General features: G+C 58.8%; 327 protein-coding genes, 3 tRNA genes, 1 other RNA gene, 7 pseudogenes and 2 riboswitches. Of the genes and pseudogenes, 165 read left to right on the top strand and 173 right to left on the bottom strand.

Going from position 1 to position 340,370, the window contains the following annotated elements; translation table 11 throughout:
* Positions 1–149: 149 nt before the first annotated feature.
* From cobT to pduF, 21 genes are all read right to left on the bottom strand, one after another.
* Positions 150–1,205 carry a nicotinate-nucleotide--dimethylbenzimidazole phosphoribosyltransferase gene (gene cobT, locus ABLV64_RS23055; protein ID WP_049003261.1) on the bottom strand — a complete coding sequence of 352 codons (1,056 nt, stop codon included), beginning with the start codon at positions 1,203–1,205 and terminating at the stop codon, positions 150–152.
* A 43-nt stretch (positions 1,206–1,248) separates the two neighbouring features.
* Positions 1,249–1,794 carry a bifunctional adenosylcobinamide kinase/adenosylcobinamide-phosphate guanylyltransferase gene (gene cobU / locus ABLV64_RS23050; RefSeq protein ID WP_043520796.1) on the bottom strand — a complete coding sequence of 182 codons (546 nt, stop codon included), beginning with the start codon at positions 1,792–1,794 and terminating at the stop codon, positions 1,249–1,251.
* The gene (locus ABLV64_RS23045) at positions 1,788–3,311 is read right to left on the bottom strand and encodes a cobyric acid synthase (RefSeq protein WP_117130347.1); all 1,524 of its coding nucleotides are present in this window, start codon (positions 3,309–3,311) and stop codon (positions 1,788–1,790) included. The genes cobU and ABLV64_RS23045 overlap by 7 nt, the downstream gene beginning before the upstream one ends.
* The gene (locus ABLV64_RS23040) at positions 3,308–4,132 is read right to left on the bottom strand and encodes an energy-coupling factor ABC transporter ATP-binding protein (protein ID WP_032456553.1); all 825 of its coding nucleotides are present in this window, start codon (positions 4,130–4,132) and stop codon (positions 3,308–3,310) included. The genes ABLV64_RS23045 and ABLV64_RS23040 overlap by 4 nt, the downstream gene beginning before the upstream one ends.
* 8 nt (positions 4,133–4,140) lie before the next feature.
* On the bottom strand, positions 4,141–4,818 hold the full coding sequence (locus ABLV64_RS23035; RefSeq protein WP_049092081.1) for an energy-coupling factor ABC transporter transmembrane protein: 678 nt from the start codon (positions 4,816–4,818) through the stop codon (positions 4,141–4,143).
* Positions 4,805–5,086 carry an energy-coupling factor ABC transporter substrate-binding protein gene (locus ABLV64_RS23030; protein ID WP_004205507.1) on the bottom strand — a complete coding sequence of 94 codons (282 nt, stop codon included), beginning with the start codon at positions 5,084–5,086 and terminating at the stop codon, positions 4,805–4,807. Before ABLV64_RS23030 ends, ABLV64_RS23035 begins: the two co-directional genes overlap by 14 nt.
* Before the next feature lies 1 nt (position 5,087).
* Entirely contained in the window at positions 5,088–5,825 is a 738-nt protein-coding gene (cbiM, locus tag ABLV64_RS23025) for a cobalt ECF transporter S component CbiM (protein WP_117263518.1), read from the bottom strand.
* Positions 5,825–6,535: a cobalt-factor II C(20)-methyltransferase gene (locus tag ABLV64_RS23020; protein WP_060656701.1), complete on the bottom strand. Its 711-nt coding sequence runs from the start codon at positions 6,533–6,535 to the stop codon at positions 5,825–5,827. Before ABLV64_RS23020 ends, cbiM begins: the two co-directional genes overlap by 1 nt.
* Positions 6,532–7,326, bottom strand: coding sequence for a sirohydrochlorin cobaltochelatase (locus ABLV64_RS23015; RefSeq protein ID WP_017899205.1), 795 nt, complete (start codon positions 7,324–7,326; stop codon positions 6,532–6,534). Before ABLV64_RS23015 ends, ABLV64_RS23020 begins: the two co-directional genes overlap by 4 nt.
* Positions 7,327–7,336: 10 nt before the next feature.
* Positions 7,337–8,122, bottom strand: coding sequence for a cobalt-precorrin-6A reductase (locus ABLV64_RS23010; protein ID WP_043520806.1), 786 nt, complete (start codon positions 8,120–8,122; stop codon positions 7,337–7,339).
* Positions 8,119–8,844, bottom strand: coding sequence for a precorrin-3B C(17)-methyltransferase (locus ABLV64_RS23005; protein ID WP_049003250.1), 726 nt, complete (start codon positions 8,842–8,844; stop codon positions 8,119–8,121). Before ABLV64_RS23005 ends, ABLV64_RS23010 begins: the two co-directional genes overlap by 4 nt.
* The gene (gene cbiG / locus ABLV64_RS23000) at positions 8,844–9,899 is read right to left on the bottom strand and encodes a cobalt-precorrin 5A hydrolase (protein ID WP_004205497.1); all 1,056 of its coding nucleotides are present in this window, start codon (positions 9,897–9,899) and stop codon (positions 8,844–8,846) included. The genes ABLV64_RS23005 and cbiG overlap by 1 nt, the downstream gene beginning before the upstream one ends.
* Positions 9,880–10,653 carry a cobalt-precorrin-4 methyltransferase gene (locus ABLV64_RS22995; protein WP_004149602.1) on the bottom strand — a complete coding sequence of 258 codons (774 nt, stop codon included), beginning with the start codon at positions 10,651–10,653 and terminating at the stop codon, positions 9,880–9,882. Before ABLV64_RS22995 ends, cbiG begins: the two co-directional genes overlap by 20 nt.
* Entirely contained in the window at positions 10,646–11,215 is a 570-nt protein-coding gene (locus tag ABLV64_RS22990) for a decarboxylating cobalt-precorrin-6B (C(15))-methyltransferase (protein WP_023319048.1), read from the bottom strand. The genes ABLV64_RS22995 and ABLV64_RS22990 overlap by 8 nt, the downstream gene beginning before the upstream one ends.
* Entirely contained in the window at positions 11,205–11,810 is a 606-nt protein-coding gene (locus tag ABLV64_RS22985; protein ID WP_004205493.1) for a cobalt-precorrin-7 (C(5))-methyltransferase, read from the bottom strand. Before ABLV64_RS22985 ends, ABLV64_RS22990 begins: the two co-directional genes overlap by 11 nt.
* Positions 11,804–12,943 carry a cobalt-precorrin-5B (C(1))-methyltransferase CbiD gene (gene cbiD / locus ABLV64_RS22980; RefSeq protein WP_004205492.1) on the bottom strand — a complete coding sequence of 380 codons (1,140 nt, stop codon included), beginning with the start codon at positions 12,941–12,943 and terminating at the stop codon, positions 11,804–11,806. Before cbiD ends, ABLV64_RS22985 begins: the two co-directional genes overlap by 7 nt.
* Positions 12,940–13,575: a cobalt-precorrin-8 methylmutase gene (locus ABLV64_RS22975; RefSeq protein WP_004205491.1), complete on the bottom strand. Its 636-nt coding sequence runs from the start codon at positions 13,573–13,575 to the stop codon at positions 12,940–12,942. Before ABLV64_RS22975 ends, cbiD begins: the two co-directional genes overlap by 4 nt.
* Positions 13,576–13,585: 10 nt before the next feature.
* Positions 13,586–14,545 (bottom strand): adenosylcobinamide-phosphate synthase CbiB, encoded by a 960-nt coding sequence (gene cbiB / locus ABLV64_RS22970; RefSeq protein WP_004205489.1) that lies wholly within the window; start codon positions 14,543–14,545, stop codon positions 13,586–13,588.
* Entirely contained in the window at positions 14,542–15,918 is a 1,377-nt protein-coding gene (locus ABLV64_RS22965; RefSeq protein WP_348843144.1) for a cobyrinate a,c-diamide synthase, read from the bottom strand. The genes cbiB and ABLV64_RS22965 overlap by 4 nt, the downstream gene beginning before the upstream one ends.
* Before the next feature lie 92 nt (positions 15,919–16,010).
* Positions 16,011–16,189: riboswitch (cobalamin riboswitch) on the bottom strand.
* Between the two features lie 280 nt (positions 16,190–16,469).
* Positions 16,470–17,381: a regulatory protein PocR gene (pocR, locus tag ABLV64_RS22960; protein ID WP_004205486.1), complete on the bottom strand. Its 912-nt coding sequence runs from the start codon at positions 17,379–17,381 to the stop codon at positions 16,470–16,472.
* 188 nt (positions 17,382–17,569) lie between these two features.
* Positions 17,570–18,370 carry a propanediol diffusion facilitator PduF gene (gene pduF / locus ABLV64_RS22955; RefSeq protein ID WP_217324709.1) on the bottom strand — a complete coding sequence of 267 codons (801 nt, stop codon included), beginning with the start codon at positions 18,368–18,370 and terminating at the stop codon, positions 17,570–17,572.
* A 525-nt stretch (positions 18,371–18,895) separates the two neighbouring features.
* Between pduF and pduA the strand changes: the two genes are divergently transcribed.
* The 21 genes from pduA (at position 18,896) to ABLV64_RS22850 (ending at position 35,667) form a co-directional block, all read left to right on the top strand.
* Entirely contained in the window at positions 18,896–19,180 is a 285-nt protein-coding gene (gene pduA, locus ABLV64_RS22950; protein WP_001183618.1) for a propanediol utilization microcompartment protein PduA, read from the top strand.
* Positions 19,177–19,989 carry a propanediol utilization microcompartment protein PduB gene (gene pduB, locus ABLV64_RS22945; RefSeq protein ID WP_004205485.1) on the top strand — a complete coding sequence of 271 codons (813 nt, stop codon included), beginning with the start codon at positions 19,177–19,179 and terminating at the stop codon, positions 19,987–19,989. Before pduA ends, pduB begins: the two co-directional genes overlap by 4 nt.
* Before the next feature lie 18 nt (positions 19,990–20,007).
* Positions 20,008–21,672, top strand: a complete 1,665-nt coding sequence (pduC, locus tag ABLV64_RS22940; protein ID WP_124989458.1) for a propanediol dehydratase large subunit PduC — start codon at positions 20,008–20,010, stop codon at positions 21,670–21,672.
* A gap of 10 nt (positions 21,673–21,682) precedes the next feature.
* Positions 21,683–22,357, top strand: a complete 675-nt coding sequence (gene pduD, locus ABLV64_RS22935) for a propanediol dehydratase medium subunit PduD (protein ID WP_348843145.1) — start codon at positions 21,683–21,685, stop codon at positions 22,355–22,357.
* 14 nt (positions 22,358–22,371) lie between these two features.
* Positions 22,372–22,893 carry a propanediol dehydratase small subunit PduE gene (gene pduE, locus ABLV64_RS22930; RefSeq protein ID WP_004205482.1) on the top strand — a complete coding sequence of 174 codons (522 nt, stop codon included), beginning with the start codon at positions 22,372–22,374 and terminating at the stop codon, positions 22,891–22,893.
* Positions 22,894–22,908: 15 nt separating this feature from the next.
* Complete coding sequence (gene pduG / locus ABLV64_RS22925) at positions 22,909–24,741, top strand: propanediol dehydratase reactivase alpha subunit PduG (protein ID WP_217324707.1); 1,833 nt, start codon at positions 22,909–22,911, stop codon at positions 24,739–24,741.
* Positions 24,731–25,081 carry a propanediol dehydratase reactivase beta subunit PduH gene (pduH, locus tag ABLV64_RS22920; RefSeq protein WP_023319057.1) on the top strand — a complete coding sequence of 117 codons (351 nt, stop codon included), beginning with the start codon at positions 24,731–24,733 and terminating at the stop codon, positions 25,079–25,081. Before pduG ends, pduH begins: the two co-directional genes overlap by 11 nt.
* A gap of 19 nt (positions 25,082–25,100) precedes the next feature.
* The gene (gene pduJ / locus ABLV64_RS22915; protein WP_001057755.1) at positions 25,101–25,376 is read left to right on the top strand and encodes a propanediol utilization microcompartment protein PduJ; all 276 of its coding nucleotides are present in this window, start codon (positions 25,101–25,103) and stop codon (positions 25,374–25,376) included.
* Positions 25,377–25,379: 3 nt separating this feature from the next.
* A complete protein-coding gene (locus tag ABLV64_RS22910) occupies positions 25,380–25,862 on the top strand; it encodes a BMC domain-containing protein (protein WP_217324706.1) in 483 nt (160 codons plus the stop codon).
* Entirely contained in the window at positions 25,862–26,494 is a 633-nt protein-coding gene (locus ABLV64_RS22905; protein ID WP_217324705.1) for a phosphate propanoyltransferase, read from the top strand. The genes ABLV64_RS22910 and ABLV64_RS22905 overlap by 1 nt, the downstream gene beginning before the upstream one ends.
* Entirely contained in the window at positions 26,491–26,982 is a 492-nt protein-coding gene (pduM, locus tag ABLV64_RS22900; protein WP_217324704.1) for a microcompartment protein PduM, read from the top strand. Before ABLV64_RS22905 ends, pduM begins: the two co-directional genes overlap by 4 nt.
* 3 nt (positions 26,983–26,985) lie before the next feature.
* On the top strand, positions 26,986–27,261 hold the full coding sequence (gene pduN, locus ABLV64_RS22895) for a propanediol utilization microcompartment protein PduN (protein ID WP_000549823.1): 276 nt from the start codon (positions 26,986–26,988) through the stop codon (positions 27,259–27,261).
* 9 nt (positions 27,262–27,270) lie between these two features.
* A complete protein-coding gene (pduO, locus tag ABLV64_RS22890; protein ID WP_217324703.1) occupies positions 27,271–28,281 on the top strand; it encodes a two-domain cob(I)yrinic acid a,c-diamide adenosyltransferase PduO in 1,011 nt (336 codons plus the stop codon).
* The gene (pduP, locus tag ABLV64_RS22885) at positions 28,278–29,669 is read left to right on the top strand and encodes a CoA-acylating propionaldehyde dehydrogenase PduP (protein ID WP_016809893.1); all 1,392 of its coding nucleotides are present in this window, start codon (positions 28,278–28,280) and stop codon (positions 29,667–29,669) included. Before pduO ends, pduP begins: the two co-directional genes overlap by 4 nt.
* Positions 29,670–29,680: 11 nt before the next feature.
* The gene (pduQ, locus tag ABLV64_RS22880) at positions 29,681–30,793 is read left to right on the top strand and encodes a 1-propanol dehydrogenase PduQ (protein WP_217324702.1); all 1,113 of its coding nucleotides are present in this window, start codon (positions 29,681–29,683) and stop codon (positions 30,791–30,793) included.
* Positions 30,790–32,145, top strand: a complete 1,356-nt coding sequence (gene pduS, locus ABLV64_RS22875) for a cobalamin reductase PduS (RefSeq protein ID WP_348843146.1) — start codon at positions 30,790–30,792, stop codon at positions 32,143–32,145. The genes pduQ and pduS overlap by 4 nt, the downstream gene beginning before the upstream one ends.
* Before the next feature lie 2 nt (positions 32,146–32,147).
* Positions 32,148–32,702 (top strand): propanediol utilization microcompartment protein PduT, encoded by a 555-nt coding sequence (pduT, locus tag ABLV64_RS22870; RefSeq protein WP_049115775.1) that lies wholly within the window; start codon positions 32,148–32,150, stop codon positions 32,700–32,702.
* The gene (gene pduU / locus ABLV64_RS22865; RefSeq protein WP_004205469.1) at positions 32,702–33,052 is read left to right on the top strand and encodes a propanediol utilization microcompartment protein PduU; all 351 of its coding nucleotides are present in this window, start codon (positions 32,702–32,704) and stop codon (positions 33,050–33,052) included. Before pduT ends, pduU begins: the two co-directional genes overlap by 1 nt.
* 4 nt (positions 33,053–33,056) lie before the next feature.
* Positions 33,057–33,539, top strand: coding sequence for a propanediol utilization protein PduV (pduV, locus tag ABLV64_RS22860; RefSeq protein ID WP_200927791.1), 483 nt, complete (start codon positions 33,057–33,059; stop codon positions 33,537–33,539).
* Positions 33,494–34,708, top strand: coding sequence for an acetate/propionate family kinase (locus tag ABLV64_RS22855; RefSeq protein WP_048326454.1), 1,215 nt, complete (start codon positions 33,494–33,496; stop codon positions 34,706–34,708). The genes pduV and ABLV64_RS22855 overlap by 46 nt, the downstream gene beginning before the upstream one ends.
* A 92-nt stretch (positions 34,709–34,800) precedes the next feature.
* Complete coding sequence (locus tag ABLV64_RS22850; protein WP_135730586.1) at positions 34,801–35,667, top strand: L-threonine kinase; 867 nt, start codon at positions 34,801–34,803, stop codon at positions 35,665–35,667.
* A gap of 3 nt (positions 35,668–35,670) precedes the next feature.
* Here ABLV64_RS22850 and cobD read toward each other — a convergent pair whose 3' ends face one another.
* Together cobD and amiC are read right to left on the bottom strand one after the other, a co-directional pair.
* Positions 35,671–36,747, bottom strand: a complete 1,077-nt coding sequence (gene cobD / locus ABLV64_RS22845) for a threonine-phosphate decarboxylase CobD (RefSeq protein WP_348843147.1) — start codon at positions 36,745–36,747, stop codon at positions 35,671–35,673.
* A gap of 17 nt (positions 36,748–36,764) precedes the next feature.
* Positions 36,765–38,018 carry an N-acetylmuramoyl-L-alanine amidase AmiC gene (gene amiC / locus ABLV64_RS22840; RefSeq protein WP_017899228.1) on the bottom strand — a complete coding sequence of 418 codons (1,254 nt, stop codon included), beginning with the start codon at positions 38,016–38,018 and terminating at the stop codon, positions 36,765–36,767.
* Positions 38,019–38,245: 227 nt separating this feature from the next.
* Here amiC and argA point away from each other — a divergent pair, with 227 nt between their 5' ends.
* Positions 38,246–39,577: an amino-acid N-acetyltransferase gene (gene argA / locus ABLV64_RS22835; protein WP_004149616.1), complete on the top strand. Its 1,332-nt coding sequence runs from the start codon at positions 38,246–38,248 to the stop codon at positions 39,575–39,577.
* A gap of 229 nt (positions 39,578–39,806) precedes the next feature.
* On the top strand, positions 39,807–40,127 hold the full coding sequence (locus ABLV64_RS22830; RefSeq protein WP_217324699.1) for a hypothetical protein: 321 nt from the start codon (positions 39,807–39,809) through the stop codon (positions 40,125–40,127).
* A 57-nt stretch (positions 40,128–40,184) separates the two neighbouring features.
* Here the strand turns inward: ABLV64_RS22830 and recD are convergent, their stop codons facing one another.
* From recD to rppH, 12 genes are all read right to left on the bottom strand, one after another.
* Positions 40,185–42,029: an exodeoxyribonuclease V subunit alpha gene (recD, locus tag ABLV64_RS22825; RefSeq protein WP_217324698.1), complete on the bottom strand. Its 1,845-nt coding sequence runs from the start codon at positions 42,027–42,029 to the stop codon at positions 40,185–40,187.
* Complete coding sequence (recB, locus tag ABLV64_RS22820) at positions 42,026–45,562, bottom strand: exodeoxyribonuclease V subunit beta (protein WP_348843148.1); 3,537 nt, start codon at positions 45,560–45,562, stop codon at positions 42,026–42,028. Before recB ends, recD begins: the two co-directional genes overlap by 4 nt.
* Positions 45,559–48,444, bottom strand: a complete 2,886-nt coding sequence (gene ptrA, locus ABLV64_RS22815; RefSeq protein ID WP_017899232.1) for a pitrilysin — start codon at positions 48,442–48,444, stop codon at positions 45,559–45,561. The genes recB and ptrA overlap by 4 nt, the downstream gene beginning before the upstream one ends.
* A gap of 120 nt (positions 48,445–48,564) precedes the next feature.
* Positions 48,565–51,942, bottom strand: coding sequence for an exodeoxyribonuclease V subunit gamma (recC, locus tag ABLV64_RS22810; RefSeq protein WP_316938414.1), 3,378 nt, complete (start codon positions 51,940–51,942; stop codon positions 48,565–48,567).
* Between the two features lie 12 nt (positions 51,943–51,954).
* Complete coding sequence (locus tag ABLV64_RS22805) at positions 51,955–52,278, bottom strand: prepilin-type N-terminal cleavage/methylation domain-containing protein (protein ID WP_004205450.1); 324 nt, start codon at positions 52,276–52,278, stop codon at positions 51,955–51,957.
* On the bottom strand, positions 52,263–52,670 hold the full coding sequence (locus tag ABLV64_RS22800; protein WP_017899234.1) for a DUF2509 family protein: 408 nt from the start codon (positions 52,668–52,670) through the stop codon (positions 52,263–52,265). The genes ABLV64_RS22805 and ABLV64_RS22800 overlap by 16 nt, the downstream gene beginning before the upstream one ends.
* A complete protein-coding gene (locus ABLV64_RS22795) occupies positions 52,667–53,224 on the bottom strand; it encodes a prepilin peptidase-dependent protein (RefSeq protein ID WP_004205448.1) in 558 nt (185 codons plus the stop codon). The genes ABLV64_RS22800 and ABLV64_RS22795 overlap by 4 nt, the downstream gene beginning before the upstream one ends.
* Positions 53,221–53,772, bottom strand: coding sequence for a prepilin peptidase-dependent protein (locus tag ABLV64_RS22790; protein ID WP_004205447.1), 552 nt, complete (start codon positions 53,770–53,772; stop codon positions 53,221–53,223). Before ABLV64_RS22790 ends, ABLV64_RS22795 begins: the two co-directional genes overlap by 4 nt.
* A gap of 189 nt (positions 53,773–53,961) precedes the next feature.
* Positions 53,962–54,756 (bottom strand): thymidylate synthase, encoded by a 795-nt coding sequence (gene thyA / locus ABLV64_RS22785; protein ID WP_065905364.1) that lies wholly within the window; start codon positions 54,754–54,756, stop codon positions 53,962–53,964.
* Between the two features lie 6 nt (positions 54,757–54,762).
* The gene (gene lgt / locus ABLV64_RS22780) at positions 54,763–55,638 is read right to left on the bottom strand and encodes a prolipoprotein diacylglyceryl transferase (protein ID WP_004205445.1); all 876 of its coding nucleotides are present in this window, start codon (positions 55,636–55,638) and stop codon (positions 54,763–54,765) included.
* Positions 55,639–55,881: 243 nt separating this feature from the next.
* The gene (gene ptsP, locus ABLV64_RS22775; protein ID WP_004205444.1) at positions 55,882–58,128 is read right to left on the bottom strand and encodes a phosphoenolpyruvate--protein phosphotransferase; all 2,247 of its coding nucleotides are present in this window, start codon (positions 58,126–58,128) and stop codon (positions 55,882–55,884) included.
* A gap of 12 nt (positions 58,129–58,140) precedes the next feature.
* Positions 58,141–58,671: an RNA pyrophosphohydrolase gene (gene rppH, locus ABLV64_RS22770; RefSeq protein WP_004205443.1), complete on the bottom strand. Its 531-nt coding sequence runs from the start codon at positions 58,669–58,671 to the stop codon at positions 58,141–58,143.
* Positions 58,672–59,124: 453 nt separating this feature from the next.
* On the opposite strand from rppH, the pseudogene ABLV64_RS22765 reads away from it, so the two are divergent.
* The 5 genes and pseudogenes from ABLV64_RS22765 to ABLV64_RS22745 all read left to right on the top strand — a co-directional run.
* Positions 59,125–59,265: pseudogene (locus tag ABLV64_RS22765) on the top strand (hypothetical protein); the annotation flags it as partial.
* 88 nt (positions 59,266–59,353) lie between these two features.
* The gene (gene mutH / locus ABLV64_RS22760) at positions 59,354–60,049 is read left to right on the top strand and encodes a DNA mismatch repair endonuclease MutH (protein WP_023319078.1); all 696 of its coding nucleotides are present in this window, start codon (positions 59,354–59,356) and stop codon (positions 60,047–60,049) included.
* Positions 60,050–60,112: 63 nt separating this feature from the next.
* On the top strand, positions 60,113–60,826 hold the full coding sequence (locus tag ABLV64_RS22755) for a TerC family protein (protein ID WP_004205441.1): 714 nt from the start codon (positions 60,113–60,115) through the stop codon (positions 60,824–60,826).
* Positions 60,827–60,949: 123 nt separating this feature from the next.
* Complete coding sequence (locus tag ABLV64_RS22750; protein WP_002915974.1) at positions 60,950–61,168, top strand: YgdI/YgdR family lipoprotein; 219 nt, start codon at positions 60,950–60,952, stop codon at positions 61,166–61,168.
* Between the two features lie 221 nt (positions 61,169–61,389).
* Complete coding sequence (locus tag ABLV64_RS22745; protein WP_004205439.1) at positions 61,390–62,430, top strand: NADP(H)-dependent aldo-keto reductase; 1,041 nt, start codon at positions 61,390–61,392, stop codon at positions 62,428–62,430.
* 198 nt (positions 62,431–62,628) lie between these two features.
* Here the strand turns inward: ABLV64_RS22745 and lplT are convergent, their stop codons facing one another.
* The 3 genes and pseudogenes from lplT to ABLV64_RS22730 form a co-directional block, all read right to left on the bottom strand.
* Positions 62,629–63,822, bottom strand: a complete 1,194-nt coding sequence (lplT, locus tag ABLV64_RS22740) for a lysophospholipid transporter LplT (protein WP_023319080.1) — start codon at positions 63,820–63,822, stop codon at positions 62,629–62,631.
* Positions 63,815–65,974: a bifunctional acyl-ACP--phospholipid O-acyltransferase/long-chain-fatty-acid--ACP ligase gene (gene aas, locus ABLV64_RS22735; RefSeq protein WP_004205437.1), complete on the bottom strand. Its 2,160-nt coding sequence runs from the start codon at positions 65,972–65,974 to the stop codon at positions 63,815–63,817. The genes lplT and aas overlap by 8 nt, the downstream gene beginning before the upstream one ends.
* Before the next feature lie 261 nt (positions 65,975–66,235).
* Positions 66,236–66,500 (bottom strand): annotated as a pseudogene (locus ABLV64_RS22730) (hypothetical protein).
* A gap of 93 nt (positions 66,501–66,593) precedes the next feature.
* On the opposite strand from ABLV64_RS22730, the gene galR reads away from it, so the two are divergent.
* Positions 66,594–67,610 carry an HTH-type transcriptional regulator GalR gene (gene galR / locus ABLV64_RS22725; protein ID WP_002915981.1) on the top strand — a complete coding sequence of 339 codons (1,017 nt, stop codon included), beginning with the start codon at positions 66,594–66,596 and terminating at the stop codon, positions 67,608–67,610.
* Here galR and ABLV64_RS22720 read toward each other — a convergent pair.
* The 4 genes from ABLV64_RS22720 to ABLV64_RS22705 form a co-directional block, all read right to left on the bottom strand.
* Positions 67,571–68,050: a GNAT family N-acetyltransferase gene (locus tag ABLV64_RS22720; RefSeq protein WP_032456577.1), complete on the bottom strand. Its 480-nt coding sequence runs from the start codon at positions 68,048–68,050 to the stop codon at positions 67,571–67,573. The genes galR and ABLV64_RS22720 overlap by 40 nt on opposite strands.
* Positions 68,047–68,820 (bottom strand): GntR family transcriptional regulator, encoded by a 774-nt coding sequence (locus tag ABLV64_RS22715; RefSeq protein ID WP_348843149.1) that lies wholly within the window; start codon positions 68,818–68,820, stop codon positions 68,047–68,049. Before ABLV64_RS22715 ends, ABLV64_RS22720 begins: the two co-directional genes overlap by 4 nt.
* Before the next feature lie 67 nt (positions 68,821–68,887).
* Positions 68,888–70,315 carry a glycoside hydrolase family 1 protein gene (locus ABLV64_RS22710; protein ID WP_049004102.1) on the bottom strand — a complete coding sequence of 476 codons (1,428 nt, stop codon included), beginning with the start codon at positions 70,313–70,315 and terminating at the stop codon, positions 68,888–68,890.
* Between the two features lie 7 nt (positions 70,316–70,322).
* The gene (locus ABLV64_RS22705) at positions 70,323–71,660 is read right to left on the bottom strand and encodes a PTS transporter subunit EIIC (protein ID WP_004205429.1); all 1,338 of its coding nucleotides are present in this window, start codon (positions 71,658–71,660) and stop codon (positions 70,323–70,325) included.
* A 299-nt stretch (positions 71,661–71,959) separates the two neighbouring features.
* Here ABLV64_RS22705 and ABLV64_RS22700 point away from each other — a divergent pair, with 299 nt between their 5' ends.
* On the top strand, positions 71,960–72,961 hold the full coding sequence (locus ABLV64_RS22700; RefSeq protein WP_162921982.1) for a LacI family DNA-binding transcriptional regulator: 1,002 nt from the start codon (positions 71,960–71,962) through the stop codon (positions 72,959–72,961).
* Here the strand turns inward: ABLV64_RS22700 and lysA are convergent.
* Complete coding sequence (lysA, locus tag ABLV64_RS22695) at positions 72,954–74,216, bottom strand: diaminopimelate decarboxylase (protein ID WP_004205426.1); 1,263 nt, start codon at positions 74,214–74,216, stop codon at positions 72,954–72,956. The genes ABLV64_RS22700 and lysA overlap by 8 nt on opposite strands.
* 136 nt (positions 74,217–74,352) lie before the next feature.
* On the opposite strand from lysA, the gene ABLV64_RS22690 reads away from it, so the two are divergent.
* Entirely contained in the window at positions 74,353–75,279 is a 927-nt protein-coding gene (locus ABLV64_RS22690) for a LysR family transcriptional regulator (protein ID WP_004205422.1), read from the top strand.
* On the opposite strand, the gene ABLV64_RS22685 is transcribed toward ABLV64_RS22690, so the two are convergent.
* Positions 75,245–75,958, bottom strand: a complete 714-nt coding sequence (locus ABLV64_RS22685; protein WP_004205421.1) for an aspartate/glutamate racemase — start codon at positions 75,956–75,958, stop codon at positions 75,245–75,247. The genes ABLV64_RS22690 and ABLV64_RS22685 overlap by 35 nt on opposite strands.
* A 139-nt stretch (positions 75,959–76,097) precedes the next feature.
* Between ABLV64_RS22685 and ABLV64_RS22680 the strand changes: the two genes are divergently transcribed.
* The 5 genes from ABLV64_RS22680 (at position 76,098) to ABLV64_RS22660 (ending at position 81,106) form a co-directional block, all read left to right on the top strand.
* Positions 76,098–76,424, top strand: a complete 327-nt coding sequence (locus tag ABLV64_RS22680) for a cupin domain-containing protein (RefSeq protein ID WP_057213040.1) — start codon at positions 76,098–76,100, stop codon at positions 76,422–76,424.
* Positions 76,425–76,877: 453 nt separating this feature from the next.
* Positions 76,878–77,768, top strand: coding sequence for a sugar ABC transporter permease (locus ABLV64_RS22675; RefSeq protein WP_002915995.1), 891 nt, complete (start codon positions 76,878–76,880; stop codon positions 77,766–77,768).
* The gene (locus tag ABLV64_RS22670; protein ID WP_004205418.1) at positions 77,761–78,663 is read left to right on the top strand and encodes a carbohydrate ABC transporter permease; all 903 of its coding nucleotides are present in this window, start codon (positions 77,761–77,763) and stop codon (positions 78,661–78,663) included. Before ABLV64_RS22675 ends, ABLV64_RS22670 begins: the two co-directional genes overlap by 8 nt.
* A gap of 12 nt (positions 78,664–78,675) precedes the next feature.
* Entirely contained in the window at positions 78,676–79,803 is a 1,128-nt protein-coding gene (locus tag ABLV64_RS22665; protein ID WP_180242205.1) for an ABC transporter ATP-binding protein, read from the top strand.
* Positions 79,804–79,819: 16 nt separating this feature from the next.
* Entirely contained in the window at positions 79,820–81,106 is a 1,287-nt protein-coding gene (locus tag ABLV64_RS22660) for an ABC transporter substrate-binding protein (RefSeq protein WP_004205415.1), read from the top strand.
* A 71-nt stretch (positions 81,107–81,177) separates the two neighbouring features.
* Here the strand turns inward: ABLV64_RS22660 and ABLV64_RS22655 are convergent, their stop codons facing one another.
* From ABLV64_RS22655 to ABLV64_RS22640, 4 genes are all read right to left on the bottom strand, one after another.
* Positions 81,178–82,521 (bottom strand): carbohydrate porin, encoded by a 1,344-nt coding sequence (locus tag ABLV64_RS22655; RefSeq protein ID WP_200982242.1) that lies wholly within the window; start codon positions 82,519–82,521, stop codon positions 81,178–81,180.
* A 121-nt stretch (positions 82,522–82,642) separates the two neighbouring features.
* Positions 82,643–84,076: a glycoside hydrolase family 32 protein gene (locus ABLV64_RS22650; RefSeq protein ID WP_348843150.1), complete on the bottom strand. Its 1,434-nt coding sequence runs from the start codon at positions 84,074–84,076 to the stop codon at positions 82,643–82,645.
* Positions 84,077–84,095: 19 nt separating this feature from the next.
* Positions 84,096–85,337 carry an MFS transporter gene (locus tag ABLV64_RS22645; protein ID WP_004205406.1) on the bottom strand — a complete coding sequence of 414 codons (1,242 nt, stop codon included), beginning with the start codon at positions 85,335–85,337 and terminating at the stop codon, positions 84,096–84,098.
* 12 nt (positions 85,338–85,349) lie between these two features.
* Positions 85,350–85,484 (bottom strand): hypothetical protein, encoded by a 135-nt coding sequence (locus ABLV64_RS22640; protein WP_049004099.1) that lies wholly within the window; start codon positions 85,482–85,484, stop codon positions 85,350–85,352.
* Between the two features lie 94 nt (positions 85,485–85,578).
* On the opposite strand from ABLV64_RS22640, the gene ABLV64_RS22635 reads away from it, so the two are divergent.
* Positions 85,579–86,574 (top strand): LacI family DNA-binding transcriptional regulator, encoded by a 996-nt coding sequence (locus ABLV64_RS22635; RefSeq protein ID WP_004205404.1) that lies wholly within the window; start codon positions 85,579–85,581, stop codon positions 86,572–86,574.
* On the opposite strand, the gene ABLV64_RS22630 is transcribed toward ABLV64_RS22635, so the two are convergent.
* Both ABLV64_RS22630 and kduD read right to left on the bottom strand, forming a co-directional pair.
* On the bottom strand, positions 86,571–87,992 hold the full coding sequence (locus ABLV64_RS22630) for a sugar porter family MFS transporter (protein ID WP_065878804.1): 1,422 nt from the start codon (positions 87,990–87,992) through the stop codon (positions 86,571–86,573). The two genes, ABLV64_RS22635 and ABLV64_RS22630, sit on opposite strands and share 4 nt — an antisense overlap.
* Before the next feature lie 296 nt (positions 87,993–88,288).
* Positions 88,289–89,050 (bottom strand): 2-dehydro-3-deoxy-D-gluconate 5-dehydrogenase KduD, encoded by a 762-nt coding sequence (gene kduD, locus ABLV64_RS22625; protein WP_004205401.1) that lies wholly within the window; start codon positions 89,048–89,050, stop codon positions 88,289–88,291.
* Between the two features lie 484 nt (positions 89,051–89,534).
* On the opposite strand from kduD, the gene ABLV64_RS22620 reads away from it, so the two are divergent.
* Positions 89,535–90,710, top strand: coding sequence for an oligogalacturonate lyase family protein (locus tag ABLV64_RS22620; protein WP_065905372.1), 1,176 nt, complete (start codon positions 89,535–89,537; stop codon positions 90,708–90,710).
* Positions 90,711–90,844: 134 nt separating this feature from the next.
* On the opposite strand, the gene ompK26 is transcribed toward ABLV64_RS22620, so the two are convergent.
* The 3 genes from ompK26 to ABLV64_RS22605 all read right to left on the bottom strand — a co-directional run bounded on the left by ompK26 (position 90,845) and on the right by ABLV64_RS22605 (position 93,956).
* Positions 90,845–91,540: a KdgM family porin OmpK26 gene (gene ompK26, locus ABLV64_RS22615; RefSeq protein ID WP_004205398.1), complete on the bottom strand. Its 696-nt coding sequence runs from the start codon at positions 91,538–91,540 to the stop codon at positions 90,845–90,847.
* Between the two features lie 249 nt (positions 91,541–91,789).
* Positions 91,790–92,968: an acetyl-CoA C-acetyltransferase gene (locus tag ABLV64_RS22610; RefSeq protein ID WP_117263498.1), complete on the bottom strand. Its 1,179-nt coding sequence runs from the start codon at positions 92,966–92,968 to the stop codon at positions 91,790–91,792.
* A 118-nt stretch (positions 92,969–93,086) separates the two neighbouring features.
* Positions 93,087–93,956 carry a LysR family transcriptional regulator gene (locus ABLV64_RS22605; protein WP_004205395.1) on the bottom strand — a complete coding sequence of 290 codons (870 nt, stop codon included), beginning with the start codon at positions 93,954–93,956 and terminating at the stop codon, positions 93,087–93,089.
* A gap of 102 nt (positions 93,957–94,058) precedes the next feature.
* On the opposite strand from ABLV64_RS22605, the gene ABLV64_RS22600 reads away from it, so the two are divergent.
* The 6 genes from ABLV64_RS22600 to ABLV64_RS22575 all read left to right on the top strand — a co-directional run bounded on the left by ABLV64_RS22600 (position 94,059) and on the right by ABLV64_RS22575 (position 99,410).
* Entirely contained in the window at positions 94,059–94,520 is a 462-nt protein-coding gene (locus tag ABLV64_RS22600; RefSeq protein ID WP_004205393.1) for a multidrug/biocide efflux PACE transporter, read from the top strand.
* Positions 94,521–94,643: 123 nt separating this feature from the next.
* Positions 94,644–95,873, top strand: coding sequence for an amino acid permease (locus ABLV64_RS22595; protein WP_004205392.1), 1,230 nt, complete (start codon positions 94,644–94,646; stop codon positions 95,871–95,873).
* A gap of 120 nt (positions 95,874–95,993) precedes the next feature.
* Complete coding sequence (locus ABLV64_RS22590; protein ID WP_017899257.1) at positions 95,994–96,872, top strand: aldo/keto reductase family oxidoreductase; 879 nt, start codon at positions 95,994–95,996, stop codon at positions 96,870–96,872.
* 383 nt (positions 96,873–97,255) lie between these two features.
* Entirely contained in the window at positions 97,256–97,960 is a 705-nt protein-coding gene (mrkH, locus tag ABLV64_RS22585; protein WP_004205390.1) for a transcriptional activator MrkH, read from the top strand.
* A gap of 17 nt (positions 97,961–97,977) precedes the next feature.
* Positions 97,978–98,550 carry a LuxR C-terminal-related transcriptional regulator gene (locus tag ABLV64_RS22580; RefSeq protein WP_004205389.1) on the top strand — a complete coding sequence of 191 codons (573 nt, stop codon included), beginning with the start codon at positions 97,978–97,980 and terminating at the stop codon, positions 98,548–98,550.
* A 143-nt stretch (positions 98,551–98,693) separates the two neighbouring features.
* Entirely contained in the window at positions 98,694–99,410 is a 717-nt protein-coding gene (locus ABLV64_RS22575; protein ID WP_004205387.1) for an EAL domain-containing protein, read from the top strand.
* A gap of 33 nt (positions 99,411–99,443) precedes the next feature.
* Here the strand turns inward: ABLV64_RS22575 and mrkF are convergent, their stop codons facing one another.
* The 5 genes from mrkF to mrkA all read right to left on the bottom strand — a co-directional run bounded on the left by mrkF (position 99,444) and on the right by mrkA (position 104,982).
* Positions 99,444–100,079 (bottom strand): type 3 fimbria minor subunit MrkF, encoded by a 636-nt coding sequence (gene mrkF, locus ABLV64_RS22570; RefSeq protein ID WP_032456584.1) that lies wholly within the window; start codon positions 100,077–100,079, stop codon positions 99,444–99,446.
* 13 nt (positions 100,080–100,092) lie between these two features.
* Positions 100,093–101,088 carry a type 3 fimbria adhesin subunit MrkD gene (gene mrkD / locus ABLV64_RS22565; RefSeq protein WP_004205385.1) on the bottom strand — a complete coding sequence of 332 codons (996 nt, stop codon included), beginning with the start codon at positions 101,086–101,088 and terminating at the stop codon, positions 100,093–100,095.
* Positions 101,079–103,565, bottom strand: a complete 2,487-nt coding sequence (gene mrkC, locus ABLV64_RS22560; RefSeq protein WP_049004095.1) for a type 3 fimbria usher protein MrkC — start codon at positions 103,563–103,565, stop codon at positions 101,079–101,081. Before mrkC ends, mrkD begins: the two co-directional genes overlap by 10 nt.
* Positions 103,566–103,576: 11 nt before the next feature.
* A complete protein-coding gene (gene mrkB / locus ABLV64_RS22555) occupies positions 103,577–104,278 on the bottom strand; it encodes a type 3 fimbria chaperone MrkB (RefSeq protein ID WP_000820818.1) in 702 nt (233 codons plus the stop codon).
* A 95-nt stretch (positions 104,279–104,373) separates the two neighbouring features.
* Positions 104,374–104,982, bottom strand: a complete 609-nt coding sequence (mrkA, locus tag ABLV64_RS22550; RefSeq protein ID WP_000756959.1) for a type 3 fimbria major subunit MrkA — start codon at positions 104,980–104,982, stop codon at positions 104,374–104,376.
* 705 nt (positions 104,983–105,687) lie between these two features.
* On the opposite strand from mrkA, the gene ABLV64_RS22545 reads away from it, so the two are divergent.
* On the top strand, positions 105,688–105,897 hold the full coding sequence (locus tag ABLV64_RS22545) for a DUF1471 domain-containing protein (protein WP_002916131.1): 210 nt from the start codon (positions 105,688–105,690) through the stop codon (positions 105,895–105,897).
* Between the two features lie 95 nt (positions 105,898–105,992).
* On the opposite strand, the gene ABLV64_RS22540 is transcribed toward ABLV64_RS22545, so the two are convergent.
* A complete protein-coding gene (locus ABLV64_RS22540; protein WP_049004094.1) occupies positions 105,993–106,889 on the bottom strand; it encodes an EamA family transporter in 897 nt (298 codons plus the stop codon).
* An 81-nt stretch (positions 106,890–106,970) separates the two neighbouring features.
* On the opposite strand from ABLV64_RS22540, the gene ABLV64_RS22535 reads away from it, so the two are divergent.
* On the top strand, positions 106,971–107,477 hold the full coding sequence (locus tag ABLV64_RS22535; RefSeq protein WP_004205381.1) for a MarR family transcriptional regulator: 507 nt from the start codon (positions 106,971–106,973) through the stop codon (positions 107,475–107,477).
* Here ABLV64_RS22535 and ABLV64_RS22530 read toward each other — a convergent pair.
* From ABLV64_RS22530 to yehD, 5 genes are all read right to left on the bottom strand, one after another.
* On the bottom strand, positions 107,474–108,430 hold the full coding sequence (locus ABLV64_RS22530) for a nickel/cobalt transporter (RefSeq protein WP_117263497.1): 957 nt from the start codon (positions 108,428–108,430) through the stop codon (positions 107,474–107,476). The genes ABLV64_RS22535 and ABLV64_RS22530 overlap by 4 nt on opposite strands.
* 152 nt (positions 108,431–108,582) lie before the next feature.
* Positions 108,583–109,572 (bottom strand): fimbrial protein, encoded by a 990-nt coding sequence (locus tag ABLV64_RS22525; protein ID WP_348843151.1) that lies wholly within the window; start codon positions 109,570–109,572, stop codon positions 108,583–108,585.
* Positions 109,573–109,584: 12 nt separating this feature from the next.
* The gene (locus tag ABLV64_RS22520) at positions 109,585–112,065 is read right to left on the bottom strand and encodes a fimbrial biogenesis outer membrane usher protein (RefSeq protein ID WP_117263495.1); all 2,481 of its coding nucleotides are present in this window, start codon (positions 112,063–112,065) and stop codon (positions 109,585–109,587) included.
* A 12-nt stretch (positions 112,066–112,077) separates the two neighbouring features.
* Positions 112,078–112,761, bottom strand: coding sequence for a fimbria/pilus periplasmic chaperone (locus tag ABLV64_RS22515; protein ID WP_049004091.1), 684 nt, complete (start codon positions 112,759–112,761; stop codon positions 112,078–112,080).
* 61 nt (positions 112,762–112,822) lie between these two features.
* Positions 112,823–113,365: a fimbrial protein YehD gene (yehD, locus tag ABLV64_RS22510; protein ID WP_004205371.1), complete on the bottom strand. Its 543-nt coding sequence runs from the start codon at positions 113,363–113,365 to the stop codon at positions 112,823–112,825.
* A gap of 347 nt (positions 113,366–113,712) precedes the next feature.
* On the opposite strand from yehD, the gene ABLV64_RS22505 reads away from it, so the two are divergent.
* A complete protein-coding gene (locus ABLV64_RS22505; protein WP_004205369.1) occupies positions 113,713–113,958 on the top strand; it encodes a hypothetical protein in 246 nt (81 codons plus the stop codon).
* A 348-nt stretch (positions 113,959–114,306) separates the two neighbouring features.
* On the opposite strand, the gene ABLV64_RS22500 is transcribed toward ABLV64_RS22505, so the two are convergent.
* Complete coding sequence (locus tag ABLV64_RS22500) at positions 114,307–114,567, bottom strand: hypothetical protein (RefSeq protein WP_004205367.1); 261 nt, start codon at positions 114,565–114,567, stop codon at positions 114,307–114,309.
* A gap of 168 nt (positions 114,568–114,735) precedes the next feature.
* On the opposite strand from ABLV64_RS22500, the gene fimB reads away from it, so the two are divergent.
* From fimB to ABLV64_RS22450, 10 genes and pseudogenes are all read left to right on the top strand, one after another.
* The gene (gene fimB, locus ABLV64_RS22495; protein WP_004205366.1) at positions 114,736–115,341 is read left to right on the top strand and encodes a type 1 fimbria switch DNA invertase FimB; all 606 of its coding nucleotides are present in this window, start codon (positions 114,736–114,738) and stop codon (positions 115,339–115,341) included.
* Between the two features lie 455 nt (positions 115,342–115,796).
* Complete coding sequence (gene fimE, locus ABLV64_RS22490; RefSeq protein ID WP_004205365.1) at positions 115,797–116,405, top strand: type 1 fimbria switch DNA invertase FimE; 609 nt, start codon at positions 115,797–115,799, stop codon at positions 116,403–116,405.
* A 481-nt stretch (positions 116,406–116,886) separates the two neighbouring features.
* The gene (gene fimA / locus ABLV64_RS22485) at positions 116,887–117,435 is read left to right on the top strand and encodes a type 1 fimbrial major subunit FimA (protein ID WP_004205364.1); all 549 of its coding nucleotides are present in this window, start codon (positions 116,887–116,889) and stop codon (positions 117,433–117,435) included.
* Between the two features lie 71 nt (positions 117,436–117,506).
* Positions 117,507–118,043, top strand: a complete 537-nt coding sequence (locus tag ABLV64_RS22480) for a fimbrial protein (RefSeq protein WP_004205362.1) — start codon at positions 117,507–117,509, stop codon at positions 118,041–118,043.
* A 49-nt stretch (positions 118,044–118,092) separates the two neighbouring features.
* The gene (locus ABLV64_RS22475) at positions 118,093–118,797 is read left to right on the top strand and encodes a fimbria/pilus periplasmic chaperone (RefSeq protein ID WP_017899263.1); all 705 of its coding nucleotides are present in this window, start codon (positions 118,093–118,095) and stop codon (positions 118,795–118,797) included.
* A gap of 81 nt (positions 118,798–118,878) precedes the next feature.
* Complete coding sequence (locus ABLV64_RS22470; RefSeq protein ID WP_217324691.1) at positions 118,879–121,491, top strand: fimbrial biogenesis usher protein; 2,613 nt, start codon at positions 118,879–118,881, stop codon at positions 121,489–121,491.
* Positions 121,492–121,501: 10 nt separating this feature from the next.
* On the top strand, positions 121,502–122,029 hold the full coding sequence (locus tag ABLV64_RS22465; protein ID WP_004205358.1) for a fimbrial protein: 528 nt from the start codon (positions 121,502–121,504) through the stop codon (positions 122,027–122,029).
* A gap of 27 nt (positions 122,030–122,056) precedes the next feature.
* Positions 122,057–122,542: a fimbrial protein gene (locus ABLV64_RS22460; RefSeq protein ID WP_072500825.1), complete on the top strand. Its 486-nt coding sequence runs from the start codon at positions 122,057–122,059 to the stop codon at positions 122,540–122,542.
* A gap of 17 nt (positions 122,543–122,559) precedes the next feature.
* Positions 122,560–123,465 carry a fimbrial protein gene (locus ABLV64_RS22455; protein ID WP_217325186.1) on the top strand — a complete coding sequence of 302 codons (906 nt, stop codon included), beginning with the start codon at positions 122,560–122,562 and terminating at the stop codon, positions 123,463–123,465.
* Positions 123,462–124,115, top strand: a pseudogene (locus tag ABLV64_RS22450) (fimbrial protein); the annotation flags it as partial. The gene ABLV64_RS22455 and the pseudogene ABLV64_RS22450, both read left to right, overlap by 4 nt.
* Positions 124,116–124,195: 80 nt before the next feature.
* Here ABLV64_RS22450 and ABLV64_RS22445 read toward each other — a convergent pair.
* On the bottom strand, positions 124,196–124,468 hold the full coding sequence (locus tag ABLV64_RS22445; RefSeq protein WP_002916201.1) for a GNAT family N-acetyltransferase: 273 nt from the start codon (positions 124,466–124,468) through the stop codon (positions 124,196–124,198).
* 11 nt (positions 124,469–124,479) lie between these two features.
* A complete protein-coding gene (yjdI, locus tag ABLV64_RS22440) occupies positions 124,480–124,710 on the bottom strand; it encodes a 4Fe-4S mono-cluster protein YjdI (RefSeq protein ID WP_004205354.1) in 231 nt (76 codons plus the stop codon).
* Positions 124,711–124,934: 224 nt separating this feature from the next.
* On the opposite strand from yjdI, the gene ABLV64_RS22435 reads away from it, so the two are divergent.
* Genes ABLV64_RS22435 through ABLV64_RS22420 form a run of 4 tightly spaced genes read left to right on the top strand, consistent with a single transcriptional unit; the run spans position 124,935 to position 129,634 of the window.
* Entirely contained in the window at positions 124,935–125,207 is a 273-nt protein-coding gene (locus ABLV64_RS22435; RefSeq protein ID WP_004205353.1) for a YtcA family lipoprotein, read from the top strand.
* Positions 125,208–125,213: 6 nt separating this feature from the next.
* The gene (gene mdtN, locus ABLV64_RS22430) at positions 125,214–126,239 is read left to right on the top strand and encodes a multidrug transporter subunit MdtN (protein ID WP_004205352.1); all 1,026 of its coding nucleotides are present in this window, start codon (positions 125,214–125,216) and stop codon (positions 126,237–126,239) included.
* 12 nt (positions 126,240–126,251) lie between these two features.
* A complete protein-coding gene (gene mdtO / locus ABLV64_RS22425; RefSeq protein WP_217324690.1) occupies positions 126,252–128,189 on the top strand; it encodes a multidrug efflux transporter permease subunit MdtO in 1,938 nt (645 codons plus the stop codon).
* Positions 128,186–129,634, top strand: a complete 1,449-nt coding sequence (locus ABLV64_RS22420; protein ID WP_217324689.1) for an MdtP family multidrug efflux transporter outer membrane subunit — start codon at positions 128,186–128,188, stop codon at positions 129,632–129,634. Before mdtO ends, ABLV64_RS22420 begins: the two co-directional genes overlap by 4 nt.
* A gap of 263 nt (positions 129,635–129,897) precedes the next feature.
* Here ABLV64_RS22420 and ABLV64_RS22415 read toward each other — a convergent pair whose 3' ends face one another.
* The 5 genes from ABLV64_RS22415 to ABLV64_RS22395 all read right to left on the bottom strand — a co-directional run bounded on the left by ABLV64_RS22415 (position 129,898) and on the right by ABLV64_RS22395 (position 134,512).
* Positions 129,898–130,197, bottom strand: coding sequence for a DUF1889 family protein (locus ABLV64_RS22415; protein WP_004205347.1), 300 nt, complete (start codon positions 130,195–130,197; stop codon positions 129,898–129,900).
* A gap of 184 nt (positions 130,198–130,381) precedes the next feature.
* Positions 130,382–131,935 (bottom strand): peptide MFS transporter, encoded by a 1,554-nt coding sequence (locus ABLV64_RS22410; protein WP_049003996.1) that lies wholly within the window; start codon positions 131,933–131,935, stop codon positions 130,382–130,384.
* A gap of 471 nt (positions 131,936–132,406) precedes the next feature.
* Positions 132,407–132,829, bottom strand: coding sequence for a glutaredoxin-dependent arsenate reductase (arsC, locus tag ABLV64_RS22405; RefSeq protein WP_017899271.1), 423 nt, complete (start codon positions 132,827–132,829; stop codon positions 132,407–132,409).
* Between the two features lie 9 nt (positions 132,830–132,838).
* The gene (locus ABLV64_RS22400; RefSeq protein WP_048325655.1) at positions 132,839–134,131 is read right to left on the bottom strand and encodes an arsenic transporter; all 1,293 of its coding nucleotides are present in this window, start codon (positions 134,129–134,131) and stop codon (positions 132,839–132,841) included.
* Positions 134,132–134,182: 51 nt separating this feature from the next.
* The gene (locus ABLV64_RS22395; protein WP_004205342.1) at positions 134,183–134,512 is read right to left on the bottom strand and encodes a metalloregulator ArsR/SmtB family transcription factor; all 330 of its coding nucleotides are present in this window, start codon (positions 134,510–134,512) and stop codon (positions 134,183–134,185) included.
* Between the two features lie 219 nt (positions 134,513–134,731).
* Between ABLV64_RS22395 and ABLV64_RS22390 the strand changes: the two genes are divergently transcribed.
* Both ABLV64_RS22390 and ABLV64_RS22385 read left to right on the top strand, forming a co-directional pair.
* Entirely contained in the window at positions 134,732–135,025 is a 294-nt protein-coding gene (locus ABLV64_RS22390) for a YciI family protein (protein WP_004205341.1), read from the top strand.
* An 18-nt stretch (positions 135,026–135,043) separates the two neighbouring features.
* A complete protein-coding gene (locus tag ABLV64_RS22385) occupies positions 135,044–135,616 on the top strand; it encodes a DUF1349 domain-containing protein (RefSeq protein ID WP_004205340.1) in 573 nt (190 codons plus the stop codon).
* A gap of 3 nt (positions 135,617–135,619) precedes the next feature.
* Here ABLV64_RS22385 and ABLV64_RS22380 read toward each other — a convergent pair whose 3' ends face one another.
* Together ABLV64_RS22380 and ABLV64_RS22375 are read right to left on the bottom strand one after the other, a co-directional pair.
* A complete protein-coding gene (locus ABLV64_RS22380; protein WP_017899808.1) occupies positions 135,620–135,883 on the bottom strand; it encodes a hypothetical protein in 264 nt (87 codons plus the stop codon).
* 160 nt (positions 135,884–136,043) lie between these two features.
* Positions 136,044–136,943 (bottom strand): LysR family transcriptional regulator, encoded by a 900-nt coding sequence (locus ABLV64_RS22375; protein ID WP_017899807.1) that lies wholly within the window; start codon positions 136,941–136,943, stop codon positions 136,044–136,046.
* Positions 136,944–137,081: 138 nt separating this feature from the next.
* Here ABLV64_RS22375 and ABLV64_RS22370 point away from each other — a divergent pair, with 138 nt between their 5' ends.
* The 4 genes from ABLV64_RS22370 to ABLV64_RS22355 are packed head-to-tail and all read left to right on the top strand — an operon-like array spanning position 137,082 to position 139,832.
* On the top strand, positions 137,082–137,390 hold the full coding sequence (locus ABLV64_RS22370; RefSeq protein WP_017899806.1) for a hypothetical protein: 309 nt from the start codon (positions 137,082–137,084) through the stop codon (positions 137,388–137,390).
* Between the two features lie 2 nt (positions 137,391–137,392).
* Positions 137,393–137,956: an NAD(P)H-dependent oxidoreductase gene (locus ABLV64_RS22365; RefSeq protein ID WP_048295566.1), complete on the top strand. Its 564-nt coding sequence runs from the start codon at positions 137,393–137,395 to the stop codon at positions 137,954–137,956.
* Positions 137,957–137,976: 20 nt separating this feature from the next.
* The gene (locus ABLV64_RS22360; protein WP_147733529.1) at positions 137,977–138,996 is read left to right on the top strand and encodes an aldo/keto reductase; all 1,020 of its coding nucleotides are present in this window, start codon (positions 137,977–137,979) and stop codon (positions 138,994–138,996) included.
* Between the two features lie 32 nt (positions 138,997–139,028).
* Positions 139,029–139,832: a carboxymuconolactone decarboxylase family protein gene (locus ABLV64_RS22355; RefSeq protein WP_004205332.1), complete on the top strand. Its 804-nt coding sequence runs from the start codon at positions 139,029–139,031 to the stop codon at positions 139,830–139,832.
* 247 nt (positions 139,833–140,079) lie between these two features.
* Here the strand turns inward: ABLV64_RS22355 and ABLV64_RS22350 are convergent, their stop codons facing one another.
* Positions 140,080–140,997, bottom strand: a complete 918-nt coding sequence (locus ABLV64_RS22350) for a LysR family transcriptional regulator (protein ID WP_023319109.1) — start codon at positions 140,995–140,997, stop codon at positions 140,080–140,082.
* A 129-nt stretch (positions 140,998–141,126) separates the two neighbouring features.
* Between ABLV64_RS22350 and ABLV64_RS22345 the strand changes: the two genes are divergently transcribed.
* Entirely contained in the window at positions 141,127–142,515 is a 1,389-nt protein-coding gene (locus tag ABLV64_RS22345; RefSeq protein WP_217325185.1) for an MFS transporter, read from the top strand.
* Between the two features lie 167 nt (positions 142,516–142,682).
* Here ABLV64_RS22345 and ABLV64_RS22340 read toward each other — a convergent pair.
* Positions 142,683–142,756 (bottom strand) — tRNA-Gly (locus ABLV64_RS22340).
* 80 nt (positions 142,757–142,836) lie between these two features.
* A complete protein-coding gene (actS, locus tag ABLV64_RS22335) occupies positions 142,837–143,550 on the bottom strand; it encodes an amidase activator ActS (protein ID WP_017899801.1) in 714 nt (237 codons plus the stop codon).
* 314 nt (positions 143,551–143,864) lie between these two features.
* Between actS and idi the strand changes: the two genes are divergently transcribed.
* The gene (gene idi / locus ABLV64_RS22330; RefSeq protein ID WP_004205328.1) at positions 143,865–144,419 is read left to right on the top strand and encodes an isopentenyl-diphosphate Delta-isomerase; all 555 of its coding nucleotides are present in this window, start codon (positions 143,865–143,867) and stop codon (positions 144,417–144,419) included.
* A 247-nt stretch (positions 144,420–144,666) separates the two neighbouring features.
* Here idi and lysS read toward each other — a convergent pair whose 3' ends face one another.
* The 5 genes from lysS to xerD form a co-directional block, all read right to left on the bottom strand.
* On the bottom strand, positions 144,667–146,184 hold the full coding sequence (gene lysS / locus ABLV64_RS22325; RefSeq protein ID WP_002916299.1) for a lysine--tRNA ligase: 1,518 nt from the start codon (positions 146,182–146,184) through the stop codon (positions 144,667–144,669).
* A 9-nt stretch (positions 146,185–146,193) separates the two neighbouring features.
* A protein-coding gene (gene prfB, locus ABLV64_RS22320) for a peptide chain release factor 2 (RefSeq protein ID WP_095858446.1) occupies positions 146,194–147,292 on the bottom strand; the annotation gives its coding sequence in 2 pieces (ribosomal slippage) (positions 146,194–147,216 and positions 147,218–147,292; 1,098 coding nt in all).
* 85 nt (positions 147,293–147,377) lie between these two features.
* A complete protein-coding gene (gene recJ, locus ABLV64_RS22315; RefSeq protein WP_017899799.1) occupies positions 147,378–149,111 on the bottom strand; it encodes a single-stranded-DNA-specific exonuclease RecJ in 1,734 nt (577 codons plus the stop codon).
* Between the two features lie 5 nt (positions 149,112–149,116).
* Entirely contained in the window at positions 149,117–149,830 is a 714-nt protein-coding gene (dsbC, locus tag ABLV64_RS22310; RefSeq protein ID WP_004205326.1) for a bifunctional protein-disulfide isomerase/oxidoreductase DsbC, read from the bottom strand.
* A 22-nt stretch (positions 149,831–149,852) separates the two neighbouring features.
* Positions 149,853–150,749, bottom strand: coding sequence for a site-specific tyrosine recombinase XerD (gene xerD / locus ABLV64_RS22305; protein ID WP_004144729.1), 897 nt, complete (start codon positions 150,747–150,749; stop codon positions 149,853–149,855).
* Positions 150,750–150,849: 100 nt separating this feature from the next.
* Here xerD and fldB point away from each other — a divergent pair, with 100 nt between their 5' ends.
* Complete coding sequence (gene fldB, locus ABLV64_RS22300) at positions 150,850–151,371, top strand: flavodoxin FldB (RefSeq protein ID WP_004205324.1); 522 nt, start codon at positions 150,850–150,852, stop codon at positions 151,369–151,371.
* Positions 151,372–151,377: 6 nt separating this feature from the next.
* On the opposite strand, the gene ABLV64_RS22295 is transcribed toward fldB, so the two are convergent.
* The gene (locus ABLV64_RS22295) at positions 151,378–151,788 is read right to left on the bottom strand and encodes a protein YgfX (RefSeq protein ID WP_004205323.1); all 411 of its coding nucleotides are present in this window, start codon (positions 151,786–151,788) and stop codon (positions 151,378–151,380) included.
* The gene (gene sdhE / locus ABLV64_RS22290) at positions 151,769–152,035 is read right to left on the bottom strand and encodes an FAD assembly factor SdhE (RefSeq protein WP_002916312.1); all 267 of its coding nucleotides are present in this window, start codon (positions 152,033–152,035) and stop codon (positions 151,769–151,771) included. Before sdhE ends, ABLV64_RS22295 begins: the two co-directional genes overlap by 20 nt.
* A gap of 245 nt (positions 152,036–152,280) precedes the next feature.
* On the opposite strand from sdhE, the gene ygfZ reads away from it, so the two are divergent.
* Positions 152,281–153,264, top strand: coding sequence for a tRNA-modifying protein YgfZ (gene ygfZ / locus ABLV64_RS22285; protein ID WP_155009280.1), 984 nt, complete (start codon positions 152,281–152,283; stop codon positions 153,262–153,264).
* 150 nt (positions 153,265–153,414) lie between these two features.
* Here the strand turns inward: ygfZ and ABLV64_RS22280 are convergent, their stop codons facing one another.
* Together ABLV64_RS22280 and yqfB are read right to left on the bottom strand one after the other, a co-directional pair.
* A complete protein-coding gene (locus tag ABLV64_RS22280) occupies positions 153,415–154,074 on the bottom strand; it encodes a hemolysin III family protein (RefSeq protein ID WP_004205319.1) in 660 nt (219 codons plus the stop codon).
* A gap of 162 nt (positions 154,075–154,236) precedes the next feature.
* Positions 154,237–154,548 carry a N(4)-acetylcytidine aminohydrolase gene (gene yqfB, locus ABLV64_RS22275; RefSeq protein ID WP_004205318.1) on the bottom strand — a complete coding sequence of 104 codons (312 nt, stop codon included), beginning with the start codon at positions 154,546–154,548 and terminating at the stop codon, positions 154,237–154,239.
* A gap of 49 nt (positions 154,549–154,597) precedes the next feature.
* On the opposite strand from yqfB, the gene ABLV64_RS22270 reads away from it, so the two are divergent.
* The 6 genes from ABLV64_RS22270 (at position 154,598) to ABLV64_RS22245 (ending at position 160,527) form a co-directional block, all read left to right on the top strand.
* Entirely contained in the window at positions 154,598–155,326 is a 729-nt protein-coding gene (locus ABLV64_RS22270) for a MurR/RpiR family transcriptional regulator (RefSeq protein WP_004205316.1), read from the top strand.
* 118 nt (positions 155,327–155,444) lie between these two features.
* Complete coding sequence (gene bglA / locus ABLV64_RS22265; protein WP_049004121.1) at positions 155,445–156,878, top strand: 6-phospho-beta-glucosidase BglA; 1,434 nt, start codon at positions 155,445–155,447, stop codon at positions 156,876–156,878.
* Between the two features lie 124 nt (positions 156,879–157,002).
* A complete protein-coding gene (locus ABLV64_RS22260) occupies positions 157,003–157,362 on the top strand; it encodes a hypothetical protein (RefSeq protein ID WP_017899797.1) in 360 nt (119 codons plus the stop codon).
* A gap of 49 nt (positions 157,363–157,411) precedes the next feature.
* A complete protein-coding gene (locus tag ABLV64_RS22255; RefSeq protein ID WP_074384272.1) occupies positions 157,412–159,421 on the top strand; it encodes a protein-disulfide reductase DsbD domain-containing protein in 2,010 nt (669 codons plus the stop codon).
* A gap of 1 nt (position 159,422) precedes the next feature.
* Entirely contained in the window at positions 159,423–160,034 is a 612-nt protein-coding gene (locus tag ABLV64_RS22250; RefSeq protein ID WP_017899795.1) for a DsbA family protein, read from the top strand.
* On the top strand, positions 160,024–160,527 hold the full coding sequence (locus ABLV64_RS22245) for a protein disulfide oxidoreductase (protein WP_004205308.1): 504 nt from the start codon (positions 160,024–160,026) through the stop codon (positions 160,525–160,527). The genes ABLV64_RS22250 and ABLV64_RS22245 overlap by 11 nt, the downstream gene beginning before the upstream one ends.
* A gap of 194 nt (positions 160,528–160,721) precedes the next feature.
* On the opposite strand, the gene ABLV64_RS22240 is transcribed toward ABLV64_RS22245, so the two are convergent.
* The 8 genes from ABLV64_RS22240 to ABLV64_RS22205 all read right to left on the bottom strand — a co-directional run bounded on the left by ABLV64_RS22240 (position 160,722) and on the right by ABLV64_RS22205 (position 170,817).
* Positions 160,722–161,465, bottom strand: a complete 744-nt coding sequence (locus tag ABLV64_RS22240) for an SDR family oxidoreductase (protein WP_004205307.1) — start codon at positions 161,463–161,465, stop codon at positions 160,722–160,724.
* Positions 161,466–161,526: 61 nt separating this feature from the next.
* Positions 161,527–164,400, bottom strand: a complete 2,874-nt coding sequence (gene gcvP / locus ABLV64_RS22235) for an aminomethyl-transferring glycine dehydrogenase (RefSeq protein ID WP_048295577.1) — start codon at positions 164,398–164,400, stop codon at positions 161,527–161,529.
* A gap of 145 nt (positions 164,401–164,545) precedes the next feature.
* Positions 164,546–164,935: a glycine cleavage system protein GcvH gene (gene gcvH, locus ABLV64_RS22230; RefSeq protein ID WP_002916479.1), complete on the bottom strand. Its 390-nt coding sequence runs from the start codon at positions 164,933–164,935 to the stop codon at positions 164,546–164,548.
* A gap of 24 nt (positions 164,936–164,959) precedes the next feature.
* Entirely contained in the window at positions 164,960–166,054 is a 1,095-nt protein-coding gene (gcvT, locus tag ABLV64_RS22225) for a glycine cleavage system aminomethyltransferase GcvT (RefSeq protein ID WP_004205303.1), read from the bottom strand.
* A gap of 423 nt (positions 166,055–166,477) precedes the next feature.
* Positions 166,478–167,680, bottom strand: coding sequence for an FAD-dependent 2-octaprenylphenol hydroxylase (ubiI, locus tag ABLV64_RS22220; protein WP_017899791.1), 1,203 nt, complete (start codon positions 167,678–167,680; stop codon positions 166,478–166,480).
* A gap of 10 nt (positions 167,681–167,690) precedes the next feature.
* A complete protein-coding gene (ubiH, locus tag ABLV64_RS22215) occupies positions 167,691–168,869 on the bottom strand; it encodes a 2-octaprenyl-6-methoxyphenyl hydroxylase (protein WP_004205300.1) in 1,179 nt (392 codons plus the stop codon).
* 29 nt (positions 168,870–168,898) lie between these two features.
* Positions 168,899–170,215, bottom strand: a complete 1,317-nt coding sequence (pepP, locus tag ABLV64_RS22210; RefSeq protein WP_004205299.1) for a Xaa-Pro aminopeptidase — start codon at positions 170,213–170,215, stop codon at positions 168,899–168,901.
* Positions 170,216–170,238: 23 nt separating this feature from the next.
* Positions 170,239–170,817 carry a YecA family protein gene (locus ABLV64_RS22205; RefSeq protein ID WP_002916486.1) on the bottom strand — a complete coding sequence of 193 codons (579 nt, stop codon included), beginning with the start codon at positions 170,815–170,817 and terminating at the stop codon, positions 170,239–170,241.
* Between the two features lie 166 nt (positions 170,818–170,983).
* On the opposite strand from ABLV64_RS22205, the gene zapA reads away from it, so the two are divergent.
* The 3 genes from zapA (at position 170,984) to ABLV64_RS22190 (ending at position 172,234) form a co-directional block, all read left to right on the top strand.
* Positions 170,984–171,313: a cell division protein ZapA gene (gene zapA, locus ABLV64_RS22200; RefSeq protein ID WP_004205298.1), complete on the top strand. Its 330-nt coding sequence runs from the start codon at positions 170,984–170,986 to the stop codon at positions 171,311–171,313.
* 41 nt (positions 171,314–171,354) lie between these two features.
* Positions 171,355–171,538, top strand: a non-coding RNA gene (gene ssrS, locus ABLV64_RS22195) — 6S RNA.
* Between the two features lie 99 nt (positions 171,539–171,637).
* Positions 171,638–172,234: a 5-formyltetrahydrofolate cyclo-ligase gene (locus ABLV64_RS22190; protein WP_004205297.1), complete on the top strand. Its 597-nt coding sequence runs from the start codon at positions 171,638–171,640 to the stop codon at positions 172,232–172,234.
* An 83-nt stretch (positions 172,235–172,317) separates the two neighbouring features.
* On the opposite strand, the gene serA is transcribed toward ABLV64_RS22190, so the two are convergent.
* Complete coding sequence (gene serA / locus ABLV64_RS22185) at positions 172,318–173,550, bottom strand: phosphoglycerate dehydrogenase (protein WP_043520934.1); 1,233 nt, start codon at positions 173,548–173,550, stop codon at positions 172,318–172,320.
* 269 nt (positions 173,551–173,819) lie between these two features.
* The gene (gene rpiA / locus ABLV64_RS22180) at positions 173,820–174,479 is read right to left on the bottom strand and encodes a ribose-5-phosphate isomerase RpiA (protein ID WP_002916495.1); all 660 of its coding nucleotides are present in this window, start codon (positions 174,477–174,479) and stop codon (positions 173,820–173,822) included.
* Between the two features lie 167 nt (positions 174,480–174,646).
* Between rpiA and argP the strand changes: the two genes are divergently transcribed.
* Positions 174,647–175,540, top strand: a complete 894-nt coding sequence (gene argP / locus ABLV64_RS22175) for a DNA-binding transcriptional regulator ArgP (RefSeq protein WP_002916497.1) — start codon at positions 174,647–174,649, stop codon at positions 175,538–175,540.
* Between the two features lie 54 nt (positions 175,541–175,594).
* Here the strand turns inward: argP and ABLV64_RS22170 are convergent, their stop codons facing one another.
* The 7 genes from ABLV64_RS22170 to tkt all read right to left on the bottom strand — a co-directional run bounded on the left by ABLV64_RS22170 (position 175,595) and on the right by tkt (position 184,073).
* A complete protein-coding gene (locus ABLV64_RS22170) occupies positions 175,595–176,362 on the bottom strand; it encodes an oxidative stress defense protein (protein WP_004205295.1) in 768 nt (255 codons plus the stop codon).
* An 89-nt stretch (positions 176,363–176,451) separates the two neighbouring features.
* On the bottom strand, positions 176,452–177,087 hold the full coding sequence (gene argO / locus ABLV64_RS22165) for an arginine exporter ArgO (RefSeq protein ID WP_004205294.1): 636 nt from the start codon (positions 177,085–177,087) through the stop codon (positions 176,452–176,454).
* Positions 177,088–177,238: 151 nt separating this feature from the next.
* Positions 177,239–178,096 (bottom strand): small-conductance mechanosensitive channel MscS, encoded by an 858-nt coding sequence (locus ABLV64_RS22160; RefSeq protein WP_017899785.1) that lies wholly within the window; start codon positions 178,094–178,096, stop codon positions 177,239–177,241.
* A 190-nt stretch (positions 178,097–178,286) separates the two neighbouring features.
* Positions 178,287–179,366 (bottom strand): class II fructose-bisphosphate aldolase, encoded by a 1,080-nt coding sequence (fbaA, locus tag ABLV64_RS22155; RefSeq protein WP_004205292.1) that lies wholly within the window; start codon positions 179,364–179,366, stop codon positions 178,287–178,289.
* A 97-nt stretch (positions 179,367–179,463) separates the two neighbouring features.
* Entirely contained in the window at positions 179,464–180,627 is a 1,164-nt protein-coding gene (gene pgk / locus ABLV64_RS22150) for a phosphoglycerate kinase (protein ID WP_017899784.1), read from the bottom strand.
* A 39-nt stretch (positions 180,628–180,666) separates the two neighbouring features.
* A complete protein-coding gene (gene epd, locus ABLV64_RS22145; protein ID WP_004205289.1) occupies positions 180,667–181,695 on the bottom strand; it encodes an erythrose-4-phosphate dehydrogenase in 1,029 nt (342 codons plus the stop codon).
* A gap of 386 nt (positions 181,696–182,081) precedes the next feature.
* Positions 182,082–184,073: a transketolase gene (tkt, locus tag ABLV64_RS22140; protein WP_017899782.1), complete on the bottom strand. Its 1,992-nt coding sequence runs from the start codon at positions 184,071–184,073 to the stop codon at positions 182,082–182,084.
* Between the two features lie 280 nt (positions 184,074–184,353).
* Between tkt and ABLV64_RS22135 the strand changes: the two genes are divergently transcribed.
* Both ABLV64_RS22135 and ABLV64_RS22130 read left to right on the top strand, forming a co-directional pair.
* Complete coding sequence (locus ABLV64_RS22135) at positions 184,354–185,112, top strand: M48 family metallopeptidase (RefSeq protein ID WP_017899781.1); 759 nt, start codon at positions 184,354–184,356, stop codon at positions 185,110–185,112.
* A 377-nt stretch (positions 185,113–185,489) separates the two neighbouring features.
* Positions 185,490–186,758, top strand: a complete 1,269-nt coding sequence (locus tag ABLV64_RS22130) for an OprD family outer membrane porin (protein WP_004205146.1) — start codon at positions 185,490–185,492, stop codon at positions 186,756–186,758.
* Positions 186,759–186,894: 136 nt separating this feature from the next.
* Here the strand turns inward: ABLV64_RS22130 and ABLV64_RS22125 are convergent, their stop codons facing one another.
* The 14 genes from ABLV64_RS22125 to ABLV64_RS22060 all read right to left on the bottom strand — a co-directional run bounded on the left by ABLV64_RS22125 (position 186,895) and on the right by ABLV64_RS22060 (position 199,610).
* A complete protein-coding gene (locus ABLV64_RS22125; RefSeq protein ID WP_060656467.1) occupies positions 186,895–188,535 on the bottom strand; it encodes a thiamine pyrophosphate-binding protein in 1,641 nt (546 codons plus the stop codon).
* A 13-nt stretch (positions 188,536–188,548) separates the two neighbouring features.
* Positions 188,549–190,018 carry an aldehyde dehydrogenase gene (locus ABLV64_RS22120; protein ID WP_004205148.1) on the bottom strand — a complete coding sequence of 490 codons (1,470 nt, stop codon included), beginning with the start codon at positions 190,016–190,018 and terminating at the stop codon, positions 188,549–188,551.
* A gap of 15 nt (positions 190,019–190,033) precedes the next feature.
* Positions 190,034–190,798 carry an aspartate dehydrogenase gene (locus ABLV64_RS22115; RefSeq protein WP_017899778.1) on the bottom strand — a complete coding sequence of 255 codons (765 nt, stop codon included), beginning with the start codon at positions 190,796–190,798 and terminating at the stop codon, positions 190,034–190,036.
* 9 nt (positions 190,799–190,807) lie between these two features.
* Positions 190,808–191,602, bottom strand: a complete 795-nt coding sequence (locus tag ABLV64_RS22110; protein ID WP_023319124.1) for an SDR family oxidoreductase — start codon at positions 191,600–191,602, stop codon at positions 190,808–190,810.
* On the bottom strand, positions 191,586–192,356 hold the full coding sequence (locus tag ABLV64_RS22105; RefSeq protein WP_064795032.1) for an alpha/beta hydrolase: 771 nt from the start codon (positions 192,354–192,356) through the stop codon (positions 191,586–191,588). Before ABLV64_RS22105 ends, ABLV64_RS22110 begins: the two co-directional genes overlap by 17 nt.
* 9 nt (positions 192,357–192,365) lie before the next feature.
* Positions 192,366–192,896, bottom strand: coding sequence for a cupin domain-containing protein (locus ABLV64_RS22100; RefSeq protein ID WP_025999198.1), 531 nt, complete (start codon positions 192,894–192,896; stop codon positions 192,366–192,368).
* A gap of 10 nt (positions 192,897–192,906) precedes the next feature.
* Complete coding sequence (locus ABLV64_RS22095) at positions 192,907–194,163, bottom strand: MFS transporter (protein WP_106938688.1); 1,257 nt, start codon at positions 194,161–194,163, stop codon at positions 192,907–192,909.
* Positions 194,164–194,189: 26 nt separating this feature from the next.
* Complete coding sequence (locus ABLV64_RS22090; RefSeq protein WP_217324686.1) at positions 194,190–195,386, bottom strand: FAD-dependent oxidoreductase; 1,197 nt, start codon at positions 195,384–195,386, stop codon at positions 194,190–194,192.
* Positions 195,383–196,309: a VOC family protein gene (locus ABLV64_RS22085; RefSeq protein ID WP_109964104.1), complete on the bottom strand. Its 927-nt coding sequence runs from the start codon at positions 196,307–196,309 to the stop codon at positions 195,383–195,385. Before ABLV64_RS22085 ends, ABLV64_RS22090 begins: the two co-directional genes overlap by 4 nt.
* 88 nt (positions 196,310–196,397) lie before the next feature.
* Positions 196,398–197,186, bottom strand: coding sequence for an IclR family transcriptional regulator (locus tag ABLV64_RS22080; protein WP_217324685.1), 789 nt, complete (start codon positions 197,184–197,186; stop codon positions 196,398–196,400).
* Between the two features lie 13 nt (positions 197,187–197,199).
* Positions 197,200–197,949, bottom strand: a complete 750-nt coding sequence (locus ABLV64_RS22075) for an SDR family oxidoreductase (protein WP_004205159.1) — start codon at positions 197,947–197,949, stop codon at positions 197,200–197,202.
* Positions 197,949–198,971 carry an aromatic ring-hydroxylating dioxygenase subunit alpha gene (locus tag ABLV64_RS22070; RefSeq protein ID WP_004205160.1) on the bottom strand — a complete coding sequence of 341 codons (1,023 nt, stop codon included), beginning with the start codon at positions 198,969–198,971 and terminating at the stop codon, positions 197,949–197,951. The genes ABLV64_RS22075 and ABLV64_RS22070 overlap by 1 nt, the downstream gene beginning before the upstream one ends.
* Positions 198,972–198,981: 10 nt before the next feature.
* Entirely contained in the window at positions 198,982–199,290 is a 309-nt protein-coding gene (locus ABLV64_RS22065) for a recombinase-like helix-turn-helix domain-containing protein (protein WP_004144765.1), read from the bottom strand.
* Positions 199,287–199,610 carry a non-heme iron oxygenase ferredoxin subunit gene (locus tag ABLV64_RS22060; RefSeq protein ID WP_004151769.1) on the bottom strand — a complete coding sequence of 108 codons (324 nt, stop codon included), beginning with the start codon at positions 199,608–199,610 and terminating at the stop codon, positions 199,287–199,289. The genes ABLV64_RS22065 and ABLV64_RS22060 overlap by 4 nt, the downstream gene beginning before the upstream one ends.
* Positions 199,611–200,037: 427 nt before the next feature.
* Between ABLV64_RS22060 and ABLV64_RS22055 the strand changes: the two genes are divergently transcribed.
* Positions 200,038–201,258, top strand: coding sequence for an MFS transporter (locus ABLV64_RS22055; RefSeq protein WP_348843152.1), 1,221 nt, complete (start codon positions 200,038–200,040; stop codon positions 201,256–201,258).
* 127 nt (positions 201,259–201,385) lie between these two features.
* On the opposite strand, the gene speB is transcribed toward ABLV64_RS22055, so the two are convergent.
* From speB to yqgB, 3 genes are all read right to left on the bottom strand, one after another.
* A complete protein-coding gene (gene speB / locus ABLV64_RS22050; protein ID WP_004205166.1) occupies positions 201,386–202,306 on the bottom strand; it encodes an agmatinase in 921 nt (306 codons plus the stop codon).
* 233 nt (positions 202,307–202,539) lie between these two features.
* Positions 202,540–204,516: a biosynthetic arginine decarboxylase gene (speA, locus tag ABLV64_RS22045; RefSeq protein ID WP_004205167.1), complete on the bottom strand. Its 1,977-nt coding sequence runs from the start codon at positions 204,514–204,516 to the stop codon at positions 202,540–202,542.
* Between the two features lie 8 nt (positions 204,517–204,524).
* On the bottom strand, positions 204,525–204,656 hold the full coding sequence (gene yqgB / locus ABLV64_RS22040) for an acid stress response protein YqgB (protein WP_002916578.1): 132 nt from the start codon (positions 204,654–204,656) through the stop codon (positions 204,525–204,527).
* A gap of 701 nt (positions 204,657–205,357) precedes the next feature.
* Here yqgB and metK point away from each other — a divergent pair.
* From metK to ruvX, 8 genes are all read left to right on the top strand, one after another.
* The gene (gene metK / locus ABLV64_RS22035) at positions 205,358–206,512 is read left to right on the top strand and encodes a methionine adenosyltransferase (protein WP_004205170.1); all 1,155 of its coding nucleotides are present in this window, start codon (positions 205,358–205,360) and stop codon (positions 206,510–206,512) included.
* Positions 206,513–206,892: 380 nt separating this feature from the next.
* Positions 206,893–208,287, top strand: a complete 1,395-nt coding sequence (locus ABLV64_RS22030; RefSeq protein ID WP_004205171.1) for a sugar porter family MFS transporter — start codon at positions 206,893–206,895, stop codon at positions 208,285–208,287.
* 77 nt (positions 208,288–208,364) lie between these two features.
* A complete protein-coding gene (locus tag ABLV64_RS22025) occupies positions 208,365–208,865 on the top strand; it encodes a SprT family zinc-dependent metalloprotease (RefSeq protein WP_004205173.1) in 501 nt (166 codons plus the stop codon).
* Positions 208,866–208,959: 94 nt separating this feature from the next.
* A complete protein-coding gene (endA, locus tag ABLV64_RS22020; RefSeq protein WP_004205174.1) occupies positions 208,960–209,667 on the top strand; it encodes a deoxyribonuclease I in 708 nt (235 codons plus the stop codon).
* Positions 209,668–209,758: 91 nt separating this feature from the next.
* Complete coding sequence (rsmE, locus tag ABLV64_RS22015; RefSeq protein WP_032456614.1) at positions 209,759–210,490, top strand: 16S rRNA (uracil(1498)-N(3))-methyltransferase; 732 nt, start codon at positions 209,759–209,761, stop codon at positions 210,488–210,490.
* Positions 210,491–210,510: 20 nt separating this feature from the next.
* Positions 210,511–211,461 carry a glutathione synthase gene (gene gshB, locus ABLV64_RS22010; protein ID WP_004205176.1) on the top strand — a complete coding sequence of 317 codons (951 nt, stop codon included), beginning with the start codon at positions 210,511–210,513 and terminating at the stop codon, positions 211,459–211,461.
* Positions 211,462–211,635: 174 nt separating this feature from the next.
* Complete coding sequence (locus ABLV64_RS22005; protein WP_002916603.1) at positions 211,636–212,199, top strand: YqgE/AlgH family protein; 564 nt, start codon at positions 211,636–211,638, stop codon at positions 212,197–212,199.
* Complete coding sequence (gene ruvX / locus ABLV64_RS22000) at positions 212,199–212,615, top strand: Holliday junction resolvase RuvX (RefSeq protein ID WP_004205178.1); 417 nt, start codon at positions 212,199–212,201, stop codon at positions 212,613–212,615. Before ABLV64_RS22005 ends, ruvX begins: the two co-directional genes overlap by 1 nt.
* Positions 212,616–212,666: 51 nt before the next feature.
* On the opposite strand, the gene ABLV64_RS21995 is transcribed toward ruvX, so the two are convergent.
* Together ABLV64_RS21995 and ABLV64_RS21990 are read right to left on the bottom strand one after the other, a co-directional pair.
* Positions 212,667–213,320 carry a LuxR C-terminal-related transcriptional regulator gene (locus ABLV64_RS21995; protein WP_032456615.1) on the bottom strand — a complete coding sequence of 218 codons (654 nt, stop codon included), beginning with the start codon at positions 213,318–213,320 and terminating at the stop codon, positions 212,667–212,669.
* A gap of 348 nt (positions 213,321–213,668) precedes the next feature.
* Positions 213,669–214,649, bottom strand: coding sequence for a type IV pilus twitching motility protein PilT (locus tag ABLV64_RS21990; protein WP_348843153.1), 981 nt, complete (start codon positions 214,647–214,649; stop codon positions 213,669–213,671).
* 16 nt (positions 214,650–214,665) lie between these two features.
* Between ABLV64_RS21990 and ABLV64_RS21985 the strand changes: the two genes are divergently transcribed.
* The 8 genes from ABLV64_RS21985 to ABLV64_RS21950 all read left to right on the top strand — a co-directional run bounded on the left by ABLV64_RS21985 (position 214,666) and on the right by ABLV64_RS21950 (position 221,117).
* Positions 214,666–215,367: a YggS family pyridoxal phosphate-dependent enzyme gene (locus ABLV64_RS21985; protein ID WP_004205181.1), complete on the top strand. Its 702-nt coding sequence runs from the start codon at positions 214,666–214,668 to the stop codon at positions 215,365–215,367.
* Positions 215,368–215,387: 20 nt separating this feature from the next.
* A complete protein-coding gene (locus tag ABLV64_RS21980) occupies positions 215,388–215,954 on the top strand; it encodes a YggT family protein (protein WP_004205182.1) in 567 nt (188 codons plus the stop codon).
* Positions 215,951–216,241 carry a DUF167 family protein YggU gene (gene yggU / locus ABLV64_RS21975; RefSeq protein ID WP_004205183.1) on the top strand — a complete coding sequence of 97 codons (291 nt, stop codon included), beginning with the start codon at positions 215,951–215,953 and terminating at the stop codon, positions 216,239–216,241. The genes ABLV64_RS21980 and yggU overlap by 4 nt, the downstream gene beginning before the upstream one ends.
* Positions 216,242–216,253: 12 nt before the next feature.
* Positions 216,254–216,847 (top strand): XTP/dITP diphosphatase, encoded by a 594-nt coding sequence (locus ABLV64_RS21970; protein WP_004205185.1) that lies wholly within the window; start codon positions 216,254–216,256, stop codon positions 216,845–216,847.
* On the top strand, positions 216,840–217,976 hold the full coding sequence (hemW, locus tag ABLV64_RS21965; RefSeq protein WP_217324682.1) for a radical SAM family heme chaperone HemW: 1,137 nt from the start codon (positions 216,840–216,842) through the stop codon (positions 217,974–217,976). Before ABLV64_RS21970 ends, hemW begins: the two co-directional genes overlap by 8 nt.
* 304 nt (positions 217,977–218,280) lie before the next feature.
* Positions 218,281–219,267 carry a TRAP transporter substrate-binding protein gene (locus ABLV64_RS21960; protein WP_348843154.1) on the top strand — a complete coding sequence of 329 codons (987 nt, stop codon included), beginning with the start codon at positions 218,281–218,283 and terminating at the stop codon, positions 219,265–219,267.
* 46 nt (positions 219,268–219,313) lie between these two features.
* Positions 219,314–219,823, top strand: a complete 510-nt coding sequence (locus ABLV64_RS21955) for a TRAP transporter small permease (protein WP_348843155.1) — start codon at positions 219,314–219,316, stop codon at positions 219,821–219,823.
* Complete coding sequence (locus tag ABLV64_RS21950) at positions 219,816–221,117, top strand: TRAP transporter large permease subunit (protein WP_348843156.1); 1,302 nt, start codon at positions 219,816–219,818, stop codon at positions 221,115–221,117. Before ABLV64_RS21955 ends, ABLV64_RS21950 begins: the two co-directional genes overlap by 8 nt.
* A gap of 47 nt (positions 221,118–221,164) precedes the next feature.
* Here ABLV64_RS21950 and ABLV64_RS21945 read toward each other — a convergent pair whose 3' ends face one another.
* Genes ABLV64_RS21945 through trmB form a run of 3 tightly spaced genes read right to left on the bottom strand, consistent with a single transcriptional unit; the run spans position 221,165 to position 222,980 of the window.
* A complete protein-coding gene (locus ABLV64_RS21945; protein WP_004205190.1) occupies positions 221,165–221,884 on the bottom strand; it encodes a DUF2884 domain-containing protein in 720 nt (239 codons plus the stop codon).
* A 50-nt stretch (positions 221,885–221,934) separates the two neighbouring features.
* Positions 221,935–222,261, bottom strand: coding sequence for a YggL family protein (locus tag ABLV64_RS21940; protein WP_002916620.1), 327 nt, complete (start codon positions 222,259–222,261; stop codon positions 221,935–221,937).
* A complete protein-coding gene (trmB, locus tag ABLV64_RS21935; RefSeq protein WP_004205192.1) occupies positions 222,261–222,980 on the bottom strand; it encodes a tRNA (guanosine(46)-N7)-methyltransferase TrmB in 720 nt (239 codons plus the stop codon). Before trmB ends, ABLV64_RS21940 begins: the two co-directional genes overlap by 1 nt.
* 136 nt (positions 222,981–223,116) lie before the next feature.
* On the opposite strand from trmB, the gene mutY reads away from it, so the two are divergent.
* From mutY to ABLV64_RS21915, 4 genes are all read left to right on the top strand, one after another.
* Positions 223,117–224,175, top strand: a complete 1,059-nt coding sequence (gene mutY, locus ABLV64_RS21930) for an A/G-specific adenine glycosylase (RefSeq protein ID WP_017899765.1) — start codon at positions 223,117–223,119, stop codon at positions 224,173–224,175.
* A 27-nt stretch (positions 224,176–224,202) separates the two neighbouring features.
* Positions 224,203–224,478 carry an oxidative damage protection protein gene (locus tag ABLV64_RS21925; protein ID WP_004105744.1) on the top strand — a complete coding sequence of 92 codons (276 nt, stop codon included), beginning with the start codon at positions 224,203–224,205 and terminating at the stop codon, positions 224,476–224,478.
* A gap of 48 nt (positions 224,479–224,526) precedes the next feature.
* Positions 224,527–225,609 carry a membrane-bound lytic murein transglycosylase MltC gene (gene mltC / locus ABLV64_RS21920; protein ID WP_002916629.1) on the top strand — a complete coding sequence of 361 codons (1,083 nt, stop codon included), beginning with the start codon at positions 224,527–224,529 and terminating at the stop codon, positions 225,607–225,609.
* Between the two features lie 190 nt (positions 225,610–225,799).
* On the top strand, positions 225,800–227,053 hold the full coding sequence (locus ABLV64_RS21915) for a nucleoside permease (protein WP_023319141.1): 1,254 nt from the start codon (positions 225,800–225,802) through the stop codon (positions 227,051–227,053).
* Between the two features lie 42 nt (positions 227,054–227,095).
* Here ABLV64_RS21915 and ABLV64_RS21910 read toward each other — a convergent pair whose 3' ends face one another.
* A complete protein-coding gene (locus tag ABLV64_RS21910; RefSeq protein WP_017899763.1) occupies positions 227,096–229,234 on the bottom strand; it encodes an ornithine decarboxylase in 2,139 nt (712 codons plus the stop codon).
* Between the two features lie 419 nt (positions 229,235–229,653).
* On the opposite strand from ABLV64_RS21910, the gene ABLV64_RS21905 reads away from it, so the two are divergent.
* The 4 genes from ABLV64_RS21905 to ABLV64_RS21890 all read left to right on the top strand — a co-directional run bounded on the left by ABLV64_RS21905 (position 229,654) and on the right by ABLV64_RS21890 (position 233,643).
* Positions 229,654–230,367 (top strand): DUF554 domain-containing protein, encoded by a 714-nt coding sequence (locus tag ABLV64_RS21905; protein WP_348843157.1) that lies wholly within the window; start codon positions 229,654–229,656, stop codon positions 230,365–230,367.
* A gap of 105 nt (positions 230,368–230,472) precedes the next feature.
* Positions 230,473–230,548: transfer RNA gene (locus ABLV64_RS21900), tRNA-Phe, on the top strand.
* 559 nt (positions 230,549–231,107) lie between these two features.
* Entirely contained in the window at positions 231,108–232,484 is a 1,377-nt protein-coding gene (locus tag ABLV64_RS21895) for a cystathionine beta-synthase (RefSeq protein WP_072500772.1), read from the top strand.
* 10 nt (positions 232,485–232,494) lie between these two features.
* The gene (locus tag ABLV64_RS21890; RefSeq protein ID WP_004205199.1) at positions 232,495–233,643 is read left to right on the top strand and encodes a PLP-dependent aspartate aminotransferase family protein; all 1,149 of its coding nucleotides are present in this window, start codon (positions 232,495–232,497) and stop codon (positions 233,641–233,643) included.
* Here the strand turns inward: ABLV64_RS21890 and ABLV64_RS21885 are convergent, their stop codons facing one another.
* The gene (locus ABLV64_RS21885) at positions 233,644–234,555 is read right to left on the bottom strand and encodes a LysR family transcriptional regulator (RefSeq protein ID WP_048295593.1); all 912 of its coding nucleotides are present in this window, start codon (positions 234,553–234,555) and stop codon (positions 233,644–233,646) included.
* A gap of 97 nt (positions 234,556–234,652) precedes the next feature.
* On the opposite strand from ABLV64_RS21885, the gene ABLV64_RS21880 reads away from it, so the two are divergent.
* The 3 genes from ABLV64_RS21880 to ABLV64_RS21870 all read left to right on the top strand — a co-directional run bounded on the left by ABLV64_RS21880 (position 234,653) and on the right by ABLV64_RS21870 (position 236,074).
* Positions 234,653–235,255, top strand: coding sequence for a short chain dehydrogenase (locus tag ABLV64_RS21880; protein WP_202678037.1), 603 nt, complete (start codon positions 234,653–234,655; stop codon positions 235,253–235,255).
* 86 nt (positions 235,256–235,341) lie between these two features.
* Positions 235,342–235,680: a hypothetical protein gene (locus tag ABLV64_RS21875; RefSeq protein ID WP_025999196.1), complete on the top strand. Its 339-nt coding sequence runs from the start codon at positions 235,342–235,344 to the stop codon at positions 235,678–235,680.
* Positions 235,681–235,885: 205 nt separating this feature from the next.
* A complete protein-coding gene (locus tag ABLV64_RS21870) occupies positions 235,886–236,074 on the top strand; it encodes a hypothetical protein (protein WP_004205204.1) in 189 nt (62 codons plus the stop codon).
* Between the two features lie 195 nt (positions 236,075–236,269).
* Here the strand turns inward: ABLV64_RS21870 and ABLV64_RS21865 are convergent, their stop codons facing one another.
* The 3 genes from ABLV64_RS21865 to ABLV64_RS21855 form a co-directional block, all read right to left on the bottom strand.
* Complete coding sequence (locus ABLV64_RS21865; RefSeq protein ID WP_004205205.1) at positions 236,270–237,451, bottom strand: PLP-dependent aminotransferase family protein; 1,182 nt, start codon at positions 237,449–237,451, stop codon at positions 236,270–236,272.
* Between the two features lie 150 nt (positions 237,452–237,601).
* Positions 237,602–239,467 (bottom strand): bifunctional glutathionylspermidine amidase/synthase, encoded by a 1,866-nt coding sequence (gss, locus tag ABLV64_RS21860; protein WP_004205206.1) that lies wholly within the window; start codon positions 239,465–239,467, stop codon positions 237,602–237,604.
* Between the two features lie 76 nt (positions 239,468–239,543).
* Positions 239,544–239,651: a hypothetical protein gene (locus ABLV64_RS21855; RefSeq protein WP_032426103.1), complete on the bottom strand. Its 108-nt coding sequence runs from the start codon at positions 239,649–239,651 to the stop codon at positions 239,544–239,546.
* Between the two features lie 34 nt (positions 239,652–239,685).
* On the opposite strand from ABLV64_RS21855, the gene ABLV64_RS21850 reads away from it, so the two are divergent.
* On the top strand, positions 239,686–240,246 hold the full coding sequence (locus ABLV64_RS21850; protein ID WP_004150918.1) for a thioredoxin domain-containing protein: 561 nt from the start codon (positions 239,686–239,688) through the stop codon (positions 240,244–240,246).
* Between the two features lie 47 nt (positions 240,247–240,293).
* On the top strand, positions 240,294–241,160 hold the full coding sequence (gene yghU, locus ABLV64_RS21845) for a glutathione-dependent disulfide-bond oxidoreductase (protein ID WP_002916742.1): 867 nt from the start codon (positions 240,294–240,296) through the stop codon (positions 241,158–241,160).
* Between the two features lie 35 nt (positions 241,161–241,195).
* On the opposite strand, the gene ABLV64_RS21840 is transcribed toward yghU, so the two are convergent.
* The 7 genes from ABLV64_RS21840 to exbB form a co-directional block, all read right to left on the bottom strand.
* Positions 241,196–241,483, bottom strand: coding sequence for a DUF2623 family protein (locus tag ABLV64_RS21840; protein ID WP_348843158.1), 288 nt, complete (start codon positions 241,481–241,483; stop codon positions 241,196–241,198).
* Between the two features lie 79 nt (positions 241,484–241,562).
* Positions 241,563–242,450 carry a YghX family hydrolase gene (gene yghX / locus ABLV64_RS21835; protein WP_023319154.1) on the bottom strand — a complete coding sequence of 296 codons (888 nt, stop codon included), beginning with the start codon at positions 242,448–242,450 and terminating at the stop codon, positions 241,563–241,565.
* 121 nt (positions 242,451–242,571) lie between these two features.
* The gene (locus ABLV64_RS21830) at positions 242,572–243,066 is read right to left on the bottom strand and encodes a TIGR00645 family protein (RefSeq protein WP_004105804.1); all 495 of its coding nucleotides are present in this window, start codon (positions 243,064–243,066) and stop codon (positions 242,572–242,574) included.
* 106 nt (positions 243,067–243,172) lie between these two features.
* Positions 243,173–244,696 (bottom strand): glycoside hydrolase 43 family protein, encoded by a 1,524-nt coding sequence (locus tag ABLV64_RS21825; RefSeq protein ID WP_217324681.1) that lies wholly within the window; start codon positions 244,694–244,696, stop codon positions 243,173–243,175.
* A gap of 13 nt (positions 244,697–244,709) precedes the next feature.
* On the bottom strand, positions 244,710–246,128 hold the full coding sequence (locus tag ABLV64_RS21820; protein WP_002916782.1) for an MFS transporter: 1,419 nt from the start codon (positions 246,126–246,128) through the stop codon (positions 244,710–244,712).
* Positions 246,129–246,332: 204 nt separating this feature from the next.
* Positions 246,333–246,758 carry a TonB system transport protein ExbD gene (gene exbD, locus ABLV64_RS21815; RefSeq protein ID WP_002916785.1) on the bottom strand — a complete coding sequence of 142 codons (426 nt, stop codon included), beginning with the start codon at positions 246,756–246,758 and terminating at the stop codon, positions 246,333–246,335.
* A gap of 6 nt (positions 246,759–246,764) precedes the next feature.
* Positions 246,765–247,496 carry a tol-pal system-associated acyl-CoA thioesterase gene (gene exbB, locus ABLV64_RS21810; RefSeq protein ID WP_004174395.1) on the bottom strand — a complete coding sequence of 244 codons (732 nt, stop codon included), beginning with the start codon at positions 247,494–247,496 and terminating at the stop codon, positions 246,765–246,767.
* Between the two features lie 250 nt (positions 247,497–247,746).
* Here exbB and metC point away from each other — a divergent pair, with 250 nt between their 5' ends.
* Together metC and yghB are read left to right on the top strand one after the other, a co-directional pair.
* Positions 247,747–248,934, top strand: coding sequence for a cystathionine beta-lyase (gene metC, locus ABLV64_RS21805; protein WP_004205213.1), 1,188 nt, complete (start codon positions 247,747–247,749; stop codon positions 248,932–248,934).
* A 131-nt stretch (positions 248,935–249,065) separates the two neighbouring features.
* A complete protein-coding gene (gene yghB / locus ABLV64_RS21800) occupies positions 249,066–249,725 on the top strand; it encodes a DedA family general envelope maintenance protein YghB (protein ID WP_004205217.1) in 660 nt (219 codons plus the stop codon).
* 50 nt (positions 249,726–249,775) lie between these two features.
* Here the strand turns inward: yghB and ABLV64_RS21795 are convergent, their stop codons facing one another.
* A complete protein-coding gene (locus tag ABLV64_RS21795) occupies positions 249,776–250,675 on the bottom strand; it encodes an AraC family transcriptional regulator (RefSeq protein WP_023319156.1) in 900 nt (299 codons plus the stop codon).
* Positions 250,676–250,871: 196 nt separating this feature from the next.
* Here ABLV64_RS21795 and yqhD point away from each other — a divergent pair, with 196 nt between their 5' ends.
* A complete protein-coding gene (gene yqhD, locus ABLV64_RS21790) occupies positions 250,872–252,035 on the top strand; it encodes an alcohol dehydrogenase (protein WP_085846647.1) in 1,164 nt (387 codons plus the stop codon).
* A gap of 144 nt (positions 252,036–252,179) precedes the next feature.
* The gene (dkgA, locus tag ABLV64_RS21785; RefSeq protein WP_004205220.1) at positions 252,180–253,007 is read left to right on the top strand and encodes a 2,5-didehydrogluconate reductase DkgA; all 828 of its coding nucleotides are present in this window, start codon (positions 252,180–252,182) and stop codon (positions 253,005–253,007) included.
* Between the two features lie 86 nt (positions 253,008–253,093).
* Here the strand turns inward: dkgA and ABLV64_RS21780 are convergent, their stop codons facing one another.
* The 6 genes from ABLV64_RS21780 to ABLV64_RS21755 form a co-directional block, all read right to left on the bottom strand.
* Positions 253,094–255,367, bottom strand: a complete 2,274-nt coding sequence (locus ABLV64_RS21780; RefSeq protein ID WP_072140373.1) for a YgiQ family radical SAM protein — start codon at positions 255,365–255,367, stop codon at positions 253,094–253,096.
* A gap of 33 nt (positions 255,368–255,400) precedes the next feature.
* A complete protein-coding gene (gene ftsP / locus ABLV64_RS21775) occupies positions 255,401–256,813 on the bottom strand; it encodes a cell division protein FtsP (protein ID WP_004205222.1) in 1,413 nt (470 codons plus the stop codon).
* Positions 256,814–256,895: 82 nt separating this feature from the next.
* Entirely contained in the window at positions 256,896–257,633 is a 738-nt protein-coding gene (gene plsC / locus ABLV64_RS21770; protein ID WP_004205223.1) for a 1-acylglycerol-3-phosphate O-acyltransferase, read from the bottom strand.
* A gap of 191 nt (positions 257,634–257,824) precedes the next feature.
* Positions 257,825–260,083, bottom strand: a complete 2,259-nt coding sequence (parC, locus tag ABLV64_RS21765) for a DNA topoisomerase IV subunit A (protein ID WP_004205224.1) — start codon at positions 260,081–260,083, stop codon at positions 257,825–257,827.
* Positions 260,084–260,203: 120 nt separating this feature from the next.
* Positions 260,204–261,073 carry an AraC family transcriptional regulator gene (locus ABLV64_RS21760; RefSeq protein WP_032456625.1) on the bottom strand — a complete coding sequence of 290 codons (870 nt, stop codon included), beginning with the start codon at positions 261,071–261,073 and terminating at the stop codon, positions 260,204–260,206.
* Positions 261,074–261,150: 77 nt separating this feature from the next.
* Positions 261,151–261,558: a YgiW/YdeI family stress tolerance OB fold protein gene (locus ABLV64_RS21755; protein WP_048325749.1), complete on the bottom strand. Its 408-nt coding sequence runs from the start codon at positions 261,556–261,558 to the stop codon at positions 261,151–261,153.
* 149 nt (positions 261,559–261,707) lie between these two features.
* On the opposite strand from ABLV64_RS21755, the gene qseB reads away from it, so the two are divergent.
* From qseB to ABLV64_RS21735, 4 genes are all read left to right on the top strand, one after another.
* Positions 261,708–262,367: a quorum sensing response regulator transcription factor QseB gene (gene qseB / locus ABLV64_RS21750; RefSeq protein WP_004205227.1), complete on the top strand. Its 660-nt coding sequence runs from the start codon at positions 261,708–261,710 to the stop codon at positions 262,365–262,367.
* Entirely contained in the window at positions 262,364–263,713 is a 1,350-nt protein-coding gene (gene qseC, locus ABLV64_RS21745) for a quorum sensing histidine kinase QseC (RefSeq protein WP_049115642.1), read from the top strand. Before qseB ends, qseC begins: the two co-directional genes overlap by 4 nt.
* A gap of 106 nt (positions 263,714–263,819) precedes the next feature.
* On the top strand, positions 263,820–264,401 hold the full coding sequence (locus ABLV64_RS21740; protein ID WP_023319164.1) for an NAD(P)H-dependent oxidoreductase: 582 nt from the start codon (positions 263,820–263,822) through the stop codon (positions 264,399–264,401).
* 81 nt (positions 264,402–264,482) lie between these two features.
* Positions 264,483–264,797 carry a putative quinol monooxygenase gene (locus ABLV64_RS21735; RefSeq protein ID WP_004205233.1) on the top strand — a complete coding sequence of 105 codons (315 nt, stop codon included), beginning with the start codon at positions 264,483–264,485 and terminating at the stop codon, positions 264,795–264,797.
* A gap of 73 nt (positions 264,798–264,870) precedes the next feature.
* On the opposite strand, the gene parE is transcribed toward ABLV64_RS21735, so the two are convergent.
* From parE to nudF, 5 genes are read right to left on the bottom strand one after another with little or no spacing between them, the layout of a single operon-like run.
* Positions 264,871–266,766: a DNA topoisomerase IV subunit B gene (gene parE, locus ABLV64_RS21730; protein WP_004205235.1), complete on the bottom strand. Its 1,896-nt coding sequence runs from the start codon at positions 266,764–266,766 to the stop codon at positions 264,871–264,873.
* A gap of 30 nt (positions 266,767–266,796) precedes the next feature.
* Positions 266,797–267,372 (bottom strand): esterase YqiA, encoded by a 576-nt coding sequence (gene yqiA, locus ABLV64_RS21725; RefSeq protein WP_004205236.1) that lies wholly within the window; start codon positions 267,370–267,372, stop codon positions 266,797–266,799.
* On the bottom strand, positions 267,372–268,199 hold the full coding sequence (gene cpdA, locus ABLV64_RS21720) for a 3',5'-cyclic-AMP phosphodiesterase (RefSeq protein ID WP_004205237.1): 828 nt from the start codon (positions 268,197–268,199) through the stop codon (positions 267,372–267,374). The genes yqiA and cpdA overlap by 1 nt, the downstream gene beginning before the upstream one ends.
* Before the next feature lie 24 nt (positions 268,200–268,223).
* Entirely contained in the window at positions 268,224–268,646 is a 423-nt protein-coding gene (locus tag ABLV64_RS21715) for a DUF1249 family protein (RefSeq protein ID WP_004205239.1), read from the bottom strand.
* A complete protein-coding gene (gene nudF / locus ABLV64_RS21710) occupies positions 268,643–269,275 on the bottom strand; it encodes an ADP-ribose diphosphatase (RefSeq protein WP_004205241.1) in 633 nt (210 codons plus the stop codon). Before nudF ends, ABLV64_RS21715 begins: the two co-directional genes overlap by 4 nt.
* A 196-nt stretch (positions 269,276–269,471) precedes the next feature.
* Here nudF and tolC point away from each other — a divergent pair, with 196 nt between their 5' ends.
* From tolC to ABLV64_RS21695, 3 genes are all read left to right on the top strand, one after another.
* Positions 269,472–270,932, top strand: coding sequence for an outer membrane channel protein TolC (gene tolC / locus ABLV64_RS21705; RefSeq protein WP_017899749.1), 1,461 nt, complete (start codon positions 269,472–269,474; stop codon positions 270,930–270,932).
* Between the two features lie 167 nt (positions 270,933–271,099).
* Positions 271,100–271,771, top strand: a complete 672-nt coding sequence (locus ABLV64_RS21700) for a DUF1190 family protein (protein ID WP_002916849.1) — start codon at positions 271,100–271,102, stop codon at positions 271,769–271,771.
* Between the two features lie 5 nt (positions 271,772–271,776).
* Complete coding sequence (locus ABLV64_RS21695; RefSeq protein ID WP_017899748.1) at positions 271,777–272,937, top strand: glutathionylspermidine synthase family protein; 1,161 nt, start codon at positions 271,777–271,779, stop codon at positions 272,935–272,937.
* Positions 272,938–272,981: 44 nt separating this feature from the next.
* Here ABLV64_RS21695 and ygiD read toward each other — a convergent pair whose 3' ends face one another.
* Entirely contained in the window at positions 272,982–273,773 is a 792-nt protein-coding gene (gene ygiD / locus ABLV64_RS21690; protein WP_004205244.1) for a 4,5-DOPA dioxygenase extradiol, read from the bottom strand.
* A 186-nt stretch (positions 273,774–273,959) separates the two neighbouring features.
* Between ygiD and zupT the strand changes: the two genes are divergently transcribed.
* Entirely contained in the window at positions 273,960–274,730 is a 771-nt protein-coding gene (gene zupT, locus ABLV64_RS21685; RefSeq protein ID WP_017899746.1) for a zinc transporter ZupT, read from the top strand.
* Between the two features lie 63 nt (positions 274,731–274,793).
* Here the strand turns inward: zupT and ribB are convergent, their stop codons facing one another.
* Complete coding sequence (ribB, locus tag ABLV64_RS21680; protein ID WP_004205247.1) at positions 274,794–275,447, bottom strand: 3,4-dihydroxy-2-butanone-4-phosphate synthase; 654 nt, start codon at positions 275,445–275,447, stop codon at positions 274,794–274,796.
* A 105-nt stretch (positions 275,448–275,552) separates the two neighbouring features.
* A riboswitch (FMN riboswitch) is annotated at positions 275,553–275,704 on the bottom strand.
* A gap of 120 nt (positions 275,705–275,824) precedes the next feature.
* Between ribB and ABLV64_RS21675 the strand changes: the two genes are divergently transcribed.
* The gene (locus tag ABLV64_RS21675) at positions 275,825–276,097 is read left to right on the top strand and encodes an accessory factor UbiK family protein (RefSeq protein ID WP_004174355.1); all 273 of its coding nucleotides are present in this window, start codon (positions 275,825–275,827) and stop codon (positions 276,095–276,097) included.
* Between the two features lie 34 nt (positions 276,098–276,131).
* On the opposite strand, the gene glgS is transcribed toward ABLV64_RS21675, so the two are convergent.
* Positions 276,132–276,329 carry a cell surface composition regulator GlgS gene (glgS, locus tag ABLV64_RS21670; RefSeq protein ID WP_004205248.1) on the bottom strand — a complete coding sequence of 66 codons (198 nt, stop codon included), beginning with the start codon at positions 276,327–276,329 and terminating at the stop codon, positions 276,132–276,134.
* Here glgS and ABLV64_RS21665 point away from each other — a divergent pair.
* Positions 276,321–276,467 (top strand): annotated as a pseudogene (locus tag ABLV64_RS21665) (hypothetical protein); the annotation flags it as partial. The gene glgS and the pseudogene ABLV64_RS21665 overlap by 9 nt on opposite strands.
* 80 nt (positions 276,468–276,547) lie before the next feature.
* Here ABLV64_RS21665 and hldE read toward each other — a convergent pair.
* The 3 genes from hldE to ABLV64_RS21650 are packed head-to-tail and all read right to left on the bottom strand — an operon-like array spanning position 276,548 to position 282,196.
* Positions 276,548–277,981, bottom strand: coding sequence for a bifunctional D-glycero-beta-D-manno-heptose-7-phosphate kinase/D-glycero-beta-D-manno-heptose 1-phosphate adenylyltransferase HldE (gene hldE, locus ABLV64_RS21660; protein ID WP_064187774.1), 1,434 nt, complete (start codon positions 277,979–277,981; stop codon positions 276,548–276,550).
* Positions 277,982–278,039: 58 nt separating this feature from the next.
* Positions 278,040–280,877, bottom strand: a complete 2,838-nt coding sequence (gene glnE / locus ABLV64_RS21655) for a bifunctional [glutamate--ammonia ligase]-adenylyl-L-tyrosine phosphorylase/[glutamate--ammonia-ligase] adenylyltransferase (RefSeq protein ID WP_004205250.1) — start codon at positions 280,875–280,877, stop codon at positions 278,040–278,042.
* A 20-nt stretch (positions 280,878–280,897) separates the two neighbouring features.
* A complete protein-coding gene (locus tag ABLV64_RS21650) occupies positions 280,898–282,196 on the bottom strand; it encodes an inorganic triphosphatase (protein ID WP_023319168.1) in 1,299 nt (432 codons plus the stop codon).
* A gap of 214 nt (positions 282,197–282,410) precedes the next feature.
* Here ABLV64_RS21650 and ABLV64_RS21645 point away from each other — a divergent pair, with 214 nt between their 5' ends.
* Complete coding sequence (locus ABLV64_RS21645; protein ID WP_004205252.1) at positions 282,411–283,031, top strand: TIGR04211 family SH3 domain-containing protein; 621 nt, start codon at positions 282,411–282,413, stop codon at positions 283,029–283,031.
* A gap of 61 nt (positions 283,032–283,092) precedes the next feature.
* Entirely contained in the window at positions 283,093–284,334 is a 1,242-nt protein-coding gene (locus tag ABLV64_RS21640) for a multifunctional CCA addition/repair protein (protein WP_017899740.1), read from the top strand.
* An 11-nt stretch (positions 284,335–284,345) separates the two neighbouring features.
* On the opposite strand, the gene bacA is transcribed toward ABLV64_RS21640, so the two are convergent.
* Positions 284,346–285,167 (bottom strand): undecaprenyl-diphosphate phosphatase, encoded by an 822-nt coding sequence (bacA, locus tag ABLV64_RS21635; RefSeq protein WP_004205255.1) that lies wholly within the window; start codon positions 285,165–285,167, stop codon positions 284,346–284,348.
* Between the two features lie 198 nt (positions 285,168–285,365).
* The gene (gene folB / locus ABLV64_RS21630) at positions 285,366–285,749 is read right to left on the bottom strand and encodes a bifunctional dihydroneopterin aldolase/7,8-dihydroneopterin epimerase (protein WP_004150923.1); all 384 of its coding nucleotides are present in this window, start codon (positions 285,747–285,749) and stop codon (positions 285,366–285,368) included.
* A 107-nt stretch (positions 285,750–285,856) separates the two neighbouring features.
* Here folB and plsY point away from each other — a divergent pair, with 107 nt between their 5' ends.
* Together plsY and ABLV64_RS21620 are read left to right on the top strand one after the other, a co-directional pair.
* Positions 285,857–286,474, top strand: a complete 618-nt coding sequence (gene plsY / locus ABLV64_RS21625) for a glycerol-3-phosphate 1-O-acyltransferase PlsY (RefSeq protein WP_004205257.1) — start codon at positions 285,857–285,859, stop codon at positions 286,472–286,474.
* Between the two features lie 149 nt (positions 286,475–286,623).
* Positions 286,624–286,725 (top strand): annotated as a pseudogene (locus ABLV64_RS21620) (hypothetical protein); the annotation flags it as partial.
* A gap of 10 nt (positions 286,726–286,735) precedes the next feature.
* On the opposite strand, the gene ABLV64_RS21615 reads toward ABLV64_RS21620, so the two are convergent.
* Positions 286,736–286,882 carry a hypothetical protein gene (locus tag ABLV64_RS21615; RefSeq protein WP_032426100.1) on the bottom strand — a complete coding sequence of 49 codons (147 nt, stop codon included), beginning with the start codon at positions 286,880–286,882 and terminating at the stop codon, positions 286,736–286,738.
* On the opposite strand from ABLV64_RS21615, the gene ABLV64_RS21610 reads away from it, so the two are divergent.
* The 8 genes from ABLV64_RS21610 to ABLV64_RS21575 all read left to right on the top strand — a co-directional run bounded on the left by ABLV64_RS21610 (position 286,872) and on the right by ABLV64_RS21575 (position 293,582).
* Positions 286,872–287,696 (top strand): urease accessory protein UreD, encoded by an 825-nt coding sequence (locus ABLV64_RS21610; RefSeq protein ID WP_117263801.1) that lies wholly within the window; start codon positions 286,872–286,874, stop codon positions 287,694–287,696. The two genes, ABLV64_RS21615 and ABLV64_RS21610, sit on opposite strands and share 11 nt — an antisense overlap.
* Before the next feature lie 9 nt (positions 287,697–287,705).
* Positions 287,706–288,008: an urease subunit gamma gene (locus ABLV64_RS21605; protein WP_002916871.1), complete on the top strand. Its 303-nt coding sequence runs from the start codon at positions 287,706–287,708 to the stop codon at positions 288,006–288,008.
* Between the two features lie 9 nt (positions 288,009–288,017).
* Positions 288,018–288,338 (top strand): urease subunit beta, encoded by a 321-nt coding sequence (locus tag ABLV64_RS21600; protein ID WP_004205259.1) that lies wholly within the window; start codon positions 288,018–288,020, stop codon positions 288,336–288,338.
* Complete coding sequence (gene ureC, locus ABLV64_RS21595) at positions 288,331–290,034, top strand: urease subunit alpha (protein WP_017899737.1); 1,704 nt, start codon at positions 288,331–288,333, stop codon at positions 290,032–290,034. Before ABLV64_RS21600 ends, ureC begins: the two co-directional genes overlap by 8 nt.
* Positions 290,035–290,043: 9 nt before the next feature.
* Positions 290,044–290,520: an urease accessory protein UreE gene (gene ureE, locus ABLV64_RS21590; protein ID WP_017899736.1), complete on the top strand. Its 477-nt coding sequence runs from the start codon at positions 290,044–290,046 to the stop codon at positions 290,518–290,520.
* 1 nt (position 290,521) lies between these two features.
* Entirely contained in the window at positions 290,522–291,196 is a 675-nt protein-coding gene (locus tag ABLV64_RS21585) for an urease accessory protein UreF (RefSeq protein WP_017899735.1), read from the top strand.
* An 8-nt stretch (positions 291,197–291,204) separates the two neighbouring features.
* Positions 291,205–291,822, top strand: a complete 618-nt coding sequence (gene ureG, locus ABLV64_RS21580) for an urease accessory protein UreG (RefSeq protein ID WP_002916877.1) — start codon at positions 291,205–291,207, stop codon at positions 291,820–291,822.
* Between the two features lie 152 nt (positions 291,823–291,974).
* On the top strand, positions 291,975–293,582 hold the full coding sequence (locus ABLV64_RS21575) for a cytosine permease (RefSeq protein ID WP_049003153.1): 1,608 nt from the start codon (positions 291,975–291,977) through the stop codon (positions 293,580–293,582).
* Between the two features lie 52 nt (positions 293,583–293,634).
* Here ABLV64_RS21575 and tsaD read toward each other — a convergent pair whose 3' ends face one another.
* On the bottom strand, positions 293,635–294,648 hold the full coding sequence (gene tsaD, locus ABLV64_RS21570; protein WP_002916879.1) for a tRNA (adenosine(37)-N6)-threonylcarbamoyltransferase complex transferase subunit TsaD: 1,014 nt from the start codon (positions 294,646–294,648) through the stop codon (positions 293,635–293,637).
* Between the two features lie 237 nt (positions 294,649–294,885).
* On the opposite strand from tsaD, the gene rpsU reads away from it, so the two are divergent.
* The 3 genes from rpsU (at position 294,886) to rpoD (ending at position 299,019) form a co-directional block, all read left to right on the top strand.
* A complete protein-coding gene (gene rpsU / locus ABLV64_RS21565; RefSeq protein ID WP_001144069.1) occupies positions 294,886–295,101 on the top strand; it encodes a 30S ribosomal protein S21 in 216 nt (71 codons plus the stop codon).
* Positions 295,102–295,212: 111 nt separating this feature from the next.
* On the top strand, positions 295,213–296,958 hold the full coding sequence (gene dnaG, locus ABLV64_RS21560) for a DNA primase (protein ID WP_017899733.1): 1,746 nt from the start codon (positions 295,213–295,215) through the stop codon (positions 296,956–296,958).
* Positions 296,959–297,177: 219 nt separating this feature from the next.
* Positions 297,178–299,019 (top strand): RNA polymerase sigma factor RpoD, encoded by a 1,842-nt coding sequence (gene rpoD, locus ABLV64_RS21555; RefSeq protein ID WP_004174339.1) that lies wholly within the window; start codon positions 297,178–297,180, stop codon positions 299,017–299,019.
* Positions 299,020–299,118: 99 nt separating this feature from the next.
* Here rpoD and mug read toward each other — a convergent pair whose 3' ends face one another.
* Positions 299,119–299,625, bottom strand: coding sequence for a G/U mismatch-specific DNA glycosylase (gene mug / locus ABLV64_RS21550; protein ID WP_004205266.1), 507 nt, complete (start codon positions 299,623–299,625; stop codon positions 299,119–299,121).
* Positions 299,626–299,749: 124 nt separating this feature from the next.
* On the opposite strand from mug, the gene ABLV64_RS21545 reads away from it, so the two are divergent.
* Positions 299,750–299,825: transfer RNA gene (locus ABLV64_RS21545), tRNA-Ile, on the top strand.
* A gap of 569 nt (positions 299,826–300,394) precedes the next feature.
* Positions 300,395–300,667 carry a hypothetical protein gene (locus ABLV64_RS21540; RefSeq protein WP_004205279.1) on the top strand — a complete coding sequence of 91 codons (273 nt, stop codon included), beginning with the start codon at positions 300,395–300,397 and terminating at the stop codon, positions 300,665–300,667.
* 68 nt (positions 300,668–300,735) lie between these two features.
* Here the strand turns inward: ABLV64_RS21540 and ABLV64_RS21535 are convergent, their stop codons facing one another.
* Positions 300,736–301,101 (bottom strand): HdeA/HdeB family chaperone, encoded by a 366-nt coding sequence (locus ABLV64_RS21535; RefSeq protein ID WP_075201815.1) that lies wholly within the window; start codon positions 301,099–301,101, stop codon positions 300,736–300,738.
* A 300-nt stretch (positions 301,102–301,401) separates the two neighbouring features.
* Here ABLV64_RS21535 and evgA point away from each other — a divergent pair, with 300 nt between their 5' ends.
* The gene (gene evgA, locus ABLV64_RS21530; RefSeq protein ID WP_004205283.1) at positions 301,402–302,016 is read left to right on the top strand and encodes an acid-sensing system DNA-binding response regulator EvgA; all 615 of its coding nucleotides are present in this window, start codon (positions 301,402–301,404) and stop codon (positions 302,014–302,016) included.
* 4 nt (positions 302,017–302,020) lie between these two features.
* Entirely contained in the window at positions 302,021–305,263 is a 3,243-nt protein-coding gene (locus ABLV64_RS21525) for a transporter substrate-binding domain-containing protein (protein WP_348843159.1), read from the top strand.
* 89 nt (positions 305,264–305,352) lie between these two features.
* On the opposite strand, the gene ABLV64_RS21520 is transcribed toward ABLV64_RS21525, so the two are convergent.
* A complete protein-coding gene (locus ABLV64_RS21520; RefSeq protein WP_072140371.1) occupies positions 305,353–306,015 on the bottom strand; it encodes a YfdX family protein in 663 nt (220 codons plus the stop codon).
* A 239-nt stretch (positions 306,016–306,254) separates the two neighbouring features.
* Here ABLV64_RS21520 and ABLV64_RS21515 point away from each other — a divergent pair, with 239 nt between their 5' ends.
* The 3 genes and pseudogenes from ABLV64_RS21515 to ABLV64_RS21505 all read left to right on the top strand — a co-directional run.
* Complete coding sequence (locus ABLV64_RS21515) at positions 306,255–306,830, top strand: HdeD family acid-resistance protein (protein WP_004206086.1); 576 nt, start codon at positions 306,255–306,257, stop codon at positions 306,828–306,830.
* A gap of 26 nt (positions 306,831–306,856) precedes the next feature.
* Positions 306,857–307,162: an acid-activated periplasmic chaperone HdeB gene (gene hdeB / locus ABLV64_RS21510; RefSeq protein ID WP_004206087.1), complete on the top strand. Its 306-nt coding sequence runs from the start codon at positions 306,857–306,859 to the stop codon at positions 307,160–307,162.
* A 113-nt stretch (positions 307,163–307,275) separates the two neighbouring features.
* Positions 307,276–307,374, top strand: a pseudogene (locus ABLV64_RS21505) (cobalamin adenosyltransferase); the annotation flags it as partial.
* Here ABLV64_RS21505 and dhaR read toward each other — a convergent pair.
* A complete protein-coding gene (gene dhaR, locus ABLV64_RS21500) occupies positions 307,352–309,277 on the bottom strand; it encodes a dihydroxyacetone kinase operon transcriptional regulator DhaR (protein ID WP_348843160.1) in 1,926 nt (641 codons plus the stop codon). The pseudogene ABLV64_RS21505 and the gene dhaR overlap by 23 nt on opposite strands.
* Positions 309,278–309,378: 101 nt before the next feature.
* Positions 309,379–310,476, bottom strand: a complete 1,098-nt coding sequence (locus ABLV64_RS21495; RefSeq protein ID WP_008806556.1) for a glycerol dehydrogenase — start codon at positions 310,474–310,476, stop codon at positions 309,379–309,381.
* A 251-nt stretch (positions 310,477–310,727) separates the two neighbouring features.
* Here ABLV64_RS21495 and ABLV64_RS21490 point away from each other — a divergent pair.
* From ABLV64_RS21490 to ABLV64_RS21470, 5 genes and pseudogenes are all read left to right on the top strand, one after another.
* A pseudogene (locus ABLV64_RS21490) lies at positions 310,728–310,912 on the top strand (hypothetical protein).
* A 173-nt stretch (positions 310,913–311,085) separates the two neighbouring features.
* Positions 311,086–312,156: a dihydroxyacetone kinase subunit DhaK gene (gene dhaK, locus ABLV64_RS21485; RefSeq protein WP_004206091.1), complete on the top strand. Its 1,071-nt coding sequence runs from the start codon at positions 311,086–311,088 to the stop codon at positions 312,154–312,156.
* Positions 312,157–312,166: 10 nt separating this feature from the next.
* Positions 312,167–312,799, top strand: a complete 633-nt coding sequence (dhaL, locus tag ABLV64_RS21480; protein ID WP_004181378.1) for a dihydroxyacetone kinase subunit DhaL — start codon at positions 312,167–312,169, stop codon at positions 312,797–312,799.
* 10 nt (positions 312,800–312,809) lie between these two features.
* On the top strand, positions 312,810–314,231 hold the full coding sequence (gene dhaM / locus ABLV64_RS21475; protein ID WP_186998065.1) for a dihydroxyacetone kinase phosphoryl donor subunit DhaM: 1,422 nt from the start codon (positions 312,810–312,812) through the stop codon (positions 314,229–314,231).
* Positions 314,232–314,305: 74 nt separating this feature from the next.
* Positions 314,306–315,955 (top strand): glycerone kinase, encoded by a 1,650-nt coding sequence (locus ABLV64_RS21470; protein WP_017899724.1) that lies wholly within the window; start codon positions 314,306–314,308, stop codon positions 315,953–315,955.
* Positions 315,956–316,109: 154 nt separating this feature from the next.
* Here ABLV64_RS21470 and ABLV64_RS21465 read toward each other — a convergent pair whose 3' ends face one another.
* Positions 316,110–316,886, bottom strand: coding sequence for a siderophore-interacting protein (locus ABLV64_RS21465; RefSeq protein ID WP_167875967.1), 777 nt, complete (start codon positions 316,884–316,886; stop codon positions 316,110–316,112).
* Positions 316,887–317,123: 237 nt separating this feature from the next.
* Between ABLV64_RS21465 and ABLV64_RS21460 the strand changes: the two genes are divergently transcribed.
* Together ABLV64_RS21460 and ygjG are read left to right on the top strand one after the other, a co-directional pair.
* On the top strand, positions 317,124–317,678 hold the full coding sequence (locus tag ABLV64_RS21460; protein ID WP_064187849.1) for a PadR family transcriptional regulator: 555 nt from the start codon (positions 317,124–317,126) through the stop codon (positions 317,676–317,678).
* Positions 317,679–317,935: 257 nt separating this feature from the next.
* Entirely contained in the window at positions 317,936–319,315 is a 1,380-nt protein-coding gene (ygjG, locus tag ABLV64_RS21455) for a putrescine aminotransferase (RefSeq protein ID WP_032426172.1), read from the top strand.
* Positions 319,316–319,356: 41 nt separating this feature from the next.
* Here ygjG and ABLV64_RS21450 read toward each other — a convergent pair whose 3' ends face one another.
* Positions 319,357–319,689, bottom strand: coding sequence for a tRNA-binding protein (locus ABLV64_RS21450; RefSeq protein WP_048295612.1), 333 nt, complete (start codon positions 319,687–319,689; stop codon positions 319,357–319,359).
* Between the two features lie 207 nt (positions 319,690–319,896).
* Here ABLV64_RS21450 and ebgR point away from each other — a divergent pair, with 207 nt between their 5' ends.
* A complete protein-coding gene (gene ebgR, locus ABLV64_RS21445; RefSeq protein ID WP_009485173.1) occupies positions 319,897–320,880 on the top strand; it encodes a transcriptional regulator EbgR in 984 nt (327 codons plus the stop codon).
* 106 nt (positions 320,881–320,986) lie between these two features.
* Here ebgR and ABLV64_RS21440 read toward each other — a convergent pair whose 3' ends face one another.
* Positions 320,987–321,169, bottom strand: a complete 183-nt coding sequence (locus tag ABLV64_RS21440; protein WP_323109310.1) for a hypothetical protein — start codon at positions 321,167–321,169, stop codon at positions 320,987–320,989.
* Between the two features lie 147 nt (positions 321,170–321,316).
* Between ABLV64_RS21440 and ebgA the strand changes: the two genes are divergently transcribed.
* The 6 genes from ebgA to ygjK all read left to right on the top strand — a co-directional run bounded on the left by ebgA (position 321,317) and on the right by ygjK (position 331,487).
* Positions 321,317–324,409, top strand: a complete 3,093-nt coding sequence (gene ebgA / locus ABLV64_RS21435; protein ID WP_348843161.1) for a beta-galactosidase subunit alpha — start codon at positions 321,317–321,319, stop codon at positions 324,407–324,409.
* Positions 324,406–324,855: a beta-galactosidase subunit beta gene (locus tag ABLV64_RS21430; protein WP_004900777.1), complete on the top strand. Its 450-nt coding sequence runs from the start codon at positions 324,406–324,408 to the stop codon at positions 324,853–324,855. Before ebgA ends, ABLV64_RS21430 begins: the two co-directional genes overlap by 4 nt.
* A gap of 94 nt (positions 324,856–324,949) precedes the next feature.
* Positions 324,950–326,383 carry an amino acid permease gene (locus ABLV64_RS21425; RefSeq protein ID WP_080847449.1) on the top strand — a complete coding sequence of 478 codons (1,434 nt, stop codon included), beginning with the start codon at positions 324,950–324,952 and terminating at the stop codon, positions 326,381–326,383.
* A gap of 229 nt (positions 326,384–326,612) precedes the next feature.
* Entirely contained in the window at positions 326,613–328,046 is a 1,434-nt protein-coding gene (locus ABLV64_RS21420) for an amino acid permease (RefSeq protein ID WP_017899717.1), read from the top strand.
* A 13-nt stretch (positions 328,047–328,059) separates the two neighbouring features.
* Positions 328,060–329,118, top strand: a complete 1,059-nt coding sequence (gene ygjJ / locus ABLV64_RS21415) for a protein YgjJ (protein WP_048295617.1) — start codon at positions 328,060–328,062, stop codon at positions 329,116–329,118.
* Positions 329,119–329,135: 17 nt separating this feature from the next.
* A complete protein-coding gene (ygjK, locus tag ABLV64_RS21410) occupies positions 329,136–331,487 on the top strand; it encodes an alpha-glucosidase (RefSeq protein ID WP_117130284.1) in 2,352 nt (783 codons plus the stop codon).
* Positions 331,488–331,588: 101 nt separating this feature from the next.
* Here the strand turns inward: ygjK and lsrG are convergent, their stop codons facing one another.
* The 6 genes from lsrG to lsrA are packed head-to-tail and all read right to left on the bottom strand — an operon-like array spanning position 331,589 to position 337,314.
* Entirely contained in the window at positions 331,589–331,885 is a 297-nt protein-coding gene (lsrG, locus tag ABLV64_RS21405; RefSeq protein ID WP_004181386.1) for a (4S)-4-hydroxy-5-phosphonooxypentane-2,3-dione isomerase, read from the bottom strand.
* Complete coding sequence (gene lsrF, locus ABLV64_RS21400; RefSeq protein ID WP_004206100.1) at positions 331,882–332,769, bottom strand: 3-hydroxy-5-phosphonooxypentane-2,4-dione thiolase; 888 nt, start codon at positions 332,767–332,769, stop codon at positions 331,882–331,884. The genes lsrG and lsrF overlap by 4 nt, the downstream gene beginning before the upstream one ends.
* Positions 332,770–332,780: 11 nt before the next feature.
* Positions 332,781–333,794 (bottom strand): autoinducer 2 ABC transporter substrate-binding protein LsrB, encoded by a 1,014-nt coding sequence (gene lsrB, locus ABLV64_RS21395; RefSeq protein ID WP_032456641.1) that lies wholly within the window; start codon positions 333,792–333,794, stop codon positions 332,781–332,783.
* Entirely contained in the window at positions 333,791–334,795 is a 1,005-nt protein-coding gene (gene lsrD / locus ABLV64_RS21390; protein ID WP_032456642.1) for an autoinducer 2 ABC transporter permease LsrD, read from the bottom strand. The genes lsrB and lsrD overlap by 4 nt, the downstream gene beginning before the upstream one ends.
* Complete coding sequence (gene lsrC / locus ABLV64_RS21385) at positions 334,796–335,830, bottom strand: autoinducer 2 ABC transporter permease LsrC (protein WP_004206103.1); 1,035 nt, start codon at positions 335,828–335,830, stop codon at positions 334,796–334,798. It lies immediately after the preceding gene.
* A complete protein-coding gene (lsrA, locus tag ABLV64_RS21380) occupies positions 335,827–337,314 on the bottom strand; it encodes an autoinducer 2 ABC transporter ATP-binding protein LsrA (RefSeq protein WP_017900672.1) in 1,488 nt (495 codons plus the stop codon). Before lsrA ends, lsrC begins: the two co-directional genes overlap by 4 nt.
* 218 nt (positions 337,315–337,532) lie before the next feature.
* On the opposite strand from lsrA, the gene lsrR reads away from it, so the two are divergent.
* Both lsrR and lsrK read left to right on the top strand, forming a co-directional pair.
* Positions 337,533–338,504 carry a transcriptional regulator LsrR gene (gene lsrR / locus ABLV64_RS21375; protein ID WP_004206105.1) on the top strand — a complete coding sequence of 324 codons (972 nt, stop codon included), beginning with the start codon at positions 337,533–337,535 and terminating at the stop codon, positions 338,502–338,504.
* Positions 338,505–338,541: 37 nt separating this feature from the next.
* Entirely contained in the window at positions 338,542–340,140 is a 1,599-nt protein-coding gene (lsrK, locus tag ABLV64_RS21370) for an autoinducer-2 kinase (protein WP_017900671.1), read from the top strand.
* Positions 340,141–340,370 lie beyond the last annotated feature (230 nt).

Below are 340,370 nucleotides of genomic sequence, written 5' to 3'. Positions count from 1 at the left end.
CTCGTCGGGCTCATAACCCGAAGGTCGTCGGTTCAAATCCGGCCCCCGCAACCAACATCATAAACACCCTCAAGGGTGTTTTTTTGTTTCTGCCGCCGGCAAAACCTCTGCCGAAAACGGGAACGGCCATTGCCGCCCCCATTTCCTGCTTACCCCTTAGGTAACACAATATTGCTGGCCGCCAGCATGCCCATGCGATGGTACATCGCACAGGCCGCCTCGACGATCGGCATCGCCAGCGCCGCGCCGCTGCCTTCCCCCAGCCGCATACCCATATTGAGATACGGTTCGAGTCCGAGGTGCGCCAGCGCGATACGCGCCCCCTTCTCCGCCGAATAGTGGGACGGGATCAGATACGGTTTTACCGCCGGCGCTATCCGGCACGCCGCCAGCGCCGCCGCGTAAGAGAGAAAGCCATCCAGCACCACCGGCAGCCCGCAGGACGCCGCCCCCAGCATGACGCCGGTCATCCCCAGCAGATCAAATCCACCGACTTTGCTCAGCACGTCGAGGCCATCCTTCGGGTCGGGCTGATTAAGGGCGATAGCCCGCCGCACGACCTCCACCTTGTTGCCAACCTTCGCCAGCGGCAAATTGGCGCCAATCCCAACCACCTCCTGCGCATCGCTGCCGGTCAGGACGCTGACCATCGCCGCCGCCGGCGTGGTATTGGCCATCCCCAGTTCGCCGACGCCAAACAGAGTCACGCCCTCCTGCGCCAGCGCGTGGGTGTAGCGCATCACCTCCAGCAGCAGCTCCTGCCCCTGCTCGCGGCTCATGGCCGGGCCGCGGGCAATATTGCCGCAGCCCCGCGCCACCCGCATATTCACCACGCCGGGCAGCGGTTCGCTATCGATCCCGACATCAATCACGTGCACTTGCGCCCCGGCCTGGGCGGCGAGCACGCAGACGCCGGTGGTGCCGCGGGTCATATTGGCGGCCTGGATGGCCGTGACCGCCTTCGGCGAAATCGCCACCCCTTCGTCCCACACCCCATGGTCGGCGCACATCACCAGCAGGGCCTTTTTCGCCACCTGCGGCTGGCCGCCCAGGCCGGGCATTCCCGCCAGCTGCACCGCCAGCGCCTCCAGACGCCCGAGGCTGCCGGGGGGCTTGAGTAAGCCGTCGATGTGTTGCTGTGCCCGCGCCATGGCGTCGGCGTCCGGCGCGGGGATCGCCCGCAGTACCTCGTTTACGCTTTGCATACAGAATCCCTGCCAGGGCTGGCCCGGTCGGCCAGCGATTGAGTTATTTGATTTTGACGCCGATGCCGGAGACCACCAGCCAGACCGCATCCGCCGCGGCCGCCAGGCGCTGATTGACCCGCCCGGCGATATCACGAAAATGCCGCGCCAGGCGGTTCTCCGGCACAATGCCCATCCCCACCTCGTTGGTCACCAGCACGACGTGCGCCGGGCAGCGCTGACAGGCGGCAATCAGCACGCCAATTTCGTCATCAATAGCCCGCTCCATGGCGGCGTAATCCCAGCCGTCGGGGTCGCTGTCGCCGCCGAGCGCGAACAGCAGGTTGGTGACCATGGTGGTAATGCATTCCAGCAAAATCGCCTCCTCTGGGGCGGTATCCGGGGTGATCAGTTCATCAAGCTGCTGCCAGCGCTCGGCGGTGCGCCAGTGGGCGGGCCTGCCGTCGCGATGATGCTGGATCCTTGCGGCCATCTCGTCGTCAAATATTTGCGAGGTGGCGATATATAAAACCTGCGGCGCATCGGCAATCAGCGCCTCGGCATGGCGGCTTTTGCCGCTGCGCGCGCCGCCGGTAACCAAAGTCAGCATAGGGGCTCCTGATGTTGGCGCATGATGGCGTAAATTTTATCGATGGCGATATGTTCGCGCATGGCATCGGCCAGCAGGTCAAACTGGCGGGTTTTATAGCGGGCATACTCAAGGGCGCTGTCCAGCGGCGCCAGCCCTTTGCGCTGACGCAGGCCGTTGAGCAGCGCCCGGGTAAAGGCATCGTTGTCGAACAGGCCGTGGAGATAGGTGCCGAACGCCAGGCCGTCGTCGCTGACCGCGCCGTCTGCCACTGACTGTCCCGCTTTATGCAGCTGCAGCAGCGGCGCGCAGCCTGCCTCACGGCGCGTCTCGCCCATATGAATTTCGTAGCCACTGACCCGCAGCCCCGCCGCGTCGGCTAACCAATCCGGGAGGTTAGCCTCCAGGGTCGCCTGCACCTGAGTGGTGGTTTTGCGCTGGGCGAAGTGGGTCACGGTCTTCAGCACCCCCAGTCCGGGCTGGGTGCCAAGGCCAGACTCCACCTCATCGATAATGGTATCGCCGAGCATCTGATAGCCGCCGCAGATCCCCAGCAGCGGCACCTTGCGCTGCCGGGCCTGCTCGACCGCGTGCGCCATGCCGCTTTCACGCAGCCAGCACAGATCGCCGAGGGTATTTTTACTGCCCGGGAGAATGACCAGGTCGACGTCGGCCAGCGCCTGCGGGTCGCGGACATAGCGCACCCGGACGTCAGGCTGCGCCGCCAGGGCGTTAAAGTCGGTAAAATTGGCGATATGCGGCAGGTGAACGACGGCGATGTCGATATCGCGCCGGTCGGTGCGGTGGTATTTCCCGGCCTGCAGCGCGACGCCGTCCTCATCCTCAAGGTCAACTTCAAGCCACGGCATAACGCCCAGCACCGGCACGCCGGTCAACGCCTCGATCTGCTCGATCCCCGAGCGCAGGAGCGCCACATCGCCGCGGAATTTATTGATAATCACGCCTTTCACCCGCGCTCGCTCCTCGGGCTGCAGCAGCGCCAGCGTGCCGTAAATCGCGGCAAATACCCCGCCGCGGTCGATGTCGGCCACCAGGATCACCGGGCACTGCGCCATTTCGGCCATGCCCATATTGACGATATCGCGGTCGCGCAGGTTAATTTCCGCCGGGCTGCCGGCCCCTTCCAGCACCAGCGCCTCATACTCCCCGGCCAGGCTCTGGTAGACCGCGAGGATCTGCTCGCGCAGGCGTGGCTTGTACTGGTGATAGCTCACCGCGTCCATGCTGGTCGCCATCTCCCCCATCAGCACCACCTGCGCCTGACGGTCGCTGGTGGGCTTGAGCAAAATCGGATTCATGCGGACATCCGGGGCGATCCCGGCTGCTTCGGCCTGGAAAATCTGCGCCCGGCCCATCTCTTTGCCATCCGGCGTAATGCCGGAGTTCAGCGCCATATTCTGTGATTTAAACGGCGCGGTGCGCAGTCCATCCTGATAAAAAATGCGGCACAGTCCCGCCACCAGCACGCTTTTCCCGACGTCGGAAGCGGTGCCCTGTAACATAATCGCCAGCGTCATGACGCCTCCTTAATCGCGCCTATCGCATCGTTGCGCATCCGCTGAAAAAACTCCGCTTCGGTTTTACACAGCGGCAGCCCCAGTTCGCTATGAAGTTTCACCAGCCACGGCTGGGTCAATCCCGCCCGGGCCATGGTCTCCGCGCAGGCAAACACCTCGCCGGGATCCCCCTCGGCCAGTACTTCGCCGTGCCGCAGAACGTAAACGGCGTCGCTCACCTCATAGATCAGATCGATATCGTGGCTGGAGATCACTACGCGCCGCCCCTGCCCGACAATGCGCCGGATGATGGCGATCATCTGCGCGCGCCCGCGGGGATCGAGGCCCGCGGTGGGCTCGTCAAGCAGCAGGTAGCGCGCCTGCAGCACCAGCGCCCCGGCGATCGCCACCCGTTTTTTCTGCCCATGACTGAGGCACTGGATCGGCTGCTGGCGAAATCCCTGGGCATCGACGAGGGTCAGCGCCTCGTCCACCCGGCGGGCGATCTCCTCTTCCGCCACCCCGAGGTTACGCAGACTAAAAGCGATATCGCTATCGATATCGGTATAGAAGATTTGCTGGTCCGGATCCTGAAACACCGTCGCCACCTGCTGGCGCAGCGCCAGCAGGCCGCGCTTGCTGTAGTCCAGCGGTTTTCCCTGCCATAGCACCGCCCCGCTCTGCGGGCGCAGCAGGCCGCTCAGGTTCATAAACAGCGTCGACTTTCCGCAGCCGTTGGCCCCCACCAGGCCGGTCACCGCATGGCGGGAAAAATCCAGCGTCAGCCCTTTAAGCACCGGCTCATCCTGATAGCGAAACCAGAGATCGGTTGTGGCAAGCATACTTATCCTTAGAGGTGAAAATCACCCTGGTACAATTTGATATCCAGCGCCGTGCTCATCTGTTGATAGCGCAGGAGGACGCGGGTGAACAGCAGTCCCACCAGCATCGCCAGCGAGCGATAGCCCTGCGGCACGCTACCATAGCCAAAACGCAGGGTTTGCGCGCGGTGAATCGCCATCGCCTCGTCCAACAGAATAAAAATGAAGCGCCAGGTCAGCAGGATCTGCTCCGTCAGCAGCCGCGGTACACGACCGCGCTTGAGTAAAATAATCAACTGCGGGAAAGGCAGATTGAGCACCAGCCAGAGCGTCGCCGCCATCGCCGCCAGGCTGCGCCAGAAAGTCTCCCCGGCCACGGCCAGCCCCTGGGCGGAAATCCCTATCGAGAAAGCGCCCAGCCGAAAGCTCGCTAACAGCATCTGCGGGTCGCGGCTGACGCTGAACAGAATGGTCAGCACGCCGACCAGCAAAAAGCCAAAGGGCAGCGCCATCCAGCGGCACCAGCGCTTGAATGAGACCCGTAGCAGCCAGCAGGTCAGCGCGGCGGTTAGCGCCAGCGTCAGCGCCTGGCCCCATGCCGGAAGCGTAAAGGCCAGCGCCATCAGCAGCAGCCAGAGCAGAAACTTCCGCTCTGGCGCCACCTGCAGCCAGCGGCTCTGGTAGCTGAGTCGGTCAAACCCGGTCATCACGGCGCTGTCTGCCCCTCGCATATCCGAGAATGTAAAAAATCACCGCCGCGCCCAGCGAGCCCTGCAGGGTAAACAGCAGGCTCTCAATCTCGCCGCTCGCCGGTTCATATAGCGGCTGGAACCAGGGTTGATAATCCGGCGCCACCGCCTGGATCTGGCTCTCCGCTTCGCCGTCCGAGCCGCCAAACTCGCCGCCGTGGTTAATAAAAAATGGCAGGATCATCAGGGCGACCACCATCGCCAACAGGATCAGGGTCTTTTTCATATTAATGTCCCTCCGCGGCGATCAGTCGCCGTTTGGTTAGCTGATCGTAGATCATCACGGTGAGCAACCCTTCCGCGATGGCGATCGGGATCTGCGTCAGGCAGAAGATGCCCATAAACTTGGCGATCGATCCACCTGCTCCGGTTGCCGGATCGGGAAAGGCCACCCCGAGCTGGACGGAGGTGACAAAGTAGGTCATCAGATCCGCCAGCATGGCGCAGAGAAAGACCCCGACATCGCGACGGATCCCCGCCCGACAGGCCAGCTTCCACGCCAGATAGCCGACCATCGGACCGATCACCGCCATCGACATCCCGTTGGCGCCAAGGGTGGTCAGGCCGCCATGCGCCAGCAGCAGCGCCTGGAACAGCAGAACGATCGCCCCCAGCACCGCCACTACGCCCGGCCCGAAGAGGATCACCGCCAGACCAACGCCGGTGGGATGCGAGCAGCTGCCGGTCACCGACGGGATCTTCAGCGCCGAAAGAACAAAAATAAACGCCCCGCAGAGAGCCAGCAGCACCTTCTGATTGCTCTCTTCCTGGACGATACGCCGCAGGCGCACCAGGCCGTACCACAGGCAGGGTAAAAACAGCAGCCACCACGCCAGCGCCCACATCGGCGGCAAAAAGCCCTCCATGATATGCATGGCGAACGCCTCCTGCGGGACGATGATCAGCAGAACAGCAGCCGCCAGCCCCCCATACGAAAGCTGCTTCAGCGATTGCACCTGATTCATTACGCCTCCTCCCACTGTTTGTTAACCAGGATGGTCGAGAAATAGGGCAGCGGCTGGTCATCGCTGACCTCGCGCAGGCTGCGCCAGCACTGCTCACCCGGCAGGGTGGCCTCTGACATCATCAGCGCCGCATCCAGCAGCCCCGCCTGCGCCAGCAGCGCCTTAATGCGGGCGAAGCGGCCGTAGACTTTCATCAGAACCAAACTGTCATGCTGGCGCAGCGCCGCGGCAATGTCCGCTTCCGGCGCGGTGCAGGAGATCACCGCCAGCGACTGCTGCTCCATGGCCAGCGGGGTTTTCGCCCGCGCAGCAATGGCGGCGAAGGAGGTAACGCCAGGGACAATCTCCAGCCAGTCCGGGCAGCCAATCCGCTGCAGCAGAAAGACCCAGGTGCTGAACAGCATGGCATCGCCGAGGGTGATAAATCCGACCTGCCTGCCCGCCGCCACTTCCTGGGCCAGCGCCGCGGCGACATCGTTCCACACCGCCTCTTTTTCCGCGCTGTCGGCGCTCATCGGAAAATGGCAGCAGCGGACCTCCGTGTGTGCGCCAAGGTACTCGCGCACGATGGAGAGGGCCAGGCTGTCGCCGCCTTTGCGACCGGCTGGCGCATACAGCACATCCAGCTGGCCGAGGATCCGCGCCGCACGCACAGTGATCAGATCGGCCGCCCCCGGCCCGGTGCTCAGGGCGTACAGTTTGCCGCTCATGCTGCTTTCTCCATCGCGTTATTCAGCGCCTGCTGCAGATGGGCGACGAACATCGCCCGCACCGCCGGATTTTCCCCTAACCCGCTCAGCCACGGCGTTGCCGTGATACCGGCGGCATTGAACAGCGTTTTCCAGGAGTCCTCTTCGTCCGAGGCCATATCGTTAATGGCGTGATCGCCGGCCACCAGCATCAGCGGCATCAGGTGCACGCCGGTCACGCCCTGGCGAGCGAGTTCGTTAATCACGATGTCCACTTCGGGATAGCTTTCCACCGCCCCCACCCGCGCCGGAAAACCCTGCACCGCCATCATATGATCCAGACAGGCGTAGGCCGCGAAGGCGTGGTGGCTGGCGCCATGCCCCATAAATACCACTCGTTCCGTCGCCGCCAGCGGCGGCATCTGCTGGCGCAGGGCCTGCATTAGCTGCACGTAATCGCCATGACCGCTCAACAGCGGCGCGCCCAGCGTCAGACGCTGAAAGCGCGGGCGCATGCTCTGCACTTCGCGAACGATCTTCTCGTACTCGTCGCCGTTGATAATGTGCAGGGACTGGATCGCCACATCCTGGTACCCCTGCTCGGCCAGCTTTTGCAGGGCCTGCAGCGGGGTATCGATATGGATGCCGTCGCGCTGCTGCAGTTTGCGAATAATCATCCCCGAGGTGAAGGCGCGAAACAGCGTGCGGTCCGGGCAGCTGGCGGCCAGATCGCGCTCGCAGGCAGCGATGTTCTTCTCGCGGGTGTCGTGATAGCTGGTGCCAAAGCTCACCACCAGAAGTGCTTTTTTCATATCCTGTTCCTCAAGTCGCCGACAGCCAGCGCGTCAGCCGCGCAGCGAAATCGGCCTGGCTTTGCAGTAATTCATCGCCCGTCACCAGCGGCGCCGGACGGGTAATGACGATGCAGGGGATCCCCGCATCGAGACAGGGTTGTACTTTTTCCTGATAGCCCCCTTCCGCCCCAGAGGCTTTCGTCACCACGACGTCGGCCCGGCACTGGCGATAAAAGGCGGCGTTAAATTCAGCGCTGAACGGCCCGCAGAGGGCAAAGATCTCCCCCACGCCAAATCCCAGTTCGCTGCAGTGCTGAACTACCTCCGGCACCGGCAGCACCCGGGCAAGCAGCGTTTTATCCGCCAGCCCCGCCCGCCAGGCCGCCAGATCTTTGCTGCCGGTGGTCAGCAGGATCCGCTCGCCGAGGCGATGGGCTACCGCGCAGGCCTCGTTCAGATCGCCGACGACGTGAAGAAGCGGATGGCGCAGATCGCTCAGCTGCTCCGGCCTTTGATAGCGGCTGAGCAAGACTCCGACGCTGGCGCAGGCGCGTACAATATTCTCGCTGACCACCTCGGCGTAGGGGTGAGAGGCGTCGATTACCCAGCGGGTGCGTTGCGCCTTCAGCCACTCCGCCATCTGCTGCCACTCCATGCGCCCGCAGCGTATCTGGCCACGGATAGCGCCGGCCAGCTGCTCGCCGGTGGAGGTCGCCACCGACAGGGTGTAGCGCACGCCGGCGGCGTCCAGCTGCTGGCAGATCGCCCGCGCATCGCTGGTGCCCCCGATAACCAGCACGTCGCCGTGGTTCACAGCGCGTAGCCTCGCGGGGTAATCATCAGACCGTTATCGATGTATGTCGCTTTGTTGCCGACGATCACCAGGCTGGTCATATCCACCGGGGCGAAATCCATCTCCCCGAGGGTGGTCAGCCATTTCTCCTGCTTTTTACGCCCGGCGGATTTGACCACGCCAACCGGCGTATCCGCGCTTTTGCTGGCCGCCAGCAGCGCAAAGGCGCGCGCCAGATGCCCTTCGCGGCCGCGGCTGCGGGGGTTGTAAAAACAGATAACGAAGTCCGCTTCCCCGGCGGCGACAATGCGTTTTTCAATCACCGACCACGGCGTCAGCAGATCGCTGAGGCTGATATGGCAGAAATCATGCATCAGCGGCGCGCCGAGCAGCGAGGCGGCGGCGATACTGGCCGTCATCCCCGGGATCAGGCGGACCTCAATGTCCAGCTGCTGCTTATTAACCAGCTCCAGCACCAACCCCGCCATGCCGTAGATGCCGGCGTCGCCGCTGCTGATCAGCGCCACGTTGTGCCCGGCCTGCGCCAGCTCGATGGCCGCCTGGCAGCGTTCAATCTCTTTGCACATGCCGGTTTTGATCACCTGCTTGTCACCGGTAAAGGCTTTTACCAGGTGGGTGTAGGTCTTGTAGCCCACCACAATCTCCGCCGCCTGCAGGGCCTCCACGGCTTCCATGGTCATCATCGCCTGCGAGCCAGGGCCAATTCCGATTACGCTTAACATCAGTGTGAAACTCCCAAAGTAATAGTGACGCCCTGCTCGCGCAGGGTTTCGCCGGACAGGTTTCCCTGACTCAGCAGCCAGGCCACCGGGCCGGAGACGCTGCCGACGCCGACCGTCTCCCGGACAAAAGACGAGGCCGGAAAGCGGTGCTCGTGCTCGCGCAGCGCCTCGGCGCTGAAGGTTTCGAACGGCACCCGGCAGCGATGAGCCAGCTGGCGGAGCCCCGGCTCGTTTGCCTTCAGGCTCACGCTGCCGATCGCTTTCAACGCCAGTGGGTCAAGGCGCTGGGCAGCAAGCTGGCGCTCCAGCAGCGTACTGAGCAGCGCGCAGGGGGTGTCGCGCCGGCAGCCGATCCCCGCCACCACCCGCTGGGGCACCAGCTTCCAGTGAGGTATCGGCAGCGGCGGCAGCGACCGGCGCAGGGTGATGCAGATCAGCGCGTCGAGCGACGGCAAGCGCGTAAGGTTCCTCACCGGAATAAAGCCGCGCTGGTCGCAGCGGCTTAGCGCCTCGGTAAATTCAGCGTCGCACCACAGTCCCACCCGCTTACCGCTCACCAGCATCTGATTAACGGTTTTCACCGTCGCGCGAAAATCGGTCATCCGGGCGTTCAGCTCAACAGCGAGTGTGTCGAGGGCGGCCAACTCGTTGACGTCGGTTGCGGTGGTGATCACCGGGTCGGCGCCGAGCATCCCGGCGAGATAGCGGGTCAGGGCATTGGCCCCCCCGGCATGGCCGGAGAGCAGGCTGATGACGTGCCGGGCGCGCTCATCAATCACCACCACCGCCGGGTCGCTGAGCTTGTCATTCACCAGCGGCGCCAGCACCCGCACGGCAATCCCGGTGGCGCCGATAAAAATCAGCGCCGAAAAGCTGCTGAACGCCTCGCGGGCAGCGCTGGCAAAGCCGCCGTTAAAGGGGATAAACCCCTCCTCCTGCAGCGCCTCGCTGGTGTAGCAGGTGAGCGGCAGCATGGCCGCCAGCCTTTTTGCCAGCCGCACGCCGCCGGGCGTCAGGCAAAACAGGGCAATGGATTCAGGCTTTACGGTATTCATGGCTAAAATCCGCTGCGTACAGTTTGGAGTAGTGATACTCATCGCCGAGGAAGGGACCGACGAGGATCAGCGCCGTTTTGCGGATCCCGGCGTCGCGTACCTTATCGCCGATGTCCGCAAGGGTTCCGCGGACGGTCTGGCTTTCCGGCCAGGTGGCCTTATAGATCACCGCGACCGGGGTGGTCGCCGGGTAGCCGCCCTCCACCAGCCGCTCCGCCACCCGGTGAATACGCTGCACCGACAGGTAAATCGCCATCGAGGTCTGGTGGCTGGCAAAGGCCTCCAGCTGTTCGCGCGCAGGAACCGGCGTGCGCCCTTCCAGACGGGTAATAATCAGACTTTGCGATACCTCGGGCACCGTATATTCCACCCCCAGCTCCGCCGCCGCCCCGAGGAAGGCGCTGACGCCCGGCACCACCTGCCAGCGGATCCCGCGGCGGGTCAGCTCTTCGCCCTGCTCGCGCACCGAGCCGTACAGCGAGACGTCCCCCGTCTGCAGGCGCACCACCGTTTTTCCCGCCTTCACGCCCGCTTCCATCAGATCGAGGATCTGCTCCAGATGCAGCGCGGCGCTGTCGTGACACTCCGCCTGTGGCGGACAGTAGGCCAGCAGCTCGGTGTTGATCAGCGACCCGGCGTAGATCACCACCTGCGCCTGCTGCAGCAGACGGTAGCCTTTGAGAGTAATCAGTTCGCGATCGCCAGGACCGGCGCCGACGAACCACACGCAATGGGGATCAAAAGTCTCAGCCATGGTTTCCTTCCTTCTGACAGGCGATGACAAAAACGGGATTATGGGGTTTGAAGTAGTGGCCGCTGCCCAGCGTGGTCAGCGATGAGACGTTCAGCTGCAGGCAATCAATCTGTGTAATCCCCCGCTGCTGCAGATAGTCGAGAGCCGCATTCAGGTTCTCCTGCAGGATAAAAGTCATCACCAGACGGCCACCGGGATAGAGCTGCTGCCACGACCAGTCAATGAGCTCGTCGAGGCGGCCGCCGCTGCCGCCCATAAAAATGGCGTCGGCGCGTTCGGTCATCACCATCGGCGCTTCGCCGGGCAGGATCTCAATATTGCCGCAGGCGAAATGCTGGCGGTTTTCGTCCAGCAGCCGGAGAGCCGCGGGGTTGCGTTCGATGGCGGTTACCTGCAAAGAGGGATACTGCAGCGCCGCCTCAATCGACACGCTGCCGGTACCGGCGCCGATATCAATCAAGTGGCTTGCCCGGTGTAGCTCAAGTTTGGCCAGCGCCAGCGCGCGAACCGCCTCTTTGGTCATCGGCACCTTCTCGCCGCGCAGAAAAAGCTCATCTTTCATCGAGGATCACCACCGCGTTCATCTCATATTCGGCATCGACCTCACTGACCGGTAGCCAGTGGATCCGCTCGTTATCCATCGCCAGATTTTCGCCAATCACCATCCAGCGATACCCTTTACCCCGCGCCGCCAGCTGGGCGGCGATTTCCCGCGGCCCGCAGCGCCCGTCGGTCACCATCGCCACCTTGCGCTGGCGCGCCAGCTCATCAAAACAGACGTCCCGTCCGTGGCTGCTGGTCAGCCAGATATCGTTCATATCGATACCGGCCTTCGCGCAGAGATACTGCACCGCGCTGATGCCGGGGATAATGCGCACGCGCTCGATGCCAAAGTGGGCGATCAGCCGCGTGCCGATGCCGTAAAAGAGCGGGTCGCCTGAGGCCAGCACCACCACTTTCTGCGCTGCGCGTTCGCCGAGCCAGACCAGCAGTTCGGCAATATTGGCGCCCAGCGCAAACCGTTCGCCGCGAAATCCGGGGAACTGATCTAAATGCCGCTTACCGCCTACCAGCGCATCCGCGCTGGCGACCGCATCTTGCGCCGCCGGCGTCATCAAATGCAGGCCTGACGGCCCCATGCCGACCACCGTTAACATGACATCTCCCGCGCAATCTCGGCGATCGGCCGATTGCTGCCGAGAACCTTGTTATCAAAGGAGAACATGATGGCGTCGCAGACGGGCGGCGCTTTGGTAAAGCGCAGCATCTGCATCACCCGCAGACAGATGCGTTCAGCAAGATGGTTATAGATAGGCTGAAAACCGTACGCGTCGATGTGCTCCATCGCCGCTTCGGTGGTATCGCATTCGCTCACCAGCTGCAGCAGCGCCAGCGGTGCCCCCTGCAGCGCCAGATGCGCGACCAGCGTTTCCATGCGCGCATCGGCGATATGGCTGTGGGTATGGAAGATCCCGGCGGCGACTTTAATCAACTTGCCGGGATGGCCAATCAGCACAATCTGACGGAACCCGAGGCGCACGGCCTCTTCAATCATGTAGCCGACGAAGTTGCTCATGGTGACCACCACCTGCGAGTCGATGCCCATCTGCTCACGTACGAAGCGCTCGCCGTGGTTCCCCGGCACCAGCACCACGCGCTCCAGTCCGGCGGCGCGTTTGATCTCCAGCTCGAGGGAGAGCGAGCGCTTCCAGCTCTCTTCCGACATCGGGGTGACGATCCCGGTGGTGCCGATAATTGAAATCCCGCCGAGGATCCCCAGCCGCGCGTTATAGGTTTTTTGCGCCCGCACCTCGCCCTCCGGGGCGAAAATCTCTACCGTCGCCCCGCGCGACGGGCCAATCGCCTCGCGCACCGCCGACTCGATGGTGTGGCGCGGGGTGCGGTTAATCGCCGGGCTGCCGATGGGCAGGCCGATCCCTTTGCGGGTGACTGTGCCGACACCTTCGCCGCCGCGCAGGGTTATCTCGCCGGAGTCGTCGAGCGTCACGCGGGCGAAAATCAGCATCCCGTGGGTGGCGTCAACGTCGTCGCCGCCGTCTTTACGAATCGCGGCGATCGCCTGCTGCCCTTCGACGTGCGGCGACTCGACGTTAAGGCACAGGGTCACGCCGGAAGGGGTGACAATGGAGACCTGATGAATGAGGTGCTGGCGCATCACCATCAGCGCCGCCACCTTTGCCGCCGCCGTGGCGCACGAGCCGGTGGTGTAGCCCTTGCGCAGGGCTTTGCCGTGATGCCACACCGGGTCGTCAAAGGCCTGATCGCTCATTGCGCCTCCCGCAGGTGGTACAGCAGGGCGTTCACAATTGCTGCCGCCACGTTGCTTCCCCCTTTGCGGCCGAGCGCAGCGATAGCCGGCAGGCCGCTCTCGCTGAGCGCCGCTTTCGACTCCGCGGCGCCGACGAACCCGACCGGCACCCCCACCACGCCGCCGATGGCCGTTTCGCGGTGTTCCAGCAGGCGAAACAACGCAGTTGGCGCATTGCCAAAGACAAACACTTTCTCCCCGGGCTCCTGCACCGCAATATCCACCGCCGCCATCGAGCGGGTCATCCCCCGGCTTTGCGCCTCGCGCACCACCCGCGGGTCGCTGATATAGCAGCGGCATTCGCCGCCAAAGCGGGCTAACAGGGTTTTGTTGATCCCGGACAGCGCCATGGTGGTATCGGTATACAGGGTGCAGGGCCGGCTCAGCGCCTCGCTCAGAGCGATCAGGGCATCCGGAGAAAACCACAGAATATCCAGCCACTCGAAGTCAGCGGTGGTGTGGATCACCCGCTTGATAATCGCCTCGTGCAGCGGGCTGGCGAAACGGTAGTCCGGTCGCGTTTCGGCGATAATCTCGCTGATAATGTCGAAGCTTTTCGCCTCAATCGCCTGCGGTTGTTGTATGTACTGCATCAGGTTCTCCTCAGGCCGCGCCGACCAGCCAGTAGCGCAGGCCGATAAACAGCGCCAGCGCCAGGGTTGACGCCACCCACATCAATCGAATGGTTCGGGAAATATCGTCCACCGCAATGTCGCGGACGGCGTCGCCTATCCAGGGTTTTTCAACGCGCTGGCCGAAGTAGTCGTTCGGGCCGCCAAGGCGGATCCCCAGCGCGCCGGCGACGGTCGCTTCCGGCCAGGCGCAGTTAGGACTGCTGTGCTGATAGCGATCGCGCCAGCCCGTCCGCAGCGCCCGGGCGCCATCTTCCCGACATACCACGGCGGCGAGGCTAAGCAGCAGCCAGCTCAGCCGGGCGGGAAGGAAGTTGGCCACATCGTCAAGACGGGCGCTGACCATGCCGATCGCCCGGTATTTTTCGTGCTTATAGCCGACCATGGAATCGAGGGTGTTGACCGCCTTATAGGCCATGGCCAGCGGCGCGCCGCCGAGCAGCAGAAAGAAGAGCGGCGCGATAATGCCGTCGACGGTGTTTTCCGCCACTGTTTCCACCACCGCGCGGTTAATCTGCTGCGGCTGGAGCTGTGTGGTGTCGCGCCCGACAATCCACGACAGCTTGCTACGGCTTTCCGCCAGATCCCCCGCGCGCAGCGGTCGCTCGACGTCCCGCGCCGACTGCGCCAGACAGCGCCCCGCCAGCACGGTGAAGATCATCCATACCTCCACCAGCCATCCCAGCCAGGGGTGGATCCCGCGCGCCAGCGCCAGTACGCCCCAGGCCACAGCCCACGTCAGGCCGGTCACCACCAGCCACATCACTCCGCCGCCGATGCGCAGCGTCCGCTCGCTATGGCAGACGCGCCGCACCACGCGCTGGCTGATGTTGATCAGACGGCCTATCCAGCGCACCGGATGCGGCCAGTGCGGCGGATCGCCAATGACGACATCGAGTATCCAGGCCACACACCAGGCGAGAAGAGTCATAGCGTCCTCCTTGCCGCCTGCAGCCAGTGGTTGAGCATGGTGGGTCGCTGGGCAAAATGGACATGGAGATAGCTGGCAAAGGCGCTGCCGGACTGCCATCCTCCCTGCCACTGCTGAAGCGTCTTGCCATCCCGCTGTTTACGGCAGGCCAGCACGGCGGCGGTGGCGGGAGTAAAATCGGAGTAATGAAATTCATGGCCGCGCAGCCACTCGCCGGGGGCGGCCAGCAGCGTCTGCTGCTGCGCCTGCGCTTCGCAGTAGCCGAACCGGGTCAGACGCGTCCCCATCCGGCTGTAGCCGGGAATGATATCCGCCATCGCATAGCGCTCGCCGCCGGTGACCTCCAGGGCGGAGCCCAGATACATCAGGCCGCCGCACTCGGCGTAGATCGCCACCCCGCGCCGGTGCGCCGCGCGGAGCTGCGCCAGCATCTCCTGGTTGGCTGACAGGCCGGCCGCGTGCAGCTCCGGGTAGCCGCCGCCAAGCCAGATCATCTGGCAGGCCGGCAGCTGGCGATCGCGCAGCGGGCTAAAGCGCACGATCTTCACGCCGCAGCGGACCAGCAGCGCCAGGTTATCGGGATAATAAAAATTGAAGGCCTCGTCGTCGGCGAGGGCCAGCGTCAGCCCTTCGCCGGCGTCGGCGGCAAGCTGCTCCCCCCACTCGCCGGCCGGCAGGTTCGCCAGTTCGCTGAGGGACAGCAGCCGGTCGATGTCGAGGGTGCGCCCCAGCAGGCTGGCAAAATCCCGCCATGCCTGTTGATTAACCACCGACTCGCGGGCGGTCACCAGCCCCAGATGCCGCTCGGGCAGCGCCACGCCTTCCACGCGCGGCACATAACCGAGCACCGGCGCCTGGCAGTAGCGCTCAATGGCGCTTTTCAGCAGCTGGAAGTGAGTGTCGCTGTTGACGCGATTAACGATCACGCCGGCGATATTGAGGGCCGGATCAAAATGTTGAAAGCCCATCACCATGGCGGCGATGGAGGTCGAGACCGCTTTGCCATCCACCAGCAAAATCACCGGGCAGCCAAGCTGTTTGGCCATCGCCGCGCTGCTGCAGTAGTTGGGGTCGGTGCCGTAGCCGTCATAGAGGCCCATCACCCCTTCAATGACTGCGATATCGGCCTGCTGCAGCTGGTCGGTAAACAGCGCGTTGAGTATCGGGGCGGGAAGCATAAAGCTGTCGAGATTGCGGGAGGCGACGCCGCTGATGGCGGTGTGCCAGGCGGTGTCTAAATAGTCTGGCCCCACTTTACAGGGTTGCACCCGCAAACCGCGCTGTTGGAGCAAGCTGAGCAGGCCGAGCGTCACGGTGGTTTTGCCACAACCGCTACCGGTACCCGCAAGAATGAACGCACGCCTGGTTGCCATACCCTGTCCTGTTCAGGTGGTCAGAGTATAGCTGCGCGCATGCCTGGTCCTGCGACCACGCACCGCTAAGCCACCCACTTCCCACCGAAGTTGTTGGTCTGTTACCGGCAGGCAGGTCTTCTGGCTTAGCTTCGTTCTCGCCCGCCCTTCCCAATCTTACGATCAGTGGTTTTTACGGGGTCGTCAGCATCACAGCAGCGGGGGCTGCGGGGGATTGACACCCCCTTCCCTGACACCAAACTGGTGTCGAACCTGTCGGTTTTATTCGCCGATGCGCCCTGCATCGGCGGTTAATGTTTCAAGCTTACTTTTACCGCCTTATCCCCCGCCAGAATGACGCCTGCGGAGTGAAGCGGTTTTGAATAATCATCGGTCTCGTATTAACGGACACTCTATCCCATCACAAAAATAAAAACTGGTGTAGTTTATCCCTCGAATATCATTATTTTGTTGCGCTATGACAATTTATTGCTCTACTGTCGTTTTTTTCATTTTATAATGATGAAGATACTCCGGGATATCAAAAATCGGCAATAGCAAAATATTGTCATTTAAAATGACTCAGTTTGTGATCCGGCATTAATTTGCTGACGAAACGCCTGCGGCGTTACCTGATAGGTCTGGCGAAACACTTTACAAAAATAGCTGGTTTGCGAAAAACCTAAATTCCGCGCAATGCTGGCAATGCTCCAGTCGCTGTGGCAAAGCAGCTCTTTTGCGCTCGCCATCCGCTGCTGATTGACCCAGGCGTTAAAGCCGATCCCCTGATATTTTTTAAACAATTTGCTGAAGTAGTACGGGCTGAGATAGACGTGCGCCGCCACCTCCTCCAGACGCAGTTCATCAGAGAGATGCGCGTCGATATAGCGCAGCGCCTTCTTCATTTTGCCATCGTGCGGCGAGGCCGCCCGGCTGCTCTGCGCCGGGTCGTTCTGCGGCGGGTTATCCTTGATAACCACGAAGTTAAGCTGTTTTTTCAGGCAATTCTCGACGATCAGCTTGAGCAGATCCGCAGAGGCGATAACCCGCGAATAGTCCATCTCAGGCACATCGCGGAACGCCTGAACCAGCGCCGGATCGTCCTGCCAGCGGTCATCCACGTTAAGGATGTCCACCAGTTCGATATCGTTGCTCAGACGAACCTGGCCGCAGAGCACAAAGCCCACAAGGTGCCCGGCGATAACCAGCGGAATGGAAAAATCGGTTAACCCGGCGTGACAGCGGTAGATACAGAGCGCATCGGTTTTCGAGGCCTCGAGGCCGCCGCAGCGGTCGCTCATGCGACAGCGGGAGCTGTGCTGGGGGTGCTGGCGCATCAGCTGGCAGAAAGGGGTGAAGTTAAACAGTTCAGATATTTCATCACCGTGAATATTGACAACCACAACCGCCAGACTGGTGGCCTGCGCAAAATCCTGTGCGATTTTATTAATGAGTTCTGAGTTCAGTGTGCTCGCAGAAATCATGATAAAACCTCTCAGTTAATTTTTTGTTATAAATAAAACATTTCTTTAATATTCACTTCCTTTCATCATCATTTACCGCCAACGATAAAAGAATATTACGATAGCAAAAGTCTCCCATCCGTGGGAGACGTTTTTAGCCAGTTCGTGATACCGGTTCATGAAAATTTTTCGCTATTTCAGCGGATGCATTAATCCTCTAATTTACAGGTATTACACGGTAGATTATTACCAATCAGATAACGATAGATGGCCGCGCCGAGACAGGCGCCGATCAGCGGCGCAATAATCGGCACAATAAAGTACGGTATATCCCTTCCGCCGGTCATCGCGATATCGCCCCAACCCGCCATCCACGTAAACAGCTTCGGCCCAAAATCACGCGCCGGATTCATTGCAAAGCCGGTCAGCGGCCCGGTTGAAGCGCCAATGACCGCCACCAGCAGGCCGATCAGCAGCGGGGCCAGCGGCCCTTTCGGTACGCCGTTGCCGTCGTCGGTCAGCGCCATAATCATCCCCATCAGCATGGAGGTGATCACCACTTCAACCAGCGCCGCATGCCAGATGCTCAGCGATGCCGCCGGGTAGGTGCTGAAAATACTCGCCAGCTTCAGGCTCTCTACGCTGCCCCGCGCGATATGGTGGGCGGATTCAAACTCGGTAAACATCGTGCTGTACAGCACATAGGCCAGCACCGCGCCGCCAAAGGCGCCGGCAACCTGTGAAACGATATAGGGGAAAACTTTTCGTCCGGGAAAGCAGGCAAACAGCCATAACGCGACGGTCACCGCCGGGTTGAGATGGCCGCCGGAGATCCCCGAAGTCAGATACACGGCAAGCGAGATCCCCAGCCCCCAGATAATGCATATCTCCCACAGTCCGAGGCTGGCTCCCGCCACTTTTAACGCGCTCAGGCAGCCGATGCCGAAAAACAAAAATAGCCCGGTGCCCAAAAACTCGGCGGTACATTGCGCTTTTAACGAATCATTCATTATGACACCTTCTTAGCAGAGTTCGTGTCCTGACCAGCCAACATCCTGCTGGCAGTAGAGTACAGCGGGCACCACTATATAAACTCCCGTCCGCAAATTGTTGGCAACCTGCTGACGGCAGCCTCCGGAAAATTCGGGCATCAATAACAAATTATTGTCATTAAATAACGCAGAATTGCATTGCTCACGCGCGGCTTTCGCCATTATGCCACCACCATGGCATGCAAAAATATTGCTAAAACCAGCTCATCGTTTTCCAACAAACATCACAAATCAGTTTCTCGCGCATAGCAGATAAAATTGAAATTGTCATGAACAAATTTGTAAATATGGAATATAAAAAACAAGATAATCACATCAACACAAATAAAAATAACAATTAACATCAAACACTTAAATAAATAAAAGACAATTTTATATTATCCAATACCCACTATTTTTTCACCATCACATTGAAGTCAGCCATTCTTTTTCCTCGCATCTTCTTATAGTCCCCACTATCGGAACACTCCATGCGAGGTCTTTATGCAACAAGAAGCACTAGGAATGGTAGAAACCAAAGGCTTAACCGCAGCCATAGAGGCCGCTGATGCAATGGTTAAGTCAGCCAATGTGATGTTAGTGGGCTATGAAAAGATTGGCTCCGGGCTGGTCACCGTCATCGTGCGCGGCGACGTTGGCGCGGTGAAAGCGGCCACCGATGCCGGTGCCGCCGCCGCACGTAACGTGGGAGAAGTGAAAGCCGTACACGTCATCCCACGCCCTCACACCGATGTAGAAAAAATCTTACCGAAGGGAATTAGCCAATGAGCAGCAATGAGCTGGTTGAACAGATCATGGCTCAGGTGATTGCCCGTGTGGCAACGCCGGAACAGCAGGCCATCCCTACTGAAAACCATCCAATACGAGAGACAGCTATGGCAGAAAAAAGCTGCAGTTTAACGGAATTTGTCGGGACCGCCATTGGCGACACCCTGGGCCTGGTGATCGCCAACGTCGATACCGCCCTGCTGGACGCGATGAAGCTTGAAAAACGCTATCGCTCCATCGGCATTCTCGGCGCCCGCACCGGCGCAGGCCCGCACATTATGGCGGCGGACGAAGCGGTGAAAGCCACCAACACCGAAGTGGTCAGCATTGAGCTTCCACGCGATACCAAAGGCGGCGCGGGCCACGGTTCGCTGATTATTTTAGGCGGCAACGACGTTTCCGATGTTAAGCGCGGTATCGAAGTCGCCCTGAAAGAGCTCGATCGCACCTTTGGCGATGTTTACGGCAATGAAGCCGGACATATCGAGCTGCAGTACACCGCCCGCGCCAGCTACGCCCTGGAAAAAGCCTTCGGCGCGCCGATTGGCCGCGCCTGCGGCATTATCGTCGGCGCACCGGCCTCCGTTGGCGTGCTGATGGCCGATACCGCCCTGAAGTCAGCCAACGTAGAAGTCGTGGCGTATAGCTCTCCGGCGCACGGCACCAGCTTCAGTAACGAAGCCATCCTGGTGATTTCCGGCGACTCCGGCGCGGTCCGCCAGGCAGTCACCTCCGCGCGCGAAATCGGTAAAACCGTCCTTGCGACCCTCGGTGCTGAACCGAAAAACGATCGCCCCTCCTACATCTGATACCCGCGAGGCTGATTCATGAGATCGAAAAGATTTGAAGCACTGGCGAAACGCCCTGTGAATCAGGACGGCTTCGTTAAGGAGTGGATCGAAGAAGGCTTTATCGCGATGGAAAGCCCGAACGATCCGAAACCGTCGATAAAAATCGTTAACGGCGCGGTGACCGAGCTGGACGGGAAACCGGTGAGCGATTTTGACCTGATCGACCACTTTATCGCCCGCTACGGTATCAACCTGAATCGCGCCGAAGAAGTGATGGCGATGGATTCGGTCAAACTGGCCAATATGCTCTGCGATCCGAACGTTAAACGCAGCGACATCGTCCCGCTGACCACCGCGATGACGCCGGCAAAAATTGTCGAAGTGGTTTCGCATATGAACGTCGTTGAGATGATGATGGCGATGCAGAAAATGCGCGCCCGCCGCACCCCGTCCCAGCAGGCGCACGTCACCAACGTCAAAGATAACCCGGTACAGATTGCCGCCGACGCCGCCGAAGGCGCATGGCGCGGATTTGACGAACAGGAAACCACCGTTGCGGTAGCGCGCTATGCGCCATTCAACGCCATCGCCCTGCTGGTCGGTTCTCAGGTAGGCCGCCCGGGCGTACTGACTCAGTGCTCGCTGGAAGAAGCCACCGAGCTCAAGCTCGGCATGCTGGGCCACACCTGCTACGCCGAAACCATCTCCGTCTACGGTACCGAACCGGTCTTTACCGACGGCGACGACACCCCGTGGTCGAAGGGCTTCCTCGCCTCCTCCTACGCCTCTCGCGGCCTGAAAATGCGCTTCACCTCCGGCTCCGGCTCCGAAGTGCAGATGGGCTACGCCGAAGGTAAATCCATGCTTTATCTGGAAGCGCGCTGCATCTACATCACCAAAGCCGCCGGCGTTCAGGGGCTGCAAAACGGCTCGGTAAGCTGCATCGGCGTACCGTCTGCGGTGCCGTCAGGCATTCGCGCTGTGCTGGCGGAAAACCTGATCTGTTCGTCGCTGGATCTGGAGTGCGCCTCCAGTAACGACCAGACCTTCACCCACTCCGATATGCGTCGTACCGCGCGCCTGCTGATGCAGTTTCTGCCGGGGACCGACTTTATCTCCTCCGGTTATTCCGCGGTGCCGAACTACGACAACATGTTCGCCGGTTCCAACGAAGATGCCGAAGACTTTGACGACTACAACGTCATCCAGCGCGACCTGAAGGTGGACGGCGGTCTGCGTCCGGTTCGCGAAGAAGATGTTATCGCCATCCGTAATAAGGCTGCCCGCGCGCTGCAGGCCGTTTTTGCCGGAATGGGGCTGCCGCCGATTACCGATGAAGAAGTGGAAGCCGCGACCTACGCCCACGGTTCGAAAGATATGCCGGAGCGCAACATCGTCGAAGACATCAAGTTCGCCCAGGAAATCATCAATAAAAACCGCAACGGCCTGGAAGTAGTGAAAGCGCTGGCGCAGGGCGGGTTCACCGACGTGGCCCAGGACATGCTCAACATCCAGAAAGCCAAGCTGACCGGAGACTATCTGCATACCTCCGCAATTATCGTCGGCGATGGGCAGGTGCTGTCAGCCGTCAACGACGTTAACGATTATGCCGGTCCGGCAACGGGCTATCGCCTGCAGGGCGAACGCTGGGAAGAGATTAAAAACATCCCTGGCGCTCTTGATCCCAACGAGATTGATTAAGGGGTGAGAAATGGAAATTAATGAAAAATTGCTGCGCCTGATAATTGAAGAAGTGCTTAGCGAAATGAAGGGCAGCGATAAACCGGTCTCGTTTCATGCGCCGGCGGCCTCGACTGCGCCGCAGGCAACCGCGCCTGCTGCCGACGGCTTCCTGACGGAAGTCGGCGAAGCGCGTCAGGGCACGCAGCAGGACGAAGTGATTATCGCCGTCGGCCCGGCTTTCGGCCTGGTGCAGACCGTCAATATCGTCGGCATACCGCATAAGAGCATTTTGCGCGAAGTGATTGCCGGTATTGAAGAAGAAGGCATTAAGGCGCGCGTGATCCGCTGCTTTAAATCCTCGGATGTCGCCTTTGTGGCGGTGGAAGGCAACCGCCTGAGCGGCTCCGGCATCTCTATCGGCATCCAGTCAAAAGGCACCACCGTTATCCACCAGCAGGGCCTGCCGCCGCTCTCTAACCTGGAGCTGTTCCCCCAGGCGCCGCTGCTGACCCTGGAAACCTATCGTCAGATTGGTAAGAACGCCGCCCGCTATGCGAAACGCGAATCGCCGCAGCCGGTCCCGACGCTGAACGACCAGATGGCGCGGCCAAAATACCAGGCGAAATCGGCCATTTTGCACATTAAAGAGACCAAGTACGTGGTGACGGGCAAAAACCCGCAGGAACTGCGCGTGGCGCTTTGATAAAGGATAACTCCATGAATACCGACGCAATTGAATCGATGGTGCGCGACGTATTAAGCCGTATGAACAGCCTGCAGGGCGAGGCGCCAGCGGCGGCTCCGGCGGCTGGCGGCGCGCCCCGTAGCGCAAAGGTCAGCGACTACCCGCTGGCGAATAAGCACCCGGAATGGGTGAAAACCGCCACCAATAAAACGCTGGACGACTTTACGCTGGAAAACGTGCTGAGCAATAAAGTCACCGCTCAGGATATGCGTATTACCCCGGAAACGCTGCGCTTACAGGCTTCTATCGCCAGGGACGCGGGCCGCGACCGGCTGGCGATGAACTTCGAACGCGCCGCCGAACTGACCGCGGTACCGGACGATCGCATTCTTGAAATCTACAACGCCCTCCGCCCCTATCGCTCGACGAAAGAGGAGCTGCTGACGATCGCCGACGATCTCGAAAGCCGCTACCAGGCGAAGATCTGCGCCGCTTTCGTTCGCGAAGCGGCAACGCTGTACGTCGAGCGTAAAAAACTCAAGGGCGACGATTAATTACAGGGGCATGTGATGCGATATATAGCTGGCATTGATATCGGCAACTCATCGACGGAAGTCGCCCTGGCGACCCTGAATGAGGCTGGCGCGCTGACGATTACGCACAGCGCGCTGGCGGAAACCACCGGGATCAAAGGCACGTTGCGTAACGTGTTCGGCATTCAGGAGGCCCTCGCGCTGGTCGCAAAGCGCGCGGGGATCAGTGTCAGCGATATTTCGCTCATCCGCATTAACGAAGCGACGCCGGTGATTGGCGATGTGGCGATGGAAACCATTACCGAAACCATCATCACCGAATCAACCATGATCGGCCATAACCCGAAAACGCCCGGCGGCGCGGGGCTTGGCGTGGGCATCACCATTACGCCGCAGGAGCTGTTAACCCGCCCGGCGGACGCGCCCTATATCCTGGTGGTGTCGTCGGCGTTTGACTTTGCCGATATCGCCAGCGTGATTAACGCTTCCCTGCGCGCCGGATATCAGATTACCGGCGTCATTTTGCAACGTGACGATGGCGTGCTGGTCAGCAACCGGCTGGAAAAACCGCTGCCGATCGTTGACGAAGTGCTGTACATCGACCGCATTCCGCTGGGGATGCTGGCGGCAATTGAGGTCGCCGTCCCGGGGAAGGTCATCGAAACGCTCTCTAACCCCTACGGCATCGCCACCGTATTTAACCTCAACGCCGATGAGACGAAAAACATCGTGCCGATGGCTCGCGCGCTGATTGGCAACCGTTCCGCCGTGGTGGTCAAAACGCCATCCGGCGACGTCAAAGCGCGGGCGATACCCGCCGGTAACCTGGAGCTGCTGGCTCAGGGCCGAACCGTGCGCGTGGATGTCGCCGCCGGCGCCGAAGCCATCATGAAAGCGGTCGACGGCTGTCGCAAACTCGATAACGTCACCGGCGAGTCGGGGACCAATATCGGCGGCATGCTGGAACACGTGCGCCAGACCATGGCCGAGCTGACCAACAAGCCCAGCAGCGAGATTTTCATTCAGGATCTGCTGGCCGTTGACACCTCGGTTCCGGTGAGCGTCACCGGCGGTCTTGCCGGGGAGTTCTCGCTGGAGCAGGCCGTGGGCATCGCCTCCATGGTGAAATCTGACCGTTTGCAGATGGCGATGATTGCCCGCGAGATCGAGCAGAAGCTCAATATCGACGTACAGATCGGCGGCGCAGAGGCCGAAGCCGCCATTCTCGGCGCGCTGACCACCCCCGGCACCACGCGTCCGCTGGCGATCCTCGACCTCGGCGCAGGCTCCACCGATGCCTCCATCATCAACCCCAAAGGCGAAATCATCGCCACTCACCTCGCCGGAGCTGGCGATATGGTGACGATGATCATTGCCCGCGAGCTGGGGCTGGAGGATCGCTATCTGGCGGAAGAGATCAAGAAATACCCGCTGGCGAAGGTGGAAAGTCTGTTTCATTTACGCCACGAGGACGGCAGCGTGCAGTTCTTCTCCACGCCGCTGCCCCCCGCCGTATTCGCCCGCGTCTGCGTGGTGAAACCGGACGAACTGGTGCCGCTACCCGGCGACTTAGCGCTGGAAAAAGTGCGCCCCATTCGCCGCAGCGCCAAAGAGCGCGTCTTTGTCACCAACGCCCTGCGCGCGCTGCGCCAGGTCAGCCCGACCGGCAACATTCGTGATATTCCGTTCGTGGTGCTGGTCGGTGGCTCGTCGCTGGATTTCGAAGTTCCGCAGCTGGTCACCGATGCGCTAGCGCACTACCGGCTGGTGGCCGGGCGAGGAAATATTCGCGGCAGCGAAGGCCCAAGAAACGCGGTGGCCACCGGTCTGATTCTCTCCTGGCATAAGGAGTTTGCGCATGGACAGTAATCACACCGCCCCGGCCATCGTCATTACCGCCATCGACGGCTGCGACGGCTTGTGGCGCGAAGTGCTGCTGGGCATTGAAGAGGAAGGCATTCCTTTCATGCTCCAGCATCACCCGGCCGGGGATGTCGTGGACAGCGCCTGGCAGGCGGCGCGCAGCTCGCCGCTGCTGGTGGGCATCGCCTGCGATCGCCATACGCTGGTCGTGCACTACAAGAATTTACCCGCATCGGCGCCGCTTTTTACGCTGATGCATCATCAGGACAGTCAGGCCCATCGCAATACCGGTAATAACGCGGCACGGCTGGTCAAAGGGATCCCTTTCCGGGATCTGAATAGCTAAGCAACAGGAGAACTGCAGTATGAATAACGCACTGGGACTGGTTGAAACAAAAGGGTTAGTAGGCGCCATTGAAGCTGCCGACGCCATGGTGAAATCGGCCAACGTGCAGCTGGTCGGCTACGAAAAAATTGGCTCGGGTCTGGTGACCGTCATGGTTCGCGGCGATGTCGGCGCGGTCAAAGCGGCGGTGGATGCGGGCAGCGCGGCGGCAAGCGTGGTGGGTGAAGTGAAATCCTGCCACGTGATCCCGCGTCCGCACAGCGACGTTGAGGCCATTTTACCGAAATCAGCCTGATTGATGGCGAATAAGGAGCACCGCGTGAAGCAATCACTGGGATTACTTGAAGTTTGTGGTCTGGCACTGGCTATTAGCTGCGCCGATATCATGGCGAAATCCGCTTCTATCACGCTGGTCGCCCTCGAAAAGACCAATGGTTCAGGCTGGATGGTCATTAAAATTACCGGTGATGTGGCCTCAGTACAGGCGGCTATCACCACCGGTGCACAGTTTGCCGAACAGCGAAACGGTCTGGTGGCTCATAAAGTCATCGCCAGACCCGGAGAAGGGATCCTGCCAGCAGAGACCCCTCCCCCCTCCGTCATAAAATCTGAGCCTGAAGAGTCAGAGACGGCTAATGTCGTTTCTGAAGCGCCAGCAGAAGAGCCCCTCCAGCAACAAGGCGTGGTGAGCTGCAACCTGTGCCTGGATCCAAAATGTCCACGCCAGAAGGGCGAGCCGCGCACCCTTTGCATTCATCCCGGCAAGCGAGGTGAAGCGTAATGGATAAACAGCTTCTCGAATCAACGGTCAGTAAAGTCCTCGACGAGATGCGTCTGCGGCCCATTCCGCTGGGGGTTTCAAATCGTCATATCCACCTGTCGGCGTCGGATTATGAACGCCTGTTTCCCGGTCATCCCATCAGCGAGAAAAAAGCGCTGCTGCAGCCGGGACAGTACGCTGCGGAGCAAACCGTCACCCTGGTAGGGCCGACGGGGCAGCTTAAAAATGTGCGCCTGCTCGGCCCGCTGCGCTCGGTAAGTCAGGTGGAAATCTCGCGTACCGATGCCAGAACCCTGGGGGTGGCGGCGCCGCTGAGAATGTCCGGCGATCTGAAGGGGACGCCGGGCATCCGTCTGGTCAGCCCTTTTGGCGAGCTAGAACTCTCGACAGGGGTTATCGTCGCACAGCGGCATATCCATATGTCGCCGCTCGATGCGCTGATCCTGCGGGTCTCGCACGGCGACAGGGTCTCCGTGGCCATTGAAGGCGACGAGCGCGGGCTGATTTTCGACAACGTGGCGATTCGCGTGTCACCGGACATGCGCCTCGAAATGCACATTGATACCGATGAAGCCAACGCCGCCGGCGCTGATAACCCGCAGGCCTTTGCCCGGCTGGTAGGCCCGCGATGAACGGCGCAGTTTTGCAGCGCATTGTGGAGGAAATCGTCTCCAGGCTGCAGCGTCGCGCCCATAGCACGGCGACGCTGAGCGTTGCGCAGCTCCGTGATGCCGACTGTCCAGCGCTGTTCTGTCAGCACGCCTCGCTGCGCATCCTGCTCGTTGACCTGCCGCTGCTGGCTCAGCTTGCGGAGGCGGAAACCGACGATCCTGCGGCCCGGAAAATTCACGACGCGCTGGCTTTCGGCATCCGCGTGCAGCTCACCCTGCACAGCCAGCTGCTGCCGGTTATCCCGGTCAAAAAACTGGCGCGCCTGCCGACGATCTTCACCGACGAGCGCGGACTGCCGCTGATCCTGCACGCAGGATCGGTGCTGAGCTATCGCGACGTCGCGCAGCTGGGCCAGGGTCGCCTGGTTATCCACCGCAAATGCATCGTGACCGCGCTGGCGCGCGAAGCGGCACAGGCGCGGCATATTCAATTAATTAAGCAGGAGTAAATCATGCATCTGGCACGAGTCACGGGCGCGGTTGTCTCCACGCAAAAATCGCCTTCCCTGATCGGCAAAAAGCTGCTGCTGGTGCGGCGGGTCAGCGCCGATGGCGAGCTTCCCGCCTCGCCGACCTCCGGCGATGAAGTCGCCGTGGATTCCGTCGGCGCGGGGATCGGCGAGCTGGTTCTGCTCAGCGGCGGCTCCAGCGCCAGGCACGTTTTTTCCGGGCCAAACGAGGCCATCGACCTCGCCGTTGTCGGCATTGTCGATACGCTTTCACGTTAAGGAGCGAATATGGCGATTTATACCCGAACGGGCGACGCTGGCACCACCTCACTCTTTACCGGCCAGCGGGTGAGTAAAACCCACCCGCGGGTTGAAGCCTACGGCACGCTGGATGAGCTGAACGCCGCGCTGAGCCTGTGCGCCTGCGCCGCCGCGGATGAAAATCACCGCGCCTTACTTGAGGCCATCCAGCAGCAGCTTTTTTGGTTTAGCGCAGAACTGGCCAGCGACAGCGAACGGCCGTCACCGAAACAGCGCTACATCAGCAGCGAAGAGATTTCCGCTCTGGAAGCCGCCATCGATCGGGCCATGGCCCGCGTCGAACCGCTGCACAGTTTTATTTTACCCGGCCGCTGCGAAGCCGCGAGCCGCCTGCATTTTGCCCGCACGCTGGCCCGCCGGGCCGAACGGCGACTGGTTGAGCTGGCGGCGGAAGTCAACGTGCGCCAGGTGCTGATGCGCTACATCAATCGCTTGTCAGACTGCCTGTACGCCCTGGCGCGCGCGGAAGATAGCGATGCGCACCAGAACAACATCATTCGTGAAGTGAGCCGGCGCTATCTGGCCGCCACTCTACCGAGCCGCAGCAAGGAGAAGACGCCCCTGGACCTTTCATTCCACGATCTGCACCAGCTCACTCGCGCGGCGGTTGAGCGCGCGCAGCTGCTGCAGGTGCCGGTAGTTATCAGCATCGTTGATGCGCACGGTACGGAAACCGTGACCTGGCGGATGCCGGACGCCCTGCTGGTCAGCAGCGAACTGGCGCCGAAAAAGGCCTGGACCGCGGTGGCGATGAAAACGGCGACCCATGAGCTGAGCGATGTCGTTCAGCCGGGCGCGGCGCTTTACGGTCTGGAAAGTCATTTACAGGGAAAAGTGGTTACCTTTGGCGGCGGTTACGCCCTGTGGCGCGACGGCTCATTAATTGGGGGTCTTGGCATCAGCGGCGGCAGCGTTGAACAGGACATGGATATAGCACAGACCGCCATCGCGGCCATTAACGTGGGAACTCATCAATGAATACTTCTGAACTCGAAACGCTTATTCGCACCATTCTTAGCGAACAGTTAACCCCAGCCCAAACGCCAAACCCGGCGCAGGGCAAAGGGATTTTTCAGTCCGTGAGCGAGGCCATTGATGCCGCGCATCAGGCGTTCTTACGTTATCAGCAGTGCCCGCTAAAAACCCGCAGCGCCATCATTAGCGCAATGCGTCAGGAGCTGACGCCGCATCTGGCCGCCCTGGCGGAAGAGAGCGCCAATGAAACGGGGATGGGCAACAAAGAAGATAAATTTTTGAAAAACAAAGCTGCGCTGGACAACACGCCGGGCGTGGAAGATCTCACCACCACGGCACTGACCGGCGACGGCGGCATGGTGCTGTTTGAGTATTCGCCATTTGGCGTTATCGGGTCGGTCGCACCGAGCACCAACCCGACGGAAACCATCATTAATAACAGCATCAGCATGCTGGCGGCGGGCAATAGCGTCTACTTCAGCCCGCATCCGGGAGCAAAAAAGGTCTCACTGAAGCTGATTAGCATGATTGAAGAGATTGTTTTCCGCTGCTGCGGCATCCGCAATCTGGTGGTTACCGTAGCAGAACCCACTTTCGAAGCCACCCAGCAGATGATGGCCCATCCGCGCATTGCGGTTCTGGCCATTACCGGCGGCCCGGGTATTGTGGCGATGGGCATGAAGAGCGGTAAGAAAGTCATTGGCGCTGGCGCGGGTAACCCGCCCTGCATCGTTGATGAAACGGCGGATCTGGTTAAAGCGGCGGAAGATATCATCAACGGCGCCTCGTTCGATTACAACCTGCCCTGCATTGCCGAGAAGAGCCTGATTGTGGTGGAGAGCGTCGCCGAACGTCTGGTGCAGCAAATGCAAACCTTCGGCGCGCTGCTGCTGAGCCCTGCCGACACTGACAAACTCCGGGCCGCCTGCCTGCCTGAAGGCCAGGCGAATAAAAAACTGGTCGGCAAAAGCCCATCAGCCATGCTGGAAGCGGCCGGCATCGCCGTTCCGGCGAAAGCGCCGCGTCTGCTGATAGCGCTGGTTAACGCCGACGATCCGTGGGTCACCAGCGAGCAGCTGATGCCGATGCTGCCGATAGTGAAAGTTAGCGATTTCGATAGCGCGCTGGCCCTGGCGCTGAAGGTTGAAGAGGGACTGCATCATACCGCCATTATGCACTCGCAGAACGTGTCGCGCCTGAACCTCGCGGCCCGCACCCTGCAAACCTCGATATTCGTCAAGAACGGCCCCTCTTATGCCGGGATCGGCGTCGGCGGCGAAGGCTTTACCACCTTTACTATCGCCACGCCGACCGGTGAAGGGACAACCTCGGCGCGCACGTTTGCCCGCTCCCGTCGCTGCGTGCTGACCAACGGCTTTTCCATTCGCTAACCGAGGTCGCGATGAAGACTTTCTCACTACAAACGCGGTTGTACAGCGGTCAGGGCAGTCTGGCGGTGCTCAAGCGCTTTACCAACAAGCACATCTGGATTATCTGCGATGGCTTTCTTGCGCGCTCGCCGCTGCTGGAAACCCTGCGTCAGGCGTTGCCCGCAGATAACCGCATTAGCGTCTTTAGCGAGATAACCCCGGACCCCACTATCCACACCGTGGTGCAGGGGATTGCGCAAATGCAGGCCCTGCGTCCGCAGGTGGTCATCGGCTTCGGCGGCGGTTCGGCAATGGACGCGGCGAAAGCTATCGTCTGGTTCAGCCAGCAGAGCGGCATCAACATCGAAACCTGCGTGGCCATACCAACCACCAGCGGCACCGGCTCGGAAGTGACCAGCGCCTGCGTGATTAGCGACCCGGATAAAGGCATTAAGTACCCGCTGTTCAACAATGCGCTGTATCCGGATATGGCGATCCTGGACCCGGAGCTGGTGGTCAGCGTGCCGCCGCAGATTACGGCCAACACCGGCATGGACGTGCTGACCCACGCGCTGGAGGCGTGGGTCTCTCCGCACGCCAGCGACTTTACCGACGCGCTGGCGGAAAAAGCCGCCAAACTGGTGTTCCAGTATCTGCCCACCGCGGTGGAAAAAGGCGACTGCGTGGCGACGCGCGGGAAAATGCACAATGCCTCAACCCTCGCCGGGATGGCGTTCAGCCAGGCGGGGCTGGGGCTTAACCATGCTATCGCCCACCAGCTTGGCGGGCAGTTTCATCTCCCGCACGGACTGGCCAACGCGCTGCTGTTGACCGCGGTTATCCGCTTTAACGCCGGTCATCCGCGCGCCGGAAAACGCTACGCGCGGCTGGCCAAAGCCTGCGGCTTTTGTCCGGCAGACGCCAGCGATAGTACGGCGATCAATGCGCTGATCCAGCAAATCGAACGGCTCAAGCAGCGCTGTGCGCTGCCGTCACTGGCGGTCGCGCTGAAAGAGGGACGTGCCGAGTACTCAGCGCGCATTCCGGCCATGGTGCAGGCCGCACTGGCTGACGTGACCTTGCGCACGAATCCTCGCCCGGCCAGCGCCGGGGAAATTCAGGAACTGCTGGAGGAACTGCTATGAGTACCGCCGTCAACGCTGTTGAAATGGCCAGAAGCGCCGAGGAGATCCGCGAGCGCGTGCGCGCTGCGGGCGTAGTCGGCGCGGGCGGCGCGGGGTTTCCCGCCCACGTTAAGCTACAGGCGCAGGTGGAGATCTTTCTGGTTAACGCCGCCGAGTGCGAACCGATGCTCAAGGTCGACCAGCAGCTAATGTGGCAGCAGGCTGCACGTCTGGTCCGCGGCGTGCAGTACGCGATGACGGCAACCGGCGCGCGCGAAGGGGTCATTGCCCTGAAAGAAAAATACCGCCGGGCTATCGACGCCCTTACCCCGCTGCTGCCTGCCGGTATCCGCCTGCATATTCTGCCGGATGTCTATCCTGCGGGCGATGAGGTGCTGACCATCTGGATGGCTACCGGTCGCCGGGTCGCGCCCGCCGCGCTGCCTGCCAGCGTCGGCGTGGTGGTCAATAACGTACAAACGGTACTGAATATTGCCCGGGCGGTTGAACAGCAGTTTCCGGTCACTCGCCGTACGCTGACCGTAAACGGCGCGGTCGCGAAGCCACTCACCATCACCGTCCCTATTGGCATGCCGCTGCGCGAAGTACTGGCGCTGGCGGGCGGCGCGACGGTCGACGACCCCGGTTTTATTAACGGTGGCCCGATGATGGGCGGCCTGATGACTGCTCTCGATAGCCCGGTAACCAAAACTACCGGCGGCCTGCTGGTGCTGCCCAAAAGCCATCCGCTTATCCAGCGGAGAATGCAGGACGAACGCACGGTGCTTTCCGTGGCCCGTACCGTCTGCGAACAGTGTCGCCTGTGTACCGATCTCTGCCCACGGCATCTGATCGGCCACGAACTCTCCCCGCACCTGCTGGTGCGGGCGGTGAACTTTCATCAGGCCGCCACGCCCCAGCTGCTGCTGAGCGCGCTCACCTGTTCGGAATGCAACGTCTGCGAAAGCGTGGCCTGTCCGGTGGGGATCTCGCCGATGCGCATCAACCGCATGCTGAAACGCGAGCTGCGCGCGCAAAACCAGCGCTATGAAGGACCGCTCTATCCGGCCGACGAAATGGCGAAATATCGCCTCATGCCGGTGAAGCGACTGATCGCCAAACTGGGGCTGAGCCCCTGGTATCAGGAGGCGCCGCTGGTGGAAGACGAACCGGCAGTAGAATCAGTGACTTTACAGTTGCGCCAGCATATCGGCGCCAGCGCGGTAGCGAACGTTGCAGTGGGAGAACGCGTTACCCGCGGGCAATGCGTTGCCGATATCCCGGCAGGCGCGTTAGGCGCGCCGGTTCACGCCAGCATCGACGGCGTGGTTGCGGCCATCAGCGAACAGGCCATCACGGTGGTAAGAGGTTAACCATGTCTCAGGCTATAGGAATTTTAGAACTCACCAGCATTGCCAAAGGGATGGAACTCGGCGATGCGATGCTGAAAAGCGCCAACGTTAATCTGCTGGTCAGCAAGACCATCTGTCCGGGGAAGTTTTTACTGATGCTTGGCGGCGATATCGGCGCTGTCCAACAGGCCATTGAAACCGGTACGTCGCAGGCCGGTGAGATGCTCGTCGACAGCCTGGTGCTGGCGAATATTCATCCCAGCGTACTTCCGGCCATCAGCGGCCTGAATAACGTCGATAAGCGTCAGGCGATAGGTATCGTCGAAACCTGGAGCGTGGCGGCCTGCATCAGCGCCGCGGACCGGGCGGTGAAAGGCTCCAACGTCACCCTGGTACGGGTGCATATGGCCTTCGGCATCGGCGGTAAATGCTACATGGTGGTGGCGGGCGACGTTTCCGACGTCAACAACGCGGTTACGGTAGCCAGCGAAAGCGCGGGTGAAAAAGGGCTGCTGGTTTACCGCTCGGTGATCCCGCGCCCGCATGAAGCGATGTGGCGACAGATGGTGGAGGGATGATGGAAAGGCAGCCAACAACGGATCGCATGATTCAGGAATATGTTCCCGGAAAACAGGTGACCCTCGCGCACCTGATTGCCAATCCAGGGAAAGATCTCTTTAAGAAGCTGGGCCTGCAGGATGCGGTATCCGCCATTGGCATCCTCACCATTACGCCCAGCGAGGCGTCGATTATCGCCTGCGATATCGCCACCAAATCCGGCGCGGTAGAGATTGGTTTTCTTGACCGCTTTACCGGCGCCGTGGTGCTGACCGGCGACGTTTCCGCCGTCGAGTATGCCCTCAAGCAGGTGACGCGCACGCTGGGTGAAATGATGCAGTTTACAACCTGCACTATCACCCGGACGTAACGCGATGAAACGTCTGATGCTTATCGGTCCCAGCCAGTGCGGGAAAACCTCGCTTACCCAGGGTCTGCGCGGCGAAGCGCTCCATTACAAGAAAACTCAGGCGATTGAATGGTCGCCGATGGCCATCGACACGCCGGGCGAATATCTGGAGAACCGCTGCCTTTATAGCGCCCTGCTGACCAGCGCCTGCGAGGCCGACGTTATCGCGCTGGTGCTGAATGCCGACGCCCAGTGGTCGCCGTTTTCTCCGGGTTTTACCGTCCCGATGAACCGTCCGACGATTGGCCTGGTCACCAAAGCTGACCTCGCCGACCCGCAGCGGATATCGCTGATCGGCGAGTGGCTCAGGCAGGCTGGTGCCCGGCAAATTTTTATCACCAGCGCGCTGAATAACCTGGGTCTTGATGCCGTGCTGAATTTTCTGAATTCGAAGGAACCTTTATGTCTTACAAAATCATGGCCATTAACGCCGGCAGTTCATCGTTAAAATTCCAGCTGCTGGAGATGCCGCAGGGCGACATGCTCTGCCAGGGATTAATCGAACGTATCGGCATGGCAAACGCCCAGGTGACTCTCAAAACGCCGGAGCAGAAATGGCAGGAGACGGCGCCGATCGCCGATCACCGTGAAGCCGTCACCCTGCTGCTTGAAAAGCTCCTCAACCATCGGATTATCCAGAGCTTGCAGGATATCGATGGCGTCGGCCACCGCGTGGCGCACGGCGGGGAGCGCTTTAAGGATTCGACGCCGGTGACCGATGACACCTTAGCGGAAATCGAGCGCCTGGCAGAGCTGGCCCCGCTGCATAACCCGGTAAATGCCTTAGGCATCAAAGTGTTCCGCCAGCTGCTGCCCGACGCGCCGTCGGTGGCGGTGTTTGATACCGCTTTTCACCAGACGCTGGATGAGCGCGCGTTTATCTATCCGCTGCCGTGGCGCTACTACAGCGAGCTGGGCATTCGCCGTTACGGCTTCCACGGCACCAGCCATAAGTACGTCAGCGCGACGCTGGCGGAAAAGCTGGGCGTACCATTGAGCGCTCTGCGCGTAGTGTGCTGCCATCTCGGCAACGGCAGCAGCGTTTGCGCAATCAAAGGCGGGCGTTCGGTTAACACTTCAATGGGCTTTACGCCGCAGTCTGGGGTGATGATGGGCACCCGCAGCGGCGATATCGATCCGTCGATTCTACCGTGGCTGGCGCTGCATGAGGGTAAAACGCCGGAGCAGCTGAATCAGCTGCTGAATAACGAGTCCGGCCTGTTGGGCGTTTCCGGCGTCTCGCACGATTATCGCGATGTCGAGCAGGCGGCGGACAGCGGTAATCGTCAGGCAGCCCTGGCGCTCTCGCTGTTTGCTGAGCGCATTCGCGCCACTATCGGCAGCTATATTATGCAGATGGGCGGCCTCGACGCGCTGATCTTTACCGGCGGCATCGGCGAAAACTCCGCCCGAGCCAGGAGCGCCATCTGCCATAACCTGAATTTCCTCGGGCTCTCGGTCGATGAAGAGAAAAACCAGCACAACGCCACCTTTATTCAGGCCGAAAATGCGATGGTCAAAGTGGCGGTGATCAATACCAATGAAGAGCTGATGATCGCCCGCGATGTGATGCGCCTGGCGCTGCCGCAGGCGCGCGAGCTGGCGGTACCAGCCTAAACGACGCCTCTCCCCTTTGCGGAGAATCATGGTAACCGGCGGGTCGCCGTGCCACTATGCGCCCTGGCGAAGGTAAGCGGAAAGGTGAAAACGTGGCCGTTGCACAATGTCCCGCCTCATGCGGAGAACTTATCCAGGGCTGGATCCTCGGCAGCGAGAAGCTGATCTCCTGCCCGGTGGACTGGTACAGCACCGTCGAGGTCGAGACCGGCAAACCGCGCAACGATGAGCGGCCGCTGTCGCGGGCGATGGTCGACCAACTGCTGGCCCACTGGGGCTACCCGGCGGCGCTGAGTCAGCAGATCCGCATCACCCTGCACTCGACGATCCCGGTAGCCAAAGGGATGGCCAGCAGCACCGCCGATATCGCCGCCACCGCGGTGGCCACCGCCCATCATCTGGGCCACGCGCTGGATGAGCCGACGCTGGCGCGTCTGTGCGTCGCGCTGGAGCCCACCGACAGCACCCTGTTCCACCAACTGACGCTGTTCGATCATAATACCGCCGCTACCCAAATCGCCTGCCCTGCGCCACCGGCGCTCGACCTGTTAGTGCTGGAGAGCCCGCTGACGCTGCGTACCACCGACTACCATCAGCTGCCGCGCGAGGCGGGTCTGCTGGCTAACGCCTCCCGGCTGCAGCTGGCCTGGGAGAAAGTGCAGCAGGCCTGCCAGCATGGCAGCCCGCAGCTGCTGGGCGAAGCGGCCACTATTAGCGCCATCGCCAGCCAGCGGCTGTTGCCCAAGCCGGGGTTTGACGCGCTGCTGGAGCTGGTGGAAAGCGCAGGATTGTATGGCCTCAACGTGGCGCACAGCGGCAGCGTCGTCGGCCTGCTGCTGGACCGCCGTCGTCATGACGTGGATTTTTTGCAATGGCGGCTGGCAGAGCGCGGCATCGCCGCCCACTGGCCGCAACAGCATCTGCTGGCGATGGTGCCGGGGGGCGTCACCCTGCAGTAGGGCTCAGGCCAGCGCCCGGCGCAGCGCCGCCAGCAGCTGGTCGTTTTCGCCGGCGCTGCGGATCGCCACCCGGAAATAGCGGCTATCCAGCCCCGGGTAGTTGGCGCAGCTGCGGATCAGCACGTGCTGGCGCAGCAGGGCGTATTGCAGGTCAAGATCGGGTCTGTCACAGCGCAAGAACAGGTAGTTGGCGCGCCCGGGCCACACGGTCAGCCCGGCCATCTCCTGAAGCTGCGCGTAGAAACGCGCTCCCTCCTCCTGCAGCCACTGCCAGGTGGCCCGCTGATACGCCCGGTCCTGAAGAATGATCTCCCCGGCCAGAGCGGCATAGGCATTGATGGACCATGGCATTTGTCGCTCGCGCAGCCGGGCCACCGCCTGGGCGTCAGCGTTGAGCAGGTAGCCTAGACGCAGCCCCGGAATAGCATAAAATTTGGTCAGCGAGCGCAGAACCCAGACGTGCGGATACTGCGCCAACAGGGGAATAAACCCCGGCTGATCGGGAATAAAGTCGAGGAAGGCTTCATCGAGGATCAGGCTGATATTTAGCGCCCGACAGCGTTGCGCAATGGCTTCCAGCAGGCCACGCTCCGGCAGCAGACCAGTGGGGTTGTTCGGGGTGCAGAGAAACAGGCAGTCCAGCGCCGGCGTGAGAGCATTGAGGATCCCGTCGGTCAGCTGCCAGCCATCGCGCTCCTGCAGGGCATACTCCACCACCTCGCAGTCCACAGTCTGCAGCGCGCGCCGGTACTCTGCGAATCCGGGAATGACGATCATTGCCCGCCGCGGCTTAAGGCCTTGGGCAAGGGTGAAGATCGATTCAGTTTCGCCGTTGCCGGCGAGGATATGCGCCGCCGGCAGCCGATGGTGGGCCGCCAGCGCCTGATGCAGCTGTTGATACTCAACGTCAGGGTAGCGCTCGGCGCAGCCGGGATTGTCGACGATCGCCTGCCTGAGCGAGGCGGGCATTCCCAGCGGATTGATGTTGGCGCTAAAGTCCAGCAGTTCGCCGGGCGCAATGCCCAGCAGGGCGGCGGCCTCGCGGATATTGCCGCCATGGGCGCTTTTCAGTAAGGCCATGTCCCTTTCCTGTGTGGTTATCCGCGGCGGGCCAGCGTCGCGCCGTCGGCGAAGTAGGCTTTAATCCCGGCGAGGATCGACTCGGCTACCTGCTGCTGGAATTTGGCCGTTTTCAGCTTCCGCTCCTCTTCCACGTTACTGATAAACGCCGTCTCCACCAGAATGGAAGGGATATCTGGCGCCTTCAGCACCGCAAAGCCCGCCTGCTCTACCCGGTTCTTGTGCAGGTTATTGATATTGCCCATTTTCTCCAGCACTGCCTTACCAAATTTGAGGCTGTCGGCGATGGTGAGGGACTGCACCATATCGAACATGGTGTGGTCGACATAGCGATCGCCGCTCTTGCTGACCCCACCGATCAGATCCGAGGCGTTCTGCGTCTGGGCGAGATATTTTGCCGCGGTACTGGTGGCCCCCTTGGTGGAGAGCGCAAACACCGAGGAGCCGCTGGGCTGGCGGCTGGTAAAGGCGTCGGCGTGAATCGAAACGAACAGGTCGGCGCGCTGCTTCTGCGCCTTGGCGACACGCACCTTCAACGGGATAAACACGTCTTCGTTGCGGGTCATATAGGCCTTCATATTGCCTTCTTTGTCGATCAGCGCCCGCAGGCGGCGGGCAATTTGCAGCACCACGTCTTTCTCGCGGGTGCGATACTTGCCCACAGCGCCAGAGTCTTCGCCACCGTGGCCGGGATCGAGCATAATGACAATCGGCCGGTCGCGCCCGGCTTTGCCCGGCTGCGGCCCGCTTTGCGCCGGCGGCACCTGTCGCTCCAGATCGCCTTTGTTGTAATCCTCAAGCAGCGCCAGTAGCGGATCCTGAACATCGGTGGCGTTGGCGGGGTAGAGATCCATCACCAGACGCTCTTTAAAGCCAGCTACCGGCGCGAGGGCAAACAGCTGCGGCTTAACGTTCTGCTTGAGCTCGAAGACCATGCGCACGGTTTGCGGATCAAACTGGCCCACGCGGGCGGACTTAATAAAGGGATCGTCATCGCGGATCTGCCCCCCCATGCCTTTCAGCACCGAGTTGAGATTAACCCCTTCCAGATCCACCACCACCCGTTCCGGATTACTGAGGGCAAACTGCCGGTATTTCAGCACATGATTCGATTCCACCGTGACGCGCGTGTAGGTCGATGCTGGCCAGACGCGAACAGCGACCACCCGCGCGGCGGCGGCCAGCCCAACGGGGCTCACGCTCATTAACCACATGGCGCCCGCGCCCTGCAGCAGACGGCGACGGCTTAATCCAGAGTTGTTTCCCGACATGCCACTCCCAAGCAATAAAAACGCATTTATACCCAAAACAAACAGATTGACCAGAAACTTTAACGAAAGGCATATAACCTGTCATCTATAAAAGGGTAAACATTCATTGACACCCTGCGCCGGGTCACATGTTTTTCGTGGCTTAGCCTCAAATTGGGGCTTGCGTTTAACGGCAAAACAGAATAAAAATACAATAATTACGAATAATCATGCATTGAGGGTTTGTCATGGTGAAGGAACGTCGCACTGAACTGGTAGAAGGATTCCGCCATTCTGTTCCCTATATAAATGCCCATCGGGGAAAAACGTTTGTCATCATGCTGGGCGGTGAAGCCATTGAGCATGAAAATTTCTCAAATATTGTCAATGACATAGGACTACTGCATAGCCTGGGCATTCGCCTGGTGGTGGTCTATGGCGCCCGCCCGCAGATTGACGCTAATCTCGCCGAGCACCACCACGAGCCGGTCTATCACAAGCAGACGCGAGTGACTGACGCCAAAACGCTGGAGCTGGTTAAGCAGGCGGCGGGGATGCTGCAGCTGGAGATCACCGCCCGCCTGTCGATGAGCCTCAACAACACCCCGCTGCAGGGGGCCCATATCAATGTCGTCAGCGGCAACTTTATCATCGCCCAGCCGCTGGGCGTCGATGACGGCGTCGATTATTGCCACAGCGGGCGCATTCGCCGTATTGACGAAGAGGCGATTCATCGCCAGCTCGACAGCGGCGCCATAGTCCTGATGGGGCCGGTCGCAGTATCGGTCACCGGCGAGAGCTTTAACCTGACTTCGGAGGAGATCGCCACCCAGCTGGCCATCAAGCTGAAGGCGGAGAAAATGATCGGCTTCTGTTCGTCGCAAGGGGTTTACAACCAGGCCGGGGAAATTGTCTCTGAACTGTTCCCCAATGAAGCGCAGGCCCGCGTCGAAGAGCTGGAAGCGGACGAAGATTATAACTCTGGCACCGTGCGCTTCCTGCGCGGGGCGGTGAAGGCCTGCCGCAGCGGCGTGCGGCGCTGCCACCTGATCAGCTATCAGGAAAATGGCGCGCTGCTGCAGGAGCTGTTCTCACGCGACGGCATCGGCACCCAGATCGTCATGGAGAGCGCGGAGCAGATCCGTCGGGCGACCATCAACGATATCGGCGGTATTCTTGAGCTGATAAGCCCGCTGGAGCAGCAGGGCATCCTGGTGCGCCGCTCCCGCGAACAGCTGGAGATGGAGATCGACAAGTTCACCATTATTCAGCGCGATAACACCACCATCGCCTGCGCCGCCCTCTATCCTTTCCCGGAAGAGAAGATCGGCGAAATGGCCTGCGTGGCGGTGCATCCGGATTACCGGAGCTCGTCGCGGGGAGAGGTGCTGCTGGAGCGTATTGCCGCCCAGGCCAGACAGATGGGCCTGAGCAAGCTGTTCGTGTTAACCACCCGCAGCATCCACTGGTTCCAGGAGCGCGGCTTCACGCCGGTGGATATCGACCTGCTGCCGGAGAGTAAAAAGCAGATGTATAACTATCAGCGCCGGTCGAAGGTGCTGATGGCCGACCTCGCTTAGCTCCTTCTCCCCCCTTTCTAACGGCCCGGGATAGCGCGACGCTCATCGCGTTATCCCCGAGGCCGGTATCCCCCTCTTCGCGCCGATCTGACGTGCGGCACGCGGGCTAAATTCCTGGTTTCCGCGCAGACCATATCTTTCTCGCTGGCTCACCGATATGCTACTGGCTGTCGACAGGATATCGACTGGCGCCACGGCCACCACCCGCCTTGCAAGGATCGCTTAACGAATGGAAACCCAACCGAACTGGCTGGTCAGACATATCAACCTCATTACCGCCGCGGTCGCCCTCTATCCGTGGTTGCTGTTGATTTTGTTGCTCTGGGACAACCAGCGCCATCATCAGAATGGCTATGCCGCGCTTGGCGCCGCCGTGGCGGTATTATTTCTGCTGGCCCTGACGTCCGGCATGAATCTTCTCATCTCCTCGCTGGTGATTTTTTGTGCCCGCTGTTCCACCCCACCGCTGGCCGGCGGCGCAGCAGTCCGCTTTTTCGCCATGAACTCGATCTCGGCGCTCTGGCTTATCCCTCTGTTCTTCAGTTACTGATTTTTCCGCCAGCCCGGGCAACGGCTGCAGCATTTTCCATCGCCCGGACCCGGCGTCTCAGGGGGCTTCACGCCCGGCGAAAATCTCCGCCAGGCCGCTGCGCCGCTCGGTGCGGGTCACAATGGCCTGGGAGAGCACCTGCTCGTCGGCATAGAGCGACAATCGCCGTTTTGCGCGGGTGATCGCGGTATAGACCAGTTCGCGTGTCACCAGAGGAACGCTGCGCGCCGGCAGGATCAGCGCCGCATGGTCGAACTCGGAGCCCTGCGATTTATGCACGGTCATCGCCCAGGCGGTGTCATGCTCCGGCAGGCGGCTCGGCTGCACCGACTTGATGGCGCCGTCGGGCATCAGGAACCATACCCGCAGCTCGCCGTTGCGCTCCAGGGCGATGCCGATATCGCCGTTAAACAGCCCCAGCGCGCTGTCGTTGCGCGCGATCATAATCGGCCGGCCGTCATACCAGCGGGAGTGGCGCGGCAGGGCGATCGCCCGCTGGCGGTTGAGCCGCTGCTCCAGCCGCTCATTGACGCCGCTCACGCCGTACGGCCCTTCCCGCAGCGCGCACAGCAGCTGAAATTCGCTGAAGGCGGCCAGCATGGCCTGCGGTTCCGCCCGCTCGCGGCGCAGCTGCAGGTAGTGCTCATAGCCCTGCTGGGCCGCGCCGAGCATGGCTTCGTACTCTTCGGTCGTACTGAGGGGATGAAGCGCGATATCGTCAAACGGCTGGCGCAGCGTGGCCTTCACCTCCGCGCGCGCGCCAGCGTTCACCGCCCGCGCCAGGCTCCCGATGCCGGAGTGACTGCCGAAGCGATAGCTCTTTTGCAGCAGGCACAAGCTGTCTCTCAGCGCGCCAGCGATAGCCCCCTCGCCCGCTGGTACCGGCGAACCGGTCAGCCGGGTCAGCTCCTGCGCCCGCGCGGCGGTGTAGCCCGAGCTCGCCCAGGCGCAGATATCCCCCAGCACCGCCCCCGCTTCTACCGAGGCCAGCTGGTCACGATCGCCGAGGAAGATCACCCGCCCGTGAGCCGGCAGCGCGTCGATGAGCCGCGACATCATCGGTAGGTCGATCATCGAGGCTTCATCCACCACCAGCACGTCGAGATGCAGCGGGTTGCCGGCGTGATAGCGCATGCGCTGGCTGCCTGGCTGGGCGCCCAGCAGACGATGCAGCGTGCTGGCCTCGGTGGGAATCAACGCTTTCTGCGCGTCGGTCAGCGGCAGTTTTCTCAGCGCCGCGCCCAGCGATTCGGTCAGGCGCGCCGCCGCTTTCCCCGTCGGCGCCGCCAGACGAATACGACAGCGCGGACTATCTTCAATCTGGATCAGCGCCGCCAGAAGTTTGGCCACGGTGGTGGTCTTCCCGGTCCCGGGACCGCCGGAGATCACCGAGATGCGGCGGGTCAGCGCCACCGCCGCGGCAACTTTTTGCCAGTCGGTTTCGCCGGTAGCAGGGAACAGGGCATTGAGGGTTGCCGCCAGCCGGGCCTCATCCATCTCCAGCACCCGGTTGGCTTCGTTGAAGAAGCGGGCGACGGTCAGCTCGTTGCGCCACATCCGGTTCAGATAGAGCCGGTCGCCGCATAAAATCATCGGCGCCGGGGCATCGCCGCAGCTCACCGCCGATGAAGCGAGCAGCAGCGCGGGCCAGTCCTCCGGCGCGCCGGCGTCGGCCAGCAGCCGATCGCGGATCTCCCCCGCTTTCCCGCTTAGCGCCTCGTCGCCGCTCAGCCGCGAGAGCGGCAGGCACACGTGCCCCTCTCCGGCATCACGGCTCAGCAAGGCCGCCGCCAGCTTGACCGCCGGCGGGTCGTTTTGCGCCACCATCAGGGCAAACTGGACGTCCAGCGGCCGCAGCAGACGCTGCTCCACCGCCGCCAGCAGTAGTTGATCAAAAGTCATGAGGCCTCCTCCTGAGTTTCTCCGGCAAAAAGCTGATCCAGACCGTCAATCAGCGGTGGCACCGGCCGGGTAGTGAAGATCCCCTGCCCCCCCTCCTGACCGTCCATGCCGCGCAGGAAGAGATAAATCACGCCGCCGAAGTGGCGGTCATAGTCGTAATCGGCCAGCCGATGGCGCAGATAGCGGTGCAGCGCCAGGCTGTACAGCTGATACTGCAGATCGTAGCGGTGGGCCCGCATCGCCTGCTCCATCGCTGGCCGGGTATAGGCCTCGCGATCTTCCCCCAGCCAGTTGGATTTGTAATCCAGCAGGTAATAGCGGCCTTCGTGGCGGAAGACCAGATCGATAAAACCCTTCAGCATGCCGCGCACCTGGCGGAAATCCAGCGGCGGCGTGTCGGCGGAAAGGGGATCGTACTGGCGGATAAGCGCATCAAGGCGCTCCGCCGTCAGCAGCTGCGCGATGGGCAGGTAAAATGCCATTTCCACCTGTTTATCCCGCGCCGCAAGCTGATTGAGCGCGATATCCGGCCCCGGCAGGCGGGTCTTCAGCACGCCCCCCAGCCAGTCGGTCAGCACCGGCGCCCACTGTGCGTCAAACCCGCTCAGCTGCAGTTTCTCCGCCATCCATCCGTCCGGCACCGGCTGGGTAAAGTCCAGTTCCTCAAACAGACTGTGCAGGAAGGTCCCCGGCGCAGCGCCGCGCGGGAACTGGTGCGGGGTCAGCTGCGGCTCTTCCACCACCTCGCCGACGCCGACGGCATCGATATCCAGACGTGGCAGCAGATCCTGCCCGCTGCTGAAGCCATGCTGCTGCAGACCGGAATAGCTGGTTACCCGCCAGTCATCGGCGATGCGGCGCTGCAGCTCGCGCGCCGACAGCGGGGGGATGCTCGCCGCCGGCGCCTGCCACGGGGTCAGATCCAGCTCGCCCGGCCTCTGCAATGCAATATCGCCATGGCAGAAGTCCGCTAAGCGCGCGGCCAGCCCGGCGGCATCCATGGCTTCGCCCGCCTGCAGCAGCCGCCCCAGGGCGCTCAGATGAAAATCGCTGTTGCCGGACTTTCGGCTGCTGAGGGGCGCTACGCCGAGGCTGCAGTGCCAGACCGCGCGGGTCAAGGCGACGTACAGCAGGCGCAGATCTTCCGCCAGCCGCTCCGCCTCCGCCAGTTCGAGGCTGGCCTCATCCTGGCCCAGATCCAGCACCGCCGCGAACGTCTCGCGATCGTGATAGAACGCCTGGTCCTGTTTGCGAAACCGGGCGATAAACGGCAGCCAGACCAGGGGATATTCCAGCCCTTTTGACTTATGAATAGTGACGATTTGCACCAGGTGCTTATCGCTTTCCAGACGCATCTGCTGGCTGGCGGCGTTGCTGTCCGGCTCGGCGATATGCTGCGTCAGCCAGCGCACCAGGGCGTGCTCGCTTTCCAACTGGCTGGCCGCCTCCTGCAGCAGTTCGCTGATGTGCAATATGTCGGTTAAGCGCCGCTCGCCGCCCCGGGTCGCCAGCAGGTTCTCGGCGATATGCCGGGCCGTCATCAGCGCCCGCAGCATCGGCATCACCCCGCGCTGACGCCAGATCTGACGGTATTCACTGAACTCCTCCACCAGCGCGTCCCACGCCTGCTCATCCTGATTGAGATTTTCAATATCCAGCGCGGTCAGGCCAAACATCGAGGTCGCCAGCGCGCTGCGCAGGGTATTTTCCCGCTCCGGGGACAACACCGCCTGCAGCAGCCAGAGCAGCTCCTGGGCCTCCAGCGTCTCAAAAACGCTGTCGCGGTTGGAGAGGTAGACCGAAGGGATGCCCAGCGTCTGCAGCGCTTCACGCACCTGCGCCGCCTCCAGCCGGTTGCGCACCAGCACGGTAATATCCGAAGCCTGCACCGGGCGCGAGGTTTCCCCACGCCACAGTAGCGCGCGCCCCTGCTGACCGGCGCTCAGCCAGTCGCGGATCTGCGTGGCGCAGAGCTGCGCCATAAACGTCTGATAATCGCCGGCGCCCACGGTGTCGCCGGGCATCAACCAGACGTTCATCGCCGGTACGTCCGCCGCGTCAACGGTAAAGCGCAGCCCCTGGTTCTTCGCCGCCGCCTTCACCGGCAGGAACGGGATCTCGCGAAACATGAAGGGGTTATCGCTGAGGCTGAACAGCCGGTTGACGCTGCCCACCATGCCCGGCGAGGAGCGCCAGTTGGTGTCTAGCGTGTAGTGCGCGGCAACGTCGCCGCGCGCTTTCATATAGGTAAAGATATCGGCGCCGCGAAAGGCGTAGATGGCCTGCTTCGGATCGCCGATCAGCAGCAGCGCCGTCTCCGGCTGCTGGCGCCAGATACGGCGGAAAATCCGGTACTGTTGGGGGTCGGTATCCTGAAATTCGTCGATCATCGCCACCGGAAAACGCTGGCGAATGGCGCTAGCCAGCGCCTCGCCGCTGTCGCCGCGCAGCGCCTCGTCAAGCCGGCTGAGCATATCGTCAAACCCCAGCTCGCCGCGGCGGCGCTTTTCGCGCGCGACCGCATCGCGGATCTCGACCATCGCTCTCGCCAGCACCAGATCGGTGAGCGTCAGCGACGAGGCCAGCAGCGATTCTACGGCGCTAAACAGAGGATGTACGGGCGGTTCGCCACCGGCTTTGGTACGCTCAAGCAGAAACGACTGGGCAAATTTTTCCAGCGCGTCGGGTAACTGATAGCTCAACGTCTCTTCCTGCGCCCAGGCGGTCACTTTCTCAAGCCATTTGCCCTGGTTGCCGCGATTGAACTTCCGCCGGTCAAGACCCGAATCTTCAAGCACGCCTTCGATCTCGCCCACCTGCTCGCGCCACTGCTGCTTGAGCGAGTCAATGCGGTCGATGATTTGCTGATGGCGTTCGGCCAGCGTCTCGTCGGCGGCTGGCGGCGACTTAAGCTGCGGCGCTTCGCCCTGCAGCCAGCGGTCAAGGGACTTCAGCAGATCGCGCGGCCCTTTCCAGACATCGTGGATCACCGCCGCGATATCGCGGGTCAGCGGATAACAGTGACGGCGCCAGAAGTCGGCGCAGGCCTGATAGCGCAGGCGGGATTCATCCTCTATTAGCTGCTGCTCGAACAGCATGCCCGATTCGAAGGCGTTAAGGCTCAGCATCCGCTGGCAAAAACCGTGGATGGTGAACACCGCCGCCTCGTCCATCTGCCGTTCAGCCAGCAGCAATGTCTTTACGGCGTCGTCTTTATCGACGATCTCCGCCAGCAGCGCGCTGTAGAGCGGGTTATCGGATTCACCGCGCATACAGGCGATGCGCAGTTCGTGGATGTTGCTGCGGATACGCCCGCGCAGCTCTTCAGTCGCCGCCTCGGTAAAGGTCACCACCAGCAGTTCTTCAACGCTGATGGCGCGGGGATAGGCGGCCTCGCCGCCCAGCCCCAGCAGCAGCCGCAGATACAGCGCGGCGATGGTAAAGGTTTTTCCGGTGCCCGCAGAGGCTTCTATCAGGCGCTCGCCCCTCAAGGGCAAGCGCAGGGGATCCAAAGACTCAGCGGTGTCGGTCATTCATTCTCTCGCATCAGGGGTAAGGATTGCTGCAATGCGCTGACGTTTTCCCACACTTTGCCGCCTGCCGGCTGGGCATAGTCCGCTTTGCCATTCTGGCTACCGGAAATCTGGGACAATATCGTCATGCCCTGCGGCTCCACCACCGTCTGATGGAAGAAGTCAGCAAGTTTTTGCGGCGTCAGCAGTTTAATCTGAGCCACTACTTTATCACGTGAATCAAAACGCATATTACCGCGATCGAAATCTTTGCTCAGTTTCGATGCCTCTTCGCCCAGCGTCTGCGGCGCCTGCATCATCTGGCTTATCACCGCTTGCTGGAGCTGGGCAAACTCTTCCGGCTTCATCGCCCGCAGCTTCGCCTCCGCGGTGGGGAAGAAGGCCTGGAACCGCTGCCAGAGGAAAGCCGGCTGCTTATCGCTACTTTGCAGCAGGAAGCCCATGCCCCACTGACGTCCCACGTTCATCGGGAAGGCAAAGACCGCGTAGCCGAGCTGCTCTTCGGTACGCAGCTGGTTATAGAACCACGGCTGAATAATCTGTCCCAGCAGGGTGCTGGCGGCGGTGCTGCTGAACTCATCCACGTTGGGCGGTGCGAACACCGCGGCCAGCGCAGAGTCGGTGCTGTTGCCCGTTTTGTTGAAGATCGCCAGCTGCTGCCGGTTCACCACTACATCTTTATTGCGGCACCATTCGTTGCCGTCAGCGCCCAGCTGCTGCTGGATCTGGCGAGCCAGCGTCGTGGCGGCATCGGCGGACATATTGCCGATCACCATCAGTTCAGGGCGTCCCTTGGTTTTCAGGTTGGCGCGGTAGTCGAGCACCTCCTGCAAGGTGATGGAAGGCAGCAACGCCCGGCGTACTTCGCGCTGGAAATACGGAACCTGGGAGACCATCTGGATCGGCATTATCGCCTGATCGTAGGCTTTGCCCTTCTCAGCGGAGTCCATCATTTGCGCATACCACGATTTGGCCTGCTCCAGCTGCTCCTCGGTCGGCGTATAGCTGAAGTACCCCTGCAGCAGGTCGCTGAACAGCGCCGGCAGGTGCTGGGTGTAGCCGTTGGCATTGACCATTAACCCGTTATTGGCGCCGGTGGAGAACGAAATGCCGCCGACCGCCGCCTGGTTACTGAGCTGATCGAGGGCGATGCCGGCGAGATAATCGTTGAGGGCAAACATCACCTGCCGGCGAGCGCTGTCCATCGCCTGGGGATTACGCAGCACCAGGGAGATATCCGCCTTCGGCTCGCTGGCGAAATACTGGCTCGGGGCATAAACCACCCGCAGCGTCGGTTCATCGAGGATCAGCTGCGGGTGCGGCCAGGCTTTATCGCTTTTGATGAGGGTGAAATCATCCGGAATATAGGGGTTGAGCACCGGCAGCTGCAGCTTGATGGCCTGCGCTTTTTGCTGCCAGTCAGCGAAGGTCTGCTCGCTAATCTTATCCACCTGATACGGCGCATCGACAAAATAGGCGGTCTTGTTATGCGGTTCCTGCGGGCTGATATACCAGATGCGCGCGTTCTGCGGGGTCATCATCGCCAGCCGGTCTTTAATCGCCTGCGGGTCGTACCGATCGGCAATGTTGACCACGTCCAGCGCATGCTCGACCGGCACCCGGATCATGGTATCCGCCAGCCATTCCACGTAATCCATATCACGGTTGATCGACGGATAGCGGAAATCCAGCGCCAGCACATGCGCCAGCTCGTCAAAGTAACGTTTGTCGACGCCCTGGGTACGCAGGAGGTCGAGGTAGCTGAATATGGCCGCCGTCACTTCGTCGCGGTGCGCCAGGCCTTTATCGGTGAGGGTGGCAGAGATCGCCAGCACGCCGCTGTTGCCGTTCACCACCGGGTCAGAATCCGCGCGGATGCCTTCCGCCAGTCCCTGCTTTTGCAGCCAGTCGGAGAGCGTCCCCGGGCTGCGGTTGCCGATCAGGTAAGTGACCAGCTCATCGGTTTTGCTGCGGAAGCGATCGCTGTTGTTGTCGATGCGAAACTCGACGCGCAGCACTTTACGCGGCATCGCCGGCACATAGTGAATAATGATGCCTTTTTGCGCATCGGTTACCACCGGCACGCTTATTTCCGGCCTGCTGATTTGACGATTCGGCACGCGGCCAAAGGTGTCAGCGGCCATGCGCGCCAGCTCCGGCAACGGCTTGTTGCTGTAGATCACCGCCTTCATCAGATTGGCGGAGTACCAGCTATCGCGGAAGGTATGCAGCGCATCAAGTACCGGGCTGCCGGGCTTATCGCTGAGCGTCTCGAGGTTGCCGCCAGAAAAGTGGGCCGCCGGGTGAGCCGGGTTAATGGTTTCTGCGCTGACCTGAGCCATGCGCATCCCGTCTCGCGTCCGGGCCATGGTTAGCTCGGCGTTGACCGCGTTACGTTCGCGGTCGGCATATTTTTTATCCAGCAGCGGCGCGGCAATGGCATCCGCCAGGCGGTCTACGGCCCCGTCCAGCGCATTATTCTCCACTTCGAGATAGAACGCGGTGCGGTAGGGCGCGGTGCTGGCGTTATGGCTGCCGCCGTGCAGTTTAAGAAACTCTGCCAGACTGTCAGGCTGGGGATATTTTTGTGACCCCATCAGCGTCATATGTTCCAGAAAATGCGCCAGCCCCTGATGATCGGCCGGATCCTGCAGGGATCCCACCGGCACCACCAGCGCCGACAGCGATTTCACCGCCTGCGGATCGGAAACCAGCAGCACGACCATGTCGTTATCAAGACGGATCGCCTGATACTGACGCGTATCTTTTTCGCTTTTGCGGATCGTCTCCTGAACAGGCTGCCATCCGGTGTCGGCCTGACTAAACGGCGCCCAGAGGGCGGCCAGCACAACAAAAATCTTGAACCATAAACTGCGGGGCATTCACGAACCTCATCATTAACAAACTTGCGCTGCACAGCGTGCAGCCTTTTATGTCCATCAGTCCGTGATACGTTGCGCATAATAAATGAACCGCCATTCACTGCGCAATTTTTATACTATTTAAATTTGTGTGGACTGATGGTAACGATATAGCGGTAACAGATAACGCTGCGTCTGGGCAATGATTTCTTCGTAACGCGCCGGCTCCAGCGAACGCCACAGGCGTTGATACCAGATATCGGCCCCCTCCCCGCTGACCACCATGTTACCTTCGTAGGTCTGCAGGAATTTGCTCCGCGCTTTCTGCTGCGTCTCTTCGTCCATTAAAATGACATCCTTTTCGGCGTCATAACAGGCTTTCAGCCAGGCGCCACCGCTTTCCGGCAGCAGCAGCAGCGGCTGCGACATCCCCAGCAAATAGCCATCCACCAGCTCATTCAGGTACGCCTGCGCCTCGGCGGGCGCCAGCGGCGGAAAACGCCACTCTCCCTCTTTACGCACAAACAGCCGGCTCTCGCCGGTACCGCCGCTGGCACAGTAGACAAGGTGTTCCAGCCAAAGTTGCATCCCCTGGGAGACGCTCAGCAGCGAAGGCCGCCAGCGCAGCAGCCCGTCCGGCTGCACCTGCTGCAGCCAGCCGGTCAGATTTACGCCGCCGCACTGGAGATCGATCTCCATGCTCTGCGCCTGCTGGCGCTCGGCCATCACCCGCTCGGCCAGGGCCTGCATCTCCAGTCGCTGCGTCTCCCACACCAGTTCGCCAAAGGCGCCATACGGCAGCTCGCCGGCGGCGCGGAAGCGGCGGAACATGGCCGAGACGTCCTGCTCCTCGATAAGGGTATTAAGCAATTGCTGGTTCAGTTGATAACGGCTCAGCCCTTCCAGGGTGAAGGGCTCGTCATCGGGAATATCATCCTCTTCCGCACGGAAATTGACCCGCAGACGCTGCTGAAAGAACGCGCGAACCGGGTGCTGCCAGAAGCGCAGGAGCTGCTCGAACGGCAGGCTGTCTATCGGCGGCGGGGTAAGCGGTTGAATGAAGTCGCTATGCGCCTCCCCCTGCTGGCCGGCGGCAGCCAGCCATTCCCGGGCGTAGCTCTTATTCTCGTTATCCTGGAAATTAGCGACGTCGAACGGCATGCGGGTATGCAGATGGGTGATGTGGGCTTTAACCCGCGCCTCGCTGGCGTCGCAATCAAGCTCCTCATCGCCGGCGAGACAGTGGCTCTGGCCGACGTAATCCACCAGCTCCTGCACCAGCACCGAGGGAAAGCGCTCGCTGTTGTCCTGGATAGAACGGCCGATGTAGCTGATATACAGCGTCTGTTCGGCGGACATCAGCGCCTCCAGGAACAGGTAGCGGTCATCATCGCGCCGGCTGCGGTCGCCGCGCTGCGGCTTCTGGCTCATTAAATCAAAACCCAGCGGCGGCAGCGTTCGCGGATAAACCCCATCGTTCATCCCCAGCAGGCAAACCACTTTGAAAGGAATAGAGCGCATCGGCATCAGGGTGCAGATATTGACCGGGCCGGCGAGAAAGCGCTGGCTGATCCGTTGCTGATCGAGGCGCTGGGCCAGCTCATCGCGCAGCAGCGTCAACGGCACCTGGTCGCCATACTGCGCCTCCAGACCGCTATCAATCACCGCCAGCCACTGCTGCTCAATCAGCGCCAGCGCCGCTTCGGTCTCACTGTCCGGCAGGAAAAAGTCATTCAGCAGATCGCGACAGACCGGCAGCCACTCCGCCAGCGGCCGCTGTTGGGCGAGACCGCGTCGCCACAGGTTAAGCTGCATCAGCAGCGATGCGAGGTTACCTACCAGCTCGGCGATCAAACCGCTGGATTCGTCATAGGGCAGCACCGACTGCCATTCGCCCTCCCGGCTGTCCATCGCGTAGCCCAGCAGCATGCGGGTAAGGCCGAACCGCCAGGTGTGCTGGCCGGTCGCCGGCAGGTCCAGCTCACGGACGTTGTCGTCATCCATTCCCCAGCGGACCCCGGACTCGTTGACCCACTGGCGCAGGTAGCGCAGACCCTCTTCATTGATGTTAAAGCGCGCCGCCAGCACCGGCACGTCCAACAGCGCCAGCACATCTTCGCTGGCGAAGCGGCTGTCGGGCAGCGAGAGCAAAGTGATAAACGCCTGCAGCACCGGGTGCGACTCGCGGGCGCGGCGATCGGAGATCGCCCACGGCAGCCAGCGGTCGCCGCTGGCGGCGCCAAACACCGCCTGTATATAGGGGCTGTAGCTGTCGATATCCGCCACCATGACGATGATATCCCGCGGCGTGAGCGTCGGATCCGCCTCCAGCATCGCCAGCAGCCGATCGTGCAGAACCTCCACTTCACGCTGCGGACTGTGGCAGACATGAATGCTCAGGCTGCGGTCATCCTGCGCCAGCGGACGTTTGTCGCGACTGTGGGCGAAAGCCTCCGCGCTCTGCCCGGCCACCGCCGCGTTGCGCAGTTCCAGGATATCCGACTGTAGATTATGCAACAGGTTATCGGGAACGATATCGACAAAGGCGTCCAGCTCCTCATAGCGCTCCAGCCCCGCCAGCAGGTAGATATAATCGCGCCCCAATTTACCCCAGGAGGCGAGCAACGGGTTGCCGACATCCTGCTCCCCGGCGTCATTAAACAACCCCGGCGCCTGCTCGGTGTCGCGAAACAGGGGTAGCGCGCGCGCCTCGCGGTGATGGCGCCGCTGACGCGATAGCAGCTTCGCCAGGAACGCCGGATCTTTAATATCACCCCAGTAATAGCGGCAGGGGTTGGTGAACAGCACATAGACATCGACATGCTTACCCAGCGCCTGCAGCGCCTGAAGATAGACCGGCGGCAGCGCGGAAATTCCACAGATAAAGACGCGCGACGGCAGCCCGGCGGGCGGTTCATCCGCCTTTTCCAGGGCGCTGATAAAGCGCTGATAGAGATTGGCGCGGTGCCACTGCGGCTGCCCCAGCTCGGCGGTATAGCGCACCAGCGCTTTCCACAGCGGCGCCTGCCACTGCTGGGCGTCGCCGAGGCCGTCAACCCGCTGGTCGGCCTCCCAGCGCATCAGCCATTCCGGGCGATAAACCAGATATTGGTCATAGAGGTCCGCTACCCGGGCGGCCAGCTGAAACAGCTTGCGCTTGTCGCCGTCATCGCTCAGATACTGGCGCAGCAGGATAAAATCGTCCTCTTCCAGGTGCTGCGGCAGGAGAGTCATCAGCTTCCAGCTCATGCTCTGCTTGCTGAAGGCGCTTTCGCCAGGGATATCCTTCAGGACGCGCACGAACATATCCCAGATAAAGCTCGCCGGCAGCGGGAACTCGATGTTGGCGGCAATGCCGAAGCGCGAGGCCAGGGTCATCTGCAGCCACTGCGCCATACCGGTACTCTGCACCAGCACCATTTCAGTCTGAAAAGGGTCATCCAGCCGCTGGCGCTCGACGATAAACTCCATCAACGCTTCGAGAACATCCAGCCGGTTTGAGTGGTAAACCCTTAACATAATTGCTCCTGACTACTGGCTGACCGGGCAATGCAGCCGGGTCATCTGCGCCCGCTTTGCAACGGGCATACTGATCGTTACCGTGATGCTGACACATCTTTGCGCCGATGTCTGCATACGGCTTACCTGTCCGCCTGCCGGCGGAGACGGCGCAGAGAGCTGACTATAGCGCCAGGCGTCGCGCCATAGCTGACGCGTCTTGTTCAGCTGGTGGACCCCTTGCGCCATTCCGCGCTGATAGCCGCCCAGCGCGGTGACCGTTAGCACCATCAGCGCCATCGCCAGAACGGTCTCCGGCAGGCTAAAACCCCGCTGGCGCTTCATGGCATTTGACATAGGCTCACCTCCCTGAGCGGGCAAAAATCGCTCCAGCCATGGGCGGAGAAATGCACTTGCCCGCCGCGCACCTCGCCGGACTGCCAGACCTGCACCTCGCCGCTGGCGCTGCTGAGCAGCAGCGAACCGTCGTCGAAGATGCGCAGACAGGCGCGCCAGCCCTGCTGCGCCTGCTCGCGGCAGGCCAGCGGCGCCTGCGCCGACCAGGCCTGCTGTTTTCCCCACTGTAGCGCCGAATGGGCCACCGCCGTATCGCGGATCGCCTGCGTTTCGCTGGTGGTTTGCGCCAGCAGCGCCCGCTGCTGCAGGTTAAGCCCCTCCAGGAGCAGGCTGCCGAGAGTCAGCAACAGGAGCACCATCAACAGCGACGACATTCCACGCTGGCGGATCACAGGTTATACCCCGTCACCCGCTGCTCCACCTCGGCCGCCAGACCCATCTGCCGGGCAGAGCGCGCTGCCAGCGTCACGCTCAGCTCCGGCGCGAAGCCCTCGGTCAGCCGATGCTGCACCGCAAAGCGCGTCACCACGATAGCGGCCGGATTGGTGATTTTCTCCCATCCGCTTCCGCGGCAGTCGCTGGCTCCGCGCAGAGTCTCCAGCGCGCCGTCGCGCAGGCGAAAGCCGGTGCTCTCCGCCGCTGCCGCGGGGGAGGTTTCCCATGTCCCATTGCTGTTCGCGTCCCAGCGCACAATCAGGCACTCGCCGTCGGCGGCGAGCTCCAGCCCGGCTCCGCCGCACACTCCCCGGCAGTATCCGGCGCGCTGCAGATGCTTCCCCACGGCATGCACCCGCTGCCACAATTCGTTCTCCAGGGCCAGCTGTTCGCCCTGACGCAGAATATGGCGCTGCAGAGCGGGTAGAAAGCGGCAGGCGCCGATCAGCAGCAGCGAGCCTATCGCCATGGCAATAAGCGCCTCCGCGAGGGAAAATCCGCGGCGGCTCACTGACATCCTCCTGCGCTGTCACTGCGGCATAAACGAATCCGCCCCCAGTGTGAAATCACAATGCTCCAGCTGCCGGCCTCGCTCTGCAGACGCAGATTCCCCGCCCAGGCGGTGCTGCGCAGGCCATAGAATCCCAGGCCAGGGGTGACGCCTGCCAGCGAGATCCCCGGCCAGCGCGGGCGCAGCGTTAAGGGCGACCCGGAGGCGCACGCCGGCCCCTCCCCCTGGGCACTCAGGCACCATCCCTCTTCATCCTGGCCGACGCGAAGCACGCGGTCCCGGTTGTAGGCGTTGGCGTCATCGCGCAGGAAAACCAGGAAATCCCGCACCTGAACGGCGGTTTGCCACAGTCGTTGCTGCTGCTGCCAGCGCTGCCAGCCGTACAGGCCGCCGACGCTGAGGATCATCATTAACGTCAGCGTCACCAGGGTTTCCATCAGGGTATAACCATGTTCTCTGTTCATGGCGCAGAGTATGCCGCTGCGGTTAGCCCTGGCGCGACGACGGAAAATGGCTTTCCCGGCCAGACACGCAAAAAAGGTTTGCATGACCAACAGCAGAACATTTTTTTGCGAGCCTCTTTCCAGCTTTCCCGCCCACCAACGCCTGCGGCCAGCGGGCGGGATGAAGCGTTCCTATCGTAATGGCAACGAGGGTAGCCCCCCTATTCAGGTGGTGAAAACGGCATAAAAAAACCGGCGCCATCAGACGCCGGTTGGTCATATCTGCAGAGGGGGTTAAATCGCCACCGGCGCTTTGATTCCCGGGTGCGGATCGTAACCTTCAATCTCGAAGTCTTCAAAGCGGTAGTCGAATATCGACTCCGGCTTGCGTTTGATGACCAGCTTCGGCAGCGGACGCGGTTCGCGGCTCAGCTGCAGATTGGTCTGCTCGAGATGGTTGCTGTACAGATGAGTGTCGCCACCGGTCCAGACGAAATCGCCGACCTGCAGATCGCACTGCTGCGCCACCATATGCACCAGCAGCGCGTAGCTGGCGATGTTGAACGGCAGGCCGAGGAATACGTCGCAGGAGCGCTGATACAGCTGGCAGGAGAGCTTGCCGTCAGCGACGTAGAACTGGAAGAAGGCGTGGCACGGCGCCAGGGCCATTTTATCCAGCTCGCCGACGTTCCACGCCGAGACGATGATCCGGCGGGAGTCCGGGTCGTTTTTCAGCTGGTCCATCACTGTGCTGATCTGGTCGATATGACGACCGTCCGGCGCAGGCCAGGAACGCCACTGTTTGCCGTAGACCGGTCCCAGGTCGCCATTTTCATCTGCCCACTCGTCCCAGATGGTGACGTTGTTGTCGTGCAGATAGGCGATGTTGGTGTCGCCCTGCAGGAACCACAGCAGTTCATGGATGATGGAGCGTAAATGACAGCGCTTGGTGGTCACCAGCGGGAAGCCTTCCTGCAGGTTAAAACGCATCTGATGGCCGAAAATAGAGATCGTGCCAGTGCCGGTGCGGTCATTTTTTGGCGTGCCCTCGGCGAGCACTTTCTGCATCAAATCAAGATACTGTTTCATGGTTCCTCAAGAATTCAGTTGCTGCGGACGGTGGCGGTAAGCCCAAACCATCATGATGATACCCGCAAGCACCATCGGGATCGAAAGAATCTGCCCCATGCTGATGTACTGCACCCAGCCGCCGGTGAACTGGGCGTCGGGCTGGCGGAAGAATTCCACGATAATGCGGAACAGGCCGTAGCCAATCAGGAACAGGCCGGAAACGGAACCGGTCGGGCGCGGTTTACGGATAAACAGGTTCAGGATCAGGAACAGCACCACGCCCTCCAGCGCCAGCTCGTACAGCTGCGACGCGTGGCGCGGCAGCGCGCCGTAGGTATCAAACAGCGATTGCCATTCCGGATGGGTCGGCAGCAGCGCCAGGTCTTCGGCACGGGAGCCCGGGAAAATCATCGTGTAGTGGAAGCTCGGGTCCACTCGGCCCCACAGCTCGCCGTTGATAAAGTTGCCCAGACGCCCGGCGCCAAGGCCAAACGGGATCAGCGGCGCGATAAAATCGGAGACCTGGAAGAAGGTGCGTTTGGTGCGTCTGGCGAAGATAATCATCACCAGGATCACGCCGATCAGGCCGCCGTGGAACGACATGCCGCCGTCCCAGACGCGGAACAGATACAACGGATCGGCAAGAAATACCGGCAGGTTGTAGAACAGCACGTAACCGATACGGCCGCCCAGAAAGACGCCGAGGAAGCCCGCGTAAAGCAGGTTTTCCACTTCATTTTTCGTCCAGCCGCTGCCCGGACGATTCGCCCGACGGGTGGCCAGCCACATCGCAAAGACAAAGCCCACCAGGTACATCAAACCGTACCAGTGGAGGGAGACCGGGCCTAGAGAAAAAATGACCGGATCGAACTCCGGAAAATGCAGGTAGCCACTATTCATCTGTCACCATAAAGACTTGTTATTCCGCCGAAAGTGGACAGCGGTGATGATCCATGCCCGATTAAAACGGGCACGCCGAAGGAGGCGAATCATAGCATAAGCCAGGAGTGCGATCCGCGCCGGCGTGTAAAAGATATGTATACGGATGCTAACAGAAGCCGTTTCACCGGCTGTGCTGTATTTTGCCGGATGGTGTGAACAGAGGATTCCCGGGTTACGGCTTACGCCTCACCCGGGCTATCGCTACCGCCCGCCGCGGATCAGGCCGCCGAGACCGCGACGCTCCATAAAGGCCGCCACCTGATGGCGCACCTCGGCGGTCATCTGGGCTTCGAGGCTGCGACGAGACAGCTCCTGCGCCTCTTCGATATCGATGCGGCGCAGCAGATATTTCACCCTCGCCACCGAGCGGCCGTTCATCGACAGGTGGCGATAACCGAGACCGACAAGGATCGTCACGCACATCGGGTCGCCTGCCATCTCGCCGCACAGTCGCAGATCGATGCCAAAGCGCTCCGCGTCATGAGCGATCATCGCCAGCGCCCGCAATACCGCAGGATGCAGGCTGTCATACATGCTGGCGACCCGGGTATTGTTACGGTCGACGGCCAGCAGGTACTGGGTCAGGTCGTTCGTTCCTACCGAGATAAAATCGATCCGGCTGGCCAGCTGCGGCAGCATAAAGACCATCGACGGCACCTCCAGCATCACCCCCAGACGCGGACGCGGGATGGCGTAGCCGATCATCTCTTCAACTTCCCGACTGGCGCGGTCGATCAGCCGGCGGGCCTCATCGACCTCTTCCAGACTGGTCACCATCGGCAGCAAAATGCTGAGGTTGCCGGTGGCGGCGTTGGCGCGCAGCATCGCCCGCACCTGGATCAAAAAGATCTCCGGCTGATCGAGGGTGATGCGGATCCCGCGCCAGCCGAGGCATGGGTTCTCTTCACTGATCGGCATGTACGGCAGCTGTTTATCCGCGCCGATGTCCAGGGTACGCAGGGTCACCGGTTTGCTGTTAAACATCTGCAGCATGCCCTGATACTGAGCGACCTGCTCCTCTTCAGAGGGGAAGCCGCTCTGCAGCATAAAGGGAATTTCGGTACGGTACAGACCAATGCCGTCCACAAAACTGCCGAGCTTCTCTTCGTGCTCCGGGCTTAAGCCGGCGTTGAGCATGACTTTTACCCGCTCGCCGCTTTTCAACTCCGACGCACGCTGGAGATCGTCCTCCGCCAGGCGGCTGAGCTCGTTCTCTTCACTGATAAGGCGCTGATATTCCTGTAACAGAACAGGTTCAGGATCCACCAGCAGCTCACCGCGATAGCCATCGACAATCAGCGTATGGCCATGCAACAGCGAGGGCTGAATATCGGCGCCCATCACCGTTGGGATGCCAAGGGCCCGCACCATAATGGCGGCATGGGAGTTGGCGGCGCCATCACGCACTACCACGCCGGCCAGGCGATCCTGCGGCACTTCCGCGAGGGTGGTGGCCGACAGCTCGTCCGCCACGAGGATAATGCGCGCCGGCCAGGTGTTGGGGCCCTGAATACTGTCGTCGAGATGGAACAGCAGACGCTGACCCAGCGTGCGCAGGTCGCCGGCCCGCTCTTTCAGATAGCCGTCGCTCAGCGCGGCAAACTGTTCGGCGAACTTCTCAATGATCTTTTTGACCGCCCACTCGGCGACGGCGCCTTTGTCGACTTCGGCAAAGAGCTCGCGACGCAGGCGGGCGTCGGAGAGCAGGTGCGAGTAGAGATCGAAGATCGCCGCCGTCTCTTTTTGCGCGCCGGCGGCGTAGCGTTTGCTGTAGCGACGAAACTCGTTGGCCGCTTCTTCCAGCGCGCCGGTCAGGCGTTCACGTTCCGAGGCGGTATCCAGCGTCGAGGCTTCATACACCTGTTCCATCAGCGGCAGGCTGACGTCCATCCAGCCCTCGGCGATCGCAACCCCGGAAGAGGCCGGCAGCGCGCGAATGCGCGTCTGACGATACTGGCCAAACAGGGCGTTCAGCTGGGACTGGGAGAGGATCGCCGCCATCTGGGTGGCGAGGGTGACGAGGAAAGACTCTTCGCTTTCATCAAACTGGCGCAGCTCACGCTGCTGGACCACCAGCACGCCCAACAGCTGGCGGCGCTGGATGATCGGCACGCCAAGGAAGGCGCGGAAGCGGTCCTCTTTGACGGCGGGGATATACTTGAAGCTGGGGTGTTTTTGCGCATCGGCGAGGTTGATGGGCTCCGCCAGGCGGCCAACCAGCCCCACCAGGCCTTCATCGAACGCCAGCGCAACGGTGCGCCCGCGAGGTTTTTTTAACCCGCGGGTGGCCATCAGGTAATAGCAGCGTCGGTCATTGTCAGCCAGGTAAACCGAGCAGACTTCCGTCTCCATCGCCTGGCAGACATCTGTCACCAGAATATCCAGCGCCTCGTTTAAACGCGGCGCACTCGCGACCTTCTCGACTATTTCTCGCAACCGAGTGAGCATAATGTGCGTGGCTTAACCTCTTTTACGTCGATAAGCAGGCGCGCTTTGCGGCTTAGGGGCGCTCTCCGCCAGCGACATGGTTACGCTGGCGAACTCTTTCATCACCCGGCGGTAGACGTCGCGTTTGAACGACACCACCTGACGAACCGGGTACCAGTAACTCACCCAGCGCCAGCCATCAAATTCAGGCGTGCTGCTGGTTTGCATATTGATGTCCGCGTCGTTACCGATCAACTGCAAAAGAAACCACTTTTGTTTCTGGCCGATACAAACCGGCTTTGTGTCCCAACGCACCAAACGTTTAGGCAACTTGTAACGCAGCCAGTTACGGGTTGAGGCCAGGATCCGCACATCTTTACGGCTTAACCCGACCTCTTCAAACAATTCCCGATACATCGCCTGCTCTGCGGATTCTCCTGGATTTATGCCCCCTTGCGGGAACTGCCACGAGTGCTGACCATAGCGTCGGGCCCACATGACCTGGCCCTGACGATTACAGATTACAATACCGACATTTGGGCGGTAGCCATCGTCATCAATCACCGGACTACCTCAAGATAAGCTTCAATGTGAATGATTGTTTCACACTCGTCGGAAACGGTAAACCACTCTGTTCGCACACTGAGAACGGATAACATTTGAATAACTCACAGTAATTGCCAGAGTTATAAACAGCGAAAGCGCCTGACGGCCGATTTTATTCACTTTTTCTGTGGATAGAGTTGTGAAGAAGTACGGAATTAACCCGGGAAAACCCGGAGTAATCTGAACATCGCACCGCTAACACCTTATAATAATGATAGCATATTCATCAAGTTAGAATATATTCCTTTCACTTATTACAGCATAACGTGACGATCATCACACATGCGATCCGCCGACTGATGAAAGATCGAACAATGTCGATTTTATCCACAGATTAAGCGCAGGTCGCGGGCAGATTTTCTCTAAAAATTCGATTTTCGTCGCACGTCAAGGCTGTAAATCGAACCAGTAGTGGGGCTTTTCCCCAGTTATCCCACTTTTCTGTGGATAACATGGTGTAAGATCCTGTTTATTGTCAGTGACCAGTTCTGGAAAACCTGTTTTCATGGTTTTCACCCGCAGCGCAATGACCTTAAAAAGGCATATAAATCATGGGATTGGTATAGTTACTCAGAAAACGGTAAACTCTATCCACAACGCGCAAAATTAGCGCTCATTTTTTAGCCAAAGGTGTCGCCCTATGCCCGCTATCGCTCCTCTCTCCTCTCCGCCGCAAAGTCAGGAACAGCTGTTGGCCCAGGCCCGACAGCTGGCCGGCTATACGCTGGGCGAGCTGGCGGCGCTGGCCGGGATCCCCATTCCCCGCGATCTGAAGCGTGATAAAGGCTGGACGGGCATCCTGCTGGAGCTGTGGCTGGGGGCCAGCGCGGGCAGTAAACCCGAACAGGATTTCGCCGCGCTGGGGGTGGAGCTCAAAACGATCCCTATCGACAGCCGGGGTCGTCCGCTGGAGACCACCTTTGTCTGCGTCGCTCCGTTAACCGGCAATAGCGGCGTCACCTGGGAGAGCAGCCATGTGCGGCATAAGCTGCAGCGCGTCCTGTGGATCCCGGTGGAAGGAGAGCGCACCATTCCTCTGGCGGCGCGGCGCGTCGGCGCACCGCTGCTGTGGAGTCCGAACGAAGAAGAGGAGCGCCAGCTGCGCATGGACTGGGAAGAGCTGATGGATCTTATTGTCCTCGGTGAGGTGGAGCGCATTACCGCCCGCCACGGCGAGGTGCTGCAGTTAAGACCGAAAGCGGCCAACAGCAAGGCGTTGACCGAAGCCATCGGCGCCCGCGGGGAGACGATCCTCACCCTGCCGCGCGGTTTCTACCTGAAAAAGAATTTCACCGCCGCCCTGCTCGCCCGCCATTTCTTGTTACAACACGATTAATTTTTTGTTCTGCGTTGGGGCGTGCATATAATTGCTGCTTTCTATTTTGCAGGACTTTGAACAATGTTATTTGCATGGATAACCGATCCTAACGCCTGGCTGGCGCTGGGCACCTTGACGCTGCTGGAGATCGTGCTCGGGATCGATAATATTATTTTTCTCTCTCTGGTCGTGGCCAAGCTCCCCACCGCCCAGCGCGCTCACGCGCGACGGATCGGTTTAATGGGGGCGATGGTCATGCGCCTGGCGCTGCTGGCCTCTATCGCCTGGGTCGTTAAGCTGACCAACCCGCTCTTCACCGTCCTCGGTCAGGAGATTTCGTTTCGCGATCTGATCTTGCTGTTAGGCGGACTGTTCCTTATCTGGAAAGCCAGTAAAGAGATCCATGAGTCTATCGAAGGTGAAGAGGAGGGGCTGAAAACTAACGTTCACTCCTTCCTCGGCGCCATCGTGCAGATCATGCTGCTGGACATCATCTTTAGCCTCGACTCGGTGATCACCGCCGTCGGTCTGTCGGACCATCTGTTTATTATGATGGCGGCGGTCGTGATTGCGGTGGGGGTAATGATGTTCGCCGCACGACCTATCGGCGATTTCGTTGACCGTCATCCGTCGGTGAAAATGCTGGCGCTGTCGTTCCTGATCCTCGTTGGCTTTACCCTAATGCTGGAAAGTTTCGACGTCCATGTGCCGAAGGGATACATCTACTTCGCCATGTTCTTCTCTATTGCGGTGGAGAGCCTTAACCTGCTGCGCAATAAGAAAAACCCGCTGTAAACCACAAAATTGCAGCCTGGCCACAGGCTGCAACCCTTTTTCAGACTTTACTGCTTTTTATGTCTCACAAATCAGGCTATTAATAGATGGGTATGGGGTGCAGCTACTCAAGAGGTGATGACGATGAAAAAATGGGCAGTATTGATTTCCGCCGTAGGACTGGCGTTCTCGGTTTCCGGTTGCAGCAGCGATTACGTCATGGCGACCAAAGATGGGCGCATGATCCTGACCGACGGTAAACCTACCGTGGATGACGATACCGGTCTTATCAGCTACGAAGATCAGCAGGGTAATAAAATGCAGATCAATCGTGACGACGTTTCACAAATCATTAAGCGTTAATTTTTCCCCGTCGGCCCCAGCCTCTGTTGACGCTGCGCTTACCGACAACCAGTCTTCTGAGAAGAGTCGGGACACACCAGGACACCGCGGGTTTCACCCACCGCTCCTCCTCGTCACCCGGCTTTTTTGATTTTTTTACTTCCTCTTTTTCTCACCCTCTGCCATGTTGATACTCCTTTGTCGGGGAATGCCTGACCTTATAAATAAAAAGGAAGCTGGCTATGCAGTATCACCGTATCCCACACAGTTCACTTGAAATCAGCACCCTCGGGCTGGGAACCATGACCTTTGGCGAGCAGAACAGCGAAGCCGATGCCCATCAGCAGCTCGACTATGCGGTCGCCAACGGCATCAATCTGATCGATGTCGCCGAAATGTACCCTGTCCCGCCGCGCCCGGAGACCCAAGGGCTGACCGAAACCTACGTCGGCAACTGGCTGGCGAAACGCGGCAATCGCGAAAAGCTGGTGCTCGCCTCGAAGGTCAGCGGGCCCGCGCGCAATAACGACAGCAGTATTCGACCAAACCACGTCCTGGACCGGAAAAATATCCGCGAGGCGCTGCACGCCAGCCTGAAGCGTCTGCAGACCGATTATCTCGACCTGTACCAGGTACACTGGCCGCAGCGCCCCACCAACTGCTTTGGCAAACTGGGCTACACCTGGGCCGACGCCGCCCCTGCGGTGACGCTGCTGGATACCCTCGAAGCGCTGACCGAGTTCCAGCGCGCCGGCAAGATCCGCTACATCGGCGTATCGAATGAAACCGCCTTCGGCGTGATGCGTTATCTGCACCTGGCGGATAAGCACGACCTGCCGCGGATCGTGACCATTCAGAACCCCTACAGCCTGCTGAACCGCAGCTTTGAAGTCGGCCTCGCGGAAGTGAGCCAGTTCGAAGGCGTGGAGCTGCTGGCCTACTCCTGCCTGGCTTTCGGCACCCTGACCGGGAAGTACCTCAACGGCGCGAAGCCGGCGGGGGCGCGCAATACGCTGTTCAGCCGCTTTACGCGCTACAGCGGCGAGCAGTCGCAGAAAGCGGTGGCGGCCTATGTGGATATCGCCCGACGTCACGGCCTCGATCCGGCGCAAATGGCGCTGGCCTTTGTGCGTCGGCAGCCGTTTGTCGCCAGCACCCTGCTGGGGGCGACGACCATGGCGCAGCTGCAGGCCAACGTGGAAAGTTTGCAGCTTGAGCTGAGCGAAGAGGTATTAGCGGAGATTGAAGCGGTGCATCAGGTTTATACCTACCCGGCACCGTAGCACGACCTGTCGACGCCAGCTTCTGGCGTCGCGTTGTTGCCCGGTGGCGGCTACGCCTTACCGGGCCTACGCTACCCAGGGCGGGTAGCCGCCTCAGTAGCCGCGGTAGCCCGGATCAGGCGCAAGCCGCAACCCGGGGGCTTCTCTCTGCCGCGCGCCTGGCAGGGGCGACGATTTCAAGTCAACCGCGACGAGAAGTTATTTACGCCGCCCCCAGACCCACAGCGCGGCGATGGCCACAGCAAACACCGCGCCAAAGCCTATTCCCACAGCGACCGGCGGCACGCCCACACTTACCGCCAGAGAATAGAGCCCCAGCATCAGCAGCATCGCCACGTTTTCGCCCAGGTTCTGTACCGCAATGGCGTTACCCGCCCCGACCGAATGTTTCCCGCGCTCCTGCAGCAGCGCGTTCAACGGCACGATAAAGAAGCCGCCGAACACCCCGAGCAGCAGCAACAGACCGAACGCCGGCAGCAGCGACTGCTGCACGGCAAAGGCTATCACCGCGATACCGATCAAAATCCCGGCCGGCATACAGCGCGACACTGTCTCCAGGGTCACCAGCTTCGCCGCCGCCCCGGCTCCCAGTACAATCCCCACCGCCACCATCGCATTAAGATAGGTAGGCATGGCGTTGCTGGTAATGCCCAGCGCCACCGGCACCCAGATCACCAGCAGGAAGCGCAGGGTCACGCCAGCGCCCCAGAACAGGCTGGTGCCCATCAGCGAAAAGCGGGTTTCGCCGTTGCGCCACAGCGTGCGGCAGGCGCTGAAGAAGCTGTGCGTCATCGGCTTGAAACGCCATGACTGCCCCGGACGCGCCGCCGGCAGCCTGGGTATCCACAGGTTAGCCACCACCGCCCCACCGTAGACCAGCGCGCAGACGATCAGCGCCGCCAGCACGTGCCAGTCGGCGAGGATCCCGCCGGCCATGGAGCCCAGCAGGATCGCCGCGATGGTCGAGGACTCCATCAGTCCGTTAGCCTTCACTAACTTATCGCCGGTGGTCAGTTCGCCGAGAATGCCATACTTGGCCGGCGAATAGGCGGCGGCGCCAATCCCCACCAGCGTATAGCCGATAAACGGATTCACGCCGAAGCAGATACAGCCGGCGCCAAGCAGCTTCAGGCCGTTGGCCACCATCATTACCCGGCCTTTGGCAAAGCTGTCGGCGAACTGGCCGACAAAGGGGGCAAAAAGGATGTAAGCGCCCACAAACAACATCTGCAGGACCGGCTGGCTCCACTCCGGATAATAGAGCTGCTTCATCAGCGCCAGGGTGGCGAAGAGAAGCGCATTGTCGCCGAAGGCCGACAGGAACTGGGCGCAGATCACCGCCATCATCCCTTTCGAATACAGCGACGGGTTAGTATGCACTGACTCACTCATGGGTTGTTTCCGCCTCGTCGACCATATTTTTCAGGGTGACATAGTCTGGCTTGCCGCTGCCGAGCACCGGCAGCTGTTTCAGCCAGCGTATATCGCGCGGCACCGCCAGCTCCGGTACGCCGTGCTGGCGAGCGTAGCGCAGCAGGGCTTCGCGAGTCAGTTCATTATCGGTGGTAAACAGCACCAGCGCCTCGCCTTTGCTGGCGTCCTGTTTAATCGCCGTGGCGTGCATTTTGTCCGGCGACGCGCCGAGGGCCACCTGCTCCACCATCTCAAGAGAGATCATTTCGCCAGCGATTTTGGCGAAGCGCTTCGCACGGCCCTGGATGCGGACATAGCCCTGCTCATCGAAAGTCACGATATCGCCGGTGTCATACCAACCCGCTTCCTTTTCACCGTGCTGATTTTCCGCCGTCGGCGCTTCCAGCACCCCGGGATTTTCCACCCGCAGGTAGCCTTTCATAATGTTCGGCCCTTTCAGCTGCAGTCGTCCCCCCTGCTCAATGCCAGGCATCGCCAGCAGGCGGGCGTCCATCCCCGGTAGAATCCGCCCCACGGTGCCGACCTTCGCCGCCATCGGCACGTTGATCGAGACCACCGGGGCGCACTCGGTCACACCGTAGCCTTCGAGAATACGCAGGCCGAATTTATCCTGCCACAGCTGTTTGGTGCTCTCCTGCAGCTTCTCCGCCCCGGCGACCACGTAGCGGAGACGATAGAAATCATAGGGGTTAGCGAAGCGAGCATAGTTGGCGAGGAAGGTTGAGGTGCCGAACAGCACCGTGCAGTTGCGATCGTAGACCAGCTCCGGCACCACGCGATAGTGCAGCGGGCTGGGATAGAGAAACACCTCCGCGCCGGTAAGCAGCGGCGTCAGCAGGCCGACGGTGAGGCCAAAAGAGTGGAACAGCGGCAGCGCCGACATAAAGCGGTCGTTAGCGGTAAAGTCGGCGATGGTTTTGATCTGCTCGACGTTGGCCAGCAGGCTTTTATGGCTGTGCACCACCCCTTTCGGGTTGCCCTCCGAGCCGGAGGTGAAGAGGATCATCGCCGCGTCTTCCGGCTGCTGCTTAACCTGCGCCAGACGCGGCGCCAGCAGATGGCCGAAAATCCACAGTTTGTCTGCGGGGGTGATATCGCCTTTGAGATCTTCCAGGAACACCCAACGCACCTGGGTCAGCTGCTCCGGCAGGTGCCAGAGCTTGCCTTTATCGAGGAAGGTGCGCGAGGTAAAAATGGTCTTGAGTTCCGCGGCGGCGATGGCGCTGCTGAGTCCTTTCACCCCGGCGGTATAGTTCATCATCGCCGGAATGCGCCCGCGGGCGATCGCGCCGAAAATCACCGCCGCGCTGATGCCGGCGTTGGGCAGCATCAGGCCGATCTTCTCGCCCTGCTGGCTATATTTTTCCAAAATGCGGGCGACAAACAGGGTTTTGGTCAGCAGCTTGCGATAGGTATCCGGCTGGAAGTTGATATCCTCCACGCAGGGTTTGCGCGCGCCGAAGCGGTCTTGCGCCGCCAGCAGCGACTCATACAGGGTTTCCCGCGGGCGCACCGCCATCCGGGCCTCCATCATGATCTGATGCAGCATTTCCCCGGCGATTTTGCGCCGGTCGCGGGCGCGCGGCGCCTCGGGCATCGGCAGATGGGTAGGCGGCAGCAGGTGCAGCTGAATCCGCGGGAACAGGCGACGCTTTACCAGCCCCTTCAGCCGGCTGAAGGGCGTCAGTTCAGCGCCTTCAATGCGCAGCGGCACGATGGTCGCCTGCGATTTGGCGGCGACAAAGGCGGCGCCGTCATAAATTTTCATCAGCGAGCCGCTGACCGAGATTCGCCCTTCCGGGAAGATGACCACCGGCCGCCCCTGTTCGATCAGGCGCACCAGATGTTTGATCGACATCGGCTTGGTCGGGTCCAGCGGCACAAAATCGATAATCGGCGTCAGCGCGCGCATAAACCAGCGCTGGCTGATTGAGGTATAGACGGCAAAAACCGGTCGGACCGGCAAAAACAACGCCAGCAGAATGCCGTCGAGGAAAGAGACGTGGTTCGGGGTAATTAAGACTTTTTGCTGGTGCAAAGCCTGCGTGTCGCCGGTCAGTCTGACCCGGTATAACCCCTTGAACAGCAGTCTGAAAAATCCCAATAGCATAACAACTCCATGTGACCGGTAATGAGTCAAAGCAGGTTACACGAGAAGGCGTGGGAAAGCAGTGCGGCGGGGGGATTTTCAGAATAAAAAAACCTGCGCATCCGCGCAGGCTGGTGTAAGACGTCCAGTACGAAGAGCGTACCTGAGAAACTCACCTATCAATACCTCTGGGATCTCGATTGTCGCGTTTTTCGCCCGCTTCGGGCCAGCGGGAAAACGCAAGTGAGTGAGCCTAAGTGCAACCAGTTATTACGATTTTCGCTATCTGTAACAACGCCGGCGACGGGCAAAAAAAAACCTGCGCATCTGCGCAGGCTGGTGTAAGTAAAGTGGTCAACTTGACGTTGACTCCACCTATCAATACCTCTGGGAGAGCCAGAATATCAACCTGCTCGGCGGACAAACCAGCGAACATTCGCAACAGCGCATCGCAAAGTGTAAGCAAAGGTTTGTATTTCCCCGAGCCGGTTTCAATTACTGATAGCGTCAATGTAAACAGGTCACCGATAAGCCCGCTCTGAATCACATTTGCGCCATTCCTTCGCCGCCGCGCCTTGAATCTGCCGCTCTTTCCCGTAACATAGCAGTATGTAAACGCTTACCCTATAAAAGGCATGGTATGGCGACAATTAAGGATGTAGCCCGACTCGCAGGAGTCTCCGTCGCTACCGTCTCCCGCGTCATCAACAACTCTCCCAAAGCCAGCGAAGCCTCGCGTCAGTCCGTGGGCGCGGCGATGGAAACCCTCAACTATCACCCCAACGCGAACGCCCGGGCGCTGGCCCAGCAGTCCACGGAAACCGTCGGCCTGGTGGTGGGCGATGTCTCCGACCCCTTCTTCGGCGCGATGGTCAAAGCCGTCGAACAGGTAGCCTACCGCACCGGCAATTTTTTGCTGATTGGCAATGGCTACCACAACGTGCAAAAGGAGCGCCAGGCGATAGAGCAGCTGATCCGCCACCGCTGCGCGGCGCTGGTGGTGCACGCCAAAATGATCCCCGATGAGGAACTCGCCGGGCTGATGAAACAGATCCCCGGCATGGTGCTGATCAACCGCATCCTGCCCGGATATGAAACCCGCTGCGTGGCGCTGGACGATCGCTACGGCGCCTGGCTGGCGACCCGTCATCTGATCCAGCAGGGGCACACGCGTATCGGCTATCTGTGCTCAAACCACGATATCTCTGATGCGGAAGATCGCCTGCAGGGGTACTACGCGGCGCTGGAGGAGAGCGGCCTGCCGTGCAACGACCGGCTGGTCACGTTTGCCGAGCCGGATGAAAGCGGCGGCGAACAGGCGATGACCGAACTGCTTGGCCGCGGCCGCCACTTTAGCGCCGTCGCCTGCTATAACGACTCGATGGCCGCCGGCGCGATGGGGGTGCTCAACGACAACGGTATCGACGTCCCGCGGGAAATTTCGCTGATCGGCTTCGACGATGTCCTGATTTCGCGCTATGTCCGCCCGCGGCTGACCACTGTCCGTTACCCGATCGTCACAATGGCGACCCAGGCGGCCGAATTGGCCTTAGCCCTGGCGGAGCAGCGCCCGGCGCCGGAGATCACCCACCTGTTCAGCCCGACGCTGGTGCGCCGTCATTCGGTGGTGGCCCCGCAGGAAGGCGATAAGTCGTAGCGATAGAGATGCACGGCGGTGGCCGGGTAATCCAGCCCCTCGCCGATGTAGCGCCAGCCGAAGCGTTCATAAAAATCGCGGCAGGTGGAGTAGAGATAAAGCTCCTGATAGCCCGCGCAGCGGGCATAATCGATCACATGCCGCTGCAGCTGTCCGGCCAGCCCCTGACCGCGAGCGGCGGGCGCGACGTACAGCGCCGCCAGCCAGGGAAACAGATCCTGGCGGCTTATCAAATCGCAGCGCCAGAGGCCAATCGTTCCGAGCAGTTGCTCCCCTTCCACGGCAATAAAGGTCAGCGGTAGCGCCTCCGCCGTCTGGCTATGCTGCACAATGCTGGCGAAAAATTCCCGCGGCAGCGCCTCGCCGCCAAAGGCCTGCCACAGCCAGTCGGTCACCTGCCGGGCGAACTGCGGCGCGGCGTACAGCGGCAGGATCGTCATACCAGCTTCCCCTGAAAAATCGGCACCGAATCGAACAGATAGCCGTCAAAGTCCGGGGCGTCTTCATCGGACAGCTCCAGCAGACTGTTTTTGACGTTTTCCAGATGCTGCCACATCGCCTGCCAGGCGCCCATCACATCGCGACGCCGCAGCGCGGCGAGCAGCGTCTGCCGGTCGCCGAGCCACTTCAGCCGCCAGGCGCGGCTGGCAATATGCACATTGAACTGCTGCCACAGCGGGCTGCTGTCCATCTGCAGCCAGATCCGCTCCACCGTCGCCAACAGCATCTGGTTCTGCGTCGCCCCGGCCAGCACCAGATGGAACAGGCGGGCGTTATCCTGGGCGATGTCGTTGAGGGCGATAGCCCGCTGCTCCTGCTCGATAATCCGCTTCAGATTGTCGATATCGGCGCGGGTGGCCATTTTCGCGGCAAAGGCGGCGATATTGCTCTCCAGCAGCTGGCGCGCCTGGAGAATTTCAAACGGACCGACGTCGCTGCTGAGCAACTGCTCTTCTTCGCTGTCGTTTTCATGCGGGATACGCATGACGTACACCCCGGATCCCTGACGGATATCCACCGTCCCCTGCAGCTCCAGCATCAGCAGCGCTTCGCGCACAATGGTCCGGCTGACGCCATAGGTTTCGGCAATATGGCGTTCCGGCGGCAAACGCGACCCGACCGGGTAGCGCCCGTGCGCAATCTGGGCGCGCAGGTCATCACCAATCTCCTGATAGGGCTTCTTTTCCGGCGGAATTATCGCTTTTTCCACAAAATCACCTGTGCGTTACATGCCTGCGAGTCAAATACGCCGCTATCTTAGCAAAGATTGCTCCCGGCTAGCGGTATTCATCGTCGATATCCAGCACCAGCTCACGCCGTTCGCCGAGCTGACGAAACCAGTGCGCCGAAGCTTTGGGCCGCCGGGCGCGATGGTTTTGCAGATCGATTTCGATTAGCCCGTAGCGGTTTTTAAAGGCGTTCATCGGCGACACGTTGTCGGTAAACGCCCACAGCATATAGCCCTGGCAGTTGGCCCCTGCCTCGCGGGCGCGCAGGGTGTGCCAGAGATGTTCGCTGATAAAACGAATGCGGTAGCTGTCATCGATGACGCCTTCGCGGTTACGGAACTGGCCTTCGTTTTCCACCCCCATCCCGCTCTCGGCCACGAACCACGGGATGTTGCGATAGTCATTTTTGATCCGCATCGCCATATCAAAGATGATTTGCGGGTAGATTTCCCAGCCGCGGGAGGCGTTCATCCGCCGGCCGGGCAGCTCAAACGGCTCATAATACCAGGCTGGATGGAACGGGGTATGCGGATGCCAGGCCCGCGACGGGGCTTTGACCCGGTGCGGATAGTAAAGGTTAATCCCCAGCTCATCGACGGTGTGCTCGCGGATAATCGCCAGCTCCTCCGCGCTGGCCTCCCACGTCACCTGATGCTGCTCAAGCAGCGCGAGAAGCGCCGGCGGCCAGACCCCGTGCACCAGCGGGTCGAGAAACATACGGTTGTAGAACAGATCGTAGATCTCCGCCGCGCGCAGGTCATGCGGGGCGCGGGAGCGTGGGTAGGTCACCTCCGGATTGAGGATGCAGCCAACGGTCCCGGGATAGCCGAGTTCGCGAAATCGCTTCACCACGCAGGCGGTCGCCAGCACCTTATGGTAGTTCCACTGCATCCAGGTGCTGGTGTTCTGCTCATAGGGCCAGCGCAGGGCATCCAGATAGACCCGGGTCTGCACCACGATCGGCTCATTAAAGGTAAACCAGCGGGTTACCTTCAGGTGGTAGCGGGCAAAGACCTGCTCCGCGTAGCGCACAAACAGCTCAACCACTTTTTTCGACCCCCAGCCGCCATACTTTTCCAGCAGATAGCCCGGTAATTCGTAATGCTCAAGGCAGATCATCGGCGTAATGCCGTTGGCCAGTAGCGCATCGAACAGCTGGTCGTAATAGGCCGCATACTCCTCATCCACCGTGACGTTTTCATAGTCGATCAGAAAGCGCGACCAGTTGATCGAGGTGCGGTAGTGGGTCAGCCCGGCCAGCTTCATCAGCTGCACGTCTTCCTGAAAGCGGTTAATAAAATCGGTAGCCACCGCTGGGCCATAGCCGTTATGCCAGACGTGGCGGTCGTTTTTGTACCAGAGATCGGGCCAGGAGTCCTGCCCCGGTTTTTTCCCGCTCCAGCCCTCGGTCTGCCAGGCGGAAGCCGCCGCGCCAAGGATAAAATCATCGGGAATGGTCATCCGTACGGTAGTCATAGGCTCCTCAGACAGGGTTGGCGGTCTGTTGATTGTCGGCCTGACGCTGTGCGGCATCGGCACGGCGGGAGGCAATTTTGACGAAAGGCAGATAGATAAGCACCGCGACGACGATGCAGATAAGCTGGGTCACCACCGCTCCCATCGAGCCGGCGGTGGACAGCCAGGCGTTGATCAGCGGCGGCGTGGTCCAGGGCACCATCACCACCGCCTTGCCGGCGAAGCCGGTCAGGGTGGCGAAATAGCCGATGCTGCCGGTCACCAGCGGGGTGATGATAAACGGGATGGCGAGGATCGGGTTGAGCATGATCGGCATCCCGAAGATCACCGGCTCGTTAATATTGAACAGCCCCGGGCCTATCGACAGCTTGGCGATCTCTTTCATCTCTTTGCGCCTGGTGGCGATCATCACCGCAATCAGCAGGCCGATGGTCAGCCCCGAGCCGCCGATGCTCATGTAAACATCCCAGAAGGGCATCGTGATGATGTTCGGTACCTCTTTCCCCTGCTCAAAGGCGCTCATATTGACGGTGATCGCCCCCAGCAGCAGCGGCTCGCGGATCGGCTTGATCATCTGGTTGCCGTGAATACCGATCACCCAGAACAGCTGGGCGACGAACATCAGCAGTAGGATCCCCGGCAGGCTCTGCACCACCCGCTCCAGCGGCTGCTGCACCACCTGGTAGACCGCATCGTAGAGATACATTCCCGTCAGCTGGTGGAAGAGAAAACCAAAGGTGGCGATCGCGGTGGTGGTGATGATCGCCGGGATCAGCGCGGAAAAAGAGGCAGAAACGTTCGGCGGCACGGTATCCGGCATCTTGATCTTCAGCCCCTTGCGCCCCTCCAGCCAGCAGTAAATCTCGACCGACAGAATGGCGATGAACATTCCGAGGAACAGACTACGGGTATCGGAGAACTGACGCAGCAGGACATCTTTCACCACGTGCATCTGGCCATCGACCATCATCTCCACCGTGGTCGGCGTGACGCAGATAAAGCAGATCACCGCCAGCAGGCCGGGAAACAGGCTTTTGATGCCGTTGATCCGCCCCAGCTCAATGCCGATCAGAAACACGGCGCCGATATTGAGGAAGTTGAGCGTGGCGTAGTTCAGCGCGCTGGTGATCGGCTTCAGCGCCGCGAGAAAGGAGAGTGAGGAAAAGCTGGCGAGCCCATTCTTCGGATCCAGCACCATATTGGAGATCAGCACCGAAAAGGCCCCGACGATGATCACCGGCATCAGGGTAATAAACGCCGATTTGATCGCCATAATGTAGCGATAGCTGTTGAATGTCGTCGCGAAACGCCCCAGCGCGTCGATCAGTTTGTCCTGTAATGCCATAAAAGAGTACCTCAGAGTAAAGGGCTTATTGCGGCCAGGTGGACAGCCAGAGACTTTTGGCATACCAAAACATAGTCGCCAGGCAAAAATTGTTCTGTGACAGCGCTCGCAACCCGCTTCGTGGTATCCCAAATATCGATAAAAACAACCATTGGCATACCAGATAGCGCCGGTTGGTCAGTTCCTGCTAAAAGCGTGATCGCGATGGTTTTTCCGCCCCGCCCCGTCGATATGTCCCTTTTCGGTCTGTGATAAACTGCGCCTTACCACGTGAAATCAGGAATCGATGAATGGCTACAATGCTGGATGTCTCAATTCGCGCAGGCGTCTCGAAAGCGACGGTTTCCCGCGTGTTGAACGGCACAGGTCAGGTGAAAGAGAGCACCCGCCAACAGGTCTTTAAAGCGATGGAAGAGCTGGGCTACCGGCCGAATTTCCTTGCCCGCTCGCTGGCCAATCAGACCAGCAACAGTATCGGGCTGGTTGTCTCCACCTTTGACGGCTTCTACTTTGGCCGTCTGCTGCAGCAGGCGTCACGCCAGACCGAAGCCTGGGGAAAACAGCTTATCGTCACCGACGGCCATGATACGCCGGAGCGCGAAGAGGAAGCGGTGCAGATGCTCGCCGACCGGCAGTGCGATGCGATCATCCTCTATACCCGGCATATGAGCGAGAAGGCGATCATGTCGCTGATTAACTCGATCGCCATGCCGCTGGTGGTGATTAACCGTGATGTGGCGCAGGCCCGCGAACGCTGCGTGTTTTTCGAACAGCAGGAAGCCGCCTTCCAGGCCGTGGAGTATCTGATTACCCAGGGCCACCGCGATATCGCCTGCATCACCGTCCCGATGCACACCCCCACCGGCCAGGCGCGCCTGCAGGGCTATCGCAACGCGCTGATAAAACATGGTATTGAATGGGATCCGAGCCGGGTGAAATACGGGGACTCGACGATGACCCGCGGCTACGAGCTGTGCCGGGAACTGCTGAACGAGAAAGCCCGCTTCAGCGCGCTGTTTTCCTGTAACGATGATATGGCGCTGGGGGCGTCAAAGGCGCTGCATCAGGCGGGGCTGCGTATTCCGCAGGATGTGTCGCTGTTTGGCTTCGACGATGCGCCAAGCGCGAAATGGCTGGAGCCGGGGCTGTCGACGGTCTATCTGCCCATCGACAACATGATCACCACGGCTATCGATCAGGCGATCAAGCTTGCTAATCAGCAGCCGATCGAAACGATCCCGCCGTTCACCGGCACGCTGGTGTTGCGCGAGTCGGTAACGACGGGACCTTTTTTTAAATAAGCTCTAAGGCCAGCAGCTCCTGGATGGTCTGGCGACGACGGATCAGCCGCGCCTTGCCGCCATCAAACAGCACCTCCGGCAGCAGCGGACGGCTGTTATAGTTGGATGACATCGAGGCCCCGTAGGCGCCCGTGTCATGGAGCACCAGATAATCCCCTGGGGCCACCGCCGGCAGCAGACGGGTCTCGACTTTACCCCCTTCCTGCTGGGTAAAGACGTCTCCGGATTCGCACAGCGGCCCGGCCACCACGGTCTCCACCTGCGGCGCGGCGCTGAGATCGCGGCCATCCGCCGCCAGAGCGGTGATATGGTGATAGCTGCCGTACATCGCCGGGCGCATCAGGTCGTTAAAGCCGGCGTCAATCAGCACGAAGTGGCGGCTGCCCATCTCTTTCACGCTGCGCACCTGCGACACCAGCACGCCGGACTCGGCCACCAGGAAGCGTCCGGGCTCAATCTCCAGTTTCACCGGGTGCCCCAGATGGGTGGCGATCTGCTCCCGGGCGCGGTTCCACAGGCCGTAATAGTGGGCGGTGTCGATGGCCTCTTCACCCTCACGGTAAGGAATAGACAGGCCGCCGCCGGCGGAGATGGCCTGCAGATCCTGGCCAAAGTCGACAACCTGGCGCACCATCGCGCCGCACACCTGCTCCAGGTGACCGTAGTCGACGCCAGAGCCGATATGCATATGGATCCCCACCAGCTGCAGCTGATAACGACGCATCACTTCCAGCGCCGCCGGCAGATGGCTGTACCAGATGCCATGCTTGCTGTTCTCACCGCCGGTATTGGTTTTCTGGCTGTGGCCGTGGCCAAAGCCCGGGTTGACGCGCAGCCAGACGCGATGGCCCGGCGACACCTCCCCCAGCTGGCTTAGCATGTCGATCGAACCGGCGTTCACCGGGATCTGTAACGCCTTGACGCGATCGAGGGTGGCGTCGTCGATCAGATCGGCGGTGAAGACAATATCCTCTGGATTCTGCTGCGGATCGTAGCCTGCCGCCAGCGCACGCTCGATCTCCCCCAGCGACACCGAGTCCACCTTCACCCCCTGCTCACGCATCAGACGCAGAATATGGATGTTAGAGCAGGCTTTTTGCGCAAAACGCACCACGTCAAACTGGCTGAGCTGGGCAATCTGGCGGCGAATAATCTGCGCATCATAGACCCAGACCGGGCAGCCAAATTCCGCCGGCAGGCGCAGCAGGTTGTCCGCGGTTAGATCGGTATCAGTGGCGTAAAGAGAATGTGGCATAAAAACTCCGGTGCAGTGCGTGTGTTGGTCGCTGTTTTTTCTGATTACGCCACAGTGCCTGACCAATAAAAAATATCGTTTTATCGCGACTCTATGCAAAAATGATATGGTTACAGCCGAGCCTCAGGGAGACCGCATGCCAGCCGTCAATTTGCGCCATATCGAAATCTTTCACGCGGTGATGACCACCGGCAACCTGACCGAAGCCGCGAGGATGCTGCACACCTCGCAACCCACCGTCAGCCGCGAGCTGGCGCGCTTTGAGAAGGTGCTCGGCCTTCAGCTGTTTGAGCGGACCCGCGGTCGCCTGCAGCCAACCGTGCAGGGCCTGCGCCTGTTTGAGGAGGTTCAGCGTTCCTGGTACGGCCTGGACCGCATCGTCAGCGCCGCCGAGAGCCTGCGCGAGTTTCGCCAGGGCGAGCTGTCGATCGCCTGCCTGCCGGTGTTTTCCCAGTCCTTTCTGCCGCTGCTGTTGCCGCCGTTTCTCGCCCGCTACCCGGAGGTCAGCCTGCAGATCGTCCCTCAGGAGTCGCCGCTGCTGGAGGAGTGGCTCTCCGCCCAGCGCCATGACCTTGGCCTGACGGAGACCCTGCATACCCCGGCGGGCACCGAACGCACGCCGCTGCTGACGCTGAATGAAGTCTGCGTGCTGCCTGCCGGCCATCCGCTGGCGGCGCAGACGACGCTGACCCCCGCCGATTTTCAGGGCGAAAACTACATCAGCCTGTCGCGCACCGACAGCTATCGCCAGCTGCTCGACGCCCTGTTCCTTGAGCATCAGGTTAAACGGCGGATGGTGGTCGAAACCCACAGTGCGGCCTCGATCTGCGCCATGGTGCGCGCCGGCGCCGGGATCTCGGTGGTTAACCCGCTGACCGCCCTGGACTATGCCGATAGCGGCGTGGTGGTGCGCCGCTTCAGCGTCGAGGTACCGTTTACCGTCAGCCTGATCCGCCCGCTCCATCGCCCGCGCTCGGCGCTGGTCGATGCCTTTGTGACGCACCTGCAGCAGAGTCTGCCGCAGATCCTCACGCCGCTGGCGTCGGTCCTGCAGAGAGCATAAAGTTGACCGCGTCTTCCGCATGGATCGCCGCGGTGTCAAAGACCGGCAGCGGGCTGAGCTCGGCAGGCACCAGCAGGCCTATCTCTGTACAGCCGAAAATAACCCCTTCCGCTCCCTGCTCCGCCAGGGCGGCGATCGTCTGCAGATAATAGTCCCGCGATGCCTCGCTGAAGGTGCCGAGACAGAGCTCGTCGAAGATGATCTGATTGATCCGCGCCCGATCGTCGGCCTCGGGGATCAGCGTCTCGATGGCAAACTGCTCCTGCAGACGACCGCGATAAAAGGTCTGCTCCATGGTATAGCGAGTGCCCAGCAGCGCGACCCGCCGCTGGCCTTTGGCGGCAATCGCCCGCCCGGTGGCGTCGGCGATATGCAGAAAGGGAACCTGGCAGCGGGCGGCGATGGCATCCGCTACCTTGTGCATGGTGTTGGTGCACAGGACAATGCCCTCGGCGCCCGCCTGCTGGAGCCCGACCGCGGCTTCGGCAAGGATCGCCCCGGCGCGATCCCAGTCGCCGGCGGACTGACAGGCTTCGATGTCGTGAAAATCGACGCTGTGCAGCACCAGGCTGGCGGAGTGCAGCCCGCCCAGTCGCGCCTTCACGCCTTCATTAATCAGGCGATAGTAAGGGATCGTTGACTCCCAGCTCATGCCACCTAACAGGCCAATGGTTTTCATCTTCTGCTCCTTATGTCGTTTCTGCCAGTGAAACAAACTTGTGATCAACTTTCCACTTCTCTGGCCGCGTATTTCTTTTTCATGAAGAGTGGGATAAGTTAAGTGAAACAACGTTTCATTTTAACAACAGGATCGCCCGATGTTTATTTTCCATAAAGACACCACCCTTGAAGACCTCGGCAATGGCGTAACCCGCCGCATTCTGGCGCACGACGGCAAAATGATGGCCGTAGAGGTGAATTTTGCCGCCGGCGCCGTCGGCCCGATGCATAACCATCCTCACGAACAGCTCACCTATGTGCTCTCCGGCGAGTTTGAGTTCACTATCGGCGAGGAGACGCGCGTCGTCAGCGCTGGCGATACGCTGTATAAGCAGCCGGGGATCATGCACGGCTGCGTCTGTTTGCAGCCCGGCACGCTGCTCGACACCTTTACACCGATCCGCGAAGATTTTCTCTCACGCTGATGAAAGACGGGGGCGATCGCCGCCCCCGATTCAGGTTTCACAGCATGCGCTAAAAAAGATGCCGCCCCAATCATTATCCTGGTAATAATATTTCCCGCTCAGTTCAGACTGATTTTTCCTTGTTTTCAGGCTCCCTCAGATCCTTAAAGTGCTTACCACCTCACCTTTTTGAAACATCGTTTCGACTTTGATCACATTTCCATCCAGATCTGCATGACGCGGAAATAAATCGCAATAAAATGAAATTAAAACGGTGTTTTATAAAAAACAGATCAGCATAAAAAAGAGCCTGACGGCCCCTCCACGCTGGGCCAGATAAAACTTAAGCCATTCATTAACAAGGATATGTTAACCAGAGGAAACGTTCAGACTTTTTTGCGTTGTTCGCGGCAAAAGGCCGACAGCGCCGCGTCACCCGATCCGTATTACAACTCGTAAGCCAGGTAGGTATGTATGAATGAAAACAAGCTGCTGGGATTGGCATGGATATCGCCCTATATCATCGGGCTGATTGTCTTTACTGCTTTTCCTTTTGTTTCATCTTTCTTTCTCAGTTTTACTGAGTACGACTTGATGAGTCCGCCGGTATTTAACGGCATTGAAAACTATCGCTATATGTTGACCGAGGATAGCCTGTTCTGGAAATCGATGGGGGTGACCTTTGCCTACGTCTTTTTAACCATCCCCTTAAAACTGGCTTTCGCCCTTGGCATTGCCTTTGTGCTCAATTTCAAACTTCGCGGCATCGGCTTTTTCCGCACCGCCTACTACATCCCGTCGATCCTCGGCAGCTCGGTGGCGATTGCCGTGCTGTGGCGCGCCCTGTTCGCCATTGACGGCCTGCTGAACAGCTTTCTCGCCGTCTTTGGCATCGATGCCATCAACTGGCTGGGGGAACCCTCGCTGGCTTTAATGTCGGTCACCCTGCTGCGCGTCTGGCAGTTTGGCTCCGCGATGGTCATCTTCCTCGCCGCGCTGCAGAACGTCCCGCAGTCGCAGTATGAGGCGGCGATGATCGACGGCGCCTCGAAGTGGCAGATGTTTATGAAGGTCACCGTGCCGCTGATCACCCCGGTGATTTTCTTCAACTTTATTATGCAGACTACCCAGGCGTTCCAGGAGTTTACCGGCCCGTACGTGATAACCGGCGGCGGCCCGACCTATTACACCTACCTGTTCTCGCTCTACATCTACGATACCGCCTTTAAGTACTTCGACATGGGCTATGGCGCCGCGCTGGCGTGGGTGCTGTTCCTCGTCGTGGCGGTCTTTGCGTCGATCGCCTTTAAGTCATCGAAATACTGGGTCTTCTACTCCGCCGATAAGGGAGGCAAAAATGGCTGATATTCAACAGATGGCGCCGGTGATGAGCGACGCCGATCGTGAGGTCGCCCGTACGCTGCGCCGGGAAAAGGTGAGCCGGGTGGTGCGCTACGTCGTGCTGATATTCGTCGGCCTGCTGATGCTCTACCCGCTGGCGTGGATGTTCTCCGCCTCGTTCAAGCCGAACCATGAGATCTTCACCACCCTTGGGCTGTGGCCGACCCACGCCACCTGGGACGGGTTTATCAACGGCTGGAAGACCGGCACCGAATACCATTTCGGCCACTATATGCTGAACACCTTTAAGTATGTGATCCCGAAGGTGGTGTTAACCATCATCTCCTCCACCATCGTGGCGTACGGCTTTGCGCGCTTTGAGATCCCGTGGAAGAAGTTCTGGTTCGCGACGCTCATCACCACCATGCTGCTGCCGAGCACCGTCCTGCTTATCCCGCAGTACCTGATGTTCCGTGAAATGGGAATGCTGAACAGCTATCTGCCGCTGTATCTGCCGCTGGCCTTCGCCACCCAGGGATTCTTTGTCTTTATGCTGATCCAGTTTCTGCGCGGCGTCCCGCGGGATATGGAAGAGGCGGCGCAGATCGACGGCTGCAACTCCATCCAGGTGCTGTGGTATGTGGTGGTGCCGATCCTCAAGCCGGCCATTATCTCGGTGGCGCTGTTCCAGTTCATGTGGTCGATGAACGACTTTATCGGTCCGCTGATCTACGTCTACAGCGTCGATAAGTATCCCATCGCGCTGGCGCTAAAAATGTCTATCGACGTCACGGAAGGCGCGCCGTGGAACGAAATTCTGGCAATGGCGAGCATCTCCATTCTGCCGTCCATCATTGTCTTCTTCCTGGCTCAACGCTACTTCGTGCAGGGCGTGACCAGCAGCGGAATCAAAGGTTAAGAGGGAAATATCATGGCTGAAGTGATTTTCAACAAACTGGAAAAAGTTTACTCCAACGGGTTTAAAGCGGTGCATGGTATCGACCTGAAGATTGCCGATGGCGAATTTATGGTGATCGTCGGCCCTTCCGGCTGCGCCAAATCGACCACCCTGCGCATGCTGGCGGGTCTGGAGACCATCAGCGGCGGCGAGGTGCGGATCGGCGACAAGATCGTCAACAACCTGGCGCCTAAATCCCGTGGTATCGCGATGGTGTTCCAGAACTACGCCCTCTATCCGCACATGACGGTGCGTGAAAACCTCGCCTTCGGCCTGAAGCTGAGCAAGTTGCCCAAGGCGCAGATTGATCGGCAGGTGGAGGAAGCGGCGAAAATTCTCGAACTGGAGGAGCTGCTGGAACGTCTGCCGCGCCAGCTCTCCGGCGGCCAGGCACAGCGCGTGGCGGTGGGCCGGGCGATCGTCAAAAAACCGGACGTCTTCCTGTTCGACGAGCCGCTCTCCAACCTGGACGCCAAGCTGCGCGCCTCGATGCGCATTCGCATTTCCGATCTGCATAAGCAGTTGAAAAAATCCGGTAAACCGGCGACCACCGTCTACGTTACCCACGATCAGACGGAAGCGATGACCATGGGCGACCGCATCTGCGTGATGAAGCTCGGCCACATTATGCAGGTCGATACCCCGGACAACCTCTACCACCAGCCGAAAAATATGTTTGTCGCCGGCTTCATCGGCGCGCCGGAGATGAATATTCGCCCCAGCCAGCTGGTTGAGCACGACGGCCGCCTGTGCCTGACCCTTGGCGACCAGCGCCTGCCGTTGAACGACCGTCTGGCGGAGAAAGTCGGCGCCTATCAGCACCAGGAGGTGTTCTACGGGGTCCGCCCGGAATTCGTGTCGCTCTCCGACGCGCCGTTCGCCGAAGGCGGCTGCATGGGCGAGATGGTGCGGATGGAAAACATGGGGCATGAGTTCTTTGTCTATCTGCAGGTCGCGGGCTACGAGCTGACCGCTCGCGTGCCGTCGGACGATGCGAAGCCGATGATTGCTAAGGGGCTGAATCGCAAAGTCTATTTCACCTTTGATCTTAACAAGTGTCACATCTTTGACGCCAAAACCGAACAGAACCTCTCTCTGTGAACCCTGGAGCATAACAATGAAAAACGTGCTGATAAGCGCCACCCTCTCCGCCACCCTGGGCCTTAGCGCCTTCTCCTCGCTGGCGCAGGATGTCGACCTGCGCATGTCCTGGTGGGGGGGCAATGGCCGCCATCAGGTGACCCTCAAGGCGCTGGAGGCTTTTCACCAGCAATATCCTGATATCAATGTCAAAGCGGAGTACACCGGCTGGGACGGCCATCTTTCGCGCCTGACCACCCAGATAGCCGGCGGCACCGAGCCTGACGTGATGCAGACCAACTGGAACTGGCTGCCGATCTTTTCGAAAAATGGCGATGGCTTTTACGATCTCAATACCCTGAAAGACGAGATCGATCTCAGCCAGTTTGACGCCAAAGAGCTGCAGTCCACCACGGTCAACGGCAAGCTCAACGGCATCCCGGTGTCGGTCACCGCCCGCGTTTTCTACTTTAACGACGAAGCGTGGAAAAAGGCGGGCATCCCCTTCCCGAAAACCTGGGATGAACTGCTGGCGGCGGGAAAAACTTTCGAAAGCAAACTCGGGAAACAGTACTACCCGGTGGTGCTTGAGCACCAGGACGTGCTGGCCCTGCTCAACTCTTACATGGTGCAAAAATACAACCAGCCGGCCATCGATGAGAAGGGCCGCAAATTCTCCTACAGCAAAGCGCAGTGGGCGGACTTCTTCGGCATGTATAAGAAGCTTATCGACAGCCATGTGATGCCGGACACCCGCTACTATGCCTCGTTCGGCAAGAGCAACATGTACGAGATGAAGCCGTGGATCCAGGGTGAATGGGGCGGGACCTACATGTGGAACTCCACCATCAATAAATATTCCGACAATCTGAAGCCGCCGGCGAAGCTGGTGCTGGGGGAATACCCGATGCTCCCCGGCGCCACCGATGCCGGACTGTTCTTCAAGCCTGCGCAGATGCTGTCCATTGGCAAATCGACGAAAAACCCGCAGGCGGCGGCGAAATTGATTAACTTCCTGCTGAACAGTAAAGAAGGGGTGGATATTCTGGGTCTGGAGCGTGGCGTGCCGCTGAGCAAAGCGGCGGTCACCTACCTGACCGAGGACGGGATCATCAAAGCCGACGATCCGGCGGTGTCCGGCCTGAAGCTGGCGCAATCCCTGCCCACCACCCTGCCGGTCTCGCCGTACTTCGACGACCCACAGATCGTCGCCCAGTTCGGCACCACCCTGCAGTACATCGACTACGGTAAAAAGTCGGTGGAAGAAGCGGCCGAGGACTTCCAGCGCCAGACCGACCGCATTCTGCGCCGCGCGATGCGTTAACCTGCCCACCTGAACTCTCCCGCGGCGTCCGCCGCGGGAGAGCCTGCCTGAGTATCCTGTCAGAAGAAATATCAGAAGAAATATTTAAAGCGCACCCGGGCGCCATAGCGTTCGTCGGGATTCCCGCTCTTCGCCGCCGTGGAATCGAGCCACGAGGCGTAGGCGCCAAGGTAAATATTGAAGTTCGGCATCGCCATAATATTCGGCAACTGCCAGGATGTATGCACGGTATGGATGTCATAGCGCCCCGGCGCGAGGATTGCGCAGTCGCCATCGCACTCGCCATTCACCCCGGCCATGTTGAACTGATCGATTTTGTTATGCGCGTAGATATAGCCCAGCTCCACGCGATGCCACAGGGCATTGATTCCGGCGCTGAAGTCGGTTTCATCCGCCGCGTCCAGCAGGGCAGTACTCAGATTGACCACCGCCCCATCGTGCGGATCGCTTTTCAGGGTGTTCCAGCTCATGGTCATCCCGTAGCCGGTGCGGTTTGACTGGTCGACCCAGCGCCCGCTCTGATTCTGATAGCCGTAGGCGTTGTTGACGAGGTTGCTCTCTATCGCTGCCGCCGCCGACCAGGCGCCGGACTGCCACACCGCCACCGGCCGCACGTACACTACGTTTTTGCGGTTTTCCAGCGCATTACCGTGATAGTTTTGATCGACAAACAGCGAACTGCCGTCCTCCACCAGGGTATTGACCTCGAAATACCAGTTATCTACGGTTTTGCTGAACAGGAGGTTGCCGCCGCTACTGCTGCGCCCGCGCCCCTCTTTCATCATGTAAATATAGCCATAGCCGTCGGAATAAAGGTCGTTGGCGGTATTTCCTGAATATTCAATAAAGGTATCCTGATTCAGGGGGAACATATCCCAGGCTTCAAAGCGGCCTATTTTTATTTTCCAGTCATCCTGCTGACCAAAGAAAAATACCGCATCGTCGAGATTCATTTTGCCATCCATATCCGCCAGCGGCTGCACGCTGAATCCGGCATATTTCCCGTCGTCGCCATTACGTCTGCCATCAAAACCCAGCAGAATACGGCCATTAATATCCCAGCGTTCTTTCTCGCCGGGCGCCCAACTTTTATTCGCGCTGGTTTTGACCGACGTCAGGCTACCGGTGCGGCTGGCGCCATCAAGATTAAATTCGACGTCGCCATAAAATTTTAATTCGCCATTGTTGTTCAGCTGCAGGCGCGGCGTAGCCGGCGCCGCGCGGGCGACGGTCGTGGCCTGCTGCTGGCCTTTCAGCGTCTTAATCTCCGCCTCTGCGCTGGCGGCGCGCGCCTCCGTCGCCTTCAGCCGCTGCTCCATTTGCGCCAGCCGCTCTTCCAGCGATAACGGCGCCTGCGCCATCGCCTGTGGCAGATACAGAGACGTGAGAAAACACCCGACCCAGATTTTATTCATCGGTAAACCCTTTTATTATGGAATGAACTGAATTTTTTATTAATGGGTAATGCACGACGATACAGGCAATAATAACCCGCCCATCGTCAAAGACGGGTTATTAACGACAACAGCCTTTTTATTATTCGAGCTGCCAGGCTCCGGCTTCGGTTAATGCCGCCGAACCGCTCCAGGCAAATAACGCTAATTCACGGCGGGGAGCCTGCGGATAGATACGGCTGCTCAGGCAGGCCTCGCCGTCATTGACAAAAACCTCCACCGAAGAGCTATCGAAAAATATCCGCAGATTGAGATCCGCCCCGGCGGTCAACGGTACGCTGCGCGTCCCGCACAGGCCATACTGCGGATAATGCCGCTCCAGCACCAGACGCTGCTGTTGGACATCCACGTAGAGGCGCAGGCCATCGCCAAAGCGCAGACCATACTGCTCGGCGCTGCTGCTGGTGCAGTTCCAGCGCAGGTTGACCTCCATCGCCTCGCAGTTGTCGACCATAGTGGTCTGCTGATTGTTCAGGGTGCTTACCGGCCACGGGAACCAGGCGCCGCGCAGGCTCTCCACTTCTTTCGCCGGGCGCATCTGCAGGCGGTTATCCGCGCTCAGGCTCAGCTCGCGCGGCAGGGAGAGCATGCCCGCCCAGCCGTCCTGCTGCTCCGGCAGCGGCGATTCCCACATATCCAGCCAGCCAATCACGATCCGCCGGCCATCGGGGGTGGCGAAGCTTTGCGGCGCATAGAAATCGTGGCCGTGATCCATCTCCGTGAACTCGCCGTGACGGACGAATCGCTGCCCCGGCTGCCACTCGCCGATCAGATAGCCGCTCTGGAACAGGTTGCGGTTGCGGAACCCCTCGGCCTGCATCCCCTGCGGGGAAAACATCAGGACGCGTTTGCCGCTGAGGGTGAAGAAGTCCGGGCACTCCCACATATAGCCCATGGTGCTTTCCGCTTCATCCAGCACCCCCGCGTCCTGCCACTGGCGCAGATCGGCTGAACGGTACAGCCGTACCTGACCGGTGTCGCCTTCGCGCGCGCCGACGATCATGTACCAGCTGTCTCCCTCCCGCCAGACCTTCGGGTCGCGGAAATGGTGCATGCCCGGCGGAGTGTCGACCACCATCCCCTGGCGCTCGAAGTGGATCCCGTCCCGGCTGGTGGCCAGGCACTGTACCTGATACAGATTGGCTTCGTCGCCAGGGTCGCCGTGGAATTTATGCCCGGTGTAAATCAGCGCCAGGGTATCGCCATCGACCACCGCCGAGCCGGAGAAGCAGCCGTCTTTATCCTCCGGCCCCTCCGGCGCCAGGGCCACCGGCAGATGCTCCCAGTGCACCAGATCCTTGCTCCGTGCATGCCCCCAGTGCATCGGCCCCCACTGGGTGGAGTACGGGTGATGTTGATAAAAAGCATGGTACCAGCCGTCGAACCACACCAGACCGTTTGGGTCGTTGATCCACCCGGCGCGGGCCGCCAGGTGATAGTGCGGATACCAGCGCAGATTGAGCGCCTGGCGTTGTGTCTGGAGTACCTGTTCAGCCCTGGAGATTGTGTAAGTCATCGTTTTCACTCTTTTTGATTCAGATAGCGGTAGGTTGCGACATCAGCGGATCGGCGGAGGATTTGCCGGAGCGCAACAAGAAGATGGAAATAAAGGTGGTGCAGAACACCAGCAGGCCCATGATCAGATAGGACTGGGCGAAGCCATATTTTTCATAGCTGTAGCCCGCCAGCGGCGACAATACGCTGGCGATAATCGAGCTGGTGCAGGCGAAGCCCACCAGATAGAGGGTGGAGGAGAGGCGTTTATCGAAGTTGATGCTGTTGTACTTAAAGATAGCCACCAGCAGTATCGGCAGCTCCACCGCGTGCAGCAGTTTGGTGATGGAGATCAGCAGCGGCCCCTCCACCAGGCCGGAGGCCACCATGCGCATCGCCATCACCATGCCGGCGAAAATCAGACCGTTTTTGGCCCCGATGCGGTTCACCAGCCACGGCGCGCAGAACATGCCGGCCGCCTCGAGGAACACCTGGAAGGAGTTAAGGTAGCCATACATCTCATTGCCTTCCTGCAGGGTCGCGAACTGCGATGAGAAATAGACCGGGAACTGCTGGTCATAGACGCCGTAGATGCAGGTGCCGATGACGAAGAAGACCAGCGCCCAGAAGCGCGGCAGCGTCAGCAGGCGCAGCGCATCTTCCAGGGTCACCTTGCCGCCCGAAACCGCCTCCTGCATCGCATGCGGTGCCGAGGAGACGCGCAGCCGGGCCAGCAGAATAAAAAACACCAGTCCGGAGCAGCTGGCGACGAGGAAGTTAAGCTGCGGGTTGATGTTAAACAGCAGACCGGCGAAGAAGGTGGCCACCGCCCAGCCCAGCGAGCCCCACATCCGCGCCCTGCCGAATTCAAACTGGCTCTGGCGCGCCACGCGCTCGGTATAGGATTCCAGCACGCCAATGCCGCCGTTAAAGGTCAAGCCGATGTAGATCCCGCCGAAGATGCTGCCCAGCAGGACGTTAATTTTCAGCAGATGGCCGAACAGCAGATACGCCGGACCGGAGAGGATCAGCAGCGCGGTGATATACCAGAGCAGATGTTTGCGCAGCCCCAGCTTATCCTGGATAAAGCCATAGCAAACTTGCGCAAACAGCGCGGAAACCGACAGCACGGCGTAGATGATACCGGTATCGCCGGCCTTCAGCCCCACCTCCTGGTGCAGCCAGATGGAAAGCAAGGAGCCGGATGACGACCAGGTCACGAAAAAGAAAAACAGTAAGGCACTGAGCAACGGGTAGCTGTGTGAGTGATGCGCTTTCATCATGACATTCTCGTGTTAGAGGAATGCAATTATGGTAACGTTAACAAAAAACAAAGCGCAGAGGGATTCGCTGCGATATATGATGTTAATCACAAAAGTTAACGTTAACATAATGAAGATGCGATCGCGATCAAAAATCAACTGCAACATCGCTCACGACGGCGTTAGCAGAAAATCGTTTCACGCTTTTACATCAGCGACTTAGTTGTATAGCCTGTACTCTGCAGCTATAGCGGAGGAAAAAATGGCGTCCCTGAAAGATGTAGCAAAACTGGCGAATGTATCTTTGATGACCGTCTCACGGGCGCTGAACACCCCGGAGCGGCTGAAGCCGGAGACGCTGGCCCGCGTGCAGGCCGCCATCGCCGAAACCAACTACGTCCCCGACCTGTCGGCAAAAAAGATCCGCGGGGCGCGGGCCACCCCCAGCACCATCGGCGTGCTGGCGCTGGATACCGTCACCACGCCCTTTTCGGTGGAAATCACCCTGTCGATCGAAGAAACGGCCCGCGCCCACGGCTGGAACAGCTTTGTGGTCAATATGTTTTCTGACGATCGGCCGGAAGCAGTGGTCGACCTGCTCCTCTCCCACCGTCCGGACGGCATCATCTTTACCACCATGGGCCTGCGTCAGGTGCCGCTGCCGGACAAACTGCTGACCCTGCCCTGCGTGCTGGCTAACTGCGAAAGCCTCAGCCAACCGGTGGCCAGCTATATCCCGGACGATGAACAGGGCCAGTACGACGCGGTAAAAGCCCTGCTTGCCGCGGGCTATCGTCGTCCGCTGTGCCTGCACTTACCCGCCAGCCAGCTGGCGACAATCCGCCGCCGCCAGGGGCTGGAGCGCGCCTGCCGGGAGGCGGGCATCGAACCGGAGAGCCTGACCCACTCGTATATGGCCCAGGGCGATGAGCATTACCACGATATTCCCGCGGTGGTGCTGGCGCATATCCGCGAGGGTAAACCCGGCTTCGACTCGGTGATCTGCGGCAACGATCGCATCGCCTTTATGGTCTATCAGACGCTGCTGGGCCAGGGGTTACGCATTCCACAGGACGTGGCGGTGGTGGGATACGACAATATGGTGGGCATTGGCGATCTGTTTCTGCCGCCGCTCTCCACGGTGCAGCTGCCGCACTACGACATCGGGCGCCTGAGCGCCCTGCATATCATTCACGGCGACAACCATCGGGAGACGCGCAAGGTCGCCAGCCCGTGGTTGCCGCGCGCTTCGCATTAACGGTTACCGATATTGCGCAGCTTCTCGCCCGCCATCAGGTTGCGCTCAATGTGTTCGAGGGTGACATTTTTGGTCTCCGGGATCAGCCAGAAGGTGACGCCGATAAAGGCCACGTTGAGCACCGTGTAGAGCCAGAAGGTCCCGGCGGCGCCGATCGCGTCAAGCAGCGTCAGGAAGGTGGCGCCGATGATCATGTTCGACACCCAGTTGGTGGTGGTGGAGCAGGTGATGCCGAAGTCGCGGCATTTCAGCGGCTGGATCTCGGAGCAGAGGATCCACACCACCGGCGCCGCGCTCATCGCATACCCGGCAATACACATCATGGTCATGCCGACGGAAAGCCAGGAGAGGCCGCTGGAGGCGGTGCCATTGTCGAACTGCATCAGGCAGTAGCCGAGCACCAGGGTGCCCAGCGCCATCACGCTGAAGCCGATTTTCAGCGCCGGCTTGCGGCCTGCTTTATCCACCGTGAACACTGCGATAAAGGTGGCAAACATAAAGGTCAGGCCCACCACCAGGGTGGCGATCATCTGCTGTTCGGTAGTGGTAAAGCCCGCCATTTTGAAAATACGCGGGGCGTAGTACATGATGATATTCATGCCGGTGAACTGCTGCATCGCTTGCAGCAGCATGCCAAGGAACACCGCCCGGCGCACGTTACGATTGACCTTGAACAACGCCCAGCCGCCCTGCTTCAGCTTCAGGCTTTCGCGGATCTCGTTAAGCTCATCGCGCGCCTTCTCCGAAGTATCGCGCAGCATCCGCAGCACCTCTTCCGCTTCGATATGGCGCCCTTTCTCCGCCAGCCAGCGCGGGCTGTTCGGCAGAAAGACGACCAGAACGATCAGGATCACCGCCGGCAGCGCCAGCACGCCCAGCATGGCGCGCCAGTTACCGCTGTAGCTAAAGGCGGTATCGGAAAGAAACGCCAGCACAATGCCGAGGGTCACCATCAGCTGATACATACTGATCATTTTGCCGCGCACGTTCTCGCTGGCCATTTCGGAGAGGTACAGCGGCGCGGTGTAAGAGGCGATCCCAACGGCCACCCCCAACACCACGCGGGCCACCAGCAGCACTTCGACGCTGGCGGCAAAAGCGGAGCCGATAGAGCCGGCGACAAAGAGCACAGCCCCCGCCATCAGGCTATATTTGCGGCCAAGGCGGAACGACAGCCAGCCGTTAAACAGCGCGCCTATCGCCGCCCCCAGCATCATGCTGCTGACCACCCACTCCTGAAGCTGGCTGGATAAGGTGAAGTGGTCGGTAATAAAGGGCAGCGCCCCGGATATCACGCCGATATCCAGGCCAAAGAGCAACCCCGCCACCGCCGCGGCGATAGAAACAAACCAGTTCATCCGCCGGGTGTCACGTTGCGTCCGCGGCGTTAATGCAGAGTCGTTACTGATTGAAGTCATTTTTATTCCTGCCACACAGAGAAAGACATAGGACGAAAGTACGTGACTGGCGGAGGAATTTGTCAGGCTGGATACGCCAAAGATATGGACTATTTTGCTGGCAAGATGGGTTTTGTGATGGACATTAAACTTTCAACGTAACGAAAAATTCGTTTCGCATCGTTAATAACCCTGTTCATACAGGGCGGTAACATTAATTCTTCACTCTGGAATATGGACGATCCTCATTTTACGGTATGGACAATAATTGCTCAGACGGCCGGAGCGGTGAGTGCCGCGCCGGCCGTCGCCGTCGGTTAGCGCGCCAGCCAGCCGCCGTCCACCGCCACCGTGTAGCCATTGATATAATCGGAGGCTGGGGAAGCGAGGAAGACCACCGGCCCCATCAGGTCGGCCGGCAGGCCCCAGCGCCCGGCGGGAATGCGGTCGAGGATTTCGCTACTGCGCTGCTCGTCAGCGCGCAGCTGCTGGGTGTTATTGGTCGCCATATACCCCGGGGCGATGGCGTTGACATTGATATTGTGTTTAGCCCACTCGTTGGCCAGCAGGCGGGTAACGCCCATCACCGCGCTTTTGGACGCGGTATACGACGGCACACGGATCCCGCCCTGGAACGACAGCATCGAGGCGATGTTAATGATCTTCCCGCCGCTGCCCTGGGCGATAAAGTGCTTCGCCGCCGCCTGGGACATGAAAAATACGCTCTTGATGTTGAGGTTCATCACGTCGTCCCAGTCCTTTTCGCTGAACGCCAGCGCGTCCTCGCGGCGGATCAGGCCGGCATTGTTGACCAGAATATCAATATGGCCAAACTCCGCCACCGCCCGCTCCAGCAGGTGAGGGATACCGTCGATCTGGCGCAGGTCGGCGGTCAGGCTGAGAAAGCGGCGTCCCAGCGCCGTCACCCGCTCGATGGTTTCCACCGGCTCGACAATATTGATACCGACAATATCGCAGCCCGCTTCCGCCAGCCCGAGGGCCATCCCCTGACCTAAACCGGTATCGCATCCGCTCACGACGGCCACTTTTCCCTGCAGGGAGAATGCATCAAGAATCATAATGTGTTCCTTAGTCGTTCAGAGCCTGCAGTATGCAGGCAAGGTTCTCTCGGCCCGGCTCGCGCCGGCGGCGCGACTGAGCGTGGGGCGAACTCATGGGCAGAGCCCATCATAAAAAATAAAACAGAGTTCCGTTTTACTGATGGGTGCCATCTTAGCCCCGCCCTCTGTCATTTTCAATGATATTTAAAACGTTGTTTCATTTTTTATGACGAAGATTACAAAAAAAGAAAACGCGAACGGTTCCGGCAACCCGCACCGGACAGGAAGCGGTTTTAAAAGGATGATGATTCAGCCGGTTGTCCGGAGAGGCGGCCAAATTGAGGCCAGCAGGCCGCAGAAGATGCGGGAATTACGCCGAACTGCGTGGGACATCACAAATAATGAAACGTTGTTTTGATAAATTAACACCCATCTTTTAAAACATATCACTCAGCGACACGCCTCTGGTCCAGCGGCATCGCAGGAAAGAAAGGAGCACTACATGGCTAAAGGCATGCGGGTCAAACTGAATTACCACGTCAGCCGCGATCCGGATACCGGGGCGGAAGTCACCCGCTTAACCCCCCCGGAGGTCACCTGTCATCGCAACTACTTCTATCAGAAATGCTTTTTTAACGATGGCAGCCATTTACTGTTCGCCGGCGAGTTTGACGGCCACTGGAACTACTATCTGCTGAATATCGCCAGCGCCGAAGCCGTTCAGCTGACGGAAGGCGCCGGGGATAACACCTTCGGCGGTTTCCTCTCCCCGGACGATAAGTCACTCTATTACGTGAAAAATGACCGTACCCTGCTGGAGGTGAACCTCACCACCCTCACCGAGCGTGAAGTTTACCGCGTCAGCGAGGCGTGGGTCGGCTATGGCACCTGGGTGGCAAACAGCGATTGCAGCAAACTGGTAGGCATTGAGATTGCGAAAAGCGACTGGACGCCGCTCAACGACTGGCAGATTTTTCATGACTTCTTCCACAAAGGACCGCATTGCCGCCTGCTGCGCGTCGACCTGCGCAGCGGTGAGAGCCAGGTGATCCATGAGGAAAAAATCTGGCTGGGACACCCGATCTATCGTCCCTTCGACGACCATACCGTCGCCTTCTGCCATGAAGGGCCGCACGATCTGGTTGACGCCCGCATGTGGCTGGTCAATGAAGATGGCAGCAACGTGCGTAAAGTCAAAGCGCATGCCCCGGGGGAAAGCTGCACCCATGAATTCTGGGTCCCGGACGGTTCAGCGCTGATCTACGTCTCCTATCTGAAAGGCCAGCAGGGGCGGACGATCTATCGCTTTGATCCGGAGAGCGGCGTCAACGAGGCCCTGATGACGATGCCCGCCTGCTCGCATCTGATGAGCAATTTCGACGGTACGCTGCTGGTGGGCGATGGATCAGGCACGCCGGTGGATGTCAAAGATACCGGCGGCTACTCCATTGATAACGATCCTTATCTGTACGTCTTTAACGTGGCGGAGAAGCGCTACTTCCGCGTCGCGCGCCATGATACCTCGTGGGCGACGGTGGCCAACAGCCGCCAGGTGACGCACCCGCACCCCTCGTTTACGCCGGACGACAGCGCCATTCTGTTCAGCTCCGATAAAGACGGCAAGCCGGCCATCTATATCGCGAAATTACCTGACCATCCGCCGATGCTGAGCGCCTGAGCCCCGGCGAACGTTTTTCTGTAACTGGCCTTGCCCTCCTTCGCGGAGGGCTTTTTTTTGTTCCCCCGCTTTGGCCCATAAAAAACCCCGGCTGACGGCGCCGGGGAAAACAGACGATGAGGGTCTGATGGAAATCAGAACGAGTAGGCCACCCCGACGCGGAAGCGGGTCTGGCGATCGCTGCGGTCATTCACGCCGACGTTGCCGATTTCACCATACGGCGACCAGTTGTTATCCAGCTTATAGGCCACCTTCACGTTATATTCCTGCGAGTAGGGTTTGTTGTCGTTGCGGTTCACCCCTTCCGAACTGCGGGCATAGACATAGTTCAGCTCGGTGCGCCAGTCGCCGAGAGCAAACCCGGCCCACGCGTCGCCGCGATTCACCTTGTCATCATCTTTGCCGGCATCATTCGGATAGCGGGTGTACTCATAGCGATAGCGAGCGGCGACATAGAAGCCATTGTCGAAACTGTATTGTACGTGCAGGTGCGGCTTGTAGATGGAGCGGCTGTCGTTGCTCTCTATGGTAAACCCGGGGGTGAGGAACAGGTTCGATGTCGCTTTCCAGCGCCAGCTGATGGTGTCTTCATGGCCGTTGCCCACCACGTCCGAATAGGGTTGCGAACCGTTGTCGCCGCCTGAACGCCATTTGGCCTCTACGGTAAAGCCTAGCCCGTTGGCGAAGCGGTGGGACACCGAGACGCGGTCAGCATTGCTTTTATCGCTCTTGCCGCCATCAATAAATTCATGACGTAAATCTATCGTGACCGCGGTTGCCGCAAAAGACATACCGCAGAGGGCGGCCAGAACCAGAGATCGTTTCAACATAGGGTACCCCTTATAATAAATAAAATGTCATTTCGTTTTTATGAAACGTTATTTTATTTTTTAAGCACCTTAGTTTTAGTGACCAGGATCGTAGTTATTTGTTTCAAAAAAGGTGGCACAACAAGACGTGACGGAGCTCAATAAATTGGCGGTGGGTGAGGGAAATACGGGAGAAAAAAGAGGGGGTCGGCAAAGCGCGGCGCATAAAAAAGGCCTCCCGCAGGAGGCCATGGAAATCGACATGCAGCGCTACGCGCGTTCTACCGCCAGCGCCACGCCCTGACCGCCGCCGATGCACAGCGTCGCCAGCCCTTTACGCGCATCGCGCTTGATCATTTCATGCACCAGCGACACCAGAATCCGACAGCCGGAGGCGCCGATGGGGTGGCCGAGGGCGATCGCGCCGCCGTTAACGTTGACCCGTCGCTCATCCCACTCCAGTACCCGGCCAACGGAGATAGCCTGAGCGGCAAAGGCCTCATTGGCTTCGATCAGATCGACGTCGTCCAGCCGCCAGCCGGCCCGCTCAAGACAGCGACGAGTGGCGTGCACCGGCGCGATGCCCATCAGCGCCGGATCGACGCCGACGCTGGCGAAGGCGCGGATCCGCGCAAGGATCGGCAGCCCCAGCGCCTCGGCTTTCGCCTCACTCATCATCATCACCGCCGCCGCGCCGTCATTGATGCTGGAGGCGTTGCCGGCGGTTACCGATCCGAGACGATCGAAGGTAGGCTGCAGGCTGGCCAGCCCTTCCGCGCTGGCATCCACCCGCGGTTGTTCATCGGTATCCACGGTGCGCGCCGCGCCGTTATGCTCGGTAACGACCGGGACAATCTCATCGCGAAAGCGTCCGGAATCAATCGCCTTGCGCGCCTTCTGCTGCGAGCTGAGCGCCCAGGCGTCCTGCAGTTCGCGGCTGATGCCATATTCCCGGGCGAGGTTCTCCGCCGTGACGCCCATATGATAATCGTTGAAGGCGTCCCACAGGCCGTCATGGACCAGGCTGTCAATCAGCTGGCTGTTGCCCAGCTGGGCGCCGGTGCGGCTGTCGGTGAGGACATGCGGAGCGCGGCTCATGTTCTCCTGGCCGCCGGCGATCACCACGTCCGCCTCCCCGCACTGGATCGCCTGGGTGGCGAGGTGCAGGGCTTTCAGGCCGGAACCGCAGACGTCGTTAATGGTGATCGCCGATACGGTGTTGGGCAACCCGCCGCGAATAGCAGACTGACGGGCCGGGTTTTGCCCGGTTCCCGCGGTCAGCACCTGGCCGAGGATCACCTCATCCACGGTCTGCGGATCGATTCCCGTCTTCTCCACCAGCGCCTTCACCACCACGCTGCCCAGCTCAACGGCTGAATGGCGCGATAACGCGCCCTGAAAGCAGCCAATCGGCGTACGTAGCGCCCCGACGATCACGACATCCTTCATCCTCTACCCCTGCCCGTGCTTTTGCGCAAAGAAACAGCGATATACTAGATAATTGTTATCAAAAAACTTTGTAATTGTTTAAAAAAAGTGAAGCCAATCACAAAGAAATAGCTATTCGTTAACGCTCACGCCGCTGCAGATGCTGACGCAGCCAGCTGCCGGCCGCCCCGGGCGGCGCTTTCTTATTCCACAGCAGATCCACCGAAATCGCCCGCGGCCAGCCGGGGATATCGAGCGCCACCAGTCCGCCCTGCGGCGCAAACTCCGCCACCAGCGCACAGGGCAGAATGCACCAGCCGAAGCCCTGCACCGCCATGCTGAGCAGCAGCAGGTAGTTTGGCGCCGACCAGACCTGCCCGGCGGCAGGCTCCGTCGCGCTGGCCAGAAAGGTGCTCAAACGCAGCTCGCGCCAGCTGCGCAGCTCATCCCAGACAACCTTGCCCTGCCCCGCCAGCGGATGGTCAGGCGCCACGTAAATGCCCATCGCCGTCTGCAGCGGCAGGCGGGTGCTGCCGATATCGGTCGGGTAGCGCTCTCTCGCCTCAATCAGTCCCACCTGGGCGCGGGATTTTTGCAGGAGATCGATCACGTCCTCATCTTCGCCAATCAAGCATTCAAATTCGGTATGAGGGAAGCGGCGGTCAAACTGCACAAGCAGATCTTCCAGCACGTCCGGGTGCAGGGTGTCCGAGAGCACAAAGGTCAGCCGCGGCTCCGTCTCGCCGGACAGCGATACCGCCAGCTCATCCAGCCGCTCGCTGGCGGCGAGGATCGCTTTGACATAGCTCAGCACCTGCTCTCCCTGCGGCGTCAGCGTCGGCTGCCGCGTTGCCCGATCGAAGAGGGTCACCCCGAGGTCAGCCTCCAGGTTGGCGATAGCGGTACTGATCGTCGACTGGCTTTTGCGCAGGCGACGGGCGGCGGCGGAGAACGACCCGCTGTCAACGGCCTCGACAAAGGCGGTTAACGCTTCCGGTGAATAACGCATGATGTATCTACTTTATCGATGGTTTCTATCTTTTGTTTATCACATTTTTCCATAAACTGCCGGGTAATTTCCTGTTCAGGCTAAAACTGGAGGTAGCTCGCCATGCAACAGACCCCACATCAGCGCAAGACGCTCACCGAGCGCGTTATCCACGCCATCACCTTCGAAGGGCTGGCGACGCTGATCCTCGCCCCCACCGCCGCCTGGCTGATGCAGCGTTCGGTGGTGGAGATGGGCGGACTGAGCATTCTGCTCGCCACCCTGGCGATGGTATGGAACATCATTTATAACGCGGCTTTCGATCGCCTGTGGCCAGTCTCCCGCGTCCCTCGCCGGCTGAAAGTGCGGGCGCTGCACGCGATCGGCTTCGAGACCGGCTTTGTTATCATCGGCGTCACCATGGTGGCCATCGTGCTGGGGGTATCGCTGCTGCAGGCGTTTATGCTGGAGATCGGCTTCATGCTCTTCTTCCTGCCCTACACCATGGCGTTTAACTGGGTCTGGGACACCCTGCGCGAGCGCGTGATCCGTCGCCGCCGCCCGCGCCAGGCGGCGCGCGGCTAGCCTCGCGGCGGATCCTTCGCGATCCGCCGCGACTTTATCACCAAAAACTATCGCAACAGACGAACCATAAATATGGTAAATTGCACTCCTTTTTTTTGGTTTGACGGTTGATAAAGTCGCATAATGTCTAAAATTTGGTCTAAAGAAGAAACTCTATGGAGTTTTGCCTTATATGGCACTGCAGTAGGCGCTGGGACGCTATTTCTACCGATCCAGCTGGGTTCGGCTGGCGCCATTGTCCTTTTCATCACCGCGCTGGTCGCCTGGCCGCTCACCTACTGGCCTCACAAAGCGCTGAGCCAGTTTATTCTCTCGGCCAATATCGCGCCGGGAACCGGGATCACCGGCGCAGTAAATCACTACTATGGTAAGAAAATTGGCAACCTGATCACCGGGCTCTATTTCCTCGCCTTCTTTGTGGTCGTGCTGATCTACGCCGTGGCCATCACCAACTCGCTGGCCGAGCAGGTGGCACATCGCACGCCGATGACGCCTGCGCTACGCGCGCTGCTGAGCCTGGGGGTCGTGCTGGTCCTTAACCTGATCTTTCTCATGGGCCGGCAAATCACCATCAAGGTGATGGGCTTTCTGGTCTTCCCGCTTATCGCCTGCTTCCTGTTTCTCTCCCTCTATTTAATCCGCGACTGGCATCCGGAACATCTCACCAGCCAGATGCAGTTCAGCTCGCAGACGCTCCACCAGGTCTGGATCTCCATACCCGTGATGGTTTTCGCTTTTAGCCATACGCCGATCATCTCGACTTTTGCTATCGACCAGCAGGAGAAGCACGGCGACCTGGCCATGGGTAAATGCAAAAAAATCATGAAGGTGGCCTATACCATCATCTGCGCCAGCGTGCTGTTTTTCGTCTTCAGCTGCCTGCTGGCCATCCCGGCGACCTATATTGAGACCGCCCGCGATCAGGGGGTGACCATCCTCTCCGCCCTGTCGATGGTGCCGGGCGCGCCGGGCTGGCTGGCGGTGACCGGCATTATTGTCGCCGTGGTCGCCATGTCGAAATCCTTTCTCGGCACCTACTTCGGGGTCATTGAAGGCGCCAGCGAAATCGTCAAAAGCTCGCTGGGCCTGATGGGCGTGCGCAAGAGCCGCGCCTTCAACCGCGCGATGTCGATCATGCTGGTCTCTGCCTTCACCTTTGCGGTGTGTTTTATCAACCCGAATGCGATCTCGATGATCTACGCCATCAGCGGACCGCTTATCGCCATGATCCTGTTTATCATGCCCACGCTGTCAACCTGGCTTATCCCGGCGCTGAAGCCGTATCGCTCGGTGGGTAACGCCATCACTCTGGTGGTCGGCCTGCTCTGCGTCTCCGTGATGTTCTTCGGCTAATCCGTCTCCGGCGACAGCGGCTTGCCTGAGCCGCTGTCGCACATTCTGACAATATTCTCACCCTTCCCTTCCTTGTTAGCGCATTACACTTACGGCTTAGCCACCGTGAGGAGAGTTCCTATGTCCAGTGTCACCTTATCCGGTCGCGGCACGCTCGGCGATCGCCAGGTCTATCGGTTGGGTTACGGCGCCATGCAGCTGGCCGGCCCCGGCGTTTTCGGCCCGCCGAAAGATCCAGAAGAAGCGGTGCGCGTGCTGCAGGCCGCCGTCGAAGCCGGGGTAAACCATATCGATACCTCGGATTTCTATGGCCCCCATGTGACCAATCAGCTGATCCGCAAAGCGCTCCACCCCTACCCCGACGATCTGTGCATTGTCACCAAGGTCAGCGCCCGTCGTGACGAGAAAGGCAACTGGCTGCCGGCCATGTCGCCCGCTGAACTGACCCAGGCCGTCGAGGACAATTTGCGTCACCTGGGGCTCGACGTGCTGGAGGTGGTGAACCTGCGCAGTATGCTGAGCCCCCACGGCCCGGTGGAAGGGTCGCTGGAGGCGCCGCTCGCCACCCTGCTGGAGCTGAAGGAGCGAGGATTGATCCGCCATATTGGCCTCAGCAACGTGACGGCAAAGCAGGTGGCGGATGCACAGAAAATGACGCCTATCGTCTGCGTGCAAAACCTCTATAACATTGCCCATCGCGCCGACGACGCGCTGGTGGATGCGCTGGCCGCCCAGCACATCGCCTGGGTTCCCTTCTTCCCGTTGGGCGGTTTTACCCCCCTGCAGGCGCAGGAGCTGAACGAGGTCGCGGCCTCGCTTGAGGCGACGCCGATGCAGGTCGCCCTCGCCTGGCTACTCCAGCGCGCGCCCAATATTCTGCTGATCCCAGGCACCTCATCCCGGACGCACCTGGCGGAAAATATTGCCGCCGCCGGGCTAATTCTGCCGGCGGATGCGCTGCGTACCCTGGATAATATCGCCACCCGCAAGCATCCCTGACCCGTCATGCCGAAAGGAGGGAACGACTTCCCTCCTCAATATTTGCCTGGAAAAACCTCATCACTGCTGGCACTATAGATCCTACAAATGGGGCGTGATCGACGATCGTTCTCTCATTATCCCCGTTAATTAAACTTAAGTTTTTTATCCTTCGACCGGTCTCCAGCTTGGAGGCCGTTGTCGTTTTTGTCATGACCAAAATTTGAAACGCTTGATTACAGGAAACACAATATCGAATTCCAAGTTTATACATATCAATCTGGCTGCAAAGATAGTCAATAACATCAAACGCTCATAAAAACATCTGATTAACCCAATCAGAATGTTGCTATTGCTATAAGAAAAATCAAACGCCTCACGACAACTATTTACAAGGGATGCACATGACAGAGGGAACGATAAAGACCAGTAAGTATGAAATTATTGCTATTTTCAGAGAGGAGTTGCGCAAACGTACTGAAATTGAAATATTTTTTAACAACACCAGTATCATAACCCAACTGACGCGCGTGGACTTTGCCGAGTTCCATATTCAGACCCATCGCAAAATCCCGCCCGGGCATAAAATTCGCTTTCTCCTGCATAGCGATTCAGGGAAAATAGAGTTTAATGCGGCCCTGACAAAACATGACAATAGCGGTGTCGATAAAGGTATCCGCTACGCCTTTTCCTTGCCTGAATGCCTGCAGGTGGTGCAGCGTCGCCGCGATCCCCGCTTTCGTTTACGCCACGAGCATGATTTTTATTGCCGCGGTCGCCATAAAAATGGCGAAAACTATCTTTTCGACATCAAGGACATTTCAGACGGCGGTTGCGCACTGATGACCAAAACGCCGAATCTGAAATTCCTCAGTCATAACGCATTGCTGAAAAACGCCGTACTGATGCTGGCGGAATATGGCGAGATCACCATCGACCTGGTGGTAAAGAATGTCATTATTATCACCCTTGATGACCCTAATGAAGAGAGCGAAAGCTACTATCAGATATCCTGCCAGTTTAAGTTCCGCCATCTCGACGACCAGCGCAGAATAGAGAAAATTCTGCTGGACCTGATCTTAGAAGCCAAGCGAAAAAAGAGAATCTGATACCCTTGGAAAGTATATTGCTGTACACCAATGATAATCTCATTGGTCACTCAATCTATCACTACCTTATTGATAGTCATGAAAACGCCACCCGTTTTGGCTATGACGAAGTCATCCATGGGAAACAGCTGCCTGAGGCCCAAACGGTTATTTTCAATTTAATCAATAAGGATATTTCTGCCATCAGAATCGTTGATCTATTGAATGCGCTCCGCCTTTCCCTACAACGCTGCCAGCAGCCGGTGCTGATGATAAAAAGCGACATTGCCGGACTGTGCAGAGAGTTAATAACCGTCGATAATGCCATGATTATTAGTGAAAAATCGCCGCTATCTATGTTTGCTTCTATTATCCAGCGGGCGAAGGGCGCCAGCGAACAACCGCCGCGACGATTGCGCAAACAACTGTCGCCGCGGGAGTGCCAGATCCTCGAGCTGCTGATTGCCAACAATAATAATAAGCGGATTGCCGCCCTGCTCGGCATTGCCCATAAAACGGTCCACAGCCATCGAATCCATATCATGCAAAAGCTGGGCATTGATAATTCCCGCACGATGAACCAGCGTATTGCCGCCCTCCATCAATGCTAAATTACGCAGAGGTAAATCAATAGCGGATAAAGCGTACTTATTCGTTGTTGATTTACATTTCCTGCCATTCCCATTAATCATCAGGTAGCCTATAATTAACCTATCCTCTGCTTATTGTCTGACTAACCTCGTGAAGAGGGATAATGAACACTAAAATATTCGAAGACAACATTTTATCTCGTAATGATATCGCTGTACGCTACGTCTTTCAGAAAATGTTTTCCCCACAAGGTACCTTAGTCGCGGTTGAATGCTTAAGCCGCTTCGATAATCTTCCCGTTTCGCCAGAATATTTTTTCCGCCATGCCACCGCGGCAGTTCGTGAACGTATTTTTCTCGAGCAACTGGGGTTGATTGAACAGCATAAAGCATGGTTTTTACGTAACCATATTTCCGCTACCATTAACGTTGATGACCATATCCTGACTCTGCTGCGCCAGAAGGAAATAAAAGAGAAAATCGCCGCCCTGACCTGCGTCCATTTTGAAGTGACCGAAAACGCCGAGAAACTTCTGAATAATTCCCTGGCCGCCTGGCAAAGCCCGCAGGATACCTCGCTGTGGCTCGATGACTTCGGCTCTGGCTACGCGGGGATTAACGCCATCAGCGGTTATCATTTTGACTATGTCAAAATTGATAAAGATTTTTTCTGGCATCTGATGCGCAAAGAGTCCGGCCGTCAGCTGATGGATGCGCTGGTCACCTTTTTATCCCGCAATCATCACAACGTGATTATTGAAGGCGTGGAAAGCGAAGCCCATAAAAAATGGCTGCAGGGTATGGAGTGGTTTGCTATTCAGGGGCATTACTGGCAGGAAGTCAGCATTGAGCAACTGGTTGCCGACGATATTGGCATATAAAAAAGCCGGGCTTGCCCGGCTTTTTCGTCCCGCTTAATTATAAACTAATTCCCACGTTGCCCAGCTGGTAATTGGCCCGCTGGTGGCGCTTTTCGGGGTCGGCGAAACGTAGCCCACATAATAGGTGAACAGGCCGCCGCTGACCGCGTTTTCCTGTAAATGCACCTGATTTTGCTGCGGATCCGCAGGGACAATTTTATTACTCTTATCCAGCGTATTATTATCATTGGTCGACAGCGCCAGATAAATATTCTGCGCGCCGTCTGGCAAGGTATTAGCCAGATAGCCCGCGTTCTCATTGCCGACCGCCGTCAGTAAAAAACCGTCGATCCAGCGAACGCTGACCCGCCGCACCTCGTCCTGCGAAGCGGCGCCGCCGTCATGACGTAGCTGGCAGTTTGACAGCGCCAGGGTAAAAGGCTGCGGCTTCATAAACGCGCCGGCCCCGCGATCGTGCACTTCCGCCAGGCTGACCGGCGCCAGCCAGACGTTGCCGCTGCCGGCATTCTGGCCGCCATTGAGCGCGACGCTGCAGGAGATATCCGTCACCCGCCCGGCAAAATCGACCCGTCCGCGGTCGTAATTAGTCTCGAAACCCCACGCCGAGGGGACGGCGAGGCTGCCGCAGAGCAGCAGCCACGCGATAGTATGTTTCGGCAATCCCTTCATTCCCCCTCCCGTATTAATCGTACGTCAGGTTAAAGATCATATGCGACTCCACCTCACCGGTGCTGGTCGTCGGGCCATACTGATAAAAGCGCGCGTGCAGCGGTATGGTGATGTAGCGGGTCTCCTGATTATTCAAGCGGCCAACGGTATATTTCTTATTAAACTGCAGCGGGGATCCATCCTTCAGCACCTGGATGCCGACGCCTTTCGCCATCCCGCTGCCGGCCTTTTCATTCAGCAAGGCGCCCATGGTGGCGGTGGTGCTGGTAGCCAGGGTGCCGGAGAAAGAGGTGCTGATGTTGGCATATCCCGTTTCACTCAGGCCGCCGCTGCACTGCAGCTCAATATTAAAATCCTTCCCGCCCGCGGTGGTGCCAACCCCTTTCAGGTCAGTACGTCTGATGGCGCCCACATCAACATTCATATTTTTCCCACTCAATACCGAACAGGAGGGCGAGACCACGGTGATCGCGTTGGCGCTCAGATAGGTTTCGAGGATCGGGTTGCCGCCGCTCTCCCAGTCGTAGGAGGTGTATTTTCCCGCCGCGAGGGTACCGCTGCCGGTGGTTGCCGCAGTTTTGATAATCTCCAGCGTAAAACGTGATCCTTCAAGGGAATAGTTGGTGGTGTTATACACTCGGGACGAATAGACGTCGGGATAGACGATATTCACCGTCGCGCCACCGCGGCTGAAACGCATACCAATTCCCGGCACGTTGGTGGAATAAATTTTATTCCCCAGGTCCGTGGCCCCTGGCGACACGATCTTCGCCGCGAAGCGGTTGGTGCCGGAGGTACAGCGATAGCTCGCCCCGCCGGGGGCGCTCATCGTCCAGTCGCGGGTGAGGATCACCGAACCCACCGGCAGATCCGGGGGCACCACCACCCTGCCCACCACCATGTCCAGCATCACCGTTGGCGAAGAAAGGCGCGTACAGACGGCCCAGGACGAGGTGGTGCCCAGCGCCATCAAGACGATAAAAAGCGTCAGTAATTTCCTCAGCGACATACGCTATCCTTTGTTGTTTGCTGTCCCAGATCCACCGAACACTGCCCGCCGCTCCACTTCACAATCGCGCGTTTGGCGTTCGCATCGCTGATAAACATCATGCTGCCCTGACCGACGACGCCGATCTCCTTGCCGTCGGGGGAGAAAATACTCGCCGCAAACGGCAGCGGCTCATGGTTCGCCTGGCGCGCCTGCAGGGTGAGGTTGTTCTGCACCGTGGTGCCAAACGCCACCTTAACCACGCTGCCTTCCCACGGTACAACCTGCGCCACGGTGCGATCGAAGGCCACGTCGTCATGGCTGCCTTTCGGGTCGATCTCGACGGCGTTAATTCGGTACGGGCGCAGATACGGCAGGATGGCGTAACCATTGCTGTCCACGCGGGTGCCCGGCGATCCCGGGAGCATAGCGCCGGCCGCGTCTTTGGCTTCAATCAGCGCCATCGTCGAGCCGCTTTCCGGTGAGAGCACCACGCCGCCGCTGTGGGCGATCATCGTCCCGCTGGCGCCAATGCCGCTCTGACGATAGCCTTCGCCCTGGCTGTAGCTGCCGTTGAAGGTGGTCCATGGCGTACGGTAGCTGCCGTTGAGCGCCACATCATGCTGACCGCCGGTGGCGGTGGTGGTCGACACGCCGTAGTTAAGGTTGTTTTCACTGTCCAGCGAACCGTTGATACCAATCTGCGAGCTGGCAAAGCGCGAGTTGTTGAACGAGGTGTTCGACGTCAGGTTGGCGGTGCGGTTGTCGCCAAACCACAGCGGGTAGCTGAAGTTGAGTGAAATGCGATCGTCGCGGCGATGGCCGGAGCTGTCCGGGGTATAGACGCGCTGGGCGCTCGCCGACCAGGAGAGACGACCAAACGAATTGTTATAGCTGACCTGATACTGCTTCTCGGTCCCGGAGCGGTTCCAGTAATCGGAAATACGACCGCTGAGATAAAACCCGCCCCAGCCGTCAGGCAGGTTCTGGTTTACCGTGAAGGTCATGCCGTTTTTTTGCCGCCAGAGGGTGTAGTTGCTGCGGCTGTTTTTTTCCTGATCGACGGCGTACAGCGCGTCGTTGAGGTTGTAATAACCTTTCGTCGAGTAGCGATACGCCGCCAGCACGATGCTGGTCTGGGTATCGGTGAACATGCGGTTAAAGGTGGCGCGATAGCTCTGCCCCGAGTCATCATGGCTATCGCTTTTCAGCCGAGAATGGGTGACGTCAAAAGAGAGGGCGCCGATCCCGGTGTTCATCCCGGTGCCCACCAGGAAGGCCTGATAGTCGTCAAAGCCGGTGACCCCGGTGTAGCCGGTCAGCAGGTTATTGATCCCGTGCTGCCAGGTCGCCTGATAGAGCATCGGCTTATTGCGCAGCCCGCTGTCGTCCACTTTACCGGCGGAGAGCGCGTAGCGGGTCATGCCCGGACGCAGCAGCTGAGCAACGGAGGCGTAAGGCACGCTGAACACTTCCACCGAGCCATCCGCCTCTTTTACCGAAACCTCAAGATCGCTGCCATAGCCGGATGGATAGACATCCTGCAGCGTAAACGGCCCCGGCGGAACGGTGGTCTGATAGATAATGTTGCTGCCCTGGCGCACGGTGACGAGGGCGTTGCTCTGCGCCACGCCGCGAATTTCCGGGGCATAGGAGCGCATGCCGTCCGGGAACATATTGTCATCGGTGGAAAGATTAACCCCACGCAGACCGATGGTGTCGAAAAATTCACCATTGGTAAAGATCTGCCCACCGCTGACAATGGAGTTGATCTGCGGGATCGGCCGCTGGAGATAGGTCTGGTTGCTGTTCCAGTGCGCTTTACCCTGCTGCTGCTGCCAGTTCAGGTTACCGATATGCTTCAGCAGCCAGCCGTCCCACGACAGGCCGGCATTGACGCCAAGGTAGGCGCTGCTGTTATCCGACCCGCCGACCGAAGAGGTGTGGCTGTTCCAGGCGTTGGCCATCCAGCCAAGATTAAGCGCGGTAATGCCTTTGTCCCAGAACTCCGGGCTGACATAGTTTTTCAGGCGTTGATCTTCATAGATCTGCGGCACCGAAATGTTCAACCGCAGGGAGGACTGGACCAGGTTGTCTTTGACGTTGTCTTCGTTGCGCCAGGATTTGAGGCTACCGCAGTAGCCTTCCTGTTCGCTCAGCTGCGGATTGAGCTTTTCCGCCGCGATGCCGTACTGCGTCAGCATCGCTTTGGTGTAGCAGACCCCAAGGTTACCGTCTTTGTCGCGCGCGATGCGCAGATCGTAGCGCCCTTTCCATTCGTCGTTGGTGTAGACGTCAAGGGAGTAAGTGCCTTCGGTAATCGCGCTGGTCGAGAAGCGTGACAGGTCGACCTTTTCGCGACTGCCGACAATAAAGCCGTCGTTAAATTGATATACCGTTCCCGGGTTTTCCTGTCCGCTGGAAAATGGCGGAAAGCAGCACAGCGCGATGGCGATCGCGGTGCTTAATCTTCCCGGGCAGAATGACCTCTGCTTCATTAGCTTTTCCCTTATTTAACGGCCACTTTCACTGCGACATCGGCGCCATAGTCATTAATGTTGTTAACGGTCAGGGTTTCGCCGCGGTTGACGGCGGAGGAAAGCGCCACCGTCTGGCTGGACTGCGGCGCCAGCATCACGGTTTTGCTGTTCAGGGCTTTACCGCCGTCGCGGGAAATACGGCTGACGGTAATGTAGAACGGCGTCGGGTTGTTGATGGCGAGACTACTGCCGCTGGCGGTCAGGGTCAGCTTCTCGGCCGCCGCATCGCGGTTGCCCAGTCCGGCAGGACGATAAATAAATTTAAAGCGCGAACGGATCGCCAGCTGCAGCACGTTCTGGCCTTCATTTTTCTGATTGGCCACCACCGGCGGTATTTCCAACAGATTCAGCCACCACAGCGTCTCTTTATCTTTCGCCAGACCGGCGCTGCTGCCGAGCTTAATACGCAGCGTCTGGCCGCTCTTGGCGTCAACGCGCGAAATCGGCGGGGTGATAATAAACGGGGTGGTAATGGTATCCGGTGTGGCATCGGCATCGCCGTTATCCAGCCAGGCCTGCGCCAGCGCCGGACGGTCGGCGTTATTTGAAAGCTGTACCGTTATTTCTTTTTCATTTCCTGGATAAATAAAGCGGGTACCGTTAACAATAATATTGTTGGCGTGGGCCGCAAAACTAAAAATGAAACAGAAAAAAAGGGCAATACGCTTCATGCTGACCTCAGAATAAAAATACAAGCGGCGGTCATCGCCGCTTTATTATTGTTATTAACTGCCCCATCGCGGGGCAGTTTTATTTTCTGACGGAATTACTGGTAAGTAATTTCGTAAGTCGCGTAGCTGTTAACCACACCAGTGGTCACAGTGGTCGGCGCGCTGGTGGCGTAGCCTACGTAGTAGGTGAAACGCGCGCCATCAGCGACAGCGGAAGCGTCGCCTTTCGCTTTCGGCTGAGTGCTGTCACCCGGGATGATTTTGTTGGTCAGCGCGGTAGCGTTGTCAGTAGACAGTACCAGCTGGATGTTCTGAGCACCGGAAGCTTCGGTGTTCGCCAGGTAGCCCTGTTGTTTGCTGGTAGCGCCAGCCAGCAGGTTACCGCCGGTCCAGTTTACGCCCAGTTTGCTTACGTCATCCTGTTTGGTGCCGTCAGCAGCCTGGCAGTTAGAGACGTCAATGGTGAAAGATTTCGGTTTCAGGTAAGTATCCGCTGCTGCCGCTTTAACTTCAGTCAGAGTTACCGGAGACAGGTAAACGTTCGCATCGCTGCCCTGGCCGTTAACAGAAACAGTACAGGATACATCGGTAACTTTACCGAAGAAATTAACCTGGCCGCCGCCAACATTGGTATCAGCTGCATGGGCAGCAGTCATGCCAAAAAACGCGGTTGCCATTGCTGCAGAGAGAAGAACCTTTTTCATTGCCATTTCCTTGTCAGAGTGAATTACGAATCAATGAGCACACTGTGAATTCGCATAGAACCAGAAACATCAGGCGATGCTGATTTATGCCACTGCTAATAGAATCTTCGACTGACCGGGAGCCGCAATATTTAAGGCGTCAGGTAACGAACTTAAAAATATAAGTTCGCTGGTGCTATCGGCGTCAAAGAATGCTATTTATTCGCCGACAAATATACATTTGTTCACGTTTCATTAAGTTATATAACAGATAATCGATAACTATTAATAAATGCTTATTGATAGATCAAAACGGGGTGATGGATGTTTACAGCGCGGAAAGCCTAACGCCAGGGCATGAGAGAAATGGCCGTCTCAGCATGCCGAAACGGCCGCCAGAGGGCTATTGCGAATCGTCCGAATCCGCCCCAACGGCGGCTAAAAACCGCCCAACTAATTCATACAACGAATGGTAACCGCGTAAATGAGGCGCATTCTACATTCTGATCGCAGGCAGTCCGCGTGATACTCCCATCAAAAAATAATCACTAATCCATTGTTTTTAAATTAAAAAATAGAGAAACGTTCATATCTCCGTCATCAAACCGCCATAAAAATGTGATCTAAATCGCACTTTTTGCCACGCGCGTTATAGTTAGCAGACTTATTATAAGCCCATCGAAAGCAAACACGCTTTCCACCATAAAAGTTAAAAGGACAAACACCATGAAAAACGTAAAATTACTCGCCGCTGCCGGTATGCTCTCCCTGGTCTCTTTCGCTAGCTTCGCTCATCCGGTGAGCGTAACAGCAGACACCCTGGACAGCGCAGAAGCGAAAATCGCGACCATTGCGAAAGAACAAGGCGCTTCCTACCACATCACTGAAGCGTACACCGGCAACCAGGTCCATATGACCGCCGAGCTCTCTAAATAAGCGAATGGTTGCAGAGGGAGCTGCCGGACAGGCCGCCTGCGGGCGGCTGGTCTGGCTCCCGCCGCCCACCCCGCACACAGCAATGTCGAGCCCCGTTATGGGGCTTTTTTCGTTTTTGCCCCCGCCGCCTGACGCGCCAGCGCGCGCTGAATAGACAACACGCTCGCCAGCACCACGATCAGCCCGACCAACGCCATCCCCTGGATCTTTTGGCCAAGGAAAATCCACCCCAACACCACGGCGGTCACCGGGCTCAGCAGGCTCATTGCCGATACCGCCACCGGCGAGAGGCGGCCAATCCCCCGGAACCACAGGCCATAGGCCAGCATCGCGCCCGCCACGCACAGCCACAGATAGCCGGCCACCTGCAGCGCTGTCACCTGTTGTAAAGGGGGATCAACGATCAGCGCCACGGGCGCCAGCACCACCCCGCCGATCGCCAGCTGCCAGCCGGTTAACGCGACGATCGGCAGGGAGAGCGCCCAGCGGCGGGAGAGCCAGGTGCCCAGCGCCATACTGATCGCCCCGAGAAACGCCGCGCCGATGCCCAGCGGGTCGAGGACGGTGCGCGGCGACAGCAGCAGCATGGCCATACCGAGTATGCCGGCGAGGGCTGAGAATACCGCCAGCCAGGGCGAGCGCTGCCGGTCTACGCACCAGGCGAGAATCATCACCAGCAGCGGCTGGATCGCGCCAATCACTGCCGCCAGACCGCCGGGTAAGCGATAGGCGGCGATAAACAGCAGCGCCTGAAATGCGCCGATATTTAAGATGCCGGTAACGATAAGCTTTAGCCATTCGCCGCGCTGTGGAAAGCGGCGGCTCCAGATCAGCAGGGCGATGCCTGCCGGCAAAACCCTCAGAAGGGCGGCGATAAACGGCCGGTCGGGGGGAAGAAACTGGGAGGTGACGATGTAGGTCGTCCCCCAGATAGCGGGCGCCAGCGCCGTGAGCAGCAGGTCGAGCATCAGACTACGCGAGAGAAAAGCCATGATTTTATCTTCACTTCAAGTTAAATTGGTGCCGCAAGTATGTACACGCAATTATCTTGATATCAAGACAAGTGAGCACTTATGGACAAATCACCGCCGATCGACGCCGTTGATCGGATCCTCGCCCAGTGGCAGCGCGAGCGGCCGGACCTCGACTGCAGCCCAATGGGGCCAATTGGCCGTCTGAAACGATGCGCCATGCTGCTGGAGCCGCAGGTGGAAGTGGCTTTTACACGCCATGAGCTGGTGCGCTGGGAGTTTGACATGCTGGCGACGCTGCGCCGCGCCGGGGCGCCGTTTATTCTTTCGCCTACCCAGCTCTTCTCCACGCTGATGATCACCTCCGGCACCATGACTCATCGCCTGAAGGCATTGGAGAAACGCGGATTTATTACCCGCCTGCCCAATCCGGAAGACGCTCGCAGTATGCTGGTCGCCCTGACGCCCGCCGGACGTGAACGCATCGATGAAGCGGTGGAGACCCATGTCGATAATGAACGGCAGCTGCTGGCGGGGCTCAGCGATGGCGAGCGCCAGCAGCTGGATCAGGCGCTGCGGGTATTGATGCGCCTGCTGGAGAGCCGTTAACAGCCGGCGGCGATAAAGTCGCCGTTAGCGCTGATCGGCACCACGGTGAAAAACAATCCCGCGGCAAAGAGGATCAGCGCCAGCCCGCCGAGGATCTTCACCAGCGGCACCAGCCAGGGCCGCGGACGGCTGGTCGCCGTCAGCCGGGTGACAGTACGGTGACGGGCATAGTGCACCGCCAGCGACAGACCAAGGATCGACAGTGCGGTGCCCAGCGCCATGGTCATCACTGCGGCGATGCCCCAGCTGACGATCCCCAGCGCGTTGGCGAACAGCAGGATCATAATCGCTCCGCTGCAGGGCCGGGCGCCGATGGCCAGCACCACGCCCAGGCGTGTCTTCCAGTCGGCGCCCTGCAGGTCGTGTCCCACGCCGTGGTGCCCGCAGCCGCACGAGGCATCATGCTGATGCGCCGGCCTCAGGGCGCGTATTCTCCTTTTACCCGGCAGCAGGCTCTGCAGCGCACGACAGATAACGTAAACCCCAAAGGCGGCGATGGTCAGGGCGCTGATCTTCTCGACGTACCAGCGGCTGGCGCTGAGATCGCCAGCGGACAGATTCAGCCCCACCGCGAGAATAAAGACAAACAGGATGGCGCTGACGCCCTGCAGCAGGCTACCGAGAAAAGGCACCACCCGCGCCGCGGTCAGGCTCTCCTGGTTGGTGCTCAGGTAAGTGGTGACGATAAACTTGCCGTGGCCCGGTCCGATAGCGTGCAGCACGCCGTAGAGAAAAGCGCCCACCAGCAGCCAGACGCCGCCGCTGTACTGATGGTTGTTCAGCAGCAGAAGGTACATCACCAGATAGCGATGCAAGGTAATTTGCGTGGCAAGGCACCACTGGAGGAAGTCGCTCCAGTGGCTGTGCAAGGTGATGCCGGCGGCCAGCAGAAAAAGGCCGCCGCTCCCGACGGCCAGCAGGCGCCAGTCGCGTTGCGCAAACGGAGTATTCATCAATATGCCATGGTGCAAAGACGTAAACCGCCGGACGCCCCTCTCACCTCCGGCGAGCGGTGTACCGGCCCTCCCGGCCAGGGTGAGCGGTACGCCTTCCCTGACCGTTTGGGATAACATTAGCCTGGAGCGCCGCCGACGGCAAAGCGGGATTAGTTGTTATTCACCACGATAATGACCCGGCTCTTGATTGTTCCGGTACGGATATTCTCACCATATTTCATGGGCTTGATGTTGAGAATGATGGGATTTTTCCCCTGGGTGGCGGCCTGAGGCGATTCGTACAGGTAGCCATTGTCATACTGGAGATCCGCGCCGTTGGCATCCTGAATACGGAATCCAACCTCACCAGCCCCGGTCGCGGACGACTCTTCATCGTTAGCTAACACCAGGCCGTTTTTCAGAAGCGATGCGCTCCGGAAGGTGTACTCAATTTTGCCCGGCGTCAGCTGCAGCATACCGGAGTCCCCCTGCCGGCAATCGATATAGATCATCTCCGGGCGGTAATCTACGGTCCCCTGTTTAATATCGATGAAATTATAATCACCCATATTAATTTCCGTCGTCGGGTTATCAAAGCCACAGGTCATCACGTTGATCTGCAGAATAATATGGAAAATATAGGTGATGGGGATGTCAGTGCACGTTTTGTCCTTGTTCTGACAGTACCTCAGATTAAGCTTATAACTTACCGTAAACGGCTGTCCAGGAGTGATCACCGGCCTGCCCGCGACCTCGCCCTGACTGATGGCATAGTCAATCGAGGCGGTATCGGTGAAAATATCCGACAATTTATAGTGGGCATTGGTGGTAAAATCTTTGCCAGACAAATTATGCGGCGACAGGTCGAATTTAATTTTATATTTTTCATTACCCACCAGAAAATTATACTCGGTGCTGTGCTGCGCTTCGCCCGTCAGGGTAATAACGACATTCTCTAATGACTGACAAACAAACAGCCAGTCATCATTGGGAAAGGTGCCCTCGCGTAACGCCTGTGTGCCGGAGAGGGTCACGGGTTTGAAAATATAGATACCGTAACCTTCGATCCCTTTCTGGATATAACTGGTGTTCAGGTCGCAATTCCCTGCCCAGGCGCCAAAAGTGCTGAAGGTGAACAGCAGAAACAGTAGCCATTTCATCGTCATAGTCCTTTACCGGCAGACGTAGGTCTGCGCTTCATCAATGTTTTGCTTAAAGGTGATCGTGCAGTACTGATTTTTTGCTTTATCGACAGCCACTTTCAGCGTCGACGGAATCGTATCCGTGCGGATATATAATAAGCTGCCCTGCCCCACGACCCCGACGTTGTGCCCGAGGTTATCCTCGATTTCATAACCAAACGGCAGCGGCTCGCCCGCGGCTTGTCGGGCATGAATCAACCACGGCTTACGCTGGTCGGTATCAAAGTGGCTGACCACCACAGCCCCCCGATACGGGGCCACCATTTTCCGATTGCCTTTCAGCTCCGTGGTGCTGTGGGAATCCGACACATCCAGCATCAGCGCGTTTTCACGGAACGGCGTGAGGTTGTCATAGAGCACAATCCCTTTCCCGTTAGTGGTGCGATATTTCTGCCCATTCACCCGAGCCCCCTCCAGGCCCGGCGCCTGCAAAATCGCGAAGGTATCTGATAATCGATTCGCCAGATTGATGCCCCCGGACCAGAGCACCACGCCACCGGAGAGACTCCCGCTGGCCTGCGTGTAGTTTGACGACTGGCTATAGCTGCCGCTCAGGGTCGCCAGCGGCGCATTCCAGGTGAGATTCGCCCCCGCGGCGGTTTCATTATTTTGCTGCTGATGGCTGAGGTTAACCCCGTAGCTGAACTGATCGCGGGAGCCGGCAATGCCGTTGAGTCCGGTGTTATTGGAGGCAAAGCCACTATTATCAAAGGTGGTGGAGTTCGACAGATTCAACCGACGGCGCGGCGTGGTCAGATCGTCCCCCCAGCTGAACGGAATAGAGAAATACAGGTTAAACCGCTTATCCTGGTGGTGATAATCGTCATAGGTCTGGCTGGCCGATAGCGTATAGGTCAGCCGCTGCCAGGTGTTTGAGTACCCCAGCTGATAATCTTTATTACTGCCGCTTTTTTCCCAGTAGTCGCGCCACAGGGCGCTCAGGGAGATCGCGCCATAGCCCGCCGGCAGCGCCTGGCTTAAATTGACCGACAGCGAGTTTTTTCTACCGAAATCATATTGATAATAATCGGCAATATCATAGATATCGTTTTCGTCACGGTGATAATGAGTTCTGTTCTTCGCCCACACGTGATCGTTAAAGGTGCGGAAATCCCGGCTCGAATAGCGGTAGGCCGCCAGGCCAAAACGGGTCTGGGTTGGGGTCAGGAATTTACTGTAGGCCACCTGATAGCTTTGACCATCGTAGGTGCCATCATCCTGTTCGCTATGCGACTGAGTGGCGTCGACAGAGATCGCGCCGAGCCAGGTATTCCAGCCCGTCCCGAGGGTAAAAGCCGAATAGTGATTGGACAGCATCGAACCGCCGTACAGCGTGAGCAGATTATTCACACCATACTGATAGGTCCCCTGAATAAAATCAGCCTGCCGATCGGCCCCCTCAATATGGCTGCGTCCGGCAGCAAGATCGTATTTCGAGACGCCAGCCTGCAGCATATTGGGTACAGAAGAAAAGGGCACCAGATAGCGGGTGACCGTCCCGTCCGCTTCCTTGATGCTCACGTCAAGGTCGGCCCCGCCGCCGGCCATCTGTAAATCAGCAATCGCAAAGGGACCGGGCGGCACCTCTTTCTGATAAATGACGAAACCATTTTGCTCAATGGTCACCAGGGCATTGCTTTGCGCAATCCCCTGGACTATCGGCGTAAAGTTGCGCCTGGAGTTGGGCAACATCTGCATGTCGCGATATAAGCGCACCCCGCGAAAACGCACGGTGTCGAAAATATCCCCTGACGTGTACATATCCCCGGCGCGAAACGTACTTTCTATCTCGCCGAAGCCTCGTTCCAGATAGAGCGTGTTACTCTTCCATTCACCCGAACCAGAATCATTATTGTTATAGCTGGCGTCAGAGTGCAGTTGCCATCCCAATAGATTTAAGCCGCTGGTAAAGCGGGCAAAGCTGCTTTTGTTATTCCCGGCGCTTTTATAATCGCTGTAATACTGACTGGCATAATAGGACGTGTAGAAGGCGTTCACCCCGCGGTCCCAGCTTTCCGGGGAAGCATAGCCCTCCTCCAGTTCATCAACAAACGCCTGCGGAACGCTGAGCTCGAGGGTCAGGGTGGAGATATCAAAATGGTATTTTCCACCCTGCACCGCCTGGCGCAACGTGATGCATTGCGCCTGAGCCTTTTTGTTCAGTCCCTCGGTCTTAATACCGAGCTGCTGCAGCTGGGATAATGACAGGCAGCTTTCCCCTGGCTGCTCCTTCACCGTCAGGTCATACTTCCCACGCCACTTATTATTGACATATACATCCAGGTTATATTCGCCCGCAACCAGTGCGTCATCTGTAAACTGATAGTGACTGTCTTTGACCCCTTTCATTCCTCCGAACATAAAGTTGGTATCAAAGGTCTCTTCTGCTGCCAGGGCTTCAGCAAATAATGATGCAATAATCGCCAGGGCCAGTGATGTCATCCTTAACATAACCACCTCTTTTTATTTTACGCTGATGCTATCACTAATATAATTTCCGTAATCATCAATAAGAGTTATTTTGTACTGTCTGGCGACACTGCCGCCGAGGGTGATAATTTGCTGAGAAAATGGTGCCAGCATAATGGCTTTACTGTTTCCCTTAACGTTATTTGTTTTAATTTCGGGAATAGTGATCCAGTTAGCACTGTTATTTTGTAGGAACAAGTTTTTGCCTTTTTGCTGCAGGACTAAATGATGAAAACTGGCCTGCGTAACGCCAGTGACACCTTCCGGGCGATAAAACAGCTTGATCCGGTTTTGTATTGCAAACTTCACCACATTTTTACTATCATTCACGCTGGCATTGGGTGGGATATCGAGGACATTGAGATAAAATAAACTTTCCTGGTTTCGCGGTAACGTATTGGCTAATGCTTTAATTTTAAGCTGCTGGCCGGTATTGGCTCTGACGCGCACCACCGGCGGGGAGATAAGAAAAGGAACACGAATGTTCTCCGGAGCAATGGATGTATTACCGTCGTCGATCCACGCCTGAACCAGGGCGCCGCGATCGCCGCGATTCATTAACTGTACCATCACCTCATTTTTAGCGGCCGGATAAATAACACGCGTTCCATAGATCACAATACCCGCCTGCGCAGGGATGATGAAAAATGTCAGTAGCAGCAGAATGAATCCTTTCATCTCTTTCACTCCATGTAAACAGAGACCCGGCGAACGCTCTGCGTTACGCCGGGTTACCACATCACTCGGTTACCACGGTCAGCGTAACGGTCGACTCTACATCGCCCTGGGTGACGGAAGAACCCTGAGCCACCAGCGCATACTGTGCTGAAAAATCAATGGTATAAACACCATTTTCATCGGGTTCGCCATTGAGCGAGATCAGCGAGTCGGCGTTCAGTTCGGCGTTATTTGCCGTCACCACAAAGCCGACGCCGGATGCGCCGCCCGTTACGGTATTTTTCGTAATGTTCGGGTAAGTCGTATCAAACTGGTTACGCGCCAGGCTTATTTTTGGCGGCTTACCGGTACATTTTAATTTTAATGGCACCGTGGTGCTGTTTTTAATACCGGTATAGGTGGCGCCGGCACTCAGGCCGGCAAGACTTTCCTGCCCCACCTGGTTCATCGTAATGGTCGTAGAGTTATTCCCGTCAAGAAATTGACATGTTGTACCCACAACGCGCCCGGTGATAATAACCTCGCCCTGGTCAGTTTCCGCAAAAGCGCCGGCGCTCATAAATACCGTAGACAGTACTGCTGCAGCAATAGTTAAACGCTTCATAAAATAGTTCCTTTTATTTATTTATCCACTTAGCTTGTGAGATGAGAAAAAACTCATGAGGTGAATATTGCACGCAATTAAAACACCGACAATATGTGCATTTAATTAACTTGATAAATATCAAGACAATTAATCCCTTCAGTTTATACCTGATACGAAAATCATGATACTAATATCGTATTATGGATTGCTAATTTAAGAATGAATTCGTCAACAAACTTGTCTAATAAAAAACAAACTTGCTGCCAGCGGCGATGCATTTCGTGCTATTCCCTGCTGAAATATATGATAATTCTATCGATTAATGCTAATAATTTATTGTATTTATCAAACCTAAGGCCACCCCCATGAAAAGATGCTTACTCGCCCTGGTGTGCGTCGCGCTGCTGACGCCCTCGCTTTCGGCGCAGGCGACCTGGCGCAGCGACCAGCGCCAGGACGCTCGCGATATCCGCCAGGATAGCCGCGAGCAGGGCCGTGAAACCAAGCAAGAGTGCGTCAGAAATAATAATCAAAGCAACGCCAGCTGCCGTCACGATAAGCGGGAAAACCGCCGCGAAGGTCGTCAGGAAGCCCGCGACGAAAAATGGTAAGTCAGCCTGCTCCGGTGGATATCAGATCGCGGACTTCTGCCACCGGAGCCTTTAACACCGCCTGCGACACCGGACCGTCGCGTCTGTCCCCTACCTGCTCTTTATTCTTAACTCGCCGCAGAATATTACCCACACCAGTCTGCAGCCTATGCCTCTCTTATACCCACCGCCTGATATCACCGCTTCCGCCGATTACCGCCCACGCTCCCACAGCACCATTAAGATTAAGCTCAACCCGTTAAATAAGACCTAAAGTGCCCTCACAGAGACAATGGCTATTATCCCCAGGCTTTTTGCAGTATGGTTTAATCTCTGTTGTAGTTTTGCAGTGAATGCTATCCAGACGGTTCAAGGTTGTATTCTGTCTGAGAAATTACTCATGCCATTCCCGTCGCTGAGATACGGGAGGCCGGCTGGCTGACGCCGTGCCGCCCCGACAGCCGGGAAATAAATCATGACGGCATTGATGGCCGCCTTGCCGTGGCCGGAAGCCAGTGCCTTCATCATCAAGCGGGCATCATCAAGAGGATCAGGGATGTACAGGACGTGGAAACCTCCAGGAAAGATTCGCCAGTTCAACCAGCTAACCCTTTCTTTACCCTTCAGCATACGGCGTCTTATCGCTGGGGATGGCGATAGCCCATGATACCGCATGCTCCCGTAGCAAATAAAAACGTTATCAGCACGCTGTTAAAAAATAAAAAGGCAGTCGCATTTAACAATGACCTGACGCAGGCCTGTAAAGCGTAATATTTGCCTGCCATAAAAGGGAACACTATGACGAATAACGCCGAGATAAAAAAAAGGAACTTCCTGACTCAGAATGAAATCGAGTCGCTACTTAAAGCCGCCGATAGCGGTCCCTATGCCGCACGTAATTATTGCCTGACGCTGCTGTGCTTCATCCATGGTCTGCGCGCCAGCGAGATCTGTCGCCTGAGAATATCCGATATCGACCTTGCTTCCCGCTGCGTTTATATCCATCGGCTAAAAAAGGGGTTTTCGACCACCCACCCTTTGCTGAATAAAGAGATCCACGCCCTAAAGCGCTGGCTGGCCATTCGCAACACCTGGCCGCAGGCCGCCAGCGAGTGGCTATTTCTCTCCCGCAAAGGCAATCCCCTTTCCCGCCAGCAGTTTTATCAAATTATCGCCTCCTCTGGCGACCAGGCGGGATTGCCGCTGGAGATCCACCCGCACATGCTGCGCCACTCCTGTGGCTTTGCGCTGGCCAATATGGGTATCGATACCCGTCTGATCCAGGACTATCTCGGACACCGCAATATTCGCCATACCGTCTGGTATACCGCCAGCAATGCGGGACGCTTCTATGGTATCTGGGACAATACGCGCGACAAACAGCGCCTGTCGCTGCTTCAGTAAGCCTGACGCCACGGATGGCGTTGTACCGCGTTGCGGGGAAATTAAATAGCAATAAATTAACCCTCAGTTAATTATGATTACTGTTCCCGCAAGTTCTTATTTAATCCTGCGGTCTCATCGTTAAATTGACCCTGTATTAATTCCGGTTTTGCCGTGATTCTTTATTGTTGGCTAAAAATCCATCCCGCTATTTTTTTAAAATCTACCGAGTGAAAAATCCCTTTTATTTTATGCACATGCTATAAAACCCGAGCAGATCTATTGTGACCTTGCTTAAAATCTCTAAAATTAAGAATTATCGCCAGGCGATATTTTGACTGGCTGTAAATATAATATGCTATCTATACGTGGTTAATCGCCTTCACCTTGTACCGTTCTTACATTACGGATCTTTTCCGTCATGGCGTATGGTTTCGCCATGACGACCCCTCACCTCTTTTTCAGGAGTAATTATTGTGAACCGACGTCGTTTTCTTACCGCCAAAGAAGTTCAGGCTATGATGCAGGCCGCGCGTCAGGGCGCCACCGGCGAGCGGGACTACTGCCTCATCCTTCTCGCCTTTCGCCACGGGATGCGCATCAGCGAACTGCTGGATCTGCACTATCACGATCTGGATCTACGGGAAGGCCGGGTCAATGTGCGGCGGTTGAAGAACGGTTTTTCAACTATTCACCCGCTGCGCTTTGATGAACGTGAGGCCATTGAGCGCTGGAGTCAGGTCCGCGCCGGCTGGAAAGCGGCGGCCAAAACCGACGCGCTTTTTATCTCCCGTCGCGGGACCCCGCTCTCACGCCAGCAGGCGTATCGTATTATTCGCTCCGCCGGGGAAAAGGCGGGTACCGTGACGCAGACCCACCCCCATATGCTGCGTCACGCCTGCGGCTACGAACTGGCGGAAAGAGGTACAGATACCCGTTTGATCCAGGATTACCTCGGTCATCGTAATATTCGACACACGGTACGCTACACCGCCAGCAATGCGGCGCGTTTCGCTGGAATATGGGAAAGAAATAATCTTATTGGAGAAAGCATTGCAGAATCGGGAGTTGATACAACTGATTGAATTTAATTAAAAAAATAAACCGTGAACAGGTCAATTGGGGCCAAACTGTTTATATCATAAAAATGTTTTGACATATTTTGCAACTCACCACGCCATATTTCTGCAGAAAAATTATTAACTACATGTTTTTAATATATTTTTAAAGCGTCAATTACGCACTTTTCCCCACCCTGCCCTCCCGTTGCATTGGCGCGCCTTCGCCAGCGGTATCTCTCTTCCTTTCGCACTCTCGCTAACATCACCAGATTAAATAACCAATAAAACCACATTAAACAGATTTTAATACCGTAAAACAGGCAAGATTAAACAACGAACAGATCGTTTATCTCAACGAGTCAAAATGGCCCCAATTGTCTCATCGGTTGGGCGAAAACTGTGCAGAGCCGGCAGCCAGACCACTCGGCTGAAATCTGAAATGCCTGGAAGGCACAACGGCTGCCAATCCGGTTCGTTATTTCGACATCGTTCAAAGGAAAACAGTATGAAAATCAAAACACTGGCAATGATTGTTGTGTCAGCTCTGTCTCTGAGCTCCGCGGCGGCCCTGGCCGATACCACCACGGTTAACGGCGGGACCGTCCATTTTAAAGGGGAAGTCGTTAACGCGGCCTGTGCGGTGGATGCCGGCTCTATCGATCAAACCGTCCAGTTGGGCCAGGTGCGTTCCGCGAAGCTGGCCACGGCGGGGAGCACCAGTTCGTCCGTTGGTTTCAACATTCAGCTGGATGATTGCGACACCACGGTAGCAACCAAAGCGTCCGTCGCCTTCGCCGGTACGGCCATCGACAGCAGCAATACCACCGTTCTGGCGCTGCAAAACTCTGCCGCCGGCAGCGCGACCAACGTCGGCGTGCAGATCCTCGACAACACCGGCACGCCGCTGGCGCTGGACGGCGCCACCTTCAGCGCAGCCACCACGCTGAATGACGGCACCAACATCATTCCGTTCCAGGCACGTTACTACGCCACTGGCGCCGCGACCGCCGGTATCGCGAACGCTGACGCCACCTTCAAAGTGCAGTACGAGTAAGGCAAACATCAGGCAAGGAAGCCATCCGGGCCAGGAGGGCCCGCGCTTAATTTTGCAACCGGGGTGAAACGATGCAGGGAATGAAATCGGGTCTGCTACTGCTGCTGCCTCCGCTGGCGCTGGCCGGTAATCAGTGGAACGTCACGCTGCCGGGGGGCAGCATGCGCTTTCAGGGCCTGATCATGGCCAGTTCCTGCCGCGTCGAAGCCGGCGATCGGCAGATGACGGTCAATCTGGGACAGATCAGCAGTAACCGATTTCACGACGTGGGCGAAGACAGCAACCCGATCCCTTTCACGATTCATTTACAGGATTGCAGTACGGCAGTCAGCCAGCATGTCGGGGTGGCATTTCACGGCGTGGCTGACGGCAAAAACCCCGACGTGCTGTCGGTGGGTGAAGGCCCGGGGATCGCCAGCGGGATCGGCATCGCGCTGTTCGACAGTCACGGCCAGCAGCTGCCTCTCAATCGTCCACCGGATCGCTGGGTGCCGCTCTACCGCGGACCGACGACGCTAAATTTCGTCGCCAAATATCGGGCGACCGGACGCCAGGTCACCGGCGGCGCGGCCAACGCCCAGGCCTGGTTCTCATTAACCTATCAGTAATCAACCCGCAGACCAGCAGGACAACACCGTGAGCAGACAAGGAGATAATGTGAGAAAAACAGCAACGACGATACGCGGCATACTGACGGGATGTGTGCTTTTCGCCGCCGGCGCGTTGAGCGCCAGCGCGCACGCGGGCGTCGCGCTGGGCGCGACCCGGGTCATCTACCCGGCGGGTCAGAAACAGGTCCAGCTGGCGGTGACCAATAACGACGACAACAGCACCTGGCTTATTCAGTCATGGGTGGAAAATGCTGATGGGCAGCGAGACGGCCGGTTTGTTATCACTCCCCCGCTGTTTGCCATGCAGGGCAAAAAAGAGAACACCCTGCGTATTATCGATGCGACCAATAACCAGCTGCCGCAGGATCGGGAAAGCCTGTTCTGGATGAACGTGAAGGCTATTCCCTCAATGGATAAATCGAAGCTCAGCGACAACACCCTCCAGTTGGCGATTATCAGCCGCATCAAGCTCTACTACCGACCGGCAAAACTGACCCTGCCCCCGGATCAGGCGGCGGACAAGCTGACCTTTAGCCGCAACGGATCGTCGCTAACGCTGACGAATCCTACACCCTATTACCTGACGGTGACCGAACTGAACGCCGGAACGCGCATTCTGGAAAACGCCCTGGTGCCGCCGATGGGTAAAACCAGCGTCAAGCTGCCTGCGGATGCCGGCAACACCATCACCTATCGCACCATTAACGATTACGGCGCGCTGACGCCGAAAATGAATGGCGTACTGCGTTAAATCTGGTGTGCCCCGCCGCGCGGGCCACGCTGCGCATGACCAGAAGCACTGACAGCCGGGCAACGTCGGACCGGAGGGATTATGTCACATCGAAAATATGGACTGGACCATGGGGGTCGCCGAAGCGCCCGGCGCCTGATTACGCCGGCGCTGACGCTGTGGCTCTGCTCACAGCCGTTCGCCGCGCAGGCGGACCTCTATTTTAACCCCCGCTTTTTAGCTGACGATCCGGCGGCGGTGGCAGACCTGTCGGGATTTGAAAAAGGCCAGGAGGTCCCGCCGGGCACCTATCGCGTCGATATTTATCTCAATAACGGCTATATGACCACCCGGGACGTCACTTTCCAGGCCGATGCGCAGGGCCATGGCCTGTCGCCCTGCCTGACCCGCGGCCAGCTGGCGAGCATGGGGGTGGATACCGGACGGGTGACGGGCATGGCGGCCCTGGACAGTACAGCCTGCGTGCCGCTAACGACGCTCATCAGCGAAGCCACCACCCGCTTCGATGTCGGCCAACAGCGCCTGTATCTCACCGTACCCCAGGCGTTTATGGGCAGCCACGCCCGCGGGTATATCCCGCCGGAGCTATGGGATAACGGCATCACCGCCGGGCTGATTAACTATAACTTCACCGGTAATAACGTCCATAACACCACCGGGGGCAACAGCCGTTACGCCTATCTGAATCTGCAGAGCGGCCTGAATTTCGGCGCCTGGCGCCTGCGCGATAACAGCACCTGGAGTTACAGCAGCGGCGGCAGCGCGTCATCCAATGAGAACCGCTGGCAGCATGTCAACAGCTGGCTTGAGCGGGACATCATTTCCCTGCGCTCGCGGCTTACCCTCGGGGATAGCTTCACCAACGGCGATGTCTTCGACGGGATCAACTTCCGCGGCGCGCAGCTGGCCTCGGATGACAATATGCTGCCGGACAGCCAGAAAGGCTTCGCGCCGGTGATCCACGGGATCGCCCGCGGCACCGCGCAGGTGTCAGTCAAACAAAACGGCTACGAAATCTACCAGAGCACGGTGCCGCCGGGGCCGTTTACCATCGACGATCTCTACGCCGCGGGCAACGGCGGCGATCTGCAGGTCACCATTAAAGAAGCGGATGGCACCCGCCAGGTCTTCAGCGTGCCCTGGTCAACGGTGCCGGTGCTGCAGCGCGAAGGCCATACCCGCTTCGCCCTCACCGCCGGGGAGTACCGCAGCGGCAACAGCCAGCAGGAAACGCCCGATTTTTTCCAGAGCACGGCCATGCATGGCCTGCCGGCCGGCTGGACCCTGTACGGCGGCACCCAGCTGGCGGACCGCTATCGCGCCTTTAACCTCGGGGTGGGGAAAAACATGGGCTATTTCGGCGCCTTATCGCTGGATATCACCCAGGCCAACGCCACCCTGCCTGACGACAGCGAGCATCAGGGACAGTCGGTGCGTTTTCTCTATAACAAGTCACTGGATGAGACCGGCACCAACCTGCAGCTGGTGGGCTACCGCTACTCCACCCGCGGCTACTATAACTTTGCCGATACCACCTACCGCCGGATGAGCGGCTACAGCGTGGAAACCCAGGACGGGATTATCCAGGTGAAACCCAAATTTACCGACTACTACAATCTGGCTTACAGCAAGCGCGGTAAGGTGCAGCTGAGCGTGACCCAACAGCTGGGGCGCACCGCCACCCTCTATCTGAGCGGCAGCCACCAGACCTACTGGGGCACCGACGATGCCGATGAGCAACTGCAGGCCGGCCTCAACGCCGCCGTAGACGATATCAACTGGTCGCTAAGCTACAGCCTGACGAAAAATGCCTGGCAGCAGGGGCGCGATCAGATGCTGGCGGTCAACGTCAATATCCCCTTCAGCCACTGGCTGCGTTCCGATAGCCGTTCGGTCTGGCGGCACGCCAGCGCCAGCTACAGCCTGTCGCACGATCTCAATGGCCGCATGACCAATCTGGCGGGCCTGTACGGCACCCTGCTGGAAGACAATAACCTCAGCTATAGCGTGCAGACCGGCTATGCGGGCGGCGGCAACGGCGACAGCGGGAGCACCGGCTATACCGCGCTCAACTACCGCGGCGGCTACGGCAACGCCAACGTCGGCTACAGCCGCAGCGATGGTTTCAAACAGCTCTACTACGGGGTCAGCGGCGGCGTGCTGGCGCACGCCAACGGCATCACCCTGAGCCAGCCGCTGAACGATACCGTAGTGCTGGTGAAAGCCCCCGGCGCCGGCGGCGTGAAGGTAGAAAACCAGACCGGGGTGCGCACCGACTGGCGCGGGTATGCCGTCCTGCCGTATGCCACCGAGTATCGCGAAAACCGGGTCGCGCTGGACACCAATACCCTGGCCGACAATGTCGATCTTGACGATGCAGTGGTCAGCGTGGTGCCTACCCATGGGGCGATCGTCCGCGCCAGCTTTAACGCCCAGGTGGGAATGAAGATTCTGATGACGCTGACCCATCGCGGCAAACCGGTGCCGTTTGGCGCCCTCGCCACCAGCGACAGCAACCAGAGCGGCAGCATCGTCGCGGATAACGGCCAGGTCTACCTGAGCGGGATGCCGCTGGCGGGCAAGGTGCGGGTGAAATGGGGCGATGCCCCGGACGCCCAGTGCGTGGCCGATTATCGTCTGCCGCCGGAGAGCCAGCAGCAGTCGCTCAGCCAGCTGTCCGTCGCGTGTCGCTAAGGAGATGATGATGAGAACACCGCAGTTTCTGCTGAGCGCCCTGCTCGCTCTGTTCGCGCCACTGGCCTTCGCTGCCGACAGCACGATCGCCATCAGCGGCTATGTGCGCGACAACGCTTGCGCGGTGGCCGGAGAGTCGAAGGATTTCACCGTCGATTTGCAGGACAACGCCGCGAAGCAGTTTTACGCCGTCGGGGCGACGACCCCGCCGGTGCCGTTCCGTATCGTGCTATCGCCCTGCGGCACTTCCGTCACCGCGGTGAAGGTCGGCTTCACCGGCGTGGCGGACAGCGTCAATACCAGCCTGTTAAAACTTGACGCCGGCGCCTCGGCGGCGGCGGGAATGGGGGTGGACATTCTCGACCAGCAGCAGTCCCGGCTGCCTGTCAATGCCCCGTCGTCAGCCATCGCCTGGACCACGCTGACGCCGGGCCAGACCAACATCCTGAACTTTTACGCCCGTCTGATGGCCACGCAGGTGCCCGTCACCGCCGGGCATGTCAATGCGACAGCAACATTCACCCTGGAATTTCAGTAAGTGGAGGCTGAAATGAAATGGACCCACGTGGGCTGGCTGCTGGCCGGCCTGTTAACCGCGAGCCCTTCCCTGCGGTCGGCCGACGTCACCCTTACCGTCAACGGGAAGGTGGTGGCCAGACCCTGCACGGTCTCCACCGTCAATGCCACCGTCGAGCTGGGCGATCTCTACACCTTCAGCCTGATTGGCGCAGGCTCGGCATCGGCCTGGCACAGCGTGGCGCTGGATCTCAGCAACTGCCCCGTCGGTACCTCACGGGTGAAGGCCACCTTCAGCGGGACCGCGGACAGCACCGGCTATTACAAAAACCAGGGGACGGCGGGCAATATTCAGCTCGAATTGCAGAGCGAGGATGGCACCACGCTGAACAATGGCAGCAGCCAGTCGGTACAGGTGGATGAGGCCAGCCAGTCCGCCCGCTTCCCGTTGCAGGTCAGGGCCCTGTCGGTCAACGGCGGCGCCACGCAAGGCACCATTCAGGCGGTGATTAACGTGACCTATACCTACGCCTGAGCCAGGAGAGCATCATGATGAAAAAAATTATCCCTTTATTCACCACCCTGCTGCTGTTGGGCTGGTCGATGAACGCCTGGTCCTTCGCCTGCAAAACGGCCACCGGCGCGACGATCCCCATCGGCGGCGGCTCAGCCAACGTCTACGTTAACCTGACCCCGGCGGTCAACGTCGGGCAAAACCTGGTGGTCGACCTCTCCACGCAGATTTTTTGCCATAACGACTATCCGGAAACGATCACTGACTACGTGACCCTGCAGCGCGGATCCGCCTATGGCGGTGTGCTGTCGAGTTTCTCTGGCACCGTGAAATATAACGGCACCTCTTACCCCTTCCCGACCACCACGGAAACGGCGCGGGTGATTTACGATTCCCGGACCGATAAGCCCTGGCCGGCCGTCCTGTATCTGACGCCGGTCAGCACCGCCGGCGGGGTGGCGATCGCCGCAGGATCGTTAATCGCGGTGCTGATCCTGCATCAGACCAACAACTACAATAGCGACTCCTTCCAGTTCATCTGGAATATCTATGCCAATAACGACGTGGTGGTCCCCACCGGCGGCTGCGATGTCTCCGCCCGCGATGTCACCGTCACCCTCCCCGACTACCCGGGCTCCATGGCCGTGCCGCTCACCGTGCACTGCGCGCAGAGCCAACAGCTGGGGTATTACCTCTCCGGCGCCACCGCGGACAGCGCTAACGCGATCTTCACTAACACCGCCTCCGCCTCGCCGGCGCAAGGGATAGGCGTCCAGCTTACCCGCAACGGCAGCGCCGTGCCGGCGAACAGCACTGTCTCACTGGGCACCGTCGGAACCTCGCCGGTCAATCTCGGCCTGACGGCGACCTACGCCCGAACCACAGGCCAGGTCACCGCCGGCAACGTGCAGTCGATCATCGGCATTACCTTTGTCTATCAATGATGACCGAGTACATCCTCTCTCCCTGCTCGCTGGCCGCCCGTGGGTTGAGCCAGCTGATGCACAACGCGGGGAAGCGGCCCGTCGTGCTGCCGGTGGAGGGCGTCTCTCTGCGGGAGCTGGCCGCGGTGAAGCGGATCGTGGTCTTTCTTCCTGACGATCCCCTGTGGATGCTCACCACACTGCGCCAGGCGGCCAGGCTGCTCGACCAGGCATCACGCCCGTTGCCGATGCTGATGCTTAGCCGCAGCCCGGCCATCTGGCTGTGGCGAACGCTGCTTTATCAGGTGAGCCATCCGGATCGTTTGCGCAACGTCCATGCCGCTCCTGCCGACCTCCCCTGCGCGCAATTGATCCATCGGCTGAAGAACGCGCCGCGGCTTGAACGCCTTGCCAGTGAAGCCGCCCTGATCCACCGAAAACGGGCCGCCGGATTAAGTCATGCCGAGCTCAAAGCGCTCCTCGCCCTGCTGCAAGGGCAGACGATAGGCGAGCAGTCGCAACGTCTCGGATTGAGCCAGAAAACGCTCTACGCTCAGCGGCTGGCGGGGGTGAAAAAGCTGGTGGAATATCACCCGCATCTGGCCCCTCGCTTTCCGCACAGGCAGCCGCCTCGTTCATCAGCAAACTCACGGTCGGCGTTTGTACAGGCATGAGGGGAAGCGATGAGTGACTAAAGGCGTGGATTCGCTGGCGAGAGAAAAGCGCACCGGTTTACACCGGTGCCGGTACGTCAGGCGCGAATATCGTCGTATTCACGGGTGTTATCGAATTCATGTTTGGCAAACGGGCAGAGAGGAATAATCTTCCGCTGCTCCTGGCGCATTTTTTCCACCACCTTCGCCACCAGCTGTTTCCCCACCCCCTGGCCTTTCAGGCTGGGATCGACATCGGTATGTTCGATAATGCTGAGGTGTTCGCCGGTGGGAACAAAAACAATCTCCGCGACCTGGTTACCCTGCGCGTCGTTAACATAAAATTTGTTGTGCCCTTCCAGTATTTCCATCTTCTCCTCGCTTATTTATGACGATATTGCAGCGCGCCGCTCGGGCAGGTATCGATCACCTTCACCACCGTCGCGACATCTACTTCATCCGGGATGATCCACGGCTTACGCTTGAGATTGAACAGCTTCGCGCTGCCGCGCACGCAGTTCCCGGAATGCTGACAGATCGCCGTATTAAAGTAGACGTCGATTTTCTCCCCGGTGTAGGCCCGGTAGCCGGCTTCCAGTAATTCCTTATCCATGACATTGCCTCGGTCTTGTTTTATGACTTTCAGGCTAAGCATAGTCCTCCGCTTGACGGCTGACTATGCGCAAGTCGGTAATGGGCGTGAGGAGAGCGATTTGGCGCATCCTCCCCCTCTCCCGGCGCGCAAGGATCCCGCAGTCAACGAACGGTTGACTTTCATTCCCGCAACGAGGCGATTACACTCATGACACACTGGTAAGAGCACTCAGGGATGTTCCATTGAATCATATTGCCACCATAGCCCGCCCAGCGCGGCTACTGCTCGTCTTGCCGCTGACCGGCTGCTCACTCTCACCAGCGATCCCGGTACTGGGCGCCGCATTCCCCGGCTGGTTTTTCTGCTTGTTGGGCGGGGCGTTTTTACTGATCCCCTGCCATATCCTGATTACCCGTAAAGGCTGGCAGCCTCGCTTTTCTCCCCTGGTCTTCAGCTATGTCGCGCTGATGTTCCTGTTCGCCACACTGCTGTGGTTTCTGTTTTTTGTTCACTGATCGCTTATGACTACTTCCCGCACTCCCCTGTTACGCAAGAAATGGCCTCTGCTGGCGCTGGTCCTGGCCGCCATCCTGGCACTGATCCTGGTTATCTGGCAGTTGCAAACGTCGCCAGAGACCAATGACGCCTATGTCTACGCCGATACCATCGATGTGGTGCCCGAGGTCAGCGGGCGCATCGTGGAGATGCCCATTCGCGATAACCAGCGGGTGAAAAAAGGCGATCTGCTGTTCCGCATCGACCCCCGCCCCTATCAGGCGATGCTCGATGATGCGAAAGCGCGGCTGACGACCCTCGACGCGCAGATTATGCTGACCCAGCGCACCATCAAAGCGCAGGAGTATAACGCCCAGTCGGTGGCGGCCGCCGTCGAGCGCGCCAGAGCGCTGGTCAAGCAGACCACCTCCACGCGCATCCGCCTTGAGCCGCTGGTGCCGCAGGGGTTTGCCTCGCAGGAAGATCTCGATCAGGCGCGCACCGCCGAGAAAGCGGCGCGGGCGGAGCTGGAGGCCACGCTGCTGCAGGCCAGACAGGCCTCGGCGGCTGTGACCGGCGTGGATGCCATGGTGGCGCAACGCGCCGGGATCCTGGCGCAAATCGCCCTCGCCGAACTGCATCTGGAATTCACCGAAGTGCGCGCGCCGTTCAACGGCGTGGTGGTGGCGCTGAAAACCACCGTCGGCCAGTACGCTTCGGCGCTGAAGCCAGTCTTCACCCTGCTGGATGACGACCGCTGGTATGTGATCGCTAACTTCCGCGAAACCGACCTGAACAACGTGCACCCTGGGGTGGCGGCGCGCATCACCGTGATGACCAACCACAACCGGACCTTTAACGGGGTGGTGGATTCGGTCGGCTCCGGCGTCCTGCCCGAAGGCGGGAGCGTCATCGAAGGCCTGCCGCTGATCCAGAAAAGCATTAACTGGGTCCACGTCTCGCAGCGCTTCCCGGTGAAAATCGCCGTCAGCGATCCCGATCCGGAACTGTTCCGCATGGGCGCCTCGGCCAGCGCCGTGCTGCAGCCGTAGCCGGGCGACGCGATGTTTCCTCTCGCCCATTTTTTACGCCAGGAACTGCGCGACGCACCGGGACGCGCCAGCTACACGCTGCGCCTGACGCTGAGCTGTGCGGTGCTCATCACCCTGTTCATGACCCTGCAGATCCCCTTTCTGGCCGTCGCGCTGATCGTCGTGTTCTACGTCAGCCAGCCTAACGTGTTGATGATTAAGTTAGTCAGCGTGGTCTTTTTTGTCACCGTCAGCGTGGCGCTCGGCGGCGTGCTGCTGATCATCAAGTGGACCTATGACTACCCGCTGATCCGCCTGGCGGCCTCCGTGGCGCTCTTTTTCTGCGCCATCTATCTAATGCGGGTGCTGGGCAAGCTGGGACTGGCCTTTTTCGTGGTGGCGCTGGCGGTGATTTACGCCCAAACCTTCCCGTCGATGACCAGCCAGAGTGAAATCCTGGTGCGGCTGCTGCTCTGGCTGTGGGTGGCGATTAACACCGCGATCCTCGTCACCCTGCTGGTCAACGCCTGTTTTCAGCAGGCCTTTCCCGGCAACCAGTTTAAGGCGCGTCTGGCGGAGATGCTGCAGGCGGTCGCCAGCCGGCTGGCAGACCCGGACGCTGAAGCGCCACCGACCTTCGGCGAGACCGCCGCGCAGTTCAACCAGCTGCAGTCGCTGTTCGCCCAGGCCAGCCGGGCGACGCCGGAGATCGCCGCCGATCCCCAGGCCTGGCGCTCGCGGCTGGCCGCCACCCTGCGCTGCTACCAGCTGGCGGCGCTGCTGCAAGCGGACGAGGCCGATAGCGACGATCGCCTGCGGCTGTCGCAGGCGGTGCTGCAGCTGAAGAGTGCCCTCAGCGAGGGGCCGTTTGACGGCGCTATTCCTCCCCTGGCGCTCAGCGGCCGCGGCGTCAATCGCGCCGTTCTGCAGGAGATGGTAGCCCTTCTGCAGCGGCTGGCCCTGGGTGAGCCCGTTGCTCTGCCGCAGGGCGAGGTGGAGAAGCCGCCCCTGCTAGCGCCGGACGCCTGGCGCAACCCGGCGTATCTCCATTTTGCGCTCAAGACCCTGCTGGCGACGCTAATCTGCTATGTCTTCTATACCGCTGCCGACTGGCAGGGACTGCATACCATTATGCTGAGCTGCGTGATCGTCGCCCAGCCCGGGCTGGGCGCCACGATGCAAAAGACGTGGCTGCGCATCGGCGGCGCGCTGTTCGCCACTCTGCTGGCGCTGCTGTTAATCGTTTTTGTCCAGCCCTGGACCGACTCGCTGTCGGGGCTGCTGGCGATGTCCCTGCCAGTGCTGGCGCTGGCGGCCTGGATTGCCGCCGGTTCGGAGCGTATCGCCTACGCCGGGATCCAGATTGGCTTCACCTTTGCGCTGGCCTTCCTCAGCTGGTTTGGTCCGCTGACTAACCTCACCGAGCTACGGGACCGGGTGCTGGGTATCCTGCTCGGGGTGCTGGTCTCCTCCATTGTCCATTTATATCTCTGGCCGGACAGCGAAGCGCCGCAGCTGAAATCGCGCCTCGCCGGACTCTATCGCCGGCTGGCGGACTGCCTCGCCGCCCCGCACGATGCGGTGCCGCTGGCCCCTCTGTTTGTCGCCTTCACCGACAGCGAAGCGCTTATCCATCGGGTTCGCGCCGAACCGCTGGGCACGTATGCCCACCCCTGGCCCCAGGCGAAAAACTGGCCGATGCGCGCCACCCTCGCCCGGGCCGAGGAGATCGCCCGCCTCACCGAAGGGTACCGGCTCAACGCCGCGCCGGGAGACCCGACCCTGGCCCGCTGCGCCGAACAGCTGCGGCGCTACGCCGAACGTATCGAACAGGAGGCAACGGCCCCTGCCGAACCGCTGGCCACCGACCTGACTAACCCCTTTGGCCCGGCGCTGGCCGCCGCGCTGGCCACCCTGCCCGACTGGGGCCCGACACCGATAGCGACTGAGCAACAGGCTAAAACGTCATGATGATCCTTCCTTTCTCCGCGCGGCTGCGCGGCACTCTCCTTACCCTGACGCTGACGCTGCTCAACGGCTGCGCGCTGATTCAGGACGAGCCTGCCCAGGTCGCCATCGTCAATCCGCAGCAGGCCCAGCTGGCGCAGGTGATCCACCTGGCGAACAGCAACTGGCCGGCAGCCCGCTGGTGGGAGGCCTACGATGACCCTCAGCTCAATATGCTGATCAACCGGGCGCTGCAGAATTCGCCGACCATGCAAGCCGCCCGGCTGCGCATCTCCCAGTCGCAGTCTACGGTGGAACTCGCCCAGTCGGCGATGGGCCTGCAGGCCACCGCCGTCGCGGCGCAAAACCGCCTGCGGATCACCGACAAATCCTTTAGCTGGCCCTACTCCTACTCCCTGCCGGTGGATAAGAACGGTCCGTGGTATACGCTGAACACCGTTGGCGTCGGGGCGCTGCTGAATATCGATCTCTGGGGAGCCGATCGCGCCCGGGTCGCCGCCGCCATTGGCGAGAAAAACGCCCGGCTGGCGGAGACCGCCGGCATTGAGCTCGACATCGCCAGCAGCGTGGCGCAGCTCTATTTCGCCATGCAGGCGACATTCCAGAAAATCGCGCTGCTGCAGGAGCTGGAGAGCATTGCCCAGTTCTCGGTGGCGGCCCACGAGCACCGGACCCAACGCGGTGTGGAGGATAGTGTGGACGTGGCCAACGCCCAGGCCGAACAGCTCGCCGCCCGCCAGCAGATCATTAGCGCCGAGGGGATGCTGACCCAGTATCGTGAAACCCTGCGGGCGCTGATCGGCGCCGATGCGCAAAGCATGCCGGCGATCCATCCGGTAGCGCTGCCTGCGCTCCAGGAGACGCTGCCGCCGTCGCTCTCTTTCGAGCTGCTGGCCCGCCGCCCGGACCTGCAGGCGCTGCGCGGGTACGTGACCGCCTCCCTGAGCCAGGTCGACGCGGCGAAAGCGGCCTTCTATCCCCATTTTGATATCAAAGCGTTCTGGGGCTATAACGCCCTGAGCGTCGGGGATCTGTTTAAGTCCTCTTTCCAGCAAATCAACCTGCTGCCCGGGCTCTATCTGCCGATCTTCGACGGCGGTCGTCTGAACGCCAATCTGCAGTCGGTGCGCACCGCCAGCAATATTCTGATCAAACAGTACAACCAGGCGGTGCTGGACGCGGTTCGCGATGTCGCCATCAGCTCCAGCCAGCTTAACGACCTGAATCAGCAGCGTGCGCTGCAGCAGCTGAAGGTCACCGCGGCGCAGACCACCACCGACAGCGCTCGCGCCCATTATCAGCGCGGCCTGCTCAGCCGCTACGCCGCCGAAGAGGCCCGACGGGCGGTTCTTGCCCAGCAGTTGTTGCTGCTGGACATTGAGGCCCAGCGGCTGAGCACCGACATTACCCTGATCAAAGCCCTGGGCGGCGGCTACCGCGGCCAGTAACAAAAATGCCTTCCCGGAGGGGAAGGCATTCAAACTGCAGCCAAAGGGCAATCTTCAGGGGTTGCCCGGCGGCGCTGCGCTTGCGCGGGCCTACAGCCAACCGCATAACGGTTTGATATTGCTGCCTTTCGTAGGCCGGGTAAGGCGAAGCCGCCACCCGGCAGAAAGGCGGGCACAATAACCAAACAGGTTTGTCATCAGCAAGAATGCCTTCCCGGATGGGGAAGGCATTTAACAGAAGACGCGGGATTGATGCGCGGCGATTACACCAGGGCGCGCAGCTCTTCGCGCATGTAGGTGGAAAAGAATTCCGGATGCTTAATCACCAGCCGTTCGCCGGCGGCGACCCGTTCAGCCCACTCCGCCACTTTGTCGGTAAACCCGGCGCTCCAGCCCTGCTGCTGACCGCGCTCAGCGACATCGGCCGGGCTGGCTGGCACGCCCAGTTCTTTCAAATATTTGAGAATTCCCTTCGCGGTACTTTCATCCATAGACTGTGGTACTGGCTCAGACGTATTCATACCACCAATGAAATCCAATGCTTTATCAATGACTGCTGGCATAGGTGTGTCCTTATATTAACCACATAGTAAACCTGACTACACTATGGACCGGAAAGCGACGTGATTTCAAAGAACACGCTCACGTTATGGGACATCGCGCATTCAGAAAAGGGGATTTTGCACAGCTGAGGCGGGGGTTGGACAAAAAACAAGCCGGTCCCGGGGGACCGGCCTGCGGATCGCGTCAGGCGTTGCTGACGGATTTTTGCGCGGCGCTGGACTGACTGTTCTCCAGCATCCGGCGGACCGGGACAATCAGCACGGCCAGTACGGCGGCGCAGATCAGCAGCGCGATAGAGCAGCGGGCAAAGAGGTCCGGCAGCAGCGACAGCTGATCGGCCTTCACATGACCGCCAATCAGCCCCGCCGCCAGGTTACCCAGCGCGCTGGCGCAGAACCACAGCCCCATCATCTGGCCGCGCATTCTCTCCGGCGCCAGCAGGGTCATGGTCGCCAGACCAATCGGGCTCAGGCACAGTTCGCCGAGCGTCAGCATCAGGATGCTGCCCACCAGCCACAGCGGCGACACACCGGCCCCGCCGTTGTTCAGGACGTTCTGCGCCGCCAGCATCATCAGGCCAAAGCCCGCCGCCGCGCACAGGATGCCAATGACGAATTTGGTCATACTGCCTGGACGGACGTTTTTGCGCGCCAGCGCTGGCCACGCCCAGCTGAAGACCGGCGCAAGCAGAATGATAAACAAGGCGTTAATCGACTGGAACCAGACCGCGGGGATCTCAAAACCGCCGATCATCCGGTTGGTGTAGTCGTTAGCAAACAGGTTGAAGGAGGTCGGTTTCTGTTCAAACGCGGACCAGAAAAAGGCCGCCGAGACCAGCAAAATAAAGCATACCAGCAGGCGCGCCCGCTCTTTACGGCTCAGGCCGGCGAAGACGAACAGCCAGATGAAATAGAGCGCCACGGAGGCGGCAATCACATAGACCAGCACGCTGGCCACCGCCACCGGGTTAATCACGATCGTGCCCAGGCTAATGAGCGTGACCAGCACCGCCACTCCCAGGGCCAGCGCCAGCAGCCACGCCCCAACGCCATTCTTTTTCGCCACCGGGCTGTTCCAGGTGGAATCGAGGCCAACCTCCGCGTCATAGCGCTTCATCGACGGTACGGCAAAGACACGGAAAATGATCAATGCCACCAGCATCCCGATCCCCCCGATGCCGAAGCCCCAGTGCCAGCCATGGGATTTAATCAGCCAGCCGGAGATTAACGGCGCGATAAACGAGCCGATGTTGATCCCCATGTAGAACAGCGAAAAACCACCGTCGCGGCGCGCGTCGCCTTTTTTATACAGGGTACCGACCATCACCGAGATACAGGTTTTAAACAACCCGGAACCGAGGACGATAAACATCAGGCCGATAAAGAACAGGTCGTTGCCCAGCCATGCCGACAGGGCGATCGACAGGTGCCCGAGGGCGATAAGAATCGAGCCGTACCAGACGGCGCGCTGCTGGCCTAGCCAGTTATCCGCCAGCCAGCCGCCCGGCAGCGCGGCCAGATACATACTGCCGGCAAAAATCCCGACGATCGCCGAGGCGTTCTCCCGCGCCAGCCCCATCCCGCCGTCGTAAACCGTCGCCGCCATAAACAGGATCAGTAAGGGACGGATCCCGTAAAACGAGAAACGCTCCCACATTTCAGTGAAGAAAAGGGAGCCCAGCGGATAAGGATGGCCGAAAAAGGTACGGCTTTCGTTTTTATTAACAGAGGAATGCATAAATTCTCCAGAAAAGGTGCGCCGCAGCGCAAGTTAACCGTATAAAGCGGGCTGACGATTTATAATTTGTTTGTCTTAACATCAGATACGAGCATTTTTAACCATTTGATAACCATGCAGTGGTTTTGTCCAGCCCCTTACCGTTCCTTTTTAGATGAAAAGTCGACAAACATCTAGTTTTATAGATTTAATGTTCGCAAAAACGTAAACGGCGTTGACATTATGCCATTGTGCAGAATACATAATTTTATTTATTAAAAACAGTAAGTTGATTGATTAACAAAGGACAAAAACCGTCGGTGCGGGCAGGGCATATAACGACAGGAAAAGTAAGGGAAACGGGCCGGAGGAGGCAGAAATAGCGCTAAGGGAGAATATTGTTAAGCCATCCAGGTGCTACCCCCGGAGAGCCAACCGTGCGGCAGGATTTACAAGGCTTGCCGGCTGCTATAGCCGGCGCCATTTTGCGCGCTATTTCACACGCTGCCCCGCCCGATCAATGACCCGCTCACCGTCTTCCTTCACGAAGGCGCCTTTTTGCGGCGCCGGCAGGATCTCCAGCACCACCTCTGACGGGCGACAGAGTCGGGTGCCCCGCGGCGTCACCACGATCGGGCGGTTAATCAGGATCGGATGCTGGAGCATAAAGTCGATTAACTGGTCATCTGTAAACCGGTCTTCCGCCAGGCCCAGCGCATCGTAGGGTTCGACGTTTTGCCGCAGCAGCGCCCGCACCGGGATCGCCATCGCGGCGATCAGCTGACGCAGCTCATCGCGCGACGGCGGCGTCTCCAGATAATAGATAATGGTGGGCTCAGCGCCGCTGTTGCGGATCAGCGCCAGGGTATTACGCGAGGTACCGCAGTCAGGGTTATGGTAAATGGTGATGCTCATAGTACGTTCTCATGGCTGGTTGAAAGAGAGACGCAGCGCCAGCGCGGCCAGCGTCACAAGCAGCACCGGCAGGGTCATGATGATGCCGCAGCGGAAATAATAACCCCAACCGATGGTGATGTGCTTCTGCGTCAGCACATGCAGCCAGAGCAGCGTGGCCAGGCTCCCAATCGGCGTGATTTTCGGCCCCAGATCACAGCCGATGACGTTGGCATATATCATGGCCTCTTTGATCGTCCCTGTTGCCGCGCTGCCATCAATCGACAGGGCGCCGACCAGCACGCTGGGCATATTATTCATGATCGAAGAGAGGAAGGCCGACAGGATACCGGTGCCCAGCGTCGCGGCCCACAGCCCGCGCTCCGCCAGCATGTTTAGCACCGTGGTCAGATAATCCGTTAATCCGGCGTTTCGCAGGCCATACACCACCAGATACATCCCCAGCGAGAAGCTCACAATCTGCCATGGGGCGCCGCGCAGCACCTTGCCGGTGTTAATCACTCGCCCGCGCTTCGCGACAGCAAACAGGATCCCCGCTCCCGGCGCCGCGATGGCGCTGACCGGGATCCCCAGCGGGTCAAGAACGAAAAAGCCGACCAGCAACATCAGCAGCACGCCCCAGCCGGTACGGAACGTCGCCGGATCTTTTATCGCCGTGGCCGGCGCTTTCAGTAACGCCATATCCCAGGCGGGTGGGATATCCTTGCGAAAGAACAGGTGCAGCATCGCCAGGGTGGAGAGGATTGCCGCGAGATCGACCGGCACCATCACCGAAGCGTACTCCCTGAAGCCAATGGCAAAGAAATCTGCCGACACGATATTCACTAAATTCGACACCACCAGCGGCAGGCTGGCGGTATCGGCAATAAACCCGGCTGCCATGACAAAGGCCAGCATCGTTCCCTTACTGAACCCCAGCGCCCGCAGCATGGCAATCACGATGGGCGTGAGGATCAGCGCCGCGCCGTCGTTGGCAAACAGCGCCGCCACCGCCGCGCCGAGCAGGATAATCCAGGTAAACAGCAGACGACCCCGCCCTCTTCCCCAGCGGGAAACGTGTAGCGCGGCCCATTCAAAAAAGCCGGACTCGTCGAGCAGCAGGCTGATAATGATCACGGCGATAAACGTGGCGGTGGCATTCCAGACGATATGCCACACCACCGGGATATCGGCTATCTGTACGCCACCGGTGACCAGCGCCAGCGCCGCGCCAAAGGCCGCGCTCCAGCCGATCCCTAAACCCCGCGGCTGCCAGATCACCAGCACCAGGGTCAGGACAAAAATCGCACCTGCCAGCAACATCGTTCCTCCACCAATCACATTCGAAAAATCATATATGATAAGATAAATTTTTTACCGACAACCTGGCCCGTCGGTCAGTCTGCTGATCATCAGCCGCACATCGTCCTGCTGACTTAGCCAGGCCTGCTCAATCACCTGCGCCGCCCAGGCCGGCATCTGCGGAGAGAGGCGATAATGGACCCACTTACCCTGTTTTCGATCCCGCAGCAGCCCACTCTCCCGCAGCATTGCCAGATGGCGGGAGATCTTGGGCTGGGACTGGGCGAGCGCCGTACAGAGATCGCACACGCACAGCTCTCCCCGCGCCTTGAGCAACAGCACGATCCCCAGCCGGGTTTCATCGGCGAGGTTTTTGAACAGTTGCAGGGGTAATAAAGACATGGTTTCTCCTCAAGCGTGACGGACAGCATACGGGACCACGATTAAAGATCAATATACATTCGAAAATACATATATGTTTTTTTCACAGCTGCGATAAATCTCCCTGCAGTTGCAACACGCGCCTCCTGCTCAATAGCACGCAAAAATGCCGCGCTTTCTTTTATCCATCATTGAAATGTGTCAGGCTGAAGATCCCATCGGATTGACAGGGTTTTCAGGATGAGTACGATTTATGTGGTTGTTTTAACGTATATAAAACCGCTCGAAGAGATTGACAACGCGATCCCCGCCCACGTCGAATGGCTCAAAAAATGCTATGCTGACGGCCTCTTTCTCGCCTCCGGCCGCCGTATTCCTCGTACCGGCGGGGTGATTCTGGCGAAATGCGACAGCCGGGAAATTCTGGAATCGCGTCTGGGCCAGGATCCCTTCCAGCAGCTGGGCCTCGCCCATACGGAGATTATTCCCTTTGAGGCCAGCATGGCGTCGCCCGCGCTGCAGTCGCTGTTATAAGCCTGTTCCGGAGGAAAAATGCAGCCATCCTTTCACTGGATTAATGAACCTGCCGAGTGGCACCGCGATGCCGACGGCCTGACGGTGGTCACCGATAAGCATACCGACTTCTGGCGCCATACCTGGTATGGCTTCGAACGCTTCTCCGGCCATCTTTATGCCGCTGAGGTGGAGGGCGATTTTACCCTGCAGGCAAAAATCTGTGCGGATTTCACCACGCTTTACGACCAGGCCGGGCTGATGATGATGGCGGACGAGCAGACCTGGCTGAAGGCGGGGATTGAGTTTAATGACGATGCCCCGGCCATCGGCAGCGTGCTGACGTTAACCCACTCCGACTGGGCCACCGGGCTTTTCCCCGGCGACCCGCGCACTTTCTGGCTACGGCTGACCCGCAAAGGCGATGCGTTAAGGCTGCAGTATTCGACCGACGGCGAGCGCTGGCCGCTGCTGCGTCTTGGCTACTTTCCGCCAGGCCCGGTAAAAGCCGGCGTCATGTGCTGCTCACCGGAGCGCGGCGGACTGGCGGTTGCATTTCGGGATATTCAGCTTTCCCCGCCGCTGGACAAAGCGCTGCACGATCTGAGCTGAACGCTAGCGGGAAGACCCGACTTTCTCTGCATCCTGAGGGCCAGGATTGCAGGGTTCGCGGGTGCCGGGCAGGTAAAAATGGCCGTGCTTATCGGGATCGGTGCCGCCCGGGCACCCTGCCCTGCCCGAGGAGTTATCGCTACTGCCGCCGTCCGAACCGTTGCCGCCGTCGGCGCCCGATATTACCGACTGGCCGTGATGGCCATGCGCTGCAGTGGCTGAAAACGCCACCAGCGCGAATACACAGACCATTAAGCGTCTGCCCATTGCTGCCTCTCCCTTATTGAAATTCCCCGTCCATCGCGTTGACGATGGGATAAGCCGTTACACCGCGATAAAAAACCGCTTTATCCGCAGGGAGTATAGGGTTAAGACAGAGGGAAAGACAGGGCCGGTGTCTTCAGACATTTCGCACGCAAAATAGCCTTTATGCCGCAGTATGCGCTATCAGAAAATCAATCAGGGCTTTCACCCTTTTCGTTTTACCCGCGTTTTTCGGGTAATAGAGATAAACCGGCGGATAGGTTTTCCAGTAGTCCTCCATCACCGGTAGAAACTGTTCACGATCGGGCTGTAGCCGCCAGATAGGTTCAAACAAGCGGCCAATCCCCAATCCATGGCGGATACCGTCTGCCATGACGTCAATATCATTGCTGATTAACTGCCCCGGCATCTCCACGGTGAGTTGCTCGCCGTGGTCATTGAGGATCAGCGGCAGGATGCGGTGGTTGGTAATAAAGCGATAGCCAATCAGCCGGTGATGGCTGAGATCGGCGGGCGACTCAGGCACGCCATATTCGGCCAGATAGGTTGAGGAGGCATATAACCCTTCGCGAAACGGTTTCATTAACGGGCGGGCGACCACCCCGCCTTCGAGAATATCGCCAAAGCGGATCCCAAGGTCGAATCGTTCTTCAATGATATTGACGGTACCGTCATAGACCGATATTTCCAGCTGGATCCCCGGGTATTGCTGACAGAAAGCCGCCATCGCCGGTTTAAGAATAAGCAGGTAGGCAAAGCGCGAGAGCGTAATTCTCACCGCCCCGGAGGGTTCCCGATTCTGATCGCGGAGGCTCTCCAGCGATGTTTCCAGGACCTCGACCGCCGCAGCGGTTTGCTCCAGCAGCTGTTGGCCAGTTTCCGTCAGCTCGATTCGCCGGGTGGTACGCACAAAAAGCGGATGACCGATATGCTCCTCCAGCAACTTGAGGGCATTGCTAACAGACGGCGGCGTGATTTCTAATTTCCTCGCCGCGGCCGAGATATTGCCTTCGCGCGCAATGCTCTGAAAGATGCGTATTTGATTATAAAGGGCGTTATTCATAGCATCTCCTTGCGACAGTCTCGCCTGATTATTAAGTACAGGCTAAATATTCTTAAGTCAATGACCGCCTAATCTTCACTCCCTGTGGCTCGTATACTTTTGTCTCTTCCCGCTGATAACGACTTTCCGGAGACAACGATGCGAATTTTATGTCTGGATATCCCCGCGCCCGGCGCAACGCTGGAACACTATGCGCCGCACCTTACCGCGGAAGCCCTCCATGCCTGGGGGCTGTATAAATCTGGCTTTATCCGCGACATCTATTTCCGTCAGGACCGACCCGGCGTCGCTATTTTCCTAGAGTGCGACACCGTGGAAGAGGCGAATAACATCATGGCCGAATTTCCACTGGCGAAGGCGGGTTTATTAACCTTCGAGTGTATTCCACTCGGCTCGTTTATTAACTGGGAAAACCTCTTCTCTGCCGAATTTAAACCTCAGGAGTAACGATGAGAAAGCCTCATATCCTTATCGTTTCCGGGCATCCGGATCTTAACCATTCCATCGCCAACGCCACCATCCTCGATGAGCTGGCGACCGCCCTGCCTGATGCGGAAATCCGTCGTCTGGACTGGCTCTATCCGGACGGCAAATTCAACATCGCCGCAGAGCAGGAAAGCCTGCTGCAGGCGGATGTGATTGTCTGGCAGTTTCCCTTTAGCTGGTATGGGCTGCCCGGGTTAATGAAACAGTGGCTGGACGAGGTCTTTGTCCACGGCTTCGCCCATGGCTCAACGGCGAAACTGGGTGGTAAAAAGCTGATCCTCTCCTTCACCACGGGAGCGCCACAGACGCTCTATACCGCTGACGGTTTCTTTGGCCATGCCATTGAGGAGTATCTCCTTCCCTTCGAGACCACGGCCAGGCTGTGCAATCTTGAGCTGCTGGCGCCGGTTTATACCTGCGGCATTAGCTACGCCGACCGGGATGCCGACAAAATCGCTCAGCAAAAAACGCGTGCCCGGGAACACGCGGCCAGACTGATCGCACGGCTTAAAACTCTGGTGGAATAACCCAAAGGGAGAAAATAAAGATGCAGTATACCCGGCTCGGGAAGAGTGACTTACTGGTCTCCCGCATCTGCATGGGATGTATGGGGTTTGGCGATCCGTCAACGGGTCAGCATCGCTGGACGCTGGACGAAACAGCCAGCAGGGACATCATCCGCTACGCGCTGGAACAGGGCATCAATTTTTACGATACCGCCATCGCCTATCAGAACGGCTCCAGCGAACGGTACGTTGGCCGGGCGCTGCGGGAGATGGCAAAACGCGAGGATGTGGTGCTGGCCACCAAGTTTCTGCCACGAACCGCTGCCCAGATTGCCGAGGGGATCAGCGGAAAACAGGCGATCACCCGCTCGCTTGACCAGAGTCTGCGAAACCTCGGGATGGACTACATCGACCTCTACATTTACCACATCTGGGATTACAACACCCCGGTTATCGACGTGCTGGAGGCGCTGCATGCCGCTGTCGCCGCCGGCAAGGTGCGCGCGATTGGCATTTCCAATTGTTATGCCTGGCAGTTGGCGAAGGCGAACGCCCTTGCCGAACGCGAAGGGCTGACGTCCTTTGTTTCTGTGCAGAGCCACTACAACCTGATTATGCGTGAAGACGAACGAGAGCTGTTCGGGCTGTGCGCGGAAGATAATATCGCTATGACTCCCTATAGCGCGCTGGCCAGCGGCCGTCTCGCCCGCTTAGAAGGCCACACGCGGCGAGCGGTGGAAGATGATTATGCCCGGGGCAAATACGACCGCACGGCAGAGCAGGATCGGAGCATTATTGCCCGCGTCGCCGAACTTGCCGAACGGCATCAGGTCTCCATGACCGAAATTTCGCTGGCCTGGCTGCTGACTAAAGTCACCGCCCCGGTGGTCGGTGCCACGCAAAAGCATCATGTTGACGGCGCGGTCAACGCTGTAGCCCTTCAACTGAGCCCGGAAGAAATCCGCTATCTGGAAGAAGCCTATCAGCCGCACTTCCTCACAGGCGTGATGGCGCAAAACACGCCGCAAGCCAAAGACCATCCTCAGGTGTGGACGCGCTAACGATCCGCCCTGTGGATCGGAAAGGAGCAAATATGAAAAACGTGATTGCCGCGGCAGCCTTGTCGCTTGTGCTGTCTGATTTTGCTTATGCCAACGAACAAAGAGATGAAGCTATGATGAAAATTACCCCTTCTACCCTTACGGACGCTGATATTCAAGCGGTGTCGCCGGCGCTGGCGCGCTTCGGCCGCGAGGCCATCAGCAACGACCTCTGGCAACGTGACGCCCTGTCCGCCCGCGACCGTAGCATCGTGACCATGGCGATGCTGATTGCCCGCAACCAGCCAGGAGAGCTGAAGCACTATATTGCCGTCGCGCTCGATAGCGGCGTGACGCCAGCGGAAGTGTCAGAGATCATTACTCACCTCGCCTTCTACGCTGGCTGGCCCAATGCGATGTCAGCCGTCAGCGTCGCTAAAGCCATCTTTGAAGCCAGGGGCGTGACGGCAGAGTCCCTCCCCGCCGCGTCGCCGACGCTGCTGCCCCTCAATGAACAGGTAGAGAAACAGCGTGCAGACACCGTCGAAAAAAATGTCGGCCCCATTTCACCTGGCCTGGTTAAATTTACCGCCGACCCGCTGTTTCTCGACCTCTGGCAACGGCCCGCGCTAACGCCCCGCGACAGAAGCCTGGTGACGGTCAGCGCGTTAATCGCCGCCGGACAGAGCGCGCAGATTGGCTACCACCTGAACAGAGCGATGGATAATGGGCTTTCGGCTGAAGAGGCCGGAGAAGTGGTTGCCCAGGCGGCGTTCTACGCGGGATGGCCAAATGCGTTTACCGCTGCTCCTGTGGTCGGTGAGGTATTGCGATCGCGCGAGAGCAAAACTGAATAAAAAAGAATAAAGGACAGGGAAGCTGTCCTTTATTCGTCGTTAATTGTTAATTTAAAGGTACCACGAGGGCTTTCGATTAGGTCTCACGGAAAGAACATAAACGGTCTATCGAAGTATGGAGACTTCGATCGTGAATCTGTTCAGATCGCTCATTGAGAAAATTTCCGTTCCGTATGCCGTCATGAGTCTCATCCTTTGAAAGCAGCGATCGCTGTGGCGAGACTGTAGCGCGGACATGTCTATTTGGTCAGGCCATGACTGACCTCCCCCCACCGCATATCGCAAGAATTTGCTTTCTCAGCCAGCGGTGACCGGGGTCGCGTTCCATCCTTGGGTGCCACATCTGCGATACCGTAATTCGACGGCTTTTGAACGGCAGCTCGAAAACGTGTACCTGGTCCGTTACCTGCTGATTGAGTAAATAGAGTGCGGGTATCATGGCGATAAGATCCGATTCCAGCGCCACGGACAGTGCTGTCGGAAATCCCGGTACGACGCTCGCAATTTTACGTTTTGTCCCCAGTTCGGCCAGCGCATCGTCAACGGATCCGTGCAACGCGCCCTCGGGTGACGCTACCACATGGCCCCAGGCGACATAATCACCCACGCCTATTTCTGCCTGCTTAGCCAGCGGGTGCCCTTTACGCACGACGCCAACAAACCGATCCTCAAACAGTCGTTGCAGCCGTATTTCTGGCCCCATATTACTCTGAACGCCAATCTCCAGATCAACCAGCCCTTCCCGAAGATAGCGCGACGTTTTTTCCGGCTTAGGCGCGAAGCGTATACAGACGTCAGGCGCGGCGTCGGCAACCGCTGCGATGAGCGCAGGCCCAAACGCCACCACAAAACCATCGTTTGCCCTGATGGTAAAAAGACGCGCCAGACTTCGCGCGCAGAACGTTTCCGTTGAGGGCTGCAATACTGCCCTGGCCTCGTGCACTGCACGCCTGGCGCGATCCCGGGTCGCTTCGGCCCACGGGGTCAGTACCATGTTACGCCCGGCGCGCACCAGAATCGGGTCTCCTGTGACATCGCGTAACCTGCTTAATGTCCGGCTCATGGCCGAAGTGCTGAGGTTCAGACGACGAGCCGCACCTGCGACACTCGCTTCACTCAGCAATACGTCGAGAGCTACCAGCAAATTAAAATCGGGATCAGACATTACCCTTTCTCCCAGCACATTAAGATAAGGCGTTTGATGCAACAATAAAGTGAAAATAGTGCGCCTTCCGCCTGGTAAAAGCCATCTTTATAGTTTTGTCATCCATACACTCTTCTCAGAGGACAAATGATGACGCTCTTTTCCAGCCAACCCGGCGACGAAGGACTGCCTGGCCCGGCGCGCGCACGGGTGATGGCCGCAATCATGACCACCACCTTAATGGGCGTGTTTGATGGCACCATGATCAACATTGCCCTGCCCTCAATGGCTCAGGAGATGCAGGTACCTGCCGGTATTGCCGTCTGGTTCGCCAACGGGTATCTGCTGGCGGCTGCGATGACGCTGGCGATATTCGCGGCGCTTGCGGCCCGTCTGGGTTATCGCCCTGTATTTCTGGCGGGCCTGACGACCTTTACCCTGACATCACTGGGTTGCGCGCTGGCGAATAAGCCCGAAGTGCTTATCGGTATGCGCGTGCTTCAGGGGATCGGCGGCGCGGCAACGCTGAGTATTGCCCCCGCAATACTCAGGTCCGTATTTCCCGGACGATTACTTGGCCGCATTCTGGGATTCCATGCCCTGCTCATTGCCTCCAGCTCCGCTATCGGCCCGGTATTGGGTGGTACGATCCTTCACACCCTGAGCTGGCAATGGCTGTTTGCGATAAACGTTCTTCCCGGCACCCTCGCCTTACTGCTGGCGGTCAGAGCGCTGCCGCGGGATGCGATCCGTATACAGGCGCCCTTCGACACCCTGGGCGCCATATTGTCGGCGCTGCTGTTGGGTTCGACGATCATGGCGGCGAACAGCCTACAGAACGCCACTTATCAATTCGGCAGCCTTAGCTGGATGGCCCTCGCTGCGCTGAGCGGCATGGCTTTTATCTGGCAAATCCGCCGCACGGGTCATCCCTTACTGCCGCCGACCATGTTTAAAAATGAACGTTTTACCCTCGCGGCTTTCACGTCGATGATTGCTTTTGTCAGCCAGGGGATCACCTTTATTGCGCTACCCTTCCTGTTTCAGAGCGAATACGGCTACAGTCCGGTAGTGTCTGCCCTGCTGTTTACGCCGTGGCCATTAGGGATCGTGGTGATTGCGCCGCATGCAGGCCGTTGGGCGGACACGATATCAGCCCCGGCGATATCCACTCTGGGGCTGGTGATATTTGTCGTCGGTTTGATCCTGCTGGCGACGTTACCCGCCAGCCCTTCAATGTGGGATATCTGCCTGCGAAGTCTGGTGTGCGGAATAGGGTTTGGCTGCTTTCAGAGTCCCAATAACCGGGAAATGCTCTCAAACGTTATTCGTGAGCACGCGAGTTATGCGTCCGGTGTTTTATCCATTATGCGCACTTTCGGGCAGTGCCTGGGAGCCGCCGCTGTAGGCGTTCTGCTGGCAGCAGATGAAAGGGCAATTCATGTTGCGCTGTGGAGCGCCGCCGCGGCCTCTGCGGTATCGGTCGTCGTCAGCGCGAGCCGGTTGCGTAAAATCACTCATCCTGCGGAAACAGGATAAGTGCGAAAATATCACTAAACGCTACGACTCCAGCGCCAGCAGCGCAAAACGCCGATCCGGCAACCAAAGTGGAGTCCTCCGTCGGAGTTCAATAGACTAACAGAAAGCTATAACCGCTTATTTTTCAAGGGAAAATTGAGTTGGGTAGACTTCAGGAGACTTGAAATTGGAGCGGGCGAAGGGAATCGAACCCTCGTATAGAGCTTGGGAAGCTCTCGTTCTACCATTGAACTACGCCCGCGAAGAGGTGCGAGAAGCATTATAGCCCTTACGCACCCTGTGACAAGCCTGCCGGATGCTGACTGGCGATAAAATAACCTTTTAGCACTTAGGTTTACTTCCCTGCGGCGGCAGGTAACGCAGCGGATCGATGGCCGTCGCCCGGTAGCGGATCTGGAAATGCAGCCGCACTGAGTCGGCATCCGTACTGCCCATGGTGGCAATTTGCTGGCCGGCCTTCACGCTCTGGCCATTATTCACCATTAGCTTATCGTTGTGGGCATAGGCGGTGATGTAATCCTCGCTGTGCTTAATCATGATCAGATTGCCATAGCCGCGCAGCTGATTGCCGACGTAGACCACCTTGCCCGCCCCGGCGGCATACACCGGCTGACCGCGGGTTCCGGCGATATCAATGCCTTTATTGCCGCCATCGGCGGTGGAATAAGGCAGGACCACTTTGCCGCTGGTCGGCCAGCGCCAGCAGCGCTGTCCCACCGGCGGCCAGGAGGACTGAGGTACTGCGGACGAAGGCGTGACCGCCGCGGTGCGCGTAGAGGAAGATTTTTTCTTCGTTGTCTTCGTTGAACTGCTGCCGTTAAGCTTCAGCTTCTGCCCCACCTCAATGGTGTAAGGCGGGGAGATGTTATTCAGGCGGGCCAGATCGCGAACGCTGGTGCCGGTGGTGCGGGAGATGCCATACAGGGTATCGCCGCGTTTAACGGTGTAGGTCGTACCGGAATCGGAGGTGCTGGAGCAGCCAGCCAGCGCCAGGCTTACCACCAGCATCAGTGTCATATAAACGCGTTTCATCATCAGGCATCCTGCACTTAACACAACCACTTACCTCGCAATCAGGGCGAATATCATACCAGTCCGCGGCGCAGGGCGTCATCCCTGATGGCAAAACCAATATCCCCTGGCCATCGGATATGGCCAGCGACGAACAGCGATTGCTGTTGGTGCCGCACGTCATGGTGGTCTTCCCCAACATGCGGGTGGCCGCTCACAGAGCCGCCTCCAGGGCTTGTTTTGGTAATGCCTTTCTGCCATTTATGGGCTAACCTAGTGGCCTGAGTACATGACCCGGCGGGTTTGTGCCGGGTCTTTATTTATTTTCAGGAGTCGTCATGGCCGGGGAACACGTCATTTTACTGGATGAGCAGGATCAGCCTGCCGGTATGCTAGAGAAGTATGCCGCCCATACGCTTGATACCCCTTTACATCTCGCGTTTTCCTGCTGGCTGTTTAACCAGCAGGGTCAGTTGCTGGTCACTCGTCGTTCGTTGGGCAAAAAAGCCTGGCCCGGGGTATGGACCAACTCGGTCTGCGGACACCCCCAGCAGGGCGAGACCTTCGAGCAGGCCGTCACGCGCCGCTGCCGCTTCGAACTCGGCGTGGAGATCGCCGACATCGCGCCGGTTCACCCGGCCTTCCGCTACCGGGCGGTCGCCCCAAACGGCATCGTTGAGAACGAAGTATGCCCGGTGTATGCCGCGCGCGTGGTGAGCGAAGTGCAGCCTAATGACGATGAAGTCATGGATTATCAGTGGGTTGACCTGGCAACGATGTTAAGCGCGCTGGCCGCCACGCCCTGGGCGTTTAGCCCGTGGATGGTGCTGGAAGCGGAAAATCGGGACGCCCGCCAGGCGCTGACCGACTTTGTTGCGCGTCTGCGCGGGTAAGCTGACTCGTCTCGCTGCCGCCACCACCCGGCGTAAAAAGCGACGCCATAACTGTCATCGTTGCCTGGCGGCGCTACGCTTGCACAGGCCTACGGTTCTGCGCTGTTGCGTAGCCCGGATAAGGCGTTTACGACGCTATCCGGGAGCCCCCGGCCTGCGCTGAGTCGGGTTACGCCAGCCTTCAGACCTCACGTCAGACATAAAAAAACCCGGCAAGCCGGGTTTTTTTGCAATGCACAAGACGCGATTATTTCTGCGGACGCATTGCCGGGAAGAGGATCACGTCGCGGATGGTGTGGCTGTTAGTGAACAGCATCACCATGCGGTCGATACCAATACCCAGACCGGCGGTCGGCGGCAGGCCGTGCTCCAGCGCGGTCACGTAGTCTTCATCGTAGAACATTGCTTCGTCGTCGCCTGCGGCTTTCGCATCAACCTGATCCTGGAAGCGCTGCGCCTGGTCTTCGGCGTCGTTCAGCTCGCTAAAGCCGTTACCGATCTCACGGCCGCCAATGAAGAATTCAAAGCGGTCGGTGATTTCCGGGTTCACGTCGTTACGGCGCGCCAGCGGAGAAACTTCCGCCGGGTATTCGGTGATGAAGGTTGGCTGGATCAGGTGCGCTTCCGCCACTTCTTCGAAGATCTCGGTCACGATACGGCCCAGACCCCAGCTCTTCTCCACTTTGATGCCGATAGACTCAGCGATCGCTTTCGCGGAATCGAAGTTATCCAGATCCGCCATCTCGGTTTCCGGACGGTATTTCTTGATCGCTTCGCGCATGGTCAGTTTTTCAAACGGCTTGCCGAAGTCGAACACCTGGTCGCCGTAAGGCACTTCGGTGTTGCCGAGGATGTCCTGCGCCAGGGTGCGGAACAGGGATTCGGTCAGCTCAATCAGATCTTTGTAATCCGCATAAGCCATGTAGAGTTCCATCATGGTGAACTCTGGGTTATGACGAACGGAGATCCCTTCGTTACGGAAGTTACGGTTGATCTCGAAGACGCGTTCGAAGCCGCCCACCACCAGACGCTTGAGGTACAGTTCCGGCGCGATACGCAGGTACATGTCCAGATCCAGCGCGTTATGATGGGTGATAAACGGACGCGCGGAAGCGCCGCCCGGGATCACCTGCATCATCGGGGTTTCCACTTCCATAAAGCCGCGGCCAACCATGAACTGACGGATGCCCGCCAGGATCTGCGAACGCACTTTGAAGGTCTTGCGCGATTCATCGTTGGAGATCAGGTCGAGGTAACGCTGACGATAGCGCGCTTCCTGATCCTGCAGGCCATGGAACTTGTCCGGTAACGGGCGCAGGGCTTTGGTCAGCAGACGCAGCTCGGTGCAGTGGATAGACAACTCACCGGTTTTGGTCTTGAACAGCTTACCGCGGGCGGCAATGATGTCGCCGAGGTCCCATTTTTTGAACTGGTCGTTGTAAACGCCTTCCGCCAGATCGTCACGCGCCACGTACAGCTGGATGCGGCCGCCAACGTCCTGCAGGGTGACGAAGGACGCTTTACCCATGATACGACGGGTCATCATGCGGCCAGCCACGGCCACTTCAACGTTCAGCGCTTCCAGCTCTTCGTTTTCTTTGCCATCGAAGTCAGCGTGCAGTTGGTCAGAGGTATGGTCACGACGGAAATCGTTCGGGAAAGCGACGCCCTGCTCACGCAGCGCAGCCAGCTTCTCGCGACGGGTTTTCAGTTCATTATTAAGGTCAATTGCCGCGTCAGCGCCCTGTGCTTGTTGTTCAGACATGTTAGTTCCTCATAACCCTGCTTTCAAACTTGCTTCGATAAATTGGTCCAGGCTGCCGTCGAGCACCGCCTGAGTGTTGCGGGTTTCCACCCCGGTACGCAGATCTTTAATACGCGAGTCATCCAACACGTAAGAGCGGATCTGGCTGCCCCAGCCGATATCGGACTTGTTGTCTTCCATCGCCTGCTTCTCGGCATTTTTCTTCTGCATCTCCAGCTCATAAAGCTTCGCTTTCATCTGCTTCATGGCCTGGTCTTTGTTTTTGTGCTGCGAACGGTCGTTCTGGCACTGCGTTACCAATCCGGTCGGGATGTGGGTAATACGCACCGCGGATTCTGTACGGTTAACGTGCTGCCCACCGGCGCCGGAGGCGCGGTATACGTCAATGCGCAGGTCGGCCGGGTTAATTTCGATATCGATATCGTCTTCGACTTCCGGGTAAACGAACGCGGAGCTGAAGGAGGTATGACGGCGGCCGCCGGAATCGAACGGGCTCTTACGCACCAGACGATGAACGCCGGTTTCGGTACGCAGCCAGCCGTAGGCGTAATCACCAATGATCTTGATGGTCACGGATTTAATCCCTGCGACTTCCCCTTCGGATTCTTCGATGATTTCGGTCTTAAAGCCGCGCGCTTCCGCCCAGCGCAGGTACATGCGCATCAGCATGCTGGCCCAGTCCTGGGCTTCGGTGCCGCCGGAACCGGCCTGAATATCAAGGTAGCAATCGGCGCTGTCGTATTCGCCGGAGAACATGCGGCGGAACTCAAGCTGCGCCAGCTTCTCTTCCAGCGTATCCAGCTCGGCGACGGCTTCGTTGAAGGTCTCTTCGTCGTCCGCTTCCACGGCCAGATCCAGCAGGCCGGCAACGTCTTCCAGCCCCTGCGACATCTGATCCAGGGTATCTACGATGGCTTCCAGGGAAGAACGCTCTTTACCCAGCGCCTGAGCGCGTTCAGGTTCGTTCCAGACGTCCGGCTGTTCCAGCTCGGCGTTTACTTCTTCGAGACGCTCTTTCTTGGCATCGTAGTCAAAGATACCCCCTAAGAACGTCGGAGCGCTCCGTGAGGTCCTGAATGCGGTTTTTTACCGGATTTATTTCAAACATGGTCGGTTTCTTTTAATGGATTTGTCAAAATGCGGTGATAAGAGCGGAATTCTACCGGATTCGCGCCCTTATTCATACACTGTTGTCAATTTGGCCAGAGGTGATCGATGATCAGCTGCAGGCTGCGGTTGCCGCGGAACTCATTGATGTCGAGCTTGTAGGCTAACTGGACTTCGCGCACGCCGTTGTCGGGCCAGATGGAAGTATCCACGTTGAAGGCGATACCGTCCAGCAGGGGGCCGCCGTCAACTGGCTCGACCATCACCTTCAGGTGACGCTCGCCCACTAGCCGCTGCTGCAGCAGACGGAAACGGCCGTCAAAGAGTGGTTCTGGGAACATCTGTCCCCACGGCCCGGCGTCGCGCAGCATCTGCGCTACTTCCATGCTCATCTCCGCCGCCGTCAGCGGGCCGTCGGAGACCACCTCGCCCTGCAACAGCGCAGGATCCAGCCACTCGGTCACCAGCTCGCCGAAGCGCTGCTGAAACTCCTCAAAGCGCGCCTCTTCCAGCGATAATCCTGCCGCCATCGCGTGGCCGCCGAACTTCAGGATCAGCCCCGGATAGAGCGTATCAAGGCGCTCCAGCGCATCGCGCATATGCAGCCCCTGAATGGAGCGGCCAGAGCCTTTCAGCGTGCCGTCGCCGGTGGGCGCAAAGGCGATCACCGGCCGGTGGAAACGTTCCTTAATTCGCGAGGCGAGGATGCCGACCACCCCCTGGTGCCACTGCGGATGGTACATCGCCAGCCCGCCGGGCAGGGTGTCGCTACTGCGTTCCAGCTGTTGACACAGGGTTAACGCTTCCGCCTGCATCCCCTGCTCGATCTCTTTGCGCGTCTGGTTGAGCGCGTCAAGCTCGTTGGCTAACACGCGCGCTTCGCCGATGTTATCGCACAGCAGCAGCGCGACGCCGACCGACATGTCGTCCAGCCGTCCCGCCGCGTTCAGGCGCGGCCCGAGGGCGAAACCGAGGTCGCTGGCCGCCAGCTTTTGCGGATCGCGGTTGGCAATCTCCAGCAGCGCCTTAATGCCGGGCCGGCACTTGCCGGCGCGAATGCGGCTTAACCCCTGCCAGGTGAGAATACGGTTGTTAGCATCCAGCGGCACGACGTCGGCAACGGTGCCAAGCGCCACCAAATCCAGCAGCTCGGCAAGGTTCGGCGCGGCGATGCCGCGGGCGTTGAACCAGCCGTTATCACGCAGAAAGGTGCGCAGCGCCAGCATCAGATAGAACGCCACCCCCACCCCGGCCAGCGATTTCGATGGGAAGTCGCAATCGCGCAGGTTAGGGTTAACGATGGCCTCCGCCGCCGGCAGCGTCTCCCCCGGCAGGTGGTGATCGGTCACCAGCACCGGGATCCCCAGGGCATGGGCATGATCGACGCCGGCATGGGACGAGATCCCATTGTCGACGGTCATGATCATCTGCGCGCCGCGGGCGTGAGCCTGATCGACCACTTCCGGGCTTAAGCCGTAGCCGTCTTCAAAACGGTTCGGCACCAGGTAGGAGACGTTGCCGTAGCCCAGCGCGCGCAGGGCCAGCACGCTGAGCGCGGTGCTGGTGGCGCCGTCGGCGTCAAAATCGCCGACCACGACAATGTGCAGCCCTTTCTGGAATGCGTCGTGCAGCATCCCGACCGCTTTTTCAACGCCGGTGAGCTGTGTCCAGGGGAGCATGCCTTTGACGCTGCGCTCCAGCTCCTGGGCGCTGCGCACCCCGCGGCTGGCATACAGCCGCTGCAGCAGCGGCGGCAGATCGGCGGGTAAATCGACGCCGTCAACCGCCTCGCGGCGGCGTAGTTGTATCTGTTGTTTCACGCGAATCAGTTACCGCTTGTCTGTTTTTTATGCTCGTCGAGGAACGCCTTCAGCTCTTTCGGCCCCTGATAGCCCGGCAGCACCATGCCGTTGCTGAGGACCATCGCCGGGGTGCCGTTGACGCCCATCTGCACGCCGAGGGTGTAATGTTTGGCGATATCCACGCTGCAGCTCGCCGGCTGCACGCCCTTGCCGTTCATGGCGTCATCCAGCGCTTGGTTGCGATCTTTCGCGCACCAGATGGCCTTCATGTCCTGCTCCGCCTGGCTCTGCAGTCCCTGGCGCGGGAAGGCCAGGTAGCGCACGGTGATCCCCAGCGCGTTGTAGTCGCTCATCTGCTCATGCAGCTTGTGGCAATAACCGCAGGTGATGTCGGTGAAGACGGTAATGACGTGCTGCTCCTTCGGCGCTTTGTAGACAATCATTTCGTTGCTCAGCGCGTTCAGCTTCCCCAGCAGCAGCTGGTTAGTGACGTTGACCGGCTGCGCGCCGCTCACGTCGTACATCGGCCCCTGGATGATGTGCTTGCCATCGTCGGTGACATACAGCACGCCGCTGTCGGTCAGCACCGTGCTCATCCCGGAAACCGGCGACGGTTGAATATCGGTGCTCTGTACACCCAGCTTCGCCAGCGACTGTTTAATTGCCGCGCTATCGGCATGCGCCGCCCCGGAAAGGGAAGCCGCCAGCAGGGTGAACATCAATAAACCTTTTTTCATACTCAGTCCTTTTATTCAGCACTCACGCCCGCGGGTGGTGCTGTTGATGAAGTTGTCGCAGACGCTCGGTCGCCACGTGGGTGTAAATCTGCGTGGTGGAGAGATCGCTGTGTCCTAACAGCATCTGCACCACGCGCAGGTCGGCGCCATGATTGAGCAAATGCGTGGCGAACGCATGGCGCAACACGTGCGGGGAGAGCTTTTCGCTGTCGATCCCCGCCAGCACGGCATAGTGTTTAATCCGGTGCCAGAAGGTCTGGCGCGTCATCTGCTGGGCGCGCTGACTGGGAAATAAGACATCCGACGCCACGCCGTTCAGCAGCCAGGGGCGACCATACTCGAGGTAATTTTCCACCCACAGTACCGCCTCTTCCCCCAGCGGCACCAGCCGCTCTTTGTTGCCTTTCCCCACCACCCGCAGCACGCCCTGTCGCAGGCTGATGTCGCTCATCGTCAGCCCCACCAGCTCCGAAACGCGCAGGCCGGTGGCATACAGCACCTCCAGCATCGCTTTATCGCGCAATTCCAGCGGCTGCTCCACCAGCGGGGCCTGCAGCAGACGCTCAACCTGCGCCTCACTGAGATCCTTCGGCAGCCGCTGCGGCAGCTTTGGCGAGGCCAGCAGCGCGCTGGGGTCGTCCGGGCGAATTTTTTCCCGGTACAGATGCTGGAAGAAACGACGCACAGCGCTCAGCAGGCGCGCGGTGCTGGTGGCTTTATAGCCGCCGGACTGCCGCTCGGCCAGCAGCGCCTGCAGGTCGTCGCTGCCGACGCTTGCCAGCGACAGACCGCGATGGTGCAGCCACTCCACGAGCATCGTCAAATCACGACGATAGGCGCTGAGCGTATTCTCCGCCAGGTTGCGCTCCAGCCAAAGGGCATCGAGAAACTGTTCGATTAGTGCCAGATCCTGTTTCACATCGGCCTCTTTGTTCGTTAAACGCTCTCATTATGCCTTAAGAGGACGCCTTTCTGGTACACTGCCCGCCATTCACGGCAAGAATCGAGATGTTTACGCGATGAATATAGGTCTGTTTTACGGCTCCAGTACCTGCTATACCGAAATGGCCGCGGAGAAAATCCGCGATATCATCGGCCCCGAGCTGGTGACGCTGCACAATCTGAAAGATGACTCCCCCGCGCTGATGAGCCAGTACGACGTACTGATCCTCGGCATCCCGACCTGGGATTTCGGCGAAATTCAGGAAGACTGGGAAGCGGTCTGGGACCAGCTGGACACCCTGGACCTGGAGGGCAAAATCGTCGCGCTCTACGGCATGGGCGATCAGTTGGGCTACGGCGAATGGTTCCTTGACGCGCTGGGCATGCTGCATGACAAGCTGGCGACCAAAGGCGTGAAGTTTGTCGGCTACTGGCCAACCGAAGGCTATGAGTTCACCAGCCCGAAACCGGTGATCGCGGATGGCCAACTGTTCGTTGGCCTGGCGCTGGATGAAACCAACCAGTACGACCTGAGCGACGAGCGCATCCAGAGCTGGTGCGAGCAGATCCTCGGCGAAATGGCCGAACACTTTTCCTGACGCGGCTTACTCCTGCGCCGGTTTTTGCAGCACCAGCCGGCGCAGATCGCGCCACTCTCCGGCGTCCATGCTGTCCGCCGCCAGCCAAAGATGCTGTCCGCGCCGGGTATCGACATGGCGCAAACGCAGCAGCATACCGCTATTGATAACCCACGGCGTCCCGAGGATCTCCCAGTCGGCGTTTTGCCAGCGCAGCCGGGAATCGGTGAGCAGTTTTATCTCCCCGCGACGGGCATGGATCCGTCGCTGGCTGCGCACACAGTCAAAGACCACCAGCGACAGCAGCAGCAGCCAGATCGGGGTGTAGCTTAACGGCCAGGGAACCAGCAGCACCAGCGCCGCCACAACGCCGTGGAGCAGCAGAGAAAACCACTGCGCGCGCCAGGAGATACGGAGATCAGATTGCCACAGGACCACGTTCCCGATTCCGTGTCTGAATTAAGGTTACCATCCGCTGCAGCTCCGCATCGGCCGGTTTGCCATGGTTCATCAGCCAGTTGAATAGATCCGGATCGTCATTTTCCAGCAGGCGAATGAACAGCTGTTTGTCAGCGTCGCTGAGGGTATCGTACTCATACTCAAAGAACGGCATGATGGAGATGTCGAGTTCGCGCATCCCGCGGCGGCATGCCCAGTGGATACGAGCTTTATTGTTAATGTCCATGTTGACCTTCCAGCAGCAAAATATTGGTTAGTTTAACCCGTTTTCTGCCGTAACTTTACAGGAATATCGCTGAATGCGAGCATCCTTCCATAAAAACCATAAAATAATGATGGGCTTATTGTTTTCCCACGCCGGGCCTTCACCAAACGTCAGCGCACAAATGGCCTGTTGAAAGCACTTGCAATGCACTATAGCTCTTTTACCATTGGTCACACACACTGCGTTAAGCGATTCAGGATATGACTATGGCTTTTACACCTTTTCCTCCGCGTCAGCCTTCCTCTTCCGCTCGTCTGCCGTTAACGCTGATGACCCTGGATGACTGGGCGCTGGCGACGATTAGCGGGCCAGACAGCGAAAAATACCTGCAGGGGCAGATTACCGCCGATGTGAGCAGTCTCACCGATGCTCAGCATCTGCTTGCCGCCCACTGTGACGCCAAAGGCAAGATGTGGAGCAACCTGCGCGTATTCCGTCGCGACGGCGGCTTCGCGTGGATTGAACGCCGCAGCCTGCGCGACGCGCAGCTGACCGAGCTGAAAAAATATGCCGTCTTCTCCAAAGTCACCATCGCCGCCAACGACGATCTGGTTCTGCTGGGGGTGGCCGGCTTCCAGGCGCGCGCCGCGCTGGCGCCGCTGTTCGCCGCTCTGCCCGACGCCGCCACTCCGGTGGTCAGCGAAGGCGCCACCAGCCTGCTGTGGTTTGAACACCCGGGCGAGCGCTTCCTGCTGGTGACCGATGTCGACACCGCCAACCGCGTCACCGACGCGTTGCGCGGCGAAGCGCAGCTCAACAACAGCCAGCAGTGGCTGGCGCTGAATATTGAAGCCGGTCTGCCGGTTATCGACAGCGCCAACAGCGGGCAGTTCATTCCGCAGGCCACCAACCTGCAGGCGCTGGGCGGCATCAGCTTCAAAAAAGGCTGCTACACCGGTCAGGAGATGGTGGCGCGGGCGAAATTCCGCGGCGCCAATAAGCGCGCGCTGTGGACGCTGTCAGGTACCGCCAGCCGGGTGCCGGAAGCCGGGGAAGACCTGGAGCTGAAGATGGGCGACAACTGGCGCCGCACCGGTACGGTGCTGGCAGCCATACAGTTGGATGACGGAAGCCTGATGGTCCAGGTAGTGATGAATAATGACATGGAGCCGGACAGCGTGTTCCGCGTGCGCGACGATGCCGGCAGCCTGAGCATCAAACCATTGCCGTATTCGCTGGAAGAAGATTAAGGAAAAGTTCCCGGCTTGCGGCGCTTGCGCCTTAGCCGGGCTACCCGGCCGCAGTATATTGTAGCCACGGTAAGCGTAGCGCCACCGTGGAATTTCCAGGCCGTAGCGTATTGTAGCCACGGTAAGCGCAGCGCCACCGTGGGATGTTTATCAGGACTGGCCGATGTAAAGATAGATCGCCAGGAAGTGACACACGCTGCCGCCGAGCACGAAGCCGTGCCAGATAGCGTGGTTATAGGGAATACGTTTGCAGACGTAGAAGATGACCCCCAGTGAGTACACCACCCCGCCAACCGCCAGCAGCGTTACGCCACCCACCGCCAGCTTCACCGCCAGCTGATAGACCACAATAAGCGACAGCCAGCCCATGGTCAGATAGGTCACCAGCGACAGAATTTTAAAGCGGTGCGCGATGGTCAGCTTAAACAGGATCCCCAGCAGCGCCAGGCTCCAGATGACGATCATCAGCCCCTTCGCCAGCGGCGAGTTCAGCCCCACCAGCAAAAACGGCGTATAGGTCCCGGCGATTAACAAGTAGATAGCGCAGTGGTCGAATTTCTTCAGCCACTGTTTCGCCCGCTGATGCGGGATCGCGTGATAGAGCGTGGAGGCGAGGAACAGCATAATCATGCTGCCGCCGTACAGGCTGTAGCTGGTGATCGCCGTCGCGCTGGCGTTGGTGTCCACCGCCTGCACCAGCAATAGCACGAGCCCGACGATACCGAACACCAGCCCGATCCCGTGGCTGATGCTGTTGGCAACTTCCTCTGCCAGAGAATATCCCTGAGTGATTAATGGTTTGCGCACCATATTGGACTCCTGAAAACAAGAACGCTTTCATTGCTCACTTAGGGTAACTGAGAATGATTCCAGTGAACACCTGTTAGCTAAAATAAAAAGATGTATATTTGTAAATACATTAAAATCAAACTGTTACATTATTATTTCAACTCACAGTTGTTCCTGCTTATCTTAAAGCGTTTTGAATTCAATGACATAAAACTGGCTCTCGCCAGGATAGATGTCGCTGATGACCTGCCGCAGCTGCCCCAGGGTCATATTCTCCTGTTGAGCATGCTGTTCGGTCAGCGTGTCGAGGGTCACTGTCGAGGTCGCGGTCACGGCGATGGTGCAAAAATAGCCGTCGTCTTCATAGCGCCCAACGCGCAGCACATCGCCGACCTTAAAGTGCGACTCCGCCGCATCGCGAATAGTAATGGTTTTGCGCCCGGCGAGGATGTCGTTCTGAAAACGCTGAAAAAAGGTAATGTCATTGGCCTGCATGATATAATTCCGTCCTGGTCATTATGAATTGTGAGTTCGCCCTGTGAGTATGTTCTCCCACGCCGCTGTCGCCAGTCTCAATAATCTTGAGATGATGGTCTACCACTACGTCATAAAGAATCGCGACAAAGTGATGTACATGACCATCCGCGAACTGGCCGAAGCCGCCGGCGTCTCCACCACCACCGTGTTGCGCTTCTGCCGCAAACTGCAGTGCGAGGGCTACTCTGAATTTCGCGTACGTTTTAAATTATATCTTGAGCAGAACGAGCCTCAACAGGCAAATATCGGCGCCAGTGAAATCATGAGCTTTTTTAAAAGCGTTAATAATGACGAGTTCGATGGGTTACTAGACCAGGCCGTCGATATTATTCTCGCCTCAGAACGTATTATTTTTGTCGGCGCGGGCACCTCGGGCGCGCTGGCGAAATACGGCGCCCGTTTCTTCTCCAACGTCGGGAAATTTAGCAACCATATTGACGACCCCTATTTTCCGGTGACCAACGATATGGCCCGCAACGCGCTGGCGATCGTGCTTTCCGTCTCCGGCGAAACAGAAGAGATCCTGCGTTTCGCCAGCCAGTTCAGCCTGCATCATTGCAAGGTGATGTCGATTACCAGTCACGAGCATTCGCGGCTGGCCAAACTGGCCGATTTCAATCTCTCCTGGCACGTCCCGCAGACCCGCATTGGCGGCGTCTACGATATTACCACGCAAATTCCAGTGATCTATATTCTCGAATCCCTCGGACGTAAATTAGCGCGCAAAATCAGCTAAAAATAACAGCCTGTTTTTTTGATGTAACATATTACCTTTGGCGGAATTTGTTATATCGTGACATTCACTTTCACTTTGCTAGACTCGAGAACAATAGTTATTAGAGAGATTAGCCAGGATGAAAAAATTAACCCTTCCGAAAGATTTTTTATGGGGCGGCGCGGTCGCCGCGCATCAGGTTGAAGGCGGCTGGGATCAGGGCGGCAAAGGCCCCAGCATCTGCGATGTGCTGACCGGCGGGGCGCACGGCGTGCCGCGCGAAATCACCCACCAGGTCGAAGCGGGAAAATACTACCCGAACCACGAAGCCGTCGACTTCTACGGTCGCTACAAAGAAGACATCAAACTGTTCGCCGAGATGGGCTTCAAATGCTTCCGCACCTCTATCGCCTGGACCCGCATCTTCCCGCAGGGTGACGAAACCCAGCCGAATGAAGAGGGACTGAAGTTCTACGACGACATGTTCGACGAGCTGCTGAAATACAACATCGAGCCGGTGATCACCCTCTCCCACTTCGAGATGCCCCTGCACCTGGTGCAGCAGTACGGCGGCTGGACCAACCGCAAAGTGGTCGATTTCTTTGTGCGCTTTGCCGAAGTGGTTTTCGAGCGCTATAAGCACAAAGTGAAATACTGGATGACCTTCAACGAGATCAACAACCAGCGCAACTGGCGCGCGCCGCTGTTCGGCTACTGCTGCTCCGGGGTGGTCTATACCGAGCATGACAATCCGGAAGAGACCATGTACCAGGTGCTGCACCATCAGTTCGTCGCCAGCGCGCTGGCGGTGAAAGCGGCGCGGCGCATCAACCCGGACATGCAGGTCGGCTGCATGCTGGCGATGGTCGCCCTCTACCCTTACTCCTGCAAACCGGAAGATGTCATGTTTGCCCAGGAGTCGATGCGCGAGCGCTACGTCTTTACCGACGTCCAGCTGCGCGGTTACTACCCGAGCTATGTGCTGAATGAGTGGGAGCGCCGCGGCTTCAACATCAAGATGGAAGATGGCGATGCGCAGATCCTGCGCGAAGGCACTTGCGCTTACCTCGGCTTCAGCTACTACATGACCAACGCGGTGAAAGCCGAAGGCGGCACCGGCGACGCCATTTCCGGCTTCGAAGGCAGCGTGCCGAACCCGCACGTCAAAGCCTCCGACTGGGGCTGGCAGATTGACCCGGTCGGTCTGCGCTATTCCCTGTGTGAACTGTATGAGCGCTACCAGAAGCCGCTGTTTATCGTCGAGAACGGCTTTGGCGCCTACGATAAAGTCGAAGCCGACGGCAGCATCAACGATGACTACCGCATCGACTATCTGCGCGCCCACATCGAAGAGATGATCAAAGCGGTCACTTATGACGGCGTCGATCTGATGGGCTATACCCCATGGGGCTGCATCGACTGCGTCTCCTTCACTACCGGGCAGTACAGCAAACGCTACGGCTTCATCTACGTCAACAAACACGACGACGGCACCGGCGACATGTCCCGCTCGCGCAAGAAGAGCTTTAACTGGTACAAAGAAGTCATCGCCAGCAACGGCGAGAATCTGTAATTGACCGCCCTCTCCCGGCCGGGAGAGGGCAAATCGCTTATCTGCCAGACACTTCTTTACAGCTTTACCATTGCCAAAACGCGTTCGCCCGATAAGATAGGCCTCGTGAATATTTGAGGCGCTCATGATTAAGCGACAACGCAAAGCCATTCTTTTTGTCCTCCTGGCCTGTCTGGTGGTGCTGGTCTGCACCGCCCAGCGAATGGCCGGGATGCACGCGCTGGTCATGAACCTCACCGCCGACAGCCCGTCACTACAGCAAACCCAGGATAAAGCCGACGCGCCGGTCACGCCGTGCGAACTCAGCGCCAAGTCGCTGATGGCCGTCCCGCCGATGCTGTTTGAAGGGGCGCTGTTGGCTATCACCCTGCTGCTGGCGGTGCTGGCGGCGATCCCGCCGCGTATCGAGCGCCAGTGGCCTCCCCGCGTTATCTCCCCGCCCCGATTGCGGGTGCATCTGCGATTATGCGTCTTCCGTGAGTGACTGATTTTCCTGACAGTTCAGGTTAATTCATCATTTATGGAGCAAATTTATGTCTATGTTATTCAGGCGACTACTGGTCTGCCTGCTTTGGCTATGGCTGCCCGTCAGTCAGGCCGCCGACAGCGGCTGGCTACGCGCCGCCGACAATCAACACGCCAGCGTCCGCCTGCGGGCGCAAACCGAGAGCAATGGCGATACCCGCCTGCTTTTAGACGTGGCGCTGGAAAAGGGCTGGAAAACCTACTGGCGCTCGCCGGGGGAAGGCGGCATCGCGCCGGCTATCGCCTGGCACACGCCGCTGGAGGTTGACTGGCGCTGGCCGACGCCGCAGCGCTTCGACGTCGCGGGCATTTCCACTCAGGGCTATCACGGTGACGTCAGCTTCCCGATGACGCTGCGCGGGAAGATACCACCGACGCTCAGCGGCGTACTGACGTTATCCACCTGCAGCAATGTCTGCATTCTTACTGACTATCCCTTTTCGCTGGATATGACGGCCCCGCCAGGGGAGGGTTTTGGCTACGATTTCACCCGCGCGATGGGCACGCTGCCGCTGGGCGATGGTCTGACTTCGCAGCTGACCGCCAGCTACGTCAGCGGCAAACTGACGGTGACCGCTCGCCGCGATGCCGGCTGGCAGCAGCCAGCGCTGTTTATCGACAGCATGGAGGATGTCGATTTCGGCAAGCCGAGCTTTACCAGCCGCGGCGATACGCTGACCGCCACCATACCGGTCACCGATAGCTGGGGCGAAGCGGCACCGGATCTGCGCGGTAAAACCTTGTCGCTGGTGCTGGCGGATAGCGGCCAGGCGCAGGAAAGCCAGATCGCCATCAGCGCCGGCAGCGCCGCGCCGGAGCTGACGTTAGGCTGGGTGCTGCTGATGGCGTTGGCCGGGGGGCTTATCCTCAATGTGATGCCTTGCGTGCTGCCAGTGCTGGCCATGAAGCTCGGCTCGCTGGTGCAAACCGAACATCGCGAACGCGGCGCGGTACGCCGACAGTTCCTCGCCTCGGCGTGCGGGATCGTCGTCTCGTTCCTGGCGCTGGCGCTGATGATGACCGCGCTACGCCTGGGTAATCAGGCGCTCGGCTGGGGGATCCAGTTCCAGAGCCCGTGGTTTATCGGCGCCATGGCGCTGGTGATGATCCTGTTCAGCGCCAGTCTGCTGGGGCTGTTCGAAATCCGCCTCTCCTCCAGCGCCAGTACCTTCCTCGCCACCCGCGGCGGCAACGGCTTAATGGGCCATTTCTGGCAGGGCACCTTCGCCACCCTGCTGGCGACCCCCTGCACCGCGCCGTTCCTTGGCACCGCCGTGTCGGTGGCGCTGGTGGCGCCTCTGCCGCTGCTGTGGGGCATTTTCTTCGCCATGGGGATCGGCATGAGCCTGCCGTGGCTGCTGATCGTTGCCTGGCCGGGGCTGGCGCAACGACTGCCACGTCCCGGCCGCTGGATGAATCATCTGCGCGTACTGCTGGGGCTAATGATGCTTGGTTCAGCGCTATGGCTGGTCAGCCTGCTGACGATCCACATCGGCCGTACGCCGGTGCTTACCCTGCTGGTAATTCTGGCCATCGCCCTGCTGCTGGCCACCGCCTGGCGCTACCGCTGGCGGACGGCGCTGCGCGCGGGCGCCCTGGCCATCGTGGTGGCGGGCGCCGTCGCCTTAGTCTCCCGATCTGACGGCGAGGGCCCGCGCCGCGACCGGGTTAACTGGCAGCCGCTCAGCGAGCAGGCTATCGCCAGCGCCCTGGCGGAACATAAGCGGGTGTTTATTGATGTCACCGCCGACTGGTGCGTGACCTGTAAAGCCAATAAATACAACGTGCTGCTGCGCGATGACGTCCAGCAGGCGCTGTTAGCGCCGGACGTGGTCGCCCTGCGCGGCGACTGGAGCCGACCCTCCGCCACGATTAGTCAGTTTTTAACCACTCGCGGCAGCGCTGCGGTGCCGTTTAACCAGATTTACGGACCGGGATTGCCGCAGGGAGAGATCCTGCCTGCGCTGTTAGATCGCGAACACCTTCTCGCCACCCTGTCCGTCGCCCAAGGAAAATAACATGAGAGCTATCACCGCCTTATTGCTGCTGTGCATATCCGCCTTCAGCTTCGCCGCCCCGGCGGAAGAACCACAAGCAAACGCTAATGACCAGCTGGCGCAGCTGCTGTTTAACGATCCGAACAGCCCGCGCACCGGCGCGAAAGCGCCAAAGCTGACGATCGTCTCGTTTACCGATTACAACTGCCCTTACTGCAAACAGTTTGATCCGCTGCTGGAAAAAATCGTCCACGATAACCCGGACATTCAGCTGATCGTTAAGCTGCTGCCGTTCAAGGGGCAAAGTTCGGTCAATGCCGCCAAAGCGGCGCTATCGACCTGGCGCCAGCAGCCCGATAAGTTCTGGGCGCTGCATCAGCGGCTGATGGCGAAAAAAGGCTATCACGATGACGCCAGCATCGCCGCGGCGCAGAAGAAAACCGCCACCGATAGTGTAAATATCGATGACAAGACCATGGATTCGCTGAAGATGAACCTGATTTTGTCGCAGGTGCTGAATATTCAGGGCACCCCGGCGACCATCATCGGCGATCAGATGGTCGCCGGCGCGATCCCTGCTGATGAGCTGGAGGGGCTGGTGAAAGAGCAGCTGGCGAAAGCCCGTGGCCAGTAAAATCAGGCGCTGGCTGCGCGAGCTGGCGGTGTGGCTGCTGATTGGCGCGGCGGTGAGCCTGGCGGTGGATTATTTTCGCCAGCCCGCGCTGCCGCAAAACGTCAGCGCCACATCGCTGCACGCCCTCGACGGCAGGACGGTGGATCTGAACGCCATGAGCCAGCAAAAGCCGCTGCTGCTGTACGTTTGGGCCACCTGGTGCGGAGTTTGTCGCTACACCACGCCGTCGGTGGCATCGCTTGCCGCCGACGGCGGCAATGTGCTGACGGTGGCCCTGCGCTCCGGCGATAACGCCGCGCTGGAGACGTGGCTTGCCAGAAAGAAACTGACGCTGCCGACGGTAAATGACCCGAGCGGCCAGCTGGCGCGGCAGTGGGATATTCGGGTGACGCCAACGCTGGTGGTGATTTATCGAGGCGAGGTGAAGTCGGTTACCACCGGCTGGACCAGCAGTTGGGGAATGCGCCTGCGGCTGTGGCTGGCCTCCTGGTAGGCCGCCGGGTTACCCGGCTCGCGCTGCGCTTAGCCGGGCTACGGGTACTGAGGCTGTGGCCGGCCTCCTGTTAGACCGTCGGGCTTTAGCGGTTTTTATGCCGGGTGGCGGCTACGCCTTACCCGGCCTACCATTCGGCTTTGACCCCGTAGGGCCGGCAAGCGCAGCGCCGCCGGGCAATAGACATCTACGGGTTATTTCCCGCCCGCCAGTTCAAGGAAGCTACCCGTTACATACGACGCTTTGTCGCTCAGCAGCCAGGCAATGGCCTGAGCGACCTCTTCCGGCTGGCCGCCGCGCCGCATCGGTAGCGAACCTTTCACTCGATCCACGCGCCCCGGTTCACCGCCGGAGGCGTGCATTTCGGTATAAATCAGCCCCGGACGGACGCCGTTGACCCGGATCCCCTGCGCCGCCACCTCCAGCGCCAGCCCGGTGGTCAGGGTATCTACCGCCCCTTTCGACGCGGCATAGTCAACGTACTCCCCCGGCGCGCCAAGGCGCGACGCCGCCGACGACACGTTAACTATCGCCCCGCCCTTACCGCCATGCCGATGCGCCATGCGCTTGACCGCCTCGCGGCAGCAGAGGAAATAGCCGGTGACGTTGGTCGCCAGCACGCGGTTAATGCGCTCGGCGCTCAGGCTCTCCACCGTACACTGGGTAAAGAGGATCCCGGCGTTGTTGACCAGCGCCGTCAGCGGCTCGCCCATGCGGTCAATCGCCTCAAACATCGCCATCACCTGCGCTTCATCGCTGATGTCCGCCCGCAGCGCCGTGGCTTTGCCGCCAGACGCCAAAATGGTATTCACCACCTCGGTGGCGGCGTTAATGTTGTGATGGTAATTGACCGCCACGGTATACCCTTCCTGCGCCAGCAGCAGCGCCGTCGCCCGGCCTATTCCGCGGCTCGCGCCGCTTATCAGAGCGATTCCCATACCTTCCCTCCAAAAAATAAAGGCACCGCAGCGCCTTTAAAAGTATAGATAATACGCAAACTTACTGGTATTCGCTCATCGGTACGCAGGAGCAGAACAGGTTGCGGTCGCCGTACACATCGTCCAGACGTTTCACCGTCGGCCAGTACTTGTTGTGCAACCCAGCCGGGAATACCGCCAGCTCGCGGCTGTACGGATGGTTCCACTCGCCCACCAGCTCGCCCTGGGTGTGCGGTGCGTTCACCAGCGGGTTGTCTTCCAGCGGCCATTCACCGGCTTTGACGCGGTCGATTTCAGCGCGGATCGCCAGCATCGCGTCGATAAAGCGGTCCAGCTCCACTTTGCTTTCCGATTCCGTCGGCTCAACCATCAGCGTACCCGCTACCGGGAAGGACATGGTTGGCGCATGGAAGCCAAAGTCGATCAGACGCTTGGCGATATCCAGTTCGCTAATGCCGGTCTCTTCTTTCAGCGGACGAATATCGAGAATACATTCGTGCGCCACGCGACCATCGCGACCGGTGTAGAGCACCGGGTAGGCGTCTTTCAGACGGGTAGCGATGTAGTTGGCGTTAAGGATCGCGTTCTGGCTCGCCTGCTTCAGCCCTTCCGCGCCCATCATGCGAATATACATCCAGCTGATCGGCAGGATGGACGCGCTGCCGAACGGCGCGGCGGAAACCGCGCCCTGACGGGTCAACATCCCTTCAATCTGCACCACGCTGTGACCCGGCACGAACGGCGCCAGGTGCGCTTTCACGCCGATTGGGCCCATACCCGGGCCGCCGCCGCCGTGCGGAATGCAGAACGTTTTATGCAGGTTGAGGTGCGAAACGTCGGCGCCGATATAGCCCGGAGAGGTGATCCCGACCTGGGCGTTCATGTTAGCGCCGTCAAGGTAAACCTGGCCGCCGAACTGGTGCACGATCTCGCACACTTCGCGAATGGTCTCTTCATATACGCCGTGGGTCGACGGATAGGTGACCATGATGCAGGAGAGATTCGCCCCCGCCTGCTCTGCTTTTTCACGCAGGTCAGCGAGATCGATATTGCCGTTTTTGTCGCACGCAACCACCACCACCTGCATACCCGCCATCTGCGCGGAAGCCGGGTTGGTGCCGTGCGCGGAGCTTGGGATCAGGCAGATATCGCGATGGCCTTCGTTGCGGCTCTCGTGATAGTGGCGAATCGCCAGCAGGCCAGCATATTCGCCCTGCGCGCCGGAGTTCGGCTGCATGCAGACGGCGTCATAGCCGGTCAGTTTCACCAGCCAGTCGGAGAGCTGGGCGATCATCTGGTGATACCCTTCCGCCTGCTCGACCGGGCAGAACGGGTGCAGCTCAGCGAATTCCGGCCAGGTGATCGGGATCATCTCCGCCGCGGCGTTCAGCTTCATGGTGCAGGAACCCAGCGGGATCATCGCCTGGTTCAGCGCCAGATCTTTACGCTCCAGGGCGTGCATGTAGCGCATCATCTCGGTCTCGCTGTGGTAGCGGTTGAACACCGGATGGGTGAGGATCGCATCGTCGCGCAGCATCGCCGCCGGGATGGAACGGCTGTCCAGCGCCACATCTTTATCCAGGGTATCGATGTCCAGACCATGATCGTCGCCGACGATGGCGCGGAACAGGTTGAGCACGTCTTCGCGGGTGGTCGCTTCGTCGAGCGTAATGCCCACCGCGCCATGAATATCGCTGCGCAGGTTAATCTGCAGGGCTTCGGCACGCGCCAGCACCGCGGCTTTATCCGCCACTTCCACGCACAGGGTGTCGAAGTAGTGAGCATGGCGCAGCTTCAGCCCTTTCTTCTGCAGGCCGTCGGCCAGAATGTCGGTCAGGCGATGTATGCGGCCTGCGATACGTTTCAGACCCGCCGGGCCGTGGAAAACCGCGTACAAGCTGGCGATGTTGGCCAGCAGCACCTGCGAGGTACAAATGTTGGAGTTCGCTTTCTCGCGGCGGATGTGCTGTTCGCGAGTCTGCATCGCCATGCGCAGCGCGGTGTTACCCGCCGCATCTTTCGATACGCCGATAATCCGGCCCGGCATGGAGCGTTTGAATTCATCTTTCGCCGCGAAGAAGGCCGCGTGCGGGCCGCCGTAGCCCATCGGCACGCCGAAGCGTTGGGCGGAGCCGAAGACGATATCCGCGCCCTGCTTGCCCGGCGCCGTCAGCAGCACCAGCGCCATAAAGTCGGCGGCGACGCTGACTATCACTTTGCGCGCTTTCAGCTCGGCGATTAGTTTGCTGTAATCGTGGATTTCGCCGGTGGTGCCCACCTGCTGCAGCAGCACACCGAAGACATCCTGGTGATCGAGCACTTTGTCGGCGTCATCGACGATCACGTCGAAGCCGAAGGTTTCCGCACGGGTGCGCACCACGTCCAGGGTTTGCGGATGGACATCGGCGGCAACGAAGAAGCGGTTGGCGTTTTTCAGTTTGCTGACGCGTTTGGCCATCGCCATCGCTTCGGCGGCGGCGGTCGCTTCATCGAGCAGCGAAGCGGAAGCGATATCCAGGCCGGTGAGATCGAGAGTGACCTGCTGGAAGTTGAGCAGCGATTCCAGGCGGCCCTGGGAGACTTCCGGCTGGTAAGGGGTATAGGCGGTATACCAGCCCGGATTTTCCAGCATGTTGCGCTGAATAACCGGCGGCAGCTGCACGGCGGTGTAGCCCATGCCGATGTAAGACTTGAAGCGCTTGTTGCGACCGGCGATCGCCTTCAGCTCTGCCAGCGCGGCGAATTCGGTTGTCGCGTCGCCCACCTGCGGTGGGGTCGCCAGCTGGATATCCTGCGGCACAATCTGGCCGATCAGGGCGTTAAGCGAATCCGCGCCGACGGTCTTCAGCATCTCTTGCTGCTGCTGAGCGTCCGGGCCAATGTGACGTTCAATAAAGGCGTCGCGGTTTTCAAGCTGACTTAAAGTCTGAGTCATGAGCGATGGTTCCTGAAACGTGCGGTGAATCGTGATTGTCTGACTGGTTTGCCCGGCAAGCGCTGATGCTTACCGGGCCGGAATAAGCAAAATCATTCGCGCGGCAGGAAGCCAACGCCCCTGCAGCGTGAAGGATGACGCGTATTTATTCGTCTTCTAACAGAGCTTCATACGCGGCGGCATCCAGCAGCGCGGCAACCTGCGCTTCGTCGCTGGCTTTGATCTTGAAGATCCAGCCGTCGGTGTACGGGTCGCTGTTGACCAGTTCCGGCGAGTCGTTCAGCTCTTCGTTAACGGCAACGATTTCACCGCTAATCGGGGCATAAATATCGGAAGCCGCTTTCACGGATTCGGCAACCGCGCAATCGGCGCCCGCTTCGACGGTGGCGCCCACTTCCGGCAGATCAACGAATACCATATCGCCCAGCAGCTCCTGCGCATGCTCGGTGATCCCGACGGTATAGGTGCCGTCCGCTTCTTTACGCAGCCATTCGTGTTCTTTGCTGTATTTCAGTTCTGCTGGTACGTTGCTCATCAATTCATCTCCAAAAAAGGGAAATCACACAATGGCTTTGCCATTGCGTACAAAACCAGGTTTAGTCACTTTTACCGGCATTTCACGGTTACGAATTTGCACCACCGCGGTGTCGCCAATCCCGGCCGGCACGCGAGCCAGCGCGATGCTGTAGCCCAGCGTCGGCGAGAAGGTGCCGCTGGTGATAATGCCTTCTTTTTGGTTACCGTCGCTATCGGTAAAGCGCACCGGCAGGCCGCCGCGCAGGACGCCTTTCTCAGTCATCACCAGGCCAACCAGCTGTTCGGTGCCCTTTTCACGCTGCATCTCCAGCGCTTCGCGACCGATAAAGTTACGATCCGCCGGTTCCCAAGCGATAGTCCAGCCCATATTCGCCGCCAGCGGAGAGACGCCTTCGTCCATCTCCTGGCCATACAGGTTCATTCCGGCCTCCAGGCGCAGGGTATCGCGCGCGCCGAGACCGCATGGCTTAACGCCAGCGTCCAGCAGACCGCGCCAGAAATCCGCCGCCTGCTCGTTCGGCATGGCGATTTCATAGCCCGCTTCGCCGGTATAGCCTGTGGTGGCGATAAACAGCTCGCCGGCCTGCACGCCGAAGAACGGCTTCATACCTTCCACGGCCTGACGCTGCGCGTCGGTAAAAAGCGTCGCCGCCTTCGCTTTCGCCTGCGGACCCTGGACCGCGATCAGCGACAGATCGTCGCGGACGATGATTTCGAGGCCGTAGGGTTCAGCTTGTTCGGAAATCCAGGCGAGGTCTTTTTCGCGGGTGGCGGAGTTAACAACGAGGCGGAAATAATCTTCAGAGAGGAAATAGACAATCAGGTCGTCGATGACGCCGGCGGAGGCGGTCAGCATGCCGGTGTAGAGCGCTTTGCCCGGGGTGGTGAGCTTCGCCACGTCGTTGGCCAGCAAATAGCGCAAGAACTCTCTGGTCCGGCTGCCGTGGAAATCAACGATGGTCATATGCGACACATCGAACATGCCTGCGTCGCCGCGCACCGCATGGTGCTCATCAATCTGGGATCCGTAATGCAGCGGCATCATCCAGCCATGGAAATCCACCATGCGCGCGCCGCACAGCGTGTGTTGTTCATACAACGGAGTCTGTTGAGCCATCTTTTCCTCATCGAATAAAAACGGAACCAGCCACAAGATTGTCGGCGATTTTTCGCCACGAAATCGGGTGTCGGCATCGCTGACGAACGCCGACGCAAACGTTCTCTTTTGCCTGAACTTACCACCGAACCCGGCACTAAACCATAAGCTCATTCAGGGCATCACATTAGCTTATGACTAAAATCCGCCGAAAAGCCTACAGAGTTATTGACTGGAAAAAAGCGATTTATGCCACATAAAATTAACATTAAGGCGGCACTGATTAGGGAATGATGGTGTTTTGTGCGATTTTATCGTCCTAATTTCTTTAACAAAAAAAAGGACGCATTAATAAATCTAATGCGAAAAAAGAGGTGAAATTAGAATATTTCAAATGAGGGGGAAAACCCGGCGCGCAGGCCGGGTGAAAGAAGTGTGACGCGGTTAACGTAACCAGGCAGGCAGATCGTTGAGGCCCATCGCCTGGCGAATCAGCTGCGGTTTCACGCCCGGCAGCGTATCGGCCAGTTTCAGCCCCATGTCGCGGATGAATTTCTTCGCCGGATGGCTACCGGAAAACATGTCGCGGAAGCCCTGCATGCCCGCCAGCATCAGCGCGGCGCTGTGCTTGCGGCTACGCTCGTAGCGGCGCAGATAAAGATGCTGGCCGATATCCTTGCCCTGGGCGTGCAGGCGCTTCAGTTCGTCAATAAGCTCGGCGGCATCCATAAAGCCGAGATTGACGCCCTGCCCGGCCAGCGGGTGGATGGTATGCGCGGCATCGCCGACCAGCGCCAGGCGGTGGGCGGCGAACTGGCGGGCATAGCGGCCGGTCAGCGGGAAGACTTCACGTGCGCTTTCCAGCTGGCAGAGGCCAAGGCCATTATCGAAGGCGATATTCAAGGCCTGATTAAAGGTGGCTTCATCAGCCTCCTGCATCCGCTGCGCCTCCGCCGGCGACAGCGACCAGACGATCGAGCACAGATGCGGATCGCAGAGCGGCAGGAAGGCGAGGATCCCGTCGCCATGGAACGCCTGGCGGGCCACCGCCTGATGCGGCTCAGCGGTACGGATGGTCGCCACCAGCGCATGATGATGGTAATCCCAGAAAGTCAGCGGAATATCGGCTTTATTGCGCAGCCATGAATTGGCACCATCGGCGCCGATCACCAGCCGCGCGGTGAGCATGCTGCCGTCCTGCAGGCTGAGAAAGGCTTCATTCTCGCCCCACGCCACCTGCTGCAGTTGCGCAGGCGCCAGCAGGGTGACGTCGGCGCAGCGCTGCGCCTTCTGCCACAGCGCATAATGCACCACAGCGTTTTCAATAATGTGGCCCAGATGGCTGAAGCCCATGCTCTGGTCATCAAAGCTAATGCGGCCGAAGCTGTCTTTGTCCCACACTTCCATGCCGTGATAGCAGCTGGCGCGCTGGGCGACGATCTCTGACCAGACGCCGATGCGGGTCAGTAGCTTTTCGCTGGCGGCGTTAATTGCCGACACGCGCAGCGCCGGCGGCGCATCGGCGGCCAGCGGCTGCGGCTCCGCTTTCTCCAGCACCGCGACGCGCAGGCCGCTGCCCTGTAAACCGCAGGCTACCGCCAGCCCCACCATTCCACCGCCAACAATGGCAACATCAACACTTTGCACGTTCTACTCCTTAACGGGGAACCCAACCGAGGGTACGCTGCGCCAGCGCATCGCGCGCCGGGGTAAATAATTCCATGGCCATCAGACCGACATTGCGCCCCACCACCAGCGGCGCCCAACGGTTGGCAAACAGATGCACCAGCCCATCGGTCACGCCGATGGTGGTGGCTTTATCCCCTGCCCTGCGCGCCTGATAGCGACACAGCAGCGGATAATGGCCGACATCTTCGCCGCTGAGATGGGCGTCAGCGAGCAACTCCGCCAGGCTCATCACATCGCGCAGGCCGAGATTAAAGCCCTGCCCGGCAATCGGGTGCAGCGTCTGCGCCGCGTTGCCGACCAGCGCCAGGCGGTGCGACACCGCGCGGCTGGCGGTGGTGAGAGCCAGCGGATAGACGCTGCGCTTCCCGGCTTGAGTAATGCGCCCCAGCCGCCAGCCGAACGCCTGCTGCAGCTCCTGACAAAAACGTTCGTCAGACCAGCTCAGCACCTCGTCGCGGCGCGACTGCGGATGACACCACACCAGCGAGCAGCGCCCTTGCGACATCGGCAGCATCGCCAGCGGGCCATGCTCGGTAAAACGTTCGAACGCGCGGCCTTTGTGGGGCAGCGCGGTGCTCACGTTGGCGATAATCGCCAGTTGCTCATAGGGCTGCTGTTGCCAGCTGATGCCGCAGCGGGCGCCCAGCGACGAACGCGAACCGTCCGCCGCCACCAGCAGCTTACCGCTGATCGTTTCGCCCCCCTCAAGGGTAAGGCTGACGTTCTCCTGGCTGCGACTGACCGCTTCCACTTTCGCCGGGCAATGTAGCGTCACGCCCGGCGCCTCGCGCAGCAGGCTAAACAGTCGCTGGCCGACATCGTGGAGTTCAACCACCTGACCCAGTGCCGACAGGCTATAATCCGCCGCCGCCAGATTCACAAAACCAGCATGGCCGCGGTCGCTGACATGTACCCGCTGGATAGGCGTCGCCCGCTCGGCGAGACGTTGCCAGACGCCGATGCGCGCCAGTTGCTGGCAGGTGCCGGCGGCCAGGGCGATCGCCCGGTCGTCGAAGCCGGGATGGCGAGCCGACTGGGGATCCTGCGCCTCAATCAGATGGACCGGCAGCGCGCCGCCGGTCAAACGGGAGATGGCCAGGGCGAGCGTCGCCCCGGTCATCCCGCCGCCGACGATCAGCACGCTCATGACTGGCGCGCCGCCGACGATCAGCACGCTCATGACTGGCGCGCCGCCGCCATCAGCGCCTCGATCTCATCCGCCTTCTTCACCACGCCGGCGGTGAGATTTTCGTTCCCGTCTTCAGTGATCACGATGTCATCTTCAATACGGATGCCGATGCCGCGGTACTGCGCCGGCACGTCGGCGTCGGCGGCGATATACAGCCCCGGTTCGACGGTCAGCACCATCCCCGGCTCCAGGACGCGCGAACGGTCGGTGTCGTAGTGGCCGACATCGTGTACATCCAGCCCCAGCCAGTGGCTCAGACCGTGCATAAAGTACGGGCGGTGGGCGTTGTTGGCGATCAGCTCGTCAACCTCGCCTTTGAGGATCCCGAGCCGCACCAGGCCGGTGATCATGATGCGCACCACTTCCTGATTCACCTGGCAGATTGAGGTGCCCGGGCGGTAGAGTTCCAGCGCGGTCTCCAGCGATTCCAGCACGATATCGTAGATTTCGCGCTGCGGCTGGCTGAATTTGCCGTTCACCGGGAAGGTGCGGGTAATGTCGCCGGCGTAGCCGCGATACTCGCAGCCGGCGTCAATCAACACCAGATCGCCGTCGCGCAGTTCAGATTCATTTTCGGTGTAGTGCAGAATGCAGCCGTTTTCGCCGCCGCCAACGATGGTGTTATAGGAGGGGAAACGCGCGCCGTGGCGATTGAATTCATGAAGAATTTCGCCCTCCAGCTGATACTCGAACATGCCTGGGCGGCATTTTTCCATCGCCCGGGTATGGGCCAGAGCGCTAATTTCACCGGCGCGGCGCATCACGGCCAGCTCTTCCGCCGATTTGAACAGGCGCATCTCATGCACAATGGGCCGCCAGTCGATGACCGAGTTCGGCGCCTGCAGGTTCTGGCGCGAGCCTTTGCGTAGTTTTTCGAGGGCGTTGAACACAATCTCATCGGCATAGGCATATTCGCCCTGGGCGAAATAGATAGCGTCCAGACCGTTGAGCAGCTGATACAGCTGCTGGTTGATTTCGCTGAACGCCAGCGCCCGGTCAACGCCAAGCTTCGCCGGCGCGGCCTCCTGGCCCAGACGGCGACCGAACCAGATCTCAGCGGTCAGATCGCGAACCCGGTTGAACAGCACGCTATGGTTGTGGGTTTCATCGCTTTTAATCAACACCAGCAGCGCTTCCGGTTCGTTGAAGCCGGTGAAGTACCAAAAATCGCTGTTCTGCCGGTAGGGATATTCCGAATCTGCACTGCGCACCGCTTCCGGTGCGGCGAAAATCAGCGCCGCGCTGCCTGGCTGCATCTGCGCCAACAGCGCCTGGCGACGCGAGAGAAATTCCTGCTGAGTCATGACGCCCCCTGAACGAATTTTAGTTAGTGTAATGTCGGTTTGCGGACTTCCGGTGCGGTTGGCTGCTGACGCGCAAAGGTGTCGTGGCACAGCAGTGCGGCAACGCGGACATACTCGATAATCTCCTCCAGAGACATCTCCAGCTCTTCCTGATCTTCGTCTTCATCGTAGCCCAGCTGGGCAATATTACGCAGATCGTCAATCGCTTCCCCGGTTTCGTCTTTCACTTTATCCAGCTTCGGCTGGCTCACGCCAAGGCCAAGAAGGAAGTGGTTGACCCAGCCGGCGAGAGCGTCGGCGCGATCAAAGACGCTCACCGCATCGCCTTCCGGCAGATACAGTTGAAAGAGGAAGCCGTCGTCATCCAGTGAGTCGCTGATGGCGGAATGCATGTTACGCAGCGCCTGGGCCAGCTCATGGCCGAAGGCGAGACCTTCGTTGGTCAGGTCGTGCACCAGCGGCTGCCAGCTGCTGTCCGTGTTGCCGCCGCACAGCAATCCGCTGATCAAACCGTGCATCTCGGCCGGGGTAAGCCCTACCCCTTGTTGGTTCAGTAACTGGTCTACATCGTTGTAACCAGGCATTTCGTTCTGTATAGACATGCGCATTCGTCATCGTTGGGAGGAATATTCATGGTATGCTACCACTTTGGACCCTGGTGAACCAGAATAGGGCTTGTATCTTCGCACCAGGGTAGCTATAGTGTCGCCCCTTCGCAGACCCGGGTCAGGGTGTGAAGGCAGCGCAGTCAATCAGCAGGAAGGTGGCATGTCTGCACAACCCGTAGATCTCCAAATTTTCGGCCGTTCACTGCGAGTGAATTGCCCGCCTGAACAAAGGGATGCCCTGAATCAGGCAGCTGAAGACCTTAATCAGCGGTTGCAAGATTTAAAAGAACGCACTAGAGTCACAAATACTGAGCAGCTGGTCTTCATCGCCGCGTTGAACATCAGCTATGAGTTGACTCAGGAAAAAGCGAAGACCCGCGACTACGCTTCCAGCATGGAGCAGCGCATTCGCATGCTTCAGCAGACCATCGAGCAAGCATTGCTTGAGCAAGGTCGCATAAGCGAAAGACCAGGGTCGAAGTTTGAATAACACTTTGCAGTTAACTGTGTTAGAGTAACTCCAGGAACAAAATTTCTCTGAGATGTTTGCAAGCGGGCCAGTCCCCTGAGCCGATATTTCATACCACAAGAATGTGGCGCTCCACGGTTGGTGAGCATGCTCGGTCCGTCCGAGAAGCCTTAAAACCGTGACGACACATTCACCTTGAACCAAGGGTTCAAGGGTTACAGCCTGCGGCGGCATCTCGGAGATTCCCTTCCTCACTTCGCATTATTTCCCCACACCTGTTTTCGGCTGACGCCGCACTGTATTACACTGCTTTCTATTGTTTCGCCTGCTCGCCATGAGACCTGCATGACCCTACAGCCCGATACCCTGCTTTCCCGCCAGCATATTCGCCAGCAGATCCGCGAGCGTCGACGCGCGCTCAGCCCTGAGCAACAGCGGCAGTTTGCCCTGCAGGCCGCAGAGCGAATGATGGCCTGGCCGCCGGTGGTTCTCGCCCACACCGTGGCGCTGTTTCTCTCCTTTGACGGCGAGCTGGACACCCAACCGCTGATTGACCAGCTCTGGCGGGCCGGCAAGCGGGTGTATCTCCCGGTGCTGCATCCGTTTAGCCCCGGTAACCTGTTGTTTTTACATTACCATCCGCAGAGCGAACTGATAGTGAATCGCCTGAAGATCCGTGAACCGAAGCTCGACGTGCGCGACGTGCTGCCGCTCGCTGATCTCGATGTGCTGGTCACCCCGCTGGTGGCCTTCGATGCCGGCGGACAACGGCTGGGGATGGGTGGCGGTTTTTACGACCGGACGCTGCAAAACTGGCAGCAGTATCGCCTGCAGCCGGTGGGCTACGCGCACGACTGCCAGCAGGTGGACACCCTGCCGAGCGAAGAGTGGGATATCCCGCTGCCGGCGGTGATCACCCCGGGCAAAACCTGGTGTTGGTAGGTACGTGGGGAGAAGAATTTCTGCCTGGAAGGTGTTAACAAAAAAACGGGCAGGCACGCGACCTGCCCGAGAGGCAAAAATGGTTAGAACAGCAGACGGGCGCGGATAGTCCCCGGGATCGCTTTCATCGCCTGCAGCGCCTGCTGGGCAACATCTTCTTCCGCTTCGATATCAATAACCACGTAACCCATCTGCGGCGACGTTTGCAGATACTGGGCGGCAATATTGATGCTCTGCGCGGCGAAGATCTGGTTGATGGCGGTCAGGACGCCCGGCCGGTTCTCATGGATGTGCAGCAGACGGCGTCCACCGTGCAGCGGCAGAGAAACTTCCGGGAAGTTGACCGCCGACAGGGTAGACCCGTTGTCAGAGTACTTCGCCAGCTTGCCGGCCACTTCCAGACCGATGTTCTCCTGCGCTTCCTGAGTGGAGCCACCGATATGCGGCGTCAGGATCACGTTATCAAACTCGCACAGCGGCGAAGTGAAGGGGTCGCTGTTGGTCGCGGGTTCGGTCGGGAAGACGTCGATCGCCGCCCCGGCCAGATGCTTACTCGCCAGCGCATCGCATAGCGCCGGAATATCCACCACGGTACCACGGGAGGCGTTGATCAGCAGCGCGCCCGGCTTCATCAGCGCCAGCTCTTCCGCGCCCATCATATTTTTGGTGGAGGCGTTTTCCGGCACGTGCAGGCTAACCACATCACTCATGTTCAGCAGGTCGGAGAGATGCTGTACCTGAGTGGCGTTGCCCAGCGGCAGTTTGTTTTCAATATCATAGAAGAAGACATGCATCCCCAGCGATTCCGCCAGAATGCCGAGCTGGGTGCCGATGTGGCCGTAACCGATAATCCCCAGTTTCTTGCCGCGCGCTTCAAAGCTCCCCACCGCCAGCTTATTCCATACGCCGCGATGCGCCTTGGCGTTGGCTTCCGGCACGCCGCGCAGCAGCAGCAGCAGCTCACCGATCACCAGCTCGGCCACCGAACGGGTATTGGAGAATGGCGCGTTAAACACCGGAATACCGCGTTTCGCGGCGGCGTCCAGATCGACCTGGTTGGTACCGATGCAGAAGCAGCCGACGGCAACCAGTTTTTCCGCCGCGGCGAAAATCTCTTCAGTCAGGTGGGTACGGGAACGCAGGCCGATGAAATGGGCATCACGGATCGACGCTTTCAGCTGTTCGGAATCCAGCGCGCCTTTATGAAATTCAATGTTGGTGTAACCTGCCGCGCGAAGGCTATCGATTGCCTTTTGATGCACACCTTCAACCAGCAGAAATTTAATCTTGTCTTTTTCCAGTGATACCTTAGCCATTTCCCCGTCCTGTTTTGTCTTAACTGATGTCGTGCTGAACGAAAGTTCGTCTCAGCAACATATCAAAAAAAACTATCGCGGCAATATGAACGTTTGCGTCGCTGTCCTGAAGAAATGTCATTCAGAAGGAAATGGCAGGACAAAACACCAGAAAGATAATGAACGGTAGCGCGTTAATCAGAATGGTTGCACAAATGTGACAGAAGTCACTAAATTGCGCCAGGTGAAAAAATATTTGCGAGGGAGCCGGTTGGCTCCCTGCGGACAGACTATTTTACGATGGTTTTCACACCGTCAGCGGTGCCGATCAGCGCCACGTCGGCGCCGCGGTTGGCGAACAGCCCCACGGTCACGACGCCAGGAATGCCGTTAATCGCGTTTTCCAGCGCGATAGCATCGAGAATTTCCAGGCCGTGCACGTCAAGGATCACGTTGCCGTTATCGGTCACCACGCCCTGACGGTATTCCGGACGGCCGCCCAACTTGACCAGCTGGCGCGCCACGGCGCTGCGCGCCATCGGAATGACCTCAACCGGCAGCGGGAATTTACCCAGAATATCGACCTGCTTGGAGGCATCGGCGATGCAGATAAATTTATCCGCTACCGAGGCGATGATCTTCTCACGGGTCAGCGCCGCGCCGCCGCCTTTGATCATCTGCATGTGACCGTTGATCTCATCCGCGCCGTCAACGTAGATCCCCAGGCGATCGACGCTGTTGAGATCGAAGACGGTGATCCCGAGGCTTTTCAGCTTCTCGGTGGAGGCATCGGAGCTGGAGACCGCCCCTTCGATCTGCCCCTTCATGGTGCCCAGCGCGTCAATAAAATGGGCCGCTGTCGAGCCGGTGCCTACGCCCACAATGGTCCCTGGCTGTACGTATTGCAGCGCCGCCCAACCTACCGCTTTTTTCAGTTCATCCTGCGTCATAATTATGGTCCGAGATGTGAATGCCTGTGGCGCATTATAGAACATCGACAGTGGAAATGTCCCTGCGATGCAGATCACACAACAGAGCAGACCAATTTCGTCTGTATCAAATAAAAATTTATGTCATAGTGCGAGATAACGATTAGTTATGGGGGCACGCCAGAATAATGAAACGACCGGACTACAGGACACTACAAGCGCTGGACGCGGTGATTAGAGAACGAGGATTTGAGCGCGCCGCGCAGAAGCTATGTATTACCCAGTCCGCCGTCTCACAGCGTATTAAGCAACTGGAAAATATGTTCGGCCAGCCGCTGCTGGTACGTACCGTGCCGCCGCGCCCAACCGAGCAAGGGCAAAAATTGCTGGCGCTATTGCGCCAGGTTGAACTGCTCGAAGAGGAGTGGCTGGGCGACGAGCAGACTGGCTCCACGCCGCTGCTGCTGTCGCTGGCGGTGAACGCCGACAGTCTGGCGACCTGGCTGCTGCCGGCGCTGGCTAATGTGCTGTCGGACTCCCCTATTCGTCTCAACCTGCAGGTGGAAGATGAAACCCGCACCCAGGAACGCCTGCGCCGTGGCGAAGTGGTCGGCGCGGTAAGTATCCAGCCGCAGGCGCTGCCAAGCTGCCTGGTGGATCAGCTCGGCGCGCTCGATTACCTGTTTGTCGCCTCAAAAGAGTTTGCGCAACGCTATTTCCCCAACGGCGTAACGCGCTCGGCGCTGCTGAAAGCGCCGGTCGTCGCTTTCGATCATCTGGATGATATGCATCAGGCATTTCTGCAGCAAAACTTCGACCTGCCGCCGGGTAGCGTCCCCTGCCATATCGTCAACTCGTCGGAAGCCTTCGTCCAGCTGGCGCGCCAGGGCACCACCTGCTGCATGATCCCCCATCTGCAGATCGAAAAAGAGCTCAACAGCGGCGAGCTTATCGACCTCACTCCCGGCCTGTTTCAGCGCCGTATGCTTTACTGGCACCGCTTTGCCCCGGAAAGCCGCATGATGCGCCGGGTGACCGATGCGCTCATCGATTACGGCCACAAGGTGCTGCGTCAGGATTAAGCCGCGGGCATAAAAAAAGCCACTTCGCTGAAGTGGCTTTTTTGTTTCTATCGCTTACTGGGCCGGTTTCGGCGCTTCAGCCGGTTTCGCCGGCGTGGCCGGGGCCGCGGCCTGCGCCGGCTGCAGTTCAAACACGACGTCGACCTGGTCGTCAAACTGGATGGTGGCCTGCTCGTAGGTTTCCTGGGCGGAAACCGGCGCAGCGTCAGCGGCCTTCATCATGCGAACCATCGGGCTCGGCTGATAATTAGAGACGTGGTAGCGCACGCTGTACACCGGACCCAGCTTGCTGTGGAAACCTGCGGCCAGCTCCTGCGCCTGATGCACGGCGTCGTCGATCGCCGCTTTACGCGCTTTATCTTTGTAGGCGTCCGGTTGCGCAACGCCCAGCGAGACGGAGCGAATTTCGTTCAGACCGGCTTTCAGGGCGCCGTCCAGCAGACCGTTGAGTTTATCCAGCTGGCGCAAGGTCACTTCGACAGTGCGCACCGCGCGGTAGCCTTTGAGAATGCTTTTCCCGTTCTGATAGTCGTAATCAGGTTGGGTGCGCAGATTCGCCGAGTTGATGTCTTTTTTCGCAATGCCGCTCTTTTCGAGGAAAGAGAGGTATTGCGCAACGCGATCGTCAGCCTGTTTTTTTGCCGATGCGGCATCTTTTGCCGCCACGTTCACTTCGATCGCCAGGGTGGCGATATCCGGAACCGCAGCAACGCTTGCTGTGCCTGAAGTCACAATATGCGGACCGTCCGGCAATTCGCTGGCCTGTGCCGCCATCGTGCTAAATCCGAGTGTTGCCGCCAGGGCTAAGACTTTTAACTTCACTGTCGTTTCTCCATGTTACTTAAATCGCCCTTACGGGACGCATGCCAGCAAGCTTAGCGCGTACAGCGGGAAAGTCCATCGGACAACGCTTAGTTGAGCAACGCCTGGATATGGCCGACGCCCTCTTTTGCCAGCTGAAACGCAATAAACCACATGACGGCGCCGACCACAATGTTGATGATCCGCTGGGCTCTGGCGGTACGCAGCCGCGGCGCCAGCCAGGCGGCCAACAGTGCCAGACCAAAGAACCACAGGAAAGAGGCGCTAATGGTTCCCAGCGCAAACCAGCGCTTCGGCTCCATCGCCAGCTGGCCTCCCAGGCTGCCCAACACCACAAAGGTATCCAGATAAACGTGCGGATTCAGCCAGGTGACCGCCAGCATAGTGATAATGATTTTCCAGCGCCCCTGCTGCATCACCTCGGCGCTGGCGAGCTCAAGATTCTGGCTGAACGCTGTTTTCAATGCGCCAAAGCCGTACCACAGTAAAAAGGCCACGCCGCCCCAGGTCACGAGCGCCAGTAGCCAGGGGGACTGCATCAGCAGCGCGCTGCCGCCAAAAATGCCGGCGCAGATCAGCAGCAAGTCGCTGACGGCGCACAGCAAGGCAATCATCAGGTGATACTGACGACGGATCCCCTGGTTCATCACGAAAGCATTTTGGGGGCCAAGCGGCAAAATCATTGCCGCTCCCAGGGCAAGGCCCTGAAAGTAATAGGTAAACATGAGGATTTTTCCGCTGTGTTCGAGAGTGGCGCTGACTATAACGCGAATAAATTATTAGCGGAAATTGAAAGTATTAATCATTAATAAGCAAAGCTAATGATGAGCCATTAAAAAAGGCCGGCATCGCCGGCCTGAGTCACTGAGTGGCGGTTTACTCGGCTTTTTCCGGCAGACGCACCACATGAACATCCATCTGCGGATAAGGGAAGCTGATGCCGTTGGCGTCAAATTCACGCTTGATGCGCTCGAGGATATCCCAGTAGACGTTTTGCAGATCGCTGCTTTTGCTCCAGACGCGCACCACAAAGTTCACCGACGAGGCGCCGAGTTCGTTCAGGCGAACCGTCATTTCCCGATCGCGCAGAATACGATCGTCAGATTCGATAATCGAGGTCAGGAGCTGCTTCACCTTGTCGATATCGGCATCGTAAGAGACGCCGATAATAAACTCATTGCGGCGCGCCGGTTCACGGGAGAAGTTAATGATGTTGCCGGCGATGATTTTGCCGTTCGGCACCACCACCACTTTACCGTCGGCGGTACGCAGGGTAGTGGAGAAAATCTGTACGTTAAGCACCGTACCCGCTACACCACCAAGGTCGACATACTCGCCGGCGCGGAAAGGGCGGAACATCACCAGCAGTACGCCAGCCGCGAGGTTAGACAGTGATCCCTGCAGCGCCAGACCGACGGCTAAACCCGCGGCGCCCAGCACCGCAATGACCGAGGCGGTCTGCACGCCCACGCGTCCCAGGGCGGCAATCAGCGTAAAGGCGATAACCGCATAGCGCACCAGCGCGGAGAGGAAATCGGCAACGGTGGCGTCAATTTTACGCGCCAGCATCAGGCGGTTGACGGTATTAGAGACGACGCGCGCCACGATCATCCCGACGATCAGGATAGCGATAGCCGCGACGATGTTGACGGCATAGCTCAGCAGCAGCTCCTGGTTGCGTGCCAGCCACGTCCCGGCGTGGTTGATGCTATCGACAACGTTCAAATCTTCCATTTAACATTCCTTATGAATCCCCCAGGGGGAAGTAAATAACTCAGCCTGCGACAGGGCAGTCAGGTTATAGGGTAAACAATAAGTGCACGTTTTGCCAAATGGATCACAGTTTTCTGCTGAGCTATCCTGTTGTTAAGATAATAAAAAAGCCCGCATTGCTGCGGGCTTCGGGGTAAGAAACAGATTTTTCTTACAGAACGTCGATCGCGTTCAGCTCTTTAAATGCCTGCTCCAGACGAGTCACCATGGAAGTCTGTGCAGCACGCAGCCATACGCGCGGGTCGTAGTATTTCTTGTTCGGCTGGTCTTCGCCTTTCGGGTTGCCCAGCTGGCCCTGCAGGTAAGCTTCGTTCGCTTTGTAGTACTGCAGGATACCGTCCCAGGTTGCCCACTGGGTGTCGGTATCGATGTTCATTTTCACTACGCCGTAGCTGACGGAGTCTTTGATTTCCTGAGCGGAAGAACCGGAACCGCCGTGGAAGACGAAGTTCAGGCTGTTGTGCGGCAGGTTGTGTTTCTTGGAAACATATTCCTGAGAATCGCGCAGGATAGTCGGGGTCAGAACGACGTTACCCGGTTTGTACACGCCGTGTACGTTACCGAAGGAAGCGGCGATGGTGAAGCGCGGGCTGATTTTGCTCAGCTCGGTGTACGCGTAATCCACGTCTTCCGGCTGGGTGTACAGGGCGGAAGCGTCCATGTGGCTGTTGTCCACGCCGTCTTCTTCGCCACCGGTGCAACCCAGTTCGATTTCCAGGGTCATGTCCATTTTGGCCATGCGCGCCAGGTATTTAGAGCAGATTTCGATGTTTTCGTGCAGGGACTCTTCAGACAGGTCGATCATGTGAGAAGAGAACAGCGGTTTGCCGGTAGCGGCGAAGTGTTTTTCACCCGCGTCCAGCAGGCCGTCGATCCACGGCAGCAGTTTCTTCGCGCAGTGGTCAGTGTGCAGGATAACCGGCACGCCGTAGTGCTCAGCCATCTGGTGCACGTGGTGCGCGCCAGAGATAGCGCCGAGGATAGCAGCACCCTGAGGAACGTCAGTTTTCACGCCTTTACCTGCGATGAACGCTGCGCCGCCGTTAGAGAACTGAACGATAACCGGAGAGCGTACTTTCGCAGCAGCTTCCAGAACGGCGTTGATGGAGTCAGTCCCTACGCAGTTTACCGCCGGCAGTGCAAAGTTGTTTTCTTTCGCTACCTGGAACACTTTCTGAACGTCGTCGCCAGTGATGACGCCCGGTTTTACGAAATCAAAAATTTTAGACATGTTACTTAGTCCTGTATCTGTATCTTCGACCGTTGAAGAAGGTTCGCGAGCCCTTAAGCGCGCTGAAAAACAGGCGGGTTTCCCCGCCTGAACTGAATTACTGCTTAGCGCGCTCTTCGAGCATCGCTACTGCCGGCAGGACTTTGCCTTCGACGAATTCAAGGAACGCGCCGCCGCCAGTGGAGATGTAGGAAATTTTGTCAGCGATGCCGAAAAGGTCGATCGCTGCCAGGGTGTCACCGCCGCCGGCGATGGAGAAACCTTCGCTGTCCGCGATAGCGTTAGCCACGATTTCAGTCCCTTTACGGAAGTTCGGGAATTCGAATACGCCAACCGGGCCGTTCCACAGAATGGTTTTGGCGTTCTTCAGAATTTCAGCCAGTTTCTGTGCGGAAACGTCGCCAAGGTCCAGAATCTGCTCATCATCTTTGATGTCGTTAACAGATTTCAGAGTCGCCGTTGCGGTTTCGGAGAACTCGGTCGCGACGCGAACGTCAGTCGGAACCGGGATATCGCAGGTGCTCAGCAGGCGCTTGGCTTCATCAACCAGGTCCGCTTCGTACAGGGATTTGCCGACGTTGTGGCCCTGGGCGGCAACGAAGGTGTTAGCGATACCGCCGCCGACGATCAGCTGGTCAGCGATTTTAGACAGGGAATCCAGCACGGTCAGCTTAGTGGATACTTTAGAACCACCGACGATAGCGACCATCGGACGAGCCGGCTCTTTCAGCGCTTTACCCAGCGCATCCAGTTCAGCGGCCAGCAGCGGGCCTGCGCACGCCACGTCAGCAAATTTGCCGATACCGTGGGTGGAAGCCTGCGCGCGGTGCGCGGTACCGAAGGCATCCATCACGAACACGTCGCACAGCGCGGCGTATTTTTTGGACAGCGCTTCGTCGTCTTTTTTCTCGCCTTTGTTAAAGCGAACGTTTTCCAGCACCACCAGCTCGCCGGCAGCCACTTCAACGCCGTCCAGGTAGTCTTTAACCAGACGTACCGGGCTGGACAGTTTGTCTTTCAGGTAATTAACAACCGGCAGCAGAGAGAATTCTTCGTTGTACTCGCCTTCGGTCGGACGACCCAGGTGGGAGGTTACCATCACTTTCGCGCCCTGCTTCAGCGCCAGTTCGATGGTCGGCAGAGATGCACGGATACGCGCGTCGCTGGTTACTTTCCCGTCTTTAACTGGTACGTTCAGATCCGCACGGATAAAAACGCGTTTACCAGCCAGATCCAGATCGGTCATCTTAATTACAGACATGGTGAATCCTCTCGTTGATTCATAAAGTTTTGTCGACGTTTACGCGTCGAACCTGAAACCAATAGCCGCCATCGCTAACGTCGTGTCGAGCATTCGGTTAGCAAAGCCCCATTCGTTATCGCACCAGACCAGCGTTTTGATCAGATGCGCGCCACTGACCCGGGTTTGCGTGCCATCAACAATAGCACTGTGCGGATCGTGGTTAAAATCTGTCGAGACCAACGGTAATTCCGTATAGTCAACTATACCATGAAATGCACCTTGTGCTGCTTTTTGCAGCAACTGGTTGACTTCACATGCTTTTACCGGTTTTTTAACCGTCACGCTCAGGTCAATTGCCGTCACGTTTATCGTCGGCACCCGCACGGCAATCGCTTCAAAACGGTCGTTAAACTGCGGGAAAATACGGGTTATCCCTGCCGCCAGTTTGGTATCCACCGGAATGATCGACTGGCTGGCCGCGCGGGTACGCCGGAGATCCGGATGATAGGCGTCAATCACCTGCTGGTCATGCATCGCCGAGTGAATGGTGGTGACGGTGCCGGACTCGATGCCATAGGCATCATCTAACAGTTTAATGATCGGAATAATGCAGTTGGTGGTACAGGAGGCGTTGGAGACAATACGGTGCTCGGCGCGGAGTTCATCCTGATTGACGCCATACACCACCGTCGCGTCGAGGTCGTTGCCGCCGGGATGGGAGAAGAGCACTTTCTTCGCCCCCGCCTGCAGGTGCGCCTCACCGTGCTCACGGCTTCCGTAAACGCCGGTGCAGTCGAGCACCACGTCTACCGCCAGCTCGCGCCAGGGCAGCGCCGCAATGGTCGGCTCGTGCAGCAGACGGATGGCATCATCGCCAACAAACAGCTGCTCGCGCTCCTGACGAACATCCCAGGCGAAACGGCCATGGCTGGTGTCATATTTCAACAAATGCGCGATGCCCGCAGCATCCGCCAGCTCATTGATTGCCACCACGGTGATTTCCGCACGGCGCCCGGATTCATATAGCGCACGAACCACATTGCGTCCAATACGACCGAAGCCATTAATCGCGATGCGAATGGTCATAGATCTCCTGCAAGGCTGTCCCTGTGATGAGGTGGCTGACAGAGTAATCCAGCTACGCTCTGAGGGAAACCTTACCAGCTGCAAACTGCGACTGATTGATTAATTGTCGAACATTTAAACGACTGAAACGCTTCAGCTAGAATAAGCCAAACGAGGAATAAAAGGAATGTTTGTCCAGCGCAATAAACCAGCTATATGACTCACATCACATTTTTGCTGGAATAATTTACAACCGTATTACATGGTTCAGGAATAGCAGATACAAAAAAGCCGGGTGACGAGGTAAAAGCAAAAACGGTAACCCTTGGGTTACCGTTTTTGGTGCTTGCCCCCTCTCCTGTGGGAGAGGGTTGGGGTGAGGGCATTAGCCCGCACCGTACCAGCGATTACAGCAGCGCTTTCGCTTTAGCGACCACATTGTCGACGGTGAAGCCGAACTCTTCGAACAGCTGCTCAGCCGGCGCAGACTCACCGAAGGTGGTCATGCCAACGATAGCGCCGTTCAGGCCAACATATTTGAACCAGTAGTCAGCGATGCCCGCTTCCACGGCAACGCGCGCGGTCACGGCTTTCGGCAGTACGGATTCACGATAAGCCGCATCCTGCTTGTCGAACGCGTCGGTGGACGGCATGGAGACCACGCGCGCCTTCACGCCTTCGGCGGTCAGTTTGTCCCACGCGGCAACCGCCAGCTCAACTTCCGAACCGGTGGCGATGAAGATCAGCTCCGGCTGGCCGGCGCAATCTTTCAGCACGTAACCGCCGCGGGCCACGTTCGCCAGCTGCTCTGCGGTACGCTCCTGCTGCGCCAGGTTCTGACGGGACAGGATCAGCGCGGTCGGGCCGTCCTGACGCTCAACGCCATATTTCCACGCAATCGCGGATTCAACCTGGTCACACGGACGCCAGGTGGACATGTTCGGGGTCACGCGCAGGGAAGCCACCTGCTCTACCGGCTGGTGAGTCGGGCCATCTTCGCCCAGACCGATGGAGTCATGGGTGTAGACCATCACCTGACGCTGCTTCATCAGCGCCGCCATACGTACCGCGTTACGCGCATATTCCACGAACATCAGGAAGGTGGAGGTGTACGGCAGGAAACCGCCGTGCAGCGCGATACCGTTGGCGATAGCGGTCATACCGAACTCACGCACGCCGTAGTGAATGTAGTTACCGGCAGTATCTTCGTTGATCGGCTTAGAACCAGACCACAGGGTCAGGTTGGACGGCGCCAGGTCAGCGGAGCCGCCAAGGAATTCCGGCAGCAGCGGACCGAACGCTTCGATGGCGTTCTGAGAGGCCTTACGGCTGGCGATTTTCGCCGGGTTGGCCTGCAGCTTCGCGATGAACTCGTTGGCTTTCGCGTCGAAGTCAGACGGCATCTCGCCTTTCATACGACGGGTGAATTCGGCGGCTTCCTGCGGGAAAGCTTTGGCGTAGGCAGCGAACTTCTCATTCCAGGCCGCTTCTTTCGCCTGGCCAGCTTCTTTGGCATCCCACTGCGCATAGATGTCAGACGGGATGTCAAACGGCGCGTGTTTCCAGCCCAGCGCTTCGCGGGTCAGGGCGATTTCGGCGTCGCCCAGCGGCGCGCCGTGGGAGTCGTGGGTACCGGCTTTGTTCGGCGAACCGAAACCGATGATGGTTTTGCACATCAGCAGGGACGGTTTGTCGGTAACCGCGCGTGCTTCTTCTACCGCGCGTTTGATGGCGTCAGCGTCGTGACCGTCAACGCCGCGCACCACGTGCCAGCCGTAGGCTTCAAAGCGTTTGGCGGTATCGTCGGTGAACCAGCCTTCAACGTGGCCGTCGATGGAGATGCCGTTGTCATCATAGAAGGCCACCAGTTTGCCCAGCTTCAGGGTACCGGCCAGGGAGCACACTTCGTGAGAAATGCCTTCCATCATGCAGCCATCGCCCATGAAAGCGTAGGTGTAGTGGTCGACGATGTCGTGCCCCGGACGGTTGAACTGCGCCGCCAGAGTTTTCTCGGCGATAGCCATCCCGACCGCGTTAGCGATACCCTGGCCCAGCGGACCGGTAGTGGTTTCCACGCCCGCGGTGTAGCCGACTTCCGGGTGGCCCGGCGTTTTAGAGTGCAGCTGGCGGAAGTTTTTCAGCTCTTCAATCGGCAGATCGTAGCCAGTGAGGTGCAGCAGGCTGTAAATCAGCATCGAACCATGGCCATTGGACAGTACAAAACGGTCACGGTCAGCCCAGGCCGGATTGTTCGGGTTATGGTTCAGGAAATCACGCCACAGCACTTCGGCAATGTCAGCCATACCCATCGGGGCACCCGGGTGGCCGGATTTGGCTTTCTGTACAGCGTCCATGCTCAGCGCACGAATAGCGTTAGCAAGCTCTTTACGTGAGGACATTTTGACTCCAGTTCGGACTGTTGAAGGCCATGCCCTTAACGACTTGACGAGAGCGCGTTTTGGGCTACGCCGGAAAAAAGTGTGAACAATGTAACCCAAGCGACAAGTCATGTACATGGAGCATCCTTTTGCCCTTTAAGAAATCTCTGGAACAGGTTGTGCTACGCCGGAATCCGCTCGCCCGTATCCTGCGATACTCTTTATAATTTACGCAGAATACGGTTCCCTGCCGTCGCCGTATTGTCGGATAAACAACCATAAGATTGTGGAAGATAAAAAAATGAAAATTCGCTCAACCGTACTTGCTCTTGGGATCGCAGCAACGCTCACCGGATGTCAGAACATGGACTCCAACGGTCTGCTCAGCTCAGGGGCCGAAGCCTTCCAGGCATACTCCCTCAGCGACGCGCAGGTGAAAACCTTAAGCGACCAGGCCTGTAAAGAGATGGACGCCAAAGCGAAAATCGCCCCGGCCAGTAGTGAATACAGCCAGCGGCTGAACAAAATCGCGGCTGCGCTGGGCGATAACATCAATGGTCAGCCCGTGAACTACAAGGTCTATGAGACCAAGGATGTCAACGCCTTCGCCATGGCCAACGGCTGCATCCGCGTCTACAGCGGGCTGATGGATCTGATGAACGATAATGAAGTCGAGGCGGTGATCGGCCACGAAATGGGCCACGTCGCGCTGGGCCACGTGAAGAAAGGGATGCAGGTTGCCCTGGGCACCAACGCTGTGCGCGCGGCGGCGGCCTCCGCGGGCGGCATCGTCGGCAGCCTGTCCCAGTCGCAGCTCGGCGATCTGGGTGAAAAACTGGTGAACTCGCAGTTCTCCCAGCGCCAGGAATCGGAAGCGGACGACTACTCTTACGATCTGCTGCGTAAGCGCGGCATCAATCCATCGGGACTGGCCACCAGCTTCGAAAAACTGGCCAAGCTGGAAGCCGGCCGTCAGAGCTCCATGTTTGACGATCACCCGGCATCGGAAGCCCGCGCGCAGCATATTCGCGATCGCATGAAGGCCGACGGGATTAAATAACCGCCAGCGGGAGGCATGTCTGCCTCCCTTTTTTATCTACCAGTAAAAATATTTAGCCGCATCAATTGATAATTTAAGCGCACAAACCGTTAATTATGATTGCACCTCGTCGCAGCCAATTATTTTATATGCTGTTACTCAGCAATATATTATTTGGCAAATGAAAAACGGCGTACGCAATCCGCCTTTCAGAACCGGGTTCGACCAAATATTAAATAGTCCACCCCTCTTCGCCAAACGCAGCCAGCGCGCGCCACACCGCTTGTTTCCTGCCGATACCATTGCTCACACAATGATTGCTTTCGACATTATTTCAGGAGAATATCGCGATTGCAGTGATTCCCTTGAATATATCGACAGACAGAGAAGTGCCCTCAGTGAAAAAAGAATTACCATTCATCGCACTTGGCATTATTGCCGCCGCACCGGCTTTCGCCAGCCAACAATCGACCAGCCAGGGCTTTATTGACGACAGTCATCTGGATCTCTTTTTACGTAACGCTTATATCAAACGCGATTATCGCGATGGGCTGCCGGATAAAGCCGAATGGGGCCAGGGAATTATCGCCACCTTCGCATCCGGCTTTACCCAGGGGCCGGTCGGCTTCGGCGTGGACGGCATCGCCCAGTACGCCGTGCGTCTCGACGGCGGCCGCGGCCGTAGCGGCGCGGGCGGCATCGACTTTTTCGCCCAGGATGACGACGGCCGGGCAAAATCCGACCTCGCGAAATTCGGCGCCACCGGCAAAATGCGCTTTTCGAATACCGTGCTCAGCTACGGCAGCCAGCGCCCAATGCTGCCCATCGTCTACGCCGACGACTCGCGCCTGCTCTACGAGAGCTATACCGGCACCATGCTGACCTCACGCGAAATCGACGGTCTGGACATTAACGCCGGCTACCTGACCGATCAGCAGCGTAAAAGTGACGACAGCCACAACAGCGGTCTGAAAAGCCTCACCTTCGGCGGGGCAAGCTACCGGTTCAACGACCAGCTCAGCGGCGCGCTGTACGCGTCGCATGTCGAAGATGTGCTGAACAAACAGTATCTTGGCCTCAACTTTAAGCAGCCGTTCGCCGCCAGCCAGCAGCTGATTCTCGATTTCAACGGCTATCACTCACGTCTGGATCAAGAATATGCCGATGCCAATGACACCGGACGCAGTAACAACATCTGGAGTCTGGCCGCCAGCTATATCTGGGATATTCACACCTTTAAAGTCGCTTACCAGCAAAGCAGCGGCAGCACCGGCTACCACTATGGCGGCTATCAGAACCAGGGCGGCGTAGGCGATGGCGGGAACACCATCTGGCTGGCCAACTCCTACTGGTCTGATTTTAACGGGGAAGATGAACGTTCCTGGCAGGCATCGTACGGACTGGATTTTGCCGGGCTGGGGCTACCGGGGCTGACCTGGACCACCGCCTACGTGCGCGGGGATAACATTAAAACGTCAGAGACCAGCAACGGCAAAGAACACGAATGGTTCAATCAGGTTCAATACCAGGTGCAAAACGGGGCGGCGAAAGATTTGAAATTCAGACTCCGGTATTCGGTACTGCGGGTTTCCAGCAACGCCAGCGACTATAACGTCAGCGGCAATGAAGTGCGGTTCTACGTCGAATATCCGTTTAACGTGTTTTAAGCACGTCATGAACCCTCTCCTGCGGGTCGGCCCTCTCCCGGCGCGCAGGAGCAACCGTCCGGCGCCTTGATTAACCCCCTGTGCCGTACGGTACCCTCTCCCCGGAAGGGAGAGGGTTGGGGTCACTGGGTTATCATTAATACAGCGTCTTCTGCGGCGGGCCGGCAAAGCGCAGCGCGCCAATCTGGCCCATCTTCACTTCCACCACCGATGGCCCCGGCATCGCCAGCGCCTCGGTCATCACCGCCTGAAAATCCTCAGCCCGATCCACGCTCCACGCCTGCAGACCCATCGCCTGCGCCAGCAGGGTAAAGTCTGGCGTGTGCAGCTCGTTGTAATACTGGCGACCGCCAAAGTACTTATCCTGAATACCGCGCATCACGCCGTAGCCGCCATCGTTCATAATCAACAGCGTCACGTTGGCCTTCTCCTGCGCCAGGGTCGCCAGTTCGCCAAGGTTGAGGCTCAGGCCGCCGTCGCCGACCAGGCCGACCACTTTCCGTTGCGGATTGGCAATCGCGGTGCCCACCGCCATCGGCAGCCCCATACCGATGGCTCCGGCCAGAGAATGGATATTCATCAGCGGACCGTGAGCGCGGAACAGACGGCTGCCCCACAGGCTGCCGGAAACGGTAATATCGCGCACCAGAATGCCGTCATCGGGCAGCGCCTGCGCAATCGCGTCATTCAATTTAGCGTAAGCGCCGCACTGGTCGCGCAGCCCCTGCTCCGCCGCCTCTACCGCCTCTTTAAGTTGGCTATCCCAATGCGCATCGCCCCACATCCGGCCCTGTACCCGCTTCGCCAGCGCGTCTAATAAAGCGCGGCAGTCCGCCACCAGCGTGTTGTCCATCAGGTAGTTACGGCTGGCCGCCGCCGGGTCGATATCAATCTGCACCCTCGGCGTGGGCAGCGCCAGCGTCCATGAGCGCGTTTCGTTGCTGCGCAGCCGGGAACCGGCCACAAGTGTGAAATCACATTGTGAAATCAGCGCTTCAACCGAGGGAGAATTATGAAACGCGCGCAGGCTGGCGCGATGGCTGTCTGCCAGAATGCCGCGGCCGTGGGTGCTGGAGATCACCGTCACCCCGGCATCCGCCAGCGTCTTCACCGCCTCGCCGCTCTCTAACGCGCCGCCGCCAAGCCACAGCAAGGGCCGCTTCGCCTGCTTAAGCTGCGCCCACAGCGCATCGACCATCGCCGGTTCCGGCTCAACCGCCGGAGCGCGTTTCAGCGGCGCGGTCAGCAGTGAAAGCGGTATTTTGGCGCTCTGAATGTCGATTGGGATCTCCACCGAGACCGGGCCGCACGGCGGCGTCTGCGCCTCCTGAATCGCCTTATGCAGGATAGCCACCGCCTGGTTGGCGTTGCTAATGCGGTAAGCGCGCTTCGAACTGGCTTTCAGAAAGGTCAACTGATCGCGGGTTTCGTGAATAAAACCGGTGTCGGCGTCCAGCCAGGCTTTTTCGACCTGTCCGGTCAGGTGCAGCAGCGGCGTACCGGCGTTCATCGCCTCAACCAGCGCGCCGACCGCATTACCCGCCCCCGCGCCGGTACTGGTCAGCGCCACGCCGAGCCCTGAAAAACGGCCGTGGGCGTCAGCCATGGTCACCGAGCCCGCTTCACCTCGCGCCGGAACAAAGCGGATTTTTTCCCGCTGGCCGACGGCATCGGCGATCGGCAGGTTATGGATAGAAATGACGCCATAAATGGCTTCAACGTGATACTGCTCCAGCGTTCTGGCGATGGCATCGCCGACGGTTATCATTTCGCTCATTGCTCACCCTTTCTCAGTCGCACCAGTGGTTGACGCTATTACCCGTCGCCAGATAAATGCTCTTTTGCTGCATCCAGGCCTTCAGCCCCTGGATCCCTTTTTCGCGGCCCAGACCGCTCTCTTTAAAGCCCCCAAACGGGGTCGAAATGGAGAAAACTTTGTAGGTGTTGATCCACACCGTACCGGCTTCCAGCTGCTCGCTCAGACGCAGCGCGCGGCCGGTATCGCGCGTCCAGATCCCCGCCGCCAGCCCAAAGACCGAATCATTGGCCTCACGGATTAACGCCGCTTCATCGCGAAAACGCATCGCCACCAGTACCGGCCCGAAGATCTCTTCCTGGCAAACGCGGGCCTGATTGTTCAGCCCTTCAATGATGGTCGGCAGGAAATAGCTGCCTGCCGCCAGTGCCGGATCCGCCGGGATCTCGCCGCCGCATAGCACCCTGCCGCCTTCGCGTTTCGCCAGCTCGACGTACTCCTGCACGCTCTGGCGGTGTTTATCGTTGATCAGCGGCCCGACGTGGGTGCCAGCGTTGAACGGGTGACCAACCCGCAGCCCTTGAGTTAACTCCAGCAGGCGGGCCATTAATTGCGGGTACACTCTGTCATGAACAAACAGCCGCGAGCCGGCAATACAGGCCTGGCCGCCGGAGCTGAAAATGCCGTAGCAGATGCCCCGCGCCGCCTGTTCGATATCGGCATCTTCCAGCACGATGGTCGGTGATTTGCCGCCCAGCTCCAGCGACGCCGGGATCAGTTTTTCCGCCGCCACATGCGCCAGGTGACGTCCGGTGGTGGTGCCGCCGGTAAAGGAAATTTTGCGCACCTTAGGATGGCGGGCCAGCGCATCGCCGATAATCGATCCTTTACCCGGCAGCACGCTCAGCAGTCCGGCGGGTAAACCGGCCTGCTCAAAGATCTTCGCCAGCTCCAGCGCCATCAGCGGCGTGGCTTCCGCCGGTTTGAGGATCACCGCATTTCCGGCGGCGATCGCCGGGGCCACCTTCTGCATTTCGCTGGCGATCGGCGAGTTCCACGGGGTGATCGCCGCCACCACGCCCAGCGGCTCATAGCGGCTCAGGGTCAATAGATCCGCCTGCCGCGGCGTCGGCAGCTCGCCCTCCAGCAGTTCACAGGCGGCGGCAAAATAGCGCGCCGTCCCCGCCGCGCTCATCACCAGTCCCCGCGCCTCCGCCAGCGGCTTACCGTTATCGCGGCTCTGCTTTTGGCTTAACTCATCAAGTTGCACCTCTATCAGTTCCGCGACCTTATGCAGGATCTTCGCCCGCTGATGCGGCAGCATCGCCCGCCACGTTGGCTCCCGCCAGGCGCGGTCGGCACAGTCGATCGCCTCCTGCAGATCATCGAGGCTTGCCGCATGCAGCGCCGCGTTAATAGCGCCATCCGCCGGAAACTGGCTGTGCATCAAATTGCCGCCGCCGCGACGCCACTGGCCGCCGATAAAAATGTCTAATTCGTCCATCTCAGCCTCTCTGCGTTATGCCAGTTCACGGCAGGCGCGTACCGCGCTCAGTGCCGCGAGGGTCGATGTTTTCGGATTGCTGGCGAGCGGCAGGCCGCTCAGCTCCAGGTGAAACTCGCCGAACAATCCTTCGGCGTGTAGCGTATGGGTGTTGCGTTGCGTAGCCGGATCGACCATCAGCTGTACCCGGGTCGCGTCAAGGCCGATACCGCCCAGCGCGATGGTTGCCGCCACGTTGGCATTCGCAGGGAATAACCGGGCCGCCTCGCGGGCGCTGCCCTCAAAGAAAATCTGCGCTTCATTGACCGCGCTGAGGTCGATAAGCTGTTCAGCATAGCTACCGCGCCAACTGGCCGGGCTTTTACGCGACCGATAGGTCACTCGTTCAAGCCCCCCCTCTTTCGCCGCCGCCAGGCCATCTATTCCGGCCACCGCGCCAGCCAGCAGCGTCAGCTTGCCACCCGCCTGGCGTAAACGCTGTTCCAGTTCGCTGTCCGCCAACGCACCGGTCGAGATCACCGCCAGATGCCAGCCGCGCGCCAGCACCGCTTCGCCGTACTGCGCGACCGCCTGCTGACTGGCGCATTCCAGCACCAGATCCGGCGTCCCACCGCATTGCAGCGGATCGGTAAGCGGCGTCACCGTTTGACCAAACTGCAGGCAGATCGCTGCGTGATGCGATTCGCGCGCCACGATCCACTCCACCCTCACCTGCGGCGGCAGGCGTTCAATCACCGCCTGGGCCATCGCGCCATAGCCAATTAACATGACCTTTTTCATCATCTTTCCTTACACATGGCGACAGAAACCGCCGGAAACGTCCAGCGCCGCGCCGGTGGTAAAGGAGGCCAGCGGCGAAGCGAGGAATAGCAGCGCTTGCGCTGGCTCCTGCGGCTTACCGAGACGCGCCATCGGGATCCCCCGCTTACGGGCGATATCGGCGGTCCACTGCTGCCAACTCTGGCTCTTATCGCTTCGGCTCTCAAAACGGCGCTGCCACTGCCCGGACTCCACCATCCCCAGCAGAATGGAATTCACTCGAATGCCTTTATCCACCAGCTCTTTCGACAGAGTCAGCGTCATATTGAGCAGCGCGGCGCGGGCGGCAGAGGTGGCGATCATGTGCTCTTCCGGCTGTAACGCCAGCAGCGAGTTCACACAGGTAATCGAGGCGATATCCGACGCCTCAAGCAGCGACTGAAAGGCCTTTACCGGGTTAATCACGCCGAACAGTTTCAGTTCGGCTTCGTGCAGCCAGGCCTCGCGTGGCGTATCGGCGAAGTGGGCGACATAGCCCTGGCCGGCGTTATTAATCAGCATATCGACGCCGCCGAAACGCGCGGCGACCGCGGCGGCGAACGCCTCAACTTCCGCTTCGTTCAGTACGTCACAGCGCCAGGAGAACACCTCGCCTTCTGGATATTCGTTTTGCAGTGCTGCATAGGCGCTGGCCAGACGATCCGGGTTGCGGCCGCAAAAGGCGACCTTCGCCCCTTCGCCTAGCAACAGGCGCAGCGTTTCAAAGCCGATTCCTGACGAACCGCCGGTGACGACCGCGACGCGTCCTTCAATTTGTGCATTCATCGCGCACCTCTTCCCCTATGCGTAAAAGCTGTTGATTAAAAAAGATTTCATTATCGAGATAGCTGGCATGCCCAGCCTGCGGGATGGCGATGTAAGGAGCGCCGTAACGCAGCGCCACTCCTTGCACTAACTCCGGTTGGGTAATGGCATCCTGCTCGCCGCACCACACGGAGAGACGACCGCGATAGTCGGCGAGCCAACGGTGAATGTCGTCATGAGCCAGCATCCAGGCCGCGGCGAGATAACCGTCGCGGCGTAGCCTGCGCATCCCCGCCGCCACCGTCGCCACATCAGCTTCGCGCGCGCCAGGGCGCAGAAGTTTTGCCGCTCGCCCCTGGGCCATCGCCTCGCCGCCTTGCGCTATCTGCTGCTGACGCCCTAGCCAGACGTTTTCCCGCTGTGCGACCTCCGCCTGACCGTAGCCCTGCGCGACGTCGGCCAGCACCAGATAAAGCACCCGCTGCGGATATTTCACGGCGAAGGCAGCCGCCACCAACGCGCCCAGCGAATGGCCGACCAGTACGGTTTGTTCTACCCCGGCACGGTCCAGCATCAGCGCCAGCGCGTCAGCGTAATCGCCAGCATCCGCCGGCGCCGCCGCAAGCATCGGGCTTTCGCCATAACCGGGCATATCCCAGGCCAGGACGCGGTAGCCGGGCAGCGCCATCTGTTTATGCCAGGAGGCTGCGCCGGAACTGATGCCGTGCAGCAGCGTCAGCGGTACCCCGCATCCTTGTTCACGAAAACCCGTCATCATCGCTCCTTAGTTACGCTTCACTTTTGACAGCGGATGATCTTCCGGATAAGTCGGAACATGCGGTTTCGGCGTGCCCAGCATCACGCACATCAGCGCCTCCTCTTCGCCGTGGTTAAACAAACCGCGATAGATTCCGGGTGGCACCGAGATCAGATCGCGTTCGCGCAGTACCGTTTCGGTATAGTTGTCGCCATCCTGAATCATCAGGGTGATCTGCCCTTTGAGCATGAAGAACACCTCTTCTACGTCATCATGCAGATGCAGCGGGCCTTCACATTTGGACGGCAACACCATGGTGGAAAAGGTGAAGTGCTCCGCCGGAACGGTGTTGGTATCGCTGGCGACGCCGGTGGCGCCGGTGCCGATGTAGCGCATCTGCGCGCGGCGATATTTGGGGTCGAAATCGGCCTGGAATTTCAGCGCATTCCAGTCGTATTTACGGCCTTCGAAGCGCGCGATACGCGACTCCACCCACTCTTCCATCGTCAAATGGTCAGGTTTCAAACTCTGTTTTGCAGTTACGGTTGAATCAGTCATCGTTTTATCCTCAGTAACGTCTCAGCAGCGGCAGTAACAGGGCGCAGCCCACCGCCGCCATCACTGCCAGAAAAATCAGCCCGGAATCCATGCTATGGGTGAAGGCGATAAGCGCGCCCATCACCGCCGGCGATAGCGCCCCGGCAAAGTTTCCCAGCCCGTTGAAAATCCCCCCCGCCGTGGCGCTGACCCGTGGATGGGTCGCTTTAGCCAGTAGGGCGAAAATGTTCGGCGCGCCGGTGCCCCACATAAAGGTGCTAAAGCTCATCGCCGCGATTACCGGCAGCGGCGTGGTGAAATGCATCACTGCCGCCAGGCCAATACCCGCGCCTGCCAGGGAAATAAAGCAGGCGGCGGCGCGCCTATCGACGCGGTCGGACAGCCAGGCGCCGATAATTTCGCCTAGCAACATGGCGATAAACGGCATCGACGAAAGCCAGCCGGCGTGTTCCAGATGAATGCCTTTACCTTTAATCAGGTAGCCCGGCAGCCAGCCGTTGATCCCCCACAGATAGGCGAGAAAGGCGATGTTGAAGATGCAGATCATCCAAAAATGCGGACTCACAAAGAGCTCGCGACGCGCGCTGTGGCGCGCTTCCTGCGAGGTTTTATCGCTGCTCGCTCTCGCCTCCAGTTGCACGCCGCGCAGCCCGATGCGCACAAAAATCAGCACCGGTACCGTCAGCATCGCCATCACGAAAAATGTGCTCTGCCAGCCGAAAGTATTAAGTAGCCAAATTGACAGCGGGAATCCCAACGCTGCGCCAACCGGCGTGCCGAGCAGCCACAGCATGGTGGCGCGGGCCTGTAGCCGCTGCGGGAAGGTGTGGCGCACCACGGCAAACGCCAGCGGGAACAGCGGCCCTTCGGCGATGCCCAACAGGACGCGTAGCATCACCATCAGCGCGTAGTTGTGGGTGAAACCCATGATCACCATCAGGATGCACCACACCACCATCATTCCAGTCAGCAGACGCAGCGGCGCAATCCGGTCGCCAAGGCCGCTTAATAACACTGACGAGAAGCCGTAACTCAGCAAAAAGGCGCTCATCAGAATGCCCAGCCGGGTGGTGTCGAAATCGATGCCCATCGCCTGCTGGAAGTGACTATCGGAAAACAGCGCGGCGATACTGATTTTGTCGAAAAAAGCCAGCAGCACGCAGGCCAGCAGGGACAGCGGAATGGCCCAACGAACTGCTTTTTCAGGCGTGCGGACGCCCTCGCCGCTCGCCTCTGCAGGCGCGGCGTTGGTCTCTAATGTGGTCATTTCTCCCCCTTAAGGGTTCGCGTTACTTATCGCAATGACATCAGCGAGAAAGTCGGGTCAGTGAGCGGGACGTTAGAGAGATCCCTTCCCGCCGCCATCCAGCGCTTCGCCAGCTTCACGATACGTGCATTATTGAAGGCCACCAGCTGAGTTAAGCGTCCATCGGCATTCAGGGAGAAGTAGGTCGCGCCCTGCGGCTCGTCACGCACAATGGTGCGGCTGCCCGCCTGCGGGATCCCGAGGATCTGGATATTGCGATCGTATTGATCCGACCACAGCCAGGGCGCCTCGTCGTAGCCGCTGGCCTGCGGATCGAGCATCGCTTTCGCCGTTGCGATGGCCTGATTTTGCGCAAAGGCCCACGACTGAATGCACAGGCCGTACTGATGGTGCTGAGCGACATCGCCAGCGGCGAAAATCGCCGGATCGTTACTGCGCCCCTGGGCATTAACGACAATCCCGCGATCGACAGTGAGCCCGGCATCGCGCGCCAGTTCGAGATTCAGATCGACGCCGATCCCCACCACTACCGCATCGAAGGTTTCCCGCTGGCCGTCGCAGTGCAGAGTCGGCAGGCCGTTATCATCTTCCAGCTCCAGCGCGCCGCAGCCGCCGCGAATCTCAACGCCCTGCTGGCGATGTAGTTGCGCCAGCGCCTGCGAGACCTCCATACTGACCGAGCGCATGCACAGCGCCGGCTGCTGCTCGTAAAGGGTTACGGCCACGTCGCTTTTGCGCGCCGAGGCGGCGATTTCGAGGCCAATCCAGCCGCCGCCAACGATCGCCAGCCGCGTTGCCGATGCCAGCCGCTGCTTCAGACGCTGCGCGTCCTGCCAGTGGCGCAGGGTATAAACCTGCGGATGCTGCGCCCAGCCCTCGGACGGCAGTCGCGCCCGGCCGCCGGTAGCGATCAGCAGTTGGTCGTACGCCAGCGTTTCACCGTTGCTCAGCGCCAGGGTTTTATTTTGCCGGTCGATCGATTCCGCGCGCAGCGGGCGATACCAGCGTAGGTTCAGCGCCTGCTGCGCCTCGGCGCTAAATAATCGCGGCAGCGTCGGTTCGGCCTCCAGCAACGCCGCCTTCGACAACGGCGGGCGCTCGTAAAAGTCCCATTGCTCTTCGGCAACCACACAAATCTCGCCGCTAAACCCTTCATCACGCAGCGTTTTCGCCGCCCAGCCGCCAGCCTGGCCGCCGCCGATAATGACAATCCGCGCCGTCATACCGCCTCCGGTTTTTTCTGCTGGCGACGGGTATCGTGATCGATACCGCCTTCCACCGCCCATTCGGTAAAGGACACGAGTGAATGCTCCAGCTCGCGCGGCTGCCAGTTTTCCGTCAGATAGTCATCGTTGGTGTAGTATTCAAAAGCGCCGCCGGTCGGGCTGTTGACATACCAGAAGTAGGCTGAGGAGACCGGATGGCGACCTGGACCGATAAAAGTGCTCCAGGCGTTTTTATTCATCGCAATGCCGCCGCCGATCACTTCATGTATATCCCGCACGGTAAACGCGACGTGGTTAAGCCCCCGTTTTCGGTTCGGCAATTGCAATAAGAAGAGGTTATGGTGGCCACCGCGCACGCCGCAGCGCAGGAACACCGCGCGATTGATGTAACGGTCTGACACCTGGAAGCCGAGTACTTCGCGATAGAAACTTTCCACCGCCGCCAGTTCTTCCACGAAGAACACCACGTGGCCGACATTAATCGGCTGCGCGCGGTCGTACACCGGGCTCGGGGTGTCGATGCGACGCACATCGCCCCACTGGTTGATCGGTTCAACGTTCAGTTCAACCGCCGTTTGCTGGCTAACCTGCACCCGCAGCGTCATACCGTTAGGGTCGCGACACTCCAGCGCGCCGTCGATTTCACGGAAAGCGGGCTGGCGTTCCAGCTTCGGGCGCAGGGCATCCAGCGTCGCCCGATCCGCCACGCCCCAGGTCATGCGACGCAGGGTGTTGCCCGCCTCAAAAGCTGGCGGTAAGTCAGCGGCATCGGTTGGGTTAAGTTCGACCCGCGCGCCGCTGAGGGTGGTAAACGCGCGGCCGCTGGCGTCGCCGGTCAGGCCAAAATCGCGCATGAATTTAGCGCTGTGGTTCAGGTCGTCTACGCCAAATTCCAGCTTTTCAATTCCGGTAATACTCATTATTCGTCGCCTCTTTACCGTTCAGTCGCCCGAATTTGGGCGTAAAACATGCCCGACGCAATCAAGCGCCTGCTGTTAAGTTGTTGATTTAACTTGCCTGTGACAAATATCCGAGGAAGCCGGAAATTTTGTCGGCTGCCATACTCACCTCTTTCTGTAACCGTTCGCGATCGCTTTGCGGGATCTCGTCCGACGGCACCAGGATGCTGACGACCGCCGCCACCCGGCCGCTGCGGTCAAAGACCGGATAGACAATTGATGAGATACCGTGGCGGTAGAACGATTCGCCAATCACGTAGCCACGGGCTTTATCCTGCTGCACCATCTGCCACAGCGCTTCGCGGTCATGCAACTGGCCCGGCGTATTGCCCGGCAGCCGTTCATCCGGGAACAATTGTTCAAACTCGCTGCGGGAAACATCGGTCAGCAGCATGCGACCAAGCGAGGTGCAGTGCACCGGTAGCCGCGTTCCGACGCTGACCTGGTTGATACGCGAACCGGCAGCGCTCACGCGGGCGATGTAGATAATGTCGCGGCCGTCGCGGATCGCCAGATGGCTGCTGCACTGGCTGATATCGCGCAGTTGCTCGATGACCGGCTGACCCACCTGAGCGACATCCAGGGAGGCGATATATTCAAAGCCCAGACGCAGTACGTTCATGCCCAGCGAAAAGGTATTGGTGCGGGCGTTACGCTCGAGAAAGCCCATATATTCCAGCGTCTGCACCACGCGATAGGCGGTCGCTTTCGGCATATCCACCAGCCGATGCAGCTCGGCAAAGGTCAGATCGCGATGCTGTTCGCCAAACGCCAGCAGCAGTTGTAAACCACGCTCCAGACCCGGTACCAGGTACTTCACTTCCTGATCGTTCGCCATACCGCCTCACTTGTTAGTTAAAGACAAAACCGCCGTTGACCGGGATCAGCTGGCCAGTGATAAAGCGCGAAAGATCGCTCAGCAGCCAGACCACGCTACCGGTGACATCTTCCGGCTGCTGCGCGCCGCTGAGCGCGCGGCCGTTCTCATACAGCTGATGACGCTCGGCGGGAACGTATTCCGTGGCCTCAACGCGGGTCAGTCCCGGCGCGATGGCGTTGATACGGATCCGCTTTTCACCCAACTCGCGGGCCATGGAACGGGTCATCGCAATCACCGCGCCCTTACTGGCGACATAGGCCATCAGCCGCGGCGCGCCCCACAGCGCGGTATCCGAAGCGACGTTGACGATCGCCGACCCTTCGCGCAGCAGCGGTACCGCCTCGCGGGTCACCAGCCAGGTGCCTTTGACATTGACCGTCATCACCCGATCCCACAGGTCCGGATCGTAATCGATCATATTTTTACCGCCGACGCCGGTGGCCATCGCCGCGTTATTGACTAAGCCATCGACAGGCCCCTGCGCGCCGATGGCGCTGAAGACCTGCTCGATCGACGCTTGACTGGCAAGATCGATGGCGTGGGATTCGATCTGATAGCCCTTCTGCTGCAGGCGATGAGCGCTTTCCGCCAGCTCCCCCTGCAGGATGTCGCACATCACCACCGTCGCGCCCTGCGCGGCGCAGGATTCGGCAAAATGGTAACCGAGGCCGCGCGCCGCGCCGGTGACGACAATACGTTTACCGTTCAGCAGGCCGTTCATCAGGCGGCACCCTGCTGCGCTTCGCGAAGCGCTAACTGCTCTTTCGCCGCTTTCTGCATCATGCGGCGCAGGCGGGACAGACCGACGTCATGTTGATAAAGGTATTCATGATCGCGGGCGTTCGGCGCCAGGCTTTCCAGCACCACGCGATCCTGCTCCAGTACTTCCCAGTGCAGTTTTTCCAGACGGTTGCGGTACATAAAGCGCCACAGATCGCGCTGCCAACCTTGAACGCCGCGGATGCGCCAGAAGAAGACGCGGCAGTTGTCGTTATCTTCCGGAACCACCATGCCGACGATCCAGAAGTGGCCGCCCGGCCCGAAACGCTTTTTGTACGGAATAGACAGGCGCATCCAGTAGGCGCCGCTGTTGCCCAGTTCAACCCAGTCAAAGTTGACGCCGCTCTGCCCTTTTTTCTCGAAGATAAAGCCGGTTTTCGTCGGCTGCAGCACCATATCGGCTTTGCGATCGCCTTCCGCCATCGAGTGCGATGACGAGTGCAGATAGGTACCGTGCATCGGGTCCATCACGTTTTCCAGCGCGTACTGGTAGTTGCATTTCCACGCCGCGGTGCACAGGAAGTGACTGTATTTTTTGTGGTCGGCCAGCTCCTCCGGGAAGCTCAGTTCATCAGGCTGCTGGTCGGCGGTGACGCCGAACCACAGGAAGATTGCCCCGTGCGCTTCCTGCACGTTGTAGCTGCGCACGCACTGCTGGCCGACCAGCGGGCAGCGGTCCACCGCCGGGACGTCTTTCACTTCGCCGTTGCCGGCGACTTCCACGCCGTGGTACCAGCAGGCGATACGATCGCCTAAGTTCCAGCCCATCGACAGGCGCGCGCCGCGATGCGGGCAGCGGTCTTCCAGGGCCTGCACCTGACCGTCTTTATTCCGCCAGACCACGATCTGCTCGCCGAGACGGGTAATGCCTACCGGCGCAGACTGCACTTCCCAGCTCGCCAGCACCGGATACCACAAACCGCGCAACCCTTTATCAAGATAGTTTTGTACCGTTGTCGTCATCGCTGTGTCCTCAGTAGCCGTTAACCTGTAAAAATGCCTGGAAGCTGCTTTCGCTCCATGGTTCGCCCTGTTGGTCATGCATCCTGACGCCATTGAGGCCGTTCACCAGTTCACCGAGACTTTCCGCGCCCTGCTCGAACAACGTTTCCAGGGTGGCGATAAGCTGCAGTTCCCAGTTTTCCGGCACCCGGCTGCGGGTTTGCCAGATCAGATTGTGATAGTCGCCGGGCTTATGGATATTGCCGTTTCCACCTTCCGCCGGTGGCGTAAACTGGCGGCTTTCCGGTAGCGCCGGGTTGAAATCCAGGGATTCGCTCATGCCACGTTCTCCTCGATAAAGGTAATCTGGATCTGATTGTCATATACCCGCACCGGGTAACGATTAAGGTTGCGACCGCCGGGGCCATGCAGGCACTGGCCGGTTTTCACGTCGAATACCGCCTCATGCAACGGGCATTCCACTTTGCCATCTTCGACAAAGCCCTGGCTCAGGAGCGCATAGGCATGAGGGCAAACGTCTTCCAGCGCGTAATATTCGCCATCAATCAGATAAATGCCGATCTCCTTACCGTCGATATTGCCGCTATATGGAAAATCTTCTTGTACTTGCTCCGCGTCACATACGCCTATCCAGCTCATCGCAATCCTCCAGGCCGTTGTTTCATATATGAAACTGTGTTTCTTATTTAATACGACCAATATAAAAGCGGCGAATGTTTCGTCAAGCGTTAATGTGACGAACTTGTTAATGAATGGCTTTTAAATTAGCTAAGTGTGCAATTGATCACGAAAAACTGCATTCAGATGAAATGATGATATTTAAAGCGGTGATCCATTATAAATAAAAATTCCGATTTAAATTTCACATACGACTATTGACTTCTTTTCAAATCGATCATTAAAAATGGGCAGCAGCGGAAACCATGGTGTTTCACCCATGAAACAACTCTTTATTTAATCATTTAAAAACAATGAGTTTCACAGGTTAACCATTTTACTCACGTAACTATTTCTGGCGTTAAAAAATAATAACTGGCAATCATTAAATTAAGCGTGGAGACAACGAATGGCGGCAAGATGGCAAGGGGTAATAGCATTACTTTTGTTAATAATTATTTCCTACGTCGATCGGGTAAATATCTCGGTGATGATCCTTAACCCGGAATTCGCTGCCCATTTCCAGTTAAATGAAAACAGAATGTTACAAGGCATGCTAATGACATGCTTTCTTCTGGGTTATGGGTTTTCGGCATTATTATTAACACCAGTTATAGAAAGTAGATGGCATTATCGTCAGGGGCTGTTAATCAGCATTGTTATATGGGCGCTGGTGTGCGCCATTTCCCCATTACTCGGTTCACTGGTGGGAATGTTGATCGCGCGCATCGTGCTTGGCGTGGCGGAGGGACCGCTGTTTTCACTGAAAACACGCTTTATCAACGACAACTTTGCCGCCGATGAAATCGGCAAACCGAATGCGGTAACCGCCCTTGGCGTATCGTTGGGGCTAGCGGTAGGCTTCCCACTGGTCACCTGGCTGATGGCGCACGTTGGCTGGATCGGCTCCTTCTATGCGCTGGCGCTGATGAATCTCCTGCTCGGCGGAGGGTTAATCTGGCGGTTTCTCCCCGCGCCAAAAGTGACTGCACAGCGCGCGAAGCCTGGCTTTAGCCAAACTTTTGCCCTCGCCTGGCGTACGCCGCTGCTTGGCTGGATCCTGCTGGTAGAAATTGCCACCCTCAGCTATCTGTGGGGGAGTAGCGCCTGGCTGCCAGCCTGGCTGCGCGATGAGCATCATTTCTCGCTACAGGCCACCGGCCTGCTGGCGGCTGTCCCCTTTCTGTTAAGCCTGGGCTCAAAGTTCCTTGGCGGCGTGCTCCTCGACAAAATGCGCCCGGAGCAGGCGCCGCTGTTGTTTATTATTGGCGGTCTACTCACCGCCGGTTCCGTGCTGGCGCTAATCCTCAGCGAACAGCCGGCGATGCTGGCGCTGTTTATGCTGGCGGCGAACGTGTTCTGGGGATTACAGGGGGCAGCGATCCCCGCGGTGGTTCAGCATCACGCCCCGCGCGAAGCGGTAGGCAGCGCCTATGGCATCATTAACGGCATTGGCAACATCTGCGCGGCGTTTATTCCGCTGCTGATGGGAGTGGTAATGAAATCAGTGGGATCGGTCAGTTCAGGTTTTTCCGTACTGGTGGCATCGCAGCTGATTACGCTGTGCGCCGGCGGCGCACAGCTGCTGCGTATGCGTCGCGCAGCAGCAGTAAACGCGTCTATACCCTAAATAAGTTGCAGGACAAAACGGCTAGCCGTTTTGAACAGCGCTTGCGCTGGCCCTATAAGGACGAGGCCCAGGGATGGGCCGAGTTATTGCCCACGCCTATGCAACTTGAAATATGACGGGAACAGATTTATTCGCCCTTCTTCGCCGCCTGGATGTACAGCATCTCCAGCGCCAGAGTCGCCGCCGCCAGGGCGGTGATTTCGGACTGATCGTAGGCCGGGGCGACTTCCACCACGTCCATCCCGACGATGTTCAGATCCTTCAGGCCGCGCACCAGCTTGATCGCTCGGTCGGAAGTCAGCCCGCCGATCACCGGGGTACCGGTTCCTGGCGCAAACGCCGGATCCAGGCAGTCGATATCAAAGGTCAGGTACACCGGCATATCGCCAACGATCTGCTTCACCTGGGCAATCACGTCATCGACACTGCGGTCGTTAACCTGGCCCGCATCAAGCACGGTGAAACCGTTATCTTTATCGAATTCGGTGCGAATACCGATCTGTACGGAGTGGTTGGGATCGATAAGCCCTTCGTTCGGCGCGGTGTAGAACATGGTGCCGTGGTCGAACTCGCAGCCGTTGGCGTAGGTATCGGTGTGGGCATCGAAGTGCACCAGCGCCATTTTACCGAAGTGTTTGGCGTGGGCGCGCAGCAGCGGCAGCGTAACAAAGTGGTCGCCGCCAAAGGAGAGCATGCGCTTGCCGGCCGCCAGCAGCTTCTCGGCGTGGGCCTGCAGCTTCTCGCTCATTTCGCGCGCGTCGCCGAAGGCGTACACCAGATCCCCGCAGTCAACCACGTTCAGGCGTTCACGCATGTCGAAGTTCCACGGAAAACGATTGTGCTCCCAGGCGAGATTGGTGGACACCTGACGGATCGCCGCCGGGCCATGACGGCCGCCCGCGCGCCCGGAGGTCGCCATATCGAACGGTACGCCGGTGATGACCCAGTCAGCATCGCTGTCGTAAGGCATGAAATTCATTGGTAAACGCAGGAAGCCAAAGGCATTGGATACCAGGGAGTTATCGTATTGATGACCTAAAGTGCTCATGGATATGACCTCTTTTCACAGTCGTGGAACGTAAAAAATAAGTATAAAAAAACCCCTCCGCGTCGTTAGGCCCGACGAGGAAGGGTTTGATAGATAAATCGCTTATTGGCGTGAATTATCGCCGGTAATGCATACGGGTTCAAGTGAGTATCGCCGTCTGCCGGATGACGGCTTCGCCTTATGCGGCCGACATACGCAGGCCCGGTCAGCGCAGCGCCACCGGGCATCAGCGGCTACTCGTCTTCCAGATAAGTGTACCCGTACAGACCCGCCTCGAACTCTTCGAGGAATTGCTGCTGCAGCGCGTCGTCCAGGCCGGTGTTTTTCACCTGATCGCGGAACTGGGTCAGCAGCGTGTTTGGATCCAGCTGCACGTACTGCAGCATATCCGCCACGGTATCGCCCTCGTCGGACAGCTCAACCTCAACGCTGCCGTCAGGGAAGACAAACACGTCCACCGCCTCGGTATCGCCGAACAGGTTGTGCATGTTGCCAAGGATTTCCTGATAGGCGCCGACCATAAAGAAGCCCAGCATCGGCGGGTTCTCCGGGTCATATTCCGGCATCGGCATGGTGGTGGCGATCCCGTCGCCGTCCACGTAGTGATCGATGGCGCCGTCAGAGTCGCAGGTGATGTCCAGCAGCACCGCGCGGCGCTCCGGCGACTTGTTCAGCCCTTCCAGCGGCATCACCGGGAACAGCTGATCGATCCCCCACGCATCCGGCATCGACTGGAACAGCGAGAAGTTGACGTAGATTTTATCCGCCATGCGCTCCTGCAGCTCATCGATAATCGGACGATGAGCGCGGTTGCTCGGGTCGAGTTGCTTCTGCACTTCATGACACATGTTCAGATACAGCTGTTCTGCCCAGGCGCGCTCCTGCAGGTTGAAAGTGCCGGAGGAGTAGCCGATATGGATATCGTGCAGGTCCATCTGGCTGTCGTGCAGCCATTCGCGCAGCGAGCGACGATTGCCGGTTTCGTGCATCTCCAGCCAGGTTTCCCACATGCTCTGCAGCGGACGCGCGGCGTCTTCCGCCGGCGGGGTCGCCTCGGTGTATTCGTTGCGCTCCACGCCGATGATATTGGAAACCAGCACGGTGTGGTGCGCGGTCACCGCGCGGCCGGACTCGGTGATGACCGTCGGGTGCGGCAGGCCGTTCTCTTCGCAGGCGTCGCCGATGGCCCAGATAATATTGTTAGCGTATTCGTTCAGGCCGTAGTTCACCGAGCAGTCGGACTGCGAGCGGGTTCCTTCGTAATCCACACCCAGGCCACCGCCAACGTCGAAGCACTGGATATTAACGCCCAGCTTATGCAACTCGACGTAGAAACGCGCCGATTCACGCACGCCGGTGGCGATATCGCGAATGTTGGCCATCTGCGAGCCGAGATGGAAGTGCAGCAGTTGCAGGCTGTCGAGGTGCCCTGCGGCACGCAGGATCTCCACCAGCTGCAGAACCTGGGTGGCCGCGAGACCGAACTTAGACTTCTCGCCGCCGGAGGACTGCCATTTACCGGACCCCTGCGAGGCCAGACGCGCACGCACGCCAAGGCGCGGCACCACGTTCAGGCGCTCGGCTTCTTCCAGCACGATGGCAATTTCCGACATCTTCTCGATGACCAGATAGACCTTGTGGCCCATCTTCTCGCCCACCAGCGCCAGACGGATGTATTCGCGGTCTTTATAACCGTTACAGACGATGACGCTGCGGGTCATCCCGGCGTGCGCCAGCACGGCCATCAGTTCCGCTTTCGAACCGGCTTCCAGACCCAGCGGCTCGCCGGAATGGATCAGCGATTCGATGACGCGACGATGCTGGTTCACCTTGATCGGGTAGACCAGGAAGTAATCGCCGTTATAGCCGTAGGATTCGCGCGCGCGCTTGAACGCGGCGTTGATTGAACGCAGACGGTGCTGCAGGATCTGCGGGAAGCAGAACAGCGCCGGCAAGCGCTGCCCTTGCGCTTCGCGCGCTTTGACTAATTCAGCGAGATCAACGCGCGCTTCCGGGACGTCCGGATCCGGGCAAACGCTGATGTGGCCCAGTTCGTTGACGTCATAATAGTTATTGCCCCACCAGGCAATATTATAAGTACGCAGCATCTTGCTGGCTTCCTGGGAGCTCATCGCTACCTCCTGCATGGAACGTAGTACACCGTGTTCGCCTGCTGACGAAGGCGAAACCATAGACATGTCGTCAGACATAGCGAACCTCAATTTTTAATAATAAGTGTAAGACAGTTAACTACTATCGCAGTCCAAAGATGCGATAACAACCCATGAACAGTCCTAAAGCCCAGCACTATCTGCTGGTTTTGCGACTGCGCGACCGGTTTCTTATTCATATCATCGTAAAACACGTAGCCGAACAGAGTATGACAGTCCGGAGAAACCACGAGAAAACTCTTGCCTGGCAAGAGCGCCCTTGTTCAGTTTTCTGACGGCCGACCGGCCCTGGAATCCTGAGAAGCGCCGAGATGGGGTGAACATCGGCTGGTTTGCATGAGAGAGATGCAGGTTGCGGAGTGCTGACGCGCGACAGAACGACGCGACGAAACAAGCGAAAAACGTTGGTTCATTATCTGGTATCACCTCCACACCGCCCTGCGACAGGGTCGGCGACAAGCCAAAGCTATACATACCGGGCAACAAGCGCTATGCCGTTGCGAGATTCTGTAAATACAGACTGCTTAACCCGGCTGGAAGTGGCACCACAGGGCCATGCCCCGTGCGCTTTTTTAATGAGCCGCGCGCGGCGTTTTATACCGAGAAGCGGGGTAAAAAGCAAAATAAAAATGTGCCCGTTTGCGCGGTTGTCAGGAAATTTTGCCAGGCGAGTTTTTCGATAAATGCGACCGCCATCAAAAAAGGCTGGAAATAGGCTCAAGATTTGACCTAAAATGGCCGTCCAGAAGTTAATCCGTCTATACTGATTAACACTCAGACTGCTCGTGTCGCTACCTGCGCGGCTTTGCGCTGATTATCCACCAAAGCCACATTACACAACAGTATGAGCTATCCGAATCGTCCACAGGTGAAATAAAATATGGCAAAACACCTTTTTACGTCTGAGTCCGTATCAGAAGGGCATCCTGACAAAATTGCTGACCAAATCTCCGATGCCGTGCTGGATGCGATCCTCGAGCAGGATCCGAAAGCGCGTGTCGCATGTGAAACCTATGTCAAAACTGGCATGGTGCTGGTAGGCGGCGAAATCACCACCAGCGCATGGGTTGACATCGAAGAGATCACCCGCAACACCGTCCGCGAAATTGGCTACGTGCATTCCGATATGGGCTTTGACGCCAACTCGTGTGCCGTACTGAGCGCCATTGGTAAACAGTCTCCAGACATCAACCAGGGCGTTGACCGTGCCGATCCGCTGGAACAGGGCGCAGGCGACCAGGGGCTGATGTTTGGCTACGCCACCAACGAAACCGACGTGCTGATGCCGGCGCCGGTGACCTACGCTCACCGTCTGGTGCAGCGCCAGGCTGAAGTACGTAAAAACGGCACCCTGCCGTGGCTGCGTCCGGATGCGAAAAGCCAGGTGACCTTCCAGTATGACGACGGCAAAATCGTCGGCATCGACGCGGTGGTGCTGTCCACGCAGCACGCCGAAGATATCGACCAGAAATCGCTGCAGGAAGCGGTGATGGAAGAGATCATCAAACCGATTCTGCCGACCGAATGGCTGAGCGCGTCCACCAAATTCTTCATCAACCCGACCGGCCGTTTCGTCATCGGCGGCCCGATGGGCGATTGCGGTCTGACCGGTCGTAAGATCATCGTCGATACCTACGGCGGCATGGCTCGTCACGGCGGCGGCGCGTTCTCCGGTAAGGATCCGTCTAAAGTTGACCGTTCTGCAGCCTATGCGGCTCGCTATGTAGCGAAAAACATCGTTGCCGCAGGCCTGGCTGACCGTTGCGAAATTCAGGTTTCCTACGCCATCGGCGTTGCAGAGCCGACGTCCATCATGGTGGAAACCTTTGGTACTGAAAAAGTGCCTTCTGAACAGCTGACCCTGCTGGTGCGCGAGTTCTTCGACCTGCGTCCGTACGGCCTGATTCAGATGCTGGATCTGCTGCACCCGATCTACAAAGAAACCGCTGCCTACGGTCACTTTGGTCGCGAACATTTCCCTTGGGAAAAAACCGACAAAGCGGCCCTGCTGCGCGAAGCGGCCGGTCTGAAATAATCTCTCCGCTTCCTCTCTTTAAGGCCAGCCTCGCGCTGGCCTTTTTATTCCCTGACCTTCCCTGCCGTACCTTGCTTCAACGTAGCGCAACATCTCAATGAAAGCGATTACATTATGGTAATGGTCGATTGCTGCCTGCGTGCGTCATCTCATCGGCGTATTTTTCACAATGTTACATATTGTTTCGGTTAACTCTGATTACCGTTTTTCAAATTGTCGACTATCCTTGTTTATATTGCTGATTTAAAAAGCATTTAATGCATTACGTTTCTTTACCTTTGTGGAAACGATTACACAGCCGTGATTATAATCACGTTTTTTTACCGACGAGTGTCCTACGCTAACCATCGACAGAATCAATAACTCAACTGGAGGGCGTTATGCCTGACAACAAAAAACAAGGGCGTTCAAACAAGACCATGACGTTCTTCGTCTGTTTCCTCGCCGCGCTGGCTGGCCTGCTGTTTGGCCTTGATATCGGTGTTATTGCGGGTGCCTTACCCTTTATTGCCAATGAGTTCCAGATTTCCGCCCACACTCAGGAGTGGGTGGTCAGCTCCATGATGTTCGGCGCCGCCGTCGGTGCGGTCGGCAGCGGCTGGCTCTCCTTCAAACTGGGCCGTAAAAAGAGCCTGATGATCGGCGCCATCCTCTTTGTCGCCGGCTCTCTGTTCTCCGCCGCCGCGCCAAACGTCGAGATCCTGCTGGTTTCCCGCGTGCTGCTGGGCCTGGCGGTAGGCGTCGCCTCATACACCGCGCCGCTGTATCTATCGGAAATCGCTCCGGAGAAAATTCGCGGCAGTATGATTTCCATGTACCAGCTGATGATCACCATCGGGATCCTTGGCGCTTACCTCTCCGACACCGCCTTTAGCTACAGCGGCGCATGGCGCTGGATGCTCGGCGTGATCATTATTCCGGCGGTATTGCTGCTGATCGGCGTTATCTTCCTGCCGGACAGCCCGCGCTGGTTCGCCGCCAAACGCCGCTTTGTTGATGCCGAGCGCGTGCTGCTGCGCCTGCGCGATACCAGCGCCGAAGCGAAACGCGAGCTCGACGAAATCCGCGAAAGCCTGAAGGTAAAACAGTCCGGCTGGTCGCTGTTTAAAGACAACAGCAACTTCCGCCGCGCGGTGTTCCTCGGCATTCTGCTGCAGGTAATGCAGCAGTTCACCGGGATGAACGTCATCATGTACTACGCGCCGAAGATCTTTGAGCTGGCGGGCTATGCCAACACCACCGAGCAGATGTGGGGGACGGTCATTGTCGGTCTGACTAACGTGCTGGCCACCTTTATCGCCATCGGTCTGGTCGACCGCTGGGGCCGTAAACCGACGCTGATCCTTGGCTTTATCGTCATGGCAGCGGGAATGGGCGTCCTGGGCAGCATGATGCACATCGGTATTCACTCCTCAACCGCCCAGTACATCGCCGTCCTGATGCTGCTGATGTTTATCGTCGGTTTCGCCATGAGCGCCGGCCCGCTGATTTGGGTACTGTGTTCTGAAATCCAGCCGCTGAAAGGCCGCGACTTCGGTATCACCTGCTCAACGGCGACCAACTGGATTGCCAACATGATTGTCGGCGCCACCTTCCTGACCATGCTCAATTCGCTGGGCAGCGCCAACACCTTCTGGGTCTACGGCGGTCTGAACGTGCTATTTATTCTGCTGACGCTGTGGCTGATCCCGGAAACTAAAAACGTCTCGCTGGAACATATCGAACGCAACCTGATGCAGGGTCGTCCGCTGCGCGAGATCGGCGCCCGCGATTAATCCGTCTGAGCTTCCTCCCCTTTCGGGAGGAAGCTTCCGCTTGCTCTCCCCCCTCCGCCGCACTATCCTCTGGCGCTATGAAAACACCCCGTATTCCCATCGCTATTCAGCAGGCCGTGATGCGCAGCCTGCGGGAGCATCTCGCCAAAGCGAACCTCAAGCTGGAACGCCGCTACGCAGAGCCGACGTTGGTCTACCAGCAGCGCGGTACCTCCGCCGGCACCGCCTGGCTGGAGAAAAACGAAATTCGTTTAAATCCGGTGCTGCTGCTGGAAAATCAGCAGGCGTTTATCGATGAAGTGGTGCCCCATGAGCTGGCGCACCTGCTGGTGTGGCAACACTTTGGCCGGGTAGCCCCGCACGGTAAAGAGTGGAAATGGATGATGGAGGGCGTGCTGGGCGTTCCCGCACGTCGCACCCATCGCTTTGAACTCGATTCGGTCCGCCAGAATACCTTCCCCTACCGCTGCCGCTGCCAGCAGCATCAGCTCACCGTCCGTCGCCATAACCGGGTGGTGCGCGGCGAAGCCACTTACCGCTGCGTGCGCTGCGGCGATCTGCTGGTGGCTGAAGAATAACCATTGGAATTAATTAGAAACTTTCTGATCTGACTGATTGCATCCGGCACCCTCATTCGCTACGTTGCGGGCTCGTTTTGACACGGAGTGAACGATGTCCCGTATGCATGTTTTAGCCGTTGCAGTATTGAGCACGGCAGTGAGTGGCCCGCTTGCGGCCGCAGAAATTACCAGTTTTTCCCAGGCCAAGGCCGCTGGCGTCAAAGTAAACGCCGACGTTCCCGGCGACTTTTACTGCGGCTGTAAAATTGCCTGGCAGGGTAAAAAAGGCGTTATCGATCTGGAATCTTGTGGCTATAAAGTGCGTAAAAATGAGAACCGCGCCAGCCGGGTTGAATGGGAACACGTGGTGCCGGCGTGGCAGTTCGGCCATCAGCGCCAGTGCTGGCAGGAGGGTGGTCGTAAAAACTGCGCCAAAGATCCTGAGTACCGCAAGATGGAAAGCGACATGCACAACCTGCAGCCGGCGGTGGGAGAAGTGAATGGCGATCGCGGCAACTTTATGTACAGCCAGTGGAACGGCGGTGAAGGCCAGTACGGCCAGTGCACCATGAAGGTCGATTTTAAAGATAAAATCGCTGAGCCCCCTGCCCGCGCCCGCGGCGCCATCGCCCGCACCTACTTCTATATGCGCGACCGCTACCAGTTAAATCTTTCCCGCCAGCAAACTCAGCTGTTTACCGCCTGGAACAAACAGTATCCGGTCACCGCCTGGGAGTGTGAACGCGATGAGCGCATCGCGAAAGTGCAGGGCAACCATAATCCTTATGTCCAGCAGGCTTGCCAGGCGCAAAAGAGCTAACCTACACTAGCGGCAATTGTTAATTTGCAGCCCTGTGCTTCCCGCCTAATGGCGGGAAGCTGGCATCTGCGCAAAGAACGGAATATCAAGCATGCGCATTCCTCGCATCCATCATCCAGAACCCCTCATTGTCGGCAGCCTGATCGCGCTGAGCGATGACGCGGCCAACCACGTCGGGCGCGTTCTGCGCATGACCGCCGGTCAGCACCTTCAGCTATTCGACGGCAGTAACCAGGTGTTTGACGCCGTCATCACCGAGGCCGGTAAGAAAAGCGTCACGGTTGAAGTCCTCAGTGGCGAACCCGACGATCGGGAATCGCCGCTGCATATCCATTTAGGCCAGGTGATGTCCCGCGGCGAAAAAATGGAATTCACCATCCAGAAATCGATCGAACTCGGAGTAAGCCTCATAACGCCACTGTTTTCCGAGCGCTGCGGCGTTAAACTGGACGCCGAACGTTTGCAGAAAAAGATCCAGCAGTGGCAAAAAATCGCTATTGCCGCCTGCGAACAGAGCGGTCGTAACGTGGTACCGGAAATTCGTCCGGCGATGCAGCTGGAGGAGTGGTGCGCCGAGCAGGACAGCGGGCTGAAGCTCAACCTGCACCCGCGCGCCAGCGCCAGCATTAACACGCTGCCGCTGCCGGTTGAACGCGTCCGTCTGCTGATTGGCCCGGAAGGCGGGCTGTCGGCTGAAGAGATAGCAATGACCGCGAAATACCAGTTTACTGATATCCTGTTGGGACCGCGCGTTCTGCGTACAGAGACTACTGCGCTCACCGCCATTACTGCCCTGCAGGTGCGTTTTGGCGACTTAGGTTGAGGCGTTAACGGAGAAGAACCATGATCAAGCTCGGCATCGTGATGGATCCCATCGCAACCATCAACATCAAGAAAGACACCAGCTTCGCTATGTTGCTGGAGGCGCAGCGTCGCGGCTATGAACTCCATTACATGGAGATGAACGACCTTTATTTGATCAACGGCGAGGCCCGCGCCCGGACGCGCACACTGAGCGTCGAACAGAACTACGACAAATGGTATGACTTTACCGGCGAGCAGGATCTGCCGCTGGCGGATCTTGACGTCATTCTGATGCGTAAGGATCCACCGTTCGATACCGAATTTATTTATGCGACCTATATTCTGGAACGAGCGGAAGAGAAAGGCACGCTTATCGTCAACAAGCCGCAGAGCCTGCGCGACTGTAACGAGAAGCTGTTCACCGCCTGGTTCTCCGAACTGACCCCGGAAACGCTGGTCACACGTAATAAAGCCCAGCTTAAAGCCTTCTGGGAAAAACACGGCGATATCATCATGAAGCCGCTCGACGGCATGGGCGGCGCCTCTATTTTCCGCGTCAAAGCCGGCGATCCGAACCTCGGCGTGATCGCCGAGACGCTGACCGAGCTGGGCAGCCGCTACTGCATGGCGCAGAACTATCTGCCGGCCATTAAAGATGGCGACAAGCGCGTGCTGGTGGTGGATGGCGAGCCGGTACCTTACTGCCTGGCGCGCATTCCGCAGGGCGGCGAGACTCGTGGCAATCTGGCCGCCGGCGGCCGCGGCGAAGCCCGCCCGCTAACCGAAAGCGACTGGGATATCGCCCGCCGCGTCGGCCCGACGCTGAAGGCTAAAGGCCTGATTTTCGTTGGCCTGGATATCATTGGCGACCGTCTGACGGAAATTAACGTCACCAGCCCCACCTGCGTCCGTGAGATCGAGGCCGCCTTCCCGGATATTTCGATCACCGGCATGCTGATGGACGCTATCGAAAGACGTCTCGCCCGATAAGCACTACGGCGGACGAACGTCCGCTCAGGGCACAGCGAGCGCGGATTGCCGCGCTGGTGAAACCCTTCCAGCCAGGCGCCGCTCGGGCGCCTGCCAGATAAAGTGCATCGACACCATTCTACTTTGCCCGCATACTGGGTGTTGCTTTTTGAACCAGGAACAGAACCTCTGACAATGAATTTACAGCATCACTTTCTGATTGCCATGCCTGCGCTTCAGGACCCCATTTTCCGCCGCTCCGTGGTCTATATCTGCGAGTATAACGACGAGGGTGCCATGGGCATTATTATCAATAAGCCGCTGGAAAATCTGCAGGTGGAAGGGATCCTTGAGAAGCTCAAAATTGTCCCGGAGCCGCGTAATCCGGAGATCCGCTTGGATAAACCGGTGATGCTGGGCGGCCCGCTGGCGGAAGACCGCGGCTTTATTTTACATACCCCGCCCTCTGACTTTTCCTCAAGCATCCGTATCTCGGATAACACGGTGATCACCACCTCGCGGGATGTCCTCGAAACCTTAGGCACCGACCGGCAACCGGGCAACGTGCTGGTTGCCCTGGGCTACTCTTCGTGGGAGAAAGGGCAGCTGGAGCAGGAGATTCTAGATAATGCCTGGCTTACCGCCCCGGCTGACCAGAATATTCTCTTCCGTACGCCCATCGCCGATCGCTGGCGCGAGGCGGCTAAACTGATTGGCATCGACATCGTGACGATGCCAGGCGTCGCGGGGCATGCATAATGAGCGGTACCTTTCTCGGCTTTGATTTCGGGACCAAAAGCATCGGTGTGGCGGTAGGGCAACGGATCACCGCAACCGCCCGGCCACTGCCGGCGCTGAAGGCGCAGGACGGTAAACCGGACTGGAATATCATCGAAAAATTGCTTAAGGAGTGGCAGCCGGAGGCGGTAATCGTCGGCCTGCCGCTGAATATGGACGGCACTGAGCAACCGCTGACCGCGCGCGCGCGTAATTTCGCCAATAAAATTCATGGCCGCTTTGGCGTCGCGATCCTTCTCCACGATGAACGTCTGAGTACGGTTGAGGCCCGGGCGGGCCTGTTCGAACATGGCGGCTATCGGGCGCTGAATAAAGGCAGCGTCGATTCGGCCTCTGCGGTGGTCATTCTGGAAAGCTACTTCGAGCAGAGCTTTTAAGCCCTGCTCTTCTGCGCCGCCGGCGAACCGCAGACGGCGCAGCTCCCCCGCCTAGTGGCGCAGATGTTCGTTAGCCCAGCTCACCGCCTGGGTGCGATTCTTAACGCTCAGCTTACGGAACACGTTATACAGGTGCGTCCGCACCGTGTTCTCACTGATAAACAGCGCGCGGGCAATATCGAGGTTGGTCGCGCCGCAGCGCAGTTCGTTGAGGATCTCGCATTCTCGTTCGGTCAGCGGCGAGTTCTCAACCGGCGCCGATGCATGGTCCGCAGCGTACATCGCCGGGTGCATCACGCTCAATTCAGCCGTCTGTTCGCCGTTCAGCACGGCCTTGACGCCCTCAATTAAGCGCGATTCATCATCGTCATGGCGGAACACGCCATATAAAGCCGGCCACTGCGCCATTTCGTATAACTCATACTTTTGTGCGCTATTAATAATCAACAAACGAGGGTTATCTGCCTGCAAGCGAATAATATCCCGCCATACCCCGTTTAATTTCTTATTTGACACTGCAATATCAAATAATATTACAGAATCTTTTGCCAGACGCTGCGCCAGCGGTTTATTAATATTTTGTAAAACCACCGGTGCCACCAGGGTTTCGCTCAGATAGCTGGCAAAGGCTTTGCTTTGAATAGACGGGTGGGTAATAAAGGTTACCTGACGAGAAGATGATGAATTTCCATTTAAATTAATCACTTAAAACTCTCCTTAGCAGCTATCCACCGTCATGGTGGTTAAATGAATAAAAAAATATACAATCAGCCGTGAATTTATAAATAGCATTGGCAATTTACAAATTGAAACGTTATTCCATGAGAATCATCCTATTCCCGTAAACAGCATAAATCGAATGACTCAAAGCTGTCAAAAGGTAATCAAACTTTTTTCCTGGAAATGCGTATTCACTGCCGACATATCTCAACTGAATATCTTATTTGAATTTATTCACAAGGATTATTTGTATTATCAAATAATATCCAGAAACAGCTTTTAAACATTTAGTTAACACACCATTTCAACCACCCAACTCGCTTCACACTCCCCTTACAGCTCGCCTGCGGCCACACGTTGCTGAAAACTCTGGGTAAATGTCAACATTCCGGCCTGCATCCCGGTCTGCATTACACCGGGCAGCTGATGCACTTTTCCTTCGCGGATCAAATTCCCTACCGCCGGCGTATTAACCAGAAACTCGTATAGCGCAACTCTGCCGCCCTGACGTGCGGGTAATAATTTTTGCGCCAGCACCGCGCACAGGCTTCCGGCCAGCTGGCTACGAACCTGATCTTTCTCCTCTGCCGGAAAGACATCGATCAATCTCTCCACCGCCGGCGCCGCGCCGCGGGTGTGTAATGTCGCCATCACCAGATGCCCGGTCTCCGCCGCAGTTAACGCCAGACGAATGGTTTCGCTGTCGCGTAGCTCGCCGAGCAGGATCACATCCGGATCCTGGCGCAGCGCCACCCGAAGCGCCGCGGAGAACGAAGGACAGTGCCGGCCAATCTCCCGCTGCTGAATCAGGCACCGCTCGCTGTGATGAATAAACTCCACCGGATCCTCCAGCGTCAGAATATGGCCATCAAGATGCTGGTTGAGATGGCCGACCATCGCCGCCAGGGTGGTCGACTTGCCGCTGCCCGTCGCCCCGGTGACCAGCAGCAAGCCACTCTCTTCCGCCAGCAGCTCGCTTAGCGCAGGCGGCGCGCCCAGCGCCTCCAGGCGCGGACACTGGCTGGGCAGCAGGCGCAGCACCAGCGATATTCCGCGCGTATGGGCGAAAGCGCTGGCGCGTAACCGTGAACCACAGGCCAGAGTCAGCGCAAAGTCTATCTGGCCGTGCTCCTGCCAGTGCTGTAACTGTGCGGCATCGAGCCAGTCGTTGAGTAAATCCGCAATATCCGGTGCGGGAAAGGGCGCGGGCTCCAGCTTACCCTGCCGCCGCCAGCGCGGTGCGGCGGAATTGCACAGGTGTAGATCGGAGACATTATGCTTTACACTAAGGGCTACGATTTCTTCCAGCTTCATAACTCATCCTCGGAATATGAACGATATTGCGCATAACCTGGCACAGGTCCGGGACAAAATCTCCGGTGCCGCCGCCCGTTGCGGGCGTGCGCCAGAAGAAGTGACATTGCTTGCAGTGAGTAAAACGAAACCTGCGAGCGCGATCGAAGAAGCCATCGCGGCAGGCCAGCGGGCATTTGGTGAAAACTACGTCCAGGAGGGCGTGGAGAAGATTAACCATTTCCAGCAGGCAGGCGTCAGTGGACTGCAGTGGCACTTTATTGGTCCCTTGCAGTCCAACAAAAGCCGGCTGGTGGCCGAACATTTTGACTGGTGCCACACCGTCGATCGGTTGAAAATCGCCACCCGCCTGAACGAGCAGCGCCCGGCGCATTTGCCGCCGCTAAAGGTGCTGATTCAAATCAACATCAGCGATGAGCAGAGTAAATCCGGCATCCCGCTGGAAGCGCTCGATGCCTTAGCCGCGGAGATCGCTGAGTTACCTCATCTGGAGCTGCGCGGCCTGATGGCGATCCCCGCGCCTGAGTCAGAATATGTAAGGCAGTTTGCCGTCGCCCAGCAAATGGCGGTAGCATTTGCGCGGTTAAAAACGCGGTACCCCACGGTCGATACGTTGTCTCTGGGAATGTCGGACGATATGGAAGCCGCTATCGCGGCGGGAAGCACGATGGTGCGCATCGGCACGGCCATTTTTGGTGCGCGCGACTACAGCAAATAATAAGGAATCTGAGGAACGCCATGAAGACGTTGACTTTCCTGCTTTCAACGGTCATTGAGCTTTACACAATGGTCGTGTTGTTACGCGTCTGGATGCAGTGGGCGCGCTGCGACTTTTACAACCCGTTTTCGCAGTTTGTGGTAAAGGCCACGCAGCCGATTGTCGGACCGCTGCGCCGGATCATCCCGGCAATGGGGCCGATTGACAGCGCCTCGCTGCTGGTGGCATTCATCCTCTGCGTCATCAAAGCGATCGTCCTGTTTATGGTGATCACCTTCCAGCCGATCATCTGGATCTCCGCCCTGCTTATTCTGCTGAAAACCATCGGCTCGCTGATCTTCTGGGTGCTGCTGCTGATGGCGATCATGAGCTGGGTCAGCCAGGGACGCAGCCCGGTGGAGTATGTGCTGATGCAGCTGGCGGACCCGCTGCTGCGTCCAATCCGCAACCTGCTGCCGTCGATGGGCGGTATCGATTTCTCACCGATGGTGCTGGTGCTGCTGCTGTACGTGATCAATATGGGGGTCGCCGAGGTGCTGCAGGCTACCGGTAACGTACTGCTGCCGGGGCTGTGGATGGCGCTATGAGTGCCGTTGAAAGCTGCGCTGACGGGCTGGTGCTGAGGCTGTATATTCAGCCGAAGGCCAGCCGCGACAGCATCGTGGGCGTACATGGCGACGAGCTCAAAGTCGCCATTACCGCCCCGCCCGTTGATGGCCAGGCCAATGCCCATCTGGTGAAATTTCTCGCCAAACAGTTCCGCGTCGCCAAAAGCCAGGTACTGATTGAAAAAGGCGAGCTGGGCCGCCATAAGCAAGTTAAAATCATCGCCCCACAACAGATCCCGACTGCGGTCGCGGCGCTAACTGAATAAACAGGATTCATCATGCAAAAAGTCGTCCTCGCTACCGGCAACGCCGGTAAAGTGCGCGAACTGGCCTCGCTGCTGGAAGATTTTGGTCTCGATATCGTCGCTCAGACCGAGCTCGGCGTCGAGTCTGCGGAAGAGACCGGTCTGACCTTCATTGAAAACGCGATTCTGAAAGCGCGTCATGCGGCGCAGATCACCGGCCTGCCGGCTATCGCCGACGATTCCGGTCTGGCCGTCGATGCCCTTGGCGGCGCGCCAGGCATCTACTCCGCCCGCTATGCCGGCGTCGACGCCAGCGACCAGCAGAATCTTGAGAAACTGCTCGACGCCCTGCAGGACGTGCCGGACGACCAGCGCCAGGCGCAGTTCCACTGCGTACTGGTCTATCTGCGCCATGCCGAAGATCCCACGCCGCTGGTGTGCCACGGCAGCTGGCCTGGGGTGATCGCCCGGGAAGCCGCAGGTCATGGCGGCTTCGGCTACGATCCGATTTTCTTCGTCCCGTCAGAGGGAAAAACCGCGGCCGAACTGAGCCGTGAAGAAAAGAGCGCCATTTCCCATCGCGGGCAGGCGCTTAAACTGTTACTGGATGCATTACGTAATGGCTAATTTGCCACCGCTGAGTCTCTATATTCATATTCCCTGGTGCGTGCAGAAATGCCCGTACTGCGACTTTAATTCGCATGCACTGAAAGGCGAGGTGCCGCACGATGACTACGTCCAGCATCTGCTGAACGATCTGCGGGCCGATGTGCAGTATGCCCAGGGACGGGAAATAGGCACCATTTTTATCGGCGGCGGTACGCCGAGCCTGCTGTCAGGCCCGGCCATGCAAACCCTGCTCGATGGCGTCCGCGCCTGCCTGCCGCTGGCCGCCGGGGCGGAAATCACCATGGAAGCCAACCCGGGCACCGTGGAGGCCGATCGCTTCGTTGATTACCAGCGCGCCGGGGTGAATCGCATCTCTATCGGCGTACAAAGCTTTAGCGAACCAAAGCTGCAGCGGCTGGGGCGGATCCACGGCCCGGAAGAGGCCAAACGCGCGGCACGCCTCGCCAGCGGCCTGGGCTTGCGCAGTTTCAATCTCGACCTGATGCACGGTTTGCCGGACCAGTCGCTGGAGGAGGCGCTGGACGATCTGCGTCAGGCCATTGCTCTCAACCCGCCGCATCTCTCGTGGTACCAGCTGACCATTGAGCCGAACACCTTGTTCGGTTCCCGGCCGCCGGTGCTGCCGGATGACGACGCGCTATGGGATATTTTTGAGCAGGGACATCAGCTGCTGGGCGCCGCCGGCTACCAGCAGTACGAGACTTCCGCTTACGCCAAAGCGGGCTATCAGTGTCAGCACAATCTCAACTACTGGCGCTTTGGCGACTATCTCGGCATCGGCTGCGGCGCGCACGGCAAGATAACCTTCCCGGACGGGCGCATCCTGCGTACCGCCAAAACCCGCCACCCGCGCGGCTATATGGAAGGCCGCTACCTCGAACGCCAGCATGATGTGGAAGAGGCGGATAAACCGTTTGAGTTCTTTATGAACCGTTTTCGCCTGCTGGAGGCCGCGCCGCGCGCGGAATTCCGCCGTTATACCGGTCTTGATGAAGCGGCGATCCGTCCGCAGCTGGACGCGGCGATAGCCCACGGCTATCTGCAGGAAGACGCGCAGAACTGGCAGATTACCGAGCATGGAAAGCTGTTTTTAAATTCTCTTCTCGAACTATTCCTCAGCGAATAAATATCGTTATCCCATTCCCGGCAGCAATATGGCGGGAATGGGAATCACTCGATTCCTCCGCCATATATACCTCATTACATCCGTTCCATTGTTATTAAATATTCCACTCTCAAATTAATTTGCATTAATTAATACAAACCAAATATCAATCCTTCAATAAGATCGGTTATTTCATTACCTCATTGCCAGAAAGTGTGAGTCAGGCAGCTTAAAGATGTACGACAACAAAGATAATATGTCATACAGAAATAAAGCATGATGCTTAAGATATTGACCCATTACCCCAAGTGCATGGAGCCAACTCATGAAAAAATATCCTTTTTCTCGTTCTCTGGTAGGTATAGCTTTACTGGCCCTACTCTCTGCAGGTGCCGTCGCGGCTGAAAAAATAACATTAAAACTGGCGCATAACCTTGAGCGCAGCCATGTGGTGCATCAGGCGTTTGAGGAGATGTCCAAAGAGGTAAACCAGCTTTCTGACGGTAAGATGAAGATTCGCATTTACCCGAGTAGTCAGATGGGCAGCGCGCGCGAGACCATGGAGTTATTACAAAATGGCGCGCTGGATATGACCAAAGGTTCCGCCAGCGATCTGGAATCTTTCGATAATATTTACGCCATATATAATTTACCATTCTTGTTTAACGACCAGAACCACTTCAATAACGTGGTCTTCGGCGAGGTGGGTAAAGAAATAATGAACTCGACGAAAGAGAAAGGATTTTTTGCCCTTTCCGCTTATGTCGCCGGGACGCGAAGTTTTTATGCAAAAAAGCCCATCACCAGGCCGGAAGATTTAAAAGGACTGAAGATCCGCGTTCAGGCCAGTCCGACAACGTTAAAAATGGTCGAATTAATGGGCGGTTCCCCAACCCCCATCTCCTTTGGTGAAGTTTATACCGCCATGCAGCAGGGGGTGGTGGACGGCGCGGAGAATAACGTTCCCTCCTGGGTGCAGACGCGCCATATCGAAATCGCGAAAGTATTCTCTGAAGATGAGCATGCCTCCATCCCTGATTTCCTCGTTATCTCCAGTAAAACCTGGGACAAGCTGACGCCGGATCAGAAACAAATCCTGATCAAAGCGGCGAAAGCGTCAGAGGTTTTTCAGCAACAGCTGTGGCGGAAAATCGACGCCGATACCCGCGCGCAGGCCAAAGCCATGGGGGGCGAAATTATCAAAGTGGATAAAGCGCCGTTCCGCGCCGCCGTGCAGCCGCTATTCGATGACTTTAAAAAAGATCCTGTACAGGCCGCCCTGCTGGCCAAATTTGAAGCTGCCGCGGAATAACCATTAACGGGCCAGCCGCTGGCCCGTCTTCACCAGGAAATCAACGATGATACTTAACCGCATCAAGCTGGCGGTGGACCGCACCATCGCCGCCTTCTCTGTCGCTGTAATGATTGCGCTGGTTGTCTGCGTCGTCTGGCAGGTATTCAGCCGCTACGTGCTTAACCAGCCAAGCACCCTGACCGATGAGCTGGCGCGCTTCTTAATGATCTGGGTCGGGCTACTGGGCGCGGCCTACACCCTCGGCGCCCAGCGTCACCTGGTGATTGATTTACTCACCATGACGCTCTCTCCCCGCAGGCAGGCGCTGTTCAGCGTCATTATTAACCTGCTGATCCTGCTGTTTGCCGGCGCAGTGATTGTGACCGGCGGCGTAAAACTGATTGCAAAAACGCTGTCGACCGCCCAGGTCTCAGCCGCGATGCAGATCCCCATGGGCTACGTGTATCTGATCCTGCCGCTCACCGGCATCATGATGATGTTTTACGCATTGTGTTTTATCAGTAACGGCCTGAAAGCCATGAAACATGCAGAAGAAGGAGCAACTCATGGATAGCGCTATTGCACTGACGCTATTTGGCGTTTTCTTTATTCTGGTTTTTATCGGCGTTCCCATCTCCTTCGCCATCGGTATCGCTACCGTTGGCTCGATGCTGCTGATGTTTCCCTGGGATATCGCGGTGATAACCGTGTCTCAACGCCTGGCGAACGGGCTTGATAACTTCGCGCTGCTGGCCATCCCCTTTTTTATCTTTGCCGGAACCCTGATGAACAGCGGCGGGATTGCAATACGCTTAATCAATCTGGCGCAGGTGATGGTTGGGCGAGTGCCCGGATCGCTGGGGCACGTTAACGTGCTCGCCAATATGATGTTCGGCTCGATTTCCGGTTCAGCCGTCGCGGCCGCCGCGGCGGTAGGCGGGACGCTGAATCCCATTCAGACGCAGAAAGGCTACGATCCGACCTTTTCCACAGCGGTAAACGTCTCATCCTGCATCACGGGTCTGCTTATTCCGCCGTCAAACGTCCTGATCGTCTTTTCCCTGACCGCAGGCGGCGTCTCGGTGGCCTCGCTGTTTATGGCCGGCTATTTGCCGGGCATCCTGATGGGCCTGGCTATTATGCTGGTCTGCGGCTGCATCGCTAAACGCCGCGGCTATCCGGTTTCCGAACGGCCGACCTGCGCCCAGGCGGCAAAGGCCTTTTTCGATGCTCTGCCCAGCCTGCTGCTGGTCATCATTGTGATGGGCGGGATCCTTGGCGGCATTTTTACCGCGACGGAAGCCTCTGCCATCGCCGTGGTCTACACCTTTATCCTGTCGGTACTGATCTATCGGGAAGTGAAGTGGCGCGATCTGCCGAAGCTGATTCTGGAATCGGTAGTCATGACCTCTATTGTGCTGCTGCTGATTGGCTTTTCGGTGGGCATGTCGTGGGCGATGACCAATGCCGATATTCCCTACATGATAAGCGATGCGCTAATGGGGGTGTCGGAAAACCCGGTGGTGATCCTGCTGCTGATTAACATTGTGCTGCTAATCGTCGGCATTTTTATGGATATGACCCCAGCGGTGCTGATTTTCACGCCGATATTTCTGCCCATTGCTGAGGATTTGGACATGAACCCGGTTCATTTCGGCATCATGATGGTCGCTAACCTGTGCATCGGCCTGCTGACCCCGCCGGTTGGCAGCGCGCTGTTTGTCGGCTGCTCCATTTCAGGGGTGAAAATTCAGCAGCTCATCAAACCGTTGCTGCCGTTCTACGCCGCCCTGCTGATCGCGCTGATGATGATTGTTTATATCCCGCCGATCTCGCTGTTTATTCCACAGCTGCTGGGGCTGATGTGATCGCCTGAGCGTCGTCGCTACCTGCGGGCGCAGGTAGCGAAATCAAGCTATTTTAACGAGCCAACCAGCGCTTTGCGGCTGTCCTCAAGGGAGACCACCCGGCTGCAGACGTCTTTACCAAACTGCTGGAAATCGGCCTCCTGGTTTTTCCACTCATCCTGGATAGCGGTTTGCAGACCGCCGAGGCTACCGAGAATGCCCTGCAGCGGGTTGCCGCCGCCTTTGAGCACCGCTTTCGCCCCCATCTCGTTAATGCTGTCCTGCAAAATGCCGCCCATCGCCTGATTTACCAGCTGCTGGCCGTCGGCGCGCACCTGGTCGATGGCTTTATAGTGGAAGGTCAGGCCATCGCTGCGGCGCTCAATGATGCGGTTCATCTGTTCTTTCAGCTGCGCGTCCAGCTTGGTCAGACGACCGTGCATACTGCTATTGGCGCCGACCTGTTCGGTAATGATTTTATCTAGCGCCTTGCGGCCTTTTTCGACTCGCGAACGCGCGCCTTCGTCAATCCACGGCAGGCTGCTACGCAGACTGGCCTGGTAATCCTGCGCCTGTTCGCGCTGGGCGGCGCTGAGCGCATAAGCCTTGCCGTTAAAGGTCAGGTTGCCGTCCGGTTTGATCACCAGATTGCCGTTTTCCCCTTTCACCTGTACCTGCTGAGGGGTGAGGATCACATCGTCACGCGGCGTGACGCTACACTGGTAGTCCGCATGGGCAGACAAAGCGGTGACGGAGAGCGCCACCGCCAGCAGCGTTTTACGCATCATAAAACTCCCTTAAGACAAAACGGGCCGGCAGTTGCCGACCCTTGTCAAACTTAGTCCCACCAGACGTCAAAAAGTTCGCTGGTGCGCACATCCTCTAACTTACGCGCTTCCAGCCATTTGCGCACGATGGCCTGATGCTCTTCGGTGCATTTACCGATCTCCTGCATGCAGATCAGCCCCTCCCAGGAGAGATAGCCGCTGCCGTCAAAGGCCAGCTTGTTCGGCTCAATCACCTCTTCGATCAGATCGTTGACCGTCTGGTCGATCTGCTCTTCACTGGTCCCTTCCGGGAAACGCCAGGCGACGGAGAAGCCTAACTCCTGAAACTCGTCGATATGCATTTTTTTACGCAGACGACGGCTACGATTCTTGGCCATTATTTCACCCTCTCGAACATTAAGTCCCATACGCCGTGGCCGAGACGATGGCCACGCTGTTCAAATTTGGTTACCGGGCGCGATTCCGGGCGCGGTACGTAATCGTTGCTTGCCGACTGGTTACGATACCCTTCCAGTGAGGACATCACTTCCAGCATATGGACGGCATAGGCTTCCCAGTCGGTCGCCATATGGAAGACGCCACCGAGCTTCAGTTTACTTTTCACCAGCTCGGCGAAAGGCGGCTGTACGATACGACGTTTATTATGGCGCGCTTTATGCCACGGGTCAGGGAAAAACAGCTGCACCATATTCAGCGAGTTATCCGGAATCATAGTGTGCAGCACTTCCACCGCATCGTGACACATCACGCGCAGGTTTTGCACACCTTCTTCTTCGGCCGAGGCCAGACAGGCGCCGACGCCCGGGGAGTGCACTTCGATGCCGAGGAAATTCTGTTCCGGTTTGGCTTTTGCCATCGCCACCAGCGAGGCGCCCATCCCGAAGCCAATTTCGAGGGTGACCGGCGCTTCGCGGCCAAACAGGGCGGCGAAATCGAGCGGCGCATCGTTGAATTCAACGCCCATCACCGGCCAAATGTTATCCAGCGCATGCTGCTGCCCTTTCGTCAGGCGGCCCTGGCGACGGACGAAGCTACGAATACGGCGCAGCGGGCGACCGTTTTCATCGAATTCCGGAGAAATGACGTCGTTTTTCATAAAAGTTTGGTCTGCTTGTGAATGTGTTCGGAAAACGGGCATTATCCAAAGTTACCCGGCGGATGCAAGGGTTTACAGCCACTCGCCCTTATGCTGCAATCTGCCCCCCTGTAATCGCGATCCCGGAGCCGTAGCTTTGACTTTTCTCGCCACGCAATTTTCAGCCCAGGTCCTGGACTGGTACGACAAATACGGGCGTAAAACCCTGCCCTGGCAAATCGCCAAGACGCCCTACAAAGTATGGCTCTCCGAAGTGATGTTGCAACAAACCCAGGTGACCACGGTTATCCCCTATTTTGAACGCTTTATGGCGCGTTTCCCTACGGTGGTCGATCTCGCCAACGCGCCGCTGGATGAAGTGCTGCATCTGTGGACCGGACTGGGTTATTACGCGCGGGCGCGCAACTTACACAAAGCGGCGCAGCAGGTGGCGACGCAGCACGGCGGCGAATTCCCGCAGACCTTTGACGAAGTGGCGGCGCTTCCCGGCGTCGGGCGCTCAACGGCGGGGGCCATTTTATCGCTTTCGCTCGGTCAGCATTATCCGATTCTCGACGGCAACGTGAAGCGCGTGCTCGCCCGCTGCTATGCTGTCAGCGGCTGGCCGGGGAAAAAAGAGGTGGAAAAACGGCTGTGGGAGATTAGCGAAGCGGTCACGCCGGCGAAGGGCGTGGAGCGTTTTAACCAGGCGATGATGGATCTCGGGGCGATGGTTTGCACCCGCTCGAAGCCGAAGTGCGAACTGTGCCCGCTGAGCAACGGCTGCGTGGCCTACGCCAATCATTCATGGGCAGAATATCCGGGCAAAAAACCGAAGCAGACCATTCCGGAACGCACCGGCTATTTTCTGCTGATGCAGCACGGTGACGAGGTGTTTCTCGCCCAACGTCCGCCGGTGGGTCTGTGGGGCGGATTGTTCTGTTTTCCGCAGTTTGCCGACGAAGCGGGCCTGCGCGAGTGGCTGGCACAGCGCCAGATTAAGGCCGATAATCTGACGCAGCTCACCGCTTTTCGCCACACTTTCAGCCATTTCCACCTGGATATTGTGCCGATGTGGCTTACAGTGCACTCATCTGGCGCATGCATGGATGAAGGCAACGCACTCTGGTATAACTTAGCGCAGCCGCCGTCGGTCGGTCTGGCGGCCCCCGTGGAGCGCTTGTTGCAACAGTTAAAAGCCGGAACGCCGGTATAAATTTTCGGCTATCAAAGAGGATTGATTATGAGCAGAACCATTTTTTGTACCTTCCTGCAGCGTGAAGCGGACGGCCAGGATTTTCAGCTGTATCCGGGCGAACTCGGGAAGCGCATTTACAACGAAATCTCCAAAGAAGCCTGGGCGCAGTGGCAGCACAAGCAGACCATGCTGATCAACGAGAAAAAGCTCAGCATGATGAACCCGGAGCACCGCAAGCTGCTGGAACAGGAAATGGTGCAGTTCCTGTTTGAAGGGAAAGACGTGCACATCGAAGGCTATACGCCGCCGGAAAAACAGTAAGGGCCCTGCGGCCTTTTAAAAACAAACACAACACGCACGCCCGGAATGATGAAAAAATACTTAGCGCTCGCGCTGATTGCGCCGTTGCTCGTTTCGTGTTCCAGCTCCAATAAAAAAGGCGCCGAATACAACGAGGCCTGGGTCAAGGATACCAACGGTTTTGATATCCTGATGGGCCAGTTTGCCCACAACATCGAGAACATTTGGGGGTACAACGAAGTCCTGCTCGCCGGGCCGAAGGACTACGTCAAATACACCGACCAGTATCAAACCCGCAGCCACATCAACTTTGATGAAGGGACGATCACCGTCGAGACCATCGCCGGCACCGATCCGCGCGGACGACTGCGCCAGGCGATCGTCAAAACCCTGCTGATGGGCGATGACCCCAACTCCATCGACCTCTATTCCGATGTCGATGACATTCAGATCTCCAAAGAGCCGTTCCTCTATGGCCAGGTGGTGGATAACACCGGGGCATCGATTCGTTGGGAGTGGCGCGCCGCGCGCTTTGCCGACTATCTGCTGCAAACACGCCTGAAGAGCCGCAACAACGGCCTGCGCGTGGTCTACAGCATCACCATCAACCTGGTGCCGAACCACCTCGACAAACGTGCGCATAAATACCTCGGCATGGTGCGTCAGGCCTCGCGTAAGTATGGGGTTGATGAGTCGCTGATCCTCGCGATTATGCAGACCGAATCCTCCTTTAACCCTTATGCGGTCAGCCATGCCGACGCCATGGGGCTGATGCAGGTAGTCCAGCACAGCGCCGGCAGAGACGTCTTCCGTTCCCAGGGTAAATCGGGCCTGCCAAGCCGCAGCTATCTGTTCGACCCGGCGAATAACATTGACACCGGTACTGCCTACCTGGCGATGCTGAACAATGTCTACCTTGCTGGCATCGATAACCCCACCTCGCGTCGCTACGCGGTGATCACCGCCTATAACGGCGGCGCCGGCAGCGTGCTGCGGGTCTTCTCCAGCGATAAAGTCCAGGCGGCCAATATCATCAACAGCATGGCGCCAGGTGACGTCTACCAGACGCTGACCACCCGTCACCCGTCGGCGGAATCGCGCCGCTATCTGTATAAAGTTAACACGGCGCAGAAAAGCTACCGCCGTAAATAACCCCCTCCTGACACCGGCCTCAGCCACGCGCTGAGGCCGCTTTTTTTCTGCGCCATACTGTGGAATATCTTTCGGTTTTCTGCGGCAGTTAACAGAAGCCTTCAGCTGGTGAATGATAGAATCGCATCAAAATAACGGGATTAATGTTATTTTAAAAACATAACAAGCCCACATTCGTGAGGATAACTACATGAATCTTAAGCTGCAGCTCAAAATACTGTCGTTCCTGCAGTTCTGCCTTTGGGGGAGCTGGCTCACCACGCTTGGCTCATACATGTTTGTCACGCTGAAGTTTGATGGCGCGGCTATCGGCGCAGTATATAGCTCGCTCGGTATCGCCGCGGTGTTGATGCCGACGCTGCTCGGCATCGTCGCCGATAAGTGGATCAGCGCCAAATGGGTGTATGCCGCTTGCCATCTGGTGGGCGCGCTGACGCTGTATCTGGCGGCGCAGGTCACCACGCCGGGCGAGATGTTCCTTGTGATCCTCCTCAACTCGCTGGCCTATATGCCGACGCTGGGGCTGATTAACACAATCTCTTACTACCGCCTGCAGTCGGCGGGGCTGGATATCGTCACCGATTTCCCGCCGATCCGGATCTGGGGCACCATCGGCTTTATCTTCGCCATGTGGGGCGTAAGCTTCTCCGGCTTCGAACTGAGCCATATGCAGCTGTACATTGGCGCGACGCTGTCGGTCCTGCTGACGCTGTTCACCCTGACGCTGCCGACGATCCCGGTGGCTAACGCCCAGCGTAATCAAAGCTGGACGGAGATGCTGGGGCTTAACGCTTTTGCGCTGTTTAAAAACAAGCGCATGGCAATCTTCTTTATCTTCTCGATGATGCTAGGCGCCGAGCTGCAAATCACCAACATGTTCGGTAATACCTTCCTGCACAGCTTCGATAAAGATCCGCTGTTTGCCGGCAGCTTTATCGTCGAACACGCCTCGGTGCTGATGTCGATCTCGCAGATCTCCGAGACGCTGTTTATCCTGACCATTCCGTTCTTCCTCAGCCGCTACGGCATTAAGAACGTGATGCTTATCAGTATCGTGGCGTGGATGCTGCGCTTCGGCCTGTTCGCCTTCGGCGATCCGACACCGTTCGGCACCGTGCTGCTGGTGCTGTCGATGATCGTCTACGGCTGCGCTTTCGACTTCTTCAACATCTCTGGTTCAGTGTTCGTGGAGAAAGAGGTGCGTCCGGAAATCCGCGCCAGCGCCCAGGGCATGTTCCTGATGATGACCAACGGCTTCGGCTGTATTCTCGGTGGCATGGTGAGCGGCAAAGTGGTGGAGCACTTTACCGTCGAAGGGATCACTAACTGGCAGAGCGTGTGGCTGATTTTCGCCGGCTATTCGCTGGTGCTGGCTTTTGCCTTCGTGGCGCTGTTCAAATACAAACACGTCAGACAACCGACCGCCGCGCAGCAGAGCGCGTGATCGTCAAAAGCAAAACGCCCCGCCGGTTCAGCGGGGCATTTTTTATCCCTTCAGCACGTAGCCATACAGCCGCTTAATGCCGTCCGAATCCGTCTCACTATATACCCCCTGCAGCTCCGGCGAGAAGCCCGGCAGCATATTAACCCCCTCTTCCAGCGCAAGGAAATAGCGCAGTACAGCGCCACCCCAGACCTCACCGGGCACCACGCATAATACCCCCGGCGGATACGGCAGCGCCCCTTCCGCCGCGACGCGGCCCTCCGCCTCGCTCAGACGCACCAGCTCCACGTCGCCGCGGATAAATTCGCGGTTGGCATCCTGGGGATTCATCACCACCCGCGGGAAGCTCCGTTTACGGAACATCTCTTTTTGCAGGCTCTTCACGTCAAAGCTGACGTACAGATCGTGCATCTCCTGGCACAGTTCGCGCAGGGTATAGTCGCGATAACGCACCGGGTATTTGTTATAGATGGTCGGCAACACATCGGCCAGCGGCGTATCCGCTTCAATATGCTGTTCAAACTGCCCCAGCATCGCCACCAGCTGCGCCATTTTTTCGGCGCTTTCCGCCGGCGTCAGCAGGAACAGAATCGAGTTGAGATCGCACTTCTCCGGCACGATGCCGTTTTCCCGCAGGTAATGCGCCAGAATGGTCGCCGGGATGCCGAACTCACTGTACTCCCCACTCTCCGCGTCGATGCCCGGGGTGGTCAACAACAGCTTGCACGGGTCGACAAAATACTGGTCGTCGGCATAGCCCTCGAAGCCATGCCAGCGCGCGCCCGGTTCGAAGCTGAAGAAACGGCGCTCCCGGGCGATCGCCTCAGTCGGATGATCCTGCCACGGGCGCCCCGCCACTATCGGCGGAATAAAAGGCTGGATCATCTTGCAATTGGCGATGATCGCTTTGCGCGCCTCGATGCCCAGCGCCACGCATTCGGCCCACAGGCGGCGGCCGCTCTCGCCTTCGTGGATTTTGGCGTTGACGTCCAGTGCGGCGAACAGCGGATAAAACGGGCTGGTAGAGGCATGCAGCATAAAGGCGTTATTCAGCCGCTTGTGCGGACAGAAGCGCGCCTGGCCGCGCAGATGGTTATCCTTTTTATGGATCTGCGACGTCTGCGAGAAACCGGCCTGCTGCTTGTGAACGGACTGGGTGACAAAAATGCCCGGATCGTCCGGGGTCAGCTCCAGCAGCAGCGGCGAACAGTCGGCCATCATCGGGATAAACTGCTCATAGCCCACCCACGCCGAGTCGAACAGGATGTAATCGCAGAGGTGGCCGATTTTATCGACCACCTGGCGGGCGTTATAGACCGTGCCGTCATAGGTTCCGAGCTGGATCACCGCCAGACGAAACGGGCGAGAGGCCGTGGCTTTCTCTGGCGCCGCTTCACGGATGAGATCCCGCAGGTAGCGCTCATCAAAGCAGCGCTCGTCAATACCGCCGATAAAGCCGAACGGATTGCGCGCGGCTTCAAGATAGACAGGCGTCGCTCCAGCCTGAATCAGCGCCCCGTGATGGTTTGACTTGTGGTTGTTGCGATCGAACAGCACCAGATCGCCGCGGGTCAACAGCGCGTTGGTCACGACTTTGTTGGCCGCCGAGGTGCCGTTAAGGACGAAGTAGGTTTTATCCGCATTAAAGACCTTCGCGGCGAACTTCTGCGCGTGCTTGGCCGACCCTTCGTGGATCAGCAGATCGCCTAATTTTACGTCGGCGTTACACATATCGGCGCGAAAGACGTTTTCGCCAAAAAAGTCATAGAACTGGCGGCCTGCGGGATGCTTTTTGAAAAAGGCCCCGTGCTGGTGTCCCGGACAGGCAAAGGTGCTGTTATCCATTTCGACGTACTGGGTCAGCGTATTGAAAAACGGCGGCAGCAGACGCGCTTCATAATCGCAGGCCGCCGCTTCCAGCTCCAGCCACTCCTGATCTTTACCGGCGATCACCGCCTGTACCCCCTCCGGCTTATCGACCGCCGTCTCGCTCAGCAGGTAGACCGGCAGGTTAAATCCGCTACGCCTGAGGAGGGCGAGGATGCCGCTGCGACTGTCCGCCGCGGTGATGACGACTGCCGCCACATCGGTAAAATCGGTACTGTCCAGCGCCACAACGCGACGGTGGGTGGACAAGCGGGTGACCAGCTCGCAGCTGGCGGCAATGTGCATGGATTTCATAAGCGCAAATGCCCGTATCGGGAGTGTAAAAATCTCAGGCAAGGGAAACCTTGCCCAACGATGTGTCCGGGTCTGACGGATTCAGCTCCGACCGCCGGACATCAGTAAAAGCAGACGCGTCCGATCTTACTGTTGCCCTACAGTGAGCATACGTGTCCTTCACCGCATGGTGAACAGAGGGGTAAGCGTAGCAAGATGAGGCAGCCCACGCATCTGTGCGCGGCGTCGCTGGCGAGGTAATGGCAGTGTCGTCATCGGCGGCCTCATATCAGGGAGGAGAAAATTCGCGCAATCATGGCACCTTTCCCCGACAGGCGCAAGATGAAAACCGTATGCACTTATATCACGGATACACAAGCTTTCACGGCGGGTTAACGTCATAATCATTCGGTTATCAGGGATATTTAACAGGAGTCAGCGTGGTTACAGGACCTTTTATTAATGCCAGCGCGGTGCTGGTCGGCGGCGTGTTAGGCGCCTTACTCAGCCAGCGGTTGCCGGAACGGATCCGCACATCCATGACCTCAATTTTTGGTCTGGCGTCATTAGGCATCGGCATTTTACTGGTGATCAAATGCGCCAATTTGCCGGTGATGGTGCTGTCGACCCTGGTGGGAACGCTGCTCGGCGAAATTTGTAATATGGAAAAAGGGATTAATACGCTGGTCAGTCAGCTCCAGCAGTTGCTGACGCCGAAGGGTAAGAAAAAAGCCTCGGCTCATGACTCCTATATTCAGAGCTGTGTGGCGATTATCGTCCTGTTCTGCGCCAGCGGCACCGGCGTCTTCGGCGCCATGCGCGAAGGGATGACCGGCGACGCCAGCATTCTGATTGCCAAAGCGTTTCTCGATTTTTTCACCGCCACCATTTTCGCTTGTACCCTGGGCATTGCCGTCGCCGCCATCAGCGTACCGATGCTACTTATCCAGCTGACCCTCGCGGCCTGCGCGGCGATCATTATGCCGCTCACCACGCCGATGATGCTGGCGGATTTCAGCGCCGTCGGCGGTATGCTGCTGGTGGCCACCGGGCTGCGCATCTGCGGAATAAAAATGTTTGCCGTGGTGAATATGCTGCCTGCGCTGGTGCTGGCGATGCCGATCTCAGCGGCCTGGACGCTGTTTTTTGCCTGAAGACGCGTGCTTTTAGCGCAATGTGGTGATAGATTGTTCAGTCTGCTGCAAAACAGATAAATTTCGTTGACGAGGCGCGGCGATTACGGTTTAATGCGCCCCGTTGCCCGGATAGCTCAGTCGGTAGAGCAGGGGATTGAAAATCCCCGTGTCCTTGGTTCGATTCCGAGTCCGGGCACCACTATTTAAAGAACCCAGCCTATGGCTGGGTTTTTGCTTTTCTGTAGCCGGACTCTCCATCGAACTGCGTTCGATTATTCGCCGCACAGCGGCTCACCCCTTCGGGGCCAGCGCGACACGCGCGCTGTTCAACGCCTGCGGCGTTAGTCCGAGTCCGGCACCACTATTTAAAGAACCCGCCCACAAGGCGGGTTTTTGCTCTTCTGTAGCCGGACTCTTCATCGAACATCGCTAACCCGTGATTTCTCTGCTGCACTTTTCTCCTGGTGAGCCAGCTGCCACTTAACGGCCAGCGCAGACCGCCTCTCCCCATAGAATCTTTTCGCAAATACATTTTCAAATATCAGATAACCCGCTGATTCAAATCGCCATTCTGTCGTTAAAAACGGCTAAAAACGCCCTTTTCTGGCAATCGATCCGCCCAGGCGGCTACCCTGCTTTCCCTCCGGATGGCTGAACAGCATCTTATATTCCATTTTGCGCTAAATGACAGATAAATGTTCTTTAAATTACCGATTTCACAGACCTACCATGCAAAAATATCTTAAACGAGTGGGTAAATGGTTATGTCACTGTTTCATTCCGTGAGCGACCTGATCGGTCATACTCCCCTGCTCCAGTTGCACAAACTGGATACCGGGCCCTGCAGTCTGTTTTTAAAACTGGAAAATCAGAACCCGGGCGGATCAATTAAAGATCGGGTTGCGCTGTCGATGATTAACGAAGCCGAGCGTCAGGGCAAACTGGCGCCCGGCGGGACAATTATCGAAGCCACTGCCGGCAATACCGGCCTCGGCCTGGCGCTGATCGCGGCGCAGAAAAATTACCGCCTGATCCTGGTGGTGCCGGACAAAATGAGCCGCGAGAAAATCTTTCACCTGCGGGCGCTGGGCGCGACGGTGCTGCTCACCCGTTCCGACGTCAATAAAGGTCACCCGGCCTATTACCAGGATTATGCCCGCCGCCTTGCCGATGAAACGCCGGGGGCTTTTTATATCGACCAGTTTAACAACGACGCTAATCCGCTGGCGCACGCGACCTCCACCGCGCCAGAACTTTTCCAGCAGCTGGAGGGCGACATCGACGCCATCGTCGTCGGCGTTGGCTCTGGCGGCACGCTGGGCGGGCTTCAGGCCTGGTTTGCAGAACACTCGCCGAAAACGGAATTTATCCTCGCCGATCCGGCGGGCTCGATCCTTGCCGATCAGGTTGATACCGGACGCTACGGCGAAACGGGATCCTGGCTGGTCGAAGGGATTGGAGAAGATTTCATCCCGCCGCTGGCCAGGCTGGAGGGGGTGCATACCGCCTATCGCGTCAGCGACCGCGAAGCGTTCCACACCGCGCGCCAGCTGCTGCAGGTCGAGGGTGTGCTGGCCGGATCCTCCACCGGCACCCTGCTCAGCGCCGCACTGCGCTACTGCCGGGCGCAAAGCCGTCCGAAGCGGGTGGTGACCTTCGCCTGCGACAGCGGCAATAAATACCTGTCAAAAATGTTCAACGACGACTGGATGCGCCAGCAAGGGCTAATCGCCCGCCCCGAACAGGGCGATCTCAGTGATTTTATCGCCCTGCGCCATGACGAAGGCGCTACCGTCACGGCCGCGCCGGACGACACCCTGGCCGCGGTCTTTACCCGCATGCGGCTGTATGACATCTCCCAGCTGCCGGTTCTGGAGGATGGCCGCGTGGTCGGCATCGTCGATGAGTGGGATTTGATCCGCCACGTACAGGGCGATCGCCAACGCTTCTCCCTGCCGGTCAGCGAAGCGATGAGCCGCCATGTTGAAACTCTCGATAAGCGTGCGCCAGAGAGCGAACTGCAGGCCATTCTCGATCGCGGTCTGGTGGCGGTGATCGCTGACAACGCGCGTTTTCTTGGCCTGGTCACCCGCAGCGATGTACTGACCGCCTGGCGTAACCAAGTAGCACAATAAGGAATTTTTTATGTCATCCATCCACACCCTGAGCGTACATAGCGGAACCTTCACCGACAGCCACGGCGCAGTGATGCCGCCTATTTATGCCACCTCCACTTTCGCTCAGCCGGCGCCGGGGCAGCATACTGGCTATGAATATTCCCGCAGCGGGAATCCTACCCGCCATGCGCTGGAGACGGCGATCGCCGACCTGGAAAACGGTACGCGCGGCTACGCGTTCGCCTCCGGGCTGGCCGCCATCGCCACCGTGCTGGAGCTGCTGGATAAGGACAGTCACCTGGTGGCGGTCGATGATGTGTATGGCGGCACTTACCGCCTGCTGGAAAACGTACGCCGCCGTAGCGCTGGTCTGCAGGTGAGCTGGGTGAAACCCGACGACCTGGCGGGAATTGAAGCGGCGATCCGCCCCGATACGCGCATGATCTGGGTGGAAACGCCCACCAACCCGCTGCTGAAGCTGGCGGATCTCAGCGCTATCGCCGCTATCGCGCGCCGCCATAACCTGATCAGCGTCGCCGATAACACTTTCGCCTCGCCGGCGATCCATCGCCCGCTGGAGCACGGGTTTGATATTGTGGTCCACTCCGCGACTAAGTACCTCAATGGCCATTCCGATGTCGTCGCCGGCCTGGCGGTGGTCGGCGATAACGCCGCGCTCGCGGAGAAGCTTGGCTACCTGCAGAATGCGGTAGGCGGCGTACTCGACCCGTTCAGCAGCTTCCTGACGCTACGCGGCATCCGCACCCTGGCGCTGCGGATGGAGCGCCACAGCGCGAACGCGCTGCAGCTCGCCGAATGGCTGGAACAGCAGCCGGAGGTAGAGCGAGTCTGGTTCCCCTGGCTGGCCTCGCACCCGCACCATCAGCTGGCGCGCCGGCAAATGGCCCTGCCCGGCGGCATGATTTCGGTAGTGGTGAAAGGCGATGACGGTTACGCCGAACGCATCATCAGCAAGCTGCGCTGGTTCACCCTTGCGGAGAGTCTGGGCGGCGTCGAGAGCCTGGTGAGCCAGCCCTTCAGCATGACCCATGCCTCGATCCCGCTGGAGAAGCGCCTGGCGAACGGCATCACGCCGCAGCTGATCCGCCTGTCGGTCGGGATCGAAGATCCTCACGATCTGATTGCCGACTGGCAGCAGGCGCTTCGGGAGGAGTGATTATTCCGACGCGCGGGTCGTCGCCAGCGCGTCAGGCATTCCCTGCTGAAGGTGGGCGATAAACTGCGTCAGCTTCGGCAGGGGCCGGCGATCCTGGCGCCAGAGCAGATGCACGGGCCTCGGCTGTGGGGTCCACGCCTCCAGCACCCGCACCAGGCTGCCGCTGGCCAGCGCATCGGCCAGCAGTACCTCCGGCTGCATCAGCAGCCCAGCCCCGGCGATCGCCGCCTGGCGCAGCGCATAGCCATCGTTACAGCGCAAAACCGCATCGCGCTTCCAGCGCACTTCTCCCTCTACGCCCGGCAGCCGCCACTCGTTGCGGGCGGTCCAGACCGTATGGGACAGGCAGAGATGATCGGCGAGATCTTCCGGCCTCCCTGGCATTCCGTAACGCGCCAGATAAGCCGGCGCGGCGCAGATCACCATCCGATACGGCGCCAGGTAGCGAGCCACCAGATCCTCCTGATGGATCTCGCCAATGCGGATCGCCAGATCGAACCCCTCATCCACCAGATCGACCATCCGGTTAGTCAGATCCAGTTCCACCCGGACCGCTGGCCAGGCCTGCAGAAAGGTGGCGGTCAGGGGCGCGATCACGCTGGCGCCGAACGAGGTGGGCGCGCTCACCCGCAGGGTGCCGGCCGGCGCCAGCCGCAGCCGCTCAACGGCGCTTTCGGCGATGGAGACCTGCTCCATCACCCGTTTCGCTTCGTCAAAATAGACCCGCCCGGCGTCGGTGAGGCTCTGGCGTCGGGTGTTACGCTCCAGCAGGCGCGTCGCCAGCTGGGTTTCCAGCTGGGCGATATATTTCCCGACCATCACCGCCGACAGCCCCAGGCGCGACGCCGCCCCGGTAAAGCTGCCGCACTCCACCACGGCAATAAACGTCTCCATCCCTCGCAGCTTATCCATATTGCTAACCTCTGGTTAGTAATGTCCTAACTTTTAGCCAGTTTATCCGATATCCGTTTTATTAAAGAATAGCCTCTCACCTCATCAGGAGTCTGCCATGAAAATTATCGTTGTCGGTGCCAGCGGCACCATTGGTCGCGCGGTCAGCGAAGAACTGAGCCAGAGACATGACGTTATCCGCGTCGGCCGCACCCGGGGGGATTATCAGGTGGATATCACCTCGCAGGAGAGCGTCGAGACGCTATTTGCCCAAACGGGTGAAGTAGATGCCATCGTCTCCACCACCGGTAATCTACACTTTGGGCCGTTAAGCACCATGACCGACAGCCAGTTCAACCTCGGTCTGCAGGACAAGCTGCTGGGGCAAATTCGCCTGGCGCTGGTCGGCCAGCATTTCCTGCGCGACGGCGGGTCGATTACTCTGGTCAGCGGTATTGTCGCGCAGGAACCCATTGCTCAGGGGGTCAATGCCACGACGGTCAACGCCGGTCTGGAAGGCTTTGTGCGGGCCGCCGCCTGCGAACTGCCGCGCGGGATCCGCATCAATCTCATCAGCCCCACCGTGCTCAGCGAGTCGCTGGCGGCCTACGGCGACTTTTTCCCTGGCTTTGCCAGCGTTCCCGCCGCCGCCGTAGCACAGGCCTATCGCCGCAGCATTGAAGGGGTGCAAACCGGCCGCATCTACCCGGTCGGCTACTAGCCAGTGCCGGCCCGCCGGGGCCGGCGCTTACATCCTGACGTTGTTGCAGGTACACTGACGGCTGATTGTCTCCGGCCGAAAAACTGATGTTGAAAAAATTACTCTTTATTATCCCGCTGCTGGCGCTTACCGTGCTGCTGGTCTGGTGGTTCACTCCGCATTACACCGAGGAAGACGAAGCTTACTACCGGGCGGTATTTTGCGTGATCGATCATGATGACAGCCGCCAGTTCCTCCACGATATGCAAAACATCGTCGAGGGGGGGAATTCTGACTACGCGCTGCATAAAGCACATTACCTGCCGGCGCTAGGGCAGCGGATGCTGGACACCTGGCATCAGCTCAGCCCGCAGGAACAGCAGGCGCTGCGTCAGGACCAGCAGCGCTGTGGCGAGATATTACGAGCAAAACAGCAGGGTAAATAATCCCGGCGGGCTGGCGAAACCGCAGCCCGTCACAGCGCCCGATAAGATCCCGCTGTTGACGAGCCGATCGCTGTCACAAAATCCTCCTCTATCACCGAGCCACAGGAGGACGTTTTTTTCTGCAGTCGTATACGATAAAAAGTAGTTGATCTGGTACGAACTAACTCTTATTTTGCTTCTCAGTTTTCAAAATGAGATAAAACTGATGCCTGTCATTATTGCCAGTAGTGTTAAAGAAGCCAAAGCGTTAATTAACGGTGGGGAATACAGGGAAATTATTCTTAACTTCGATATTGATGCCGATGACTTTTTCTCTCTCGCCAGCCATTCGGCTGGGACAAAAATCTCCATCTCCGACCGAAACGATCGTTCTCCGGTAAAATCAGCAAAATAATTAACCCGTGAGGGACATCTATGTGGTTGTTTATTGGTACCTTTGCGGTGGCTTTTCTCGCAGCGCTGATGTTGGTCTGGCTGGATGATCGCATCGTCGATACGGAGTGACCCCAGCGCTGAACGCTAGCGTCACTCCCTCTCGCTATTGAAGCGAAGAGGATGCGCCGCCGGTAAGCGGCGCACAGCAGGGCCGTTACAGGGAGGCCGCCAGCCGCTCAACGGCGGTCAGCAGCCCGGCTTCCGACACCGTTGAGTAGGAAAGACGCAGGGTACGGGTATCCGGATTATCGTGATAAAACGCTTCTCCCGGAACGTACACCACGCCGTTTTCCAGCGTTTTCTTCATCCATTCCATGGTATCGAACGGATAGCGGAAACGCGCCCACAGGAACATCCCCCCCTGCGGGCGGCTGAATTCCAGGTGCTCGCCAAGGCGGCTTTCCAGCGCATCGGCCAGCGCCACGCACTTCTTGCGATAGTCTTCGCGAATCAACGCAATCTGGTTATCCAGCCGGTTCAGACTGAGGTATTCCGCGGTGATCACCTGCGACAGCATATTGGTATGCAGATCCGCCGCCTGCTTCACGATCACCGTCTGCTGCGCCAGCCAGTCCGGCATGACGATCCAGCCGATACGCATCCCCGGCGCGAGGATCTTTGAAAACGTCGAGGTGTAAACCACTTGATCTTCACAGCCCAGCTCAACAGCGTGCTGATAGAGCGGGCGTCGCACGGCGTCTGTAAAGCTAATTTCGCCGTAGGGATCGTCTTCCAGAATGACGAAATCATATTTTTTCGCCAGCTCAACCAACCGGCGACGACGCGCCTCGCTCAGCGTTTTGCCGCCGGGATTGCCGAACGTCGGCACCAGGTAGACGGCTTTGACGCGGGTGGTCTCCAGCAGGTCGGCCAACTGCTCCACCAGCATCCCATCATCATCGGTATCGACGCTGAGAATATTGGCCTGCGCCAGCTGAAACACCTGCAGCGCCGCCAGATAGGTGGGTCGCTCAACGACGATAGTATCGCCTGGATCGAGCAGCGTGCGGGCAACGATATCCAGCGATTGCTGGGAGCCGGAGGTGATATAGACCTGAGCGGCTGAACAGGTCACGCCACGGGAGTGGCAGATTTCACTCACCGCCTGACGCAGCGGCGGGTAGCCTTCCGTCAGACCGTACTGAAATGCGTCATGAAAACGCTCGCTCATCACCTTCTGCACCGCCAGCTCCAGGCCTTCGGTATCAAACAGTTCCGGTGCCGGAATGCCGCCGCCAAGCGAGATCACGCCCGGCAGTTTACTGTGCTTGAGAAGTTCGCGGACGGCGGAGGGCTTGAGTTCACCCGCGCGGGCGGCGAGACGCCGATCGTGCATACTATTTTCCTTTTCTGTCTTGTTGTTGTGTTAATTATCTTGGCTTTGTTGCAGGTGTTCCCCGGCGGCGCTTACCAGTCCGGGCTATCCTTGTTCGTGTCTCTGCGCTCTCCCCGGACAGGGCAGGAGCCGCTATCCGGGGTCAGCACGTCACGCTTTGTCTTTCAATACGATCAGCGGCTCTATGTCGCTCTCTTTTTTCACCACCAGCGACGAATCGCCGCGCAGGCAGGTACCGCCGTAGTTACCGCCGACGGTAAAGGTGCACACCTGGATATACTTGCCATCCACTTTCGGCAGGCACCACAGCTGCTGGTAGATATTCTTGCGATCGACAAACTGGCCGCTGGTCTTATCCAGAACCTCATCCTGAGGCCCGATCAGGTCGATATTGTTCCCGCAGCGTCCGGAAATGGGCTTCACGGCATAGCCGGTTTTCGCCAGCTCGTCGTTAACCACAAAATCGGTATCAAGCAGATAGCGATGATGCGGGAACAGCGACCACAGCACCGGCAGGATCGCTTTGTTGCCCGGGATCACCGTCCACAGGGGTTCGAATACCAATACTTCAGGACGCAGCAGGACGTCAATCAGTCGCACCTCATTCTGCGGATGCCCGGTACGAATCGGCACCGCCGCGTACTCATCGGCGCTGACTTCGCGCACCTGCTCAATGGCGGTTTCCCATGCCCAGGTTTTCCAGACGCAGTTGACCAGCCGCCCGTCGGCGTCGATCAGCTGGCCGGCCGCATCCCAGCGCAGTTCATCGAGGCCAAAGAGAATTTTGCTCTCGAAACCGGCCTGGGTCAGCGAACGCTGGATAAACTTCGCGTGGTAATTCTCTTCCAGATCCTTGTCCTGCATGATGTGCACGAAAGGCCGCGCCCGGCTGTGTTTCCACGCTCCCGCCAGCTCATCGAGCAGACCTTCCGCCGGATTGTGACCAGTGCCATAGTAGCCCTGCTTCAACCACTGCTCGAGGATCAGCCCGCCTTCGGTATGGCAGGAGGCGGAGTCGGCATTGTACTCGTATACCTTCAGCCCGCGCTCGTCCATGCAAAAATCCATGCGCCCGGTGATCATATGATGACGCCGGCGCTGCCAGGAGAGACGCAGACGCGGCCAGAGGATTTTCGGGATATCGAACAGCGCCAGCAGGTTATCATCCTTCATCACCTTATCGGTGGCGTGCAGATACATCAGGTGCAGCTCGTTGGTGGCTTTAATCAGCTCCTGTTCGGCGCTTTCGCTGATAGTGAAATACTGATAAGGATCCTGATTGATAAAATGGCCGTTGGCCGCCACGTAGGCTTTCTGCAGCGGATCTTTCTCGTTCAGCCATTTGCCGCGGAACTGGCCGTTGTTCGGCAGCCGCGCGCCCTTGATCGCCATCGCCTCACCCGGCAGTACCGGCTGCGGCAGGCTGTGTTCGGTATCGGCGGTCTGGATCATCCAGCCTAAAATTTCGGTATCGGCAAAGGTATCTTTGATGGTGTACCGGCCGGCGTTGACCTCGAGGGTCAGCTCGCGGGTCCACTGCTGGCCCTGCGGCAGCGGCGAGTGAATGACGTTCTGCTCGGCGATGCGCACCTTATTGCCGACAAGCTGGGTGATCACCGCGACATGGCCGGTGTGCTTGAACTCGCCGCCCTTCTGCCAGATCAGCAGCGAACCAGCGATCGGCGGACGACGGGAGCCGTTGGCGAAGGCCTGAAGCGGGAGAATGTTGTCATTGACCACTTCGCGCAGAAAGCGCAGGGAGAAGATTTCATAGGCCATCCCCACATCGGTAAAGACAAACCCGTAGGTCAGGAACAGAAAGCGGCGCGCAAACTCCACGCACTGCCATTTATGCCCCATATACTCATTGCCGATGTAGCTGCGAAACGTCGCGTCATCCGGATAATCCTGTGGATTTAAGCTACTGTAATTCGATGAATAAATCGCTACGCCGCCGGGCGCGTAGCCTAACAATGTCCCAAACGGGGCGTCACTGCTTGTCGATCCTTTGCTCATTTAGCCTGACCTCAAATTAATGCAGCCCGGGCAGTTGGCGAAACAAAACTCCCTCTTCTTATCCTGCCGCAGGCACTTACCAGACAGAGGTGTAACGATGATACCACTCATTCGTTTCGCTAATCGTGCCGTTAAGGAAAATAACCCTGCAGCCGGAAGCAGAAGTGATATCGTTATCGGTGATATAACAAAAAACAACGCAACATCAGGAGTCGACAATGAGCACACCCTCGCATCTGAATGCCCAACCGCTGGTCTGGGGACACGGCCCGCGGACGTTTGAGGTGTTCCTTGAGCCCACCTGCCCCTACTCTGTCCGCGCGTTTAATAAACTCGACGATCTGCTCGATGAGGTCGGCGCCGATAACGTAACCATCAAGATACGGCTGCAATCGCAGCCGTGGCATCTGTTCTCTGGGGTGATTGTCCGCTGCATCCTCGCCGCGTCCACCCTGCCGCATGGCAGAGAGCAGGCGCATAAGGTGATGCAGGCCGTGGCAGACCATCGGGAAGAGTTTGAGTTTACCGATCACTGCAGCGGGCCGAACATGAATGCCACCCCGCAGCAAATCATTGAACGCATTGAGCGCTACAGTCACGTGCTGCTGGGGGCCGCCTTTGCCCGCCCGGAGCTGCAGGACGTGATCAAATGGCACAGTAAATATGCCCGCCAGAACGGCATCCATGTCTCGCCGACCTTTATGGTCAATGGCCTGGTGCAGCCGGATCTGGGCAGCGGCGATGATGTCAGCGTGTGGGCCGCGCGGATTATGGCCTGAGGTCACCTGCTACACTTTTTGTACATCCACGAAAAAGGCAAACCAGCATGTCAGAGCAAAACTACCAGCCACCAAAAGTGTGGGAATGGAAGCAAAACAGCGGCGGCGCGTTCGCCAACATCAACCGTCCCGTTTCCGGCGCGACTCATGAACGCGTCCTGCCGGTGGGAACCCATCCGCTCCAGCTATACTCACTCGGCACGCCCAACGGCCAGAAGGTGACGATCATGCTGGAGGAGCTGCTGGCGTTAGGCGTCAGCGGCGCGGAGTACGACGCCTGGCTGATACGCATTGGCGAAGGGGATCAGTTTTCCAGCGGCTTTGTCGAGATCAACCCGAACTCGAAGATCCCGGCGCTGAGCGACCATTCCACCACGCCGCCGACCCGGGTATTTGAGTCCGGCAACATTCTTCTCTATCTGGCGGAAAAATTTGGTTTCTTCCTGCCGAAAGATCCCGCCGGTCGCACTGAAACCCTTAACTGGCTGTTCTGGCTGCAGGGTGCCGCGCCCTTCCTGGGCGGCGGCTTCGGCCACTTCTATAACTATGCGCCGGTGAAGATCGAGTACGCGATCGACCGCTTTACGATGGAAGCCAAACGCCAGCTCGACGTGCTGGACAAACAGCTCGCCCGCGGTCGCTATGTAGCCGGCGAGGAGTACACCATCGCCGATATGGCTGTCTGGCCGTGGTATGGCAACGTCGTGCTGGGCAATGTCTATAACGCAGCGGAGTTTCTCGACGCCGGGAGCTATAAAAACGTGCTGCGCTGGGCGCAGGATGTGGGCAACCGCCCGGCGGTCAAGCGGGGACGCATCGTGAACCGCACCAACGGCCCGCTCAATGAGCAGCTGCATGAGCGCCACGACGCCCGCGACTTTGACACCCAAACGGAAGATAAGCGCCAGGCGTAACGCTCTGACCCACCGGAGGCAACCGCCTCCGGTTGTTAGCTTTCCAGCCGATAGCCCGCCATAAAGTAGGGCATCGCGGTCGAGGAACCACTCTCTTTGAAGAAGTCCATCACCATATCTCTGTCAAGGCCATAGCGACGGGTCAGGATCCCCGCCTCCCACGCGCTGAGCTGGCGGTCGCCGGTTTTTTCAAACATGCGGTGCGAGTAACCAAGCACAAACCCGCGTTTATAGTCGGCGCAAAAATTCGCCGCATGCGCGGCGGTATCAGCATAGGATGCCTGTAGCCCCGCCATTAAGCCTTTGCCAAAATGATTTTCCATCAAGCTCTCCCAATCGTTATATAATAAATTATATAGCGTTTTTTTTGAGCGAGCGGTAGCGCTATTTATGACGTTTGCGTTAGCGTAAATACTTATCAAACCATGCCAGCGTGCGTTGCCAGGCCAGATCCGCCGCAGCCCGATCGTAGCGCGGCGTAGAATCATTATGAAAGCCGTGATTCACGCCCTGATAGAGATAGGCCTCGTAGACTTTATGGTGTTCCTTCAACGCCTGTTCATAGGCAGGCCAGCCTTCATTAATGCCGCTATCGAGGCCGGCATAGTGCAGCAGCAGCGGCGCTTTAATTTTATCGACCTCCTTCAGCGGCGGCTGGCGGCCGTAAAACGGCACCGCGCAGGCCAGCTCCGGAATGGCGACCGCCGCCGCGTTGCTGACGCCGCCGCCGTAACAAAAACCGGTGATACCGACCTTCCCCGTCGCCTGCGGATGCTTCGCCATAAACGCGACCGCCGCAAAAAAATCATTCATCAGCTTCACGGGATCGACTTTCTGCTGGAGCGCGCGGCCTTCATCATCATTCCCCGGATAGCCGCCGACGGAGCTCAGGCCATCCGGCGCCAGCGCGATATACCCCGCTTTCGCTACCCGCCGGGCGACGTCTTCAATATAGGGATTCAGGCCGCGGTTCTCATGTACCACCACAACGGCGGGCGCTTTATCGGCTATTTTCGTCGGCGTCACCAGGTAAGCCCGCACTTCGCCGTGGCCGTCAGGAGAGGGATAATGAATATACTCCGGGCGGATATCCGGGTCGGTGAACGGTACCTGCTCTGCCAGGGCATAGTCGGGCTTCAGCAGATTAAACAGCGCCAGCGCGGTCATCCCGCCGACGGCATATTTCCCCGCCAGCTGGAGAAACTCGCGTTTGCTGATTTTACCGTGGGCATAGTAGTCATAATACTCGAGCAGCTGCTGCGGGAAATCTTTGGCCGTTAATCGCGTCATCACCCTGCCTCCATTGTTTATCGCCTTTTAAGCAAAGCAGAAGCCCGGACATACGCCAGCGCAGTAAAGCAGAAACGGGGAGAAAAAAGCCCGGCAGCTGCCACCGCCGGGAGAGAAGGGATTAGTGTTTCACTTTGGTCAGACGATCGAGGTAGCCCATCACAAAGGCCGACAGCACGAAGGTCAGGTGGATAATCACGTACCACATCAGCTTATTGTCCGGGACGTTTTTCGCATCCATAAACACCCGCAGCAGGTGAATAGAGGAGATCGCCACGATGGAGGCGGCAACCTTATTTTTCAGCGAAGTCGCGTCCATTTTGCCCAGCCAACTGAGTTTTTCTTTACCTTCGTTAATATCCAGCTGCGAGACAAAATTTTCATATCCAGAGAACATCACCATCACCAGCAAACCGCCCACCAGGGTCATATCCACCAGCGACAGCAGGGTCAGAATCATATCCGACTCACTGACGCTAAAAATATGCGGCAGTATGTGGAAGATCTCCTGAAAAAATTTGATGGTCAGCGCAATCAGACCGAGCGAGAGGCCAAAATAAACCGGCGCCAGCAGCCAGCGCGAGGCGTACATAGCATTTTCCAGAAAGCGTTCCATAAGATCCTGTCAGTTAACATAAACGGCCGCCATTATATCGCAACAGGGTAACGCTTATGCAACATCAGCCGCCCGCGTCATCTGCAGGCGGCCAGAAACGGTTTCTTTAAAGTATGACCTCAAAGTCCTGCAAAGCGGAGTAGCCCTCGCTTTGTAGGCCAACCATTGAAGCAGCCAGCAGGCCAAATTTCGCACCGACCCATTTTCCCTTCCCGGCAGCAAAACAAAGAGGAACCTTCCGCCACTCCTCCTCGGCTCGCCAGGAAAATTGACACAGGCCGCCTTCGCCTACGGCAACCTGCAGCTGACACTTGCCGCACTTAAGCTCAGCAAGAACCTGACGAGTTTCGCGCACTACGCCCGCATCGCTCATCCAACCGTGTCGCCACACGAGCCGGTAACTCCCTTGCCCAAACTCCACCAGCAAAGCGGCGTAGCGTTCGCCGTATACGATCAGGCCTCCGGCATCACCGTCCTGAGCGGCATATAACGTTACGCTTGTTTTCGCGCTAAAAGTTAGCGCCGGAAATTTCTGCAGCAACAGCTGCGGCGCCCAGTATAACGCTCTCTGTCCATCGACTTCGGATAATGGGACGCAGCGTAATCGAAGTTCGCCTTCCGCCGGCAACAGCCACTCAGGGCTGGGGTTAGCCTGCCACTGCCACTGTATACCCGGTTGGCCTTGCGCAAAATAGTCGCTGGTTTGCGGCGCCAACGCCGGTGAAGGCGTTAACCCTTTAGGACGCGGCCAACGTAAAACCGGCTGTCCGACGCCGCAGTTGCCAATCTGCTCACCGATACGCGGCCAGCCATCGTTACCCCAGGACATCGGCTGGAGGTGAACCACGCGGCCATAGAGATGTAAGTCCTGGAAATGAACAAACCAGCATTCGCCCTTCTCACCCTCCACCCAGCCGCCCTGATGTGGTCCATTTATCGACGTGTTTCCCTGGAAAAGCACGTTTTTGGCTTCCCAAGGCCCCGTCATCTGTCGCGCGCGCAGTACCGTCTGCCAGCCATTTTCAACCCCGCCCGCAGGAGCAAAGATGTAGTACCAACCGGCGCGTTGATAAACCTTTGGCCCCTCAAGGGTAGGTAAATCGCAGCAGCCGTCATAGATAATCTGCCCTTCGCCCAGCAATTCGCTGGCGTCCGGCGCCATCGCAAACAACTGCAATTTATGCTTGATGCCGCTGCGGCTATGGGCGAAGGCATGTACCAACCAGGCCTGACCATTGTCGTCCCAGAACGGGCAGGGATCTATCCAACCTCTGGCCTCGCGCAGGCAGTGCGGAGCGCTCCATTCCCCCCATGGATCCTCGGTATGGCAGATAAAAATACCTTCATCGGGCGTGCTGAAGCAGACCCACAGCTTGCCATCATGCCAGCGAATCGACGGCGCCCATACGCCCTTACCTGGCTGATACCGGTCATAACCAGGTAGCGGCAGTTCATCCATAACGTGGTTGATGATAGTCCAATTAACCAGGTCCGTTGAATGCAGGATCGGTAAAGCGGGCATATGGTTAAAACTGGAAGAGACCATAAAGAAATCATCGCCTACGCGCACGATATCCGGGTCGGAATAATCGGCGCATAAGATAGGATTCTGGTATTCAGAAGGGGTCATGTTTCGCATCTCCTCAGGCCTTTTCCGGAACGGCGTTTAGCGGCAAATGCGTCTCTGAATGCCCCTGCTGCTGACGCATGGACAGCTCGCGCTGAATTGTCTGCATCATTTTGTCATCCAGCTTATAGAAACGCGCCAGCCACCACAGGAGCAGGTAAGATAGTGATGGACCGAGCGTTAACAGCCCCACAATTCCCATTGTCGCCAGCGGAGTCTGCGCCGTTACGCCCGCCTGATAGCCAAATAGCCCAAGCGAAAAACCTACGGCGGCACCAGCAACCGCCATGCCCATTTTCAAAGCAAACAGATTACCGGAATAGGATAATCCCGTGATGCGACGGCCAAACTTCCATTCGCCATAATCGGCAGCGTTGGCCATCATGTTCCATTTAAACGGCTGGTACATCTGATGGAAGAAGCCGACCAGGAAGTATAAAGGGAACACCACCGGCAGCCAGGTCGGCGGCACAAAGAACATTACGACGCCAACCAGGACCAGCAGGAGGTTGATATTTTTAAACAGCGATACCGCACGATAGCGCTTGGCCAGCCATCCGGCGGCGATGCTGCCGATAATCGTGCCAACGACGCTGGTGGAAACAAATGCTGATTTCATGGCCGTTCCTGCCGCTGACTCCACGCCGCCTAACATCAGGTAGGTTGCATAATAGAGCGTGGCGGCGCTGCGCATAACCCCGGCCATACTGGAGAAAAAAGTAATTATCGCCACAATACGCCACTGGTCATTCGCCAGCAGCTGACGGAGATCTTCGCGTATGCTCCCCTGCTGTTCAACAGCTGGAGCCACGCGTTCTTTGGTAGAGAAAAAGCAAAAAGCCAGCATTACAATAGCGATCGCGCCCATGATTCCCATTGTCGCCTGAAAACCAAACTGCTTATTTTCTTTACCGAAAAAATCCACCAGGAACAGGGTTGCGACAGAAACCATCAGACCGGCCAGAGAAGAGATCGTAAAACGATATGACTGGGCTGAAAGGCGATCCTTCTCATCACGCGTAATGACTCCGCCCAATGCGCAGTAAGGAATATTGATAAAGGTGTAACACAGCATGAGTAAGGTGTAGGTCAGGTAGGCATAAACCAGTTTACCCGATGCGCCAAATTCCGGGGTCGTGAAGGTCATTACCGCCAGCACGGCATAAGGTACGGCAAACCAGATAAGCCACGGGCGAAAATGGCCCCAGCGGGTCTTTACACGGTCTGCAACAATGCCGGTTAGCGGATCGGTAATCGCATCCAGAACCCGCGTCACCAGGAACATCACTCCGACTGCGGCAGCTGAGAGCCCGTAAATATCCGTATAAAACCATGTCAAAAACATGGTTACCGAAGAGTAAACGATACCGCAGGCTGCATCTCCCATGCCATATCCCAGCTTCTCCGCAAATGACAGTTTATTATCGTGATTCACAATATAACCCCTCTCAGATGAAGTGGTATTCACTGTAGAGGCAGGATAAAAACTATCCTATTGTCATTTTTCGCAACGGGTTTATGTTTTCTGTTAACTGAGAAAGTTGTCACACATCTATAAGATTGGTCTTACAAGTTATTGCATCACCTATTAAAAAGCTGGCGCAAGGCCAGCCTGAGGAGATAAGTGAAAAGGGGTAGGTTACTTCGCTTTGACGGTCTCTTCGCCCACCAGCCCGATCTTGAGATATCCCGCCTGATGCAGGGTATCCATCACTTTCATCATCGTCTCGTAATCGACGGTTTTATCCGCGCGGAAGAAGACGGTGGTATCTTTTTTGCCGGCGGTCAGGCTATCCAGGGCGTTAATCATATTCGCTTCGGTCACCGGGTCGTTGCCGAGGAACATGCTCTTATCCGCCTTCACCGACAGGTAGATAGGTTTTTCCGGTCGCGGTTGCGGCTGGCTGGAGGAGGCCGGCAGATTCACCTTCACGTCGACCGTCGCCAGCGGCGCGGCCACCATAAAGATAATCAGCAGAACCAGCATGACGTCGATAAACGGCGTCACGTTGATCTCATGCATTTCGCCGTTATCGTCCAGATTTTCATTAAGACGCATCGCCATAGCCGATCAACCTACCCGTAATTTCTGCGCGCTGCGCACCGGCTTCACGCCGCTGGCGCTGAGGTCCAGGTCGCGGCTTTGCAGCAGGAGTACCTGAGCGGCGACGTCACCGAGTGAGGCCTTATAGCTGCCGATCATGCGGGCGAAGATGTTATAGATGACCACCGCCGGGATGGCGGCGAACAGGCCGATGGCCGTCGCCAGCAGCGCTTCCGCGATGCCCGGCGCCACCACCGCAAGGTTGGTGGTCTGGGTCTGAGCGATGCCGATAAAGCTGTTCATGATGCCCCAGACGGTCCCGAACAGGCCAACGAACGGCGAAATGGCGCCGATGGTGGCCAGGTAGCCGTTGCCGCGCCCCATATGGCGACCGACGGCCGCGACGCGGCGCTCAAGGCGGAAACCGGTTCGTTCCTTGATGCCTTCATTGTCTTCGGCGCCGGCGGAGAGTTCGAGTTCGTTCTGCGCTTCATTGATAAGCTGGGTGGTGAGGCTTTTCGCCTCAAAGGCGCTGGCGATATCGCTGGCCTGATCGAGAGAGCGGGCTTCCGCCAGCTGCTGCTGTTCGCGTTTGAGGCGACGCTTACTGGCGAGGATTTCCGCCCCTTTGCCGAAGAAGATGGCCCAGGTGACGACTGACGCCAGAATCAGGCCAATCATCACCACCTTAACGACAATATCAGCATGATGATACATACCCCAAACGGAGAGATCCGCCTGCATCAAATTATTACCCACGCTCTATCTCCACGACGATAATCACAAAATCTGCCCTCAATAATATCAAAACGACATCGAATTGATAGTGGTTCTCATTAGTATTTACACTGTGCAGCAAATCACGTTTATTTTCCTTGCGCTTACGCAGTAAAAAAGTGGCTAACCGCGGGCCTGGTAAAATTTTCGCCTGTATCGGCAGCGCGCTGGTACAGAAAAGAAGAATCATGCTAGTTTAGACGTCCAGACGTATAAAAACAGGTTCATCAACATGGCTGATAAACATCTTGATACCGCGCTGGTCAACGCCGGGCGGAGCAAAAAGTACACCCAGGGCTCAGTGAACAGCGTGATCCAGCGCGCGTCATCGCTGGTTTTCGACACCGTAGAGGCCAAAAAGCACGCCACTCGCAATCGGGCCAACGGCGAGCTGTTTTACGGGCGTCGCGGCACCCTGACCCACTTCTCGCTGCAGGAAGCGATGTGCGAGCTGGAAGGCGGCGCCGGCTGCGCCCTCTTCCCCTGCGGCGCCGCCGCGGTAGCCAACACTATCCTGGCGTTTGTCGAGCAGGGCGACCATGTGCTGATGACCAATACCGCTTATGAGCCAAGCCAGGACTTTTGTACCAAAATTCTCGCTAAACTCGGCGTCACCACCAGCTGGTTCGATCCCTTAATCGGCGCTGATATTGCCCAACTTATTCGGCCGGAGACCCGCGTGGTGTTCCTGGAATCACCCGGCTCCATCACCATGGAAGTGCATGATGTGCCAGCGATTGTCGCCGCCGTGCGTCAGGTCGCGCCGGAAGCGATTATCATGATCGATAACACCTGGGCGGCGGGGATCCTGTTCAAAGCGCTGGATTTTGGCATTGATATTTCCATCCAGGCAGGCACCAAATACCTGATTGGCCACTCCGACGCCATGGTCGGCACCGCGGTGGCGAACGCGCGCTGCTGGCCGCAGCTGCGTGAGAATGCCTATCTGATGGGGCAAATGCTGGACGCCGATACCGCCTATATGACCAGCCGCGGCCTGCGCACGCTGGGCGTCCGCCTGCGTCAGCATCATGAAAGCAGCCTGCGCATCGCCGAGTGGCTGGCGCAGCATCCGCAGGTGGCGCGGGTCAACCACCCCGCCCTGCCCGGCAGTAAAGGCCATGAGTTCTGGAAACGCGATTTTACCGGCAGCAGCGGGCTGTTCTCGTTTGTGCTCAACAAGCGTCTCAACGACGCTGAGCTGGCAGAGTATCTCGACAACTTCAGCCTGTTCAGCATGGCCTACTCGTGGGGCGGCTTTGAATCGCTGATACTGGCCAATCAGCCGGAGCAAATCGCTCACATCCGACCGGATGCGGAAGTCGACTTCAGCGGCACGCTGATCCGTTTGCACATTGGTCTCGAAAATGTTGACGATCTGCAGGCGGATTTAGCAGCGGGCTTCGCGCGTATCGTGTAAAGTGACAGTCAGTGGCAACAATAGCGGACGCTTTTTATCGGAGCGGCCGCTTTTGTTGCGCCCGGGATCAAGGTGCTCGGGTCTCTTCAGGAGTACACTAGTCAACAATACGGTACCACTTAGGAAAGTCCATGGTTGTCATTCAAGAGATTGTCGCCGCGCTGTGGCAACATGATTTTGCCGCACTGGCGAACCCTCATGTTGTGGGCGTTGTATATCTGGTTATGTTCGCGACCCTGTTTCTGGAAAACGGGCTGCTGCCTGCCTCCTTTTTACCTGGAGACAGCCTGCTGCTGCTCGCCGGCGCGCTGATTGCTAAAGGCGTCATGGACTTTGTGCCCACTATCGCCATTCTGACCGCCGCCGCCAGCCTCGGCTGCTGGCTGAGCTATGTACAGGGGCGCTGGCTGGGCAATACGCAAACGGTGAAAGGCTGGCTGGCGCACCTGCCGCATAAGTACCATCAGCGCGCCACCTGCATGTTTGACCGCCACGGTCTGCTGGCGCTGCTCGCGGGCCGCTTTCTGGCCTTTGTCCGTACCCTGCTGCCAACCATGGCGGGGATTTCCGGTCTGCCGAACCGCCGCTTCCAGTTCTTCAACTGGCTGAGCGCCCTGCTGTGGGTCGGCGTGGTCACGGGCCTCGGCTATGCGCTGAGCATGATCCCGTTCGTGAAACGTCATGAAGATCAGGTGATGACCTGCCTGATGATCCTGCCAATTGCCCTACTGCTGGCTGGCCTGCTCGGCACGCTGTTCGTGGTGATCAAAAAGAAATACTGCAGCGCCTGACGTTGACTGCCGGGGGGCTGCGCCCGCCCGGCCTGCTCCCTCCCCCGGTCTTACATCCCCTGCATCATACGAATACGCGCGGCGTCTTCCCCGGGCGTCATCCCGAAGTAGCGCTTAAACTCGCGGCTGAACTGGGAAGGACTTTCATAGCCCACCTGTATCGCCGCCGCGCTGGCCTTCATACCGTCATGGATCATCAGCATGCGCGCCTTGTGCAAACGGTAGGTTTTCAGATACTGCAGAGGCGAAGTGCTGGTCACCGCTTTAAAATTATGGTGAAACGCCGACACGCTCATATTCGCTTCGGCCGCCAGCCGATCGACGCTGAGGTTTTCGGTGTACTGACTCTCGATATGCTTGAGCACGCGGCTAATCAGGCTGAAGTGGGTCTGCCGGCTGACCAGCGCCAGCAGCGCGCCGCCGCAGGGTCCCGTCAGCACATAGTAGAGGATTTCACGGACGATCTGCTTGCCAAGGATCCGCGCGTCCAACGGCCGTTCCATCACGTCGAGCAGCCGTTCAGCAGCGCACAAGATGTCCTCCGAAAGCACTGCGGAGTTTATCCCGCTGGAGGCAACGGCGGGCTGAAACAGCGGATCCTCGCCAATGTCCATCAGCAGCTCCTGCAGCTGCAGGATATCGACGTTCAGGCGCATCCCGGCCAGGGGCACCTCCGGGGTGGCAAAGGTTTCGCACTCGAAGGGCAGCGGTACGGTCAGCAGTAGATATTCGTTTGTATCGTAGCGAAACGTCCGCTCATTGATATAACCAATTTTATGGCCAGAAAAGAGAAAAACGATCCCCGGCTGGTACATCACCGGCATCCGCGGTCCCGGCTGCGTCCCGTACAGCAGGCGAACGTCAGGTAGCAGCGAACTTAACATTTCGTGCTTATCTTTCAGCTGGTTAACCTTCTCTGTCAGTGTCCGACATATCTCTGCGTGTTGCATTGCCACCGTCTCTCCCGATGTTTCTTCACCTATATATTGTGCGCAGGTCGCCGCGGATTCTCCAGCCATATGGAGAAATAGGCAAGACATAGGCAGAAATGTGCATTGAGGGGCAACGGCGCGAGGACCACAATAACCGTCATCGGGCAGCGGTATCGTCCCTGTCGGCAGTTTTACTCTTTGGAGGACCCAAGCAATGAATAATTTTGACCTGCATACCCCAACCCGCATTCTGTTTGGCAAAGGCGCGATTGAAAAGCTGCGTGAACAGATCCCGGCGGAAGCTCGCGTACTGATCACCTACGGCGGCGGCAGCGTGAAAAAAACGGGCGTCCTGGATCAGGTACTGACCGCCCTGAATGGCCTGGACGTCCTTGAATTTGGCGGCATCGAGCCGAACCCGTCTTACGAAACCCTGATGAATGCGGTGAAGCTCGCCCGCGAAGAGAAGGTCACTTTCCTGCTGGCGGTCGGCGGCGGTTCGGTGCTGGATGGCACTAAATTTATCGCGGCAGCAGCCCACTATGACGCCAACATTGATCCGTGGGAAATTCTGGAAACCTATGGCAGTAAGATCGCCAGCGCCATTCCAATGGGCTCGGTTCTCACTCTGCCGGCGACCGGTTCTGAATCAAACAAAGGGGCGGTGATTTCGCGGAAAACTACCGGCGACAAACGCGCGTTTATGTCTTCGCACGTTCAGCCGCAGTTCGCGATCCTCGACCCGGTCTACACCTATACCCTGCCGCCGCGCCAAGTCGCCAACGGCGTGGTTGACGCCTTCGTCCATACCGTCGAACAGTACGTCACCTACCCGGTTGACGGCAAAATTCAGGACCGCTTCGCCGAAGGCATTCTCCTGACCCTGATCGAGGATGGCCCGAAAGCGCTGCAGGAGCCGGAAAATTATAACGTGCGCGCCAACATTATGTGGGCCGCGACCCAGGCGCTGAACGGCCTGATCGGCGCTGGCGTGCCGCAGGACTGGGCAACGCATATGCTTGGCCACGAACTGACGGCGATGCATGGTCTCGATCACGCCCAGACGCTGGCTATCGTTCTGCCGGCGCTGTGGAATGAGAAGCGCGATACCAAGCGCGAGAAGCTGCTGCAATATGCTGAGCGCGTGTGGCATATCACCGAGGGCTCCGACGACCAGCGCATCGACGCCGCCATCGCCGCGACGCGCCAGTTCTTCGAGCAGATGGGGGTGCCGACCCGCCTTTCCGATTACGGTCTCGACGGGAGCTCCATCCCGGCGCTGCTGGCGAAACTGGAAGAGCACGGCATGACCAAACTGGGCGAGCATCAGGATATCACCCTGGAGGTCAGCCGCCGTATCTACGAGGCTGCCCGCTAAGTTACCCCGCCTGATTCACCTCTCCTTACGTTAAACAAACGTCGGGGAGGGGTGTTTTTACTACCGTTTTTAGCTATTTCGTCCAGACTTAATGCTACCCCTCGGCGGATCCTGCTTCGCCGAGTTCATTAACAGGAGGAAGGCATGACACATCCAACCGTTATAAAACTACACGACGGCAACCTGATGCCGCAGCTGGGTCTCGGCGTGTGGAAAGCTGGCAACGAGGAAGTCGTCTCCGCCATTCATAAGGCGCTGGAAGTCGGTTATCGCTCTTTTGACACCGCCGCCGCGTACCAAAATGAGGCTGGCGTCGGTAACGCGCTGCAAAGCGCTGGCGTCAATCGCGATGAGCTGTTCATCACCACCAAGCTATGGAACGACGATCAAAAACGGCCGCACGAGGCGCTGAAAGAGAGTCTCAGCAAGCTGAAACTGGACTATGTGGATCTCTATTTAATCCACTGGCCGGTGCCGGCTATCGGCCATTACGTCGAGGCCTGGCAGGCGCTGATTGAGCTGCAGCAGCAGGGGCTGGCGAAGAGCATCGGCGTGTGTAATTTCCAGGTGCCGCATCTGCAGAAGCTGATTGATGAAACCGGCGTCGCGCCGGTGATCAACCAGATAGAGCTGCATCCGCTGCTTCAGCAGCGGCAGCTGCACGCCTGGAACGCCACCCACAAGATCCAGACCGAATCCTGGAGCCCGCTGGCCCAGGGCGGTAAGGGCGTCTTCGATCAGAAAGTCATCCATCAGCTGGCTGATAAATATGGTAAAACGCCGGCGCAGATTGTCATCCGCTGGCATCTCGACAGCGGTCTGGTGGTGATCCCGAAATCCGTCACGCCGTCGCGCATCGCCGAAAACTTTAACGTCTGGGATTTCCGCCTGGATAAAGAGGAGCTGGGTGAGATTGCGAAGCTGGATCAGGGCAAGCGTCTGGGTCCTGACCCCGATCAGTTCGGCGGATAACAGGTAAAAAAGCCGGGCTGCGCTGATGCGTGCCCGGCTTGAGAAACCACCCGGCCAGCGAAACGCAGCCGGGCGCAAAGTCAGGCTTAACGCCCGGCGACTTTACCCCGTTTGACGGGCTTTTTCGCCGTTGCGCCACCGTTAGAACGCTGATGCGCAATCGGCGTGTGCTTGGTCAGCGCCGGGCGGGTATGACGGTTCTGGCGACGCGCTTCGCGCATCTCATCCAGGGTCGGCGCCGGCACCAGGCAGTCGCGACGAGAGCCAATCAGGTGTTTCTTGCCCATCGCCTCCAGCGCCTGACGGATCAGCGGCCAGTTGGCCGGATCGTGGTAGCGCAGCAGCGCTTTGTGCAGACGGCGCTGTTTATCGCCCTTCGGCACCACCACCTCTTCACTCTTATAGCCGATCTTGCCCAGCGGGTTTTTGCCGGTGTAATACATGGTGGTCGAGTTCGCCAGCGGCGACGGATAGAAGTTCTGCACCTGGTCGAGACGGAAGCGGTGCTTCTTCAGCCACAGCGCCAGGTTCACCATGTCTTCATCACGGGTCCCCGGGTGGGCGGAGATAAAGTACGGGATCAGATACTGCTCTTTACCCGCCTGCTTCGAATAGGTGTCGAACAGCTCTTTAAAGCGGTCGTAGCTGCCCATTCCCGGCTTCATCATCTTCGACAGCGGGCCCTCTTCGGTATGCTCCGGCGCGATCTTCAGATAGCCGCCGACGTGGTGGGTCGCCAGCTCTTTAATATAGCGCGGATCTTCGACCGCGATGTCATAGCGTACCCCGGAGGCGATAAGGATCTTCTTGATGCCCTTCAGCTCGCGGGCGCGACGGTAAAGGTTGATCGTCGGCTCATGGTTGGTATCCATGTGCGGGCAGATATCCGGGTAGACGCAGGAGAGACGGCGACAGGTCTGCTCGGCGCGTGGCGATTTGCAGCGCAGCATATACATGTTGGCGGTGGGTCCGCCGAGATCGGAGATCACGCCGGTAAAGCCCGGCACCGTGTCGCGAATGGCTTCGATCTCATTGATGATCGAATCCTCAGAACGGCTCTGGATAATGCGTCCTTCGTGCTCGGTGATCGAGCAGAACGAACAGCCGCCGAAGCAGCCGCGCATGATGTTGATAGAGAAGCGGATCATCTCATACGCCGGGATGCGCGCATCGCCATAGGAAGGATGCGGCACGCGCTTGTAGGGCAGCGCGAAAACGCTGTCCATCTCTTCGGTGGAGAGCGGGATTGCCGGCGGGTTGATCCAGATGTAGCGCTCGCCGTGCTTTTGCATCAGCGCCCGGGCACAGCCGGGGTTGGTTTCATGGTGCAGAATGCGCGAGGCGTGAGCGTACAGGACCTTATCGCCTTTCACCTTCTCGAAGGAGGGCAGCAGCACATAGGTCTTTTCCCACGGTTTTGGCCGCGGCGGCTGCACGACAACGGCTTTAGCCTCGGCTTTTTTCGGGGCCACCGGTTTGTTGTCTGCACACGGCAGATCTTCACCATACGGGTGCGGGATGGGGTCGATTTTGCCCGGGGTATCCAGACGGGTGGAGTCAACGCCGCTCCAGCCCGGGAGGGCCTCTTTCACCATGATGGCGGTATTGCGCACATCGCGGATCTGATCGATGGTTTCGCCCATCGCCAGGCGATGAGCCACTTCCACCAGCGGACGCTCGCCGTTGCCGAACATCAGCATATCGGCCTTGGAGTCCACCAGCACCGAGCGGCGCACGGTATCGGACCAGTAATCATAGTGGGCGGTACGGCGCAGGCTGGCTTCGATGCCGCCGAGGATCACGGGCACATCTTTCCACGCCTCTTTACAGCGCTGGGTGTAGACCAGGGTGGCGCGGTCCGGACGCTTGCCCGCCACGTTGCCGGCGGTGTAAGCGTCATCATGACGCAGCTTACGGTCGGCGGTGTAGCGGTTGATCATCGAGTCCATGTTGCCGGCGGTCACGCCGAAGAACAGGTTCGGTTTGCCCAGACGCATGAAGTCGTCTTTGGTGTTCCAGTCCGGCTGGGAGATGATCCCCACGCGGAACCCCTGCGCTTCCAGCATACGGCCGCAGATGGCCATCCCGAAGCTCGGGTGGTCGACGTAGGCGTCGCCGGTCACCAGAATAATGTCGCAGCTATCCCAGCCAAGTTGATCCATCTCTTCACGCGACATCGGTAAAAATGGCGCAGGGCCAAAACAGGCAGCCCAGTATTGCGGCCAGGAAAAAAGGTCACGATCCGGTTGGATCAGGGATATTGCGCTCATATTGCTTCCGGGGAAAATGATAAAAAAATAACCAAAAGGGCGTGGATTATAAGCCGGAATGATAGTGGAAATGAAGGAGGATTTTCTCAAACCCTGACCGTATGCCGGCCAGGGTCGAAGAGATTATGGCGCAGGATTCACCAGCATCTGGCCAATCGAACCGCGGTCGGCCAGCTCCAGCGTCTGGCTCAGATACTGGAACGGGAAGTGCGGCCACGACGGCTGGGCGTAGTAGACCAGCAGTTCGACCTGCCCGTCGACCCACACGGTGTCCTTCCAGCCGCGGTCTTCCGGGAAAGGGGTCGAACCGTTGACGTTACGGATCTGGAACATCACCCCTTCAATATGGAACGACTGCGGGCGGTCGGCGCGCACTGTCCAGCGCTCCCAGGTCCCCTGCTGCGCCGTAATATCAATACGCTGCGGATCCCATAGCTGGCCGTTAATCCCTGGATCGTCGCCGAGGGTGATATCCCGGCTGCGGATCGGCGTACCGGAGAGCAGCTCGGTCGGCAGCAGACGCACCGGCAGACTGTCGGTGACCAGCGGCAGCAGCCCGGTCGGGCGCAGGGTCAGCACCAGCGTGGAGACCAGAATGCTGGACGGTTCAAAAAAGCCGCGGATACGGTCGACAATGCTCGCCGCTTCGCCGCAGGTAATGGACACTTCATCGCCGTTGGTCATATCGACCAGGATTTCACGCCGTTCCCCCGGCGCCAGCGACAGCTGCTTGAGCGAAACCGGCGCCGGCAGGAACCCCTGGTCGCCGGAAATGACATGCAGCAGTCGGCCATCGCTCATCTGTAGCTGATAGCGCCGGGAGTTGGAGGCGTTCAGCAGGCGCAGTCGCACCCAGCCGCGCGACACTTCGACATAGGGGCTCTGCACGCCATTGACCAGCAGCGTGTCGCCGACGAAGCCGCCGCTGCCCGGTTCGCTATATTCCGGCGTGCCGAAGTTATCCAGCCGTTTATCCTGAATTATCACCGGGAAGTCATCGACGCCATAGTGGTTAGGGATCGGCAGGTTCTTGCTCACCTCATCCTCTACCAGCCACATGCCGGCCAGACCGTTATAGACCTGCTTCGCCATCCGGTTCGGCGTATTGGCCTGGTACCACAGCGTCGCCGCACTCTGGCGGATCGGCAGCACCGGCGCCCAGTCGGCGTTCGGCGACATCATGCGCGCCGCGCCGCCGATCAGCGGGCCCGGCACCTGCAGGCCGCGGATGGTCATCGCGACGTTCTCTGTCAGACGGTTGCTGTAGATAAGCTTGACGTCGTCTCCGCTCCAGACGCGGATCGTCGGCCCCATATAGCGGCCATTGATCCCCCAGACGGGGGCGCGGGTGCCTGGCGTAAACGACCAGTGCGAACGCTGCAGCGTCAGAAACAGCGGCTGACCGCGACGGGATTCCAGCAGCGGCGGAACCGGCAGCGCAGGCTGCTGGCCGGCGGCATGGGCCTTCAGCGGCGCGGCGCCAGCGCACAGCGCTACGCCGGAAGCCTTAATAAACTGACGCCGACTGAGTGACATATTAACTCCATGACATACTGACAAATGAAAAAGGGAATTCGTTTCCCGCCAGCATACGCGCGCGGTGGCGGCGTTTCCTGTCTTATTGCTTGCCGGCCGCTTCGCGCTCGGCCACTTCGTTGTCAAGCTCAGCGATTTTGGCGGCCATCAGCTCGCGGCAATGCGTCGCCAGCGCGCGCACGTTGTCTTTACCGAACTGGCTGGTATCCACCGGCGGCAGCATTTCCACAATCACCAGACCGTTGTTCCAGCGATTGAGCTTTATTTTATTCGATGTATTCGAGACACACACCGGAATAATCGGCACTCCGGCGGCAATAGCCGCGTGGAAGGCGCCGGTTTTAAACGGCAGCAGACCGCGGCCGCGGCTGCGGGTCCCTTCCGGGAACATCCAGAACGAAATTTTACGCTTTTTAAAGGCGTTAACGACCTCGGCAATGGTGCCGTGCGCTTTGGTTCGATTATTACGGTCAATCAGCAGATTACCGGTCAGCCAGTACAGCTGGCCAAAGAACGGGATCCACAGCAGGCTCTTTTTCCCCACGGTAACCGTCGGGGCCTGCACGATGTTAGACGCCGTCACCATATCATAGTTGTTCTGGTGGTTAGCGATGTAGATCGCGTTGCCATAGCTTTCCGCGTCGGCAGGTTTGCGCAGCTCCACCTTCAGGCCAAACACCGGGGATAAGCGGCCAAACAGATGGCCGAAAGTGGCAACGTGTTTTGGATTACGCGGGCTGAACAAGCAGTACAGACAGCCAAGTATGCACACCACGATGCAATAAATGACCACGAAAATTACTCGAAAAATGAATAGCATAGCTACCTCTAAAACCCAAACCGCTTAGAATTATTCGCTGCTGGCAGAAGGCAGGCTCACGAGTTCTGCGCAGGCCGGGACCGTTCTTCCTGGGTCCCTGATGATGGACATTGTTAATCGCAACGCCTGAATAAACAACGATTTTGCGGCATTTTTTCGCCTCCTCCCGTCAAAGACGGGAGGAGAAGCGCTTACTCTTCGCTATCGCCTGCCGCGGCGCGGCGCGGCGAGTCAATTTCAACACGGTCAATTTTCTGCAGCCCGCGCATCAGCGAACCGCGGCGGCCGCGCTCGCCGGTGACTTTTTGCAGCTCTTCCGGACGCAGTTTGATCTTCCGTTTGCCGACGTGAATGGTCAGCGTACTCTGCGGCGGCAGGACAAACAGATGTGCGAGGCCGTCCTGGCCGGCGGCGGCTTCCGCCGCGGGAATGTTGATGATTTTGTTGCCCTTGCCTTTCGACAGCTGCGGCAGATCGCTGACCGGGAACATCAGCATCCGCCCGGCGGCGGTGATGGCCAGCAGCATATCGGACTCGTCCTCAATGACCAGCGGCGGCATCACATGCGCGTTGTCAGGCAGGGTGATCAACGCTTTACCGGCGCGGTTGCGCGCCACCAGATCGTTAAAGGTGCAGACAAAACCGTAGCCGGCGTCGGAGGCCATCAGCAGTTTCTGATCGTCGCCTTCCATCAGCATATGTTCCACGGTCGCGCCCGGCGGCAGCGTGAGCTTACCGGTCAGCGGCTCACCCTGGCCACGCGCCGAGGGCAGAGTAATCGGATCGATGGCATAGCTGCGCCCGGTGGTATCGATAAACACCACCGGCTGGTTGCTCTTGCCCTTCGCCGAGGCTTTCCAGCTGTCGCCCGCCTTATAGCTTAAGCCCTGGGCGTCAATGTCGTGCCCTTTGGCGCTGCGCACCCAGCCCATCTGCGACAGAACGATAGTCACCGGCTCAGACGGCAGCATGTCATGCTCGCTCATCGCTTTCGCTTCTTCACGCTCGTGAAGCGGCGAGCGGCGATCGTCGCCGAAAGCATCGGCATCGGCCTGCAGCTCTTTCTTCAGCAGATTGTTCATCTTACGTTCAGAGGCCAGAATCGCCTGCAGCTGATCGCGCTCTTTTTCCAGCTCGTTCTGCTCGCCGCGGATCTTCATCTCTTCCAGTTTGGCGAGATGGCGCAGCTTCAGTTCCAGAATCGCTTCCGCCTGGGTTTCGCTGATGGCAAAGCGCGACATCAGAGCTGGCTTCGGCTCATCTTCCGTGCGGATGATCTCAATGACTTCATCGATATTAAGGAACGCCACCAGCAAACCTTCGAGGATATGCAGGCGCTTAAGGACCTTCTCTAACCGGTGGTTCAGACGGCGACGTACGGTATCACGACGGAACACCAGCCATTCGCTGAGGATCTCCAGCAGGTTTTTTACCGCCGGGCGGCCGTCGAGACCGATCATATTGAGGTTGATGCGGTAGCTCTTCTCCAGATCGGTGGTGGCGAACAGATGGTTCATCACCTGCTCCATATCCACCCGGTTGGAGCGCGGGACGATCACCAGACGGGTCGGATTTTCGTGGTCCGATTCGTCGCGCAGGTCATCCACCATCGGCAGCTTTTTATTGCGCATCTGCGCCGCAATTTGCTCCAGAACTTTGGCGCCGGAGACCTGGTGCGGCAGCGCGCTGATCACTACCGCGCCGTCCTCTTTGCTCCACACCGCGCGCATGCGCACAGAGCCGCGTCCGTTCTGGTAGATTTTGCGAATTTCCGCCCGCGAAGTGATGATCTCCGCCTCGGTCGGGAAATCCGGCCCCTGGACAATATCCAGCAGTTCGTCGAGGGTCGTTTTCGGCTGCTCAATCAGCGTAATCGCCGCTTTCGCTACTTCACGCAGGTTGTGCGGCGGAATATCGGTCGCCATGCCCACCGCGATGCCGGTGGTGCCGTTGAGCAGGATGTTTGGCAGGCGCGCCGGCAGCATTTTCGGCTCCTGCAGCGTGCCGTCAAAGTTTGGCACCCAGTCGACCGTCCCCTGCCCCAGCTCGCTGAGCAGCAGCTCGGCATACTTCGACAGGCGGGATTCGGTGTAACGCATGGCGGCGAAGGATTTCGGATCGTCCGGCGCCCCCCAGTTCCCCTGGCCATCCACCAGCGGATAGCGATAGGAGAAGGGTTGCGCCATCAGCACCATCGCTTCATAGCAGGCGCTGTCGCCGTGCGGGTGATATTTACCCAGCACGTCGCCGACGGTGCGGGCGGACTTTTTGAATTTGGCGCTGGCGTTCAGCCCCAGTTCGGACATCGCATAGACGATGCGACGCTGGACCGGTTTTAAGCCATCGCCAATAAACGGTAATGCCCTGTCCATGATCACGTACATGGAGTAGTTCAGGTAAGCATTTTCCGTAAATTCATGCAGCGCAAGGCGCTCTGCCATATCGCTCATTAATCGTGGATCCTCAATCTGGGTACCGACCGTTCGGACGGCAAAACTACCCGCGATAATACCCGATCTCACGCCCTGAGTCACAGGCCGTGAGATCGGTTGAGGATTCCGTCACCTTAATCAGGCCAGCGGCAGATAAATATCGGTTTGCAGCTCATGCTCAGCCACCTCATGGACAAAATTGAGGTAACGGAAGTACACCGGAAAATCCCGTAACGTCTCGCCTGAAGCGGGTAACCAGTCGCGATAGAGAAACCAAACGCTGTTCGCCAGCGTGTCCAGCGAGCCGTGATGGCGCACGACGGCGCAGCGTCCGCCGGGGATTTCGCCGTTAATCACGCCAAAGGCGTTTTCACCGACCGGCCGTGCGACCGTACCGCAGATGTCAAAACGAAATTCCCCCTGCGGGGTGGTCTGCGGATCGTCCCAGGCGATCCCCCAGGTATCGCAGGTGGCGATGGGCGATAATCCGCTCGTTTTACGCCAGGCGATAAAACGCGCGGCGGTGGCGTTGACAAGGTCCGGGCTGCCGCGATGTTGCAGTACGGCTATCCGGGTGGTGGGGAACGAAATAATGTTGACGTCCATCGACGTTTGCTCCTGTAGCGTATGTTTCGGTACGCGTCGATGCCACTCGGCCCAGTCCGGTTGCTGACGGAACTGGGTCGGGCTTTGGTCAAACGCGGTACGGAAGGCACGACTGAACGACTCCGCATTCTGAAATCCGGCATCAAGGGCAATATCGATGACTTTATCGCGGGGGTTGAACGCCAGGCGCCAACAGGCGCGACGCAGACGCAACCACTGAATATACCGGTACAAGGGAATGCCGGTATAAGCGCTAAATTGCCGGTGAAAATGGTAAGGCGAACTGTGCGCTATCGCGCTCAGCATCTCCAGCGACAGCGGCTCATCAAGATGGTGCGCAATGTACCTACAGACGCGCTGGAAGCGCCCGACATACCCCGGGCTGGCCTTAATATCGTTCATCGTCTCCTCCTCGCGACATACTCTGACAGAGCGAGGATAGCGATGCCTGACCGATCTTGCGCTTATCCAACGGAGACTTATGGCGCGATTTTACGGATCTGTTTAACGTCGATTTCCACCGAGTTCCAGTCCTTATCGACTTCCCCCTGAATTTCTACCGTGTCCTGTGGGCCGACGGTGACGCCGTTCCAGCGTTTGTGGTCGATATCGACATTGATCACTCCGGTAGCATCCTGGAACTTATACAGATCGTCGGAAACGCGCTCGGTGATTTTGCCGCGCAGGGTCACCCAGGTATCGTCCCGCAGCGATTTGACATTGGTGACGGTGGTGATCGCGCCGCTCGGGCCGGTGAAGCCGCCGCCCTGGGTGGTTGAACTTGCCGGCGTGGTCGCAGAAGGACCGGTATACCCGCCCTGTCCGGCAGCCAGCGCCGGCATGGAAACCAGGGCAACGATCGCGGTCATCGCAGCAATTTTCTTCATGATGTGTTCTCCCTTCGTGTTGATATGGCTCCTATTACGCCCGACAAAACTTAACGACTTCTTAAGGGGAAAAAAGAAATTTTAATGCTGTACATCACCCGCTTCAACGCGGTTTACTGCGCAGAGCAGCCGGGTTGGCAGGAGGGAAAATGCGCATATTATTGGTGGAAGATGACAAGTTAATCGGCGATGGCATTAAGGCCGGGCTAAGCAAAATGGGCTTCAGCATCGACTGGTTTACCGCCGGGCTGGAGGGCAAAAACGCCCTATACAGCGCCCCCTACGACGCGGCAATTCTTGATCTCACTCTTCCTGGCGTTGATGGCCTCGAGATTCTGCGCGAGTGGCGCGACAAAGGCCGCCATGAACCGGTGCTGATCCTCACCGCCCGCGATGCGCTCAGCCAGCGGGTGGAGGGGCTGCGCCTGGGCGCCGATGATTATCTGTGCAAACCTTTCGCCCTGATTGAGGTAGCGGCCCGCCTCGAAGCATTGATCCGCCGTGCCCACGGCCAGAGCAGCAGCGAGTTGCGCCACGGCAAGGTACGCCTTGACCCGAACCGCTTAACCGCCAGCCTCGACGGCGAAAGCCTGACGCTGAAGCCGAAGGAGTTCGCCCTGCTGGAACTGCTGCTGCGTAACGCCGGGCGCGTGCTGCCGCGTAAGCTTATTGAAGAAAAGCTCTACAACTGGGACGACGAGGTCTCCAGCAACGCCGTGGAAGTTCACGTCCACCATCTGCGGCGCAAACTCGGCAGTGAATTTATCCGCACCGTCCACGGCATCGGCTATACCCTGGGTGACGCATGAAACGACTTGCCCGCCTGAGCCTGCGCCTGCGCCTGACGCTGCTGTTTGCCGTGCTGACCGCCGCCGCCTGGGGCGTGGCCAGCGTGATCGCCTGGCAGCAGACCAGTAAAAAGCTGGATAAGCTGTTTGATACCCAGCAGCTGCTGTTCGCCCGCCGCCTGAGCGCCATGCATTTCGATGAACTGCGCGCCCCGCCGGTATCGCTCGGGGAAAAGAAAAAGGTGCGCCACGGGCACATCGACGACGATGCGCTGGCGTTCGCCATCTTCACCCGCGACGGCAAAATGGTGCTTAACGACGGCGAGAACGGAGAGGATATACAGTGGCACTCGCAGCGTGAGGGCTTTAGCGATGGCTACCTGCGCGGCGATGATGACGAGTGGCGCTTCCTGTGGTTAACCACCGCCGATGGCCGCCACCGCATCGCCGTCGGCCAGGAGTGGGATTATCGCCGCGAAATGGCGATGGACATTGTCACCTCACAGCTCACTCCGTGGATGGTCGCCCTGCCGCTGATGTTCGTGCTGCTCATCGTGCTGTTAAGCCGCGAACTGGCGCCGTTGAAACATCTGGCGCGCACGCTGCGTCTGCGCGCGCCGGACTCGGCGGAATCGCTCAGCGTGGAGAAGATCCCCCCTGAAGTCCGCCCACTGGTCGAAGCGCTGAATCAGCTGTTCCAGCGCACCCACGACGTCATGCTGCGCGAGCGTCGGTTTACCTCTGATGCCGCCCACGAGCTGCGCAGCCCGTTGGCGGCGCTGAAGGTGCAGACTGAAGTCGCCCAGCTCTCTCTGGACGATCCACAAGGGCGGGAGAAAGCCCTGGCTCAGCTCCATCAGGGGATCGATCGCGCCACCCGTCTGGTGGATCAGCTGCTGACGCTGTCGCGGCTGGACTCGCTCGCCCAGCTGGACGACCTGCAGCCGGTCGCCCTCGACGACCTGCTGCAGTCGGCGGTAATGGAGATGTACCACCCGGCGCAGCAGTCCGGGATTGAGCTGCGCCTGCATCTTAATGCCTCTGGCATCTCCCGCACCGGCCAGCCGCTGCTCCTCAGCCTGCTGGTGCGCAATCTGCTGGATAACGCGGTGCGCTACAGCCCGCGCGGCAGCCAGGTCGATATCACCCTCAACGCCCGCGAGTTTCGGGTCCGCGATAACGGCCCCGGCATCAGCCCGCAGGCGCTGGCGCGCGTCGGCGAACGTTTTTACCGCCCGCCTGGTCAGGATGCTCCGGGCAGCGGCCTGGGCTTGTCTATCGTCCGGCGCATCGCCTCGCTGCATGGCATGCGCGTCGAGTTTGCCAACGCCCGCGACGGGGGCTTCGAAGCCCGCGTTGGCTGGTAGCGGGATTATTGCTCATTTAGCAAAAGACTTTGCACATTTTGCTCATTTTACTGCCCCGCTTCGCGGGGTAAGATCGTCGGCAAATTTTCAAGATTGAGGACAAATGATGAGCAACATCCTGATTATCAATGGCGCAAAAAAATTCGCCCACTCGAATGGCCAACTGAACGACACCCTGACCGAGGTCGCGGAGAGTTATCTGCGCGACGCCGGGCACGATGTTAAAAGCGTTCGCGCCGAAAGCGAGTACGACGTAAAAGCCGAAGTGCAGAATTTCCTCTGGGCCGATGTGGTGATCTGGCAGATGCCGGGCTGGTGGATGGGCGCCCCGTGGACGGTGAAAAAATATATGGATGACGTCTTTACCGAAGGCCACGGTTCGCTGTACGCCAGCGACGGCCGTACCCGCTCCGACGCCAGCAAAAAATATGGCTCCGGCGGCCTGGTGCAGGGGAAAAAATATATGCTCTCCCTGACCTGGAACGCGCCAATGGAGGCCTTCACCGACAAAGAGCAGTTCTTCCACGGCGTTGGCGTTGACGGCGTTTACCTGCCGTTCCATAAAGCCAACCAGTTCCTGGGTATGGAGGCGCTGCCAACCTTTATCGCCAACGACGTGATAAAAATGCCTGATGTCCCACGGTATATCGCAGAATATCGCAAGCATCTGGCGGAAATTTTTGGTTAACTAGGGGTCTATGCTCTACATATTTCGAGTTATTGGAACCTGGAGTATGACAAGATCCACACAGAAGGAGTTGAGTTAACCATGTTAACAGTGATTGCAGAAATCCGTACCCGTCCGGGCCAGCACCACCGCCAGGCGGTTCTCGATCAGTTCGCGAAAATTATTCCGACCGTTTTGCAGGAAGCCGGCTGCCACGGCTATGCGCCTATGGTGGATCATGCCGCTGGCGTCAGCTTCCAGACCACCGCTCCTGACTCTATCGTCATGGTGGAGCAGTGGGAAAGCGTCGCGCATCTTGAAGCGCACCTGCAGACCCCGCACATGAAAGCCTGGTCGGAAGCGGTCAAAGGCGATGTGCTGGAGACCACCATCCGTATCCTGCAGGCCGGCGTCTAAGCCCGCCGACGCTGAAACGGAATAAGAAAAGGGAGCCTGAGGCTCCCTTTTACGTCTGGCGCAGCGTGCGGTCTTACACTTCCAGGTCCGCCATATCGCCCTTCTCCTGCAGCCAGTTGCGACGGTCTTCAGAACGCTTCTTGGCCAACAGCATATCCATCATCGCCGTGGTCTGCTGCTCATCCTCATCGCTGATCACCAGCTGCACCAGGCGGCGGGTATTTGGGTCGAGGGTAGTTTCCCGCAGCTGCATCGGGTTCATCTCGCCGAGACCTTTAAAGCGCTGGACGTTTGGCTTGCCTTTCTTGCGCTTCAGCTGCTCCAGCACGCCGGTCTTTTCTTCTTCCGTTAGCGCGTAGTAAACCTCTTTGCCGAGGTCGATACGGTACAGCGGCGGCAGCGCCACGTAGACGTGCCCCTCTTTCACCAGAGTCCGGAAATGTCTCACGAACAGCGCGCACAGCAGCGTGGCAATGTGCAGGCCATCGGAGTCCGCATCCGCCAGGATACAAATTTTGCCGTAGCGCAGCTGGCTTAAATCATCGCTATCCGGGTCAATACCAATCGCCACCGAAATGTCGTGCACTTCTTGCGAAGCTAACACTTCATCGGAAGAGACTTCCCAGGTATTAAGGATCTTGCCTTTCAGCGGCATGATCGCCTGATATTCACGATCGCGCGCCTGCTTGGCTGACCCGCCCGCCGAGTCCCCTTCGACGAGGAACAGTTCGGTACGGTTCAGATCCTGGGCGGTGCAGTCGGCCAGCTTACCCGGCAGCGCCGGACCGCTGGTCAGCTTTTTGCGCACCACTTTCTTGGCGGCGCGCAGACGACGCTGGGCGCTGGAGATGGCCATCTCCGCCAGCAGCTCCGCAGCCTGCACGTTCTGGTTCAGCCACAGGCTGAAGGCGTCTTTCACCACGCCGGAGACGAACGCCGCGCACTGACGCGACGACAGGCGCTCTTTGGTTTGCCCGGCGAACTGCGGATCCTGCATCTTCACCGACAGCACGTAGGCGCAGCGATCCCAGATATCTTCCGCCGACAGTTTCACCCCGCGCGGCAGAATATTACGGTACTCGCAGAACTCACGCATCGCGTCCAGCAGCCCCTGGCGCAGGCCGTTGACGTGCGTCCCGCCCTGCATGGTCGGGATCAGGTTGACATAACTCTCGGTCAGCAGCTCGCCGCCTTCCGGCAGCCACAGCAGCGCCCAGTCCACCGCCTCCGTCTCACCGGAGAAGGTGCCGACGAAGGGTTTTTCCGGCAGCAGCGGCAGGCCGTTCACCGCTTCGCTAAGGTAGTCGTTAAGGCCATCGGCATAGCACCAGCTCTGCTCGCTGTTGTTGACCTGATCGCGGAAAACAATTTCCACGCCCGGGCACAGCACCGCTTTCGCTTTTAACAAGTGGGTCAAACGCGAAACGGAGAAGCGCGGGCTATCGAAGAAGCTTTCGTCAGGCCAGAAATGGACGCTGGTCCCGGTGTTGCGTTTACCGCAGGTGCCGGTGACGTGCAGGTCTTCTACTTTCTCACCATTCTCAAAGGCGATGCTGTAGACCTGACCGTCGCGACGCACGTTGACCTCCACGCGTTTAGACAGGGCGTTGACCACCGAAATCCCCACCCCGTGCAGGCCGCCGGAAAACTGGTAGTTTTTGTTGGAAAACTTACCGCCCGCGTGCAGTCGGCAGAGGATCAGCTCAACCGCCGGCACCCCCTCTTCCGGGTGAATGTCGACCGGCATCCCGCGCCCGTCGTCAATCACCTCGAGGGACTGGTCGGCGTGAAGGATCACTTCCACGCGTTTGGCGTGGCCTGCCAGCGCTTCGTCCACACTGTTATCAATCACTTCCTGACCAAGATGGTTAGGACGGGTGGTGTCGGTATACATGCCCGGACGGCGGCGCACCGGCTCTAGCCCGGTGAGTACCTCAATGGCATCAGCATTATATGAAGATTGCGTCATGGTGTGTATTCGTAGGTCGTTCAGGGCCGTTTAGCGCAGGCCGAGAAATTCGATAATCTGAGTGAAATGATCGTCAAAGCCGACAAATGCGTGATTACCGCCCTCCTCCACCGTCTGCCGGCAGGAGGCGTAGTAATGAACGGCCTGGCGGTAATCAAGCACTTCATCCCCGGTCTGCTGCAGCAGCCAGAGTAAATCCGGCGCTTCGAGCGGGTCGATTTGCATGACTTTGAGATCGTAAATATGGCGAGACTCTAGCACATATTGCTGCCCGGTGTACGGATTCTCATTGTGGCCGAGAAAATTGTTCAGCAGCTCAAACGGCCGCACCGCCGGGTTAACCACGACCGCTGGCAGCATAAAGCATTGCGACAGCCAGGTGGCGTAGTAGCCGCCCAGCGACGACCCTACGACCCCCAGCGGTTCGCCGCCGTGCTCCAGCACGATGGACTCCAGCAGCTCCGCCGTTTCCGCCGGGTAAGGCGGCAGCTCAGGCACCACCATGGCGATCTCAGGATAGTGCTGCGCCAGCCAGGTCTTTAACGCCGTCGCCTTCGCCGAGCGCGGGGAACTGTTAAAGCCGTGCAGATAAAGAAGCGTCGCCATCAGTAGCCTTCTGAAGCAATATCCGGATGAAACGCCGCGCCTTCCAGGCGGCACACTTCGGTGGTCAGCGTTCCGTCAGGGTGAAGCTCCAGCCAGCGCCAGCCCGGCGACACCGTATCGAGGGTGAAATTGGCGCAGTGCGGCTTGAACTGAACGCAGGTCGACGGCGTCGCCATCATACGTCGGCCATTCCAGTCGAGATCCAGTTCCTGATGAATATGGCCGCACAGCAGATGCTTCACCCGCGGCCAGGCGCTCAGCGCGCTGTCCAGCGCGCCGGCGTTGCGCAGACTGTGTTGATCCAGCCAGCTGCAGCCGGCCGGCAGCGGATGATGATGCAGCAGAAGTAAGGTATAACGCTCCGGCGCCTCCGCCAGCTTATGTTCGAGCCATTCCAGCTGGAAGTCGCTCAGCTCACCATGGGGAACGCCAAACACCTGGCTATCCAGCAGCAGGATCTGCCAGTGGTCGCCGAGAAACACGCGCTTGGCGGGGGAAATGCCCGACTCCTGCAGGGTGCTGTACATCGCCGGCTGGAAATCATGGTTGCCCGGTAGCCAGACGCAGGGTGCAGCAAAACTCGCGATGCCCTCAGCAAAATGCTGGTAGGCCGCGGAGGAGTGATCCTGCGCCAGATCGCCTGTTGCGACGATCAAATCGCATGGACGCTGTGAGGCATGAATGGCCGACAGTACGGCCTGATAGCTTTCCCAGGTATTGATGCCTAACAACGTTTCATGTTTTTCAGCAAACAGGTGAGTATCAGTAATTTGTAAGATCCTGACTCTGGCCTCACCAGCCAGAGGTAGGTTTAACAGGCTTTCCAAATGGTGTCCTTAGGTTTAACGACGCTAACAAACCGGAATCGCCATCGCTCCATGTGCTAAACAGTAACGCAGCCAGTCGGCCAGAAACTGGTTAATTTGATGCTTTTCGTCGCGTTGATGCAACTTTTTATTAGGATAATCATATCGCGCTTTGAAGCGAAAGATCTGCTGACTCGAACACACTTCGGCCACCATGGCGTCATGGTAGAGGCGAACGGTCATGGATGGCAGACTCCAGTAGCTCACCGCTGGCAGAGTCTGCTCTATCGCCACCAGAGTAGTGTAGCGGGTTGATTCCGTTATCGTTAACCGATATTGCGCGCTTCCCACCTGATAGCTCACCTTCTCACCCGCTGCATCCGTTCGCGGCAACAGGCGGCGCAACTGGGCGAAATTGGTCTCGCACAGGCGCATCATCTCAGGGAAGTCAGGTGTATAACGCTTCATTTTGTCCACTCGTTTCGTAAATTGTGATAATGCAATTGCAGCCATTGCAAGGCGATGACAGAGGCTGCGTTGTCGATTTTCCCCTCTTCTACCCACTGGTAAGCCTGCTCCCGGCTTACCACATGCACCCGAATATCCTCATTTTCCTCGGCCAGGCCGTGAATGCCTTTTGCCGTCGATGCATCAACTTCGCCCACCAGGATCGATAACCGTTCACTGGTGCCGCCAGGACTGGCCAGATAGCTTAATATTGGTTTCGTCCGCCCAACTTCAAGCCCGGCCTCTTCCAGCGCTTCCCGACGGGCGACATCTTCCACCGTCTCACCCGCCTCGATCATGCCGGCGACCATTTCCAGCAGCCACGGGCTCTCGCTGGTATCATAGGCGGCGATACGGATTTGTTCGACCAGCACCACTTCGTCCCGCACCGGGTCAAAGGGTAGCAAGACGGCGGCATGCCCGCGCTCAAAAATTTCACGGGTGACTTCGCCGCTCATGCCGCCGTTAAACAGGCGGTGGCGAAAACGGTATAAATCGAGTGAAAAAAAACCACGATACAGCGTTTCGCGTGCAATAATTTCTACATCATTTTTGGAGAAGGTAATTCCCTGGTGGATGGGTTTGCTCATTGTTATGTCCTGCTAATCCGAAATGAGGGATTTCCAGACCGTTTGGCTACCGTTTTACGGTCCGTATGTTAGATTGGTGCAAATTACCGCCGGATGGCACGTAACGCCAACTTTTTACGGCGGCAGAATCGATACAATCAGCGGAATTTTTCTTAGAATTAGACCAGCGCTAAATGCTTCACAACAAGGAATGCAAATGAAGAAATTGCTCCCCATTCTTATCGGCCTGAGCCTGACCGGGTTCAGCGCCATGAGCCAGGCGGAAAACCTGCTTCAGGTTTACCAGCAGGCGCGCATCAGCAACCCCGATCTGCGTAAATCGGCAGCCGATCGTGACGCCGCATTCGAAAAGATCAACGAAGCGCGCAGTCCATTACTGCCTCAGCTCGGGCTGGGAGCGGATTATACCTATACCAGCGGCTTCCGTGATTATAAAGACCAGAATTCTAACGTCACCAGCGGCTCGCTGCAGTTAACGCAGGTTCTGTTTGATATGTCGAAATGGCGCGCCCTGACGCTGCAGGAAAAAGCGGCAGGCATTCAGGATGTCACGTATCAGACCGATCAGCAAACGCTGATTCTGAATACCGCGACGGCCTACTTCAAAGTGCTGGCCGCCATCGACACGCTCTCTTATACCGAAGCGCAGAAACAGGCAATTTACCGCCAGTTGGATCAAACCACCCAGCGCTTTAACGTCGGTCTGGTGGCGATCACCGACGTGCAGAACGCCCGTTCACAATACGACGCCGTGCTGGCGAACGAAGTGACCGCACGTAACGATCTCGACAACGCCGTGGAAGAGCTGCGCCAGGTTACCGGCAACTACTACCCGGAGCTGGCCTCCCTGAACGTAGACGGCTTCAAAACCAGCAAACCGCAGGCGGTGAACGCCCTGCTGAAGGAAGCGGAGAACCGCAACCTGTCGCTGCTGCAGGCGCGTCTGAATCAGGACCTGGCCCGCGAGCAGATTCGCCAGGCGCAGGACGGCCATTTGCCGACCCTGGATTTAAACGCCTCGTCTGGCGTTTCCAACAACCGCTACAGCGGCTCAAAAAGCACCTCGCAAGATGCTGATATCGGTCAGAACAAAATCGGCCTGAGCTTCTCCCTGCCGCTGTACCAGGGCGGGATGGTTAACTCGCAGGTCAAACAGGCGCAGTACAATTTCGTCGGCGCCAGCGAGCAGCTGGAAAGCGCTCACCGCAGCGTGGTCCAGACCGTGCGTTCTTCGTTTAACAACGTGAATGCCTCTATCAGCAGCATCAACGCCTACAAACAGGCGGTGGTCTCTGCGCAAAGCTCCCTGGATGCGATGGAAGCTGGCTACTCGGTGGGTACCCGTACTATCGTTGACGTCCTCGACGCCACCACCACGCTGTACAACGCCAAACAGCAGCTCTCTAATGCGCGCTACAACTACCTGATCAACGAGCTGAACATCAAGTCGGCGTTAGGTACGCTGAACGAGCAGGATCTGATCGCCCTGAACAACACCTTGGGCAAACCGATCTCGACCTCTGCCGACAGCGTCGCGCCGGAGAATCCGCAGCAGGATGCCACTGCCGATGGTTACGGCAACACGACTGCGGCTATGAAGCCGGCGTCCGCACGGACGACGACCCATAGCAGCGGCAGCAATCCGTTCCGTCAGTAATTTTCATACTGTGACGCGCATCGCCTGTCCGTCGGACAGGCGATGCGTTAAACGTAAGGCAACGTAAAGATCCCCCGCTTAGCGCCCCTCTTCGCTTCATTTTCCACCACTCATCCTCTATCCTGAGCGTTAACACACGCCATACCACTGGGTCCTGGAAGACAAATATGAAACGGACAAAAAATATTAATCATTCGTCGTTCCGCAAAAGCTGGAGCGCACGTCACCTGACGCCGGTCGCCCTGGCCGTCACCGCGGTCTTTATGCTTGCCGGTTGTGAAAAAAGCGACGAAACGGTCTCGCTGTACCAGAACGCCGATGACTGCTCCGCCGCCAACCCGGGCAAAGCAGCCGAATGCACCACGGCCTACACCAACGCGGTGAAAGAGGCAGAGCGCACCGCGCCGAAATATGCCACCCGCGAAGACTGCGTCGCCGAGTTTGGCGAAGGTCAGTGCCAGCAAACGCCTGCCCAGGCGGGCGTCGCCCCGGAAAACCAGGCCCAGGCGCAAAGCAGCGGCAGCTTCTGGATGCCGCTGATGGCCGGCTACATGATGGGCCGCCTGATGGGCGGCGGCATGGCGCAACAGCAGCCGCTGTTCAGCTCCAAAAACCCTGCCAGCCCGGCCTACGGTCAGTACACTGACGCCAGCGGTAAGAGCTATGGCGCCGCCCAGCCGGGCCGCACCATGAACGTGCCGAAAACCGCGATGGCGCCGAAACCGGCAACCACCACGACCGTCACCCGCGGGGGCTTCGGCGAGTCGGTGGCGAAGCAGTCGACTATGCAGCGTAGCGCCGCAGGCTCAACCTCTTCTTCTCGCTCAATGGGCGGCTAAGCAACATGGAAAGAGTCAGCATTACCGAGCGCCCGGACTGGCGCGAGAAAGCGACCGAATACGGCTTCAACTTCCACACCATGTACGGCGAGCCTTACTGGAGCGAAGAGGCTTATTACAAGCTGAGCCTCGCCCAGGTGGAAAAGCTGGAGGAGGTCACCGCCGAGCTGCATCAGATGTGTCTTCAGGTGGTGGAAAAAGTGATCGCCAGCGATGAGCTGATGGCCAAATTCCGCATCCCTAAACACACCTGGGGCTTTGTGCGCCAGTCGTGGAAAACCAACCAGCCGTCACTCTACTCACGTCTCGACCTGGCCTGGGATGGCGTCGGCGAGCCGAAGCTGCTGGAGAACAATGCCGACACGCCGACCTCGCTGTATGAAGCGGCCTTCTTCCAGTGGATCTGGCTGGAAGACCAGCTCAACGCCGGCAAGCTGCCGGCGGGCAGCGACCAGTTCAATAGCCTGCAGGAGAAGCTGATCGATCGCTTCGGTGAGCTGCGCGAGCAGTTTGGCTTCCAGCTGCTGCATATGGCCTGCTGCCGCGATACCGTTGAAGATCGCGGCACCGTGCAATATCTGCAGGATTGCGCCGCCGAGGCGGGGCTGGCGACGGAATTCCTCTACATCGAAGATATTGGGCTGGGTGAAAAAGGCCAGTTTACCGATCTCCAGGATCAGGTGATTGGCAACCTGTTCAAGCTCTATCCGTGGGAGTTTATGCTGCGGGAGATGTTCTCCACCAAGCTGGAAGACGCCGGCGTTCGCTGGCTGGAGCCGGCGTGGAAGAGCATCATCTCCAACAAAGCGCTGCTGCCGATGCTGTGGGAAATGTTCCCCAATCACCCGAATCTGCTGGCGGCTTACTTCAGCGAAGATGCCCATCCGGAGATGGAGAAGTACGTCATTAAGCCGATCTTCTCCCGCGAAGGCGCCAACGTGTCGATCGTTGAACAGGGCAAGGTGGTGGAGTCGGTGGAAGGTCCGTATGGGGAAGAAGGCACTATCGTGCAGGAATTTTACCCGCTGCCGAAGTTTGGTGACAGCTACACGCTGATTGGCAGCTGGCTCATCAACGATCAGCCCGCCGGGATCGGCATTCGTGAAGACCGGGCGCTGATTACCCAGGATCTGTCGCGTTTCTATCCGCACATTTTCGTCGAATAATGTCGCGCTCCGGCGACGATACCGCCGCCGGAGCTCAATTTTTATCAGGCGCCAACCACCACCGACAGCATACTCAGCGAACCCATCTCGATGCCATCGACCGGGGTCGAAATCGCCTCAACGCCATCCCATGCCCCCAGCACGTATAACAGCGGCAGGAAATGCTCCGCCGTGGGGTTGGAGAGCGAGCCCCCTTCGTGTGCCAGGTAGTTAACCAGCGGGTGCTGATCGTCCGGGCCCTGCCACTGCAGATTCGCCTTCACGTAGTTGTTGAAGGACTCCGCCCACGGATACGGCGTGTTCTCGCCATGCCAGCGGGCGGTACGCAGGTTGTGCACCACGTTGCCGCTGGCCACCAGCATAATCCCTTCATCACGCAGCGAGGCCAGCTTTCGCCCCATTTCGAGATGCCAGGCCGGCGGTTTGGTGCTGTCGATGCTCAGCTGAACCATCGGGATATCCGCCTGCGGATACATCTTGATCAGCACGCCCCACGAGCCATGGTCAAATCCCCAGGCTTCTTTATCGAGAGTGACCGGCACCGGCGAGAGCAGCTCCACCAGCCGTTGCGCCAGCGCCGGGGAGCCCGGCGCCGGGTAATGGGTGTCATACAGCGCCTGCGGGAAACCGCCAAAGTCGTGAATGGTCTTCGGGGCCTCCATCGCCGTCACGCCCGTACCGCGCGTGAACCAGTGCGCAGAGACCACCACGATCGCTTTCGGACGCGGCAGGGTTTCGCCCAGGTGAGCCCAGGCGCGGGTATAGCGGTTGTCTTCCAGCACGTTCATTGGGCTGCCATGGCCGAGAAACAACGCGGGCATTCGGGTACGGGACATGATGATATCCTTAGGGTGTCAATGTGATGTGCTCACATTACGCGCTTTTGCGCCAGGATAAACTCAGATAACCATGATGATGATCGTCAGAAAATTTGAATGTAATTCGCGGTAAAGGGAGCTGTCCCGTACGCGCATCCTCAGGCAATATACTCCTATGCACTTATTTTCGCAGGGAGAGAAGCGATGTCATCACCCTTAATATTGACGCTGTTAGCCGGTAGCGCAACCTTTATAGGCGCCATTTTCGGCGTGATTGGCCAGAAACCTTCTAACCGCCTGCTGGGCTTCTCCCTCGGCTTTGCCGCCGGGATCATGCTGTTGATTTCGTTGATGGAAATGCTGCCTGCCGCGCTGGCCGCCGAGGACATGTCGCCGCTGCTCGGCTACGGAATGTTTGTTTTCGGCCTGCTGGGCTACTTTGGTCTCGATCGCCTGCTGCCGCATGCCCACCCGCAGGATTTGATGACCCCCGCCGCGCCGCGCCCGCGCAATTTACGCCGCACCGCCATTCTGCTGACGTTGGGTATCAGCCTGCATAACTTTCCGGAAGGGATCGCCACCTATGTCACGGCCAGCAACAACCTCGAGCTTGGCATGGGTGTGGCGCTTGCCGTCGCCCTGCACAATATTCCTGAAGGACTGGCCGTTGCCGGGCCGGTATATGCCGCCACCGGATCGCGCAGTAAGGCGGTGCTCTGGGCCGGTCTTTCCGGCATGGCGGAGATTTTGGGCGGCGTGCTGGCGTGGCTGATTCTGGGTAGCCTGGTCTCGCCGATGGTCATGGGCGCAATCATGGCCGCCGTCGCCGGGATTATGGTGGCGCTGTCGGTCGATGAACTGATGCCGCTGGCGAAAGAGATCGATCCGCAAAGCAACCCGAGCTATGGCGTCCTGTGCGGGATGTCGGTGATGGGGCTGAGTCTGGTGGTGCTCCAGACGATGGGCATCGGTTAAGGCACAGAAACAAAACAGCCCACTAATAAGCGGGCTGTTTTCACTGGCGTTGTGAGCCGCTGATTAGCTGGCTTTACGCTCATGTTCGCGACGATAGGCCACCAGATCTTCAATCGTGACCACCGCCATATTGTGCTGCTGAGCGAACGCGATGCACTCCGGCGCGCGCGCCATGGTGCCATCGTCATTGGTCAGCTCGCACAGCACGCCTGCCGGTTTGAAGCCAGCGAGGGTCACGAGGTCAATAGTGGCTTCGGTGTGGCCGCCGCGGGTCAGTACGCCGCCCGGCTGCGCCCGCAGCGGGAAAACGTGGCCAGGACGGTTGAGATCGGAAGGTTTCGCGCCGTCGGCAATCGCCGCGCGGACGGTGGTCACGCGGTCAGCAGCGGAAACGCCGGTGGTCACGCCTTTCGCCGCTTCGATGGTGACGGTAAAGCCGGTGCCGTAGGCGCTGGTGTTGTTCTCCACCATCATCGGCAGATCCAGCTGTTTGCGGCGATCTTCGGTCAGGCACAGGCACACAATGCCGCTGCCGTGACGAATGGTCAGCGCCATCTGCTCTACGGTCATGGTTTCGGCGGCGAAGATCATATCGCCTTCGTTTTCACGGTCTTCATCGTCAAGCACCATCACGCCGCGGCCTTCGCGCAGGGCGTCCAAAGCGTGTTCCACACGTTCAAAAGCGGTACCAAAAGAAGAAAGGAGCGTCTGATTCATGGTAAAAAAACCTCATTAAAATTATGGTTACCAGAATCAGGGCAGTCTTAGGAGCGCCGGTTTAGCGGCAAAAGTCAACGCGAGCGGGCCTGGGCCCGACTGTGCCGTTACTCTCTCCCATCCGGACTTTAACCGTCGGCCCCGGAATTACACCGGATCTGCTGACCTTCCCGTAGTCACGGGAAGCGCTCGCGGGCTTTCAACGCCGTGGTTGATTTACCGCCGGTGGGGAATTTCGCCCCGCCCTGAGAATAAGCGAGATAACTATAACGCTATTGACTATCCTCGGCAATGCATAAGCTTCAAACATTTCTGGTTTATAGGCGGCCTGGTTCGCACTACAATGATCAATCATCCGACCCGAGCAGGAAACCACCATGATTGACCCGAAAAAAATTGAACAAATCGCCCGCCAGGTCCATGAGTCGATGCCAAAAGGACTTCGCGATCTGGGTGAGGATGTTGAAAAGAAAATCCGCCAGGCGCTGCAGTCGCAGCTGACCCGTCTGGACCTGGTCAGCCGCGAAGAGTTTGACGTGCAGACTCAGGTTCTGCTGCGGACCCGCGAAAAACTGGCGCTGCTGGAACAGCGCCTGAATGACCTCGAAAACCGCCCGGCGACGACGCCTGGCAGCGAAGAGCAGCAGTAAAAAAACGGGCCCTCAGGGGCCCGTTTGCGTTGGCTTAGTGTGCGGCTTCCGCCGGGCTGTTGACCTGACGGCAGTACAGTTCATAGCGCTGGCAAAACCATTCACGATGTTCTTCATCCATATTGCCGACGATGGCCTGAAGATCAACTGGCTGGCCCTGGGCGTGCATTCTGGCGAAACTTCGTGCCAAAAAATCAAAATTCTTCATTGAATACATGTCGTTATGGTTCATGCGCATACTCCTTCAGCGGTGGATGTTCTGATCAGTCATATGCCTTTTACTCACTTCAGTATTTACGCTTACCTTAACGCCATTTGTACGAAAAATGCGCTTAATATGATTATTTATTGCGCCAAATCATTTTCCACATCATTAAATAAAAACGGCCCGCGATATCGCTATCGCAGGCCGTGATGCCGCACCGTTATGGCGGGGGAATAACGAAACGGTTATTTTTCGCTATCTTTTTGTATTTTCTTAATAATGTTGGTGGTTGAGCAACCATCTTCAAAGTTGAGCACCAGCACTTCGCCACCGTTCGCCCAGACCTCTTCACTGCCGGCGATCTGCTCCGGTTTGTAGTCGCCGCCTTTCACCAGCAGATCCGGCAGGATCCCGGCAATCAGGCGCTGCGGTGTATCTTCTTCGAAGGAGACCACCCAGTCGACCGCCTCCAGCGCCCCCAGCACGATCATCCGCTGCTCCAGCGGGTTTACCGGGCGGGTTTCGCCTTTCAGTCGTTTGGTGGAGGCATCGCTGTTGACCGCCACGATCAGACGGTCGCCCAGTTTGCGCGCATTCGCCAGATAGGAGACATGGCCGGCGTGCAGAATGTCGAAGACGCCGTTGGTCATCACCACTTTCTCGCCGCGCTTGCGCGCCGCCGCAACCGCCTGTTTGAGTTCTTCTTCGCTCATCACGCCAAAGCCGGTCTCAGCCCGCCCGCGGACCGCGTTTTCCAGCTCGACAGGGGAAACGGTGGAGGTCCCCAGCTTACCGACCACCACGCCCGCCGCGGCGTTAGCGAAATAGCAGGCCTCTTCCAGGGTGTTGCCGGACGCCAGGGTCGCCGCCAGTACGCCAATCACCGTGTCGCCGGCGCCGGTGACATCGTACACTTCCTGAGCCTGGGTCGGCATATGCAGCGGCGGACGCCCCGGCTGCAGCAGCGTCATCCCCTGCTCTGAGCGCGTCACCAGCAGCGCTGACAGTTCGAATTCGGCGATAAGCTTCATGCCGCGCTCAACGATCTCCGCTTCATCCTGGCACTTGCCCACCACCGCTTCAAACTCAGAGAGGTTCGGGGTGAGCAGCGTTGCGCCGCGATAGCGTTCGAAATCGGTACCTTTCGGATCGATCAGCACCGGCACGCCTGCTTCACGGGCGAGCTTGATCATCGTCTGGACGCTGGTCAGCGCCCCTTTGGCGTAATCCGAGAGAACCAGCGCGCCAATGGCGCCCAGCGCCTGTTGAATGCGCTCGTGCATCGGCTGCGGATCAACGCCGGAGAAGCCCTCTTCAAAGTCGAGGCGGATCAGCTGCTGGTTGCGCGACAGCACCCGCAGCTTGGTGATGGTCGGGTGAGTCGGGACGGAGACGAAGTCGCACTTCACATTGACGTTGGCCAGCGCCTGGCTCAGCGCGCGAGCGGCGTCATCAATCCCGGTCAATCCCACCAGGCGCGACGTCGCCCCCAGGGAGGCGATGTTCATCGCTACGTTTGCCGCGCCGCCAGGACGTTCTTCGATATTTTCCACCTTCACCACCGGCACCGGGGCTTCCGGGGAAATACGACTGGTGGGGCCGTACCAGTAGCGGTCCAGCATCACATCACCCACCACCAACACTCCTGCACGTTCAAACTCCGGCAGCGTTACTTTCATGACTCTCTCCTGCGAGACGCAAACTTTGCGCGCGATAATAGCACACCCGATTTTATAGTTAAGCCATCAGCCACTTCTGCCAGCTGGCGCTGACCTGCTCACGCTCCCGGCTGAATGCCTCCGGCGCCACGTGTCCCGGCAGCTCCTGCAGGGCCAGGTGATGGAGCGCATCACGCAAGGTGGTGTACGCGTGCGTTAAAGCTCGCGCTTCCTCCTCGTCCATGATGTCGTTCTGCGCCAGCAGCTCGAGAATACGCACGTTATCAGACCAGCGGGTCAGCTTTGGCTTGTCGCTGGCATAGCGTAGGACCAGATACTGGGTAATAAATTCAATATCCGTGATCCCACCGGCATCGGCTTTGATATCAAAACGATCGGCATGTTTGTTGCCAAGGTGGGCGCGCATCTTCTCGCGCATCTCGCGAACCTCGGTCTGCAGGGTCGCGCCATCCCGCACGGTGGTCAGAATATCGCGCCGAATGGCGTCAAATCGCGCCTGCAGCGCCGGGTCGCCATAGACCACGCGAGCGCGCACCAGCGCCTGATGCTCCCATGTCCAGGCTTCGTTCTGCTGATAGTCGGCAAACGCGTCGGCGGTGGTGACCAGCATCCCCGCCGCGCCGGAAGGGCGCAGCCGGGCGTCAACTTCGTAGAGAATACCGGACGAAGTGCGGGTGCTGAACAGATGCATGATCCGCTGAGCCAGCCGCAGGTAGAACTGACGGCCGTCGATCTCCCGCTCGCCGTCGGTCATCACCTCCGGCGGGCAGTCATGGAGGAACACCAGGTCGAGATCGGAACTGTAGCCCAGCTCCCAGCCGCCGAGCTTGCCGTAGCCGACGACGGCGAAGCCGCGCCCCTGGCGATCGTGCAGATGGGTCGGCTGGCCGTAGCGGGCCACCATCTGTCCCCATGCCTGCTGCACCACCGCGTCGAGGATGGCTTCGGCAAGCCAGGTTAAGTGATCGCTAACCTTCATCACCGGTAGCGTGCCAGCGATATCCGCCGCGGCGATATGCAGCTGCTGCGCCTGCTTGAACTGGCGCAATGCCTCCAGCTGCTGCTCTTCATCCTCTTCCGGCACCCGCAGCAGATACTGACGCAGCTCATCGCGATAGGCATCGGTCGCCGTCGGCTGATAGAGGGTGTTGGGATCCAGTAGCTCATCAAGCAGCAGGGGGTGGCGCGCCAGCTGGCTGGCGACCATCGGCGACGCGGCGCAGAGCGTAATCAGGTGCTTCAGCGCGCCGGGGAATTCGCTCAGCAGTTCAAGATAGGTGGTGCGAGTGACGATCCCGGTCAACAGCGGCGTGATCCGAGCCAGAGGCAGCGGCGCATCGGCGCGCGAGCAGATTTCGCTCAGCAGATGCGGCATCAGTTGATCCAGCACCTGGCGGCCGCGCGGGCCGATGGTGCGCCGATCCAGCTCTTTACGGAAATCGGCAATCAGCGCCAGCACGCTGCGGCGGTCGGCGTCGTTTAAATGCGCCAGCGCCGGGCTGGCGTCATCTTCTTCCAGCGCATCCTGCCACAGCTCGCGCCAGTACTCGGCGAGCTGCTCATCCGGCGACTGAGCCTCATCATCGCCGATCAGCTCATTAAACACCCGCCGCACGCTGGCCATATGGCTCGCCAGCTGCGCACTCAGCGTCTCCCAGTCGTCAGTATGCATCCCCCACGCCAGCCTGGCGCGGTTCAGTTCATCCTGCGGCAGAGTCTGGGTCTGCTCATCGTTGATGCTCTGCAGCAGATTTTCCAGCCGGCGCAGGAACAGATAGGCCGCGCGCAGCAGCGCCGCGTCGCCTTCCGGCAGCAGATGCAGCTCATCAATCGCCGCCAGCGTCGGCAGCAGCGCCCGCTGCTGCAGCGCAGGTTCGCGACCGCCGCGGATCAGCTGAAAGACCTGCACGATAAACTCAATTTCACGGATCCCGCCGGCACCGAGCTTGATGTTGTCTTTCAGCCCGCGACGCCGCACTTCGCGAGCGATCATCCCTTTCATGTTACGCAGCGACTGGATCACGCTGAAGTCGATATAGCGGCGGAAGACGAAGGGGCGAAGCATCGCGCGCAGCTCGCTGGCGTAGGCGTCGTCGTTATCGCCCATGATCCGCGCTTTCACCATCGCGTAGCGTTCCCAGTCCCGGCCCTGCTCCTGGTAATAATCCTCCAGTGCCGCAAAGCTGAGCACCAGCGGCCCGCTGTCGCCAAACGGTCGCAGGCGCATGTCCACCCGATAGACAAAGCCGTCCTGCGTCGGCTGGTCGAGCGCCTTGATCAGCCGCTGCCCCAGGCGGGTAAAGAACTGGGCGTTATCCAGCTCGCGGCGGCCGCCGCGGGTGGCGCCATGCTCAGGCCAGGCAAAAATCAGATCGATATCGGAAGAGAAGTTCAGCTCGCCGCCGCCCAGCTTTCCCATCCCGAGGATCAGCAGCGGCTGCGGCTGACCCTCAGCGTTGCAGGGCGTTCCCCACTCCTTACAGCAGGCGGCATACAGCCAGTCGCGAGCGGCGACAATCAGGGTCTCTGCCAGGACGCTCAGCTGCTGCAGCGTCTCTTCTTCGCTTACCAGCGACAGCGCCTGCGCCCAGGCAATGCGGACCATCATCTGGCGGCGGAAAAGACGCAGCTCTCGCATCAACCCCGCTTCGTCAGCCACCGCTTGCAGGCGATCCTGCAGCCAGGTCTCGTAATGCCGCCACTCTTCCGCCTCCGGCGAGGAGTCCGCAAGCTCGTTCAGCCAGCCTGGCTGGGCGATCACACTCTGTTCGACAAAATCACTGAACGCCATCACCGACCGGGCCTGCGGGCTCAGTTCGGCGACGGGAAAATCCGCTGGCAGGCGGTCAGCGACCGTCTGCCAGTGCTGCTGTAACTGCGAAGAAAGCGGCATCATAGGGGCTCCCTGGCCTGTAATTATCGTTTTCCACTATGCAGCCAGAACGGCTCGGCAGCCAGCGCCTGGCGACGGAAATATTCAAAGACGCTGCGGTCGTCATGCTCTATCGCACGCTGAAGCTCCTGCCAGTTCTCCAGCCACGGCGCGACGGCGTCGCCATAGGCGCCCGCCAGCAGCTGGACGCTGTCGATATCGCGGGACAGCTTCGGCAACTGGTCGGCGGCATCTTCAACCGCCAGATGCTGCACGGCGCTGCGCAGCTCGGCCGCCACCCGCGAGAGGTTAATATCGGCAAACCGTTTGAACGATCCGGCTATTTTTTTCTCTCCCGCCTCGTTGAGGAACGGACGCCAGCCGCGCTGGACCAGCCATTCGGTCAGCGCCAGTTTGGCGGCGACGACCTCGGTGCGGAATAACGCCTCCTCGGCGGTGTCCGCGGCCAGCAGCGCGGCTTCGGCGTCGTTCAGCAAGGCGCGGAGGTGGGTGGTCGCCTTCCGCGGCACGATGCCGCCGAACAGCACGAGGGCATGGCGCACGCGGGCCAACGCCAGCAGGATTTCCGCTTTAGCTTTCGCGTTGCCGCGCAGCCAGACCTCATCGTGATACAGCCAGTGCGCCAGGGCGCTCTCCAGCGCCGCCTCCAGCCCCTGCTCCACGCTGGCCTTCGCCGCCACCGGCAGCACCGCCAGCCGGGCCACCGGGCGCTCATTGTTGCCTTGCGCCAGATGATACCCGCGCGCGGCTTTGCTCAGGCTCCCCTGACGCAGGACGCCGCTCTCCAGCAAACGATGCGCGAAGCGCAGCAGATCGGCGGTCTCCCCGGCGAGCAACTCCAGCTCCAGCTCGCAGATCGGCTCCTGATGCTCGCCCGCCTTCACTTCGCCGCGATCGAGGGCAATCTCAATCTCACTCTTTCCTTCCTGGATCACCCAGCGTTCACGGGCAAAATCGGTGCTGAACAGCGGCTGGACATGCTCCGCCAGCGCGGTCGGAAGTTCCCCTTGCGGCCAGACCTCCGCCGGCAGGCGCTCAAGCGCCAGCTCCGGTTTATCCAGGGGAATATTGTATTCCGGGCGCTGGTGCAGGCCGCCCACCACCCGACCGGCGATTTTCAGCGTCATTTCATAACGGCCCTGATCGCCGCGGATGCGCAGCCCCATGTCGTGACGACGCAGCCAATTATCGGCGGTTTCGTAATAAATGTTCAGCAACTGGCCCGCGGGCGTATGTTTCGCCTCGAGCGCATTGAGCTGCTCGCGCAGCGTCTCTACCCCATCCTGAGCGACGATAAACTTAAGTTCGATTTCTTGAGCCATGACTGAATTCTTCCGCTTCTGTGCTGCGCCGACAAATTGCGGCGAACTTACGACGATATTTTTTGTCAGTAGATAGTATTTTGCGGCGAATCGCCATGCAACGCGCTTTTTGCCGGGCCACCTCCTGGATGATTCCGATTGTGGCGGAAAACTTTGCGTCGCTCTGGCGATGCCTCTACTATCGTTCCACTTTTTATGACCAAACGATGACCTGATGCCAAAATTACGCCTGATTACTTTTACTTTGCTCGCGCTTAGCGCCGCCACGGCGGTTCACGCAGAAGAAAAGCGCTACGTTTCCGATGAGCTTAACACCTGGGTTCGCAGCGGCCCGGGCGATAATTATCGTCTGGTCGGCACCATCAACGCCGGGGAAGAAGTGGCGGTGCTGCAAACCAACGACAGCACCAGCTACGCGCAGATCCGCGACGCCAATGGGCGTACTGCCTGGATCCCGCTGAAAGAGCTGAGCAACGAGCCCAGCCTGCGCACCCGCGTCCCGGATCTGGAAAACCAGGTCAAAACGCTGACCGATAAGCTGAATAATATCGACGCCACCTGGAACCAGCGCACGGCGGATATGCAGAAGAAAGTCGCCGGCAGCGACAGCGTGATCAACGCGCTGAAAGACGAGAACCAAAAGTTGAAAAACGAGCTGGTTGTCGCGCAGAAGAAGGTGAATGCGGCGAATCTGCAGCTTGATGACAAACAGCGCACCATTATCATGCAGTGGTTTATGTACGGCGGCGGCGTGCTGGGCGTCGGTCTGCTGCTGGGTCTGGTTCTGCCGCATCTGGTGCCAAGCCGCAAACGTAAAGACCGGTGGATGAACTAATTCGTCTTCTCTGCCAGACTTACGTATCATCTTGCAAAAAACAGATACGGGAGAATCAGGCGTGAAGAGTTATCTGGTCGGCGGTGCGGTGCGCGACGCGCTGTTAGGACTGCCGGTCAAAGACCGAGACTGGGTGGTGGTGGGCGCCACCCCGCAACAGATGCTTGACGCGGGCTATCAGCAGGTAGGCCGCGACTTTCCCGTGTTCCTTCATCCGCAAAGCCGGGAAGAGTATGCCCTGGCCCGCACCGAGCGCAAATCCGGCGCAGGCTATACCGGTTTTACCTGCTATGCCGCCCCGGACGTCACCCTCGAAGCGGATCTGCTGCGCCGTGACCTGACGGTCAACGCCCTCGCCCAGGATGCCGACGGCGCAATTATCGATCCCTACGGCGGACAAAACGATCTCCGCCAGCGTCTGCTGCGCCATGTCTCCCCCGCCTTTAGCGAAGATCCGCTGCGCGTGCTGCGCGTGGCGCGCTTTGCCGCCCGCTATGCCCATCTCGGTTTTCGCATTGCCGAAGAGACCCAGACCCTGATGGCCGCCATGGTTGAGGCCGGCGAACTGGCCCATTTAACGCCGGAGCGGGTGTGGAAAGAGACGGAAAGCGCGTTGACCACCCGCAACCCGCAGGTCTTTTTTCAGACGCTGCGCGACTGCCAGGCCCTCAAGGTGCTGTTCCCGGAGATTGACGCACTGTACGGCGTGCCGGCCCCGGCCAAATGGCACCCGGAAATCGACACCGGCCTGCACACCCTGATGACCGTCACGATGGCCGCGATGCTGTCGCCGGACGTCGATGTGCGCTTCGCCACCCTATGCCATGACCTCGGCAAAGGGCTGACGCCGAAAGCGCTCTGGCCGCGTCACCACGGCCATGGCCCGGCGGGAGTCAAGCTAGTGGAACAGCTCTGCGCGCGTCTGCGGGTGCCGAACGATATCCGCGATCTCGCGAAACTGGTGGCGGAGTATCATGATCTGATCCACACCCTGCCGATCCTGCAGCCGAAAACCCTCGTCAAACTCTTCGACAGCATTGACGCCTGGCGTAAACCGCAGCGCGTGCAGCAGATCGCCCTCACCAGCGAAGCCGACGTTCGCGGGCGCACCGGTTTCGAGGCTAGCGATTATCCGCAGGGGCGCCTGCTATTAGAGGCCTGGGAAGTGGCGCGGTCGGTCTCCACCAAAGAGGTGGTGGCGGCGGGGTTTAAAGGGGCGGAAATTCGCGAGGAGCTGACGCGGCGGAGAATTGCGGCGGTGGCGCAGTGGAAGGAACAGCGTTGCCCCCAGCCGCAAGGCTGAGGGCGCAGGCCTTAGAAGAAGACCACGTAAACCGCTGCCGCGACGATAAAGCGGTAGATAGCGAACGGAATGAACGAGATCCGTTTGATCAGCTGCAGGAAGGTTTTAATCGCAATCAGCGCCACGATAAACGCCATCACGAAGCCGACGGCAAACATCGGGACATCGCCCATGTTGAGGAAGCCGATGCTCTTGTAGACGTCCAGCACCGTGGCGCCCATCATCATCGGTACCGCCAGCAGGAATGAGAATTCCGACGCCGCGTAGCGGCTGACGCCCATCAGCATGCCGCCGGAGATGGTCGCCCCTGAGCGGGAGAAGCCCGGCCACAGCGCCAGGCACTGGAAGCAGCCGATAACGAACGCCTGACGATAGGTCATATCGTCAATCCCGACCGCGCGCGGCTGTTTCGGCTTCAGCACTTCCGCCGCAATTAACAGCACACCGCCGACAATCAGGGCGTACATCACGTTTACCGGGTTAAACAAAGATTTAATGGTGTCGTGGAAAATAAGCCCCATCACCACCGCGGGGATCATGCCGAGAAGGATATGGATAAGCGACAAGCGACCGCTGCCTTTACCTTCGTGCTCCGGCGGCCTGCCGAAATGGATGCCGATCAGGCCGAACAGGCGACGCCAGAACATGACCACCACGGCGAGTATCGAGCCTAGCTGAATAACCACTTCAAAGGTATTTGCCGTATCACCTTCAAACCCCAGCAGGTGACCAACAATAATCATATGACCGGTACTGGAAACAGGTAAAAACTCTGTCAACCCCTCAACCACACCCAATATTGCCGCCACCAGCAGCGAGTGTATATCGCTCATCCAATTAAACCCTTTAAAAAAGTAAAATGAAAAAAACCAGGAACACGGTATCGTTCAACAGGCACAACCCGACTGCCAGAGGGCGCGCAATCCGCAGCATACACGGCGTACACAAGGATTCGCCTGCCGTTCTGGTAGAAGATCGCCAGTAAAATTGCCTGATGACCGGATGCTATGACCGGTATAAACGCAATTTGTTTAACAAGTATGACCTGAAAAGTTTTGTTTCAGATTAAGGCCACGTTCAATAATCACCCCGACGTTTGCCGCGCGAGCCACGGCGCCAGGTTTGCTGACTTTAATGCGCACCCATGGCGACTGGAATGTCTCCAGCAGCAGGTCGGCCACCTCTTCCGCCACCCGCTCCACTAACGCGAATTTTCCCCCCTCAACATGCGCGATGACGCGCTCGCTGATATCAGCATAGCTGAGGCAATCGCTGACATCATCGCTGGCGGCCGCCTTGCGGTTATCCCATGCAATTTCGATATCGAACACCAGCTTCTGCTCAATGGTTTGTTCCCAGTCATAAACACCAATGGTGGTGATTACCGAAAGTTGCTCTATAAATACAATATCCATCACGCCCTGCCTGCTTTTTAGCTAAACCGGATACCACTTCCGGCGAATTATGCGTATTATCCACAGATGCAGAGAATACAACGACATTTTCAAAACGGAACAGCGTTATGAGTGCAATCGCGCCTGGACTGGTACTCCTCGCCTACCTCTGCGGCTCCATTTCCAGCGCCATTCTGGTATGTCGCCTTGCTGGCCTGCCCGACCCACGCGACAGCGGCTCAGGCAACCCCGGGGCCACTAACGTACTACGAATTGGCGGAAAAGGGGCGGCCGTAGCGGTACTTATTTTTGATGTGCTGAAGGGCATGCTGCCGGTATGGGGCGCCTGGGCGCTGGGCCTGACGCCGTTCTGGCTGGGTTTAGTGGCGATTGCCGCCTGCGTGGGCCATATCTGGCCGGTTTTCTTTCATTTCCGCGGCGGTAAAGGCGTCGCCACGGCCTTCGGCGCTATCGCCCCCATCGGCCTCGACCTGACCGGCGTGATGGCCGGGACCTGGCTGCTGACCATCCTGCTCAGCGGTTACTCTTCCCTTGGCGCTATCGTCAGCGCGCTGATCGCTCCGTTCTACGTCTGGTGGTTTAAACCGCAGTACACCTTCCCGGTGTCGATGCTCTCCTGCCTGATCCTCCTGCGCCATCACGACAACATTCAGCGTCTGTGGCGCCGCCAGGAGAGCAAAATCTGGACGCGTGTGAAGAAGAAAAAAACGCCAGAAGAGAAGTAATCTCCCCTCCCGGCCCCGCCAGCCGGAGGGATCCCCGCTTCTATTTACCTGTCTCACCCGCCTTTTCGCCTTACGTCGTCATGATTGGCGATCTTCACCACATCCCTCTTTTGTAACAATGCGTTAGCGGTGACCCACAGCAAAAATCACGCCAGCGACCAGCGGCGCGGCGTCCCTCCCGCTGGCGCCTTTTCCGCCGCGGCCAGGCAGCGGATCAGGATATTGACGGCAATGATTATCCGGGTGAATAATCCGGAGCGGTTATGCCGCTTTCCCCTCGCGCCCAATGCGACGCTGCGGGTAACAGATGACATAAGCGTTTCGTATGACCGGGATAATCTCCCGCCGATCAATACTCATTGCTGCTGTTTTATCTTGATTTTGCAGGGGCGCAACATTGCACGGCACCGTGTTACCACCACTCAAAAAAGGCTGGCAGGCCACGCTGGATCTGCGCTTTCAGCAGGCCGGCGGCAAGACCGTTCTCGCCAGCGCCCAACACGTCGGCCCGCTGACCGTCCAGCGCCCGTTTTACCCTGAAGAAGAGACCTGTCACCTCTATCTGCTTCACCCCCCCGGCGGCATCGTCGGCGGTGATGAACTGACGATTAGCGCCCACCTTGATCCCGGCTGCCATACCCTGATAACCATGCCTGGCGCCAGCAAGTTTTACCGCAGCAGCGGCGCACAAGCACTTTTGCGCCAGCAGTTGATCCTCGCCCCGCAGGCGACCCTGGAGTGGCTCCCGCAGGATGCCATCTTCTTTCCCGGGGCGAACGCCCGGCTGTCCACCACCTTTCACCTGTGTGCCTCCAGCACCCTGCTGGCCTGGGATCTGCTCTGCCTTGGCCGCCCGGTGATCGGCGAAACCTTCAGCCACGGCACCCTCAGCAACCGGCTGGAGGTATGGGTGGACGATGAGCCGCTGCTGGTCGAGCGCCTGCACCTGCAGGAGGGAGAGCTCTCCAGCATCGCTGGACGTCCCTGGGTCGGCACGCTGCTGTGCTATCCGGCAACCGATGCCCTGCTCGACGGGGTGCGCGACGCGCTGGCGCCGCTCGGCCTCTACGCCGGCGCCAGCCTGACCGATCACCTGCTGACGGTGCGCTTCCTCAGCGACGATAATCTGATTTGCCAGCAGGTGATGCGCGACGTCTGGCAGTTTCTGCGCCCTCATCTCACCGGCAAGTCCCCCGTACTCCCCCGAATCTGGCTGACTTAAGAGAACGTTATGGAACTGACCCCCCGAGAAAAAGACAAGCTGTTGCTGTTTACCGCCGCGCTGGTGGCGGAACGCCGCCTGGCCCGCGGCCTGAAGCTCAACTATCCGGAATCCGTGGCCCTGATCAGCGCCTTTATTATGGAAGGCGCCCGCGACGGCAAAAGCGTGGCCTCGCTAATGGAGGAAGGTCGTCACGTCCTGACCCGCGAGCAGGTGATGGAAGGCGTCCCGGAAATGATCCCGGATATCCAGGTCGAAGCCACCTTCCCGGACGGCTCGAAGCTGGTCACCGTTCACAACCCGATTATCTGAGGCAGCGCCATGATCCCTGGTGAATATCACGTTAAGCCCGGCCAGATAGCCCTCAACACCGGCCGGGCGACCTGTCGCGTGGTCGTTGAAAACCACGGCGATCGGCCGATTCAGGTCGGTTCGCACTACCATTTCGCCGAGGTCAACCCGGCGCTGAAGTTCGACCGTCAGCAGGCCACCGGCTATCGCCTGAATATCCCGGCCGGCACGGCGGTACGCTTTGAACCTGGCCAGAAACGCGAGGTTGAGCTGGTGGCCTTCGCCGGTCACCGCGCCGTCTTCGGCTTCCGCAGCGAAGTCATGGGCCCACTGGAGGCAAACGATGAGTAATATTTCACGCCAGGCCTATGCCGACATGTTCGGCCCCACCGTCGGCGATAAGGTGCGCCTGGCCGACACCGAGCTGTGGATCGAGGTGGAGGACGATTTGACCACCTACGGGGAAGAGGTCAAATTCGGCGGCGGCAAAGTGATCCGCGACGGGATGGGCCAGGGACAGATGCTGGCCGCCGACTGTGTTGACCTGGTGCTCACCAACGCGCTGATCGTCGATCACTGGGGCATCGTTAAGGCCGATATCGGCGTGAAGGACGGCCGGATCTTCGCCATCGGCAAAGCCGGCAACCCCGACATCCAGCCCAACGTCACCATCCCCATCGGCGCCGCGACGGAAGTGATTGCCGCCGAAGGAAAAATCGTCACCGCCGGCGGGATCGATACCCATATTCACTGGATCTGTCCGCAACAGGCGGAAGAGGCGCTGGTCTCCGGCGTGACCACCATGGTCGGCGGCGGCACCGGCCCGGCGGCGGGTACCCATGCCACCACCTGCACCCCGGGGCCATGGTATATCTCACGCATGCTGCAGGCGGCCGACAGCCTGCCGGTTAATATCGGCCTGTTGGGCAAGGGCAACGTTTCTCAGCCGGACGCTCTACGCGAGCAGGTGGCGGCGGGCGTTATTGGCCTGAAGATCCATGAGGACTGGGGCGCCACCCCGGCGGCGATCGACTGCGCATTAACCGTCGCCGATGAGATGGATATTCAGGTCGCCCTGCACAGCGACACCCTCAATGAGTCCGGTTTTGTGGAAGATACCCTTGCCGCCATCGGCGGGCGCACCATTCACACCTTTCATACCGAAGGGGCCGGCGGCGGCCATGCGCCGGACATCATCACCGCCTGCGCCCACCCGAACATTTTGCCGTCCTCCACCAACCCAACGCTGCCCTACACCCTCAACACCATCGACGAACATCTCGATATGCTGATGGTCTGCCACCATCTGGACCCGGACATCGCCGAGGACGTGGCCTTTGCCGAGTCGCGCATTCGCCGGGAAACCATCGCCGCAGAAGACGTGCTGCACGACCTTGGCGCCTTCTCGCTCACCTCCTCCGATTCGCAGGCCATGGGCCGCGTCGGAGAAGTGGTTCTCCGCACCTGGCAGGTGGCGCACCGCATGAAGGTGCAGCGCGGCGCGCTGGCGGAGGAGACCGGGGATAACGACAACTTCCGCGTGAAGCGCTACATCGCCAAATACACCATCAACCCGGCGCTGACCCACGGCATCGCGCACGAAGTCGGCTCCATTGAGGTGGGTAAGCTGGCGGACCTGGTGGTCTGGTCGCCTGCCTTCTTCGGCGTGAAACCGGCCACCGTGATCAAGGGCGGCATGATCGCCATCGCGCCGATGGGCGATATCAATGCCTCTATTCCGACCCCGCAGCCGGTACACTACCGTCCGATGTTTGGCGCGCTGGGCAGCGCCCGCCATCACTGCCGCCTCACCTTCCTGTCGCAGGCAGCGGCGGACCATGGCGTAGCCGAGCGGCTGAACCTGCGCAGCGCGATTGCCGTGGTGAAAGGCTGCCGCACGGTGCAGAAAGCCGACATGGTGCACAACAGCCTGCAGCCTAACATCACCGTCGACGCGCAGACCTATGAGGTGCGAGTGGATGGCGAACTCATCACCAGCGAGCCGGCAGAGGTTCTGCCGATGGCGCAACGTTATTTTCTGTTTTAAGGAGTGCGGATGCTTTATTTAACTCAACGTCTGGAGACCCCCGCCGCCGCGACCGCCAGCGTTACGCTGCCGATTGATGTTCGCGTCAAAAGCCGGGTAAAAGTTACCCTCAACGATGGCCGGGAAGCCGGTCTGCTGCTGCCCCGCGGCCTGCTGCTGCGCGGCGGCGATGTGCTGAGTAACGAAGACGGCACCGAATTTGTGCAGGTGATTGCCGCTGATGAAGGGGTGTCGGTGGTGCGCTGCGACGACCCGTTTATGCTGGCGAAGGCCTGCTATCACCTCGGCAACCGTCACGTACCGCTGCAGATTATGCCGGGCGAGCTGCGCTACCATCACGATCACGTGCTGGACGATATGCTGCGCCAGTTCGGCCTGACGGTGACCTTTGGCCAGCTGCCGTTCGAGCCGGAAGCCGGCGCTTACGCCAGCGAAAGCCACGGTCATCATCATGCTCATCATGACCACCACGCTCACAGCCACTAGCATGTCGACAGCGGAACAACGCCTGCGGCTGATGCAGCTGGCCAGCAGCAACCTGCCGGTAGGAGGTTACAGCTGGTCCCAGGGGCTGGAGTGGGCTGTGGAAGCCGGCTGGGTGCCGGACGTCGCGGCCTTCGAGCGCTGGCAGCGACGGCAGATGACGGAAGGCTTTTTTACCGTTGACCTGCCGCTGTTCGCCCGCCTGTACCGCGCCTGCGAACAAGGCGATATCGCCGCGGCCCGGCGCTGGACGGCTTATCTGCTGGCCTGCCGGGAGACCCGTGAACTGCGGGAGGAAGAGCGCAACCGCGGCGCGGCGTTTGCCCGCCTGCTGAGCGACTGGCAGCCGGACTGCCCGCCGCCGTGGCGCACGCTGTGCCAGCAAAGCCAGCTCGCCGGGATGGCCTGGCTCGGCGTGCGCTGGCGCATCGCGCTGCCCGAGATGGCCTTAAGCCTGGGCTACAGCTGGATTGAGAGCGCCGTAATGGCCGGCGTCAAGCTGGTGCCCTTCGGCCAGCAGGCCGCCCAGCAGCTCATTTTACGTCTTTGCGACCACTACGCGGCGGCGATGCCCCGCGCACTGGCCGCGCCGGACGGCGATATCGGATCGGCCACGCCGCTCGCCGCCATCGCCTCTGCCCGGCATGAAACCCAATACTCCCGATTATTCCGTTCCTAGGAGAAGCCATGAATTCTTATAAACACCCGCTGCGCGTCGGCGTCGGCGGCCCGGTCGGCTCTGGTAAAACCGCCCTGCTGGAAGCGCTGTGCAAAGCGATGCGCGATACCTGGCAGCTGGCGGTGGTCACTAACGACATCTATACCAAAGAAGATCAGCGCATCCTCACCGAAGCGGGCGCGCTGGCCCCTGAACGCATTGTCGGTGTAGAAACCGGCGGCTGCCCGCACACAGCGATCCGCGAAGATGCCTCGATGAACCTCGCCGCCGTGGAAGCGCTGAGTGAAAAGTTCGGTAACCTCGACCTTATCTTCGTGGAAAGCGGCGGCGATAACCTGAGCGCCACCTTCAGCCCGGAGCTGGCGGATCTGACCATCTACGTCATTGACGTGGCCGAAGGGGAGAAGATCCCGCGCAAAGGCGGGCCGGGGATCACCAAATCCGATTTTCTGGTGATCAATAAAACCGACCTTGCCCCCTATGTCGGCGCTTCGCTGGAGGTGATGGCCAGCGATACCCAGCGTATGCGCGGCGATCGCCCGTGGACCTTCACCAATCTGAAGCAGGGAGACGGCCTGAGCACCATTATCGCCTTCCTCGAAGACAAAGGCATGCTCGGCAAATAGGCCTGTTGCACCAGCCGGGCGCAGACGCGTCCGGATGGTGCAACCCCTGCTCTCTCTTCTATCACCCTGCGCTCCCCTCCCCGCCACGCCTGCCCTGCAATATGGCATAAGGTTTGCTAATTCAAGTCATGCCTAACCATTAAGGAATGACTATGTCATCACTGGATCTCAACCCTGAATTACCCGCGACAGCGCGGACTTCCGGCTCCCGGGAAACCTTAGAAGATTACACCTTACGTTACGCCCCGCTGAGCTTCCGCCGCTGGGGACCGGGCGTCGTCGCGGTCACGGCGCTGGGCGGCATCGCCTATCTGGCGGACTTTTCCATCGGCGCCAGCATCGGTATGGCCTGGGGCACCAGCAACGCCATCTATTCGATCCTGGTGGCGGCGCTGGTGATCTTCCTCACCGGCATTCCGCTGGCGATCACCGCCGCGCGCTACAACATTGACCTTGACCTGATCACCCGCAGCGCCGGCTTCGGCTATTTCGGCTCAGTGATCACCAGCATTATTTTTGCCGGCTTCACCTTTATCTTCTTCGCCCTCGAAGGCTCGATCATGGCCCAGGGGCTGCTGGTGGGCCTCGGGATACCGCTGTGGATGGGGTATCTGATCGCCACCCTGATGGTGCTCCCGCTGGTGGTCTATGGCATGAAAGCCCTGACCCGCCTGCAGGTATGGACCACTCCACTGTGGCTGGTGCTGATGGTGGTGCCGGTGGTGTGGCTGATTGTCAAAGATCCGCAGCTGGTGGACGGCTTCCTGCATTTCGCTGGTAAAAACAGCGCGTCGACGGTGGATATCACCGCCATCATGCTCGGCGCCGGGGTATGCCTGTCGCTGATCATGCAAATTGGCGAGCAAATTGATTACCTGCGCTTTATGCCGCCTAAAACCGCGGAGAACCGTAAAAGCTGGTGGCTGGCGGTCTTTTCCGCCGGTCCGGGCTGGGTGGTGCTAGGCGCGATCAAACAGATCATCGGCGCCTTCCTCGGCTTCTATCTGTTGACCCGTTTTCCGGCGGTGCACAATACCGAACCGGTGCAGCAGTTCGTCAGCGTCTTCGATAATCTGGTGCCCGGCTGGCTGGCCCTGACGCTGGCGGTGGTGCTGGTGGTGATCTCGCAGATCAAAATTAACGTCACCAATGCCTACTCCGGCTCGTTGGCGTGGACCAGCGCCTGGACCCGCACCACCAAACGCTATCCGGGGCGGATTATTTTTGTGGTGGTCAATCTGGCGATTGCCCTGGCGCTGATGGAAGGCGATATGTTCAGCGCCCTGTCGTGGATCCTCGGCTTTTACTCCAACTTCGCTATCGCCTGGGTCGTGGTGGTGGCGACCGACATCACCTTTAATAAAGGCTTGCTCAAGCTGGCCCCGGCGCAGCCGGAATATCGTCGCGGCATGATCTACAACGTTAACCCGGTGGGCGTGGTTTCCTTTGGCCTGGCCGCCGGGCTGTCGATCTGCGCTTTCTTCGGCCTGCTGGGGACGACGTTGGCGCCGTTCTCACCGCTGATCGCGCTGGTCGTCGCCTTTTTCATGACCCCGCTGATGGGGATCCTCACCCGCGGGCGCTACTATATTAAGCAGGTGGATGACGGGATCGCCGAACCGCGCTATGACGCGGCGGGGAACGCCTCGACCACCGTGTATCAATGCGTTAGCTGTGAGGAAGAGTACGAGCGCCCGGACGTGATGCATTCACATAAGCATCAGGGTGCCATCTGCTCACTGTGTAAAAGTATGGAGTAGTCAGGTAGGCAGGTAGGCAGGCCGACGTGACGTCGGCCTGTTTCAGGTTGCGTTAGGCGGCAGGTAGTTCGGCCAGCGGCCAGCGCGGGCGGACCGTCACGCCGAGCTCAGCTTTGGCGCCGGTTTGCAGACGCACCATGCCGGCGTAGGCGATCATCGCGCCGTTATCGGTACAGAACTCAGGGCGGGCGTAGAATACCTCACCGCCGCGTTTTTGCATCATCTCCGCCAGCTTCGCCCGCAGGGTGCGGTTGGCGCTCACGCCTCCCGCCATCACCAGACGCTTAAAGCCGGTTTGCTCCAGCGCGCGGCGACATTTAATCATCAGCGTATCGACAACCGCATCCTCAAACGCGCGGGCGATGTCGGCGCGGGTTTGTTCATCGTCGCCGTTGCTGCGAATGGTGTTGGCGGCGAAGGTCTTCAGTCCGGAGAAGCTGAAGTCCAGCCCCGGACGGTCGGTCATCGGACGCGGGAAGACGAAGCGGCCTTCAGTACCCTGGGACGCCATTTTCGACAGCATCGGCCCGCCGGGATAATCCAGCCCCAGCAGTTTCGCGGTTTTATCAAAGGCTTCGCCCGCCGCATCGTCAATCGACTCGCCCAGCAGTTCGTACTGGCCGATACCGGTGACGCTGATCAGCTGCGTATGGCCGCCGGAAACCAGCAGCGCGACGAACGGGAACGCCGGCGGGTTATCTTCCAGCATCGGCGCCAGCAGGTGCCCTTCCATATGGTGTACCGGGATCGCCGGCACGTTCCAGGCGAAGGCCAGCGACCGGCCAACGGTCGCCCCGACCAGCAGCGCGCCGACCAGGCCAGGACCCGCCGTATAGGCGACGGCGTCGATATCTTTCGCCGTCAGGCCGGCCTCTTTCAGCGCCGCCTGGATCAGCGGCACCGTTTTGCGCACGTGGTCGCGCGATGCCAGCTCCGGCACCACGCCGCCGTAGTCCGCATGCAGTTTCACCTGACTATACAATTGGTTGGCTAACAGACCTTGCTGGTCGTCATAAATCGCGATGCCGGTTTCATCGCAGGATGTTTCAATGCCCAGTACACGCATGAGTTGTTTTACCTCGCTTCAATACCGCGCAGTGTAGGTCCAATGACCGGCGATGTAAAACTTTGCTCACCCCTGGTGTTCTCTTCGTGTATACTCCCCACCCTTATAAAAGTCCCTTTCAAAAAAGGCGCAGGTGCTTTACAAAGCAGCAGTAGTTGCAGTAAAATTCCGCACCATTTTGAAATAAGCTGGCATTGCGGCCAGCGGCAAACCGAATTAATCAAAGGTGAGAGGCACATGCCGGTAATTAAAGTACGTGAAAACGAGCCGTTCGACGTAGCTCTGCGTCGCTTCAAGCGTTCCTGCGAAAAAGCAGGTGTTCTGGCGGAAGTTCGTCGTCGTGAGTTCTATGAAAAACCGACTACCGAACGTAAGCGCGCTAAAGCTTCTGCAGTGAAACGTCACGCGAAGAAACTGGCTCGCGAAAACGCACGCCGTACTCGTCTGTACTAATCTGTTGAGAGCGACGCTCTCAATTCAGACCGAGTTGTAGTTGTAAGGCCGTGCTTCCGAAAGGAATGCGCGGCTTATTTTCGTTTATAGTCATCAGAAATAACGGGGCTTATGGCTGGACGAATTCCACGTGTATTTATTAGCGATCTGCTTGCCAGAACCGACATCGTCGATCTGATCGATGCGCGGGTAAAGCTGAAAAAGCAGGGCAAAAATTTTCACGCGTGCTGTCCGTTCCATAACGAAAAAACCCCCTCTTTCACCGTCAACGGTGAAAAACAGTTTTACCACTGCTTCGGCTGCGGGGCGCACGGCAATGCTATCGATTTCCTGATGAACTACGACAAGCTCGAGTTCGTGGAAACGGTCGAAGAGCTGGCCGCCATGCACAACCTCGAAGTGCCTTATGAAGCAGGCAACGGACCCAGCCAGATAGAGCGCCATCAACGGCAGAACCTCTACCAGTTACTGGATGGTCTGAATACGTTTTATCAACAGTCTCTGATGCAGCCCGCCGCCGACCCTGCGCGCCAGTACCTGGCAAAACGGGGGTTAAGCAGCGAGGTGATTACGCGCTTTGCCATCGGCTATGCTCCCCCAGGTTGGGATAACGTTTTAAAACGTTTTGGCGGCAATCAGGAAAACCGCCAGTCGCTTATTGATGCCGGCATGCTGGTCACCAACGATCAGGGACGCAGTTACGACCGCTTCCGCGAACGGGTGATGTTCCCCATCCGCGATAAGCGAGGCCGGGTGATTGGGTTTGGCGGACGGGTGCTGGGCGATGCCCTGCCGAAGTATCTCAACTCCCCGGAAACCGACATATTCCATAAAGGCCGTCAGCTATATGGCCTGTATGAAGCGCAGCAGGACAACCCCGAACCACCGCGTTTGCTGGTTGTCGAAGGCTATATGGACGTCGTGGCGCTGGCGCAGTACGACATCAATTATGCTGTCGCCTCGCTGGGTACCTCGACCACGGCCGATCATATCCAGCTGCTGTTCCGGGTGACCAATAACGTCATCTGCTGCTACGACGGCGACCGGGCCGGCCGCGATGCCGCCTGGCGCGCGCTGGAGACGGCGCTGCCGTACATGACCGATGGTCGCCAGCTGCGTTTTATGTTTCTGCCTGACGGCGAAGACCCGGATACGCTGGTGCGTAAAGAGGGCAAAGCGGCGTTCGAGGCGCGGATGGAGCAGGCTCAGCCGCTCTCCACGTTCTTGTTTAACAGCCTGCTGCCGCAGGTCGACCTCAGCACACCGGACGGGCGCGCGCAGCTGAGCACGCTGGCGCTGCCGCTGATAACCCAGGTGCCGGGCGAAACCCTGCGCATCTATTTGCGTCAGGAGCTGGGCAACAAGCTGGGCATTTTAGATGACGCCCAGCTTGAACGTTTAATGCCAAAACAGGCGGAAAATGGCGCCCCGCGCCCCGCACCACAGCTAAAACGCACGACCATGCGTATACTGATAGGACTGCTGGTGCAAAACCCGGATCTGGCGCCGTTAGTCCCACCGCTGGAGGGGCTGGACTCGCGCAAAATGCCGGGGCTGAGCCTGTTCGGCGAGCTGGTGAAGAGCTGTCTGGCGCAGCCTGGTCTGACAACCGGGCAACTTTTAGAGCAATATCGCGGCACAAAAGAGGCCGCAACCCTTGAAAAACTGTCGATGTGGGACGATATAGCAGATAAAGATATCGCTGAACAAACCTTCACCGACTCGCTCAACCATATGTTTGATTCACTGCTGGAACTGCGACAGGAAGAGTTGATTGCTCGCGATCGCACACACGGTTTAAGCAGTGAGGAACGCCGGGAGCTCTGGACCATCAGCCAGGAGCTGGCGAAGAAATAAATGACAGACTCAGTCATTCACGTTGCATTGATGCAGCAGCAGAACGCAGAGCGACGTGAAGGACACCGTATTTAACGGCTTAAGTGCCGAGTATCGATCGGGAAGCCCCCGACAGCCGCGCAGAGGCGCAGCGGCAATAATATAAGTACGCCCTCGCTTTAAATGTCGACAGCCCGCCTGCCGACACCAATCAAACGAATTAAGTGTGGATACCGTCTTATGGAGCAAAACCCGCAGTCACAGCTGAAGCTTCTTGTCCAACGTGGTAAGGAGCAAGGCTATCTGACCTATGCCGAGGTCAATGACCATCTGCCGGAAGATATCGTCGATTCCGATCAGATCGAAGACATCATCCAAATGATCAACGACATGGGCATTCAGGTGATGGAAGAAGCACCGGATGCCGATGATCTGATGCTTGCCGAAAACACCGCGGATGAAGATGCTGCCGAAGCCGCCGCGCAGGTGCTCTCCAGCGTGGAATCCGAAATCGGGCGTACGACCGACCCGGTGCGCATGTACATGCGTGAAATGGGTACCGTAGAGCTGCTGACCCGTGAAGGCGAAATCGACATCGCCAAACGCATTGAAGACGGCATCAACCAGGTGCAGTGCTCCGTTGCCGAATACCCGGAAGCGATCACCTACCTGCTTGAGCAGTACGACCGCGTGGAAGCGGAAGAAGCCCGTCTGTCCGATCTGATCACCGGTTTCGTCGATCCGAACGCCGAAGAAGATATGGCGCCGACCGCCACCCACGTTGGCTCCGAGCTGTCTCAGGAAGAGATGGATGACGACGAAGACGAAGACGAAGATGAAGACGCCGACGACAACAGCGATGACGACAACAGCATCGACCCTGAGCTGGCCCGTGAGAAGTTCGCCGAGCTGCGTACCCAGTACGAGCTGACGCGCGACACTATCAAAGCCAAAGGTCGTAGCCATGCCGCCGCCCAGGAAGAGATCCTGAAGCTGTCTGAAGTCTTCAAGCAGTTCCGCCTGGTGCCGAAGCAGTTCGATTACCTGGTCAACAGCATGCGTAGCATGATGGATCGCGTTCGTACTCAGGAACGTATCATCATGAAGCTGTGCGTTGAGCAGTGCAAAATGCCGAAGAAAAACTTCATCACCCTGTTCACCGGCAACGAAACCAGCGAAACCTGGTTCAACGCCGCGGTGGCGATGAACAAGCCGTGGTCCGAGAAGCTGCTGGAAGTGAAAGAAGACGTGCAGCGCGGCCTGCAGAAGCTGCAGCAGATCGAAGAAGAGACCGGCCTGACCATCGAGCAAGTGAAGGATATCAACCGTCGCATGTCCATCGGTGAAGCGAAAGCCCGCCGTGCGAAGAAAGAGATGGTGGAAGCGAACCTGCGTCTGGTTATCTCGATCGCCAAGAAATACACCAACCGCGGTCTGCAGTTCCTCGACCTGATTCAGGAAGGCAACATCGGTCTGATGAAAGCGGTGGATAAGTTCGAATACCGTCGCGGCTACAAGTTCTCGACCTACGCTACCTGGTGGATCCGTCAGGCGATCACCCGCTCCATCGCGGATCAGGCGCGCACCATCCGTATTCCGGTGCATATGATTGAGACCATCAACAAGCTCAACCGTATCTCCCGTCAGATGCTGCAGGAGATGGGCCGTGAACCGACCCCGGAAGAGCTGGCTGAGCGCATGCTGATGCCGGAAGACAAAATCCGTAAAGTGCTGAAGATCGCCAAAGAGCCTATCTCCATGGAAACGCCGATCGGCGACGATGAAGATTCGCATCTGGGGGATTTCATCGAGGATACCACCCTCGAGCTGCCGCTGGATTCCGCGACCACCGAGAGCCTGCGTGCGGCAACGCACGACGTGCTGGCCGGCCTTACCGCTCGTGAAGCGAAAGTCCTGCGTATGCGTTTCGGTATCGACATGAACACCGACCACACGCTGGAAGAAGTGGGTAAACAGTTCGACGTTACTCGTGAACGTATCCGTCAGATCGAAGCGAAGGCGCTGCGTAAACTGCGCCACCCGAGCCGTTCTGAAGTGCTGCGTAGCTTCCTCGACGATTAATCGTCGCGGAACAGCGTCCAAAGCCGGTTAAAAAGCTCCCTGCGGGGAGCTTTTTTTATGGCGTTTCGCTGGCCGCTCGGGGAAAGCCGCCGCTCTCCGCTACTGACCGCGGGTCGCCAGGGCATCATCCAGTTCACGATAGGCCGCCACCAGCTTATCGAGCGTCGCCCGGTTTAAACCGCTGGGATTGGGCAGCACCCACACCTGGGTCGTGCCAATGGTCATCGCCTGTTTCCCCCACTTCGCCCCGCGCTGGTTAAAGGCCAGCTCGAAGGCCTGCTTGCCGAGCACCGCCAGGGCCTGCGGCTGATACTCCTCAATCTTCTTCACCAGCTCACGGCCGCCGCTGCGCAGCTCCTGCAGGGCGACCTCGCTGGCCTGCACCGTCGGACGCTCAACCAGCATGGTGATGCCGCAGCGCGTATCCAGCAGCTGCAGCTCCTCTTCCGGCCTGAGCTGCCGATCGGTAAAGCCGGCCTGATGGATGACCTTCCAGAAGCGGTTGCCAGGATGGGCAAAATGAAAGCCGGTATGGGCGGAAGACTTCCCCGGGTTGATACCGCAAAAGACGACGCGCAGGCCCGGCGCAAGGATATCGCTAATCATGTTTTCTCCGGCTGTATGGCTAAAACATGATTATAAAGGATTGAAAATGCATTGTTTATAAAAACAGCAGCTGCGCGCTTTACGCTGGATTGCAACCGTCAGTTACTTTATAATCCCTCGCCACGGCCCCTTAGCTCAGTGGTTAGAGCAGGCGACTCATAATCGCTTGGTCGTTGGTTCAAACCCAACAGGGGCCACCAAATTTTAGCAGTAAATACATACAGTTAGGCCACTCGAAAGAGTGGCTTTTTTGTTTCTAAATTTTAGAACAGCGATAAAATGGCAACATAAGCCGTTGAGCAATGCGCGTGGTCAGCATTTTCTTGCCATTCCGCTAAGAGGATAAAAAAATCCGTTATCGCGAAAAGGAAAATTTACGCTTACGCTAAAATAGACAGTGCTCTATCCTGGCAAAAGTTTGCGCAGGCCATCTGCGTTGTCCACCTCCCGAAGCCAGTCCATCATTGCCGCGTTCCTGTTTACTCTGTCTTACTACGCAAGGTCGGCATAAAACACCTTTCATTCCCGCAACGCTGGAATTCATACTGCTCACGATAACTTTAACAATTCAGGCCAATTTCCGAAAAATACCCCTTCCCTGTACCAGCTGATCAAAATCAACGCCCCCCTCCCGTCGCTCATATATACAACCCGCTGACTCACACAAAAGGATGAAAATATGAAAATACGGGATATATCAGTCAGTACCTGTCTGGCACTGTTATTAACGGGTTGCGTAGCTAAACCACCGATGGCGACGGAAAGCGAAATGAAAGAAGCCGCCGCTTTTGCCTTTAATGTCGATGTTTCGCAGGTGACCATTTCCGATGCGAAGCAGCAGGATGTGAAAACCAACTTTGTGGCGACCATCGGCAACACCCGCCATCGCTGCTATGTGACTAAAGCCGCCGAGCCGAAACTGTATGGACTGATCCCGCTGGGCGGCAGTAGCACCGTCTCGGATGCCATCTGTGCCGGCGCCAACCCGACGCCAGCGAGCAAAACCTGCGACGCCCTGTCGAAAAAAGCGGGCCGCTGCTGATCTTCGGCGCAGAAATTGGCCGCTAACTGCACGTTTAGTCACTTTTTCTGCCGCTTTACCGCGGTCGCTTAGTTCAGCGACCGCACCTGCTGATAAGAATTGAGCCGTTCCCGCAGCGAAGTCAGCCAGGCATCTGGCTCCTGACGGCAGATTTCGGTGAGGATCGGCGTCAGCACCAGCTCGGCTTCATGGAAGTCGGTCCACTCCGGCGGCTGCAGGGAAAAAGGATCGTTCATCAGCCAGATCACCATCGGCGTCCAGGTGCGCGGATCCAGCTGCAGATAATCCTGACAGCGCATCATATCGCGCGTCCGCGCCTCAGTGGTCGTCACGTCCTTTCCCACCGCGGCGTTACTTATTGCCAGGACGATTATTCCTGCCATCAGACGTTTCCAAGCACATTTTCGCCAGAGGGGGCGCTTTGCTTTTACCATTGTTATTATTTTACCTGCCAGCTGTCACCGGACGATATTCCCGGCACCTCACCTTAAAAAGCGCAGATTAATCGTTTGCATTTTTTTTAACAGCAGACAGCGCTGAAGCAAGCGAACGCCTTTTCCTACAGCTGTCATCCCGATATGCAAATATATTCGGCAGGCACACATCCACAATATTTTCCCGGCCGAAAACGATTTGTGTTACAATTGCGCCTTATTACGGCACCGATAAAAATAACCCCCGCCGCACCTGCATCAGGCATCGCCCTCTTTTTTCATATCAGGATTTACGCCCCCATGAATGCGATAATCATTGACGATCATCCATTGGCACGTATCGCCATTCGCAACCTTCTCGACAGCAACGGCATTACCGTCGCAGCGGAACTCGACAGCGGCGCCCATGCGGTACAGACCGCCGAAACCATGCAGCCTGACCTGCTGATCGTCGACGTTGATATTCCGGAACTCAGCGGCATAGACGTTCTGGAGCAGCTGCGAAAACGCCGCTACCGGGGAAAAATCATCGTCATTTCCGCCAAGAATGAACTGTTTTACGGCAAACGTAGCGCCGACTGCGGGGCCAATGGTTTTGTGAGTAAAAAAGAGGGAATGAATAATATCCTCGCCGCGATCGACGCGGCCAATAATGGCTACAGCTATTTCCCTTTTTCACTGGAGCGCTTCTGCACCCACGGCATCACCGATCAGGACCGACTGGATACGCTGTCAACGCAGGAGATGAAGGTCTTCCGCTATATTCTCAGCGGCATCGACTACACCACCATCGGCAGCAAAATGAATATCAGCAATAAGACGGTAAGCACCTATAAGGTCCGTCTGATGGATAAATTAGGCTGCAGCTCCCTGCTTGAGCTTTATGACTTTGCGCAACGCAATAAAATAGGGTGATGGCATGGTCGTTCGTCTTATTTTATCCCTGATTGTCGGGCTGGCGCTGAGTCTCGCTCCCACCGCGTTTGCCATGAAGCAGCTGGAGCTGAAAAGCCATGCCCACATTGCGGCGATCGATATTCCGCTCAACGATAAGGCAAAGGCCTGGCTGGCCGCCCAGCCAACGCTGATCGTCGGCACCTGGCTCCCTGAGATGACGCCCATCGTCTACGACAGCGACGAAGAAAGCTATCAGGGGATTAACGCCGACTATCTGGCGCTGATGGCGCACAGCCTCGGGCTAAAGGTGGTTATCCGCCAATATGACACCGAGCAGCAGGCGCTGGCCGCCCTGGCCGACCGCCAGGTCGATACCCTGCTCACTCAGGTGGCGCACCGGGATGCGCTCGCCCCGGGCCTGGTTCAATCCGCACCGCTGATCAAAACCTGGCCGACGCTGGTCACCTCGCTAAAATCCCCCCTGCCGCCGCTAACCACCGACCGCCGCGTCAAGCTAGCCTGCACCCGCGATTGCGCCTTTTTCGATATTATTCAACAGGCGTTTCCCAACGCCAAAATCACCCTTTATGATAGCGACTATCAGGCCCTCGCCTCGGTGGTCAGCGGCGAGAATCAGTATTTCATCGGCAACAACATCACCACCGGCCACTGCATCTCGAAATATTTCTCGCAATCGCTGGTCATCACGCACTATTTTCGTCAGCAGGAGCAGCACAACCGCTTTGTCACCCGTGAAGATCGACCGGCGCTGCACCAGCTCCTTGACCGTTTTATCCACGCCATCGACAGCGATACCGCGATGCGGATCATGCAAAACTGGCTCAACCGCGGCGATCTGTCGTTTCTTAATACCCCGTTGCCTTTTACCGCTGAGGAGCAGCGCTGGCTGCGGAAGCATCGTCACATCCGCCTGCTGGTTAACCCCTACTTTCCACCTTTTACCCTGGTGGATGACGAAGATGAGCTGCGCGGCATCATGGCCGATATGCTGAATATTTTCTCACTACAGACCGGGCTGCAGTTTGACCCTATTCTGGTGCGCAATCGTCAGGATCTGGCAAAGCGCATGGAAAAAGAGGACTGGGCGATCATGCCCGCCGCGACCCTGACCCCACAGCCGCAGGCTTACGTCACCCTCAGCGAGCCGCTCATTAACGTGGCCTTTGTGCTGGTCGCCCGCGGCAGCGCGCCCGACCCGCATCTGCTGATGCGCCCGTCACGGATCGCCCTGCCGGTGGGGCCGATCGCCGCCCACGACCTGAAAGCGCGCTTTCCGCAGGTTAACTGGGTGGAGACGGATAACGTTGGTGTCGCCATGAAGATGGTGGAGGAAGGCGAGGTGGATGCCGCCGTGGCCTCGGAGCTTTCCGCCCGCTATATGATCGATCACTACTATCCGCAAGATCTTCACTACACCCGCATCGATGGACTCCCGGTCGCCGCCATTCGGCTGGCGATCCCACGCGATGAACCGGTGCTGGCCGCCGTGCTCAACAAAGCGCTGCAGGCCATTCCGCCGCGGGACATTCTGCAGATGACCGAGAAGTGGTCGAAAATCTCCAGCCAGCAAATAGAGAACTGGAGCCAGTACAGCCGCCAGTTTTACCAGCTGATCGCCTTCGCGCTGGTGCTGATCGCCATCAGCCTCGGCTGGGGACTCTCCCTGTGCCGGGAAGTACGCAAACGCAAAGACTCTCAGCAGCGGCTGGAAGAGGAGCTGGCGCAGAAGGAAGCCCTCTCCTGCGCGCTGGAGCGGGAAAAAGACAAAGCGATTCAAGCGACAAAAGCCAAGAGTCGCTTTCTGGCCAGCATGAGCCACGAGCTGCGCACGCCGGTGAGCGCCATCGTCGGCTTTCTGGAACTGCTGGCGAAACCAGAGCTGAACGTCGGTCAGCGTAAAGAGGCGATCGAGCTGGCGGGGTCGACGGCGCAAACCCTGCTAGGACTTATCGGCAATATTCTCGATATCGACAAGATTGAGTCGGGAAAATACCAGATCACCCCACAGTGGAGCGATGTGGCGCAGGTGGTGTCGCAGCAGTGCCACACCTTCGGCGCGCTGGCGCAGCAGAAGGGGATCGCGCTGCATAGCCATCTCCCTCTGCAGGAGGGGATCGCGCTGTGGGTCGACCCTCAGGCGCTGCGGCAAATTCTCAATAATCTCATCGGCAATGCGCTGAAGTTTACCGCCGAGGGCGCGATTCAGATCTCCTGCCGGCTGGCGCAGGCGGATGAGACACAGGGAGAGCTGACCCTCATCGTTAGCGACAGCGGCTGCGGGATCAGTGAAGCAGAGCAGGCCACCCTCTTTCATCGCTATGCCCAGGCGCGCCAGGGACGCCAGCAGACCGGCTCCGGGCTGGGGCTGGTCATTTGCCAGGAGCTGGTTACGCTGATGCAGGGCCGGCTGGAGATGGTCAGCCGTCCGGGCGTGGGGACCACTTTCACCATCACGCTGCCGGTCAGGGTGAGTCGCTGCGCGATTCACGCGCCACAGGCATTGCCCGTCAGGCCGCAGGCCCTGCCCGGGCTGTCGATATTGATAGCGGACGACCACCCCACCAACCGGCTGTTGCTCAAACGCCAGCTCAACACTATCGGCTACAGTGTCGATGAAGCTTGCGACGGTGAAGAAGCGGAGAATAAGCTCGCCGGCAAACATTACGATCTGCTGATCACGGACCTCAATATGCCGAAGAAAGATGGCCTGGCGCTGGCGGCGTCGTTACGCCGACGCTACCCGAGCCTGGTGATTTGGGGAGTGACCGCCAGCGCGCTGCCGCAGTCGCGGGAGGCATGTCTGGCCAGCGGCATGAATATGTGTCTGTTTAAGCCAGTGTCGGTTCAGACGCTGAGCCATGAGCTCAGCCGCTTAGCGGTGGGCCACGCATCACCTAACGCCGCCCGGCATCTGAAGCTCAGCGTGCTGACCGAAAATACGGGGGGAGACCAGGCGCTGATGGCTGAGATGCTGGAGACGTTCCGCGATGCGTCGGCCACAGATTTACAGGCCGCCGGACAGGCTATCGCCCGGCATGAACCGCAGACCTTTCTGCGGGCGCTGCACCGTCTGCACGGTTCAGCACAAATCCTGGGGATTACTGCGCTACAACAACTGTGCGCCCCTTTTGAGGCTAAGCGACCTGATTCGCTGACGCCGGCAAGCTGTCTGGAGGTGGTACAGCACATCACCGGCATCCTGTGCGAGATCGATGGCGAAATCGACGCCCTCATCGGCCGCTAGCCGTTCCGGTCGGGCAGTCCGCTGCCCGACCGTTAAGGGGACATCCTTGTCAGTCTCTTCCTCTGCGCTCTCTCAGGGTGGAACGAGGATCAGTTACCCGCCACCAGCATCTCGCTGTCCACCACGATGCCCTCTTCAGCGCCTTTCAGCACCAGATTCGCTTCGTAATACTTCCCGGCTTTCAGCAGTTTTTGCGCCTGCGCCACCGCCTTACGGGTCTGGTTAAGCGGCATCAGATACTGGTTCTCAATCACGCCAATACCGGCCAGGCGCAGGGTATCGATAGCCCCTTTCTGATCGCCTTTCGCCAGTTTTTCGTTGGCAGATTTAATGGCACTCTCTTTTTCCGGGGTGGCCACATAGTCTTCAGACAAGGCGATGGTCGCATTGATCACCACATAGCGATCGGCGATCATTTTGGCTGTCGCGTCGGTTTTCACGAACTTCGCCCAGCTGGCGTCATCGGCGGCCAGCAGCGCGGCGGCGTCGTCTGTCAGTTTTTTGGCGCTCTCCGGCTGGCCGTGAAACAGCGCCAGACGGGCGAACTGGACGTCGCGCATCGCGTTCGCGCCCTGAACCGCCACCTGTAACACATCGGCGGCTTCTTTCTGCACCTGCGCTGTGGCTGCCGCGGCAGGCGCTGCCGTCGCGTTATCTGCTGCCCACACCGGAGAGGTACCCATCATGGTTGCCAGCAGGCTCGCCAGAATGACTTTTTTCATCGTTAACTCCTGATTAAAATCGGTAAGCATCACCAAACGCAGCCAGCTTAAAAAATATCGTAGTTATTGAGAATCAGAGCCCGGAATCGATATTGCGGGCCTTGTCTGACAGCTGTCAGACAAGGCGTATAAAGTGACCTCAGCACTCTTATTTACGCCTGGCGATGGCACGGCCTACTATTTTCCTCAGACATTTCTTTTGGCCCGCTGAATAAAGCATAACGTATTTTATTCAGCGTCAGGCCGCCAACCGGATCTGCGGAGCAATTATGTTTATGTTTAGCAATTACACCTTAAATGCGTTTAGCCCACGCGTCTTCATTCGATATAAACGGCATGCCGGCATGATGGCCGCCCTGCTGTTTATCTGCGGAGCCTGTTGTCTGGCCTGGCCATTGGTCGCCGGCTGGTATCTCGCCACGGTGACCGGCATGTTGTTCATGATCTGCGGCTTCTATTCGCTATACAGCCTGATTGTTTTCCGTCAGCAGCACTGGAAATCACGCCTGGTGGCGCTGATCTTCGCCATCGCCTGGATCGTGCTCGGCCTGAGTTTTGTCGTCAATCCCCTCAACGGCATGAGCAGTCTGGCCTTTTTATTCGGCTTTTTATTTGTTCTCGGCGGTATTTCCCGCATCGTCAGCGGATGTAAAACCCGAAAACAAAGCGGCGCTGGCTGGAATATTTTTATCGGTCTGCTGGATTTAATTATCGCCTGCCTGTGGCTGGCAATGAACCCGCAGCAAAGCTGGTTATTTATTACCGCATTTATCGGCGTTGAAATGATATTTAGCGCCATCGGCTTTCTGGTCCTGAGAAATAAGATGAAGCATGCTCGGGCTTAAGCCGTATTTTATGACTGGAGAAGAAAATGAATTTACCTAAAGCACTCGTATTGACCGTGGCGGCGACCACATTCTGTCTGATGACCAGCCCGGCATTCGCGGTACAGGAAACCACACCGCAGAATATGACCTGTCAGGAATTTATGGATATGAACCCGAAAAGCATGACCCCGGTGGCCTTCTGGGTAGTGAATCGCAACACCGACTTCAGCGGCGGGGACTATGTCGACTGGCATGAAGTCGAGACCGTCTCGGTGCCGAAAATGCTGCAGCAGTGCCACAAGAACCCCGCCGCTAAACTCGGCGACCTCAACTCGGTTATTAAAAAATAAGCCTTCCCCCGGCGCTCGCCGGGGAAAGTTAACCTCGTTACCCGCCGTTATGCGGCGGGCCCCGTCACACTCATCGCTAGCGCATTCGCACGGCAGAGGATGGCCAATTTGGCCCACTGCGCGACGCGCTGAAACGCTACAGCAATCGTCTGTCGGACGCCCTGTTCTTCATGGCGCGTATCGAGGAGGCTAGGCCTGATGCTTGCGCTTGAACTGGCTGGCGTCGATATCGTACTGCTTCATTTTGCGCCACAGGGTGGTGCGGCCAATATTCAGCAGTTGCGACATCTCCTGCACCCGCCCGCTGGTCACCCGGGCAGCGTGAATGATGGCCTCTTTTTCGATGGCGCTAAAGGTCAGGCTGGCCGGCAGCAGCGATGAGCCGCTATCGACCCCCGGCCGATCGGAAAAGAGATATTCCGGCAGGTTGCTTAGCCGAATGTGGCCGTTGTCGCTGCTGATGGCAATGTTCTCTATCACGCTGTTAAGCTCAAAATCATTTCCCGGCCACGAGTAGGCCACCAGTTGGGCCAGCGCGTCATCGTCCACTTTCAGCCGCGAAGAGAAACGCTTCTCCAGGCTCTTCAGCCGGTTATGCACCAGCGACGGGATGCTGTTGCGCCGGGCGCGCAGCGGGGGGATGACAATCTCGAAGGAGTGCAGCGCATAGTACAGCTGGCGGCTAAAGCGGTTCTGTTCCACCAGGTTGGCCAGATCGACGGTGGTGGTGGCGATCACCTTCACATCCACCGGGATCAGGCGGCGGGCGTCGAGGCGGGTAAGCACTCCCTGCTTAATCACCTGCAGCAGGGCCGACTGCAGCTCCGGCGCCAGATACTCAATTTTTTCCAGAAACAGGGTGCCGCCATTGGCCAGCTCAAGGCGGCTCAGGCGGCCATTTTCATCGTCAGTGGGGGCGCTGCCCATAAAGTCCTGGCCCAGCACGCTGTCGGCATACAGCTGGCAGTTGACGGCGATATAGGGGCCGCCCGCCCGCTCGCTTTCATTGTGGATGGCCTGGCTCAGCAGCTCTTTCCCCACCCCTTCTTCACCGCACAGCAGCACCGGGAAGCCGCCGCGCGCCGCCTGGCGGCCAAAGTGGATCAGCCGCCGGGTTTCCGGATCGTCGGCTGACATCTGCTCAAAGGTGTGGCTGACTTTGCCCAGCTGGCTGGTCATCAGCTGCCGCATCTGCTCCACCGGGTGCAGCAGCAGAATAAAGCTGTTGCCTTGCGCCTCGAGGATCGGTTTTAAGGTGATCACCGCGTCGATAAACTGGTGCTGGCTTTCAAAGGTAACTTCAACGTGATTCAGGCCGCGGGCGTGTTTGATGGCCCGGCGCAGCAGCGCCGGAAGGGTCACCAGATCGGCGATATTTTTCCCCTGGCTGGCCTGGGCATCAAGATGCAGCAGTCTCGCCGCCTGAACATTGAGAAATTGCAGCACCCCCTGTTCGTTCCACGCCATCACCCCGTCGTCCATGCTCTCCAGCAGGCCGTACATCTGATTAAGGTGGCGGTTGGATTCCGCCAGCAGGCTGTCGGTGAGCAGGGAATTGCCCACCTCGCGGGCGATGGCCAGCGTCAGGGAAAGGTCGGCGCTGGACTGGTGCTCCACCAGACAGCAAAGCGAGATAGAGCCGAACAGGCGCCCGTGGTTATCGAACACCGGCGTCGAACAAAAGCTCCATGGCTGCAGGGCCTGCTTAAAATGCCGATCGCCGGCGGTGTTGATCGGCTGCCCCTGCATCGCGGCCAGCGACAGCGCGCAGGTGCCGATAATGCTCTCCGCGCAGTAGCTGCCGTCGCGAAATCCCAGGTCAGCCAACTGCGCCAGCGTTTGCGGTTCGCCGCAGCGGCTCAGGATGCAGGCGGTCTCATCAAGAATAAACAGCGCGCAGGGGCGACCGTCCATAAACTCCCAGGCGTCCTCCAGCGCCGCCTGACCGATGGTCAGCAGCGCGGTTTTACGCCGACAGATAGAGTCAAAAGTCAGGCCCTGGGCCTGGTGCGGCGTTTGCCAGGTTTCACGCTGCATAAACTTGCTGCAGCGATGCCATGACTGGGCGATGACGGCAGAGACCGCCTTCCCGGTATCCTGAGTCTGAACAGTCATACTGTTTTCCGCGTTTTACCATAGAGAACCCCTCCGGCAGCCACTGCCAGAGGGGAGAAAGAAAAACCGCTGACCGGCGCCAGCGGTTTAGCCACCGCGAATTAACGCGCCAGCCACTGCTGGCCTAACAGATCGGCGGTGAGGATAGCGGCGTGCACGCTTTCCGGGGTCACCGCGAACGGCATATTGTGGATGGTCTCCCCTTCCGCGCAGGTGGCTTTCGCCACCGCGGCGATTTTCGCGTCGATCCCCTCTTTGACGCCCATCTGCGCGAGGGTCACCGGCAGGCCGACGCGCTGGCAGAAGCCCAGCACGGTTTCAATCTCGTCCATCGGGCTGTTCTGCAGCACCAGCTGCGCCAGGGTGCCGAAGGCCACTTTCTCGCCGTGATACAGGTGGTGACACTCTTCCAGAATGGTGAAACCGTTGTGGATCGCGTGGGCGGCGGCCAGGCCGCTACTTTCAAAGCCAATGCCGCTGAGGTAGGTGTTCGCCTCGATGATGCGCTCCAGCGCTTCGGTCACCACCCCGGCCTGCGCCGCCAGACGGGCCTTTTCGCCCTCCGCCAGCAGCGTATCATAGCACAGGCGGGCCAGGCTCAGCGCCGCCTCGGTGGACTGTCCCCCGGCCATGCTGGTGGCGCGCGCATCGTAGCAGGCTTTAGCCTCGAACCAGGTGGAGAGCGCATCGCCCATGCCGGAGACCAGCAGGCGTACCGGCGCTTTGGCGATAATCGCCGTGTCCATCACCACCATATCCGGGTTTTTCGGATAGATCAGATACTCTTCAAACTCGCCCGCTTCGGTGTAGATCACCGACAGCGCGCTGGTCGGCGCATCGGTCGAAGCGATGGTCGGGATCACCACCACCGGCAGCTTCTGGTAGTACCCGATCGCCTTCGCGGTATCGAGGGTCTTACCGCCGCCGATGCCGACCACGCCGCGGCAGCCCTGTTTTTGCAAAATCGCCATCAGGCGGTTAATTTCCGCATGGCTGCATTCGCCGTTAAACCGTTCCGCATGGCAGCGAATATCGTGACTCTGCAGGCCATTCACCACTTTCTCCCCCGCCAGCTTCATCACGAAGTCGTCAGCGATGACGAAGAAGCTCTCCGCCAGGTTTTTAGCATATTGACCGAACAGAACAGCAGCATCAGGACCCTGAAGATATTTGGCTGGAGATTGAATAACTTTTAGCATTCCTTTCACCCTCAAATAAGTGCGCATGTAGACATGATGAGCCCTGGCGTTATCCGCGCCGGCCGGTAAAGCGCGGCCTCAACGGAATGTACCGGAGCAGTGCGATCACTGTAGGGCCGGCAGGGAACAAAAAAATCTTTCGCCTTTTTGTTCTGATATGAAACACAGGTTAAATTTTTACGTTCCATATTGGAACAAAAAGCCCTGTTCTCCGTCAGGATTGCGATCCCGATCCGCTCCTCTGCCGCATAATTCCCCTACCATCCCCCTTTAGCGGCAGGCTTTTCCCGCGCAGCTGCGTGAAAATCAGCGAAAAATTTTTTCCGCCTACTGTGCCGGCTGCGATGACCGGGGCTTAAAGCAGGTGAAAAAAAGCGCGCCAGCTCGCATTTTCACCGTTTTCTCAGCAAAAACGTTCCATAAAGAAACAAAATAAGCAGGCGATGTTTCGTAATGAAACCCGATCGCCGGGGCATTCTTTTTTTCGTCCGCTCAGCCAGAATCATCATATCGCCAGGCACGCTGCACCGTCAGACGATACCCCTACGCGATGACCGCCTCCGCCAGCAGAGAGGCCGCATCGAACCTTCTCCAACGGAGCACTGAATAATGAAAAAGCTGATTAACCGTGTTGAAGATGTACTGAATGAACAATTACAGGGGCTGGCTAAAGCCCACCCGCAGCTGACCCTGCATCAGGACCCGCTGTACGTCACCCGCGCCGATGCGCCGGTGGCCGGCAAGGTCGCCCTCCTCTCCGGCGGCGGCAGCGGCCATGAGCCAATGCACTGCGGCTATATCGGCCAGGGGATGCTTTCTGGCGCCTGCCCGGGGGAAATCTTCACCTCGCCGACGCCAGATAAAATGTTCGAATGCGCGATGCAGATTGACGGCGGCGAAGGCGTCCTGCTGATTATCAAAAACTACACCGGCGACATCCTGAACTTCGAAACCGCCACCGAGCTGCTGCATGAGAGCGGCATTAAAGTCACCACCGTGGTGGTCGACGACGACGTGGCGGTGAAGGACAGTCTCTATACCGCAGGCCGCCGCGGCGTCGCCAATACCGTACTGATCGAAAAACTGGTCGGCGCCGCCGCCGAGCGCGGCGATTCGCTGGAGGCCTGCGCTGAACTGGGGCGCCGCCTGAATAATCTCGGTCACTCCATTGGCATCGCCCTCGGCGCCTGCACCGTACCGGCCGCCGGACAACCTTCCTTTACCCTGCAGGACGATGAAATGGAGTTCGGCGTCGGCATTCACGGCGAGCCGGGCATCGACCGTCGTCGCTTCAGCTCGCTGGACCAAACCGTCGATGAGATGTTCGATACCCTGCTGGAGAATGGCGCCTATAGCCGCACGCTGCGCCAGTGGGATACCGTCAAGGGCGCGTGGCAGGAAGTGAAGCAGAGCAAAACCGCGCTGCAAAACGGCGACCGGGTCATCGCGCTGGTCAATAACCTCGGCGCCACCCCGCTGTCCGAACTGTACGGCGTGTATCACCGTCTCGCCCAGCGCTGCGAAGCGTCCGGCATCATCATCGAACGCAACCTCGTCGGTAGCTACTGCACCTCGCTGGATATGGCGGGCTTCTCCATCACTCTGCTGAAAGTGGATGATGAGACGCTGGCGCTATGGGACGCCCCGGTTCATACCCCGGCGCTGAACTGGGGAAACTAAGGAGCACGACATGTCACTGAACAGAACGCAAATCGTCGACTGGCTGTACCGCTGCGGCGATATCTTCACCAAAGAGAGCGATTTTCTCACCGGCCTCGATAAAGAGATCGGCGATGCCGATCACGGCCTGAACATGCACCGCGGCTTCAGCAAGGTGGTGGAAAAGCTGCCGTCGATTGCCGATAAAGATATTGGCTTTATCCTCAAAAACACCGGCATGACGCTGCTCTCCAACGTCGGCGGTGCCAGCGGCCCGCTGTTCGGCACCTTCTTCATTCGCGCCGCGCAGGTCACTCAGGCTCACCAGAGCCTGACGCTCGACGAACTGTACCTGATGATCCGCGAAGGCGCGGACGGCGTCGTCAACCGCGGCAAAGCGGAGCCGGGGGATAAAACCATGTGCGACGTCTGGCTGCCGGTGGTGGACTCCCTGCGCCAGTCCAGCGAGCAGCACCTGTCGATCGCCGCCGCGCTGGATGCCGCCTGCGAAGTGGCCGAGCGTGCGGCCCACGCCACCATCACCATGCAGGCGCGTAAAGGCCGCGCCAGCTATCTCGGCGAGCGCAGCATCGGACATCAGGATCCCGGCGCAACCTCGGTGCTGTTTATGGTTCAGATGCTGGCCGCCGCCGCCAAAGAGTAAGGAAATCGCGATGGTAAACCTGGTTATTGTTTCTCATAGCGCCCGGCTGGGCGAAGGTGTCGGAGAACTGGCCCGGCAGATGTTAATGAACGATGGCTGCAAGCTGGCGATCGCCGCCGGGATCGACGATCCAGACAGCCCGATCGGCACCGATCCAATAAAAGTCATGGAGGCGATCGAATCCGTCGCCGACACCGACCACGTGCTGGTGATGATGGATATCGGCAGCGCGTTGCTCAGCGCCGAGACCGCTCTCGATCTGCTCGATCCGGCGATTGCCGCGAAGGTGCGGCTGTGCGCCGCGCCGCTGGTGGAGGGGACGCTGGCGGCCACCGTCAGCGCCGCCTCCGGCGCCGGGATCGACAAAGTGATCGCCGACGCCATGAACGCCCTGGAGGCCAAACGGATCCAGCTGGGTTTACCTTCGCCAACCCCTGACGCCGCCCCGACGCCGACGCTTGCCGACGATGGCGACAGCAAATCGCTTGCGGTGGTCATACAGAACCACAACGGCCTGCACGTGCGTCCGGCGTCGAAGCTGGTCGCCGCGCTGGCAGGCTTTAACGCCGATCTGCTGCTGGAGAAAAACGGGAAGTGCGTCAAACCGGACAGCCTCAACCAAATCGCCCTGTTGCAGGTGCGACGCAACGACAAGCTGCGCCTGCTGGCCCGTGGGCCAGAGGCCGATGCGGCGCTGGCGGCGTTTCAGGCGCTGGCCGCCGATAACTTCGGCGAATCGCCTGCGGCGCAACCGGCAGCGGCCCCGGCCACCTCCGGGCGCGTCGAAGGCATCGCGCTGCGCTATTCGCTGGCCCTGATCCAACCGGTGCGTCCAGCCGCCGCCGATGTCGCCCGCGAGCAGCAGCGACTGCGCCGGGCCATCGACCAGACGCTGGCGGAGCTCACCGCCCTGACCGAGCTGGCGGAGAATAAATTTAACGCCGACATCGCGGCGATTTTCGCCGGGCACCACACCCTGCTCGACGATGAGGATCTGTTTGATGCCGCCAACGATCGTCTGCTCACCGAGCCGTGCTCGGCGGAATGGGCGTGGCATCAGGTGCTGATGGAGCTCAGCCAGCAGTATCGCCAGCTGGATGACCCCTATCTGCAGGCGCGCTATATCGATATCGAAGATATTCTGCAGCGCACCCTGCGCCATCTGCAGGACGTTCAGGAGACGCTGCCGACGCCCGGCGAGCCGACCATCATTATCGCCGACAACATGTTCCCGTCGACCGTCCTGCAACTGGATGCCAGTCGCGTCAAAGGTCTGTGCCTGCGCGACGGCAGCGAACAGGCCCACGGCGCGATTATCGCCCGCGCGGCGGGGATCGCCTGGCTGTGCCAGCAGGGCGAGGCGCTGAACAGCGTGCAGCCCGGCGAGCCCATCACGCTCGATATGCGCCACCAGCGCCTTATCCGCCACTAAATCCACTTTGACCGTTACCGCTCCGGAGGTCTGCCTCCGGAGGGTGAGTTTTCGCTTACTCTTCAGGAACCACTATGTCTCAATTCTTTTTTAACCAGCGCGCCAGCCTCGTCAACGACGTGATTGAGGGAACCATCATCGCCAGTCCGTGGAATAACCTCGCCCGGCTGGAGAGCGACCCGGCGATCCGGGTGGTGGTCCGTCGCGACCTGAATAAAAACAACGTGGCGGTGATCTCCGGCGGCGGCGCCGGCCACGAACCGGCGCACGTCGGCTTTATTGGTAAAGGCATGCTGACCGCCGCAGTCTGTGGCGATCTGTTCGCCTCGCCGAGCGTCGACGCGGTGCTTACCGCCATTCAGGCGGTGACCGGCGAGGCGGGCTGCCTGCTGATCGTAAAAAACTATACCGGCGACCGGCTGAACTTTGGCCTGGCGGCGGAGAAAGCGCGCCGTCTTGGCTACAACGTGGAAATGCTGATCGTTGGCGACGACATTTCGCTGCCGGATAATAAACAGCCGCGGGGCATCGCCGGTACGCTGTTCGTCCATAAGGTGGCGGGCTATTTTGCCGAACGCGGCTACAACCTCGCCACCGTTCTGCGCGAAGCGCAGTACGCCGCCAACCACACCGCCAGCATCGGGGTGGCGCTGGCCAGCTGCCATCTGCCACAGGAGGCCGACAGCGCGCCGCGCCATCAGGCCGGTCACGCCGAGCTGGGAATGGGCATCCACGGCGAGCCTGGCGCCTCCACCATCGCCACGCAAAACAGTGCGGACATCATCAACCTGATGGTGGAAAAACTGACCGCCGCCCTGCCGGAAACCGGCCGTCTGGCGGTGATGCTCAATAACCTCGGCGGCGTGTCGGTGGCCGAAATGGCGATCCTGACCCGCGAACTGGCTAACACGCCGCTGCAGGCACGCGTTGACTGGCTGATTGGCCCGGCCTCGCTGGTGACGGCCCTGGATATGAAGGGTTTCTCGCTGAGCGCCATCGTGCTGGAAGAGAGTATTGAGAAAGCGCTGCTGGCGGATGTGGAAACCGCCGGCTGGCCACGGCCGGTGCAGCCGCGGACAGTTAACATCATGCCCTCCACTCTCGCCAGCGCACGCGTCGACTTTACGCCCTCTGCCAACCCGCAGGTGGGCGATTACGTCGCGCAGGTGACCAGCACCCTCGTCGGGCTTGAAGATCATCTCAACGCTCTGGATGCCAAAGTGGGCGATGGCGATACCGGCTCCACCTTCGCCGCCGGGGCGCGTGAGATTGCCGACCTGCTGCAGCGCCAGCAGCTGCCGCTGAACGACCTGCCCACGCTGTTTGCGCTGACGGGCGAACGCCTGACGGTGGTGATGGGCGGCTCCAGCGGGGTATTGATGTCGATCTTCTTCACCGCTGCCGGGCAGAAACTGGAGCAAGGCGCCAGCGTGGCCGAGGCGCTGAACGCTGGTCTGGAGCAGATGAAATTTTACGGCGGCGCCGATGAAGGCGACCGGACAATGATCGATGCTCTGCAGCCGGCGCTGACGGCGCTGCTGGCCGAACCGGAGAACCTGCAGGCCGCTTTTGCCGCGGCGCAGGCCGGCGCGGATCGCACCTGCCAGTCGAGCAAAGCCGGCGCCGGACGAGCGTCCTATCTCAACAGCGACAGCCTGCTCGGCAACATGGACCCAGGCGCCCACGCGGTGGCGATGGTGTTTAAGGCGCTGGCGGAACGATAAGCCTCCCCGGTGGCGCTGCGCTTACCGGGGCAACGTCACAGCGCCGAAGGGTAGGTCGGGTAAGGCGTTAGCCGACACCCGACAAAAAATGGCATCGCGGTTAGCCCGGATAAGGCACTACGCGCCGCTATCCGGGTTTTACCACGATGGCTTTTTACTTGCTGTGCCAGTACGCCTGCGAACGCACCAGCTGCTGATCGATGCTCTCATCTTCAAAGCGCGCCAGCAGCGATTTCACCACCGCGCCTTCACCGGTCAGCCAGATGAAATAATCCTCCGCCGGCACCTTCTCCTGGGCCAGACGCTCGGCGACGAACGCCGGATTGTGGCCCACCACCCACTCGATGTTAAAGCCGTCGAGATCCGCCAAATAATCTTTATATGACGCATCAGCGATAGTGACGATGGCCGTCACCTGCGGCGTCACCGCCAGCTGACGCAATCCCAGCAGGCGACGACGCAGCGCCGGCATACCGGACTCATCGCAGACATATAACTGCCAGGCGTAATCCTCCGGCACCACCAGCGAGCCGCGCGGACCGCCGATCACCAGCTTATCGCCCACTTTTGCCTCCAGCGCCCAGCGGCTGGCAATTCCACCATCGTGGATAAAGAAGTCATACGCCAGCTCATGGCGTTCGGCATCGTACAGCGGCGTATAGTCGCGGGTAGCAGGCCGCACGCCCTCACCCCAGTCGATCCCCTCCTCGGTCACCTGCGGCGGCGCAAACGCCGCGCCCGGCTCCGGGAAGAAAAGCTTGGTGTGGTCGTCAAAGCCGCGGGAAACAAAACCTTCCAGCGCCTCGCCTCCCAGCACGATGCGCTGGAAGGCCGCGCCTGCGCGCTCCACGCGCAGCACCGTCAGCTCACGGAAACGCAGCTCATTGCGGACACGCTGCGGGTACTTGTCTGCTTTGGTTCTTGTCATCATCGATCGCCTTCGTGAACGGTAAATAGATATATCTAAACTTGATGCAAATGATAATGATTGCCAACTAAAAAGAATGCAAGTCTTTTTTTGATATAGTCAAAACAAACCGCATCAAAATCCACAACCAGAAAATAATTACATACATATCAATAGCTTAAAAAATAAATAGCAACCAGCATTGCGAACATTCATTTTTTAGATATAAATTAGATATATCAAAAACAGCAGGAGGTAACCATGCGACATCATCATGAAGAGGGGCGTGGGCCACGCGGGCGCCACAGCGATCCCAGCGAACACGGCGACCATGGCCGCCGCGGCGGCGGACGTCGCCAGCGTTTCTTTGGCCACGGCGAACTGCGGCTGATTATTCTGGACATCCTCAGCCGCAGCGCCAGCCACGGCTATGAGCTGATCAAAGAGATCGAAACCCTCACCCAGGGGAACTACAGCCCCAGCCCGGGGGTGATCTACCCGACGCTGGATCTGCTCCAGGACCAGGGCCTTATCAGCGTGGAAGACGACAACGGACGCAAAAAAATCGTCATCAGCGAAGAGGGGAAACAGCTGCACGCGGAGAACCAGGAGCACCTGGCCCATATCCAGGAGCGTTTGCAGGCGCGGATGGTCGGCTGCGAGCTGCGCAGAGATCCGCAGATGAAGCGCGCGCTGGAGAATTTCAAAGCGGTCCTCGACCTGAAAGTGAACCAGCAGGCCAGCAGCGCCGCCCAGCTCAAGCAGATCATTGGCATTATCGACCGAGCGGCGATGGAGATCTCCCAGCTAGACTAAGCCTCTTTTCTCACCATCGGTTGCCCCGCGCTGGGGCAGCCCGCACCACGACGGATCGTGCCGCTAATGGCCGCAAGGCAGAAAATCTCGCCAGCTCAGGAATAAAACGTGCCAATAATGGCGCCATGAGATTAAATTTTACACATTTCGTCTTTTACTTTGCATTTATCCCGATTTTCACCGCTTCTGCCGAACTGGCGTAATCCCTGCAATACTTAATCCAGTATCGTGTGATACGTCCGCCCCAGGAGCACATTTTGAACAGGTTACCTTCCAGCGCATCGGCTCTGGCCTGCAGCGCACACGCACTGAATCTCATTGAAAAGCGCACGCTTGACCATGAGGAAATGAAAGCACTTAACCAGGAGGTTAGAGAATACTTTAAAGAGCATGTGAATCCGGGGTTTTTAGAGTATCGAAAATCGGTCACAGCCGGCGGGGATTACGGAGCCGTAGAGTGGCAAGCGGGAGGGTTAAATACGCTTGTCGACACCCAGGGACAGGAGTTTATCGACTGCCTTGGCGGGTTTGGCATATTCAATGTAGGGCACCGTAATCCAGTTGTGGTATCCGCCGTCGAGAATCAACTCGCGAAACAACCGCTTCACAGTCAGGAACTGCTGGACCCGCTACGCGCGATGCTGGCGAAAACCCTGGCGGCCTTAACGCCCGGCAAACTGAAGTACAGCTTCTTCTGCAACAGCGGTACCGAATCGGTAGAGGCGGCCATCAAGCTGGCGAAAGCCTATCAGTCGCCGCGAGGTAAATTCACCTTCATCGCCACCAGCGGCGCCTTCCACGGCAAATCGCTGGGGGCGCTGTCGGCCACCGCCAAGTCGACTTTCCGCAAACCGTTTATGCCGCTGCTGCCGGGCTTCCGCCATGTGCCGTTCGGCGATATCAACGCCATGCGCACCATGCTGAGCGAGTGCAAGAAAACCGGTGACGACGTCGCAGCGGTGATCCTTGAGCCGATTCAGGGCGAAGGGGGGGTGATCCTGCCGCCGACGGGGTATTTGCCGGCGGTGCGCAAACTGTGCGACGAGTTTGGCGCCCTGCTGATCCTCGACGAAGTGCAGACCGGTATGGGACGCACCGGCAAGATGTTCGCCTGCGAGCATGAGAACGTTCAGCCCGACATCCTGTGTCTGGCGAAAGCGCTCGGCGGCGGCGTGATGCCGATCGGCGCGACGGTGGCGACGGAGGAGGTCTTCTCGGTGCTGTTCGACAACCCGTTCCTGCACACCACCACCTTCGGCGGCAACCCGCTGGCCTGTGCGGCGGCGCTGGCGACCATCAACGTGCTGTTGACGCAAAACCTGCCGGCGCAGGCGGCGCAGAAAGGCGATATACTGCTGGACGGTTTCCGCCTGCTGGCGCAGGAGTATCCGGACCTGGTGAATGATGTGCGCGGGAAAGGCATGCTGATGGCCATCGAGTTTGTCGATAACGAGATTGGCTACGACTTTGCCAGCGAGATGTTCAGGCAGCGGGTGCTGGTCGCCGGGACGTTAAACAACGCCAAGACGATCCGCGTTGAACCGCCGCTGACGCTCACCCTTGAGCAGTGCGAGCAGGTGCTGAAGGCGGCGCGTAAGGCGCTGGCGGCCCTGCGCGTCTCGGTTGCAGAGGCGTAATTCACACACAACCCTCTCCCGGTCGGGAGAGGGTATTTTCGTTATACCACCCGCACGCCTGCCGGCATGACGCGCTCCGGCGTCAACAGCACGCTTTCGCTTTCGTCTTCGGTTTCTGCGCATAACAGCATGCACTCAGAAGTTTCACCACGCATTTTGGCTTTCGCCAGATTACACAGCACCACCACCGTTTTCCCCAGCAGCTCCTCTTCGCTGTAGTAGGGCACCAGGCTGGTGACCGTCTGCAGCGTGCGGCCGCCGACATCAATCCGCGCAATGTACAGTTTGTCAGCATTGTCATGGCGCTTCACCTCGACAATCTTGCCGACGCGCATCTCCAGTTTGGCAAAATCAGCGTAAGCTACGGTATCCATCTCTCACCTCCAGTAAATTTTTACTAAAAGATAGCAAATTTTTGCCGTTCGTCTGCATGATACTGAGAATAATGCTACTTCTGTCACGCTATCGCCGGGGAAAATAGCCCTCCCACGCAGGCGTTTTTTACTGAAATAAGGTGCAGGACGCGACGCTTGCTTTACAATGGATGAGCAAACATGGGCAACGTCCGATAAAGGAAAAAGATGGCAACGCTAAAAGACATTGCGACCGAAGCGGGTGTTTCGCTGGCGACGGTTTCCCGGGTGTTAAACGACGATCCCACCCTGAATGTAAAAGAAGAGACCAAGCATCGTATTCTGGAGATTGCGGAGAAGCTGGAGTATAAAAGCAGCAGCGCGCGTAAAACTCAGGTCCTACCTGTCGGCCATCATCATATCCTGGCGCTGTATAGCTACCAGCAAGAGCTGGAAATTAACGACCCTTACTATCTCGCCATTCGCCACGGTATTGAAACCCAATGCGAAAAGCTCGCCATCGAGCTCACCAACTGCTATCTCAATAACACCCTGCCCGAGCTGAAAAAGGTCACCGGCGTATTGATTATTGGCCAGCCGACGCGCGAGCTGCGCGAGACCGCCAGCGCGCTGACCGACAATATTTGCTTTATTGATTTCCACGAAGCCGGTAGCCCGTACGATGCGGTGGATATCGACCTGGTACGTATCGCTAAAGAGGTGGTCGACTTCTTTATCCAGCAAGGCGCGTCGCGTATTGGATTTATCGGCGGCCAGGACCAGCCCGGCAAGGCCGATATTCGTGAAGTGGCGTTTGTGGAGTACGGCCAGTTGAAGGGCGTGGTTTCAGCCGATGATATCTGGCGCGGCGGTTTTTCCAGCTCGTCCGGTTATGAGCTGGCGAAGCAGATGCTGGCGCAAGCGGAGTTTCCGCGGGCGCTGTTTGTCGCCTCGGACTCCATCGCCATCGGCGTGCTGCGCGCCATTCACGAACGCGGGCTGGCGATCCCGGAAGATATTTCGCTGATTAGCGTCAACGATATCCCCACCGCGCGCTTTACCTTCCCGCCGCTGTCGACGGTGCGGATCCACTCCGAAATGATGGGCAGCCAGGGGGTGAACCTGCTGATCGAGAAGGCCCGCGATGGCCGCGCCCTGCCGCTTAACGTTTTTGTTCCCAGCGTGTTGAAGCTGCGCGGAACCACCCGTTAATCCAACCACATCCCGGCGGCGCTACGCTTAGCCGGGCTACCGGTCCTGGCCGGAACGCCACTCTGTAGGCCGGGTAATGCGAAACCGCCACCCGGCGTAAAGCGGCTTAATCCCCCATCCAGTTCCCCGGCGGCGCTTCGCCTGGCCGGGCTACCGGTCCAGGCCGGAACGCCATTCTGTAGGCCGGGTAAGGCGAAGCCGCCACCCGGCACAACGCGGCCTCATCCCCCATCCAGTTCCCCGGCGGCGCTTCGCCTGGCCGGGCTACCGGTCCTGGCCGGAATGCCATTCTGTAGGCCGGGTAAGGCGAAGCCGCCACCCGGCATAAAGCGGCTCATTTTGTGATCAAGTTAAAGTAAATCATCCCTGACGATTTTATTTAGTAAAATTTTTACTAAAATGAGGTTTATCTTATTAAGCCGTTCAGGGAGGCGATATGAATCGCTGGGAAAACCTTCAACTCACTCATGAAAACAGGCTGCCGCCGCGGGCGTATTTCTTCTCTTACGACTCACTGGCCCAGGCGCGGACCTTCGCCCGCGAAACCAGCAGCCGCTTCCTGTCCCTCAGCGGGCAGTGGAACTTCCGCTTTTTCACCAACCCGCTGCTGGTACCGGAGAGCTTTACCTCGTGCTTTCAGAACGAGTGGGGGCCGATTACCGTACCGGGTATGTGGCAGATGGAGGGCCACGGTCAGCTGCAGTACACCGACGAAGGTTTCCCCTTCCCCATCGACGTGCCGTATGTTCCGACCGATAACCCGACCGGCGCCTACCAGCGCCTGTTCACCCTCGGCGACGGCTGGCAGGGCAAACAAACCATCATCAAATTCGATGGCGTCGAAACCTATTTCGAAGTCTACGTTAACGGCCAGTACATCGGCTTTAGCAAAGGCAGCCGCCTGACCGCCGAGTTCGATATTAGCGCGGCGGTGAAAACCGGCGACAACCTGCTGTGCGTGCGCGTGATGCAGTGGGCGGACTCCACCTATATTGAAGATCAGGACATGTGGTGGTCGGCGGGCATTTTCCGCGACGTCTATCTGGTGGGGAAAAATCCGCTGCACGTGCAGGATTTCACCGTGCGCACCGATTTTAACGATGACTACATCGACGCGACCCTCTCCTGCCAGCTGACGCTGGAAAACCTGGCTCCGCAGACGGCGGCGGCGACGCTGGAATATACCCTGTTCGACGGCGAAAAGGCGCTTTATTCGGGCAACGTCGGTCAACTGCAGGTCAGCCAGCAGCTGAACACTGGCTTCACGATTGATGTGAGCGCGCCGCAGCAGTGGTCGGCGGAAAGCCCGTATCTTTATCATCTGGTGCTGACGTTAAAGAACGCCGCCGGCGAGGTGCTGGAAATCATCCCGCAGCGCGTCGGTTTCCGCGATATCAAAGTGCGTGACGGCCTGTTCTATATCAATAACCGCTACGTGATGCTGCACGGCGTAAACCGCCACGATAACGATCATCTGAAAGGCCGCGCGGTCGGCATGGATCGCGTGGAAAAAGATCTGCTGCTGATGAAGCAGCACAACATCAACTCGGTTCGCACCGCCCACTACCCGAACGACCCGCGTTTCTATGAAATGTGCGATATCTACGGACTGTTCGTGATGGCGGAAACCGACGTGGAGTCCCACGGTTTCGCCAACGTCGGCAACCTCAGCGCCATCACCGACGACCCGGCCTGGGAACACATCTACGTTGAGCGCATCGTGCGCCACGTGCACGCGCAGAAAAACCATCCGTCGATCGTCATCTGGTCGCTGGGTAACGAATCCGGTTATGGCTGCAACATCCGCGCCATGTACCACGCCACCAAAGCGCTGGATGATACCCGGCTGGTGCACTACGAAGAGGATCGCGACGCCGAGGTGGTGGATATCATCTCCACGATGTATACCCGCGTACCGCTGATGAACGAATTCGGCGAGCACCCACATGAAAAACCACGCATTATTTGCGAATACGCCCATGCGATGGGCAACGGTCCCGGCGGACTAACTGAATATCAGAACGTTTTTTACCAGCACGACTGTATCCAGGGCCACTACGTGTGGGAATGGTGCGACCACGGTATTCAGGCCTGCGACGAAAACGGCGCGGTGTGGTACAAATTCGGCGGCGATTATGGCGACTACCCGAACAACTACAACTTCTGTCTTGATGGCCTGATTTTCTCCGACCAGACGCCGGGGCCGGGCCTGCGCGAATACAAACAGGTCATCGCCCCGGTAAAAGTGCAGGCGCGGGATATCTGCCGCGGCGAACTGCGGGTGGAAAACAAACTGTGGTTCTCCACTCTCGATGACTACACCCTGCGCGTTGAAGTGCGCGCCGAAGGCGAAACGCTCTTCAGTCAGTTGCTGAAAGTGAAAGACCTGGCGCCGAACAGCGGCCGCGACCTGCAAATCGCCCTCCCGCAGCTCGACGAACGTGAAGCTTTCGTCAACATCATGGTGACCAAAGATTCGCGCACCCCGTATAGCGAAGCCAATCACGATATCGCCGTCTATCAGTTCCCGCTTAAAGCGCGAACCGCCGCGCGAACGCCGCTGTTAAACGCCAGCGCCACGCCGCTGCAGATTGTCGATGAACGCCTCAGCTACACCATCTGCGGCCATAACTTCCGCGTGGTGTTCAGCAAGGTCAGCGGCAAACTGAGCGAATGGCAGGTCAACGGCGTCGACCAGGTAACCCGCGAGCCGAAGATTAACTTCTTCAAGCCAATGATTGATAACCATAAACAGGAATACGAAGGACTGTGGCAGCCGGCCCACCTGCAGATAATGCAGGAACATCTGCGCGAATTCAGCGCCGAAATAGAGGGCGAAACGGTGGTGATCACCACCCGCAGCGTAATTGCGCCGCCGGTGTTCGACTTCGGTATGCGTTGTACCTATCGCTGGCAGATTACCCCACAGGGCCACATCAACGTTGAGCTGGCCGGCGAGCGCTACGGCGACTATCCGCACATCGTCCCGTGCATCGGCTTTATGCTGGGCATTAACGGTGAGTTCGACCAGGTGAACTACTATGGCCGCGGACCGGGCGAGAACTACGCCGACAGCCAGCAAAGCAACATCATTGATATCTGGCATACCACCGTCGACGATATGTTTGTCAATTATCCGTTCCCGCAGAACAACGGCAACCGTCAGCACGTGCGCTGGGCATCGTTCAGCGACCGCCACGGCAGCGGTCTGCTGGTCGTACCGCGCAATCCGCTCAATATCAGCGCCTGGCATTATACGGCGGAAAACCTGCACGCCGCCCAGCACTGCAACGAACTACAGCGCAGCGATGACATCACTTTGAATATCGATGCGCAACTGCTCGGCCTCGGCTCCAACTCCTGGGGCAGCGAAGTGCTGGATAGCTGGCGCGTCTGGCTCAACACCTTCAACTATGGCTTTACGCTGCTGCCGCTGGAGGGCGGATGCGGCACCTCGCAGGTACTGGCGAACCATAGCTTCGGCGCCGGTTTCTTTTCCCCCGTTGCACACAGCGAGGCTGAACAATGAGAATTCTCGATAATTTAGAACAGTTTAAGCAGGTTTATCATAGCGGCCGCAAATGGCAGCGCTGCGTGGAAGCCATCAATAACATCGACAACATCCGCCCGGGCGTGGCGCATTCCATTGGCGATTCGCTCTCCTATCGAGTGGAAACCGATAGTACGACCGACGCGCTCTTTGTCGGCAACCGCCGCTACTTTGAGGTGCACTATTACCTGCAGGGGCAGCAGAAAATCGAGTTTGCCGCCAAAGAAAATCTGCAAACTGTCGCCTGCTACCGCGACGAAACCGATCGCGAATACCTGAAAGGGATCGGTGAAACGGTGAAGGTTCACGAAGGGCAGATGGTGATTTGCGATATCGACGAAGCCTACCGCTTTATCTGCGATGCGCCGGTAAAAAAAGTGGTGCTGCGAGTCACGGTTGAAGACGGCTACTTCCTCAATAAGTAAACCCGCGTTAAGCGACAAGGGAGGTCAACGGGTACGCCCGTTGGCCTTTCGGTTCCAGCCCGCTGCGGCGGGTAGATGAATGATTGGAGGACGTATGTCCGAATCTGTACGTGCCAAAATCGGCAAGTTCGCGCTGTTATCGATGGCCTTTACCGCCGTCTTTAACGTGCGAAATATCGTCAATAACAACATTGAGTTAGGGCTCAGTTCCGCGCCTATCTTCTTATTCGCCACTATCGTTTACTTTATCCCGTTCGTGTTTATCATCGCCGAATTCGTCTCGGCCAATAAACACTCCGAATCCGGGATGTACGCGTGGCTGAAGCAGCCGCTGGGTACCCGCGCCGCCTATCTTGGTTCCTTCCTCTACTGGTTTGTGAACCTGTTCTTTTTCCTCTCGCTGTTGCCGAACGTAGTGGCCTACGCCTCATACGCGATCACCGGGTACGCGATCCCCTTCTCGCCGATGGTGACCTCGCTTATCTCCATCGTGCTGTTCGCCATGGCCACCCATATATCCACCAAAGGGGCGACCTGGCTGGGTAAAATTTCCGAATGCGTGGCCTACGGCGTGTTCGCTTTGTTCGCGATTTACGTTGTCGGCGCGCTGACCGCGCTGGGTTTCGGTCACGTCCCGGCGCAGCCGATTACCCTGGCGGCGATGGAGCCGACCATCAACTGGGCGACGCTCGGTATTATGTGCTGGATTTTCCAGGCCGCGGGCGGCGCGGAAACCGTTGCCGCCTACCTCAACGACACCAAGGGCGGGCAGAAATCCTTTATTAAAGTCATCATCACCGCCGGGGTGCTGATTGGCGGTATGTATGCCTTAGGTTCGCTGCTGGTTAACGTCTTTGTCGCCCGAGAGAACCTGACCTATGCCGGCGGAATGGTGGAAATCTTTACCGGTCTCGGCGCCTACTTCCACATTTCTGAAGCGCTGATGGGCCGCTTCGTCGGCATCATTCTGTTTATCGCCATCTTCGGCAGCATGATGATGTGGACCGCCGCGCCGGTCAAAATCCACTTCTCGGAAATCCCGAAAGGTATCTACGGCCAGAAAACCACCGAGTTGAACGCTCACGGCGTGCCGGTACGCGCCGCCTGGTGGCAGTTCCTGTTCGTCTTCCTGATGCTGATAGTTAACGGCTTCGGCTCCGCCAGCGTGCAGCAGATGATGAACACCGCCATTAATCTCACCGCCGGTACCGCCATGCTGCCGCCGCTGTTCATCATGGTCGCCTACTTCGTCTTCCGCTGGAAACACGATGACACGCCGCGCGATTTCCGTATGGGCTCAAGGAAAGTGGGCATGAGCGTGGTATCGATGCTGATAGTGATTTTCGTGGTTAGCATGACCGCTTCGGCCTTCCCGCCAGGCGTCGATCTGGTTAACGCTTTCTTTATCAACGTCTTTATGACCGCGGTCTTCTCCGGCCTGGCGTGGTGGTGGATCACCCGCTTTGAAAAAAAGCAGCAACGTCTGCGCGCCGCGGCGCCGGTTAACGCTGCCGCCGCCGGTAAATAACATTCCTGTCGTCCCGTCAGCCCCTCATCGGCTGGCGGGATTTTTTTAACCCTCGCCTGATTACGTATTACTCAACCTTTTTCGTGATCGAGTTAAAGCTATTCGGTTTCTTTACTTCTATTTACTAAAACTTTTACTAAAATCGACATTAATTCTTAACTACCTCTACCCTACAAACAACACAACCCCCTTCAGCGACCCTCTGAAGGACAATGTGTGGAGATGTGTTATGTCTGATACTAAACGTAATACCATCGGCAAGTTCGGCCTGTTATCGCTGACCTTTGCCGCCGTTTACAGTTTCAATAACGTCATCAACAACAATATCGAACTGGGGCTGGCGTCGGCGCCGATGTTCTTCCTCGCTACCCTGTTCTACTTCATTCCGTTTTGCCTGATTATCGCCGAGTTCGTGTCGCTGAATAAAAACTCCGAGGCCGGGGTTTACGCCTGGGTGAAGAGTTCGCTCGGTGGCCGTTGGGCGTTTATCACCGCCTATACCTACTGGTTCGTAAACCTGTTTTTCTTCACCTCGCTGCTGCCGCGCGTGATCGCCTATGCCTCTTACGCCTTCCTCGGCTACGAATACATTCTGACGCCGTTCGCCACCACCGTGTTGAGCATGGCGCTGTTCGCTTTCTCCACCTGGATCTCCACCAACGGCGCGAAAATGCTGGGGCCTATCACCTCCGTCACCTCATCGCTGATGCTGCTGCTGACGCTCTCTTATATTCTGCTGGCCGGTTCCGCACTGGTGGGCGGCGTGCAGCCAGCGGATCCGATCACCGTCGAAGCGATGATCCCTAACTTCAACTGGGCGTTCCTCGGTATTACCACGTGGATCTTTATGGCGGCGGGCGGCGCGGAATCGGTGGCGGTGTACGTCAACGATGTGAAAGGCGGCTCGAAATCCTTCGTTAAAGTGATCATCCTCGCCGGGATCTTCATCGGCGTGCTGTACTCGATCTCCTCCGTGCTGATCAACGTCTTCGTCAGCAGCAAAGAGCTGAAGTTTACCGGCGGATCGGTGCAGGTGTTCCACGGCCTGGCGGCTTACTTTGGCCTGCCGGAAATGCTGATGAACCGCTTCGTCGGCCTCGTTTCGTTTACCGCGATGTTTGGCTCGCTACTGATGTGGACCGCCACTCCGGTTAAAATTTTCTTCTCGGAAATTCCCTCCGGCATCTTTGGTAAAAAAACCGTCGAGCTCAATGAGAACGGTGTCCCGGCGCGCGCGGCCTGGATCCAGTATCTGATCGTTATTCCACTGATGATCATCCCGACGCTGGGATCCAACACCGTGCAGGATCTGATGAACACCATCATCAACATGACCGCCGCCGCTTCAATGCTGCCGCCGCTGTTCATCATGCTGGCCTACCTCAACCTGCGCCGCAAACTCGACCATCTGCCGCGCGATTTCCGCATGGGCTCGCGTACCACCGGCATCGTGGTGGTATCCATGCTAATTGTGATTTTCGCCATCGGTTTCGTCGCCTCAACCTTCCCAACCGGCGGCAACATCCTGACCATTATTTTCTACAACGTTGGCGGGATCGTGATTTTCCTTGGCTTCGCGTGGTGGAAATACAGCAGATACGTCAAAGGATTAACCCAGGAACAACAACAAATAGAAGCGGCTCCGGCTTCCCATACCTCTTAAATACCTTAAAAAAATGAAAACTAACTCTTACTTATACGGGGCACTCGTTGCCCTGGCTTTTTGCGCCCCTGCGGCGGCCGCTGAGACCGTCCATCCGGCCGAGCACGACGATACCAAAACGCCGGAATTAACCACCACCTCCTATCGCTTTTACGGCGAGTTGGGGGTTGGCGGATACATGGATTTAGAAGGCGAGGACAAACATAGATACAGCGATGGCACCTATATCGAGGGCGGGCTGGAGGTCAAAAACGGCCACTGGTTCGGGCTGATTTACGGCGAAGCCTGGACGGTACAGGCCGATAGCCAGGGCAATGCCTGGACGCCCGGCCACAGCTGGGGTGGCGTGGAAGGCGGCCTTAACCGCCTCTATGGCGGCTATAAAACCGATAACAACACCGAGATCATGCTCAGCCTGCGCCAGGATTCGTCGCTGGACGACCTGCAGTGGTGGGGCGACTTTACCCCCGATCTGGGTTATGTGATCCCCAATACCCGCGACATCATGTACGCGCTGAAGGTACAAAACCGCAGCGGCGATTTCCGCTATAGCGTCACCGCCACGCCGGCCGGTCATCACGATGAAAGCAAGGCCTGGCTGCACTTCGGCAAATATGATCGCTATGACGATAAGTACACCTACCCGGCAATGGTCAACGGCTACGTTCAGTACGACATCGTCAAAGATGTCACCTGGATGAACGGCCTTGAAGTGACCGACGGCACCGGACAGCTATTCCTGACCGGCGTTCTGTCGCCCAATCTGGCCTTCCGCGCCTGGCACCATACCGGCCGCGCCAAAGGGCTGGATGTTCCCGGCAGCGAAACCGGCTTTATGGCCAGCGCCATGTATGAAGCATTAAGCGGGCTCTACTTCTCCACCGCATACAGCTACGCCAAACACCGCCCGGACCACGCCGCTGATGAAACCACCGCGTTTATGCAATTTGGCATCTGGTACGAATACGGCGGCGGGCGTTTCGCCACCGCCGCCGACAGCCGTTTCTATACCAGCAACGCCAGCGGCGACCCGAGCGACAAAATTTTCCTGATGCAATACTTCTACTGGTAACAAGGAGCCGAGATACCATGAACCTCACCACTACGCTGACGCCGCTGGCCTGCGCGCTGATGCTGAGTTTTTCCGCCCACGCCGTCACCGCGCAGGCGTTTAAAAACGTCATCGACCGCAGCGGCGCGCCGCAGTATATGCAGGATTTCGACGCCGATGACCACCAGCGCTTCAACCCCTTCTTCGACCTCGGGGCGTGGCACGGCCACCTGCTGCCCGATGGCCCGGCGACCATGGGCGGCTTCCCCGGCCCGGCGCTGCTGACCGAAGAGTACCTCAACTTTATGGCCACCAACTTCGATCGCCTGACGGTGTATCAGAACGGCAAAAAGGTCGATTTCACCCTGCAGGCCTGGAGCCTGCCCGGCGCGCTGAAGCAAACGCTGACCGCCCCCGGCGTGAAGGTGGAGATGACGCTGCGCTTCGCCAGCGCCCACACTTCACTGCTGGAGACCAAAATCACCAGCAACACTCCGCTGAAGCTGGTGTGGGATGGCGAACTGCTGGAAAAACTGGCCGCCAAAGAGGGTAAAGCGCTATCGGACAAAACCATTGATGAAGCCTTCCCGGACTATCAGCGCCGTCTGAGCGCCACGCCCGACGGCCTGACGGTCAGCTTTGGCAAGGTTCGCGCCGCCTCCGACCTGATGACCTCCGGCGAATCGCAGTATCAGATCCACCGTTCGCTGGTAACCGAGACCCGTATCGACGGCCACCGCTTTACCAGCAGCGCGGAGATCCGCGGCTCCACCATCCTGTACACTACCTATTCGCACCTACTTACCGCGGAGCAAGCGCGCCAGGAAAAAGCGCAAATCCGCGATATTCTGGCGCGCCCGGCGTATTATCTCGCCGCCTCCGAACAGCGCTGGGACGGCTATCTGCAAAAAGGGCTCATTAATCCGGACGCCACCGCCGAACAGACTCGCGTAGCGGTGAAAGCCATTGAGACGCTCAACGGCAACTGGCGCGCGCCGGGCGGCGCGGTGCATTACCACACCGTCACCCCATCCGTGACCGGCCGCTGGTTCTCCGGCAACCAGACCTGGCCGTGGGATACCTGGAAGCAAGCCTACGCCATGGCCCACTTCAACCCGGATATCGCCAAAGAGAATATCCGCGCCGTCTTCTCCTGGCAGATTAAAGCCAATGATAAGGTGCGTCCGCAGGATGCCGGATTTGTGCCCGATCTGATTGCCTGGAACCTGAGCCCCGAGCGCGGCGGCGACGGCGGCAACTGGAACGAACGCAACACTAAGCCAAGCCTCGCGGCCTGGTCGGTGATGGAGGTGTATAACGTCACCAAAGATAAAGCGTGGCTGGAAGAGATGTATCCGAAGCTGGTGGCCTATCACGACTGGTGGCTGCGCAATCGCGACCATAACGGTAACGGCGTGCCGGAATATGGCGCGACCCGCGATAAGGCGCACAACACTGCCGACGGCGCCATGCTGTTCACGGTGAAAAAAGGGCAAACCGAGCAGACGCTTTCCGGCCTCAGCGCCTACGAGCAGGTGACGGCCAAAGGCGATTACGACAGCCTCGAAATCCCGGCGCAGGTAGCGGCATCGTGGGAATCCGGGCGAGACGATGCGGCGGTATTTGGTTTTATCGATAAAGAACAGCTGGATAAATATGTCGCCAACGGCGGCAAACGCAGCGACTGGACGGTGAAATTCGCCGAAAACCGCGACCGCGACGGCAACCTGCTGGGGTATTCGCTGCTTCAGGAGTCGGTCGATCAGGCCAGCTATATGTACAGCGATAACCACTATCTGGCGCAGATGGCGACCGTTCTTGGCAAAGCGGAAGAGGCAAAGCGCTATCAGGCGCTGGCGGCGAAGCTGGCGGATTATATCAATACCTGCATGTTTGACCCGCAGACCCGCTTCTATTACGACATTCGTATCGAGGAACAACCGCTAGCCAACGGCTGCGCCGGTAAACCGATCGTCGAGCGCGGCAAAGGGCCGGAAGGCTGGTCGCCGCTGTTTAACGGCGCGGCGACGCAGCAACATGCTGACGATGTGATTTCGGTGATGCTCGACCCGAAAGAGTTCAACACCTTTGTGCCGCTGGGCACCGCCGCACTGACCAACCCGGCCTTTGGCGCCGATATTTACTGGCGTGGACGGGTGTGGGTGGATCAGTTCTGGTTCGGCCTGAAGGGAATGGAGCGCTACGGTCATCGCGATGAGGCGCTGAAGCTGGCGGACGCCTTCTTCCAGCACGCCAAAGGCTTAACCGCCGATGGCCCGATTCAGGAGAACTACAATCCGCTGACCGGCGCCCAGCAGGGGGCGCCCAACTTCTCGTGGAGCGCGGCGCATTTATATATGTTGTATAACGAGTTTTTCCGTAAGCCGTAGCGTTTTCCCCTCACCCTAACCCTCTCCCACAGGGAGAGGGAACCGTTCGAAGCCGCTTTTCTCCCTCTCCCCTCGGGAGAGGGTCGGGGTGAGGGCTCGTCTCACACCTGCGGCAGCAGGCCGATAAAGCTGCGCTTCTGCCGCGGCTGCGACATCATCTCCTCCAGCTTTTCGACGCAGGCTAAATAGTGCGGGGTTTTCTTGTGCGCCAGCACCGCCTCATCGTCTTTATAGGCTTCGTAGATAAAAAAGCGGGTCTTCACTTCCGGATCCTGCAGGACATCAAAGCGCAGGTTGCCCGGCTCCCGCAGCGCGCCTTCGTGGTTGGCGCGAAATACCTCGAGAAACTCGTCGACCCGCTCCGGTTTGATATTGATCTCCACCAGCGTCACGTTCATTTCCGCTCTCCCTGTTTCTCTTCCTGCCAGAACTGGTACGCTTCGCGCGCGTTCAGATTCTCATGCACCACCTTTTTCACCGCCTTCAGCATCGCCCGTGGGGCGCTGGACTGGAAGATATTGCGTCCCATATCCACCCCGGACGCCCCCTGGTCGATCGCCCGCCAGCACATCTCCAGCGCCTCATGCTCCGGCAGCTTTTTGCCCCCGGCGATGACGATCGGTACCGGGCAGCTGGCGGTCACTTTCTCAAAACCGTCCTCAACAAAATAAGTCTTCACAAACTGCGCCCCCATTTCGGCGGCAATCCGGCTGGCCAGCGAGAAGTAGCGGGCGTCGCGGGCCATCTCTTTGCCGACGCCAGTGACCGCCAGGACCGGCATACCGTAGCGGTTGCCGGCGTCCACCAGTTTGATGATGTTATTGATCGACTGATGTTCGTATTCGCTGCCGATATAGACCTGCGCCGCCACCGCGCAAACGTTGAGACGCAGGGCGTCCTCCATCGCCACCGCCACGCATTCGTTGGAGAGTTCGCTTAAAATCGAGTTACCGCCGGAGGCGCGCAGCACCACCGGTTTATTGGTCGCCGCCGGTACCTGGCTGCGCAAAACGCCGCGGGTGCACATCAGCACGTCGGTCTCCTCAAACAGCGGCGCAATCGACAGGTCGATACGCTCCAGCCCGGTGGTTGGCCCCTGGAAGTAACCGTGGTCGAAGGCCAGCATGACCGTGCGGTTGCTGTGCGGATTAAAAATGCGCGCCAGCCGCGACTGCATGCCCCAGTCCAGCGAGCCGCAGCCTTTCAGGGTGTACAGCGTGTTCTGCTGCGGGCGGTCGAGGCCGAAGTCCTTGCCCTCTTTGATATCATCTAAATCAGCCATCTCATCCTCCGTCAGAAGTCGTAGTTATTGATGTTCTCTTTGCTGAACACCACGCGCTCCGGCAGCAACACGATACCGTTGCCCTTCGCCTCATACTGGTAGCCCTGCACGCTGTTCGGTTCGACCTTCAGCGAGCCGATATCTTTCACCTCAACGCTATCGCCGACGTTAAGATCGCCCTTTTTCAGTAATCGATCGGCGACGTTAACCGCAATTTTGCCCTGCTGAACCACATCCCACAGACCAAAGGCTTTCACCGTGCCGCGCTCCACGTAGGGGCGCATCACATTGGGTGTACTAAAGCCGACGATCGCCACGCCCTGACGCTTGAGGTTCTCCGCCGCCTGCGCCGCCGCCGGCAGGGCATTGGCATCCGGCGCGATAATGGCGTCGAGATCCGGATACGCTTTTAAGATCCCCTCGGCAGTTTGCAGCGATTTGGTGGCATCGTTATAGCCAAACTGGGTGGTGACGATTTGCCACTGCGGATGTTCTTTTTCGATTTTGGCTTTGGCTTCCTTCACCCACTGGTTCTGGTCGGTCACCGTCGGGCTGGAGTAGAAAAACGCCACTTTGGCAGCGGGCTTCGTCACCTGCTTTTCCGCCATCTCCACCAGCAGGCCGCCGAGCTGCTGCGGCGTGCCCTGATTGATATAGATGCTGCGGCACTCCGGCTTGGTATCGGAATCCCAGGTCAGGACTTTCACCCCGCGCTGCATCGCCCGCTTCAGCGCCGGACACAGGCCGTCCGGAGAGACGGCTGAGACGATAATCGCGTTGTAGCCCTGGTTGACGAAGTTGTTGATAAGCTGCACCTGGCCGGAGACGCTGGGCTCGGTTGGGCCGTCATAGGTGACATCCACGCCCAGCGCTTTCCCCGCCTCTTTCGCGCCGTTGCCGCCGCTGGTAAAGAAGCCGACGCCGACCAGCTTAGGAATAAAGGCGATACGGTCCGCCGCTTGCGCGGTTGCCACGCTCATCGCCAGCGCCAGCGTGCTGACCTGCAGGATACGTTTTGTTTTCATTGTTGTGCTCCGATTGTTTTACGCGAGAAAAGACGCCGCCAGGTCGTGTGCACCCATTCACGGTGCAGGCTCAGCGAGCGCCCCATCACCACCACAACCAACAGCGCCCCTGACAGCGCGCTCGACACCTGGTTGGGGATGCCGACCATCTGTAAACCCTGTTGCAGATACCCCACCAGCAATGCCGCCAGCGCGGTACCCAGTATCGATCCCGAGCCGCCGTAAATATTGGCCCCACCGAGCACCGCCGCGGTCAGCGCCGGCATCAGCAGGTCACGGCCTAAATCCGAACGCGCCGAGCCGAAATAGGAGACCATCACCAGCGCCGCGACCGCCGAGGCAATACCGACCAGGCCATACAGCACATACGGGATGCCGTTCACCGACAGCGCCGCATAGCGCGCGGCGCGCGGGTTTTGCCCGAGTAAAAAGAGGTGGCGGCCAAAGCGCCCGCGATGGGCCAGCAGCCAGAAGAGAAAGGTGATACCCGCGAACAGCACCAGCGGCAGCGGCAGCCCGCCCAGAGTTAAATTGGCGAAGGCGGTGAAGCTGTCGGGAAAGCCGCCGATCCCCTCATAACCGGTGGCGCCGGCCATGCCGGAAAGCAGCAGCGCGCCGCCGCCGTACAGATACAGCGTCCCGAGGGTGATCACCAGCGGGCTGATGCCGGTGTAGTGGATCAGCGCGGCGTTGATTAGCCCGCACAGCAGCCCCAGCAGCAACGTCAGCGACACCGCCAGCCACAGCGGCCAGCCCGCCTGGGTCATCACCCCGAGGGCGATGGCGCACAGTCCGATGGTCGAGCCCAGCGAAATATCGATCCCGCCGCTGATAATCACCAGCGTCAGCGGCAGCGCGACGATGCCGATGCAGATAAAGTCGCTGGTGCTAAAGAGCAGCATATTGAGATCCAGCATGCGCGGATTCAGCGCGCCGAACAGCAGGATTTCCACGACTAATAACGCCAGCAGCGCGCTTTCCCAGTTAAGCTTCAGCTTCATTTAAGCCACCTCTTTGCTTTTGCGTTCGGGAAAGCGGGCAACCTGTTTGCCCCCTTTGTTGCCGGGCTGGAAACGACTGTACTTCAGCGCCCGCTGATGGCGGGCCAGCGCCTGGCGCAGGCGTCCATCAAGCACCAGCACCCCGAGCAGCACCAGGCCGGCGATAAAGTCATTCCACCAGGCAGGAAGGCGGAACAGCACCAGCACGGTGTCGATTTGGGTGAGGAAAAAGGCGCCGAGAAACGCGCCGAGCAGCGTACCGGTGCCGCCGAGCAGCGATATTCCGCCCAGCACGCAGGCGGCGATGGCTTTCATCTCCAGGCCGCTGCCGGTCTGATTGGGCACAAAGCCAATCTGCGCGGCGAAGACGATCCCGGCGCAGGCCGCCAGCATACCGTTGAGGGTAAAAGCCAGCATCCGTGTGCGATTGACCGCCACGCCCAGCTGGCGGGCAGCGGCGAGGTTATCGCCAACGGCATAGAAATCACGTCCAGAGGCGGTGCGCGACAGCAGCCAGCCGCCCGCCAGCAGCAGCGCCAGCACCAGCCAGCCCAGCGGCGACACGCCGATAAACGCGGGCTCCGAGAGCGATTTCAGGCTGTCGGGCAAGCCTTCGATCCATTTCCCTCCGGTCCACAGCAGCATCACCCCGCGATACAACCCCAGCGTGCCGAGCGTCGCGACGATCGCCGGAATGCGCAGCCCCACCACCAGCAGGCCGTTAAAAGCCCCGGCCAGCGCGCCTATCGCCAGCGCGAAGGCGATCGCCGTCGCCAGCCCGTAGCCGTTGTTCAGCGCTACCCCAACGGCGATGGCGCTCAGGCCAACGGTGGAGCCCACTGACACGTCGATATTGCGGGTCAGCATCACCAGCGTCGCCCCCAGCGCCAGCAGGCACAGGATTTGTGAGCTGGCGAAAATCATCGCCAGCGTCTGCAGGCTGAAATAGGCCGGATTGAGCGCCACCAGCACGGCAAACAGCGCCACGATGGCAAAAAAGGCGCTCAGTTCGCGATTCTTGAATAACGTTTTCATGCCTGCCCTCCGAAGGCCAGGGTCATCATGCGATCGACGGTCACCGCCTGCCGCGCCAGCTCGCCGCTGTGGCGGCCCTGATGCATCACCAGCACCCGGTCGGCCAGACCGACGAACTCCTCCACATCGGAAGAGATCATCAGCACCGCCACATTTTGCGCGGCGACGCTTTTCAGCAGCTGATAGATATCGGCGCGGGCGGAGACATCCACGCCGCGCGTCGGCTCATCGACAATCAGCAGCAACGGATTAGCTTCCAGACAGCGCGCCAGCAGCACCTTCTGCTGGTTGCCGCCGGAGAGAGTGCGTACCGGCTGGTCGCCATCGGCCAGCTTGATCCCCAGCGCCCGGTGATAGCGCTCGACCACCGCCGCCTCCCGTTTCCCCTGCTGCCACCACGACGGCTGATTGAACATCACCGTGTTCCAGCGCACCGGCGCATCGAGAAACAGCCCGGAGACCTGGCGGTCTTCCGGCAGATAGACCAGCCCGCTGGCCAACCTGGCGCGGGTGCTCTCCTGACTAATCTCGCGGTTCTCCAGCCAGATCCTCCCGGCGCGCGGCGGACGCAGGCCGTATAAGGTTTCGGCAAATTCGGTGCGCCCGGATCCCACCAGCCCGGCAAGGCCGACGATCTCCCCGGCGCGGATCTCCAGACTGAGATCGATAAAACCTTCGCCAGTGAGATCCTCCACCCGCAGCACGGGAAAATCCTGCGCCTGGGTACGGCGGTTGCCCGGTAGCGCCAGCCACAGCTTTTGCGTGTCGCTCAGCGCATGGTCGCGGCTGGCCGGCGTCATGGCGCTGATAAGCTGTTGGTCGCCGTAGCCCGCCGTTTCGCCACTGAGCACCACTGCCCCGTCGCGCATCACCGACACATGGCTGGCCAGCTGGCGGATTTCCGGCAGTTTGTGCGAGATAAAGACGATCCCAACGTCCAGCGCCTGTAACGCGCGGATCTGGCTAAACAGTCTCTCGGTTTCACCCGGCGTTAAAGAGGCGGTGGGTTCATCCAGGATCAGGATCCGCGCCTCGCGCATCAGGCCGCGCAGGATCTCGACCATCTGTTGATCGGCCACTTCCAACGTGCTGGCGCTGGCATCGAGGTTGATCTGGCAGTTCAGCTGCTGCAGTTTTTCCTGCAGCCGCGCGGTGGTATCCGCCCGCTTCGGCAGACGAAAGAGAATGTTCTCGCGCACGCTGAGGTTGGGAAACAGCATTGGCTCCTGCGGCACCAGATAGATGCCCAGCTGGTGGGCCAGCGCCGGGTTAAGGCGCGCAAACGCGCGTTCGCCGATCGTCAGTTCACCGCTATCCGGGGTTTCGACGCCGGCGATGATCTTCATCAGCGTCGATTTACCCGCGCCGTTGCCCCCCATCAGCGCATGCACCTGGCCCGCGCATAGCGTAAAGTCGATGCCCTTCAGCACGGCAACGCCGGAGAACTGTTTGCGGATCTGGCGAGCTTCAAGCAGTGGCTTCATCGTCGCGCCTCGTTTGAACAAATGATTTTTAAATTTAATAATGTTCAAAAGCGTAGACGGTGAACTATATTTACAACCGTGCGAAGATCACAGTTTGGCGCTTTAGATCGTCCGGAAAAAAGCGGCCAGATATGAAAGATCCGTTTTGCCAGTCGGCTCACACTTTCCGGCCGCGCAATAGCGAACATATGATCTAAATTTTTATAAGAGTTCAATTTATGAGCGAAAAACGCATTACGGAAGACCATCGCTACGCCGGGCTGGCGTTAGCCGAGGAAGAGCTGGTGGCGCGGGTGGCGTGGTGTTACTACCACGACGGCCTGACGCAAAACGACATCGGCGAGCGTTTGGGGCTGCCGCGGCTGAAGATTTCCCGCCTGCTGGAGAAAGGCCGCCAGTCCGGGGTGATCCGCGTGCAGATCAACTCGCGCTATGAGGGCTGTCTGGCGCTGGAAAGTGAACTGCAGCAGCGCTTTGGCCTCAAGATTGCCCGTGTGCTGCCGGCGCTCAACACCCCGCCGATGAATACCCGGCTGGGGATCGGTGCCGCGCAGTCGCTGATGGGCATTCTGCAACCGGGACAGCTGCTGGCGGTCGGCTTCGGCGAAGCCACCATGAGCTGCCTGCAGCATCTCAGCGGCTTTATCGGCTCGCAGCAGGTGCGACTGGTCACTCTCTCCGGCGGCGTCGGCCCCTATATGACCGGCATCGGCCAACTGGATGCCGCCTGCAGCGTCAGTATTATTCCGGCGCCGCTGCGGGTCTCGTCGGCGGAGGTCGCTGAGATCCTGCGCCGCGAATCCAGCGTGCGCGATGTGATGCTGGCGGCGACGGCGGCGGACGCGGCGGTGGTTGGCATTGGCGCTATCGATCAGCGGCGCGACGCGACCATTCTGCGCTCCGGCTATATCAGCGAGGGCGAACAGCTGATGTACGCCCGCAAAGGGGCGGTCGGCGACATTTTAGGTTATTTCCTGCAGGCCGACGGCAGGCCGGTAGAAGGACTGGAGATCCATCGGGAACTGCTCGGCGTGACCCTTGATGAGCTGGCGCAGCTGCCGACCATCGTAGGCGTCGCCGGGGGAGAACAAAAAGCGCAGGCGATTCATGCCGCTCTGATTGGCAAGCGCATTAATGGCCTGGTAACGGAAGAGACAACAGCACGCGCGGTGCTCGCACTGGCCTCCTGACGGCCCGGCGCCGCGCGACAACAGTGAGGCGCATGTCATGAGTTACCTGTTAGCGTTAGATGCCGGGACCGGCAGCATACGGGCGGTCATTTTCGATCTTAATGGCCGCCAGCTGGCGGTGGGCCAGGCCGAATGGAAACACCTGAGCGTCGATAACGTCCCCGGCTCGATGGAGTTCGACCTTACCACCAACTGGCAGCTGGCCTGCCAGTGCATTCGCCAGGCGCTCGACGCCGCCCGGCTCTCTGCCGCCGATATTCAGTCCGTCGCCTGCTGTTCGATGCGCGAAGGGATCGTCCTCTATGACCGCAACGGCGAGGCCATCTGGGCCTGCGCCAACGTTGATGCCCGCGCCAGCCGCGAAGTGGCGGAGCTTAAGGAGATCCACGACTATCGTTTTGAATCCGAGGTGTACGAGGTCTCCGGGCAAACGCTGGCGCTCAGCGCCATGCCACGCCTGCTGTGGCTGGCGCACCATCGTCCCGATATCTACCGCAAGGCGGCGACTATCACCATGATCAGCGACTGGCTGGCGGCGAAGCTTTCCGGCGAGCTGGCGGTCGACCCGTCAAACGCAGGCACCACCGGCATGCTCGATCTGTTCAGCCGCGACTGGCGTCCGGCGCTGCTGGATATGGCCGGGCTGCGCGCCGATATGCTCTCGCCGGTGAAAGAGACCGGCACGCTGCTGGGCGCCGTCACCGAAGCAGCAGCCCAGCAGAGCGGCCTGCGCGTCGGGACGCCGGTGGTGATGGGCGGCGGCGACGTGCAGCTCGGCTGCCTCGGGCTCGGGGTGGTACGCGCCGGGCAAAGCGCGGTACTCGGCGGCACTTTCTGGCAGCAGGTGGTCAATCTGCCGCAGGTGCGCACCGACCCGCAGATGAATATCCGCGTCAATCCTCACGTGATCCCCGGCATGGCGCAGGCGGAATCGATCAGTTTCTTTACCGGACTGACCATGCGCTGGTTCCGCGACGCCTTCTGCGCTGAAGAAAAGCTGATTGCCGAGCGTCTCGGCGTCGATGCCTATTCGCTGCTGGAGGAGATGGCCAGCCGCGTACCCGCCGGTTCCCACGGCGTGATGCCTATTTTTTCCGACGCCATGCACTTTAAGCAGTGGTACCACGCTGCGCCATCGTTTATTAACCTCTCCATCGATCCGGAGAAGTGCAATAAAGCCACCCTGTTCCGGGCCCTGGAGGAGAACGCGGCGATTGTCTCCGCCTGCAATCTGGCGCAGATTTCGCAGTTTTCCGGGGTGACTTTCGACAGCCTGGTGTTTGCCGGCGGCGGTTCGAAGGGAGCGCTGTGGAGCCAGATCCTCAGCGACGTCACCGGCCTGCCGGTGCGGGTGCCGGTGGTCCGCGAAGCCACTGCCCTCGGCTGCGCCATTGCCGCCGGCGCTGGCGCCGGGCTGTACGGCGATATGGCCAGCGCTGGAGAAAAGTTAGTGAGCTGGCACCGCGAATTCAGCCCTAATCCGCAGCATCGCGAGCTTTATCAGGAGATGATGAGTAAATGGCAGTCGGTGTATGCCGATCAGCTTGGTCTTGTCGATAGCGGGCTGACAACATCGATGTGGCAGGCGCCGGGTCTGGAACGCCGCCAGCGCGTTGCGTCTTCCCCCTCACCCTAACCCTCTCCCGGAGGGAGAGGGAACCGTCTGGCGCTGGCCTGGATATCGGTGCCCGTCTTCGCCCTCACCCTAACCCTCTCCCGGCGGGAGAAGGAACCGTCCGGCGCTGGCCTGAATATCGGTGCCCGTCTTCGCCCTCACCCTAACCCTCTCCCGGCGGGAGAGGGAACCGTCCGGCGCTGGCCTGGATATCGGTGCCCGTCTTCGCCCTCACCCTAACCCTCTCCCGG

The organism is Klebsiella sp. JB_Kp031 (genome assembly GCF_040064295.1).
In the GTDB taxonomy this organism is placed as follows: domain Bacteria; phylum Pseudomonadota; class Gammaproteobacteria; order Enterobacterales; family Enterobacteriaceae; genus Klebsiella; species Klebsiella quasipneumoniae.
The sequence above is the reverse complement of the archived record's forward strand: the minus strand, read 5'-3'. Positions and strand labels throughout refer to the sequence as shown.

Excerpts from the sequence above, each read along its gene's own strand:
- cobT (WP_049003261.1), bottom strand. The coding sequence starts at position 1,205 with ATGCAAAGCGTAAACGAGGTACTGCGGGCGATCCCCGCGCCGGACGCC.
- cobU (WP_043520796.1), bottom strand. The coding sequence starts at position 1,794 with ATGCTGACTTTGGTTACCGGCGGCGCGCGCAGCGGCAAAAGCCGCCAT.
- ABLV64_RS23045 (WP_117130347.1), bottom strand. The coding sequence starts at position 3,311 with ATGACGCTGGCGATTATGTTACAGGGCACCGCTTCCGACGTCGGGAAA.
- ABLV64_RS23040 (WP_032456553.1), bottom strand. The coding sequence starts at position 4,132 with ATGCTTGCCACAACCGATCTCTGGTTTCGCTATCAGGATGAGCCGGTG.
- ABLV64_RS23035 (WP_049092081.1), bottom strand. The coding sequence starts at position 4,818 with ATGACCGGGTTTGACCGACTCAGCTACCAGAGCCGCTGGCTGCAGGTG.
- ABLV64_RS23030 (WP_004205507.1), bottom strand. The coding sequence starts at position 5,086 with ATGAAAAAGACCCTGATCCTGTTGGCGATGGTGGTCGCCCTGATGATC.
- cbiM (WP_117263518.1), bottom strand. The coding sequence starts at position 5,825 with ATGAATCAGGTGCAATCGCTGAAGCAGCTTTCGTATGGGGGGCTGGCG.
- ABLV64_RS23020 (WP_060656701.1), bottom strand. The coding sequence starts at position 6,535 with ATGAGCGGCAAACTGTACGCCCTGAGCACCGGGCCGGGGGCGGCCGAT.
- ABLV64_RS23015 (WP_017899205.1), bottom strand. The coding sequence starts at position 7,326 with ATGAAAAAAGCACTTCTGGTGGTGAGCTTTGGCACCAGCTATCACGAC.
- ABLV64_RS23005 (WP_049003250.1), bottom strand. The coding sequence starts at position 8,844 with ATGTTAAGCGTAATCGGAATTGGCCCTGGCTCGCAGGCGATGATGACC.
- cbiG (WP_004205497.1), bottom strand. The coding sequence starts at position 9,899 with ATGAATACCGTAAAGCCTGAATCCATTGCCCTGTTTTGCCTGACGCCC.
- ABLV64_RS22995 (WP_004149602.1), bottom strand. The coding sequence starts at position 10,653 with ATGGCTGAGACTTTTGATCCCCATTGCGTGTGGTTCGTCGGCGCCGGT.
- ABLV64_RS22990 (WP_023319048.1), bottom strand. The coding sequence starts at position 11,215 with ATGAAAGATGAGCTTTTTCTGCGCGGCGAGAAGGTGCCGATGACCAAA.
- ABLV64_RS22985 (WP_004205493.1), bottom strand. The coding sequence starts at position 11,810 with ATGTTAACGGTGGTCGGCATGGGGCCGTCAGGCCTGCATTTGATGACG.
- cbiD (WP_004205492.1), bottom strand. The coding sequence starts at position 12,943 with ATGAGCGATCAGGCCTTTGACGACCCGGTGTGGCATCACGGCAAAGCC.
- ABLV64_RS22975 (WP_004205491.1), bottom strand. The coding sequence starts at position 13,575 with ATGCAGTACATACAACAACCGCAGGCGATTGAGGCGAAAAGCTTCGAC.
- cbiB (WP_004205489.1), bottom strand. The coding sequence starts at position 14,545 with ATGACTCTTCTCGCCTGGTGTGTGGCCTGGATACTCGATGTCGTCATT.
- ABLV64_RS22965 (WP_348843144.1), bottom strand. The coding sequence starts at position 15,918 with ATGGCAACCAGGCGTGCGTTCATTCTTGCGGGTACCGGTAGCGGTTGT.
- pocR (WP_004205486.1), bottom strand. The coding sequence starts at position 17,381 with ATGATTTCTGCGAGCACACTGAACTCAGAACTCATTAATAAAATCGCA.
- pduF (WP_217324709.1), bottom strand. The coding sequence starts at position 18,370 with ATGAATGATTCGTTAAAAGCGCAATGTACCGCCGAGTTTTTGGGCACC.
- pduA (WP_001183618.1), top strand. The coding sequence starts at position 18,896 with ATGCAACAAGAAGCACTAGGAATGGTAGAAACCAAAGGCTTAACCGCA.
- pduB (WP_004205485.1), top strand. The coding sequence starts at position 19,177 with ATGAGCAGCAATGAGCTGGTTGAACAGATCATGGCTCAGGTGATTGCC.
- pduC (WP_124989458.1), top strand. The coding sequence starts at position 20,008 with ATGAGATCGAAAAGATTTGAAGCACTGGCGAAACGCCCTGTGAATCAG.
- pduD (WP_348843145.1), top strand. The coding sequence starts at position 21,683 with ATGGAAATTAATGAAAAATTGCTGCGCCTGATAATTGAAGAAGTGCTT.
- pduE (WP_004205482.1), top strand. The coding sequence starts at position 22,372 with ATGAATACCGACGCAATTGAATCGATGGTGCGCGACGTATTAAGCCGT.
- pduG (WP_217324707.1), top strand. The coding sequence starts at position 22,909 with ATGCGATATATAGCTGGCATTGATATCGGCAACTCATCGACGGAAGTC.
- pduH (WP_023319057.1), top strand. The coding sequence starts at position 24,731 with ATGGACAGTAATCACACCGCCCCGGCCATCGTCATTACCGCCATCGAC.
- pduJ (WP_001057755.1), top strand. The coding sequence starts at position 25,101 with ATGAATAACGCACTGGGACTGGTTGAAACAAAAGGGTTAGTAGGCGCC.
- ABLV64_RS22910 (WP_217324706.1), top strand. The coding sequence starts at position 25,380 with ATGGCGAATAAGGAGCACCGCGTGAAGCAATCACTGGGATTACTTGAA.
- ABLV64_RS22905 (WP_217324705.1), top strand. The coding sequence starts at position 25,862 with ATGGATAAACAGCTTCTCGAATCAACGGTCAGTAAAGTCCTCGACGAG.
- pduM (WP_217324704.1), top strand. The coding sequence starts at position 26,491 with ATGAACGGCGCAGTTTTGCAGCGCATTGTGGAGGAAATCGTCTCCAGG.
- pduN (WP_000549823.1), top strand. The coding sequence starts at position 26,986 with ATGCATCTGGCACGAGTCACGGGCGCGGTTGTCTCCACGCAAAAATCG.
- pduO (WP_217324703.1), top strand. The coding sequence starts at position 27,271 with ATGGCGATTTATACCCGAACGGGCGACGCTGGCACCACCTCACTCTTT.
- pduP (WP_016809893.1), top strand. The coding sequence starts at position 28,278 with ATGAATACTTCTGAACTCGAAACGCTTATTCGCACCATTCTTAGCGAA.
- pduQ (WP_217324702.1), top strand. The coding sequence starts at position 29,681 with ATGAAGACTTTCTCACTACAAACGCGGTTGTACAGCGGTCAGGGCAGT.
- pduS (WP_348843146.1), top strand. The coding sequence starts at position 30,790 with ATGAGTACCGCCGTCAACGCTGTTGAAATGGCCAGAAGCGCCGAGGAG.
- pduT (WP_049115775.1), top strand. The coding sequence starts at position 32,148 with ATGTCTCAGGCTATAGGAATTTTAGAACTCACCAGCATTGCCAAAGGG.
- pduU (WP_004205469.1), top strand. The coding sequence starts at position 32,702 with ATGGAAAGGCAGCCAACAACGGATCGCATGATTCAGGAATATGTTCCC.
- pduV (WP_200927791.1), top strand. The coding sequence starts at position 33,057 with ATGAAACGTCTGATGCTTATCGGTCCCAGCCAGTGCGGGAAAACCTCG.
- ABLV64_RS22855 (WP_048326454.1), top strand. The coding sequence starts at position 33,494 with ATGTCTTACAAAATCATGGCCATTAACGCCGGCAGTTCATCGTTAAAA.
- cobD (WP_348843147.1), bottom strand. The coding sequence starts at position 36,747 with ATGGCCTTACTGAAAAGCGCCCATGGCGGCAATATCCGCGAGGCCGCC.
- amiC (WP_017899228.1), bottom strand. The coding sequence starts at position 38,018 with ATGTCGGGAAACAACTCTGGATTAAGCCGTCGCCGTCTGCTGCAGGGC.
- argA (WP_004149616.1), top strand. The coding sequence starts at position 38,246 with ATGGTGAAGGAACGTCGCACTGAACTGGTAGAAGGATTCCGCCATTCT.
- ABLV64_RS22830 (WP_217324699.1), top strand. The coding sequence starts at position 39,807 with ATGGAAACCCAACCGAACTGGCTGGTCAGACATATCAACCTCATTACC.
- recD (WP_217324698.1), bottom strand. The coding sequence starts at position 42,029 with ATGACTTTTGATCAACTACTGCTGGCGGCGGTGGAGCAGCGTCTGCTG.
- recB (WP_348843148.1), bottom strand. The coding sequence starts at position 45,562 with ATGACCGACACCGCTGAGTCTTTGGATCCCCTGCGCTTGCCCTTGAGG.
- ptrA (WP_017899232.1), bottom strand. The coding sequence starts at position 48,444 with ATGCCCCGCAGTTTATGGTTCAAGATTTTTGTTGTGCTGGCCGCCCTC.
- recC (WP_316938414.1), bottom strand. The coding sequence starts at position 51,942 with ATGTTAAGGGTTTACCACTCAAACCGGCTGGATGTTCTCGAAGCGTTG.
- ABLV64_RS22805 (WP_004205450.1), bottom strand. The coding sequence starts at position 52,278 with ATGTCAAATGCCATGAAGCGCCAGCGGGGTTTTAGCCTGCCGGAGACC.
- ABLV64_RS22790 (WP_004205447.1), bottom strand. The coding sequence starts at position 53,772 with ATGCAAACCTTTTTTGCGTGTCTGGCCGGGAAAGCCATTTTCCGTCGT.
- thyA (WP_065905364.1), bottom strand. The coding sequence starts at position 54,756 with ATGAAACAGTATCTTGATTTGATGCAGAAAGTGCTCGCCGAGGGCACG.
- lgt (WP_004205445.1), bottom strand. The coding sequence starts at position 55,638 with ATGAATAGTGGCTACCTGCATTTTCCGGAGTTCGATCCGGTCATTTTT.
- ptsP (WP_004205444.1), bottom strand. The coding sequence starts at position 58,128 with ATGCTCACTCGGTTGCGAGAAATAGTCGAGAAGGTCGCGAGTGCGCCG.
- mutH (WP_023319078.1), top strand. The coding sequence starts at position 59,354 with ATGCCCGCTATCGCTCCTCTCTCCTCTCCGCCGCAAAGTCAGGAACAG.
- ABLV64_RS22755 (WP_004205441.1), top strand. The coding sequence starts at position 60,113 with ATGTTATTTGCATGGATAACCGATCCTAACGCCTGGCTGGCGCTGGGC.
- ABLV64_RS22750 (WP_002915974.1), top strand. The coding sequence starts at position 60,950 with ATGAAAAAATGGGCAGTATTGATTTCCGCCGTAGGACTGGCGTTCTCG.
- ABLV64_RS22745 (WP_004205439.1), top strand. The coding sequence starts at position 61,390 with ATGCAGTATCACCGTATCCCACACAGTTCACTTGAAATCAGCACCCTC.
- lplT (WP_023319080.1), bottom strand. The coding sequence starts at position 63,822 with ATGAGTGAGTCAGTGCATACTAACCCGTCGCTGTATTCGAAAGGGATG.
- aas (WP_004205437.1), bottom strand. The coding sequence starts at position 65,974 with ATGCTATTGGGATTTTTCAGACTGCTGTTCAAGGGGTTATACCGGGTC.
- galR (WP_002915981.1), top strand. The coding sequence starts at position 66,594 with ATGGCGACAATTAAGGATGTAGCCCGACTCGCAGGAGTCTCCGTCGCT.
- ABLV64_RS22720 (WP_032456577.1), bottom strand. The coding sequence starts at position 68,050 with ATGACGATCCTGCCGCTGTACGCCGCGCCGCAGTTCGCCCGGCAGGTG.
- ABLV64_RS22710 (WP_049004102.1), bottom strand. The coding sequence starts at position 70,315 with ATGACTACCGTACGGATGACCATTCCCGATGATTTTATCCTTGGCGCG.
- ABLV64_RS22705 (WP_004205429.1), bottom strand. The coding sequence starts at position 71,660 with ATGGCATTACAGGACAAACTGATCGACGCGCTGGGGCGTTTCGCGACG.
- ABLV64_RS22700 (WP_162921982.1), top strand. The coding sequence starts at position 71,960 with ATGCTGGATGTCTCAATTCGCGCAGGCGTCTCGAAAGCGACGGTTTCC.
- lysA (WP_004205426.1), bottom strand. The coding sequence starts at position 74,216 with ATGCCACATTCTCTTTACGCCACTGATACCGATCTAACCGCGGACAAC.
- ABLV64_RS22690 (WP_004205422.1), top strand. The coding sequence starts at position 74,353 with ATGCCAGCCGTCAATTTGCGCCATATCGAAATCTTTCACGCGGTGATG.
- ABLV64_RS22685 (WP_004205421.1), bottom strand. The coding sequence starts at position 75,958 with ATGAAAACCATTGGCCTGTTAGGTGGCATGAGCTGGGAGTCAACGATC.
- ABLV64_RS22680 (WP_057213040.1), top strand. The coding sequence starts at position 76,098 with ATGTTTATTTTCCATAAAGACACCACCCTTGAAGACCTCGGCAATGGC.
- ABLV64_RS22675 (WP_002915995.1), top strand. The coding sequence starts at position 76,878 with ATGAATGAAAACAAGCTGCTGGGATTGGCATGGATATCGCCCTATATC.
- ABLV64_RS22670 (WP_004205418.1), top strand. The coding sequence starts at position 77,761 with ATGGCTGATATTCAACAGATGGCGCCGGTGATGAGCGACGCCGATCGT.
- ABLV64_RS22665 (WP_180242205.1), top strand. The coding sequence starts at position 78,676 with ATGGCTGAAGTGATTTTCAACAAACTGGAAAAAGTTTACTCCAACGGG.
- ABLV64_RS22660 (WP_004205415.1), top strand. The coding sequence starts at position 79,820 with ATGAAAAACGTGCTGATAAGCGCCACCCTCTCCGCCACCCTGGGCCTT.
- ABLV64_RS22655 (WP_200982242.1), bottom strand. The coding sequence starts at position 82,521 with ATGAATAAAATCTGGGTCGGGTGTTTTCTCACGTCTCTGTATCTGCCA.
- ABLV64_RS22650 (WP_348843150.1), bottom strand. The coding sequence starts at position 84,076 with ATGACTTACACAATCTCCAGGGCTGAACAGGTACTCCAGACACAACGC.
- ABLV64_RS22645 (WP_004205406.1), bottom strand. The coding sequence starts at position 85,337 with ATGATGAAAGCGCATCACTCACACAGCTACCCGTTGCTCAGTGCCTTA.
- ABLV64_RS22640 (WP_049004099.1), bottom strand. The coding sequence starts at position 85,484 with ATGTTGCAGTTGATTTTTGATCGCGATCGCATCTTCATTATGTTAACG.
- ABLV64_RS22635 (WP_004205404.1), top strand. The coding sequence starts at position 85,579 with ATGGCGTCCCTGAAAGATGTAGCAAAACTGGCGAATGTATCTTTGATG.
- ABLV64_RS22630 (WP_065878804.1), bottom strand. The coding sequence starts at position 87,992 with ATGACTTCAATCAGTAACGACTCTGCATTAACGCCGCGGACGCAACGT.
- kduD (WP_004205401.1), bottom strand. The coding sequence starts at position 89,050 with ATGATTCTTGATGCATTCTCCCTGCAGGGAAAAGTGGCCGTCGTGAGC.
- ABLV64_RS22620 (WP_065905372.1), top strand. The coding sequence starts at position 89,535 with ATGGCTAAAGGCATGCGGGTCAAACTGAATTACCACGTCAGCCGCGAT.
- ompK26 (WP_004205398.1), bottom strand. The coding sequence starts at position 91,540 with ATGTTGAAACGATCTCTGGTTCTGGCCGCCCTCTGCGGTATGTCTTTT.
- ABLV64_RS22610 (WP_117263498.1), bottom strand. The coding sequence starts at position 92,968 with ATGAAGGATGTCGTGATCGTCGGGGCGCTACGTACGCCGATTGGCTGC.
- ABLV64_RS22605 (WP_004205395.1), bottom strand. The coding sequence starts at position 93,956 with ATGCGTTATTCACCGGAAGCGTTAACCGCCTTTGTCGAGGCCGTTGAC.
- ABLV64_RS22600 (WP_004205393.1), top strand. The coding sequence starts at position 94,059 with ATGCAACAGACCCCACATCAGCGCAAGACGCTCACCGAGCGCGTTATC.
- ABLV64_RS22595 (WP_004205392.1), top strand. The coding sequence starts at position 94,644 with ATGTCTAAAATTTGGTCTAAAGAAGAAACTCTATGGAGTTTTGCCTTA.
- ABLV64_RS22590 (WP_017899257.1), top strand. The coding sequence starts at position 95,994 with ATGTCCAGTGTCACCTTATCCGGTCGCGGCACGCTCGGCGATCGCCAG.
- mrkH (WP_004205390.1), top strand. The coding sequence starts at position 97,256 with ATGACAGAGGGAACGATAAAGACCAGTAAGTATGAAATTATTGCTATT.
- ABLV64_RS22575 (WP_004205387.1), top strand. The coding sequence starts at position 98,694 with ATGAACACTAAAATATTCGAAGACAACATTTTATCTCGTAATGATATC.
- mrkF (WP_032456584.1), bottom strand. The coding sequence starts at position 100,079 with ATGAAGGGATTGCCGAAACATACTATCGCGTGGCTGCTGCTCTGCGGC.
- mrkD (WP_004205385.1), bottom strand. The coding sequence starts at position 101,088 with ATGTCGCTGAGGAAATTACTGACGCTTTTTATCGTCTTGATGGCGCTG.
- mrkC (WP_049004095.1), bottom strand. The coding sequence starts at position 103,565 with ATGAAGCAGAGGTCATTCTGCCCGGGAAGATTAAGCACCGCGATCGCC.
- mrkB (WP_000820818.1), bottom strand. The coding sequence starts at position 104,278 with ATGAAGCGTATTGCCCTTTTTTTCTGTTTCATTTTTAGTTTTGCGGCC.
- mrkA (WP_000756959.1), bottom strand. The coding sequence starts at position 104,982 with ATGAAAAAGGTTCTTCTCTCTGCAGCAATGGCAACCGCGTTTTTTGGC.
- ABLV64_RS22545 (WP_002916131.1), top strand. The coding sequence starts at position 105,688 with ATGAAAAACGTAAAATTACTCGCCGCTGCCGGTATGCTCTCCCTGGTC.
- ABLV64_RS22540 (WP_049004094.1), bottom strand. The coding sequence starts at position 106,889 with ATGGCTTTTCTCTCGCGTAGTCTGATGCTCGACCTGCTGCTCACGGCG.
- ABLV64_RS22535 (WP_004205381.1), top strand. The coding sequence starts at position 106,971 with ATGGACAAATCACCGCCGATCGACGCCGTTGATCGGATCCTCGCCCAG.
- ABLV64_RS22530 (WP_117263497.1), bottom strand. The coding sequence starts at position 108,430 with ATGAATACTCCGTTTGCGCAACGCGACTGGCGCCTGCTGGCCGTCGGG.
- ABLV64_RS22525 (WP_348843151.1), bottom strand. The coding sequence starts at position 109,572 with ATGAAATGGCTACTGTTTCTGCTGTTCACCTTCAGCACTTTTGGCGCC.
- ABLV64_RS22520 (WP_117263495.1), bottom strand. The coding sequence starts at position 112,065 with ATGTTAAGGATGACATCACTGGCCCTGGCGATTATTGCATCATTATTT.
- ABLV64_RS22515 (WP_049004091.1), bottom strand. The coding sequence starts at position 112,761 with ATGAAAGGATTCATTCTGCTGCTACTGACATTTTTCATCATCCCTGCG.
- yehD (WP_004205371.1), bottom strand. The coding sequence starts at position 113,365 with ATGAAGCGTTTAACTATTGCTGCAGCAGTACTGTCTACGGTATTTATG.
- ABLV64_RS22505 (WP_004205369.1), top strand. The coding sequence starts at position 113,713 with ATGAAAAGATGCTTACTCGCCCTGGTGTGCGTCGCGCTGCTGACGCCC.
- ABLV64_RS22500 (WP_004205367.1), bottom strand. The coding sequence starts at position 114,567 with ATGCTGAAGGGTAAAGAAAGGGTTAGCTGGTTGAACTGGCGAATCTTT.
- fimB (WP_004205366.1), top strand. The coding sequence starts at position 114,736 with ATGACGAATAACGCCGAGATAAAAAAAAGGAACTTCCTGACTCAGAAT.
- fimA (WP_004205364.1), top strand. The coding sequence starts at position 116,887 with ATGAAAATCAAAACACTGGCAATGATTGTTGTGTCAGCTCTGTCTCTG.
- ABLV64_RS22480 (WP_004205362.1), top strand. The coding sequence starts at position 117,507 with ATGCAGGGAATGAAATCGGGTCTGCTACTGCTGCTGCCTCCGCTGGCG.
- ABLV64_RS22470 (WP_217324691.1), top strand. The coding sequence starts at position 118,879 with ATGTCACATCGAAAATATGGACTGGACCATGGGGGTCGCCGAAGCGCC.
- ABLV64_RS22465 (WP_004205358.1), top strand. The coding sequence starts at position 121,502 with ATGAGAACACCGCAGTTTCTGCTGAGCGCCCTGCTCGCTCTGTTCGCG.
- ABLV64_RS22455 (WP_217325186.1), top strand. The coding sequence starts at position 122,560 with ATGAAAAAAATTATCCCTTTATTCACCACCCTGCTGCTGTTGGGCTGG.
- ABLV64_RS22445 (WP_002916201.1), bottom strand. The coding sequence starts at position 124,468 with ATGGAAATACTGGAAGGGCACAACAAATTTTATGTTAACGACGCGCAG.
- yjdI (WP_004205354.1), bottom strand. The coding sequence starts at position 124,710 with ATGGATAAGGAATTACTGGAAGCCGGCTACCGGGCCTACACCGGGGAG.
- mdtN (WP_004205352.1), top strand. The coding sequence starts at position 125,214 with ATGACTACTTCCCGCACTCCCCTGTTACGCAAGAAATGGCCTCTGCTG.
- mdtO (WP_217324690.1), top strand. The coding sequence starts at position 126,252 with ATGTTTCCTCTCGCCCATTTTTTACGCCAGGAACTGCGCGACGCACCG.
- ABLV64_RS22420 (WP_217324689.1), top strand. The coding sequence starts at position 128,186 with ATGATGATCCTTCCTTTCTCCGCGCGGCTGCGCGGCACTCTCCTTACC.
- ABLV64_RS22415 (WP_004205347.1), bottom strand. The coding sequence starts at position 130,197 with ATGCCAGCAGTCATTGATAAAGCATTGGATTTCATTGGTGGTATGAAT.
- ABLV64_RS22410 (WP_049003996.1), bottom strand. The coding sequence starts at position 131,935 with ATGCATTCCTCTGTTAATAAAAACGAAAGCCGTACCTTTTTCGGCCAT.
- arsC (WP_017899271.1), bottom strand. The coding sequence starts at position 132,829 with ATGAGCATCACCATTTACCATAACCCTGACTGCGGTACCTCGCGTAAT.
- ABLV64_RS22400 (WP_048325655.1), bottom strand. The coding sequence starts at position 134,131 with ATGTTGCTGGCAGGTGCGATTTTTGTCCTGACCCTGGTGCTGGTGATC.
- ABLV64_RS22395 (WP_004205342.1), bottom strand. The coding sequence starts at position 134,512 with ATGTCTTTATTACCCCTGCAACTGTTCAAAAACCTCGCCGATGAAACC.
- ABLV64_RS22390 (WP_004205341.1), top strand. The coding sequence starts at position 134,732 with ATGAGTACGATTTATGTGGTTGTTTTAACGTATATAAAACCGCTCGAA.
- ABLV64_RS22385 (WP_004205340.1), top strand. The coding sequence starts at position 135,044 with ATGCAGCCATCCTTTCACTGGATTAATGAACCTGCCGAGTGGCACCGC.
- ABLV64_RS22380 (WP_017899808.1), bottom strand. The coding sequence starts at position 135,883 with ATGGGCAGACGCTTAATGGTCTGTGTATTCGCGCTGGTGGCGTTTTCA.
- ABLV64_RS22375 (WP_017899807.1), bottom strand. The coding sequence starts at position 136,943 with ATGAATAACGCCCTTTATAATCAAATACGCATCTTTCAGAGCATTGCG.
- ABLV64_RS22370 (WP_017899806.1), top strand. The coding sequence starts at position 137,082 with ATGCGAATTTTATGTCTGGATATCCCCGCGCCCGGCGCAACGCTGGAA.
- ABLV64_RS22365 (WP_048295566.1), top strand. The coding sequence starts at position 137,393 with ATGAGAAAGCCTCATATCCTTATCGTTTCCGGGCATCCGGATCTTAAC.
- ABLV64_RS22360 (WP_147733529.1), top strand. The coding sequence starts at position 137,977 with ATGCAGTATACCCGGCTCGGGAAGAGTGACTTACTGGTCTCCCGCATC.
- ABLV64_RS22355 (WP_004205332.1), top strand. The coding sequence starts at position 139,029 with ATGAAAAACGTGATTGCCGCGGCAGCCTTGTCGCTTGTGCTGTCTGAT.
- ABLV64_RS22350 (WP_023319109.1), bottom strand. The coding sequence starts at position 140,997 with ATGTCTGATCCCGATTTTAATTTGCTGGTAGCTCTCGACGTATTGCTG.
- ABLV64_RS22345 (WP_217325185.1), top strand. The coding sequence starts at position 141,127 with ATGACGCTCTTTTCCAGCCAACCCGGCGACGAAGGACTGCCTGGCCCG.
- actS (WP_017899801.1), bottom strand. The coding sequence starts at position 143,550 with ATGATGAAACGCGTTTATATGACACTGATGCTGGTGGTAAGCCTGGCG.
- idi (WP_004205328.1), top strand. The coding sequence starts at position 143,865 with ATGGCCGGGGAACACGTCATTTTACTGGATGAGCAGGATCAGCCTGCC.
- lysS (WP_002916299.1), bottom strand. The coding sequence starts at position 146,184 with ATGTCTGAACAACAAGCACAGGGCGCTGACGCGGCAATTGACCTTAAT.
- dsbC (WP_004205326.1), bottom strand. The coding sequence starts at position 149,830 with ATGAAAAAAGGTTTATTGATGTTCACCCTGCTGGCGGCTTCCCTTTCC.
- fldB (WP_004205324.1), top strand. The coding sequence starts at position 150,850 with ATGAATATAGGTCTGTTTTACGGCTCCAGTACCTGCTATACCGAAATG.
- sdhE (WP_002916312.1), bottom strand. The coding sequence starts at position 152,035 with ATGGACATTAACAATAAAGCTCGTATCCACTGGGCATGCCGCCGCGGG.
- ygfZ (WP_155009280.1), top strand. The coding sequence starts at position 152,281 with ATGGCTTTTACACCTTTTCCTCCGCGTCAGCCTTCCTCTTCCGCTCGT.
- ABLV64_RS22280 (WP_004205319.1), bottom strand. The coding sequence starts at position 154,074 with ATGGTGCGCAAACCATTAATCACTCAGGGATATTCTCTGGCAGAGGAA.
- yqfB (WP_004205318.1), bottom strand. The coding sequence starts at position 154,548 with ATGCAGGCCAATGACATTACCTTTTTTCAGCGTTTTCAGAACGACATC.
- ABLV64_RS22270 (WP_004205316.1), top strand. The coding sequence starts at position 154,598 with ATGTTCTCCCACGCCGCTGTCGCCAGTCTCAATAATCTTGAGATGATG.
- bglA (WP_049004121.1), top strand. The coding sequence starts at position 155,445 with ATGAAAAAATTAACCCTTCCGAAAGATTTTTTATGGGGCGGCGCGGTC.
- ABLV64_RS22260 (WP_017899797.1), top strand. The coding sequence starts at position 157,003 with ATGATTAAGCGACAACGCAAAGCCATTCTTTTTGTCCTCCTGGCCTGT.
- ABLV64_RS22255 (WP_074384272.1), top strand. The coding sequence starts at position 157,412 with ATGTCTATGTTATTCAGGCGACTACTGGTCTGCCTGCTTTGGCTATGG.
- ABLV64_RS22250 (WP_017899795.1), top strand. The coding sequence starts at position 159,423 with ATGAGAGCTATCACCGCCTTATTGCTGCTGTGCATATCCGCCTTCAGC.
- ABLV64_RS22240 (WP_004205307.1), bottom strand. The coding sequence starts at position 161,465 with ATGGGAATCGCTCTGATAAGCGGCGCGAGCCGCGGAATAGGCCGGGCG.
- gcvP (WP_048295577.1), bottom strand. The coding sequence starts at position 164,400 with ATGACTCAGACTTTAAGTCAGCTTGAAAACCGCGACGCCTTTATTGAA.
- gcvH (WP_002916479.1), bottom strand. The coding sequence starts at position 164,935 with ATGAGCAACGTACCAGCAGAACTGAAATACAGCAAAGAACACGAATGG.
- gcvT (WP_004205303.1), bottom strand. The coding sequence starts at position 166,054 with ATGGCTCAACAGACTCCGTTGTATGAACAACACACGCTGTGCGGCGCG.
- ubiH (WP_004205300.1), bottom strand. The coding sequence starts at position 168,869 with ATGAGCGTGCTGATCGTCGGCGGCGGGATGACCGGGGCGACGCTCGCC.
- pepP (WP_004205299.1), bottom strand. The coding sequence starts at position 170,215 with ATGACTCAGCAGGAATTTCTCTCGCGTCGCCAGGCGCTGTTGGCGCAG.
- ABLV64_RS22205 (WP_002916486.1), bottom strand. The coding sequence starts at position 170,817 with ATGTCTATACAGAACGAAATGCCTGGTTACAACGATGTAGACCAGTTA.
- zapA (WP_004205298.1), top strand. The coding sequence starts at position 170,984 with ATGTCTGCACAACCCGTAGATCTCCAAATTTTCGGCCGTTCACTGCGA.
- ABLV64_RS22190 (WP_004205297.1), top strand. The coding sequence starts at position 171,638 with ATGACCCTACAGCCCGATACCCTGCTTTCCCGCCAGCATATTCGCCAG.
- serA (WP_043520934.1), bottom strand. The coding sequence starts at position 173,550 with ATGGCTAAGGTATCACTGGAAAAAGACAAGATTAAATTTCTGCTGGTT.
- rpiA (WP_002916495.1), bottom strand. The coding sequence starts at position 174,479 with ATGACGCAGGATGAACTGAAAAAAGCGGTAGGTTGGGCGGCGCTGCAA.
- argP (WP_002916497.1), top strand. The coding sequence starts at position 174,647 with ATGAAACGACCGGACTACAGGACACTACAAGCGCTGGACGCGGTGATT.
- argO (WP_004205294.1), bottom strand. The coding sequence starts at position 177,087 with ATGTTTACCTATTACTTTCAGGGCCTTGCCCTGGGAGCGGCAATGATT.
- ABLV64_RS22160 (WP_017899785.1), bottom strand. The coding sequence starts at position 178,096 with ATGGAAGATTTGAACGTTGTCGATAGCATCAACCACGCCGGGACGTGG.
- fbaA (WP_004205292.1), bottom strand. The coding sequence starts at position 179,366 with ATGTCTAAAATTTTTGATTTCGTAAAACCGGGCGTCATCACTGGCGAC.
- pgk (WP_017899784.1), bottom strand. The coding sequence starts at position 180,627 with ATGTCTGTAATTAAGATGACCGATCTGGATCTGGCTGGTAAACGCGTT.
- epd (WP_004205289.1), bottom strand. The coding sequence starts at position 181,695 with ATGACCATTCGCATCGCGATTAATGGCTTCGGTCGTATTGGACGCAAT.
- tkt (WP_017899782.1), bottom strand. The coding sequence starts at position 184,073 with ATGTCCTCACGTAAAGAGCTTGCTAACGCTATTCGTGCGCTGAGCATG.
- ABLV64_RS22135 (WP_017899781.1), top strand. The coding sequence starts at position 184,354 with ATGAAAATTCGCTCAACCGTACTTGCTCTTGGGATCGCAGCAACGCTC.
- ABLV64_RS22125 (WP_060656467.1), bottom strand. The coding sequence starts at position 188,535 with ATGAGCGAAATGATAACCGTCGGCGATGCCATCGCCAGAACGCTGGAG.
- ABLV64_RS22120 (WP_004205148.1), bottom strand. The coding sequence starts at position 190,018 with ATGGACGAATTAGACATTTTTATCGGCGGCCAGTGGCGTCGCGGCGGC.
- ABLV64_RS22115 (WP_017899778.1), bottom strand. The coding sequence starts at position 190,798 with ATGAAAAAGGTCATGTTAATTGGCTATGGCGCGATGGCCCAGGCGGTG.
- ABLV64_RS22110 (WP_023319124.1), bottom strand. The coding sequence starts at position 191,602 with ATGAATGCACAAATTGAAGGACGCGTCGCGGTCGTCACCGGCGGTTCG.
- ABLV64_RS22105 (WP_064795032.1), bottom strand. The coding sequence starts at position 192,356 with ATGACGGGTTTTCGTGAACAAGGATGCGGGGTACCGCTGACGCTGCTG.
- ABLV64_RS22100 (WP_025999198.1), bottom strand. The coding sequence starts at position 192,896 with ATGACTGATTCAACCGTAACTGCAAAACAGAGTTTGAAACCTGACCAT.
- ABLV64_RS22095 (WP_106938688.1), bottom strand. The coding sequence starts at position 194,163 with ATGACCACATTAGAGACCAACGCCGCGCCTGCAGAGGCGAGCGGCGAG.
- ABLV64_RS22090 (WP_217324686.1), bottom strand. The coding sequence starts at position 195,386 with ATGACGGCGCGGATTGTCATTATCGGCGGCGGCCAGGCTGGCGGCTGG.
- ABLV64_RS22085 (WP_109964104.1), bottom strand. The coding sequence starts at position 196,309 with ATGAGTATTACCGGAATTGAAAAGCTGGAATTTGGCGTAGACGACCTG.
- ABLV64_RS22080 (WP_217324685.1), bottom strand. The coding sequence starts at position 197,186 with ATGGCGAACGATCAGGAAGTGAAGTACCTGGTACCGGGTCTGGAGCGT.
- ABLV64_RS22075 (WP_004205159.1), bottom strand. The coding sequence starts at position 197,949 with ATGAACGGCCTGCTGAACGGTAAACGTATTGTCGTCACCGGCGCGGCG.
- ABLV64_RS22070 (WP_004205160.1), bottom strand. The coding sequence starts at position 198,971 with ATGACGACAACGGTACAAAACTATCTTGATAAAGGGTTGCGCGGTTTG.
- ABLV64_RS22065 (WP_004144765.1), bottom strand. The coding sequence starts at position 199,290 with ATGAGCGAATCCCTGGATTTCAACCCGGCGCTACCGGAAAGCCGCCAG.
- ABLV64_RS22060 (WP_004151769.1), bottom strand. The coding sequence starts at position 199,610 with ATGAGCTGGATAGGCGTATGTGACGCGGAGCAAGTACAAGAAGATTTT.
- ABLV64_RS22055 (WP_348843152.1), top strand. The coding sequence starts at position 200,038 with ATGGCGGCAAGATGGCAAGGGGTAATAGCATTACTTTTGTTAATAATT.
- speB (WP_004205166.1), bottom strand. The coding sequence starts at position 202,306 with ATGAGCACTTTAGGTCATCAATACGATAACTCCCTGGTATCCAATGCC.
- speA (WP_004205167.1), bottom strand. The coding sequence starts at position 204,516 with ATGTCTGACGACATGTCTATGGTTTCGCCTTCGTCAGCAGGCGAACAC.
- yqgB (WP_002916578.1), bottom strand. The coding sequence starts at position 204,656 with ATGAATAAGAAACCGGTCGCGCAGTCGCAAAACCAGCAGATAGTGCTG.
- metK (WP_004205170.1), top strand. The coding sequence starts at position 205,358 with ATGGCAAAACACCTTTTTACGTCTGAGTCCGTATCAGAAGGGCATCCT.
- ABLV64_RS22030 (WP_004205171.1), top strand. The coding sequence starts at position 206,893 with ATGCCTGACAACAAAAAACAAGGGCGTTCAAACAAGACCATGACGTTC.
- ABLV64_RS22025 (WP_004205173.1), top strand. The coding sequence starts at position 208,365 with ATGAAAACACCCCGTATTCCCATCGCTATTCAGCAGGCCGTGATGCGC.
- endA (WP_004205174.1), top strand. The coding sequence starts at position 208,960 with ATGTCCCGTATGCATGTTTTAGCCGTTGCAGTATTGAGCACGGCAGTG.
- rsmE (WP_032456614.1), top strand. The coding sequence starts at position 209,759 with ATGCGCATTCCTCGCATCCATCATCCAGAACCCCTCATTGTCGGCAGC.
- gshB (WP_004205176.1), top strand. The coding sequence starts at position 210,511 with ATGATCAAGCTCGGCATCGTGATGGATCCCATCGCAACCATCAACATC.
- ABLV64_RS22005 (WP_002916603.1), top strand. The coding sequence starts at position 211,636 with ATGAATTTACAGCATCACTTTCTGATTGCCATGCCTGCGCTTCAGGAC.
- ruvX (WP_004205178.1), top strand. The coding sequence starts at position 212,199 with ATGAGCGGTACCTTTCTCGGCTTTGATTTCGGGACCAAAAGCATCGGT.
- ABLV64_RS21990 (WP_348843153.1), bottom strand. The coding sequence starts at position 214,649 with ATGAAGCTGGAAGAAATCGTAGCCCTTAGTGTAAAGCATAATGTCTCC.
- ABLV64_RS21985 (WP_004205181.1), top strand. The coding sequence starts at position 214,666 with ATGAACGATATTGCGCATAACCTGGCACAGGTCCGGGACAAAATCTCC.
- ABLV64_RS21980 (WP_004205182.1), top strand. The coding sequence starts at position 215,388 with ATGAAGACGTTGACTTTCCTGCTTTCAACGGTCATTGAGCTTTACACA.
- yggU (WP_004205183.1), top strand. The coding sequence starts at position 215,951 with ATGAGTGCCGTTGAAAGCTGCGCTGACGGGCTGGTGCTGAGGCTGTAT.
- ABLV64_RS21970 (WP_004205185.1), top strand. The coding sequence starts at position 216,254 with ATGCAAAAAGTCGTCCTCGCTACCGGCAACGCCGGTAAAGTGCGCGAA.
- hemW (WP_217324682.1), top strand. The coding sequence starts at position 216,840 with ATGGCTAATTTGCCACCGCTGAGTCTCTATATTCATATTCCCTGGTGC.
- ABLV64_RS21960 (WP_348843154.1), top strand. The coding sequence starts at position 218,281 with ATGAAAAAATATCCTTTTTCTCGTTCTCTGGTAGGTATAGCTTTACTG.
- ABLV64_RS21955 (WP_348843155.1), top strand. The coding sequence starts at position 219,314 with ATGATACTTAACCGCATCAAGCTGGCGGTGGACCGCACCATCGCCGCC.
- ABLV64_RS21950 (WP_348843156.1), top strand. The coding sequence starts at position 219,816 with ATGGATAGCGCTATTGCACTGACGCTATTTGGCGTTTTCTTTATTCTG.
- ABLV64_RS21945 (WP_004205190.1), bottom strand. The coding sequence starts at position 221,884 with ATGATGCGTAAAACGCTGCTGGCGGTGGCGCTCTCCGTCACCGCTTTG.
- ABLV64_RS21940 (WP_002916620.1), bottom strand. The coding sequence starts at position 222,261 with ATGGCCAAGAATCGTAGCCGTCGTCTGCGTAAAAAAATGCATATCGAC.
- trmB (WP_004205192.1), bottom strand. The coding sequence starts at position 222,980 with ATGAAAAACGACGTCATTTCTCCGGAATTCGATGAAAACGGTCGCCCG.
- ABLV64_RS21925 (WP_004105744.1), top strand. The coding sequence starts at position 224,203 with ATGAGCAGAACCATTTTTTGTACCTTCCTGCAGCGTGAAGCGGACGGC.
- mltC (WP_002916629.1), top strand. The coding sequence starts at position 224,527 with ATGAAAAAATACTTAGCGCTCGCGCTGATTGCGCCGTTGCTCGTTTCG.
- ABLV64_RS21915 (WP_023319141.1), top strand. The coding sequence starts at position 225,800 with ATGAATCTTAAGCTGCAGCTCAAAATACTGTCGTTCCTGCAGTTCTGC.
- ABLV64_RS21910 (WP_017899763.1), bottom strand. The coding sequence starts at position 229,234 with ATGAAATCCATGCACATTGCCGCCAGCTGCGAGCTGGTCACCCGCTTG.
- ABLV64_RS21895 (WP_072500772.1), top strand. The coding sequence starts at position 231,108 with ATGGTTATGTCACTGTTTCATTCCGTGAGCGACCTGATCGGTCATACT.
- ABLV64_RS21890 (WP_004205199.1), top strand. The coding sequence starts at position 232,495 with ATGTCATCCATCCACACCCTGAGCGTACATAGCGGAACCTTCACCGAC.
- ABLV64_RS21885 (WP_048295593.1), bottom strand. The coding sequence starts at position 234,555 with ATGGATAAGCTGCGAGGGATGGAGACGTTTATTGCCGTGGTGGAGTGC.
- ABLV64_RS21880 (WP_202678037.1), top strand. The coding sequence starts at position 234,653 with ATGAAAATTATCGTTGTCGGTGCCAGCGGCACCATTGGTCGCGCGGTC.
- ABLV64_RS21875 (WP_025999196.1), top strand. The coding sequence starts at position 235,342 with ATGTTGAAAAAATTACTCTTTATTATCCCGCTGCTGGCGCTTACCGTG.
- ABLV64_RS21870 (WP_004205204.1), top strand. The coding sequence starts at position 235,886 with ATGCCTGTCATTATTGCCAGTAGTGTTAAAGAAGCCAAAGCGTTAATT.
- ABLV64_RS21865 (WP_004205205.1), bottom strand. The coding sequence starts at position 237,451 with ATGCACGATCGGCGTCTCGCCGCCCGCGCGGGTGAACTCAAGCCCTCC.
- gss (WP_004205206.1), bottom strand. The coding sequence starts at position 239,467 with ATGAGCAAAGGATCGACAAGCAGTGACGCCCCGTTTGGGACATTGTTA.
- ABLV64_RS21850 (WP_004150918.1), top strand. The coding sequence starts at position 239,686 with ATGAGCACACCCTCGCATCTGAATGCCCAACCGCTGGTCTGGGGACAC.
- yghU (WP_002916742.1), top strand. The coding sequence starts at position 240,294 with ATGTCAGAGCAAAACTACCAGCCACCAAAAGTGTGGGAATGGAAGCAA.
- ABLV64_RS21840 (WP_348843158.1), bottom strand. The coding sequence starts at position 241,483 with ATGGAAAATCATTTTGGCAAAGGCTTAATGGCGGGGCTACAGGCATCC.
- yghX (WP_023319154.1), bottom strand. The coding sequence starts at position 242,450 with ATGACGCGATTAACGGCCAAAGATTTCCCGCAGCAGCTGCTCGAGTAT.
- ABLV64_RS21830 (WP_004105804.1), bottom strand. The coding sequence starts at position 243,066 with ATGGAACGCTTTCTGGAAAATGCTATGTACGCCTCGCGCTGGCTGCTG.
- ABLV64_RS21825 (WP_217324681.1), bottom strand. The coding sequence starts at position 244,696 with ATGACCCCTTCTGAATACCAGAATCCTATCTTATGCGCCGATTATTCC.
- exbD (WP_002916785.1), bottom strand. The coding sequence starts at position 246,758 with ATGGCGATGCGTCTTAATGAAAATCTGGACGATAACGGCGAAATGCAT.
- metC (WP_004205213.1), top strand. The coding sequence starts at position 247,747 with ATGGCTGATAAACATCTTGATACCGCGCTGGTCAACGCCGGGCGGAGC.
- yghB (WP_004205217.1), top strand. The coding sequence starts at position 249,066 with ATGGTTGTCATTCAAGAGATTGTCGCCGCGCTGTGGCAACATGATTTT.
- ABLV64_RS21795 (WP_023319156.1), bottom strand. The coding sequence starts at position 250,675 with ATGCAACACGCAGAGATATGTCGGACACTGACAGAGAAGGTTAACCAG.
- yqhD (WP_085846647.1), top strand. The coding sequence starts at position 250,872 with ATGAATAATTTTGACCTGCATACCCCAACCCGCATTCTGTTTGGCAAA.
- dkgA (WP_004205220.1), top strand. The coding sequence starts at position 252,180 with ATGACACATCCAACCGTTATAAAACTACACGACGGCAACCTGATGCCG.
- ftsP (WP_004205222.1), bottom strand. The coding sequence starts at position 256,813 with ATGTCACTCAGTCGGCGTCAGTTTATTAAGGCTTCCGGCGTAGCGCTG.
- plsC (WP_004205223.1), bottom strand. The coding sequence starts at position 257,633 with ATGCTATTCATTTTTCGAGTAATTTTCGTGGTCATTTATTGCATCGTG.
- parC (WP_004205224.1), bottom strand. The coding sequence starts at position 260,083 with ATGAGCGATATGGCAGAGCGCCTTGCGCTGCATGAATTTACGGAAAAT.
- ABLV64_RS21760 (WP_032456625.1), bottom strand. The coding sequence starts at position 261,073 with ATGAACGATATTAAGGCCAGCCCGGGGTATGTCGGGCGCTTCCAGCGC.
- ABLV64_RS21755 (WP_048325749.1), bottom strand. The coding sequence starts at position 261,558 with ATGAAGAAAATTGCTGCGATGACCGCGATCGTTGCCCTGGTTTCCATG.
- qseB (WP_004205227.1), top strand. The coding sequence starts at position 261,708 with ATGCGCATATTATTGGTGGAAGATGACAAGTTAATCGGCGATGGCATT.
- qseC (WP_049115642.1), top strand. The coding sequence starts at position 262,364 with ATGAAACGACTTGCCCGCCTGAGCCTGCGCCTGCGCCTGACGCTGCTG.
- ABLV64_RS21740 (WP_023319164.1), top strand. The coding sequence starts at position 263,820 with ATGAGCAACATCCTGATTATCAATGGCGCAAAAAAATTCGCCCACTCG.
- ABLV64_RS21735 (WP_004205233.1), top strand. The coding sequence starts at position 264,483 with ATGTTAACAGTGATTGCAGAAATCCGTACCCGTCCGGGCCAGCACCAC.
- parE (WP_004205235.1), bottom strand. The coding sequence starts at position 266,766 with ATGACGCAATCTTCATATAATGCTGATGCCATTGAGGTACTCACCGGG.
- yqiA (WP_004205236.1), bottom strand. The coding sequence starts at position 267,372 with ATGGCGACGCTTCTTTATCTGCACGGCTTTAACAGTTCCCCGCGCTCG.
- ABLV64_RS21715 (WP_004205239.1), bottom strand. The coding sequence starts at position 268,646 with ATGAAGCGTTATACACCTGACTTCCCTGAGATGATGCGCCTGTGCGAG.
- nudF (WP_004205241.1), bottom strand. The coding sequence starts at position 269,275 with ATGAGCAAACCCATCCACCAGGGAATTACCTTCTCCAAAAATGATGTA.
- tolC (WP_017899749.1), top strand. The coding sequence starts at position 269,472 with ATGAAGAAATTGCTCCCCATTCTTATCGGCCTGAGCCTGACCGGGTTC.
- ABLV64_RS21700 (WP_002916849.1), top strand. The coding sequence starts at position 271,100 with ATGAAACGGACAAAAAATATTAATCATTCGTCGTTCCGCAAAAGCTGG.
- ABLV64_RS21695 (WP_017899748.1), top strand. The coding sequence starts at position 271,777 with ATGGAAAGAGTCAGCATTACCGAGCGCCCGGACTGGCGCGAGAAAGCG.
- ygiD (WP_004205244.1), bottom strand. The coding sequence starts at position 273,773 with ATGTCCCGTACCCGAATGCCCGCGTTGTTTCTCGGCCATGGCAGCCCA.
- zupT (WP_017899746.1), top strand. The coding sequence starts at position 273,960 with ATGTCATCACCCTTAATATTGACGCTGTTAGCCGGTAGCGCAACCTTT.
- ribB (WP_004205247.1), bottom strand. The coding sequence starts at position 275,447 with ATGAATCAGACGCTCCTTTCTTCTTTTGGTACCGCTTTTGAACGTGTG.
- ABLV64_RS21675 (WP_004174355.1), top strand. The coding sequence starts at position 275,825 with ATGATTGACCCGAAAAAAATTGAACAAATCGCCCGCCAGGTCCATGAG.
- glgS (WP_004205248.1), bottom strand. The coding sequence starts at position 276,329 with ATGAACCATAACGACATGTATTCAATGAAGAATTTTGATTTTTTGGCA.
- hldE (WP_064187774.1), bottom strand. The coding sequence starts at position 277,981 with ATGAAAGTAACGCTGCCGGAGTTTGAACGTGCAGGAGTGTTGGTGGTG.
- glnE (WP_004205250.1), bottom strand. The coding sequence starts at position 280,877 with ATGATGCCGCTTTCTTCGCAGTTACAGCAGCACTGGCAGACGGTCGCT.
- ABLV64_RS21650 (WP_023319168.1), bottom strand. The coding sequence starts at position 282,196 with ATGGCTCAAGAAATCGAACTTAAGTTTATCGTCGCTCAGGATGGGGTA.
- ABLV64_RS21645 (WP_004205252.1), top strand. The coding sequence starts at position 282,411 with ATGCCAAAATTACGCCTGATTACTTTTACTTTGCTCGCGCTTAGCGCC.
- bacA (WP_004205255.1), bottom strand. The coding sequence starts at position 285,167 with ATGAGCGATATACACTCGCTGCTGGTGGCGGCAATATTGGGTGTGGTT.
- folB (WP_004150923.1), bottom strand. The coding sequence starts at position 285,749 with ATGGATATTGTATTTATAGAGCAACTTTCGGTAATCACCACCATTGGT.
- plsY (WP_004205257.1), top strand. The coding sequence starts at position 285,857 with ATGAGTGCAATCGCGCCTGGACTGGTACTCCTCGCCTACCTCTGCGGC.
- ABLV64_RS21605 (WP_002916871.1), top strand. The coding sequence starts at position 287,706 with ATGGAACTGACCCCCCGAGAAAAAGACAAGCTGTTGCTGTTTACCGCC.
- ABLV64_RS21600 (WP_004205259.1), top strand. The coding sequence starts at position 288,018 with ATGATCCCTGGTGAATATCACGTTAAGCCCGGCCAGATAGCCCTCAAC.
- ureC (WP_017899737.1), top strand. The coding sequence starts at position 288,331 with ATGAGTAATATTTCACGCCAGGCCTATGCCGACATGTTCGGCCCCACC.
- ureE (WP_017899736.1), top strand. The coding sequence starts at position 290,044 with ATGCTTTATTTAACTCAACGTCTGGAGACCCCCGCCGCCGCGACCGCC.
- ABLV64_RS21585 (WP_017899735.1), top strand. The coding sequence starts at position 290,522 with ATGTCGACAGCGGAACAACGCCTGCGGCTGATGCAGCTGGCCAGCAGC.
- ureG (WP_002916877.1), top strand. The coding sequence starts at position 291,205 with ATGAATTCTTATAAACACCCGCTGCGCGTCGGCGTCGGCGGCCCGGTC.
- ABLV64_RS21575 (WP_049003153.1), top strand. The coding sequence starts at position 291,975 with ATGTCATCACTGGATCTCAACCCTGAATTACCCGCGACAGCGCGGACT.
- tsaD (WP_002916879.1), bottom strand. The coding sequence starts at position 294,648 with ATGCGTGTACTGGGCATTGAAACATCCTGCGATGAAACCGGCATCGCG.
- rpsU (WP_001144069.1), top strand. The coding sequence starts at position 294,886 with ATGCCGGTAATTAAAGTACGTGAAAACGAGCCGTTCGACGTAGCTCTG.
- dnaG (WP_017899733.1), top strand. The coding sequence starts at position 295,213 with ATGGCTGGACGAATTCCACGTGTATTTATTAGCGATCTGCTTGCCAGA.
- rpoD (WP_004174339.1), top strand. The coding sequence starts at position 297,178 with ATGGAGCAAAACCCGCAGTCACAGCTGAAGCTTCTTGTCCAACGTGGT.
- mug (WP_004205266.1), bottom strand. The coding sequence starts at position 299,625 with ATGATTAGCGATATCCTTGCGCCGGGCCTGCGCGTCGTCTTTTGCGGT.
- ABLV64_RS21540 (WP_004205279.1), top strand. The coding sequence starts at position 300,395 with ATGAAAGAAGCCGCCGCTTTTGCCTTTAATGTCGATGTTTCGCAGGTG.
- ABLV64_RS21535 (WP_075201815.1), bottom strand. The coding sequence starts at position 301,101 with ATGGTAAAAGCAAAGCGCCCCCTCTGGCGAAAATGTGCTTGGAAACGT.
- evgA (WP_004205283.1), top strand. The coding sequence starts at position 301,402 with ATGAATGCGATAATCATTGACGATCATCCATTGGCACGTATCGCCATT.
- ABLV64_RS21525 (WP_348843159.1), top strand. The coding sequence starts at position 302,021 with ATGGTCGTTCGTCTTATTTTATCCCTGATTGTCGGGCTGGCGCTGAGT.
- ABLV64_RS21520 (WP_072140371.1), bottom strand. The coding sequence starts at position 306,015 with ATGCTTACCGATTTTAATCAGGAGTTAACGATGAAAAAAGTCATTCTG.
- ABLV64_RS21515 (WP_004206086.1), top strand. The coding sequence starts at position 306,255 with ATGTTTATGTTTAGCAATTACACCTTAAATGCGTTTAGCCCACGCGTC.
- hdeB (WP_004206087.1), top strand. The coding sequence starts at position 306,857 with ATGAATTTACCTAAAGCACTCGTATTGACCGTGGCGGCGACCACATTC.
- dhaR (WP_348843160.1), bottom strand. The coding sequence starts at position 309,277 with ATGACTGTTCAGACTCAGGATACCGGGAAGGCGGTCTCTGCCGTCATC.
- ABLV64_RS21495 (WP_008806556.1), bottom strand. The coding sequence starts at position 310,476 with ATGCTAAAAGTTATTCAATCTCCAGCCAAATATCTTCAGGGTCCTGAT.
- dhaK (WP_004206091.1), top strand. The coding sequence starts at position 311,086 with ATGAAAAAGCTGATTAACCGTGTTGAAGATGTACTGAATGAACAATTA.
- dhaL (WP_004181378.1), top strand. The coding sequence starts at position 312,167 with ATGTCACTGAACAGAACGCAAATCGTCGACTGGCTGTACCGCTGCGGC.
- dhaM (WP_186998065.1), top strand. The coding sequence starts at position 312,810 with ATGGTAAACCTGGTTATTGTTTCTCATAGCGCCCGGCTGGGCGAAGGT.
- ABLV64_RS21470 (WP_017899724.1), top strand. The coding sequence starts at position 314,306 with ATGTCTCAATTCTTTTTTAACCAGCGCGCCAGCCTCGTCAACGACGTG.
- ABLV64_RS21465 (WP_167875967.1), bottom strand. The coding sequence starts at position 316,886 with ATGATGACAAGAACCAAAGCAGACAAGTACCCGCAGCGTGTCCGCAAT.
- ABLV64_RS21460 (WP_064187849.1), top strand. The coding sequence starts at position 317,124 with ATGCGACATCATCATGAAGAGGGGCGTGGGCCACGCGGGCGCCACAGC.
- ABLV64_RS21450 (WP_048295612.1), bottom strand. The coding sequence starts at position 319,689 with ATGGATACCGTAGCTTACGCTGATTTTGCCAAACTGGAGATGCGCGTC.
- ebgR (WP_009485173.1), top strand. The coding sequence starts at position 319,897 with ATGGCAACGCTAAAAGACATTGCGACCGAAGCGGGTGTTTCGCTGGCG.
- ABLV64_RS21440 (WP_323109310.1), bottom strand. The coding sequence starts at position 321,169 with ATGGCATTCCGGCCAGGACCGGTAGCCCGGCCAGGCGAAGCGCCGCCG.
- ebgA (WP_348843161.1), top strand. The coding sequence starts at position 321,317 with ATGAATCGCTGGGAAAACCTTCAACTCACTCATGAAAACAGGCTGCCG.
- ABLV64_RS21430 (WP_004900777.1), top strand. The coding sequence starts at position 324,406 with ATGAGAATTCTCGATAATTTAGAACAGTTTAAGCAGGTTTATCATAGC.
- ABLV64_RS21425 (WP_080847449.1), top strand. The coding sequence starts at position 324,950 with ATGTCCGAATCTGTACGTGCCAAAATCGGCAAGTTCGCGCTGTTATCG.
- ABLV64_RS21420 (WP_017899717.1), top strand. The coding sequence starts at position 326,613 with ATGTCTGATACTAAACGTAATACCATCGGCAAGTTCGGCCTGTTATCG.
- ygjJ (WP_048295617.1), top strand. The coding sequence starts at position 328,060 with ATGAAAACTAACTCTTACTTATACGGGGCACTCGTTGCCCTGGCTTTT.
- ygjK (WP_117130284.1), top strand. The coding sequence starts at position 329,136 with ATGAACCTCACCACTACGCTGACGCCGCTGGCCTGCGCGCTGATGCTG.
- lsrG (WP_004181386.1), bottom strand. The coding sequence starts at position 331,885 with ATGAACGTGACGCTGGTGGAGATCAATATCAAACCGGAGCGGGTCGAC.
- lsrF (WP_004206100.1), bottom strand. The coding sequence starts at position 332,769 with ATGGCTGATTTAGATGATATCAAAGAGGGCAAGGACTTCGGCCTCGAC.
- lsrB (WP_032456641.1), bottom strand. The coding sequence starts at position 333,794 with ATGAAAACAAAACGTATCCTGCAGGTCAGCACGCTGGCGCTGGCGATG.
- lsrD (WP_032456642.1), bottom strand. The coding sequence starts at position 334,795 with ATGAAGCTGAAGCTTAACTGGGAAAGCGCGCTGCTGGCGTTATTAGTC.
- lsrC (WP_004206103.1), bottom strand. The coding sequence starts at position 335,830 with ATGAAAACGTTATTCAAGAATCGCGAACTGAGCGCCTTTTTTGCCATC.
- lsrA (WP_017900672.1), bottom strand. The coding sequence starts at position 337,314 with ATGAAGCCACTGCTTGAAGCTCGCCAGATCCGCAAACAGTTCTCCGGC.
- lsrR (WP_004206105.1), top strand. The coding sequence starts at position 337,533 with ATGAGCGAAAAACGCATTACGGAAGACCATCGCTACGCCGGGCTGGCG.
- lsrK (WP_017900671.1), top strand. The coding sequence starts at position 338,542 with ATGAGTTACCTGTTAGCGTTAGATGCCGGGACCGGCAGCATACGGGCG.